Here is a 461,373-nt window from a genome sequence, read left to right as displayed (position 1 = left end):
ACCCAATAAATGACTGGTGTTGGGCGATTCAAATAAATCAACTTTTTGATGGGCAAATAACTCTTTATGAGCGGCAGTTTCGTCAAACTGATCCAGCAAGCGAATATAATCCCGCCCCTGCTTGCCCCAGGCCGCCAGCAAAGGCTGCGCCTGGCCTGATAACTGCTCGGCACTGGCAAAAGGTAAAAAACCGGCCTTAGTCGGCTGGCGTCTCTGCGCTGCTTTGACTTTGTCTTTTTCGGCAATAATATCAGCCCAATACAACTGACAAGGGTTTAATACCGCTAATAAAATCTGACAATAAGGTGCAAGTGCCGACAACACTTCCAACATCTGTTGCGGTAAAGACGAGATACCAAAAATAATGACCCGGCGTGGTAAATTTTTTGGCGCTTTTTTCCAGCTTTTTACTTGTTGTAAAAAGGCCTGATGCAAGGAAAACCGGCTTTGTTGCTGCTGCTCTGCGGGAAGTTCTGCCAAAATTGCCTGCCAGAGTTTGGCCTGCCACAGTTGATCATCCGGCATGGTTTTAGCGTCACCATCCATTTGTGCCATCCGATACAGCCCCTTAGCCCAATCCGCCAGCCAGTCGGCACGATACACCTGATACTGGTCAAATAAATCCGCCAGTTTCAGCGCCAGCTGTGAGCGCTTTTGTTGGTCTTTATCGTCACTGATAAAACGGCGCAGCAGCTCAAATTCATCCTGCGCCACTAAAGCAGGCAATAACCTGAAAATACGCCAACGCAAACTGTCTTTACTAAAGACGGACAAATCAGGCAGTTGCTGCTCTGGCAGTGCCAACTGATACATACTCCAGATAAAACGGCCAGGCAACTGCACCTGCATAGCAGCGGCTATACCCAAACCACGAGCAAAAGGATCGGCTTCATCAGGCGACGCGGCAAAAGCCAGTTTCAGCCACTGCGCTATACCATTACTTTGCACCAGCACCTGTTCAAGCTCTAAGGGCGACAGTGGATAACGCTGACAAAACTGCACAAGAAGCGCACGCAGCTGCTCCAACTGATTGGAATGGATCACTAAAAAACCAGGCTCAAGTGCCAATGCGACAGTACTCCGTTATTGTTTATTAGTTTGCTGTTTAAGCTATAAAACTGATTTTGCCACAGTGAGTTGCATACGCCTATTGGGTTTTGTATGAAATGAGGGGGAATAGAACTCAATCCTGAATCAAATCCTGCTGACGTAATAAATGCTGTTCAGGAGCCATGCTATTGGACAGTATGCCGACAATAACCACGTCTGATTTTCGCTTCAGGTAATACACCACCTGATCTTTTAGCGGAAATCTATAGGCATGTTCAGCAACATCTTTTAGTTGAATTCCCATTTCAGGATGATTGGCAAGGCTTTGCAGCTTTTGCAGCAGGATCTTTTTATAGCTCAACCACTGGTCATTGCCCCAGGTTTCGACTGTGTATTTACGTATAGCCACCAAATCAGCTCTGGCATGGCCACGAAGAAAAAACGGCGTTTTTGCCATCAGTCATATTTTCCGGAATCCAATTCGTCAAAAAAGCTTTGACCGTCCTGCAGATCTTCTTCACTAATATTCTGAAAACGAGCTTTGACCAGTTCCATTTTCATCTCTTCCAGCTTTTTATATTCTTTGGCTGAAATTACAAATGCAACAGAAGTACCATTTTTCACTATCTCTACCGGCTCTGATTGGGCAGTAAGCAACATAGTGCCGAACTTAGTTTTTGCTTCGTTTGCAGTTAAAGAAATCACGACAGGCTCCAAAAACGGACAAGTTATCGTTCAAAATAGTCGAATCGTTCGATTTATGCAAATTCAGAGTGGTGGTCACTTCATAACGAGGTTGCTGAAGTTGCAATAACAGCTCATATGAACCACAATGAATAGGCCATTTGGTCCTGGCAAAATAAAACCAAGATAAACAAAACGAAGGTAACTGCTGATGTCTGCCATCGAACTTAAAAGCTTTAAGCCAACACAAAACCATAAAACAAACTTTTGGTTTAGCCTTGGTATTGAAGACTCCAAAACAGTTCGCACTGAAGCTGTGCATCAGGGCTTTAAGCCAGTGGTGTATCGTAACCTGGTCAACAGAGTCGGATTGTCACAACACGAGTTTCACCAGATCACCCTTATTCCTGTCAGTACCATCAAACGCAGACTAAAAAATAGCGAGCGTTTCAGCACTCAGGAAAGTGATGCCATGTACCGCCTCGCCATGCTGATGAAACTGGCCACCGAGCTATTTAATGATGAAGAGCGTGCGCTTGAGTGGATGAAAAGCAGTGTCTATGGTTTAGACGGCAAAAGACCTTTAGACATGGTATCCACCACAGTTGATTTCGAGATTGTAAAAGACCTGATTGGCCGACTGGAACATGGTGTATTTTCCTGATGAAGCTGTTCAGGCTGACGCAGAAAAAATTCGCTGAAGCCCCCTTTAGCCCGGCAGGTGCAAAACGTTATGGCGGCCGCTGGAACAGCAAAGGCACAGAAGCCTTGTACTTTGCAGGATCCGAATCGCTTTGTGCTTTGGAAGTATTTGTCCACTTAACCAAAGACCCGGCAGTAATCGAGCTATACAACCTATACGCTATTGATATGCCAGAGCATTTGATTGCGAAGTTAGATCAGGAAGATTTACCAGCCAGCTGGCGGACTATTCCTGCAAACGAAAGCACACAACTGATTGGCGATGAGTTTCTGAACAAACCAGAGCCAGAATACGCTGCGCTGCAAGTCCCCTCTTCCATATCACCCCGCGATCACAACTATATTGTCAATCCAAAGCACCCGGCATTAAACGAAATGCTGGCAAAAGCGGAGAAACTGGAGTTTGAATTTGATCCGCGAATATTTAAGTAGCAAGGTCAGGTTCAGCCATTTTGGCTTTCCCACGTCTTGATAACTGGCTTCATCTTTCACCGCACGTCTGGCATCACCGGCGGCTTGTTTGTTCCAAAATTTTTCTTTGTCAGTCATTTTCGCTTATTCCCTCAACCCCGATGTCTATACTCAGGTGCGGGGTGTATTCAGCTTCTTCAGATCATGCGCGCTAAACCTTAGCTTAGCCAAAATAAAAGCTCTGTTACGCGATGACCGGCTGATACTGGGTCATCGCGTAAACACTGTGTTTTAAAAATTACGCACTATGCCTATAAAAACACCCCACGCATTTTTTTCACCCATGATGGGGCTGTCGGTAATTTCCTCTGGTAAAACTTCTACTTCGCCGCCACCTATGAACGCCCATGATGGTGAAAGGGAGTAAATGGCCATGGCATTCACTTTAGGTATTAACGCTGCGTCTACCCGGTATTCTGTGCGGTTGAATAACTGGCCTTGCACCATAAAGTTTTGAGCCTCACTGTCATTCACACCAAAATAATACTGATTCAGCTTTTTGCTCTGCCAGGATAAGCCTGCGCCGGTCATCAGTTGTAATTTGCCGAAATCAAAGCCTTTGCTATAGAAAAGTGCCACTTCATCCCCCTGGTGTTTGGACAACAGATCATGTTTGTAAGACAGGCTGAAGCCATTCCAATCCACACTAATTCCGCCATCCACTGTGTCTGAACGCATTTTCATACCCTGCAGATAAGGGCTGTCTGCGGCTTCATAACCCTGAATGCGGCCCGATACCAGCGCACTAATTGCTACACCTTCAAATTCTGCCATCTTGTAGCTCAGTGTCGTCACCTGAAAGCTCAGACGTTCACCCTGATAAGAAACCAGCGGCATGGCAATTTGTTTGGCTTTGACTCCTTTTTGGGCAGTTTGAAAACTTGCCACACCAATACCCAGAGCGAATTCAGCCTGCTGAGTTTGGCCAGGAGTGGTTTGGGCAAAAATAGTGGGGGTAAAAAAACTGAGGCCCATAAGGCCTATAAAACAACAGGATTTTTTCATAAGGTAAGGCTTCCGGTGATTGGCGCTTTAGCGCGGGTTAGAGTGTAAAAAAGATAAATTTCAATGATGACCAGGTTGATGCTCCAGCAAAGCCATGCGACCAGGGCATAGCTGGTTTCAAAGCTAAAAACGAGCGAAAGCAGAGGCAACAGCACCCGCAAACTGATAGCAGCACAACTGAGTGCAAAGCTGCGTAAAATCCAGCGGCGGTGTGCATCAAACTGGCGGGCAAGTACAAAGCGCAAGGCTATAAAAGTGCTGCAAAACCATAAAACAGCGGCGATAAAAAAGCCTGAACCTGTAATGGCTCCCAGGTGCGAATAAAAAGAGAGGTAAACTCCGCCCATTGCACCTGCCACTACGCAGAGGCAATAAGCCCGCCCCAGCCAACGATGTAAACGCGACGGCCTTTTGGTCCAGAGCTGAATTGCCCCCAGGCTGAGAGCAAGGCCGCCACCGACAAAATGCGCGTAGAGCAAAAAGGGGTTAAGAATGCGGAATTCAGCGATAAAGCCTTCATCACTGTCGCTGTAAATCCAGTGATAGCCAAGGGAATAAGCAGTCACAGCGAAGGCGAACATCAGCAGTACAACTTTGAATCTGTAATGTCGGGCGCTGGGCAGCAAGCCGGGCATAAGCAAGTCCTTCATAGGTAAACACTGAGCGCGGGGGGCGCTAATTTGTGCTTATCTTGCTGATGTGGCCTTGCTTAAGCGTCCTGAATTCTAAGATTGGACGTACAAACTCTTAGTCTTGCACTTTTTTTCGGTATTCCGAAGGGGTTTGGTTGGTGTGTTTCTTAAAAATGGCGTTGAAACTGGATTTAGAAGAGAAACCACAGTCGAGCGCGAGGTCGAGTAAATTTTGCGACTGAGGCTCACGCAAGCGTTGGCAAACGGCATTGATGCGAAATTGATTCAGGTATTCATGAAAGGATTGGCCAAGGTGATCGTTCAGCACCTGTGAAATATGGTGGCTGGCAATACCTGTATTCTCAGCTAATTGGACAAGGCTAAAATTGCTGGCGCGCCAGGGAGAATGGTCGCGCATATGTTGTTCAAGCACGGTCAGAATTTGTCCGCGCAAATCATCGGGTAAACGATTGTCACCGTATTTGATGCCATTCTCTTTTACCGCCGCAAAAATATCGGGCTGGTGCAGGCTGGTATAACCCATGATGTAAATAAGCAGGCTCACTAACAGATAAATCACCTGATTGTCGATTTTAATGTAGATGACGGGAGTCAGAGTGGAGATCCACACCACCAGCCAAATAATCATGTTAATAATCAACAACCTTTGAAGCCATCTCAGCCGCGGCAACACTGACATGCTGCTGTCGGCCGATTGTTGATAACGCCACAGCAGGATGCCGCTGAATATAGCGTAGGCAGTGGCGTACAAAGGCATAAACAGATCGACGATTTCAAAATGCCAGGGCACCCGACTGGCAATAATATGTTCAACTAATCGCAGTTTGCCCGCAGAGCTTTGCAGCAGCGCAGGCAGGTTGAGCAGTACGCCGATAAAAAAACCAGCAAAATGTATGCTGTCGTGCCACCGCAGCGGTTTCGCCAGGGTAAGACTACGAACATACAAAAATAAGAAGCCGCCGTAACAAAGCGGTAAGAAATTAGTCAGGCCTATGAATTCCGGGTATTGTTTGTAAATATTTTCCGCGTAATAAATTTGCCCTAACAAATCCACAGATAAAAGCGCCACCCATAGGGCTAAAATATGATTTGCCTGAACATTGCGCTTGTGCAGCCCCAGTACGCCTGCTAATAAAAAACCTTGCATAGCTGCGGCAAAAAATAAGAGTGATAGAAGGTTATCGAACACAAGTTTACTCGCCGATCAATGTTTATAGTCCTGAGTTGGGAGTTTACCGCAAATGGTTTTATCAGCACCGTTAAATTTATAAGACCGGGTATGGCTGATACTTTTCGCAAAAAAATCAAAATAAATCCAATCCTGGTATTGCAGCCGTTTCCGGGTACAAACAGTGATTTAAATAAATGGCCAGACCCGCATCACCTGTCCATAAGGTGTATCGCCCCTGACCATAGCTCAGGCGATCTTTCTGGCATTGTTCAATAGCATGCATTGCAAACTTTCTTGCCCGGTCAAGCCAAATCTTGTCACCCCACCTATGATACAGATACAAAAATGCATAGCCATTGCCGGCAGTTCCATGACAAATATTTGAGCCCTTTTTCAGTGGACCTGCCTGCCAAACTAATTCACCGGCCTTCGTTAATAGTTTATCAAGCTGGTGAGAATAGCCAGAATTGGTATCCGGTGTCCTTGCCATTGCTGTAATAATACCCGCCGCGCCATGACACCATTGAACAAGCATTTTCTTTACATTGGGTTTAGCGTAGTGAACCCAATTGGCGGTATCCAGGTTTTGTTCTACAGAAAGACTTAGTGTATCAACCGTCCTTGCTAAGATTAATTCGGAGCACTCACTTTCAAGCAAATCTATCCCCTGAAACAGTATATTAGCATTACCCACTACACCATGACATGCGCCATAATAGCAGCGCTTAACCCCAAAAACCTGGCTCTCCCATAGCCATTCTTTGGTTTTACTATCATATTTCCAGCTTTCTAATAAAGCTGTAGCGCCTCTGATATATAAGTCTTTCCAAATTGTTTTACCTGTTTGACGGTAAAGCGCAAGAGCAGCATGCATCATTCCACTTTGCCCAGATGTGATCTCGTATAAAGGCAGATTTATTGTTGCCTCCATCCGCCGTATCAGCTTCTCTTCCAATTCTTGATTTGCCGGTTGCGCCAATAGTGCTGGCAGCATAATGCCGAGTTCGCCCAATTGCAGGCCGGGTTCAACTGACACATCAGGCTGCCGCAAATAAGATTCGTGTATTCTCGTAAGCAAATAGGTTAAATCACGTATCTGATAGCCGTAACGCCTCAATATTTGCAAGGCATGCACGGTACCGGCAGCCCCGGCATAAGCAGACCATAAAGGCCCGGCTCTGGGGTAACTCTCTGCATCCAGTGGATGTGTCGGCCAGCAAGATCCCGGCAACAAAGATTTTTCAATGTCATGAACAATGAACATTATTGTGCTTTGAACAACATCTTTGTTCCATACGTTACCGCAAAGCGCTTCATGGCGGGCTTTATCAAATAACATCAATTAGGAAATTCCAGAAGAATAAATAAGTGTCGCCTGTACTGCCAACGCTTTGCTAATGGACTGCCGCAGCGCAGCCTAGGCCACGCTTTTTGTGGCCGGAACGAAACTAAGCAACTTGTTATACCTGACGTTCTGAACGAACACGCGAGAACAGATTAAGATCGACAAGTCGCCCTTTAAAATAACGCGCTTGTCGCATTGTTCCTTCGAATACAAATCCGGATTTCTTTAGCATATGCTCTGATACGTCGTTACCATGAACTGTAACTGCTTGAATTCGATTCATAGAAGATGATTCAAAGAAAAATCGGGCCAAAAGTGCTAAGGTCTCACTCGCGTATCCTTTGCCTCGATGACCACTGAAAATTCTGTAATATATTTCTCTGCCATCAATATAGTGTGCAGCTTTGAAGAAGCCAGCCTCTCCTACAATTTGACCGGAAGAATCCTCAACGAGCAACTTTCCACAATGATCTTTCCAGAAACCTGTATCCGCAAATTCTGTCTTAAAAGCAACCTCAGAGACAAAACTTAGCGGCATGAAATCACCAGGGTCTTCATAATTCGAGGACAAGCTGTAGAACTCATCTAAATCAGCCGCTTTTACATTTCGGATTCTTACTAACACACCTTTGATCAAAAGATGCTCCTAAAGGTATAACGCCCAAATTTAGCGCGGAAAGCCGCGCAGCGGGTTGACGTCGCAGCCAGCGCTTTTTGCTGGCGATAATATTTGTTTGTTATGCCCAAGTTACTACCGTCACAGACTGGTCAAAAGACTTAATTAATTTCTTAAGACAGCTTTGCTTGGGGTTGACTATAAAACGATGAGTACACAAGGCTAATATAGGTATGTCCACAGAACTGTCTGAATAACCAATTATTGATTGATACTTAACGAGGTTTAACCGCTGGTGGATACTTTTTACTTTATTTTTCGCATAGCAATGAAAGCTACTAACCATACCGCCAACCAAGCGAGCCTCTTGTGAACAAGCGAACTCAACTTTTGGAAGCGCCAATTGAGCAAATACCTTTTTAACCATCCACTCAGAAGCACCGCTTACTATCACTACTTTGTCCAATTTTTGAATGTGAGCGTTCAGGGTCTCCACTGCTTGTTGGTACACCACTGTCTTTTCACTTTCGAGATACTGCGTAATAAATTTATTGCGCAGTTTTATTACCTTTTTAATCGGCATTCCAATCGTAGCAAGCCATAGCCAAACGGAGTAACCGACAAACTTTGCCTTATCAAAAAGCAAGAAAGGCAGTACAAAAGGACATGCGAATAGACAAGCAGTAAGCCTTAATGGATTACGAGCCAACATAAATTTCATATATTCGGCTCCAGTATCTCTACTGATTATCGTTTTATCAAAATCGAATAAGACAAGGTTCACAATGATCGATTCTTCCTCGATAAGGCATAACGCTGCCATAATTTGCCGCCTGAAGCGCAGCGTAAGGCGGTCAAATTGATGGCTTTGTTAGCCATTTTTGCTCATTAATCTTGGAAACCTTCTCAAGAATAAACACCGGGGCAAATTGCGACGAAAATAGAACAACGGCTTGTTTAGAGTTTACGCACGAAACAGACCTCCATCCTAAATCTGAAAATTCTTCGCCTTTAATTTCATGCGATTGAATAAGTGATGCTCTAGTGCGCGTTGCATATATAAGCAGATCAAGCCCGCTCTTCGATGCTTTATATGTTTCGCTATTTGCCAATTCAGCGGCCTTTTCGAGAACGAGTTCATAGATGCTTGCGAGTGGCGGCACATCACGGGCATCCCCGACCAGCAACACATCTTGAAGGGATGTTGCTTCCTTTATGGATTTGTAAACATCCTTGTACATCTTTCCCCGCCGAAGGTTTGGATCTGGCAGTTCTTTAACCTGAAATAAGGCATTACGGAAGCGAACATCAGCTTTATTGTCCTGTTCAAGAGATTGAAGCTCTGCGTCATGATATTCCAAGCCGAGCACAGAAAGAAATTCTGAAACTACCCAACGTTCTCTTTCCTCCTTCTTCCTATTGGAGAAGTACTCAACATCCTCCCATGCAGACTTCTGGAGGTGCTTGAGAATCTCACGCTCATTCATTTATGCGCTCCTTTTCTGCAGAGGCTAACATTTGTATATTGTGCCGGCAGGTCTGGTCTGGTTCTACCAGATAATCGATCTGCATTAGTTTATTGATAAATAACATAAATTATAAATAACTACGGCTCAAACCTGTCAAAAGCGTGCTGGCACACTATTACTTCTTTCTTGCCTGTTATTTTTAGGCTGATTCACTCTAAGTTGCTAAATTAGAGTGTTTTCCCTTCTTCAGTAACAGATAAATGTACCTTTTTATTTGCCAAAAACCTGCTTGTTTTCTTATCAAAGCAAATAACACTGTGTATTCGTCCATATGTACAGTCAAAGCCTGCTGATAGCACAAAACCTAACTCCGCAAAAGCGAGAGTTATAGATCTCATCGGCCCCTGTTTAACAGGGATAGCGAAACGCGCGGTCCCAATCGATGGGTTTACGGCCTGCCTGCGTGGACTATGCCCTTACCGCTGCAGCATCCCCCTTTGTTGCACTGCCGCTTTGCGGCGAGTGCAACCTACATCATGTACAACCTACATAGAGCAGAACCTACAAGTCATCGAACCTATGTCACTCTGGCAATAACAGCCCCTACTCCTGCGGCTTTCTAAACTTCAGCACCATCTGGTTGACTTCGCCAATGGCCCGATGTTTGGCTTTTTCCTCGTCAGTTCCGGCTAACGTCGGTGGTAAAGACCAAATACCTGATGGGTGATCGGCGGTATCTTTTGGATTGAGCAGCATGTCGTCGCGATCTTCAAAGCTAAATCCGGCTTCTTTAGCCAGTGTTAACCATAACTGCTCTGGCACATAACCGGTTTTTTTCCACTCTGTATTTAGCAAATGCTCTGGTAAGCGTGGAGCTACTACCCCTAATACACCACCAGGTTTCAGTGCTTTGTAAAAGTTAGCTAAGGCGTGTTTTAACGAGGTTTCACCTTCGAACATATAAAGCTGATTGCGGAGAGACAACACCACATCAACGCTGGAGGCTGGCGCTATGGCAATATCGGCCAAAGGTGCGAAATCTGTCACTGTGACGTTTTTGTAAATAGGGTGCGATGCCAGCTTGTTATTGAATTCAGTGCGGCCTTTTTGCATATAGTCAGCAGGCAAAAGTGTGAACTTATCTGAATAATGCGCGGCGTAGAGTTTGCCTTTTTCGGCCAGCAAAGGAGCAAGAATTTCGGTATACCAGCCCGAGCCAGGCCATACTTCGACTACCGTTTTTTCTGGTGTCACTTCAAAAAACGCCAACGTTTGCTCTGGCTTTCGCGCAATATCACGTTTTTTGTTGGCGTCAGTGCGGGCTTCATGCTGCAAAGCCTGACTGATACTCGTGCTGGCATCGGTTGTGGCAGCGAAGCTGGTTTGGCTTGCCAGCAGAAATAAACTCAAACCCAGTATTTTAGTCAACATATCCAATTCCTTTTACTGTCTGTTTTTTGTCAAAAGCCTAAGCAAAACGTAGAGATAAAAGGTAAAGGTATTTATTTGTTTTTGAAAGTAATTTAATCAATAGAAATTAAGAAAGCTGCAATTGAATCATTATGCTGCTGCCGCGGCAGAGAAAACCATACAGCCCTCTCCTACCGCAGCTATTTTTTACAGCAAGCTGTTACATAAAGCGTTTCGTAAACTCAATGCCAAACAGCCTTGGTGCAGCCGGAACAAAGCTTGGGTAACCAAAAGCACCGCCCGTGTTGCCCGCATCCACCAGATATTTTTTATCAAATACGTTGCTGGAATACAGAGTCACAGACCAGTTTTGCTGAGTGTTTTCCAGGCCAAAACGCAGGCTGGTCAGCTGCACAGCACCCTGAGTAATATCAAAACCTGCGACAGGTGCATTGGCTTCTTCAAAGAAGATATCGCTGCGGAAACTGTACAACAAGGAGCTGTTTAACTGATATTCGCCGCCCAGTTCATACGAATGCAGCAAGCCAGTGCCCGCAGTGTATTCAGGTTGCAGGCGGAATCTGTTGCCCGCCAGATTACCGTTGCTGCTGTCGTCGTCAATTTTGGCGTCTATCCAGGCCAGATTAGTAAACCATTCCAAATCATCGCTTAAGCTTGCACTGAGTTCGGCTTCTATACCCATATTTTTGGCATTACCTGCGTTGTCGGTATAAAAATTACCGGCGTCGTCCTGCAAGGTGACCTGAAAGTTCTGGTAGTCCTGATAAAACATCGATACCGCATAACGCAGCTCGTTATTTGCAGTGCTGCCTTTGATACCCGCTTCGTAATTCCAGATAGTTTCTGCCGGCAGTTCGGTAATACGAGGTATTGCACCAGTCGGGCTGCGGGCTGAGTTAACATCCACCACTTCAGAACGACGCCCTTTGGAGATAGTGGCATAGAGATTCAGTTGATTGTTCACACGGTACAAAGCATTAAAACGCGGTAACCAGGCGTCAAAGCTGCCTTCGGCGCTAAAAATTTCACCATTGGTTGAGACTACAGGTAACAGCGGGGCTTTCGCCAATACCGAATTGGCAAAGTTTGAAGCGTAACCGCTGGTTTTATCTTCATCGACATAACGTAAACCTGCGGTCAGCTCCAGCGCCTCTGTGACGGCATAACTGAAATCAGCAAACACCGAAAAAGCTTTGTTTTCGCCAAAGTTCTGGTAGCTGCCCTGATAAGGTAATAGCTGAGCCTGTCCTTCAGTGAGCAGTGGCGTCAGAATATTCACTGTGCCGTCCGGGTTGATACAAGGCAGATTCAATGCTGCCAGTTGACCAACACAGTTCAAATAAATGGATTCTTCTGTACTGAAAGGCACTAACTGAGAGCCATCTTCGTCAAAGTAACTGATGCCAAAGAAGCTATTGAGCTTGTCGCCGCTGTAATTAAAGCGTAATTCCTGACTGAACTGATCGCCTGTCGCATCTTCAGCAAACTCTAAAAACCAGGCTTGAGTCCCGTCTGCATCAAACACTTCCAGCGAGTCGAAGCTGCGTTTAGCGCTGATGCTGGTTAACTGCCACTGCTCGTTTAAATCCCAGTTGACCGTCAGGTTTAAATCTTTCACTGTACGCTCAACACCCAGATCAGACTTACCAAATACCTGCTGAGCTAAAGGACTGCCACTGGCTTCCACAAAGCTGTAAGGGCTGGTATCGCCTCCAGTTGGCGCAAAACGACGGCTCTTAAAAGCTGTGCCTGTATCGTTGTTTTTCTCAAAGTTGTACACCAGATCCAGAGTTAAATCGTCATTGGGAGTGATACGCAGCGAAGGACGAATACCAGTACGTTCAATACCATGCAGATCCGGCTGATGTTGTGCGATATTTTCCACATAACCATCACGTTCTTTATAGGTAAAAGCCAGACGGCCTTGCACTTTCTGCTCGCCCCCTGTGATAAAACCATTCATATTTTTCGCGGCAAAATTACCCGCACCTAAAGTAACAGCTGCTTCAAACTCTTCCTGAGGTTTACGGGTGGTCACACTCAAAGCGCCGACGGAAGCCGCAGTACCAAATAAAGTCGCTTGTGGCCCTTTCACCACTTCAACCCGTTCGATATCAAAGAGTTCAAAGTAAGAGCCGCGTGAACGGGAAACATCGGCGCCGTTGTAATACACAGAAACCCGGGGAGAAGACTGAGCTGAACCACTGTCAGAGGTAATACCACGAATGACAAAACCCGGGTTGTTTGGGCTTTGCTCCTGGATCACTAAACCCGGAGTGATTTCAGACAACACATCCAGATCTGCAATGCCCAATTGTTCCAGCATTTCACCAGTAAAAGCCGTTACCGTCACTGGCACATCCTGAATAGCCTGCACCCGCTTTTGTGTGGTGACAGTGATACGTTCTATCGCCGCGTCATCGCCCTCTGCCGCCATGACTGCGAATGCACCACTGGCCAAACTGGCCAAAATGAGTGAGCTTAACATCTTCTTTTTAAATTGTTTTTGTGTGGAATACGTCATAACTAAAATCCATCTGAGTGAACTAAACAGCGGATTAAAGTAAAGACTCTAAATGACGTTACAACTACATTTGGCTTACAAGTTGATTACAGTGAACAACTCATTTTTGCACAGAAGAAAAACATCAGATACAGCTGAATAAAAACACATCAGCAAACCCTGCCACCTGAGCAGTAAAACCAACCTTATCATACCGATATCAGAAAAATATCAGGGTTTTGGGTACGCAGCCTTGTGCTTGTTCGCTATAGTTGAGTCGCGTTCAATAGTTGCCCGCATCACAACATTCAGTTGAGCCAGAGTATTCCAGCTGAATACAGCCATTTAAGCCAAACAAGGAACATATCTATGGCTCTTCGTATCCATCCTTCCGTTGGAGTTGCCCGCTTGGGTAACAGTCCGGAACAGTTTTATCTTGCGCCGGAAAAAACAGGCCAATTGCCTTTTGAAGCAGATCCATTCGGTAATAAGGGCGAACCCGTTCATCAATTTAAAGACTATGCAGGCCGGGTGCGCCGTCAGGGCCAAGCCTTCAAATTATTGTCAGAAGATGGCACAGAGCTGACTCTGGACAATCCGAATGTGCAGTCCATTCAATGGACAGTGCATTTAGCCAATAAAAAAGCCGCCTGGTATCAATACAGCGAGTTGCAGGGTAATTTATTGTATGGTCCACAGAACAGTTATCAGCAACAAAAAGTGCCCTTTCGTAATCCGGATCAGACAACAGAGCAGGACAGACAAAAGCTGATTATTGATCCGGGCCCTCGCAGTTTGGCTGGTCGTCGTCAGAGCATTGGTTTTGATCAAAACAATGCGCCACAGGGGTATCCGGTGTCTTATCCGCCAAGCACAGTCACCTACGGTACAGCCATTACCACCTTAGGGGATTTACTGACCGATGATCTTGGGCGCTTAATTGTATTAGGTGGCTATGGCAATGCAGGGGGTGATGAGCCTTTGACCAGTTATGGCGGTTCTAACACCTGGCACGATGATATTTCAGACGGCCCGGTGTACTGCACTGTCACCTATCAGGATGGCAGTTCTGAACAACTTTCAGCCTGGGTTGTGGTGGGTTCACCTGACTTTGCACCAGAGATTGTGAATATTTCAACTTTGTCCGACACCATGTTTGATGTGGGAGTACGCTTTTACAATCTTGTGCCTGAAATTTACAGCAACGGCCAGTTTAACCCGGATTTCAAAGCCAATTATCAGCGCGATATTGAGCCTTTGGTTGAAAGGCTCAGCCGTTATCAGTGGGTTGCCAATGTGCAGGCCATGAGCGCTTTTAACTCACGGCAGTTTGACTACGCCGATAACAGCGACGCCAACAAAGCCAACCGCCAGCAGTATTTTTCTTATTTTCGAGGCCTGAACAAAGAAGGAGATCCTTCGGCTGATCAGCCACAACAAGTGTTGTTTAAAGATAACTTCCCTATGTTGCCATTGAACTCTGGCAGTAATTCGGTCAGTAATGAGCTGATCATGAAGTTTCTGGCACTGAACGAAACCCAGCAGTTTTTGCTGAGTCAGTGGGCTGAAGGCCGGTTTGATTCGCACTGTGAGGCAGCCCCTTATCCGGTCAACCCTCTGGATCAAGGCAGTGTTGGTAACTGTGTTGGCTTGCCGATGTGCCCAGGTATTGAAGTTACCTGGAGTATGCAAAACCCTGCTGTTTATGCTGCACCTTACCGTATTGCCGATGAAAAAGGTCCGAACGGGTACAACAGCACAGGTTTAACTCCTTCCCGCGATGAATGTGAAGGCGGCGGTTGTCAGCCTGGTGATTTAACCAAACGTATGGCATGCCCATGGCAGGCTGATTTTTTCCAGTGCACAGTACAAACGGTCAACTTTACCGTGCCTGAAGTGAATAAAGCCAACGGCGCCCCTTTACCTCCAACTTATTATGCTTACTGGTGGCCGCCACAAAGTCCATGGGATGTACTGACGGGTGAAACCACAGTGGAAGGTCAGGCTACGTCTCACCTGCCTGCCGGACAACAGATGAATTATGCCCGGGGTATCAATTCTTTTGTACAGATGGTGGAACACTGGTCAGCGCTGGCCTTTATCCGGGATAACAACAGTCAGGCAGCGGGCTATCCGTACTTTACGGAAACTGAACGCAACAATGAAATTTTCTCTTATAAGGAAGTAGGAGTTGGCGCTATTACTGGTAATCCGGATGATAACGAAACCACCATACCTGTGTTTTATATTGAGGCGGATACTCAGCAGGTAAAAACCAAAAGTGCCAGAGCAGTGCAGATGGTCAAAGCGCTGGAACAACGGGCTTTTAAAGCTATTGAAGTGGCATCTGGTGGCCTTGGCACTCCACGTTCAGGCACCAGGATGAGGCGTTAACAAAAAATGAGCGACCTTAACATCAAAACTGATGTGGTCATCATAGGCGCAGGCCCTGCCGGGGTCTGCGCCGCACTCAGTTTATTAACTTACTCCTCACTGAATGTGGTGGTGCTGGAGCAATCCGATTTCAGTCAGGTGCGTGTCGGCGAGCATGTCTCAGACAGTTTGTTTGCCCTGCTGGATTACCTGAAATTACAAAAAAGTGATTTTCCGGCCCATTGTTTTTTACCTTGTTATGGCGACACTACCTATTGGGGCAGCGACTTACCCCGGGTACGGCATGCTATTTTCAGCAGTGAAAATGCCAGTGTGCAGCTGGACAGAGAAAGTTTTGATTTTACTCTGATTGAACAGTTAACAGCACGGGGTGGCACATTGATCCCCCGTACTCACTGCGCCGTCAGTCAACAAGACTCAGAATGGCTGCTGCAGTGCACTCACCCGGCGCAAGCCCCTTTTGAGATCCGCGCCCGTTATCTTATCGATGCGTCTGGCCGCAACAGTTCACTCTGCCGCCAATTGGGAGGCCAATCCCATAAACTGGATCAACTGATGGGTGCAGGCTGTTTTTTCAGTTGCAAGGACCATACAGAAGGCGCGCAGGAGCAACTGATTGAAAGCACTGAATATGGCTGGTGGTATGGTGCAAGGTTGCCTAATCAGCAGTATGTCGCCACGTTTTTTTCTGATAGCGACATTATCAGTAAATTACGGCTGAACCAGCGTCAGCACTGGCTGCAACTCTTGCAACAGAGTCAGCATCTGAAGCGCCTTGTCAAAGACTACACAGCTTTGTCTGTCCATCCCTGGTTGCGTAATGCAGGTAGCCAGTACAGTGATGCCAGCACACTTCGCAACTACCTGGCTATTGGTGATGCAGCCTGTGCTTTTGACCCTATTTCGTCGATGGGATTAGGTTTTGCCCTGACCTCCGCCTGTCATGCTGCACGACTGGTGATATCAGAGCTGGAGCAACAGCAAGATCTTATGCAGGCAACGGCGGTAACACAAGCCAGGCAGTTGTATCAGCAGGATCTGCACACTCATTTTGCCTCTTACCAACAACTAAGGCGGCATTTTTACCAGACAGAACAACGTTGGCTTCATGCGCCATTCTGGCAAAGACGTCAGGCGGGTTGATGGCTCTTTATCGAATAAACAGAACTGTGCAGAACTAAGTAGCAGACAGTGCCTGTGGCAGAAACTTTGACTGTCTGCAGCCTGCGTATATAGTTGAGCTATGAGTTGAGTTTTATTTAATTTGCTGTATCAAGGACACTATGAAGCTTTTACACGCTGCCCTGGTTTGTCTGCTGCTGAGTTTTCCGGGTTACAGCTGTACCTTACGTATGGGCATTGAAACCAGCTTTGCGCCTTATATTATTCAGCAAGGCGACAGCTGGCGTGGCCTGAACGTTGAGTTGCTGGCGCGCCTGGCGCAGGAAGTCGATTGCAAACTGGAGTTTATTCACAGCCCCTGGTTACGCTCTTTAAAGTTGATCGAACAAGGCGAGCTGGATGTGTTAAGCCACTTAAGTTACAACGCCGAGCGCAGTGAACACTTTGCTTTTATTGGCCCGCATCAGCAGGAAGTGATCTATCTGGTCGGAATAGCAAAGGCCTTTCCTGGCTTAACCGATCTGAAAAAACTAAAACGCAGCGGCACATCGGGCATTATTGCGTTACTGAATGGCGCTTATTATGGCGATGAGCTGGACAGCATTTTAAACGATGCAAAAAACCGCACCCGTTTTGTATTTATCCGTGGCAATGAAGACAAACAGGCTATGCTGCTCAATGGTCGGGTGCATGGCGTACTGGAAGATATTGCAGCCTACTATTACTGGAAAAAACAAACTGATTTATCTACGGTAGGCCTGGAGCCTTTATTTGAGGTGTACCAAAGCCCGGTGTATTTTGGTTTTAATCGCCGAACCTTGTCCCCACAGCAGTTAGAACAACTGGCCAAAGCCTGGCAGCTTTTATACAGCAATGGCGAATTAAGCCGCATAGTGCAGCCTTATCAGGTGGCAGAATATCAGTTTAGTTTGCCACAACCAGCATCACGTTTACCGTCACAAGAACCGCAGTTATAACCGCAAGATCAGTTGCAATGATCAAAAAAAATCCCCAAACATGGTCGGGGATCTTTGAAAACTATTTAACCAAGCGGCGAAAACTTAAGGCAGAACCTTTTTAAATGGCTTGACCACTGAATTGGCGTATACACCAGCAGCAATGTAAGGATCTGCTGCAGCCCAGGCTTTGGCCTGTTCTAAAGACTCAAACTGCGCTACCACTAAAGAACCGGTAAAACCTGCTTCGGCAGGGTCTTCCAGATCAACTGCAGGCAAGGGCCCTGCAATGAGCAAACGCTCTTGCGCTTTTAATTCCTGCAAACGGGCTAAATGCTGTTCACGCACTTGTTTGCGCAAAGCCAGGCTATTTGGCACATCTTCAGAACAAATCATGTAATACATCAATTAACTCCGCTCAATTCAATAAGGCACTTGGGGCGCAGCATTTGTGCCGCAGCACTTTAGCAAAAACACAGGTGCAAACCAAGCCAGCGAAAACTTTAGTTAAACGGCGTGCTGAAACTGAGTTTTACGTTCGTTGTAAAAATCGACCATTTGCTGCATCACTGTTTCTTCATAAGGCTGCAGGCTGCTTAAGATCATACGTTTTTCGCCACGGCCTATCACTTCGCCATTTTCTACGAACTCAAAACCTAAACGCGCTAAACCACGTTTGCCTTCGACTGTTAAATCATTATGGGCCAAACGTAACTCAGGTGATGCGGCGGAAAAGCGGTCAAACTCCAGTGTCATGCTTTCGTAAATCACCAGCGGGCGCTGAGCGTTAATCATCACCTGATGCTGCTTCATTAAAGGCTGCAGAATATGCGGGAAGTTTTGACCAGAAAAACGCACATAGTCTTTAACTAAAGATTCGATGTAGGCCAAATCATGATGAATTTCACCTTGCTGGCGCAAAATTAGATAATTTTTTTTCTGTTGATCACATAAACGCCATTCATCACCTTGTTGCTCTGAGTGCAACAGCACATCTGAGCTGACCATACCGGCGAAAGTGCAATGTAACTTCCGGGCTAAACCGTGTTTGCTGACCATATGGGCAAACAACAAATCACCAGGCACACAGAATCTTTTACTGTCGGCGTCGTGGATGGGGTTAAAATCTGTTGCCACTTCCTTGGCAAAACGGCAGGCCTGCTGACGGCTAAAACTGACTTCGTGGTTATGCTCACTAATAAACTGCTGTAAAAACATGGATCCCCGTCCTGACGACTATCGAAGTGGTGCAGTGTACCTCAGACAACGGTTCAAATTGGTCTAGCCAGTCATTAATTAACTAAGACATTCTGGCCAGGCCCACGTCGGCGTGAGATAAACAAAAAGTTGCCCTGTGGTTTTTTCGCCTGTGTTTTGGCATCACTGGCCAAAGCGGCCACATCATGATGACAAACACATAACCTTGGGTCGGGTGACACTACCCCAACAGCCAGGCTGAGTAAAGGATAAAACACCTGCTCGCCACTACGATTCTGACTGCGAATGCCTCCGGCCTGCACATGAGCACTTTCGTAATAAAACAGCACCCGCTCAGCAAATTCATTCAGCACCTGCTGACACAACAGCTGCCAGTTGTCGCTGGTGAAGATCACCACAAAATCATCGCCGCCTACATGACCAACAAAATGCCCATCGGCCCCGGCTATACTGGTCAGCAACTCAGCCACCAGTTGGATCACCAGGTCGCCTTTGCTGTAACCATAGGTATCGTTGTAAGGCTTAAAGTCGTTTAAATCAAAATAGGCGATATGAAAGCTTTTACGTCGCTGCAATAAACCATCAATTTCACGATAAATAGGCACATTACCAGGCAATAAGGTCAGAGGGTTAGCGTAACGCGCATTTTGTAATTTGCTTTCTGTAATACGTTTTAATAAAGCCCGCACTGAACCTAAGCCCAAATACTTTTGCTCGCGGGTGACAATAAAATACCAGCTGCCTTCGTCGTCCTGATCGGTCACCTGCTGACTCAATTGATCCAGGCTGCAATGCTCGTCTACGATCACAGCATCCTGATCCATCAGAGCTTTGACGGTTTTCTTTTCATACAAAGCCCGGCCATATGGGCTTGAGAACAGCTCAAATAACACAGACTTCTGAATAATACCGACAGGCTGTTCGTCTTCGACCACTGCCAGACTGGACCACTGCGGGTTTTTACTGAAAATATCAAAGAGTTGCGCTACAGTTATCATACTGGCCACGGCCGGCACAGTTAATAATAAAGCGCCAACTTGCTCCGTCGAGTTCGGAGGTGCACTGCCCTGATTAGGATTAAGCTGATAACTGCCTGTGACCACAGAACTCATCACCGCATTTGGGCGGCCTAATAAATAGCCCTGGCCATAATCGGCACCAAGTTCCTGACAAAGCAGCAACTCTTCGCGGGTTTCAATACCTTCGGCCACCACTGCAGAGCCTGTGCTTTTCGCTAAGGCAATAATACTGCGGACAAATTCTTTTTTGGTCGGGTCGGCATGCACCTGACTGATAAAGTAGCGGTCAATTTTAATCAGATCGGGTTTAAGTTCAGACCACAGCTTTAAACCGGAAAAACCGCTGCCTAAATCGTCAATGGCAATACGAAAACCCAGTTCGCGGTAATGATGCACTGCATTGATCAGCACAGAAGAGTCATCCACCTGATACTGCTCCGACAGCTCAATAACAACACGACTTGGGTCCAGTTGATACTTTTTCAGCAGGGCCAGAGTTAAACCAGAAGGATGATCGTTGGACAATAACAACAGCGGGTTGACGTTTAAATACAAATCGCCCTGCACAGCAGCAGCGGAAAAGGCAGCAATACTCAGCTCCCGGCAAAGCATTTCCAGTTCAGGCAATAACTGGCACTGATGCGCCACTTTAAATAACACTAAAGGAGAATGCAGCGGACTGTCGGACGGGCCACGGATCAGTGCTTCATAGCCCTGAATATGACCAGTATTAAAATCAAGTACAGGCTGAAACAGCGGCTGCAACTTACGCTGCTGTAAAATACTGACCAGTTCTTGCCTGTAACTTTCATCTGTCCACATCTGACTACACTCACCCAACTTCAATAGGCGAAGTGTAAGAAGGCTGTGTGACAACCATATGACTATGGCCTTCTTACTTGAAACCGCAGCTGCGTTGACTGTACTCACCAACCCCAATCACATAGGACTACTATGCTCATGGGGATTGATTCGCTTGTCGCCTTGCCGCAATTCCAATTAATTTGTCCATGGCCTTTTCCTGCGACAAGATACAAACCACAGATTTGGCGCGATTCTGGCAAGGGTAATGGCTTGCAGCTGGCTTTATCGTCAGAAATCTGACAGAAAACAGCATAAAGCAGACTCAATAACTTGACCCTGCCCTGTGCCTTGGGTCTAATAGCGCGCTTTTCAAAACCGGATTTTGTATTTATGACAACACCACAGCTTTTAAGCCCACAGTTTACGGGTATTGATGATTTAACTTTGGCTGAAGTGGACGCCAAACTAAAAGAACATCAGCAGCTACTGCAGGTTTTGTTGCAATCACCAGGCAGTATGCTGTCGTACTTACCGCAAAATGACCCGGCTTTAACCGTTCAGAACGACACTTTGCATACAGATCACCAAGAAGCAGAGCAGTTTTTTCAACAGGCCCTTGCCTTATCAGAACAACAGGCACATCAGGCGGCGACCTTCTATTGTCGTGCAGCATATACAGGTCATTTACAGGCCCAGGTTCAGTTAGGCCACTGTTACTTAAAGGGGGCTGGAGTACCTAAGTCTGCAGTTTTTGCCTACAGCTGGTTTATTCTGGCGGCTTTACAACAAGACAGTACAGCAGAACAAGCCTGTACAGTATTGTGTAAACACTTAACTGTGCTGGACCAGCAGCAGGCTCAGCAATTAGCTGCAGAACGCTTTGAAAAAATTACGTTACAAAACAATAAGTAACAATTCACCTTTTTAAAAAGAGTAAAAAACGGCCAAAAACTTTATAAAAAGAGCTTGCTTTTTAAACAACAGAAAACTACTGTATATCCATACACTGTAAATACGAACAGTACTGGAGCATCACTATGTTGAATTTAAATAAAGCCATTCAGAGCTACTCTTCACTGACCCCAAATCAGTCACAGCATAAAACCGGTCAAACGGCTTTTTATCAAAAGTTGCAGGTGACTGCGGGTCAACTGGCCTTGCCTGAATTGCTGTTTATTATTCAGCAGCATCAACAACACTCAGGCTGGGTGTTGTTACTGGCGCCAAATCAGTTACCGGATAAATCGACCTTCAGTGGTTTTGATCTAGATATGTCCAAAGTACTGGTGATCCAGCAAAAACAAATCAGTAATATTCATACAGTACTGAGTGACGCCTTAAGCAGCAGCACTTGTAGCTCAGTGGTGGTATGGCAGGATCAGTTCAGCGAAAGCTCTTTGCTACATTATCAGCAACTGGCAGAACAGCACCAGACCTGTTTTTACCAGTTGAGCAATGACACAACACACTCTCAGAACATAAATCAGCGCATTGCTGTCAGTCACTAATACAGATCTGAAGCCGGATATACCTAATAACCGGCTTGGCCCTGACAACCATTTTGCTTACACTAGACTCTGATAAAGGTGATTAATTGATGTATTTCATGGAAGCTGTATATTCAGGCTTTTAGTGAAGTATCTGAAGCAGAGTGAGTAAACAAAGTGGCGGATGTGTTGTCTTTTCCATGTTATTGCGGTTCAGGTAAAAAGTTTTCCGCCTGTTGTGAGCCCCTGATCTGTGGCCAGGCTGTAGCACAAAGCCCGGAACAACTGATGCGCTCACGTTACAGCGCCTATTGCCATCATGATAAAAATCCACAGTGCTACAGCTATATAGTGCAGACTTACCATTCCACAGCCCGGGTCTTGCACAGCGAAGCAGATATTGCAGACTTCGCCAAAGCCGTGCATTTTGTTGGGTTAAAGATCCTTTCTGACTCCTCAAGGCCCAATCACCCAGAGCCCAATCAAAAGTTAACAAGCAACCAGGTGCATTTTATTGCCTCTTATCTGGCAGGCGATAAATTAGAAATACTGGATGAAGTATCAGATTTTGAACTGGAACAAGGCCGCTGGGTGTATAGCAGTGGCGTATTAACAGAACATCCTGTAGTCCGGTTATCCCGTAACGATCCTTGCCCCTGTGGCAGTGGCCTTAAATTTAAGAAATGCCGGCACAGTGTTTAAATAAACATCAGCCATGCAGCTGATTTAAAATTTCATACAAAGCGGTAGGATCAGCCTGCATCATTTCTGGTTTTTGCTGCACTAAGTGGCGTCTTGCATGCAAACTTAGGCCTGATTTCACCTCATCCGGCAGCTTATGTTTATTGTCTTCCATCACCAAAGGTGCACCTTGTAACGAATGCATTAAACGCAGAGCAACAGCGCCCCCCTGCTGAAAGGCGGTGGCCTGTTGTTTTAAATGCTGCTCGTCTTGTGGTTGAAAACTAAAAGGCCTGGCCTGCTGTATACCCAGTTGCTGATACAGATCGGGTTGGAATCTGGCACATTCTGTATCCGGAGTATAAAACTGAGCAAACTCATCTACGGCAGGCGATAAAAAAGCCAGCCACAGCGAAAAATCACTGAACTGTTGTTGCTGTATTGCTTTATTTAACCGGACACCGGTTTGCCACTCATTTATCAGCATAAAATCTGCACAAAAACATCATATTGTTTGCTTTATCGGCAGTCAGACAAAAAAGTTGAGTAATTTCCTTTACATCAAAATGTTTTTTGATAAGATGCGCTCCACACTTGTGGAGGGGTTCCCGAGTGGCCAAAGGGATCAGACTGTAAATCTGCCGGCACTGCCTTCGAAGGTTCGAATCCTTCCCCCTCCACCATTTTCCTTCTGCATTACAGTTCAAAAATAAGTCTCTAAATTTTCCTTGCTAAAATCAAACATATTATCAACACTTGCGATAATTAAATCGATAGGTTTGCTGAATGTCGTACAAAACTCTCGAAAATCTTCGAGTCCTTATTGTTGATGACCAACGTCCCTTCCAGTTATTGCTCAAAGGCATACTGTATTCGATGGGCGCGACCAATATTGCCTTTGTTCTTACCGGTGAACAGGCATTATGGAAATGCATGCACGGCTCTTATGATGTGTTATTTGTTGATTACAACTTAGGTTCAGGCAAAAACGGCCGTCAGTTATTAGAAGATTTACGCGAGAAAAAACTGCTGCACCCTGCTGCTGTTTATATGCTGGTTACAGGCGAAAATCAGGTGCCTATGGTGGTGGGTGCTGTTGAAGCAGAACCTGACGACTACATTATCAAACCTTTTTCACAAAGTGTATTGCGCACCCGTCTGGTTAAAATTCAGAATAAGAAAAAGCAACTTGCGCCTATTTATCAGGCCATGTTTGATGAACAGCCTGAACTGGTGATCGAAGCCTGTAAACAGGAACGTGAACAAGCCAGTCGTTATCATTCTTTGTGCGGCCGTATTCAGGCTGAAACTCATTTAAAGCTAAAACAGTATCAGGAAGCTGAAACTCTGCTGTCAGAAACTCTGGCATTTAGCCGTACGAACTGGGCTTTGTTGCTGCAAGCCCGTTTGTGTTTTGAGCAGGAGCGTTATGAGGAAAGTCTGGAGCTTTGTAATGAAGCTATTGATACCAACAGGTATTTTGCCGAAGCTTATGATCTGAAAGCCCGCAATTTAATAGCTAAGGGATTGATGGAAGAGGCCATGGCGGTGATCACTCAAGCCATTGTGATTTCTCCTTTTTCTGTCAGCCGGCAAAATTTGCTGATGGACATCGCCAGAGAAATGGACGATTTGGCCAATCTGGTGCAAGCCAGCAAACAAATTTACGAAATTACCAGACGTTCTGCCCGTCAGGAAGTTGTGCATTTGCTGAACTATATCCGCACTGCAATAGACGCGGCTTCCCGCTCTGAAGAGTTGAATCAGCGCAATAAGTACCAGCAGGAAGCCCTGATGGCTATTCACAGAGCAAAACGTGAAGACACTGTGATTCGTGACTTTGACTTTGATTTGTTTGAAACCTTATGTCAGGCCCGTCTGGAGTCTTTAGGTGGCCAGCAGTATCTGGCGAAAAAAACCTTCGCCACAGTCTCTGACCGCGTCGCCGCACAAATGAACCCTGAGGTCGATCCGGAAAAACCAGACGAAATGCCACCTATACCGCACTGTGCAGCAGATGCGGTCTTGTTGCTGAACCAGATTGGTGAGTTTGAACAGGCATCAGCGCTGGCGCAAAAACTACAAAACTTATCCGGCGCCATTGACCCTATACTGGAAAAGTTATTCAGTGAACAACAAAGTCGTTCACTAAGCCGTCAGGCGAACTTTAATGAATTAAACAAACAAGGTATTCAGTTCTACAAAGAAAGCAATTACGAACAGGCGTTGATCCGTTTTGAACAAGCGCTGGAAGTTGCCCCAATGAACACAGGCAGTGCGCTGAACTATATTCAGACCTCCATACAGATGATGGCTGATCCAAAACGGAAAAAACCACTCGAGCTGGCGGAAAAGTGCCGTAAGACCTTCAGAATTGTCGACAATATGCCACTGCCGGAACACCACAGAGTGCGCCATCAGGAATTATTGCAGCAGTTCAATAAACTCAAAGAAGAAAAACGCTACAGCCGCTAAAAGCCTTTCAGCGGCTACAAACAAACAGGCTTTAATAATCCAGCTGTTGGCTTAAATCATTCAGCAACGCACTGGCGCCTAAACGCATAGACTCAGGGGTGGCCAGGTGACCTGTCAGCTCTTCGAACAACCCTACCAGCTTTAATGCAAACTCCACAGAACGCACACCACCAGAAGCTTTGAAGCCAACAGGACGGTCAGAGGCTGCAATCACAGCCAACATAATACGGGCCGCTTCTTCAGTGACGCCCACTTTGACTTTGCCAGTCGATGTTTTGACAAAATTGGCACCCGACTGCACCACCAGCTCTGTAGCCTTGCTGATTTGCTGGCAGGTTAATAACTCGCCAGATTCAATGATTATTTTTAAACACACACCAGCCGTGGCCTTTCGAACTTCAGCTAAAAACTGTCGAACCAGCTCTGTCTGACCAGACAATAGGGTTTGATAAGGCAAAACACAGTCAATTTCATCAGCACCAGCAGCTAAGGCCTGGCGAATTTGTTCCAGCACCTCTGTTAAAGGCAAAGCGCCGGACGGGAAATTCACTACAGTAGCCAGCTGTACTGCAAACTGGCGCTGTTGCAAAAAGTTTTTCACCTGCGTCAGATAAGCCGGATAGACACAGACAGCAGCAGGCAGAATTGCTGCATGGGCCAAATCCTGCTCCAGCCATTGCTGCATAGAGTCAGCGTTATCCTGATCCGTTAAACGGGTTAAATCGACCAGCTTCATCAGCTGTTGTATACGCAGAGGATTCGTCATGTTGTGGTCCTGAAAAGAAACTATCGGCTCTGACCGGCCAATTTGCTGTTGATGAGTTTCACTGTCAAAGTGAGGTTGCTGCGAATTAAAACAGAAAACACCGCCCGCTGGAAAGCGTCTGTTGCGTTTTAACCCCAACAAACTGCAAAGAAAAGCACAGAGATCAAAAAAACAAAAATAAAATGGAATCTTTTGCAACGACCAGAGTCTGACTTAGTGAATCATCCTTTCTATTCTCCCAAGATGTAAACTTTGCCGGCCTTATGGGTCGGCTTTCTTTTTTCTTCTGCTATATCACTTTGGTTAAAACTGCGGTGATTTGAAAACTACAACTGCATCCAGTGCTGATTTTGTTTTAACCAAAGCCGGGCTTTGGCAGCGTCCTGATTAAACTGGCTGACTAAAGCCCAAAAGCTTTTGCTGTGATTCATATGGACCAGATGTGCCAGTTCATGCACCACCACATACTGAGCCACCCAGGCAGGGGCCATCAGTAAGCGCCAGTTAAAACTCAGTGCACCAGATGAGTCACAACTGCCCCACTTGGCTTTGAAATTACAAACCCGCACTTCGCGGCTGGAAAGCGACATTTGTTGCTGCTGCAGTTGCACCTCTTGCTCAAACCAGAGCTTCGCCTGCTGCAGATAAAATTCGGTCACTAGCTTTTCTATCCATTTATCCTGGTTTTTGTTTCGGTTTGATAACTGCAGCCATAAACAGTCGCCATCCAGACTAAACTGGTTGACTGTATCCTGTACAATTTTGAGCTCTAGTTTATCGTCGAATAAAGGAATTTGCCGCTGCGCCAGCCAACCGGGTTCAGTAGTGTGTTGCTGCTGACTCAGGTGTTTATCAATCCAGTCCTTTTTTTGCTGTATAAGCTGCTGAATAAATTGCAGATCGCAGCCTGTTGGTGCAGACACCCATAGCTGCCCTGACTGAATTTTCAGTTGAACACTACGTCTTCTGGCGGAAAACTTTAACTGATAGGCAGGTAATTCAGAACTCACAACATCAGACTCATCAAAACAAAGGCATAGCTTAAAGTTTGTCGGCGGACTGAGCAAGCAGCGGTTCACGTCAGGGCAGACAAAATGCTAGTATAGAGCTCAAAGGCTATTACTCTTATGTGGACCAGAGCATTATCATGAAAATTATCTCTTTTAATATAAATGGCTTACGCGCCAGACCTCATCAAATCGAAGCCTTGCTGGCCAAACATTCCCCTGATTTTGTCGGCTTGCAGGAAATTAAAGTGCATGATGATGAATTTCCACTCGAAGATATGCAGAAGTTTGGCTACCACTTGTATTATTTTGGTCAAAAAGGCCATTACGGTGTGGCTATTCTGAGTAAAAAGCCAGCGCTGTCTATGTTGTATGGTTTCCCAACAGATGCGCCTGATGCTCAGCGTCGTATGCTGATTGGTACTTTTGCATTGGACAACGGCAAAACCCTGACCTTGTTAAACGGCTATTTCCCGCAAGGTGAAAATCGCAGTCATGAAACTAAATTCCCAGCCAAACAGAAGTTTTATGCTGACCTGCAGCAGTATTTAATCAGCCACCACAGCCCGGATGATTATGTCGCTGTTATTGGTGACATTAATATTTCCCCTGAAGATCTGGATATCGGCATAGGTGCAGCCAATGCCAAACGTTGGTTAAAAGAAGGGAAATGTTCCTTTTTACCGGAAGAACGTGAAATGCTGGCGACATTAAAAGGCTGGGGTTTAATAGATACCTTTCGTGCTTTGCATCCGGATGCAACTGAAAAATACAGCTGGTTTGATTACCGCTCTAAAGGTTTTGATGACAACAGAGGCCTGCGTATCGATGTGGTGATGGTGACCCCTCCTTTAGCCGCTTTGTGTACAGAAAGTGACGTAGATTATGAACTGCGAGCCTCAGAGCGTCCTTCTGATCATGCGCCTGTCTGGTCCACTTTTGATCTGAGCTAACTGATGCTGGCGGCATTTTGCCTGTTGTTGTTTGCGGGCTTGGTATTCAACCGCGACTTCTGGCGCGAATTGCCGCATAAAGCCGTGCCCTGGCCTGTGGCCGGGGCCAGTGTCTGTGTGCTTGCCTTGTTATGGCAAACCGACGCAGCTGTACTGGATGCCTTGTCCATTCATTTTCTGGCACTGACCACTTTGGTGTTGCTGTTTGGTTTGCGCTTAAGCTGCTTGCTGTTTGTGCTGGTGATGGCGCTGCAATGGCTGATGAACACCCAAAGCCTGGAACAATTGCTTTGGGCTTTAGCCTCTGGCTGGTTGGTACTGGCGCTGAATTATGCTGTTTACCTGCTCTGTTTTTATTATTTGCAGCGACACTTGTTTGTCTATTTATTTGTTGGAGCTTTTTTAAACAGCGCTTTGGGTTTAGTGGTCTTTATGCTGCTGCAGGCCTGGTATCAGGCTGATCAATACAGCGCACATCAGCTCTACGACAGTTACTTAATTTTTATTCCACTGGCGGCTTTGCCGGAAGCCTTACTCAATGGCATGGCCATGACCCTGCTGGTCATATACAAACCAGAGTGGGTCTATACTTATTCTCAGAGAATTTATTTGTCCGGAAAATAGAGAGGACGACTGGCTCAGAGCCAGTCGCGAAGAAAGGTCTTATCCAGTTGCCCAAAGGCCTGTTTGAGCAGTAACGCCAAATCTGCATAACGTAATTTGTGTTGTGGGTTTTGAGTTTGTAAGCCTTGCGCCTGCATCTTCTGTTTGATTTCACCATACCAGCTACTCAGGCCAGGCGGCAATTCGGTTTGCGCTCTTTTCCCCAGCCAATACCAGCCCTGAAACGGCATAGATAAAATAAACAGCATCATGGTCAGGATCAGCGGCAGTTGGCTTGAGCCAAGCTGATTAAACTGCACTACAGCACCCAACACAGCGATGACAGGCAGTGTTTTTTGTGCAAACACTGTCATGCGGATAATTTTGTTTTCCGGGAAAACTGCATTTAATTGAGGTACCACAGGCCAGTCACGGCTGTACTGCATCCCCGCTTTGAGTGTCGAAAACGTAGCTGACATCGCAGGTACTCCTCTTGATGATGGGTGTATTTACCACAAGGTCGTTCGTTCGGAGTCTACCCCCTGTACTTACTATCGTCCAGCTTTGGCTGAAACTAAAGGTAAAATCGGCCTGACCTTAAAATATTCTCTGATTACGTAATAAAGCGGCGTAACGATCAACATTTTTAAAACAAACAAAACTCAAAAGTTTTACGGCAAAAATTTCAGATTGATGATGAAAACTATCAGTTTCCTGCCTTTGCCCAACTATTTGCTAGAGGCCGAACTAAACAAATTTTGTGCCATTAGTATTTAACCATTAAATTCAAACAGTTAAAGCAGTTAAACATAACAACACACAAAGTTATCCACAGAATCTGTGGACAACAGTAACAAAGAATGCATAAGGCTTACATGGTTTTGTCATCAAATATGACTGTTGGTTATCAGCTTTTCATGACGTTTTTATGTTCAAGCCCCGGAAATACCTTATTTTGTTTGACAGCCCTGCTCTGCACAAGTTCTGCCGCCTGACTAAAAGCCGGAAAAATAATCCGGCTTACAGGAAGTCTTCGCCAAATTCCGTTTTTTTCGTTACTATCAAGCCATATTCCTTTAAATGTTTTTGCCCATGTTCAGCCCTTTTAGCCTGTTGCACTGGCATACCAGTCTGGATCCACAGTTAAAGTTACGGATCAGAAGTCCGGTTGATGCGTTCAGCCACAACCGTATGGACAGTACAGATCCCCTGATGGCATCAGGCTTACAGGGCGATGGACTTTGGCTTGAATTGCGTGGCACTACTTTATACAGCCCCTTTACGGCCTTGTTCAGCCGGAAAAATCAGACAGGCCAACATTTGCAGTTTATCCACTCCAGCGGACTGAAACTTGTGCTGGATTTTCCACTTTATTGTCAGGATAAACATGGCCTGGGGTTTCACTGGCTGGTCGGCGAGCAAACTAATGTTCAGGCAGGACAAGCCTTGCTGCATTACGATAAGGCGCTGCTCAGTCAGCCTGGTCAGAGCTTCGGATTGTTTTTACGTATTGCCCCCCATTCCAAAATTCATAGTATTCATTGCCGTGCAGGTTATCATCAGGCGCTACAGGATGACTTGTTGGCTATTCAATTGGTTAGCGCTTAGGACTTATGGCTTTATGACCCGCATTTATGGCATCAAAAATTGTGACACTATCAAAAAAGCCCGCAAATGGCTTGAGCAGCAACAACTGCCACACCAGTATATTGATTATCGTCAGGATGGGATCAGTGCTGCACTTTTAGCCGAATTTATGCAGCAGTTGCAGTGGCAACAACTGCTCAATACTAAAGGCACCACCTACAGGGCCTTGCCGGATCCAGACAAAGACAACATGACAGCTGAAAAAGCTGTGGCACTGATGCTGGCGCAACCAGCCTTGATAAAGCGACCAGTACTTGAACACAATGGCACTTTTCATCTTGGTTTTTCAGAACAAAATTATCAGACAATTTTTGGGATCTCCGCATGAGCACAGCAGTACTAGATCTGACCAAAGACTTAATCAGCCGCCAGTCGGTCACACCGGAGGATGCAGGTTGCCAGCAATTAATGGCGCAGCGCCTTGAAGCCTTAGGTTTTACTATTGAGTCAATGTTTTTTGAAGACACACTGAATTTATGGGCGCGCAGAGGTCAGGGTAAACCTTTATTTTGTTTTGCTGGTCATACCGATGTAGTTCCAACAGGACCACTTGATCAATGGACCAGCCCGCCATTTCAGCCTGCAATTCGTGATGGTATGTTATATGGCCGTGGCGCAGCAGATATGAAAGGCAGTTTAGCCGCTATGGTGGTGGCGACAGAGCGTTTTTTAGCGTCTAATCCGGAGCTTACAGGTGATATTGCCTTTTTAATTACCAGCGATGAAGAAGGCCCTTTTATCAATGGCACTAAACGAGTGATCGAAGTGCTGGAAAGCCGTCAGGAAAAAATAACATGGTGTTTAGTGGGCGAGCCATCCAGCAGCCAACAGTTGGGCGATGTGATTAAAAATGGCCGTCGGGGTTCTTTAACAGGTTATCTGACCGTTAAAGGTATTCAGGGCCATGTGGCTTATCCACACCTGGTGGACAACCCTATTCATAAAGCAGCTCCTGCTCTTGCGGAATTAGCGCAAACAGTCTGGGATCAAGGCAATGCTTATTTCCCAGCAACCAGTTTTCAGATCTCCAATATTCATGCCGGCACCGGGGCCACTAACGTAGTACCTGGCGATGTGCAACTGACCTTTAACTTCCGTTACAGCACTGAAGTGACAGCAGAGCAGTTGCAACAGCGGGTTCTGGCGATTCTGGATCAGCATGGCCTGAACTACAGTATCGACTGGGTATTTAATGGCCTGCCTTTCCTGACCGACAGTGGTGAGCTGGTGGCTGCTGCTGTGCATGCAGTGCAACAAGTAAAAGGCTTTGCCCCGTCACTCGAAACCTCGGGCGGTACTTCAGATGGTCGTTTTATTGCACCTACAGGCGCTCAGGTGCTGGAACTCGGGCCTTGTAATGGCACCATTCACAAAATAAACGAATGCGTGGCTGTGGACGATTTGGAGCCTTTAGCCGATATGTATCAGCATATATTGCAGCAACTGGTTGCCAAATGAATATAGCTAAGCTTCTGACAGGCTTTGACGAATCAGCTCTGGTCGAACTGGAGCTGAAGCATCGATTAATGCCGGACGTCAAAGCCGCTTATCTGAAGATGCAACAGGCAGCTGCTTTGGATGGCATCGAATTGGCCTTGGTTTCGTCGTACCGCTCTTTTGCCCAGCAGGCGAGAATTTGGACAGCTAAATATACAGGTCTGCGCCCTGTCTACAACAAGGCTCAGCAACAGGTTGATATCCATAGCTTAACTGGCTTTGCCAAAGTGGAAGCTATTTTGTTGTACTCTGCTTTGCCTGGCGCCAGCCGCCATCATTGGGGCACGGATCTGGACGTATTTGACAAGGCAGCAGTAGCAGCTGATTATCAGGTGCAATTACTGGATGCTGAGTATCAACAAGGTGGTCCTTTTTACGCTTTGGATCAGTGGCTGCAACAGCATGCAGCACCTTTTGGCTTTTTCCGTCCTTATTTATACGATCAGGGCGGCGTGGCAAAAGAAGCCTGGCATTTAAGCTACCGTCCTTTGGCCGAGGGGTATTTAAAGTCCTTTGAGCACAGCATGCTGTTTGACGCTATAGCCCAGAGTGAACTACCGGATAAAGCTTTGCTGCTTGACCATCTGCCGCTGATTTTTCAGCGTTATGTTTGCACCATTTGTAAGGAATAAAAAATGACAGTGACGCTGTGGTGGACCCTTCTGATCATTGCTGGCCTGGTAGTGGCTAACTTGTGGTTATTGCGTCGTAATAAAAAGCTGCGGCAGCAAAAACCACAACAAGAATTCAGACAGAAAAAAACCACTGAAGGTGGCGTCACCGGAGCTATAGTGGCGGGCAGCGGTACAGAAGTAAACAAGAGCAAACAGCTTGATACTGACCACCACAGCTCATCAGAGGGTGGCTCTGACGGCAGCAGTGGTGGTAGTGACTAGCGTTTTAGCCTTTGTTGTCAAAACTGGAAAAACCTTTTAAAAAGCGTTGCAGCTGATCTTTTAAATTCGGCGGAACGCCCTGAATAATCAGCAGATCTTTTTCCATATCGTAGCGGATACGTTCGCCTAAATGCTTTTGTTCAAAGCTGATACTGACGCCCCCACCAGCACCTGAAAACTTCACCAGGGTTTTTAACTCTTTTACATCCACCGGGAATTGGTCAGGTACTTCAATATTCTGCTCTGCACAATAATCAGTAAAAGCACGGGCATCACTGCTGTCGATCGTGGCCGACAGTTCCTGTAAATGCACATCCAAACCTTGTTTGGTTTGCTCTTCACAGTAATCATAGACTTGCTTACGCACAGCAGATTTTTCGCTGGCGTCGTAATCAGAAGCCGACAAATATTCTTCGACAGAAGCCAATACCACTTTGCTTTGCTCTTTGGCGACCATGCCTTCAGCACAACCTAAAAAGTCGAGGAAAAAGTCAGCGACTTTGCGCCCTGCTCTGCCACGAATAAAGGAAATGTATTTGTTTTGCTCTGGGCTGGTTTGGTATTCGGTTAAATCAATACGAGCGGCCAGCTGCATCCGGGCTATATCCAGATGCTGATCGGTGGAAAGTAATAACTCCGGTGTCACACTGAAGTGATCTTTGCTGCCTAATAAAGTCACCAGCACATATTCAGTTGCCAGATACCGATAATGACAGAGCATAAAATAGCCGGTTTCCTGAATTTGGTGCTGCACCAGTTGCACCACCAACTGACTGGTGGCTTGTTCTGCCAGCTGCAGAAAACTGCGTTCCTGAGCTTGCCACTGAGCTAAAGGCAGCGCCATTCTGTCCTGTAAGTCGTCAGCAAAAGTTGCATAACCTTTGGCTGGTTTGCCGTTATAGGCTAAATGCAGTTGCTCGATTAAATGCGCCACAGATTGCGATACCGGCACCAACTCCTGACGAAATTGCGCCTGCAACTGCTCACTTTCAGTACTTTCGATAAAATTTATTGCCAGATGCAACACATCGACGGACATATATTTTCCTGTTCTCAGCTAATTCTGCTAGTATTCCCCGCTGTTCCATTTTATTTCGAGCAGAGACCTTCATGCCTATTGTATCAAAGTATTCGACCGACCAAATTGAAAAGATCGTTAACACTCTGCTGGAGCAATTACGCTCAGAGGATGCGACAACGGAATTAAGCCTGATGTGTTTAGGCAATACCATCAGTCATATTATCAATACCAGTGTTCCTGCTGCTCAGCGTATGGATGTGGTGACTCATTTTGGTCAGGCGTTAAAAGACGCCGTCAACAGCAAGAAACTATAACTTTATGGTGCTGGAACAAAACCTGTCATTGGTCAATAAAGTAAACCGCCTGCTGAACTGGGGTCACTGGTTTACTTTTTTTAATATCCTGCTGGCGCTGCTGATCACATCAGCCTACTGGTGGGCAGAACCTTTGCCACAAAGTATCACCGGCTGGTTGTATCTTGTGACCAACTGGCTGGGCCACACTGCCTTTTTATGTTTTTTGTTTTTTATTCTGACGATATTCCCTGTCACCCTTATTTTTCCGTACCAGCGCCATGTTCGGGGTATAGCCGCCACTTTAGCCACCTTAGGCCTGGTCGCACTGATTTTTGACGCTTATGTCTATCAGGCCCTTGGTTACCATGTCGGCAGCACCTCCAGCGAACAAACCATAGATTTATTACGCCAGCAGGTGGTCACCAATCTGCGTAATTTTATTCTGATCACTTCAGTGGTCGCGGCTTTGTTATTAGCCATAGAGCTGGTGTTAAGTAATTTATGCTGGAAAAAAGTGCCACGACTGCAGGCCTCTGGTTTAGGTCAACCCGCGCTTTATCTGTTTTTGGGGTGTTTTGTGACCAGTCATAGCTTGCATATCTGGGCTGATGCTCAACTGGATCTGGATGTGCTGAAACAAGACAATGTGTTGCCTTTTACTTATCCGGCGACAGCCAATACATTTTTAGCCAAATACAATGTGCTGGATTTATCCCGTTTACAGGAAACCAAAGCAGAGCAGTTGCAACGCCCGACCAACTGGCGTGAACCCGAAACTCTGCAATGCGTCAATCAACAAACTGAAGCCGTCACAGTGCTGATTGTGCCCGCTTTATCAGCTCTTGATACAGCGTTTTTAGAACAACACAACTTCAAAGCACACCCGCTGCATTTTTCGCCTGTAGAAGCCCCCAGCGCCTTGCTGAATTTACTCTATGGCAGCATGCAGCTGAATAAAGACATGGATCTTACGTTACAGCAAGCTCCTGTCTGGATGGAGCAATTGCCAGCAGGACAACTGAGTATCAGCGCCAGTGACGCACAATTCCAACAACTACTGCCCTGGTTAGCTTTAAGCCCGGATACTACGGCGCCACTGCAGATTAAGTTCAGCAGCGATTTAGCCACAGACTTAACTCAGTCGGATCAAGGGCAACAGCTGCTGGTGCTGACTCTGCAGGCCAGGGATTCACAATTTGACCTGGCACCAGCTCAGCTTTACAGCCGTTGGCCGGCTTTACATAGGGCTATATCCAATACAGTGACCCAACATCTGGATCTGATCCCTACTCTGTTGGCTCAACTTGGCTGCCACAGCAACTGGCCTGGTGATAACTGGTTTACACCTTCTGCTTATCCAAAGCTGAATTTATTACCGCACCAGCTGGTCAGCTTTAAAAAAGACAAAATGATTCTAGTGCGTGAGGATGGCAGCTATGGAGTCTGGTCTGCAGGCACCCTGGTGCCACTGAATGAAAAGCTGGATATTCCGCAGTTGACCGACGCATTAAAGCGGGTACAGCAGTAGCTGCAGAGGAAGGCTTTAAAAAACCACCGCGCGGTGGTTTTTTTATTGATGGTCTGCCCTTACTGCAGTTTTTTAGGGGCTTTGATCAGCAGATCACGTTTGCCCTGCAGCTCAAGTTCAGCTAAATGAAATAAGTTGGTAAAAACCAAAGCCGGAGCCTGGCGATGAAAGGTTTCGACAAAGGCAATGGTCGCTTCGGCAATCAGTTGATTGACCTTTTGATCATATTCCGAAAAACCATCATAGCTGTAAGGCTCTTGCAGTTGAGCCAACTGATGCTGCTTTTGTTTACGCATAAACCAGTTGATTAGAAATTCATATTCTTTGACATCTAACAAGTCACGACAATCTAACCCCATCAGGGTTTCTCCTGTGTTTGTACCCAGCGCTGAAGGTGCGGTCTTAACTTCAAAAAAATGTGATAAAGCCAGTTAGCGCAGCAGGTGACGGGCGGAATTCTTAAAAACAGCCCCAGCATACGCCAATATGCAAATTGCGACCAGAGCATGGCAAAAGCTGCAGCTCCTCTGTAATAGCTCTGCCCGTCAACCCGTACATGCATACGCGCAAGCGCATTGCATCTGTCCAAATCATCAGGCAGCTCTGCATTTAAATCGGTTAAATCCAGCCAGATCACAGGTATCCGGCTTTTTAAAGCACGAAAATAAGCAATTTCCTTCCGGCACAAAGGGCAGCCGCCATCGTAAAAAACTTCAAGTGATTTCATTTTATGCTCCTGTTACCGCTTTAATACGCATACCTGTGGTTTTAAGATCGGCTGAACATAAAAAACGATAGCAGCGATTGGATTAATTCGTTTTTGATGAAAAGCACAGCAGGCTAAGCTCAAAACAAATTCCGACACCTGGAGCCCTACTATGTTAAAAACTATGACTTTTGCTGTACTGCATTTTACCGTCGCTTTTAGCGTTACCTATTTATTAACCGGAGATCTGCTGGTGGGTGGTTTAGTGGCGACCATAGAGCCTGCGATCAATACTGTAGCTTACTTTTTCCATGAAAAAATCTGGAACCGTATAACGCTTCGGCAAAAACTGCAGCATCAACTGCAGGTCTGAGTCGCTCAACTTCAGGTTGCTTAGGTTAGCTGCAATATTCCGACGAACAAGGTACACTAGCGCCCTTTTGATTTGTTCTGCGGAATTGTTATGGCCTTAAAGGCGACCATTTTTAAAGCAAGCCTTGCTGTGGCGGATATGTCACGCCATCATTATCAGGACTATAACCTGACGCTTGCCCAGCATCCTTCTGAAACCACAGAGCGTATGATGTTACGTCTGCTGGCTTTTGCTTTGTGTGCCCATGAAGATTTGAGCTTTGGTAAAGGTATTTCTGATGAGGATGAAGGGGCTTTGTATCGCCAAAACCTGACAGGTGATTATCAGCTTTGGGTTGAGCTGGGTTTGCCGGAAGAAAAACGCTTACGCCGCGCCAGTCATAAAACACAACAGCTGTTATTGGTTGCTTACGGTGGCACTGCGGTCGATAAATGGTACAGCTCTGAGCAAAAAGCTTTAAGTCAGTTAAAAAACCTGACCATAGTCGCGGTGTCTCCTGCGGATACAGCAGAACTGGCGAAATTATGCGACAGAAGCATGCAGCTACAATGCACTATTAATGAAGGCCAGATCTGGTTTGGCAATGCAGCCCAAAGCGTACAGGTCCAACTACAATTTATTCAACAGTCAACCCCAGCCTTGCTGGCATCGGAGTAATCACATGACCCAACTCGCTTTAGGTAAACTGAACAAACTGGCCGTCAAAAAGCAGGTCGAATTTGGCGTTTACTTAGATGGCTTAAGCTGGGGTGATATTTTATTACCTAAGCGTTATGTGCCTGCTGGTACTGAAATTGGCACTGAGCTGGACGTCTTGCTGTATCTGGACTCTGAAGATCAGCTGATCGCCACCACAGAAAAACCTTACATTATGGTGGGTCAGGTGGCACAGCTCAAAGCTGTGGCTATCACCAAAGTAGGTGCCTTTTTAAACTGGGGTCTGAAAAAAGACCTGCTGGTGCCCTTTAGCGAACAACAAATTCCGATGCAGCTGGATAAATATTATCTGGTGTATTGTTATGTCGATAAAAGTAACCGCATTGTCGCTTCAGCCAAGCTGGACAGATACATAGGCAAAGACACGCCGGATTATCAGAGCGGCGATGAAGTGCAGTTTTATGTCGCATCACAGACTGACCTCGGCTACAAAGTGGTAGTGGATCATAAACACTGGGGCTTGTTGTATAAAAATCAGGTATTTAAACCCCTGCGTATCGGCTACAAAGGCACAGCTTATGTACAAAAAATGCGTGACGACTTCCGTATAGACTTAATGTTGGATAAGCCGGGTTATGAAAAAGCTCAGGCCTTTACTGATGTGATTTTAGAGCGTTTAAAGCACAAAGGTGGCAGCTTGCCGCTATCAGATAAAAGCACGCCGGAGCAAATTTACGGTGAGTTTGGTGTCAGTAAAAAGATGTTTAAACAAGCCATAGGGGCTTTATATAAAGCTGGCCAAATCGTTATTGAAGCAGAGGCGATCCGCCTGGTTTAATGTGGCCCGCTTGAAATCGAATTTTAACCGGATACGGGCGGGGATAAACCCCGCCCCTACACATCCGCATTGTTTAACGTAGCCATTTGATTGCATCGGCTGCCGGAAGGGCCTTAGCAAACCAATAGCCCTGTCCGGCGTCACAACCCAGTTCTTTTAATAACTGCCGCTGCAAACTGGTTTCCACCCCTTCTGCCACTACTTTTAAGTTTAAAGTTTTAGCCAAAGCAATCACAGTATTCACCACTGGGTTATCCTGGATCCGGGGTTTCATATTGGCAATAAAAGAACGGTCAATTTTTAGCACGTCCAGCTTAAATTCGTTCAGATAACTTAAACTTGAGTAGCCAGTACCAAAATCATCGAGCAACACTTTGACGCCATGCTGGCGCAACTGTTTTAAACACAAACGCGCTTGTTCTATATTTTCAATCAGTGCCCGCTCTGTAATTTCTATCGCCAGATAACGGGCTGGAACATCAGCCTCGGCCAGTTTCTGGATCACAGCAGTGGCAAAATCAGGCTCTGAAAATGCCAGGCCAGACACATTAACGCTGACATAAAAAGGCATGGCGTAATTTTGTCGCCACAGACGGATTTGTTCGATACTTTGCGACAATACATAATGATCGATCAGCCCTATCAAGCCGTTTTTTTCGGCAAAAGGAATAAATTGATCTGGCGTGATCGCGCCCTGAGTCTGATGAGTCCAGCGAATTAACGCCTCAAAGCCCAGAGTGTCGTCAGTCTCCAGGCAGATAATAGGCTGATAATGCAGCTTAAAATGATGCTGCGCCAAAGCCGCTTTAATTTCCAGTCCTAATTTGAATTCCTGACTTTCCTGCGCCTGCATATCCGCAGAATAAATACGGTACACACCACGGCCATCCTGTTTAGCCTGATACATAGCGATATCAGCGCGGCGAATAAGCTCGTCCGCTGACTGCAGTTGATCCCCTGAATTAGCCAGCGCTATACCAATACTGCAGGAGGTCAGCAGCGTATGGTCCCCCACCAATAAAGGTTGCTGCAGCGCCTGAATAATACGTTGGGCTACATCTGTGACATCAGAGAGCCCTGCCACATCCTCCAGTACCACGGCAAATTCATCGCCGCCTAAACGTGCCAGTGTATCGGTCTGACGCATACATTGTTTCAGCACCCGTCCAACCTGAATCAGAAAATCATCGCCGACCTGATGACCTAAAGTGTCATTAACCGTCTTAAAACGATCTAAATCCAGATACATCACCGCCAGATGATTGGCTGGAAAACGTTGCATTCGTTTAAACGCCTGCCCAATTCTGTCCATCAACAGACTGCGGTTGGGTAAAGCCGTTAAAGCGTCATGCAGTGCCTGATGCTGCAAACGTTTTTCGGAAAATACCCGCTCCAGCGCGTTGGAGATATGCTGGGAGACAAAAATCATCAGCTCCAGATCACGTTCTGTGTATTGAATATTGGCGACATAACTTTGCACCACCACCACACCACGCACTGTTTCACTGGACTGAAAAGGCACACCTAACCAGGCTTCAGGCTCAGAACCGTATGAGTTAACATCATACTCTTGCTCAAAGGCCGCTATCTCTTCCCGTAGGATCAATAACGGCTTATTGGAGCGAAACACATGACCCGTCAGGCTATGCTCTAATACATCTTTGCCAAAGACCTGATCGGGATGCAAATCATCTTCGGTATCGGCGAAGTATGGAAATTGTAGTAACTCGGCTTCATCATCGTACAAAGCAATAAAAAAGTTTGGCGCATAAATCAGTGAATTTACGATTTGATGCATTCTTTTGTAGAAACCGGAAAAGTCGTTGGCAAAATAAGAGAAGGAGGCTATTTCGTATAAGGCTTTTTGCAAACGCTCTGCATATTCAAGTTTACTGACTGACGACTCGAGAGTGTCCAGCATCTGCGACTTTCGAAGTTTACTGGCTAGAATAGAGGCCACCACTTCAAGAATTTGCTGATGTTCAAGAGTAAAATAATTAATGTGAGAGTGTTCACAGTCAATCACCCCCAACACCTCATCACCGTCCAGAATAGGCACAACCAGCTCAGACAAGCTGGGCACTAAATCAGCCAGATAATGGGGATCAGTTCTGGTATCAGACACCAGCACAGAAGCTTTGGTGCTGGCGGCATAACCCACCAGTCCATGACCAACTTTTAATTCAGCTATGCCTAAATGGGAAGGTAAATCGCGGGTACCTGTACCTGCTTTACGCACTAGTGTGTGTCGATCCGGTGCCAGAATAAAAATGGCACAATCGACAAAACCTAAGCCTGCCACGACATGTTTTGCAGCATAATTAAGAATATCATCCGCGCCCGTCAACTCATGCAGATCAATGGCAAACTGATTAATTAAGCTAAGTCTGGCATTTTCTTGCTGTAACAGCTGGAGTTGAGCGTGAAGAACACTGATATCAGTTTGGGGCTGTGAAGTGGTCACGGTCGTCATACAGACTCTACTACATTAATACGTACAAAGTTATAGACGACCGCGCTTTAATAAGCAACGAAAAGTTAGATTTTGTTCCTATTCAAAGGTTTAGTGAAGACTAAATGCACAGCACTGGTGGCTCTCTCCAAAAAGCCGCCTTCGCAGTAACACAAGTAAAAATGCCAGAGACGGATAAACTGATCGTCATAGCCCAATTGATGCAATTTATCGCGTGACGCCATAAAATTATGACACCAGTCCTGCAAGGTTCGGGCATAGTCCAGGCCAATGTCCTGCACCTGACGCAGTGCTAAATCCGTGTAATTTGCCACCGCATTACTCATGCGCTGTATTGATGGTAAACAACCGCCAGGAAAAATGTAGCGTTTAATAAAATCAACTTCTTTGACATAGTGGTTGTAGCGCTGATCGGCTATGGTGATGGCCTGTAACACCATCAAACCATCGTCTTTGAGTAAACTTGAGCATTTGGCAAAGTACTGATCTAAAAACTCATCACCCACGGCTTCAATCATTTCAATAGATACCAGCTTGTCATATGTACCAGTTAAATCCCGGTAGTCTTCCATTAACAAAGTGATTTGTGATTCCAGCCCTGCTTCGCGGATTCTTTCTGCGGCATAATCATGTTGTTCGCGGGAAATAGTAGTAGTGGTCACTTTGCAGCCATAATTTCGGGCGGCAAAAATAGCCATACTGCCCCAACCAGTGCCAATTTCTATCAGATGATCACTGGGCTTTAGCTGTAGCTTGTCACAAATAGATTTCAGCTTGTTCAGCTGTGCCTGCTCCAGTGTGCAGCTTTCAGTTTCATAAACAGCACTGGAGTACATCATGCTTGGGTCTAAAAACAACTGATACATGGCATTACCTAAATCGTAATGCGCTGAAATATTTTTGCGTGACTGCTCTTTGGTATTGCGATTACGCCAGTCCAGTAACTTTAAGGCTGGTTTACTTAAACGCGCCCATGCCGACTCGAGTTTATCCAGCAAGGAGGCATTTCGGGCCAGCAATTGCACCAGCACTGTTAAATGATCACAGCGCCACTGACCCAGAATATAGGACTCGCCAGCCCCTACAGAACCTGCAAAGGCAAGTTTCTGATAAAAATCCGGATCCAATACAGTAAGTGTGGCTTGCAATTCGCCTCTTCCATCGCCCAACAAGGTTTCTTCCTGGCCTTCGACCAGTAAAATAGCACCGTATTGCAGCTGGTTGAGCTGTTTCAGTACCAGAGTACGACAGGTTTTATCAAACCAACTTAAATTTTGAAAAGGGCATTGTCCGGTAATAGAAACCGTCATCTTGGTGTTTCCTTTGACTTAGGGTGGCCATACACAGGTACTGCTTTGAACAGCAGTTTTATCGCATGCCAATAAATTCGGGTCATCACTTGTACGTTTTGCCATGGACGGCGGATCAGTAAGCTTTTAAGCAAAGGCAGATTAAAAGGCTGCACACCCAGATGGAACCAGGCGCTGAACACTTTTTGTTCAGCTTTAAAATTAGTGATACTCAATTCCAGTTGCTCTGCATCAGCCCGCACTGCCCAGTGGTATTGCATATCCATAGGATTAAAAGGCGACACATGAAAGGCTTTATCATGCTGATAATGAGAGCGTTCAGCGTCAGCAACAGGCACCAGATAATAATGTCGTTCATTCCAGGGGGTGTTACTCACCTCAGCCAACAAAGCCACCAGCTGTTTTGTAGCATTAAAGCAGTAATACAAAGTCAAAGGGCTAAAGTAATAACCCCAATTCGCCAGCGGGCTCATCATGCAGACTTTAGCTACAGCGCCTGTAAAACCTAAATCCCGCACTTTTTGCCGTACAGCTTCAGTTAAATCTGCTGCTCCGGGCAAATAGTCAGTACGACGATAACTACAGGCCGCAAATCGTGCTTGTGACCATAACCAGCCTTTAGCCGGAATACGGTCCAGTTCGTCCAGATCCAGCCAGAAGTAGTGCACCTGGTAGTCAAAACCATGTACTTTGGGCAGATAGCGCTTATGCCCTACTTCACCTGTTAATACCGCGTGACCTGATGGGATCAAAACTCCACTCCCATGGCATGGGCTATATCCACTGCACTTCGCACCCCATCTTCATGGAAACCATTGTACCAATAAGCACCACAAAACCAGCTATTATTCACACCATTAATTTCAGCACGGCGTTGCTGTGCTGCAATAGTGCAGTGGTTAAAGATCGGATGATCGTACTGAAAACGTTTCAAAATTTTGCTCTGATCAATGGCCTGACTATGGTTCAGCGTCACAACAAAAGTCACCGGAGCCTCAATGCCCTGCAGAATATTCATGTTGTAACTTAAAGTTGCATGACTGGAAGCGTCATCGGTCAGATGGTAATTCCAGGCAGCCCAGGCCGCTTTGCGTTTGGGTAAAATGCGCTGGTCTGTATGTAAAATGACTTCATTTTGCTGATAAGCAATACCACCCAACACCTGGCGCTCTGCCTCTGTCGGGTCTTTTAGCAGCGCCAAAGCTTGATCACTATGGCAAGCAAAGACCACCTGGTCAAAAGACTCTGTGCGACCATCAGTAAACTCCAGCGTGACGCCATCTGCATGTCGCGTGACTGCTTTTACCGGACTATTGAGCTGTACCTGCTCAGGATTAAGGGTAGTAAGCAAAGCACGAACATATTGCCGCGACCCGCCTTTAATCACCGACCACTGCGGCCTGTCAGCCACATTCAGCAAGCCATGGTTTTTGAAGAAGTTCAGGAAAAACCGCAGTGGAAATGACGGCATATCTGCAAGGCCTGACGACCATATGGCGGCCCCCATAGGCAATAAATAGTCATTACGAAGTTCTTTGCCTAAGTTATGTTTGGCCAGAAACTCGTCAATCAGTAAGTCCAGATCCGGATGATTTTGTTCCAGCAGTGTTTTACCTAATTTATTAAACCGGACAATATCAAGCAGCATACGCCAAAATGAAGGGCGAAACAGATTGCGGCGCTGGGCAAATAAAGTCGACAGCGTATGGCCGTTGTATTCCAGGCCCGTATCGGCTTTTTTCACCGAAAAACTCATTTGGGTGGGCTGTGATTCCACCTCCAGTTCGGCTAAAAATTTATTAAACAGCGGATAAGTCCAGTTGTTAAACACAATAAAACCCGTGTCTATGGCGTAGTCTTTTCCCTCAAACTGTACATCCACTGTGGCTGTATGCCCCCCCAGATAAGAGCCGGCTTCAAATAAGGTCACATCATGCTGGCGCTGCAACAAATACCAGCTGATCATGCCAGAGATACCACCGCCTATTACTGCTATCTTCATCTACACTTCCTTCGCCATTTTTTGTTTAATTTTTTTTGTGACCCAACCCAGCAGCGGAATATGTTCCAGTACCATTTCATTTAAGTCGTAATAATCTCTGTGGTACGCAATTTTGCCTTCGCTGTTCCAGTGCACTATTGAGCAACCATGCACAGAAATCGCTTTACCATTGCCAATCGCATCATGGGTAAAGGTCATGATCCAGCTCAGGCATCCCTGACTTTCATTCGCTATTTTTGAGGTTGCGACAAAATGACAGCTGCTTAATCTGGCATAAGCGTGAGAGAAATACTGCTGTAACTGCTCCAGCCCCAGCATATGATGAACGGGGTCGATAAACTCAACGTTAGCAGCATACAGCTGCTGCAGTGAATTTAAGTTGTGCTGGCTCAGGTTATTGTAAAAGCTCAAAAATTCATCCAGCCGTTTTGTCGCTTGGTGTTCATTCATGATCAGACTTATCCTGCGGTTTTTTAACAGTATGAAATAACTCTAAGGTGCGAAGCCTTGCTTTGCTGTGGTCCACTATGGGTTTGACATAGTCACTCCACAGAGGCAAAGGATGTGGCCAGTGAATTTGCTTTTTTGGCACATCAGCAAGCTCCGGCAGCATGCGTTTTATAAATACGCCGTCCGGGTCAAAACGTTCACTTTGAGTCACAGGATTAAAAATGCGGAAATAAGGTGCAGCGTCTGTGCCTGTGGAAGCGGCCCATTGCCAACCACCATTATTGGCAGCAAAATCACCATCAATCAGCTTCGACATAAAATACTGCTCGCCCCAGCGCCAGTCGATATGCAAATCCTTCACCAGAAAACTGGCCACTATCATGCGTAACCTGTTGTGCATCCAGCCGGTTCGATTCAGCTGACGCATAGCAGCATCCACTATCGGATAACCGGTTTTGCCCTCACACCAGGTCTGAAACAGCTGTGCATTATTAGGCCAGACAATGCCATCTGTATCTTTTTGGAAAGCTTTGTGTTTAATCAAATCCGGAAAAGCCATCAGAATATGATGATAAAAATCCCGCCATACCAGCTCAGACAGCCAGACTGCAGCACCAGATTTTTCTCTGTCCCAGTCGCTCGCCGCTTCCAGTTGCAAACGACTGATGCACTGCTGGGCTGAAACAACCCCTATCGCCAGATACGCAGATAAAGACGAAGTACCATCTAAAGCCGGAAAATCCCGCTCTGTTTGATAAAAAGCCGCTTTGTCACGACAAAACTGCCGCATCTGATCCAGAACCTGCAGCTCATCCACCGCATAAGCTGCTGAACTGCCATCCCCTTGTTGCATTGCTGGCAACGCAGGCAATTGCAGCGTTACGTCACCTAAAGCTTTGGGCTTAGGGAAACAGCGCACACCGGTTTCACGCAAACGCGCCAGCCAGGTTTTCTTAAAGGGTGTAAAAATTTGATAAATACCCCCGGTTTTACTCAAGATTGAACCTGGTGGCATAACAGCTTTGCGATCAAACCAAAAGCTGGTTTTGCCGGCATCAGCAAAAGTGGCACTGACCTTGTTGTCACGAAGCCGTTCACGTAGTTCGTATTCGTTATGGCCATATAAAGCTTCAGCCCCAGCGTCAATAAATTGTTGCATCAGCGCAGGCAAAGCGTCGTAATGGCTGCCTTCAACCGCCACTAAAGGAATATTCAGCAACGCCAGTTCAGTTTGTAACTGCAAAACGCGGCGACGAATAAAATCTTGTTTAATCGGCGCCATAAAATGCTGCTGCCAACTATCCGGAGTTGCAACAAAAAGTGCCACGACAGGCAAACCCGCCTGACAGGCTTCAAACAGGGCCTGATTGTCATAAACACGCAAATCATTACGCAACCAGACCAATGAAAATGCGGTATTTATCAAGCAATTCTCCTTCTTTCATCAGGACAAAGGCGTAAACAATTACGACGCAAAACCAAAGAAAATGCTGTATTTTTCATCAGGCGCGTAACCCCAATTCATCGGGGAAAGGCTGTAGATACTGCTGCGCCGCCACATACTGATGTGGATGTTGCGACAAATGGTGGCGCAATAGTGTCAAAGGTGCCAGTAAGGGCAAATGACCCTGCCGGTATTTATGGATCAGCTTCAGCAATTCCTGCTTGGCTTCGCTACTGAGCATTTTCTTAAAAAAGCCCTGCAAATGCATCAGCACATTGGCCTGTTGCTTCCGGGTTGCTTGTTGCTTTAGGGCCTGCATTAAATGCAGTAAATAACGCTGCGCCAATTCATCTGGCTCAAACAATTTCGCCTGAGCGACTAAGCGACCTAATTCACGATAAGCCGTTGGGCTATGTGCCATCACCAGAAATTTGTAACGACTGTGAAAAGCCACTAACTTACCGACAGTAAAACCCGATTGCAGCATTTGCTGGTAGTCGTGGCAGGCAAAAATGCGGGTGACAAAGTTTTCCTTTAAATTGCTGTCAAGTAAACGGCCATCCTCTTCTACAGGTAACCAGGGATAGCGATGCATCAGCTTCTGAGTGAAAACACCGACTCCAACTTTGCCTAATTGATTGCCATGTTGATCATTTAAACGCACCCGCTCCATACCGCAGCTGGGTGATTTGGCACAAACAATATAACCAGACAACTGCTTTAATTCCGGCAGCAATTTGTCGGTAAATTGCTCCATGGTATCGGTGTGATCGATGCTGCTGTCTTTACTGTTTACTAATCTAACCTGCTGATCCGCATTGAGCTGAAGCCGAATAGCAGCACGAGGCACACCTAAGCCTATGGCCTGTTCAGGACAGACCGGCACATAAGACACAAAAGGAGCAAGAGTGCGGTTGCAGAAGTCTGACGCTTTGTGGCCGGCATCAAAACGTACTTTTTGCCCAAGCACACAAGCGCTGACACCAATTTGGATACTCATAATACTGACTCACAGAGAAGATCACGGAGATGAATACATTTGTTTACAGATCAGCAGGTTCATTGGATCACTGCAAGTTAAAATATTTGGCAGTAACACACTAGTCATGAGCATTTGTTCAGATCGGAACAGAGTGACTATGGCCTGCACAGCGAAGTCGGTTAAAACATTACCAACACTTTGCAAATGCCCGGATGAGCGCCAGTGGCTTTTCCCACTGACCGGAATATTTTTCTGGACGGCAAAAAGCTGCGCCTTATGGCACAGCTTTTATCAGTACGAAAAGAGCTTTGTATTAGTAAGAATAACTGAAAGTTACACCACTAAAAGTCGTGTAAGCTCTGATGCCAATATGCCAGGTACCTGCCTGCGGATTAGTGATAGTACACTGCTCAGCATTGCCATTTAAATAAGGACGGCAGTTGTATTGGCTGGTTGTAGGCTGGCTGTTATAGCGAACATACAAGTCTGCATCACCTGAACCACCTGATATGGTGAAGGTTAAGGTGCTGACACCAGATGGAATAACGTAAGAACCCCGTAACCAGTTGCCAGTAGTAGCTGAAAGGTTAGGGAAAGTTTCGCCACCTGTAGGAGGAGGATTACCGCCACCACCACCGCTACAACCATTGGCTGTCAGATAATCTACAGCTGCTTTGGCCTGAACTATACCAAAACCAAAAGAGGTATCCCGACCGACAGTCCCCCTGTCCTGCGCTGTGACTTGCAAAGCACTACGGATTTGTGGTGCTGTACATTGTGGATGATTACTCCAGACTAAAGCAGCCACACCGGCAACATGCGGAGATGCCATAGAGGTACCGCTGATGCTGTTATAGCCACCATTGTTCCAGGTTGAATTCACAGCCACACCAGGGCCTGCCAATTCCACCTGAGCGTTACGCTGGGAGAAACTGGCCAGATTACGGTTTGAATCCACAGCCGCCACTGAAACTACCGCATTGTATGACGCAGGATAAGACAAGCTGGTATTACCGGCATTGCCTGCGGCAGCAATCAATAACATCCCGCTATTGTAGAAATTAGTCATGGCGGTTTGTTCAGTCTGACTGGAACTGCTGCCCCCTAAACTCATATTCACCACTTTAGCGCCAGCATCTTTACAGGACTGGATCCCTGCAATCAGATCAGAAGCAAAGGTCCAGTTGCCTGAGTCGTTAAATATTTTAACAATGTGGACGCCAGCCTGACCTGAAGGTAATACCCCCACCACGCCATCGTTGTTATTCAGCGCCACCATAGTACCGGCAACATGAGTGCCATGACCGTTGCCATCTGTCGACCAGGCGCCATGACCAGAGAAAGAAAAGCCTGTCACACCTGAGCTCGGTAAATCGACATGATTTAGACGATAGCCAGTGTCAATAACACAAACCGGGGTGTTAGCGGCATTGTTGTCGCTGACCAGATTGGCCTGAACCATTGGAATACCATAAGGCGTGCTTTGTGCCATAGGCGTGATCACGTCAAACAGATAACGCTTTTGATCTACTTCGATGTACTGCACTTCCGGATCAGACACCATGGCTTGTAACTGGCGTGGATTTAATTCCAGCACACTGGATTTGACTGAACTTAAGTGTCTGATGACTTTACCTTTGTATTTCCGCGCAAAGGTTTCGGCTCTTTGCACTGAAAATGCCGGAGCGGACTGAACGCCGTTTTGCAAAGAGCCTGTAGTGCCATCTTTATATTTAACGATGTAACGCGTGGTACTGTCATCACTTGGATCAATTGCAGCAACACTGGCAGCAGTGACAAACTCTGGTCCATCCACTGCAGCAGCGACAGCCACTGAAGTTAAGGATAAAGCAAAACAACCAGCAGTTCCCAGTAACAGTACTTTGTTTCTATTTTTCATATGTGTACCTTGTAAGAATTTTGAAGTCCGTGATGTGAAGTTGCATCCTGCGGCTCAAAACTTAGCAAGGCATAAAGATTAGTCTTTATATTAATGTTATATATTTATTATATATTCTTTACAATTGATTGAATTTATTAAAACTTGTGACTTTTTGTACAAAAAAGTGGTAGTCGCAACACAAGGACCAGATCAGAACCGTCTTAGACGGGGGTTACAATAAAAAAGGAGTGTACCTTCAGGACACTCCTTTTTTAACTACAAGATAAGGCATTACTTCTTGGCGGTGCCTACTTCGACTCTGCTTTTCAACTTCTGGCCTGGCCTGAAGGTCACCACACAACGGGCAGAGATAGGAATATCTTCACCTGTTTTTGGGTTACGGCCTGGCCTTTGGTTTTTTACCCGCAGGTCAAAATTACCAAAACCTGACAGTTTTACCTGGTCGCCTGCTTCCAAAGCAATGCGGATCTCTTCAAAAAAAGATTCGACTATTAATTTTGCATCGCGCTTGCTGATGCCAAACTTGGTAAATAAACGTTCTGCTAAATCGGCTTTGGTAAGCGCCATTCTTAATCCCTCAACGTTGCGTTGAACTCTTTGCTCAGCACCTCGACCACGGAAGAGATAACCTGTTGGATATCTTTATCTTCTAGCGTTCGCGCCTTGTCCTGCAAGGTTAAAGCTATTGCCAATGACTTGTGGCCTTGTGCAACACCCTGCCCTGTGTAGACGTCAAACAATTTTAGGTCAACTAATTGATTTCCGCCAACTTTTCTAATAGTAGCAAGGATATCTGAAAAACGCACATCAGATTTCACAACAATAGCTAAATCGCGACGGTTTGCAGGATATTTTGAAGTTTCCTGAGCTAAAACAATGTGTTTATCACCAAATGCTTCCAGCTCTACTTCAAATAAAAAGGCTTTGCCTTTAATACCCAATTTGCGTTCCGCTTCCGGATGCAAGGCGCCAAGTATACCTACAGCTTTGCCATCCCGGTTTAACTGAGCCGTTTGCCCCGGATGTAAGGCGCTGTGTTGACCTGTAGCAAAAGTAAAACACTCTGTAGCTGAAGTGCAGCTTAACAGCGCTTCCACATCACCTTTAACATCATAAAAATCAACGGCCCGCTCAGCAATAGTCCAGTGCTCGTTCGCATAACTGCCAACAATAACACCACCTAACACCGGCACCTGACGCACACCACCTTCAGCATTTGCATCCGGGATAAACTTCAGGCCATATTCGAACAAACGAATGCGGTTTTGCTGACGGTTCTGATTGTATTGCACAGCCTGCAATAAACCTGGCCACAGGTTTAATCGCATCGCCGACATATCCACTGAAATTGGATTCGGTAGCACCAAAGCAGCCTGACCTGGGAATAATGCGTCCTGCACCTTAGGGTCAACAAAACTATAAGTAATAGCTTCCTGATAACCACGGGCGACTAACAAGTCACGTAAGCTGTGCACAGAGATACGGCTTTCCTGATGTTTACTCATCGCAAGCGCGGCTTGTGGCGCTACATTAGGAATATTGTTGTAGCCGTATACACGGGCTACTTCTTCGATTAAATCTTCAGGGATTGAAATATCAAAACGGTAGCTCGGTACTGTGACCTGCCACTGGTCAGTTGACACGTCCACCTGCATACCTAAACGCTGGAAAATTTCAGTCACTGTCTCTGTCGCAATAGAAATACCTAAAATACGGTCCAACTTAGTGCGGCTTAACGAAATTTGTGCAGCTTTTGGCAGGTGCTGCTCTGATACAGCTTCAACCACAGGGCCTGCTTCACCACCAACAATAGCTAACAACAAAGCTGTTGCTCTTTCCATTGCTGTGCGTTGCAGCTCTGGATCTACACCACGCTCGTAACGGTGTGATGCATCTGTATGCAAACCGTATTGACGGGCCATACCTGCCATTTCAACCGGAGAGAAAAATGCGCTCTCAAGGAAAATGTCTTTGCTGTCTTTGGTCACACCACTGTGCAAACCACCAAAAATACCGGCCATAGCCAGCGCTTTTTCGCTATCTGCAATTAGCAGCGTATTGGCTTTTAACGTCACTTCGTTGCTGTCTAAAAGCACCAGCTTTTCGCCGTCTTTGGCCATACGCACATCAATATCACCTTCGATTTTTGCTAAATCAAAAGCGTGCATCGGATGACCCAGCTCCAACAATACGAAGTTGGTGACATCCACCACAGCATCAATAGAACGAATACCAGAGCGACGTAATTTTTCCACCATCCACAGAGGCGTCACAGCCGCTGTGTTGATATTACGAATCACACGACCTAAATAACGTGGACAAGCTTGAGGCGCTGACAACTGAATGCCTTTGATATCGCTGATAGTAGCGGCAACAGCAGCAATTTCCGGCTGTTTTACATCTAAGTTATTCAGCACACCTACTTCGCGGGCTAAGCCTTTTAAGCCTAAACAATCAGCACGGTTTGGTGTTAAATCCACTTCAATAGCATTGTCATCTAATGTCAGGTACTGACGAATATTCTGCCCCAGCGGCGCATCAGCAGGCAGTTCAATAATGCCTTCTGAACTTTCCGCCATGCCAAGCTCAGATAAAGAACACAACATACCGTTCGATGGCTGACCACGCAATTTAGCGGCTTTAATTTTAAAATCGCCCGGCAATACAGCGCCTACCGTCGCAACCACAACCTTTAAGCCCTGACGGCAGTTGGCTGCACCACAAACGATATCTAATAATTCACCAGTGCCAATATCCACTTTGGTGACTTGTAATTTATCGGCTTCCGGATGACGACCACATTCAACCACATGGCCTACCACTACACCGCTAAATTCACCGGCAACAGGCTCAATGCCGTCTACTTCCAGACCAGCCATCGAAATTTGTTCTGCTAACTCATTGGTCGATAACTGCGGGTTGACCCACTCACGTAACCAGGATTCACTGAATTTCATTATCTGCTCCCGCTTATCTGAATTGCTTTAGAAAACGCAGATCGTTTTCGAAGAATGAACGAAGGTCTGTTACGCCATAACGCAACATGGTCAGACGCTCAACGCCCATACCAAAAGCAAAACCGCTGTAGATTTCAGGGTCGATGCCAACAGAACGTAATACATTGGGATGCACCATACCGCAGCCTAATACTTCCAGCCATTTGCCGTTTTTGCCCATCACGTCTACTTCAGCTGAAGGTTCAGTAAAAGGGAAAAAAGACGGACGGAAACGGATTTGCAAGTCTTCTTCAAAATAGTTATTCAGGAAGTCGTGCAAAATACCTTTGAGTTCAGTAAAGCTGACGTTCTTGTCGACCATCAAACCTTCCACCTGGTGGAACATTGGCGTGTGGGTTTGATCGTAGTCATTACGATACACACGGCCAGGGGAAATGATACGCAGCGGTGGCTGTTCTGTTTCCATAGTACGAATTTGCACACCAGAGGTTTGGGTACGCAGCATCTGCTTTGGATTAAAATAGAAAGTGTCGTGATCAGCACGGGCCGGGTGATGCGCCGGAATATTCAGCGCGTCAAAGTTATGGAAATCATCTTCGATTTCCGGGCCATGTTTGACTTCAAAACCCAGCTCACCAAAAAAGCTTTCAATACGGCGAATAGTGCGGGTGACAGGGTGCAAGCCACCGGCTTCTAACACACGGCCTGGTAAAGTGACATCAATTTGCTCTTTTGACAGCTTTTCTGCCAACTCAGCCTGTTGCATCAGATCACGTTTATTGTTTAACGCATCCTGCACTTGCTGTTTTAAGTCATTGATCTGTTGACCTGCAGTTTTGCGGGTTTCCGGATCCATAGCACCTAAAGATTTCAGCAACTCAGTGATGCTGCCTTTTTTGCCCATAAAGGCAACACGCACCTCGTCCAGTGCGTTGATATCATTCGCGACTGCGACTGCCTGTAAGGCTTCTTCTAAAATGGCGGTTAAGTTCATCGCTATCCTCAGACCAGCGTTAATTCCCTCAGTAGCTGCAGCCGCAGCTTTGTGGGCTGCGGCGTGACTAACTTTGGGTAAAGATGTCGTATAAAAAGGTGGCAATAATACACCAGATTTTCGCTCAGGGCTTGCGTAAAATAAGGCTTTTTTTAGTTCAAAGGGCTAATAATCAGTGAGATAAGCTCAGCATATCTTTGACAAAAGGAATGGTCAGCTTACGCTGATGCACTATGGATGCTTTATCCAGTAAATCGAGAATTTGCACCAGTTCTCTAATATCACGTTGCTGACGGTTGAGTAAAAAGCGAGCCACTTCGTCCGGCAGCTCCATGCCACGTAAACGGGCCTTTTGTTGCAGCAGTTTTTGTTTATCTTCATCGCCTAATAAACGCAACTGAAAACTGGTGCAGGCCTGCAGGCGTGAGACTAAATCCGGCAAGGTAATACCCAGTTCAGTCGGTGCCTGATCGGCCACAATAATCAAAGCTTTACCCTGCTCTGTCATGCGGTTGTACAAATCAAATACCGCCACCTGCCAGCTGATATCCCCTGCTATCGCCTGGATATTATCCAGACAGACAAGATCCAGCTCTTCCAGTTGATCCAGGATACGGGGACTCCAGGCTTTAAAATCTTCCAGACTCAACAGCTGGCTGGTTAAACCCAGCTCCTGCGCCTGCACGCAAGCTGCGTATAACAAATGTGATTTGCCACTGCCACTGGCACCAAATAAATACAAAGGCAGTCGATGTTCAAAGGGAGTGGTTAAAAAATGTTTGATATAACCCACCACAGGGCTGGTTTCAGCCCCATAGAAGGTATCAAGAGTTTCATCTTCCGGCAGCGTCACTGCCAGAGTGTATTGCACCGGAGTCATTAGTTCGGAATATACCTGTAACGTAATACGGCAGGCAAAGCTTCTGGAACTGGCTCCGCTGCCTCTATTGCCATTTCTGCCGCCATTTCAGAAAACAGCTCGTCCGCTGCATCTGTTCTCTCTACTGGAGTGATTTGTTCAGTCTGGGTTTGCAACGATTGAAAACGGCGTTCCAGCGATAAAGAATTGATAAAGGCATTGCGGTCTGCCGCCAGTTGCACTTTAAACTTCAATAAATCGGCTTTACGCTCCTGCACTGTTACTTGTTTTACCGACAACATAGCTCCCAGTAGCTGCTGGACCTTGACCTGATCAACAAAATTAGTGAGACCTTCGATATCCAGCTCAAGCTCAGTATCTCCCTGCTGACTGCCTAACTGAACCGCAAATTTACCGGCAAGTCGGGCCGTTAAATCGGTTAAAAACTGACTGGCTAGTTCTTGCTGTGAGCTGGCCAGCAGTTCATTGCTGACCAACTGACCTGCCTCATAACCTTGCCAGGTTAATCTGTATTGAACGGCAGAAGGCTGATCGAACAACAAAATCAGCGTTTGATCCGCGTTAAAAGGCAAACTGGCCTGCTCAATCAGCAACCAGTTACCAGCCCATACGTCGTCCTGGGTCAAGGATGGCACGTAGGCATCGTTGGCTGTAGGTAAATCCAACGGCAAACCAATAGCTAAAGCCTGTTGTTTTAAATGATCCAACACAGGATGAGCAGCACCTTGCATAAATACCCGGCTTTCAGAGGTTTGTTCCACAGCCCAGAGTACTATGGCAGGCCGTCTGCTGCCCCAAATCGCTATCTGGTGCTGGCTTAACAACTGCTGCACTTTTTGCTCGTCCAGCCCTACTTTTAATGCAGGCCCCTGCTCTGAACTGACAGCGGCAAAGGTTTTAATATAGTTACCGGCATTTTTCAGCTCGGCTTTGATAGCGGCTTGTTCAATCACTTGAGGATTGACTGTCACTTTCACCAAGACCTGCGCCAGAGCCTGTTGTTGCCAGACACTTTGGCTTTGACCTGCAGGCACAACGGCCTGATACAAATCAGTCAATTGTTTTGCGTGCGCGACATTCAGGCACGCTATCAAACATAATACAGCACTAAGTAATCTCATCTTTTACCCTTAACCTGCTAATACTCTTAACCAGCTAAAACAGGGAAAATACCCTTTAAGCCAAGACTGATAAACTCAATGGAGATAGCCGCCATAATAAGCCGAATCACCAGGTTTGCCCTCATCGGCGCGCTATTTTACCTGATAAGCGCATCAGGATCGCCAACAGAATAGCAACAACACCTATTTCTGCTGAAATTATCAGGTCATGAAGCCAGCCGTCCGCTCTGTTGGCATACAAAATAACAGAGCTTGATGCCGATAAAAATGTTCAGCTCATACTGCAGACTCAGCATCTGCGGTCCTTTATTTACTTTTAAAGGCAATTAAGTTGAGCCTAATCATAGCGTTATTTTATTGATCCTGCACCGCTTGGTGCAGATCCAACTGCTTTTGTTGTTTGCCGTCAGACTCTGTTCAAAGAAGGCTGCTCATAGTCGCAACAAGCTTCCGGCCTTCGCCAGAGGCGAAGGCGTTACGACATACCGTCCTTCCATGGACATCGTCGTAACAAGCTTCCGGCCTGCGCCAGAGGCGAAGGCGTGATAACGGCGAAATGCCAAACTGTTGGCATTTCGAAAGACCGTTATCACCCCGACAGTTACGACATACCGTCCTTCCATGGACATCGTCGTAACACTGTTCCCGACAGTTACGACATACCGTCCTTCCATGGACATAAAAAAACCACCCGCAGGTGGTTTTTTTAAATCTGGCTCCGGTGTTATCCGGCTTTGACTTTACACACTACTGTCACTTATTCAACTCCAACAGTGAGCTTTGAAAACAGGCGTAAATGCGTTCAGCTTTCACCTGTTTGCAAGCAAGTTGTTACAGCTCTATGTTGTCTTTTCTGATTATTTGCACCAGTGTCTGATGCAAAGCCGTGATTTGATCGGCAGACAATACTTTGCCTGCACTGTTACGCCAGCTCAGGCTGGTGCCAACCTCTGCTTTTGTCAGCACTAACTGATAGTCGCCTGGAGTCAAAGGCACAGCAATAGTCTCTTTACTGCCCCACAAAGAATCCCAGAAGCCAGTTTCAGGTTGCTGATAAGTCAGGAAAAAAGTGTATTTGGTTCTGTCCAGATCGTTCACCAAAAAGCCATTTTGTTCAAACATCAGTTCTAACTGTGACCAGGCGAGATCAATAGACTGCCCTGTCAGCATGGCCGCATTACCTTCAGCATCAAATCCTGTGGTCAGAGTGATCTGACGGGACTGAGCTTTTTTCTGTCTAATCTGCGCCAGTTCTACCGTAGCCACTTTATCTACAAAACGATTGAGGAAGTACACTTCTTCACGTTTTTGCGCTATCGCAGACAACTTAGCATCCTTGTCAATAAAGCGATGCTGAAGCAACTGGACCCGCACACCTACAGAGCGCCCATGACTTTTAGGTTCAAATACCACCAGGAAACGACTTTGCTCTTTTTCGACCATGTTCTTCCATAACCAGAAACCTTCTTCTTCAAAACGGCTGACCCAACCTGTTTCAAAGACCAAAGCGTCCTGATCTTTTTGCGTAATTTCGATTTGTTTTTCCTGACCAAAATCCTGCAGGCTCTTTTTCAGGTAAGGTAATAACTCACCGCTAAACTCTGAGCGTTCAAACCAAATCCGTGCTTCTTTTTCTTCTTCTTCCACTCTGCTATTGGTTGCAAGAGCCAGCACCTGCATAGGTGACTTCAGTTCCGCTTCCGTCACAGGGGCGTTTGGCGTTGGAGGAATATCAAATTGTGCCGGTCTTTTCGCAGCAGCTAAACCCGCCGGAACTTGTAACTCAGCCACTGGTTTTGCCTCTGGAGCCGCTTGATCAGCAGCATATTCAGGGAATAGAGAGCAACCAGAAATTAATAAAGAGGCAGCTAAGCTTGCCGGGATCCAATACTGCACTATAAAACTCCTACACATTAATCTGGGCTTGTTTCAGCGCTTGTTCGATTACGCTTTGATGAATTGGTTCCAATCGGGTTAAAGGTAATCTTGCCATATCATCAGCAATTAACCCCATTTTTAACAGTGCCCACTTACTCGGAATAGGATTGGCTTCGATAAACAGCTGATGATGCAAGCCTTGAAGCTTGTGATCGAGCTGCGTTGCCAATTCTGTATTTTTTTCTATCGCTGCTTTTGACATCTGGGCCATCAAAGCAGGCGCTATATTGGTGGTCACCGAAATGACACCATGGCCACCTTTTAACATAAATTCGCAGCAACTGGCATCGTCACCACTGAATAATAAAAAATCTGCCGGACACAAAGCCTGCAGTTGGGCCAGACGTTGCATAGAACCTGTAGCTTCTTTAATACCCACAATGTTCGGGGTTTTCGCCAGTTCAGCCACAGTTTCCGGCAACAGATCCACGCCGGTACGACCTGGCACGTTATATAAAATAACGGGTTTGTCAGTGGCCGCAGCAACGGCCTGATAATGCGCCAGCATACCTTTTTGCATAGGTTTGTTGTAATAAGGGGTGACGGTTAAAAAACCTGCTATGGGTAATGCCGATAAGGTTTTGGTCTTCTCCACCGCATCAGCAGTTGAGTTTGAGCCATTGCCTGCGATTACGGGAATACGACCATCCACCTGTTCAAGAACAGCCTTGAGCACTGCTAATTGTTCGGCAAAACTTAAAGTAACGGACTCGCCAGTGGTGCCCATAATCACCAATGCGTCAGTCTGATTGCTTAGATGGAAGTCCACCAGCCGCTTCAGGCTGCCATAATCCACAGCACCATCAGGATCCATAGGGGTGATCAAAGCAACAATACTTCCGCTAAACATGCTAAAGGCTCCATAATTTTCAGGCTGCCTATGGTAATGACGCACGACAACAAACACAAGCAAGGGACTGTCACACAGGTGAAATTTACGCTAAATATGCTAAACTTCGCAGCCGTTTTTCATTCAGAGACATCAACTTAGCATGCCACAACAATTGGTCGTCACTGCAATAGGTGCAGACAGAACAGGGTTGGTCAGCCGTCTGGCGCGTCTGGTTACAGACTGCAACTGCAATATAGTCGATAGCCGCATGGCTATTTTTGGCAACGAATTCACTTTTATTATGCTGTTATCCGGTGATGCCGTGGCCATCAGCCGCATAGAACACTTATTGCCCGGATTAGGTTTTGAACTTGATCTGCTTACCATGACCAAACGTACATCTGCTCAGCCCACCGCAGCGGTAAGCGCACATTATGTGCTGGAATACACAGGTAAAGATAAAGTGGGCACTTTGGGGGCTATTGCCACTTTGCTCGCTAATCATCAAATCCATATAGGTGCGCTACGCACTGAAACGCTGACAGACGCTGAAACTCAGCAGTTGTTAAACCATTGCACTATGACGGTACAGCTGCCGCAAGGTGCACAGGTTGAGCTGATAAAGCAGGACCTGTTTGTGCTACTTGAACAGCTTCAGCTGACAGGGCGTTTTGAAGCTCAGCTATAAATAGAAAAGTGAATAGGAAAAACCATGAACAGATTAACCGCAGGACAACAGGCACCGGATTTTAGTTTGCCAGACCAGACAGGTCAGATGGTACAACTCAGCACTTTATTAAAACAAAGCCGTGTATTGGTGTATTTTTACCCTAAAGCTATGACACCTGGCTGCACAGTTCAGGCGTGTGGTTTACGTGACAGCAAAACACAGCTTGCGCAATACAAGGTTCAGGCTGTTGGCATCAGTATCGACGCCCCTGCCCGCCTGGCGAAGTTCGAACAAAAAGAGCAGTTAAATTTTACCTTGTTGGGTGATGAAGATCACAAAGCAGCCGAAGCTTTTGGGGTTTGGGGTGAAAAGAAATTTATGGGTAAAATTTATGATGGCATTCACCGCATCAGCTTTTTAATAGAGCAGGATGGCAAAGTCAGTCAGGTATTTGATAACTTTAAAACCAGCAATCACCATGATGTGGTGTTGGCTTACCTGAATAGTCAGGCTTAACCCCGTTAGTCCTATCCATCTGGATACCAGCCGCATTTTCGGTACTTTTTTACGGTATCCTTTATGCTCAATTTTTTAATCTGTTTAAAAAAGGATCTGTGGTATGCATAAACTATCCCTGTTCAGCCTGATTGTCGGACTTAGTCTGACCACTCACTCCCTGCTGGCTGAATCCTTAAAAACTGAAAAAGTAACATTGGACATGCAAACGCTGTCTTCCGGACTGAGTCACCCATGGGCCATGCAGTTTTTGCCAGATGGCTCTTTCCTGGTCACAGAACGCACTGGAACTTTACGTTACATCAGCAAAACCGGCGAAAAAAGTGAAGCTATTCAGGGCGTGCCAGCTGTACATGCCAAAGGCCAGGGTGGTTTATTAGGCCTGGTGCTGGATCCGGATTTTGCCAAAAACAAAACTATTTATATCAGTTACAGTGAACCTCTCGATGGGGATGTCAATGCGACAGCTGTGGCAAGTGCCGTACTGGATGGCCAGAGCTTAAAACAGCTGAAGGTGATTTTCCGTCAGGCTGAAGCCATTAACAGCAACCACCATTACGGTGGCCGTCTGGTCTTTACCCCTGCCGATGAATTGTTTATCACTTTGGGTGATAGAGGTTCACGGCGTGATGACGCTCAAAAATTATCAGGTCACTTTGGTAAAGTAGTGAAAATAAATAAAGATGGTTCAGCTGCTGCCGGTAATCCTTTTGCAGCCCAGGCTGATGCCAAAGCTGATGTCTGGTCTTATGGACACCGCAATATACAAGGTGCAGCCATTCACCCGCAAACCGGCTTGTTATGGACTCACGAGCATGGCCCTCAGGGTGGCGATGAAATTAATATAGCTGCAGCTGGTAAAAATTACGGCTGGCCTGTGATCACTTATGGTGAAGAATACGGTGGTGGTGTAATAGGCCAAAAAACCAAAGAAGGCTTAGAACAACCATTGCATTACTGGGTACCATCTATAGCACCCAGTGGTATGAGTTTTTATACCGGCAGTCAAATCAATGGCTGGCAAAACAATTTGTTAGTAGGCTCGCTTAAATTTGGTCAACTGGTACGTTTAGAACTGACGGGCGATAAAGTCAGCCATGAAGAACGTATTCGTATCGGTTCCCGCATTCGTGACGTGCAGGCAGGACCAGATGGCGCAGTCTATCTGCTGACAGACGAAAACGACGGTAAGTTATTACGTTTATCACCACAGTGATGAGAACCTCCTCTACATGAATTATTTACCTTTTAAACTGAGCGCTCTGGCGCTCAGTTTTTTTTCTGTCGCCCTAAGCGCAGAAGAAAATCAGCTTCCCGATGAAATCATAGTGATCACAGCCCAGGGTCAACAATCCCCTTGGTTGGGTAGTGCTGCCAGCAGCTTTCGCAAAAGTTTTGATCAGCAGCCATTACAGATAGATGCTGCAAGTTTATTACAACATATTCCCGGCATTCAGGCCGACAGCAGAGCCAACTATGCGCAGGACAGCCGTTTAAGTGCCAGAGGTTTTGGTAGCCGTAGTAGTTTTGGCATTCGGGGCATTCGCCTGTTGCAGGACGGTATTCCGCTGTCCAGTCCGGATGGTCAGGGTCAATTGAGTTCAGTGTTGTTGGATCAGCTCTCATCCGTTGAAGTGCTGACAGGCCCTCTTGCGGTTTTGTATGGCAATGCAGCCGGTGGTGTAGTGGCGTTACAAAGCCGCTGGCCGACAGAAAACTCTGCATCAGTGCAACTAAGCCATAGTCAGTTTGCCCGCCAACAGCTGCTCTCCGGCGCTTTGGTGAAAGGCAATCATGCGACGTCATTCAGCCTGAAGAATGCAGAACTACAAAGCCCACGCCCACACAGCAATGCAAAAAAGCAACAAGCTCAGTGGTTATGGCAAAGTGCTTTTGATAACGAGCTAAAACTGCAACTGCGCTACGATTGGTCTTACGATCCTGTATTGCAGGATCCTTTGGGGTTAACTGCACAAGAATGGCAGGATAATCCTCGCCAGACAGCCACTAATGCGCTGACCTTTGATACCCGCAAATTTAGCAAACAACAGCAATGGAGCCTGAACCTGTCGCAGCAACTGGATCAGCAAAGCTGGCGTCTGGCCGCCTGGTCTGGTCAACGTGATGTAGATCAGTATTTAGCTTTTGATGGTATGGCCCCCACTTCGGCTGGTGGTGTGGTTGATTTAAGCCGGCCTTATCAGGGATTGGATGCGTCGTACAGTTGGCAGTTTAATCAGCTTCGTTTAAGTATTGGCGGCGCCTTGGAACAAAGCACGGATGAACGCCGGGGTTATGTCAACAATCAGGGCATACAAGGTGATTTACGCCGCGATGAAGAAGGCGAAGTACAATCAGCTGATCTGTACAGCCGTTTTGTCTGGGATTTAAACCCAAACTGGCAGCTCAGCGGTGGTGTGCGCCGCTCTGAACTGGATTTTGATGTGACAGATTTTTATATCACGGCACAAAATCCGGACGACAGCGGTTCCACTTCGTTTGGCAAAACCTCTGCCGCTTTAGCCCTTAATTTTGCCCAGTCTGAGCATTTATCCTGGTATATCAGCACAGGACAAGGCTTTGAAACCCCAACTTTTACTGAAATGGCTTACCAAAGTCATGGCGATGGCCTGAATTTGGGATTAAAAGAGAGCACCAATCAGCAATGGGAACTGGGGAATAAGTGGCAGCAGAATAACTGGCGCTCCAGTGTGGCCGTGTTTTTGGTTGAAAGTGAAAACGAGCTAGTGGTCGACAGGTCCTTCGGCGGTCGCACCAGTTACCGTAATGCCAGCGAAACAAAGCGCACCGGGGTCGAACTGTCCGCATTATGGTTTGCTTCTGCTTCATGGCAACATCAATGGACTTTGACTCAACTCAATGCCAGCTTTGTGCAGGGCGATCTGGACGGTAAATTTCTGCCTGGTGTCGCCAAACAACAGGCTCAGTGGCAAATCAGCTGGATGCCGTTCCAAAGCTCAGAATGGATGCTGCAACTGGACACTTTGTATCGCAGCAAAGTAGCAACCAGCGATCAAAACCTGTTGTTTGCACCTTCCTCTACTGTGTATCACCTGAAACTGATGGGGGAATCCACCTTGTCCGCTCTGCAACTGCGCTACTGGCTGGGTCTGGACAATCTGACCGATAAAAACTATGTCGGAGCTGTTGTCGTTAATCAGGCCAATGGGCGAGCTTTTGAACCCGCTTTGCCCCGCTCAGTTTCTTTGGGGCTTAGCCTGAGTTTTTAATAGTATCGCAGAGCTTATTCGTCGCTGGATAAGCTCTGTCTTCTGTTAAAACACAGATTGTGTTGAACTTCGTCGGTTTTTTTCTGCCAAAGACAGTGAAATTAATCAGTGGCTTAACAACATTTAACTGAACCACTGTAGACTCCGTTTTACCCTGGCTTTGATAAATACCCTGGTGCAACCTCAAGATCATCTGTCTCTGTGTTGCGGTTACATATTTATCAAAAAAAGCTGGGGTAAGCAGACCAAGTGAATTAAAATTGCCAGTGTTTAAAGCCGGTATGACTGAGTTCAAAAATAAATGAAGCAATTTGCAGTAAAAATACAACTCGTGAAGCTGAGCCTGTTCAGTTTATGTTTGGCTTTGACCTCTGTCACTTCAGTTCAGGCAAATAATGCGTTACCTGACATTGGTGGCAATGCCTTTTCAACCTTAACTCCGGATAAAGAGAAACAGTTAGGCGATGTGATGATGCGCCAGACCAAAGGCCAGTTGCCTATGGTGTATGACCCTTTACTGGATGAATACCTGAATGCGATGGGCAACCAAATGGTCGCTAAAGCCCAGGACGTTAAATTTCCGTTCCGGTTTTATTGGGTGAATGATAAAAACATCAACGCTTTTGCCACACTCGGCGGCAATATAGTATCCCATACCGGCACTTTGGCTGTTTCAGACAGCGAAAGTGAATTTGCCTCTGTGATAGCACATGAAATTTCTCACGTCACACAACGCCATATAGCCCGCTCTGTCGAAGCCCGTTCGCAAAATGGCCCATTAACACTCGCAGGTATTTTAGGCTCCATCTTGCTGGCAACAGTGAACCCTGAAGCTGGTATGGCCGGTATTATGGCCGCTCAGGGACTGGCGCAACAAAGTGCAATCAATTTTACCCGCAGTAACGAGCAGGAAGCCGATCGTATAGGTATTCAACTGCTGGCCGAAGCAGGCTATAACCCTTATGCTGTGCCTGAGTTTTTTAATAAACTGGCGGAAAAAAGCCGTTTTGCCAATACCCAGCTGGCTTTTTTGTACACTCACCCTTTGTCACAATCCCGTGTTGCCGATTCACGTTTAAGGGCCGAACAATACCCTAAACGTTTTGTTGCAGACAGTCAGGATTATGCACTGGCCAAAGCCCGGGTAATGGCGCGCTATCACTACAAAAGCAAAGACGCTCAGAGCTATTTTTTACGTAAACTGGCTGAACCTGGCGGCAATACCAAAGCCAATCAGTATGGCCTGGCTTTAGCTTACTTTGATGACAAGCAAGTGGAAAAAGCAGATCAAATTATCACTAAGCTGCGTCAGCAAGAACCAGATAATTTGTATTACATAGACGCCTATACGGATATTTTGCTGGCACAAGGTAAGGCTGAACAAGCCATGACCATGCTGGAGCAGCAGTATCTGCTCAAACCCAATAATCAGGTGGTGACTCTGAATTATGCCAATGCCGCCATTCAGGGCAAAGCTTACAGACTGGCTGTTCACTTGTTACGTAACTTACTTTATTACAAAAATGATATTTTCCCTGCTTATGAAATGCTGGCAGATACCTACAAAGCGATGGAAGATTTTGCACGTTATTACGAAGCCAGAGCTGAGTTATATTACCAAATGGCAATCTACCCTAAAGCCATAGATGACTTAAACGAGGCGTTAAATCATCTGGGGCCAAATAACAGCTTAGAAAACCGACGGATTGAAGCCAAGAAAAAACAATGGCAAACCGAATTAAACCGTCTGAAACGTTTATAAACTCAAGGCACTATTTATGATTACGCTGTATCACAACAATCGCTGTTCAAAAAGTCGTGAAGCATTAGCGCTGCTGGAACAAAGCGGTAAAGAGTTTTCCATCCGTTATTATCTGGACCAGCCTTTATCTGCTGATGAACTGAGCGTTTTACTTCAAGCGCTGCAGGTACCTGTCCGTGATTTATTACGCAGCAAAGAAGATGAATACAAAGCGCTGGATCTGGCCAATCCTGTATTGTCCGAACAGCAATTGATTGAAGCTATAGTGCTTCATCCAAAACTGATGGAAAGACCAGTGTTACAAGTAGGCAGCAACGCTGTGATAGCTCGTCCTGCCGATAAAATGCTGGCACTGCTGGCACTGCTGGCATGAAAGCTGTGTTACTGATTTTGTATTACTCCCGTCATGGTTCTGTCGCCGCTCTAGCGGAAAAAATTGCTATTGGTGCCCAGCAAGCCGGCGCTGAAGTGATGCTGCGGACTGTGCCGGCTTTAGACGGTTCAGTGCCTGGCCTTCATCCTGTTGTGACAGAGCAGGACTTGCTGGATGCTGACGGCTTTGCTTTTGGCAGTCCGGTGCGTTTTGGCAATATGGCTGCTCCACTGAAAGCCTTTTGGGATAACACCAGTAGTCTGTGGCTCAAAGGTGCATTAACGGACAAAGTCGCAGGTGTGTTTACTTCCTCTGGCAGCATGCATGGCGGTAATGAAGCCAACTTGCTTAGCATGATGTTGCCTTTATTGCATCACGGTATGCTGATTGTTGGCCTGCCTTACCTTGAACCAGAGCTGCATCATACCCAAACAGGTGGCACTCCTTATGGTCCAAGTCATGTCAGTGGTTTATCTGCTTCAGACAGCTTAAGTAAAGATGAGCATCAACTGGCCCTTCAATTTGGCAAACGTCTGGCATTAGCCGCTATCGCATTAAAAACTTCCGGATTCAGTACTTTATGACACACTCTTCTGTAGCTATGGCCTCCTCCACCCGTCTTTATCTTTGGCTTGGCCGTCTTGGTTTTAGCGGGCTTTTTCTGCTGATCCCGCTCTGGGTTTTATGGTTAGCGCCACCAGAACTGGGCAATGCCAAGGTTCTGCTTGCTCTGTTGTGGACCCCTTTGTGGTTCCCGCTTTGGGGCATGATCACTGGCAAAGCTTATACCTTTGCCTGGGCGAATTTTATTGTGATGTTGTATATGATCCACAGCCTGACCCATTTGTGGATAAGTTCCGGCACAGAGTTTTTGCTGGCACTGGTAGAGTTAGTGTTTTCTTGCCTGATGTTTGTTGGCTGCACTTATTATGCCCGCAACAGAGGCAGAGAGCTGGGTTTAAAAATCCCTAAATTAAAAGATGATCCAATAAGAAGCATCAAAGACTAATCTAAAGCAACAACGCCAGCGTACATAACCGCAGAGTAGTTAACGACATGCGGTTATGAACCCAACAATAGCTTTATTTCCATTGAACACCTTGCTGCTGCCTGAAGGCAGAATGCGTCTGCGTTTATTCGAACCCCGTTATTTACGCCTGATGAAAGATGCGAGCAGCGGCATCCGGCCCTTTGCCATCGCCAGTATTAATTCTTTAGTGAGCCAGCATCATCAGGACAGAATTTGTCCTGAAGTCACACTGGTGTCTATTGTTGATTTTGAGCAATTGCCTGATGGTTTGCTTGGCATTACTGTCGAGGGGACAGGCCGTTATCACATCAGCAAAAGGTGGCAGGAATACGACCAGTTGCATGTGGCAGAACTGACTCCGGTGCCGTTTTGGATTGCACAGAACACCAGCGCGGAGCAGCAGCTGTTGTGGCATAAATTACAGCTGGTGTTTAAACAATACCCTGAACTGGCCACTTTGTACCCACAGCCAGAACCTGACAATTTATGCTGGCTGGTGTCACGCTGGATGGAGCTGTTACCGCTGACACCTCATTTAAAACGTCAGTGGCTGCAGCAGGAGCTGGCTGACACAGCCAAAGATCTGGAACTCTGGCTGGAAGACAGTCTGGAAGAACTAAGTTAATTTTTGCTGCATCAATGCGAGATTTAATTAATCCCCAGATATTTATGCACCTGCACACTTAAACGCCAGTTGTGCTGCTTACAGAATTCAATAGCAAGCTGAGTGGCTTTGGCTTTTTGGCTGATGGGTTGCAGGTACACCAGTGTATTGGTTAAATCCAGCCCTTGTAGCAGCTCCAACAGCTCCTCTATATGCTTTTCCATAGCGACAGGGTGCTTAATTTCATTAGCGCGTTCCAGCGCTGTACGCAGCACTTCGTAGCCCCCTTTCATATTCACTTTTGGCGAAACTGTGACAAAGGTGGCTTCAGGCGCGAGAATTTCAAAGGTACCGCTGGTTTCTATCTGAGTGGAGTATCCGACAGAATGCAACAGGTCACACAAAGGCCGTAAATCATACATACAAGGCTCGCCACCTGTAATCACCACATGTTTAGCGCGGTAGCCTTTGTCGGCAAACAACTGCAGCACTTGGGTTGAAGATAAACTGCACCAGTGATCCGAGTCGGCTTTTTTCTCTAAAATAGCTGCAGGGCTCAGTTGCAGTTCCGGATCGATTTCCCAGGTCTGTTTGGTGTCACACCAGGAGCAGCCTACAGGACAACCTTGTAAACGCAGAAAAATAGCAGGAGTGCCGGTGTAACTGCCTTCACCCTGAATGGTCTCGAAAATCTCGTTTACTTTATACACTTTATGGGGTTTTCCTTTAGCTACAGGCTCAGATACAGTACAATGCGCGCCCGAAATTTTGCCTATTATAGCGAGAGAGCCTGACAGATGCCGCAAAAAGTTGTTGTGATCTATTCCGGCGGTATGGATTCATTTACCGTGTTGCACAAAGCCATAGCTGATGGTCATGAAGTTTATGCCCTGTCTTTTAACTATGGTCAGCGCCATGTCAAAGAACTGGTCTGTGCCCGCAGTGTTTGTGAGGAGTTAGGTGTTCCGCATAAAGTGGTGGATATTTCTGCGATTAATCAGTTGCTGGCCGGTTCCAGCCTGATGGCGCCAGACAGCACTCATGAAGATATTCAAATTCCTGAAGGCCACTACGCTGCCGACACCATGAAATCCACTGTGGTGCCAAACCGCAATATGATTTTATTGTCCTTAGCCGTCGGTTATGCGGTGTCACTGAATGCCCGTGCTGTGTATTACGGTGCTCATTCTGGTGATCATTTTATCTATCCGGATTGCCGTCCTGATTTTGTGCATAAAATGAATGAAGTTTGCCAGGTGGCTAACTACGAGCCGGTAGACATTGTCAGCCCTTATTTAAGCCAGACCAAAATCGAAATTTTACGCGATGGTTTAGCCATGGGGCTGGATTACAGCAAAACCTGGACCTGCTACAACGGTCGTGAAAAAGCCTGCGGTAAATGTGGTTCCTGTCAGGAACGCCTCGAAGCTTTTGAACTGAATAACGCAACAGATCCTTTAGCCTACGAAGGTTGATGCAGACTAATTTGCTCTAACAACTGTCGCAGCGGGTTAGCGTCGTGCTGCCCCTGCCGACAGGCTGCATACATAGTTCTGAATAAAGCTTGTTCTCCTATCGGCACAACAGCCAACAGCCCCTGAGCACGATAAGGTTCCATCAGCCAGCGGGGTAATAACGCAACGCCCTGCCCTGCTGCAATCAGCTGCAAAATTTGGCTGCTTTGCGTCACAGTTCTGAACTTTGCCTCCAAACCAGCCGGAGCCAGTACATAACGGTATAAATCCTGCCGATCCAAAGGCAATGGATAACCTAATAAAGTGTTCTGTTTTAGCTGCTGCGCTGTGATAAAAGGCTGCGATGCCAGTGGATGATCAGCACTGACGCCAAGGCATAATTCCATCTCAAACAAAGCTTCAAAATAACAACCGGCAAGCTCACGTTTGTCTGTGGTCAGCACTAAATCCAGTTCATCACTTAACAAAGCATCCAAAGCGTTGTGTTCAATCTCGGCAGAAAACTCGACCGGGCATTCTGGTTGCAACAGCCCAAAAGCTTTCACAGCTGGCATTAACCAGTGAAAACAGGCATGGCATTCCACTGCCAATCGAATACGGTGTAAGCTTTTTCCTTTGAGCTGAGTTTCAGCCTGCGCCACTAAGGGCAAGACTTGGGCGGCTAAATCCAACAACAGCTGACCTTGGGGGCTAAATGATACAGGCTGGCTTTTACGCAGATAAAGTGCAGCGCCAAGATAAGACTCGGCCTCTTTGAGCTGATGCGATAAGGCCGACTGGGTCAGACACAGCTGATCGGCAGCAGCCACTAATGTGCCGCTCTGCTGCAACGCTTGTAAGGTACGCAGCAGTTTTAAATCAATCATCTGCCAATTCCTTTACAACAAAAGTTTTCTTCATACTGAGCATACAATTCATTTGTTTGTCTCTGTTTAGCATAACCCCCAATTTTAGACATGTAAACATCCAGACACCCAAATGGAGAAATAACATGCTTTAGTACATAACCTCAGCTTCCCTCATATTGGTAAAATATACGTGAATTAAAAAGACAGCAGCGCTGTTTACAGGCTAAGCATTTGTTGGTCAATCCGGACTGTGGCAAGAATTTGCCTATTCACATTAAGTATTAAAAAAAGGGCCATCAAGGCCCTTTTTTCTATTAAACCAACCTACTTAATAGGTAGCTCAAACTTCGCAAACATCCGATCTATATCGTCCTGATTGCGTAACATATTGGCTTTTTCTACCACTTCACGGGTTAAGTGCGGTGCAAAACGTTCAATAAAATCATACATATAAGTACGTAAAAAAGTGCCTTTTCTGAAACCAATTTTAGTGGTGGAGGCTGCAAATAAATGACTGGCATCTATAGAAACTAAATCTTTGTCCAAATCTTTATCCATGGCCATGGAGGCGATCACCCCTACACCTAAACCTAAACGTACATAAGTTTTAATGACGTCAGCATCTGTGGCGGTAAAGACAATTTTGGGTTCTAAACCCTTTTCACCAAAAGCACGGTCCAGTTCTGAGCGGCCGGTAAAACCAAACACATAAGTGACAATAGGATGCTCTGCCACATCTTCCACTGCAATTTTACGGCTTAAGCTTGCCAGCGGGTGATCATGGCGAACTATCACGCTGCGGTTCCAGTGGTAACAAGGCAGCATCACTAAATCATTAAATAAATGCATAGCTTCTGTGGCTATCGCAAAATCTGCATCACCGCGGGACGCCGCTTCCGCAATTTGTGACGGTGTGCCCTGATGCATATGCAAAGAGACTTTAGGGAATTTCTTCATAAAACCACTGATCACTGGCGGTAAAGCATAACGTGCCTGAGTGTGGGTCGTGGCAATATTCAGCTTGCCTTGATCTGGCAAGGTATGTTCTTTGGCAACAGCTTTGATGCTCTCAACTTTTGCTAGTATTTGTTGAGCTATTTCAATAACATCTCTGCCAGCTGGTGTAACATGAGTTAAATGTTTGCCGGAACGGCCAAAGACCTGGATGCCCAGTTCGTCCTCCAGCATCCGCACCTGTTTACTGATGCCGGGTTGTGAGGTATATAAACTCTCTGCTGTCGCAGAGACATTCAGGTTGTGATTGAGAACTTCAACAATATAACGTAGCTGTTGTAATTTCATGTGTCAGTGATCCGTTCTTGGCATATGATATAAACACTATACATATTCATCTGGATATTCCAACTTATTTTGATTTACTTGGAATATATAACCAATAGTAACTAAAAAACTGCTGTTTGCTTCTCAATGGCGGTACAACGGGATCATCGGGGACTGTATGTCAACTTCAGACTCATCCATCGACTTTGCAACAGTGCTGGCATCAGCGGCACATGATATGAAAAACTCCTTGTGCTTACTGATCCAGTCTATTGATAACCTGCAACAAGAGCAGCAACAACTGGACAGCAACGGCCGGGAAGAATTGTCCCGTATTCATTACGAAGCCAACAGACTCAATATCAATCTGTTGCAACTGTTGTCCTTATACCGTATCGAAAAGAACCAGTTACCTTTGCAAATTGACCAGTATTATATCTCTGATTTATTTGAAGAAATTCTTCTGAAAAATGAAATGTACATCAGTCAGAAAGATATTCAGGTCGAAGTGCAGGATGGCAGCGATTTACTCTGGTATTTTGACAGCGATCTGATCAGCAACCTGCTTAACGATATGTTTGTGAATGCGTTACGCTACACCAAAAGCAAATTATTATTAAGGGCAGAGCTGACAGACCATGGGTTAGCGATAGAATTGCATGATGATGGCCCGGGTTATCCTGAATTTATGCTGGAAAATGCCGATACGCTGATGAAAGATTTAAATTTAGCGGCTGGCCGCACAGGCTTAGGCCTGTTTTTTGCAGGGTTAATCGCCAAAGCGCATAAAAATCATGGTAAAACTGGTTTTATTCGTTTAAATAATGGGGGCTTGTATGGCGGAGCTATGTTCAGCCTGTATTTGCCCTGATTTGAGCGTTACACAGAAATTCAGTAAGGTCAGGTTTAACACCCAGCCTTAAAACAAAAAGCCGGGCCAAGGCCCGGGCAACGGAGTTTGGATGCTTTTTACTATTATCATTGTGCTGGTTGTTGCACTGGTGATTATCGCCGTGATTGTCAACGCAGTGCAGCAGCATAAAGAGCGACTGGCCGCGCTGAAAAGAGCAGAGTTTTCTAAACTCCGCACTTTGCTGGAAGAAACAGAAGACATTCTGCTGAATGCTGCCAACGTGCCTATCACCAAAGGCATTATACAAATGTTGCTCAAACGTATAGCGGTTACGCTCAAAGCCATGCTGGAGCTGGAACCCAATTCGAAGGATTTGAAAAAACGTATTGGAGAGACAGAAGCCCGTTTAAATGATACAGCGGCCGGGGATATGGTGGTCGAAGGCTTAACCATGCCAGATAATGACAAACAAATTATCGGCATGATCCAGGGCATTAAAAAGCTCCGCACTATTTTGCGCAGCGAACATGCCCGCGGCAATATAGACACCCAAACCGTAGTGCAGGAAGACAGACGACTGGAAATGCTGCAATTACGTATTAATGTGGAAAGCCAGATTAAAAGAGGTAATCAGGCTCGCGCAGGCAACATGCTGGGTTCAGCCCGTCAGTGTTATGAAAAAGCACTCACCACTATGTCAAACTGTGCTCACTCGGACGATTACATTACCACTCGTAAAAGTGAAGTGATGACCATACTGGAAGACATTGCCACCGAGTTGAAAGAAGGCAACCTGCGCGACAGACAGAAAAAAGCCGAACAGGAAAACAACGATCTGGATGTGCTATTTGCCCCTAAACGTAAGTGGTAATAAAAAAGGCGCCTGAGGCGCCTTTTTTATTACTCTGAAATTACTTCTCTTTTTCTTTAGTCACAACCCAGCGGCCATTTTCGTACCAGGCCGACCAGCCAGTGGCTTTGCCGTCTTTTTCCGTCATCACATACTGCTGCTTGGTCTTACGACTCCAGCGGATGATGCTCGGATTGCCTGAAGCATCAGCCGCAGGAGCCTCTGCCAGGTAATGGAACTTCGGCACAAGACGATCTTTAAAACGAGCTAATTCAGACACCAGTGGTGCTCGTGTTTCCCTGGATTTAGGGAAAGTAGCGGCAGCGAGGAACAAACCTGCAGCACCATCACGCAACACAAAATAGGTCTCTGATTTTTCACATTTGAGTTCAGGCAAATGCACCGGATCTTCTTTTGGTGGTGCAGCTTCACCATTTTTCAAAAGTTTACGGGTATTTTTACAACTGTCGTTGGTGCAGCCAAAGTATTTACCAAAACGACCTGATTTCAGCTGCATATCCGAACCACACTTCTCACATTCGATCAGTGGGCCGTCATAACCTTTAAGCTTAAATACACCAGCTTCAACCAGATAACCGTCACAGCCCGGGTTGTTACCGCAGACATAGAGCTTGCGCTGCTCGTCAATCAGGTAATGATCCATGGCGGTGCCACATTTAACACAACGTTTTTTATGACGCAGTATTTCGGTTTCCAGTTCGTCTTCATCCGCCACTTCTACCGCATCATCACCAGGCGTTAAATTCATAGTGGTAGTGCAACGTTCTTTTGGCGGCAGGTTGTACCCTGAGCAGCCTAAAAACACACCTGTAGATGCGGTGCGAATACCCATCTGGCGACCACAGGTAGGACAGGCAATATCCGTCAGTACGAACTGATTCGTACGCATGCCGCCCTGCTCCGGGTCCGATTCTGCGGTTTTTAACTGCTGCGAGAAATCGCCATAAAACTGATCCAATACTTTACGCCATTGCAGTTCACCATGAGCTATGTCATCAAGGCGCACTTCCATATTGGCGGTAAAATCGTAACTCATTAAATCGCCGAAGTTTTCGACTAAACGATCGGTGACTATTTCACCCATTTTTTCAGCGTAGAAACGACGGTTGTCTACTTTGACATAACCACGTTCCTGAATAGTCGAAATAATGGCGGCGTAAGTGGAAGGACGACCTATTCCACGCTTTTCCAGCTCTTTAACTAAACTGGCTTCGCTAAAACGGGCCGGAGGTTTAGTAAAATGCTGAGCCGGAGCTAACTGTTCTAACTTCAATACTTCACCCGGTTTTACATCCGGTAATTCCAGCTCTTCTTCGTCTTTGCGTTTTTGAGCTGGCTGCACCTTAGTCCAACCGTCAAAACGTAATACCCGGCCTTTGGCTTTTAATTCAAAGTCAGCAGCAGCCACAGTGATCACTGTGACATCGTATTGTGCAGAAGGCATCTGACAAGCCACAAACTGGCGCCAAATCAGCTCGTAAAGTTTACGGGCGTCGGCTTCCATATCCTGCAGACTACTGGCCAAAACAAACACATCAGACGGACGGATAGCTTCATGCGCTTCCTGAGCATTCGCTTTGCTGCCATAACTCAATGGCTGCTCTGGCAAATACCTGGTACCAAAATTTTGTTCAATATAGTCGCGGCAGGCAGTCAGCGCATCCACACTTAAGTTGGTCGAGTCGGTACGCATATAGGTAATATGACCAGCTTCGTATAAACGCTGCGCCAGCATCATGGTTTTCTTCACACCATACCCTAAACGGGTACTGGCGGCTTGCTGTAAAGTCGAGGTGATAAAAGGCGCCTGAGCTTTACTGCTCGACGGTTTGTCTTCACGTTCAATGACTTCGTAGCTGGCTTTTTGCAGCACAGCCACAGCAGCATCAGTCTGGGCTTTATTTTCAGGTCTGAAGGCTTTCCCGGCCTGTTTAGCTACGTCCAGCTGCAGCGCTACGCCTGCATTGGTTTGCGTATCCGCAGCGACAGTCCAGTATTCTTCCGGTACAAAGGCTTTAATTTCGCGCTCACGTTCGACCACCAAACGCACAGCCACAGACTGCACACGACCAGCGGATAAACCACGAGCTACTTTTTTCCACAACAATGGGGAGACCATAAAACCTACAACACGGTCTAAAAAGCGGCGGGCTTGCTGAGCATTGACGCGGTGCTGGTTGACTTCACCTGGTTCAACAAAAGCATTTTTTATAGCGTTTTGAGTGATTTCGTTAAACACCACCCGCTTAAACTTCTGATGCTCGCCACCAATAATTTCCTGAAGGTGCCAGGCTATCGCCTCCCCCTCGCGGTCTAAGTCTGTTGCCAGATAAACAATGTCAGCTTTTTCAGCAAGAGCTTTCAGCTCTTTGACGACTTTCTCTTTGCCGGGCAAAATTTCGTAACGGGCTTGCCAGTCGTTGTTTGGATCTATCCCCATACGTTCAACCAGAGCCTGATACTCTTTTTGCTCTTTGCTGAGCTTAGTTTTGTCTTCTTTGACCTTATCTTTGTTACTGCTGGTGGGCAGATCGCGGATATGACCTACGCTGGATTTAACGATAAAATCGTTTCCCAGGTATTTATTGATGGTTTTAGCTTTCGCCGGTGATTCGACTATGACTAGTGATTTCGCCATTTTGTGATTGAGATCCCTGACCTTTTCGCGTGCCGGTGGGCACTTCTTTTTTAACGTATATCCGCAAACTCAAGTTGTGACAAGAGAATAAGTTCATTATTATGCCAGAAGGTCACAATTTAGTGACTTTTCGCTGAATAAATCAGCGGGACCTGCATAAAGTCGCCAAAGCTGCAGCAAAACGGCTCGCCGTAAGGCGGTCAACAAAGTTGTGGCTTTGAGTACGCAGGGTTGTTACCCAGAGTAATTGAAGCGAAAGCTTTAGTACGCAGGGAAAAATGAAGCAAACTAAAAACGGCCGCAATAATAATAAAAGCAGAGCCCCTTCCCAAAAAATGAAGGAATAAAGCAAAAATGAAGTTCTTTGAAGCAAATTTTGACGGCCTGGTCGGGCCGACGCACAACTATGCCGGATTATCCATCGGCAACGTTGCCTCGCTAAATAACGCCAAAAATACCTCAAGTCCAAAACAAGCCGCTAAGCAGGGTTTGCAGAAGATGAAATCCTTGTCCGAACTGGGTTTAGTCCAGGGCGTTTTGGCTCCACAAGAGCGCCCTGACGTCTACACCTTAAGACGTTTGGGTTTCACCGGCACTGACAGTGAAGTGATTAGCAAAGCGGCAAAACAAGCGCCAGCTGTGCTCAAAGCCGTCTGTTCAGCCTCCAGTATGTGGACAGCCAACGCTGCTACTATTTCGCCAAGTGCAGACACAGCGGACGGTAAGATTCATTTTACCCCGGCGAACTTAACCAATAAGTTTCACCGCTCACTGGAACCACTGACCACAGGTCGGATCCTCAAGGCCATGTTCAGCGATGACAAACATTTTGCGCATCATCTGCATTTGCCGGATAACGATCACTTTGGTGACGAAGGCGCAGCGAACCATACCCGCTTATGCAGCGCCTATGGTGATGCTGGTGTTGAATTGTTTGTTTATGGTCGTTATGCCTTTGATTCATCAAAACCAGCGCCTAAACGCTTTCCAGCCCGTCACACACTGGAAGCCTGTGAAGCTGTCGCCCGTCTGCATGGTTTGTCTGAAAACGGCGCTGTGATGATGCAGCAAAACCCGGATGTGATTGATCAGGGTGTGTTTCACAATGATGTGATTGCGGTTGGTAACCAAAACGTGTTGTTTTTCCATGAGCAGGCTTTTGTTGATACCCAAAGCAAGCTGGATGAAATTCGCCGTAAGTTTGGCACAGCTGCAGATTTGCACTTTATTGAAGTAAAAACTTCTGAAGTTTCAGTGTCTGAAGCAGTAAAAACCTATCTGTTTAACACCCAGTTAGTCACCTTACCAAACGGCGATATGGCCATTATTGCGCCGACTGAATGCCGTGACAGCGACACTGTATCTGCCTATCTGGAACAACTGACAGGCCGTGGCACACCAGTACGTCAGGTGCATTATTTTGATGTGAAGCAAAGTATGCAAAATGGCGGTGGCCCAGCCTGTTTACGCCTGCGCGTAGCAATGAGTGCCGCTGAGCATCAGGCGGTGAACCCTGCCGTACTGATGAACGACAGTTTGTTTATCCGGTTAAATCAGTGGGTGGATACACACTATCGTGACCAGATCAGCGAAGCAGATTTAGCCGATCCACAACTGCTGATTGAAAGCCGTCAGGCCCTGGATGAGCTGACACAAATCTTAAAACTAGGTTCTGTGTATCAGTTCCAGCGGAATTAGGTGGTAACAATAAATTGTCGCAACACTGCTTATAGACGTTGCGACATAGCTGTCATTCATGGGCATAAAAAAGGCGGAACTGATTTCCGCCTTTTTTACACCAAAATACCCTTTAATCTATATCGGTACAGAACCGCCCCTCACCAAATGGATTTTTTGCTGGTGTGGCAGTTTCATCAGAAATATATTCACCAGAAACGCGAGTTTTAAACTGTCGGCTTGATATATTTTCGGTGCCATCAGCAAAACCTGACACAGTAATTAGAACTTCAGTCCATGGAGCAATATCCCGTGGATAAGTCATATCAAAAGTTGCAATACCATTGCTATCAGCTCTTACAGTCCTTGGCACGGATGCAACGTTACCGGGGGTTAGCTGCCCATCACCATTAGTATCCTCCGTAATATCTATCACTCCATCGCCATCGGTATCTTCTTCATCCAAAATTCCGTTGTTATTCACATCTTCACTGGCGCAATCAGTTGCAGCATCAGAACTATCTGCAAGCCAATATTCAAAGTCAATCAAATCAGGAATTGGAACCCACTCCCCTTTGTCATAACTCAAAGGTAATACTGAAACATTGAGATCTTGTCCTGCAACTGGATTACCGGACGAATCAGTCACCAGAATAGAGAACTCTTGTGCAAACAAAGTGTTGCTTGGAGCTTTAATTGTATTTCCTGTACCAAAACGAAAAAACAATGTTCTGGCACCTACAGAGACGGGTACCTGTTTACTGATAGCGGAGTTATCAAGAACCGTTGCCTGTATACTCAGGTTGGCACCAGTGCCAGCGCCTGTTGAGCTATCAGAGGTAAACACTGTTGTTGCCAGACCTTGTGAATCGGAGATCGCTGTAGCCGGATTGATTTGCCCTCCAGGCGCACCAACTAAAGTAAATGCGACAGTTGTATTTTTCACAGGATTTTTATTTTGGTCGCGAACTATTGCGCGCACAATACTCTGTTCTCCGGGGCCAAGTTGAGCAGGAAAAGCCTGGAGTTCAATGTTATCGGGAATAGTTGCGATAAATTCAACACGAGTCTGAGTTGTTAACAAATTAACAGACCCCTCCAAAACTTCAGTTGCTACTATATTTGCAAAACCAGCAAAGTCCGAATGAACAAACACATCCGCCCTCCCCAAAACAGTTTGTGCAGCTATGGAAATAGATGTCCCCGCCACATTTTCACTGTCGCTGAGAGTGCCTCGGGTGGTTGTAAAAGTCAGTTCACCTCCTTCTTTTGCATTACCATTGACCAACCACTCCAGACTTAGCATACGGTCAACATCCGCTACGGTCCCTAAATCGACCTCTATCGCTTCTGTTCTCAAAAACCTGAACTGGTCGGATTGAATGGCAATAGTTGCCACTGCAGTAGCCCCCAAACCAGTCACCCGAAGCTCATCCGTGCCCCCCGCACTAGCTCTGTAGGTAAACGTCACTCGGCCACTGTTGCCAGCAGTCACCAGTGAAGTACTGGTGATAGGGTTATTCAATGAAGAAGTCACAGCTAAGGTCCTCCCCTGAATACCTCTACCGTCAAAATCGGTTAAATCCGCAGTAATAGTTACTTCGTCAGACAACACCATAGAACGTGGTGCGCTGATAAGAATGGTCGTGCCCACCACATTGACATCCACAGTGGCTACCTTACCCCCCACTGCTGCTGTCACTGTAATAGTACGTAAGGATGGATCCACACTGCTGGATAAAATGGCTTTGGCTACACCATCAGTTTCAGTGATCCCACTTACCACTTGCAGTTCACCTGAAGATGAACTGAACTGCACTGTGACGCCGGGTTGCAATACGTTGCTGGTATCCAGAACCACAGCAGACAAAGCCACTTGTGCTGTATTGCCTGAGCCTAACTGCAAGGTATCGGCAATTAAGCGCAACGAACCGACCGGCTTTTCAGGTTCCACCTTATCTGCATCTCCGGCCGAAGCAAAACTGATGGTATTGGATTGTCCACCGGTCAAAGTGGCCGCTATGGTGCCAGCACCACTTTTGGTTCCCACCCGCACACCTATTACAGCAACACCATTGCTGTTGGTTTGAGCTGTTCCTGCTTCATTATTAAAGTTGGCTAAAAGCGCATCGTTAAAACTAAAAGTCACCAGTTGACCCGCCATAGAGCGGCCTGTTGACGAAGTGAGAGTCGCAGTTAATGTCAGGGGTTGGGCTTTACTTACCTCTGAAGACACTACAGTGGATGCATTAGTCAACACCAGACTGATGCTGATCACTTCGGTGGTACCGCCACCGTCGCCATCACTACTAATAGTGCCCCCCCCACCACACCCAGCTAACAAGAACAACAAAACGACGACAAAGTAGCACCTGACTCTCAGCATCTGGACTCTCCATTGGATGCGCTAACTTATTGTAATTATTCTAGCTTAGTCGAAACTTATGCAGGGGGCTAAGCCCAGATGCAAAATAATTCCGTCAGTTGCGGTTTTTCTTTTGACGCACAAACTGTTAGGCTAAGCGGCATTTTCCGGGCTGATAATAAAATAAAAATGACTGCAAAAAAGAAACTAGGTCTAACCCCACGTATTTTGATTGGTATGGCGCTGGGCATACTGGTCGGTGCTTTTTTTAAATTCCTGCTAGCAGGTGAAGCAGAACGAACTTTAAGTTTGTTTGGTGCAGAGCTTGGCTTGCGGGCCTTTTTTGTCGACGGCATTTTTCACGCTGGTGGACAAATTTTTGTCGCCAGCCTGAAAATGTTGGTTGTGCCGCTGGTTTTTGTCTCCCTGGTCTGCGGTACCAGCTCATTAAGTGATGGCAGCACCTTAGGTCGCCTTGGTGGTAAATCTGTTGGCTTGTATATTCTGACCACAGCTGTTGCTATAGCTTTAGCTATCTTTTTTGCACTTCTGGTTTCCCCTGGAACAGGAGTACAAATGACTGCAGATGCACAGTTTAGTGTGCAACAAGCCCCCTCTATTACTCAGGTTTTTATCAATATGTTCCCAAGTAACCCGGTGGAAGCCATGGCGAAAGGAGAAATGCTGCAGATTATTGTGTTTTCAGTTCTTTTTGGTTTAGCCGTTGCTTTAACGGGAGAAGCAGGTTCAAGAGTGCGCGCTTTGTTTAACGACTTAAACGAAGTGGTGATGAAACTGGTTGGTTTTATGATGGCTCTGGCACCTTATGGCGTATTTTTCCTGATGGCCAAACTTTTTACTACTTTAGATTTGAAAAACCTGGAAAGCCTGGGCTGGTATTTTAGTACTGTACTTTTTGTGCTGTTTTTCCATGGTTTTATTGTTTATGGCTTATTTATCTCTGTTTTAGGTCGTTTAAACCCTCTGATGTTTTTCCGCAAAATGAAAGATGCCGCTTTGTTTGGCTTTAGCATGTCCAGCAGTAATGCCACCATTCCTGTCAATATGGACACCACCACCAAAAAACTGGGTGTCAGCAACAGTATTGCCTCATTCACTATCCCCTTAGGTGCAACCATCAATATGGATGGCACTGCCATCATGCAAGGGGTTGCCACTGTATTTATAGCTCAGGTGTTTCAGGTTGATTTAACCACTATGGACTACCTGATGGTGATCCTGACCGCCACTTTAGCCTCTGTCGGCACAGCAGGTGTGCCTGGTGTAGGTTTAATTATGCTGGCCATGGTATTGCAACAAGTGGGCTTACCAGTGGAAGGTATTGCCTTGATTATTGGCGTGGACCGTTTACTGGATATGACACGCACAGCAGTGAATGTGACAGGGGATGCCATGGTGTCCTGTCTTATCGCCAAAAGCGAAAATCAGTTTGATCAAGAATGTTTTAACAACCCGGATGCAGGCAGAAACGTTTAAGTTTTCCTGATAAAAAGACGCCGCTTAATGCGGCGTTTTTTTATGTCTTTTGTGATGTTACCACTGGATCCAGAACGCTTTTTCAAGCAGTTGACTGACGTTAAACTGGCGCTGCGCAAAAGGTCGTCCTGTCAGATTACGTACCGCCAGCAGTTGAATTGATTCGGCAAAATCAAACAAGCTTCTGACTTCCTGCTCTGTCACCGAAAACGGCGGGCCGGACATTTCTGCTTGCGGGTATTCCAGGCTCAGCAGTAACAAAGAAACAGGTGCTGTACACAAGCGTTTGATCTGCTGCACATAGTCAATTCGCATCTGAGCAGGCAAAGCGATTAGTGCCGCTCTGTCATAAATCAGCCCGATATGGCCTAATTGTTGTGGTTCTAAAGCGAAAAAGTCACCTTGCCATATATCAACAGCCGGATGACTAAAGTGCTGAAATTCGTTTTGTAGAGAAATGGAAAACTCTTGCTGCTGCTCATGAAAAAACTGCTGACAAGCCAGTTCGGATAATTCAGCTCCAATCACTTTTCCATACCGAGCCAACCACCACAGGTCCAAACTTTTACCGCACAAAGGTGCAAAAACAGCTTTAGACTGATGCCAGTTCAGTTGAGACAATACCACAGGCAGCAGCGGGTGAATTTCATGTTGATGAAAGCCTATTCTTTGTTGCTGCCAGCAATTGTGCCAAAACTCAGACTGCATAACTTAACGCCAGAAACTAAGTTGCGACAATTTGTTCAGGCTGGCAGTCAGCGCAGAGCTTGCAGCTAAACCAACTTTTTCCGCCAGTTTGCGTTTGAGCTGGTATTTCACCTGCACAACCTTTTTGGTTTTAAATTGCTGAACCAAATAGTCATCACTGGTTTGTAACTGATCGATTAAGTTTAAATTCAGGGCCTGATAACCAAACCAGTGCTCCCCTGTCGCCACCTGATCCATCACCAGCACAGGCCTGTGTTTAAACACAAAATCTTTAAACAAAATATGGGTTTGTTCCAGCTCTTGCTGAAACTTCTCACGGCCTTTGTCTGTATTTTCAGCAAACACTGTGACTGTGCGTTTAAATTCACCCGCAGTAAACTGTTCCACGTCTATGTGATTTTTTTTCAGCAGCTTATGGAAATTAGGCAATTGAGCCACCACCCCAATAGAACCCACAATGGCAAAAGGGGCAGCTAAAATACGATCGGCAATACAAGCCATCATGTAACCACCACTGGCTGCTACTTTGTCGACCGCCACCGTCAGGCGGATATTTTGCTGCTTAATTCTGTCCAGCTGTGAAGCCGCCAAACCATAACCATGTACTACCCCACCCGGACTTTCCAGCCGGATCAGCACTTCATCTGTTTCTGTTGCAACGGCAAGCACAGCTGTGACTTCTTCACGTAGTGCTTCTACTTCATGTGCATCCATACTGCCATTAAAATCCAGTACAAAAAGCCGCTCTTTTGGCTCGTCCTTTTGTTTCTGGTTTTTAGTCCAGGCTTTAAATGCCTTTTTATCCAGCAACTGTTGCTGCAAATCAGCGGTTAAATCAGCGTAATCTTCAGATAAATCGTTAAACTCCAGTTCACCCTTTTTAGCTTTTTGTTTAGCTGACAGCACCACAGCAACAATAACTGCGACAGCAATCACCACTGTGGCTGTTTTCGCTAAAAATAAACCATATTGATATAAAAATTCCACTTCCATTCCTTTTAAAGAAAAACTAACGGCATTGTAGCCTGATGTAGTATTAAAAAAAATCGCTATGGTTATAACACAGTCGACACAAGTTCCAACCTGAGGCGCATCGACACTTTATTTTTTGCTATAAAAAAAGCCCGGCATCAGAGCCGGGCTTTTACAGACGTAAAAGTATTAGTTAGCAGGAGCCATTACAGCACCGTTGGTGACCACAACACCTGCACCACGGCCCATAAAGAAGCTTACGCTTTGGCCTTGCATTTCAGCTGTTGCTGCGGCACTGCCCGCAGGGCTCAGGATAGAGCTGTGGTTACCCGCAATAAAGCGGCTTAATGCTGTGCCCGTCACCGGATAAGTACCAGCCACGTTACTTAAAGCTGAAGCACCTAATAAAGCAGCCAGAGGCTCAGTGCCTGCCAGAGGCATAGCAGCAGAGCGATTTGGGATCACCTGGTCGGGTAATTGATCCGAACCGTTGCCTACCACTTCAATGATATAAGTTGGGGTTTCAGAAGCCACCAGCATAGAAGCATAGTTATTTGGATCACCAGCATCTGTTACTGTTTGAGCTGCAAAAGCAAAAGACGAGAACGAAGCGTTTAATGTCGCCAGTGCCGCTGGATTAGATACGGCAAGCGCCTGAACAAAGTCATTAAAACAAGCCGCATAAGGAGCACTCTGACCTGCACCACAGGCATTGTTGGTGGCAAAGTCTATGTACCCCTGAGCAGTTGCACCACCAGCACCTAACAATACGCTGGCTTTAATGGTAGGACCAAAAGAAGCTGACTCCAACAGGAAGTTAGCTACAGCACCACCAGGCATAGCTAAGGTAGCTGAGCGAATTCTATACGCGGCATCCAGTTGTGCATTGCCTGTTGTGCTGTTGGCCAGGGCCACCATAGCAGTACCTGAGATTGCACCTAAAGAATGGCCTAAGAACTGCACGTCCTGAGTGTTTAACAAGCCAGGTTGGTTGTTAAAGTTCATACCTAAACGTAAGCCCAGCATATCAGCGATACTCTGACGTAAATTGTCACGGGTCACCAACAGATTCGACAGGTTCATATAGACAGTTGCATTGCCATTGCTGGCGTTTAATGGACCAAAACCACGGCTGCCATGTAACGGATGGTCAATCGCAATAGTGGCAAAACCACGGGCAGATAAAGCACCAGTGATGGCTAACATATCTTCTTTTTTCGAAGTAATACCATGTTGTAACATCACCACAGGCCAGCCTGCAGCAGGTTTAACCAAACCTAAAGCCGCACCACGAACTTCGTCAGGTACTGTTACTTGCACAGCCAACGTCTGAGTGCTGTTTACCTTAGGAACCACGTTAAATTTGGTCAGATGGCGTTGTTTATCCAGACCAAAGTCACGTAAAGCGCCACCTGAAACAGCTTTACAGAAAGCATCATTTCCAGCCTGAGCCGGATCAGTGATGCTGTTTTCTAACGCTGTGATTTGCGCCTGGCTCAGAGAGGCAATAATAGCGCCTGAGTCACAACGGGCCATCCAACGGGTGCTTAAAGGAGCCATTGGATTTTCAGCAGTTGCTGCACCCAGATAATACGGCAGGTTAATAGTACCGCTGTATAACTTAGCCAGTTTAAAAATAAAACGAGGATCAGCCAGGCTATCCGCTACTGTTTGTCCCGGAAACAACAGATCAGAGACCACAACACCAGTATCAGCAAGAGCCACTGAAGGAGGCGTATTATTATTTAACGGACTTGGTGCCATCAACTGTTTAATAGTGGCAAATACCGGAGCTGTGGATTGGGTAGTGATAGCCGCAGTGTAAATAATGCCATCTTTATTGATAGATTGTGCAGAAACCGCATTTTCAAAACTGTTAATGACGCCTTGTAAAGCCAGCTGAGCAGCTGTGCCTAAAGGCTTAGTGTTGATGTCCTGCTTGACTAACTCATAAGTGGTAGAAGGTGCGACAGAACGGCCTTCACTGTCTTTTAAATTATTGGTGAACACCAGAATATAAGTAGTGGCTGGTTTTAATGGCTTCAACGGGATCACAGCGATACTGCTGCCACTGGCACGAGTCACATAATCCACACCAAAGGTCAGACTGCCAACAGCCTTACAAGCAACGCCCCGAGGCACAGCACGACAATCTGCATCTGGTGATGCAGGGTCGCCCATCAGGGTTTCCACTAAATAAACTGAACCAGGTTGCTGCACACTGGCTGCATCTAAGCTGACACCAGAGGTAAAGCTCAGTGCAATGGTAAATGGGTTTTGTGTTGACCAGCCATCCAATGCGCCTAAAGCCGTTGAAGGGTCGGCATAGTTAGGAGCAGCAAGATGGGCACCGGCTGCATCTTTTTCGCCAGGCATAAACAAAGTACCATCAGTGGTGCCTTGTAATAATAAATCGTTAGGTGGCGATAACACACCGTTGGCTGGGTCATAGACTACACGTGATAAAGGGATCTGAACCTCTCCACCTGTTTGAGTATCTTCTTTAATTTCGTCCAGTGATTCGCCACCACAACCGGCTAAACCTAACGCACTGGCAATAGCAAAGCTAAGCAAAAGCTTGTTCATATCTTCTCCCCGTGTCCTGTATTTTTCTTATTCTGCCCCTGTAGTTACCTAAAGGAGTCATTCGTTTTGTGATGTTAGCCTTTAACAGCTACGACCAGTTAAACTTAACCCAATCAGAAAAAATTCGCTAGCTCAAATTCAAGCTTGTTGAAGAAAGGTGCAAAATTAGTACAGAGCAGGTATGCTGCCGCCGTTTTTCAACGTCTGGGACCCCTTTTTATGTTTAATTATCAAGCTAAGCCTCAAGCACTGGCAGACAAAGTTATTCTGGTAACAGGCGCTGGCGACGGCATAGGCAAAGCCGCAGCGCTTTGTTACGCCAAATACGGCGCTACTGTTATCCTGCTGGGCAAAACAACGTCCAAACTTACAGCGGTGTACGATGAAATAGTTGCAGCTGGCTGGCCAGAACCAGCTATTGTTCCGCTGGATTTAAAAGGTGCAACAGCCAAACACTACCAGGACATGGCGAGCACTATTAAAGCAGAATTTGGTAAATTGGACGGAGTACTGCACAACGCCGGAATGTTAGGGGTATTGAGCCCTTTTGAACATCTTGATTTACCCACCTGGCAGGATATTTTACAGGTCAATGTCACAGCCGCCATGTTGATGAGTCAGGCTCTGATCCCAGTGTTAAAATTAGCGCCACAGAGTTCAGTTGTTTTTACCTCTTCAGGTGTAGGCCGTCAGGCCAGAGCCTACTGGGGTGGTTATGCCGTATCAAAGTTTGCCACTGAAGGTTTAATGCAACTGATGGCTGCAGAGTATGAAGGCACAACACTGAGGGTCAATGCGATTAATCCTGGCGCTACCCGCACCAAAATGCGTAGCAAAGCTTATCCGGGTGAAGATCAGTTGAGTTTGCCTGCAGCGGAGCAAATTATGCCGTTGTATTTGTATTTAATGAGTGACGACAGCAAAGCCGTGAATGGCCAGTCAATGGATGCACAGCAGAAATAATCCCTGAAAAAAAACCGGCTCAAGCCGGTTTTTTTTACTAAAAAAGTAATTTTAAGAAAATTACTTCTTCGACAGAATTTCTTCGCCATTGGCCTGAGCCCATGCGTTCCACACGTCCACTTTACTATTGAAGTTCTCAACAGCCTGGGTACCTGCTTCCGCTAATAAAGCTTCGATATCTTTACCGTATTTGCTTTCTACTTTATGGAATGGCACTACGTTGATACCGCGGTCTACTAAGGCCTTTTTCATCGTATGAGTTTTCAGTAAATTTAATTTACCTGCGTCCACATAGAAAAACTGACTTTCTTTATTAATGGTTTTGAATTTTGGCTTAACCGGACGTTTGCCTTTAGCTTCAGAGTCATCGTCATGGCTGACAACTACATCAGCATTCAGCTGATAACCCAGTTGTTCCAGCGTAAAACCCTGAGCTTTAGCCAAAGCACGGATCTGAGACAATACTTCTGTTTCTTTCTGGCGTTCAACCAATACTGAATTTAACGTTTCAATTACTTCATGTAATTTAACCGTCGTGATTTCTTTGGCGGCTTTTTTCAGTTCTTTTTTATCGAGTAACAATGACATGAAAATCTCCCATGGATAAATACTATTAAAGATAGTACAGAATCATTCTGCTAAATTAAAGCTTAAATACAATCTTATTCACTAAATAAGATTGAAAGCTACTGAGCTGAGACAAAAGCCAACTGTGCGCTACCACTCATACTAAGGTTAATGAAAAAAACGATACACAAAAGAAAGACTGGTTGCATATTTTTTCAATTCAGTCTTTTAACAGATACAGATCTTTCAAATAGTTACGGAATTCAGCTGACAGTTTTTTGTCCTGCAGCGCGTATTCAACCACAGCTTTGAGATAACCTATTTTACTTCCACAGTCATGTGATTTGCCTTGTAAATGATAGGCTTCAATTTTTTCAATTAATAATAAATGATGTAAAGCATCTGTCAGCTGAATTTCACCGCCTGCACCAGGGGCTGTGCGACGTAACAAATCCCAGACTTTGGCTGATAAAACATAACGTCCTGTAATAGCCAAATTGGAAGGGGCATCTTCAATATCAGGCTTTTCCACCATAGTCCGGATTAAAGCAGATTGCCCTTGCAGCAGCTCTTCGCCGGCAATATCGACTATGCCATACTTATTGACGTCCAGCGCAGGCACAGGCTCGACCATAATCTGACTGGCGCCTGTAGTTTCAAAACGTTCAATCATGGCTTTTAAATTGTGAATACGGGCATCGGCATGATATTTGTCAATTAATACATCGGGTAAAATAACTGCAAATGGCTCATTCCCCACCACAGGCGCAGCACATAATACGGCATGGCCCAAACCTAAAGCCACAGGCTGTCGTACCGAGATCACAGTGACATTTTTTGGGTTAATAGACCGCACATCGTCCAGTAAAGAACGTTTAACCCTTTTTTCAAGCTGAGTTTCCAGTTCAAAACTGGTATCAAAATGGTTTTCAATCGAATTTTTACTGGAATGAGTCACCAGCACTATTTCAGTGATCCCTGCAGCTGCGGCTTCCTCTACTACATACTGGATCAAAGGTTTGTCCACCACAGGAAGCATTTCTTTTGGAATAGCTTTGGTCGCAGGCAACATTCGGGTGCCTAAACCTGCCACTGGGATCACTGCTTTTTTTAGCTTTACCATGCTGTATAGTCCTTGCAATAAGCATTAAGTTATTGATAGGGATATCATACCCTGAGCGCCATTAAGCAGCCAGACAGATTTATAGCCGCTGAATTTGTTTCCTTGACGGGTCGGTTTATTGATGGCTGGTCGGTGTTCTCCAACAGGTAAGATCTGTTATGGTAGCGCCAGTTCTCTATAGGGTGATTCCATGCGTTCGTTAAAACACTTATTTGCCAATAACAGATCATGGGCTGAGCGGGTTGAGCAGGAAGCTCCGGGCTTTTTTAAGCAACTTTCAGAGCAGCAAGCGCCTGAATATTTATGGATAGGCTGCTCAGACAGCAGGGTTCCGGCCAATGAAATAGTTGGCTTGTTACCGGGTGAACTTTTCGTCCACCGCAATGTAGCCAACCTGGTGCTGCATTCCGACATCAATTGTTTATCTGTACTGCAGTACGCTATCGATATTTTAAAAATAAAACATATTATTGTCTGTGGGCATTATGGCTGTGGCGGCGTTGCTGCAGCGATGAACAAGCAGCGTATTGGTTTTGTCGACAACTGGTTACGCAATATCAAAGATGTGTACGCACTGCACAGAGAAGAGCTGGACGCTTTTGCCGATGATGGCGAAAGAGTCAACCGTTTGTGCGAGCTGAACGTGATGGAGCAAGTGCGTAATGTATGCCACACCAGTTTTGTACAGGATGCATGGGAAAGGGGACAACCGCTGACCGTGCATGGTTGGGTCTACAGCCTGCGTAACGGCCACATCAAAGATTTACGCGTCAGTCACTCCAGCGCCACACAAATAGATAATATCTATGCATTGCAACCGACTGAAGAATTTGTGAGTGAAAAATAACAGCTAACGAAACGTCACCTGGGTTTGGGGCACGCGTTTATAAGTAGCACTGTGCCCTTTTACCCATTGGCCATTTTGTAAATAATCTGAGCTAACCTCAAGTGTGCCACTTTCATTCAGCACTGAATGTGAACGTACTTGCGTGATACCCTGAGCATTATTTTGTACTTGTTCTACAGCCTCAATACTTTTAGTGGTCGCGTTGTAACTCATAGTTCCATGGGTATAAAAACCAGCGGTAGTGAAATAATAATAGGCAATTTTTTGTTGTTTTTGATCCCAGAAGATCATCGTCTCACCGCCATATTCCCCATTATTCACCGAATGCACCGTTTTAATGGCTTGACCGTTTAGTACCCTGCTCCAGATGGAGCGGTCTACCATCTTTTTCTCTTTACCGGGCTCGGTCAGGTCGCCTTCCCAATGACTGTCAATATAAGGCCGGAAAATTTCCAGTTCAGGATGTAACACCGGCTCTGCAGCGGTTAATGAAACACTAAAAAGCGCAACTATCAAACACAGGGCTTTCATTGGTGGGTCTCCTGATAAAAATCCAGCATGTTTTGCTCTACTTCTTGCGAAAAGGCTTTGGTTTTCACGGCGTAAGCCTGCAAAAATTTGTCTTCGTCTGTCTGCGGAACCCAGGCTGGTACTGCCGCTGTATGGCCTTCAGCGTCTAAAGCAACAAAGCTGATAATACAATGGTTAGTTTCCAGCATGTCACCGCCTTTGGTATCTCCTGAGCGCACCTGCACCAGCACATGCATACTGGTAGTGCCGGTATAAACAATACGGGCAATCAGCTCCACCTGATGCCCTACCAGAATAGGTCGTCTGAAACGAATAGTCCCCACAGAGATGGTGACACAATACAAACCGCTCCAGCCGGCTGCGCAGGCATAAGCCACCTGATCGATCCATTTCATCACCATACCGCCATGCACTTTGCCACCAAAGTTGACATGGGTAGGTTCTGCTAAAAATCTGAATTCAACTTCTCTTTTACCTGACATCGGAAAACTGCCTTATTTTTGTTTTTTTGAGCATAGTCGTTTTAGCAGAAAAATCGAGACAAGCCGCTGATCTGCGGCCCGTTTTTAAATAATCACTGTTACAGAATAACTGCTATAAAATCACTGTTTTATTGCCATGCACAAAAACTCTGTCTTCCAGCACCAGTTGCAAGGCTTTACTCAACACATTTTTTTCCACATCACGACCTGCTTTCACCATATCCATAGCACTGTAGGTATGATCCACTGGCGTCACCAGCTGTTTAATAATAGGGCCTTCGTCCAGATCATCAGTGACAAAATGCGCTGTGGCGCCAATAATTTTGACGCCTCTTTTATGCGCCTGATGATAAGGATTAGCACCAATAAAGGCAGGCAAAAAGCTATGGTGAATATTGATAATACGTTCTTTGTAGTGCGCGACAAAAGCCGGGCTTAATACCCGCATAAACTTAGCCAGCACCAGATAATCAGCCTGATAAGGGTCTATTACCTGCTGCAATGCGGCTTCATGTTGCTCACGACTCTTGTCAATATGACTGACAAAGTGATAGGGAATATCAAACTTCTCTGCCAGGCTTTGCAAATCCGGATGATTACCCACTACAGCAGCTATATCCAGTTTCAGCGAGCCGTCATACACCTTCATTAAAATATCACCCAGACAATGCGCTTCTTTGGTCACAAGAATCACTACTTTTTTTCGCCCGGCTGCCACTAACTGACGGCTGCTGCCTTGTGGCAAAGCTCTGTCTAGATCCAGCATCAGGGTTTTGTCATTAAAAATGCCTTCAAGCTGAGTACGCATAAAAAACTGCCCCGAATCCGGGTCTACATATTCGGTATTACGGATAATGTTCAACTGGTGTTTGTAGCAAATATTGGTAATTTGTGCGATCAAACCTTTTGAATCCGGGCATTCAATTAATAAAACTTTCTTTTCCATTATCAACTCTCGTCAAGCCATAGCAAAAACGCAGCAAAGCGCTGCATACATAAAGTGGATTCAGGTGGTTTTGGTTGTTCTCACTTGGGTATAATCCGGCGGCTTTAACCGCTCTTTGCTGTGGGCTACACATAATGTGCAGCACCTGCCTGCTATTAATCCCAAGTTTTAACACTATTGTAAAGTTATTTTCAATCAGAGCTTTGCTTGTCCTTTAACTCTTGCAACGCCATAATAGACTTCGTTTTTTGCCTTTTGCTGGCTTTTTATCTACTGAGGAACTGATGCCCTCTTATCAAATGCAGGTGCTGGGCACCATCCGCTCTCCCTACAAACAAAAGTTCGCCATACCCCGCCAGCCTGGTCTGATAGCCGAAGCTAAAGCTGAACTGGTGTTGGAAACTGGCTATGACGATGATGCTATAGTGCGGGGCATTGAAGCCTTCAGTCATTTATGGCTTGTGTTTGTATTTCATGAAACCGCAGACAAAGGCTGGTCACCGCTGGTGAGGCCGCCACGTTTGGGTGGCAATGGAAAAAAAGGCGTTTTTGCCACCCGCGCCACATTCAGACCAAACCCAATTGGCCTTTCTGTCGTAAAATTTGAAGGCGTAGTGCGCAAACAAGGCCGGCTGATCATTCAGCTGTCTGGCGTTGACCTGCTCGATGGCACACCAATACTGGATATTAAGCCTTACCTGCCCTACGCAGATGCCTTGCCGGATGCCGCAGGCGGTTTTGCCGATGCGGCACCAGAAACCGACATGACGGTCAGTTTTGAACCTGCAGTGCTGGAATTTTGTCAGCGGCAAAAAGATCAGCCGGAATTAGCAGTATTGATAGAAAAAGTGTTAAAACAAGACCCGCGCCCTCCTTACAAAAAACAAAAAGCGGAACAACAAAGCTACGGCATGACGCTGTATCACTTTAATATCAAATGGACAGTGAACGGAGTACATAACCATGTTACAGAAATCAGGCAAGTTTCATAAATCAGCCGGGTTAACCAGCAACAGGCTCATGCAGTTCAGTCTTTGTCTGAGTCTTAGCGCGCCTTTGTTGCTGAGCGCGGCACAACTGCCCGCATTGCCCGAAGCCGTCAGTAACAATCTGGTGATGAGCACCAGCGTAGCGGGCCGCACTTATGTCAGCAGTTTTATGGGCCTCTCATCAGGTAAAACCCATGCTGATGTGCATAACAGAGTATGGCAATGGACTGTAGGCGACCCGACCTGGCTGAAAGCACCGGTAGTTCCGAGCCGCCAACGTTTAAGTGGCCGGCTGGCCAGTTCAGGCGTTACCTTACAAAATCACTTCTTTATATTTGGTGGCTACACAGTAGCAGCCAATGGCACTGAAGTGTCCAGCAGCGAAAGCTATCGTTACAGCCCTGTCACCAAGGCCTATAACAAGCTGCCTGATATGCCGGTTGCTGTGGACGATAGTGTGGCTCTGGCTTACATGAACAGATATATCTATCTGGCCAGCGGCTGGTCTCAGGATGGCAATGTTAACTTAATACAGCTGTTTGATAACTTCACTCAGAAGTGGAGTCAGGCCACACCTTTTCCGGGTACCCCCACTTTTGGTCTGGCAGGCGCTTTATCAGGCCAGCATATGCTGTTGTGTGATGGAGTCAAAGTCAATTATCAGACCTTACCACGCCAGTATGAAACCGAAGCTCAGTGCTGGTTAGGTGAAATCAATACATCCAATCCCAACAGGATCAGTTGGCAGCAAATTCAGCATCCGACAGGCAAAGCCCGTTACCGCATGGCCGCTGCTGCTGTAAAACAGGATGGCAAAGAGTTGATTGTATTTATTGGCGGCAGCGAAACCGCTTATAACTACAATGGCATAGGCTACAACGGCACGCCGGCTGAGCCTTCAGCCCAGGTCTGGGCTTATTCAATTGCAGACAAAAGCTGGCTGAAGGCTGAAAATACCACCGCTGTGATGGATTTACGCACTTTAGTGACGATGAACAATGAGCTCTACAGTCTGGGTGGCATGGTGGCGGGGCAAAATCTGACCGCAGAGTGGATAAAACATCAGATTAAACTACTGCCGCAGTGACAGGCTTGGTAGAATACGGTCGATTTCCAAAGCAATTAAACTTAAAAAACACGGAACTATTTATTTATGCGGACAAGTCAGTATTTACTCTCCACTATGAAAGAAACCCCGGCCGATGCCGAAATTATCAGCCATCAGTTGATGTTACGTGCCGGTATGGTGCGTCGTCTGGCATCAGGTTTATACACCTGGTTGCCCAGTGGCTTGCGGGTTTTACGCAAGGTTGAGAACATTGTCCGCGAAGAAATGAACAAAGCCGGAGCTATCGAAGTACTGATGCCGGTAGTGCAGCATGCTGAGTTGTGGCAGGAATCTGGCCGCTGGGAGAAAATGGACGCTGAACTGCTGCGTTTTAAAGACCGTCACCAGCGTGATTTTGTTTTAGGCCCAACTCACGAAGAAGTGATCACCGATTTAGTCCGCAAAGAAATCAGCAGCTACAAACAGCTGCCTATAAATTTGTATCAGATTCAAACCAAGTTCCGTGACGAACGCCGTCCTCGTTTTGGTGTCATGCGTGCCCGCGAATTTTTAATGAAAGACGCCTACTCTTTTCACTTAAGTCAGGAAAGTCTGCAGCAAACCTATGATGCTATGTATCAGGCTTACTGCAATATCTTCACACGCTTAGGTTTGGATTTCCGCCCTGTGTTGGCTGATACTGGCGCCATTGGTGGCAGTATGTCACACGAATTCCATGTACTGGCCGCATCTGGTGAAGACGCTATTGTATTTTCTGATGGCAGCGATTACGCCGCCAATATCGAAAAAGCTGAAGCTTTGCCTCCTCAAGGCCAGCGCCCTGCAGCGTCACAAAACAAAACCGAAGTGGCAACCCCAAATGCCAAAACTATTGAAGAGGTCTCTGCCTTTTTAACAGTGGATGCTTCTGCAATCGCCAAAACTTTGTTGGTTCAACTGAACCCAGAACTTAGCTTTGATGAATTAAAAGTTCTACTGGCCGATGCAGATGCTGAAACACTGGAAAATACCTGGCGCTCTAAAGTCGTGGCTTTGGTGCTGCGTGGCGATCACGATTTAAACGAAATCAAAGCTGAAAAACACCCACTGGTGGCCTCCCCGCTGCAGTTTGCTTCTGAAGAAGATGTGATTGCTGTCACTGGTGCTAAACCGGGTTCTGTTGGCCCTGTTGGCTTAGCTATTCCTGTTATTGTGGATCATGCAGCCGCTCATTTGGCCGATTTTGTCACTGGCGCTAACAAAGAAGGTTTCCACTTCACCGGGGTAAACTTCGACCGTGACATCACGGCTTATCAGGTCGCTGACCTACGCAACGTGGTAGAAGGCGATCCAAGTCCATGCGGTCAAGGCAATTTAGTTATTCGCCGTGGTATTGAAGTAGGTCATATTTTCCAGTTAGGCGACCGTTATTCATCAGCCATGAAAGCCGGCGTATTAAACGAAGAAGGCAAACACCAGATCATGACTATGGGCTGTTATGGTGTGGGTGTATCCCGTATTGTTGCGGCTGCTATTGAGCAAAATCATGATGAATACGGCATTAAATGGCCTGTGGCTATAGCGCCATTTCAGGTGGCCATAGTGCCGATGAATATGCACAAGTCGGTGCGTATTCAGGAAGCAGCAGAGCAGTTGTACAAAGAACTGACAGCAGCAGGCTTCGAAGTACTGTTTGACGATCGCAAAGAGCGCCCTGGTGTAATGTTTGCCGATATGGAGCTGTTAGGTGTGCCTTACCAAATCATAGTAGGCGAACGTAATCTGGATGAGCAGAAAGTTGAGCTGAAAAACCGTCTGACGGGTGACAAATTAATGCTGCCACTGACCGATGTAGTGACTCAGTTAAAATCACTCTGATTGCTCTTGTCTGTGTAAAAGGCCCTGTGTGCACGGGGCCTGTTTTCTGGAGTCTGCCCCATGTATTTTAGTAGCCAAACTATTCCTGAACTCAAAGACCTTAAATTTGCACAGCGGATGCAGGTGATCCGAAGTGCAACAGAACAAGTGCCCATACCACAAAAACTACTGCTGAACCTGTTGAAACTGGCTATTTTAATTCCGCTGTTTTTAGTGATAGCTCAATGGGATTCATGGCAAAGCACCCTCACTATACTGGTGTTGCTGGCCGCTTATCCGCTGCTGACCCGACCTCTGACTTTTGCTTTATGCCGCCCTCACTTACAACAAGCCCGTACTAAGCTGAAGTTGTAGTACTCCGGCTATATCCTGACTAAACGCAGGGTTTTGTTGTTCCAACAGATAACAAAACCCTGATGAACGCAGTTTGGGGTATGCTAAATCAGAGAGTTCTGATGGAAGTGAACAGGAAAAATCATCTTTTATGCTGAAGTTTTTGTGTGACATTACCACTGCAGCTAAGGAAAGCCGCAGCTGCCCTTTACAGCAAAGGTTTAGCAAAAAGCAGCAGGCTATTGCCGACCGTGAACAGGAATTGCTGCACATAGCGCAACAACTGGTCGAAGCTGAAGGTTATGCCAATCTGACAATGGATAAACTGACGGCAGCCAGCCCCTATTCCAAAGGCACTATCTACAATCACTTTTCCAGTAAAGAAGATGTGATCACAGCCTTGTGTAATGCTTCCTTACGCCATGAAATCAGTTTGTTTAAAAAAGCCCTGCGGTTTGAGGGGAATACCAGAGAAATAGCACTGGCATTGCATCAGGCCTATTTATTGTCGGCAAAACTGCAACCTGTTCTGTTCAGCTGTGTGCTGACGGCAAAATCACCCTGGGTCCAGGAAAAAAGCTCACCTGCTCGTTTGACTATGCAGCAGGAGCTGGAAAAAGAAGTCACACAGATGATCGATGTATTACTGCAACAAGCCATAGATGCCAATGAGCTGCAAGCTAAAGCCGGAGCTACAATCGATCTGATGGCCTTTGCGAATTGGGCTATCTCTTTTGGCAGCATAGCTTTGCTCAGCAGTGCCAGTGAAACCTACAGCATCGAACGGCTGCAGGGAACCCATCCTTTTTTGTTTAACTTAAACTGCGTATTGGATGGTATGAACTGGTTGCCATTAAGCTCTGACTGGGACTACAGCCAAAGCTGGCTGAGAGTTGAAAAAGAGATCTTTAGCCTCGAACAGCAACAGCTCTCTGCCGCTGTACCAGAGGTATTAAAATAAGGTATTGTGTTGGTTCAGCTGTATTTTTCAGGCTGTTACAAATTTTTTTACCAATGAGTACAAATCAATGCAGTAAAGCTGATGATCCAAATCCTGCTTTACCAGTATAATCATCAACCTGTTATTTCCCCTCCCAAAAAAACGGATGCAAATTTATGGTCTTACGCATGAAGCCTGTTTTAGTGTCGTGCCTGGTACTGCTGATGGCAACGGGTTGCGCCAGCAAAAAAGCAGTGGACGAACAACAAGCACAAACCAATTATCAGGATCCCCGGGACCCTTTAGAATCCGTCAACCGTGATATCTGGGATTTTAACTACGATGTGCTGGATGCTTATGTACTGCGCCCTGTCACTGTAGGTTATATGACGGTGGTACCAAAACCAGCCCGTACCGGTGTGGCCAATATGGTCAACAATCTGAGCGAACCTGCCAGTTTTGTCAATGGATTGCTGCAAGCTAAACCTAAAAGTGCAGCCATCAGCCTGGGCCGTTTTGTCTTAAACAGTTCCTTAGGTTTATTTGGTTTATTTGATGTCGCAAGCCGTATTGATTTAAACGCACAAGATGAAGACTTTAATCAGACACTGGCGGTTTGGGGTGTCGGCGATGGCCTTTATCTGATGATCCCGGCCATGGGGCCAACCACAACACGAGGTCTGGTGGCTGGTGTGGTCGACGGTCTGTATTTTCCGTTAGGCATGTTAAATTCAAATCTGACCATTACACGTTTTACTCTGTCTGCTTTGGATGGACGTGAACAAATGATGTCGATGGAACAGATGCTGAACGATTCAGTGGATCCATACGCCTTTATTAAAGAAGCTTATTTCCAGCGGGTTGAATTTAAAGTCTACGACGGCAATCCACCGAAAAAAGCCGAAGAAGATGAAAGTTATCTGGACGAATATTTGCCGTAGCAGGCAAAACATAACCAAGGCCAGCCACTGCTGGCCTTTTATTTAAGCCTTACCCACTCTTATTGAACCATCAACTGTTCCACCACAGCACTGGTCTGTTTTAACCCAACCGCTGTAGCACCACCTATCAGATATATGCTGTTATCCAACACCACAGCGCCTAAGCCATGACGTGGTGTAGGCATATCCCCCTGCTGCTGCCAGCGCTGCCCGGTAAAAGAATAAGCCCATACTTTATGAAAGACACCGCCACCCTGCTGAAAAAACTCACCGCCCAGTGCCCATAGTTTGCCATTGAGCACTGCTGCAGCTAAGCCGGCCTGAGCTTCAGGCATTGAGGCTAAGGCCTGCCATTGCTGATTTTTTGCATCAAAACTATGCACATCAGCCTTGTTGCCAGCCTGAACTTGCCGTCCGCCCAGCAGATAACCTTTTCCTTCATAGACTACTGCTGCGGCACTATTTTTGGCTTGTGGTACTGCCGGCGCTGTTGTGATTATTAAGCTGTCCGGATCAAAAACCCAATGTATAGCTACATCGGCCTGATCCTGCCACTGGGCATTTGCTTCAGATACAGGCGATCGACCAGAAAGCAAATGAACCCGGCCTTCAAGCACCCAACTGACTGTTTCACTTAACGGCTGTGGCAGGCTTGCGACTTTTAACCAGCGCTGCTGTTGCAGATCCAGCTTCAGTACATCAGCGCTGGCACTCCAGTTGCCGCCATTGGCCTGAATAAAACCACCAAATAAAAACAACTGCTCTTTGACAGCCACCAGCTGGCCATGGTGACGCCCTTCAGGCAAAGCAGGGCCATAACGCCATGTATTGGTTTTTGCATTGTAGATTTGCACTGCATCTGTCATCTGGCCCTGTTGTTTTGGCAGTTCAGAGCTCAGGCCACCTGCTACATAAATTTCGCCCTGAAATACGGCCGGATAAATTTCCTGAACCGGTACTAACAGATCCGCTTTTTTCTGCCAGCTCAGGCTACCCGCCATGAGCTGAAAGCTCAATAAAGCACAGAACAGATAAACTAATCTCATCTTTCACTCCAAAAAATAAGGCCAGAGGATTGCTCCGTCTGGCCTTTATGTATAGCTCTATAGCTTTAGCTTTGCATACGCTCAGCACCATGCATCCAGCGCACTAAAGTACCGGATAACATCCACAACAGCGCAGCGAAAAATACCAGTGCTACAGCTATACCACCAAAGACCACCAGTAAACCAGCGTGAGCGGCCTGTACGCCAAAGGAAGCTGCAAATTCAACCACAGCGTTGTTATCACCGGCAGTATCTGAATAAGCGCCAACATAACCTGCCAGATAATGAGCCACTGCAGGCATCAGGAACCAGACTCCCATGATAAGCGAAGCTAATTTCACCGGAGCCAGCTTAGTCATTAAAGACAAGCCGACAGGAGAAATACAAAGCTCACCTAAGGTATGGAATAAAAAGGCTAAAGTTAACCACATCATGCTGGATTTAGCAGAAGGATTCACCTGCATCTCAAATACACCAACGATCAGGAAAATAAAGCCGATAGAGGTCAGCAACATACCAAACAAAATTTTAATAGGGGCGTCAGGCTGTTTGTTCATCGCATTCAGCTTGACCCATAGCCAGGCAAACAAAGGTGCAAACATCAGAATAAATAACGGGTTTAAAGACTGGAACCAGCCTGCCGGAACTTCAAAAGTACCGACCATACGATCAGTATGTTCAGCAGCAAATAAACTCATTAAACCACCGGCTTGCTCAAAAGCCAGCCAGAACATAGTGACAAACACAAACAGGAATAACACCACTCGCAGGCGGTCAAATTCAACTTTGGTTAAAGGAGTTGGCGTACCTGAAGCGCTGCGGGATGAAATACGACCCGGCACTTTACCCAAATCACCCAGGTATTTTTGAGCAAACACTAACTGAATTAATACAGACAAGGTCATACCAATACCGGCAGCTAAGTAACCATAACGCCAGCCGAATGCATCACTTTCACCTAAAGAAGAGGTCACTAAAGGCGCAATAAAAGCACCTAAGTTAATACCCATATAAAAAATAGTAAAACCACCGTCACGACGGGCATCGCCCTGAGGGTACAGATCGCCGACTATGGCAGAGATATTGGGTTTAAATAAACCGTTACCGGCAATAATAAAACCTAAACCTACATAAAATAACGACATGCTGTGTGGTGTGGCAGCAAACAAAGTGTACTGGCCAATGGCCATTAAAGCGCCACCTAAAATAATAGACTTACGCTGGCCTAACAGGTTGTCTGCAATCAAACCACCAAACAAAGTAGCGGCATAGACCAAACCTGTGTAGTAACCATAAAGTAATAAGGCATCACCATTACTCAGGCCAAAACCCGGGTTAGTGGATTCAGTAGCAGCAACTAAAGTCAGAATAAGTAAAGCGCGCATCCCGTAGTAGGAAAAACGCTCCCACATTTCTGTGGAAAAAAGCAGGAAGAGTCCTTTCGGATGACCGAATAAAGTCCCCGAAGCTGGCGGTTGATTCATAACGTGATCCTAGATTGTGGGTTTATTTTAATTATGGTGTTGACTACATATATCCTTCGCAAGCCTCTATTACAGTGGCCAAAACAGCAGGACATAGTTTTTTAGCTGCCGTGTTATAGCCTATTGCAGATCAAATGAAAAGAGGCAAAAAGACAGAAGGGGGAAGCAAAAGGCCAGAGTCTGACCTTTTGCTTATTTAACCACCAATTGAAAGCGGTTTTTTTAGTGAGCTTCAGCCTGAGTTAAGGCTGCAGGCTAAGGCTCAGACGAAGTGCTGCTTCATCAAAACTAAGGATGTCCGACTGCACTTGTGGACCATTTTCATCATCCAGCACCTGGCCTGATAACGACAAAAGCGCACTGATTTGAATACGATCAGCATTGGCTAAAGTCCAGCCTTGTTGCATCGCCTGAGCTTCACTCAGAGTGATAGTTTGAGTGCCACTAAATACCGCCAGCTTTTGCACAGCCAATGGCAAAGGAGGCCCGTCCACAGCTTTGGCAAATACAAACAAAGTCCCGGCTTTGTATTGTTGTGCCAGTTCAGGGCTAATACTTAATTCAACACTCACCTGACGACCTGACACTTGCGCCGTAGTGTTTTGCTCCGCTGCAGGCATCAGCCCCAGCTTTTGTTGCACCAGTGCATAACGCGGGTCATTAGTCTCCAGCTTAGGCAATAACAAGTGCCATGCTTGCTGCGCCTGCTCTTTATCGCCCCGCTCTTCTGCCACCATCGCCAGCATAGATAGCGCATCTGTGTTGTCCGGGTCCTGTTGTAAGACTTTAGACAAACTGCGCGCTGCTTTCGCCAGATGTTCATCACCAGCCGCCACTAACAAGGCCTGGCTGTAGCTGATCAGCACATTAATGCGGTTGGGTGTTAAAGCCAGCGCCTTTTCAAAAGCTTCAATGGCGTCGTCCAGCATACCTTTGGACAACCAGATACGGCCAATCACAAACCAGGCGACGGCGTCATCGCCTTCTTTACTGATTTTAGTGCGTAGCGCCAACGCAAAAAGGTTAATTTCTTCTTCAGTTAAGGGCTCGCCTTTATTCAGGAGTGCACGTTCACCGTACTCTGGCAATAGCTGCTGCGCAGTTTGCCAGTTTTGCAGCGCTGTAAAATGGCCGGTCAGACTGTAAAGCCATACGGTTCCTAATAACACCAAAACACTGGTGCCCAGCACCCATGTAGTTGGCGAACCAGAAACCCGCTGCTGGTTTTGTTGCTGCTGCAGGTATTGAGTTTTTAATTCAGTGGCCGCCAGCGTAAAGTCCTGTTCTGCTAATTCACCATTGTCCCTGGCCTGGGATAACAGCTGCAGTTTTTCTTCAAACTGCACCACAGGGCTTAATTGCACTCCAGCACCTTTGCGGCGGAAAAACAGCAGCAACAGCACAATAAGTACCAGCATTAAGGCGCCAGCAAAACTTAACGACATTAGCATCAGCTTTTTCTCCTGTACTGCTCAATCAACTGATCCAGTTGTTGTTCCAGTTGTGGCTGCACCGTGGCCTGCTCCGCTGACTCAGTCACAACACCACTGCGCTCAGCTCTGCGTCGCAGCAGCAATACCAGCACCAGACCAAAGGCCATTAACGCAGGCAACAACCATAAAATCAGCGTAAATTTATTCAGTGGTGGCTGGTAATGCACAAAGTCGCCGTAACGGCTTTTCATATAGTCCAGCACCTGATCTTTGTCTTGCCCTTGCTGCACCAGCTCCCGCGTTTTATTACGCATATCCACAGCCACTACGGCGTTCGAATCAGCAATATTCTGGTTTTGGCACTTAGGGCAACGTAATTCCTGAGTCAACTCTTTAAACAAGGCTTGCTGCTGTGGGTTTTGAAACTCGATCAAAGCTTGTGAGGCATGGGCTGTTGCAGTGAACAACAGCAGGCTTAGAAAAAATGCTTTCATGCCCTACTCCTCCAAACTTTGATAAGCAGCGGCCAGCTTCTGTTGCCAGACTTGCGGATTAATATCACCTATATGGTGGTAACGAATCATGCCTTTAGCATCGATCAAAAAGGTTTCCGGCGCGCCTGTGACCCCTAAATCAAAAATCAGGCTGCGGTCTTTATCCAGAATATTCCACTGATAAGGATCGCCTTGTTGTTCGAGCTTCAATGCAACTTCCTGCTGCAGTGCAGCCAGGTTAAATACTTCGCCAAAAGCCGCATCGCTGGGTTGCTGATAATACAAACCGATGATCATCACGCCCTGCTCACGCAGTTCGGTCAGATAAGCCAGCTCTGCGTTACAGGTTACACACCAGGTGCCCCAGACATTCAGCAAATAAGGCTTACCTTTAAGCTTCTCTGCAGTCCAGAGGTTATCCGGCTGCTGCAGATCAGGTAAGGTAAATGCCGGAAGTGGTTTATTTAATACCGAGGACTCACGCTCCATAGGATCAGAAAACAAACCACTGAATAAAAATACCGACAAGCCAATAAAGAGCACAAATGGGATAAAAAAAGCCAGTTTACGCATCAGCTTTGTCCTTCTGTTCGGTGGCATCTTTTCGCTCAACAGGTCGACGACGATAGCGCTTATCACAAAGTGCTATCAAAGCACCCAGCGACATCAGTAAACCGCCTAACCAAATCCAGCGCACAAAAGGCTTCACATACAAACTCAAAGCCCAGCTGTCTTCTGAAAGCGACTCCCCCAAAGCCACATACAAGTCACGGCTTAAACGGGCATGTACAGCAGCTTCGGTCATTACGCTGCGCTGCACTGTATAAAAGCGTTTTTCTGCATGTAGATGTGTGACATAGTCGCCCTGGTAACTGACATCTAATTCAGCTGCTTCACCGCTGTAGTTAGGGCCTTTTAAGTCATAGACTTCCACCAGTTTAAACTGATAACCGGCCAGTTCGACCTGATCACCGGCCTTCATCCGGACCTGAGTTTCCACACTGTAGGTTTTGGTCATAGCAACCCCAACCACCAGCACAGCAAAACCAATATGCGCCAGCGTCATGCCAAAATGACTGGCATTGAGTTTAGTCAGGCCTTGTGTGATGGAACCAAACTGCTGCAAACGCTGCAGCAACTCAAAAATAGCGGACGACCCCACCCAGGCTCCTAACAACAAACCTAACAAGGCTAAATTGGCCTGAATACTTTGGGTTGCAGCCATAGTTCCTAAAGCCAGAATTAAAGTGGCGATAGCAATTAAACTCATCGGCTTTAACAAAGGTTGTACTTGTTGCTGTTTCCAGCGCACCCAAGGGCCTAAACCCAATAACAATGAAAATGGGATCACCAGGTAATAAAACAGTTGGTTAAAAAACGGCTCGCCAATAGAGATGGAACCTAAACCTAATTCTTTATGCACCAACGGAAATAAAGTGCCCAGCATGACCACCAAAGTGGCGGTTAACAGGAAAATATTATTGCCCCACAGCAATACTTCACGGGAAAATAATTCGTAACGGGCCTGGCTGCGTACTGAGTTCATCCGAATGGCATACAACAGTAAAGAGCCACCCACTACCACCAGTAAAAATGCCAGTAAATACAAACCACGATCCGGATCGGCAGCAAAAGAATGCACAGACACCAGGACGCCTGAACGCACTAAAAAGGCACCTAATAAACTGAGCGAAAATGCGCCTATGGCCAACAACACAGTCCAGGATTTAAAAGTTCCGCGTTTTTCTGTCACAGCTAAAGAGTGGATAAGCGCAGTACCGACCAGCCACGGCATAAAAGAAGCGTTTTCAACCGGATCCCAGAACCACCAGCCGCCCCAGCCTAATTCAGCATAAGCCCACCAGCTGCCGAGCATGATACCCATGGTCAGGAACATCCAGGCCGCTAAAGTCCAGGGTCTGGCCCAACGTGCCCAGGTACTGTCAAACTTCCCCCCCATCAGCGCTGCTATGGCAAAAGCAAAAGACACCGCAAAACCTACATATCCCATATACAGCATAGGAGGGTGAATGATCATGCCAAAATCCTGCAATAGTGGATTTAAGTCACGGCCATCCACAGGGTAATACGGCAGACTGAGCATAAAGGGGTTGGACATAAAAAGCACAAAGGCATAAAAACCCACTGCTATTAAGCCCATCACACCTAAAATACGGCCCTGAAACTGCAAAGGTAAACTGCGGGAAAACAAGGCAACTGCGGCAGTCCAGCCAGCTAAAACCAGCAACCACAGCAGCATGGAACCTTCATGTCCGCCCCAGACCGCCGTTAAACGGTAGTACCATGGCAATAAAGAATTCGAGTTGCTGGCGACATAAAGGACCGTAAAATCATTGGCCCAAAAGGCGTAAGACAAAGCCCAGAATGAAAAGGCGGTCAGAAAAAACAGTGCATAGGCCAGCGGATTACCCAGCTCTAATGCAGTTTGATTGCCTTTAAAGCTGCCATACAATGGCACTGCAGCTAAGGCCAGAGAAACACAAAACGCAAACGTCAGCGCAAGTTGACCATATTCCGCAATCATGGCTGCTGACCTTTATCAGACTCTTTATACAGCTGTGAAGGTGGCACATGCTTAATACCTTTCAACGCTTCGGCTACTTCAGGCGGCATATATTCTTCATCATGTTTTGCCAGCACTTCTGAGGCCAGTATGGTGGTTTTATCCACCAGCACACCTTGAGCTACTATGCCCTGCCCTTCACGGAATAAATCCGGCAGTATGCCTTCGTATTCCACTGTGACTATTGGACCAGTGTCGACTAAATCGAAGCTGACTTTCAGTGAATCAGGAGCCCGGCGCACCGATCCTTTAACCACCATGCCACCTATACGCAGGCGTTGGCCCACTTCAGGTTTTACCTTGTCTTTACCTATGCCTTCTATCAACTGGCTGGGCGTATAAAACAAATCAATATTTTGTTGCAATGCATACAACATGGCGCCTATAGCACCACCTAACAACAACACAAAGGCCGTTACAGCCACTAAGCGTTTCTGACGTCTCGGATTCATCTACTTCTCTCTCTCCTGATGTTGCCGCACCCGTTGTTCCCGCGCTGCTTTGGCGCGGATTTGTTGTTGTATGTTTTTATGTTGCTGCTTGCTGTACCACCATAAGCCAAGCAGCAATCCATAAGTGGTACCAAAAGATAACCAGACAAAAAGCGCGTAACCGCCCATGGCCCAAAAGTCTGCCCAGGATGTAAAAGCCATTAGTTCTGCTCCTTCTGACGTGAAGCAGCCATTGAATCAACCAGCTGTCGAACCCAGGGTCTGTGCTGTTCAAACATCAAAATTTGACTGCGTAATCGTAAACAGGTTAACGCTGCCAATAACAGTGCAAAACCTAAAAGGCTGATGAGTAACGGCCATAACATCGAAGGGTCAATCGAAGGTTTGGCAAACTTCGTAATAGTGGCGCCCTGATGCAGCGTATTCCACCACTCCACCGAGAAGTGAATAATGGGCAGGTTCACCACACCCACTATGGCCAGCAAAGATGCCACCTTAATACCTCGTGCCGCTTCTGAAAAAGCGCCAGCTAACGCAATGACACCTAAATACAAAAACAGCAACACCAGTTCAGAGGTTAAACGTGCATCCCATACCCACCAGGTGCCCCACATAGGTTTGCCCCAGGCCGCTCCGGTAATTAACGCAATAGCGGTATAGATAGCACCTATAGGCGCTATGGCCAATACGGCCCATTGCGCTACCCGGATTTGCCAGACTAAGCCAATAAAAGCAGCAATAGCCATACTGCTATAAGCGCCCATGGACCAGATAGCAGAAGGAACATGAATATAAATAATGCGGTAACTGTCGCCTTGCTGATAATCGGCCGGGCTAAAAGCCAGGCCCCAGATATTGCCCAGCAACAAGGTAAATACCGCCAGTGCCATCAGATAAGGCAACAAGCGGCCACACAGATGGTACAAGGTTTCAGGTTTGGCGTAAGGATCTAACCAACGGAACATACTACCCCACATTCATTCGAAGTGCCTGACGCACGGCCAGAGGCACCAGCGCTAAGGCAAATAATAAAAAGGCCAGCAGTACAGCAAGCTGTCCTGTATAAGGCAAAGCTGTGGCTGCGGCTTCCATAGCACCACTGGCAAAAATCAGCAGTGGAATATACAAAGGTAAAATAATCAGCGCCTGCAATATACCGCCTTTGTCTGCGGCCATGGTTAATGCAGCACCCAATACACTCAATAAACTTAATACGGGCGTACCCAGCATCAGGGTCACTACTAAAACCTGCCAACTTTGCCAGTCCAGCCCAAGCAACACCGCAATTAAGGGCGACACCAGAATTAAGGGCACACCGGTTGATAACCAGTGGCAACAAATTTTCGCCGTGACATAACTGAATAACCCCTGTCGTCCTGCCACTAATTGCTCTATCACCCCATAACGGTAATCATCTTTAAATAAGCGTTCAGCTGACAACAACACACTTAAAAGCGCCGCTATCCAGACTAAACCAGGCGCTATTTGTTTCAGCATACCCGGCTCCGGGCCAATCCCCAGTGGAAACAAGCTCAGCACCAGCAAAAAGAACACCAGCGGATTTAACCAGTCGGCTTTTTGCCGACCCAGCAATTGTAATTCGCGTTTGATTAAAGAGCGCCACATCACCATCTGTACTCCAGTTCTATCGCCTGAAGCTCTGGGTAAGCAGCGGACAACGTCTGATGACTGGTCAAAACAATGACCCCGCCTGAGGACAGATGCTGTAAAAAATGCTGTTCCAGTCTGGCAATCAACTGCTGATCCAGGGAGGTAAAAGGTTCGTCCAGTATCCACAGTGGTTTAGTTGTGAACCACAATCGAGCCAAAGAGACACGGCGCTGCTGACCGGCAGAGAGCATAAAACAAGGAATATCTTCAAGACCAGCCAGACCTAAGGAGCCCAATAACTGATAAGGATAGGCCACCTGTTGTTCGGTCAAAGCCGACCAGAAAGCTAAATTTTGTAAGGCCGTCAGTTGAGGATGAATGCCACTCTGATGACCAATAAACAGCAATTGTTCAGAAAACAACTCAGCCACAGAGGGTAAAGGTTTACCATGGAATAAAATCTGACCGTCTTCAGGCAAGGTCAAACCGGCCAGCAGTCGCAACAGCGAACTTTTACCGGCTCCGTTTTTTCCTTGAATATAAAGCACTTGCCCTGCACTTAACTGAAAATTTAAGTTTTCAAATAACACTCTGTCCTGGCGGACACAGCTTAGTGCTTCTGCGGCCAAAATTATCGACAAAGGGTAAACTCCCAAAAAAAGTCGCGGCATCTTAGCATATTGGCAATAGAATACGAATGCGCTATAACCTTGAAACAGTGGGCTTTCTAGAAATTAATGTTTCAGATCAAAGCCACAACTGCCGATATAACTGTGCAACTATGCCTGATAGCTAACAATGGACCTGAATCGAAGTGAACCAGATAACGATAGATAGCGCGTTAAGTGCCCTGACCAAAGGGTCTGTACCCGCTGCTGTGCTGGTGGAAGAGCAGAATTATCAGGCCTTGCTGAATATTGGCAAAGACGGTATAGGTCAGTTAAAACTGCATACAGCCTCTGGTATGGTGCTTATTCAGGACGCAAAACTGAATTTACCTGCCTTGCAAGGCCAGCTCATGGTGCAATTGACTCAGGCATTATCGGGGCAGCTGCAGTTAAAGCTCAATCAAAATGGCCCTCAGCCTATGCCAGTGCAGTTAACTCAGCCACAGTTGCAGCAATTAGTGACCCAGCTCAGTAGTCAGCTCAGCTCCCCACAGGCCACACAAAGCTCAACTCAGGTTGCAGCTCAACTTACAGCCCAGTTAGCGGGCCAATTAACCAGCCAACTGCAACCGCAGCAAAACGGCGGCAGCGCAAAAGTAGTACAAGTGCCTGTGCAAATACAGCGTCTGGAGCAGCAACTGATTTTACAACTGGGGCAAAATAAAGTTCAGTTGCCCTTACCTCCAGTTCTGCAAAGCTTGCCGGCCACCCAATGGCTGAATGCAAAACTACAACTCAAAGCCGGCCAACTCAGCCTGGTATTAGCAAAAGCGGCTTTGCAACCAGAGACTGCCGGCAGTAAAGCAGCAGACATAGCACAAAGCAAAACGGCTCCTGCTGTGGTTCAGGCAAAAAATAAAGAGCTGCTGACTGTGCCGCTTAAACACGAAACCACATCAGGCCCTGTAAAAAATCAGCCACAGCCCACAGTGGCGCAGACCCAGACTCAACTTCAGCCCCAAACTCAGGCCCAAAGCCAGAGCAAAACTCAAATCAATACCCAAGCCCCTGCGGCTTTACAAGCTCAGACTATTATTCTGTTACCTGCCGCTGTACAGCAGCGTATTTTGCCTTTGGTATTACCAGCCCTGACCACAGCTGTCTCTGGTGTGGTGCTGAGTTTAAACGAATTAAAACAGCTGCCTTTGCCTGCTGCGATGAAACAACAACTGGCAGACCCTGCGTATCAATTACAACTCAACCCTCAGGGCCAGTTACAACTCAAAGCTATACCAGAACAAAAAACCATACAGATAGAGCCTCAGCCCAAAGTACTGCAATTGCAAAGCTCTAAAACAGCACAACCCCAGACTGTATCAGGCACAGTGGAAGCAACTAAATTTGTGAAACCACAGATAGAACCTGCTGTGCTTAATCAGGCCTGGCGACAGTTATTGCCAATGCTCAATCCACAATGGGAAAATCTGGCCGAAGTGCCGGAGTTACCGGAAGCAGTCAAAGCTATTTTACAGTTAGTGCGGCAAAGCCAGCCCGACGCCAGTAAGATGACCAATCTGGCCCAACTACCGGCTCAGCTACAGGCCTTATTGCAATTTAACCCGCTGCAAAATGTCACTATGCCGCAAACCGCAGCTGGCACCTTAGCTGTGGCTATTCAGTTATTATTAGGCCGTTTGGGGCAAAGCCTGCCACAAAATGACAAAGGCCCGAATAGAGATCATAAGCTAAAAGAATTTGTCGCTCAGTTGGATCAAAACCAAAGCAGTCAGTTGTTAAAACAGCTGTCCAGCCAAAGCTCTTCGCTGCAACATGCCCAGTTGTCTACGCTGGAACAACAAAGTAAAGATCCGCTACAACAGTTGTTTTTAACTCTGCCGATCCAAAATCAGCAGGTATCAGATTTTTGCCAGATCGCCATCACCCAACAGGAAGAGGATCAGGACAAAGGCAAAGGTAAATCAACCCAATGGCAGTTATCGATGAAGTTTGATTTAAAACAGCTGGGGCAGTTGCTGGCGATCAGCAAGTTATCAGGAAACGCTTTAGCCTTGCAGCTCTATACCGACACCACAGTACTCAAACTATTAGCCGAAAAGTATCTGCCGCTGTTAAAAGACAGATGCAAAGCTCAGGGTATAGAGGTGACGGAAGCCCATTGTCAGCTTGGGAAAATTCCGGATAGTTTAATGCCCAAAACCACCAGCTTGCTGGCCATTAGAGTGTAGAGCATGAAAGAAGTGACTAAAAACCCAGATAGCATAGACATAGACGCCAGTGCAGTAGCTTTGGCTTATGACGGTAAAAATGCACCGCAGATTGTTGCCAAAGGGCATGGCGAATTGGCGCAGGATATTATTGCCACAGCCAAAGAACATGGTGTACTGGTGCATGAAGATGAAGAGCTGGTGAAAGTACTGCAACGTATTGAGCTTGGCACTGATATTCCAAAAGAGCTGTATATCATTATCGCCGAATTAATAGCTTTTTCTTATGTGCTGCAGGGCAAGTTCCCGGACGAGTGGCACAATATTCACCAACGTATTGATTTAAAAAGTTAAGTTTCTTGTTTATCACTAACCAGCATAGTGCGGCTGGCCGACACAGCAGGGTGTGAGATCTGCACTTTGATATCACTGATAAGCCTATGCAATTCTGTTTGCACTATGGGCTCTTTCATCTCCAGCTGAAATTCCAGACAAGCATGCCCATGCCAGTGGGTCACGCCTGACAAATGCCAGTCAGCAAGCTTCGGATGTTCAAGGCTATGACCACAATCCCGTGCCACTTCATCTAAATCGGCATCATCGTCCGACAAATCCACTTCGAGGTATAAATACAACATTATCAATTCCTTATTCTACCAACCGCTCCGTCCCATCCCCTAAGTAATTGGAGTTGCAGCGCGGCGACCTGTAGGGGCGTGGTTTATCCGCGCCCGTCTCATCAAATCAAAAAAGTCAACAAAGCTGCGGCTTCAAGAACGACAGGGATAATGCCCAGTCTGCAGACTTTTGCGCATGTATAGCTGTGGTATCAAATAAAGGCACGACGCAATCTTCGCTATTGACCAATAAACCTATTTCAGTACAGCCTAAAATAATAGCTTCTGCGCCTTGAGTCACTAAATCGGCCATGATCTGTTGATACTGCAGGCGTGACTCCTGCTTTACTATCCCGAGGCATAACTCCTGATATATCACCTGATGCACTATGGTTCTACCCGCTTCATCCGGCACCAGCACCTCCAAACCATAGAGTTCTGTCAGCCGTTTTTTATAAAAATCCTGCTCCATGGTAAAACGGGTGCCCAATAAGGCGACTTTTTTCATACCAGCTTGCTGTATAGCTTCGGCCGTCGCATCCGCTATATGCAACAGTGGAATAGTCACAGCTGCTTCAATGCTGGTTGCTACTTTATGCATGGTGTTAGTACAAAGCACAATACAATCAGCACCAGCGGCCTTTAGCTTGAATGCAGCATCAGCTAACACCTCACCGGCTTTATGCCAATCGCCACTGCGCTGCAACTGTTCTATTTCAGCAAAATCCACACTGTATAAAATGATTTTAGCGCTGTGCAGGCCACCCAACTGCTGTTTGATGCGCTGGTTGATCTGGCGGTAATAAGGAATAGTCGACTCCCAGCTCATGCCGCCTATTAAGCCTATGGTTTTCATTGATATTTCTCTATGGGGATGATGGAGTTACAGTAACAAGGTACGCAGATACAAGTAAATAACAAAACCCGTTGATGGGTTCAACGGGTTTTTAGCAATGACGGACAGCTATAACAGATCAGTAATAAATATCAGCTTTTTGATGCAACTGAGGTTCGTCCTGTAGATCGTCAAAAGATACAGCTATATGCTGATCTTTATTATCCAGATCAGATAAATACACAGCTCTGTCCTGTGCATCAATCCAGCTGACTATACCTATACCTTTTTTGGTCTGGCATACCATGCCTAATTTAAGCTCTAATACATTCATCGCACATCTCCTCAGGCTTAATAACTTAACTTCAGTATTAAGTTAGACGCGCAAAGATGTCATTTTGATGTCCGACCAGATAAATTAATGCTAACTGAATGAAATAAAGCGGAATTTAGTTTGGGTCAGAGTGTTTGCTCTGACCCGAAAGTTACAAAAGTTAGGACTGGATCAGATGCGGGTACGTTTTTTCTGAGTTTGTTTTGGCTTTTTCGCTTTGGCTTTTTCAGCCGCCGCTGCTTTTTCTGCTCTCACTACTTCTGGCTTAACGCCAGACTGCACCATGATCTGATGCTTACGCACTGCACGCTTAATACCAGCCATACGACGACGACGTTCATCGCGATCTTCCGGTTTCATTAAGCTTTCAGTTTCAGCCGACAGATGCACCAGCTTACGTAAGTAGTTCACATCTTCCAGCGGATATTCGGCATAACCACCAGCTGGTAAATGTTTAGGCAATAACAAATCACCGTAACGAATACGAATTAAGCGGCTGACGACAGCGCCCTGAGATTCCCACATACGGCGAACTTCGCGGTTACGGCCTTCAGTCAACACCACATGGAACCAGCGGTTAATACCTTCGCCGCCCATAGCTTTTACTTTTTTGAAGTTAGCTTTACCATCTTCCAGCTCCACGCCTAAACGCAGTTTCTGGATCATCGCATCGTTGACATCACCAAATACACGCACTGCGTATTCACGTTCTACTTCAAACTTCGGATGCATTAAACGGTTGGCCATTTCACCATCTGTGGTGAACAGCAATAAACCGCTGGTATTGATATCTAAACGGCCAATGGCAATCCAGCGGGAGTCTTTAATTTTTGGCAGGCGGTCAAATACTGTTGGACGACCTTCAGGGTCGATACGCGAACAAATTTCGCCTTCAGGTTTATGGTAGGCGATAACACGGCATACCTGTTCAGCTTCTGCAGCAATTTTGACCGGATGGCCGTCGACCCGCACTTGTTGATTTGCATTGATGCGGTCGCCTAATGACGCCACTTTGCCATCCACAGTCACACGTCCAGCACTGATGTATTCTTCCATCTCGCGGCGGGATCCAACACCGGATCGCGCCAGCACTTTCTGTAGTTTTTCACTCATGATTTAATGTATCTCTTCAGTCATCACGACTGGGTTAAAAAAATCCGGCGTTGCTTGAAACTCGGCCAGAGCAGGTAAATCGCTTAAATCCTTTAAGCCAAAATAATCTAAAAATGTAGCTGTCGTGGCATACAAACCAGGCCGACCTGGTACTTCTTTATGCCCTACTACTTTGACCCAACCCCGGTCGAGCAAAGTTCGCATAATTTGACTGCTAACAGTCACGCCCCGCACTTCTTCAATTTCGCCGCGGGTAATAGGCTGACGATAAGCAATCAAGGCCAAAGTTTCCAACACAGCTCGAGAATAACGCGGTGAGCGTTCTGGCCAGAGTAAGGCCAGATATTCACTTAAATCAGCGCGGGTTTGAAACCGAAAACCAGAGGCGGTTTCAATTAACTGAATGCCCCGGCCTAAATAATCCTGCTGCAACTGACTTAAGGCTTGCTGCAAACGTTTTCGGGTTAACTCAAAACTTTCCAGCACTGTGCTTTGCAAGTCATTGACAGACAAAGGTTTGTCAGAGGCAAAAATAGCGGCTTCGACTAACTGCAGCAGTTGTTGCTCGTTAATTTTTTTCGCCATGCCCTCTCCTTAGTCTGTAGCTTCAAATACGCCGGTCATTATGCCAACTTGACGTGGATCTGACCATAAGCTTCTATCTGGATCACTTGTATCAGCTTTTCTTTCACCAACTCCAAAATAGCTAAAAAGCTGACGACTACACCCTGACGCCCTTCGGCTAACTCAAAACATTCAGCAAATTCAAGGTAGTCAGAGCGGCCTTTTAGCAACTCAAGAATTTTGCTCATGCGCTCGCGGGTGGATAAATGCTCTTTTTTAATTTGGTGATGCTGAAAATCTTTGGCGCGTTTGGCAATGTCTTTCAGTGCCAGCAAAATTTCCTGCAAGGACACTTCAGGTAAAATCACATAAGGCTCAAAGTTATCATCTAACCCCGCTTTCGCCTGGAAATAATCCCGCTCCTGACGTGGCAATAAATCCATGTCAGTGGCGGCTTTACGGATAATTTCGTATTCCTGCAAACGCCGGACTAAATCAGCTCTGGGGTCGGTTTCATCATCAGCTTTATGCACATGTTGTGGCAGCAATAAACGTGATTTAATTTCCGCCAGCATAGCCGCCATTAATAAGTATTCTGCCGCCAATTCAAAGTTCATATCCTGCATTAAATCAATGTATTCCATATACTGCAGGGTGATTTCGTTGATCGGTAAATCGACAATATCAAAACGGTGACGACGAATTAAATACAGCAAAAAATCCAGCGGACCTTCAAAACTTTCCAGCAATACCGACAGCGCTTCAGGCGGAATATACAAGTCTTCCGGCTTATCCAGCACAGCCTCACCGCGAACAAAAGCCAGCGGCAACGGCTGTTGTATCGTCAGGCTGGCAAAGCTGTCGGCTATAGACTCAGACATTATCTAAGGATCCAAAGTCTAACCCAAAGTCATAGGAAGGCACTGCTATCGCCTGCACCTTGCCGGATAACTACAGGGTTGTCTTCGGATAAATCAATCACTGTGGTGTGGTTTTCTGCAATAACGCCACCGTGAATGATTAAATCGACCTGACGCTCTAATTGATCGCGCATTTCTTCCGGATCCGCTTCAGCAAAGTCATTGCCTGGCAACACTAAAGAGCTCGACATCATAGGTTCACCCAGCTCTTCAAGTAGCGCCAGTGCAATTTTGTTTTGCGGAATACGTAAACCTACGGTCTTTTTCTTTTCATTTAACAAACGCTTAGGCACTTCTTTGGTGCCACGCAAAATAAAAGTATAAGCACCAGGCGTATGGTTTTTGATTAAACGAAAGGCGCTGTTTTCGACCTTGGCATAGACAGATAACTCAGAAAAGTCGCGGCACATCAAGGTAAAGTGATGTTCTGTGCTCATCTGACGGATTTGCAAAATACGCTCCAGCGCTGCTTTATCGCCTATATGGCAACCCAGCGCATAGCCTGAATCTGTGGGGTAAATCACCACCCCACCTTGCTTGATAATATGCACAGCTTGTTTAATTAAACGTTGCTGTGGATTCTCAGGATGAACATAAAAAAACTGGCTCATAAATTCTTCTTATTCTCTGCGCTTGTCACTAAAGTATGTTTAAGCAATAGCAATAAATTTGTTAAAAATCAAGATGAAAGCTGTGTCGTTTCAGGTTCTGGCAACAACCAGTCGTGCCATACCGGAGTGACATCATCGGTAAAATACAGTTGGCGGCCCAGTTCATTCCAGGGGGTTTCCTGATGAAAATCAGAACCAGCTGAAGCCGTTAAACCAAACTTTTGGCACAACATCCAGACCTGACGTTTTTGCACTGGCGTCATCTGGGCTGAAGCCACTTCCATGGCTTTGCCACCAGCGGCAGAAAACTCTTCAGCTAAACGGGTCAACCAACGGCCATTTAGCTTGTATTTCAACGGATGGGCTAAAACCGGAGTACCGCCTGCGGCTAAAATCCACTGCACAGCCTCCTGCAACGGCACCCAGTTATTCGGTACATAACCCGTGTTGCCGCGGCTTAAATACTTTTTAAACACTGAATTCATTGAGCTCGCTTTGCCAATCTGCACCAGGTAACGGGCAAAGTGAGTGCGGGTTAAGGCTGCGCCATTGGCAATTTTTAATACATTTTCCAGCACGTCCGGTATTTTGTTTTTCTCTAATCGACGTGCCATCTCTTCAGCCCGTTCGACACGGCGTTGCTGCTGGGCAGCTAAATGCTGTAAAAACACCGGACAGTCGGTATTGATATTTAAACCAACTATATGAATTTCAAACTCGTACCAGCTGGTGGATATTTCCACACCTGGGATCAAAGTCAAAGGCAGCTGTTTTTCGGCAATAGCGGCGCGGGCTTCGGCGAGTCCTGCAATAGTGTCGTGGTCGGTAATGGCAAGCACATCCACGCCTTTACTGACAGCACGCTCAACCAGTTCGGTTGGGCTTAATACGCCATCTGAGCAATAAGTGTGGCTGTGTAAATCAATTTTCATGAGAAGTACCTGAATAAACGGCCGTCATTGTGCCACAAAAGCACATTGGAGGCTCGATTTTCTGAAGCCAGAACTGGCCACAGCTTTTAGCCTTCTATCCGCTTATACGTTTTTATTTACTGTTATAACCAAACAGGGCTTGACGGCCATTTGAATTCAGGGTTTTATAGAGGCGTTTTCAAGATGAAGTACAACAATGGATTTATAGCCAATGCAATTTCAGACAACAACTCAAACTCACATTTGGTGGTGGCATACTCCTTAACGGGCGTGTGGAGGCGTTGTATTCGCTATAAAACCAGGCCCGTTTCGAAAGATGCGGGCCTTTTTGTTTTTATGTGCATGGATGGACGGTACACCGAAAATGCAGGAGCAATTTTCGGTGGGCTTTGTAGAAATTTAAATACAGGAAAAATCATAATGAATTCTCAAGTAACACGTTGGCACTGGTGGCGATTTCCTGTTTAGCGGGCCGGACAACTATTGTCCGAATACAGCCAAAAAGCCCGCTTAACGCGGGCTTTTTTTAACACTTTTTAGGGAAAACCATGAACTTACAGCAAATCACCAGTACCACAGGGCAAGTCGCCAGCTTTAGTCAGACGCTGAGTATTCAGCCTGATCCGCTGCAAAGCTTCAGAGCCTTAACCAGCCAGGGCCAAATGGCGCTGTTACTGGAATCGGCAGAAATTGACAGCAAAAACAGCTTAAAAAGCCTGATGCTGATTGATGCGGCTTTACGTATTGAATGCAACGGCTTACAGGTTCAGGTTGAAGCTTTAACCGATAATGGCAAAACCTTATTGCCTTATCTGGCGTCTTTGCTGCAAGGCAAAGCAGAACTTGATTTGTCATCCAACCAACTCAGAGTGCAGTTTACCAAAGCTGACCCACTGCTGGATGAAGAAAGCCGTTTATTGCTGCCCAATTCACTGACTGTATTGCGTTTACTGCAACAACAACTACAGAACAACAGCGACGAGCCACTGGCAGTTTTTTTAGGTGGTGTCATAGGCTACGATTTAGTGGCTATGGTAGAAGACTTGCCCCAAGTGCCGACTGCTGAAAACCAATGCCCTGATTATCTGTTTTATCTGGCTGAAACTTTGTTGGTGGTGGATCATCAGGCAGGCAATAGCCGCTTGATTGGAAATGTGTTTTGTGGCGCGGCAGCCCAGCAACAGTATTTTGTGATAGGTCAGCGTTTATCAGAGCTGCAGCAGCTATTGCAGCAATCAACTAATACAACAACTGCAACAGAGCCAGCCGCCAAAGTGGAAGTCAAAGTAGATATCAACGACGCCGACTTTGTCGCTCAAGTCGAAATGCTAAAACAAAACATAGTGGCAGGTGATGTATTTCAGGTGGTGCCATCACGCTGTTTCAGTTTGCCCTGCCCTGATCCACAAGCGGCCTACGCCAAACTGAAACAACAAAATCCCAGCCCTTATATGTTTTACCTGCAGGACAGAAACTTCAGCTTATTTGGTGCCTCTCCTGAGTCGGCTTTGAAGTATGAAGCGGCCACAGCACAAGTAGAAATTTACCCTATAGCAGGCACTCGCCGCCGTGGTTTTGCCGAGAATGGCAGCATAGACCGCGATTTAGACAGCCGTATTGAGCTGGAGCTGCGTCAGGACGAAAAAGAGAAAGCCGAACACTTAATGCTGGTCGATTTAGCCCGTAACGACGTAGCCCGCATCAGTGTGCCGGGCAGTCGTTATGTTAAAGAGCTGCTAAAAGTAGACCGTTATTCTTACGTGATGCATTTAGTCTCCCGTGTGGTCGGTACTTTAAAACCTGAACTGGATGCACTTCATGCCTATCAGGCCTGTATGAATATGGGCACTTTAGTGGGCGCACCTAAAGTACGGGCAGCAGAGCTTATTCGTGGTGTCGAGAAAAAACGCCGTGGCAGTTATGGTGGCGCTGTAGGTTATTTAGCAGGCAATGGCGATTTTGACAGCTGTATTGTCATTCGCTCGGCTTATGTGCAAAACGGCATGGCTTATATTCAGGCTGGCGCAGGTGTGGTGTACGACAGTGTGGCACAAGCCGAAGCGGATGAAACCCGCAGCAAAGCTCAGGCCGTGATTAACGCTATTCAGTCTGCAGGAGCGGCGCAATGAGTGTTGTGTATCTTTTAGATAATTTAGATTCGTTCAGCTACAACCTGGTCGATGAAGTAGCCCAGTTAGGTTTTAGCTTAAAGCTGTACCGTAATACGGTGCCTGCTGCTTATATCTTTGAAAAAATGCAGCAGGAACAACAGCCTGTGGTGTTGCTGTTATCCCCAGGCCCTGGCGCACCAGCACAAGCCGGTTCAATGCCTGAATTGATAGCGCTTTGTGCAGGCAGATTCCCGATGCTCGGTATTTGTTTAGGCCATCAGGCACTAGTGGAGCATTATGGCGGTGTAGTCGGTCGGGCTGGCGAGACCGTACATGGTAAAACCTCTATTATTGAACTGAGTGATCACCCGGTGTTCGGCGTTTTACCTAAACAATTTCCTGTGGCGCGTTATCATTCGTTAATGGCGACAGAAGTCCCCAATTCGCTGCAGGTGATAGCAGCCTACCAGCATATTCCTATGGCGATAGTGCATGAAAAACATAAGGCTTTGGGTTACCAGTTTCACCCTGAGTCTATTCTGACTACTTTAGGTAAGCCTTTGCTAAAGCAAAGTCTGGACTACTTAATGAAAAACGCAGGAGCGAAAATATGAGCCAGCCAATTTTAGCTTTGGTGCAGCAAAGCCTGAAAGCTGAAGCTTTATCTTTTGAACAAAGCCACGCTTTTTTTAGTGCTGTGGTTCAAGGCGAAGTGGAACCTGTATTGTTAACAGCACTTTTGGTTGCGCTGAAAATGCGTGGCGAAACAGCGGATGAAATAGCAGGTGCTGCCGCCGCTATGCGCGCTGCCGCCACCGAATTTCCGGCTAGTGTTGCTGGCGCTATAGATTGTTGTGGTACAGGCGGCGATGGCTCTAATACCATTAATATTTCCAGCACCGCAGCACTAGTGGCGGCCAGTATGGGATTGCCTGTGGCCAAACATGGCAACAGAAGCGTATCCTCCCAGTCAGGCTCTGCCGACTTGCTGGAGCAATTGGGCATTAACATTCAGATGAGCCCGGCAACAGCAGCCAAAGCCCTTAGTCAATGCAACAGCAGCTTCTTATTTGCACCTTTGTATCATGCTGGTATTAAGCATGCGATGCCGGTGCGTACAGCACTGAAAAGCCGCACCATTTTTAATTTATTAGGGCCGCTGATTAACCCGGCTAAACCTGATTATCAGTTGTTGGGGGTGTACGATCCGACTTTAACGCCTGTGATGGCAAAGGCGCTGCAGCAACTGGGTGTAAAAGCAGCCTGGGTGGTGCATGGCAGTGGTTGTGATGAAATTGCTTTGCATGGTGTGACTAACGTCAGCGCTGTGACCACAGCAGGTGCTGTTGAGCACTTTGAACTGACAGCCGCAGATTTTGGTTTACCTTCAGTCAGCTTAGCCGAGCTTGAAGGGGGCAATCCGGCAGACAATGCCAGGGCAACGCTGGCTATTTTACAAGGCACTGGCAAAACAGCACACAACCAGGCAGTGGCGGCTAATGTAGCTGCCATGCTGCATATCAGTGGTGCATATAAAGAGCAAAAAAATTTAAAACAGCTGACCCAATCTGTGCTTGAACATTTGGCTTCAGGACAGGCTTTTTCGACATTGACGCAGTTAAGGGAACTTAGTCATGGCTAATGTGTTAACCACTATTATCGATCATAAAAAACTGGAAGTGGCTGAACGTAAGCAAAAGCTGCCGCTGCAACAGTTTCAGGAGCTGGTGCAACCCAGCCAGCGTAATTTTTTAAAAGCGCTGCAACAAAAAGGCCCGCGTTTTATTCTGGAATGCAAAAAGGCGTCGCCTTCCAAAGGTTTAATTCGCAGCCCTTTTGATTTAGACGAAATTTGTGCCGCTTATGGCAAATATGCTGACTGTATTTCTGTGCTGACCGACGAGAAATTTTTTCAGGGCAGTTACGATTATCTGGCGAAAGTCAGAGCTAAAGTAAATCAGCCTCTGCTGCATAAAGATTTTATTATCGACGCCTATCAAATTTACCTTGGCCGTTTGCAGGGCTCTGATGCTGTGCTTTTGATGTTATCAGTGCTAAACGATCTGGAGTATCTGGAACTGGCTAAAGTCGCCAAAAGCTTAAATCTGACGATACTGACCGAAGTCAGCAATGAAGCCGAAACCCTGCGTGCTGTGGCTTTAGGTGCAGAACTGATTGGCATTAATAACCGTGATTTGCGTACTTTAGATACCCACTTAGACACCAGTTTCCGGCTGGCGCGTCTGATCCCGGAGGGGATCACTATCGTATCCGAATCAGGCATTTACAGCTCACAGCAAGTAAGGCAACTGGCTAAAGTAGCCGATGCTTATCTGGTAGGCAGCTCCTTGATGGCGCAGCCTGATTTAACCAATGCCTGTCGCGCTTTAATTCGTGGTGAACATAAGGTTTGTGGTTTAACCCGCCCTGAAGACAGTGCAGCAGCTTATGGCGCTGGTGCTTATTTTGGCGGCCTGATTTTTTATCCAAAATCACCACGCTTTGTCAGCATCGAACAAGCTAAAGCTGTGCAACAAGGCGCACCACAACTGCATTATGTCGGGGTTTTTGTCGATGAAGCAGCAGACACTGTGGCTGCAACAGCACGGGATTTAACACTGGCTGCAGTGCAGCTGCATGGTGATGAGTCCGACTTGTATTTACAAAAACTGCGGCCTTTATTACCAAAAAATACGGAGATCTGGAAAGCCTACCGCGTGCAACACAAGCTGCCAGAGCTGACACGCTACGCCGACCGTTATGTATTGGATGCTTATCATCCAGAGCAACCAGGTGGTACAGGAGAGCAATTTAACTGGCAGTTACTGGACGAACAATTATTGGATAAAAAGGTGATGCTGGCGGGTGGTTTAAATCCGGACAATGTGATTGCAGCACTGAAACATCAGGTACTGGCCGTGGATCTTAATTCAGGCCTCGAATCCGCTCCCGGCATCAAAGATGCGGGCAAAATTCAACAGGCTTTTGTGAACATCAGAGAATTCAGTCATGACTAAATTAAATTTAAACCCTTATTTTGGCGATTTTGGTGGCATGTTTGTGCCTGAGTTACTGGTGCCCGCTTTAGTGCAACTGGAACAGGCTTTTGTTGACGCGCAGCAAGACCCGGCTTTTATTGCCGAATTTCAGGCGCTGCTCAAAGACTATGCCGGACGCCCTACGCCTTTAACTTTATGCCGTAATGTGTCCCCTAACCCGCTGGCAAAAATTTACTTAAAACGTGAAGACTTATTGCACGGTGGCGCCCATAAAACCAATCAGGTATTAGGTCAGGCCTTGCTGGCTAAACGTATGGGCAAAAAAGACATTATTGCCGAAACCGGTGCTGGTCAGCATGGTGTGGCTACAGCTCTGGCCTGCGCTTTATTAGGCCTGAACTGCAAAATTTATATGGGTGCCAAAGATATTGACCGTCAGCAACCCAACGTATTTCGCATGAAACTGATGGGCGCTACTGTTATTCCTGTGACCGCAGGCTCTGGCACCTTAAAAGATGCAGTCAATGAAGCCATGCGTGACTGGTCAGGCAGTTATGCCACCAGCCATTATTTATTAGGTACTGCGGCAGGCCCTCACCCATTCCCGACTATAGTGCGCGAATTCCAGAAAATGATTGGTGAAGAAGCCAAACAACAAATTCTTGAAGCTGAAGGTAAATTACCGGACGCTGTGCTGGCTTGTGTCGGCGGTGGCTCCAACGCCATTGGTATGTTCGCTGATTTTATTAAAGAAGAAGGCGTGCGCTTAATTGGCATTGAACCAGGTGGTATGGGCATTGAAACCCATCAACATGGCGCAGCCTTAAGTACAGGCAGCTTTGGTATTTTGCATGGCGCTTACACCGCTATTATGCAAACCAAAGATGGTCAGATTGAAGAATCCTATTCTGTCTCCGCAGGTTTAGACTATCCGGCTGTAGGGCCACAACACACTTATTTGCAAAGCATAGGCCGCGCCGAATATGTGGCTATTAACGACGATGAAGCCTTAGCGGCTTTCCAGCATCTGGCAAAATCCGAAGGCATAATTCCAGCGCTTGAAAGCTCACATGCTTTAGCTCATGCGCTAAAAATGGCAGCTGCCGCCACAGAACCTTTGGTGCTTTTAGTCAACTTATCCGGTCGTGGTGACAAAGATTTAAACCACGTCTATTCAATTATTGGCGAAGCCCATATCAAACCTAACAACATGGCAGAGCGCAGCTAAGGAGATTTTTATGCAACGTTATCAGCAGTTATTCAGCCGCCTTAGCGATACCAAACAAGGTGCTTTTGTGCCATTCGTCACTATGGGCGATCCTGGTCTTGAGCTGTCTTTTGACATTATCAAAACCTTAATAGATGCAGGCGCCGACGCTTTAGAGCTGGGCATTCCTTTCTCCGACCCTATAGCTGATGGCCCGGTGATCCAAAACGCCAATATTCGTGCTTTGGCTGCAGGCGTCACTCCTGCTCAGTGTTTTGAGCTGATTGGCCGTATTCGTCAGTACCATAAAGACATTCCTATTGGCTTGTTGCTGTACAGCAATCTGGTGATGGCTAAAGGCATAGATAACTTCTATCTGCAAGCACAGCAAGCTGGTGTCGATTCTATTCTGATCGCCGATGTGCCACTTCATGAAAGCAAGTTATTCAGAAATGCAGCAATGAAACATGACATAGCGCCTATTTTTATTGCGCCGCCGAATATCACAGACGAGAGCTTACGTGAACTGGCCTCTTATGGCCGTGGTTACACCTATTTACTAAGCAGAGCCGGTGTTACAGGCACTGAAACTCAGGCCACTATGCCTGCCAGCACACTGATTAATCAGCTGAAAGAATACAATGCAGCCCCTACGCTTTTGGGTTTTGGTATCTCCAAACCAGAGCATGTTAAAGCGGCTATCGAAAGTGGTGCAGCAGGTGCGATTTCAGGTTCGGCTATAGTGCAAATTATTGAAAAATATCAACATCAGCCCGCAACTTTACTCAGTGAACTGTCGACTTTTGTGCGTGAGATGAAAGCAGCCACCTGATCCCCCCAACCTCAGTCAAAAGCAGATCAAAAGCAAAAACAAAGCCCGGCCATAGCTGGGCTTTGTGCTTTCTGCACATACTTTTTGCGTCTTAAATAATTTCAGTTACACCCTGCCCAAAAAAACTCTCCTGAATCAACAGTCTTAGCTTCAACACCCCAGTTCCACGATCGGGATCCACAGGGGAAAGGCTCAGTTGTGTGCGGCTGCGCACACAGTTGTCAGATTTGGCTGTGTATGGTGGCGGTGAAGACTTGTGATCACAGTCATTGGAATGGCAAAAAATGAAGCCAATAACTTCTTGCTTTATTTTTTTGCTACAGCAACTTCACCCTAAGACAGTCAGCCTCTAAGGGTGGTTAACAGGATGTAGCTATGAACACGCCCACAAGTTTCAAAAAGGAAGACAGCGGTTTTGGCTTCCTGAACAGGTTTTTAGACGTCATCGCTATAGGCGCAGCCTTATACCTGAGCCTGAAGTTATATGGCGAGGTCGTGACGACCAGTTACATTATGTTGTATTTCTCTGTCATGGCCGTTTATCTCTATACGGCAGAGTCGGTTCAGTTGTATCGCTCCTGGCGGATCAGCAGCGTGACCAGCAATATAGCTGTCGTCATGCTGTGTTTATTCGTCGCTTTTAGTTTGATGCAACTGGTTACCTTTGGCTTAAAAAGTACCGCAGACTATTCAAGAGTGGTGATAGTCGGCTGGTTTGCTTTGTCTTTTTGTTACACCTCAGTCTGGCGTATCGCTGCCAGGCTCCTGAAAAATACCCTGCATAAAAATGGCTACAATCTGCGCCGTGTGGCAGTGATTGGTTGCACCGTCAATGCAAAACGCCTGATTGATGAAATGACCAACAGACCGCAACTTGGACTGCAATTCTGTAATGTGTACGACGACAGAGAAGTGGATCGTCTACCTGAATGCGGTAAAACCATCACTGGGAAAATTGACGAATGCGTCGAGTCCGCCCGCGAGGGTTCCTTCGACAAACTCTACATTACCTTACCTTTATCCGCAGATAAGCGTATTGCAGACATTATTCAGCGCCTGGGCGATACCACAGTCGATGTGCACATAGTGCCTGATTTCCTGCTGTACAACCTGATGCATGCACGACTTGGCACTATAGGTGATGTCGAAACCTTAAGTGTATTTGAGTCGCCCTACTATGGTGCCCATGACTGGTTAAAGCGCTCCTTTGACGTCACAGTCAGCTCTATCGCCTTGTTATTATTGGCCATTCCTATGCTGGCTATAGCAGCAGCCATCAAAATCACCAGCCGTGGTCCTGTGTTGTTTAAACAGGATCGTTACGGTTTGGATGGCAAAGCTATCCGGGTGTTCAAGTTTCGCAGCATGACAGTGCAGGACAATGGCGCCCATGTGGTGCAGGCAAAAAAAGGCGATACCAGAATAACGCCCTTAGGCGCCATGCTGCGCCGCACCTCACTGGACGAGTTACCGCAGTTTATCAATGTACTCAGAGGTGAAATGTCTGTTGTGGGACCTCGCCCACATGCTGTTGCCCACAATGAACAGTATCGAAAGCTGGTCGCCTTTTACATGCTCAGACACAAAGTGAAACCAGGCATTACCGGCTGGGCGCAAATCAATGGCTGGCGCGGTGAAACAGATTCATTAGAGAAGATGGAAAAGCGTGTCGAATTTGACCTGACGTATATCAAAAACTGGTCATTGTGGTGGGATACAAAAATTGTATTTTTAACCTTTTTCCGCGGTTTTACAGGAAAGAACGTTTATTAAAGGACGCATTATGAAATCAAGGTTAACTATGATGACAGTACTGGCATGTGCCAGTATTGACGCATTTGCAGTCGATCCACAGTCTATTCAGACCGAGTCGGGCTTCGATATTACACCGCTTCTGAGCAGTGGCTTAAAATACGATAACAATATCGCCAGCAGCAGTAGTAACGAAACAGAGAGCTGGATTTTTACCCTGACCCCTTCAGTCAGGGCTGTACTGGACGATGGCGTCAGCAAAACAGAACTCAGCGCTGCGGCCTTTAACGGCACTTATTTTGACAGCAGTGGCGATAATTTCACCGATGTCTTGCTGGGCGGCCTGTTTGACACCAGTTTGTCGGAACACAGCAAAATAAACCTTAAAGCCGACTTAGTCTGGGGCCATGAAGACAGAGGTACAGGTATTACCGAAGGCCTGAATACAGATCAGGACCAGCCGACCCGTTTTAACACCCAAACTGCCTCTGGTTATTATGAATACGGCAGCACAATGGCTCCGGCCCGGCTACGTTTCGGCACCAAATACTACAACAAAGAGTATATGAACCAACACGAAGTGACGCAGTACCGTGACTACGACTCGCTGCTTGGCGGTGTTCACTTTTATTACGACACCCAATCTGGCACCACTGCTGTTTTCCAAAGCAGTGTTGAGGATATCAGCTACGACTTAGTTGACCCACAAGCGACACGCGACAGCAAAGATAGCCATGTCAAAGTGGGTGCTGAATGGCAAATCACCTCCATCACCTCGGGTGACATCAAAATTGGTTATCAGAATAAGAAATTTGATGACAGCAGCCGTGAAGACTTCAGTGGTTTAGCCTGGGCAATGAATGCGAACTGGTCGCCCTTTAGCTACAGCCATTTTAACCTTGGTACGGGTCGCAGGGCCAAAGATCCGTTGCAAGACGGAGATTACGTCAAGGAAACCACCTTCCAACTGGGGTGGACCCATAACTGGACAGAGTCCGTTCAAACCCAGCTGAACTACAACAGAATGGAAGAAAACTATGTCGGCGTCAGCCGCGAAGATGAAGGCGATGCTTATACAGCCAGCGTAAAATATGCGTTTCGCCGCTTTATTGATGTCACTTTTTTTACCACTATGACAGACAAAACCTCCTCTGTTCCGGGTATAGAATTTGATCGCAACATCACAGGCATCAGCTTCAACTTTTCGCTTTAACTTAATCTATTAACTGAATCTATTAACTCAATAGCAGGCTAAATTCATGCAACAACTCGCATTACTGCTGGTTACTTTGTGTCTGAGCTTCTCGTCCTGGGTGAATGCCCAGGATGATGTGGCGTATCTGTTAGGTCCTGGCGACAAAATTATTATCCAGGTCTACGGTGAAGAAGAACTCAAAATAGAAACACAGCTGACCGACAGCGGTAAAATCAACTACCCCTTTCTTGGTGAAATAGCCGCTAAAGGCCTGACCATCAAACAGCTGGAAAACCGTATTTACACCGGCTTAAAAGGCGATTTTTTTATTGAACCTAATGTCTTTGTTGGCATGGTGGAATACCGGCCATTTTTTATTCATGGCGAAGTCAAAATACCGGGAGGATTCCCTTACAAACCCGGCATGACAGTCAATCAGGCTGTGGCTTTGGCTGGAGGCCTGACGGAGAGGGCCTCAAAGGAGAAAATATTTATTACCCGTGAAGCCAGTAAAAACCAGCAAAAAAACGCAACCCTGAACACTAAAGTGAATGCAGGCGATACCATTACCATTGATCAGAGATTCTTTTAATGACAGCCTTAACGGATTTAACGGGCTCCCCCCAGCAGACTGTGCTTGATCTGCGAAAATACATTTCGATCATCAATATTAATAAATGGCGCATTCTGAGCATGGCCGTGCTTGTCAGTATTCTGGCTGTGCTGGTGGTGCTGAATATCCAGTCCAGATATGCCTCCACAGCCACTTTACTGATAGAAAGCCAGCAGGCAAAAGCTGTGTCTATTGAAGAAATTTATGGCATGAACTCCAGCCAGCAAGAGTATTACCTGACTCAGTTTGCCATACTAAAATCTCGGTCCATAGCTGAAGCAGTGGTGGATACACTGAATTTAAAAGACCACCCTGATTTTGTTGTAGAGCCAGGTTTAGTCAGTACGCTGCAAGAGTTATTGCCTTTTATCCCGGTAAAAAACACTGAATTCAGCGCAGAACAAATGGAGTTTCGAGCCAGAGAAAAGCTGATCACCGAATTTCAACAGCGTTTACACATTAACCCTATTGCAAAAACCCAGCTGGTACAAATCAGCTTTACCACCTTTTCAGCAGAGCTGGCCTCGCAAGTCGCCAACGCAGTCGGTGAAGCCTATATCCATAGCCAGCTCGAAGCTAAACTCGGCATTACTCAAAGAGCATCCAGCTGGCTTGGAAGTCGTTTAGCTGAATTACGTATCCAGTTGGACGAGTCGGAAGCACAACTGCAAGCCTATCGCGAAAAAGAAGGCCTGATTGATGTTGAAGGTGTGCGCGGTTTAGGCGCAAAAGAGCTGGCGAGGTTATCGGATGAATTAACCGAAGCCCGCTCACGCAAAGCTCAGATTGACGGCTTTATCCGGGTGATACGCCAGTATGGCATCAACAATATGGAACAACTGGAAAGTCTGCCGGAAATTACCGCACATAAAGGCGTACAGGATGTAAAAACCCAACTGGTGCTGACAGAACGCAGGGTATCAGAGCTGTCAAAAATTTATGGCCCCAGGCACCCTAAACTGATGGCAGCCCAAAGTGAACTGACAGCTGTGCAGGACAATCTGCATGGCCAGATCAGAAAGTTGATTGCCGGTATTGAAAATGAAGCCCGCTCTGTTGAGGAGAATGTCAGTTCGCTGGAAGCAGAACTTTCAAAAGCCAAAACTCAGTATCAGGATGTCAGCTTAAAAGAAACCAGCTATCAGAGGCTGGAACGTGAAGTCTTCACCAACCGCCAGCTGTATGAAACATTTTTAGCCCGGCAAAAAGAAACCCAGGTGACCAGTGATTTTAATTCAGCTATAGCCCGTTTTACCGATCTGGCGGTGACAGCAACAGAACCGGTCGCGCCCAAACGCAAGCTGATCCTTATGCTGGTTTTTATCGCCACTTTAGGCTTTGGCATACTGGTGGCTTTTGCTCTGGATGCGCTAAATGACACCATTAAATCGCCTTATGATGTAGAAAACCATTTAGGCCAGCGCGCTCTGGGTTTTATGCCTGAACTTTCACATAAAAAACACCAGGATTTGCCGTTATACAGTTTTTTTTCTGAGCAGCAAAAACAATATGCCGAAGCAGTTCGCAGTATCAGAACCAGTCTGACGTTGTTGTCTTTGGACAAGCCCATGAAGTTCATTGAGCTAACCTCTTCAGTGCCATCCGAAGGCAAGTCTACGGCTGCTGTTAATTTAGCTTTTGCTTTTGGCCAGATGGAAAAAGTACTGCTGATTGATGCCGATATGCGTCGGCCCTCGCTGGCCAAACGATTTGGTTTACCAGCCTATCAGCCAGGTCTGGCCAATTTAATTGCCGGTCGTGAACAACTTGAGGATTGTATTGTACTGGACGAAAAATCAGGGATCAGTGTATTACCAGCTGGTAACGTGCCACCCAATCCACTGGAGCTGCTGTCCTCTCCCCGCTTTGCTGAACTGTTAAAACAGCTGGCACAAGGCTACGACAGAATTATTATTGATACCCCACCGGTGCAGGCGGTTAGTGACGCTTTATTGATTGCCAAGCAGGTGGATGCAGTGGTTTATGTAGTAGCGGCCGATCAAACCCGCGGCACTGCAGTACAAAGCGGCATAGCCAAGTTGCTGCAAACCGAAAATAACCTTTGTGGTGTGATACTGAACAAAGTCAATATGAAAAAAATGACGCAAAGTTATGGCGATTACAGTCATTACGGCTACGAGCATTACCATAGCAATGAGACAAACTAATGTATGACCTGCATTGTCATTTAATACCAGGTCTGGATGACGGTGCCCAAACCGCAGCAGAGGCACTTTGCCTGCTGCGGCTGGCTCAACACAATGGCATCAGCCATATAGTGATGACACCCCATATCAACCCTGGCCATTTTGACAACACCAAAGCCACGATCCATCAGGGTCTGGTTGAGTTACAACAACTGGCCAGGGATCATCAGTTGACAGTACAACTGGCCGCAGCTGCAGAAGTGCGTTTATGTACAGAACTGCCGGCCTGGGTGGAAGCCGCGGCCTTACCTTATCTGGGCGAATATCAGGGCTATCAGGTGCTACTTCTGGAGTTCCCGCACAGCCATATACCCACAGGCACAGATCGCTTAGTGAAATGGTTAGTGGCTAAAAATGTACTGCCGATGATCGCTCATCCGGAGCGGAACAGGGAAATACAAGCGGATCTGAGAAAATTGCTGCCCTTCAGGCGTTTGGGCTGTTTACTACAGTTAACCGCCAGCTCAGTGCTGGGTGATATGGGAGAGCGCAGTCAGCAGACTGCGCTTGAGCTGCTGCGTCAAAAGGCATTTCATATAGTGGCTACCGATAGTCACAATCTGCACCGCCGTCCCCCTAAGCTGGCCGAAGCCCGGCACCTTATCACCTCACTTTTTGGTGATGACTACGCCCGGCAATTGGTTATTGAAAACCCTAAAGCGATCAGCCAGATCCATTTTAGTGAAGATACTTATGCCTGAAGCTGACCTCTTGCCAGACGACAGGCTAAAAGTTCCAGGTTTTGGCAGCACGATAAGCCGGGCTTTGGCTCTCCCTGCCCTGCTGCTGTTGGCAGCTTGCGTCTGGCATATAGCGCCGACCGGACTTGCCAGTGTCTGGTATTTTAAAGCCAATCACACTATAGAGCTTTGGTCAGAGCAGCCTGATTTATTAACTCAGGACAGCTGGCAGCACGCAAGCAGTGCTATCGATCAGGCCATCCGGTTGCACCCAAAACATCCGCATTATTTGTTAACCAAAGCAAAAATCAATGAATGGGGCTGGTACTCAGGTTTTATGACAGGCAAAGAACTGGAAGAAACTGAGCAGTATTATCTGGCAGCCATTAAAATCAGACCCAACTGGCCCAATGCCTACGCAGACTATGCTTATTATCTGGCGGTAACTCAGTTTCGGCTCACTGAAGCTTTTGAGCAATTACAACTGGCGAAACGTTACGGCCCTTATATGCCGGAAACCTTGTTACGTCAGTTAGCCGTCGGATTTTTGCGTTGGGATGCCCTGAACCCAACGCAAAAAACAGAAACTCTGCTGGCCTTACAAGCCGTAGTGCTGACAGGCTACCCTTTGCATAGCAAAGCCCGGATCATGGTCAAAGAGGCAAAACAACAGCAGGCGGCTTGCACTTATCTGACCGCCCATAAAAACAACTTTCCAGCAGATATTCAACAACGCATCCAAAAAGATTTTTGTCTTAAAGTTACAGAATCAACGCAAGCACTTTAGCCAGAACTTTCCCGACCAACGCTTTGGCTTTTTGTTCAGATACAGACTCCGCATAACATCTAAGCTCAGGCGCATTGCCTGAAGGGCGCAGGTGTACTATATCGCCATTAGTCAGAGTTACACGCAGCCCATCTGTTGTATCAACAGACAGCACTTTTGTATCCAGCCCTAACGCAGAGACAAAATGCTCTGCGTTCATCGCTGCCTTGCTCAGCAGTTGCTGACTCAGCTCTGTGGCAAAGTTGCTGATGCGCTGACTGGCAGTAAAACGTGCAGGTAATTGTGATAACAGCTCTGACACAGCTCTGCCTCTGGCAAGCTCAATACAGGCCAGCAAAGGTAAAATCGCATCTCGTGTCGGTAAAGCAGTCAGACGTCTTTCCTGCTTTTGTAAATCACAGGCCAGTAAAAAACCACCATTGGCTTCAAAACCTGCCACAGCCGGATACTGCTCTAACTGACCGAATGCTTCAATCACATAAGGCGAGCCAATACGGGTTCGCAGTACCTGCAAAAACCAACCAGACTGTTCAATGGCGGTATTACAACTGACGGGTACAGCCAAAGCCTGAATCTTTAACGCTTTGGCAGCCAGCAAACCCAGTATATCACCGCGCAGCCAACGGCCTTTTTCGTCCGCAACCATAGGCCTGTCGCCATCGCCATCGGTAGAAAACAGCAAATCCAGTTGATGTTCCAAAGTCCACAACACAGCTTTTTGTTCATCTTCTTCAGACACAGCTTCGGTATCTATAGGCACAAAGTGATCTGAACGCCCCAGTCTGATCACACAAGCCCCTAACTGCTGCAGCAACTCAGCGTAAATATCACGTCCAGCGCTGGAATGCTCATAAATGCCTATGGTCATGCCTTTAGCCAGATCCGGTGGAAACCAATCCAGATAACGTTGTTTATAGTCTTGGGCAGCAGCAGGGTTCAGCGTCAATTCTGCCGCACAAACAGGCAGGCTGAATGGCACCTCAACAGCAAGCATCTGCAGTTCGTCCTGCTTGGTAATTTCACCCTGAGGGCGATAAAATTTCAGACCATTACGGTCAAAAGGAATATGGCTGCCTGTCACCATAATGGCCGCTATGCTCTGCTTCATAGCGGCGTAAGCCAAAGCAGGCGTAGGAATAACCCCATAATAATCCAGCTCAAGCCCCAACTTCTGCACAGCGGCGGCACACCAGGAGGCTATCAGAGGGCTGCTGGGTCTGTTGTCTATGGCCAGAGCTATACGCTGCACATCATGGTTTTGCTGCAGTAATTTGATAAAAGCCAGCGTAAAGGCACAACATAACTCTGGCGTAAAATCGACCACCAGGCCACGGGCGCCACTGGTACCAAACTGTACTGAGCTTTGCCGGATCAGTGTGCTGCTGATGAAGTGAGCCATCTTGCCTCCTTAAGTTCTGCCATATCTGTCCTCAAAACGCACTATATCGTCTTCACCTAAATAACTGCCCGATTGCACTTCAATCAGTTCCAGCAGCACTTTTCCAGGATTCTCCAGCGCATGCACAGCGGTGACAGGAATATACACCGACTGGTTTTCAGTAATAAATTGTTCAGTCCCATTAATAGTCACTTTGGCGGTACCAGACACCACTATCCAGTGCTCAGCCCTGTGATGGTGCATTTGCACAGACAGTTTGGCACCAGGTTTAACGCTAATACGTTTGACCTGAAAACGCGGTCCTGTATCCACAGAGTCATACTTGCCCCAGGGGCGGTAGACTTCACGGTGAACATTCACTTCAGGACGGCTGGCCACTTTTAACTGGCTGACAATATGTTTAATGTCCTGGGTATGATCTTTATGAGCCACCAGCACCGCATCTTTGGTATTGACGATCACCAGATCCTGCACCCCAACCACAGCAATCAGTTTGTCGTCAGAATGCACATACAGATCATGCGAATTGTGCAGGAATACTTCGCCACGCAGTACGTTATTTTGCTCATTTTTGCTGGCAATTTGCCATAAGGCGGCAAAGCCCCCTACATCGTTCCAGCCAGCGTCCAAAGGCACAACCACTGCATCTGTGGTTTTTTCCATCACCGCATAGTCGATGGACTCTGCAGCGCAACGGCTAAAGGCTTCGGTATCAATGCGGATAAAATCCAGATCTTGTGTCAGTTGTGCCACAGCCTCGCTGCAGCACTGATAAATATCAGGCCTGTGCAGCTTCAGTTCAGCTAAATAACAGGATGCTTTAAACATAAAGATGCCGCTGTTCCAATAGTAGTCACCACTGGCCAGATAAGCTTCAGCTGTGGCCAGGTCCGGCTTTTCAACAAAAGCTGCCACCTGATAAGCAGACTCACCCAACAGATCAGCAGCCACTTCCCCCCGCCTTATATAGCCATAGCCTGTTTCAGCATGAGCAGGCACAACACCAAAAGTAACCAGCTTGCCCTGTTCTGCCAGCGCAGTGGCCTGAGTCACTGCAGTGTGAAAAGCAGCAACATTCTGGATCAGGTGATCCGCAGCCAGTACCAGTAGCAAGGGATCCTCGCCCTGTTGCCGGGCTATAAAAGCGGCCAGCGCTATAGCAGGCGCTGTATTGCGCCCTGCAGGTTCAAGCAAAATAGCGGTATTCAGCAGTTTTAACTGTTTCACCTGCTCCGCCGTAATAAAGCGGTTTTCTTCATTGCAGATAATCATAGGGGGCTGGTGAGGTAAGCCATTTAACCGCAACAAGGTTTCCTGCAACAGGCTGTATTCACCACAAAGCGGGATAAATTGTTTTGGATAATTGCTGCGGGATAAAGGCCACAAACGGCTGCCGGTTCCGCCGGCAACAATAACAGGATAAATCACAGAACCTCCTTGTCAGACTTACTGTACAAAACATCCAATGCGTATTGACCAACAAATACTGCTACGCACAGGACCAACGATAACAATGCTGACTGCAACAGCAGCAGTATGGAGGTCAGATAATCCGCCTTTGACAAGGGAAACATCGGCTCAACACTGTACAGAGCAAAAGGCAGCATGATTAAAAAACATACCTTGTAGAAGGCATAAGCAGGCCTGGTCTGAAATACAAAACGGTACATCACAAAAAAACAAAATAAGTAGTTGATCACAAAAGAGCAGACAATTAACAGGCACAGCAGCAGGATATCTTCATAAAAAGCCCCCACTGCTATCGCCATGAAGGTGGTGACAACAGAAAAAAGCCCACAATAAAACTGTAATCTGGACTGACCAAAGGATTGATAAATAGCCCCTGTTGAACTCAACACCATCTGAAGCGGAATAGAAACCGAAAACACAGTCAGAATGGGTTCCACCGCCTCCCAGCCCGGGCCAAACAAAAGATAGACCAGAGCGCCAGAGCCATTATAAAAAACGATGGAGACAAAGAGGCCTAAATAAGCCAGTGGCCTTAGTACCCGCAAAAATTCTGAGGCTACAAAACTCACATTGGCTTTGTGTTTAGTCAGGGTGGGCTGCAAAGCTGGCGTAATGGCAAAGGTAAAGAGTTGCAACGGATAACGCATCACCTGATAAGACTTGTCATAAAAGGCCGTCACACTCAGGCCAAAAAATTTCGCCACTATGATGGTATCGAGATTTCTGGAGAAAAAATTGACCAGATTAAACAAAAACTGAAATTTGACAAAACTCACTATGGTTTTAAACACCACAAGGTCGCGGCCTAAGGCCGGACGGCCCACTTCGGTCAACGCAGACATCTGATAATAAAACATAAATCTGAACACAAAAGGCGAGCAGACTTTGAATAACAGCGCATAAAAGCCATAGGAAAAGTAGAACAGCACCAGACACATCAGTAAAGACACTGTTTCTGCATAGATCTCCGCCCGTGCAATCAGGATAAATTTGGAACCACGTTGCAATGAGGCCAATGGCGACGTCGTCAGGCAGACAAAAAATACCGTGACAGCAATAAAAAGCGCTGCATAAGGCATGTCTTTCATACCAATCCAAAAGCAAACCAATGGAAAAGCAAAAAGACTTAAGGTTGCCAGCAACAACCCCATCAGCAGGCTTAATGACATCAGGCCATTGCGCTGACTGACCGAAACATCATCCAAATACACCACAGCAGGAACAATGGAGGTGGAGCTGATCAGTACCATCAGGGTGATAAATACCTGAACAATAGCGACATAGCCAAAATCGCCGGGAGCAAACAACCTGGCCAGTAACACCATAGAAATAATCTGAAATGCATAAAGGCTGTATTTGCCCAACAAGCTGCGTTTTATCGCCTGGTTTAATTCCAGACCAGATTGGCTGCTCACAGACTGCCAGCCAGCTTTCGGATTTCTTCTGCAAACTTGTAATTGACTATATCTACCGGTGTTTTAATGATTTTAGTAGCGGCCAACTGCTCATAGCTGATATCAGGCATGTCCCTTTGATTGCTGACAATGTAAAACTTGTCATTCACCAGCTCTTCAGCAATTTGCAGCTGGTGATCATCAGAAAACTCGTTCTGAGCATGCAGTCGGGGTATAAAAATCACAGTTTTGCGGTAGGACAGCATTAAATTGATACTGCCTATGCCGCAATGACTGATCACCAGCGCTGCCTTTTGTACATAATCTTCGACATCAGGCCGGCTCAGATTACTGACCACCCTATGAGTGGCTGCTGTGGCATGGATCAGATTAGGACCTGACTGGATCACCCAGTCGACCCGAGGGTCTTTATATAGCGGCATGGCGGCTATGTACTCAAACAGCCGGGCAAACATGTAGACATTGGTGCCGACAGTCACAAAGATTAAAGGCCGTTCCACATTAATTTCTTCATCTTTGGGGTACGCATTTTCCGATAAGATATCGAAACATTTCCCCAAATAAATACAATCAAACTTTTCTGCCATGGCTTTCCACTGGCAAATAAAATAATGGGCCAGTTTTAGTTTTTTAATCATTTTCCCGGTATTTGATAATTCCTTTACCCGGGATAAGGTGTCGATAAAAATAACCTTGCAGCCAAACAAACGGGCCACTACAGCAAAAGGTAAAAAGATGGGGCCTCCGGTACTGATCACTACTTTGGGCATTAAACGGGCAAACAAATAAAAGCCAACAAAGAAGTTCAGCAGATGAACAAAGAAATTAAATTGAGTGGATCTGACCACTATCACTTTGTTTGGAATACCCACCAGATTATTTAAGTTGGTGATGATGGTAAAATCATCCAGTTTTGAACATGCACACAAGGCCTGGGTCAAATGACCACCGGCTGATGCAATCACCACTATTTTATTCGACATAAGTTGCTCCTGCAGGGTCTCTGAATCTAATAATTTTTGCCGGCACACCGGCCACAATGGCAAAATCAGGCACTGAACGTGTGACTACAGCGCCAGCCCCAACAATAGCGCCTCTGCCAATGGTCACTCCAGGCAGCACTACCGCATTTCGGCCAATCCAGACATCATCAGAAATGATGACCTCCAGCTCCTCGCTGTACCCTTGTTGGCTGATCGGAACATCAGTCCGGTCAAAAGCATGCATCCTGCTTAAAATGGACACATGAGGTGCAATCAATACATCATTGCCCAAGGTTACTTTTTCTAAGTACACATTTTCATTGATCCGGCAGCCGGAACCCATTTTTATATTTTTTCCATTGCCTATATATAAGTCAGGTCCAATCATAGAATGATGACCACCGGGTTGAATTATTTTTATAATTTTTGTCAGATACCAGACTCTGAAATCACAAAAAAATGAAACAAACCTGGCCGAAGGCAACTTTGATATCAGCATGTAATATAAAATTAGTTTAAACATAACTCACCCATGAAGAGCATTTGTGTAACTATTAACAATATGCTCAGATTTAAAGATATTAAAAAAACCTGACCGGATCAGCTCTGCAATATGAAAGCGGAATTCATCCCTCTTTTCGATCAATACTAAAATTGCTCTGGCAATTTCCTCCGGGTCTTGCGTTTTTACTGACACCCCTATTAAGTTCTCTCTGAAAAAACCATCAATACCGGTTTCTTTCATATACAAAATTGGCGTCTGAGTGGCGATGGACTCCAGATAAGCCATACCAAAGGTCTCATCCAAAGCAGGAAGTAACATGGCATCCGATGCGGCAATAGTACGCAGTACAGCGTCATGATTCAGGGAGCCACTGAATACAATCTGGTCGGACAAACCCAGGGAGGCGCTATGAGACTGGATGAGGTTCAGCACCGAATCATCCCCGGTCCCTATGATAGTCAGCCGGATCTGCAGTGCAGGAAATTTGTCTCTCAACAGCCCTATGGCACTGATAAGAGGTAATACGCCTTTTCTTTTGTACTGATGGAAGCTCAGCACAGTGGTGTATTCGATACTGCTGTTTTGCTTTTTGGCAGACCCTGAACTGTCAGATGCCATACTGAATCGGCACAAGTTAGGGATGACGGTTGAATTAGCTAAAGGAAAACCAGTTAGTTTCTCCATATTTTTTTGAGCAGCCGGAGTTAAAAATATGACTTTTTGTGCCCCTTTCAGGATCTGATCAAATAGCTTTTTACAGTCATGTATTCTGCTGTAAAACCTGAAATCCGTTCCACCCCGCACGCTGATCAAATACTTCAGTCCCCATGCAGCAGCTAAGTGCTTCGCAAACAGGCCTTCAGAGGTTAATTTATGCGCATGAATAAGACCGAACTTCATGCTGTTCAGGTAAAAAATGCGGATCAAACTGGCCCAAAAATACAGCATAAACCGATGGATATAAGGCAAAGGCAAGGAGAAATACACCAGACTAAGGCCACGTTCAAAAGGCTTCACAGAGACCCGGAACGGATTACTGGTTCTGTGCAGCGACAGCACATAACTGCTCAGATTGGTATTTGCTTCGACCGCTTCAATCAAATTCAGCACAGCTTTGGTATGTGGATAAGCACTGCCGTCCGGAAAGTCCTGATGAATATGCAAAATCTTCATCGTGCCTCCTTCAGGAATAATTCAATGCGGTATTTCAACTTCTCTCTGAAGGTGACATTAGAAAAGGTTTCACTATGGGCGCGGATCGCCGCTGCATCAAAAGAGGCTGGCATTTGCTCAAATCTGTGGATGCAATCGATGATGCTCGCTGTCGACTGTTCGCTGAAAAATAGCCCTGTTACGCCATCCACCACAGTTTCCAGACTGCCTCCTTTGCCATAAGCCAGCACCGGAGTGCCGGTGGCCTGAGCTTCGACGGGCATAATGCCAAAATCTTCTTCAGCGGCAAAAATAAAGGCTTTAGCCTTGGATATATAAGACAAAAGACTTTTATCGTCCTGGTAGCCCAGTATTGAAATGTTTGGATAACCACTGGCCAAAGCCGCAATTTTTTTCATCTCAGGGCCATCCCCTACAACTATTAATTTTTTGTCTTTAAGCTGTTGAAAACTTGACACAATCAAATCAATTCTTTTGTAGGGAACCAGTCTGGAGGCCGCCAGATAATAGTCTTCTTTGTGCTCGTTTAATCCAAAGCGGCTGGTATCCACAGGCGGATACAAAGTCTCGGATAATCGGCCATAGCATTTTTTTATTCTGGCTCTTATAAAGTTTGAGTTGCTGATAAAGAGGTCGACACCGTTTGAAGTTCGGGTATCCCAAATTCTGAATTTGTGCAAAAAGTAGCGTGCCAAAACAGATTTCAGGCCAGAGTCCAGCTTAGCTTCCCGTAAATACTCGTGCTGCAGATCCCAGGCATAACGGGCTGGCGAATGGCAATAACAAATATGAGTTTGCTTTGGCCCTGTGATCACCCCTTTAGCCACAGCATGACTGGAGGAGATCACCAGGTCATAGCCGGACAGATCAAATTGCTCTATCGCTATGGGGAAGAGCGGAAAATACAGCCGGTACTGTTTTTTGGCAAAGGGTAAAGCTTGTATAAAAGACGTATGGATAGTGCAGCCATTTAACCATTGAGCATCTTTTTCAGGCAGAAAATTAACCAATGTATAGAGGTCTGCTCCAGGGTATAAAGTGATCATTTCCTGGAGAACCTTCTCTGCCCCGCCATTGACCACAAGCCAATCGTGAATGATTGCAACTTTCATGTTATTTATTCCTTGAGCTTGGGCGCTCTGCAAATACGAGAAGCAAATAGAGACACAGCATCATGATAATAAATGCTGTTATTTCCAGGGTTTTATTGGTATGCCCAAAGGCAAACTGCATAATAAATGATGAAAGAAACAGGGTATAGTGCAGCGTGTAAGCAAGCAGACTATTCCTGCCAATTGTATTTAATACATTTTCAATCCAAAGCGGAACATAATTTCGTTTAGTCACATAAGCATTGATTAAAACAATAATGATGACAAGCCCCACATACAACAACATGTAGGACGCAGTAGGAGGTGACTTTAATTCCGCATTCGCCAGCTCTCTTAATACATTATCGGACGTCTGCATCAAAATTAAGAATGCACAGAGTATAGAAAATACACTGACACTTAAAAAGAATAAAACCCGCTGTCGGTCAACAGACCAAAACGAATACATTCTGGAGAAAAAGAAGCCTAATAACACCAGACCGTAAAACGGGAAAAAGGGATAGACATCATAAAAAAACAATCTGAAAAACGTGGCCTCGCGCAAGTGCTCAAAATGACTGCCAATGCCATATCCAAAGCTGTACACAGCTATTGCTAAGCACAACAACCATAGCGGATGGATGGATTTCACCAGATAAAGCACCAGCGGAGACACCATAAGGGCAAACATATAAAACGTCAGAATTTCACCGGATCCTGACGTCTCTCTGTACAGCAAAATATCGATCAGATGCTCAGATGCCCGTTCATATCTGAAGGAGCTGATCAATACAATAAACTCCCTGGCCAGAAATATATAAAGTATCTTTATTGCTAACTTTTTGTATAAGGAAACCACAGCCGTTATATGTTCAACTTTTCTGGAGAAGAAGGTAAAAAATGTAAAGCCAAATATCAGTATAAAAAATGGCGTTGCCACTCTTAAAACAGACTTAATGCCGAGCATCATGGCTTCAGAGATAAAATCGCGGGTTTCAAGCGCACCAACATAATGGATCAGAATAATCATTAATATTGCCAGGCCCCGACTGCTATCCAGCCAACCGATTCTTTGCATTACAATCTCCCTTTATGCAGCTGTACGATATGATAAAAATCATAAAAAACCATACCATTGAGTCATCTTTGACGACTGAGCTTTCAGTAAAGTTATGAACAACAGGCAGAATTAACGCAGCAAAGAAATATTTGTCTTTTATATAATTCGCTAATTTAAAAAATACACACATCACACACAGAGCAAGCAATGTACCCACATGAAGCAACATATCTAAGTATCCGTTGTGCGTGCTACTGATGAATCTGAGAAAACTAAAGCGGTTATCAAAAAAATAAGGCAACTCAGGCAGACCGAAGTAAGAGCCGTAGCCATAACCCAAACCAAATTTATCGAAGTAATGCAGGTCGTAATACAATGTATTCCAGATAAAGCCCCGCCCTGTTAAGGTCTCATCGTCGACTATGCCAAGCAACGTATCCATGGAGCCAAAGTAATGCATATAACTTGGGAAAATGATAAAGAGCGTTACAAATGAAACAAACAAAGACGCCATCACCAGTCGTAGAGCGAAGGAAGGCAGCAGGGTTAACAGAGCAAACAATAACAAGATAAACATGGATGTTTTGCTTTGCGACAGCAGCAAGACCACCAAAGCTATAGCAATCAGATAACTTGTATTTCTTAGCTTTTCATTCACGCTTTTATAGAACAAAGTCAGCATTAACACCAGGCATAACATGTTCATACCCAAGGCATTTTTACCTTTTGCGTATCCAACCATGTCGCCACTTGGATGAAAGGCCGTACCTAAAACAACAGTCACTGCCAGCATAAAAAATGCACTATAGGCTGCATACTTAATGTTTTTACCGATCAAACCATGCTGGTAGCAATACAGGGTGGCTGACATCACAGTAAAAACGAATATCAGCTGAAAGATGGTTCGCTTTATCGACAGAGCCGGATAGCTGGACCATAAAGCGCTGATGAAAAAGACTAAACAAACAAGCAGAAGCAGCAACAGGGCCAGCTGGAATCCTGGCCCTTGCAAAATCAACCTGGTATTCAGGCAATGTTTAGCCAAAAAGAATAAGAACAATCCGCCCCACAACACTTGCTTTAACATGCTGCCGCTTGATATATCAGCTATTTGCACGTCTAAATCAGTGTCGACCAGGCTAATTTTTGCCGCCAGTTGCGGTTCCATTAAACCCATACAAAAAAGCAGAATAAGCAACAAAGAGTATCGTTCTAAAAAGACACTCATTTATAGAGTTCCACTTTTTTCCCATTTAATACAGAGGCTACTTTTCCATATTTATCCAGGGCTTTCAGATAACACTTCAGAAACAGCTGTTTATTCAAAGGGTAGGAAAACAAGCTGACGATGGATATGCAGCACAGCAGTATCAGATTTTTAACAGCGAACAGAAACTTTTGCTGCACCGTGGCTTGCTCTAAGCGGTAGCGCGCATAGGTCTGGCCTATTCTGACCGCACGTTTTTTCAGATAACTTAACGTCAGCCTGTTCCTTTCCACAGACTCATGCACTATGGCTTCTTTGCAAAACACCAGTTTGGCGCCTAAGCGAAACATTCGGTAAAACAACTGCACATCTTCACCGCCTGTTGTACCGTAAGAGAGATCAAATTTCAGCTGATGTTTTTCTAAAAATAATCTGTTGATCAGGGTACAGCCGCTGCCGCCACTGCTTACTTCAGTGCCGGTTTTATGGGTTTTTCTTGAAAAATAATTGCCTTCTTTAATCCAGGCTGGCGTATTGTCCGGGAAATCAGCAATGACATGGCCAAAGACAACATCTGCACTGTAGTGGTCAGCTGTCGCTGTCAAAGCAGCCAGCCATAAGGGATCAGCCACTTCATCATCATCAATAGAAGCTATCCAGTCTCCATTGGCTGCTTCAAGCAGCTTATTTCTGGCGGCTGCAATATTTTTTACCGGCTCTGAGTAATAGTTCAGTGGATACGGGAAATCCCGCCGAACTGCATCAATGATGGCTTTAGCACTCTGCAGTTCATCGTTATCCACCACCAGAACTTCGATACTCACCCCCTGAGGGATCACCAAAAGAGCAATGCTGTCTAAGGTTTGTCGCAAATGCTGCCGTTTGTACGTGCACATAGATACCGAGATCAGCATAAAGCGGGTCTGCCAATGGAGTAGTACTTCACGCCCTGGTCGCGCATTCTTGCAACGTCAAACAGGTTACGCCCATCAAACACCAGCATCTCTTTCATATTGCCGGCTAAGATGTCTGCATTCAGTGTTTTAAACGACTTCCATTCGGTGCAGATCACCAGCGCATCCGCTCCTTTTAACGCAGACTCTTTGGTGCCTGTTAACGCCAGTTTGTCGGTACTGCCGTAAATACGCTGAGTTTCTTCCATAGCTTCAGGATCATAAGCCTGAACTGTGGCACCTGCTGCCCACAGCTGTTCTATTAGCACCCGGCTCGGCGCTTCGCGCATGTCATCTGTATTGGGTTTAAAGGCCAGGCCCCATACAGCAAAAACTTTTCCTTTCAGACAGTCTTTTACCCCAGCTTTCGCTGTGTCCACGCCGTAGTGCGTGCAGATCAGTTCAAACAGCTTTTGTTTTTGTCTATGATTCACAGCTTCAACCGCATCCAGAATGCCCGGCTCGTAGCCATATTGCTTCGCGGTTTGCGCCAGCGCCTGCACGTCTTTTGGGAAACAACTGCCACCGTAGCCACAACCTGCGTAAATAAAGTGGTAACCAATACGGGGGTCTGAGCCTATGCCTTTACGCACGTTTTCAATATCAGCCCCTACCCGCTCTGCAATATTCGCCATTTCATTCATAAAACTGATTTTGGTGGCCAGCATGCAGTTCGCCGCATATTTGCTTAATTCACTGCTGCGTACATCCATCACTATTATTTTTTCGTGATTGCGGTTAAAAGGCGCATAAACCTCACGCATGATGCCTTCCGCAAAGTCGGAACTGGTGCCTATCACAATGCGGTCTGGCCGCATAAAGTCGGCAACAGCTGCACCTTCTTTTAAAAACTCAGGGTTGGATACAACATCAAACTCAGCGGCGCAATTCCTTTCCAGCAGCGCCTGCTGGATCACAGCTGTTACTTTGTCCGCTGTCCCTACAGGCACGGTGCTTTTATTGACCACCACTTTATAGTTGGTCATCAACTGCCCTATGGTTTTGCCAACGGCCATCACATATTGCAGATCAGCCGAGCCGTCTTCGTCTGGTGGTGTTCCTACGGCAATAAAAATAACTTCTGCGTGCTGTACCGCTTCTTCCGCACTGGTGGTAAATCTTAAATTGCCTTGCGCGACGTTCGTTTTCACTACGTTTTCCAGGCCTGGCTCATAAATAGGAATGCCGCCCTGTTTCAGGCTGTCAATTTTGCTCTGATTGATGTCGACACAAATCACATCGTGCCCTACGTCAGCCAGGCAAGCGCCCGTCACTAACCCTACATAACCTGTACCAAAAATACTTAACTTCATTTGTAGATCCTTTGACTTTGACCGAATGCAAAAAACTGGTCGTTAAACACAATGAAGCACAGTGCCCGCCCTGCTACATGACAGACAGCACATACTTTTCAGGCAATCAGACTCAATTTATTTGTGCTTAATAACTTTTGCAGGTAGGCACCAAAGTCTGCTCCTAAAGCAGGATCTTTCAGTGCGTAAGTGATGATGGCTTCGAGGTAACCCAATTTGCTGCCGCAGTCATGACTGCGGCCAACAATTCGATAAGCTTCCATGCTTTGATCTTTCAGCAACAAAGCCAGCGCATCCGTCAGCTGAATTTCGCCGCCAGCGCCTGGCTGGGTAAACTTCAGAATATCCATAACCGCAGGAGACAACACATAACGTCCGGTGATCGCCATAGTAGATGGCGCTTCATCTATAGCTGGTTTCTCTACCATGGCGTGCAGCCGCACAGATTGTCCTGCTGCTATAGATTCACCATTTAAGTCAACCACACCATAAGAGCTGACAGCTAAAGCCGGAACTTCTTCAACCATCACCTGGCTGGTGCCGGTCAGCTGATAACGGTCAAGCATGGTTTTGAGATTTTCTTGTTTTAAATTACTTTCATACTTGCTGATCAACACATCAGGCAGCAATACCGCAAAAGGTTCGTTACCAATGACTGGTGCGGCACACAAAATGGCATGGCCAAGACCCAAAGCCATAGGCTGACGCACGGAAATCACTGTGACATGTTTAGGATTAATAGAACGCACTTCGTCCAGCAAGGAGCGTTTTACTCTTTTCTCTAACTGAGTTTCTAATTCAAAGCTGGTATCAAAATGGTTTTCGATCGAGTTCTTACTGCTATGAGTCACCAGTATTATCTCAGTAATACCTGCAGCAGCGGCTTCCTCTATCACATGCTGGATCAGTGGCTTATCAACAACGGGCAGCATTTCTTTCGGAATGGCTTTGGTGGCTGGCAACATACGGGTGCCTAAACCTGCAACAGGGATCACAGCTCTGGTTACTTTACGAAATTCAGGTGATTGCATAACAAGTTCCCTCTCTGATGTGCTGATTAATGTTGAAATAAAAAGCCAGGCTTTCGCTCAACCGATCCGCAAAAGGCAGCTCCTGGCCTCAAGGTACTCCGACAGTCGGAGACTGGTGTTTATCTGCGCGCTTTGTGCTCTGTCACTACAGAGACACAAGCTGTTCTGAATAAACAACAGCACGCAGCGGCTTATACTCCCTGTTCAATCAGAGAACATAAGACACCCCATAAGTTTTATTTGATAAAAATGATAAAAAACTTTGGCTTGCCTTTAGCTTAACTCAGATCACTCTGCTCCTTTGGTGCGGTAGCGCTCTAAACTATTGCTGCAGATCCTGTACCTTATCCTTCATCAGTCAGCCCCCGGCTTATCCGCGCAGAAGAGGAGCTTTATGCTACTGAAGTATGTTGTGGTAGCACTGCTGTCTTTTTCCGTCTCTTTATCCGGCAAAACCAGTTATGCGCTGCAGCTGTTTGAGCCACAGATACTGGACACTATTCGCAGCACCTATGGTGAGGCGGCGCTGACCAGAGTAGAAAGATGGCGTGATTTGCTTGAGCAAGGCCAATCGGAATCCGACTGGATCCGGCTTAATAAGGTCAACAGCTTTTTTAATAACCAGATCCGTTTTAAATCTGATCCGGAGCATTGGGGTCAGGCCGATTATTGGGCAACACCATTGGAAACTTTGGCTACTGCAGCTGGAGATTGTGAGGATTTTGCCATAGCTAAATATGTATCCCTGCGGGCCATGGGTGTACCTGATGCAAAACTGCGCATCATGTACGTCAGGGCTTTGTCAGTCAATGAGCCTCATATGGTGCTGATTTACATGGAGACTGACCAGTCAGTGCCACTGGTTCTGGACAATATTGTAAAAAAAGTCCTGCCGGCAACCCGAAGACCTGATCTTAAACCTGTTTACGGTTTTAACGCCGAAGGCTTGTGGCTGGCAAAAGCGCATGGCTTGGGACGTAAAGTGGAAGGAAAAACAGGTGGCTCGAACTGGCAGGAATTGCTGAACCGGATAGAAAAGGGAATGTAACTGTAATGGCTCATAAGTTGAGGGGGAAACTCCCCGGTATCTCGCTAAAAGCGCAACTGCACTTGTTGATTGTGTTGGTGGCGGTATTTAGCTTTTTAGTCAGTTTGTATATCTCAGTACAAAGCACTCAACAGTACCTGAATACCCAGATGAAATCTCATGCCCAGGATGCGGCTACCAGTCTGGGTTTGTCGATGTCGGCTTATATGGACGACCCGGATTTGGTGATAGCCCAAACCATGGTGAATGCAATTTTTGATTCAGGTTATTATGCAGATATCGAGTTTAGAACCAGCCAGAACCAGATCAAAATTAAACGACAGAATCCCATTGAGTATGACGAAGTCCCTCAATGGTTTGTCGCGTTATTTCCACTGCAGCCACCACTGCAAAGCTCTGAAGTAAATAATGGCTGGCTGCCAGCAGGCCTCTTGTCGATACAATCCAACCCTGGTATTGCCTACAAAACTTTGTGGCATCAAGCCAGGCAAAGTTTTTACAGTATCGCCCTTATTGCATTTTTCAGTGTACTGGTGATCCAGTGGATCGTTTTTCTGGTGCTCGCCCCTTTACGGCAAATAGAACGCCAGGCTCGCGAAGTCAGTAAAAAGAACTTTTTACAACAGGATAAGCTGCCTTTTACCACTGATCTGCGCTCTGTGGTTGTGGCAATGAACGCCATGGTGGCTAATATTCAGCGGGTTTTTCTGTCTCTTAGCCAGCAGGCAGACGATTTGAAGGTCAAAGTATTTACCGATCTGCTGACAGGCCTTGGCAACAGAAGACTGCTGGAGCAACGTTTTGTAGCAGAGCAAAACGAGCAAAAAACCCATGATCTGCATCTGCATATGGCCATGATGAGCCTGCATTCGCTCACAGAGGTGCATCAGAGTCAGAGTTTTCAAGCTGCGGATCAGTATATTTTATTGGCGGTAAAAGAGTTTAAACAGGCACTGGAGCATTCGGCCAGCAGCCAATTGTTCCGGCTGGGTGGCAGTGATTTTATCCTGTTAAGTCAAAGCAGTGCCGAGTCGCTGGAACAACAGCTGCAGCAGCTCAGCTCTGCACTCAAATCCATGGACAGTGTGTTTTTTCCACAAGGCTTTGCCTCAGTAGCGCTGATGACAGTTGAACCAGACAATACGCTGCATCACTGCCTGTCGACGCTGGACAGCGCCATTATTCAACGTATTCAACAACCCGATCTGCCCTTATGGGTGACAGACAACAAGATGCAACTGAAACCTGAAGGCAGAATGGCCTGGCATTCAGTGATCACCGCTCTGATCCAAAACCAGAATTTTGAGTTATGGGCACAACCTGTGGTGAAGGCCGATCAATCGGTTGAATATATTGAAACCTTTGTCCGGTTTTATTTTCAGCATTCGCAGCTGTCGACCACAGAAACCTACGCCATGGCTGAACAACAGGGATTGTCAGTACAACTGGATCAGCAGGTGATCAGCTATATCCTGAACCAAGTACAGCATAAACCCGGCAGAACTTATGCTATCAACCTGTCACAAGGTGCGGTCGCTTCAGCATTATTCTCACTCTGGCTGGAAAAACAGCTTAAACAGCTCAATGGCAAAGTCAGCCTGGTATTCGAAGTATCTGAGTACTCTGTTTTAAAAGCACCTGACGAAACTAAAGCCTTGATGAACATCATTAAAAGTAACCAATGCAAAGTGTGTATAGAGGGTTTTGGCGCCGGCATGACCAGCTTCAAATACCTGCAGGGCCTGGATCTGGACTATGTAAAGATTGACGCAGCGTATGCCAGCGCACTGAAAGATCCGGAAAATAAGTTCTTTATACAGACCTTGTGCCAGATCTGTCACGGCATAGGCATTCAGGTGCTGGCTCCGCATATTGAATCTGAGCAGATGATGGATATTTGTTTTACTGCGGGAATCAATGCGGTTCAGGGCAGTTGGTTGCTTGCACCACAGAAGGTCACTATACAACAGGGAAAATCTGGCCTGGCAACAGAACTCATTAGCTTGAGTTCGCTGCGCTTGTCTGAATAGCCATTAACAAGGATACAAAAAATGAAAAAAGTCATAACTTTCGCTGCAATTTGGTTTGCAGCCGCAGTGTTCAGTTCAGTTCCGGCCATGGCACAGGATGCTGCCTCTGTTGAAGCCCTTGTTACTCTGAATCAGGCAAAGATTGCTCAGTATCAAAGCCAAAATATGACCTCGGTGCAAGCGGAAACCCAGACTTTAGCTGATATCAAAGCTGAAACTCAGGCCTTGATCGAAGCAGCGCCGGATCAGGTAAGTAAAGAAGCTATTTTGCAAACAGCGCTGGAAGCAGCAGCACTATTATGTGTGGTGCGGCCTGGCGATCCGGATCTGAACCTAAGCCTGAGTTTGTGTAACGACGCTGTCAGTGCTGTGCTGGCTGCAGCATTGGCCGCTGGTATGTCTGCAGATAGCATAGCCGCAGTTGCGGCAGCATCAGCTAGTGTGGACCAGAGCCTGATAGCTCAGGCTACAGCTTCAGGTGGCGGCACTGGCACTGTTGCAGGTCCGGCAGCACCAGCTCCTGGTGGCACTGGTTTTGGTGGTGGTTCCGGCGGCGGCGGTGGCACAGCCTCAGGCAACTGATCCGGGCTCAGTGAGTTCTCTCTGAACTCAGCCACTCTGTCGATGAGGGCCTTTGGGCCCTTTGTATTTTTGGCGTTGCGTCAGGCTATTTCGGATCTTTCCGGGCAGGCAAGGCCGCTTTGCAAAGGGAAAACGATCGCTGATGACTACCACTGTACTACCTGAAACTACAGCTTTGTTCACTGAGCGCTATGTACGCGAAGCACATCAGCCCAGCCTCTCCAGACTAACACCAGAGCGAATGGCCACAAGCATCCGTTTATTGTGTTGTTTTACCTTAGTCTGGTCGCCCATCCCTTTAGCCAGCAACAGGCCATGGGCCTGGACCCTGCTTGAACTTTTGATCGCACTTATTTTCAGCCTGCACCTGGTTTCAGTCTGCACAGGCCGCAGCCCCTGGTTTACCGGGCGCTGGCAACAGCTGAGTCTGCTGCCTTTTGTGCTTGTATCTGGGGTATTAGCGGCTCAACTTTGGTCTCCATCCGCATGGCTAACTACAGTGGATCCAAATCAAACTGAAATTCTCTGGTTTAAAACCTTGTTTTATGGGCTCTTTGCCTGGCTTATTACCAGTTATTTTCGTAGCGACAGCGCACTCAAACTGCTGTGTTATACCGTCATTGCCAGTGGTGTATTTCAGGCCTCTTATGGTGCCATGCTGAATTTACAGGGAATTGAACTCTCGCCCATTTTTGCAGTGGCGGAGGGCAACAGAGCCAGAGGCTCTTTTGTGTACCAGAATCATTTTGCCAACTATCTGGCCATGACACTGGCATTAGGTGTGGGCTTGCTGATGGCCGAATTATCCAGTCGTGCTATGAAGTGGAACTGGCGGAAAGTAAGCCGTACTGTGCTGGGGTCTTTACTCAGCAGCAAAATTTTACTGCGTCTGGCACTGATCATTATGATGATTGGGCTGGTGCTAAGCCGCTCCCGTATGGGCAATGCGGCTTTTTTTACCGCATTAATGCTGGTTTCTTTATACGCCATCTGGTTTTACAAACATAAACCTGCGCTGCTTAAACCTCTGGTGATCAGTATTTTTGTAGTGGACTTGATAGTCATCGGCTCTTTGTTTGGCCTTGAAAAGCTGCAGCAGCGTTACGAAGAAACCTCCTTTGCTGCAGAAACCCGTGATGACGTAGTGAAGGATAGTCTGCCTATCATTGCCGACGCGCCCTGGCTTGGGCATGGCGGCGGCAGCTTTTACACTGTATTCCCCGCCTATCAGCCGAACCACTACCATTGGTTTTATGACCATGCCCACAACGAATACCTGCAGTTTGCCATTGAATTAGGTGTGCCAGTCACCCTGTTACTTGGGGTATGGCTGCTCTGGCTGCTGTGGCTAAACCTTCAAACCATGAGAACCAAACACAACAAACTCAGCAGAGGCATAGCCTTCGGTTGTGCTGTTGCCATAGTCCATATGCTGATCCATAACCTGGTGGATTTTAATTTACAGGCCCCAGCCAATGCCCTGCTCTTTATCACCCTATTGTGTTTAAGTGGCATCGTATTTAGCAGGCAGGATAAGCAAGTGACGAGGTCTGCATCAGCTGAGGTTTGAGGGGGTAGCGCACAGAGCTTCGATTTTTTCCATGCACGTTAAGAGTGATTAACGTGCGCCATTAAATTCACTAAGAGCGAATAGAGGACGGTCAGGTTGATTTTGATCTGCCCAACAATTCTGACACTCTGCAATTCACGGTTTGGCGAAACTCATTGGGGGTGTAACCCACTATCGTTTTAAAAGATCGAGTGAAAGGACCAACCGAAGCAAAACCACTTTCCAGGCCAATTACTACTACCGGCCAATGTCCTTTATCGGGATCTGATAGTAATGTTTTTGCGTACTCAATGCGTAAAGTATTAATAAACTGATTAAAATTGCTGGCGTGAAACTGTGACCTGAGCAATTTACTGACACGATATTCCGGTACATCCAACAATTTCGCCAGATCGGTTAGCCGCAGATTAGCCTGTAAAAACACCTGTTGCTGAAATAGCAGCTGCCGGATGTTGTCACAAAGTTCCATATCACCGTCGGTTAGAACTGTCGTCAATGGCTCTGTTTTTGCCGGTTCAACCTCGAGCAGTTTTTTTGTTGTCGTATCTGCAGCAACGTGCAACGGAGAGATAAGCGGGTTATGAGAGCGGCTATAAATAAGCCATTGCGTCACTACCATTATGGTCAAAGCCGCTACGGCGCTAAGTAAATCATGCTGTAACGCGGCCCCGTCGGCTGGCAGCCATATTTTTGCGATTACCCCACAAATTGCTATGGCGCCTCCATAGGTCGCCAAAAACAGCTGTCGATGCCTGCGCTCAGCACCGCATGCCTGACTATAGCCCCGGCATCCTTCCCACAGCGTAAGCATTAAAATGGCGGAAGACAGCAAGATGAGCAGCTCTTTACAAACAACCCGGGCCGATGCCAGCAGTGTTTGGCTTTCCGGCCAGAATTGTTGCAGCAACTGCATGGCCTGTAAGCTCACCATTAATAAGGCTATCGCAGCAGCCACCAGAATATGCTGTAGTAAAATAGCCCGGCCTTGCCTAAATAACGCCCGGGCTAGCAGCCAACCACCGTTGCATGTCATGCATGCGCCCATCGCCAAAAAATACTGGTAAAAGCCAAAGCCGTCGCCACCCAGGCGTTTAATCGCCGTAATCGCCATAGAGCCACAGAATGCAGCAAACAGCAGATGCACCACCTTTTTTTGCCGCACGAACAGTTGGCTGCACAACAAGCCAAAGCTGACAATCAGCAACACAATATGAATAGTCTGGTACACCCTGCCTCTCCCACAAGCCCCAACGCTTCATGCTAACAGTTGGCTTAAGTTAACGTCAAAGTGCAATTTTTCTTTATTGCCAATGGCTGTGTTACAAAAAGTAACCGCCGATAAAAACCTGATTTTGAGCATAAAACCATGCGCCGAATTCGAAATTTGGCGCGATAAAGGCCGTATTGGCTGGCAGGATAACAGCGTTTCAAAGCAACAAGCAGCCAGCACATGTTAAACGAAAATAAAGCGGCTGTTCCGACGATATATAGCAAGCAGTGCCGGATATATGCCAAAAAAACAAGGAAACACAATGACCGATATTACAATTGACGCCAACACGTTGATGCAGCAGAAACGTAAACCGGACTGGCTTGCCCGCTCTGCAAAAACCTGGTTTATCGTCACAGCTATAGGCCAGTGGCTGTTCGTGGCTTATATCCTGGGCTATTACGGCCTTCGGTTTGCCGGGGATGGCATCGGTGGCTTTGCAGGAACCCATCTGGCAAATGGCTTTATCACCGGAGACAGCATTGGCAATATCGCATTGGCAATTCATATTTTGGTGGCGGGCCTGATTATTGCTGCCGGCCAAATCCAGCTGGTACCGGCCATCCGTAATAAATTGCCCCTACTGCACCGTAGCAGCGGCTGGTTCTTTATGGTGGCATCGGTGATTGTCAGTATCGCTGGATTTTACCTCACCTGGTCACGGGAGCGGGTCATCGGTTCACTCATTCAGGATATTGGTGTCACCGGCAGCGGCGTGCTGGTCATGCTTTTTGTGCCTATAGCACTTTACTATGCAATCAAACGCAACTTTGCCGCACACCGTCGCTGGGCACTGCGGCTGTTTATGGTGGTCAGCGCTGTGTGGTTTCTTCGGCTGATGATATTTGGTTGGTTTATGGCTACAGGCGGCATCGGCATCGACGGCAAAACCTTCACCGGCCCTTTCCTCGAAGTGGTGTCCTTTGCCCAGTATTTGCTGCCGCTAGCGGTGCTGGAACTGTATTTCTGGGCTGGTAAGCCTAAAAACAAACACTACCAGACTGCCGTCGCCAGTCTCATCTTTGTGATTTGTGCCGCGATGGCATTAGGTATATTTGCGATCAGCAGTGTTTCATGGCTCCCCAAAATCGGCGCATAACACAACTACAGCTTAAACAAATAGAGGAGGTTCTTTGTGCTTATTTACTTGCATATTTTGACAGGTACGGTCGCACTAATTAGTGGTGCATTAAGTTTTGCGGTAAAAAAAGGTAGCAATTCACATAAGAAATTCGGGCTGACTTTTGTTCTTTCAATGATAGTAATGGCCATGTCAGGTGCATTTCTGGCGTTTCTCGCTACGGAAAAGCTTAATATGGTCGCTGGTCTTGTAACCTTTTATCTTGTGGTTACGGCTTATCTAACCGTTCACCCTCCTAAAAATAAGGCGATGATAGTCCATTCCATTTTTATGGCTTTAGGTTTTACCACCGGAGTTTATGCAATTTATACCGGTTTAACTGCGTTAAATAACGGTTTGTCTTCAATAGATGGTAATCCTGTACAAGCTATTATTGTTTTTGGTTCAATATCACTTTTAGCTGCGACTTTAGATATCCGCGTGATAGCGAAAGGAAGGCTTAAGCATAAATGGCAACTCGTTCGCCATGTTTGGCGCATAGGTTTTGCAATGCTTATTGCCACAGCCTCTTTTTTTCTTGGCCAGTCTCAGTTTATTCCCGAAGCAATGAGAAATATCTATACCCTTGCAGGGCCAGTGGTACTGGTTTTATGTTTAACAGCGTATTGGGTTATTCGCGTTAGTATTTGGGGTTTAAAGACGCGAATGTCAGCGCAGACACAAACTGCCGTTGCACAGTCGTCGCGCTAAATTTTGGTGTTAACAGGTTTTTTTGGTCTTAACGGTTTCAGTCAGTAGATTTGTTCCGGCATTGCTCTGGTTTAGCTTTCTTAGCAGCAGCGCCAAATAGTCAGAGCTCGCCCGTTTGTCGGTTTGCTGCAAACGGTTGCTAAATTGGCGTTGCTCTTGTTGGCTTCGCTTAACTGTTTTACAGGTGCGGGTTGGCTCGCTGTGTCGCAGTTGGCCGGTTAGTTTTTAATTAATAGCCCATCAGGGTCAGCTCTTTGCAGGCACCAGCCAATGCCCTGCTCTTTATTACCCTATTGTGTTTAAGTGGCATCGTATTTAGCAGGCAGGATCATAGAATAACCAGTGCGGCGGTAGTCTGAGAAACAAGGATCGAGAGATCTGCAGTCACGGCACCTTATGGCTGTATAAACTCAATAAAACTAAACATTAAATTGTCTTTTTATTAACCTGCATGACCAGTTGCACGAGCTGACGTTAACCATAAGTCATAAAGATGATTTTCAAAGGTCGACTCTTCGTTAGCTTTATAAACTACACTATCCCGTATTAAATCTAGGTATTTTTGTATCTTCGCCAAAGGAACAGGATTTTCCTGATCGTGATGTTTACTTCCTGTACCGCTTGTTGGATATCTCGACCATGTAGGATCCTGCTTTTCAAAAACAGCTATTAATTCAACAACATCACTTATCACTTGAGGAACCGCAATCGTATTGAAAAGCGCCACGGCACTATTAAGTACCTTGCTTATGGATTTAAGATCATGCTGTCCTTTGAAAGTTGAAGTTTCTTTACCGTTTTTATTAACGCTTAAAAATATTGACCTTCCCAAACTAGCATTTTCTTCAAATTCATTTGTTTCATAAAGCCAACAAATCAATCTTTTTAGCAGCAACTCGACGGCATGCCTTTGTAGATAAAAAACGGGGAGAGCGACATCATCCAATGAATTGGTTTCAATGCCATGATTAATCAAAACTTCAGCAGATTTCATATAGGAAAGAAAAAAATCAGGTTGACGCTGTCCCCCTAAACGAGCGAGTCCCGCAACAACGTCCTCCCTCTCAAACTGAGAGGCTTTGGCAAAAACAAAGACATCTGTTTCTGAAAACTCTGGCTTTACAAATATAGGGAATTTTAACTTTTTCATCGTCACTTACTCCTTAAACCTGCATTGTTAACCGAAGGCGAAAGCGTTTAATAAAAATAGAATGGCACTCCAAACATAAATTATGGACACAAAACCCGAAGTCAGAATCAAGATTCTGACCTCGCTCAACTGGCAACTCATTCAATCAATATTGGGTATTTCAGGTAGTTCTGATCGTAGTATGGCAGGCGCTGATACAGCCATTGCAGCTTGGCTTTGGAGTCTGCTGCCAGCTTTTTATCCTGCTTTAGCGCCTCTTCAAATTCAGCTTTAAGTTTTTTATCCTGCTTCAGTGCAGTTTCAATCAAAGGCACTATAGCGTAGGTTTCAAAGTATTCTGTTCGCTCAAACATGCCAGGCATATAACCCCAGCTGAATAACGAATCCGGTGCTGTGGGTTCCAGTAAAGCCACAGCCAAAGCACCTAAAGGCTGATCGGTGCTGACGCGGACTGAACCTGCCGGTAAACGGATTTTTTGCCAGTTGCGGCTAAATTCAGCGGTAACACCAAAACGGCCCTCAAAAGGTTTATCGGCGAATTGATGCGACACAGCGGTTAACTGCTGCAACTGCACAGTTTTTGGCGATTTTAAGCTGGTAAACTGCACGCCATGCAAGGCCAGTTTGGCGATCACTTCTTGCTGCTCTGGCGGGATCCAGTAGGCTTTTGGTACTTCAATTTCTGCCGCTACTTCTTTTTCCCAGTACACAGGCAACTGGTCAAACAGCACCGGCTTGCCTGTCCAGGTTTGATAAGTCACGCCTGTAACTGCATCTTTTTTCTGCACAGCTTCCACGCCCCTGAAACTGATAAAGTCTGGTGTTTCACTGGCTTTCCACGCCAATACCTGACGCTGAGGGCGGGCATTTTCATCGGCTTTTTTCGCCAGTTTCAGCACAGCACCTTGTTGCTGCAACAGTTTCAAACTCTGTTCCAGCAGCACATAAGTGCCTAACACCCGTTGTTTATAAGGCTTTAAGCTGTGGTTCTCCACCAGTACTGTCGGAATATGCCGCACATCACCATAGCCATTGGAAAAGCGTGGGCTGGAGGTTGCGCCAGTTAAACCTTTGCTGAAGTCTGTACTGTCGTAGGCAAACACCAGAGGGCCGGGAATATGACCGGCTTCGCTCAAAGCCTGATCCATCGCAGGACGGAAACTGCTGGCCAGCCAGCTGGCTGCATTCGAACTGGTGGCGGCAAAAGGTTCGTTAAAACCATAAGTAATGTCGTACTGATAGTCTTCACCGTCTGTGACATGCAAGTCCAGGTATAAATCTGGCTGATAACGATTGAGTAACTTCAGCAGTGCCTGCATCTCAGGGGCTTCTGCTTTCGTATAATCACGGTTTAAATTTAAGTTTTGGGCTGTGCTCCGCCAGCCTTGGGTTTCTGGCCCACGTTGATTCATGCGGTTGTATTTACCGCTACGCTCATGTCCGTCCACAGAAAAGATCGGAATAAACAGCAGGTTTACTTCTTTTAATAAATCGGCTTTGTCGCCATGCACTATGTCACGCAGCAACATTAAACCTGCGTCTTTGCCGTCAATTTCTCCGCTGTGAATACCGGATTGCGCCAATAACAGCGGTTTATCGTCCCGGCCTATCATATCCGGATCTGTGCCTGCTTTAACCAGATAAATAGCCCGGCCCTGTGGGCTTTGGCCTATCACTTCCAGTTTCACTAATGAGGTGCTGGCTGCCAGACGTTCCAGATATTTGATGGTGCTTTGGTAGTCGGGAGTTTCAGACAGATCAGAAACTTCAGCCGGAGTCACCCAGGGATGCTGGCTGGGTTTAATCAAACTTAAACTGGCACCTTGCCAATCGGGCAAAGGCGGTAAATGGTCGGCAGCAGTAACAGAGAAGACAAAGCTGCACGCCAGACTAAGGGCGAGTTTTTTCATGAGCAGGAGATCCATATCGGGGCTTTACATTATATGGACCCAGTTTTTACCATTAACAGCCAACACATGCCAGACCTGCGCCCAGATAAAGTGGCCTGGGCGATAAAATCAGGCTCAACTGGCATTGTTCAGTATTCACAATGCCAGTTGAGCTGATGTTCAGGGCTGAATTTTGGAAGGGATCCGATAAATAGAACAATACATCAAAGGTAAAAACAGCAAGGTCAGGATGGTACCAAAACCTAAGCCAAACATAACAACCACGGCCATGCTGGCGAAGAAGTCATCCGTGACCAGAGGTACCATGCCTAAAATGGTGGTAATAGCGCCCATAGACACAGGACGAACCCGACTGACTGCACTGTCGTACACCGCCTGATAAGGTGCTAACCCCTGACTGAGTTCCAGCTTGATTTGATCCACCAGCACTATGCCGTTTTTCACCAGCATGCCAGACAAACTTAAAAAACCCAGCAAGGCTAAAAAGCCAAAAGGTACATTCACCACCAGCAAGCCCAGCGTGACGCCAATCAGTGCCATAGGCACGCAAGCCCAAATCACCAGCGAATCCCGCATCGAACCGAACAGCAAAACGGTAATGACAAACATCACCAGGTAGCCCAATGGCAAAGAACTGAACAGAGCCTTTTGCGCTTTGGTTTGGGCTTCCAGCTCTCCGCCCCACTCCAGACTATAACCAGGTGGCAACACAATGGCTTCGATTTCTGGTCGTACTCTGTTGAGCAAAGCTGCGGCTGTGTCGTCACTGAGAATATTATGATCGGCCATCACAGTCAGGGTCCGTTTACGGTCCCGGCGTTTAATTTGTGGATCTTCCCATTCCAGATCAAAGCTGCTGACCACCTGGCTGATCGGGATATAGCGGTTCAGTTTAGGGCTATACACCTGCAAGTCCGCCAGCGCATCGACACTTTGTCGCTCTGAGTCCGGCGCTCTGGTGATAATAGGCAATAAGTGAGTGCCGTCACGGTAAATGCCCACTGTGCGGCCATTGACATGAGTCAGCAGCACATCGTCAATATCCTGCTTGCTGATGCCCACTCTGCGCGCTACCGCTTCGTTAAACTGTGGCCGGATCACTTTGACTCTGTTGCTCCAGTCATCCCGTAAATTCCGGGTGCCTGCATCTGCTGCCAGTACAGCTTTGGCTTGCTCCGCCAATTGCCGTAATACATCAGGATCAGCGCCACTAAAACGGGCTTCCAGCTTAGCTGGTGTTGCAGGCCCCACATCCAGCCGTTTTAGTTTGAATTGCAAACCCGGATGCTGTTCTGTGATAAAACCTTCTACATCCTTCATCCGCTCAACAAAAAACGCTTTGTCTTCAACCCGTACTATCAGTTGGCTAAAAGCTGCATAAAAACGTTCAGGCTGATAAGTCAGCATAAAACGATCAGCACCACGACCTGCGGTTGAAGTAACAGCTTCCACTCCGTCCAGCGTTTTCAGATACTTGACTATATCTAAAGCTTCCGCATCGGATTGCCGTACATCAGTCCCTGCAGGTTGCCATAAATCCACCAAAAAAATAGGAGTGTTAGACGCAGGAAAAAACACTTGCTTCACTTGGCTAAAACCAAGCACAGACAAAATTAACAGCAGAATCATCAGGGCAGAACTTAACAGTCTGTACTTCAGCACTGCAGTTAAAACCGCTCTGTAGCCGTCAAAAATAGCACCACGATACAGTTCAGCTTCGCCCTGCTGCTCATTTGCATCAGCTTTGAGTTCTTCTTTAAAAAACAGGCTGGCAAAAAAGGGCGTCAACGTAATAGCGGTCAGCCAACTTAACAACAAACTCACCAGCAAAACCCAAAATAAACTGCCGGCAAACTCCCCCGTCGCATCACTGGATAAACCAATAGGGGCAAAAGCGGTAATGGCAATGATGGTGGCGCCTAATAAAGGCCATTTGGTTTGTTTCACAATAGCCGAAGCCGACTGGCTGATGCTTAAGCGTCGTTGCATCCCGATTAAAATACCTTCGGTAATGACAATGGCGTTGTCCACCAGCATGCCTAAAGCAATAATTAAGGCGCCAAGCGATACCCGCTGTAGCTCAATTTGCATCTGCTGCATAAAAATAAAGGTGCCAAGTACGGTCAGCAGCAAAATAAGCCCGATCAGCAAACCACTACGCAGCCCCATAAAAATCAGCAGCACGACAATCACAATCACCACTGCTTCCAGCAGATTTAACACAAAACCACCAACAGAGGTTTCTACTTCAGCGGGTTGGTTGTAAATGCTGTTAATTTCCATGCCCACAGGACGGGCATATTCCAGTTCAGTCAGACGCTGAGTAACTAAAGCGCCTATATCAACCACGTTCACGCCTTTGCTGAAAGAAACCCCCAGCGTCAGGGTATTTTTACCGTCAAACTTGATGATCTGGCTCGGTACTTCCTGTACATCTTTGTACACTTTGGCCACATCACCTAAGTAAATCAGCTCTTTAGCTGCTGGGTTACTGATGATCAGCTGTTCCAGCTCCTGCACCGATTGAAACTCACCGGTCGGATGAATGCGGATCCGATCTGGCCCCACCCGCAAAGCACCGGCATTGGACACCACGTTTTGAGTTTGCAATAAACTGGCAATTTGTGTCGGCGGAATACCTAAAGCTGTCAGACGTGAACGGGAGATCTCGACCACCACCTGCTCTTGCTGACGACCACTGACAGAGACTTTGCCAACGCCCTCCACCAGCACCAGCTCACGACGTAAAAAATCAACATAGTCGCGAATTTCTTCGTCTGAATAGCCATCCCCTGTAATGGCATACAACATGCCGTACACATCACCAAAGTCATCATTGACCACAGGGCTTTGCACTCCAGGCGGCAACTGGGGCCTTAAATCATTCACCTTACGGCGTAACTCGTCCCAGATTTGTTTGAGCTCAGTCGCCCGGTAAATGCCTTTCATCTCCACCATAATTTGCGATGTGCCATTGGTAGAAATAGAAGTGACATGGTCCACATAAGGCAGCTGCTGAATGGCATTTTCAATCGGATAACTGACTTCTTCTTCCACCTGCAAAGGTGAAGCGCCAGGGTAAGAGGTAATGATCAGTGCCTGTTTCAGCGTAAACTGTGGGTCTTCCAACCGGCCCAGGCCGAAATAGGCCATAATGCCGCCTATCAGTAAAATAGCGGTGACCAGCCATGACGAGGTTTTGTTTTTAATAAAATACTGAGCAACATCCATGATTTACAGCCCCCGCTCACGTTGCCATGGACGCACCTGCAGGTTTTCAGTCAGTTGCTGTACACCAGCTGTCACCACCTGATCTCCTGCGGCTAAACCTGATAAGACTTCTATGCCCTGCTCTGTTAAACGCCCCACAGTAACAGCACGACGATTCACTTTGCCTTCACTGAATACCCAGACAAAACGCTCTGCAGCGTCCACAGGCTGATCATTGGCGGCAAATACTGCTGTGGCAGGCACCACAACTACAGAAGCCTGAGCTCGCATTAACTTGCTCATATCAGCCACTACATTGGCTGTCATGCCAGAGAGCACATTAAATTCCTCAGGCGCAGCCATACTGAACACCACTTTAAAACTGTTGGTCGCGCTGTCTGCTCTGGTGTCCCACTCTTTAATGTTGGCTTTGTAACTTAAGCTTGGGTAGGAATCAAAAATCACTTGCGGTTGATAATCGACATCTTTTTTCACCAGGGCTATCACATCCTCTGGCACCTGGATCACCACATCCACCATGCCTTTGAGTTGCAGTTCCAGAATAGCTTGCTGAGCAGCCACATTTTCATGATTGTCCACTAAAGAACGCGACACTATGCCGCTAAAAGGCGCCACTAATTCGGTGTAACTTAAATTGGCCTGGGCAGTTTTTAAATCGGCGTCAGCCACCTGCAACTGAGCTTTGGTTTCATCGTACATGGCTTGCGACACCAGATTCTGACCAATCAGGCTGGCGGCTCTGTCAAACTGGGCCTTGGATAATTGGTATTTTGCCTGGGCCTGTTCCACCCTGAGCTTAAAATCAGTTGGATCTAAACGCGCCAGCACGTCGCCTTTTTGAACTTCCTGACCTGGGCGAATAGAAAATTGAGTCAGTTTACCGCTGACACGAAAGGTTAAACGGGCGTTTTCAGTAGGTTCAACTATAGCCGGAAACTGCCGGATCACTTTTTGCTGGCCATCCTGCACCAGATGCAACTTTACAGGCCTGCTCAGGCTTTGCTCTGTGGTTACCACAGGCTCGGAACAACCCACAAGCCACAGCATAGTTAAGACTGCATAGATCATATTTTGTCTGGACATTTTGAACCTCTCCCTTTTTTGTTCTGGCTACAGCACTTAATTTGCGCTGGCACTATACAAAAGCCACGATAAGATTAAAATTTATATTTATTTCAGTTCTATATAAGAAAAATTGATGAACTTAACTCAGCTGTATATTCTCGATGCTGTGGCTGGCAGTGAAAGCCTGCTACAAGCCGCGATTAAATTGCATAAAACTCAACCTGCTTTGAGTATGGCGCTGAAGAAACTCGAACAGGAATGCGGTTTTACTATAGTGGACCGCAGTCACTATCGCCTGCAATTTACCGAAGCTGGTCGACGTTTTTATCAACAAGCTCAACAACTTCTGCATCAAAGTGCCCAACTGAAATCTTTAGCGCAGCATTTAAGCCGTGGTGCTGAAGCCAGTTTAGCTTTAGCTTTTGACGAAGCTGTGGATCTGGCACCTTTTTTACCAGCCATTCGGCAGGCTCAACACCAGTTTCCACATACCGAATTATTATTAAGCTGCGACTATCGGCTGCAGGCACTGGAAAAGCTTAAAAATCAGCAGGTTGATTTAGCCATCAGCCCCTGGTATCCGGTCTTTATCAGTCTCGGCGATTTTGAATCAGTGGCTATTGGAAGTTTTGATGTTTTATGTGTTGCCAGTCCGGAGTTTTTACAGCAGCTGACTGAACCTTTAACTCACCAGACCCAGTTAGCCGAATTGCCCCAATTAGTCGCGAATTCAGAAGCACTGGATTTTGACAGCGGAAAATTACTCCCCCTGCAATCGGCACGCCGCGTGAAAGTGAACAACAGTTTATGCATGAAACAAGCGCTGTTAGCCCATTTAGGCTGGGGCATGGTGGCACGGCATCAGGTCGCAACCGAACTTGCAACTGGTGCTTTAGTGCAACTAAAACCTAAAGAGTTTCCAAAGTTTATTCAGGGCGAAGTGCATTTAGTGCGGCATAAAGATCAATTATTAGGCCCTGTAGCAAAAGCCATCTGGCAGCAACTGACCGCAAGTTAATACCCTAAAAAATCATCGCCCTGAACAGTTGAAATAATCCGTTTGCCAGCTTCTTGGATTAGTTTGAATGTAGTTGGCTATATGTTGATACGCTTCTTCATTCCGGATCACATGATCGTAATAGCCCCGCTGCCAAAGTTGCGGTGTATTCTGACCAAACGTTCCACGAAGCGCTTTTTGTGATAGAGATTTAAAAGCGCCAACCACAGCGCCTAACTTTGTGCCTTGTGTTTTTGGCTCATGGGAAAGCGCAAGAATAGCGTGAAAATGATTCGGCATCAGAACCCATGGATGCAGCTCTACAGCAGGAAAACGCTCTGGTACTTTTTGCCATTGCAAAGCAACAAGTGAGCCTATAGCATTGGTTTGCATCTGGTGGTCGACAATCTCACCAAAGAGTAAAAAACGTTTATAACAACATAGAGTGATGAAGTAGAAACCATTGCTACTGTAATCAAAGTCTTTTAAACGCCCTGAGCGCCTTTGAGGTAATACAGAGTTCAGCATCCCAGCCCCCTATGAAAATATTCCGTCTGTCTATCTGATAAGCCGCCTTCTTTTACTCACTAAGTTTAGTCGGCGCTGGGCATTGTGGACACCAGTGTGAATTGATTAAAAACTGCGGGCGACCATAAAGGTCGCCCCTACACTAATTCTGATTAAAATCAATAAATTGTAGGGGCGGGGTTTACCCCCGCCCGAATACTGCGGCGCCAAATACCACGACAGGCAATAAAATTGATTAAAACTGCGGTCGACCATAAAGGTCACCCCTACACTAATTCTAATTAAAATCGATAAATTGTAGGGGTGTGATTTACCCCCGCCCAAATACTGCGGCGCCAAATACCACGACGGGCAATAAAATTGATCAAAAACTGCGGCGCCAAATACCACGACGGACAATAAAATTGATCAAAAACTGCGGGCGACCATAAAGGTCGCCCCTACAATAATTCTGATTAAAATCAATAAATTGTAGGGGCGGGGTTTATCCCCGCCCGGATACTGCGCCGCCAAATACGACGGGCAATAGATTAGAAGCGGTAGCTTGCGCCCAACTGATACAGATCGTCACCCGTTTCCAGCGCATCAAAGGCTACGCTTGCTGATAACGACAGGTTAGGCAAGGCAAACCATTTCGCGCGCAGGCTCAGGCTGTCATCACTTTCGCTCAGGAAACCGTCAGATAACCACTCATAACCCACACCGGCAGAGAAGTTTTTACCGAAGTAATAATCTGCAGCTACACCATAACGGGTGGTTGAAGCCTGGCGGTAATCCAGAATTTCTGCTTCCAGATTGATCATATCACCCGTGCCTAAATCCCATAACTTTTTGGTCATCACACCATAGTTAGTGCTGCTACCACCTTGATCCGGTCTGTCATGCTCAAAAATTGCACCTACTAACCAGTCATTGCTGATGAAGTAACCTAGCGTACCTTCTACATTCTGTTGCTTAGTACCGCTGAAATGCATCCATTCCAACTGACCATAGAAGTTATGGCTTTTATCCATATATTCACCACCCACGGACCAGCCATTCAGCTCAGTATCACCAAGCTGATGATCAATATAGATACGGGATAAAGTACCAAACACGCTGGCATTTTTGTTGATAAATGCAGCTTCAGCACGTGGTGTTTTGCCTGAAGTATCTACTGCATTAAAAAAATATTGATGCTTCAGTTGCCATCTATCCACATCAACATTGATGATGTTATTACTGACATCAGCACTGGTATAACCAACTGACGATTCATTTTGATAGCTGTCCGCTGCTGCACCGGTTGAGACTACAGCGATAAGTAAAGCGAGCATAGAACGTTTCATAATTACTACCTTTTGGTTGAGAAAACGCAGGTAGTGTAAACTTCTGAAAGTTAATGCTCTCTGAATGGCTTTGTAAAGAAGTGCATAAATATCAAACAGATAACTAACCAAAATGGGAAAAGTCTGATGAATTTCAAAACAATTGGGGTCAGAGTAAAGTTAAAATGTTAATTTTACTCTGACCCCCGTTATTTAAATCTCCAGCAAAGCTTCACGCAGATGATGAATTTGATCCCGCACTTGCGCAGCCAATTCAAACTCCAGATCTTTGGCATGCTGCAGCATTTTTTGCTCCAGTTGCTTAATTTCTGCCTGTAGCTGATAAGGCGTTTTGCCTTTGGCCAGTTTGATTTTTTCCGCCACTTTAGGCAGATCGGCATCCTGTCCCAAGTCCATCACATCCGACACTTTCTTCTTAATAGCAGTAGGTGTGATGCCATGCAGCTCGTTGTAGGCAATCTGTTTATTACGACGACGCTCGGTTTCATTAATAGCGCGCTGCATAGAGCCAGTAATACGGTCGGCATAGAGCACAGCTTTACCATAAAGATTACGGGCGGCACGGCCCATGGTTTGGATTAGCGAACGCTCTGAACGTAAAAAGCCTTCTTTATCCGCATCCAGAATAGCCACTAACGACACTTCCGGAATATCCAGACCTTCCCGCAGCAGGTTAATACCGACCAGCACATCAAAGACACCTAAACGTAAATCGCGGATAATTTCCATCCGCTCGACTGTGTCGATGTCTGAGTGCAAATAACGTACCTTAACGCCATGGCCTGCTAAATAGTCTGTTAAGTCTTCAGCCATTTTTTTGGTCAGTACTGTCACCAGTACCCGCTCTCCCAATTTGGCACAGCGGAAAGCTTCCGACATTAAATCGTCCACTTGTGTGGCTACAGGGCGAATTTCGATGACAGGGTCTAATAAACCTGTTGGTCGCACCACCTGCTCTATCACTTCGCCAGCCGATTGTTTTAACTCGTAATCTGCTGGTGTGGCCGACACATAAATGCGCTGTGGAGCTATAGATTCAAATTCATCAAACTTCAGTGGCCTGTTATCCAAAGCCGAAGGCAGGCGAAAGCCATAGTTCACCAGATTTTCTTTACGGGAACGGTCACCTTTATACATAGCGCCAATTTGTGAAATGGTGACATGAGATTCATCAATAAACATCAAACCATCAGCCGGGAAATAATCCAGCAAGGTTGGAGGTGGCTCGCCTTCTGCCCTGCCCGATAAATAGCGCGAGTAGTTTTCGATACCGGAGCAATAGCCCAACTCCACCATCATTTCTAAATCAAATAAAGTGCGCTGACCAATACGTTGCTCTTCTATCAAACGGTTTTCAGCGAGCAACTGAGCGCGACGCTCTTTCAGCTCCACTTTAATACGTTCAGTGGCCGCCAGAATTTTTTCCCGAGGCGTAACATAGTGAGTTTTTGGATAAATTGTGTAACGGCTGACCACTTTTTCCACTGAACCTGTCAGAGGGTCAAATAAACTGATGCGCTCAATTTCTTCATCAAACAGCTCGATCCGAACTGCAATTTCATCCGACTCGGCCGGAAACACATCAATCACATCACCCCGTACACGATAAGTTGCACGTTCAAAGGCCGTATCATTACGTTTGTATTGCAGCTCGGCCAGACGGCGTAAGATAAAACGCTGATCGACTATATCGCCCACTTTCAGATGCAACAGCATCTTCATATAGGATTCCGGATCGCCCAAACCATAGATGGCCGACACAGAAGCGATAATTACCACGTCCCGTCTTTCCATCAATGCTTTGGTGGCCGACAAACGCATTTGCTCTATATGTTCATTAATAGAGGCGTCTTTTTCGATAAAAGTATCGCTGGAGGGCACATAAGCTTCAGGTTGGTAGTAGTCGTAATAAGACACAAAGTATTCCACCGAGTTATTCGGGAAAAATTCCTTCATCTCGCCATAAAGCTGAGCCGCCAGGGTTTTGTTATGCGCCATAATCAGCGTAGGCCGGTTCACTTGCGCTATCACATTGGCCATAGTGAAGGTTTTACCAGAGCCTGTGACACCCAATAAAGTTTGATGGGCCAAGCCTGCTTCTAAGCCTTCCACCAGCTTTGCTATCGCGTTAGGTTGATCACCTGCGGGCTGATAATGGGAGACCAGCTCAAAATCACGACTCATAAAGGCTCTCCAATTGAAGCGACAGAATGCTTTGAGCGACATGCCTGTTCAACACAAGGATCCATCAGGACTCTCCACTTAATCTTAGCGCCATCAGCTTACGCTTAAACCAGCTGTAAGCCAGACCTGAAGTAAATACATTCGCAATAAGCCCGCCAACAAAGACCCCCATCACTCCCCCCAACAAACCTCCCAGGTAAGCAAAAGGCACATAAAATACAAATAAGCGGATCACACTGAGTTGCAGCGCACTCATCGGCAGATGCAAAGCGTTAAACGAGGAATTGGTCAGGATAATAATGCCCTGCAAGCCGTAACCTAAAGGTAAAATCCAGATAAAGTAGCGAATATACTGCGCCACTAACGGATCTTCAGTAAACAGATCCGCCACCACCCAGGCACCGGCAGCTAACACTATATAAACCACTAACTGCCAGCCCAGAATAAATTTAATGCAACTGCGATAGGCATCATCAATACGTTGATAGGTACTGGCGCCATAGTTCTGACTGACAAAAGGCGGTAAGGTCATCGAAAGTGCCAATACGACTAAGGAAGCAAGGCTTTCGATACGGGCGCCAACACCAAAAGCAGCCACTGCTTCTGCACCATAACTTGCCATCAGGGCAGTTAAAATAGCCATAGCCAAAGGGGTCAGCATATTGGCACCAGCAGCGGGTAAGCCAATATGTAAAATTTTACGGCTGATTTTGATGAATTCTTTCAAAGGTTGATGCCCTACATCCACCAGTTTACGGCGCACCATCAGCAAATACAGGATCAGACCAAAACCTAATAACCAGGAGATCAGACTGGCTAAAGAGGCTCCGGCTACGCCCATAGCAGGCACTGGCCCCCAGCCAAAAATAAAAATCGGATCCAGAACGGCATTTAATAAACCGGCACAGGCCATCAGAATGCTGGGGGTTTTGGTATCTCCGGCAGCGCGCAACACCGCATTGCCAATCATAGGGGTAATTAAAAATACAGCACCAAAAAACCAGATTTCCATATAGGCATGAATAAAAGGCAAGGTATCGTCTTTGGCGCCTAATAAACGGAATAAAGGGTCAATCGTCAGATAACCCACCACAGACAAGGCCATGACCAGATAAGCGGACAACCATAAAGCCGCTAAACCATCACTGCGGGCACTTTGTTCATCACCACTGCCCAAAGCACGAGCTATCACGGCTGATGTACCAATGCTTAAGCCTATGGCTAAGCTAATGACGGTAAAGGTCACAGGAAAGGTAAAACTGACAGCAGCCAGTTCAGCCGTGCCCAACATACTGATAAAGAAGGTATCCACCAGGTTAAATGACATTAAGGTGATCATGCCGAATAGCACTGGCACCGTCATTTGTTTGATAGTGGCCTGAATATCACCTTTGAGCAGATCAGGACGTTTCGAAGTAGATTGAGTCATAACAGTCAGCTTAAGCGCAAGTGGCCGCTATTGTAGAGAAAAGTCAGACTTCGCACTACCCGCGATGCGACAAATATAAAACCAATTTGGTGCAAAGTTGCACAGGAATAATAAAAAATGTTCACAATCTGCTTTTGCATAGAAATTTTGTTTGTTCAGTGCTGTCATGCATAAAGTTTCAGTTCTTTCAGATTTGTAAGCCATTGTTTTATATGAGATAAAAAATTAGTCTCAAACCTATTGATCTGGCGCCAAGCCTTATCTGCTAAGGCTTAGCCTACCCTTCAGGCGAACAATTCACAGACTTATCCACAGATTCTGTGGGTAACTTACGCCAGCCCTTGAGTGGCCTGACTTTGACAAAACTCATTCATACAACTAAAGCACGAATAGCTTTTGCATAGTGATAATTTGTGATTGCACAGCTTTTCTACTGGCTTTGGCTAAACAAACAGCAAGTGAACTTCTTTTATGAAAAAGCACCAGTCTAAGTGTTGACAGTGTTTAAGACGAGCATTAGTATTGCGCCCCGTTGCAGAACACAGTTCCTCAGTAGCTCAGCTGGTTAGAGCGGCGGACTGTTAATCCGTAGGTCGTTGGTTCGAGCCCAACTTGGGGAGCCACTGTAGTCTCAACATATTATTTCAGTTCCTCAGTAGCTCAGCCGGTTAGAGCGGCGGACTGTTAATCCGTAGGTCGTTGGTTCGAGTCCAACCTGGGGAGCCAACTGAAATAATGACAATTTGATAACCGTATACAATTCCTCAGTAGCTCAGCCGGTTAGAGCGGCGGACTGTTAATCCGTAGGTCGTTGGTTCGAGTCCAACCTGGGGAGCCACCTAAAATACTTTTTTTCCTCCCACTTAATTCTTTCTTTTTCTTAGTGTTTCTCTCTGAAATACCTTAAGCTTATTTTCTGATGTTCAAGCTCGGACAAAAATTCAGTATGGGTTGCCTGCTATGAAGTCTCCATCCTTTATTGCGTTAAGTCATTGGACTGCCGCTTTTGTATCGGCTTTGCTGGCGCTGTGGTTGTTCTGGTTTGCTGCTGCTCAACAAATTCAAAGCTTGTATCAGCTGCATTACAGCGCTATTCAGCAAATGTTAGCCAGTGATTTAACCGGCGATACAAAAATTCTGACCCGCCAGTTGAGCAGCAGTTTCGATTTACCTTATCTAAAAGTCAGCCAACTGGATGGTGTGGTACTGCATGAACAAAGCAATACTATGCCGGCTCATACGCTAGGGTCCTGGATTTTGTTGCAGTTTAACAGACCTCTTACTGCGGCTTCGATCAAAGATCAGCCGCATAATTTACAGGTTGAGTTTTTACCGGCGTTATCTGAACAATTAAGCACCCTGGAACTTTTTAGTGTGTTTTTGTTTTTTGGCATACTGCTGCTGGGTGTGTTGCCTTATTACCTGCAGCCAGGCCGCCCCAAAAAACTCAAAGCTCTGCCGCCTCATCCTATAGAGGCAGCGGTGCAACAAGCCCCCTCCGTAGTGCAACAATTTCAACCTCAGGCAAATAATTCAGGCACCGACTACTTATTAGAACTGGCACTTTATGATCAACTGACCTCGTTACCAAACCGTCAGCAATTTGTGCGTTATTACGAACAGCAACTCAAAGCCGCCAATGCGGTGTATCAGTCGGTGTTTTTACTGGTACGTTGTCAAAGCCTGGCGCAGATCAACCACAAACAGGGTTATCTGGCTGGTGATTTGTATATTAAAGAAATGGCAGACTTGTTAAAGCAACTGCCTCAACTGTCGGATGAAAGCCCATTATTCCGCTTAAACAACACTGATTTTTGTGTGTTGTTCCCACAGATGAGCACAGAGCAAACCGAAGAGCTGGTTATACTGTTGCAGCAAAACTTCGACGCTTATCAGCAGCAAAAGCAACTGGATTCGGTGGCATTAACAGGCTTAGTGCAGGTGGCTCAGGGCAAACCTTTGGGTGAATTGCTGGCGATGGCGGATACAGCCTTAGGTCTGGCAAAAACCAAACAAAGTAAAGTCACTAAACAAAGTAACTTATGGTACTTGTTTACCGATACTCAGGATCAAACGGCAGATTCGTCCTTTAGCACCAAAAACTGGCGCACCCTGATTGACGATGTATTACAAGGTCAGCGTTTAACCTTGTTGGCGCAACCTATCCAGGGGCTGAATAAAACCAGTAAAACCTATTCCGAATTATTAGTGCGTTTTCGCAGTAGTGAAGATCAGTTATTGCCCACTGCATTATTTTTAGACATGGCCCAAAAACTCGACAAGCTGATCGAGATTGAACAGATGATCGTAGAACAGGCATTGAGTCTGGTGGCTAAACATCCGGGCCAGAGTTTTGGTTTGAATCTGTCGGCCCATGCAGTGCAGGACGAAGGCTTTATCAGTTATCTGGAACGGCGTTTGTTAAAAGAAACCGAACTGACTCCACGATTGGTGTTTGAAATCAGTGAATGGGGTTTGCAGCAAAACCTGAAGTTAAGCAAAAGGTTGATTGATATGCTGCATCAGTGCGGCTCCAGAGTGACAGTGGAAAAATTTGGTGCTGGTATTACTTCCTTTAAATTTTTCCGCGACTTAAAACCTGATTTTGTCAAAATGGATGGCAGCTACACCCGGCAAATTGAAGAAGACAAAAACAACCAGTACTTCGTCCGGCTGATGGTGGATTTAGCGCACCGTATTGGCGTGGTGGTATTCGCCGAAAATGTAGAAACTGCTGCAGAAAAACAAATGCTGGAGTCTTTATTGATTGACGGTATTCAAGGTTATTTCTTAGGTAAACCAGCGCCGCTGGAATAATAAGGGCGGGTACAACACCCGCCCCAACAATTGATTGATTTTAATTAGAATTATTGTAGGGGCGACCTTTATGGTCGCCCGCAGTTTTTAATCAGTTTTATTGCCCGTCGAGGTATTTGGCGGCGCAGTATCCAGGCGGGCACAAGACCCGCCCTAAGGTTTATCCGGCGTCATAGGCTCAGATATGGGCCAATAGCGCCGGGCGCTGTTGTTTCAACTTCAACAAAGCCGCATAATAGCGCGACTTTTTTCTGGGGTTCTTTTATGTCGGAATTTTTGCTGTTGCTGGTCAGCACAGTGCTGGTGAATAACTTCGTTCTGGTGAAGTTTCTCGGCTTATGCCCTGTGATGGGCGTATCAAAAAAACTCGAAACAGCTATTGGCATGTCGATGGCGACTACTTTTGTGCTGACCTTAGCCTCGCTTTGCAGTTATCTGGTCGATTTTTATTTGTTACAGCCGCTGGATTTAATGTATCTGCGTACCTTAAGTTTTATTCTGGTGATTGCTGTGGTGGTGCAATTTACTGAAATGGTGGTGCATAAAACCAGCCCTACTTTGTATCGTTTGTTAGGTATCTTTTTACCTTTGATCACCACCAACTGCGCTGTATTGGGTGTGGCTATTCTGAACGTCAATGCCCGGCATGATTTTTTCTCTTCTGTGGTCTATGGCTTTGGTGCTGCTGCTGGCTTTTCTTTAGTGTTGATTTTATTTGCCGCTATGCGTGAGCGTCTGGCTGCCGCCGATGTACCAGTGTCTTTTAAAGGTGCAGCTATAGGTATGATTACCGCGGGTTTAATGTCTTTAGCCTTTATGGGCTTTACTGGTTTGGTGAAAGCGTAAATGTCTATTATCACAGCCCTCTGGGCTTTGGGTATTCTGGCGCTGGTCTTTGGTGCCGCTCTGGGATACGCCGCCATACGTTTTAAAGTGGAAGCCGATCCACTGGTTGAACAAATTGACGAAATTTTACCGCAAACCCAATGTGGTCAATGTGGCTATCCGGGTTGCAGGCCTTATGCCGAAGCCATAGCCAATGGCGATGACATCAATAAATGCCCGCCCGGTGGCGATACCACCATCAAAAAACTGGCCGATTTAATGGGTGTAGATGTCAAACCTTTGGACGCGGCCCAAACTCCGGCTATAAAACGTGTGGCCTATATCCGTGAAGATGAATGTATAGGCTGCACTAAATGTATTCAGGCCTGCCCTGTGGATGCCATAGTTGGTGCCTCTAAACAGATGCATACCGTCATTGTCGACGAATGCACGGGTTGTGATTTATGTGTTGAACCTTGTCCTGTGGATTGCATTGATATGGTGCCATTGGCCAGCAGTATTGAACGCTGGAAATGGGACCTCAAAGCCATTCCGGTAAAAGTGCTGGAGTCGTAACTTGCCTACTTTATTTCAACAAATTCAGGCAGGAAAAGTCTGGGACTTCCATGGCGGTATTCACCCGCCGGGTCGTAAAGAGCGCACCAATCAAAGACCTGTGGCACTTTTAGATATTCCTGACCGTTTATATATACCGCTGCGCCAGCATATTGGGGTGGCGGGCAAAGTACGGGTCAAAGTGGGTGATCGTGTACTCAAAGGCCAGGCTTTAACTCAGGCCGATAATGCGATGGCTGTGCCTGTGCATGCGCCCACCTCAGGCACTGTGCTGGCGATTGAACTCCATACCAGCACTCACCCTTCTAGCTTAGCTGAACCTACTTTAGTGCTGGCGCCGGATGGCATGGACGAATGGCGGCCTCGTAAGCCATTGGATCCAGAGCAGGCCGATAGTTACACCTTACTGGAGCGTATTCAGGAGTCTGGCATTTCCGGTATGGGCGGCGCAGGTTTCCCTACTCATATTAAAGTGAATGTAAAACAACCCGTTGATTATCTGATTATCAATGCAGTGGAGTGCGAGCCCTATATCACAGCAGACGACATGCTGATGCAGGAGCGTGCCAGCGACATTATTGCCGGTATCGAAATACTGGTAAAACTGCTGAGCCCTAAAGCGGTGTTAATTGGCATTGAAGACGACAAACCTATAGCTGTTGCGTCACTCAAAGCCGCTATTGGTCAAAAAGACAACTACTTTGTACGGGAAGTCCCGACCAAATACCCTTCAGGTGGCGAAAAGCAATTAATTCAGTTGCTGACCAATAAAGAAGTACCGGCCGGTCGCAGACCTCTGGATATTGGCATAGTAATGCAAAACGTCGGTACTGCTTTTGCGATAGCTCAGGCGGTGCTGGATGACATCCCGCTGATCCATAGAGTAGTAACAGTCGCAGGTGAAACTTTAGCTCAGCAGCAAAACGTGCTGGCTTTGATAGGCACGCCCATCTCAGATTTGCTGAATGCTTGTGGTTTTCAGGCTGAACCTCAGCAACGTATTATTGTTGGTGGCCCTATGATGGGCTTTGCCATAGCCGACTGGTCTGTGCCTGTGGTGAAAACCACCAACTGCGTGTTAGCCCCTACTGAAAACGAGTTGGGTGCCGCCAGCGACGAAATGGACTGTATCCGTTGTGGCGCTTGTGCCGATGCCTGCCCTGCCAGCTTATTGCCACAGCAATTGTTGTGGTACAGCAAAGCCAAAGATCAGGACAAACTGGCCGAATACAATTTATCCGACTGCATTGAATGTGGCGCCTGCGCTTATGTTTGCCCAAGCGAAATTCCACTGGTGCATTACTACCGTGTAGCTAAAGCCGAAATTCGTGAAACCCAACACGAAGCCTTAAAAGCCGAACAAGCCAAAGCCCGTTTTGATGCCCGTACTGAACGTTTAGAGCGGGAAAAACAAGAGCGTCTGGAACGCAACCAGCAACTGGCGGCTCAGCGGGTAGCACAGCAACAAGCCAGCGGTCAGGCCAGTCAAAACGCAGTAGCAGTACAACAGGCGCTTGAGCGCACTCAGCAGCAAAGCGACCAGCCGCTGGATAAAGCACAAATTATTGCAGAGCGTGAACGTAAAAAAGCCGAAGCTTTAGCCTATCAACAGCAAAAACAACAGGCTCAAACTGTAACGCCGGTTGAAGACACAGCACCAACTACTGCCGAAGATCCACGCAAAGCGGCTATAGCTGCAGCTTTAGCCCGTGCTAAAGCGAAAAAGCAAGCTGAAGCACAACCAGAAGCTATTGAACAACCAGCTCCGGCTGAAACTGCTGCTTCTGATACTCCTGATATGGATGCGAAAAAAGCCGCAGTGGCCGCTGCTATAGCTCGTGCCAAAGCGAAAAAACAAGCTGAAGCACAACCAGAAGCTATTGAACAACCAGCTCCGGCTGAAACTGCTGCTGATACTCCTGATATGGATGCTAAAAAAGCTGCAGTGGCCGCTGCTATAGCCCGTGCCAAAGCGAAAAAACAAGCTGAAGCACAGCCAGAAGCTATTCAGCAACCAGCGCCAGCTGAAACTGCAGCTTCTGATGCTCCTGATATGGATGCGAAAAAAGCTGCAGTGGCCGCTGCTATAGCCCGTGCCAAAGCGAAAAAACAAGCTGAAGCACAGCCAGAAGCTATTGAACAACCAGCGCCAGCTGAAACTGCAGCTTCTGATGCTCCTGATATGGATGCGAAAAAAGCTGCAGTGGCTGCCGCTATAGCCCGTGCTAAAGCGAAAAAGCAGGCTGAATTGGCTGAGAAAGCCCCTGAAGCTTCGCAGCAAACAGCAGCAGAGGCTACAACACCACATGCTCCATCAGCAGAACCTCAAGAGCATGCAGCAACACCAGAACAAGATGCAAAAAAAGCCGCCATAGCAGCAGCTATAGCCCGGGCCAAAGCTAAAAAACAACAAAACAGTGAGCCGTTATGAGTTTTAAGATCGCCAGCTCCCCGCACCAGCACATCCAAAAAACGACTGCCCAATTGATGAAACTGGTGGCTTTGGCTACGGTGCCTGGTATTGCAGTGCAGGCTTACTTTTTTGGGTACGGTGTACTGATCCAACTGCTGCTGGCCATTGTTACAGCACTATGCTGCGAAGCTGCAGTACTAGCCCTTCGTGGTAAAAAAGTCAAAGCTAAATTACTGGACCACAGCGCTCTGGTCACAGCCTTGTTGCTTGCTGTTGCTATCCCCTCTTATGCCCCCTGGTGGCTGGTGGTGATAGGCACAGCTTTTGCCATTATTGTGGTGAAACAACTGTACGGTGGTTTAGGTAATAACTTATTTAACCCGGCCATGGCCGCTTATGTGTTGCTGTTGGTGTCATTTCCGCTGCCTATGACCAGTTGGTTACCTGCAGCACCTTTGCAGCAGCAAAGCCTGGGTCCTGCCGATGCAGTCTGCACTATTTTTACCAACTTTAGCTGCAGTGGCTATAGTATCAGCCAGCTTCGTCAGGATGCAGATGGCATCAGTATGGCCACGCCGCTGGATACGTTAAAAACCGATCTGTCTCAAGGCTACACCACAGAAGAAAGTATGAAAAAGCCAGTATTTGGCTGGTTATCCGGTGAAGGCTGGTTTTGGGTCAATTTAGCTTATTTACTCGGTGGTTTGTTTTTACTGCAGCAAAAAGTGATTCAATGGCGTATTCCGGTGGCTGTTTTAGGCTCCTTGTTTGGTTTTAGTTTACTCGCCTGGCTGATATCACCAGACACCAATGCCAGCCCGCTATTTCAACTATTTTCCGGCGCTACTATGCTGGCTGCTTTTTTTATTGCGACCGATCCGGTGTCCGCTTCAACCACAGAAAAAGGCCGGCTGGTTTTTGGTGCTTTAATAGGTGGATTGGCCTTTGTGATCCGCAGCTACGGTGGTTATCCGGACGCTTTTGCCTTCGCCGTGATGCTGGCCAATATGACAGTGCCTTTAATTGACTACTACACCCAGCCACGCACTTATGGCCATAAAAGCAAAGGAGCACGCTGATGCTAAGTTCTGTAGGTAAAAATGCGCTGTTGCTCGGCACTGCAGCTGTGCTTTGCGTCTTTGCAGTGGCTGCAGTCAATGAAATAACAAAAAGTGAAATTGCTCAGCAGCAGCTTGATGGCAAACTTCGTACCTTAGTGGAAGTGATGCCAGAACTGGCGGGTAATACTGCTATTTTGAACGACTGTGTAGCCGCGCTGGATACTGAGTTATTAGGCAAAGAAGCCAAACAGAATATCTACCGCTATCGGGTGGACGGCGCAGTTAAAGCCTATTTAGTTGAAACCACAGCGCCAGATGGCTACAGCGGTGCCATTGAAGTGCTGGCCGCTATCAGTCCCGACAGTGAGATTATTGGTGTGCGGGTACTAAACCATAAAGAAACTCCGGGCCTTGGCGATAAAATTGAACTGCGAAAAAGCCCATGGGTGCTGAGCTTTCATGGTCAGACTCTGGGTTCAAAAGATGATCGTAGTTTTGCCGTAAAAAAAGACGGTGGTCAGTTTGATCAGTTTGCCGGTGCTACTATTACGCCACGGGCTGTAGTGAAAGCCGTTAAAAACGCTGCGATTTATATTCAGCAACATCCGGAACTGGCCAGCCTGCCCTCAGATTGTGCAGCCCTATTGTGATGGAAGCCTCTGTAGTGGAAAGCAAAATGAATCAATATCAGGAGTTAGTCCGTCAGGGCTTGTGGAAAAACAACCCTGGCCTGGTGCAGTTATTAGGCCTTTGTCCTTTACTGGCCGTCACCAACAGCCTGGCCAGCGCTTTGGGTTTAGGTTTGGCCACTATGCTGGTGTTATTAAGCACCAACACTGTGGTGTCGTTAATCCGCAATTATGTACCTAATGAAATCCGTATCCCGGTCTTTGTGATGGTGATTGCTTCTGTGGTCACTGTGATTGAGCTGTTGATGCATGCCTTTATGTATAACCTGTATCAGGCTTTGGGCATTTTTATTCCACTGATCGTCACCAACTGCATAGTGATTGGCCGGGCTGAAGCTTTTGCCTCGAAAAATGCGGTAGCACCAGCGGCTTTTGATGGCCTGATGATGGGCACCGGTTTTGCATTGGTGCTTTGTACTTTAGGTGCAGTGCGTGAAGTCATAGGTTCTGGTACTTTATTTGCCGGAGCGGATTTACTGCTGGGTGATTGGGCCAAAATGCTGACCATTCATCTGTATCAGGCCGATAACCAGTTTTTATTAGCCATATTGCCACCAGGCGCTTTTTTAGTGATGGGCTTTCTGATCGCAGGTAAAAACGCTGTGGATGCCAGAATTGCGGCCAAAGCTAAACCTGTGGAACAAAAAATCAGCAGGGCTCGGGTCACTCACGTATCCACCTAGCAGCAAGGGATTTGAATAAAGTCGAATGAACAAAGAAAAACGTATTCAGATATTACAGCGTCTGCGGGAAAACAACCCTAACCCCACCACTGAGCTGGAGTTTAACTCGCCTTTTGAATTGCTGGTGGCTGTGCTGTTATCGGCCCAGGCGACTGACGTCAGCGTCAATAAAGCCACCCGTCTGCTCTACCCTGTCGCCAATACGCCGCAGGCTATTTTTGATTTAGGTGTGGATGGCGTAAAGCAGTACATCAAGACCATTGGGCTTTTTAACTCAAAAGCCGAGAACCTGATCAAAACCTGCCGTATTCTGATCGACCAGCACAACAGCATAGTGCCGGAAAACCGTGACGCTTTAGAAGCCTTGCCAGGTGTAGGTCGTAAAACGGCCAACGTGGTACTGAATACGGCTTTTGGATGGCTAAAAGATAACGAAGGTAAATACTTTATCGCCGTCGATACCCATATCCAGCGCGTCGCTAACCGTACAGGCTATGCCAAAGGCAAGACGGTTGAAGAAACCGAACAAAGCATCATTAAAAACACCCCGAATAAATCTGAGTTTATGTTCGACCTGCACCACTGGTTGATCCTGCATGGCCGCTATACCTGCGTGGCCCGTAAACCTAAATGTGGCTCTTGTATCATTGAGGACCTCTGCGAGTTTAAAGAGAAAACTGAATAGCCAAATGACGGGTTAGAGTGAATAGCTATTATCCAGACATAAGTTCCAGCTGAATGACAGACGCACCGGATTGAATAAGTGCATGTTTGATTTTACCAATGCAGACCCAAAATTGGTGTCCCATCTCAGAGACACCAACCTTAGTATTATTTATAGACTACGTACTATAGCTTGCCATTTTTTAGAGTGGTTATGGCTTGTTGGTGTTCGGCAAATGCTTCAGCAGAAGGCTCTGGCTCTGTTGCCCACTTCACTTTATTTTCCTTAGATTTATCCCAGCGAAATAGCCAATGAATACCGAATTTAAATGCTTGAGTGGGCTGAGAATATACCGGGTGCTGTAAAGTTTTCTCCAGGCTTTGAAAGTGATAACCACGTGATTGCAAGGACATCAGAATGCTGTCTAAACTATCGGCGTTTAATTGATTAACATGCAGCATTAAGATGTGTGGTACTGGCTTGTCAAACATTTTTGCGCTGGCACTTTCGTAAAAATCTAATCTCTGCTCTGTAAACGTAAGATACTGCTGTTTATAAGTATTTGCCGCTGCCATCTGTTTATTTTGCAGCTTGGCTGTATAGGGCGCATCAAACACGTAATCTGCATTTTCCATCGTCACCGGAACTAATCTGAGACCTAACTTTTCCAGGCCCTTATCGAGCATCTGTTGCGACGCATTGGTGTCGCCCGCATGCAAATAAGGCGGACGAAAGAACTTTTGCTTTTGTTTGCCGAGCACCGTTTGTGTTGTTGTGGCGCCCTTTTGAATGTCCGCCAGGTAAGTGTCTAATTCAGTCTTATGGTAGGAAATATGTGAAAATGTGTGGTTGCCAAGCTCGTGCCCATGCTTGTGCCAGTCTGATAACAGAGACTGCAATAATTTGGGGTCGTTTTTAAGGTGGCCTTCATTCACAAATCCAGTTGCTTGTATCTTATATTTTTTCAGGGTATCAAGGAGTTGTTGGTTGATGTCTTTAAGTGATTGCGCCGGTAGAGTAAATTCACCGTGGATGGGGACATCATCAAAGGTGATTGAGATACTCTTAGGATGGTGCTCCCTTGCGTCCACACAGAGACTGGCAAGGCACGCATAAGCAACGATTGACACATGAATCAACTTAATAATAAACATGACTATTTTCCACTTCCCTTTGGTTCTTAAACATAGTCTTTGGGTCCATTTGGCATAAAATTAAAGTGTACCAGGTCTTCTGCTTTTGATTCACTTCGAATAATGTTTTCCTACTTCTACACTCCGCCTAAAGAGCCGTCAAGCCAATGGGTTATATCACTAAAGTGGGTGACAAAAACGATAAGTGCAGCCAAGCCCCGCAAGCTATTGAGTTTTCTAATTTCCAAACATAACTCCTTTGTCTGGTTTTAGCGGGATCTAAAATCTTTCTCTGCCGCGCGGGTGCGCTTTAGGCCAGGATTAACACAGCTTTTGAAACATCATTGCCGTTTTATACCATACACCCAGTCTAAACCCTGAATGGCAGTAGTGGGGAATGCGGTGAAATGACTCGCACCTGAAATAGTTGAAAATTTCAGTTCGATATCTGCACCACCGAGGCCAGCAATTTTTTCCTTCAGCTGAACTGCTCCCTTGACCATGTCTTGCCCTTCGCCATAAGCAGGCGTTTCATACTCACCAACGGATAAGTACACTTTTGTTTTTAGCTTTGGTTTCACCGCTTGCAACGCCAGAATCACATTATGATCAAACCAGACGGACGGACTACCCAGTATGTAGTTTGAAAACAGATCTGGCTCGCTAAACAAAATATAAGCGCCAAACAAAGCGCCGAGCGAATTGCCAACAAAAGTTCTATCTTTTTTGCTTGCCCGATAATGATGTTCAATAAACGGAATAACTGTGTCACGAAGAAACTGCTTATGCCCTATCGCGTTGCCGGTCTGTTGCGTCCAGGCTTTTGTGACTGTGGGCGTGTAGTCTCTGGTTCTGCTGTTGGTGCCCACTGAACCCTTTTCATAAGATACAGCCACAATAATGGCATGCTGCATAACACCCGTGTTCATTGGAAAACGCGTCGCACCTGCGACTATAGGAAAAGTGTAATGGGCATCGGTCAGGTAAATCACTGGATAAAGGTTGTCCGTTTGACTGGCGTAGGATACAGGCAACTGAATAAACAACGGATAGACACGACCAGTGGATTTTTCCTCCAGCTCAATCACTGAACTCCGTGGCAATTCATAGCGGGTTTCAGCACTTAACTTAAAACAGAGCAGCAGTAATGCCGATAACACAACCCATTTCATTTGATTCACCCTATTGTATACCACTCAAATTCAGAGCGACCCCGTACCTATTCAGCGTCGTAACCTGCACTTTTTGCTGACGATAACATGTATTGCTTAAACGCCAGTTCTGCTGGCCGCTGTTGCTTTTCTCAACGTCATTTCGACATTTCCAACTCAGGCTTAGTAGGTTGTTGCATCCTGGAGGCTGGTCAATGATTTAGCATACCAAGAGTGCGACACCTGTCGCTACCCGTCAAGAAAAATCTGCGACAACTGTCGCGCAACTTATTCAAGCATGACAGCGAGTCTCTTGAGGCTTTGAATTCTGAACCTTTAATTGTGTCGTTCTGGCGCTGAGGCGCCCTGCCAGGGCAGCAGAATATGTTACCCTCCATTACCGCACTACGAATTTAGGGCTGTCCTACTATTGCGGTCGCCCCATATCTTCCGGGTTAGCAACAAAACCAATGAAGATCTGTGCAAGTTTGCTGAAAAAATCGATTAAGGAATTTTTATGCGTATTTTACATACCATGCTTCGTGTAACTAATTTAGAACGCTCTTTGGCCTTTTACACTGAAGTACTCGGCATGAAGTTATTACGTACCTCAGAAAACGCTGAATACAAATACACATTGGCTTTTGTGGGTTTTAGCGATGAAAGCGAAGGCGCGGTATTGGAACTCACCTACAACTGGGGTGTTGACAGCTACGAACCGGGTACAGCTTATGGTCACATTGCTTTAGAAGTAGAAGATATTTACGCTGCTTGTGAATTGATCCGCACTAAAGGTGGTGTGATTAGCCGCGAGCCAGGCCCGGTCAAAGGCGGCAGCACAGAAATCGCTTTTGTACGCGACCCGGACAACTACGCCATCGAACTTATCCAGAAAAAAGCCAGCTACGTTCAGCTTTAATCAGCTGATAGCAAAAAGGAGCCGATTGGCTCCTTTTTTAATTGCACAGCGCTTTAAACTTGGCTACTCCAGTTCAATCCAGATTTTGTCGTTTAGTGACATCGCCAGATTGTTATCGTAATAAGCCGCTTCGTTGATAAAGGTTGGATACACCACTGTATCGCCGTCGTAAGGCACTTCAGTACCATCAAATAAAGTGAAAATCGGGTCGCCAGGGTGGATAGGCTGATAATCCTTGTCCTGCACATTTTTGTGCACCATGCCCAAACGTTCACCTTTTTCATTCACCGGTAATTTAATACTGTGCAAATACAGATAAGCTTCAGTGCGTTTTGGCAGCTCTGGCAGGCTCTGGGTGTTGTATAGCTCCACAAAGTCCAGAATATGGGCCGTCATCTCATGCATTTGTTCCAGCACATCCTGACGCAGCACAGACTGAGATTGCGGCCCTACTTCTACTATCACGCCATAACGGCCCAGCGTACACATCAGCGCGTGATCTTCGGCGGCCAAATGGTCTTCATCGCGGGAGATAATAGCCTCCGGCATTTTCATCTTTACATAAGCTGCCATCAGATTATAAAAAGCACCGGCTTGCGTCATGATCAAACAGGCGCCCATATTGCTGGTGGTGTTGTGTAAATCAATCACCAGATCGGTTTTAGCCTGGCCTTTTGGCCCCAAAATTTCATTGATCACTTTGGCGCGGCTTTGTTCGTAATTAGTCAGATGTGGATTGGCCAAATCAACAGTTTTAAACTGACGGTTTAAGTCGCTGTGGATATAACGCTTATTGGCTTTATGCGCTTCAGGGTTAGCAAACAAGGTGCTGGTTTCAAAACTGGCACGCTGAATCAAAGCCGGGTTGGCCTGGTACTGACGAATAGCATAAATACCGGAGAATTCGTTGCCGTGGGTGCCGCCCACTATCGCAACCTTAGCAATTTTAGTCATAAGGCTCACCTCAGAAAAAGATGTCGATATTATGCCTAGCCAAAGCAATAAATGCAGCCCATTTAACTTTAAATGCTGATTTTATGAATAAAAATGAAAAATAGTGCTTAGGCTACATTGAAATTCAAGAATGAATTAAGCGGCCGGACGAGAGTTATTGATCATCAACACCGGAATACGTTGTTGTGAGGAGTGTTTCGATAATGCAGAGTCAAGAATATCGCTGGCCTGACACACACATTTGCCACATTGAGTACCTACACCCAAAGTTTGCTTCAGCTCGCGCATAGAACAAGCACCTGCTTCGACCTGTTGGCGAATGGCTTTATCTGTAACTGCTTTACAAAGACAAACGTACATAAATGCACCTGCGTAATGAACTGCAGGCATAGTAATCTAATCAAGAATGGTTATCAATAGCTTCGCGGAGAAAAAAATAGGGGCCAGAATTTCTGACCCCTATCTGTTTTTAAAACTCTATTCGTTGTCTTGTGTAGCTTCAATCAGAGTTTCAGAGAACTCTTCAGGGCCAATCACCACACCAGGTTCAGCAGCGTGTGGGAATACAGCTATAGCTAATTCGTCACCGTCTAAACCAGCAGTCCACTTGTCTAACCAGGTGGCTATGTCTACGGCCTGAGCCTGACATTCAGCCCAGTCACCGTTGATCCACAGTTGTGCTAATTCAGCATGTGGCCATACCGGGATGCAACGCTCTTCATCGGCATCAACCAATACAAAACCTTCTTCATCCACCAGGATCCAGATCTTTTCCAGATCGGCCACAGCCTGAATGAAGTAGTCGTAACGCTGTTCAGCGTCCAATAAACTGAGTTTGTTTAAATCGTCAGCCGTTAATTCGTAGTTCATTGCTATCCCCTCGGAGCGCCACAGAAAAGGCGCACATAATGACTGAAAATGCAGTCATCGACCAGTTAATTTTGTGTTTTACAGGCTTTATACAGCTTTTCTCAAACGCACAGACACCTGCGGATAACAAACATCCATATTGCCGTTGCCTTTGTGCTGATAGAACACATGAGTACGGGAACGGCGTTCGGCCAGAGACTGCGAAAACTCAGAACTGTTGGTACTGAGCATCTCCAGTGGCAACTGTTGGTCCGCCGCCAGCTCCGATCCTAAACGTGCTTGTTTAATCACAGTACGCGCAGCAGCCGAGCCTATAACACCACCATCTGTGGCTTCACCACGACGCACACGATTCACCGCATAATGGCCCCAGATCACTTTGCCAAAAGCCGACATATTTTTATCCAGATGGCGCGGAGCTTGCCCCATCATAATAGCAATGTCTGCCACAGCAGTATCGGGTTCATTGGCGCGCGCCATATTCACCACACCAGGGCAATGCACCAGCCACTCCTGATTTTGTTCACGAGCAACAGCAAAGCCCTGATTAAAACCAGTTTCTTCAGCTAATAAATCAGGACGTTGCACCAAAAGATAGGGATCAGCACCGCGCACAGGCCAGCTGAATTCAGCTTTCATCGGTGTTAATTTCGCTCTGCTGCCCCATTCATGCTCAGGCACACCAAACTGAGCGACAAAACCTTCAATCACCCGATAAAAAGTGACACCATCATAAAAGCGGTTTTTCACTAATTCTTTGACTCGTTTCACATGGTCTGGCGCAAACTGAGGCGCCAATAAAATAACAATACGGCCCTGATCTGTGTCCAGATACAGCAAATTATCCTGAGGTAAAGCTTGCCATCCGATTTTAGTTTCAGCTGCAGTTGCGGTTTTTTGTTGTGCCTCAGCACTGGCAAAACTTAAGGCCAGAGCCAAAGCCAGACCAGAGATCAATAACGCTTTCATTCACTCTCCTCTCATTCGGTTTATATCCCAGGCATCAGGCCTATCACCACACCATAACGCAAACCTTTGCCTAAGCCCACCAACAGCACAAACCATAGCAAACGAACCTTAAGCACTCCGGCGACCAGAGTCAGTGGGTCTCCAATAACAGGCAGCCAGGCAAACAATAATGAAGGTAAACCCCAGCGCTGAAATCTGTTGCTGGCTTGTTCTATTTGGGCTGGCTTAAACATAAACCAGCTTTTGTGCTGAAAGTTCAGTAATTGTTTGCCCAGATACCAGTTCAGCACAGAGCCCAGCGTATTAAATACAGTAGCCACCAGCCATAGCATGAGCAGCGAATAGCCTTGATGCACCAACCCCATTAACACCAACTCTGAACCAAAAGGTAACAAAGTGGCAGACACAAAAGCGCTGAGCGCCAGGCTCAGATAAGGCCAAAACAAATCCATCGTTAAGAAAACTGAGTTAAGTAAGCAAATAGGCAAAACTTAACTTCAGCCAGAACAGCAATAACATCAAGGCACCAAAAACATAAACCGCAAAACGCAGACGTACATGGTTAGCGCCCACATGCACATAGGCATGCACCAAACGGCTGATGGCAAACAGCCAGCCCAAAACAACCAGGCTAAGGTCAACCGCACCAAACTGCAGCGCAAAAACGACAGCAAACAGATACAACACCGGCAGCTGGAACTGATTATCAAAGTTACGGCTGGCCGTAATCACTTTTTCATTGGCACCGGTTAAATCCATCACCCTGAATGCTTTGTAGGGCAGTTCCCGGTTTTTCGCCGCTTTAAAACGACGTTTGCCCATCAATACCATCATGAGCAGTGTTAACACCACCTGCACCAGCACAGAGCCAAATAACCACTTGTCCATTGTTTCCCCTAAAGTTTTAGCACCATATTGGCCCAATTTGCGTCAAGTGGCAGTGTACGTCAATTGTCTTCTTACTGTCATCTTCCGACGTTAGGCTACGACAGAGTAAGGCTTTTGGTTATACTGCGGCGGACTTTTAAAAAACCGAGACCACGCAGATGGCGCAATTGTATTTTTATTATTCGGCAATGAACGCAGGCAAATCGACCTCTTTACTGCAAAGTGCATACAACTATCAGGAAAGAGGCATGACAGTGGCGTTATTTACCGCCGCTATTGATGACAGATTTGGTATAGGCAAAATCAGCTCACGTATTGGCTTGTCGATGGACGCGCAGATTTTTGATGCAGATTTTGATTTTGTTGCCGCCTGCCAGACACTGAAACAACAAGGTGCTTTGGATTGTGTGCTGATTGATGAAGCACAGTTTTTATCCAAAGCTCAGGTTAAGCAGCTGACTTATGTGGTTGATGATCTGAACGTGCCAGTACTGGCTTTTGGTCTTAGAACCGACTTTTTAGGCGAAACCTTTGCCGGCAGCCAGGCCTTGCTGGCGTGGGCAGATAAATTAGTGGAATTAAAAACTGTCTGTCACTGTGGCCGAAAAGCCAATTTTGTGGTGCGACTGGACGAGCATGGCCACGCCGCGACTACAGGCAGTCAGGTGCAGATAGGCGGAAATAATCAATACATCTCTATGTGCCGCGTCCACTTTAAAGCGCTGGTCTGGAGGGACTGACAGGAGTAAGGCTATGCGGGTTTTGTATGGTGTGCAGGCAACAGGCAATGGACATATCAGCAGAGCCCGCGCTATGGGCAAGTACCTCAAAGCAGAAGGCATAGCAGTCGACTTTCTGTTTTCAGGCCGCCCTGCTGACCAGTTTTTTGATATGCAGCAGTTTGGTGACTTTCAGGTCAAAACCGGTTTGACCTTTGTTACAGAACAAGGCCATATCAACTATCTGAAAACTGCAATTGAAGCTAAACCTCTTGAGCTGTGGCGTGATATTCACGAACTCGACTGCTCTGCATATGATTTAGTACTGACCGACTTTGAACCCATCACAGCCTGGGCGGCGCGACGACAAAAAAAACGCTCTGTCGCTTTTGGTCACCAATATGCTTTTTTACATCAGATCCCACAAATTCATGACAACCCACTCAGCCGCAGTATTTTTAAATTCTTTGCCCCGGCCCAGCAACAAATAGGCCTGCACTGGCATCATTTTAATCAGCCCATATTGCCGCCTATTGTCGATTTAGAGCCTGCGCTAAACACAGCCGATCCACATAAAGTACTGGTTTATCTGCCTTTTGAAGATCAGCAACAGGTGATCCAGTGGTTACAACCTCTGAGCCAGTACCAGTTTTATCTGTACGGCCCTGGCCTGAGCAAAAACCAGCTTGGCCATATTCAATGTTCAGGCCCTTGTGTTGATGATTTTAAGCGCGATTTGCATCAATCCAGTGCTGTGCTGAGTAATTCAGGTTTTGAGCTGGTCAGCGAAGCGCTGCAACTGCAAAAACGTATTCTGGTGAAAGCCCTGCAAGGCCAGATGGAACAGGAGTCGAATGCGTTGGCGCTGGCTCAGTTGCAACTGGGGCAAAGCACCAGCACACTCAATACAGCAGTGATTGCTGACTGGCTGTCTTCCCCCACACAAGGCAACACAGTGCAGTACGCCAATGTGGCTCTGGCTCTGGCCAAATGGATCCGCGCTGGCGCCTGCCCTACTGAATTGGAACAACTTAATTTATGGTCGGATCATCGCACCTAAGCTCCTTAGGCTATCACTTCTACCCAAAGCAGCTTTATGTTGTGTTAGGCTAGCGGCTGTTGGCGAGAGAGTTGAGTGAAGTGGTATCCAGGCGAGCATTTTACCGGTCTAAAAAAGTACTGGTCATTGAAGATTACGAACAAGTTATAGCGTACATGAAAAGCATGTTGGCACTGATTGGTTTCGACCAGGTCGTGGTCGCCCGTAATGCCGAAAGCGCCATGGCCGCCTGCCGCAAAACCGATTTTGACTTTATCTTATGTGACTACAACTTAGGTGTGGGCCGCGACGGTTATCAGTTATTTGAAGCTTTAAAAGCCGAACACAGCCTCAAACACAGTTGCTGCTTTATTGTGGTTAGTGGTGAACGTCACCGCCAGGCCGTGTATGGTATGATCGAGTTCCTGCCCGATGACTATCTGTTAAAACCTTTCAGCTATGCCGAACTTGAACGCCGCATTGGCCGCGCTTTTCAGGTAAAAAGGGCGCTGAAGTATGCGTACCAGATGATCGCTGAAGAAAACTACCCTGATGCGATTCAGGCCTGCGACGTTTCCCTCGAACAATACCCCGTGCATCATGCCTACATTCAGCGATTAAAAGGTGAACTCTTAGTTAAAGTTGGCCGCTATAAAGAAGCTGAAACTTTATATAGCGAGGTATTGGCCTTTCGTGATTTACCCTGGGCCAAACTTGGTCTGGCTGTGGCTAAAGGCTATCAGGAGCAGGACAGCGAAGCCGAAGGCATGCTGATAGAACTCACAGAGCAGCCTGAAACCAAAATTGAAGCACTGGACTGGCTCACCCGCTTGTATTTAAGCCAAAACAAAACCGAAGAAGCTTTTAATACAGTGCGTGTTGTGGCTGACGCCTCCCCCAAAAACTATTTGCGCCAGCATGTATTGGCTAACTTAGCTGTGATCAACAATCAGCCCGATCTGGCAGTTAGGGTGCACTCTAAATTACTGGAAGCCGCCAAGTATTCCATCTACGACACAGCAGATAATATGCTGAACTACGCTCGGGCTATGATCCAAAATGCTCAGCTTTTATCTGTGCGTGACAAGCGCACCATTTTAGGCAAAGTAGACTATTTTCTGAAAGATGTAAAAAAGCGTTTTAACCCTACGACTTACGAGCATGACAAGCTGGTGATAGAAGCCAGGGTTGCAGTGCTTGAAGGCAAAACAGACAAAGCAAAAAACTTACTGCAACAAAGTGAAGAACAAAGCTTAGGTCGCACTTTATCACCCTCAGCTTTACTGGACAGAGCCAGGGCTTATTTTGAAACCGGCAATCTGGCGATGAGTGACCACTACATGGGCTCACTCAACACCTTATCGCAAAGTGCAGATTTGTATAACAAAGCGCTGAATATGATGTTTTTATCCGAACAGGATAAATACAGCCACAAAAGAGCCACCATGATGGCCAGCCACAATGCAGGAATGGAAGCCTACAGTCTGGGCCAGTATTCAGAGGCCATCACCTACTTTATCGAAGCACAAAAAACCATGCCAGCCAACGCCAGCATAGCGCTGAATTTGCTGCAGGCCATCAGCCAGCGTGGCCGCTTAAACGAAGATTTAATTTATCTGGCACACAAATGCATGAACGTGATAGACGACTCTGAGTTACCCAAAGATCAACGCAAGCGATACCAGTTCATCAAAGAGCAAATTCAGCAGATGTTGTGACCTGCATTAGTTATACCCATTCGGGTTATTTTTTTGCCAATTCCAGCTGTCACGCACTATATCGTCCAGTGTCTTTTCTGTTTGCCAGTTCAACACTGCTTTGGCTTTAGATGGATCGGCAAAATAACGAGCCACGTCACCAGGTCGTCTGGGTGCGAATTTATACGGCACTTCTATATGATTCACTGCCGCAAAACGAGTCACTATATCCAGTACAGATAAACCTTCTCCACTACCTAAATTAAAGGCATCAAAACCCTGGCCTTTAAACAGATGCTGTAAGGCCGCCACATGGCCCAAAGCTAAGTCTGTCACATGGATATAATCCCGCACACCTGTACCATCCGCAGTTAGGTAGTCATTACCAAAAATCTGCAACTCTGCTCTTTTCCCCACAGCAACCTGGGTAATAAAAGGCATCAGGTTATTAGGAATACCGTTTGGGTCTTCACCAATACGGCCACTCTCATCTGCGCCCACAGGGTTAAAATAACGCAATACAGCGATGTTCCAGCTGTTATCTGAGTGATGTAAATCCTGCAGCACCCACTCTGTCATCAGTTTAGACTGTCCATAAGGGTTCATCGCCACAGTGGGCGTAGTTTCAGGCAATGGGCTATTTTGCGCATCGCCATAGACTGTAGCGGAAGAACTGAATACCAGATTTTTCACGCCAAACTTTGCCATCACCTGACAAAGTTTGATTGTGCCACCTACGTTAGTTTCGTAATACCACAAAGGCTTTTGGGTAGATTCCCCAACAGCTTTTAAACCGGCAAAATGCACTACGGCTTTGACAGGGTATTGTGCAAATACTGCTGCCAACGCTTCGGCGTCCAGCACATCCCCTTCAATCTGAATGATGGATTTGCCCGTTAACTGCTCTACCCGCTTTAACGATTCAGGGCTGGAGTTGCTGTAGTTATCAAAACTAATCACCTGCTCGCCGGCCCGAAGCAAAGCTAAGGCCGTATGGCTGCCAATATAACCAGCACCACCTGTTAGTAATACATAACTCATCGCTAATCCTTTTTATCCATCGGTGCAGACGCAAATAAACTTAAAGCCCGCGATAGATTATCTTGCCCTTAGCATATGCTGATAAGCACCTGATTCCGGCTCCTGCCCAAACTCTATCTCAATACTTTGTTCACAAAGTGATAAAGCCACTCAAAAGAGTGGCTTTATTTTACTACAACAGACTAACGCATAAAAGGTGAACGGGCTTCAGTTACACCATTTAAGTTGACAGGTCGGTTCAACATCTGACCACCATCTCTTGATATAGGGATCCATGGAATACGTCCTCTGCCTGTAGCTGATTTAAGCGAAAACACATCAAAGGGAATAGACACGTAAAAGCCTTTACTAAAGCTACCTTCACCATATTCTTCTGACGACATATCTGTAATAGCGGCATAGGCCCCTACCACAATTCCGCTATCAAAACGTTTAGCGAAATCTATAGTCACGCCTTTATCTTTTGCCAAATATTGACCAAAACTGGCGGTAATCATGGTTTCATCTAAAAACTGAGGCTGCCAGTAAAAGCTCAAATGGCCTGTAAAGGTTTTGTAGTCAAAAAAGTCCACATCATTCTCATAAGAACGCTGCCGTACATAATTAAAATCTAAACCTACGGCCAGGTTGGAGTCTATTGGCTTATACATCAGCTCGCCTCCTAGCCCTCCATACATGGTTTCAAGATAACCTGCATAAACCTGACCATACCAATCATCAGCAAGTTTGTCTTTCCAGTGAGCAAACAAGTTTTCCATGGTTACATCACTACGGGTCACATATTCACGAACATAAGTACGCACTCTCGGCACCCCGGTTTCCTGACTATCAACTTTGTAGTTAAACTTATCAAAGTTGGTTAACAAATTCACCTTGGCTGTCGTTTGCAAACTAAAGTTCGTATTAAACTGATAGGCACCGCTTAAAAACAAACCTGTCTGATACATATAAAAACTTTCAGCGCTTCCAAAAGTCTGTATCCAGAATAATTCAGCGGCGTAACCAAAACCACTGTCGTTAGGCTCAACAGCCCATGGTTCATTATCAATTTGGGGGGTAGTTCTGATGTAACTATCTTTTACATCAGCACCAGGAGTTTCATAACGGGCTGCACTAACAAAGCGCTCAGCATCAATCTTCGTTTCGACCATAGGCATATTGCTGGCCATATCAACAACACGGTAAGTTTTAATGCTATCAGGCAAATGATAAGCCAATACTCTGCCTAATCGGTTGATGCCTTCCTCATTATCACGGTAAGCAATCTGCCTGCCCTGCAGAATCATTTCGTCATCTTTGATGGCATAATTGCTCACAACAAAACCGGCATTCAGATATAAATCTTGTCTGAGCAGCGCTTTATCTAACATATCTATTGACTCAGCACGCTTAGCCGGAATTTCTTTAGCTGCAGGCTCTAATTTAATTTGCTTCAGCGAGTTAAAATCAAGCTTATAATTCACACCAAAGCCAAAGGTATTACCACGCATATAATTTACATTCAGGTCAAATGAATCATTCAGCGAATAAACTGCAGCAACATTATAATCAGAATCCTGTAGCAAAACACCTGCTCTGTCTTTTTTGTAATTATTGCCGTCGTATTCGAGTTTTAAGCGTAAAGGATCCCAAGGAGTCTGATATTCAATACCGCCATATAAAGACGCAGAGCCTTTGAAAAAGCGCTGATAATCAATTTTCCCGCCCAACCCACTGAAACCTCCAGGTCTGGTACAAAAGCTGTCGCTGATGTCACAAAAAGGGTTTGTGATGTTTCCTTTACTCCCCAGATAACCCCACCCTATCCCTAAATGAAAGTCAAAAGGCCCAACTCTTTTACTGGCAGCAATAAACTCGCTTTCAAAAAAACCAGTACCACCAAAATCACGAAAACCAGCGGTGATATCAGGTAAAAACTCACTCTCTTTCCATAATTTAAATTTTACATCTATACCTTTATCTTTTAATGTTTGATTACCGCTAAAGCTTGGATCATCACTGAACAGTTTGGTCCGGACATCTGTATAACGAACAGTAGTTTCCATCCAGGGAAACAATTGTAAAGACGCAGCCCAAAAACGATACTCCTGACTGTCCTGATAATTCAGACTAAAGCTACCGGCATCGTTCATACGAGCAGTTGGCATTTGGATTAAGCCCACGCCACCATGGTTCATTTGCGAATAAGTACTGATGGACGGCTGATTGGTTTCAGCAACAGCTGCGGAATTAAAAAGTGTTGCAATCACGGTACTTAAATACAATTTCTTCATTATAAAACAACCCTGTGCTGCAATAATTCAACTACTTGCTGATTCAGTTCATCAAACTCTGCTGGCAATAACCGCTGTTCAAAAGGCACAAATAATACTGCACCTGCAGGAACGTCCTGCCGCTTCTGGTTCCACAATCCTGTTTGAGCTAAAATTGGTGAGCTGGTTGCAGGCAAAATATAAAGAAAAGAAGTACTGGCTCCAACCATAGGTATCATAAGCTTTATGTAGTCAGATGCATCAGTTGCATTCATCAGCTCAAGCTGTGTTGTCTCAGTAAAACCAACTACTGACAGAGAGCCTGGACGGCTATCTACTTGAAGTAAGTACTGACCAGCGAGTAATCTTGGATTAAGTGCTTGTTTAGCTCTGACTCTATCCGGATCCAGAGGTAACATTTGTTGCTGTGCCAGTATCCAAGTCTTAATTTGATTTTTTACATGTTCAACACTGTTAGCTAGTTCCAGTTGCTGATCCTGAAGGTAATACTGCTGTAAATTATTCAAACTCTGTAATAAATCTTGTCTTTGTGACTCAAGATATGCCACTACATCTGGGTTAGTTTTGTATAAACGTCCTGCAGGCCAATACAAAGCGGGAACCTTGTTCACAGTCACCACCACTTCGCTTAATCTTGGCAACGTCATGTAACCATAAAACTGTTCATTGTGTTGAACCAGGACAACAGGAGTAGCAGTATTGCCTGTAACAGGGATTAAAGCCGCAATAAACCAGGTGGCCATGGCGATCAAAGTTTTCAATCTCATTTACTGCTCCCTTTCGGCACGATCCCCAACATGCGCCCAGCGCTACTAATATGGATAAGTTCAATCTGGGGCCAAAATGGAGAAATCTGCTGTTGGCTTTTTAACAAAACATTAGTTCTATCATCGAACCAAAATAAATTAACGGCGGTTTTTCCATTTGAAAAGGTAACTTGTTCTGTAATTAACCTTGTATCAAACACTTGCCCTAAGAGCTCAACTTTATCTGATGTAATACTGATAATTTTGTAGCTCGCACTATAACCAGTTTCTTCTCTGGCAGACCAATCAGCGTAACTTTGCCACTGCTGCCCTATCTTAATTACTGTGATTTCTTGTTTTAAAGGATCGTTTTCGGTATTTGAGGTAAACAACAAATTATTGTCAAAACCTGTAGTTTTCACCAAACGGCCATTGTCCAGAACCAGCATGGCGTCATCTGCTGAAATCCACTTCTGCTGACCATGCTCAAGAAAGGCCAAAACTAACAATGCTCTGGGTAAATTTCCCACCCTGGCATACAATACATCACTGCCGCGGTGAGCCAACTGCTCTTTTGATAACGCTACATCATCCCCAGGATTAAAGGCTAACTTTAAAGTTTCAATATAAGTGTTGGTTGTACTAGAACAGCCTGAAAGGCCCAGCAATGCAATACACAAACAACCACAAGCTAACTTATGCATAGGATCCCATTCAAACTAATAAAGCAGATAATAAAAAGCCGCCAACAGGCGGCTTTATTAACAAGTTTAAACTTAACGCAATGTAGGAGCGTAAGTGAAAGTAACAGGAACAGTGATTGTAGACGTTCCTGATACGGTCACAGTAGTGGTAGTACCAGTACAAACACCACCCACTAATGGGTCACTACCTTCACATTGTAAAGTTTTGTTTGGTTGACAAGTGCCATTGACCAAAGTTTGACCAGTAGGGCAGTTAACTGGAGAATCACTACGGTTGTTAGAAACAACAGCAGCTAATACACCAGCAGCAATAGCACCAGCAACGATAGTACCAGTGGCGATACCACCGATAGCACCTAAACCAGAACCTGCAGCAGAAGCACCTGAACCTGCACCAGCAGAACCAGTTTCTTCACCCTGAGCCATAGCAGCCCCTGAAACCACTAACATAGCGGCCATGAATACACTTAATTTTTTCATCACATCATCCCTTTTAAAAAAGTACCTATAGAATAGAGGTTTTTCGAGCAACCGACAAGCACTTTTTGCTTCTGGTTTACAAATCCCCAGCCTTTAAAAATGCTGGGAAATCTTGTTGTTATTGGCATTTTGTTAGTGAACCAGTTCTTTTTTAACTGCCTCACCCACGCTGCCACTAACAAATAATAAATCACAAATTTCATTGCTCGGAGCAAAACCTGTAGGCGCATCAAGTAAAATTTGCCTGAGCATTTGTTGATCAAAACACTGACAAGCTACATCCAGACTATTTAACAGTAGCGTAGTGGCAGACCATGACAGATAGTGTTCTTTTGCAGCTCTTATTCTGGCATGTTCAGTCCTGCGTTCATTGTTACCAATCAATAACTCTTCATAGAGTTTTTCACCTGGCCTAAGCCCGGTAATCTGAATTTCAATGTCGCCATTGGGGTTGGCTTTATCTTTTAACTTTAAGCCTGCCAGATGAATCATACGTTTCGCCAGGTCATAAATACGCACAGGCTCGCCCATATCCAATACAAATACTTCCCCACCTTTGGCCATAGCGCCAGCCTGGATAACTAGCTGTGACGCTTCTGGGATAGTCATAAAAAACCGGGTTATCTCGTTATGAGTTAAAGTAACAGGACCACCAGCTTTAATTTGTTGAGCAAACAAAGGTACAACAGATCCAGACGAGCCCAAAACATTGCCAAAGCGTACCATGCACATACGGGTGGTAGTCTGTCTGCTGGCCAAGCCTTGCAGCACAAGTTCAGCCATACGCTTGCTTGCTCCCATCACGTTAGTGGGACGAACAGCTTTATCGGTAGATATCAACACAAAACTCTCAACTTTTGCTGCTATAGCAGCTTCAGCGCAAGCCCAGGTACCAAAGACATTATTTCGTACGCCTTCTACCATATTGTATTCAACCAAAGGCACATGTTTGTATGCAGCGGCATGATAGACAGTTTGAACCTGAAAACCGGTCATTATCTGCTCCAACAACTTCTGTTGCTGCGTTGAGCCTAAAACAGGCTTAATAACACAATCGAAACCAAAGCGGCGCTTTACCGCATTCAACTCACGCTCAATGGAATACAACGCAAACTCTGATACATCAAACAACACCAGCACATCAGGTTTACAACGGATGATTTGTCGGCATAACTCGGAACCTATAGAACCGCCAGCTCCTGTTACCATCACAACTTTGTGTCTTATATTGGCTTGCAACAGCTGTTGGTCCGGCTCAATTACTTCACGACCTAACAAATCTTCAATAAGGATATCTTGCAATTCGTCAATTTTCATGTTCCCAGCCACTAAATCAGCCATACCAGGAATACTCTGAACAGGCACAGGAAGTCTGGCTAACAACTCCAACAACTCACGTTTACGATTACGTCCAGCAGATGGCATAGCCAAAAGCACTCGATCAATACGGTAACGCGAAATGGCTTTTCCTAGCAATTCAGAAGGAAGTACAGTTAAACCACACACAGTTGTTTTTTGCAGTTCGGTATTGTCATCTACAAAAACCACAGGTTTATATTCATCTCCACTTTGCAGCGCATACAACAATTGTCGACCGGAACAGCCAGCACCATAAATCAGTACCCTGCTTTTTGTTTTATGTCGTTGCATTTGTAAGGCGCTACGAAACCCCCAGCGACTGCCGCCAATCAGCAATACAGCAATCACAGCAAAACACAACATCAACCGGGTGATCTCAGCCATGGGCAAAAACCAACATAAAACAATAAGACCAGAGACACTGGCAAAAACACCATTGATCACAGTAGCAACTGCCTGAGGTGCCATAAAACGTAAAATGGCACGATAGAGCCCAAGAGAAGAAAAAATAGTAATACTAAAAGCCAGCCAAACAAAAAGACCTAAAGTGTGGGACTTTATAAATTCAGAAGGTTGCGAAATGCCACAGAGCCAACAGGCCAAGAAAAGAGCACTTAGCAAAAAAAATGAATCTGATATTACAGAGATCCCCCGTTTCACAGTGCGGGGTAGCGACATCATCCAAGTCAAGCTTCCACTCCCTCTCTATCCATCGAGTTATCTATTTTGTCAGACATACAACTGATTTTAAGAACATCAGCTTAGGACAGCCCCTGACTATCTACCAGTTGTACTCTGCTAAAAATGAACTTTCTATGAATAAAAATGTCCTTTGAGTTGCACATTTACAGCGAGATTACATTTTTCTCCATTTTCATACAACAGTAAATTAGTAACTAAGCGTTACCATTGTTGCCCATTCGATTAAATTGTTTGATGAGCTCGCCACCACAAATCACAAATACCATCGGTAGGATTAAAACCTGTTGGAGCACTCAACATTAAAGCTCTTATTTTTTCTAAATCATAACTAATGGACGCTTCACTTAACTCACTTAAAAGAGCCTGCATCTCTGGCCAATTTAAATACACTTCGTTAGCAGCTTTAATACGTGGATGCCGGGTTGGCTTTTCATCTTCACCTATCAATAACTCTTCATATAATTTTTCGCCCGGCCTCAAACCAGTCACTTTGATCTCAATATCCCCCTGAGGATTATTTTTATTTTTAATTTCCAAGCCGGTTAAATGCACCATTTTTCTGGCGAGGTCGTAAATTTTCACTGGCGCTCCCATATCCAGCACAAACACATCACCACCTTCCCCCATAGCCCCTGCCTGGATCACCAATTGGGCTGCCTCGGGAATAGTCATAAAATAACGAGTGATATCTTCATGAGTCAGAGTAATAGGGCCACCTTTTTTAATTTGTTTACGAAACAGAGGAACAACAGAACCAGAAGAACCAAGCACGTTACCAAAGCGCACCATACAGAATCTTGTTTTCTTTTGCCGTTGCGCCAGCGCCTGCAAAGCTAATTCAGCCAAACGTTTTGTTGTGCCCATCACATTAGTTGGCCTTACGGCTTTGTCGGTTGAAATCAGAACAAAAGTGTCTACTCCAGCAGCAATTGCGGCTTCAGCTGTGTGCCAAGTGCCAAACAGATTATTCCGCAAGCCCTCAATGACATTAAACTCAACCAAAGGCACATGTTTATAAGCTGCAGCATGATAAACCGTCTGCACCTGATAACTTTCCATAAGTTGCTGCACACGCTGCTGATCTACAACACTGCCCATACAAGGCAACAGTTGCACATCAAGGCGCCGATTTGCTATCTCAATACTCAACTCTTTATCTATTTCATATAAAGCAAATTCTGAAGTTTCAAATAACACCAACTTTAAAGGAGATTGCAGAATAATTTGCCGGCACAGCTCTGAGCCTATAGAGCCACCGGCCCCCGTTACCATCACCACTTTGCCAGTAATATTGGCGGTCATTAACGAAGGAACAGGTGTGACGGCGTCCCTGCCTAGCAAGTCTTCAACTTTTACATCCTGCAATTCGTCAATTTTCATCTTGCCGTCAACTAAATCTGTCATTCCAGGAATAGTTAAAACAGGTAAACCCAATGGCTCCAGACGTTCTATCAACTGTGATCTGATACCACGACTAGCTGAAGGTACTGCAAGTAGGATCCTGCTAATTCCATAAGTTTTGATCACGTGTTCAATACACTCTGGGGAATGAACTTTTGTATCTCTAATAATCACACCTTGTAGCGAAGGATCGTCGTCGACAAAAGCAACAGCTCTGAATTCAATACTGTTTGCCAAAGCAAGTAATAATTGGCGTCCACTGGCTCCTGCGCCATAAATTAATACTCTATGCTGAGCACTACGGCTTGTTGCAGTCACCAATTCTCTTAATAGCACTCTTGAGCCAGCAATACCTGCAAAAGCAAAAAAAATGTAATTTACAATAACAGACACACTATACAAAACAGCATTTGAATCACTGACAAACTTCAGTAAAAAGCCTGAGATAACAGCGCCCCCGCCCATTGCCAGCATAGCTCGCAGCCCTATATAACGAACAACAGCTCTGTATAAACCTAATAAGCTAAACACGAGCAAGGTCACTAGCACTACGGCCAGAAAACTCAACACCATAGGCTCATCATTCAGCACGTCAAAACTGTCATAGCGTAAGTAATAAGCCAGAACCCATGAGGTAAAAAGAATACAAGCATCCACCCATAAAGATACAAAACGTTTCACAAACCGTGGCAAATCCATCAACGGCTGTAAACAGCGGAATAATACTCTGTAAGAAAGTCTACCCAACGGGTACTCCAAATTTATCAGGTCGAAATTTATCAGATCAAGGCCAGGTCAGATGACTAAGGTTATTTAACTTGCTACTAAAACAATAACACCCGACCAGCTAACCAAACGAATCAAAGCAGCTCTTTAAATCTTTTCTTCACATCAGCAGCTAAACTAGCGTCACGTAATGCGTACTCCAGAAAAGCAGTTACGTACCCCAGCTTATTTCCACAATCATGGCTGCGGCCCATAATATGATAAGCATTCACCTGCTGCTGCTGCATCAACATTGCAATAGCATCCGTCAACTGAATCTCATCTCCAGCTCCAACAGGTGTTCTTTTCAGCAACGCCCAGATATCAGTTGAAAATACATAACGCCCTACCACAGCCAAATTAGAAGGAGCTTCCTCAACAGAAGGTTTCTCCACAATAGCAGTCATTTGAACAGACTGACCAGCACCTAACTGATGGCCGGAAACATCAACAACACCATAAGAGCTTACTGTGCTCAGTTGAACTGGTTCCACCATCACCTGGCTTTGGCCTGTCTCCGAAAAAAGACAGATCATCTGTGCCAGATTATCCTTCTTCAGATTACTGTCATATTCGTCAATCAGCACATCAGGTAACACCACCGCAAAAGGCTCATTCCCGACTACAGGTAAAGCACAAAGCACGGCATGACCAAGGCCTTTGGCCTCCCCTTGCCGCACGTGCATAATAGTCACATCTTTTGGACAAATGGTCTGTACATCCTCAAGCAACTGACGTTTAACCCTTCGTTCAAGAATAGACTCCAGCTCAAAACTCTTGTCGAAATGATTTTCTATCGAATTTTTTGATGAGTGAGTTACAAGCACAATCTGCTTAATGCCGGCAGCAATACATTCATTTACTACATACTGAATAAGTGGCTTATCCACTAATGGCAACATTTCTTTTGGTATTGCTTTAGTTGCAGGCAACATACGGGTGCCGAGACCAGCTACTGGGATGACTGCTTTTTTAACTTTCACTGCTATATCCTTATTACTTAACACTTTCACCACGTCCAATGGCGTAGTAATGAAATCCACGTTGTTTTAAACGTTCAGGATCAAACAAATTCCGACCATCAAAAATCACGGCTTGTTTTAGTTGTTGCTTCACCAGATCAAAATCAGGTGCTTTAAATTGCTGCCATTCAGTACAAATAATCAGACCATCCGCACCTTGCAAAGCAGCTTCTTTGGTTCCTGACAAAATAAAATCAGAACGCACGCCATAAATACGCTGCGTTTCTTCCATTGCCTGCGGATCAAAAGCCTGCACTGAAGCTCCTGCAGCCCACAGCTCTTCCAGCAAAACCCGGCTTGACGCTTCACGCATATCATCTGTATTTGGCTTAAAGCTTAATCCCCATACAGCGAAGGTTTTACCTGTTAAATCGTCACCAAAGTGGCTTTTTACCAGAGTCGGCAGCTTATACTTTTGTTTATTGTTAACAGCTTCAACGGCTTGCAGAATTTTTGGTGTATAACCGTTTTGCTCTGATGTACGAATAAGTGCCTGTACATCTTTTGGAAAACAGGAGCCGCCGTAACCACAGCCAGGATAAATAAAGTGATAGCCAATACGAGAATCGGAACCAATACCTTTGCGTACCGCTTCAATATCAGCACCCAGTAGTTCAGCCAAATTCGCCATTTCATTCATAAAAGAAATTTTGGTCGCCAGCATGCAATTGGCTGCATACTTGGTCAGTTCAGCACTGCGTACATCCATAAAAATCATTTTGTCGTGGTTGCGGTTAAAAGGCTCGTAAAGCTCTCGCATCAAAGGCTCTGGAGCATCATTGTAGGTACCGACAATAATTCGCTCTGGCCTCATACAATCAGCAACAGCGGCACCTTCTTTTAAAAACTCCGGATTGGAGACCACATCAAAACTCAACGACACGCCACGTTCAGCCAGTACTTGTTCTATGTGTTTTTTCACTTTGTCTGCTGTCCCAACCGGAACAGTTGACTTATCAATCACTACTTTATGGCTTTTCATATGCGAGGCAATAGTATTCGCGACAGCAAGCACATATTTCAAATCGGCCGAACCGTCTTCATCCGGAGGTGTACCTACAGCTATAAACTGTATGACACCATGCTCTACACCAAAAGCTGCGTCTGTTGTAAAACGTAAGCGCCCGGCCTGAAAATTGCTGGTGACTATAGGAGTAAGGCCTGGTTCGTATATAGGTATGATGCCCTGATTCAGTTTCTCGACACGTTCGGCATTCACGTCAATACACACTACATCATGGCCTACTTCAGCTAAAACAGCCGCCTGAACCAAACCGACATAACCAATGCCAAATACTGTAACTTTCATATGTTTAGTCTAATCCTTAGTGAGCAATGCGGTGAAGCTAACTGCAAAAGGCTTAACCTTAAGTGAACTTAATCACAACTTAAGGTTTAACTCTGTCACCAGAGCCTTTACCCGCCACTGTCATGATAATAAATTTGAAGTAATCGGCAACGGTGAGGTGGTGCAGCATACGTTGGTCTGTTTCTGCTAACAGTACAGGGGTCGACATATCAATGTCATTAACCTGCGCCAGACCGGTAACACCTGGGCGGGAATTAAATACACCACGTTGATCACGTTCTGCAATTAACTCGTCCTGATTAAACAGACAAGGCCGGGGGCCCACCAGACTCATTTCACCTTTGAGTACATTCCACAGTTGTGGCAACTCATCAAGCTTAGTTCTGCGCAGGAAACCACCAAAAGGAGTAATAGCAGAGGCATTGGCTAAATGACTGGCAACTGAGGCTGTATCAGGTTTCATGGTACGAAATTTTACCAGCGTAAAAGGTTTTTTATAACGCCCCACCCGCTCCTGACGAAAAATAGGCGAGCCAGTGTCAAATAAACCTATGATCGTAAGTATCACAAGAAGCGGAAAACCAAGCACTAAACCTGTTAGCGAAAATACGATATCCAATAGTCGGATCACCATCACATCCCTCTGAGCCTGCACAATACAACAAGCCATTCACTAATAATGCGCGCGAGTTTGCCAGAGCTGTCATCAGAACTCAACACAACGACCACTGTTTAGGGTCTGATTGATTGCCTGAGCAACAATTTGATGGCCTGCATCGTTTAAATGAACGCCATCTCCGGAATCGAACTGAGTGGCCAAACCACCAGTATCAGCAACCAATAAACTATGTAGTTCAACAAAACAGGCGCCCACTAAAGGCTTTAATAGCTTGTCGAGTTCCAGTAAAGCAGCTTGTGCTGCTGTATTGGTGTTGCGGGGTTGAGACGACAACACAACCACTGCTGTACCTTGTTGCATTAATTGCCAGCGCAGCAAAAGCAAATTGCTGGCAGATTCAGTAGCAGTATACTTACTGACAGCGTCATTCGAAGGGTAAGATAAAAAAACCAGATCCGGTTTAAACTCATGCGCCTTATCTATATTGTGCTGCATATCTGCCACAGGACGGCTGGCAGATACGACACATTGCTTACTCAAAGCATGGTAAGTTGAGTAGCCGCCCTTCGCTATATTGTGAATCGTTACCCCCAGTGCAGAATGGTAATCTCGAATTAAACCAACCCAACTTTTCTCCGGAGCAGAGGCTCCGGCACCAAAAGCAGAAGACGAGCCCATCACCACCCAGTCTGAAGGGCGGGTCAGTTTCCAGGGTAATACAGTAGGTGGTTCAATGCGATATTCACCACAATCAACCAAAGGGTTTTTAATAACAGGTGTTGGCTGAGGTTCTGGCTTAACTCCTGTGTCAGTTGCTGAATCCCCACCCGAGCAAGAGGATAAGACTATAACTACTGCAGCCAGCAAAGGAATAGCGATAACCGACCTGATGTTCTTTTTCACTCCAACACTCCATGCTAATTTAACTACAAGCACTTTACAGTGAAAACAACGCACACTCTACTGCAGAAAAGCACTTAGACACTAAGGTTTTGCACTCTGCACATCTTTTGATTTTTCAGCAATAATAGCCGCAAGCGAATAGTTTGCATCCGGAGCTCTGACTACATAACGGGCATTGGTTTGGCACACCAGATAATCAGGTGTTAACTCTGCCACCACACCAGGGTCTATATTACCGGCTGTATGCATTAAGGTAATACGGCCAAAAATGCGGCATAAATAATCCAGCATAGAATAACTGGACGAAGCACCGAAAATAACCAGGTGCCGCGGTACTAAAGCCAGCTCATTGGCCAGACATAAAGTACGGCCAAAATTAGCCAAGCCATTATCTGACACTACAGATTTACGATAACTAAAGCTTTTCAACAACCACTCATCAGCACTTCGGGGCGGAAACATTTTATTGCCCAGATCACCAATCAATGGGACTCTTCGATATTCATCATTCGCAAACAAAGCTTCTATATTTTCCCGCACTAACCCAAGACTGACCGCTAATTCCACAGCTGCGACCATGGCACCAAAAGGAGACCAGTGTGTATCCGTTACTCTGAAACTACGTTTGGCTGATTGTTGTAAGGCCTCTACCGGATAACATAAATTCAAACCAACAGGCACGAGTCGCAACACCTGCTCAACCGGAGTAAGTGCACCTTTTGCATAAGGGTAAAACTCCGTGTACACAGCTTCTTTAGCCGGAGCCATCAGCAACGCATGCTTGCATTGAAATTGCGCAGCATAGGCCTGTAGTTTCGCCATATACAATTGCCAGCTTTGCTTAGCTTCAGCTTCCAATAGTTGCTTACCAGTAAACTGCTCTACACTTTTATTGGTATCGTTATCTAAAAACAACCAGTTACCTTTGCCCTCTAATACCTTAAAAGGACCAGAGATATGCCCCTGGCACAAAGGGAAATATTGATCGTCCTGTATAACACCTAACTCAAAATCGGCCGAGGTGAGAGGTAATGGAAAACGAAAACCACAACTCAACTGAGGATGCTTTTCAGGCTTTTGTTTTAAAATAATTTCAATCACGTCAGGTCGGGCGCAATCAGGCTCAAATACAGCCAGCTCGTCACCATGTCGAACATAGACTTGAAAATCCGCAGGTTTAGCTTGTAATACCCAGCCCTGAAAAACGAGCCCGTTACCTGTCAAAGTATCGAGACTAGCAGTAGCATCTGAAATTGGGCTATCCAGCCACCAACGGATTATTGGACCTTGTTTTTGGTCATGTTTAACTAACTCAATTCGATAAGAACTCAAAATACTTCCTGATTATTTGTTTTCAATTACTAAGGCATAGACACTTTAAGTGTTTGATCTAAAAGAATTTCCAGTGAATTCTGAAGTGTTTCAGCCGAAAAGCGATCACGTGCGTAACACGCAGCTTTCTCAGCGGTTTTCTGCATAAGCTCAGGGTCACTAAGCAATATATTAAGTACATCTTTAACTGCTTCCCAATCTTTAAAAGGAACCAAAAAACCAGTTCCGTCCTGCACTAGTTCAGGTAACGCCCCCCAACTATAGGCAATAACAACTCTGCCTGAATACATTGCTTCCAATACAGTTCGGCCAAATGACTCCTGAAAATGTGACAAATTCAGTACAACATCCAATTTAACCAATGCATCTTCGGCTTTGGCAACATAACCACACAGACGCACATTAGCAGGCACTGCACCTCTGGTTATATAAGCAGATAAATCGTCGCTGTCGGGGCCATACAAAAAAAAGTGCACTGGCAAGTGTTGCTGATTGCAGAGATTGGCCAATGCCATAAAGTCTGAAAGTCCCTTTTTGGCAAGGTTACTACTCAGCATGCCTACTCTTAGCTTGGGGCAAGGGCTTAATGCCGGAACACTATCCATAGAAACTGTATTAGAAATAATGGTCGTGCGCTCAGGCACAGCAAGCCAATCAGCAACGATACGCGAATTAGCTATCAGGTAATCAGTTTGAGCCAACAGATGCTGCCGGATTTGCACAGCGTCAGAGCCCAATACGTTACACAGCGCTTCATCATGATCTGGTAGTTCACGCACATGAACCACAGTACGAATATCAGCAGCCCGGGCTGCAAGTAAAGGCTCAAACAAAACAAGAGTGTTGACATAAACCAGCTCAACCTTCTGCTCTAGCATAAAATCTTTCAGGTATTCAGTTTGTCGCTGGTTAGCATCTCGTTTTGCATACCACCATTGATAAGGCAATATCAGCAGGCGACTGCAGTACTGCAATACAATGCTGACATAATCACTATTCTTCGCTTCTGGTAAAGCAACAATTAAACGATAACCTAAGCGGTTAAACGCTTGAAGAACGTCAATAAAACTGCGTTCTGCACCAAATTGTCCGCCAGACGCCGCATGAGCAAACAACATTAGCACTGGTTTATCCGCTAACTGTTGCAAACCAACATATTGGATCGGAGCAGAAAAGTTGTAGCCAGCCGTAATAGCTTCCACCAGCGGAGATTGTTTTGTTGTCAAATTCAAGGCATACGCATAGCCGGAACAGCTAAATAATGATGACGGATCACGCCGTTCAGTTTCACCATGTAAAAGATAATGCTCAAGAGCCGACATTTTCGCGGCAGCAACATCCGGATAGCGACTCAGGTACCAGTTTTCATCTACTCCTGAACATTGTTGTACAAACAACTTTCTGTTCTGATTCTGAATACTGGTGGAGCCACGACAAATCTGTGGAGGTACAACAAAAGGGCGAACCTCGGGTTCTGGCGGCAAATAAAGATGTGGCGAGTTTTGATTGTGCCAACGAGTTGCAGCATCATGGTATAACTTGCGAACGCCACGGAACTGAGTTCGTAAGTGAGTAGCACTGGTCTGACTCAGAGAGTTTTCATCTGCCCTGCCAAATGCAAGCGGAACACCAGAAAGTACCTCCACTATGCTTTGTTCACCAAATACCTTTTTTACTCGGTAATAGTATTCGGTGTCGGCGTTCACGCTGACAAGATCCCAAAAGCCCAAAACCTTAATAACATTACGTCTAAAAAGTAACGATGAGACGTTTCTATATATCCAACCGTCTTCCATGCGCCATCGCTGAAACATAAGAGCTGAACTACTTCGAACCCAATATGATATTGAGGCAACAGCTGTCCTGTTTTTTAGCAACGCTTTCACCTGACGTTCTATTTTTTCTGGGTGAGACCAGTCATCGGCATCATGGACTGTTATAAATTCACCTTTTGCAACCTGCAAAGCCCTGTTTCTGGCTGCGTAAGCACCTCTATTGGTGTCCTGCTGGATAAGCTTAACTCTCTTATCCAATGACTGCCATTGCCGTATTATATCGACACTATGATCAGTTGAAGCATCGTCTACAACTATGACTTCGAGGCGGCGCCAGCTTTGCTGCAAGATTGATTTTAAAGCGACATCCAGAGTGTGAGCCGAGTTATAACAAGGAATAATGATGGTCACTAAAGGCTGAAACAAAGACTGAAAAAAAAACTGCTGCTTTTCAGATTGCAAGGTATCTAAAGTGAGTTGAGTAGCATTTGAAGCACAAAAAACAGAACTCAGCCCTTGCTTGTTAAAAAGGAGGGAAAGGCAGGCAGCTTTGTCGTGCGCCTCCAGTAACATGCTACGAGCCAACAACTTATCATTTGTCTCAGCCCAGCCAGAATGGGCTAGTAATACTTCCGCTTTTTTTACATCAAAACATTCCAGACAGGCTGAAAAACAGAGTAAAAATGGCCCTTGGTGGCCAATAACACTCATAGCCAGCTCATCCTGAACTACTGGTTCTATCAAAGCGTACACATCATGCCAACGGCCATGACTGGCATGCCAGCGTGCAAGTACCCAGGCCGCAAGATGCGCATTGATATCATCAGCCCGCACAAGCACTTCAAGGGCTGTCAAATACTCAAAATAATCAAACTTCCCCCAGAGCAAGGGCTCCAGTTCCAATGCTTTAAAGCAGCAAGGCTGACGCCCTTCTGTCCAGCCAAACTGCATATAATGAGTGACAGCATCAATACCTGCTGCCGCAACATCAGGGTAGGTGTTTAAATACCATGACGCATCAACTAACCGCGCTAACTTGCTCACGTCAGGCATAGGGACATTCTGCAAATAACCTCGCCTGCGTATCTTTGGCAGATAAAACAGGTAATGAGCCTGCCAACGGCCAGTCGACATTCACAACAGGATCATTCCATAGTAATGAATATTCATCGTCGGGCGCATAATAGTCAGTGCATTTGTACTGGAACTCAGCCATATCACTGGTGACATAAAAACCATGCGCAAAACCGGGAGGGACCCACATCATTTGTTTGTTATGTTCGCTCAGGTACTCTCCCACCCATTGCCCAAAAGTTGGAGAGTTTGCACGCATATCCACGGCCACATCAAACACCTCACCTTTAGTTACCCGCACCAGCTTACCTTGTGGTTGTTTATGCTGATAATGCAAGCCACGTAAAATACCTTTGCCTGAACTTGAATGATTATCTTGTACAAACTGATAGTTTCCGCAGTGTTTAACAAAGTCGTCATGGCGAAAAGTTTCCATAAAAAAACCCCGCTCATCACCAAATACTTTAGGCTTTAGCAATACCACATCAGGTATTGCCAATTTTATATACATCATTTCACTTACCCTGCTTTAAAATAGTCAGCAGATACTGCCCATACTGGGTTTTGCTAAATGTTTTGCCTTGCTTTTTCAGCATTTCATCACTGATCCAGCCATTACGCCAGGCAATCTCTTCCAAACAAGCAACCTTTAACCCTTGTCTGCGTTCAATAGTTTGTACGTAGCTGCTGGCCTCAAGTAAAGAATCATGAGTACCGGTGTCTAACCATGCAAAGCCGCGCCCTAGCCGTTGAACTGTTAAATGATCACGTTGAAGATAAGCATTATTAACACAGGTAATTTCCAGTTCACCGCGAGCAGAGGGCTTCACCGCTTTGGCTATTTGCACCACGTTATTGTCGTAAAAATACAAACCTGTTACCGCGTAGTTTGATTTAGGCTGCTTTGGCTTCTCTTCGATAGAAACAGCTTTACCATTGCCGTCAAACTCCACCACACCAAAGCTTTCAGGGTCGTTTACCAGATAGCCAAATATTGTTGCCCCCTTCTCCTGCTGTGCCGCTTTTTTTAATTGCTCTGAAAAGCCTTGCCCATGAAAAATATTGTCCCCAAGTACCATACACACCGCGTCTTGACCAATAAAGTCTTCAGCAATAATAAAGGCCTGAGCCAAGCCGTCCGGTGACGGCTGCTCTGCATACTCAAAGGTCACACCAAATTGATGGCCTGTACCTAGCAGTTTCTTAAAGCCAGGCAAGTCTTCAGGTGTGGAAATAATTAGAATGTCTTTGATACCCGCCAGCATTAACACTGAAATTGGATAATAAATCATGGGTTTATCGTAAATAGGTAATTGCTGTTTCGACACACCTAAGGTGATTGGATGCAAACGGGTACCAGAACCACCAGCCAAAACTATACCTTTACGCATTTTCTATCCTTAATCTGTCAACAGCGTTTGGCTGCTTAATAATTCTTCTAACGTTAATTCCAACTGGCCATGCCAGTCTGGCATCTGCATGCCAAATGTGTGTTCGATTTTTGTCAGGTTAAGCCGTGAATTGGCGGGTCGTTTTGCCAGCATTGGGTATTGGTCTGTATTAATTGCCTCAAACTTTGCGGGCTGCAATTGCAAAGCAATACCTTTTTTCCTGACGAATGCAAAAATAGCTTCAGCAAAACCATACCAACTGGTTTCTCCTTTGGGTGCTAAATGATAAATACCACTCACTTGCGCTCCTTTAATAAGAGCTTGTTGCAACGCCAGGCAACTCACCTGCGCTATTAAACGTGCAGGAGTAGGAGCACCAACCTGATCCGCGACCACTTTTAATGCCTCCCGGCTTAACGCCAGCTTAAGCATGGTGCGCATAAAGTTATTACCACGGGCAGCGTATACCCAGCTGGTCCGAAAAATCAGGTGCTTTGCACAAGCATTTTGTATTGCTATATCACCTGCTAGTTTACTGGCACCGTATACAGACAAAGGAGCAGTTTGGTCGCATTCCTGCCATGCAGCAGTGCCATTCCCCGGATAAACATAATCGCTGGAATAATGCACCAGCCAGGCATTTTGCTGTTGGGCAACTTGCGCCAGAGCCTGAGGTAAAGCTGCATTTAACAAATATGCGCCTTCAGCTTCAGTTTCAGCTTTATCCACTGCAGTCCAGGCTGCTGCATTTACAATCACGTCAGGTTGTAACGCTGCTACTTTTTGTTGTACTGCTGCGGTATCAGAAAAATCAACATCAGCACGGCTAATATAATGTAATTGCCCTAAAGGTGCCAAAGAGCGGGCTAATTCAAAACCTACCTGCCCTGTAGGGGCCAACAATACAATCACAGCCATAAATTAACCCTTCGCGTTTTGATAACTACCATCTAGGATAGCTTGCCACCAATTCTGGTTAGTGAGATACCACTGCACTGTTTTTCTAAGACCACTTTCAAAGCTTTCTTGTGGCAGCCAGCCCAGTTCACGTTCAACTTTCCCTGAATCTATGGCGTAACGCACATCATGACCGGGTCTGTCTGTTACATAGGTGATTAAATCTGTATACTTTTGAAGGCCTGCTGGCTTGTTCGGCGCCAGCTCTTCCAATAAGGCACACAAGGTGTGTACTACTTCAATATTTTGCTTTTCGTTATGGCCACCTATGTTATAGGTTTCCCCCACTACACCTTCAGTGGCTACTTTAACCAAAGCACGGGCGTGGTCTTCCACATAAAGCCAATCGCGAATTTGCTTGCCGTCGCCATACACCGGCAAAGGTTTACCCGAAAGCGCATTTAAAATCATCAACGGAATAAGCTTTTCCGGAAAATGATAAGGGCCGTAATTATTTGAACAATTGGTGACCACTGTGGGTAAACCAAAAGTACGTAACCAGGCCCGCACTAAATGGTCTGAACCAGCCTTGCTGGCAGAATAAGGGCTGCTTGGCGCATAAGGCGTTGTTTCGGTGAATAAGTCGTCAGTACCATGCAAGTCACCATAGACTTCGTCGGTAGAAACATGGTGAAACCGAAACTCGGCTTTTTTATCAGAAGGAAGTGCAGACCAATAAGCCCGTGCAGCTTCCAGCAATGTATAAGTACCCACTATATTGGTTTGAATAAAATTGCCGGGACCATTGATAGAACGGTCAACATGACTTTCTGCTGCCAGATGCATCACTACATCGGGCTGGTATTTGTTAAACAGTGCAGCCATAACACCAGCATCACAAATATCAGCCTGCTCAAAATGATAGCGAGATGAAGCTGCAACTGAGCTCAGAGAATCTAAATTACCTGCATATGTCAGCTTATCAATGTTAACGACACTGCATGAAGTTGCATTAATTAAGTGTCGCACCACAGCCGAACCGATAAAACCCGCACCGCCAGTAACAAAAATCAACATCGCTATAACACCAGTTAAATTAAAAAATCAGATTGCGAAAAATGTAAGCTCTTTGACTAGAGTCGCCAAACCATTATGATGGCATGAGTTTTCGGAAAAATACCAAGCTTAATATCTATCCCTTTAACAGGGCCAACCGAACATCTGGGACCAATCATCTTCGCCAGAATAAAGCAAAGCTCACATGCACGCCACAACGGCATAATTTATTGAAATAAATCACATTATTCCATTTAAAGAAAAATCTGTTAAATGAGAGTTCGGCGTCAAATTAGCTGCTTATGTATGACAAACGTCACGAGCCGCAAGCTCTAGAATCGTCCCGGTTAAAAATAATCATTTAAAATCAAAACTTACTCAAGAGCACAACGATAAGCTACTCCTAAGCTGAAATTACAACGCTCGCTAACTAAAGCGTTTGCATTAATGATAATACGTATACATCCATAAGAAAAAACAGAGTTTCTAACTATCTAAGCTGTATAAGGAACTTGAGAGTTGTGTAAAAAATAATTTATAGCATCTCAACAAATCAAAAACACTTGAAATTTCGATATCTAAAAATTCCTGTATATTATTAAGCCGCGTCTCAAACATACTCAGCCCTTAAAAACACACGCGTACTTAATACAATGCTTAATCAAGATAACGTACACTAATCAAGGTTGATATGTTTGCACTCATTGATGAACCAATTGCAACTAAGACTTTACACTTATCCACCATCTGATATTTTTTCGAAAAATAACCATCTTCAATAACTAGCTTGTATTTTTCCGTGGTATTAAATGAAACAAGAAGTGCAACATTACCTCGATTCAATATTGCCTTATCATTCTCTACAATCAAGTTGACATCAGGGTGCAATAAAAACTGGATCCTCCAACCTTTTTCTACTGTAGAATCAAAGCTATCATCAATAAGTAATGCAGTATATTTCGCATTTTCATTTTTAAGGGCAGTAATTTTTCTATTTATTAGGGCTTGCTTATCAATTTGACTCTCACCTTCTAACTGCAGAAAAGGAGAAAAAATTTTAACATCAAGCATCCTAGCCATTTCTTTTGCTGATGAATAGTTTGAAAACAGAGTAGCTGAATTTTGTTCAGTAAAAAACCCACTGTGCCCACGCGACGACATCAAAAACTTCCGTATTGGATCATTATAGTCATAGCTATACATTCCTCCATCACAAATGAAATCGAGCCCATCAATTCTTAAAGTAATACTCGTATCATCAATGTGACGATGAGAAAATGAGGTTCCTCCACATTTAAACGTTAAGTAAAAACCAGGTTCTTTAACAAAACAAAAACCTGCATCTGGGAAAAAACCGAAACCAAATTTGTCTTTGTAAAAACCATCCGGCACGAAAACAGAAGGTCTTTCCTCAGAATCACCAACAAGAGGCAAAGTACCGTCTTCGTGAAACATGTACGAACTTGCTTCAATAACCTGCTTCAAAACCACATTAATTTCGTTTTTTTCAATAGATAGATTATTATTTCTGATAAATGAATCTATAGCTCCAAACAATGACATATTAAGCATATGATAAGATGGACTATTCTCCGTACAACACCCATCCTTATCAAACACTCGATGCAGCATCATATTCAACCGCTCTAAAGATTTATTTAGCCACAAATCGTTTTTCTCTGAAAACCGTTCAGAATTATAAGAGCGAAACTGGACCACCAAATTCAATAAAGCCCTATCCATCATGATCCCATGATTGTTAAAAACGTAATGCTCATCTAACGCCAACCAATCACCATGCTCTATCAATTCATCGACAATATCTTGAACAAGTAGAATTAGGTCCTCATTATCAGTCGCTCGATTAAGTACACAATGTAGCAACTGAGAAAACACACACGCTCGATTAGTAACTGCGTGCTCATCACGAAAAAGTAGACTTTTGGAGTTCTTGTCTTGCTCTCGCCATTTTTTGTATGATCGATATAATTCTATTGCCTTTTCCCAATAGATATCATCCGCTTCAAGAACAGCAGCTTTAACCAAATAATCGATAAATACCAACGAATAAAACCATAAATTCTTGCTTGCAGCATTATTTTCAAACTGCACCGTCCATTGAATGCCCCCATTTGTCCATATGGGTAATTCCCCCACATACGGGAAAACGTAGCTATTTACCAGTATTTGTCTCGCAGCCTGGACAGGCTCGACGTTTGAGTATGATGTAACACCATCACGTAGCAGACCTTTTTTAATCGCGTCCTGCAATGCACTACTCATAAAGCCTAAATCTCCCTGAATAAGTTACTAACAGCGGCCAGATAGTTTAAAACTCTGAACTTTTCAGCAATAAACTTATGACTTGAATTTTGGATATCAGCATACAGTTTTTCGTCATTACTGAGCTGCCAAATTTTTTCAACTAATTCATTTGCGTCTGATAGAATCATAGATTCAGGATACACATATTCGCAGCCTGTCCAGTTTTTGATTAAACCTACCGCACCTGCAGCATACGCATCGACCACCGCTAAATGAAAGCTTTCAAATCCAGGTAAATCTCGCACAGCCTCACTTAACGATAATACAAAGCCGACCTGATGAGCAGCTAAAGCCTGCTTAATATCTACAAAACCGACATATTCAATAGCATCAGTCAAACTATGTTGCGTGATGAACATCTCACAGTTCTTAAAATAGTCAAGTTCATCGGGATGATTTATAAGCCACGGAATGTCTGCTGGTGTTTTTCCAAAAACTTTCAAACAGTAGCGGGAGTCTCGCAACTTTAACGCTGCAAGAACTTTTAATGCCTCTAAATATCCTTTTTTAGAGGGCACAAAACCTATCATCGCAATATTAAAGCGACTGGCCGTGTAATCACTACGATGATAACCTTCTATATCAACAAAGTTAGGCAACAGCTTCACTTTCGCTCTGGGAATATGAGGAAAACGCTCAATCAATCTCTCAAAAAACAGCACAGAAACAGCAGTAACTGCATCAACATTCTGCAGCACTAATCGCTCTCCAAAGTCTCGCCCGAGTTCAAACCTATGCATCCTTATGATCAATTTCTGATGTTTAAGTTTATTCTTTGAATACCACACTGCATTACCTAGCAACCACTCGCACCATATATAATCAGCCCACTCTAACTTAATTTTACTGTCAGCCTCATTATGACTATCATGGCCAACCCATTCATCAGTCTGAATGTCGTAATATTCAAATAATAATGGAATGGCTGGCGCTATAAACTTTAAATCATAGCCAGCGATCAACAATCTGGGTTTAGTTAATTGAGTAAACACTAAGAAATTTTTATCCATCAAGCTTTTTATTATATTTTTGAATCTTACACCATAAGTAAATTGCTCAATTATTTGGTAATTATCAAAAATAAACTCTGAAAATCGTATAAACAATTGCTCATCGATATCTCGTTTATTTCTAAAGATAAGACTGTGCAACACAGCCTGCAAACCTTTTTGCAAGCGCAGTTTAAAGTAATTTATATCACTCTCAGCTAAAATTTTCTGGACTAGCGGCCAAACCTGAAGATGATTACTAAGTTCACGAGCACCATAAGCCTGGGTACTTGATAAGGAAAACGAGCTTCGTTGGTTATATACATAAGTAGGATGATTGATATACTCCACATTCTGAGCAACAGCAAGCACTGAGCAAAGGAACACACTATCCTCCCCCATGCGGATATCCTCCGGCCACTGTATATCATTTACATCCAGCAGGCTCTTCTTAATTAAACTGCATGGAATAGTACTTTGCCGACAAACAATATATTCGATTCTCTCTTTTCGGCTTAATTCAGGTAGCCATTCAGGGATAACGTTCATGGGCTGTTGAACGTTGCCCGTATCAGCAATTAAATATCCCCTGACAATGCACGCATCAGTTGATTTAGCATGCAGATAATGGACAGTTAGGGTGTCAGGAAGAATTTCATCGTCACAATCTAAGTAAAAAATGTACTCTCCTCGAGCTTCACTCTTACCAACATTACGAGGCCGAGAAGGAGAACCACTATTGTTCTGTAATTGAAGCACGCGCCAATTAGGTTCAGAAATGGCCTGCTTTTGCAAATAAGCAAAGGTACCATCCGTAGAACAATCGTCAACAAAGAGCACTTCATAATGCGCGGAGTCATAGGTTTGCGAACGTAAAGATGCTAAACAACGTTCAAGCTTTCCTAACGCATTAAAACTTGGGACAATAACTGAAATATCCATTTAAACCATCCAGAGTACAAAACATTTAAACTTAACATAAATTAGAATTTAGCTCTGACACTCAATAGAAAATCAGTTCATAGCGACATTAATTTTCTGAGCGTTTCTTTATACAAATCGGTCACGTAGTGAAATGGTGCTAAACCCCATTTATGCTGCAAATCAGCAACAAAATAACGTTCCGGATACTCAAGACAAATTACATCGTTGAAGTTAGCGCTTATATACTCATACATTTTTAACAAGTAAGTGTTATTTCTGGCAATTTCTGTATCCATAAACGCAGTACATTTAGTCGAGTTATCTAAATCAGTCCCAGCGTTAACCGCAAAAAGAACCTTATTTAATATTATTTTCGGAGGATTTTTTTTACATCTGATCAACTCTATCAGTTCAGCAAAACCACGTTGCCATGCGGTGAACTTTATTTCGCTGAATCTATTCCATTCAGGGTAACGAATCATTCCTGCATTAGCATCAATAAACTCCTTGCTCAAGGTTAGTCGGGCGCCATTGAAAAGCCCGATACTGAACCGCTCATCAATTAAATCCAGTAACAACACATCAAAGTCATGCAGTTGGATAAGCTTCAAAAGCGTTTTTTGCATATCAATCAACATCATTTCTTTTTGAAACTTAGACGAAAGCTTTTCAATAACCTCAGGGAGCAGTAAAGGCGGTGATAACTGGGCAGACAGACTTGTACGAGCGACATACTTTACGAGCGTAAACTGATCTTGCTGATATTCCAAAGCATCCCTGCTAACGCAACTTCCATAAATAAATAACCGCATTTAATTCTCACCGTTTCATTAAAAACTGGGGATGCTGTCGGAATTATCTAGACAGCATATGCCAATTGAGACCGCCCGTTCAGCAAGCCGTGATAGATACTTAAAAAGACGGCTGAGTGTCCGAACAAAGTAGCATCTTTAGTTACAGCCTCAAGCTGATAGCGTTCGATACTATGAGGTGTAAGCGGGTATTCATTCATATAACTCAAGTGTAAACGCGCCTTTTTCAACCAAGCGGCAGCAGGCGCAGTCGCTAATTCGAACAACAAAAAATACGGCGTTTCTATCGGTAGATAGCGTTCTTGCAGCGCATGCTTTTGCATAAAACTTTCTGATGTGACTGTAATGCCGAAACGATTAAACTTTTGGTAGAAGCCAGCAACGTCTAAATCCATAACCTGCAGGCTTACAATCAAAAGTAAACGGCACTCTGTATCGCGGCCGAAGTGTTCCTCAAAATAACTGATAACAGCCATCGCCTCCTGCTCACTGTTAATGCGGCTCACTAAGGTTACATCCATAACATCAGGTTTTACCTCAAAACCAATACAATTGAGCATGTAGCGCCAACGATGGGAGTATGTATGCTCAGACAAAACCAGGTTTAATGCCTCTTCACGTAAAAAATCAACTTCCGTTTCCGTCAAATTGCTTAATCGTTTTGGATCTGTATCTGCAAATACAACTAAATCACCAAATAATTCAGCCACCCCTTTTGAATAGTTAGAAATAACCAAGGTATTAGAAGACATCAACTCGAATACACGACGAGCAAACATGGTAGATGATTCTGTGACCGTATTAAAATTGAGACCATAAACAGATGAGCTGTAAACTGCCGGCATTTGCTCATGTGGTTTACCAGGGTGAATATAAGATTGATATTTGCTCGGCCACATATGTAACGGGTCGGTATCACCATGGTATCTGTCGTAAATTTCCGGCGTAAACCCTTTATCGATCAAAGAGTCTAACACTTGCTCCATGACCATTGAGCGATCAACATGATTCGCGTACCAACTACCAGCGAACACAACATTGCTATTACGCGCCCCTTTATGCAATGGGTTAAACAAGCGCGGATTTGTGGCAAAAGGTAAAGCAAATACGTGCTGTAATTTGTAGTCTTTTTTGTACTGCTCCACACATTCGACGGCAGAGGTAAATACATAGTCAAACAGCGCAGCTGTTTTAACAAAATCGTGCTTGCGATCAGTATAGTGAGTAGGGTCCTCTTTATTCCAGAACACTGTAGGAATGCCGTTTTTGCGGCAATAATTCAGAATATCTAATAAAACACTCCGGTTTTCCTTCTCAAAATTTATACTGGCATAAATTTTACCTCTCCATGGCCTACGTTTTGAATCAGGCCCTGACCAAGCCGATTCACAGAAAAAAATATCCGGCTTTTCAACTTCAAACTGGGAGCGCCAATGCTCGGGTTCAAGCACTACAGCCTTAAACTCATCCTTAAAACTATTATAAGTAAATTCATCAGCAATTAAGGCAACTTTTAGGCTAGCTGCAGTTAAAGGTCGCTCTTTTTTAGGAATATGTACTTTCTTCGCGGGCAGTACCAGCTCATCAGCGACCTGCATTGTAAAACGGTTACGCACTTCAAAAGCTCTAGCATCCCATGGTTTTATGGTAACAAGACAACGTATCGCCTGTTCAGGAAAAGCCATTTGGAATTTGTCTACGTCCAAGTGCTCGGTATCATTCTGAACCAAGTATCGGTACCAACATTTAAAGTGAGCTGACCAGGATAGGCCTTTAACACCGCTAGTGATTAACTGTTCACCCGCATCAAAACACTCCACCAAAACGATGCCACAAGGCTTACCTAGTTGAGGCTTTTCATACTGCTGAAACAAAAAAGCAGTATTAAAGACTCGAGCCCTGTTCATTAGCGGAATAACAAAACTAGTACCACTACTCGATAAACGGATAAATTGGTTTTCAGGTAACTGAGGATTAAGTAATAATTGATCTGCACGTCTGCGACCTTCAGCCAAACCATGCTGCAAATAATGTAACAAAGGATTTATACCAGCCTGCTTAACATCCTTGTTTTGCTCGAGATACCATGAGCTGTCGAACCAAGAAGCAGGGCTATATCCCTGTCTAGCTCCTTTATCTAAAAAATGCAGCACAGGAGCTGCTTGATACATCTTTTCCTCGCTCACATCTGGGTACGCAACTAAATACCAACTGCTATCAAACAGCTTTTGCTCAAGCAATTTAACTGCAACAGCCGGTAAAACTAATGATTGTTTAGTCGATTTTTTTTGGAGAAACCCTGTAAAGCGTTTTAAGTGCCGATGCAAAGATCTACCCTTCCCTGTTATATAATTTACTGGCCACAGCCCATTACTGCCATGGCACCAACAACATTAACCAATAAACTGAAGGCAATGATAACATCATAGGTTACTGGTTAAAACGCAGATCCGGCTTCACTGCTTACAAAATAATCAGCGCGGCTAAGATTTAATGCTTTCACGACAGCTCTCCCCGACCCGACCCATCGCAATGCTAACTGCACAGTATGAGAGCCAGCAGGTAAAGTGACTGTGCGGTAATGATTAGCGCCATGCATGCTAAAACCAAGATCTTTACCCTCACTATCTTTAAACAGAAAAACACCCCAAAGATCCAGTGCACCTTCAGCAACAAGCCGTATTAAAAAACTATTTTTGTGATCCAGATTTAACTCCGACAACTCCAGATTGCGAACGCTAAACCAGTAATCATGTTTCCCAGAACCAAGGCTTGATGAAATCACTAATCCTTCGGCTATAAGATCTAGTTCGCAATCTTTCTTTATATTATTCAGGCTAAATAACGACGCTAGCCCTTCAGAAGTGATAGTGTACTCACCAGTACCACTCTTCTTAATTGCTGCAGCTTGCATGTTGGCTTGCTCAAGCACCTCTGTAATAGAGAGCCCTGCGTCAACTTCTGTATTACTCAAACATACTTTTTCCGACCATTGATCTATGGAAAGTTCAGATAATCTTGCATTTTTACAGTACTCATACTCTGTAACTCCGAGTACTGACTCTGGCTCAATCCGAACAGTTTCAGCGGTAAGCTCAAGCAAACTTATCCCTGGAGGTATAAGTTGGCTCTGTATCAAAGAACTGTGGGGATTGAAAACGTCGGTTATTGAGTAAGGTGCATTATCATCTGAAAGCCGTAATTCAGAGTCGTAGTAATAATGCCGACTATGTGTAATAACACCTGAAGGCACAAAAGGTATACACATCTGCAAATCAAACAAATAATTTGCACCGTAATAATCAGCGGGGTGCCAGTGTGCCAACCAGACATTTGTAGAAAAATAATTAGCCAACTTCAGGCTTTGAGCCACAGCAACAGAAAATGAAGCTATACGAGGCTGTTTACATCTTGTACCTTCGGTTTGAGTGCTATCTACGATAAGGAAAAATGCATTCGAACAACTCTGACGTAAAAAGCATTCTTCCAGCCACATTCTCTCGTGAGCAGTATCAACCTTTGCAACAACCAGTAAAACAGCTTGATCGTTAAAAGAGAGGTTTAGCGTTTTTTTTATAACGTATGCAATCCTTTGCTGCCAATGATGCTGTGAAAGAACTTTACGAAGTGATAGCTGAATCAAACGCTGGTGCTCTGCACTAGTTTTTTGAACAAAGGCGCCATGCGCTTCTGGAGAGTCCGATGCAAGTATTAAATTTCCAAATAATCGCTTCAACGCGATTGAATCGTTACTTAATACTAAGGTACCACTGGCCAACAACTCGACAACACGACGAGCAAACATGGTGGGAGAATTTTTAACTGTGTTTAAATTTAACCCGAACTTGTAACCTTTATAAGCTTTGTCAATTTCAGAATATTTTAAACTTCCAACAACTGAAGTTTTAAATCGTTCAGGAAAAACAAAATCGCTGCTTGTAGTGTCATAATTTCGATCATAAATATACCAAGGTATTATTTTTATTAACGTATCGTACAAAGTTTCAAAGTTTTCGCATCTCTCAGGATACTGTGGGTAATAGGAACCTGCAAAGCTAACTGCTTCCATTCGCTCCTCAGACAATATCGGATTATGCAGCATTGGCTGGCATGCAAATGGCAACAAATGAACCTGGTCGTGCCCTAATTCCGCTTTATAAAAAGGAATTTTTTCACTATCAGTAGTAAAAACCACATCAAATAAAGCGGCTGACGCTAAAAATGTATCGTAGTGAGCAGGATCTTCCTTATTCCAAAAAGCGGTTTTAATTCCTTGAGCCTTGCAATAAAGACTAAGCTCAACTAAATCAGGAGCACAACCATTAATCTTCTTATGCCAGCTTTTGCCTGCTCCATACCAGGCTGACTCAACCAATACCAGTTGCGGAGAGAAATCTTCTATTTGTTCTTTCCAACGCTTTGACGACAAGGATAAAACACTACATTCGTGCGATAAAGCGTCAGCCGTAAAATCATCAGCTACAAGCGCCAGTCGAAAAGACGGGAGATAAGATTCTGTTTTCCATCCTTGCATACCGAATGCTTGCAATAGCTCCTTTAAAGCAGCAATTTGAAAAGAACTAAAATCGTCATGTAGCTGAAGCAAACTTTCTTGTAAACGAAAATATTCGCTATCAAACTGTAGCAAGCATTTCTCTAAAGTATCTCTTTGCCTAATCAAGTCAGCTAACTGGCGTTCTGGCGTATCTTCAATGTTTTTTGTCATTGTCTGTCGGTACGTTACTAAAAGTCCTAGACAGCTTAAAGTCTTGCAACTGACAATTCAATTGCCACTTCTGTTAATTCAAATTTTATTATTACAATATTAAGTCAAATATCCCTTATAAATAGGCATATCACCTATTGTTCAACCCTGCGTATTTTCCTGAGGTAAAGAAAAGTCCAACTTTAAAGAGCTAAAATCATCAGCTTCACTTTGTTGTTGTGTCTGTTCAATGCTTAATGGTATACGTTGTTCTAACTCACGAATGAGCTGCTTTAAGTTAGCATTATCTTCCTGAAGCTGACTTACGAGTTCAGCGAGTTTAGCACGTTCTACTGCATGTTGAGCAACAGAGGCTTCTAAGCGCTGCGCCAACTCGTCTTCTATAGAAACACTATTATCTAAATATGCCGGAGCTTCGTCAGCCAGTAAATCGTTGTCATCACTCATCTGAAGTCTCCGTTGTTTGCTCTAGGTCACTAATAAAGCTCAATGGCAGTCCATACTTACCGCACCAGATTTCACATAGCACTTTCAGTCGCTCTGGTAAGCTGTCGCAGATCCAAACTTCCCCAGACTTGGTCATTCGCTTAAACAGTACAGGTAACATGGTCAACAATATCGTTGTTAAACGTATCTCTGAAAACCCAGCTCCGGTAATTACTAACAAATCCAAGCCCTCCAGCCCATGCAAGACATCCATGTCAGCGACAATCGGTGGTATGCTTGAAATGTTCAAAGTTCGGCAATTTAACCAAGTGGTCAGGTAGTTTTCACTCAGTTTTGCCTTGAGTTGGCAGCCCCCAGATGATAGCTCAGCTAACACGCTGACATGACCAATCCCTGAGGCTCGGTGGGCTTTAGCAAGCTCAATGCAACCCAGATCGTTGCCCAGCATGGCCGTATTCAGACATTGATTACTTTTGTAGTGACTCGTTATCAAGGAGGAAAAAGGTTGCACAACTCTTTTAACAGACGCAGGAACGGGGGCTAATTTAGTTTCAACTATATCGAAACTAAATCTTGTACTCACTTCCAATTCAGCACGCTCTTTGAATAGTACCCTAACCAGATGGCTCGGCTCTACCTTGTTAGCTTTGTAGGAGATACAACTGAATACCTTATCGTCCTTGCTACCCGTCATCATAGAGATCTGGTCTGGTACTTCCCCAACAAAACTAATCCTCAAACGGCTACCTGAGCTGCTGCTCACCAATATACCGTTTTCCTCTATGACAATGGTTTTATCCTTCGGAAAGTGCCACTGCAAGGTAATATTTCTGAGTTGCTGGTCCTCGGCAGTCACTTTATCTTTTACTTCGATTACTTTAGTTACAGCGTCAAAATCTACTCGACGATGATAAATCAAGGGAACTAACACGTTTAGTTGCATATTGAGGAAAGGCTTACACACATGTTCCGAGAAATCCGTGACCTGCCATACAGTCATTCGGTGTTCAAAATCCTTACTGTAATTGGCATGAGAAATGATAGGAACATTATGACCGACGCGTCCTCGCATATATTTTCGCACGGGGTCATTACTGATATAGTTGTAAAGGCCGGAGTCTATAAGCCAATCTTCTCCACCAGCATAAAGGCTAACGTGCCCTTCGTCCTGCTGATGATGATAGCGACTAGAGCAACCGACTTTAGCAATAAGATGAAAAGCTTTGTCATAGTGCTCACTAGCGGGCCATTGATCGCGAAACACCGCATACCCTGACTTTGCAAATACATGGTTTAACGCCGGCGGGGGCACTCCGTGCTTGCCTTGGGTTAAGGCATAAAGGAAATATTGATATTCCAGTGTATGACCGAACATATCTCGATAAGCGTCAGAAGTAGGTAGCTGCTCCGTATCACCAATAGGTGGCAACTTACCGTCGGGTCGCAGGATATACGTAATAAAGTTTAACGCCTTTGCTGAAAAGAAGCTGAATTTTTGATCCAAATCTCCCAGTATATCTGCTGAGTAATCCTTAATGATGCCGAGAAATACTTTGAATACAAAAATGTGATACGCCGGACTATTTTCAACGTGAACGCCCTCATCAGTGAATGAGTATTCCAGTTCACTGATGATACGTGTAATTGCAATGTTCTGCCATTCGTTGGCTAGTTCACCGTCAAAAACCACTCCGAGTAGTAGCAGCACCCGTGCTTGCTCCAGACCATGGTTAGTGTGTTGGGAGTAAAAGCTGTCCTTCGCCAACCACAGGCCATGCACGACTATCGCTTGTTCCAGAGCACAAAAAAACTCCATGTGATGCTCAGCCCATACGGGAGCATGTTCACGGCAATAATAGCTAAATAGAACAAACTGTTCTGCTCGCAACGCAGTGGCATGATCGTGCCAAATAAACTCAAAGGGGTAGCTAGTATCTGTTTTTAGATAAGCATTCAGCCATGACTGGATGGCCTCTCGGGCAAAATGAAGCACTTCATCGTTGCCAGAGGCCCGATGATAGGCCATTAAATAAGGCAAAAAAGATAGCCAATTTAACCGCCATTGCCAACTACGATTATTAAGGGGATCTTGCTCCCAACAATCCCAGCCCGTGAAGTCCACTGCAGCAAAAGGAGCAAGCTTCAGCTTCTTCGAGACAAAAAGCGCTTGGCCAAGGTTTTGGTTAGCAGCGTCAGAGAAAGCCTGTTTCAGCTTTTTTTGAACACAACGTATAAGTTCAGGGGCTGAGCCCGGTTTAACTTTCATGTCTATCATGCACGCCCTAATTATCAATAATCTACATCATAAACCAGACAACATTTCCCCTCTGTTGTCAAGTAAGGTTGAATAGACAAAACTGTCTCAAAATCACCTTTAAATTTCTCCAACACGTTGCAAGTGCCAGTACCACTATTTCGACCTGAGCTATACTTTTTTCCCGGCAACCGACAACATCAAAACGCTATTTCTCTTTTCCAATTAAATTTATATTACCACTTATAACTTCTTTCTTGTAAGCAATCAATGTAACCCTACATATAGTCATATCAACAATAAGTCCTCGACAACGGTAACAGGTGTATGTGGTGTATTTTAGTGCGATCGCTTTGCTCAACGCCGGGCCAAACAGAGCACTTTTTGTGCTTGCATAGTTTCATCAACTACTGAAAACCGAGCTCTATACATATCTTTGGAGCTAATAAATGAGAATAGATCGGCGAACATTATTTTCATATTCATGGCTGCTAGTAACATGCTTTATTTTGGTCGAACAATAAGACCGGGAATGTTCATCACTACCCACTAAACGTTTAACCGTTTGTTTACCCTCCAAATACTCATGGATTTGTCACATTTTTTGCAGTTGTATTATTTGCAAACGAATAGAAGTTATCAATCGACTTAACTCGCTAGGATCGAACATGAAACCACTATTTTGAACGACATTTATCATGTTCAATTTATTTGGATTCAACTTCATTACATCTTCAATTTTTGCTTTCTCTGCAATCCTAACGGCAGTAGTACTGGTCAATGAAGAACATTTGTTTAAAATATAAAACCAAGCATTCCTTTCTAGAATGTTTTCACAAATACCATTTAACTGACGAATTAATTCAACTTGTTCATTTGTCAGGCTTAAATTTGAACTGTTCAACCTTTTACTTTCAGTATAATCAAAACCAAGCCAATTGATTATCTCCTGAACCACATCAGATGAATAATTAAACTCCCTTACACATGAATCTGAAGCGTTGGCAAGGTCTTTTGATAACTGCCTAACATTCATAATTTTTTGTATATCTGGAAGTATAATAAACTCACTAAAAAACAAAGAGGTTGAGTAGAATGCCATAATCGAAGGTTGGCTATTAACCACTGCTTGCTTATAATATGATAAAGAAAAGCTATCATAATCCCGACACACTAAAACCAGCTCTAACATTCCATATATTTTAAATTCATTAAAAAAATCAGCCCAACTATCTTCAGCATATTGATAAAAAAAATTAGCAATAGATTCTGTAGAAAGTACTACTGTATGGCAGTTTTTAGCTTCAGAGAAAATTTTTGCAAGTGTTTTTCGAAGTAAAGGTAACCTTTTCAAGCGATACATTTGAAACAACTCTTCATGTTTAGTCGAGCCATTTGGGATCAAATCCATTGGATAATAAATACCCACATCTTTAAGTTGTTCATGATATTGATACATCGTATCCTGGAAAGCCGTAGATGCAGCTTTAGGATACCCCACATGAAAGCAAATCTTCATTGATTAACCCGATTTGTACGTTTCGTCTGGCGTAACATTTTTACAAGCTATAACCAAAACTATTGATTTCAAAGCTGCTTTTAGCAGCTATTATGTCCCGAAGTTCTGGATGTTCAACAAAAACTTTATGTAAAAGTCTGCTGTTATCGCTTCGAAGTCCAGCTTTAGCATGAATACGTGAGAATGTGTCATGTAGTCCTTTAAACTGGCTATAATCATTCTCTATCTGAAGTATATCGGATTCAAAGTGTTCAAACCGAATAAAACGATCAATAACCATTTGCTTGTCGATAAAATAATGTTCTCGATTTCGGCATAGGTGATGTTGTCCCTCACCTTGCAAATACCAAGCTGAAAGCTGGCTCAAATCTGCTTCTTTGCCATGAACAAAATAGTACAAGGAAACTGCAACATCCCAAGGGTTCCGAACAATGCTTACCTTGGTACAACCTTCCCAGTACGATTTTCCTAACCTTGCCCGACAAAGGGAGGCTGGTAAATGGTTGTAAAAACGCTTTATTTTCTTATCGTTTTTCGATTGGTCCAGATAATTTATTGCACCTTGAAATCCTAGATCTGTCCGTAAGGCTTCGTCATCTGCGGATATAGGTGTAATAATTGCCGACTCATCCATAAACTTTGATAACGCAATCTCAAACGATGTACCTGCCACTTTTCGCGGTTTCAAGAAAATGATTTTTTGTTTTTCTGAAGCAATCACAGCTATTATTCCTCAAAGTCAAAGGTATTTTTTCTTTTTGAGCGCTGCAATGGTTGTTTTTTCCGTCTGAAGCTCAAGATGAAGTCGTAACGTTTTTATTAAAAGATAGCCCCTCGTTCCAGTAAGCTGGTGATGTAGAAGCTATCTAAAATATTACCGGAGCGCAAAAAGAAACGCTACAAAGTAGTTCACTCCGTCGTCAATAACTATACTCAAGCTGAATTAAAGTCGATTTTTGTTTCTGATATTACTGCTCAGGATCAGTCCTCACAATTGGACGTATCGTCTAATCTGTATTCTTTCGACTCTAGCTAGGTTTTGAGTATCGTCAGCAAGGGCAATTTCATTTTCTGAGAGCGTAGCTTACGCAGTTCATCCAGCAGAACAATCTGGGTGACTGTTAAACTAAAAAAACTCTATCGGCAGCGCCCTTGAAACGTTAACAGACATCTTTTCAACGATCCATTCTACCCACAGAATAATATGTTATTCTTGCTCCAACGGTGCAATAACTTGTCTATTCTCCAAATAATTAACAACTTGTTGCGCTGCGCTTGAGATGCTGAGTAACGCTGTCTTAATATGGATTTCAGGCATCATTGGCGCTTCATAGGGAGAACTAATACCGGTAAAATGTGGGATATCTCCAGCCCGAGCTTTTTTATACAAGCCTTTGGGATCGCGTTTTTCGCATTCGCTCAAAGGGGTATCTACAAAAACTTCGATAAAACCATTACCTATTAGCTTACGGGCTTGAACACGATCTGAAATAAATGGCGATATAAAGGCGGTACCTACAATTAAACCAGCTTTCATCATCAGCTTGCTGACTTCACTTATACGACGGATATTTTCTACCCTAGAGACATCATCAAACCCGAGATCTTGATTTAAACCATGCCTAACATTGTCACCGTCAAGAACAAACGTATGACAGCCACGCTCAAATAAAAGCCGATCTACAGCATTAGCAATAGTCGACTTTCCTGAGCCACTCAGTCCGGTATACCATAATACACAGGGATGATGCCCATGCTGTGCTCTACGCTCGGCGATATTCACAGCCTCTTTGTGCCACACAATATTGTTATTCATTTATCGTACAACCTGTCAAAACGGATACACTCGTGGAATTAAAAACAAGCTTACTACAATATAGGTTACTGCCACCGGAGTCCCCACCAACAGAAAGTGTTTTAAGCGGTAATTGCTGGCGTTAAACACCATTAAATTAGTTTGATACCCATAAGGAGTAATAAAACTAGCAGAGGCCGCAAAAGCAACCCCCATTACCATCGGCATGACATCCACCTCCATACCCAAGGCTAAACTATAGGCAATCGGGAACATCAGAGCGGCAGCAGCATTATTAGTGATAATTTCAGTAAGTAAGTACGTCAGCAAGAAGACACCAATTAAGGTTAACAGCGGAGGCTGACCATTTAAGGCTTCGCCTGCAAAACCACTAATAATCATTGATAAGCCTGTGTTATTCATAGCTGCAGCTATACAAAGTGCACTGGTCACCACCAACCAGATTTCAACCGGAAAGCGGCGTTTTATTTCGTTCACTGTTAAACAACCACTAAATAATAACAACGCCAATAGAAACAAGGCCGCCTCTAATAACTCTACCGGAGTGATAACGCTCAGCGCAATCATCATGGCAAAACCCCACCAAGTGATTTTCTCGCGATAACCACTCAGCATGTTTTCTGGTCTAATTCCCGACAACAGATAAAAGTTCTTACTTAAATTATGCCTACTGGCAAAATCAGGCCCTGTGGCCAACAGCAAAAAATCACCTGCTTTAAGCTCAATATCCCCCAGTTTTCCACTAACCCGCTCTCCTTCACGGCGAACTGCAACCACCGCAGCATCAAAACGAGCCCTGAAACCACTATTTTTTAATGTCTTGCCCTTTAGAACCGATTCTTCTTTAATGATCACTTCGGTTAGGGTTTGTGTTGCCAGTCCATTATCATCTGCAAACAAACTAACACCTTCAAACTGTTTCAATACATTTACTTTATGAACATTACCCGTAAAAATTAGTTTATCGCCAGCTTCCAGTACATCATAGCGAGCGACAGGCCGGACCAACTGCTTGCCTCGCACAATTTCGGCTAAAAATAACGCATCCAAATGCCTCAGACCAGCATCCTCTACAGTTTTACCTACCAAGGGCGAGCTGGCAAGTAGTTCAGCCTCCACCAGATATTCAGTCACTTTCTCATACTCTGCCGCCTCTTCAGGTAAAAAACGGCTCATGAAAAATAATACCGCTCCACAGGACAGCGTCACTCCCAAACCTATAAACGTAAAGTCAAAAAAACCAAAACCAGGCTTTCCCTGCTCCGTCAGCATGGAATGTACAACAAGGTTGGTAGAGGTACCGATGAGTGTCAGAGTGCCCCCAAAAATAGCGGCATAGGACAGCGGAATAAGTAATTTAGACGGAGCGACTTTCTTATTAGCTCGCACGGCGTTAAGCATGGCCGCAACTACTGCCGTATTATTTAATACCGAAGAAGCCAGCGCTGAAAAGCTGATAGTTCTGAGCACAGAGCCATTTACCGACGCCGTAAATAGAAAGCGTGACAAACGTCGCAGCAAGCTGGTTTTCTCAAGCGCATAAGAGATCAGCACTAACATTACCAGAGTTGCCAACCCCTGATTAGCCGCATTCCTCAACACATCGGCAGAATCGATAAACCCAGCCGAAAGCATGATTAACAAAGCCGATCCAAACACCGATGTAGCGTGCTGCTGAAAGCGCACCAGCATAATCAGTAACAGTATGAGCAGACCAATTAGGCCTGCCGCTTCTTGGTTCATCTGTTAACCTTTTTTGATAGATCAGGGAAATGCTTACGAACAAGCATGATCAGGTCACGCTCAAAATCAGAAAGCTCACTCACCGCTTCCTTGTCAATTGGTGGATCAGTAAAAAGAGCACTGTCAATCATACCCGCACCAACAGTCAGGTTACTTAGTCGGTCAATGATAATAAAAGCTCCAGTCTGCTTGTTTTTTAGATAGGCATCAAAAGCAACATGTTCAATCAAGCCAATATCCACCAAGCCAATTTCATTTAGAGCAAGCATCTCCGCGTCTTTTTCCATCAGAGTATTGACATCAATCCTGTGGTGCAGTTTCTCAATTTCACCAGTAGTTGTTTTACACGAAAACTTGATGTAGTACTGTCGAGCAGGCTTCATTGGGCTTTCATGCATCCATATAACTTTTGCACGTAAACGTGCAGATACATGAGGCAAAGCCTCTTTATTAACCAGCATATTACCGCGACTAATATCCACTTCATCGTTAAGTGTTAATGTAACAGCCTGCCCACAATGAGCACTGGTTAACTCACCATCAAAACTGATAATCTGTTTTACTGTACTCACCACACCTGATGGTAAAACCCGTATAGTATCACCGACAGCCACATTTCCCGCAGCTACAGTCCCCTGAAACCCTCTGAAATCAGAATTGGGGCGGCTCACTAATTGGACTGGGAAACGAAAATCTTCCTGTGTCACTGCTGTAGATATATCAATGCTTTCCAGATATTGCATTAGGGTAGAACCACGGAACCAACTCAGTTTCTCACTAGGATTCACTACGTTGTCCCCCTCCAAGGCCGAAATCGGCACAAAGCGAATATCCGGAATATCAAGAGCGCCAGCCAGTTTCAGATAGTCATCCTGGATCTCTTTGTATCGAGTTTGAGAGTACTCGACTAAATCCATTTTATTGATGGCAACAATCACATGCTTAATACCCAACAACGAGCATATAAAACTATGGCGTCGGGTTTGAGTTTGCACACCTTTACGGGCATCAACCAAGATAATGGCTAAATCACAGGTAGAAGCACCAGTGGCCATATTACGGGTGTATTGTTCATGGCCCGGGGTATCAGCAATAATAAACTTACGCTTATCTGTTGAAAAATAGCGGTATGCCACATCAATAGTAATGCCTTGCTCACGCTCAGATTGTAGGCCATCAACCAGCAATGCCAAATCGACCCGGTTTCCCTGAGTACCTGACTTTTTACTGTCTTCAGTAATCGCAGCCAGTTGATCTTCAAAAATCATTTTGCTGTCGTGCAACAAACGTCCTATTAAGGTACTTTTACCATCATCTACACTACCGCAGGTAATAAAGCGCAGCAGCTGTTTGTTTTCGTGTTGTTTTAAATAAGCTAATATATCTTGTTCAATCAATGCTGATGCGTGACTCATTAAAAATACCCTTCCATTTTTTTCTTTTCCATCGAACCGGCGCCGTCATGGTCTATTACCCGACCTTGCCGCTCAGAGGTTTTGGTCAGCAACATTTCTTGGATAATTTCTGGTAAGGTTGCTGCAGTTGACTCTACCGCCCCAGTCAACGGATAACAGCCCAGAGTTCTGAACCGCACTTGTTTAAGTTCAGGTTGCTCACCTGCCTGTAATGGCAGACGATCATCGTCAACCATAATTAAAGCACCATCTCGCTTAACAACAGGGCGAGTCTTGGCAAAATACAAATCGGGAATATCTATATTTTCCAGATAAATGTATTGCCAAATATCAAGCTCTGTCCAGTTAGATAGAGGAAACACCCTGATACTTTCGCCTTTATCTACCCTGCCGTTATAGATATTCCAAAGCTCAGGGCGTTGGTTTTTTGGATCCCAGCGATGATGTTTATCGCGAAATGAATATACCCGTTCTTTGGCCCGCGATTTTTCTTCATCACGTCGCGCTCCGCCAAAAGCCGCATCAAATTTATATTTATCCAGCGCTTGCTTTAAACCCTGAGTTTTCATAATGTCGGTATGCTTTTTGCTGCCGTGGGTAAAGGGGCTTATATTCATCGCCAAGCCATCGGGGTTCTTGTGTATCAAGAGTTCAAAGCCTAGCTCTTTAGCAACCTTGTCTCGAAAAGAAATCATTTCTTTAAACTTCCAAGTGGTATCCACATGCAGCAAAGGAAATGGGATTTTACCAGGGAAAAATGCCTTAAGAGCCAGATGCAACAATACAGATGAATCTTTCCCAACCGAATAAAGCATGACCGGGTTTTCAAACTCGGCTACCACTTCCCGGAAAATTTGGATAGACTCGCTTTCAAGCTCACGTAAGTGGGTTTTTCTTGATGTCATATAGTTAACCTGCCTAATAATAGATAAATGATTCACTTCATTAAGTACATATAAAAAATCATCTACCAATTAACCATTATTTTTGGTGTGCTTGCAGTAGACGTATTCATTACTTAGTAAAAATCTGAATCACGTTTGCACATGCTAAAAAAAATCTTCGAATAATTATACAACTCAATATCATTCTTATTCATCTCCAGAATCAGATTGATGAAAGTGTCATCAAGATAATAATCACTATAAAAAACTCGAGGTTTTTGATCGATTTCCTTACTTTTAGAAAAGCCAATGGTAGAAGATAGATAACTTACAATTTCTGGCAATCGTTCGAATGGGGCTACCAAGTAAAAATTTTTGTCTAAAATCGATTTAGCATATAAAAAAGATTTTTGACCAGACACTCTTAGTGTCTGGGTATCGGATACATAATCAGGAGAAATCTCATAAGCTTGCTGATAAAATCTTACAATATCCAGATTTTTTGATAACTCATGCAATTTATGACCTGGATTTTTCTGCAAATAGTGGTACAGGGAAATAGCACGCTCTACTGGGTGACGGATAATCGACATAAACAGCAGTTGATTTTGATTCAACATGCTATTTTCATAGTAGTTCTCATGCCCAGCATAGACTTTATATTTATTGAGGACTTCATCATTCAACTTACTCCAACTGCAATAGTCTTTCGTAGTTTGATGGAACAGACATTTATCCTTGCCATATTCGTTGATAAATAGAGATTTCAGGAAGGATCCTGCTGTTCGCTGCGCATGAAAAAACACCACTTTTGATTGCTTCGTTACTTGCAACTGACGGCTAGACAAATCAGGCATAAGAGAGTGATCGGAAAATGGGTGCAACTTAAACTCAACAAGTGAAGGCTGTCCCTGGTTAAGAAAGTGTATATCGGTCAGAGCATAAGCTACATTTCCTTCAAAGACCTTGCTCGACTTTGAAATAGTAAAGCCTGAAGGTTCTTTTGATAGATTTTCAATACTTGGAAAGCGAATTAAGTTTGTGGCTGTTCTTAAAAATAAGTCTGCGGCAGATGGGTTGTTTTTTGCTTCAGTAGTAACAAGAAAACCTTCACTATGTTTAATAATATTTCTAGCAAGATTATTGCTCAATACGCCGTCAATTTTTATAGTAATTTTTCTATCTGTAAGTTCATTTTTATTTACGCGACATAAAACAGCTCGGTCTCCACCAACATTATCATCGGTCGCCCAATATAATTCTTGCTCAGTGATTGACAAAGTAGTAAAGCGCAGCAGATCGTTCCAATGCAACTTCTCAGTATATCCTAAGGGTTGAACGGAAATGATGCTAATGTTTTGCCAAGTTTGACCATCATCATCAGAAATATATAATTTATTATCCGTAAGCTTGTCTCCGCTCGACACATACCAGCGGCCTGAAATATATGGATCAGCCTGACATGTATGAAAGTGGCGAATATCACCTTTCCCGAAAATAGGTGAGGAAGAAACTTCCAATGCTGACTGCCAGTTAATTCCTCCGTCTGTCGATCGATATACATGCAAAGGACTAACAGCTACCTCTTTCGTCGTTGAATACTCTGCATACATGATGGTCCCGGAACGACTTTGGTCAATACTCCATGTACCATGCCATTGTTTATCTCCTATCCCGCGACACGAACTCACCTTAAGAGGATTAGCTAAAGTAGTATGATAAAGTTTTGCACGGCCTGAACTTTGAAGCAATAAGTCCCCTGAACTCGTTAGAAATCCTCCCCTAATTTTTCCCGCGATAGATGCCGACAAATCAAAAACTGACAAGCTGTTTTCGGAAACCTTTATAACAACTATTTTTGGCTCCTCTATAAAAGAACAGATGACTAAATTCCGCTCTTGGCAATGCAGCAAAAAATAGAGATTTTTATCTTCAAACAACGTCTGACTAATTTGTAACTTATAAGTCGGCTTTCCACCTTGAAAGCCGTAATCGTCATAAAACGTAAGATTCTTAAGCATTATTACTCCAAGTTATCTGATAATCAGTTTGGCTCGATTCAAAGAACTCTGTCTGAAAGGTAACTCCATGTGTGTCTTTGACTAGTTTTCTATTAGCCATAACATAAGGCACTCTATTGTGCTCAATTTTCATCTGACTTTTTGTTCTAACATGAAACTGAGCAAACGCCCTACCCCTTACCGACAACGATAGGACCTTATTATTCATTGAAAAATCACTTTCACTGACTTCTATAGAAGGGCCCAAAACAAAGTTTGCATTTAGTTTCTTGCAAGTAGAGGATACAATATCACTATGAGTTGTAATACTATCTTTAACTGATAAAGTACAGCCTTCAAGCTCAATGGTCCGCTCTATCAATAAGCCATCTATTCGGCTCATCTGCATCTTCACAATAAAGCCATTCGTTGTGACCTCACCAGCTAGCTTACTTGCCTGGTTAGTGTCTTTTTTTGGGCACCAGCTATGACCTGTAACAGTGATTGTACTATGCACATATTCTGACTTTAAGAGTTCTAACTGATCCCATTGCATAAATTCTGTATAGCCCGGGTCATCAAACAAGCTAACGCCATCAATTTCAAAGCAAAAAGAGAGCTCATCATTTTGCTTGTGATTATGTGAATCCCAACAGCAGGTTGCGGCCAAATGAATTAGCCTTCCATTGATAGTTTTTCTATAAATAAAAAAATGAGAATTGGAATAGACACCCTCTTCACATGAATAAGGATAAAGTAGTTCACTTATGTTCTCTGTGGATTCATTAGAAGGGTTATAGACCCTATTTAATATATCTTTGTTGGGTAATCGAAAGGAGTTACCAAGAGGAAAATACTCCCCATCCTTTTTAAATGAATATCCTAAAAACCTCTTTGACTCTTCAATAATTCTTTCCAAGCTTATCATTGACAAAGGTTTAACGCCTAAATCCGCAAGAAAATGAAAATAATCCATTGCTAGTGGGATATTATATTCTTGGTAAGATACCGAGTGTTCTTTTGTTAAACCTGAAGAGTGCCACATAGCATCTATCGTTTCTCCACTTCTGTGCAAAACAAAATTCAAATCAATATTTTTCCCATAATTCTTAAATTCTTTCAACACTTTAAGAAGGGATAGATCTACCATTAACCCATGATTATGCCCAGAACGGTACATACTATTGTTTTGAAGGTTTTTGATCTCCTCTAGTATCAACCTATTAGTTACATTAATAACATCTTTGACATCATGATTTATATGTTTCTTCATAATCTCGCAGAAGACACCTAATCTGATAGAAGCTGTATGATCACCTTGCATTGAATTGTAGTATGGGTTTTTTGCCTTTTTTACACAATGAAATCTATAAAAGCTAAGAAGGACGTTAGCGATAAATAGAGGAGACTCATTCACATTCAACCATCTCAAGCTCATGAAGTGATGCAGCCACGGCCGGCTATTGAAAGGATTGATTGTCCACATTATAGGAAATGAAAGTTCAGCATTACCTAAACCGTGTCTAATAGTGAATTTTATGTTTTGTAGTGACAAAGCATAAATAGAAGAAAGCTGCCTAACAAAAGTACGAGTTGTGTAATGAAAAGGCTCGATACCCCACTTATGATTCTCATCAATTTCTAGCTCATCATCGCGATAATTAATAAATCTTGCCTTAGGGAGAAGTTGAATTAACTCATCATACATCCAATTAAGTTGATCGTTCGCTTGCTTAACGGACTCCACTGAATATCTATCTAAAAGATTATTAGTGTTATCACATTTCAAAGACCAATACACACGATTAATTATTACTTTATTATCTAATCCATTTGAAATAAGATAATGACTTAGCTTTATTGCCCCTTCCTTCCACAACCTTAACTTTTCTTCTGTTCCTGCCTTTACAAAGTTATAGCGATTTGGTCTATATAGAGCTTTTTTATATTCTGTTGAAATGGTGTGAATTGAGTTCTCGAAAACTGAAAGGCTAAATCTTTCATCAATCAGATCAATAAGTAGCACATCGAAGTTTAAAGTTATCAGTTGAGAAAAAACACGCTTTTCCATGTCGGCGCGTACCATTTTCCTCTGCCAATCCGATTTAATTCCTGATAGAAGCTTTTCGTCTACAAAGGGTTCTGCCCCCAAGGATGCGAAACTTGACCTTGCATAATATGCAACTATATCAAAATCTCTTTTGTGAGCGATTTCAAATGGGTCTCGTGATACACAACTACCCATAATAAAAACTTTTATTGGAGAATCCATAACATACCTAAATTCATTTTTACTTTAAAAAATTTCCAACATATTTTTAGCAACCGTCTGTATATCAAAATTCGTTTCGGCAAATTGAGATAACGCGACCTGATCGCCCTTCCCCGTTTTAATACGCTTAGCTGCAGCCTCCACACTTAGATACACCCACTCTTTAGGATAAAGCTCATCGGCTCCCTCCCACGGCAGAACCACGGGCGTGCAACCAGCAGCAGCGCCATCAGCGATGGTGAAGTGAAAGCTTTCAAAGTCACTGGTTGACAGCACAAAGTCAATACCAGCATACCAATAGGGCATATCGTTGCCATGTGAGTCGAAAATAACAGCGCCTTTCAACAGAGGGTCATCATTTAAACGGCAATATTGCTGTTTATACCACTCTATTTCTTCAGGGCGATTCTTCATCCAGGCGAAGTCCTCAGGACGTTTACCCTTGATCCGCAAAATGTAGCTTTTATCTTCTTCACGTAGCTTTTGTAATATATCTAAAGCCAGATCTATACGTTTGCTTTGCGGAACCATTCCCACAAACCCCAATACTTTGCCATTAGTTGCTTGCCGCGCCACCTTCCGCATGGCATTTACATCGACACCGTTGTATATCACTATGCTATTTTTTTGTAATGCTGCATTACGTTTTTGTGCATTACGCAGCATATGTGGGCCAACGAAGATCACTGTTTCAAACTGTTCGAAAGGTACTTTGTCGAACAACGGACTACGTAGTTCCTGCGCATGCAACCGCCCTATTAGTTTCTGGCCGTGTTTTTTATGCTTGCCATACCAGATGGCATTGCCCAGCATCCACTCGCAAAATACGGTGTCGGCTTGTTGTAATAAGCGTTTGCTTGCCACTTCGTTATGTTGGTTATGGCTGGTCCAGAAATCCAGCAAAATGCGCAGCCTGGCTTTGGCAAAGTATGGGTAAAAGGGTTTAATAAACTTAAGATCATGCCCTGCTATAACTACTGTTTTTTCAGGTGTTACGTTAGGTGCTTGTGCGTGCGCCTGTGCAGGTTTTCGTAGCGCCAGCGTGGGTTGCTGCTGTGCCCAATATTGCAGGTTACTGAGCACTTGTGCTGCAGGTACACGCAACAACTGTAAACCAGCATCAATAGTTTGACTTTCCAGCGCTACGCCCGGCCACTGCCCTTCACTTAGCATGGAGTCACGAATGTAACCGATGCGATCTTGTGGGGCATATACAGTTGTCCAGGCCAGATCTTCTAAATCTTCCGGCTCCAGATCTTCCAAAGCACGGGGGGTCGCCAGTAACCACAGGCTGTTCGCCTTCACTTCTTGCCCTACATCAGTAGTACAACTTATACCGGCCGCTGCCAGTATATTCTGCGTATCATTATGCCAATGGTTAGCAACAATGTGAGCAGGGCGATGGGTTTGCGCCAATATACGCTGTGTAGCTGCCACAGTAACTTCTTCAGTTAGCAATTGCAGCTGCGGCGGCTGCGGCGCACTGATGACCATGCCAGCAGTGCGTAGCATTTGCGTCAGACGAAGCTCTGTAGTATGAGCTCGCATAATGGCACGAGCCCCTTTTAATGCGGTGCGCCAGCGGTAAGCCGGATGGTGCAGCAAATTCTCCAGCGCTAAAGCGGCGTCGCTTTCTGTCTGGACAATATGCCCTGCTCCTTCAAGATAGCGATTCATACCCAACGCCGGACCAGAAAGTAGTGGAGAGCCGCAAGCTGCTGTTTCCACCACCCGTCGTGAGAACATAGTTGGTGAATCTAATACTGAATTCACGTTAATTTGCAGCGGATGAGCCTTATATGCCTGGATCATCTCTTCATAGCTCAGACTACCGGCCACATATCCGCCAAGACCATCAGGATACTTATAAGGAGAATCAGGATCGCTGTGCTGGCGATCGTAAATGGTCAAACCCAGAGGAGCTGCAGCGCTCATGATCTTGTCCATATACTCTGTTCGCTCAGGGTAGCGGTTGCCATAATAGGTGCCACCATAAGCCGCAGTATGTTGCCACTTCCGGGTGGAAGGCAGCAGGTTATGGATCTTCGGTGAAGCGTAGAAAGGACAACTGCTTGCAGTTTGAGTATGTGCCTCAGGAGTTGCAAGATAAGGAATTATGCGCCTGCTATCGGTAGTAAACACATGATCACATAAACTGGCCGTCTTGCGAAAGCGCTCGAAGTGCACCGGATCTTCCTTGTTCCAGAACAAACTAGGTATGCCAGTATGCCGACAGTGTTTAAGTAACGCCTGGAGTGCTGCAAATTCTTCGTCTGAATAGTAACCAACCTTGCGATGCCACTGGCCATTATTACCCTTCCATGCTGATTCTACAAAGATTGCGTCGATGTTATGTTGTTGCAGCTCGCGTTGCCAGTTATCCGGTGACAGCTGTACTACGTTAACTGCGCTAGCTAAGGTGTCGGTGGTGAATTGGTCAGCAATTAATCCCAGGGTGAGCTGTGATAAACTTTTGCCGTCGCTACTGGGTTTACGCTGTGCCAGTAATTGGTCAATATACTGCCCGTACTGATTGGTAACATGATTCCAGGTACGTTGTTGTTCAATCCAGGCACGAGCAACTTTCCCAAGCCTGATACGCTCTTCAGGGTGGTCAATGAGCTCTTTAAGGGTCTGGGTGAGTGACGCCAAATTATTTTTAACAAAGAGTCGTGCGCGTTCGTTGTTTCCTGCAAACACTTTGTGTGGTGATACGTCAGACAATACCACAGCTTTCCCCATTGCCATCGCTTCTAACGGTTTGAGTGGCGACACCATCTCAGTGACATCTGAAGACAAACGCGGGATAGGCATAATATCCATACAAGCAAGATATTGCGGTACTTGATCAAAAGGAACACGGCCGGGAAAGCGGCAGACATCTTCAATTTTCAGCTGTGCCGCCTTTGCTTTTACCGTGTCAATCACTTTGCCATCCCCGACCAGAACAAAGTAAAAGTCTACTGCTGCTTTTTTCAGCTCAGCTAAAGCCTCAAGCAACAGCTCCAGACCTTCGTAAGCCACCGCGCTACCAGCATACCCAATTACCGGTATGCCTGCTTTGAGATCCAGCTGCTTTATAATATCCGGATTGGCGGTACAAGGCGTAAAACGTTCTGCATCCACTGCATTTGGCACAACCTGAATACGTTCACGTTGTGCACCACGACGCACCAACTCGTCGGCAAGCTCTTCAGTCAGGGTAACAACAAGGTCAGCTTCGCTGGCAACATCAGACTCAAGCTTTTTCATCAGATGATAGCGGTCTGAATCCATCCACTCGGGTTGAGTCGAAGCCTGCGTAACTTCCCACAGCCCACGTACTTCGTAAATAAAAGGCAAGCCTAAACGTCTGGCAGCTAACAGTGCAGGTAAAGCAGTAATATGATTTGAAGCTGCTACTATTACCTCTGCACCGCTAGTTTGCGCCTCCCGCAAGAAATGATCAGCTGTTTCAGCCAGATACCGGTCCAACGGAGTTTTATTCAGGCTCCAGCCAGCACAAGCTGTGTAGGAGACACCATCTACCTTCTCAATATGATATCCCTTACCTGAAACACTAATGTTGGCATCCCAGGGAAAACCACAACGGGTCGTGGCATTAACCTTCCAGCCTGCTTGCTGTAGGCCGGTAGCTATACCATGAGATCGGGTGGCATACCCGTTTGTAATATGCGGTACCGACTGATGCAAACAATAAAGCAAGTGCTTACGGCGTGTCATCAAGCCTGGATTTGGTTGACGAGATGGCAATTTGCAGCCATTTTGCAGGCGTGCTAAACCTTTGACAAACTCGTAAAAGCCACGCTGCTCTTTATCAAATACAACTTTGTTCTGCAGCAGATACTCGAGGATCTGTAAAGTTTCATGCAGATTACCGTGTTTATAGAACAACTGACTGGCCGTTTGATAATTCGCGCTCTCAAGATTGATATCAGCACACTTCCCTGGCCGTAAAGCAATATCACTGATACCTGCTTTTTGCCCCGCTAATAGTTTGCTCAGTAAGCTGGTATGCTGCTGCATTGGTAACAGGTGCAAATCTTGCGGTGCAGGCGTTGATAATGATTGCTGAATAGTTTTTGCCAGGCTATCTGCGTTACCGGCTTCAAACATTAACACTGAGGCATATTTGGCAGCATATTCGGCTAAAGGGGCAACGTCTGATACAACCACTCGTTTACCGTATGCCAGTGCTTCAACAATCTTCATTGGTGGCACGAGTTCACACACAGGTAACTTTTTGCGCGGAATGACAACCGTGTCCAGTACGCCGTAATAATCTGCTATCTGCTGATGCGCAACTCTGCCAATTTGTATCAGCCAGGGTTTCTGAGCTAAAACTACCGCATTTACGCCCATACTTGTCACCAGCTGGTCGTCGCCAATTAGCAGCAATTTTATCGGTTGCCCTTGCACAACCAATTGCTCGCATGCTTCAATCAGTGTTTCAAGCCCCTCATAGCTATTAAAACTACCAATATATCCAACTATTTTTTCGCCGCATGCAATACTCAGCTTTTGCTTTAGTGCCAAATTCTCAGGCTTGATTTGCGGCAAATCACTTATGCCATTGGGCAACAGATCAATTTTATTAGCAACCACGCCACGTTTCGTGAGTTCCGCTTTCATTGTCTGGCTAAGGGTAAACACTTTTAACGCTTGTTTGGCAACAAAAGTATCGCGATCAGCTTCCTGTTTAAACATTGATGTTTGCGCATAGCCGGGCTCTCTCGCATCGCGAGATAACTCCCCAAAACCCCGAACCTCAACATAAAACGGCAAACCTAACTTCTTGGCGGCAACAAATGCCGGCAAACCTATAACATAGTTGCTGGCTGCTAGCACCGCACTAGGCCTATATACCTTAAATAATTCAGTAAACAGCGTTACACTTTGCTCAAGGTGTGAAATCTCATCTGTAGGGGCACCATTTAACCAAGGGCTGTGAATATAGCGAACGCCATTTATCCTAACCTCCGGTGCGACATCGGCCTGAAGATCCCAAGGCCTACCTGGTCGTACGAAGCACAACGTATCCAAACCATGTTCATTCAGGGCTGCAGCAATACCTTGGGTGCGAATAGCATAGCAATTATCAGCATAACTCTGGCTATAGCTTATTATATAAGCTACCCGGTTTTCGATGGGCAGATAGGGTTCCTCGGCCAAAGATGTCAGCTGCTGCGTTTTTTGTAACAATACGTCCATAAATTTCCCTAATACAGAAAAACAGAAGCCCAGCATCTTGCCAGCCTTGCAATGACATTACCGATATCAGGACAACAGGCCCACAGCATCAACCACTTTTCCACTATTCGCTAACTTAGCTTTTTGATCAACAAAAGGTTTGTGCTTCACCAGTACAGCTAATACATCACAGTTAATAGCTTGCTCATAAGTAACTAATTTCACATTATTCAAGTATAAAGCAACAGGTAGCTCAGTGATATTCGGCTCTACTACCTGAACCTGACAACCTAAGTCTGCAATTTGTTTGGCAATATCCAAGGCCGGGCTTTCACGCAAATCATCAATATCAGGTTTAAAAGCAATACCGAATACAGCTACAGTTGCCTCGCTGCGCGTCCTACCGGGGTTTGCACTGTGCCAAGCCTCCAGTTTGGCTTTAACTTTATCAAGTACCCATCCTGGTTTTGAATCATTGACTTCACGCGCCATACGGATAATACGGGCCTGCTCTGGAGCACTGGCTACAATAAACCAGGGGTCTACTGCAATGCAGTGTCCGCCTACACCTGCGCCAGGTTGCAAAATATTTACCCTTGGGTGACGGTTTGCGAGCGCTATCAGCTCCCACACATTAATGGCGAGCTTGTCACAAATCATTGATAATTCGTTGGCAAAAGCAATGTTCACATCACGAAAACTATTTTCAGTTAGTTTCGCCATTTCAGCAGTACGAGCGTTGGTTACGACACACTCCCCCTGAACAAAGGTTTTATACAGCGCCACTGCTGCGGCTGAACATTTCTGCGTCATGCCACCAATAACACGATCATTTTCGATCAGTTCGCGCATCACATGACCAGGCAAAACACGCTCAGGGCAATGAGCAATACGGATATCTGAAGCTTCACCATGGGTTTGTGGAAAAGTTAAGTCAGGCCGAGCTGCAGCAAGCCAAGCAGCCATTTGCTCAGTGGCACCAACTGGCGAAGTTGACTCCAGAATCACTAAGTTGCCTTTTTGCAACACGGGGGCTATAGCTTCACTGGCCGCTTTTATATAACTCAAATCTGCGCTGTAATCATCGTTAAATGGCGTTGGCACAGCCATAATGAAGGCGTCAGCTGGTTCAGGAGTTCGGGTAGCATGTAAGTATCCCTCAGCAACTGCAGCGTGCACTACAGTATCTAAATCTGGTTCTACGATATGAATTTCACCGCGGTTAATCGTATTAACGGCCTTTTCGCTAACATCAACACCAATCACCTTGATTTTACGAGAGGCAAAGACAGCTGCAGTAGGTAAACCTATATAACCTAAACCAATAACTGATAAAGAAGAAAACATCATTTTGAAATCCTTTTACTGAATGTTGAAATTTTTAAGGGAAGTAATAATACGGCTACAAGCTTTGCCATCACCGTAAGGATTGTGTGCAAAGCTCATCGCTTCATAAGCTTCTGAAGAAGTTAAAAGTTCTGTAAGTGCAGACTTAATTATTAAAGGATCAGTCCCTACCAATTTTACCGTGCCCGCAGTTATAGCTTCTGGCCGTTCAGTAGTATCACGCATAACTAACACAGGTTTCCCCAGAGATGGCGCTTCTTCTTGTATTCCGCCAGAATCAGTCAGTATCAGATAGCTACGATTCATTAGATAAACAAAAGGTAAATAATCTAAAGGAGAGATCAGATAAATATTATCTATGCCAGCCAAAAGCCTGTTGACAGGCTCCTGTACATTCGGGTTCAAGTGAACGGGATACACAATCTGGCAGTCCGGAAATGCTATAGCCGTGTCAGCCAAAGCCTGACATATACGTTCAAAGCCTCCGCCGAAACTTTCGCGACGATGGCCTGTAACTAAAACTAATTTTTTATTTTGATCAATAAAATTAAAGTTCTCTGCAAACTCTGTCGCTAGATTGTCAGTAGAGAGTTTTTCAACAACATTAAGCAAAGCATCAATGACAGTATTGCCAGTTACACAGATACGACTAGATAATACAGATTCAGCCAACAGATTTTTTGCCGACTGCTCAGTCGGAGCAAAATGTAGCTGTGCCAAGGCCCCAGTCAATTTGCGGTTTGCTTCTTCAGGCCAAGGAGAGTATAAGTCTCCTGTTCGCAAACCTGCTTCAACATGCCCCACAGGTATCTGGTGGTAGTATGCAGCTAAACTGGTGGCAAAAGTTGTTGCAGTGTCGCCGTGAACTAATACTATGTCTGGCTGATATGTCTGCAATATGGGCTTTAATCCGAGTAAGATTGCAGTGGTTACGTCCGTCAGATCCTGACCTGGTTTCATTATTGCCAAATCATAATCTGGAGTTATATCAAACAACTGTAAAACCTGATCAAGCATTTGGCGATGCTGACCTGTCACACATACTTTTGATTCAAAATAACTGTCTTCAGACAAAGATTTTACTAGCGGTGCCATTTTAATAGCTTCCGGGCGAGTACCAAATACGGTCAATACTTTCATGTTGAAACGTCCAGTAAACGCAGTGCTAGCTCCTGACTGCGTTGGTAGTAATATTCAAGCTGTTGCTGGGTAACCGCAAGTTGCTGTTCCAGTTGCATAACCTTACTATTCTGCTCGTTCTTCTCCAATTCAATACAAGAACCTTCGGATATCTGTTGCGACAATGACATTCTATCGTCGCAAAGCCTCATGTTGATATCAAACAAACCTCTTCCCAACGAATCAGACAACTGCTGGTATACGGATTTAGCCTGTTTGAACTCTCCTGCGTGGTACAAATCGTACGCCTTTTTTACTAAGCCAGCTTCTATATGCATAAACAATCCTTACGGAGTTACCTCGATTAACGCTGCCCCTTTAACTGTCGGCCAATGATTCACGGTGTAAAACAAACCTCTTTGCTCAAGTAAATCAAGCCATTTAGTAATAACTTGCTGCTCGCCATCCCTTTTACTATCATCGAGCACTATATGTAGTTTATGTGCAGAAAATACATTTATTATCGAAGGCAGTGCTGCATATCTTACAAATGCATCTTGTTCTGGACTCTGAGGTCCATCCACTATCACCAAAATATTCGATTGCCGTTCAGACAAAATATCAGCCAACTTTTTTAGTTTTGTAATGCAATCATAAAAAAGGTGTGTTTGCCCACTATCATAATTACAACTCGGCTCGACAGGTACTAAAGGCGCCAATATCAACTCAACAAAACCTGCAACACCATGTTCATTCAACGCTTGTTTTGTTTTGTTTAAGTACTCTTTGCTTTGCTCAAAACTTATTACCCTTGCAGGTAAGTCATGCGCATAATGCACCGGCTGAGTTTGCTCAAGGTTACTTATCTTGGCTAACTCCAAACGACCATTTTCTGCAATGTCATGCAAGCTGCTACTTTGATTCATAAGTGTTTTTGCGATGACCAAGGTTGAATCACCACTACCAAATTCAATAACAAGATCGTAACTATTTCGTTCAAGCAGCTTTATTAAACAATTCAGTGTGTCAGCCTGTATAGACCATTCGCCGATATCTAGTTGACGCTCACCATGTTGCAAAAACTGTTGTAATCCCAGAAAACTCCTTAAGCTATTTTGCTGTTCAACTTGCGTCTTAGTTACATGCTGACCGAGAGCATTTGCCACGTGTTGCACTTGTAACATTTGTTGGGCAAACAGCTCTTTGATACTTCTTTCTAATTCGAAAAGAGAGCTATTGGCTAGCTGCTGAGATCTGAACAAGCTATTATCTTCGTTGGCACGTTCCAACTGCTTCTCAAGTAGCTCCGCCCTTTTTTGAAGTAAAATAAAATCGTTTTCTTGCCTTTTTGCATTTTCGCTCAACGAAACCAGTTTTTTATTTGCCGTATCTAACTGTTCGAGGCAATCTTTTAATTCAGCCTGTTTTTTTTCGCCGACGACTGTAGCAGTTGACATTTGCTCATACAAGTTTTTGTTACTTTCTGTAACTAAAGAGAGTTCTTTCTTCAGCTGCTCTGCTTGCTGGTGTTGCTCGACCAATTTCTTGTGCTGTATGTCTAGTTGTTTATTCAGTTCAGTTTCTTGTTGCTGGGCTTGCTTTAACTTTTGCCATAATGGGTTAGATACAAAAGTAAGCCAAGGTAAATCGGGGTCAGTTTTATCCTCAGCAGCCAAATAAAATCCATGATTTAGCATAAAGTTGATTAGTTCAGCGCTGTTAGACGCGCCTAGAAAAAGAGCTTCTGAACTGCCGACAAGCAAGATCTGGCAGAAACGATTCAAAAACTGATGCTCGTCCAGCTGTTGCAGCAAGCTCAAACTTATATCAGGAATGTCGATTACGAACAGATTATCTTTGCCAGTCACTTTCGCTTCAGTTAGAAGGTCAACAATACCTTCACTAACTACTGTATCAAGATTTGCTAGTCTTAAACCTGGAAATAACCGAATTAAACCTGTAGCCTTGCATAAAGCCGAGAACTCTGGCAAGTTGTATTGATGAAAACTCACCTCACCACCGTGAGTACTAATCACACTTTGTTTCAGCGAAACCGTTTTCGAGTTTAAAAAAGTATTAACTAAGTTTTTAAAGGCGTCCTCTCGCGCTTCGACCAGCAGGCTTGTTTCAGCCAGTTCAATTAGACCTTTTGGCTCTGTTCCGTTACCAGCGCCCAGCCATATCAACTGATTAAACTTTTTGGTCATGGCTTATTCCTCCTTTTCCTGGCTATTATCGGTTAACAATTTTGGCGAAGCACTACGCCCTTCTTGTTGGCCAAATTTAACGAAGTGCAACAGAGGATTAATGTTCACGCTGGCTACGTCAGAATAACGTTGCAAATACCAGTTACCGTCGAACAATGGACCAGGCATTCGGCCTTCTGCGGCTCCAAACTTAAGGTAGTGCTCAGCTGGGTTTATATTACTTTGGGCTACGTCTGGATAAGTCTCCAGATACCATTCCAAATCAAAATATTCAGAAGTCAGAATAAGTGCGGTTTCCTGCTGTAACTTTTGTTTTTCCTTATCTGTTTTAGTCACCATACGGCGCAAAACGCGCACAGGAGTTCCGCTTTTCCATAACACAGAGCCTTTTACTGCGTTTAATTCTTGTTGCAGTAAATACACATTGTGTTCAGCTGAGGATGCTCTTGCCTTGGTTCTTCGTAACTGGCTTTCAAGTTTGCTTAGTTCACGTTGCTGCTGCTTGTCTCTTGCTGTCGTTGCACGGTTATTTTTTTGTTGTTCAATCTGCAGTTTTAAGCGATAACTTTCTAGCTCTTGCTGTTGTTGCAGCATGAGCCGATGGTTTTTCTCTTCTACCTGCTTTAATCGAAGTTTTGTCTCATCGATCGTCTTAATTAACTGCGGTACTTCATGCTGTACTGTCTCTGTGTAATCATTTTGCAACGTTTGATGCATTTGATATAAATCAGCATAACTACGATTTTTATTTTCTAACTCTTCCTGCACTTGCTGCAGTTGCAGCAATAGCTGGTGGCTTTCTTCTTCAGCTTGCTTTAACCGATCTTTTACTTGCCCTATCGTTTTATTCAACTGCGGTATTTCTTGCTGAATTTTGCTTGTGTAGTCATTTTGCAACTTTTGATGTTTGTCTTGTAATTCAGCAGAACTTCTATCTTGTTTTTTTAACGCTTCCACACCTTTTTGAACCTGAAGAAAGAGTGAGTCACGCTCAACCCTAACTTTTTCCAGTTCATCATGATTACTATGCTGAGCAGCAGTAATTCGATCAAACTCTTCCTGAAATAATCCCAATTGTTTAGTTGCTGAATTTATTTTATTCTCACCATCCTTTAATTTACCTTGCAGTAATTGGACATCACGCTGGTAGTCTTCCTTCAAGCTGTTATACAGCTGCTTTACTTCAACGTTTTGTGCAAGTTCTTCCTGAGCATCCTTCAATCGCATTAAAGCCAGATCACGCTCTGAGCATGCGTTTTCAAGCTCGTCGTTTTGACACAGTTGTTGCTTTATATGTTCAAGATCAAACTGAGGTTCCATCTGTTCAGTCAGCGGCAAGCTACTGGCAAATAACCGTTGCTGCAAAGCCTTCAAATGCTTGTTTTGTCGCATAGCCTGAGCGGCAATAACAGTAAAGATGGTATGCGAAACGGTTTCGTTCCCCTTTTTAAAACTAACCGACAGCCATTCTGGGAAAACAGTTGTGTCATCACTCAGCGCACTGATATTAAAGAGCTTTAAACTCCTTCTATGCTGTTGCTGTAATAGCAAAAGTGTTTCAGTATTTTTTTGCCAATAATTGACGGCTTGATCCACAGACATTCCTTCATTCTGCAGACGAGTGAGCATTATTTCAGCACTTTCATAAGCTGCAACCAATTCGATCTTTGGCTCTAGTTGCAACACCGAAGCGATATCATCCATAGTCGCAGGATTGCTTACCAACACCGGTGTTGAATTGGCAACAGACAATGAAGCGCAATCTTCGACCACAGTCAGCGAAAACTGCGCAGCTGCACTTTGCCATAATGTGACGGGAGCCACACCTACCAATACTTTCATCTTCACTCCCACAAGTTTAATTCTAATTCTTAGCTATGACGTTTAACCGATGTGCGCCGGACTTTCAATAACAAGTCCTTTGTTACTTGCGGCCTAATTGACTAATAACTTCATGTAAGTTAAGGGCCAGCATAATTTTTTGATTAATTTTTACTGCATCAAACTTATCTTGTGCAATTAAGTAACTTTGCTCCCCCATTATGGGAATCAAGTCAGGGTGACTGATAAATTTTAACATCGTCTGCTGCAGTGCCTCCACATCATGAGCAGGTACCAGAAAACCATTCATACCATTTCGCACTGTTTCCCGGCAACCCGGCATATCTGTGGTGATCACGGCTCTGCCAACAGCCATAGCCTCTTGCGTGCTACGCGGCACTCCCTCACGGTAATAAGAGGGCAAAACAAATACACTGCTTTGTTGTAGATAAGGCAAAACATTTTTAACTTTACCAGGGTAAATAACTATTCCTGATAAGACATAACGCAACAATTCGCTGCGGGATACTCCATGACGGCCATCAGGTTCACCTAATACAACAAACTCAGCATCTTTATGTATTGCTTTAATATATTCTGCTGCCTTGAGGAAATAGCGAATCCCTTTTTCAGATAGTAAACGCCCAACAAAAATAAAACGTACAGGTTGTTCAGGCACTTTAGTACGTGGGTACAAAGCCAGATTAACCCCTATACCACCCAACTGGGTAATAGTGCCGCAGCGCAGTTTGTAATGATCGATCAGATCGGTTTTATCATCCGGATTTAACAAAAACACATGCTGGGTTTTTGATAAACTCAGGCGGTAAAGAAACACCTGAACAGAACGAATCAACTTGCTCTTCAGGCTATCCCCTTCAGGGTGTAGCGTAAAAGTGCGCCCTAAGCCTTCAATTTTTGCAACTCGCACCGGGACCTTAGCAAACCAGGCAGCTAAAGTGCCATAAATAACGGGTTTAGCAAAATAACAAAAGCTAAGGTCTATGTTCAGCTTGCAAAACAGTCTGTACAACTGCCAGCAACTGTAAAGGTCAGCAAAAGGATTTAGTGAGAATCGCCCTAAAGAATAACTAACAGGCTCAGCACCAAGGGAACGCACTTCGTTTCTGGTTTCCTCTGTGTAATCGCTGGCGAAAGCGTACACCTTGTGACCAGCAGCAACCATGGTTTTAATTAGCTCACCACGAAACCCAAGTATGACAGCAGCCATGGTTCCTACCACGGCAATACGTTGAGCTTTAACCATTTACTTAGCCCCAACAATACGATTGATCATAGCTCTTAAAAGAACCCCTGTTTTTTGCCGCCAGCTTACTCCCTCGGCACGCCATTCAGCTAATTGAGCCAGAGTTTGCTCTGCTGTGCAGTAATAGCCACTGTAACGGCTGATATAAAGTGGGTAGAGCAATAAGGTTGCAGCGACCAGTTGTGACAATAGCAACTTGCGAGTTCTTCGAATACATACACAATGATCTGTAGTTAACCCCCAGCCAGCATAAAAAGGTAACCCATAACAGTGCACTGTTTTACCACGCATTAAGGCTTCAAAACCACTTAAAGAGGTTAGTACATGTACCTCATCTACATTAGCTATAACGGAAGTAATATTTACATCAGTTAACACTAAATCACAATACCTGACAGAAAGTTGCTCGTTGGCGCCTGATGCTCTGGCCCCGGCAACGACGTCTGGGTGCGGTTTATAAATCAGGTAAGCATCTGGGTTTGTCTCACGAACAGCCTGAAGTAATCCAAGGTTAGTTTTTACAGCCGGCGCACCATAAGCAATTGAAGCATCAGACTCTACTTGCCCGGCCACCAATATAATTTTTTTTGCTGTAGCAGGCTTTTGCCACTGCCGCTTACCTGTATTGTATTTACTAATGCCTTGGTTCACTAACTGCTGTATCAATAGTTCAGCGCGCTGCTGCAGTTCTATACCCAGCGGGTGTTCGTTGAGCAGCGTTTCCAAATCTGAAGGCCCAGTTGAGTCAAAATACAGACCTTGCGTATCTGCTACCCATGACAAAGGTTGACTAAACTGAATACCTAAGCCTACGGAACGTAAAAAGCCATCTTCAAGACGCAATAAATTGACTGTAGGATCGAGCGTTTTATTAATATCGCGCCTGCCCCAAATAACCGCCTGGCTGTAAGGCGGAACTTGCTGCGGTGCTTTCACAAACTGCAATTTACTTCCTTGTAAAAAATTTTTGAGAATATGTCGCCAATGATGGTTAAAACCAATAGCGTAAATAGTCTCAGTAAAACGTTGTCTGGTGTGGCGTTGTAACTGCAACCAGATTAATGCTGAATGAATATTCTGATCAGCTTGCGGCAGCTTAACCTCGAAATTTATTCGCTCTGCCGACTGAAAAAACAGTTGCCATACCCACTGCTCCAATTGCGGCAAACGATCAGGCGACGAGACAGATGTGTTTTGCTGCAAATAACATCTCTGCGTAAGAGCACTGAAAAATGAGGGTAAAAAACTATACACCTGCTTGTGCCATAACAGCGCTTCAAACCCAAGCCAACTATCGGCACAAACTACTGCTTTTGCTTTTGCTAATAATGCAGCATGGTGCCAGTTCTCTGAGCAAAGGCTAAGCTGAATAGTGTCAGAACCAGCAATAAGTTGCTGGGCCGAAGAAGGGAGAACTAGCGTCTGATGTTGCTCGTGACAAAGTAAAACTTTGGAAACAGAGAGTTGAGCGGCTTGTTGTAATGCGTGTTGCAGCATAGCGTGTTGCACAGATTCAGCCAGTGCATTCTGCAACACCACTAAAATATAAGCGTCAGGCAGCTCGGGCATTTGATGCCAGCGGTTATAGCGAGACACCAGCGTTTGCTGCCACAGCGAAACAAACTCCAGTGCCTTATCGTATTGTTGCTCTGTCAATTGCACAAAAGAGCAATCCTTTAACTCCTGAGAGCTATGAATTAATACAGGCTCTTTTCCACCCTTGGGTGGTGCGTAAACCAAAGCTGTTTTCACAGACATGGATTAATCTCGGTGATCACGAATAATAGCTCTGGTCAAATGGGCTATGGCAGCAATAAAAATGGCCAGCAATATAAAAACAACAATATTGTAGCTACGATTTGGTTCTGTTGAATACTCTGGTTTGGTTGGGTATTGCAAAACTGACACTTGTTTTAACTTACGTGCCGCTTCAACCCTGGTAGATTCAAGAGTTAACAACGCATTTGAGTATAAATCCAGTGCAAAGCGGGCTTTTAATTCTAAAGTTTGAAACACAGATGAAACCTGATTTAATGCAGTACCGCCTTCGGTGGCCATTTTTTTCTTTTCTTGCGAAATTTGCTGCTGCAACGCTAGGATCTCACTATTAATTCGTACAATTTCAGGTGAGCTTGCACTTTGGTAACTGCTGGCTGATTTTTTACGAGCTTGCAGTAATGCCAGTTGCCCTTCCAGCTGAGACACTATGGCAAAAATTGCTTCGACAGTACCGGTAGGCGAGACTAAACCTTCTCTGTTTTGAAAGCTCAGTAACTCGTCACGTGCCGCAAAAAGACGTTTTTCCAGCGTGCTAACCTGATTTTCAATAAAAGCAACCTGCTCTTCAGCAAGCCGTTGCCCCATAAAATTCATGTGTTTTTCGCCTTCATCCAGCAAAGTTTGAGCTATTTGCTGGGCCATATCCGGACTATAGGCCTGCACTCTGACACGTAATACAGCTGCATAATCGTCAAAGACTATATCAACACGGTTTTTCATATAATGGTGCAGATTTTCCAGCTCAGTGTTTTCGTGACTTAATCGCGAGAACCAATCGATATCCGTATTGGCATAATGAGCGCGAATATTTAGTTTGTCCTGCAGCTTTTTCAGCATATCTACAGATTCAAGGTGGTCTTTTAACAGCAACAGATCGCCAGAGCCTTGAGTACCCGACAACAAGGAGGACAAATTCATACCTGCCGGACTAATTTCCGGGCTTTGTAATACAATATGTGCGCTGGACACATACCTGTCGGTGGCCAGCAAAGTCCAGTACACCAAGGTAAAAACAATAGCAATAAAACATAAAACCCAATGCGGCTGCGATTTAAACCTGTTCATTCTTTACCTATGCTTTTGTGATAGTCGTTAATAGCATCATCTAAATTATCGTACCAGATGGCTTTCCCCTCATGCAGCCAGATCCCCGACTGACACAAGTCCTTTAAAATACCAGTACTGTGCGACACCATAATTAAGCTGGCGCTGCCAATACGATCGCGAAAAGCCTGAGTTGCTTTAGCCTTAAAACTGGCGTCCCCAACAGAGGTGGCTTCGTCGGATAGGTAGACGTCAAAGTCAAACGCCAAAGATAAACCAAAGGCCAATCTGCTGCGCATACCGCTGGAGTATGTTTTTACTGGCTGGTCAAAAGCTCTGCCTATTTCGGCAAAGTCCTGCACAAAATTGATGATTTGTTCAATACGTTGTTCTCCGCCATGAATACGGGCCACAAATTTTACATTTTGTCGGCCTGTCATAGAGCCCTGAAACCCTCCACCTAAACCTATAGGCCAGGACACTTTACAGTCTTGCAGGATCTGACCTTTGTCCGGTGTATCCATGCCTCCGAGCAAACGTAACAAGGTTGATTTACCAGCTCCATTACGACCAACCAAGCCAACACTGATACCACGTGGAATACTGAAATTAACATCTTTGAGTACCCAGTCACCACCAAATGGGCCGTGATACCTTTTATACAGGTTTTTGACTTCGATCATTGCGCCATCAACCTTGCTTTAAAACGCAGCTGTAGCATTAATCCAAGCAACACCAGAGACAATGTCCAGAACACCAAATACTGCAGGCTAATCCCCTGCATCAACTGGTAACCAGGGAAAAAAGCCGAGCGCATTAATTCAACTGCATGAAGCACTGGATTATACATAAGAAACTCACGCACAGCTCTTGGCATAAATTGAATAGGAAACATAACGCCGGATAACATGTACAGGGGTAACGTCAGCATAGACACAAACTTACCGAATTCCTGAATAGATGTCACAGGAACAGCTAACACCAGCCCCATGCCAAAACCGAAACACCACATAATAAACCAGATAAACACCGCAAAAATGGCGTCTGCAGGCACTATGGATATATCAAACAGCATAGCCCCGAGTATTACCAAGCCAAATACTAATGTTTTTAATAACCCTTCCAACACAGCACGAATTAATATGGTATCTACCGGGTGCACCTGACGATAGGCGAACAAGGCCCGGTTGGACGTTATCGCGTTGATACTGCGGTTCATCACAACGCTAAACAATAAAAACGTCAGCATGCCCACAATAAACCAAGGAATAAACTCAGCTCCGCTGATATGCCGTATCCGCCCCATTAATTGACGTATTCCAACAAAAATCAGCAAATGGGCAATAGGCTCTATAAACACCCATGCCCAGCCAAGCCTGTCACCTGTGATACGAGCCATGGCTTCACGCATAAAAAGTGCATGCCACACATGCAGAGTAACCTGCAACGGACTACGTTTTTGGAACATTACAGATCCAGCGCCACTTTAGTTGCTACCGCAATCTGATATAAAATTTGGGTAATAGAAGTGGCCAATTGAACGTTTTTGCTGCTGACAGCTGGCAGGATCAGGATTTCGTCTCCAGGTTGCAAAGACACGTCACTCGCACTGCGAACTTCGCCATTTTGCCGCACGACTAAAATCCTACTTTTGTCTGCGTGCTGGCTAAATCCGCCTGCGCCAGTAATGTAGTCACTCACTGATTTACCTTTCACATAAACAACAGATTGCGGAACATAAACTTCACCAGAGATTAAAATTGAATCACTGCGTGGTGGTAAGGTAATAATATCTCCGTCTTGCAGACGTAGATCCATAATTTTATCCTGATGAGTTACCACTAATCTGCCATTTGGTTTTACCTGCCTGGCTTTTTCAACAAAAGTAGTAATGAGCTCAGCTTCCCGCACCCGGATGGCCGACTCCTCCACTGTTGCAGATGGCGCACCTAAATATGTAGTTTCCAATCGACGTAAACTTTCCATCAATGACTGACGCTGGCGCTCTGCCACACTTAACCGCCTGACTGAAACACTCTGATAGGATGTCTCTTGTGGATCTATTGCAACACTGTTTAATAATTCATGCAGACTGGCATCTTTTGGTAACACAAAATGTGATTGCCCCAAATAATTACCTTCCAATTGCACCACGATGTGATTGTCGCGCTGGTCAACAAAAAACATGACTTCGTCACCATCAGCAACTTCGACGGAAGCAAACTCGCCTAAAGGTTTGTAGCTGCTATATGGACCTTCGCTACGGTTGCCACGTAACAACACATGAGACACTCCGGGATTTAACTTCGCAAGTTCTGTCAGAGTCTGACCAAACAATTTTTGCTGGTTTAGCTCATAGTGATAGGCTCGGCCAACATCACCATGAACTGTGACCACAGGCCCACGGGCTTCAACAAAAATGGTGTCGCCATCCTGTAACTGACCATGCGGCATTTGCCCGGTAAGTAAAAAGTTATATAAATCGAGTCTGGCCAGAACATTGCCTGCTCTGATGATACTGATGTGACGGTAGCTGCCTAATCGTTCATCTATACCTGAAGCCTGGTCCAGGAAATAAAGAATAGAATCACTTGGCACACCGGCATAACGTCCAGGCTTAGTAACATACCCTGTCACAAATACAGCGACAGGCTGAACACCTTGTAAATTGGTATACACACTAACCTTGTCTGAATAAACCTGACGTACGGCCGAGCGCACAATACTGTCAAGCTGACCGTGACTCACCCCCATTACCTGTACAGGACCTATGGTTGGAATGAATACATTACCCTGAGCATCGACGGGCAGAATACGATCAACTTCAACAGCTCCCCACAAACGTAATGTGACTTGATCACCGGGCAATATTTTATAAGAAGAGTTTAAACCATCAGCCCGCACGCCACGAAAGCCACCAGTGAATAAATCCGCACCAAATGGCTTTATTTCCGCCATTTTATCTTCGGTTAATTCAGGCACCGGACCATAAGTGCCCGACTGCCAACTGGTTCTGCTGATGGGTTCCTGGACCTGTGGCGTTTGCTGCACTTGGGCTATATCTTGCGATCTCAGTGCTTGAGCTTGCTGAGCCTGAGGCAAATCACCAAAACTTTGAGCTTCAACCTTCAAACAACAACTTAACAAAGCCACTGCCAATAAAGACGAGATAGAAAACTGTTTCATACACATTGTCCGCTATTTAAATATGGATGCAAAAACCAGGACATTCAGCTGGTAATATTATTGACCCGGGGCCTTAACCAAAGCTCTGGTCGCTCCCCAACGCTGCGGTTCGTACTGACAAAATATCATGGGTTGTGTTACCAGATCCGCTTCGACCAAAACAGAAAGACAAGGGCGGCCAGCTGCAGAAAAATAGCTATCCAATACTTGCACATTGGCATTGTAGCCCAGTGAGCCCTGCTCTAAAAAAAAAGACTGCCCAGCAGTAGCTTTTTGCAAAAAGTTTGAGATATTGGCAGGCAAGTAGCTGACTTTATGTTGATAGCTATCGTTTGAAGGTACGGAAGAAAAAGGAGTTGTCGCGCAAGAAGCAACTAACATGCTGCTTAATAGTCCCGTCAGAACTTTGGCTCTTGCGATCTTAATACTAGTCATTGAATCTTCATCCCCTTTGAAAAAGCGCGCTAATCTAACACAGCTTAGTTGGACTACACCAGATAAACACTTGGCTCCGAAAATAATATACCGACTTACACTTTACAACACACTTTTACATTGACATGACAAAAACAAACATAATCAAAAACTTAAAATTCAAACTAAAAGCGTTTCAGTGCGAGTATTTTGCGGAAAAACTTTTGCCAGAGTGATACGCCAGTATATTTCGCTTTCAAATATTCCAGCTCAGTTACCGCATTCTCAGCGCTGGTATAACAGCCTGTACGCCAATTAATGTAGGTTGGGTAGAGTAACAAAGTAGCAGCCACTAACTGGTTGACAGTTAAATGCCTAATTCGCCTGGCCACAGGATAAATATCTTTAGTTAAACCCCAGCCCGAATAAAATGGCTGGCCGTAGCAAACCACAGGTATACCGCGTATCAAGGCTTCAAATCCTGTTAACGAAGTAAGAGTATGTACCTCGTCAACCTTGGTAAGCAGATGCGCCATGTCTTCATTACCCAGAGTTTCATTACAGTAAGCTGATGCATCATGATCAGCTTGCCCCGCAACACGAAGGCCAGCTTGTACATCCGGGTGCGGTTTATACAAAATATATGCATCTGGGTTGGATATACGCACAGCCTGCAATAACTCAAGATTGGTTTTTAATACTGGGGAACCAAGCCGGATAGATGCGTCAGACTCTACCTGCCCAGGTACTAAAATGATTTGTTGCGCTGGCGGCCTTTGCCAATTAGATTGTCCAACGTTGTACTTAGTTAATTTAAGCGCAATCAATCGAAATATCAGCTGTTCGGCTCGATCACATTCCTCTTTAGTAAAATCGTGGGCTTGCAACAATTGCTCTAACCTGGATGGTCTGCTGGCATCGTAATAGATACCTACAGGATCAAATACCCAGGACAAAGGGCGGGTCAGATCGGCCCCCAGGCCAACGGAACGAATGAATCCATCTTCAACCCGGATAAGGTTTTCGTCGTTATGCGCTCCCCAAACTATTTTGCGGGCACCTTCAGGTAACAACTGTGTGTTCTCGATTGTTGTTACCCTCGCGCCCTGCAAAAAATGTTGAAAAATGCTTTTTTTCCAATGTGGGGGTTTATCCAGATAGAGAGGCATAGTAAAACGGTTTCGTTGTTGCCTTTGCAAACCTATCCAGGCCATTAGCTGCTCAACGTCACAGAGTTCACACGTTTCAGGATCGATGTAACGTGGATAGCTAACAAGGGCTGCATAAACTAATTGTTCAATACTAACCTGACATCTTCGTTCTGGTGCGGTCAGACTATCTGTCGTTAGTCCCCAGCCCGCATAAAATGGCATGCCAAAACAATGGACAGGCTTTTGCCAGAGGAGTGCTTCAAATCCCATTTGTGATGTGACACAAAAAACAGCGTCGGCCTTCTGCAGCAAATTAACCGGATGCACATCGTCGGCCAGGATCAGAATATTCCGTCGCTCTTGCTGGGTTAACTGGTCAAAGTGGCCTTTTTTCTTGCCAGCGAATACGTCAGGATGAATTTTCAATACTATTTTATGCTGAGGATAACACTCGCGGGCTTGGCTGAACATTGTATGAAAAGATATTTCATTTGCTAACCCATGGCGAATGGATGCATCGCCAAAGGTCTGATCAACGACTAATACGTAAGGTTCGTCTGTCGGAACAACAGCTTCAGGGCTGTGATTGTATTTAGACAGTTTTAGTTTCTGCCAATACTGGATTAACTGCTTTGCTCTTTGTTGCTGTTGCTGAGTCAGAGGTTGCTTGATCAGGTTTTCAAGACGTGATGCGGCTGACGCATCATAATAAATTCCAACGTCGTCAAGTACAACGGAATAAGGTGGTGACTCGCTACCCAGTAATACTGAACGTAAAAAACCATCTTCCAAACGTAACAAGGGCAAGCTTAGTTTTTGCGCCAAATGTTCTGCTTTAATAGCTGAAGGTTTACGCCCCCATGCCAGCACAGCAGATACATCTGCTGTGGATTTATAAAAGCGGTGACGCTGAATTTGTGCACCTAAAAATACAGAAAGAGAAGGAATATTTGCTAATGCCGCCGAATCGCACAACAGAACACTCTCTGCGTTGTAATTTAGTTTTACACCTTGAAATGCCATAATCTCTCTCTGGTTTCAATAAATATTGCTGACAACCCCAACAGCTGATTGTTATAGTGCGGCCGAGCAGCATTTTAAGTATTTCAATAAAAGCGGACCAGTTTTGAATCTATTACGTTTTGCATTTGTCGCCTGTAATAAAAACCCTCAGCGTTTTATGTCCGATCCATCGTTTATTTACCGATGTGAAAATCTGGCATTAGCACTACAAGCTTTAGGCCATAACGTTGAGCTGATGCACTATACACAATTACGAGACTACGGACAGTACGACGTGGTAATTTTCCACAGACCATCCGACAGACTTTTTTTCCGTTGGTTTATCAATAAACTACGCCGTAAAAGCTGTTTGTTAATCGCAGATGTTGATGATCTGATCTTTGATCCACAGTATGCAAATGTAAGTCCAGGAGTAGTGAATCAGCTGGTTACGTTACAGCAAACAGTAACAAATTTCCGTGCAAATGCAAAAGCTCTGGCCTGTTTTGATAGATTGACAACCTCAACTTTGCCTTTAATGCAGCAGTTACAAAGGATACAGCCCGAGAGCCAGATTCTGTTGCTGCCAAATACTGCGCATTTAAGCTGGCACAAGCTGGATAGCCCCCCCTCGGTCACAGAAAAAGAAAAGATCCTGACCTATTTCCCAGGTACCCGCAGCCACGATAAAGACTTCGCCAGTATCAGCGCTGTATTAGCTGAGTTTTTACATCAGCATCCTGACATTAAACTTCATATTACCGGAGTACTGAATTGTCAGTTGAGTTGCAGACCCGAGCAGTTCACTCAGTTGGAAAAAGTGCCTTTTGCTGAATATGCCAGGCATGTTGCTAAAAGTTGGGTAAATCTGGCGCCATTGGAGCTTAATGAATTTAATCAGCACAAGTCAGGAATTAAAGCGATTGAAGCGGCCTTTTTTAATGCCCCAACTCTCGCAACTCCTATACCTGATATGCAACGTTTAGCCGATTCTGGAGCTTTACTTGCGTATACAGCTGATGATTGGTTTACACAGCTATGCCAACTCTGTGAACCTGACTACTATCATCAACAAAGCTGGCAGTTGAAAGAAAAGTCCCAACAAAAAGCTAATATCATGCAACAGGCCCAACGTTTTCTAGAGTTTACTGATTTACTATGACGCCAGTTACAGATGTTTTTTTACAGCGCCCGAATTACAGCTTATGCCAAACTATTGATATTAGAACTTTGCGAACTCAGGCTATACAACTTAGCCAGCGAGGCAGTTATTGTATTGCGTCACTTTGGCTATTCAGAAAGGTTTGGCTACGCAGCAAAAAACCAACTGACTATATTGCTTATCTGGTGTTCAGAAGAGCTCTTGGCTATTTATTAACACCAACGAAAGTGCAAATTCTGCAAACTTTATCAGCGATACCAAAACGCTGGTTGTACGGAGTTTACGGTCACCGCTGGCGTCAGGTACAAATGCTGAAGGCTGAATATGACTTTTATAGGCTGCAAAAACTGAGTACAGCAGGGATCCAGAATGCAGACCTGTATATGATAAACCATTGGCGAAACAGTCAAGACTTATGGCAACAGCAATTGGTGCAGTATTTAGAAGCAGCCTTCAGAGTACAATTGGTAGGAAATAGCCCTAAATTGCGTAACAGTAACTTGGGAAACTATATAGATACAGCAGACTGGGTGATACGTTTTAACCACTACTTCGGTGAACACTGCAGTACTGAAGACACCGGACGCAAATGTGATCTCTGGGTGATAGCACCGGGTTTTCGAAGTACTTTTGTTCCGGATTGTGATTGGGTGTTGCTCAGTGGCCCGAATATGTTGTGGTGGCAACAGCTGTGGGGTCATTTAAAACCACTATCAAAGAAAAAACTGCTCAGTGTTCCTCTGGAACAATGGCGACACCTGGTTCGTCAGCTTGCTGCACCGCCCAGTGCCGGTCTGTTAACTCTGGAGTATATCTCGGCATTGCCTGTTGAAATAAGCCGCATCAAATTGGCTGGTTTTGGGTATAATCCGGACGTGACTCAAGACTATCATCTGGCATTACCAGAGCACAAAGCTACATCACGTCATAACTGGCAAGCTGAATATCAGTATTTACAACGCTGGTTAGACAACGAAGGATCGCAATAAAATAATGATTACCCCCTCACACGACCACCTTCAGCTAAAACTTAATGCGCCAGGCTGGAGCTTAAATCAAAAGCAGAATCAAAGCATACATCTGCAGGCTTTGAAACCTGCCCCATCAGGCTGGTATAAGCTGATCATTACAGCGAAAAACGCTGCAGCTAAAGAGTGGATAGCTGAAAACCCTTGTGTAATTGTTTACCAGAACGAAAATCCTCATGGGGTGCCTTTGTTAGCAGAAAGCTTCAAGGAAAAATCGCTGGTATTTTACCGCCACAATGAACTTAACCACCTTAGATTAAGCTACCAGTTTGAAATGACTGACTCTGCGGCCTTATTTCATATTGAAATAAAACGAATACTTTCATTAAAAGCATGGGGAGACATGCTGAAATCTGTCTCAAACAGACAAAAAAATGAAGGAAAAAGAGCCAGTCACATTTACCGGATCACACGCGCAAGACAAAAAAAAGCGGGTTGGTCACAGGCGTTGTCTAAGTTAGTGAGGGATTACCAGCCATTGTTAAGCCATCAACTGATTAGCTGTGAACCTTATCAATACTGGCTAAATGTAAAAGAACCAGACCTTAAACTGCCTTCTCTTGCTGATCAGCAAGCAAATCTGTTGTGCTTTAGCCTGGTATTAAAGAGCTCAACGAATAAGAAACAGCTGATAAAGTCGATTGAAAGCGTTCTGTCACAAAGTTTTAGTCATTGGAAACTGTATGTATGTGTTTCTGAAGATTTAGCAGCAGAACTGCAACGATTGGTTAAATCTGACGAAAGGCTGATTTATCACGCCCAGAACAGGATAGAACCAGATTTAAAGTCTTATGTCATGATACTGCAAGCAGGTGATTTGTTGGCCTCTGAAGCGCTGACGATGTTTGCTGTAGGTATTGATGCTAATGGGACAGATTGCATGTTGTACTCAGACCATGACCTGCTTGATAGCAAAGGTAAAAGAGGCAGACCGCAGTTTAAACCAGACTGGAACCCGGATTTTTTGTTAAGCAGCAATTACATAGGATCAGCTTATGTTATACCTGCCAACTTTTGGCTGCGCCATTATTCAAAAACGAACTGGTGGCAGCAATCGAGTTATGTGTTGTTACTGGAGGCACTGCTTGAACAGAAAAAACCATTATCCCGCTTAGCTGTAGTCCACTTGCCATATGTGTTGCTCCATCAATCTGCGTTAAACAACAGCGATTATGAAAAAGGGACAAAAAAGATAATCAAAGATTTACTGAAACAACTGGCAACCACGGAAAAAGTCAGAGTACTTAATGTCAGTTCAGACACCGATAGCGGGATATTTAAGTTGCAATACGCACTACCAGATCCCTGCCCTCTTGTCAGCCTGCTAGTACCAACAAGAGACGCATTACAGATCACCCGCAATTGCATAGAAAGCATTCTGGAAAAAACTGATTACCCAAACTACGAGATTATCATTTTAGATAACCAAAGCTGTGAACCTGAAACTCTGGAATGGTTTGAACAGATAGCTCTCCATAAAAGAGTAAGGGTACTGCGTTACGACTACCCTTTTAATTACTCAGCCATTAATAATTTTGGTGTCAGAGAAGCTCAAGGTGAGATGATTGGCTTGGTAAATAACGATACCGAGGTGATTAACGGTAGTTGGTTAACTGAAATGGTTCAACACGCTGCCCGTCCAGAAATTGGTTGTGTTGGCGCCAAACTCTATTACTTTGATAATACGATACAGCATGCTGGCGTGATCATGGGCTTATGGGGGCTGGCGGGTCATTCTCATAAGAATTACATGAAAGATGCAAAAGGCTACATGAATCGCCTTATCGCTGTTCAGAATCTGTCCGCAGTAACAGCTGCATGCTTAGTCATTAAAAAAGAACTGTTTTTGCAGGTACAAGGCCTCGACGAACAAAATTTGGTTGTTGCATTTAATGATGTCGATTTATGCCTGAAAGTACAACAAGCTGGCTACAGAAACCTGTGGACCCCCTATGCAGAGCTGTATCACTACGAGTCTAAAACTCGTGGTAAAGAGGATACTCCAGAGAAGCAGTTACGGGAAAAATATGAAATAGATTTTATGCGACAAAAATGGCCAATGCAGACCAAGCTCGACCCCAACTACAGCCCTCATTTGACTCACGTCAGAGAGGACTTTGGTATAGGGATTGAGTAGTAAACGCTACTCAATTTATTACACTAGCTGAATAGATCATTAGGCGGTCAGACAATTATTGGCTGACCGGAATACACTTGCATATTGCATCGTTTACAGAAACAACGGGCATCCAGTCCAGTTGAGTCTTTGTATAATTAATATCAAGCTGTAAAGACGAGCAGAGTCTGTCAGCTACCGCTTTTTTCCCGCACAAAGATGCACAAAACTGAATTAAACGCGCAGGAATAGCGATTAACCGTGGTTTTTTACCATAAGCTAAAGTCATCATTTGTATCAATTCCGTGATAGAAACATCCTGATCGTCACTGACTAAAAAAGTTTGGTTCGCCGCTTTAGGATGATGAATACAAGTCACTATTAAACTCAGCAGATTATCAAGCGCCACCAAACTACGTTTGTTATGAATAGCTCCTAAAGGAAGAGGCAGATTTTTTTTCGCAAGCGCCATCATTGCCGCAAAATTAGCTTTCACTCCAGGTCCGTAAACCAAAGGGGGCCGAATAATTACAACTTCCATTCCGGTTTTTAAAGCGATCTCTCGAAGTCCTGCTTCTGCTTCTGCTTTAGATATACCGTAGGCATCTTCAGGCATTGGGGTATCGTCAAACTTGAATGCTGTACCCGAGTCTGTTTTTTCACCATTCACTTTAATAGAGCTGATGAAAATGAAACGTCTTACACCTGCATCCGCAGCTTGTTGTGCCAGGTTCAGCGTTCCAGCTGTATTGACTTCACGAAATGCGGCCAGAGGATCAGCGCTTTTTTCGTCCATAACGTGAACTCGCGCCGCACTATGAATAACGACATCAATACCTTTTAAGGCAGAGCTATAATCTGTAGTTGCTGTTATATCAAGATGAAAAAAAGCTTTGAATTCACCTTTTATTTCCCGTCTGCCAAGAATACTTAACTGTGACGCTGACAACATCTCAACAAGAGCACTACCGACGAAACCGCTGGCTCCTGTCAACAATATTTCAGGGGAGCTGTTCATACCGAAGGCCTTCTGAATAATTCAAACAGCTTAAAAGGAATTTTAAACATCAAAAACAGCATATTGGTATATACGTTATTCGCTCTGCAAGCCCTGATAATCTCGTGGTTTAAAGTCATTGAACTCTGAATACCAGAAGTACTTGCACCGCCAGATCGCATACGAATCAATACTTTATCAACATGCTGAAAGGCTATTTTTTTAACCATCAGCAGCCTGACAAAAAGCTCATAATCCGCTGCAATCTTAAAATTAGTTTTGTATAAACCAAAACGCTCGTAGACGTCTTTTTTAATAAATGTTGCAGGGTGCGGAGGCATCCAGCCAAAGCGTAGTTTCCAGGCTGAATAATTAGGTAAAGAATAAAACCGGGTCACTTTTTTCAGATCTGTAGGTTTAACAAAAACTAAGTCACCAAATATCAGTTCTGCCTTTTCGTTCGTACTGAAAGCCTCTACTACAGCAGACAAAGCATCTGTAGACTCGTAAAAATCATCAGAGTTTAGAATGCCAATAACATCACCAATAGCTGCTTTAATACCTTTATTCATGGCATCATAGATACCTTTATCCGGTTCGCTGATCACAGTTGCAATGCGATCGCGGTACTCATTTACGATGCTTAAGGTATTATCTTTTGATGCTCCATCAACGATGATGTATTCAATATCAACATAATCCTGAGCGAGCACTGACTCAATAGTATCGCGGATAGTTGCAGCGCTGTTATAGCAAACGGTAATAATGGAAACTTTCATCTCAGTTCAGTAGTCCTTTAACAGCATTAAGAATAACCTGCACTAAAACCTGAGCTCCCACTTGTTCAGCAGATTCGGCATAGCAACGAAGCTCAGGGGCATTACCTGATGGGCGTAAATGCACAATATCGCCATCCACAAACTGCATTCTTAAGCCGTCAGTTTGGTCCAGACTTTGTATTTGTCGTGCACTCTGGCCTAACTGAGTCAGTAATTCTTCGGGAGATAATGCCGCTTTGGCTAAAAAGTCTTTGCTCCATTGAGTTGGAACCTGTTGTAAACGGTCGCTGGCGGTATAACGTTGTGGCAAAGTTTGAGTAAGTTTTGATAACGGCTGCTCACCAGCTAAAGCAAGTAATGCCAAGCCTGGTAATAAAGCATCGCGGGTTGGTAAGGCTTTAAGCAACTGGCCAGAGACTGTTACGTCAGAGCCAAGTAAAAATCCGCCATTGGCTTCAAAGCCAGCCACCGAACCAGTCAGGTTAGCAAAAGCCGCAATCACGTATGGAGAACCAATTTTTGTCCTCACTACAGTAGTAAATACTCCGGCTTGTTCTATGGCGGTATTACAGCTAACTGGTACAGCCAAAGACTGAATACCTAAAGCTTTAGCACAAAGCAGTCCAACTATATCGCCCCGCAACCATTGACCTTTTTCATCTGCAATTAGTGGGCGATCGCCATCACCATCGGTAGAAAAAATTGCATCAAAACCATGCTGCCTCGACCAATCCAGTCCTTTTTGCTGATCTGCCTCTGTAACAGCTTCGGTATCAATAGGAACAAAAGTGTTGGTACGCTCTAAGGAAGTAACTTCAGCGCCCAGTTTCGTGAAGATTGTATGGTACAGGTCACGCCCTGCGCTGGAGTGTTCATAGATACCGATACGTTTACCCGCCAACATCTGCTGAGGATAAATATCTAAATAGCGCTGAATATAGTTATCAGATGCCACAGAACTGGTGGCAGGTAAGGCTGATACAAAGCTAACGAGCGCGTCTGAAACGGAAAGAATTGCTTGCTCGTCTTCTTTACTGATTTCACCATCGGGGCGATAAAACTTTAAGCCATTACGGTCGAACGGTATATGGCTACCCGTCACCATTATTGCCGGCACTTTGTCCTGCATAGCCTGAAAGGCCAATGCAGGAGTTGGTAAAACACCATAGTAGTCAACCGAATAGCCGATCGACTCTAAGGCACCAGCACAAGCAGCTGCCATCTGTGGGCTGCTCGGTCTGTTATCAATACCTATAGCAACGCGGGTAAAGCTAAAAGAACCTAGCATGACTTTGATAAAACTTTGTGCAAAGGCAGCACAAACTTCATCAGTAAAGTCTGTAACCAGGCCTCTGGCACCACTGGTGCCAAAAGCAATGTTACTTTGTGCAATGACTTGTTGTAACTCGGATGACATGACTTATGCCCTGCCGTATCTGTCAGAAAAACGTACTATGTCATCTTCACCCAGGTACGAACCTGATTGCACTTCGATTAATTCCAATGGGATTTTTCCCGGGTTTTCCAGTGCATGTATTGCGCCCAGTGGGATATAAATAGATTGGTTTTCTGACATCAGAGTATCTTTACCATCTACAGTTACATTAGCTGTACCGGATACAACAATCCAGTGTTCAGCTCTATGATGGTGCATCTGAATAGATAATTTCTCGCCTGGTTTTACCGTAATACGCTTTACCTGATAACGGGCACCATTGTCGATAGAGTCGTATTTACCCCAAGGACGATACACTTCACGATGAATTCTATGCTCGGTGCGGCCTGCGTCTTTTAATTGTTGAACAATAGACTTCACATCCTGCACCTTGTCTTTAGCTGCAACCAAAACCGCATCTTTGGTTTGAACCACAATAATGTTTTCAAGACCTACGGTAGCAACAAGCCCAGTCTCAGCGAATACGTAGTTGTGTTTACTAGAAACGCTTAACACATCACCTTTATGCACATTGTTGTTTTCATCTTTTGCTGAAACATCCCACAACGATGACCACGAGCCTACATCGCTCCAGCCAGCATTTAACGGCACTACAACAGCCTTGGTAGTTTTTTCCATCACTGCATAATCGACGGAGTCGTCCGGGCAAGTTAAAAACGCTTCTTTATTTACACGGATAAAGTCTAAGTCAGGATCGACTTCAGCCATAGACTGTTCGCAAGCCGCATAGATGTCAGGCCGATGCTGTTTCAGTTCTGCAAGATAAACACTTGCCTTGAAAATAAACATGCCACTGTTCCAGTAGTATTCACCAGAAGAAACATAGCTTTTGGCTGTCTCTAAATCAGGTTTTTCAACAAATTGCTGAACACTGTAAGCGCCTGATTTCTCAACGCCTCTTTTTATATAACCGTAGCCAGTCTCAGGACCAGTTGCCACGATACCAAAGGTAACCAGATTATCTGCTGCTGCAAATTCTGAAGCTTGAGCTACAACCTGACGGAATTCCTGACTATCGGAAATAATATGATCGGCAGCCAAAACTAATAAAAGAGGATCTTGTCCTTTTTTAACAGCTGTCATTGCAGCAAGGGCAATGGCTGGCGCTGTGTTGCGGCCAACAGGCTCCAGAATGATGTTGTGATCAAGCTGGTTGATTTGACGCATTTGCTCAGCAGCAATAAAACGATGTTCTTCGTTACAAATAACTAAAGGCGGTAAAGCATCTAACCCTTGCAAACGCTGAACTGTGGCTTGAAGCATAGTAGTGTCGCCATCCAGTTTTAAGAACTGTTTTGGCATTAAATCACGTGACAAAGGCCACAAACGACTACCAGTACCGCCGCACAAAATAATTGGAATAATCATAAGACCCCTAACATATCAAATCAAATCAAATCAAATCAAAAAGTGGATATACTTTATCAATTTCGCGCACAGAATACACTTACACTAAAATCATTAACAACAACAACCGGCGAACTTTCAATTCAAAAAGCGACCAATATTCAAAAACCCAAACAAAAGCAACTGCGAAGACATCACCCACAGATAATAACCTAATTCAAAAACAAAGCGCCACAGTGTTTCAACCATCACAAAAACAACATCATAAAGCACTAAAACATTCAGTTTCGGTAAGTAATGTAAGTGATACTGTAGAGCTTTCGCTATCATAAACATCGCCACAAGTCATGATGAAGTAAATTTAAAAACTACAATTACAGAAAACACTTTGTTGCTGCATCAAATTATAAGAGACGTACATGTCCATAGTGTTTAAAAAATAAAAGACAGCAAAAGAATCATTTTTTCATCCACTGATGCTTAGCATGGTCGAACCTCCAATTAGTGGATACAAGTTTCTCTCTCACTCTAACATCAAGAAGCCAATATAATCCCTCCAAAAGAACCTCAAACTTATTAAATAAATTCGAAGGTTCAGTGAATTCTCCAACTTCTTTCCAATAGCGATGCAGATCTTCCGACAGCTGCCCTTCGTGTTTTTTGAATGCACCTAACGGGGTTTTCAGTATTTCAAGTTTACTTTCTTTAGAAAAACAGTACCACAAGTAATAATCGCCAGCCAATCGAAGACTTCTCAGCTTATCAAAATCTATCGTGTCGATTAGCTTTTTACTCCAAAACGTAGACTCCTGCTGGATATATGGTAGATACTTACCATACATGCCTCTCTGAATTAAATGCGTCTTGTACCTAAAAGGCAAGTCGATCTTCGTTATCTCGTTACTCTCATTACATTCACTAATATAACCAGTTACCCAATCTAATTTGTTTTCAGATAAAAATTTGACTACTTTACTAGCAGCATCAGGATATAAAATATCACCAGCGTTTAAATAGCAAATAAAGTCACCTTTGGCGACTTTCAACCCTTTTGACAACGCATCATACATCCCAGAATCTTTCTCTGAAATTAACACGCTTACCATTTGAGAGTTATCATTTATTATGTCAAGAGTTCCATCAGTTGAACCACCATCAACAATGATATATTCAACATTTTTATAAGTTTGATTCTTAATCGAATCTATAGTACTTTGCAGCAACTTGGCAGAATTAAACACTGGGGTGATTATTGTCAACAATGGGTTCATTAGCACACCTTAACTTAATAACATTAAAATATTTAAGCAGAAAAACTCATATACATCTACTAATTAAAGCAACTTTAATATTAGGATATATATTTCTTGATTCCACTGAAAGGTACATCAGGCATCTCATTAAAATTTACAAGTTTATATTGATACAATATTAATAGAATTGGAAATATAAACTCAGGCAGAAATATGCCGCCTGAAAATTGTAAACTCGCAAAAATAAACCACCAAAAAATTACCCCTTTATAATTCCGAAAATATATAGAAACAAGCAATTTATAAACAATAGCCGCCAAAAATATAAATGCAAAAAGCCCAAAGTAAAAAAACAATATTGCGAAACCATTGTCTAATGAAGTGCCCTTCTCTCCGCCATGATCTATACCTAAGTTATAAACAAAATCATTTACTTGACCGAAAGGAATTCCTAAAGGCAACACTAACATTGCCTCATAAATAATTTTTATCGGAGCAACCAACCTCCAATAACCTGAGGTTCCCTCTAAATTCACTTCATTTAACCTAACCATAAGTTCCTCTGGAATCATCGAAACTAAAGCTATCGGCACCAAAAATAGTAAAACCAGCCTAAGTATGTTATTTTTAATTGCAGTCAACCAAAAAATTAAAAATAACAAAATGAATGTTAATAGGATCCCTGACGCAGACGCGGTGAAAACAATCCCCAAGGCTCCGATGACATAAACGAATATTCTGAAATTTGATCTATCATCCATCAAAATGATCGACATCAAAAAAAACATTATAAAAGAATTGTAAGATGGCTCTAAGAATAATCCATAAGCTCTAGGGCCTGTCAACGAATAAACTCTGTCCAAACTATATTGACTTAAATAAGTGAACTCTCCGAATGGATTGTACAAAGCTTCGATATCAAAAACCCTCAAAGCTAACACTTGAAAAATAGAAAAAGAAACAACTAAAAACAGTGCTACTATATAAACACTACTATATCTCTCAAACTTCTTAATGTGACTTATAGATCCTAGCACAACAGCTACCGAACCAAATAACCAAAGGAGATAAGTAGTTGCAAATTCAGTTATTTCAATTGTTTTAATAAATAGCGAATATATCAAAAAAATAAATATCGGCCAGAAAATCACAAAGAATAATAATAAACTTTTTGTGTTGTTAAAGGTAATACGGTAGTGCCTAGTTAAAAATATACAAATAGCCAACGGAGCAATGGTTAAAGGAAATTTACTTATGGATAAAAACATGAAATGAATGAATATTATCGATAAAAGTAAAAAAAAACGGTATCTAATTATCATGATAATTTGTTGGCCGAAATTAAACGCTTGTAAATTTTCACATAATTCTCTGTCGCAGCACTATGGCCAAACCTCTCGAAGATCGAGACTTGTAAAGATTCTCTTGTCTTATTAATATATTCTGTTGGTAACGTTCTTGACCTGATTAACTCTATAATGTCCGCGTAAGAATCTACAGGTTTGATGTTGAGACCTAATAGTACTTCCTCAGCTGCTTTACTTTTTACAGCTAATACTGGTACGCCACATGCCAAAGATTCAATCATTACTAATCCGAAAGTGTCTATTTTAGATGTAAATAAGGAAACGTCACATGACGATATCACTTTTACCATCTCAATACGGTCTGTAATTTCGCCATGGTTAAATACATTCTTTCCAGAAAAAGGCGAGTTTTTACCAATTGTGTGTAAAAACACTCCCTTGAGATCTAACAGGCTAATAATTAATTCCTTATTAACCTTGGATGTGTCGTCCAAATTATTAGACACAACAAGAACATTTACCGAACCAAAGGGCAGTTTAATTAACTCATTCGCTAAGATATTATTACGACAAGCGTCTTCAAAGTTCTTGTCTAACCAATTTGGAATATGGCAAACGTCTACGTTAGGTAATTCTTTTTTAAGCTCATTAGCTAGAAAACTGGAAGGAGAAACTAAAACCAAATTTGAGCTAATTTTACTTAAGTACATTCGTTTTCTTTTGAATTCTGTTGCAGAAAAATCCAAAAAGGTAGCTGGATAGCTTGATAAATTGGGACAATTACCACAACCACTTTGCCACTTATTACAATCCCCTACGGAAGAACACCTACCTGTAAGAATCCAGTAATCATGCGAAGTCCAAACTACAGGTTTATTAGCACTCGCTATTGCGTCAAGAATCCATGAAAATTTAATGAAATAACTATGAATCACATGCAAATGAACGACATCAGCCATTTTTATCGCTTCAAGTAGTTTGCTACGCCGAACACCAAAAGGGCTGAACAAATCAAACCCGAAAAAATTATGGAATACAAAATTAGTTATTACTTGAAGTTTTGAACCTATCCGAAAACAATTCTTAACATTTGATTCAGAATCACTCTTGCCTCCCTTAACACCCCAGCCATATGCAAATTGACTATTTACACCAATTTTTTGTAAATTATTGTGCAAATCAAGAGCAACTTTTGCTGCACCGCCTTTATCAAGGCATACATTAATTTGTAGTATATTCATTTTAATCTTAGCAACGTTCTTTTGATAAAATCTATAACAGCAGTCTTTTTGTTGATTGTAAAAGATCAACCAATTTATTTTTGACCCTGTTTGCTATATACCAATAATAAATTAACACCTTGTAGTCAGTCTTATTTTTTAACTGCGCTCGTCTAAACTCTTTAAAAGTCTCTTTGATCAAACGAGAGCTAACTCCCTCACATCCCATCAAAGCTATTGGCATATTATAGAATGAAAAAGTTAGATCTTTTTTTCTTAAAACCAGCTCATAATCAATCGCAATTTTAAACGATTCATCAAAGTCACCCAATTCTTGCAAAAATTCAACTCTATTAAAAGTAGCAGTATGAGGAAACGTCATCTTTCTTTTTAATTCGGCTAAAGTGGTTTCCTTACCTAATCGAATACCTTCATATTCCCCTCCATCAAACACAATTTGACCAAACACGAAATCAGCGACACTCTCTTTCAACACTGTCGCCATTCGCTCTAACACATCAACGCTATAAAACTGATCATCCGCACCTAAAAATATTACCCACTCTCCAGTAACGTGTTTTAATGCTTTATTCCAAGCATCAGCAATTCCTGAATCCTTTTCTGATTTCCAATAACTTATCTCTTTATCATACTGCTGCAAAATACTTTTAGTGCTATCTGTGGAATTTCCGTCGAAAACTATTAGTTCTTTTTCTGTGTATGTTTGTTTTAAGAAACTATCAATGCAAGATTGAATAGTCTTCTCACCATTAAATACAGCTACCACTACAGAAATTTTCATACTTTAAACTCATATTAAATACTAAAACCTGCAACTGGTTTATTTGAGAATCAAACTCAATAAAGTAAAACTAGAGTGCTAATGAAATAAACGTCAGTAATACTTGCTCAATAACTACTAAATAGCTCATTCTCTTACTACATTAATCAGAACTTCAATTGAAAAATTTATTAAAATAATTTATTGGCAATCGTAGTATCTTTTTTAGTATACGTATGAAAATTTTTATTTTACTCACCGAAACATTAGTGCTAAAAAAATCGCTAACCGAATGCATGTTATATACAGTAGAATCTTTATACTTCCAAAGCATAACTTGAATTCTAGCGGCTAAATTATTCTTCTCAGCTGGCAAAAAATTTTCAACAAAATGAGCCTTCGCTAAAGCGTAGTGTAATAATAGTTTACCATTTGTTGAAGAGGTACTTATCGAACCTCCATGAGCTCGAAAAAATGCAAGAGGTTCTGTAACATGACCAAAAAATTTATAGTTTGAAGCGGTCAAGAGAAACAACATTAAATCATTACCTATCGCATGCATTGAAAAATCACTTTTTATTTTATTAGGTATGTCAAGCCACAAATTTTTTCTTATATCATTCATCCTGAAAATTGCACAACCTGGGGAAAATGGGGCATCCAAATCTGAAAGTATTTTGTTTATATAATCTACAGAATCGTATATTCCAGTATCCTGCATTTGATAGTGCGTTGTGCCACAATCTGGTTTATCGTCAGTAAATATTTTAACCCCAGTATATACAAAACCAACATCACTTCTCAGCAACGGCAACGTTTTTTCAAGAAAATCTTTCGCTATTAAGTCATCAGACCACAAGATCTTGCCTATTTCTCCTCTGGCCCGCTCAACACAAAGCAACCAATTACGAACAGGCCCAAGATTAACCTCATTTCGAAAAGCCAGAACACGATCATCTTTTTCTGCAAATGCTTGTATTACCCGCCAGGTATCATCTGTACTGGCATTATCAACAACTATAACTTCAATATTATCATGGGTCTGAGCCAATGCAGACTCTAAGGTTTCAGCAATAATATTCTCTCGATTGTATACTGGGATCAGTATAGATACTAAAGGTGTCATTATCTTTTCCTTGCAAGAATTCTATAAACTTGGATTGGGCCTAGAAAGCTGAAAAACGATAAACTAATTATCGTTGCTAAGAGAATACCTTCTAATCCCATATCCAAAACACGCACAAAATAAACTGATATAGGAACATTAACAATTGCGGCAATAACTGCGGTGAATAACTGCAAATTTAATTTATTAACCGCATTTACAAAATACGCAAATACGTTACTCCAAATGGTAAAGGCAATGAAAAGAGCAAATAAATAGTATAAACGTGGAGACACACTGACGAGATCATCAGTCCAAATACTAACGATTATTGGGCCCAATGCAGCCATTAAAAATGTGCAAATAAAAAGAAAAAATGCGATCTTCAACTGTTGTTTAATATTTCGACGGATCCAATCAAATTCACCACGATTATAAGCATCAGAGTAGGCCGGCCAAAGTGGGACAAGTATCATACCGTGTAAAATTGTAATGATACTGAACAGTTTAAATAAAACCTCGTAAGGGGTTACATGTTCAGGACCCAGTAACTGGGTAATTAAAATTTTATCAGTCATAAAAATGACTAACACCGCTAACTGTATAATAAAAAATTTAATACCCAATGATAGCAATGGTTTTATTTTATTGCGGTCAAACTTTCGGCCAGTTGGGATTAGTTGAGGATATCTTTTAAAGAGAAATAAGCTAAGGACGACGTTAGTCAAAACCAACGCAAAACCATAACCGTACACAATTAATAAAATCGAGGGGTCAGTAAAATTATACAGAATAAATATAACTACAAGTGCGAAGCTATTAGACATGCACTGACCTACAACAACTACAGAAGATTTTTGTAGGCCATGATAAATTTGGTTTATCAGACTAATCCAAAAATTAAAAAAAATGAAGAAACTGAGAGTAATTACAGAACTTTTCAAATCTGCTTCGGAAACAAATTGAGTATTAAATATACTCTGCCACGGCAACCATATAGCTGCTATTAGAAAACTCGCAAATAGTATAAAAGAAATTACGCCTATTAGTATATACGCCGTTGAGATGTATTCAGCGGCGTAATTTGAATTATCTTTCGCTATACTTTCAGATACTTTATTTTTTAAGCCATTTCCTATACCTAAATCAAATAACATGACCCACGTTAGTAGTGTGAGCATCGTCGTCCAAATACCAAAACGCTCTGGCCCCAAATATTTAAGCATTATTGGTAAAGCGATGAAAGAAGCAGCTATCGCGACAACTTTATACAAAGCAGATACTTTTAGTTGGGTAAAATAATTGTTGCTTCTAACATTAGATAAACTCACTTGGTCGATACCCATTCAATCATCTTACGGATACCTTCGATCTTGCTAACCTTAGGATGCCAGCCTAAACAATTTTTAGCTTGCGTAATATCGGAAACAAATACCCGCTGATCACTTTCTCTAACCGGCAATTGTTTATAGGTCATTTCAATATCAAGCTCTAGCTCTAAAAAGCTAAATAGCTCTAACAAAGATGACGAGTTATCGATACCACCACCAATGTTAAAAGCTTTTCCTTTTATCTCACTAATTTTTTTAGCCGCTTCCAAGTAGAGAGCAACACAATCAGTTGCATAAAGTAAATCACGTACTTGTTTTCCATTTCCTGAAATTGTGAAAGGCTCCGCCAAATTACCTGTTTTAGTTTCAATAGCCTTTTGTGTAAACCAACCGACCCACCCCTGATCGAATGTTGCGAACTGACGACCACCAAACATAGATGAATGACGAAAAACTGCTGTCTTTAATCCGTAAATTCTTGCAAAATCGAGCATATACTGATCGGCACTCCCTTTGGATGTGCCATAAGGAGAATGAAAGTCTAAGTTAACAGCTTCATCAAAACCATTTGGCTTATCAACACATTCATAGCGGGTTGCGGTCTCTTTATATAGAAATTGCTCAAGATCGCCGTATACCTTATTAGTAGAAGAATAAATAATCGCGCTTTCTGGTGAATATAGGCGTACCGCATTCAGTAGATTAAAACTGCCGCCAACATTTACTTCAAAATCCATTCGAGGATCAGCAATAGATGTTGTCATAGCTACCTGCCCCGCCAAATGGTAAATCACATCAGGTTTATGCTGCTTAATCGTTCTCTCAACATCATTGGTATTTCGTATATCACCGTGGATAAACTCAAATTGACCTTGAGTTCTCAACCATTCTAAGTTTTGATTACTACCAAACCGATAAAGGCTATCGAATATGATTACCTCTTGGCATTGCTTCAATAGCTCACTGGCAATATTTGAGCCTAAAAAACCACAACCACCCGTTATTAAGTACTTCATATACTTTCCTTTAAACTATTTTCGATGCCTTGCTTTAGGCATATTTTTGGTGACCACCCCAAGCTGATTAAGGCCTGATTGTTAACTTCAACCGTCATCATTTCGCCATCACGATAAGGCAATAAACCAAAAGCTAGTGTGGTAGGCGATGCACCAAAATTATCCTCGTAAGCTTGCTTAAGTTGCAATAAAAATGATTTAACCGAAATTAACTTACCAGTCCCGACATCAAACTCACTGAACTGACCCAAACTACGAATGTTATCGAAAACAATTAAGAAAGCAGAAACAACATCGTCGATATAAATAAAATCACGCTGCTGTTCGCCTTTGGTAAGTTTAATTTCTATTTTATTTTGCCTAAGTTGCGATACGACCCAAGGAACAAACTTAGTCGTATCGTCTTTAGGACCGTACATATGTTCAAGCTTCAGATTGATCACCTGAATTTTTTCGGATTGCTGTTTTAACCAATCTACCAACTGTTTTTTTGATAAGCTGTATGCGTTTAACTCTCTTGGCAACATAGAATCCGTGTTTATAAAGGTATTCACATTATGAGCTATTGCAGCATTCAACACCTTTAAACCAAACATAAGGTTACTCTCTACAATAAGATGTAAAGAATCCCCGTTACGTCCATAGTGACAGGCAGTATGAATGACGCAGTCAATCCGTTGCTGTTCAAAAGCAAGTGATATAGGCTCAATGTCAATGTTGTAGCTTACAACACGATCCATGTACTGTTTGATACGCCAAATATCTGAGGTTGAACGTTTTAGAATAACAACTTTATATTCCTGATCTAACAGCGCTTTGAGTAGGTTACTACCCAAAAATCCAGTCGCACCAGTTAATAAAACAGTGGCTTTGGTCATTAGAAATTTACACCAAAGAATTCTTCTAATTTTTCAGCTATGAAATTCAAATGTTCTTCACCTAAACCAGGATAGATACCAACCCAAATAGTGTTGTTCATTGTATTGTCGGTGTTTGTCAGTTCACCTACAACCTTGTAGTCAAGATTATGGAAATATGGTTGTCTGATCAAATTGCCCGCAAACAATAAACGAGTACCAATTTTGTGCTGATCCAGGTATTTAGTCAGGTCAGTGCGATTTACACCAGCTGAGTTTTTCACTGTAATAGGAAAACCAAACCAGGAAGGCTCTGAGTTTTCAGTTGGTTTAGCAACGTCGATATATTCGGATAAAGATTCCAAACGATTCTTTAAATACTCAAAGTTGGAATTACGCTTGGCAATAAACTCAGGAAGGCGCTTCAACTGAGCCAAACCACAGGCAGCTTGCATATCGGTGATTTTGAGGTTGTATCCCAAGTGTGAGTAAGTATATTTGTGATCATAACCAGCTGGTAGACTACCTAATTTCATACTAAATCTGGTACCACAAGTATTGTCACAACCAGGCTTACAGTAGCAGTCACGGCCCCAGTCTCTAAAAGACTCAGCAATACTAATCAACTCTGAGTTGTTGGTGAATACAGCGCCGCCTTCTCCCATAGTCATATGGTGAGCCGGATAAAAGCTCAGCGTTGCGATATCACCCCAGGTTCCAACCATCTTACCATCAAATTTAGCACCCAATGCATCGCAACAATCTTCTACCAACCAAAGACCATATTTTTCACAAAGGGCTTTTACTTTAATCAGGTTAAATGGGTTACCTAAAGTGTGAGCAAGCATAATAGCTTTTGTTTTAGGTGTGATTGCTGCCTCGATCAAATCGGCGTCGATATTATGAGTTGCCATATCCACATCTACAAACACCGGAATAGCACCAAATTGCACAATAGGGTTAACAGTGGTTGGGAAGCCTGCAGCTACACCAATAACTTCATCACCTTTTTTAATTGCTCTTTCGCCTAGTTTTGGCGAAGTCAAAGTGCTGAATGCAACAAGATTTGCTGAAGATCCAGAGTTAACAGTGATCAGATGTTTAATACCGATAAAGGCTGCCAGTTCCTTTTCAAACTGCTCGTTAAAACGACCAGTGGTTAACCAGCCGTCTAAAGAAGCGTCAACCATATACTGTAACTCGGTAGCCCCGATCACTTTACCTGATGGCGGAATTGGAGTCTGACCAGCGATAAATAGCTTCTCCGCATATTGCACTTTGGCATATTGCTCTACTAAATCTGCTATTTGTTTTCTTAACGAATCAGTTGTCTGCATTATTCATATCTCTCATGTAGTCGTTTATTTCTTCTGCACAGGCTTTTTGCATATCATGATTACTCAACCATGCCTGTTGCCACAATATTATTCGCGTTAATGTCTGTTCCAAGCGCCAGGTAGGGCCCCATCCCAAATGCTTTTTGGCTTTTGATACATCTAACTTTAAATAGCCAGCTTCGTGTGGATGAGCGTCGTTATCAAGCTTCCATGAGGAGTTTGGCCACAGCGCTGTCATTTTACTTAAAATCCAATCTACTGGTTTAGCATCGCCTTCAAAAGGACCAAAGTTCCAGCCTTCTGCATACTTAGTTGGCTCTTCATAGAGTTTCTGGGCTAAAACCAAATAGCCTGACAATGGTTCTAAAACGTGTTGCCAAGGCCTGGTCGATTTAGGGTTGCGAATCACTACAGGCTCGTTGCGTTCAAATGCACGCAAAATGTCAGGGATCAGGCGATCATCAGCCCAATCGCCTCCACCAATCACATTACCAGCCCGAGCAGAGGCTAAGCCAATGCCTTTATCTTGCATAAAAGAACGTCGGTAAGCGGATGTGACCAATTCAGCACAGCCTTTAGAACTGCTGTATGGGTCAAACCCCCCCATAGCTTCATCTTCCCTATAGCCCCACTCCCACTCTTTGTTCTCATAACATTTATCTGTGGTTACACTAACTATCGATTTAAGATGCTTACAACCTTTCGCAGCTTCTAACACTTTAGCTGTACCCATAACATTAATATCATAGGTCTCCAAAGGCTCTCTGTAAGACAAACGAACTAATGGCTGAGCAGCCATATGGATTAATATCTCTGGCTCAAATGCCAACATGCTGGATTTTAATTGCTCAAAATCACGTATATCGCCAATCTCAGATTCAACCAAGGTTTCAACATGAGCTTCATTATACAAGCTTGGTGTTGTCGGGGGCTTCAGCGCATATCCTTTGACTTTTGCCCCCATCAGATGCAGCCAAATAGACAACCAACTGCCCTTGAAGCCTGTGTGGCCAGTGACGAATACGCGCTTGTTACACCAAAAGTCTGGATTAACCATAATATTCTCTTTTATTCCCACACTTTCCATGGAGCTTTGCCTGACTGCCACAACGTTTCCAAATGGACTTTATCACGCAATGTATCCATAGGTTGCCAGAAACCATGATGCTCATAAGCCATCAGTTGTTTGTCTTCAGCAAGACCTATCAAGGGCTCTTGTTCCCATATAGTTGAGTCTGCAGCAATACGATTAAGCACTTTAGGAGACAAGACAAAGAAACCACCGTTAATCATGGCCCCATCGCCTTTAGGTTTCTCTTTAAAGCTCAGAACCTGGCCTTTATTTATATCGAGCGCGCCAAATCGACCTGGCGGATAGGTCGCAGTTAAAGTTGCTTCCTGTCCGTGTGCTTTATGGAAAGCTATAGTTTCAGCAATATTAATGTCACCAACACCATCACCATATGTAAAGCAAAATGCTTCTTCGTCTTTAACGTAATCTGCAACACGTCTTAAACGACCACCAGTCATAGATTCATCGCCCGTATCCACTAAGGTTACAATCCAAGGCTCAGCTCGTTTCTGATGAACTTTCATTTGATTATCATGCATAGTGAAGGTAACATCTGATTGGTGCAAAAAGTAATTAGCAAAATACTCTTTGATTACATAACCTTTGTAACCACAGCAAATGACGAACTCATTTACACCATGAGCTGAATACATTTTCATGATATGCCAGAGTATTGGTTTACCACCTATTTCGATCATAGGTTTAGGTCTTGTGCTCGTCTCTTCACTGAGTCTGGTACCAAGGCCACCGGCAAGGATCACTGCTTTCATCTGTTCATTTCCTATTTAAGTAATCTAATAACTTTGCACAAAAGCGTCTGAGTAGAATTTATTTTCGGCTAATCCGGCAGCTAAAAAGCTCTCCTGTGCCGACTTAATCATCATATTAGAACCACAAGCGTATACAGCTGATCGAGCCATATCATGGCCCGATTCTAATGCGACATTCTGAACATAACCTGTCTGATGAGGCCAGCTATCTTCCTTTCGTGATAAAACATAATTCACAGCTACTTGTAACTTTTTAAACGAATGTGTCCAGAAAAAATCTTCAGGAAAACGATTACCCCAATACAAGCTGATTGTGCCGCTTTGTACAAAATCCGGGTCATTGTCTAAACCAGACAGAATTGAAATAATTGGCGCTATGCCAGTTCCTGTCGCCAAAAATATTAGGTCCTGTTTGCTGTCACGCAAAAAGAATGTCCCCTTAGGGCCTTCTATTCTTAACAGGTCATTGTCTTTCGCCTGATTAAACCAGTAGTCACTCATTTGACCGTTTTCGAAACGTTTAATGTAGAGAACTAATTCGCTATGTTCAGCAGTGCTTGCTATCGAATAACTTCTGCGAATGCTTTTAGGGCCAATGATATCTATATATTGGCCTTCAAGAAACTTAAAATGAGCTGTTGGAGGAAGTCTGAGCGTGACACTGATAAGTTCATCAGAAAAACGAGTTAACTGCTTAATACGACATGGTAAAGTTTTAATATCTATGCCATGTAATGCAGCAAGATCTTCAGCATCAATCAACAGGTCTGAGGTTGGAGCACAACAACAGGTAAGAACTTTATTCTCCATCCTATCATGCTCTGTTAGTGCGAGTTGCTCTTGCAGTTCAGTTACCCTGCCGGAAATCACCTTTGTTTTACACACACCACACTGACCCGTCTTACAGCTATACTCAAAAACTAAACCAGACTTGAGCGCCGAATTCAAAATAGTTTCAGTAGTATTCCCGACGAACTGTTTTGCTTCACGCGTCTGTATTTTTAAATCATTCATATTTAATGCTCTGAACTCTCAGCTATTCTGCATCTAAATCTAATTTTAAATAAGTTGCCATCTAATTCAGATAACTTAATAAGTCTGAAAGAAATACCTTGCTAAAACAATGTATTGTCTCATCAACGGCAACATCTTTAATAGCCACCCAACGATAATCATGATGTTGTATCAGAGGAAGCTGTAGTTCTGCGCTATTTACCAACATGAAATGTGGAGCATTAATATAATGAGTTGACACTGACTCATCAAAACAACTATTTTCGTAGAAATGGTCATAGATACCAAGCATTATAAAACGTTCGCGTTCAAATGATTTTCCAAGCTCTGCCTCAGTTATACGTCTAAAAGCATCAACTATAGTTTCGCCTTTATACATACGCCCACCTGGTACAAACCAAAACCCGCTTGCCGGCTCGTTCTTACGTAAACCAACCAACATTTCATGCTTTTCATTCAGCACAACCAAATCAATAGAAAACAGTGGAGCATTTTTTACCACCTGTCTGAAATCGTCTACGCTGAGCATTATTTTCTAAATACGTCCAGGTTGTCTAAAAACCACTCATAAGTGCTTTTTAAGCCTGACTCCAAGCCTACAGAATATTGCCAGCCAAGCCCTTTAAGACGGTCAACATTCATCAGTTTGCGTGGAGCGCCATCAGGTTTAGTGCTATCCCATACAATATCACCGGAGTAACCAACAACCTTAGCTACAGTTTCTGTCAGTTCTTTTATCGTACAATCTACGCCTGTCCCTACGTTGATATGGCTTAACATAGGACTTGTGTGCTTCTCATAAGTTGTTTTATCGAGTTCCATCACAAAAATACTGGCCGCTGCCATATCATCAACATGCAAAAACTCGCGCATTGGCGAGCCTGAGCCCCAAGCGATAACTTGTGGTGCTTTAGCTAATTTTGCTTCATGAAAACGTCTTAACAAGGCCGGTATAACATGGCTGTTATCCGGGTGAAAATTATCATTAGGACCGTACAAATTTGTTGGCATTACACTACGATAATCACGGCCATATTGCCGATGATAACTTTCACATAACTTTATACCTGCAATTTTCGCTAAGGCATAAGGCTCATTGGTTGGCTCCAGAGTGCCGGTCAATAACGCGTCTTCAGCCATAGGCTGAGCAGCAAGTTTCGGGTAAATACAGCTGGACCCAAGAAACAGTAACTGTTGTACATTGTTAACATGAGCAGCATGAATAATGTTGGCTTGTATCATTAAGTTTTCATAAATAAAGTCGGCAGGGTACGTATTATTGGCGATAATGCCCCCGACCTTGGCTGCAGCTAGGTAGATCTGATCTATCTGCTGTTCAGCAAAAAACTGCTGAACAGCAGCCTGATTAGTCAGATCTAACTCTTTGCGAGTTTTGGTAATAACCTCTGCAGTACCACTTTTTTCAAGCTGCCGCACTATAGCTGAACCAACCATACCGTTATGACCGGCAACAAATACTTTTTTCATGAAAACCTCAAATATGAAAACCACAATACACAAAATGTATTGTGGTTTCAGAATACTGATACTTACTCAACAGATACTGGCAACTCATAGCCATGCGCTTTTAATAAAGCATGGCGTTTTGCTGATTTTAGATCGGCTGCAACCATTTCAGCACACATTTCCTGTGTAGTTATTTCGGGCACCCAACCCAATATCTGCTTAGCTTTCGTTGGGTCACCCAACAAAGTTTCTACTTCAGCAGGACGGAAATAGCGAGGGTCGACTTTTACAATAATATCCCCCACTTTCAGTGCAGGAGCGTTGTCGCCGTCAATTTTTTCAACAATGGCAACCTCGTCAACACCAAGGCCTTCGAAACGCAAAGTTATGCCTAATTCCTTTGCCGACCAGCTGATAAACTCCCGAACCGAATACTGGACGCCAGTGGCAATTACAAAATCATCTGGCTGTTCTTGCTGCAACATCATCCACTGCATGCGTACATAGTCTTTGGCATGACCCCAGTCACGTAAAGCATCCATGTTGCCCATATAAAGGCAAGACTCTAAACCTTGAGCAATATTAGATAAACCACGGGTAATTTTACGGGTCACAAAAGTTTCGCCACGGCGCGGAGATTCGTGATTGAATAAAATACCGTTGCAAGCATACATGCCATAGGATTCACGGTAGTTCACTGTAATCCAGTAGGCATACATCTTAGCAACCGCATAAGGAGAACGAGGGTAAAAAGGTGTAGTCTCTTTCTGCGGTATTTCTTGCACTAACCCATAAAGCTCAGACGTTGACGCCTGATAAAAACGGGTTTTCTTTTCTAAACCCAATAAACGAATTGCTTCCAAAAGACGTAGAGTGCCCATAGCATCTACGTCTGCAGTGTATTCAGGTGATTCAAAACTCACGGCTACGTGACTTTGCGCTCCTAAGTTATATACTTCATCTGGCTGAACTTCCTGCAGAATACGAGTCAGATTTGAAGAATCGGTAAGATCACCATAATGAAGGATAAAGTTTTTATTATCGATATGTGGGTCCTGATAAATATGATCCACACGTTGTGTGTTAAAAGATGAAGCTCGGCGTTTAATACCATGAACTTCATAACCTTTTTCCAATAAAAACTCGGCCAAATAAGAGCCATCTTGACCTGTTACACCAGTGATTAACGCTTTTTTCTTCATTATAAATGCCTATATCAATTAAAAATTTTATCTACTATTCACTTTCTTAGTCTTGGAAAGAGCAGGACAACAAAAACTCCGAAAATGCAACCAAAAAAGCTGGTAACAATGACAATAATCGAACGTCTCGGCTCATATTTCATTTCAGGAACAAACGCCGAATCAATCATTTTGAACATATATTCGTCACGAGAATTTGCAAGCATCAAAGTTTTAGTCTGTTCTTCAATTAATGAAAATAAAGTTGCTTTAACCTCAGATATATTAGTTTTTAAAATTTGTTGCTCTAAATACACAATACTTTTTTCAGCCTCTTGAATATCTTTTGACTTCATATCCTGATTTATGTCAGCAACTAGCCAGTCAAGTATCTGCTTTGCGAAAAACGGAGAATAATGTTTAAATTCCAAAGTAATCAATCCTGATTTTATGTCTTTTGATAATTTAAAAAGATCACTAAAAACAGCATAAGCCTCTTGCATCGATGGCTCAGGTTTTCTTGGTGCTTTAACATCTCTTATCCAAGACATATCCTTAACACTATATAAACTCTGGTCGATAGCTAACGTATTACTTTGCCGATCCCAGCCTTTAGCTGCCATAAGTTCCACTAGTATATTGTGTTTCCTAATAAATTTTGAAATGAAATCTCTGGATTGTAGAGTCTGTAAAGCTATTGTTGTCTTGTCTATTCCACCAGAACCTAAATTTACTCCTGCCATTGCAGCTAAACCACCTAACTGCCCGGGTAATACACTGGAATTTTTTTGTTCAGCAGGAACCATTAACAATTCACTTCTGTATATATCACTCAAACTTAACGAGTAATAAATCGAAAAAGCACCAAATAAAAAGGTAACTAAAATTACGGTAAGTTTTCCCTTCCATATCAGTGACAGCAGGCCAATTAAATCTATCTCATCATTCTCAGACTTATTCGAATAGCTAACATTAACTTTATCTTTACTATCAACCATTTAGAAATACCAATATTAAAACAAATGGGGAACACTCGCATAAATTCATCAGCATCGTGATACATAATGATTTACTATTTAACTATCTTCGCAAAGTATCAGACAGAGAAACGAGAGACATTACTATGAAACTACTTTGCTGTGGAAACGCTCACTATTATCAAAATGAATTCAAAGCAGCTAAAGCCACAGCTGACTGATAGAAAATCTGGGTTACGGAGGTCCACAATGACAAGCTGTCTTTATATTCGGTATCTACCGGCACTACGATAGTGTCACCAGGCTCTAAGCCCGTTTTAACTACAGCAAACCAACCTTTACTTTCAGGCAGAGTGACAGAACCATCAGCTTTAATTACATAAATACGATCTACATCCGCTCGCTTACGTGTGCCACCGGCCAGTTTCAAATAATCTTCGAAAGATAAGTCCTTCTGATATCTGTGGCTACTGGCATGCTGCACTTCGCCTACGATCGAAATGGTGTTGTCATTACGTGGTACATAAAACAAGTCGCCATCCTGTACCTGTACGTCATAGTCAAATGTGCCAGTAAGAAGAGACGGTAAATCCAAAACTAAACGACCTACGGGCTGTTGTTTTTCAAGCTGCTGAATCATCAGCAAAGCATCTTCAGCTGACACAGTACTATCAGCTTGCGAAAGGCTTTTAGTTGCTATATCTGCTCTTAACTGGTCAGCTAATTTCTTGATTTGAATACGTTCCCGCTCTTTAATATCTTCACGAGTGTAGATTGCACCTTGCACAAAAGCATTATCGTTTAAACCGCCAGCACGCTGAATAACACTGGATAACATTTCTCCACGCTGAATGGTGTAACGGCCTGGAAAACGGACTTCACCACGCAGCTCAATAGCACGTTCAATATTCCAATCAGGTACAGAGAATACGTTCAAGCGATCCCTGTCTTGCAGTAAAACTGATATTTCACCAGCAAAAACTCTGGACAGATCAACGGCAATATTTTGTGCTTCAATACCATTTTTGTCAGAAGCTAACACAGCGCGAGTCAGTTCGGCACGGTTTAAGTAAGCTGACTGTTTTAAACCACCAGCAGCATCTATTAAAGAAGCAACGTCAGAGTTTTCAGCTCGAGGATACTCGCCAGGAACCTTAACTTCACCTGAGACAGAAGCAATCATAGGATCAGCACCGCGGCGAACCTGAGCCTTTAACTTTTGTAGCAATGGATGCAATAATTCTGTTCGGCTAAAACTCGCAGACAGTGTTAATACTTCTTTGTCGCGGAAAATTCGTGACATGACGTCTTTCATAACAGCAGGAAGCGCGTCTATGCCCATATCTACAGCGTCAATAGTATTCTTGTTTGCTCCGGATGTATCTCTGGCACTAAGTGTAGTACTTGAGAGTTCTTTGGCAGGCTGGATTAATTGCTGATCACCTATCCGCGTTGTCTGCCCTTGCAGAAGCATATTGGTTTGTCGTCTTTTATCTACGTCCAACATTTCGCTGAATGCTCTGGACGTCAGATCTTCTGACGCAGTCCAACGCATATCTGGCATCAGCTTGTAACGGTCGGTAATTTGTTTACGCAGGTAATCGTTGAGTTTATTGCGTTGAATATATTGATCTGCATGGTGGAACACCAACACTAAATCGCGTGGTTTTAAACTTAAGTTTGCAGGACCCGAAGGCTGATTGATTGCTTCAGCAAGGCTGAATTGCATCACTTTAACATCGCCGGCATTGTTAACCTCACGCACAACCAAGGCATAGTCCAAATCTGCCGTCATATGTAAATCAGACCAAAACGACTTAATTAAATCACTGATGCGAATACCTTGTTGCCAGGCATAAAAACCTGGACGAACCACAGCACCTGCTACTGTGACGACATTCTCAATACGTGGAGATGTTTCTGCTATACGCAATAAATCACCGTCACGTAAAGCCATTTGACGGTTTACCGCATTGGTTAAATCTAAGTTCAGTAAATCGCGCAGGTTGTTGCTATTGTAGCGCTCAAGCACCACTGACTGAGGATAAGCTCCAGCTTTGGTGCCACCCGCCATATTTAACAAGGTATCAATGGTTTCGCCAGATTTTACTTCGTATATTGCTGCGCGTTTAATTTCACCAGTGATCTGCACTGTAGCTTTCATCGGCGCTACAAAGACCACATCGCCATGTTGCAGTTGAATATCGCCGGAGCTATCGCCACGCAACAATAATTCATATAAGTCAAAACGCCCCACTGTAGCACCAGCTCGTTTAACCTGAATATCGCGTAAACTGCCTATGTCTGAAACACCACCAGCCAAATACAAAGACTGAGTCACAGTGGTTAAAGCCGACACAGCAAACATCCCTGGAGTCTTGGCTTCACCTGCAACAAAAATATTGATAGTACGCAACTTGCCCATAGTAATAGCAGCATCGACACCAATCATGGCTTCTCGTACTTTGTTCGCAATTACATCAGATGCTTGAACCACTGATAAACCACTAACATTGATTGGACCAATCTCCGGCAGATTCACTGAACCATCGCGGCCAACAATCAATTCTTCGCTACTATTTTGCTTACCAAATAACTGTAACAATAAAATATCGTCAGGACCTAACCTGTAGTTTTCTGGCACCGGCGCGTTGTCTACCGGAGCAAAAGTACTAATTTGCGAATTAAACATGTTCATACCGAAGCGCTGATTCGCTTTTTCTCCTTCGGTCAATTGTTCAGGATACTGAGCAAACTGCGAGTCTATGTTTTCAATGATAGCGCCTTGTTGTTGCGGCACTAAAACCTGGGGTTGAGCCTGTTGATTTAGCGAACTCGCAGAATTTACAGGTACATCTATACCGTACTGTTTAGCTAAACGTTGCTGCTCGGCCGGAGATAATTTTTTAAACTGAGCCATCATTGCAGGCGAAGGTGTCACAGCAGACACAGGCAATGCAGCAAACAAGGCTGCCAGCACACAAGTTTTCAACAGTTTTAGCACGCTACAACTCCAGTTAGTGTATTTGTTGGATCCAGTATAAGGCCCATTTAGTTTACCTGTTTCGCTTGCTTTTCCAAACTGAAACTGCGAGTAAATACAGACTTACTGCTCGGCCAAGCTGGCCATGCTAAGGTAGTTTTTTACCTATTTTCGTCAGCAAACAAAAACCGAACAGAATACTGATCTTTTTAAATGATTTTGTATCAAACTAGCTGTATGCCAGAAGTAACTCAGCGAGGATTATTCTGCACATCCTTATGCCAAAGGTCCTTTACAATTTTAACTCAACGAAACTGGGCGCGACTTTAACGAATTACGCTATTTTTGTCCATTGGAAATTTGTTTCTTAAAAACAACAACGGCGAAACACTTAATTACATTTCACCGCTGTTGTCCATTCAACACAGGTCTATCAAAAGCTGGTTTTAATTGCCTCAATAATACGTTCACAAGCTTTGCCGTCGCCATAAGGGTTATGGGCAAAACTCATTTGCTCATAATAGGCTTTGTCTGTAAGTAAACGACTGACTTCGCGCACTATAACATCAGCATCTGTTCCCACTAGTTTTACAGTGCCCGCAGCTACAGCTTCTGGCCGTTCAGTCGTATCACGCATCACCAGTACAGGTTTGCCCAAAGAAGGCGCTTCTTCCTGAATACCACCTGAGTCGGTCAGCACCACTGTGCTGCGGCTCATCAGGTACACAAAAGGCAGATAGTCCTGAGGTTCTATTAAGTGTACGTTGGAGGTGTCGCTTAATAAACGAAATACAGGTTCACGCACATTGGGGTTTAAGTGCACAGGGTAAACAACGTCTGTGTCGGGGAATTGCTGAGCTATTTGTTTTAAGCCAGCACAAATTTGTTCAAAACCATCCCCAAAGCTTTCACGTCTGTGCCCTGTGACGAGCACTAAACGACGACCGTTTAGGCCATAAGGAAATTGTTGTTCAAAGTTTTTGGTTAAGTTGGCATCGCCATCAATTTTTGCAACCACCTGATGCAAAGCATCAATCACCGTATTTCCTGTCACTACTATGCCAGCAGGATCGATATTTTCATTCAACAGGTTTTGTTTTGAGGTGTCCGTTGGCGCGAAATGTAGCTTAGTTAAAGCACCTGTTAACTTTCGGTTCGCTTCTTCAGGCCAGGGGCTGTAAATATTGCCGGTACGAAGCCCAGCTTCAACATGCCCTACCGCAGTTTTTTCATAATAACAAGCCAAAGCCGCCGCAAAAGTGGTGCTGGTATCGCCATGCACCAACACTATGTCAGGTTGGAAATCTCGCAGAACAGGTTTGATATTTAACAGAATGCTGGTGGTGACATCATATAAGTCCTGACCAGCTTTCATAATAGCCAGATCGTAATCCGGCACTATATTAAACAGTTTTAATACCTGATCCAGCATTTCTCTGTGTTGGCCTGTCACACAAACTTTGCTCTCAATACCTGGGGTTTCTTTTAACAGATTCACTAAAGGCGCCATTTTGATGGCTTCGGGTCTGGTACCAAACACACTCAATACTTTGATCATCACTACATCCATTGAATTCAAACTGAAACTGCTGAAATGGTATCAGAATTTATGCTGTGGCGGCAGAGTAAAACAGCTTGCCTGAACACTAACTTAAGTAACTCCAATAACGACCTTGTGGCCTCTGGCTTCCAGCTGCTTTTTCAGCTCAAGTTTGGCTTCTGTGTCGCCATGTACCAAACGGATTTGTTCAGGCACCTGGTGCATACCACTGACAAAATGCAATAAATCCTGTTGATCGGCGTGGGCAGAGTAACCACTAAGTTGGATCACTTCAGCATGTATAGGGTAGTCCTCGCCATCAAGCTGAAGGTAGCCCCCTGTTTTTGCATACTTAATTAATGCGGCGCCCGGAGTGCCACGGGCCTGATAACCCATAAACAGAATTTGATGACGCGCAGAAGCTAATAAAGCTTTCAGATAATTCACTACACGGCCACCTGCACACATGCCGCTCGCTGCAATCACTACAGCAGGTCGGCCTGTATCTGCCAGATGCCTGACAACTTTTTGATGATCCTCATGAGTGTTGACGGTAAGCAACTGCTCAAACTGCAATGGATGCCGGCCCTGTTGCAGCCTCTGTTTTGCTTCGTCATCCCAGAACTGTTTTAATTCTTTATATACAGAGGTGAAGTCAGCAGCTAAGGGCGAGTCGACAATAATGTCCAGTTGCTCCCAGTTCAGCTCTTGATGAATAGCCTGGCCCTGCATACGATGAATAATATCTTCAAGCTCGTACAACAATTCCTGAGTACGACCTATGCTGAATGCAGGAATAAGCACAGTGCCATTATCACTCAGTGCTTTTTCCAATATCTGCTGTAAACGCTGCTGACGATTTTTCCGATTCTGGTGATTCTTATCACCATAAGTGCTTTCAAGCACCAGTAAATCGGCACTATCAAGCGGGGTAGGATCAGGTAACAAAGGGGTATCACGGGCGCCTAAGTCTCCTGAAAACACAGCTTTATACCAGCCTTGTTCTGTATTTGGGTTATTCGACGGGATCTGATGGCGAATTTCGATATAGGCAGAGCCCAGAATATGGCCGGCGTTTTGAAAACGCAACTGAACAGCTTCTGCGCTGCTTTCCAGTTCATACCAAGAGTTGTAGTCACAAGGACGTAGCTGGCGTGATACTGCTTTGATAAAAGCATTGATCAGCTTTTCATCTCTGGTGATGCCCATTTTTAATGCATCTTCTAATACCAGCGGCAGCAGTAAAGCCGATGCTTTGCTGCAATAGATGGGCCCTTTAAAACCTGCTGCTATTAAATAGGGAATACGACCTGCATGGTCAATATGCACATGAGTCAGCAAAAGCGCCTGAATACCCTCAAGCGGAAAATCGATCTGCGCTGAATCTGCACCTGCTTTGCCCCTTCCCTGCTCTACGCCTTGAAATAAGCCGCAATCGATCAGAACGCTTTGTTGCTCATTGAAAAAATACTGATGGCAGGAGCCTGTTACGCCGTCGACAGCTCCGTGATGGATAAGAGTTGGATTGTGCATAGCAGTGCCCTGTGAGCTTCATCCTTGTACGAAAAACTATAGTCATTTAATAAAAAAAAGACCAAGCCCGTATAGAATTCAGCCAGACAAAAGGAGTGGTTATTTAGTTTGCTTATGCAGGTTAAACAGCAGTTCGGCTTCCGCCTGTGGCAGTTCACATTCGAGCATAATTTCATCCAGGCTAGCACCCAAATGGACCATTTTCATCGCTCTGCTGTAAATTTTTGACTCCGGATCAAACAAATGCAGCGATTTTTGTTGTTCGGCCAGCTCAGCAACCTGCAACATACCCTGCCCTAAGTGACTTTCCAAAGTGAGCACACGTTGCCCGACTCCAATTACGGTAGAACGTAACTCTTCTACATCCTGGTGGGCACGTTTAAGCTGTTGTGATTGCTGTTCCAGTTGCTGGCTCAATTGCTCCAGGTGTTGTTGTTGTTGCCAGCTGGCTGCTGCGTTTTCATTAATGATATCCAGCAGCTTTTTACTTTGACGCGAAGCCAGCGCTGCCATACCTACAGACAGCAACAAAATGGCCACTATTCCCAGTAGCCATATCCATGAAAATTCAGTCAGAAAATTAGCCATTAAATGCTACGGATCTCTTCCCATTCGTCATCAGACAGCAGTTTATTCAGATCCACCAGGATCAGTAATTCACCTTCGCGGTTAGACACACCCTGGATAAACTTGGCGCTTTCGTCTGTGCCTACGTTGGGTGCTGTGTCAATTTCAGACTGTTTCAGATACACCACTTCAGCCACGCTGTCGACCATAATGCCAATCACCTGGCGCTCTGATTCGATGATCACAATGCGGCTGTTGTCAGTGACTTCTGAAGGCGGCAAACCAAAACGGGCGCGGGTATCAATAACAGTGACTACGTTGCCACGCAAATTGATAATACCCATAACATAATCAGGCGCACCAGGCACCGGGGCTATGTCTGTATATCGCAGAACTTCCTGCACCTGCATGACATTAATACCGTAGGTTTCTTCCTGCAGTTTAAAAGTCACCCATTGCAGCACTAAGTCTGTGACTTCTTTAGTTTTGCCAGATTGTGCTGTTAAATTACTCATGCATAGCTCCTACCCAGAAGTTAAATTCTTTTACACTTAATCAGTGCTGACTATTCATACCCTTTGCCAATAAAGCAATCAGAGCGTCTACGTCCAGCAAAGCACACATATGTTGTTTTATTAAACCAGCGAGCCAAGGCCTTTTGCCTTCGGTTTCCCGCCACTTTACTTCGTCTTGCTCTAAGGCAATGGTGTTGACCAAAGTATCACAAGCCAGGCCCCAATGGCTATTGCCCAGCATAATAACATATTGATAGTTTAGCTTTTCTGCCAGCTCCTGGTCATATTTTTCTGGCATGACCCAAAGCGCAGTATCGACCACATTAATTTTTTGCTCGCGGTACAACATCACACCTTTTAGCCATTCAGGCTGACCTGGTAATGAGCTAATCGGCATCATCTTATGAATACCGCCCAGCGCTTTCAGAGGTAATGCGACTTTTAAACCCGCCACTGTAAAAAACAACGCCTGAAAACGGCCTTTTCTGTAATCTTTTACTACAGGTGCCGTAGCTTTTACTGCAGGAACAACAGGCGCCACCTTCACCTGTTCAACCACAGGGGCAAGCGGAGCCACCACAGGCGCTTTTACAACAGGAGCTGTCACTGGTGCCACAACGGCTGGTTTTGCGATCACCGGGGCTTTAACAGGAGCCACAACAGGGGCCGATACCGGAGCCAGCAGTTCATTCAGTTGCTGCTTTTTCGCTTGCTGAATAGGCGTTTCGACCACGTCATCGGTCAATAAAGCATTTAAATAATGCTTCATGACTTTTTGGCTGGCTTGTAAATCGCTCATCTTAGTTCTCCGGCGCTAACTGCAATAAATAGGTTAGCAACGTATTGTAAGCAAAGACCCCACGGGATTTTGGCGCGAATACAGGGGGTGGAGTCTGGGCCAGACTGGCATCACGGAATTTAGTGTCAATAGGAATAACAGCTGACCACACCCTTTCCTGATACTGAGCTTTTAAGGCTTTATAAGCATCCAGTGAGGCTTTGGTTCTTTTGTCGTACATAGTCGGCACTATGGTAAAAGCGTAATCCTGCGGCGCTGAACTGTGCATCAGTTGCATAGTGGCAATCATTCGATCCAGGCCTTTTAATGCCAGAAACTCAGTCTGCACCGGTATTAAAATACGGTCACAGGCGGCCATGGCGTTCACCATCAGCACCCCAATAACCGGAGGGCAATCAATCAGCACATAGTCATAGTCGTTTTCAATTTTTTGCAGAGCTTTTTTCAGAATAAGCCCCATACCACCTTGTTGACCATGAGAACGGTCAAGAGTGGCCAGCGCCATAGAAGTAGGCAATATATCCAGATTAGGCATACCGCTTGGGCAAAGTGACTGCAAAATTTCTTCGCCGGTAATGTCTTTACCACGCAGAAAAATATCATAAACGCTGACTTCCAGCTCTTCAGCATCAATGCCAAAATAGTAGGTAAGCGAGCCATGAGGGTCAGTATCGATCAGTAAAACACGATGGCCACGCTGTGCAAGCAAAGCGCCTAAGGTTACTGTAGTGGTAGTTTTTCCAACCCCACCCTTTTGATTTGCGATAGTCCAAACAACCAATTTACTGTTCCTGCTCAATAGGTGGCTCTTCTTCGCCTGGTTCAGGCGGTCTGGTTGTGATCCGTATGCCACCATGAGGTAAGCGGATCACCCGTATTTTTTGCTGTTCTTGCGCTGCAGCCGCTTCAGCTGCCTGTTCTGCTGCAGTTTCCGGTTCGGCTGCCTCTGGTGTTTCAACCACAACAGCTTCGTATGCGTACTTAGATAAAGCTATCACTACCTTTCGGTTTTGACTGCGTCCTTGTGCCGTAGCGTTATCTGCAAAAGGGGAATACTGCCCATAGCCTTCAATCGCCATACGCTGTGGTTCTATACCTAAGTCTTCCAATAGACGGACTATGGAAGCAGCACGCGCTACTGACAACTCCCAGTTCGATGGAAACTGCTCGGTGCGGATAGGTACTGAATCAGTATAACCCCGCACTCTTAAAAAATTATTCGTCTGCTTTAAAATAGCAGTTAATTCAGTGATGACGGCAGAAGCTGAACTGTTTGAACGGGCACTGCCACTGCCAAACAATAGGCCACTATTGAGTTCAACCGTTAACCAGTCTTCATCCAGCGTAACTTTGGCTAAGCCCGACTCGATCAAAGTGCGCAAAGCACGATTGATGTCTTTTTGCATCCCCACTAAAGGGCTGCCAAGTTTAGTACTGTCTATCTGTTCTAACTTCGAATTATCCGCCAGTAAAGTGGGTCCTGTAGCGTCTTCCAACCCTGAACCATACAATTCAAAATCACTTTGCGGGTGAATATCAGGTTGTACAGATTGCCCCTGGATACCGGTTCCTGTTTTGTCTGTTGCTACAAACACCTTAGAAATAGTGTCCTGTAAGGCTTTAAACTGCTCACGCTCCATATTGGCCATCGAGTACAGCACAACAAAAAGCGCAAACAACAAGGTCATGTAATCGGCATAAGACACCAGCCAACGTTCTGTATCTGACTTTTCCGCTTCACTGGCGGCAGAACGGCGAGGCCTGTACATTTAAGTGGCTCTGTATGCCATTAGTTTGGATTCCACACTGCGGGGGTTTTCCCCCAGCGCTATAGAACACAAACCTTCGATCACCATAGAATGAAATAAAGCCCGCTCTTCAACTAACACTTTGATTTTATTAAATATAGGTATAAAGACAAAGTTAGCTAAGCCCACGCCATAAATAGTAGCAACAAAAGCGGTAGCAATGCCCTGCCCTAATTCATCCGGGTTGGAAATATTAGATAAGGCCAGAATAAGCCCAAGTACAGCGCCAACTATACCTATAGTCGGACTATAGCCGCCCATAGCTTCAAATACTTTTGCTGCTCTTAATAAACGTTCTTTTTCCAGATGCAGTTCGGTGTCGAGGATATCCTGCAATATTTTGGCTTCAGTCCCATCTACCAGTAAGTTCAAACCACGTTTTAGCAAGGGTTGCTCTTCGTTCAGTGCATCCTGTTCTAAGGATAAAAAACCTTGCAGACGAGCCGAATGCCCCCATTGGGTAATACGTTCTATGGTCGAATCGAAGTCCAGTTTAGGCGGCGTAATGACCCAGGGCAGCAAGCTCATGCTCAAGCGAAACTGTGAAGCCGGACTCTGGATCAGTACAGCCCCCAAAGTACCACCAAACACAATTAAAAAAGCAGGCCCATGCAACAAGGTAAGAACATCTCCACCTTCCTGACTAAAACCGCCCACTATAGCCACTAACGCAATAATAATACCGGCAAGAGTAAGCTTATCCATTGCCTACTTCTGCAATAAGACGGTTTGCCACATCAGATAACGCCACTTCAAGATGAGTCAAACCTGCAGCAGTCACAGCCTGCGGCATGCCATAAACCACGCAACTGGCTTCATCCTGCGCCCAGATACGGGAACCGGATTGCTTCAGTAAACGGGCGCCTTCACGACCATCCGAGCCCATACCTGTCAGAACTATTGCGAGTACTTTGTCGTTAAAGACTTTAGCAGCAGTACCAAAAGTAATATCTACGCTGGGTTTAAAGGTAATACGAGGTGAGTCGTCTTCGCGTACCCTAAGCCTGGCCTGGTTTTCATTGCCATCAACCAGCATTTGTTTACCACCTGGCGCCAGATAAGCCACACCAGGTCGAAGAATATCGTTGTCTGCAGCTTCTTTGACTTCAATTTTTGCCAGACCATTTAAACGGGCGGCAAAAGCGCCGGTAAAGGCGGCAGGCATATGCTGAATAAGCACAATAGGCAAAGGAAAGTTGGCAGGTAAAGCGGTAATAATTTGTTGCAGCGCGACTGGTCCGCCTGTTGAAGTGCCAATAGCGACCAGTTTGTAGTTCTTGCCGCTGGATTCAAAATTAGCAGTACGTTGTGATTCAGCACGTTCTGCTGCTCTGCTTTGTAACTCTGCCCGTTCAGCCAATGCTCTGGCCGCCAGACTTTGAGCCAAAGGTGCTCTTGCTGTTGTAGCAGAAGCACCGGTCGCAGGAGCTGGTGCAGTGCGGGATGAAAAAGTGGAGCCTGTGTTTCCCGTTAAACTGGATGGCCTGCTGATCACCCGGCGTCTGGCAACTGTTTTCACCCTTTGACGTAACACATCAGCGGCTTCGGCTTTATCGCGGGCTATGTCTTCGAATTTTTTCGGCAGGAAATCTATAGCGCCGGCTTCCAGTGCATCTAAAGTGGCTTTTGCACCTTCGTGAGTTAAAGATGAAAACATCAGAATAGGTGTGCGCTGTACCTTTAAGATTTCGCGCACAGCCTGAATGCCATCCATCACCGGCATTTCGATGTCCATCGTTATCACGTCAGGCCGCAAGGCTAACGCTTTTTCCACCGCCTCTTTACCATTATTGGCGGTGGCAATGACCTCTAACTCGGCATCCTGACTCAGTATTTCCGTCAGACGGCGACGGAAAAAACTGGAGTCATCAACAACTAATACCCTGATGGTCATACTTCACTCTCTTAGGCTGAGAATTTATCAAAGCGATCAAATTTTATTTTGGAACGTTTGGCATAATGCTTCAGCAAGTTAGGCACATCCAGAATAAGCGCTATACCGCCGTCTGATGTGATAGTAGCGCCAGCCATACCCGGAGTACCTTGCAATAAGGCATCCAGAGGTTTGATCACTACTTCTTCCTGACCAATCAGAGAGTCCACTACAAAACCAATTTGTTGGGTACCAATTTGCACTATCACCACATGACCCTGTTCGCGACGGATCTTTTTGGTCGAACCTTTGACCAGCCAGTGCTCAAGATAAAACAATGGAATGGCTTTGTTCCGAACCACTATGGTCAACTGGCCATCCACGTTGTTGGTTTTGGCCAAATCCAGATGGAAAATTTCGTTGACTGTCGCTAATGGCAAGGCAAAAGTTTGTTCGCCCACTATCACCATCAGGGTTGGCAATATCGCCAAAGTCAGCGGCACTTTAATTTCTAAGATAGTACCCTGACCCAACTTGGAGTTGATATGTACTGTACCGTTCAGTTGGGTAATTTTGGTTTTCACCACATCCATACCCACACCACGACCAGAAATATCAGAGATTTGCTCTTTAGTTGAAAAACCAGGGGCAAAAATCAGATTAAAGGCTTCAGTGTCTGACATACGGGCCGCCGCATCAGGTTCAAGTACACCACGTTTAATGGCTATGCCTTTAAGTTTTTCCGGATCCATACCTGCACCATCATCAGTGATGGTTAACAGAATATGATCACCAGCCTGAGACGCCGCTAATCTGACTAAACCTGTGCGTGGCTTACCAGCTTTGACACGAACATCCGGCATTTCAATACCATGGTCAACCGAGTTACGCACTAAGTGGACCAATGGATCGGCCAAAGCTTCAACCAGGTTTTTATCTAAATCTGTTTCTTCCCCTTCCAGCACAAGGTTAATGTCCTTTTGCAGAGAACGGGCTAAGTCGCGTACAACCCTTGGGAAACGGCCAAATACTTTTTTGATGGGCTGCATCCGGGTTTTCATCACAGCACCTTGTAAATCGGCTGTGACTACGTCGAGGTTCGCTATGGCTTTGCTCATTTCTTCATTCTGAGCAGTACCGGATAAACTGACTAAACGGTTACGCACTAACACTAATTCACCAACCATGTTCATGATTTGATCCAAACGTTTGGTATCAACACGAACTGTCGTTTCTGGCTGGTTAGCGGCTGCTTTTGGATCGGCATCAGGATCTTTTGGTGCTGCGGCTACAGGAGCTGGTTTTGCTGCTGCAGGTGCTGGAGTTGGAGCCGGCGCTTTGGCAGGTGCTGCAGCTTTGGCTACAGGTGCTGCTTTTGCAGTTTCAGCCGGGCCAACAGGCGCCTTGCCTTTACCATGCAAATCGTCCAGTAAAGATTCAAACTCGTCGTCTGAAATGTCGTCACCAGCAGCAGCTTTGGCTTTTTCTGGTGCTTTGACCGGTGCTTTTTCTGCAGGCTTCGCAGCCACAGATGCAGCTGCTTCACCAGGGATAAAGGAACCCTGACCATGCAGCTGATCTAAAATAGCTTCAAATTCATCGTCTGTGATGTCTTCACTGGCTGTTTCTTTCACCGCAGGCGGTGGCAGATTGGCGGACGTATCACGGCCCGGAGCTCCGGCACCATGCAATTCATCCAACAGAGATTCAAATTCGTCGTCGCTGATTTCATCAATGGAAGATGAACTTTCAACAGCCGGAACTGTAGCAAACTCAACTACAGCATCAAACTCTTCCATGCTGATTTCAGCTTCTGGTTCAGGTTCAGCTGCAACAGCATGATGGGCATGCTCGTCTTCCGACTCAGGCATGCTCAGGCGATGCAAAGCTTCAATAATAGCAGGATCAGCCGGAGTCAGAGGTTCGCGGTTTTGCACATCGGCAAACATAGCGTTGACCGCATCCAGGGCCTGTAAAATAACATCCATCAATTCTGCAGTAACACGACGTTTGCCGGTCCGCAAAATATCAAACACGTTTTCGGCGCCATGGCAGGCGTCAACTAATTCAGTCAGCGATAAAAATCCAGCGCCACCTTTAACGGTGTGGAAACCACGGAAAATGGCATTTAATAAATTTGCGTCATCCGGATTATTTTCCAGCTCAACCAACTGCTCTTGCAGTAGTTCAAGGATCTCGCCGGCTTCGACTAGGAAATCCTGTAAAATATCCTCATCTAAATCAAAGCCCATGCTACAGCTCCCCTTTTAGAAACCTAAACTTGATAATAAATCGTCCACATCATCCTGACCGGACACCACGTCATCACGCTCTGCTGCGTCAATAATAGGGCCTTCAGCTTCGTGACCTGCTTTTGGTTTTTTCACTACGGCTGGTCGTTCTTCCATACTTAAGTTGGTTTGACCAAAGGCCGTTAATAAACCAATTAAGCTGTCTTCCACTTCCCGGACCAATTCAATGACCCGCCGTAAAATCTGACCTGTTAAATCCTGATAATCCTGTGCCATCAATACTTCGGTCAGCCGTGCATGTAAGGTAGCAGAGTTTCCGGTGGCCTGATGCAAAAAGCCATCAAGATTATGACATAAGGCTTTGAACTCCCCGACTTTTAAGTCGCGACTCATCAGTTTTTGCCAGTCTGGCAAAATTGATTGTAGATGGGAGTTCAGCTCATCGGCGATAGGAAGACAGTTTTCGACCGCATCCATGGTTTTATTCGCGGCCTGTTCTGTCATATCAATAACATGATTCAAGCGCTTTTTGGCGTCCGGAATATCGTCGGCCAGCAACGAACTTAAGGATGGATCAATTTGGAAACTTTTTAGCGAGTCATGTAATTGCCGGGTTAGTTTTCCAACCTCGGCAAATAACTCAGAAGAACCCGGGACAGCCAGCTGTTGCACCAGTTCGTTCGCAGCGTCGGTTTCACCAAACTCAAGCAACTGAACCAGTTCACGGGCCTGTTCTAAAGAAATCAAGGGTGCCGTAGCTACAGACATGGTGTACTCCTTTGTCAGTTACGGTTTAACCCAGGCGTTCGAATACTTTAGCCAGTTTTTCCTGTAAGGTTGCAGCAGTAAAAGGTTTAACGATGTAACCGTTCACTCCAGCTTGTGCCGCTGCAATGATCTGTTCCTTTTTCGCTTCAGCAGTCACCATCAGCACAGGAATATGTTTCAGCTTTGCATCGGCACGAATTGCACGTAACAAATCGATACCCTGCATACCTGGCATATTCCAGTCTGTGACTACAAAATCAAAATCACCATTTTGCAACATAGGCAAAGCGGTACTGCCATCATCAGCTTCTGACACGTTGGTGAAGCCAAGATCTCTTAGCAGGTTTTTAATTATGCGTCTCATGGTTGAGAAATCATCAACCACAAGAATTTTCATATTCTTATCCAAAATCCCCTCCGGTGAGAGCCCAAGCTGGACTAACTCAAACTATTACAACCAATCCTGCATTCTGGAGCGTAAGCGCACCAGCGCCTGACTATGAATTTGACTGACCCTGGACTCACTGACATCCAGCACAGCACCAATCTCTTTCAAATTTAGTTCGTCATTATAATACAGCGACAACACTATAGCTTCTCGCTCCGGTAAGCTACTGATATTTTTTATCAACGCCTGTTGAAATGCATCAGTTGCCTGTTGTTCGTACAAATGATCTTCATCTTTATCATTTGCCGTCACTAACACATCTTCCGAGATGCCCAGATCTTCAATGCCAATAATGCGACCACTGCTGGCGTCACTGAGCATATGATGATACTCATCTAAAGATATATCAAGTTTTTCAGCAACTTCACTATCTTTTACATCACGGCCCAGTTCAGATTCAAGCTCAGAAATGGCTTCAGCTATCATGCGGGAATTACGATGCACTGAGCGCGGAGTCCAGTCACCACGGCGAATCTCATCCAGCATAGAGCCGCGGATACGAATGCCAGCAAAGGTTTCAAAGCTTGCACCTTTGCTGCCATCAAAATTCTTTGCAGCTTCAATCAGGCCTATCATACCGGATTGAATTAAATCATCGACTAAGACACTGGCGGGTAAACGGGCTAACAAGTGGTAGGCAATACGTTTTACCAGAGGCGCATGCCGCTCGATCATTTGAGTCAGTTGATCCGCGGCACCGTAGGCCGCAAGTTTGCTATTCAAACCAGACCTCTCGCTTCAGGTTGTTGCACCAATTGTTCCAAAAAGAATTCCAGATGCCCGGAAGCAACAGGAGGCACAGGCCATTGTACTGCGCGGGTGGCTAAGGTGCGGATAGCCAGAGACGCCGGAGTTCTTGGAAAAGCATCGACAAAAGCTTTTTGCTTACGCGCCGCTTTTCTGACGTTTTCATCAAAAGGTATAGTGGCGACTAATTCCAGGCTGACATCTAAAAAACGGTCTGTCACCCTGCTCAGTTTAGCAAACAATTCCTGACCTTCTTTTAAACTGCGCACCATATTGGCGACAATTTTAAAACGTTGCACACCGTGTTCACGGCTTAAGATTTTCATCAATGCGTAAGCGTCAGTGATGGAAGAGGGTTCATCACAGACCACCACTAACACATCCTGAGAGGCTCGGGAGAAACTTAATACCATATCGGAAATGCCTGCGGCAGTATCGACCAGCAACACGTCAAAACGGGTGCGCATTTCGCTAAAAGCACGAATAAGACCCGCGTGTTCTACCGGCTTTAATTCGGTCATGGACTGAGTGCCTGAAGTCGCTGGTACAATTTTAATACCAAAAGGACCTTCAATCAGAATGTCATCCAGCTCAGCTTCGCCGGATAACACATGAAATAAATTTTGCTGAACCCGAAGTCCAAGCATCACGTCACAGTTCGCCAATCCAAGGTCGGCGTCCAGTACTAATACTTTTTTGCCCAGCTGTGCCATAGCCATGGCGAGGTTCAAGGTGACGTTGGTTTTACCGACGCCGCCTTTACCACCTGTCACTGCTATCACTTTTACCATCTGTTGCTGTTGGTTCATTCTTCTCAGGCCACTGGCTTGATCATCATTCATCGGAAGATTATGCATAGGTTCCTTCCACCCGGGTCACTGAATCTGAATACCACTGATAACCCGTACTACTGTTAGAGGTCCGTAACTGCTCTGCCTTGGCAACCATTGTTTTGGCGTCTGCCATTTCGATGTCCTCAGGGACTCGTTGGCCATGGGTCAAATAACTGACCGGTAACGCATTTTGTATTGCCACGTTAATGATTTCTCCCAAACTTAAGCATTCATCAAGTTTGGTGAAAATACAACCCGCTAATGGAATACGTTTGAAATGTTCAACGGTTTCCTGCATCACGCGAGCTTGAGATGTTGCAGACAATACCAGATAACTTTTTATTTTGACACGCGAATTATGCACTAAGGACGCAAGTTTTTCCGCAAGACGAACGTCACGCTGGCTCATACCTGCAGTATCAATCAGTATTAATTTACGTGTTTGTAACTGATTTAACAGCATGGCCAACTCTTCGCTGTCTTTCACCTGTTTGACCGGACAACCTATAATACGGCCAAAAGTCGCGAGCTGCTCATAAGCACCGATACGAAATGAATCAGTGGTGATTAAAGCCACCTGATCGGCACCATGACGCTTGGCAAACTGAGCCGCCAGCTTAGCCACAGTCGTGGTTTTTCCTACGCCTGTAGGGCCAACCAGCGCTACTACACCGCCACGACGCATAATATCGTCATTGGTGGTGATCAACTGGCCTGTCAGCAGCTCTAATGCACTGTCCCAGGCTTCAGCATCGCTGATATCTTCAGGCATAAAGCAGGCGATTTGATCAGCCACTGGTTCAGATAAACCCAAAGCCAGCAGTTTTTCAATCACCATGGCACGGACAGGTTCACGACGCGCCAGATCCTGCCACATCAAACCAGAGACCTGGTGTTGCAACAATTGTTTCATAGACGACATTTCGCTTCGCATGGCGTCAAACTGTTTTTGCATCAGTTTGGCTTGTTGCTCCTGATAACGGGTCAGTTCGTTCAGATTTACGCCAGCTGCGCCGGAAGATTGACGTTCAGGATCCGGAGATGCTGAATTAGCGACCGAAAATAATGCGTTGGTCGCTGCAGCCGTTTTTGCAGCCGCCATTTTATTGGCAGAGATAGCCTGAGCAGCTGCAGGTTGTTTGCTGATTTGACGGGCGAGCAAAGCTTGCAAAGAATCTGCAGGTACCTGCTCTGGCTCATCGTCGACTTTGATATTCAAACGCGCGCCGACTGCAGGCTGAGCTACAGTTTTAGCTTCAGGCGCAGCCTTGGCTGGCGCGGCTTCCGGGTCTATTGCCGCCACAATTTCAACACCACCTGCGACCTTTTTATTCGACAGAATAATGGCATCAGGGCCTAAAAACTCTTTGACTTCCGTCAGAGCGGTGCGCATATCTTTGGCAACAAAGCGTTTGATTTTCATAGCTTAACTCCTAATTCGACTGGCCTACCACACTGACAATACGGATTTGTTTGTTGTCAGGGATCTCTTGGTAGGACAAAACCCGTAATCCTGGAATACTGTATTTCACGAATCGTGCCATAACTGATCGCAGAATACCGGAAGTCAATAAAACTGCTGGTTCACCGGCCAATTCCTGATTCTGGCAGGCAGTAGCCAGGGATTGCTGAATACGTTCAGCCAGGCCTGGTTCTATGCCTGCACCATCATTTCCGGCCGATTGCATCGACTGATGTAACATCTGCTCCAAATCAGGTGCAAAGGTGATCACAGGCACTTCAGGCGCACTGCCAACCACTTCCTGCACAATCAATCGTTTAAGCGCCACACGGCAAGACGCAGTTAAGACGTCAACATCCTGACTCTTCGATCCATAGTCCACCAGCGTTTGCACTATGGTGCGCATATCACGGATAGGCACACCTTCATGTAGCAGGTTCTGCAGCACTTTGACCACCACAGTCAGCGGCAATGTATCAGGTACTAACGCATCCACCAGTTTAGGCGAAGACTTCGCCAGCATATCCAGCAGATTCTGTACTTCTTCATGGCCCAGCAGCTGCGCCGCATTATTGGTTAAAATCTGGCTTAAATGGGTAGCTACTACTGTTGCAGCGTCCACTACTGTGTAGCCCAGGGTCTGCGCATGTTCACGCTGATTTTTTGCTATCCAGACCGCTTCTAAACCAAATGCAGGGTCTTTGGTGGCTATGCCTTTGACAGTACCAAACACCTGACCCGGGTTAATGGCCAGCTCATTGTCGTGTCTAAGCTCTGACTCCCCTGTCGTCACTCCCATCATGGTCACTCTGTAGGTATTAGGTTCCAAATCCAGATTGTCACGGATATGCACTGCAGGAATAAGGAATCCCAGCTCCTGAGATAATTTCTTGCGCACGCCTTTAATACGGGTCAGGAGTTCGCCGCCCTGGGCTTTATCTACCAGCGGGATTAAGCGGTAGCCGACTTCCAGACCTATAGTGTCAACAGGTTGCACATCGTCCCAGCCAATTTCTTTGACAGGAGCCACTTCAACAGGAGTGGTCATTTCGGCTTTTTTAATAGCTGCAGCTTTTTCTGCAGTTGGATGTTCGACCCTGTATAGGTAAAAAGCAGCACTTCCAACAATAAGAGCCAGGCTTAAAAAAGCGACATGAGGCATACCAGGCACTATGCCCATTATCACCAGGATAGCTGTGGCAAGCACCAGAACTTTAAAGTTACTGAACTGCCCTGCCATTTGAGTGCCAAAATCACCATCTTTGTTTTGACGGGTGACGATAATGGCGGTACCAACAGACAACAACAAACCCGGAATTTGTGCGACCAGGCCATCCCCTATGGTTAATAAAGTATAAATTTGCACAGCTTCCATAAAGGCCAAATCATGCTGCACTACGCCAATCACCAGACCACCGATAATATTGATCACCATAATAACGATACCCGCCATCGCATCGCCTTTAACGAACTTATTGGCACCGTCCATTGAGCCGTAAAAATCGGCCTCTTCGCCTATTTCTTCCCTGCGTTTACGGGCCTGATCGGCATCAATAAAACCGGCGTTTAAGTCAGCATCTATCGCCATCTGTTTACCTGGCATAGCATCTAAGGTAAATCGGGCTGTCACTTCAGAAATACGGGCAGCACCAGAAGTGACTACCATCATATTGATGATAACGAGGATGATAAAGACCACCAGACCCACAGCGTAGTTACCACCAATCACCACTTCACCAAAGGCCTCAACCACTTTACCCGCCGCATCAGGACCAGTATGGCCCTCAAGTAAAATCACCCGCGTACTGGCGATATTCAGGGTTAAACGCATAATAGTAGCCACCAGAATGACGCTGGGGAAAATGGCAAAATCTAAAGGTTTTCTGGTGTAAATAGTGATTAAAAGCACTACTAAGCCAAGGGTGATATTAAAAGTAAATAAGATATCCAGCATCAAAGGTGGCAGAGGCAACACCACCATAGCCAGAGCGGCCAGGATCATTAAAGGCGTGCCAATTCCTTTGATATAGGACAAAACTTCGGGATTTACACGGGAAAATACTTGGGTCATCGACATAAAAGGCCTGACAAATTACTGACGCTACAGGCTGTTATACAAAAACCGTTCCACAATTTTAATGTCTGTACCCTTCAGGAATAGGCAACTCTTTTTCCAGTGTCTTCGGTCGTTTTCCTTTGCCTTTTTTATACATATTTAATTGATAAACATAAGCAAGAACCTGAGCCACTGCAGCAAATAACTGCTCCGGAATAGGATGATCCAGCTCTGTGGTATAAAAAATTGAACGGGCTAAAGCAGGTGATTCGAGCACAGGCACTTTGTTTTCTTCGGCTAAACGCCGGATATAAAGCGCCATTTCATCTGCACCTTTGGCGACAACCACAGGGGCTCTGAACTTCGTCTGATCGTATTTAAGCGCGACGGCAAAGTGCGTCGGGTTGGTCACCACCACATCAGCAGTCGGCACTTCCGCTATCATACGACGCCGGGCAGCCTGATACTGCAAGCTACGGATACGACCTTTGACTCTGGGATCGCCTTCGGAGTTTTTATATTCGTCTTTGACCTCCTGTAAGGTCATTTTTAGTTCTTTATGGTGTTTCCACAACTGATAAGGCGTATCAATAGCGGCGATCACAATGACACTAAAACAAATGCCAAAAAACACCCAGGCCAGAATTTCTACCGATGCAAAAATATCTTGCGGATTGGTCATAAGCGACAAAGCCATAATATCATCAAAGAAGGTGGTCAGCAGCGCGAAAGTTAAGCCCCCTATGACCAATACCTTGGCGACACTTTTAAGCAGCTCCACCATAGCCTGCAAACCAAACATACGCTTAAAACCCGCCGCCGGATTCAGTTTGCTCCATTTGAAACCAACGGCCTGCCAGGTAAAGTTATAGCCACCCACCAGCACACTGCCCACATAAGCCGCCAGCATAATTAACAGAAAAAACTTCAGCAGCCCGGGGAAAAGTTCGAATAAGGCATCCCCCCAGACCGAAACCATGGAATAGGGATTAAAAATATCTTTTTCATCCAGCGACAACAAACGCCGACAGACATCCAGTACTGAGCCTGCTATCTCTTTGCCAAACAGCAACAGACCTGCACTACTGGCAACTAATACAGTGAAAGTGGCAAGATCCTTAGAACGAGCCACCTGACCTTTCTTTCGGGTGTCATCTAATTTTTTACTGGTGGGGTCTTCGGTTTTTTCCTGACCTGTTTCTGCCATGACAGCCTCCTAACAGCCAATCAACTTGCAGGTGTATTCAATACTATGCTGCCAGTTCAGATTAAAATGAAACAAGAAGGTGTCCATCGTCAGCCACATGATCAATAAACCAGCTATCATGCTGATGGGCATACCAATAGAGAAAATATTCAACTGAGGTGCGGTACGGGTTAATACACCAAAAGCAATGTTCACCACCAGCATAGCCGTAACAGGTGCCAGCGTGATGGTAAGAGCTGTCACTATAATCCAGCCACCAAATTCAGCCACCTGCCAGTATTTATTGACATCCAGCCACTGCCCGTTAATAGGCAAAGTTTCAAAACTGAACACCACCATCTGAAACATAATCAGATGACCGTCATACACCAAAAATAACAAGGTCGCTAAAATCAGATAAAACTGGCCTATGGCGGGCACAGAGACACCGTTAACCGGATCAGCCATAGCAGCAAAACCTAAACCAGTTTGGGTCGCGAGAATTTGGCCTGCGGTAACAAAAGCCTGCACAAAAATTTGTGAGATCAGCCCTATAGCCAAACCTAAGACAATTTGTTGGATCATTTGCACCACTAGATTCAGCGACATCAGATTGACGTCTTTGACCGGCGGCACTACAGGCATAATCATCACAATAAAAGCTGCGCAAAACGCAGCTTTGACCCGGGTAGGAATATTCTTCGCACCAAAAGCCACCATAATAAACATCATGGCCGAGACTCGGGCAAAAGGCAGCATAAAGTCAGCAATAACCTGAAGCAATTGCTGCAGTGGGTAATTCATTAGCTAATAACCGTTGGAATGCTCAGATAGAGCCTCTCGGTGTAATCCATAATGGTTTGGGTTAACCAATGGCCACCAAACATCAACGCCAGCAAAGTGACAATTAAACGTGGTAAAAAACTTAAGGTTTGTTCGTTGATGGATGTCGCGGCCTGAAAGATAGACACAATCAAGCCGACGATAAGAGACGGAATAATAGCCATACAGACAATTAATATCACCAACCAAAGTGCATCTCTTAATATATCAACAAAAACCTCTGGACTCATGTACCCACTCCGTAGCTGGTGGCTAAAGTCCCCATCACCAGTAACCAGCCATCCACCAATACAAACATCATCAGCTTAAAGGGCAAGGCAATAATCATAGGCGATAACATCATCATCCCCATGGCCATAAGAATACTGGCAACCACTAAGTCGATGATCAAAAACGGAATAAAAATCATAAAACCAATCTGGAAGGCTGTTTTTAACTCACTGGTGACAAAAGCCGGGATCACCACAGTAATAGGTAAATCAGCCACATTGTCGACTTTGGCTGTGCCTGCAATTTCTGCAAAAGTTTCTAAATCTTTCATTCGGGTCTGATGCAGCATAAAAGCTTTCATCGGCTTTATGGCTTCATCAAAGGCCTGAATGGAGGTCATTTCTTCAGCCAAATAAGGTTGCAGCGCTTTTTGATTCACCTCATCAAAGACTGGCGCCATAATAAAAAAGGTCATAAAAAGCGTAATACCGATCAGAACCTGATTCGATGGGGAAGAATGCAAACCTATGGCCTGACGCAAAATAGCCAGCACCACGATAATACGGGTAAAGCTGGTCATCATGATCACCATAGCAGGCAGAAAACTCAGCGCTGTCATAACCGCCAGAACTTGCAGCGTTACACTGTAGTCCTGAGAACCATCCGGGTTGGTGGTGACAGATAAAGCGGACAAAGAGCCGCCCTGCTGTGCCAGCAAATCAGGGGATAAAAGTAAAAGTACTACCGCAAGTAATGGCCACATTTAAGAGTTCGACTTCTGTTTTTGTAGTAATGTCTGAAATTGAGTGCGCCAGTCTGGCGCAGCCGGATCGTCCACCAGTGGTTGTTCTAGTTCAAACAGCATATTAATCTGGTTCGCTGTCACACCTAACACCCTTTGTTTGCCCTGCACTTCAATCACCAGCAAACGTTCACGCGGACCCAGCATAACTGAACTGATAATTTTTACATGGCTGGAGCCAGGTAACTTTATAGCCAGCTTTTTATACAACCAGGCCAAACCAAACAACAACCCCAGCACAATAATTAAAGAGCCAAACACATTCATAATGGTCATGGCATTCATGCCATTGCCCCGGGCTGAAGGCGCCGCAGTGGCCGTCACTTCAGCCACTGTTTCAGCAGCAAGTGCCAGAAAAGAGCTCAAGCTGATCAGACTGAATGCCATAAGACGAAAAGCGAACCGCATCAGCGCAACTTCTTAATACGTTCAATCTGACTGATCACATCGGTCAGACGAATACCAAATTTATCGTTCACCACAACCACTTCACCGTGAGCAATCAAAGTGCCGTTTACCAGCACGTCTAATGGCTCACCAGCCAGACGTTCCAGTTCCACTACTGAGCCCTGGTTCAGTTGCAGTAAGTTACGAATACTGATTTTGGCACGACCTACTTCCATTGAAATGGTGACAGGTATATCTAAGATAGTATCAAGTTTACGTTTTTCATCTACAGTAAGCTGTGCAGGTTCTTCTTTGAGTTCATCCAGCTCTACTGCCGACACTCCGGTATCCACTTCAGCTTCAGCAAGAGCTGCGGCCCATTCGTCCATGGTATCTTGTTCATTCGCCATGATTATCTCTCCCCACGTTCAGATAAGTTTAAGTCCGCTTCCAGTTCAGTGATATCCGCATCGCTGTCCAGACGGCGGCCGCCTTTAGTGAACACATGCATTTCTGATTTCACGGACTCAGGTCGTTTAATTTTTTCAATAATTTTTAAGGCAATATTGTCGCGGGAACGTCCCATTTTTGCTCTGTAAGTCGGTAAATCTTCAATCAACACCGTAATATGATCAGGCATTTCTACCGGAATAATATCGCCAGCCTGCAGATTCATCAGTTGTTCCAGTGTCAGTTCCACATCCAGCATTTTGGTGGTCAGATCCACTTTCACATCCATAATTTCGTCACGCAACGCCTTACTCCAGCGTAAGTCGGTATCTTCTTTATCACTTTGTACACCGGCATCCAGTAATTCGCGGATGGGTTCCAGCATTGAATAAGGTAAAGCCACGTGGAAATCACCACCACCACCATCCAGTTCAATATGGAAAGAGCTGATGACCACCACTTCGGTTGGGCTGACGATGTTAGCCATGGCCGGGTTGACTTCAGAATCCAGATATTCAAAGGAAACGTCCATCACTGGCGCCCAGGCTTCTTTATAATCTTCGAAGATAAGTTTCAGCAACATCTGGATAATACGGCGTTCTGTCGGTGTAAATTCACGACCTTCTATTTTGGCGTGGTAACGACCATCGCCACCAAAGAAGTTATCCACCAGAATAAAGACCAGACGCGCTTCCATCGTAATAAGGCCAGTGCCTTTTAACGGACGGAACCGCACCATGTTTAAACTGGTCGGAACAAAGAGGGTGTGTACGTATTCACCAAATTTAATCATTTGCACGCCGTTAATCGAAACCTCGGCAGTGCGGCGCATCATATTAAATAAGCTGATACGCATATGACGGGCAAAACGTTCGTTGACCATTTCGAGCGTGGGCATACGACCACGCACGATACGATCCTGTGAGGAAAAGTCATATTCAGTCGCAGAGCGCCCGCGACCGTCGCCACTTTCCTCGACCTCTTCTTCTTCAACGTCATCGACACCATGGAGTAGCGCGTCAATTTCGTCCTGGGACAATAAATCAGTCAAGCTATTGCTCTCTTATTGCATCACAAAACCAGTGAAAAGCACTTCTTCCACTACTTCACTGCCAGCCACGCCGGTTAAGGCTTCCTGCACATCTTTCAGTGCCTTTTTCTTTAAGCTTTCTTTACCTTCCACAGTGATCAGTTCTTCGGCATTACTGGTGCTGAAGTTACGTAACAAGGTACTTTCAATCAAAGGAATATGCACTTTGGCTGTTTCTTCATTGTTACTGCCACGCACCAGGAGTTGCACTTTAATTTGCACCAGACGATCTTTGGATGCGCCAGGCACATTAAAAATAAAAGGCCTTGGCATACTGACATACAAAGCTGTGCCTTTGGCTGCCAATGCATTTGGGTCTGTTGCCACTGTGCTTTGAGCACCAACTGCGGCCGGTGCTGGTTCAGACGAACCACCTGACATCATCAGCACGGCAACGACGGCACCAACGGCGAGCACTACAGCTGCAACTATGATGATAAGCAGCTTTTTCTTTTTCGCCTTACCGTCACCAATTTCTAAGTCTTTACCCGCTGCCATTTTTATTCCTTATTCACTGTGATGAGGCCGTATTATTGACCTCGCCATTCATCAAAGGCAATCTCTAACTGTGCAACTGTTGTTTTTACGCGTAATAATCCACCACGCGGTCCGAATGTCTTGTTGGCACCAGTGCAGGATCAACCATCTCGTCAGCAGTATCCGCAGCTGTACCATTGCCACCTGCTGTGCGACGACCGCCTTCCTGACCTGAAGAAGATTGGTTTTGCTGCTGTACAGAACCTTGACTCAACTCAATACCTTGCTGTTGCAATAATTCTCTGAGTTTTGGCATTTGTTGCTCCATCAACTCTTTGGCATTGCCCTGCTGTACCATAAACTGCACTGACATCTGATCCTGCTGCAGGCTTATTTTGATTTGCATCGAACCTAATTCGGACGGATCCAGACGAATTTCAGCTGTATGTACTTTGTCTTTGACCATCATCAGCATTTTTTCTTTTAACTGATTCGAGGCTTCGGGTTGGATCAAATTCAGTTTTTGCCCAAGCGGGTCGACTTGCTTTTGGCTTTGCTCAGCGACAGCTTCACGACCCGTCATCGTAATAGCTGCGTTGGTTTTTTCCAGACTGGATTTCAGTTGACTGCTAAATGAGTTGGTTTCTGTCACCAGAGGGTTAATGACTTTTTGTTGTTCAATCACGCTTAGCAAAGTTTCAGCTTTGTTCTGCTGCTCAGATCCACCGGATGAGGAGGACGCTCCCTGTTCGCCCTGAGCTGAGACAGTTGCGGCCTGAAGTTGCTTTAAGGCCTCTTCGGTGGTGACTTTCACTTCTGCAGTCGCGGCTTTAGTTTGCTGAGCAACAGGAGCCACTATAGCCGCAGCGCTCTGAGCCTGCACTGAAACTTTAACATCAGAGGCAGGTGCTGGTGCAATCAGGCTGTCAGCATCACTCTCCTGCTCTACAGCAGTTTGGCTGCTGGTCACTGCAACGCCTTTAGGCAAAGTTACTTGCTCTGTCTGAATCAATGCTTTATTCACTACAACTGGAGAAACAGGTTCAGTCACCGTGACCACTGCAGGCTCATGTTCAGCTTTTACGGCAGGTGCAGGGCCTTTTAGTGGTTTTTCAAGAGGAGCAAAAGTTTTGCTTTGATCAGGACCAGTATCTTTATTGGTTTTTGCCAGAGGTTTATCTGTAACTTCTGTGGCTTCTGTCGAGGTTTCTGCCAGGCTTTCTGACAACACCACAACGGCCTCCTGCTGCGCTTTAGGCGCTGATTTTTCAATAGGAGCAACTATTTTGCTCTGATCCGGGCCCGTATCTTTATTGATTGGGGTCAGGGTTTTGTCTGTCACTGCTGCAGCTTGCTTTAAGGCGGTGTCAGTTGGCTTTGCTGTTGTATCAGCAGCGTCATTTTTTGCCGTTGTTTTTTGCTCTGTCTGACCGACAAGTTTTAAGGCTTTTAACTCTTCTGCATTGTGTTGCTGTTCAGCATTTTGTCCTGTGCTTTGTCCTGTGCTTTGTTCAGTGAGCGGCTTTTCACCGAGCGCTATAGCTCCACCACTTTGAGCTGCCACTGTTGTTTTTGCTGATGCAGTTGTAGCTAAAACTCCGGCCTCTGTTATGTTGTCAGACTTGCCCTTTACAACGTCAGTTTGGAGCTCTGCTGGCTCTTCTATCATTCCTGGGCCAGGTTTATCGACACGAGCTTGCGGGGTTAGCTTAGTATCAGCCTCTGCTTTTGCTGCTTTGGTTAAACGCTCATGCAAACTTTTTGCTTTTTCCAGCAAGTTTAACCAATGGGATTGTCCGGCCTCGCCTTTTTCAGCGATCACCGGCTCAGCTTCAATGTCAGCTGCAGTCAGTGTTTTATCATCTTTAGTGTCTGAAGGGCTGTTCGTCACCGCAGATCCGACGGTCTCACTTTTAGTGTCGGCTGTGCCAGCACTCTGGTTTTCAGAGGATTTGTTCTGTTCCGGCACTTGTGAGGCAGTATTCTGCCGCGTTTTAGCAGAAGCTTTTGCTGATTTTTCCGGCGCTTTACCATTGACTTCTGCAGCCAAAGTGGCGGCGAAACTTTGATCTGGCTCTGCAGAACCGTCGTTTGACAAAGCAGCTTGTGGCTTTGCAGAACCGTCGTTTGACAAAGCAGCTTGTGGCTTTGCAGAACCGTCGTTTGACAAAGCAGCTTGTGGCTTTGCAGCTGAGACGGGCTCAGAGCTAAGCAGTGTCATTGATAATAATTCAGCCATCGATTACTCCGGTCCGGGTCCTTGCAGCTTAGAGGCTGCTGTTGCTTGTTTGTGCCTGCACCTGGCAAGCGACATCATTTATTACAAACGAAATAATTGAAAATACATACAAAATACGCGCCAAACTTAACTGACTCTGCGGAAAAATTGCTGAGTGGCGATTTCGTCCAGCATTTTTTGTTCTTGTTTGTCCGCTTTGCGTTGTACTTCTGCCAAATCACGCTCAATCAGTATTTCCAGCGCCTTGCGTTTTTTCTGCATCGCCAGTAGCTGCACTAAACGCTGATCGGCATTCGCCTTCGCTTGCTGCACATACTGCTGCTGCGCTGTTAATGCGGCGTCCAGCTTGCCAATAAAATTTAAGTACTGGTTAAAATGACGACTGGCCATACCTTCCTGGCCACGACTTTGGGTTTGTTGCACATACTCAATACGGTAATCTGCCAGGCCCTGATACTTTTGCTGCATCGACTGATAATTCTGCAATGCAGCTCTGTACTGCGCCTGTAATTTGTCTTCTTTTTCCTGCTGGACTTTCACCAACAGCTGAAGTTGTGCCAATGCCATAACTTAACGCCCCATAGTGCCTGGTAAGAGTTTATCCAGCTGCGTCAGACTTTCGTCATAAGGCACAACCTCTTTCATTTCCTGTTGTAAAAAACCACGGATTTTTGGCATCAACTGCACTGCGGCATCCAGCTGTGGATCGGCGCCTTTGACATAAGCACCAATAGAAATTAAATCTTTGCTTTGCTGGTAAGCGGCATACAACTGTTTCACAGCCCGCGCCAGTTTTTGATGTTCCATACTGGTCACTGCCGGCATAACCCGGCTAATCGACTTTTCAATATCAATGGCCGGAAAATGACCACTGTCGGCCAACTGACGTGACAGCACTATGTGACCATCTAAAATTGCGCGCGACGCATCAGCAATGGGATCCTGCAAATCATCACCTTCGGACAATACAGTATAAAAAGCCGTGATAGAGCCCTGACCTACGGCACCATTACCGGCTCTTTCTACTAAGGCCGGTAACTTAGCGAACACAGAAGGCGGATAACCTTTAGTTGCGGGTGGTTCGCCGACCGCCAGAGCTATTTCCCGCTGCGCCTGAGCGTAACGGGTGATGGAGTCAAGCAACAGCAGCACATCCAGCCCCTGCTCACGAAAATACTCAGCCACCTGCACTGCGGTTTCGCAGCCTTTTAAGCGCATTAAAGGCGAGACGTCAGCAGGCGCAGCAACCACCACAGAACGCTTACGGCCTTCTTCACCTAAAATTTCATCAATAAATTCTTTGACCTCACGGCCCCGCTCACCAACCAGACCTACCACTATCACATCGGCTGCAGTACCCCGGGTCATCATGCCCAACAACACAGATTTACCTACACCTGAGCCAGCAAACAAGCCCATACGCTGGCCTTTGCCTACGGTAATAATACTGTTGATAGCGCGCACACCGACATCCAAAGGGGCATGAATAGGCTGACGTTGTAATGGATTAATAGGAGGTTTTTTCGCACCGCCAAATTCCTGACTCACAATAGGGCCTTTGCCATCCAGTGGTTTGCCTGCGCCGTCAATCACCCGCCCCAGCAACGCCATAGTCAAAGGCACCCCTTTAAAATCATTCAGAGGTGTCACTTTGGCGCCAGGCACTACACCTGACACATCATCTTTGGGCATTAAAAAAATACGATCGTTGGCGAACCCCACGACTTCAGCAAATAACTGGCCTGATGCGGTTTCCACGTGACAGGTCTGGCCTATAGCCGCAGTGCAGCCTGTTGCTTCGAGCGTCAAGCCAACCACCCGAACCAAACGTCCGGCCAGGTTGGGTCTGCTTTTCTGAATATGCTGCAGCTGTTGTTTTAAATTGGCGGCTAACTGTGAAGACGACATAAAGATAAAACTCCGAAAACAAAGCCTGCGACAAGGCAGGACTTCTTATTAATCAGGAGAATGCAAGAAATGCTCCAGACTGCTTTGCAATCTGTGTTTAATAGTTCTGTCCATAGAAGATAACGTGGTTTCCAGCAAACAACCACCACGTTCAATGGCAGGGTCTGAGCGCAACTGCCAATGCCGTTCTGCTAACTGTTCAACACTGAAATGTTGCTCAACCAAAGCCAGATCGTCAGGATGAAGTTTGATCAGAATATGTTCAGTTTGCATAGGCAATACAGAGGTAGCGTCAGAAAGCGTTTTTAAAATCACCTGTGGATTAGTTTTTACTTCCACCGCTATCACAGCTTCAGCCATCGCCAGACAAAGCTGCACCAGTTGCTGCTCTACCTGTTGATCAATTTGCAGCAGAGGTTGCTGCAACTGATCCAGCAAGGCAGCCAGTTCCTGCTTTTTCTGCTCTATTTCTTCAGAGGCTTGTTCTAAGCCAAGTTTTTTCCCTTCAGCCTGGCCCTGAGTCAAACCATCAGCGCTGCCCTGTTCGCGGCCTTCTTCATAGCCTTTAGAAAAACCTTCTTCTTTGCCCTGAGCAAAACCTTCATCAAAAGCCGCCTGACGTATTTGTTCAATATCGTCAGCCGTCAGAGGTTTGATCTCCAGTTCTGCTTCTTCTTCCACCGCTGCTGATGCCACCTTATGCGTGGGCAGCGTTTTGTTCAGCGCATTGGTTTTACCCGCTGGCACTTTTCTGTCTGAACTCAGTTCCGGGCTGGGCCAACGTTTGAGTAACTCAAGTAACTCATCCGTTGGCGCAAAAGGTTGTTTGGTTCGAAAAGGATCCATGGTCATACAGCTTTACTCCAGAACCCTGTTACAGGAAGTCTTCACCACCACCACCACCCAGCATAATTTCACCGGCATCCGCCAGACGCCGTGCAACTGACAGTATATCTTTTTGTGCAGCTTCCACTTCGCTGACACGAACTGGTCCCATGGCTTCCAAATCGTCGTTCAGCAATTCTGCTGCACGTTTGGACATGTTTCTCAGGATTTTCTCTTTTAAGTCGGCATCGGCACCTTTTAGTGCTTTCATCAATGCATCCTGCTGCACTTCACGCAGAATGGTTTGAATGGCCCTGTCGTCAACGTCGATCAGGTTTTCAAATACAAACATCAGATCCTGAATTTGTTGCGCCATTTCTTCGTCATGTTCGCGAATGGAGTCCATCAACTGGCCTTCAACATTAGTATCAAGGTAGTTCATGATATCGGCCGCAGCTTTTAACCCCCCCATTTTCGCGGCCTGAGCACCAGCCTGACCAGCAAACTGTTTCTCCATAATTTCGTTTAACTCCTGCAATGCCGCCGGTTGTACTTCTTCCAGGTTGGCAATACGCATGGTTAAATCCAGGCGCACTTTTTCCGGGAACTGCGACAAAATCTCAGCGGACTGCTCAGGCTCCAGGTAAGACAAGACAATAGTCTGGATCTGCGGGTGTTCGTTGCGAATAATATTCGCCACCTGTTTTGAGTCCATCCATTTCAGCGAATCCAGACCTTTGGCACCACCACCCAAAATAATCTGATCAATCAGGTTCGAGGCTTTCTCTTCACCCAAAGCGGCGGTTAAAGCACGGCGGATGAATTCTTCGCTCTGGAAGCCTATGGTACTGAAATTCTGAATTTGTTCGATAAAAAGCCGGTGCACAGCAGAAATTTTAGCCTGATTCAGATCATCGATCTGCGCCATCGCCATACCGACCTTTTGCACTTGTTTTGGCTCAAGGTGCTTTAAAATCTGTGCAGCGTCCTCTTCTGACAAACTCAGCAACAGGATGGCGGCTTTTTCAACGCCATCTAATTTGCCTACGTCAAAGGCTGGCTTGGTGGTTTCAACATTACTCATCTTCGGCTAACCAATTTTTAACGACCAGTGAGGACAATTCAGGTTCGTTCGCCACCAGGGCACGAACCGCTTTTAACAGGTCTTCGTCACCATGCAAGTCTGGCAGCATCAAGGTGCCATCGGCTGCAAAACCGACTGATTTTGAATCAAACTCGCGGGTTAACATATCCAGAGTATCATCTCCCAGATCCAGACCACTGCTTAATGAAGATTCATCATAAGTGTCCTGTGTATCTTCAGGGTAAATCAGTTTCTTCAGCATCGGACGAACTACGGCAAGGATCAGCACTATGATGATCAGCGTACCCATCACCAGCTTCAGCATACGGGCGAACCATTCCTGCTCGTAAATAGGTGGTTCCACTGCTTCAGCCATTATGCTGCGTGCAAAAGGCACTGAGACCACTTCTATAGTATCGCCCCGTTGCACATCAAAACCAATGCCACCTTGCAATAAACGGCGGATATTTGCAATTTCGGCCTGTGAACGGATTTGAGGCTCAGTCACAGTGCCATCAGCAGCAGTAGAACCAGGTAAATAATCCACAGCCACAGACACACTGATCCGGCGAATCACACCAGACTGCTGAGTTGAATGACTGATAGTGGTATCCAGCTCATAGTTACGGGTCATTTCTTTGGTATTACGACCCGGTATTACAGCTTTGCTGGCATCAGCTCCAACAGCTTGTTCAGGAATGGCACTGTTCAGTGGCGGCTGATTGGTTAAAGCGCCAGGAATGCCGCCTAAACCACCGCCTACACTGTTTTCTTCAATGCTCATTTCGCTGCGCACCGCTGGTAAATCAGGATTAAAGCGTTTTTGCGTTTGTTCAACAGCAGTAAAGTCCATTAATAAATCAACCTGAGCTGTGTAGTTATCTACCCCCAGCACCGGGATTAAAATGGAGTCAATTTTCTGACGATACGCCTCTTCACGGGCGCGTTCCATCTCGTATTCTTTACGACTGCGGGCAGATGAAGCATCTTGCGAGCCACTGTTCAGCAGGCGACCGTTTTGATCCGTTACTGTGACACGACTGGGTTCAAGGCCTTGTACTGCAGAGGCCACTAAATCGACTATGGAATCCACTTCGCCGTCTTTTAAACTTTTACCGCCCCGGACTGTCACCATCACAGTAGCTGAAGGTTGTTTTTCACGGCGGGCAAAAATATTTTCTTTTGGAATGGCCAGCAGTACACGTGCTGAGGCGATGCTCTGAAATTGTTCTATAGTGCGGGCAAGCTGTTGTTCACGACTGTGTTTTAAGCGTTCCATCTCTAAACGCTGACTGACGCCAAAACCACTGTCCTGCATCAGAATTTCATCGCCGGTAGTTTGCAGCTGTTGCAAACCGGCACGAGTCAGTTTGAGTTTAATGTCCTGGTATTCTTTACCAGACACCATCACCACCTGACCTTCCAGCTTGTAATCTACTTTTTGGCTGTCCAGATAATCCAGAGTTTCAATCAGCTCTTTGGTTTCAAAAGTGCCTAAAGGACGCATATCAGGCTCACGAGCCCATAAAATAATCAGTACAGCTAAAGCGATACAAATAGTTAATGCGACAATCAGACTGATTTGACGCACCATGTCCATGCCACCCCCCATAGAGCCAAGGAAGCCGGATTTTTGTTCTTGTTGCACCGGAGTGCTACTGCCAAAATCATCTGACGATATTGCCAGTTCAGTTGAGGTACTTTCTGCCACGTTTTAATCCCCCGCCTTAGACCGGCATCGACATAATTTCTTTGTAGGCTTCAACCAGCTTGGTTCGCACCTGTACTGTGGCTTCAAAAGCTAATGACGCTTTTTGCCCTGCAATCATGGCCTGAGCCAAAGACACTTTAGGGTCCCCCATTTCAACGGCACCGCTAAGTTCACGGCTTTGTGTTTGCAAGCCGTTTACTTTATCAAGCGCACCTTTGAGCATGGCGGAAAAATCGGATTGGCTGTTATTTTGCTCAGGAATAGCCGGGATCGCCATCTCAGAAGATACACTTCGGGCTTGTGAAGCGAGGGATTGAAGTTCCTGATAAAGACTGTGACCTTGACCTTGAATGTTCATCTGCTGGCACCTGTCAAAATATTGCTATTACTACGATTAACAGAGATAAAGCAGGGATCGTGCCAGAATTAAGGGTCAGAGCCTTGCCTCTGACCCTACGTAGTGTTCCTAGTAGGTCAATAAGGCAAAGTTTCACTATAAAACATACACTTAAGCACATAGAGCAAGAGAAGAACTGGGTCTGAATTTCAGACTTGAAGAGGGTAAACAAAAGGTCAGAGCCTAAGCCCTGACCCTGAGGTTCAAGCGGGTAGCTGTATACCAGACTCACGCATCCGGGCCAGTTTGTATCTTAAAGTACGGGCGCTGATCCCCAGCCGTTCAGCCACTTCTTTGCGGCTGTTGGCGCAGGCGCGCATGGTTTCCAGAATAATACGGTGTTCCTGCTCGTAGATCTCAGACTTAAAAACGCTGACATCTTGCTCAGCGCTTTGAGCAAAAGCTGCATCAGGCATGCTGTCCATCATATTGGGTGCTGATTCCAGCAAAATATCAGCAGCATTGATCTGATCGCCATCACAAATAATCAAAGCGCGCTGCACTATGTTGTCCAGCTCACGCACATTACCTGGCCAGTAGTGCTGCATCAGCTTGTGCTGAGCGGCATAACTTAAAGTGGGTTGTGGCATTCCTGTGCTGCGACAATGGCGCTCCAGCAAATGCATCGCCAGTGGCACTATATCTGCCGGGCGTTCAGCCAGAGCTGTCCAGGTCAGTGGAAACACATTCAGCCGGTAGTACAAATCTTCACGGAATTTACCTTCAGCCACAGCTTGTTTTAAATCTCTGTTACTGGTGGCAATGACCCGCACATCCAGTTTAATAGTTTTGCGTGCACCTAAACGTTCGACTTCTCTTTCCTGCAATACCCGCAGTAATTTCGCCTGCAGGTTTAAGTCCATTTCACTGATTTCATCCAGTAAAATAGTGCCTTGCTGGGCTTGCTCAAACTTGCCGGGGCAAGCCTGTATAGCGCCGGTAAACGCGCCTTTTTCGTAACCAAATAAGGTGGCTTCGAGCATATTTTCCGGAATGGCTGCACAGTTAATAGCAACAAAAGGACCATCGGGACGGCCACTTTGCTGGTGAATATAACGCGCCAGCACTTCTTTACCAGAACCACTTGGCCCCAGCACCAGCACGTTGGCATCAGAACGTGCGACTTTCGCCGCCAGTTTTACCAATTGTTTGCCCTGCTCGGAATGCACTACAGGTTCAATAGTCGCAACTTCTGCCCCCAAAGCATAACGACTGACCATATTGATCAGCACTTCGGGTGAAAATGGTTTCGCCAGATAATCCACAGCACCATGACGAATAGCAACCACTGCATCATTGACGTTAGCGTAGGCCGTCATCATCAGCACAGGTAAAGAGGGGTAATTCAGCTTCACAGTTTTGAGTAAATCTAAACCTGACATAGTGCCCATTTGCACGTCACTGATAAGCAAAGAGATTTTATGCTCTTTTAACAGCTGCAACCCCTGCTCAGCACTTTGGGCTGGCACCACCTGATAATTCGCCAGACTCAGCGTGTCACACAATGCTTCGCGTAAGCCGGCATCATCCTCTACGACCAAAATACTAGTTGTTTGCATAACTTAACTCCTGACCTGCAGTGACAGGCCGATAGACCGGAAACAATAATTCAAAACGGGCACCACCCATTGCTGAAGTGCAATAGCGGATAGAGCCATTGTGGGAATGAGCAACAGCCTGCACTACAGCCAGTCCAAGGCCAGTGCCCTGACTACGGGTAGTAAAAAAGGGTTCAAAAATTTGTTGTTGTAAATGCTCTGGTACACCAGGGCCATTGTCTTCAACCGCGATGATCACCTGCTGAGAATTGGCAGGATCTAACCTGGCTTCCAGTTTTAGCACCGCGCCCTGACCTATGATCTGCATGCTGTTTTGGATTAAATTCTGAATAGCACCGGCTAAGCTGCGGGGATTGCCAAGAATTTGCACATCGGGTTCAGGTAACTGGACGCTGATTTGACTTTGTTGTTGTTCTACCAAAGCTTCAACGCCAGCAAAAACTTCTGTCAGCAGTTGCTGTAAAGATAAGGCTTCTACTTGTTGCTCGCGTCCTGCGCGCGCAAATAACAACATGTCATTGACCTGTTGCTCTAAATCCACCAGACGGGCCACCAGCTTGTGCTGAAATTGCTCACGCGACTGTGGATTCAGTTTAGGGCTGGTTAAATTCTGGGCGTATAACAAAGCTGAGGATAACGGCGTGCGGATTTGATGCGCCAGCGACGCCATCATTTTTCCAAGGGTAGATAAACGTTGCAGATGAGCCAGACGGCTTTGCAGTTGACGGGTTTCCGTCAGATCAGTTAATACAATCAACTGCCCTGCTTCTGGTTCCAGTGAACTGATCGCCAGCTTGACTCTGCGACCATCCAACAAAGACACTTCCATGCCATCATCACTGCGTGGCCGGAACGAGCGCGCTATTACATCCAGCCAGCGCTGCCCCACTAAGGGTTCGCCCAGCATAGAAATAGCAACAGGATTGGCTTCAGCCACATAACCCCGTTCGTCCAGTACTATGACGGCTGTCGGCAGGTTATTGACTAAATGTTGCAGACGACGGGCCTGACGGGCCGTAGAAATGGCAGTTGCTGAGGCTGTCGCTATTTCTGGCTGCGCTTGTGGCTGCATTTCTGCTGCAACATAAGCATAAGCTTTGGCTGTACTCATAACGTCTCTGCAAATGAATTGACACTAGCCATTCAAATGCACAAGACATGCCACAATTAAAAACTGATTTAAGATATGTAAAATCAATAACTTAACAGGCCATTTTTTTGACAGTTTGGCTTTCAGGCCTGGCTTTCATCCCGCATTAAATTGTATTTACGCATTTTTTCTACCAGGGTAGTACGGCGCAAACAAAGAATATCCGCTGCTCTTGCAACTACATAGTCGTGCCGCTCTAATGCCTGAGTGATCAGAGAAATTTCCAGTTCAGCCAAAAACTCTTTTAGATCCATGCCCTGCTCTGGCAAAACTTCAATACTCTCTATTGCAGAAAACAGCGGCTCCTCTGTGCTTTCGTCTTCGTCGTCACTGCTTTGGAACAATTCATTAATGGCGTCCCGCTCCAACAAGGCATCCGGATAAACAGGCACATAAGTTTCGACTTCCAGATGGCGGTATTTTTGCGGTAATTCAGCCACATCCACCACCTGATTCGGAAACATAATAGCCATACGTTCCACCAGGTTGGCCAGCTCACGCACATTACCAGGCCATGGGTGCAGTTTTAAACTCTCCAAAGCCCGCTCGGTAAACTTCACTTTGGCATGGCCTTGTTGCTCAGTGCGGATAATCAGTTCCTGCACCAACAGGGGCAAGTCATCGCTTCTGTCGCGTAAAGCCGGAGTTTCAATAGGAAATACATTCAGGCGATAAAATAAGTCTTCACGAAAACGCCCTTCTTCAATCATGTTTTCCAGCGCTCTGTGGGTCGCGGCAATAATACGTACATCAGCCCGGATTGGCTGACTGCCGCCCACCCGTTCATAGATCCGCTCCTGCAGTACTCTTAATAACTTCACCTGCATAGGCAAAGGCATATCACCAATTTCATCCAGGAACAGAGTGCCACCCTGTGCCAGTTCAAAACGGCCTTTGCGGGTAGAGATAGCACCGGTAAAAGCGCCTTTTTCATGACCAAACAATTCGCTTTCCAATAGCTCGGCCGGAATAGCACCACAGTTCAGCGGCACAAAAGGCCCCTGACTGCGATTCGACAACACATGGATATTACGGGCTACTACTTCTTTGCCTGTGCCAGAATCCCCAAGAATTAATACATTGGCGTCTGTTTTAGCCACTTGTTGGATCAGGAAACGGACCTGCTGCATGGCCTGAGTTTGTCCGACCATACCAATAAAACGTGATTGCTCACATTGGCCTTTTTGGCCTGGCAATAACCGTTGGTACTCCTGACAATCCCGCAGCAACTGGGTAAAAGAAGCGTAAGAGAAAGGTTCGGTCAGTAAGCCAACCACATTGGCCAAGCCCAAATGGTGCTTCAGAGTCTCGCCCAGCAGCAAAAAAGCACAAGCCGGATAACGACGGATCAGTTGTTCATGATCCTGACTGGATAAAGCCCCTAATAAAATCACAGCCTGCGAGCCTGCATGTAAATGCTGGTCCAGCTCGTGGTAGTTCAGCAACTGGTGAGTTTCAGAAATAAAACTCAGCACTGCACCTAAACGAGAGGTTCGTTGTTCCTGCTGATCAAGAATATAGAGCTTGGTGGTCATAAGACTCAGACTTTTATTGCTTTTTAGTCATTCTACAAAGCTTGTCTGAGGTTGCAAGGTAAAACGCTATTTTTTTGACACTGGTGTCAAAAAAATAGCGTTTTAGAGACGGGAAAGAGAGTAAAAAATTAAGCTAACAGCTTTAAGGCTTGTTGTTCAGAAATACGGCCCTGGCTTATTACAGAAACAGAAGCCTGTTCACGAACACCAGCTGCAACTTGCTCTGTTACCGCTTTGGCATAATCCAGGTCCTGAATACGGCTGATGGCTTCCTGCTCGTTTACATTCTGCGTTTGCAGATTACGGGCCGTAGACTGCAAAGCGTTAATAGTAGCGCCTAAATCAGTTCTGTTGTTGTCCACCAGTTGTGAAGAAGTCCGGATAGACTTCAGCGAAGCTTGCGCACTTTCGGCAGAAGATAAATCAATACTGAAAGCACCTGAGTCAGTTAACTTAGTGGATAAATCCTGAGTTTTGATAGCAATGCTGCCGTTGCCTGTACCGACAGGAATAGAGCCATCCTGATCAAATAATTTGATGCCGGCAAATTCAGTGTTTTTAATTTGATCCTGAATACTGGCAGCGTAGGCGTCAGCTTGTTTTTGCAATGCCTGACGGTCAGAAGCCGACAATATGCCATTACCAGCCTGTACGGCTAAACGACCCATTTCATTCAGGTTGTCTGTCACGCCCTGCAGACCTTGATCGGCCACAGTAGCTAAAGAAATACCATCGTACACATTCTGTGTGCCCTGAGCTGAAGCATTGGCACTTTGAGTTAAGCGGTTGGCAATTTGCAGTCCGGCAGCATCGTCAGCAGCGCTGTTGATACGACGGGCAGTGGCTAATTTTTTCAGCAGATTTTCAGATTCATTCGAATTGAATTTCAACTGGTTTTCATTGGCGAAGGAGCTACCGATTTTCATACTACTACCTCAGGCTATTCCAGAATGGACAGGCTATGCTTGGAGTTTACCCCAAAATGATCAGCTTCCCCAAGCTTTAGGCTGTACTTTTTTTATGCAACAGCATCACTTCAAGCCTCTGTGGAGCTAAGCACCTATTTAAAAAGGATTTTTTAATAGTGGAATAAATTATGCTAAGGTTTGTTACAGTGGGTACAGATCCAATATGACTGTCAGTTTTATGACACATCAGGGGCGCTTATGTTTGACGGCAAAAATATCTTTATTACAGGTGGCACTGGCTCTTTTGGCCATAAATACACCCAAACTCTGCTTGAGCGGTACAAACCCAATAAAATTATCATCTATTCCAGAGATGAATTAAAACAATACGAAATGCAGCAGAAGTTTAATGCGCCCTGCATGCGTTATTTTATTGGTGACGTGCGGGATCAGGAACGTTTAATCCGGGCCATGCGTGGTGTGGATTATGTGATTCATGCAGCAGCTTTGAAGCAAGTACCTGCAGCCGAATACAACCCTATGGAATGTATCAAAACCAATATCAATGGTGCCGAGCATGTGATCAACGCGGCCATTGAAAATAATGTCCATAAGGTAATTGCGCTGTCGACCGACAAAGCCGCCAACCCTATTAACTTATACGGGGCCACTAAGCTGGCTTCTGACAAACTCTTTGTCGCCGCCAATAACATATCAGGGGGCAGCAAACCCCGTTTCTCCGTGGTGCGTTATGGCAATGTGGTGGGTTCACGGGGTTCAGTAGTACCCTTTTTTGAGCAGCTGAAACAAAAAGGCACTGACCATATGCCTGTGACTCACCTGGAGATGACCCGCTTTTGGATCAGCCTGCAGCAAGGTGTCGATTTTGTATTAAAGAACTTCGAACGTATGTTGGGCGGTGAAATCTTCGTACCCAAAATTCCTTCTATTCGTATAGTTGATTTAGCCAAATCTATAGCGCCGGATTTGCCTATTAAAGAAGTAGGTATACGCCCTGGTGAAAAATTACACGAAATGATGTGCCCTGGTGATATGTCCTATAACACCTACGAATACGATGATCACTATGTGATTGCACCCTCTATCCAGTTTTATAACAGAGGTAATAACTTCACAGTTAATGCTTTGAAAGAAAATGGCAAGTTGGTAGCACCAGGTTTTGAATATGTGTCGGATAAAAACCCGCACTTTTTAACACTGGAAGAGCTGGAGAGTTTTAATAGAGACGCGATGTTATGATCCCTTATGGCAGACAGTCGATAAGCGAAGAGGATATTCAGGCTGTTATAGATACGCTGAAATCTGACTTTCTGACTCAGGGACCTGCAGTGCCAGCTTTTGAACAGGCGTTGGCTAGTTATTGCAATGTGCCTTATGCAGTGGCAGTAAATAGTGCGACTTCAGCCTTGCATATCGCTTGTCTGGCATTAGATGTTAAAGCGGGCGACAGAGTCTGGACCAGCTCCATCAGTTTTGTCGCCTCAGCTAACTGCGCTTTGTATTGTGGGGCTGCAGTAGATTTTGTCGATGTGGAACCTGATACAGGCTTGATGTCTGTCAAAGCTTTGGCTGCAAAATTGCAGCAAGCCGCCGCAGACAATAGCTTACCCAAAGTGCTTATACCAGTGCATCTGGCTGGTCACAGCTGTGCTATGCAGCAGATTTACACCTTATGCCAGCCTTATGGCATACGCATTATTGAAGACGCGTCTCATGCCATTGGCGGCAGTTATTTACAGCACAAAATCGGCAGCTGTCAGTTCAGCGACATCACAGTCTTTAGCTTTCACCCGGTAAAAATTATTACTACTGCTGAAGGTGGTATGGCGCTGACCAAAGATTTAACCCTGGCCGCTCGCATGCAACTGCTACGAAGCCATGGTATTACCCGTAATCCCGAAGACATGACCGAAGTCAGTCATGGCCCCTGGTATTATCAACAAGTTGAACTGGGTCTGAATTACCGAATGACAGACTTGCAGGCTGCTTTAGGTTTAAGCCAGTTAAAAAGGCTGGACACTTTTGTAATGAAACGTCTGGCAGCCGTTGCCCACTACCGCAGCTTGTTGCAAAACCTACCGCTGGATTTACCAGAAGAATGCCCTGCCGGTCAGTCAGCCTGGCATTTGTATATTATTAAATTGCATGACGAAAATCGCCGTTTAGCTGTATTTGAAGCACTACGCAGTGCTGGTATTGGAGTCAATGTGCATTACATTCCTATCCATACCCAACCTTATTATCAACAGCTTGGTTTTCAATGGGGTGATTTACCGCAAGCAGAGGATTTTTACAGTAGAATCATTAGTTTACCTTTGTACGCCGATTTAACAGCAGAGCAGCAGCAAATCGTGGCGTCGGCGCTGCAGGACGCCTGTAAGGAGTAACGGATGCGACTGGCCATTATTCCGGCACGCGGCGGCAGTAAACGTGTTCCGCGTAAAAATATTAAAGATTTTAATGGCAAGCCGATGATTGGCTGGTCTATCGAAGCTGCATTATTATCGGCGGCTTTTGATGAAGTCTGGGTATCAACAGACGATGCTGAAATTGCCGCTGTGGCACAAAAATTTGGCGCCAAAGTACCTTTTATCCGCCCTGCCGAATTATCAGATGATCACACAGGTACCTCAGCCGTAGTGCGTCATGCCATCAATTGGGCCCTGCAACACCAGTTAAAACCCGAATTCGTTGCCTGTATTTATGCCACTGCACCTTTGCTTCAAGCTGAGATGCTAAAAGAGGCCATGCTGCAATTGCAACAGGATGCAGCTTTAGATTATGTCTTCTCCGGCTGTCGTTTTAGTTTTCCGATTCAGCGGGCTTTATATCGCTCTGAGTCAGGCAAAGTAAGCGCAGTAGACCCAGCCTCTATTCCTAAACGTTCACAGGATTTGGCTGAAACTTATCATGATGCGGGTCAGTTTTATTGTGGCCGCGCTCAAAGCTGGCTGGATGCCAAACCAGTGTTTTCGTCAGGTTCTTATTTGTATGAGCTGCCACAGCATCTGGTGCAGGATATAGACACCGAAGAGGATTGGCTGCGGGCTGAACTTTTACATCAATTGCTGTTAAAACGCCTATGACAGTTGCAAAAAAAGCTTTGTTTCGGGTAGATGCATCTTCAGTGATAGGGTCAGGCCATCTGATGCGTTGCCTGACCTTAGCCAAAGCTTTGCAGCGATCCGATTGGTCTGTTGCTTTTGCCTGTCGCGCTCATCCGGGCAACTTAATTCAGTGGTTGCGCGATCAGGGTTTTGACGTCCTTGAATTAACAGCTCCAGCACAAGCTTCAACAAAAAAAACTGCCACAGGTTATGCCGCCTGGCTTGGCGTAACAGAACAGCAGGATGCAGCAGAGCTTAAGCAGTTGCTGCAAGCGCCAGTCGATTTATTAGTGATTGATCACTATGCTTTATCCTCAGTGTTTGAGCAGGCAATGACAGGTTTCTATCGCAAAGTGCTGGTGATCGATGATTTAGCCAACAGGCCTCATCACTGTGATTATTTGCTGGATCAAAACCTCTATCCGCAGCTGCATAGCCGGTATGACTCACTGGTGAATAAAGAAGCCACACTGCTGTTAGGCCCTTCTTATGTGCTGCTGCGTCCGGAATTTGCAACTGTTCAACGAACAGCAAAAACCGATCAGCTGCGCTTTTTAGTTTTTTACGGTGGTACAGACGAGCTGAATTTAACCAGCTTAACCATTCTGGCTTTACAACAACTTCAGAAAACTGACTTTCATGCCGATATAGTGATAGGCCTTGCCAATCCACACAGGATTGAGCTTGAAAAACGTTGTGCTAAAGACTGTCGTTTTAGGTTACATATGAATACGCCACAGATGGCTGAATTGATGAGTCAAGCCACTTTAATGATAGGTGCTGGTGGTTCCACGCATTGGGAACGCTGTGCTTTGGCATTGCCAGCTTTGGTGATGACTTTGGCAGAAAATCAGCTCGCCAGCACTTTATGTTTAGCCGACGCCGGTGCTTGTATTTATCTCGGGCATGGCCAGGACTTAACAGCAGTGCAGTTAACACAAGCTGTGCAACAGCTGTTGGACAATCCAGAGCAGTTGCAACTGATGTCAAAACAAGCCAAACAACTGGTGCCACAAGGCGGCGGTTGTGCTGCTATTGTAGATTTACTCAACACAGAATTTCAGGGTCGGCATTAAAGGCCAACAGCAGTACAGGAAAATACAGATGAGCAAAGCATTTTTGGATATTCAATTAGGCCAGCATTGGGTTGGACCTTCTCATCCGCCTTTAATTATTGCTGAGCTGTCGGGTAATCACGATCAGTCTTTGGATAAAGCGCTGGCGATGATAGATGCAGCAGCTGCTGCCGGTGCTCAGGCTGTTAAATTACAAACCTACACCGCCGACACCATGACGCTGGATATAGACACAGGCGAGTTTTATATCGAAGATAAAAACAGCCTCTGGCATGGCACCACCTTGTATAAGTTATACCAGATTGCCTACACGCCTTGGGACTGGCATAAAGCCATTTTTGAACGGGCGAAAAGCCACGGTATGCTGGCGTTCAGCACCCCTTTTGATCTAACAGCTGTGGATTTTTTAGAATCGCTGGATGTGCCTTGTTATAAAATCGCCTCCTTTGAAAATATCGATCATCCGCTGCTGGCCGCTGTGGCAAAAACCGGCAAGCCTGTAATTATGTCAACCGGCATGGCCAGTCAGTCAGAGCTCGCTGAATCTGTAGAGGTTTTAAGAGCAAACGGCTGCAAAGAGCTGATTTTACTCAAATGCACCAGCAACTACCCTGCCCGTCCTGTCGATGCCAATTTACTGACCATTCCGCATTTAGCTCAGCTGTTTCAATGCCAGGCCGGTTTATCTGATCACACCACAGGCATTGGCGTCTCTGTGGCTGCAGTGGCTTTGGGTGCCACTGTGATTGAAAAACACTTTGTACTCGACAGAAGCGAAGGGGGTGTAGATGCTGAGTTTTCGTTAGAGCCAAACGAGCTGAAACAACTGGTGGAAGAAACCGCCAGAGCCAAAGTAGCCTTAGGTCAGGTTAATTATGGCTGCACTGAAAAAGAAATAGCTTCACGTAAACACCGTCGCTCTTTGTATATAGCAGCTGATTTAAAAGCAGGTGATGTACTTACCACTGAAAACTTGCGCGCTATCCGGCCTGGTTTAGGTTTAGCGCCTAAATATTTGTCGATGCTGCTGGGCAAAACTGTGACCAAAGATGTGGCCCGTGGCACCGCCATGAGCTGGGATTTGGTGTAATGCTGCAAACGGCTTTGCAGATGTGGCATAAAGACGAAATGGCAGCCTTTAATGTGCTGCTAAAACCTCTACAGCCGGATGATTTGGAACAACTGAGGTTGTGGCGCAATAGCCCTGAAATAAGCAATCAAATGCTGGATCAAGCTGAAATAAGCGCAGAACAACAACAGAGCTGGTTTGAACGTATATGCTCAGACCAACGCCAGATGCAGTTTGTGATTTATTATAAAAACCAAAAGGTTGGCGCCTGTAATTTAAAAAGCCCAACGGCTTTGACTGTGACAGAATGTGAGGCTGTGGAAACAGGTTTTTATTTAGGTGAAGCCAAATACCGCGGCACTATACTGGCTTTTTTTGCCGCTTTAGCGCTGAACCAGTATGCTTTTGAACAGCTTGGAAAAAAAACACTGCTCGCGCAGGTAAAAAATACCAATAGCGCCGCCTTAAGGTTTAATGAACAATTAGGTTATCAACCTGATGCACTGCAGCCTTCAGGCGAGATGGTAGCCATGACTCTGGTGCCACAAGCACACCGGGACGCCGCCGCTAAATTTGCAACTTTTATCCGGAATTAATATGAGCAACGAACTAATCCAAACCAACACAGCAAAACTCACTGCCGCTTTTGCCACAGCTTTAGTGGTTGCTGACACACAAATTCATGATGATTTAGCCTACAACAGCATTAAAGAGTGGGATTCAACAGCCCATATGCTGCTGATTGCCGAACTGGAAAACGTATTTAATGTGATGCTCGATACCGACGATATTATTGATATGAGTTCGGTCGCCAAGGCCAAAGAAATACTGAGTAAATACGGAGTCTCGTTCTGATGGCTGCTTGTCAATGATCAGCAAAACGCCTGTTAGCCTTATTACAGGTGCCAGCCGTGGCATAGGCCGCGCAGTAGCCCTGCATCTTGCCAAAGCGGGCCATGAGCTGATGTTGGTGGCGCGTGATCCAACAGCTTTAGAACAAGTGCAGGCCGACTGCCAGGCTTTAGGAGCTTTGGTCTCCATTCATGTTGTAGATTTAACAGACCGTGACGCTGTAACTGCTTTATTTCGTCGGGTTCACACCGAATTGCAAGACAAAGCGTTAAGTCATCTGGTGCACTGTGCAGGCCAGATGCAGGACGCTTTACTGGCTATGACCCGTTTAGCGGATATGGATAAACTGCTGGCGCTGAATGTCGGCGCTACAGTGCAGTTGTGTCAGCTTGCCAGCAAACTAATGCTACGCCATAAAAGCGGTCACTTGTTATTGTTATCGTCCAAAGTGGCCGAATCAGGTTCGGCCGGTCAGGCTGTCTATGCAGCCAGCAAAGGCGCGGTGTCTGCTTTAGTCAAATCGCTGGCAAAAGAATTAGGCCCAAACGGTATTCGCGTTAATGCGGTAGCGCCTGGTTTTATCGAAACTGATTTAACAGCCCATTACAGCGAAGATAAAAAACAACAACTGATTGCACAGATCAGCTTGCGCCGTTTAGGCCAGGCCGATGAAGTGGCCGCTGCGATCCAATTTTTATGCTCAAACGACGCTCGTTATATCACTGGCCATATTCTGGCGGTCGATGGTGGTTTTAGTTTATGAAGGGCCTGAGTTTTGCTCACAGACTAGAGCTGTTTGGTGACGCCATTGCGCTTCGTTTACCTGATAACAGCACCATCAGCTACCTGCAGCTGGCAAAACTAGCTGATCAGTACAGCTGCACTTTAAACAAAGTGGTGCCAGCACACTCTTTGCTGGCCTTGCACTTTAGCTCCACTTTATCTGCTGTAGTGGCTTATCTGGCCGCACTTCGAAGCGGCAAAGCGCTGTTATTACTGGCGCCGGATTTGGCAGACAGCCAAACTTTAGCTTTAGTCGAGCGTTTACATATTGCTGCGCTGATCCAAAGTTCTGGTGAAATTCAGTTGACCGCTTGTCAACAAAAAGTGCGGCCCGATTGTGCTTTGTTACTCAGCACCTCAGGTAGTTCCGGCTCGCCTAAATCAGTGATGTTGTCCTTACAGAATATCGAAGCCAATGCCCGCGCTATTTGTGACTATTTACCGATAGAGAGCACAGATACGGCCATTACGGCCTTACCGCTGCACTATTCCTATGGCTTGTCGGTGCTGAATAGTCATTTATACCAAGGCGCATCCATCTTGCTGACAGAAGCGCCTTTAATGAGCAAAGAATTCTGGCAACAAACCCGGGATTTTCAGATCAGCAGCTTACATGGTGTGCCTTTTAGTTATCAGTTGTATCGCCAGCTGCGGCTGGAGCGTATGCCGCGCCCTGCTTTGCGTTATTTGACACAAGCCGGTGGTAAACTCAATAGCAGCCTGACTGATTATGTGCAACAACTATCAAGTACGCTGCAAAAGCCGGTTTATCTGATGTATGGCCAAACTGAAGCCACAGCCCGTATCGCTTATTTGCCGCCGAAACTCATTCAGCAGTATGCCGATTGTATTGGTAAACCTATTCCCGGAGGCGAATTGCTGCTGCGGGATCCTGGTACGAAAAACCTGATCACCGCAGACTTCACTGAAGGCGAGCTCTGTTACCGTGGTCCTAATGTGATGTTAGGCTATGCCAGCTGTGCTGATGACTTAACCAGTACCGGCGTTTTAACTGAATTAAGCACAGGCGATTTAGCAGAGCGTCTGCCCAATGGCTTGTACCGTATTGTCGGGCGCTTAAGCCGTTTTCTGAAAATTCAGGGCAAGCGACTGCAACTGGACCATTTGGAACAACAACTTTCTGCTTTGGTTGACCCTGTCTGCTGCACTGGTACGGACGACTTGTTAGTAGTCGCTTACACAGAGCAAAAGCCCCATCTGGCAGAGCAACTACAACTGTATTTACGCGAACAGCTACAACTGCATCCGGCTTTATACAAAGTAATGCAACTGCCCACTTTACCAACGCTTTCCAATGGCAAAGCCGATTACCAGGCCTTGTTACAGCTTGCGAAGGAGGGTCGTGATGCTGGTTGAGCGCGAGCCTTATTGCCTGGAAGCCGCAGAAAAACAGCCCTTATTGCTGGCTGAATTAAACGGGCTGACAAAACATCATCAGCAGCATTGCCAACCTTATCAGCAATTGCTTGCAGCGCAGTGGCCCGCTTTTGTGGCGGCAAAGCAAACAGAACAACTGCCTTATCTGGCTGTGCGACTATTTAAGCAGTTAAAACTGCAGTCGGTGCCAGACGCTGACGTCTTTAAAGTGCTGTATTCCAGCGGTACTACAGGCACACAGTCCCGTATTGTGCTCGACAGTGCAACTGCCGCTATGCAATCAAAAATTCTGGTGAAAATCATGCAGCATTGGCTGGGCAAAGCCCGTTTGCCGATGCTGATTATTGACCATCCAGGTGTGATTAAAGACCGCAGCAACTTTTCTGCCCGTGGTGCCGGTATTCAGGGCTTGTCCTTTATGGGCCGCAATCATTGTTATGCACTGAATGACGATATGAGCATTAATTTTGAAGCTGTCGAGCAGTTTTGCCAGCAGTTTGGCGATGGCCCGGTCTTTGTGTTTGGTTTTACCTTTATGGTCTGGCAATTTTTTATTCAAGAGCTTCAAAGGCAGAACAAAACTATTTTGTTGCCACAGGCTTTGTTACTGCATAGTGGCGGCTGGAAAAAACTGCAGGACCAAGCCGTCGACAATACCACCTTTAAACAACAGGTTCTGGCTCAAACAGGTATTAGCAAAGTGCATAACTTTTATGGCATGGTAGAGCAAGTGGGCGCTATTTTTGTCGAGTGTGAACAAGGCCATTTACATTGCCCCAGTTACGCTGATGTATTGGTACGCAAGCCGGGCAACTGGCAAACAGCAGCAGTGGGAGAGGAAGGTGTATTGCAGCTGTTATCCACTTTGCCACGCAGTTATCCGGGCCATAGTTTATTGTCAGAAGACCGCGCCGTGCTGTTAGGCGAAGACAACTGCCCTTGTGGCCGTATGGGTAAATACTTCCATATCTTAGGCCGCTTACCTCAGGCCGAAGCAAGGGGCTGTAGCGACACATTCTCGTCAGGAGCAGCAGTATGAGCTGGACCATTTTAAACCCAGCCACCACCAAAGCTGAGCTGCAGCAACCTTTTGCAGAACAGGATTTTGCCTATTGTCAGGCCTTATCAGAAGCTTTATTAAAAGCACCACAAAGCCGGGATTTCCCGGATTTAATAGCCCTGGGGTTCTGGTTACGTCAGGCCAATTTAAAACCTTTGCTTGCGCCCTATCAGCAGGGCCAGTTTATCCGTCAGCCACTGGGTTTGGTGTTTCATAGTGCGCCTGCCAATGTTGACAGTTTATTTGTTTACTCAGGTATTTTAAGCCTGCTTTGTGGCAATAAAAACGTCATTCGCTTATCCAGCCGAAGTGGTGGCAGCACAACTGTATTAATAGAGAAAATTCGTGGTCTGGCCGATGTTTTCCCGCAGCAAAATGCCCGTTTCCAACTGATGCAGTGTGACTACAACAGCGCTGAATTAAAAGCACTGATCAGCACAGTGGATGGCCGGGTCTTATGGGGATCCGATCAGGCAATACAGGCGCAGCGCCAATTGCTGATGCCAGCTCATGCCCGCGAACTGAGTTTTGGCCATAAGTTTTCCTTGTGTTTGTTAGGTGCAGAGCAAGTGCTTGCTGCGGATGACACAGAGTTTCAGCAGCTGGTGCAGCTGTTTTACCGCGACCAGCTGACTTTTGCCCAACAAGGCTGCTCTTCGGCCAAAGCCGTTATCTGGGTGGGTGACGCAAAACAAGTACAACAAGCGCAGCAGAAGTTTTGGCCGGCCTTAACAGAGCTTATTCAGCAAAAGCAACCTCTGAATAGTAGCGAGCAGTATCAGGCCTTAGCGACGGCGCAGCAGCTGATTATGAGCAGTGAACAACAGCTGATGCTGACCCAACAGCAAAGTATTTCCCGTCTGGCTGTCAGCAGCCTGGAACCCGGATTTATCCAGCAGCATCAGGGTTGTGGTTTATTTATCGAATTACAGCTTGAAGATCTTCAACAGTTAAACTCTATGCTGACACAGGCCCACCAAACCTTAACAGTCTGGGGTGTGGATCCAAGCTTGCTGAAAAGCTGGCTGTCGACTGTATATACAGGTCTTGACCGGGTGATGCCTGTTGGACAAGCACTCAGCTTTAGTCCGGACTGGGATGGCGTAAATTTAATAGAGCAGTTTAGTCGTAAGGTAGTGTTTAGCCTGTAAAACGATATCTACGACAACATGAAAGGCAGGTGTTCAAATGCATCAACCCACAAATAACACACAGACCGCCTATATTTATGGCGCTGGTGCAGGTGGACAAAAAGCCCTGCCTTATTATGCAGAACGTTACCATATTCTGGGTTTTATTGACTCAAATGAGTCCAGACAAGGTGACGAACTTTGTGGCCTCACCATCTTCGCCCCTGCTGTTTTATTGCGTGATCAAAGCCTGGTGCTGATAGCGAGCGAATATGCCGAACAGATTGAAGACTACCTGCTGAACCAGCTAAAGCTTTCAAAAAACAGAGTGATACGGGTGCCAGTGGTGTATATGAAAGGCACCTTGTTATCCGATCCGCACTACCTGCAACTGGCGCAACTGAGTTTAACTGTGTTGCACCAACATCTGAGTGCTGCAGCTATCCGCTACCATCTGGAAGCAGGTACTTTGTTAGGTTTGTACCGTGACGGTCAATTGATCCCATGGGACACAGATTTAGATCTGGCCTTTGATGCACAGCAACTACCAGAGATGGAAGCCGTATTACCGCAGGTGATCCACGAGTTGAATCAACGCACCTCGTTGAACTATCAGCTGTTCGCTCTTGAAACCCACTACGAATTTGGACCAGTCAAACCCGGTATGTTACGCAGTTATCAAATTGCGGCAGACAACGGCAAGGCTCCAGCCATCGACTTATTCGCCAAATATCAGGTCGGCGACAAGCTGTACTGGAGTCTGGCGTCCCGCGGCATGACAGCCTCAGCCAGTTCTTTGAGCAGGCTGAGCACACTGAGTTACCTGCAAACTGATTTTTTGGTACCTGCAGACACCGCAGCTTATCTGACAAATATGTACGGCGACTGGCAAAAACCGGCAAAGGACTGGAGCATAGCGGATTGTAAAAACACTCAAGTGTACTAAAAGTCAGAGAACTAAAAACTGACTTTTAGTACATCGCTCAGGTTTTCAACAGCGAAACACCCTGTGTCAGCGCTGCCCAAAGCACAGCTGGGCTGGTCAATAAAACAACGTTCTTTTCTAGTCTGGCTTCCAGTAATTTAACACACTAAGTCTTGACCCCGATTCACGGCTTAGCCATTCAGTATTTTACTTTGAAGGCTGGAACTGCTAATTCAAGCACAAGTTGCTGGTATATGGCCCTGTAATACTGGCTCGCAATGTAAATGACGTCATACGACATAGCGCCAATATCTGCCGGGGACAGCACAGGTAAGTTATTCAGTGTAGTCCCTTGTTTATTTTGATCATTATCAATAAAAGCCAATACCTGATAGTGCTGATGAAACATCTGATAGAAACGTTTTCCAGCTTCACCTGTGCCAAATATGAGTATTCGTTGATTAGCATAGTCAGCAGATAGGGCCCCTTTAGCTAATGATTGTGCATCTTTGCCCTGACGAATTTGTGCCAGGGCATTTAATAATTTGCTCAGCTGTGGGCAAGCAGCAAACAAGCCCATATCAGGTTCCACTGCCACTATACTGTACTCCTGCTCGTCTGTTGCTGAAGCCTGTTCACTAAATACTGCACTATCCGTTCACCGCTATGACCATCAAAATGGCTGAAGAAGTCTGGAATAGCGTCCAGCCGCGCGCTACGACCAGGATCGGTTGCAGCCAGCAGGTTGTCGATAAAAGTAGCAATATCAGCAGCTGTATTGGCGGTACAGTAGTAATTCACAACAGCCTGCCCCTGCTCATTTAATTCCATGCCTTTAGGATTACATAAATAAAGTACTGGCTTTTCAGTCACCAAATATTCCAGTAAGAAAGAGCCGGCATCTGTCATTAACGCGCAGCTTGCGGCAAATGCATGCCGATGATCTGGCCGTTCATCTACAATAATACCCAAGCTACGCAGCTCATGTTTTAATTCGTCAACTTCAAGACTATTAAAAATGCCTAAATCTATCAGCCTTTTCCACAATAAGGGGTGTGGACGGAAAATTAATACCAGATCGGGTCGCTGCAGCAGCATAATCAGTATATCTGCAGCAAATAGATCAAAAGTAGACCACAGATCTTCATCAAAACTAAAATGTGCATTCCATAATACTGCTGTACGGCCAGCAATATCAGCGACAAGTTGCGGATCAACATCAAATTCAGACAAGTGGATCAGTCCATCCATTCGGGGATGACCAGTGACAACCACCTGCTGATCAGCTGTTGGACTATAGGTGTTGAAGATTTTTTTTACACCGGAGGAACGCACAAAAACAGCATCTGCACCAGCAACAACGGGCTGACGATACAGAACCTCCAAATTTTGGGCACCGCCGCCAACCTCCAGTCCATAAGGAATATAAGCAGTGACTTTCACCTGCGATTTTAACCCGGGAAACTGAAAAGGTACTGGCCGCGAACTATCTTCGGGGGTGGTATAAAGTACGATGTCAAAAGCAGCATCAGCAACATCAAATTCATCCCAACTGATATATTCAATACCTTCCTTCTGCAATTGCTGCTCCACAGCACTGCGACGCCACTCCTTTTGCTGATGAAAAAAAGGTAAGAGTACAACAACAACTTCAACATCAACTCTCGCCTTCGCGGCCAACCAAACTGAACGCACATTGCTCCAGGATTCCGGCAATTGATATAAAATCGCCATTCTGCTAACAGTTGCCTTTTTGGGTAGAAAAAGATAAGGCTGAATGACTGGACGATGCAATAAATACAGCACGCTCACTTTACCAGTTGGCCCACCTCTGTGCAGCGGATGACGTTGTACTACTTGCAGTCCAAATTGAGTAAAGGCTTGAAGATAATCAGCTTCTGACCGATAAATAGCTTCGTAGCTATTATCATGAACATAGGTTTCGTCTTTCCCATCTAACATGAGCGAGTCTTTCAATACCAGATAACCACCGGGCTGAAGTATTGCCATGATATGGCTGATAGTTCGCTCAAAATCTGCACGGCGAGTCAGGCAGGTAAAAAGTCCCATACAAGCAACGATATCAAACTCACCTGCAAGTTCAGACTGCACAATGTCAGCAACGTCAAAATGCAGTACATTTGACTTCGAGTACAACTTTTTTGCCTGTTCAATCAGCGCCTCAGACAAATCAATACCCAAGGCGTAGCTACTATCCCGTGCTAATAATTCAGTAAACTCACCGTCTGAACAGCCTATATCAAGTAATCGGTTACCGACTTTAAAATAAGGCAACATAAAGGTAAATAATACTTGCCGTTGGTGTTTATAAAGCTCCACGGGCGCCAGTCTGGAATTATCTGCTTTTTGCCAGAACTGATGCGAAAGCTCACCTATATCATTTACCATGCCATTACCCTTTTTATCTGTTTAGTGCCGAATGGATGATGTCAGCCTGTTTATAGCCAAGTGACCTCAGATGCAATTTTCAGAGCCGCTGAGCGAGCTTAAATTCAGTCTCTTAAGTTACCTGGGTATATTGTAATAATTGGTCTAAATGTCTATTTCATCGAATGACTATGCCGTCAAAAATACCACATGTTCTGCTCCCGGAACATAAAATGCCAAATATTTTCTATAGTAAAAGTAAGAGCAGTTGATAGATAAATTTTATAACAACGAATGATGTAACTCTGTCACGCTATGCGGCTTTTGAAAAATTCAACCATAAAAAAGAAACAAAATTAAAAAACAGGCCTGGCTAAAGCACAATATTCAGCGCTTTAGAGGTACTGAAGTTGAATAACGGCCTTATCCGTCAACAAGTCGGATAGCCTAAACAGATCCTACAGCCTGAAGCCGATACGAAGCTTTAGCAACTCACAGATGAATATCGCTGAAAAATTATATTTTCCCAAATCAAAGCTGGCTGCAATAAGAGAGCATTTTTTCAGGTGTCAGTGCTCAATTTAATTCCATGACACAATTTGTTTAAGACGATGCCGCGCCTGTAGCCTAAAAAATGGTAACGTATCCCTGCTCCATGCGGTTGCTTTCTGTGGTTTTGTGAAGCAACCGCTCAGATCAGCCCAATTGCATTGAGTTCTCTCCTGCTGCAGGCCTGTAAAATGGAACAACAATTGAGATCTATGCGAATTAAAGCACTATCACTACAACCAAAAGTACAGAACAGAATTGGCATTTTTCTAAACTATTTCCTTTATTGGACGATAACTTAGGTATTAACATATACCCCACTTTGAGTCAGCGCAAAAAGGCAGCAGGAAGTACTATGACAAAATCCGTTTATGTAGGTATGAGTGCCGATCTGGTTCATCCGGGTCATCTGAATATTTTGAAAAAAGCTGCTGAATTGGGTGACGTCACGGTAGGTTTATTAACAGACCAAGCTATTGCCAGTTATAAAAGAGTACCTTTTATGACCTTCGAGCAACGCAAAATTGTCATCGAAAATATTAAAGGTGTAAGCCGGGTGATCCCACAAACAACCCTGGATTACGTGCCCAATCTGGAACAGTTAAAACCTGATTTTGTGGTGCATGGTGACGACTGGCAAGATGGCGTACAAGCCAAAACCAGACAACGAGTGATTGATGCCTTAGCTCAGTGGGGCGGCAAACTGGTCGAAGTACCTTACACTCAGGGCATTTCCTCTACCCGCTTACATGCAGCCATGAAAGAAATTGGCACTACGCCTGATATTCGTCTGCGTTCGTTGCGCCGTATGCTGGCCGCTAAACCTCTGGTGCGGTTTTTAGATATTCATAACGCACTGTCCGGTTTAATTATTGAAAACACCAAAGTAAATACCCCTGATGGTCCGCAGGAATTTGACGGCATGTGGGGCAGCAGCCTGACGGATTCTACAGCCAAAGGTAAACCAGATATTGAAGCTGTTGACGTGTCTTCACGTATGGTGACCTTAAACGAAGTGCTGGAAGTGACTACCAAACCTATTATTTATGATGGTGATACAGGCGGAAAAACCGAACACTTTGTCTTTACCGTTAAAACATTAGAACGCCTTGGCGTCTCGGCCGTGATTATTGAAGACAAAACAGGCCTGAAGAAAAACTCCTTGTTTGGCACTGATGTAGAGCAGACCCAGGACAGTATTGAAAACTTCTGCGCCAAAATTCGTGCCGGTAAAAATGCACAGGCTACCCGTGAATTTATGATTATCGCCCGTATTGAAAGCCTGATTTTAGGCATGGGTGTTGATCATGCGATGCAAAGAGCTGAAGCTTTTCTGGATGCAGGTGCCGACGGTATTATGATCCACAGCAGAGAAAAAACGCCGGATGAGGTCTTTGAGTTCTGCAACAGATACAACAAGTTAGAGAATCGTAAAACGCTGGTGGCCGTACCTTCCAGTTACAACAAAGTGACTGAAAAAGAGCTGAAAGACCATGGTGTCAATGTAGTGATTTATGCCAATCAGTTATTGCGTAGCGCTTACCCTGCTATGGTCAAAACTGCGGAGTCGATCCTGATCCATAGCCGTTCAGCTGAAGCTGACGCCGATATGATGCCTATCAAACAAATTCTTGAGCTGATCCCGGGAGGGAAGTAGTGATCCAGCCAAATGCTTTTTTCCAGACGTTAAAGCAGCACCAAATCGAGATGTTTTTTGGTGTACCTGATTCCTTATTGGCGAATCTTTGCGCTTATGTAGATGATCAGTTGCCCGCCAGTCAGCATCGTATTACCGCCAACGAGGGTAATGCGCTGGCGATGGCCGCAGGTTATCACCTTGCATCAGGTAAAGTTGCCGCTGTTTATCTGCAAAACTCTGGTTTGGGCAATCTGGTGAATCCACTGACCTCATTGACCGATGCTGAAGTCTATAAAATTCCAGCCTTGCTGATTATCGGCTGGAGAGGCGAACCCGGTGTTAAAGATGAACCTCAGCATATCAAACAAGGCCGCATCACCCCTGCTCTGCTGGATTTATTAAGTATTCCTTATTTTGTGCTGGATGCTGATTCAGACTATCAACAGCAAGTACAACAGGCCGTCGAATACACACAACAACATCAGTCCCCTGTTGCCTTACTGGTTCGTAAAGGCGCCTTCGCCGATCACCATTCAGGCAGAGCTGTGATTGCAGCTTCATCAATGAAACGTGAAGAAGCTTTGGCTATTGTGCTGGACAACCTGTCCGGCGATGAAGCAGTGATTAGTACTACGGGCAAAACCTCCAGAGAAGTCTTTGAGCTGCGTAAACAACGTGGTGAAACTCAACGCGATTTTTTAACAGTAGGGGCTATGGGTCATACTTCATCCATAGCTTTAGGTGTGGCTATGGCGCAACCAGAGCGAGCTGTGGTCTGTATTGATGGTGATGGCTCTATGCTGATGCATCTGGGTGCTATGGCGATTATAGGCTCAGTCGCGCCTGCTAACTTATTGCATCTGATATTAAACAATCAGTCGCATGAGTCTGTCGGTGGGCAACCCACAGTGGCTGGTGAAATTAATATAGGTGCTTTGGCGGCCTCGCTGAATTACAAAAGTTATTTAACAGCCAGCACGGCTGCAGAAGTTGCTGCGGCTATGCAACAAGCAAAACAACTGACAGGCCCTGTATTGCTGGAGGTGTTGATCGCTCAGGGTTCACGGGATGATTTGGGTCGGCCGGACAGTACAGCAGAACAAAACAAAACTGCATTTATGAGGCATATAGATGCCAGTCAATGAGTCAGACTGGCCAGTGCACCTTCAGACCCGGCTGGTCAGTGGCCCTGATGCATTTTCTGCATTAAAAAGCGAATGCAGCGGTTTAACAGTACTGATTATCACCAGCGCTGGTTTTACTAAAAGGGGTGTAGTTGCAGAACTAAAACAGTATTTAGCAGCAGCCACTGAAGTGCTGCTGTTTGATGGTATCACTCCAAATCCTGAACTGGATCTGCTGGATAAGCTCACAACACAATTTCGCCCGTTAAAACCACAGCTGCTGATTGCTTTGGGTGGTGGCAGCGCTTTGGATGCAGCAAAAGTACTGGCTCAGACGCTGGTGCAACCGGACCAGCCTGATGGGTTGCTGAACCTGCATTTCAGGCAAAAACAACCACTGAACTGGTTGCCTTCATTGCCTTTGATCACTATTCCGACTACAGCGGGCACAGGCGCCGAAGTCACCCCTTTTGCCACAGTCTGGGATGGTATCTTTCATAAAAAGTATTCGTTGGCTCATCAGGGCATGTATCCGGTTTTAACCATACTGCAGCCGCAGTTGACTCTAAGCCTGCCGTGGCAAGAAACCTTGTATACAGCTTTGGATACGGTATCGCATAGCCTGGAAACCTTGTGGAATAAACACAACACCCCTGTCAGCCGCAACTATGCAGTGCAGGCTTTAGAGCTGGTAATGCAGCATCTGGAATCGGTTTTAACACAACCGGATCAGTTGAAAGGCAGAGAGCAGCTACAAAAGGCCAGCTTTCTGGCTGGTCTTGCCATTAGTATCAACAGAACAGCCATAGCCCATTCCATCTCTTATCCTCTGACCAGCCATTACGCTGTGCCTCATGGTCTGGCCTGCAGTTTTAGTCTGCCCGCTATTATTGAACTGGTGATGTCGAAACAGGCGGTGTCAAAGGATATACAGCCTTTATTGGCTCGATTGTCTGATTGGTTACTGCAATTACCTCTTTACTCAGAACTGGTGCAGTATCTGTCCTGGCAAAAACTGTATGAGCTGGTGCCGGAGATGGTGAATCCTGGCCGGGCCGATAATTTTGTTCTGCCCGTTCATGAACAGCGTATCACACAAGTATTACAACGTTCGGAACAAATGGCTAAGGAACAAAAAACAACTGGTACTATTTGAAGCAAGTCAAAGTGCTAAAGCTTAGTTCAAACAGCTTCAAACTTATGAACATAAATTGCTACTTGTAACCATGATTCAAAGAAATAAGGTTACAAAGCTTTTCTTAGCACTGAAGCAAGACAACAGCAAACTCCGGTTTTCATGCAAAACATAAGTTAACTGCTGTTACAACTCGAAACTCTTGCTTTGTTTTGTGGCCAACTCGAGATCTGCTGGAGTATCAATTTCACAACATGTGATCAAACAACTATCCAAAGGCAAGTAGTCTTCGATAAACTGATAGATATACCGCTCCGAATAAGGAGTAAATGCAATATCAACGAAACAAGCGATACCACACCACTCTATCCCACTGGCAGGAGCCCGGAAGAAACTTGTTACTTGTTGCTGCTGATCAAGTTCAACGAACACAGCTTCTTCAGTCTTTGCTACTGCAACACCGATGATATTTTTTTTACCATCACATTGGCTCAAAAAAGTTTTAAAACTTTTAGGTTCAATGATCATATCTCCGTCAATAGCGAGAAAAGCTTCATTAATATCCTTTGAAGCAAGCCAGAGGCTATGTGAATTTGATGTGGTTTTGTACTCCGGATTACGTACAAAAACAACGTCTTTTCTAATTCTTTTTACGTGATCAATAAGTTCAGTTTCCATAAAACCGACCACAATCCGGACTTGTTCAATCTCTTTCAGCAGGTCCAGCAGATGGTCAATGATTGGTTTGCCATTGATTTCGACCAGACACTTAGGTTTATTCAACCCTAGCCTGGTTCCCATACCAGCTGCACTGATCACAGCGTATTTAATAGTTTGCATAGTGCGGTTTCACTAAAAGTTATATAATTTGAATGTTCAATCAAAGATTGAATGGGTTCGTGAGTTGCACCAAAAGCAATACCCACATCAGCCTTCTCAAACATGGATACATCCCCCATGCCATCTCCAATTGCAATGATCTGTTCAAAACCTAAACGACGAATTTCATCTATCGCATCTGACTTCTCAAGTACTGTATCAATAGATTTTATGAAATTGTCTTTCACTGAAGCTTTTGAACAATAGAATCTGGCTTTTATTTTTTTCTGAAGACATAAAACCCACACATCTAAGTTACCCGTCACGACAAAGCAATTTTGACTATTGGCATTAATGAAATTAACTATTGCTTCATACAAAGGTATTTCTTGCACAATCTCATTTACTCTGGAGACACTAATTTCGTTTAACAAACGACATCTAAGCAAAAAGGACTTACGAAAAGGAATAACACCTTTTATCGTTGCCTCTGTTAAAGCACTGATCTCTTCATGCAAGCCTATTTCATTGGCTATCATGGGCAACAGTTCCAACCGGGTCAGCGTACCATCTAAATCGAAGCAATAAGCTTTCATCTAACTACTCTCTCGCCAGAATCATAAAATGTTGCTCTGTTTCTTTTCGGTTAGACAAAGCAGTAGAAAACAATTTACCCCTATGTTGCACCTTAAAACCGCTATTAAACAACGCTGGCGCAAGCAGAGCCTGAACCTCATCAAAGGTTCTGTACACCGCACTGTATTCAGCACTCAACTCCTCTGAAAATATCTTATTCAGCGTTAAGCGACTTTCAATAGCCACAGGTTCTCTGATATAGATTTGACATTCTTTTGTCACACAATTAGCTATATTTTCAAATAATGTCAAACAATCAAGATCATTTAAGTAGATTAACAGGCCAGATATGATAACGAGATTAAAGTCAGTTTCCCCTTCCAGATTTTCTTTTTTTGTATCCTGTGCTGCTAAATTAATAAACTTTATATTTTCATGCTCTGAGAATCTGTCTTTAGCAATTTGGATCAATCCGGCAGAAAAATCTGTTCCAGTATAAGAGCCAATCAGACTATGCAGAGAATCGGCCCAACGGCCTATACCGCATCCTATATCCAATACTGAACTGTATTGAGACAGAGTCAAAAGTGGCAAAATCCGCTGTTTTTCTTCCTGGTCTCTGGCAACAGTAAGGGAAGGATTAGAATCCTGATAATTCACAGCAACATAGGGATAGTCTTTATTAAACTTTTTCGCCCTATTTTCAAAGAATATCGACACAGACTGTGTATCAAGATCGACTTTACTTCCATATATTCTTTTAGTCATCTTTGCCTCCTTTGTAGAAGTCGGTATTTTTGTAATCTGTGTAATGCCAGTCCCTGACTTCTGTTCGCCAATCACCGTAGGTAGCATCTAAAAAGGACTGATAATGACAAGGAACAGCGGCTTTAACGCCATAGAAATCTAACCAGTCGTTTTGGGAAAAATGACGTTCATGATCTGAAAATATGCAAGATACAGCGCTATAACAATAGAACGGGGCATTATAATATCGAACAATCAAGGCCACACTAAAGTTGAAATCTTCATTTGTCAGAACAATCTTTCTCAGTTGTCCTTTTTGCCATACAAGGCCAGAGTGCTCATAAAGCAAATATGAAATAGTCCAACGGCAGCTTGTGTACTGTTCCAGATCGGGTAGCGATGTTTCCAAAAATTCAGAATAAAAATCTGCGTCTTGCTGCAATATCGACAAGTCTACATCATTGTCCCAGGGAATTAGGTCTCCAGAACGGGCTAAACCAAGCAAAGTGCCTCCATCAAGGTAATAGGGCCGAGCTGAATGATTAAACATGTTTAACATCCACCGCAGTGCTAATCTGGCCTGAGCCATCACTTCAGGAGCTTCAAAAGTGGTTGCTTTAAGTTCAGAAGAATTTGCTACAATGACTTTGTCTTTACTTACGTTTAATTCACCTGTTAGCTGTTGATAAATTTCCGACCAGTATTGACTGCATATCACTATCTGATCAAATTTAATCCTGGAGAGCTCGTCAGGAGGTAAGATAGGAATACCTTCTTTTTTTGTGTAATGAAGTGCCTTGTTATTGTCAGAAAAAGCTAAAATGTCATAACCTTTTGCTAAATATGCACGAAGCGTATAATCACCGGCCTTTGATGCACCAAACAAAACTATTTTAGTCCTTCCGTCAACAGCCTGATGGGTGAAGTTGGTATCAAACGCGCTGGATGCTAAGTTGTCTTTCACCAGACCTCACTCCTCTTATTTGTGCTATCAAGCTTATTATCGACAGCTACTGATTTTACTTAATATAAAATTAAATCTTTCGATGAGATTTACTACTTCAACACTTCCCGGCACTAAATACGATTGCGTTCATGATCAGATTTTATTAAATAAGTAACTGACACTAACCTGATCCAACTCAAAAGGCTCTTGTGTATACAAACGTTCACCTTCCTTCAAATAATCCCGCCATATCTGCAACACCTGATTAAAGGTATTTAAAAACTCAGGCGTATCTTCACTGATATTGGCCGCCAGCTTGGTCATAATACCGGCCATGTAGTTGGAACTGCCATGAAACAAACAAAAGGTAATATCTTTGTCTTTGACTGCTCTTTTACGCAGCAGTAGCCACTGTGCAGCGATAAGCGCTTTGGCATCGGCTTGATCTTTTGCATCTTGCGCTAAAATTTCCTGCCATTCCAGCATGGTTTTTTCAAAAGCTGTGGCAGAGAACTTCTGACGAATTTTATCAGCGCATTCTGGCAATTCCGGATAAAAGGCTTGTTCAATCAACTGTTCAAGCAACCCATCTTTATCTTGTGGTACATCCACCAGCAAAATATTTTCCGGCATTAAAGCTATGGTGCCTTTGATTTTGACGCCGTCACTGCAGTTATACACCTCTACTTTCCGGCCAGCTTTGGCTATCGCCTGCTCCAGTAACTTACGCGATACATCAAATTCAGCTTTGGTGTACACCATGGGTCTGAAGTTGCCTGTAGAGGGTACACCACCACCATGTCGTGCCTGATAGTTATACACCTGAGAGCCATCAGCTTTGTAATAAGAGGAATGCTGTGAGTGATGCTGGTTAATATCTATAAAACCTAAATCGACACCAAATAAGTAAAACTGCTTAAAGCCAAGCTTAATAGCATAGTTCATCACCATATTCGTCACTGTCGGGTAAGCATAAGCCAGAGAAGCTACGTTATAACCCAGTTTTTTCAGGCCATTATGAAATACATAAGTCGAGGCTTCGCCGTCTTTAAAGCAAAGCAAGGTTTGTTTAAATAAAGCCGCAGTATCCGGATGCATACCGTTCACGCTGATTAAACGGATTTGTTTTAAATACTCCGGATCTTTAATTTGAGTGATCCAGTCATAGGTTGAGCGGTTTTGCTCTATCTCGGCATGAAAATCAGGCCGTATGCCTTTTTTATACAAAGACCCCAGGGCAGTACCACAACTGATCAACACTACTTTATCGCGGTATTCCTGCAGATAATCAAAACAATGGTCCAGACTTGGGCCATTACCCACAATGTACACTGGCAAATCCAAAGCTGTGTTCTGACGATAGTCTGTGTTTACATGTTGTAAAAAACGGTGCCCGTCGACCAGACTACGATGTGTATGTGCCAGACCAAAACGGGCATGATCATAGTATTCACCAAGGGCCAGTACTACTTTGAGTTCTGCACGTAAATCGCTAATGGCCTTTTGCATACCAATATTAAAGTAGGTACTGAGCATATAGGTATCAGCAATAGAATAGGCACCAACCTGATAAAACTGAGCCATCAAATCGTAGAAATAATGGCTGCCATCACCGCCAAGGTTCAGGTAAATACGACCTTCTTCTGCTTCTGCTCTGGCAAAAATACCAGCCCAGTCAGTGACCCATAAGCTGGCAGCAAAAAAGTCCAGATTAGGTTCACAAATAAACAGGTTTTTAATCTGATGCTGTTGCGCAAGTAATTCGATATGTTTACCTAAAGCCACACCAAAAATAATCAGTGAGTCCACTGCAGCTGGCAATTTACTTTGTTGGTTCAGCGTATTTTCGATCAGTGGCTGTAGTTTATTGACCGCAGAAAAATGCAGGTACCCCATGAACTTCTTACTGACCCGTTGATTTAGCACCACATCATCTTTAAATGGATGATTGACGAAATAGTCGACCAGTGTTGTAGATTCAGTTTCGAGATCCGCATGAAACAAAGCATGACGTTTCTGGTGATATAAATTGGGTTGGCCTTGAGCATCACACACCAACTGCCATGCCCGGGTTTTATGTTCCAGTATGGCCTTGTGCACTTTAGGATAAAATTTCTGCAAAGCCTCCATATTGGTGTCGTACAAAGCCTGAGCCTGTGCAGTTTTATAATCTTGCGGCTTGTAGTGGCCTAATAAGTTACCTGAGCGTTCCGACACATAGTCTGCGTACTCTTTATATTCAGTAAACTGGTGGGAAACCTGAGTTAACGCGTCTTTATTACCTGAATGTTGCAGTAAATAATGCAGCACATCGTCCATCACAGGGTGAAACTGATGACGGTAAACAAAAATTTGGTTGAGTGTTTGATCGAAGTCTAACAACTCTGTTAACTCAGCAGGCACAGCTGTCGCATCAGAACCCATCTGCAAAAATATGTGAGTGCCCATGCTGGTGGCTGTATCAAGCAACTGTTGCCAGTTATTCGCCTGCGCTGAACAAAGTAAAATATCCACATTAGGTTCATACACCACCAGATAGCGGATATTGCTGTTCATCACCAGTTCGTTGAGGTGATAACCTAAGCCCATACCAAACACCATCAGCACATCAACTTTTTGTGGTAAAGGCTGATGACGCCAGGTTAAATCATCTTTTTTACTTTGCAGGTTAAAATAAGCAGCATGAGAATAGAACTCCTGCACTTCCGCCAGCACTTCTTGTTTGGCTGAACTTTGGTAAAACACCCGCCCTGTGGCGAAGTCTACAATATTCAGTTCGGCATCTTTAGTACAAAATAAGGAATATTGCTGAACCTGATGATCGTTGATCAGGCTGACCATGCTGGGAATATGTTGCCGAAACGCGTCAATATTCTGGCGTATGTTACGCCCTATAGTGACTGAGACTTGTTTTTCCAGAGCTTCTTGCTGGTCGGAATTATCGAGGATTTGGTAATTGATATATTTCAGCATAAAGGCCTGGCACCTGCTTAATTATTGTCTCCGTAGCTTTGATGCGCCTTTTTACCTTTGCGTAATTGCAACATCCTGGCAGCTACAGTGCTTCTCTCAGAAGTGACTTGTTCAGTGATAAGACTAACCCACTGCAAGTTATCTGCCAATATACTTTGTAAATCAGGTGTTTGTTGTGGGTTTTCGCAGAGTTGTCGCAACAGCTGATCAAACTCCTGCCAATACAATGCGAATTCTTCAGTGGGGTAGTCTTCCTGCGCCAGCAGTTCTATTATTTGCTGGCGCTTGGCTTGTAAATTAACAATGAGATCTGTCATTAAGCGGATGCCAAAGCCGCCTGGCCCTGACGCTCGGCAAGCAACTGGAAGCCTTTTTGTCTGTCTTCTACCGGAATAGCATCCCAGCCAGATTTAATTTTGATCATGATATCAATCACATCGTCCACTTTTGCCGGATTGCTTTCGCGGCTGGCCTGCATCAGGTGATTCACCATAAAGTCATACAATGACCATAAGTTCTGTGACACTTCACCACCTACATCCATATCAAGCGAATGTTGCAAGGCAGAAATAATACTCATGGCTTTGGACACAGTACGGGATTTCTCGGCGAAATCTTTACGCTCCATAGCGCCTTTCGCTTTGGCCATATTTTCCAGCGAACCCTGCATTAACAATTGAATAATGCGGTGCGGATCGGCAACTGCTAAATCATCTTTGATGCCTACAGATTTATAGGCCTTAATACCGTAACTCATGGCAAGCTCCTGTTAACGACGACTATAGTTTGGCAAGTTTGCCAGCTGTTGCACCAGGTAACTGGACGTACTTTGTAATTGACCCAAAGTGGAATCCAAAGCTCCGTAACGCTGACGCAAGGTTTCTTCGTAGCTCACTATATATCGTTCAAAGGCCTCACGATCTTTAGAATTTTTTTTCAGTTGGTCTTTGAGTGAGTTTTCTTTGTTTACTAATAAACCATCGCGGTCAGTAAACTGAGAAATCACTTTATCCAGAGATTTGGTAATACCCCCTGAAGCGCCAAACAAATCAGCAATTTTATCGTAATTATTTTCCAGTGCGTTATCAAAGCGTTGACGACCAGAATCAGCACCATAGAGCCGTGCACTGGAAATTTCCATTTTGCCCTGATCGTTAAAAGTAATACCCAAAGCATATAAGTTATTTAAGCTGTTGCCTCCTGATGAAAAGGCGCTGCCTAAGGTTTTAGTCACCTGACTCATAATGCTGCGAACCATAGGATCGCTGGTTAAAGCCCCGCCCTCAGAGACTACGGTTTTACCATCATCCCCTATGGTACGGTTTTTAGTTAAGCTGTTTACTTCAGTCAATAAACCGTTGTACGCATCCATAAAAGCTTTGATTTTATCTTCAGCCGCTTTTTTATCTGTCGCAATAGTTAAGGTTGCATTGTTATCATCGGGCGTCACTGCAAGCACTGTCAGCTCAGTATCCTGAATCGCATTAGTAAAAGTGTTGTTTTTACTGAATACACTGATGCCGTCTATCACCACTTCGGCATTACCCGCTGCGATAGCTTCACCTAATCCACCCGAACCGTCAGTATCGTTACCAAAAGCTCTGGTCGAAAGGCTGTCAAGGTCGGCGTTATCGTTAGTAATCTTTAAACCATTTCCCAAACCAGTAACTGATGATGTCAGCACTAATTTAGTACCTACGTTTTCACCAGCATTAATAATATTGGCACTGACACCAAAATTACCACTGGCATTGTTCACTGCTTTGCGAAACTGATCCAGTGTCATACCCGCAGTGACATTTACATCAAAATTTTTACCATCAGCGCTAAAAGTTAATTTACCAGCTGTGGTACTCACCACTGCAGATGCACTGGTATAAGCTTCGTCCGCACTTTCAATCCGGCTGCCTGTGGCCAGCGACTTGACTTTAATGTCAAAGTTCCCCGCCGCAGCTGTACTGCTTGATTTTGCTTCCAGGTAAGTTTTAGTTTCTGTCGGTTGTTTGATCACAGTGGTACGGGCTTTGAGTTTATCATCACCCATTGCTGTCACTGCATCTTTAAACTTGGTTAACGCAGATTTTAATTTTCCGAAAGCAGAAAGAGATGAATCCAAGCCCTTTTTCGTCGTGTCCAGACGACTGACTTTACTGTTCCGTTCCACTGTAACTAACTGCGAAACCAGACTTTCAAGATCAAGTCCTGATGCGGCACCTAACGACCGGATAGCCATGATTCATCCTCTCTTTATATCGTTTTATCAATCATCAAACCTGTCGAAGCCCCCAGATCTTCCTGTAATCTTTTGATTGCTTTGGCCATGGTCAGTACTTCTTCAGACGGGATCTGACGAATCACTTCTTTGGTTTCAAAATCAACCACTTTCACTACTGGTTTTCCGGACTCTTCATCAACAGAAAAATTTAAAGTGCGTCCCTGAGAATTAACAAACTGGTTGATATTCTCAACAGCTTCACCTAATTCATCCTCTGTAATGGCTTGCTCTGCTTGCACAGGCTCAGCCTTTACCCTGGACTCTGGCGCGGCAGTCTCCGGAGCACTTTTCATTTTGTTCAGCTCAACTGCAACATTAGCAGCAGCTTTGGGGGCTGTTGGCTGATAACCAAAATTACCCGTAATTACTGAACTCATTTGCATCTACCTCTGTATCGGCAAGCAAGGCGAAAACTTTAATAAGTAGTCGCCCCCTTACGCTTTACCTAAAAGGCCACTATTAACCTAATAAAGATAGTGCAGTTTGAGGCCTGGTGTTAGCCTGCGACAGGATAGTTGTACTGGCCTGTTGCAAAATCTGTGCCCGGGTCAATTCAGCAGTTTCTTTGGCAAAATCTGTGTCGCGGATCTGGCTGCGGGCAGCTGATACGTTTTCAACGATGTTGCTTAAGTTACGGATAGTAGACTGGAAGCGGTTTTGCAGCGCACCCAAATCTGCCCGTGCTGAGTCAATAGTTTTGATCGCGCTGTCAATACTGGCTAATGCAGCTGATGCACCACCAACACTTGATACTGACAGTGAAGCCAAACCTAAACCAGAAGTACCATAACCACCACCTGTGCGTGACAGGTTGATGCTGATAGTCTGGCCAGCGTTAGCACCCACCAGGAATTTGGCAGAAAAATCGCCTTTCAACAGGTCGATATTACCAAACTGGGTATTCTGGGCGATACGACTGATTTCAGTTTTTAAGGCTGAAACTTCTTTTTGCAGTGCAATGCGGTCGGCAGAACCGTTGATACCGTTTTGTGATTGTACCGCTAAAACACGGATACGTTGTAATGAAGTTGTAATTTCATCCATCGCACCTTCAGCCACCTGAGCAACTGAAATACCGTCGTTTGCGTTACTGATAGCCTGGTTTAAACCATTGATTTGGCTGGTTAAACGGTTACTGATTTGTAAACCGGCTGAGTCATCAGCAGCGCTGTTGATCCGAAAACCAGAAGACAAACGTTTGAATGATGTATCCAGTGAATTGCCAGAATTTAACAACTGACGTTGTGCGTTTAACGCGGATACGTTGGTGTTTACTGCTAAAGCCATAAGTCACTCCTTAAAGTTGCTGCGGGTCTGCAAACCCTGGCACAACCTTTTGTGTTAAGCGGAACCCCGCAATTCTCGCCAAACTGCAATTTGGCTTAACTAGCTATCGGCAACTGACTTCAGGACTTTAATAAAAAAAGGCAATTTTTTTCCACCCAGCGGCAATTAAATTCACTTTTCTTTATTTTTCATAAAGTTATAAGTGAAATTATTTTCAAAAAAAATAGAAAATCCGTGCATTTTTCATGTTTTTAGTGAAGCAAAAAAAACGGACCCCGCTGGGGTCCGTTTTTTATTACCATGTCATTTCGGTTACTTTTTAAAAGATTAACCTAACAGTGACAAGGCCGCCTGTGGACGCTGATTTGCCTGAGACAGGATAGTAGTACTGGCCTGTTGCAGGATCTGCGAACGAGTCAACTCTGCGGTTTCTTTAGCAAAATCAGTATCTCTGATCCGGCTACGCGCTGCTGATACGTTCTCCACAATGTTACTCAGGTTACGAATGGTCGATTGGAACCGGTTTTGTAAAGCACCCAGATCCGCTCTTGTGCTGTCGATAGTTTTGATTGCACTATCGATGCTGGCTAATGCCGCTGAAGCACCACCCACACTGGATATCGATAAGTTATTGATACCCAAACCTGATGCACCGTAACCCCCACCAGTGCGTGATAAGTTCACGCTGATATTTTGTCCGGCATTGGCTCCGACCAGAAACTTGGCGGAGAACTTACCATCCAGCAGCTTAATGCCACCGAACTGAGTTGTTGTTGCAATACGGCTGATTTCCGTTTTCAGCGCTGATACTTCTTTTTGTAATGCAACCCGGTCTGCCGAACTATTGATACCATTTTGCGATTGTACCGCCAGTACCCGGATACGCTGCAGAGAGTTGGTGATCTCATCCATCGCGCCTTCGGCCGTTTGTGCCAGAGAAATGCCGTCGTTCGCATTGCTGATGGCCTGGTTCAAGCCGTTGATTTGGCTTGATAAACGGTTACTGATCTGTAAACCCGCCGCATCGTCAGCTGCGCTGTTGATACGGAAACCTGATGATAAACGTTTAAACGCCGTATCCAATGAATTGCCAGAAGTAATTAACTGACGTTGTGCATTGATCGCTGATACGTTGGTATTGACATATAATGACATGGTGTCATCCTCCGGTTAGTAAATAAGTAGCCATAAAGCCTTTCCTTTTTTCCTTTGGCAGGAGCTCCTCGCTATAGGTGCGTCAGAGCAGTGCCATAAAGTTTGTCGTACGGATCCGGCGCCCAATGCCTTCCAGATCCAGTGCTGTTCGTTTTGTACCCTGCCTTCAGAAGCTGCAGCTTCATTGGTCAGGCGTATTCTCAATCTGTGGACCGGAGTCCTTGTTGTCCTGTTAGCCTCCTAACAAGGACAACGCAGCCTGAGGTCTTTGGTTCGCCTGCGATAAGATGGTGGTGCTGGCCTGCTGCAATATTTGCGAGCGTGTCAGTTCAGCCGTTTCTTTCGCGAAATCTGTATCTTTAATCCGGCTGCGTGCAGCCGAAATATTCTCCACAATGTTCGACAAGTTGCGGATCGTGGACTGGAAGCGGTTTTGAATCGCACCCAGGTCGGCTCGTTTAGAGTCGATCACGTTAATTGCACTGTCGATTTGTGAAAGAGCTCTGGAGGCGCCAGCTAAACTGCTGATACTTAAGCCCGCTATTCCTAGCCCAGAAGCCCCGAAACCACCACCGGCCCTTGAGATATTCACGCTGATGGTCTGGCCCGCATTGGCCCCCACCAGGAAAGTCGATGAATACATGCCGTCTAACAATTTCACACCACCAAACTGGGTGGTTGTGGCGATACGACTGATTTCAGTCTTTAACGCCGATACTTCTTTTTGCAGCGCTACGCGATCAGCCGAACTGTTAATGCCGTTCTGCGATTGCACAGCCAAGACCCTGATGCGCTGCAACGCATTGGTAATCTCATCCATGGCCCCTTCTGCCACCTGGGATAATGAAATGCCGTCATTGGCGTTTCGTATCGCCTGATCCAGGCCCTGTATCTGGGCGGTCAGGCGATTGCTGATCTGCAAACCAGCTGCGTCGTCTGCTGCGCTATTGATGCGAAAACCAGACGAAAGTCGTTGAAAAGAGGTATCCAGGGTTTTCCCCGAATTTATTAGTTGCCTCTGCGCATTCAGCGCCGAGACATTGGTATTTACAAATAACGCCATATCATTTCTCCTGAGCGTTTATTGAATAAAAAGTGGATACGTCATTTTATATTTAATCTAATCCACTCAAATACTGTATCGGCAAACAATATTGTTTCTTTAGCTTTTTTATTGATTATTTAAAATAAACATTCCACTATTAGATACAAATAAAAAAGGCCATACGGTAAAGCCGCATGGCCAAAGAGCATAAAGCTCAGGAGTCGTACTAAAGATGATTCAATATTTAATAGTTATTGTTGAATAATTAACCTTGTAACAAAGACAGTGCTGCCTGCGGTCTTTGATTTGCCTGGGACAGAATGGTAGTACTGGCCTGCTGCAGAATCTGCGCACGAGTTAAATCAGCTGTCTCTTTTGCGAAATCGGTATCTTTGATCCGGCTTCGTGCTGCCGAAATATTTTCGACAATGTTCGATAAGTTACGGATCGTTGACTGGAAGCGGTTTTGAATCGCACCTAAGTCTGCCCGCTTGGAGTCAATCACGTTAATTGCACTGTCAATACTTGCCAGAGCTCTGGATGCACCAGCTAAGCTACTGATACTTAAGCCCGCTATCCCTAAACCTGATGAACCAAAACCACCACCGGCTCTGGATATATTCACACTAATGGTCTGGCCCGCGTTAGCACCTACCAGGAAAGTGGAAGAGTACATACCATCCAGTAACTTCACACCACCGAACTGTGTTGTTGCTGCAATCCGGCTGATTTCTGCTTTTAATGCTGATACTTCTTTTTGTAGTGCAATACGGTCACTGGAACTGTTAATACCATTTTGTGACTGTACTGCCAGTACACGAATTCGTTGTAAGGCGTTGGTTATTTCATCCATCGCGCCTTCTGCGACCTGAGATAATGAAATACCATCGTTTGCATTTCTTATCGCCTGGTCCAAACCATTCACCTGACTGGTTAAACGGTTACTGATTTGTAAGCCTGCAGCATCATCTGCAGCACTATTGATACGGAAACCTGAAGATAAACGTTGAAACGCTGTATCTAATGATTTGCCTGAATTGATTAGTTGCCTTTGGGCATTTAACGCCGAAACGTTAGTATTAACAAATAAAGCCATGATATATCTCCTGAGTTTTTTTATGTTTTGCAGAGTAATTATTTTGTTGTTCCCTGCTTAATTACTGTATCGACGTCAGGAGGTTTTTCTTGAGGATTTTCTTTAATTTTATTGAATAAATTTAATGACTTAAGGTGTTTTGTTGCGGGTATTTTTGCAGCTAACTATAGTATCGGCACACAACTTCAGAACTTTAATTCAAATGCTGGTTTTATGGCCTGATAGGTGAAAAAGTTGAGGAAATGGACGTCTGAGCGCTTATGGAATAGAACAATGAGGCAGAGCTACACCTGGCGGCTTGCTCTGCGCTCCCTTAATGTTGAAGCTGGTAGATGTAACTGTCGTAATCAAGCAGAAGTGACTGCACTATAGAGAAGCTGTCTGTTGCTTTGGCTGCTGCCTCCAGACAAGTCTGGACATAATCGGCTTCAAACTCTGCATCTGTCAGATAACGCTGAATGAAATCCAGTCGTTCCTGATCTGATGAAAATACAAAGTCATCCCCAATGTACTGGTAGACATCACCATAAGCTTCAGTCAATACCGGAATGCCAAGACTTAAAGCTTCAATAGCAGAAGTACCACCGCCCTGCCGTTTTGGATTGAGCATAAAGTGGCAACTGGCGATCAGGTCTATCGCATTGCTGACTCTGCCGCTGAAATAGCTACAGGCTTCTAACTCAGGTGGAAACCCTTCAATCGCATCAGGCCCTATAATGACAAAAGCCGACTGAGGCAGCTGCTTTTTAATCATCAACAAGGTGTTAATGAAATCGGAGCGCATTTCGTGTTCGAGCCTATAACCTACGATGACAAACTTCAGTACTTTGTCTGTCACTTTACTGCTTTTGACACAGTCAAACTTACGTAGTCTGAACGGCAAACGACTGGTAAGCACAGGGTGAGACAAAGACAAAGCCTCGACACGCAACTGATCTTTTTCTGTCAATTCACGATGCAATACAGGCACTGCATACAAAGGTGTCACTAAAGATGTGACACAAGGCACGTTCAGCACAGGCCGGCTTTGGGCTATAAATTCCAGCACCGGGTTTAAACCACCCACGCCAATAATAAAACGTGGGTTGATTTGATTAATCACATTAACTAAATCAACCAGATGTTCTGCATCGTCCATAGGGGTAATTTGCATAAAATCAAAGTATTGATCCCAGCATTTCACCACAGAGCCCCCTGCATTGGCCTGCTGCTTACCCGTGTCCAAATCAAACAAAGTGTCGCCTTTGAAGTATTCGTTACGCACTGTGCCAAAAAAAACCGGTGCCGGCATCGGATACACATAGTGAGACGACTTGGCCACACTGGTACAGCAAATCACCACCGGATGTTTTCCCATAGCTTTTAAAGCACTGGCGTAATTTAAAATAGTCAGAGTGGGCCCGTGCTGAGCAGTAACAAATTGATTGGTCAGCAATAACACAATTTCTTCATTGCCATTGCCAATCAGCGGGCTGACCTGGCAAAACTCTGCACTTTGCTGGCAAAAGTTTTTCATCATCAGCTGGTACAAAGGCGCGTAATCAAAAGCTCCGGACTGGCCAACAAAATTGGCCCGCATCAATTGGCTGTACAGCATATTCTGCTGCAAAAAAGGCAAGCTACTGAAATGGTCCAGTAGTTTTTTCTCATCTACACTTTGCTCACCCAGCAGCAATAATCGCAATTTTCGCCATATAGATACAGCCACAGAATTGGGGCTAAAGTTCTTTAGAAGGCTGAGTTGAGTTTGTGGATCCAGAACAGAAAAGTTGACTGTGTCCCAGTGATGAAATTCATTCACTGGCCAGTCATTAGCTTGTAAATACAATTGATCAAAACGGGATAGTTCGGTGTTAAACATAGGGCTTCCTGCCTTATAAAATCAGAACAATAGAAGGGAAATAAAGGTTCTCTTACCTGATGTAATCAAATAAACTCAGGCCTGTCACTTTGGAAAAGGTAGCCTGCACCGCTTGCAATGCAGTTTCCTGCTTCACCAGTTCAGTAATACCTGTGCTGTAATCCAGTTCCACCACATCTGCTTTGTGGGATTTAGTAGCAATGAGTACATCTTCATTACTGCCAAAAATGCTTTCAATTACATTTAAGCGACCACCAATAGAAGACACTGCAGAATCGACTTTTGCAGAGGCGTTGTCAATTTCAACTGTGGCGTCCAGAATACGTTCGTTCAGTGCATCCCCACTATCGCCCGCTTCAATACCGTTAATTAAATCGGTTAAAGAATTGAGGATATTGGTTTTTTCCGGTGGCTGCAGACTAAAATCCACAGTACCGCCAGGTGCAGCACCTGTGGCGTCAATAGACAAACCTTTATAGTTTATCGGTTCGCCAGCAGTGTAAGTACCAGTCACAGCTGGTACCTGAGACGCACCATTACGCTGAATTTCATAATTAGATGGTGCGGAAAACACCACTGAGTAATCATTGTTAGCTGGTGTTAAACCGTCATAGTTTTGCTTGTAGAAATTATCAAATACACTTTGATTGGCTACTGTGACTTTCGCCGCTGTCACAGGAGCACCTACAGTTGCATTGCTGGTCTGAAAACGTTTATCTACAGTGTCAAAAATACTGCGACCACTGTCATTAGCGGCAATAGTAATAGATAAAGACAGTTGAATAGATTTTTGCCCGCTATCACCATTAAATTCATAAAGTCCGGTAGCGCTGTTCAGGCTATAGGGCTGGGTTTGATCCTGAAAGCCGGAAAATAAATACCCCCCCAACTCGTCCCGGCGATTCATTAAATCGAACAGCTCATCACGGATATTACCCAACTGATCGCCAATAGCTTTACGGTCATTTTGATCATAAGTGCCGTTGCCCAAAGACAAAGTCAAAACTCTTGCCCTGTCCATAGCGCCACGCATGCTGCTAAGCACAGTTTCCTGCAACTCAAGACTATTACGAGCAGCAGTATTGTTGTTCTGATACTGGCTGGTTTGCTGAATAGTAGCTTCCAGACCCACTGCACGCGCAGCACCAGACGGGTCATCAGCCGCAGTTAAAATTTTGGTTTGCTTGTTCAGCATTAAACTGGCGGTTTGTAACTTGTCCTGAGTACTTAAGATGGAATCCAGGCTTTGGCTATACTTCATATTAAAAGTGGTACGCATTATTACCTCGCCGCCTGCAACAGGGTGTCAAAAATTGTTTGTGACGTCGACAGAATTTTAGCCGCTGCAGCATAAGTTTGCTGAAACCTGACTAAGTCAGCTGCTTCTTCATCCAGACTGACACCTGATAAAGATTCATGCCAGGCCGTCGTTTGCTCCAATAAAGACTTAGAGGATGCGGCAGTCACCCGAGCCTGACTGGTTTGAGTGCCGACAAACCCTACTAATTCTGAATAGGCCTGATTAAAGGTCTGGTATTTGTCTGCATTGACAGTACTTGCAGCATTAATCCGCACCATATCCGCATTTTGTAAATTACCTAACAACAAGCCGTTTCTGTTGTCCTCGAAACCACCAGTGTTGTAAGAGATACTAAAGGTATCGCCCACTTGCGGCACACCTTTAACAGAAAAATCAAAACCAGCGTTCGCAAAGCTGGTGGAGGCACCTAATAAATTCTGATAATCAGTGCCCGCATAGGTCACTGTTTCACTGACAACGGGGGTACCAGAGTCTTCAATCCGGAACTGATTGTTGCCCAGATAAGTGACAGAAATAGGTCCGTCAGTAAAGTTAGCTGGCGACGATAGTCTGTTGCCCGCCTGCCCTACACTGCTCACAGTAAGCTTATCTATTTCAGCATTGCCCAGATTCTCCAGTGTTTTTTCGCCTTTGAGTGGTGATGCAAAAGCCAAAGCTTCAGGGCGGTTAGTCGCCAGACTGATATTTTGTGCTGCATTAGTTAAAGGTCTTAAATCAAATCTGTCGCCTGCAGCAAAAGCCGGTGCGCCATTGGCTAAAGTAATGTTTAAGCCAAAAAAATCATCCGTATCATCTGAAGTGACAGTCACAGGGAAAACCACACCAGTGCGACTGATGGCTGTTCCTGGTATCACATTGCCTGAAGCGTCAACAGCTTCTACCGTAAAAGCATCTGCAGCCGTAAAAGTAATACGCACATCATTGGCAGGAATATTTTTGCCTTGCCCAGGGGCCACTGAGGCAGTAATTGTCCCTGCCCCTGTGTTGCCGCTAAAAGGCCAGGCGGTAAAAGTGGGTAAGGTAAATAAATCGCCGCCTAAGTTACCATCGGCATTCATTCCAAGCCTGTTTTGCGTGTTAAAGGCGTCGGTAAAGGCTAAAGCCAACTGACCTAATTCTTTCTGTGCCGGGTCCAATACAGCGGAACGAAATTGCAAGGAGCCGCCAATTTTGCCACCTAACTGAGTTTCAGAGACATTGATCAACACATTTGGATTACTGGCGGCTCTGAGCTGCAACGTTTTGCGATTCGGATCAGGATTACCAGCCACACTAAACAAGCTGAATTTACCGTTTTCAATCACCAAAGACTGGCCGCTGCTGAGAAATACTTGTTTGTCACCATTGGCCGCATCCAGCACATTGATATCCACCAAACCAGACAACTCCTTAATCGCCTGATCTCTTTTATCCAGTAAATCTAATGGCGGTGGTTTTCCAGGGCTTTTACCGTAAGCCAGTATTTCCTGATTCAGCTGCGCTATCACAGTAATTTTTTCATTAGCAGATTGGGCATCGGTTTCCAGTTGCTGGCTGATGTATTTATTCTGCTCTGTCATCTGATTTGACAAGGTATTGAATCTGTTTAATAAAGTCTGGGCACTGCCCATCACCAACTGCCGTGATGCCGCATTGGTTGGATCATTGATGGCAGTTTGTAACTGACTAAAAAATGAAGACATGCCAGTAGAAATGCTGTTGGACTGATCAGACAACAAAGCATCCACACGACTGGCTTCGGACAAATACTGCCTGGCATAACTGAAAGAAGAGGTATCACGCCACATTTGTTTTTGTGCAAAGTCATTCACCAGACGTTCGGTGGTACCCCGGCCAACCCCCAGCCCCAGCATATTTGATTCAAACTCGGTGCGTTGTCTGCTGTAACCCGGAGTATTCAGATTGGCGATGTTATTACTTGTGGTAGAAAGCAAAGCCGTACTGGCCAGTATGGCTGAGGTTCCAATCCGAAGTAAGTTATCCGACATCTAAATCTCCATTGATGCTAAGCATCTTCACTCTGTTAATCGGCTATACCGGTCAGTTCTTTAATCTCTGTGCTTTATTCTTTATTTGTAAGCAGGTTTCGTGCCTGTTTGAAGGTCTCACTGTTAAATACCGATAAAATTTTCTGAGCGTAGTTTGGATCTGTAGCGTAACCTGCGGCCTGCAACTGCTGAAAATAGGCTTTAGGGTTGTCCACTACACTAAGAGCTTGCTGGTAACGGGGGTTGGACTTAATAAAGTCGACATAATCTCCCAACCCTTGCTCAGGGGACTCATAAGCACGGAATTTGGCTTTTTCTTTTTGTGCTACACCTTGACGGTACTCCAGGGTGTCCACCACAGCCACCTCACCTTGCCAGCTGTTATGTGCTTTGATGCCAAAGAAATTAAAGCTTTGATGACCTTCAGCTGTTTTAAAAGTGCGTTGCCCCCAGCCTGTTTCTAAAGCGGCCTGGGCTAACAAAGCCAGTGGTTCTAACCCCAGCTTCTGCGCAGCCTGTCTGGCAGCAGGCATCAGTTTTTGGATAAATTCACCTGGTGTTTTAAAATTCCAGTCATCCGGTTGCTGTTCTGGCTGTTCGGGTCCTGCAACAACCAGAGTGGATGGAGGTTGGGGAAGAACCGGCATTTGATACTCTGGCTGTTTCTTTAACAGGACGCCAACTAATTTATGCTTATCTTCCCCTCTTGAGGCTGCGTCACGCACAGGAGCAGATTCAGTGGGCACTTTCAGCATAGAAGCAGGAGTGGTTTTACCTTTGGTCGGCCGTAACTGCTGGACCAGCAAATCAGCTAAACCTAAACTGCCTTTTTCTGACAGATCCGTTGCCAACTGTTTGTCATACATGTCTTTATAAAACTTAGTTGCATTAGAGTTGAGCGCACCGTCATCTTCGAATACTTCATTGGCTTTGCGCATACTGCTCAGCAGCATGCCCATAAAAATAGATTCAAACTGTTTAGCCGCCTGTTTCAGCGCTTTATCATCATCTCCACCGGAGCTGTGTTTCAGCTGCTGCAAGCTGGTTAAATCATGATAGTTAACTTTCTGCTCAACGTTACTCATTTAGATCACCACAAGCTCACCATGAATGGCGCCCGCTTCTTTTAAGGCTTCTAAAATGGCCATCAAATCACCAGGCGCTGCGCCAACGGCATTGATGGTGCTGACTAAGTCATCCAGTGTAGTACCGGGATCGAACTTAAACATGCGTGAACGGTCCGGCCTTACGTCGATGATGGTATTTTGTTCCACTGCTGTATCGCCCCCAGCCAGCGGATTGGGCTGCACCACAACAGGGTTCTCAGCAATAGTTACAGTTAAACCACCATGGGTAACAGCGGCAGGAAAAAGCCGGACATCTTTACCTATCACTATGGTGCCGGTTCTGGAGTTGATAATAATTTTTGCCGACTGACTGGCAGGCTCCAGCGTTAAGTTTTCCAGCGTTGATAAATAGGACACCCGCTGATCCATATCCCGTGGCGCCCTGACCTGCACTGAAGACGCATCAAGCGACAAGGCAGTGCCGGGACCAATAAAATTGTTAATGGTTTCCGCCAGTGTTTTGGCAGTAGTAAAATCTGAACGGTTTAAATTAAAAGTAATAAAATCACCATCGGCAAAAGGAGAAGGAACTTCACGTTCGACCGTAGCGCCATTTGGAATACGGCCTACAGTGGGAGTATTGACCATCACTCGTGAGCCATCCGCACCTTCAGCACCTAAACCACTGACGATCAATGAGCCTTGAGCTACCGCATACACATTGCCGTCCAGACCTTTGAGGAAGGTTTGCAACAAAGTTCCGCCCCGTAAACCTTTGGCACTGCCCATAGAGGATACTGTGATATCAATGGTTTGACCCGGTTTACTGAATGCGGGCAGTTCAGCATGCACAGCCACAGCTGCCACGTTTTTGATCTGAGATTTCATCCCGGCTGGCATATTGATGCCAAAGTTACTTAGCATGGTTCTGAAACTTTGCTCAGTAAAAGGACTTTGCTCGCCAGTGCCAGGTAAACCTACCACCAGACCATAACCCACCAATTGGTTACTGCGCACCCCTTGAACACTGGTTAAATCTTTAATTCGGGCGGCTGAAGCCGGGAAAGATAAAGCTCCGGACAGCACGACCACCAAAAGGCTTTGGATTAGTTTCATCATTTCACCTGTATTAAAACGGCGATAACACGCCAGTAAAGAACCGGGTTAACCAACCTGGCCCCTGACCGTTATGAGTAGCCCCTGTGCCACTGTATTCAATCCGGGCATTGGCAATTTTGGTCGACTGCACAGTGTTTTTCGAATCAATATCTTCGGCACGGATCACGCCGGTTAAGCGGATAAATTCTCTGCCGGTATTGAGTGTCAGCCACTTTTCACCACGGATCACCAGATTGCCGTTTGCCATCACTCGCAATACGTTCACCGAAATATCACCGACCAGGCTATTGCTTTGGTCAGCTTTGGAATCGCCTTTAAAGTCGGAGGCGGAATTAGCACCAAACTGCAGCGTGTTGCCAAGAACACTGACATCACGGCCGCCCAAACCAATCATGGGATCAAAACTGGCTGAACTGTCTTTACCAAATTCAGTTTTCGCTTTTTTGGTTGCCTGAGTATTCTCCCTCAGCACCACAGTAATAATGTCCCCAGGGCGGCGGGCTTTATTATCTGAATACAAGCCATTGGACAAGCCCTGAGCAAACAAGGAGCCATTGTTCGACAGCGGAACCGCTTCCGGCTCTGGTGGCAGAGGCGCAAAATTAGGGTCATCCGGCATAGGCTCATTGAAGCTGCCTGCGCAGCCAACACAAAGCTGCAGTGTAAGTACCACTAAAATTAACTTGTTCATCTACTCACTCCTACAGCTGCTGGATCATGGTGCCCAGCATCTGATCAACAGTTGAAATTACTTTGGAATTCATTTCATAAACACGCTGACTTTCAATCAGGCTGACCAGCTCTTCGGTCACATTGACGTTTGAAGTTTCCAAAGCGCCCTGGACTAAAATACCCCGACCTTCCAGGCCCGGAATACCTTGCACCGGATCACCACTGGCTGCTGTTGCAGTAAATAAGTTTTGTCCAACAGGCTCTAAACCAGCCGGATTGACAAAGTTGGTCACTGTCAACTGGCCTAACACGGCCTGATCAACCTGCCCTGGTAAACGCACTGAGACTTCGCCGTCCTGAGAAATAGTGATGCTTTGTGCATCTTCAGGAATAACTATATTCGGCTGAATTTGGTAACCCGCACCTGAAGTGACTAAGTTGCCTTCACTGTCTGTGGTGAACTGACCATTGCGGCTGTAAGAAATAGTGCCATCCGGCATCAGAACTTCAAAAAAACCATGGCCCTGGATCATCACATCCAGACTGCCTTCAGTGGTAATCATATTGCCTTGGGTAAAGCTTTTCTGAGTTGCCACTACTTTAGTACCTGCACCTAACATCAGGCCGTTGGGCAACTCTGAGTTTTGTGAGGAGCGCCCGCCAGGCTGATTAATGTTCTGATACAACAAGTCTTCAAATACAGCACGGCTCTTTTTAAAACCTATAGTGCTGGCGTTAGCCAGGTTGTTTGAAATCACCGAAATATCACGCTGCTTCGCGTCCAAACCGGTTTTACTGATCCATAAAGCTGGATGCATGCTAACCCCCCAGGCTTAAGCCTTAGATTATTCTCATCATTTGGTTATGTTGCCGATCAATATCTTCGGCCGTTTTCATCATTTTGATCTGAACTTCAAACTGACGCTGTAAACTGATCATCTGGGTCATTTCGCCCACAGCATTGACGTTACTGCCTTCCACTGCACCGCTCATAACTCTGACCGTTTCATCTAATTGTGCAACTTCACCATCTTTACGCCGGAACAAACCGTCTGTGCCTTTTTCAATGTCCTGAAATTCAGGCTTGACCAGCTTCAGTCGTGCCACTTCCTGCATTGCATTAGCAGGTGCGCCTTCTGGCCTGATGCTAATGGTGCCATCTTCATTAATTTCCATTTTGCTAACAGGCAGAGGGATCTGAACCGGACCGCCCTCTCCTATCACGCTTAAGCCTGAAGCGGTTTGCAGCATACCTGTAGGGCTAAGCTGCAAATTGCCCGCTCTGGTATAAGCTTCATTGCCTTCAGCATCCTGTACTGACAACCAGCCTTTGCCCTGCACTGCGACATCCAGTTCACGCTCCGTGATAATAAAAGCGCCATCGTCAAAATTTTGACCTGGTCGTTCAGTCAGTGAAAACACCCGGGTCGGTAAACCTTCACCAAATGCCTGCATAGCCCTGGCCTGCTCTAAATCAGCTTTAAAGCCTGTTGTAGTGCTGTTTGCAAGGTTGTTCGCTTTAATGCTGATGCCATTCATATTCTCTTTGGCACCGCTCATTGCGATATAAAGTAAATGGTCCATAGTCAGGCCTCCACTTGAGATAAGATAAGTAAAGCAAGACTAATGCCAAGAAGGGGGATGCAAAGCAGAACACAAAGAAGATGCGCTTTAAGTCTATGTATTTAAATAAATTTAAAAGAAAAAGAGTAGAACCGGCTTAGACTAAGGAGCTGAGGCAATAAATTTGAATCTGTTGATCACTGAAAATGCAGTTTGTGCCGTCGTAAAATTTGAGTTCGTGACTTCAATCTGCGCTTTGTACTTAGCGGATGCAGCTAAAGGGGCTTTAAAATAATACACCTGAGACTCAGCGCAGTTATAGCGTCCCAGCAGTACATTGGATGGACCATACAAATGCAAAGTACAACTGACGGATAAAGCCTTAACCGGATTAAATCCAAGCATCACAAAGTGCCCGGCATACTCAGGCTTCTGAATATTAATGATGCGGCTTTGAGACTCGCCAGCGTTAAGCACAAAATCAGTGGTTACCAGCAGATCCCGCTCTCTGGCAGCGTCTTCCGTCGCCCCGGACGAAAATGCCATCAGCATGCTAAAAGCAAAGGTATTCAAGAACTTCATAACCACCCCGTACCATGATATGGATTCTGCTGACGGAGTTCTGTCTGAACCCGCTTTGGCCACAAGACTAAATTCAAGGTAATAAAAAACCCAAAGCAAAAGACTTTGGGTTTTTCTGATCAAGCTATTAACGGATCTGCAGTACGGTATTTTGTAATGTACTGTTCACTTCAAGTGCTCTGGAGTTTGCCTGGAAGTTACGCTGAGCTGCAATTAAATCAACCAGCTCATTGGTCAGGTTGACGTTGGAGGCTTCAAGAGCTGACGCATTAATAGCGCCAAAAGTCCCTGAGTTTGCTTCACCAGCCAAAGCCTCGCCTGACAATAAACTTTGACGCCATGAGGTATTGCCAGCCTGAGTTAAGCCCTGAGGATTGGCGAATTTCACCATAGCCACCTGAGCTAAATAGGTTTGATCGCCATTAGAGTATGACGCCATAACTTTACCTGCAGCATCAATGTCCACACTGGTTAAACGACCTACTGTAGTACCATCCTGACTCAAAGCACCTACTTCAAATTTAGAAGCATACTGAGTAGGTAACTTTGTACCACTTTGATCGCGGAACTGCACTGTGATGTTACTACTGAACTGAGCACCATTGGTTAAATAACCGTTCAGAGGGTCATTTAATCCTGTACCTACACCAGCTGGCAGGATCAGGTTAGGTAAAGACGCTGTAGTTGGCAAAGACGGAATACCTGTGGCGTCAAAATCCATAACAATTGGACCAATAGCAGAATTTGGAGTTAAAGGCCCACCTGCAGGAGATGCAGGCACTGAATTGTTATTATCCAGCACCGCATACACTTGCCAGTCATTATCCGTGGTTGGTGCCTGACGGCGGAAATACATGGTCAGAATATGAGGCTCGCCTAAACTATCATAAATAGTGGTAGAAGTGGTGGCATTGTAGCTGGCCTGATCTGTTGGGTTAAAAGCAACTGTAGGTGGCGTATTGCGGGAGTCCACGTTCATGGTTACAAAAACGTTGGACGTTGCTCTTGGTGCACCCGCCGTATTTGGAATTTGAATAGGCTGAGTGGTACTTAAGCTGACCGAGGTTGTGCTGCCATTGGCCGGATTCACAGGAAAGCCCTGCAGGAAACCACCGTTGTTGTCTGAGATAAAATTGTTTTTATCCAGTTTAAAAGCACCGGCTCTGGTGTAAGAGTAATCACGGGCACCAATTTCAGGGGAGATGGCAAAAAAACCGTCACCTGTAATTGCCATATCCAGTGAGTTGTTAGTAAATCTTAACGAGCCCTGGGAAAACTGCTGCGCAATTTTGGAGGTAGTGACACCATCGCCCACTTTCGTTTTATTGGAGCTAAATACTGAAGCTGCATACACATCTGCAAACTCAGCACGGGATTCTTTAAAACCTGTGGTATTGACGTTTGCGATGTTATTCGCTGTAGTATCAATATCCTTCTGAGCCGCAGCCAGACCGCTTAACGCTATATTAAAACTCATAGATCACCTCAATTCATTCATTGACTAGGTTGCAATTTCTTCAATATCAGATAATTTTTTCTGGCCTTGGCCATAGACATTCAATAACAGGCCCTGGGTAGTGCCATTGCCTAAAGTAATACTGGTGACAGGGGCGTAAACTGAGGTCACTATGGCCTCATTTTTACCTGCAATAGAGCCTTCAACTGAAATGGTATAAACGCCTGCTTTGGCAAGTTCCATCACAGGATTACCTTTGTCATCGACCTTAGGAGTACCATCCTCGTTCACAGCCTGAGTATCAGTAGTGCCATCCCATGGAAGTTGTAAGCGTCCTGCGTCCGCTTTATCTATAGTGACGGAACGAACTACAACCCCACTTTCATTTTTTATACTAACTTTGACGTTAGTGGCGTTTTCCGGGAAATTAGCACTGGCCACTACATCATTTTTACCGTCAAACACCAAATCGTCGGACTTCACCAACACATACTGCCCAACCAAAGATGACGCCTGCAAAGCCTGACTGGAGTTCATCGTAGTGGCAAAATCTTTAAAGTTGGTATTGAGCTGGGAAATACCATCGGCCATAGTAAAGTTAGTCATCTGCGCTATCATCTGATCATTTTCAACCGGTTTGGTTGGATCCTGATAAGCCAGCTGTTGTGTCAAAAGTGCAAAGAAATCGGATTGAGTTAAGGCACCATTGTTGTTTTCTGATGTTTTGGGTTTTTCGCCCCAATACATCCCATCCAAAGCACCTTTATCATTGGTTACATTACTCATGCCCTACCCCTTAGCGTTGGCCCATCATCAGCGTCCGACTAACCAATTGCTTGGCAGCATCCGCCACCTGCACATTGGTTTCATAAGAGCGTGAGGCTGAAATCATGTTGGCCATTTCTTCCATAATGTTCACATTTGGCTTGTAGATGTAGCCTTTTTCGTCAGACAAAGGATGATGAGGCGCATATTCCACATTCAGTGGTGCATCAGACTCAACAATACCTAACACCTGTACCTTGGCACCTGCCTGACCTTGCTGAGCATGGTCAAGTGCTGTAGCAAAAACCGGATGGCGGGCTCTGTAGGTTTGATCAATGCTGCTGCTGACGCTGTTGGCATTGGCCATATTACTGGCGGTGGTATTCAGCCGCACTTGTTGCGCAGACATCCCGCTCCCGGCTATATCAAAAATGTTATATAGGCTCATGAATGACATACTCCTATACTGGCTATGTCAAAAAGGTTAAAAAGGTTCATTAGTGAGTTGCTCCGGTAATGGCTTTTTTCAGGCTGCTGATCCGGCTATTCAGGAAATTCAGCGTCGTCTGATATTCCATGCTGTTGCGGGTAAAGGCATTTCGCTCTTCGTGGATGTCAACAGTATTGCCATCCCCTGTATCAGGCTGATTGGGAATGCGGTACTGAGCTTCAGCATGGCGGGCTGTGGAAATTTCAAAGTGCTTAGGATCAGTTCGGCCAAGCGAACCCGACTGGCGCGACTGAGCACCTGCCAAAGCGGTTTGAAAATCCATGTCTTTGGCCTTGTAACCCGGAGTATCGGCATTTGCGATATTTTCGGCCAGGACCTGAGAACGTTTGTCGCGGATCAGTAGTGCTTCAGGGTGAATCCCAAATGCGTTTTCAAAGCTGATTGCCATAATTGCCATCCTGTTGTTCAGAGATGGCAAATACTAAGCAAAACTCAGGCCAGATTTTTTGTCAGACTTTTTTGCGGTACACAATACCCGGATTACAACGCACCATATCAAAGTCGTTGTTCAGGCTGGAAAGGGATTCTGAAGCACCAAGAAACAAGTAGCCACGCGGGTTTAAAGCCTGTGAGAACTGTTTGATGATTTTCATTTTTACTTCGGGGGAAAAGTAGATCAGTACATTACGGCAGAAAATAATATCAAACTTGCCCAGCAGCGTGTAGCTGTCTAACAGGTTTAAATGGCGGAACGAAACGTTTTTTCGAACGGCATCTTTTAGCCGCATCATGCCGTTGCCGGAATCGTCAAAAAATTTACTCCGACGCTCTGGTGACAAGCCTCGGGATAAAGCCAAACCGTCATATTCAGCGCGCTGGCAATGCTCCAGCATGGCGTTGGAAATATCAGTGCCTAAAATATGCAGGCCCATTGGAAAGGCCGAAGGCCTGCCTTGCTGGTATTCCAGACCCGTCATGGCAATTGAATAGGGTTCCTGACCAGAGGAACTGGCAGCCGACCAAATTTTGACGGTTTTTTGAGTTTTCTCAAATTCAGGCAGAATTTGTTTTTTCAGCAGCTCATAAGGGTAACTGTCACGAAACCACAAGGTTTCGTTTGTGGTCATAGCGTCTATTACAGCGGAACGCAATTGCCGCTCAAAAGGGCTTAAGGTTTTGTTCAGCAACTCTGACAAAGACGACAAGCCAAAGCGCTGCATCAAAGGCGCAAGACGACTTTTGACCAGGTACTGTTTGTTATCGCCCAACACAATACCGCACTGCTGCTCGAGAAAATCCCGAAACAGACGATACTCACTTTCCTGCAGTTCTTTGTTTGCCACTAACATAAAACCTCTAATCAGTATGCAACCATTTCCGCACGGATTCGGCTAATTCATCGGGATTAAATTTCGCAATAAAATCATCTGCGCCCACTTTTTGTACCATCTGCTGGTTAAAAACACCACTCAGAGAGGTATGTAAAATCACATGCAGTGGTTTCAGCCTTGGATCGAGCCGAATTTCCGCTGTCAGGGTGTAGCCGTCCATTTCCGGCATTTCTATATCAGAAATCAACAGCCCTACTTTATCAGTGACCGAATTTTGACAAGCCGCTGCCGTTTCCTGTAAATAAGTTAAAGCTTCACGGCCATTATTAACCAGATGCATCTGCACCCCTAAACCTTCCAGCGCTCGTTTGACCTGATTCCTGGCGACAGCAGAGTCATCGGCAATCAGGATCAGCCTGTCGCCCAAATCTTCGCTGATGGTCGAAGTTGCCACATGACTGCTGATGCTGGTTGGCGAAGGTGAAATTTCTTCCAGAATTTTTTCAACATCGATAATTTCAACCAGTTCTTTATCTATTTCAGTAATAGCAGTCAGATAACTCTGTTTACCCCCAGTACCTTTTGGCGGTGGCATAATAGCAGCCCAGTTGATATTGATAATCCGTTCAACAGACTGGACCAAAAAACCCTGCACAGAGCGGTTATATTCAGCAATGATAATAAAACAGTCTTTGGTGTTTTCGATAGCACGGCCGCCTGTTGCCAGACTTAAATCGATCACAGAAATTGTCTGACCACGGATATGGGCTATGCCTCTGACGTACTTATTGCGTTTAGGGATGGCGGTCAAAGGCGGACACTGCAGTACTTCACGTACTTTAAATACGTTAATACCAAAACGCTGACGACCATTTAAGCGGAATAATAAAAGCTCCAGTCTGTTCTGCCCTACCAATTGAGTGCGCTGATTGACTGAATCAAGAATACCCGCCATAGAAGACTCCCCTGCCTGAAGAAATTAGTGGTCCTAGAAAATCGGGAACGATTCTTGCTTAGGTCACTCTAGAATGAAAAATGACTGAAAATTGACATACTTAAGTATGTTATAACCCTTTGCCGTTAAAGCATAGCTGAAACCATATGAAAATGTACGATAAATTTTTGAGATCCACCCTGTACACTGCTGTGTTAGCGGCGGTTTTTTCTGCCGCGTTTTCAGTACAGGCGGCAAGTTTCAGCCCGCAGCAATTGACTGCTGCAGCAAAAGAGTGGCTGGAGCTGCAAAAGGAAGTACCACAAGGTGCTCAGAGTCAGATTTCAACTCTGGACTCACGTCTGGGGCATAAAGAATGTAATCAGCCTCTGCAGTTTAGCTTTGCAGGTCCTGTCAGTAATCAGGCTACGGTGCAAATTCGCTGCCAAAGCCCACAAAACTGGCAGTTGTTTGTTGCAGTGCGTTTTACCCAACAAACAGAAGCTGTATTGAGTTTGCGAAATATTGCTTTAGGTTCTTTGATCACTGCCGATATGTTAACGCTTGGGCAAGCTGATGTGCGGCTGGCTCGAGGTTCTCTGATTAAAAACCCGGCTTCAGTGCTGGGTGCCAGAGTAAAAAGAAGCTTGTCTGCAGGACAAGTTGTGACATTGCAGGATCTTTGTCTTGTATGTAAAGGCGATATAGTTACAATTAGTGGTTTGAATAACGGTCTTGAAGTCAGAGCTGTGGGAATAGCTCAGGTGGATGGCATTCTTGGTGACCAAATTCAGGTAACCAACAGACAGTCCAACAGAACTATAGTTGCAGAAGTTGTTGCAGTGAAAAAAGTTGCAATAAAATTTTAAATACTGACTAAAGTTTTAGCGGGCGATGCCGTTATACAAAGTAAGGGATCCGAAACCGGATAGAGAGGGTAGAAAAATGGCGATCAATGTAAACACAGGCCTGCCAGTCACTCAACAAGTGAAAGCTGACAAAGCCGAACAACAAAATATTCAAAAACAGCAGGTTGTACAACAACAGGCCGTTCAGCAGCAAGCCACTACAGGCACAGCTGCACAAAAACAGGATTCAGTATCGCTGACATCTCAGGCGCAGCAATTCAGCAAAGCCCAGGACAAAGCGAAAGCCAGCTCAGGTGTTGATCAAGAGAAAATAGATAAGATCAAACAAGAGATCTCTGAAGGCAAATATAAAGTGAATGTAGAACAACTGGCACGTCGTATCGTCCAGTTTGAAGGCGAGCTTTTCGGTAAAAAATGAGTAACGCCTACTCTTCTATCCTCACCCTGTTAAATGAGCAAGAGCAGCACCTGGATGTGATGCTTTTGTTGCTTCATAAGGAGCTGGACGCCATCCGGAGCCGTGATGTTGAAGCACTTAAAAACAATACCGACGAAAAAATCCGTATTCTTGAATTGGTTCAAGCCGCCGATCAGCAATTAGCAGCCTTGCCAGAATTAGCTGAAGCCAAAGAGCAAAGCTGGTTTCAGGAGCATTTAAGTCGTCTTGAAGAAAAACTGGCGCAATGTAAATTCCAGAATCAGGTCAACAGCCAAAGTGTAGAGCAAAGCCAACTGGTCATTGAACGCTTTAAAACTGAGTTATTGCAAAGCCGTGGCCGTGCAGGTTTAACTTACACCAATAAAGGCAAAGCGGCTCAGGTAGATAAAGGGCCAGGCATTAAAGCCTAGACGCTCCGTTGTTCAACAAAAAACCGTCATCTGACGGTTTTTTTGATCTGCAAGCAATGCTGGCTATTAATAGTACTTCACATTTTTGATACGGCGGGTTGGCTGACTGTTTAAATACAAGTCATACACCTGTTTAAAATCAAGCTCCAGCTCTGTGGCATACACATCACCCACAGGATAAGTTTTTACTACCCTGGCGCCCCGAATAATGCCGCTGACTGATGAGTTCAGTTGATCATTGCCAACCATCATTTGCTGCATATTGGCTTTAGCGTCAATTCTTTGGCCATAAACCTGCTCTGCCAGCTCTCTGTAGGCTTCCAGCTTAGAGGCTTTCATTGCCATCAGCATACGTTCCTGCTCTGTGGCTCCGGGCTGCTGACTTAAGGGGGCATAACCCACAGCTTTGAGCACAGGAAAACGCTGCGGTTCCACGGTTTCCCATTCGACATGGCGGTCGGCAACCATGCTGCAGCCGGGTAATAACGTCAGCAACAACGCGCTGATGGTTAGTTTGTTCATAATAGCCTGCCTCTGCCTATCTATTGATCTCTTTCATACCAGCAAATAATGCACAATCCGTGCCTTTTCTATAATTTCTGACTATGTTTGATAAAAATTGAAATTCAGGCATAACTTTTGCTTCTGTCCTGTCAGATACTTTATAGAGGATTAGTCATGCGTCTATCTGCGCTAAGCTTGGTACTGATGGCTTTGTCACTGCTTTCTGGCAATGCCGTGGCCGATTGGTATGAAGCAACAGGTCAGGCTGTGCTTAGAGCCGGCGACAAAGTTGCAGCAAGAAAAGCTGCCACTGAAGATGCAGTGCGTAAAGCGCTGTTGTACTCAGGGGCTTCTATCCGCACTGTGCAACAGGTGACCGACGGATTATTGACTCAGGAATCGATGTTTTTACACAGTCAGGGCGAAGTACAAAATGTACAGATTGTCTCTGAGACAGAAGAAAATGGTTATATCAACGTCACGATCAGAGCTGACATTTACCCGGATCAAAACCAGTGCGCTAATTTGCAACTGAAAAAACAACTGCTGGTAAGCCCCTTTATTATAGAAAACCGGGAACAGGCCGTTGTAGGGCAGCTATACGAGCTGGATCAAGCCAGTACCAGTGTGTTTATGCAGAAACTGGAAGAATCTTCAGCTTCAAGCCTGATCAAGCTACTGCCCCAATCCATCCGGCAACAGGAATTAAGTTATGCCGATCGCAGTGCTTTACAGCGCAACTATGGCGGTCGTTATTTGCTGAAAGCCAGTTTGGCAGATGTCTCTTTAGGAGAACGGGTTGGCAACAACTGGACCTTTTGGTCCGATCCGGACCGTGAACGCTTTTATCAGTTGCAACTGGAGCTGTCTGACATTCAGGAGCAAAAAGTATTATTAAGTCAAAAATACCAAACCTCAGCCGTCTGGGGTTTTCGTGAAACCACAGTCATCAGCCCAAAAACTCAGCGCTTCTGGCAAACCGATTATGGTAAATCTATAGAACGGGTCTTAAATGCCGCGGCACAAGATGTGGAAGAAGCCTTACGCTGCGAAACTATACTGGCAGATATCACGCTGGTAAATCAGCACAAAGTGCTGCTTAACCTTGGCAGTAAACAAGGTTTAAAAACAGGTGACGAACTGACTATTTTGTTCCGCCGTCAGCACAAAGACAGGTTTGGCCAACTGCAAGACCAACTGACCGTCAGCGAACTCAAAGTGAAAGTGAAAGAGCTGACACACACTAGCGCCTGGGCAGAAAGCGTAAATATGGAGTTATTGGCGAATGTACAGGTCGGTGATGCTGCAACCCTGATTAGCGATAAAGAGTAAGAGTGACTTTAGGTAATAGTCGAAAAATGGCCGCCCCAACAGGAATCGAACCTGTAACTGCCCCTTAGGAGGGGGCCGTTATATCCATTTAACTATGGAGCGGCTGTAATGAGGATTGATAAGCTATCATAAATTTTAGAGTTATAACATGTTGTAAATGCTAGATTTTGTTTATTGCACATTTAGTAACCAAAGTTATCATAAAGTAGATCTGTAGTCTGGATCAAAAAGAATCAGGAGAAAAAAATGCTAACTCCGCAAGATGCAGGGTTTCTTGGCAGCACTACCGCTAAGTATATCAACGACATAGCACCACAGCTTGATGGCTGGTTTTATCCTTTAGACATGATGATGTTTGGCATGACCGAGGCATTTCATCGTAGTTTGTCACTCTCTGGTGATATCGCTGAAATTGGGGTCTGGAAAGGTAAATCGCTGGCCCTTTTAGCTATGATTGCACCAGTAAAAGATCAGCTTTATGCAATGGACTTGTTTGGCGACGATTTGCTGGAGCAAACTCAACACAATATCTCCAGATTTGTTGCACCTGAGCTTGCTTCACGCATCCGTTACTTCAAAGGTAATACAGCGGATTACAGTACAGACTACCTCAAAACTCTGTTTACAAATAAGCTGCGTGTTCTGCATATTGATGCAGGCCATGAATACCACGAAGTGCTTCATACTCTGACTCTCGCTGCGCCTTTTGTGCAGGATTACGGCATTATTATTATGGACGACTATCAGGACCGTGAATTTCCTGGTGTTCCGGCTGCCACATTAGATTATTGCTACGAAACTGCACAAGGCCGTTGGGTTCCATTTCTGGTGGGAGCCAACAAAATGTATTTAGCTAACCCTGTGTATGCCAAACTGTTTCAGCTATTCCTTTGTAATGAAGCTTACTTTAAAGACAGTTTCCGGCTGAGTCGTATTAAAGACTCATTAGTCCTGATCGCCCAAAGTAAGCTGCCAATGAAGTCAACTGTGATAGAACAGCTTGTCAAAAATCAGTTACATGCTGTAGCAACCCCAACTGAATTAGAGACCTTAACAGAAAAAGCCAGATCACAAAGTCAAACAGCGTTGGAAGCAGAACAGGCACAACAGGTGCCATAAAGGTGTTGTGGCTTAGCTTTTGCTGGCTGTAAAAGATGTTATGACGCCTGATTTTATGCAGGTCTATTAAGGCGGTAGAACCATGAATAATAAACCAATTTATGTAACACAACCGGCTCTGCCGCCGTTGGATGAATTTATCCCCTACCTGCAGCAGATTTGGGACAACAAAATACTGACCAACTGCGGTCCCTTTCATCAGCAATTTGAACAGGCTTTAGCTGACTATCTTGGCGTAAAATATGTTTGCCTCTTTGCCAATGCCACTCTGGCTTTGGTGACAGCCTTGCAGGCCCTTCGTATTTCAGGTGAAGTCATAACCACGCCCTACTCTTTTGTGGCGACAGCCCACTCGCTGAAATGGAATGGTATCAAACCTGTATTTGTGGATATTGATGCAAAAACCTGCAATCTGGATCCTGCTGCTATTGAAGCCGCTATCACACCACAAACCACAGCTATTATGCCTGTACATGTATATGGCACACCTTGTGATACTGAAGCTATCCGTAAAATAGCGGAAAACTACAACTTAAAAGTGATTTACGATGCAGCTCATGCTTTTGGCTGCAGATACAACAACCAGTCTCTTTGTGCTTTTGGTGATATCTCTGTGGTCAGTTTCCATGCAACTAAAGTGTTTAATACTTTCGAAGGGGGCGCCATTATTTGTCAGGACGCTAAAACCAAAGCTCATATTGACCATTTAAAAAACTTTGGTTTTGTCGACGAAACCACAGTAGTGGCGGCCGGCATTAACGGCAAAATGAGCGAAGTAAATGCCGCTTTTGGACTACTGCAATTAAAGTACATCGACTCTTGTATTGAAAAAAGAAAACAAATCAGCCAATACTACAGAGACAACATTAAGTTTATCCGCGGCATTTCATTGCCGGATCATCAACTGCCTTTTACCTCGAATTATTCCTATTTCCCTGTGTTTGTTGAAGCTGACTACGCTTTATCCCGTGACGAGTTGTATGAAAAATTCCGGGAACAAAACGTGATGGTACGACGTTATTTTTATCCTTTGATCACGGCATTTCCTATGTACAGAACCGCCCATACACATCGGGATGATGAGCTGCCAAACGCCAGATATATCTCGTCCAGAGTACTGTGTTTGCCTTTGCATCCTAATCTTGAACAAGAGGAGGTGGAGAAAGTGATGGCGATATTGTCGGGTTTTTCGAAAATACAACAGACTCAAAAAGCTCTATAGCGCATGAGTAGCACAGCAGCAAAAAATACCAGACCAAACCAGTTTAATCTGGTGGTCTGTGCCTCAGGCGGTGGGGGAAATTTTCAGGCCATCATTGATAAGCAAGACATGCTGGCAGTCACTATCACTAAGCTGATTGTTGACCGGCCCTGTGGTGCTGTTCAAAGAGCGCAGCAACAGGGTATTGCAGTGCATCAGTTGAACTATTCCGGTGATTTGGCGCAGCAGCTGTTAAGCGCTATTCCTGAAAACACAAATTTAATAGTGCTGGCTGGTTTTATGCCAATACTGCCAGCAGCGGTGTGTAAGCACTGGCATAAAAAAATAATTAACACTCACCCGTCCCTGTTGCCACGTTATGGTGGCAAAGGCATGTACGGAGTAAAAGTGCAGGAAGCTGTCATGCAAGCGAAAGAAAAATACGCTGGCTGTACTGTGCACTATGTCGACTCTGGCATAGATACTGGTGAAATTATTCTGCAAAAAGTCATTGAGGTCGATTACCGGTTAACACCATGGGAGTTAGGCGGACTGGTATTTAAAGAAGAAAACAAACTTCTGGTGGATGCTATCCAATTGTTAAAATTAAACGAAGCTGCGGAGATGCAATGCAATTAACATGGGAAAAACTGGGGTTAGTCTTTGATCCTGAGCTGATACCGGAGCGCCCGGACTGGATGGTTAATTTCGCTCAGGCACCCAATGTCGTTATTTTTGATAGCTTCATACGGGTGTTTTTTTGTTGCCGCCCCAAACCGGACGAAAATAAACAGTTTGTCAGTTATTGTGCTTTTGTTGATTTAGATAAAACAGATCTGTTTAAAGTGCTGAATATCAGCCAGAAGCCACTGTTAAGCCTCGGCGATCTGGGGACCTTTGATGAGTTTGGTACTTATCCTGTGTCCGTTACCGAAGATGGCGGGGAGCTGATTGCCATTTATGGTGGCTGGCAACGCTGTGAATCTGTACCTTTTAATATTTCATTGGGTTTGGCCCGAAGTCATGACAAGGGCGTTTCCTTTACCAAACATGGCCCTGGTCCTGTGCTATCACACTCACCCAATGAACCTTTTATTGTCACGTCGCCAAAACTTCGTAAATACAATGACACCTGGTATCTGGCTTACACAGCAGGACGAAAATGGATACTGGATGAAGAAGGTCGCCCGGAAATTATTTACAAAATGCGGATGGCCACCTCAAAAGATTTAGTGAACTGGACCAGACTGGACAGAGATATTATCGACAGTAAGCTGGGCGACGATGAAGCTCAGGCTTGTCCTGATATTTTTTACGCTGCAGGCAAATACCATATGTTTTTTTGCTACCGGCAAGGTCTGGATTTTCGCTCGAATAAAAATAATAGCTACCGTATTGGTTATGCCAGCTCTGTTGATCTTCAGCAGTGGCACAGAGATGATTCAAAAGTGGATCTGGATGTGTCTGAAACCGGCTGGGATGCAGAGATGGTGGCTTACCCGACAGTGTTCGAACTGGATGGCACTGTGTATATGCTGTATGCGGGGAATGGCAATGGTAAAACAGGCTTTGGCCTGGCGAAATTGCATGGAGCTTTGGGCTGATGAAATGGCAAAAGCTCGGGAAAATATTCGACCCAACCACAGTGGTTCTGGCCGATGGCTGCACTGAATTTGCGAAATCCCCTCAGGCTTTGGTATTTGAAGACTTTGTGCGGATTTACTTTTGTGCCCAGAAAAAAACGGCCAATGGCAAATACCTGAGTTGCCCTCAGTATGTCGACTTTGACAAAAGCCTGACCAAAATCCTCGCCTTGTCGGAACAGAGTATCATTCAGCCGGGAGAGCTTGGCCATTTTGATGAACATGGCATTTTCCCTTTTAGCGTAACACGGGATGACAACAGCATACTTGCTTATACTTCTGGCTGGAGCCGTCGCACTTCAGTCTCTGTTGATATGAACATAGGCCTTGCCCGCAGCACAGATCAGGGGGCCAACTTTGAGAAATACGGAGCTGGCGGGCCTGTTATGGCAGCCAGCCACAATGAGCCTATGATGGTCGCAGATGCGTTTGTGCTGAAAATCAATGGCAGCTACCACATGTGGTATATCTTCGGCAGTCATTGGCAGAAAAAGTCCGCTGACGGCGCAGCAGAGCGTTTTTATAAAATTGCCTATGCCCATTCCAGCGACGGTATAACATGGCAACGCACAGGCCAAACTATTATTGACGAAAAAATACCGGATGAATGCCAGGCACTGCCAACTGTGATTTACGCTGCAGGCAAATACCATATGTATTTCTGTTACCGCAGTGCCTATGACTTCAGGCAAAACAGCAAAAATGCCTACCGTCTGGGTTATGCCTGGTCTGAAGATTTAATCAGCTGGACCAGAGACGATACCCTCGCTGGTATTGATGTATCTGGTTCAGGTTGGGATTCGGACATGATGTGTTATCCAAATCTGTTTGAATCTGATGGCCAGATTTTTTTGTTGTATAACGGCAATGAATTTGGCCGTTATGGTTTTGGTCTGGCCCGTTTAACAGAGCTATAACCCGACTTGGGCTAAGATGCCGCTTCAAACTAACTAACAAGCAGGACAAGGTGTCCCTATGACAACAGCAAGAGACTTTAACAAAGAAATTATCGACAACTCAGGCCGCTCTTATTTCTATGGCTTTGACTATGACGTGATGCATCCTTATATGATCCAGTCGTTTGAGCCTTTCCTGAGAAACGGCAATCTGTTGGAATTAGGCAGTTTTAAAGGTGAACTGACCAAAAGACTGCTGCCCTACTCCGAAGACATTACCTGCGTCGAAGCCTCAGATGTGGCCATCAGCGAAGCAAGACAGAAACTGGGAGATAAAGTAACTTTTGTCAATGCGTTGTTTGAGCAGGCAAAGCTGCCCACCCGTTATGACAATATAGTGATGACCCATGTGCTGGAACATCTGGACGATCCGGTCCTGGTGCTCAAACGCATTAACGACGAATGGCTGTCAGACAAAGGCCGCTTCTTTTTAGTTTGCCCTAATGCCAACGCACCTTCCCGTCAGATTGCGGTAAAAATGGGCCTGATCAGCCACAATGCAGCAGTCACCCCGGCAGAAGCTGAACACGGTCATCGTTGCACTTACAGTCTGGATACACTGGAGAGGGATGCAGTAGCCGCAGGGTTAAAAGTGGTGCATCGTTCAGGTATCTTCTTTAAAGCGCTGGCGAACTTTCAGTGGGACAGATTGCTGCAAACCGATATTATTTCGCCGGCTTATCTGGATGGCTGCTATAAACTGGGCCAGCAGTATCCGGACTTATGTTCCAGCATCTTTTTAGTCTGTGAAAAAGGTTAAAGCAGCGGCACTGCCGGCTCTGTCAGTTACGAACCAAAGAATAGTCAGCAAGCATCTCTTTTAGCTGCTGCTGACTGGTAAACATGATCAGATCAATCACTGATAAATAAGGTACAAAATCAGCATCAAATTGCCGGTAGCCAGGCACATGGGATTGCAAAAAACACAGTTCCAGACCAGCGTGCTGAAAAGTGTTCTTGTTGTACAGCTCAAGCCCACCTATTGCATTGATATAACGTTTTGCCCCCAACGCCTGACACAAGGCGATGACTTTTGCTTCAGAACGCAGGCTGTGATCAATGGCAATGTCAGAGGAGCGGATGATAGTGCGCTCTATACCCAGGAACTGACACAGCAGCCGAATGGAGTGTTCGGTAAAATAAAACAGATTTGTCTGTGGGCAGAGAAAGCACTGCTCAATCACAGGATAGGCCGCGTCAAAATACGGCGCTTTACGGTAACTTTGTTTGATCTGAGCCAGTATTTTACTGATGGCCTGCCCTGCGTCATCCGCCAGATAACGTTCCACCACATTCAGATAATCAGAGCCTTGCTTTAACGGCAGAGTAAAGAGTTTTTTTTCGCCGTTCAGCAAGATGTTGTTGCGGTGAAACCAGCCTTTTTTTGTAAACTGAATATTGTCGTAAAGCACAAAAACGTCACTGGCAACAAGGAGTTGCCAGTAACCCAGATAGGGCAAAAAATAGGGCTGCATAATAGCTACATTCATTGTTTTGCCTTTTTAAAGACCCCACTCCACAAGGCTTATATAATCCGATCGTTATCCCAGGTAATGAGTTTATGTTTTGTGGATTTATACATATTCAGCTTCTGATACACAGCAGCTATAAACTCACCAAATTCAGAAGGCTGATCTTTTTCAATACTCAGCATGGCTTTGATGTCTGCAGATTTAATACATTGAATCTGAGCTGCATAATAGGCCTCATCATTCACCAGAGCTATAACCTTATTCAGGTAGCTTTCGACTGAGTCGCACATAAAATGCTGATCGAGTCCAAAGGACTGTAACACCAGATAGTCTGTATAGCTGCAGAACTCATGACCTTTCAGTGCCACCACGGGTAATCCAAGCAACATGGAATCGACAGTGCTGTTGGTATTACCAAATGGAAAAGGCGCCAGACTGATATGACATTGACCTAGTGTTTTGAGAAACTCAGGGTATGGCATCTGTGCATAGACTGTGGCATCAGGAAACTGTCTGAGCAGCATGCTTTTCAGGCCATCGTTAAAGAGTCCATCACCGGCAGGAAAAAAATGATAGTTAACCCTGGACCCTAGTGCTGTTTTCACATCCTTGAGCAACTGAACAAACACACTGCTTAATTTCATGGCTGCACAGTTAATAGCTATATGTTTACGGCCATCTGAAATTTTTTCTGAACTCAGACTATCAGATGCCAATTCACTGTGTTCAATCGCCGTATAACGATAGTTTTTATTTTGCAGTATGTTTTCCGAAGCCAAAGCGCTTGCACCAGGCAAATCCGGACCGTAGTAAATAAAATCCATGTTGTCAGAAAAACTACTTTCAGGATGACCGCAACTCATGACCTGCATAGCGGCTAAACGCAGGTTCGCCAAATAGATAGTCCAATGCGACATTCCGAGGCTGGGATAATAAATAATATCCGGATTAATACTGGTAATAGTTTGAATAATAGCTTTTAAATCAGTGACATCATCGACTATCAGATGGCGTGGAAACACAGTTTTGGATACGTCATCAAGCAATGTCTGCTCGGCAAGAGAATAGACTTCAAAATGCTGCTGCAACGAAAAATAAAGGGGCAAATAACAGCGGAACATAGCATGGTTGCGCCCTGCCCGTTCATGGATCACTAATAGTCTGGGTTTGTGGCGTATTTCCGACGCTTTCTTTTTCGGAACCACCAGGCCATTCGAATGCAGAAAGTTACCAATCATCTTATTGATATTCTTTTTAATCTCCCTTTTGTTCGTACTGGGAGAATAAGAACAATACATCCATGCATTCACAACACTATTCATAAAGCTTTGATTTGGATTGACTCTTGACAGCAGTTTGGATTTCTCAAACAGGGTCTCTCTGTTTTTTTCCCCCTGACTGGTTAACACCACACCAGTATTGAGCCACCCCATCATCAACACGGCAAAGTAGGCTTCGTGAAGTTGAGTCGCAAGATCCAGGTAGGCGGGATCCAGATCATCAATATGGACAAAAACAAAATATAACAACAACTTATGTTGAGGTATGACAAAAGAGCCTGCTTCAGTTCTTTCCGTCAGATAGGTTCTCAGGTGAGCATAACCTCTGTAACCACTGTTATAAAAAACACTGGCTATAACTTCTTTATAGCGCGCTAAATCAGAGAGGTCTTCAACGGACAAAGCCTGTTCTTCGCAAGAGGCCCACAACGACAACAAAGTTGCCATTCTGGTAAAAAGTTCATCAGCAAAGTAGTTTCGTACTGAGGTATCATTTGAATACAAGGTTCTGTTGTGAAAGCTGTCGAAAAATGCCTGCAACAAAGCAAGAACCTCCTTTAACGAAAGTTCTCCTCTGGAATGAATTTCCATTTCCAGTTTCGCCAGCATTTTATGAAACTCAATAATCTGGCTTTTACTTTGTTGCTCTGCTGCATCGTCTGTCATAGCCAGCTTATCCTTTATTCACTATGCAGCTGGCACCGCTGCTCATCAGCAGTTTACAGCTTTGTTTTGCCTCATTGTAACTCTCAAAGCGGCCAGCTTTTACTCTGTAGTAAGTACGGTTAGCAATCAAAACCTGCTCTGAATGCAGAGCTAACGACCCTAATACCTCTGGATGGCGTTTTTTCAGTTGCGTCCAGGTGGGGTCAACAGCTTCTTCTTTTGTTACAGATGCCAACTGTAAGCTAAAAGAAGTACTTTCGGCTTTGGGGCCGGCATCAGCCTGAGACAAAACGGACCTTTTTTGTTCGACAGAAGTGGATGCAGTAGTCTGACTCAGAGTTGCTGTCAGAATTTCGTCATTGATTTCTTTTGCTGCTGGCTGAACTGCCAGAGTTTGAACAGGCACTGGCGCTGCAAGTTTTTTCTCTTCGAAGTGAACCGGGGTCATCACCTGAGTCTGGACATTGTGCCCATTGTCAGCCGTTGCCAGCTGAGCCGTTGGTTCATTTTCTGTAATAGTTTCCAGAGTTGCCAGCAGGCCCTTTAACTCACCTTCAATAGCCACAAGCCGCTGAACACCGGGCTTTAGTTTTCTCCATTCAGCCAGTTCAGCTTCCATTTCTTTATTATTTGAGGTTGCAACTGGCTCTGGTTGGCTGGCACAACCAGCGACCAGAGAACTCAGTAATACAGCAATACTGCAAAGCAAAGACTTATTCATTGTAATCACCATAAAAACTTCTCCCTCTTGTTTGCGTGGTCTGCCGAAGTAAGCCCTGATGCTACAGCTTGGTTTCAAACTGATTTACAGCACATGCCAGCCTTCGGCCTTTAATACGGTTACATACTTCTTCTGCCAGATACTGTTCTTTGAAAAAGCCTGCACGAAGCACGTATTTGCCGGACTCTTCATCCTGCAGGTAGAATGGTCTTAACTTAGCAACATTCATACCACTTCGAACCAACAAGCCCCAGTAGGCTTTTAGTACAGTTAATGAGCCAAAGCTGCCCATATCAGCGGAATATCCACCCGCAGCTTCTTTTTGCTGCAACATGATGTCAGTACCGTTGATCACATCGCCTCCTCTTACGGCCAGGTAAACCGGATCGGACAAACGCAAATTACGACGTTTAGTAAAACTCTTGTCGATCATAACTTTGTATTGACCTGGCACTACATCAACAAACAAATAATAACCGTCATATTCTGATTGAGCTGTATCAACAACTTTGCCATTGCTATCAATCAGTTGAATAACCGCATAGGCAGCGGGTTCCATGTCCCCGTCCTCAGAGCCTGAATACAGGGTACCTTCTAACTCTCCTGTCGAGGTCACAGCAAAATCGATATGCTCGATATAGCCTTTACGTCCGGTCAGAGCCACACCTGGGATCAATGTTTTCATCGTTGGATCTTCAAAGCTGCCTCTGTCGACCACAATGTCTGTTTTTTGATTGGCAGCCAAACCTGTGAGCACCGCAATACCTTTTTCATTGGTGACCACATCTCTGCTCCCTCCCTGTAACGACATTATTTTTGCATTTTTAATAGGCGTTTCGCCTTCATCCATCACACCATTGAGGTTCTTATCCTCAAAAACCCGTGCACTGACAGCACCAGCCTGAGCGACGTTACTGCTGGAAGAAAAATATCCTGATTCATTACCATAACCAAAACCAAAACGAGCGTTCAGACCTCCAGACCAGCCATTTAAATTGTTGTAACTGGTGGTGGCAGATAAATAAACATTATCCAGACGCCAGTTCAATCCGAGGTTGGCGGAGGTTTGATCTGTCAGGGTGTAGCGGAAAATACTGAAGTTTGAGGTCAGATCCGGTGAAAATGGATAACTCAGACTGACACCATAAGACGTGAACTCCGAATCAGGTTTCAGGTTGTAGTTTGCAAAAAAACGGGTGAATACTGAGTTAAAATTCTTCCTGTATTGAAAACCGCCAGAAGTTACTTTGGGCAGATCAACTTCCCCTGTTAACTGTTGTTGCTGCTGTTGCTCTAAACGCTCCAGCAACTGTTGAGCGTAAGCCGCCTGATCAAAAAAGTCAGAGATAACAGGCGAAGGCTGCAGGCTCGTCAGTTCTGTTTGTTTCCTCCATTCCAGCGTATTACCAAAAGAACCTATTTTGGTATTAACGCCCAGAGAATTACGAAGAATCTCAGTAGTACCGGAAAAATCCTTATCACGCCGCCACTCATTCTGATAACTCAGCGGCATATCTGAACGACCAAATAAACGACCGGCCATACTGGCAAGCAGAGAATCAGAAGCCTGATTCTGGTTTTCTATTCTGTCCCCTATAGGGTCGTTGTTCTGATAACCCAAACTCACGGCATTGCCAAGGACCTGAGTCCGTAAGCTATGAGAGCTGGTTCGCAGAGAATCTTTTACTTCGCCCAAGCTGCTGCTTAACAAAGCATTACCAAAGATATTCAGATTTAAACCCAGGTCGTAACTCAACAGCTCCTCACCAACCTCTGGTTTGAATGAACCCACAGCAGTGCTTAAGCTTAACCAGTCAAACAAACCATAACCAGATACCACATTTGCCTGGATCCCTTGATCAGACTCATCAGCACCAAAATTATCTTCTTCCAGCGCAAACACCGATTTGTTTGCTTCCACTACTGAAAATTGATAGTTAAACTGCCCCTGCCCAACGCTGTTACTGTCAACATTAAAGACTTCTGTTTTAGTTTCCACCTGTCCCTGAGGTCCATAAAATACCAATTCGAAGTTGTTCTCACCAAAGTCCAGATTAATCTCATTAAATTCGTAGCGGCCATTATTGATGCCAAACTGTTGGCCAATTAAGATACCGTTCCGGTACACTTCTACATCCCAGCCATCTGGTACATCTCCAGTCAAATCAATCTGACGTCCGTCGACAGAACTGACCAGAGGTGTATTACTAAATCTCAGACCTCGCCCCAAATTCCGGCTGGCGCCTCTGATACTTCCGACAGGCAAGATATCTCCAAACTCGAATTCAGTGGCTTTAAGTGGTCCTAACAAGTTGTTTTTATCGGATTCACGAGAGAAGGTCAGGCGTGCACTGCTGAGCAGATCATCATTGTTACCTGATAAGTAGTATCGACTGGTTAAATAAGCTAAGTCATGTGACCCCAAAACAGAGTGAGTGCTGGTCGTTTTAGATCCCCTGTGACTGGCGGAGACTTGTGCGTCAAATAACGGCTGTGAAAAGACTTTATACCCTGTTTCACGATAGGGCATCACAGAGGTATTGTTATAGGAAGTATTTTTAACTTCCCGGCCACGTCTGGCTAATCTGAGTTCAACCGGAAGTTGTCTGCTGGTGGTTAACGTCAGTTTTAGTCTCGACTCGTCAATCACATACTTAAAACCCAACCATTCGGCAATAGCATTTAGATCAATGTAAATATCATCAGATTCAACAGAATAACTTTGCTCTGTTAAAATCCGCGTCTGCCCTCCCAGCGACACCTGCATTGTGCCATCTTCACTGACAGCCATACTGAATTTATTACTTTCGTTGTACAACCAGCCATTAGCACGTTTTAAATCAGAGGAAATTTCAATGGGCAACTCTAATAATTGAATAAGAGTAGCAAAACCAACTGTGGCTGAAGTTTTAGTTTTAAAGGCAAATACATCTGCCAGGGCTGCAACGTCATTTTTTGACGCGATTTCCAGACCCAGAATAAGTTCTTCGCCTTCAGCAAACCTGCTGCCCTCAACCAAAGCGCCAGAAAATTCGTTGTCTTGATAGAAATCAGCGCTGTCAGAATTTTGACTATTATCGAAATTATCAACTCCACCCACAGAACTGCTGGTACTAACCAGGCCTGGCTCTGTATTGACCTCAGAGTTACTGGGTTGACTTACCAATTTTGCAGAATTTAGTGTTTTGTCATCTTTTTGTGTAACTGCAGTGTTTTGTTCAGCTGTTTTATACTTTTTGATCAATCGTTGCAACGCCTGACGGAATTGCGGATCCTGTAAGGCCGCTTTCCCATCAGTAGTCTGAGCAACAGAAGCGGGATGAATAGAAAGACAGGCCACAGCAACAACCAAGGACGACTTCTGACAGAACGTATCTTTTGGCCTGAATTTCATAAATATCCTCGCTAGTTATTCATTTTTATAGCGCTCCTGTCTACCTGTACTGAAGTATCGAAAAAGGTCTGACCCTGAAAGTCTCTCATACCTTTGTACACGATCCGGAGCTTGCCATTGGTGGGTGCAAAATCTGCGCCAACCCATGCCAGTGTCGTAAAGGTTTTATTTAATTCAGGCCAAAAGGTAAAAGCTGAGGTTTTTGCTATCAAGCGTTCTTTTCCTCCGTTAGGGGTCCAATGGGCTTCTACATCACCAAAAACAGAATATTGTCCGGTACGACTGGCATGCACAACCACACTGCTTTTACCCGGAACAGCAGCGTCATAAATAATAGAAGCACTGTTAAAACTGATACTGGTATTATTTTTTCCATTTTGCACTACAACAGGTATCACAAAACTGGTAATCAAATTTAAGCTCATGGTCAAACCTGCAGTTTGCTCATCTGGTGCTTTAAGTGAAGCAGGTGGAGGCAGAGCCTTAAAAATCAGATGAGAACGGTATTCACCTTCAGCGAGACGGGCTGGTTTGCGTAAACTTAATTTGATGGTCTGACGCTCGCCAGGTCTTAACGTCACCTGACGGGGCGTAAAACGAACCATAGAGCTTGCCGTAGGGAAGTTTTTCAGAGCATCCCCTTTTAAATCTGTGTAACCTCCGCCTTGTTTAGCTTGCTTTTCACGCCACTCCAGACGATAGGTATTAGTGGTTTTAGAATCATTAAGTAACGTAACCTCTGTACTGCGCTCACCCGGATTAAACTGAATACGTATAGGGTGAATAACTAAATTTGCTTCAACCCAAAAACTCATTAGTGCAATAATAACAAGGACTATTTTGCCCATTTGTGTGCTCCACTTTTATTAGTATGAAAACTCGATTTCAAGGTAAATGTTATAAACCGCTTCATTGTAGTAAACACCACCCAAGCCGGAGGTTGCCAAAGTTCCTCCTATAATAAGAGTTGCCTGCCCCGTCAGATCAGTTTTCACTGACGCGGGCATATCCAAAGCTGTAATGGTGAACTGCTCTGTGCCGCCATACCCCATAGCAGAACTGACCGGAGTATTGGCGGATAAATTCATAGTGGTATAAATAGGAAAATTACTAAGCTGCAGTATGGCTGGCTCACCGGGCTGCACCACCAAAATTTTGTTAGTGCTTTGCTGTGATCCGTTACGCCGCACTGTTGTTGTGCTGACAGAAGCATTCGAGGTAATTGCTATTTTGCCAAAGCTAAGTTGTTGATTAACTGTTATATCGCCATATGCAGACAATGAATAAAAACTGAAAAAGACAACAAAAAACAATGTAGCTAAGTTGTAATTTGACATAAGGTCCACCAAAGAAAAAGGAGCCTAATCATAAGCTCCTTTTTATCTCAAACCAAAGCTTATTGGTAGGCCACTTCTACATCAATGTTACCAGTGTAAGCGATGTTATTTTCATAGTTTTGACCAGCAAAAGAGTCATCTGTATGCAAAGTCGCGCCTAACTGGAACACAGCACCACCGGTACCACCAACCTGGATAGTAGTAGTCACCGCGCCTGGAGTACCACTTGTTTTCCATGCAGTGAAATCACGCATAAAGAAAGAAGCTGCGCCAGGGGCTAAAGGAGCTGTTAATTCAACTGTAGTTGGTAAAGTGACGTCTAAAGTAGTGAAGGCAGCAACACCAGCAATAGTAAAAACTGGACGCTCTAAAGTGCCACCAATCGCCTGAACTGCTGAGTTACCAGCACCAGTACAAAAAGCTGTAGTAGCAGCGCCACCAGTTGCAGCAATAGCAGGAGCAGCAGGGCCAGCACTTAAAGTCACATAAGAGCAGTTGTTCGCAGAGTTATCCGCTACAGCGCGTAAAGTACCGAAGTTTAAAGTACCGGTCGAAGTGAAATCGATTGAGTTATCTACAGTAACAGAAGCTGTTACTGATGCTATCTCAGCCATTGCCCCAACTGAGGTCATGGTAGCAACGGCCAGTACAGCCGCTTGTGTAATTTGATTGCGTTTCTTCATAATCATCTTTCCTATATTGATCAAATAGTTACAATGAACCCGCTCAGATAACATTTGATGTTTGACACTAAGCGTATTCATGTATCGACTGAACCTACTAAAACTTTATACAATTTTTTGTTTTATTTGTAATTTTTTCATTATTTCAAATCTTGCACCAAATTAAATAAAAAAACGCTGCAAAATCACACCTAAACGACGTCAAATATGGCTTATAAAACATTAGAAAAACGTAAATTACCGAGCAAAAACCTCACTCCAAATTTGAACAAAATGCAAAAATCGGCACAAACTGAAGTAGATAATGGTAATGTAGCGGAAGCAAAGAGCTGCGGTTTTAGCACCAGAACTCTGCAATATCATTCAACAAAATATAGATCAATAAAAGATTGTAAATCTAGTATAGCCTTGTATTTATTTTTAGCCTCTTCCCGAGCCCCATCAAAGCTGTTGCAGTACTAAGGCCGGGATCAAAGTGCTGGCGGATGCAATCACCACATTATCTCTGGTGGAAACCACCCGGCTATGGATCTGTAAGCCGCGACGGGTTGGCACCATGGTGCCGGTCAGCACATAATCCATACCTTGTGAATCACGCAGTTTTCTGGTGTTACGTGACAAAGATAAATCTCCGGTCGGACCTACTGTGATTTCACGTGTCAGTTTGTATTCAATAACCCTGGCGCCATAGGCAGGTAATACAGTACTGAGTTCTTCCGCTAACTGATTACCTACCGCACTGGTTTTTTCTAACTGCTCGTCAAAAAAAACAAAACTGGCTACCCCTATTTTATTGCCTGCCAACTGCTGATTGCCTGCAAGTTTAAATGCCAGTTGAGACACATAATCACTTAAAGATTTGCGGCTCATATGAAATTGTGGCGCCATTGCATACTGCTGTAAATCTGCACCAGCTGCTGCCAGTTCAGAAGGTAAAGTACGGCGCTTAAAAGTTTTTACCTGCAAACCCGGAATAGGTTGGCCTGAAGCTGCACCACTATCCAGTTGCGATACTGGGCTGGTGCTTGTCGCTGGTGCGGCTTCGGCATAGGGTGTAGTCATTGCAAACCAGCTTGGGTCACGGGCTTTGGCCGGATCTGAATGCACTGACGATGAAGTTCCTGAGTCTGTGCAATTGCAATCTGCAGAAGTCTGGGTGTAAAAGCTATGTGTCTGAACGCCGGTAGAGCTACCACCATCCGGACTCTGAGCTGTCAGGCCAGCGCTCTGAGTTGAAGTCATCTCAGAGCCTGAGCTTGCACTATTTTGCACTACTGAAGGTTCAAATGACTGTTGTGCAGAACCAGGTTGAGTGAAGCTTTGTTGCCCGGTCAGCTCCTGTCGGTTTGCTGCAACCTCAGAGACTACAGTACTTAAATCAACCAGAAGCGTATTCAACTCTTCCTGCGTACTGACCAACGACTGCAATGCCTGTAAACTTTGTTCTCTTTTTTCAGCAGTAAGCTCGTCCTGACCTAAATACTGGCTACGTGATGGTTCATCCGCCAACTGGGACATGTCGGCCAGAGCCTGTACCAAAAACTCAAGATCAGCTTCATTACTGACAAGACGTTCCAATGCAGGTTTTTGCTGCTCCCATTCAATTTTCAAACTTTCCAGTTGCTGCTCTAATGCTCTGACCTGATTTTCAGCCTGAACCAGTTCAGGCGACCTGGCTTCATCAGCCCCTGTATTCGTATTGCTCACTTTCTCCGTCGAAGCGACCCGGTCAGGATCTGTTGATCCTGAATCCATTGAAGCACAGCCCTGAATTACGGAAATCAGCAATAGCGAAGCGAAAGCGCTACGGAAAATGCACCTGTTATTTACGGAGTTTTTAGTGATTGATTTCATATTCATAGGTTCCATTTAACACAGGTTAATTACCGGGAGCAGCTGTTAAAGTATTCAACTCTGACATCAAACGGGAAAGCTCTGATTTCAGTGTTTGCTGATTTGCGGCCATGACCTGTAAATAATCCACTGTGACTTCTTTAGTCTGGCCGGCTGCATCACCGCTCAATTGCGTTTGCTGTTGCTTGATATGCATTAAGCGGATCAATTGCTCTAAATCTGCGTCATTGTTAATCAATTTTTGCAACTGAGCCCTCTGCATATGTAGCTTATGGTGTGTTTCCAGTAAGCGTTTTTTCAACACTGCGACTTTTTCAACCTGAGTCAACTCAGCTTCAACCTTTTGAGGTTCCCTCGACAGCATCGAACAACCCGGCAACAAACTCAATACAACCAGAGCCGCTGCGCCATACAACACAGAAGAGCGCCAGAATGAATCGGTGTGCTGACGGATAGTCATGCTATTGCGCTCCAGCCGCTTTTAACTGCAACAAAGGCGCGCTATGACTGCCTTTCAGGCTCTGAACAACCTGTTGTGGAATAAAAGCCTGAGCCGATGCCAGTACTTTTTTGTCATTTACATTCACCATTCTGGCATTCACTATCACGCCGCCATGGTGACGCACTAAGGTACCGCCCAGCACCACACTGATAGGGTACTGTTGGGTCAATTCAAGGAAATCACGGCTAAAGGTAAAATCGCCTGTTGGCGTCACCCGGATATAATCCGTGGTTTTAAAATCTGTCACCGCCATACCAAACTGAGTGGCTTCGTGCATAAAAGCTTCAGAGAGCTGGTTGCCCAGCAAATCGCCTTGCTGGTAATCACCATCCAGATAAACAAAGCTGGTCACCCCGACACTGAAGGTCGTACTTAACACTTCCAGGTTAGCGGCTAAATCATGCATCAGGCTTTGCACATAGTGGTTCACTGTCACCGAAGTTTCTGCCTTATAACCAGGTATTGCCATGCCTGCCATACGGGCATTTTGCATCGCTGAACTGTCGTAACCACCCACATACAAATGTGCATAAGACTGATCTTTTTTGAGCCTCGGCGCATTGCCCTGATTTAACTCAACCTGATTAGCCGTTGAAGGCTTACCTTCTGAATCCAGCTGGATCAGAGGAGTACAACCAAAGTTCAGGCTCAAAGTGGCGAGACTGGCGAGTATCAAAAAATAACGATTTGGTGTATTCATCCGTTACGACTCCGAATTGCGATACAACTTATTATGACGCAACTGCAACTGTTCGTTTGGCCATAACACATCTACAGGAATAACACTGGAAGCCGCTGCTAACACTTGCTGGCTTTTCAGGTCGATTAATTTGGCATTGACGGTAATATACACCTCACCTTCAGTCAGGGTTCCGGTGATCAAATAGCGGGCCTGTTGGTTTTGTGCCAATTGGCTTAAATTCCGTCCTAATGAGTTTTCATAACCTGCATGCACTAAAACCGCATCATTGAGGCGTAATTCGCTCACCTGGTAGCCCAACTGAGTGGCCACAGTCTGCATACTTTCCTGCAACTGCAAAGCTGCGTTATAGCTGGAATTGCGGCTGGTATCAGGCGCCATCAATTGCACGTCAGCAAAAGTAGTCACAGCTATAGCACCGGATTCTAAAGGTTGTAATTGATGAAAAAGCTGATCAGCAAGACGTTCGGTATAAAACAATAAAGGAGGATGCTGTGCTGCTTTTGAACGCTGTGCAGGCTCGGCAATATCTTGCCCTTGTGGCAAAGAACTGCAGCTGCATAACAGCAGAACTGTGATGACTAACCCGAATATTCGCACTGTAGCCCCCGGCGTTGGTGTCGCTTGTTTATCTCTGTCTGATACACAGCAAAATTAATGCCAGAAAATTTTTGCGGTTTTCCCGATCCCGGCGATCACCGGACAGGATGGGCGGGCAAGCCGCGAAAGATAGGTTCGGAATTTGAGACGGCAGGGACAAGCCCGCGCCCCTTGTATGTTTATAAAAACTGAGCGCTGTAACTTTCCACTCTGCGAAGTTCGCCCAACAAATCAGCAGCCATTGCAAAACCTTTTACCAATAAAGCACATTGTATTTGCGGATCATCAGGGTAATCATGTGAAAACTGGTTACGCATCTCCCTGAATTTTAACCACTGAGTTGTTGAACTCAAGGCTCCTAATTTCTCTAACTTATTGAGTTTATCAATAAAAGCCGGACTACTGTCATCAAAACTTAATTCAAGAACCGCAGGAAGTAATTTCATACCCATTGCATCCTGCAATTTGGAAAACCGGATAATAAACTGGTCAAAGATAGCCAACTGAACAGGCTCCAATCCACTCAACAATTCAGGCGTAAAAGGTTGAAGCTGTTCCAACTGTTGCATAGCCCAGGATAAATGCCTGGCATGAGTATCACAAATAGCCTGAATACCTTCGAATACCTGGCGATTCAAAGCAAAACTCCTGTTTCTTTTGCAATAGTGTAAATAGGTAAGTCAAAGCCATTTTTGCGATTGATGACCAAATCAATTTTTTGCTCACCTAACACTTTGTGCAGCTCCACCAACGCGTCAATTTTTGCATCCACTACTACTGTCGCATCTGTAATTTCAGGCTCAATATAAAGATCAATATCTCCGCCGGATCCCAGATCATGTACTCGTGAACCAAATAATATTACAAGGGATTGAGCGCCAAAAAACCGTCTAATGACATCCCGAATGCTCTTTTGTTGTTCCGTGCTCAACCGCATAGTACCGTCTCCAACGCTTCGATCTTTGATCAGTATAGTCCTGATTTATCTGTCGGCTTATATAGCTATTGGCGCCTTAATAGCTGGGTGCGCCAAATAATTGACCAATTCAAAATCGTCGATATTAAAACCAAAAATATCTTTGATAGCCGGATTTAATTTCATTTGAGGTAAAGGATGAGGTGTGCGGCTTAGCTGCTCGTTCACCTGTTCCATGTGATTGCTGTACAAATGGGCGTCGCCAAAGGTATGCACAAAATCGCCCGGAGTTAAATCACAAACCTGAGCCACCATCATCGTCAGCAAGGCATAACTTGCAATATTAAAAGGCACCCCCAGGAATATGTCGGCACTGCGCTGGTATAACTGACAAGACAATTTGCCGTCATGCACATAAAACTGAAATAAAGTATGGCAAGGCGGTAAAGCCTGTTTACCCATAGCCGCATTGTCTTTTGGGCTGAATTTGGTATCAGGTAATACAGCAGGGTTCCAGCCACTGACGATTAAACGCCGTGAATCCGGATTAGTTTTGATGTCATGGATCAGTTGACTGATCTGGTCGATAGTACGGCCATCCGGCGTTTGCCAGCTGCGCCACTGGGCACCGTAGACCGGGCCTAGATCGCCTTGTTCTGTGGCCCACTCATCCCAAATCGACACTTTATTGTCTTTCAGATACTGAATGTTGGTGTCGCCTTTAAGAAACCACAACAGCTCATGAATAATGGAGCGCAAGTGGCATTTTTTGGTAGTCACCAGAGGAAAACCCTGACTTAAATCAAACCGCATCTGATAACCAAACACACTGATGGTACCTGTGCCTGTGCGGTCCGATTTTTTATGACCATGCTCCAGCACATGGCGCATTAAGTCTAAATACTGCTTCATGCATTGCTCTCTTTCTTCACTGCTTTTTTTGCACTGTTTTTACTTTCAGCTTCAGAACCGGTTTCACGAGAGTAGCCCCAGATAATCAGGCCAAGACCGGCAACTATCATCGGAATACAAAGCCACTGGCCCATCGACATGCCCATAGACAATAAACCTAAATGCGCGTCCGGCTCCCGGAAGAACTCAATAATAAAACGAGCCGTACCGTAGCCCAACAGAAATAAACCAGCGACATTACCTGCAGGCGGATTCTTGCGCTTGTACCATTGCAGCAAAATAAACAGGATGATGCCTTCAGCCACCATTTCATACAGCTGAGACGGATGACGTGGCAACATACCGGAGTTTGGAAATAACACAGCCCAGGGCACGTCTGTAGTACGGCCCCATAATTCACCGTTGATAAAATTACCTAAACGGCCAAAGGCCAAACCTAAAGGCAGCAGCGGCACGACAAAATCGCCAAGCTCAAGGTACTTTTTGTTGTTGCGCCAGGCGAACCAGGCCATAGCAGCCATCACACCTAACACACCACCATGGAAAGACATGCCGCCTTCCCAGGTGCGGAATAAATACAGCGGGTCGGCCATTAAATTGCTGAAGCCGTAAAACAGCACATAACCGAAGCGGCCACCGACTATCACACCTAAAAAGCCGAAAAACATTAAATCGCTGACCTGATCACGGGTCCAGCCAGAACCCGGTTTATCGGCCTGACGGTTGGCCAGCCAGTTTGCCAGTAAAAAAGCGATCACATACATCAGGCCATACCAACGCACAGCCACAGGCCCGATACTGAAGATCACCGGGTCAATTTGCGGGAATAAAAAATAAGAGTCCACTATAAAAAATCCTGTTCTAAGCAATAAAGCAGTAAGGCATCAGAGCTGATGCGCAGAGCCTGATAAGGTCAAACATTGTAGCAGCCCTTGGTGCTGTTAAGCACGTAATTGGTTCAATAGCTGTTTTTGATCGAGGAAACGCTGAACTTGCAGACGAACTTGTTTTGGCGACTGACAGGCCAGAATTTCCGGCAACAGCAATTGCAGCTCAGACATATTGACTCTGCGCAGCAACCATTTGATTTTTGCCAGATTACTGCTGTTCATACTGAATTTGTCATAACCCATGGCGGCTAAAATCAGCACTCCTGCAGGTTCACCTGCCAGCTCACCACAAATGCTCATCGGCAGCTGTAAACCCTGAGCCTGCAATGACATCTGGTGCAAAGCGCGTAATACCGCAGGATGCATCGCATCATACAAACCCGCTACTCTTGGGTTGTTGCGATCGACCGCCAATAAATACTGGGTTAAATCGTTGGTACCTACTGAGCAAAAATCAATTTTACGGGCCAGTTCAGGCAACTGATACATAATGGACGGCACTTCAATCATCACGCCCACTTTAGCTTTAGGCAATTGTATTTCAGTACCGGCTAATTCATCGGTCAGCTCGAAAGTTGCTTGTTTAATTAAACGCAGCGACTCGTCCACTTCGGCTAAATCAGAAATCATCGGCAGCAGAATATGCAAATTACCCTGTCCAATGTTGGCCTTCAGCATGGCGCGGATTTGCACCAGAAAAATTTCCGGATGGTCCAGGGTTAAACGAATACCACGCCAGCCTAAAAAGGGGTTTTCTTCGATAATGCTGAAATAAGGCAGCGCTTTATCACCGCCCACATCCAAAGTACGCATCACTACGGCTTTAGTGGGATGCGACGCTAATACTTTTTTATAGAGTTCTATCTGCTCCGCTTCGGTTGGGAAACGGTTGCGCATAATAAAAGGGAATTCAGTACGGTATAAACCTATACCGTCTGTATAAGAAGGCTGAGTACTTTCCAGTTCTATCGCAAGACCAGCATTGACCATTAAGCTAAAAGGCGCACCGCAGGCACTCTGGGCGTTTAAATGCATCTCGGATTGATAACGGGCACTCAACTGCGCATCTTCACTGATAAGTGCCTGATACTCGGCCACTATAGCTTCAGCAGGAGCTACTAAAATCTGCCCACGGTAGCCGTCAACAATCAGACGTTTACTTTGCCAGTGAAACAACGGCAGCTCGTCCAGGCCCATCACGGCCGGAATACCTAAAGCCCGTGCCATAATAGCGGCGTGTGAATTCACTGAGCCTTTCAGAGAAACAATAGCCACCAGTTGAGCGCGTGGAATTTCAGCCAACATAGTGGCCGTGACGTTATCAGCCACCAGCACTACTTTTTCCGGCAACTTATGATGGCGCTGCTCAGTGTCGAGCAAATGATTCAGTACCCTCTGGCCTAAATCACGGATATCTGTGCCCCTCTCTCTCAGATAAGGATCGTCCATATCGTCAAACTGGCGGGCGAACTTTTCAACCACACGTTTCAGCGCACTTTTGGCACACCAGCCTTCGTGGATTTGTTTTTCAATTTCATTACCAAGACTGGCCGCATCTAACAACTGATGGTACACATCAAAAATAGCCAATGCGTCCGGCGGCAAATGCCCGGCCATACGTTCAGCTAAGCGATTAAATTCGGCTTTGGTAATTTTGACCGCTTTGTAAAAACGAGACAGCTCTTTTTCCGGATCATCGACCTTTTTCAGCGATATAGCATCAAAGTCGCTGGAGGGTTCCAGTACAAAACCTTCACCTATGGCAATACCCGGCGCTCCGGGTAAACCCTGTAACTGGCCTGTACTTTTTTGCTGTTTTGAATTCTGGCTGGCGGCCTGACGCATTTCAGCATGCACCAGTACAGAAGCCAGCTGCACTCCTAAAGTTACTAAAAAGGATTCTTCGTCTTCACTGAATACCCGTGATTCGCCCTGCTGTATGGTCAATACACCCAGCACTTTACGATGATGAATAATAGGGCAGCCTAAAAAGGCCGAAAAACGGTCTTCACTGACTTCAGGGGTGACTTTAAAACGGGGGTGTAAATGAGCTTGTGCCAGGTTGATCGGCTCTTCACGCTGGCCCACCCAACCAATTAAGCCTTCGGAGAAACCAATAGATATTTGGCCTACCGCTTCAGGATTTAAGCCATCTGTGGCCATCAACATAAAATGCTGTTGTTCATAGTCGGCTAAATAAACGGAGCAACACTCTGTTTTCAGTGCGTTTTTTACATTCGAGACTAAGCCAGCCAGTGCGTTATTCAGTACCGGCTCTTGCGCCACATCCTGCACTATGCGCCTTAACTGGCTCAGCATTCTTAACCCCTTTTGATTAACTTGTCATTTTTTCCATCTCTACGAAGATACGGCAAAGCAATAGGGGCAAACTCTTTCATCACCTTACGGTACACTTCCCGTTTAAAGGCGACGACCTGACGCACCGGATACCAATAACTGACCCAACGCCAGTCATCAAATTCCGGATGTGTAGTTTTTAACAGATTTACGTCTTCATCCTTACAGGTCAGGCGCAACAAAAACCATTTTTGTTTTTGCCCTATACACACCGGATTACTGTCCCGTCGAATTAAACGCTTAGGTAGCTTGTACCTGAGCCAGTGTTTGGTTACAGCAATAATTTCCACATCTTCAGGCTGTAAACCAACTTCTTCGTTTAACTCCCGGTACATGGCTTGCTCCGGGGTTTCCCCTTCGTCAATGCCGCCCTGTGGGTACTGCCAGGAATGTTGACCGTATCTCCTTGCCCAAAACACCTGTCCCTGGTGGTTGTATATTACAATGCCGACGTTGGCTCTAAAGCCTTCAGCGTCGATCACAAAAACCTCTAGCTTGGTTCCAGCTGTTGTTTCATCGATTCTTTCATAAAGTCACGACTTCGGCAAATTGTATTTTCTACAGAGTTATCCACAATTTAACTGATTAATTAGCACGCACTGTGCACTTCTACACAGGCTCTGTACATAAAGCTGTGCATAAGGGTGTTTTTGTTCTTGGATAACTCTGAAACGCTGGAATAACACTCAAGTGAAATCAAAAAAATAACTATAAAAAACATTAAGTTAGATTGAAAAGAGTGCTATTTAACCAGTGTTGCAACTGTGCATAACTTGCTTTGCTTGCTTTTTGAGCAGCAAAATAAGTCAAAAAATGCTAATGTTTTGAAAGACCTGAATCACTGCCGCTTCAATGACGTTTTTATGAGCCAGCCGCCGAAAAATACAGCAGAATTACTCGAACGTTGTTATCTGATTGCAGGCCTGACCCTAGGCCAACTGGCAGAACAATGCCAGTTGCAGCTGCCCGCCAATCTGCAACGGGAAAAAGGCAGTGTGGGCCAATTGCTTGAACTGGTGCTTGGAGCCAGCAGTGGCAGTAAAGCTGAACCTGATTTTCCACATCTGGGTATAGAACTAAAAACCTTGCCTGTGGATCGTTTTGGTAAGCCGCTGGAAAGCACTTATGTCTGTGTTGCGCCTTTGACTGACGTGGCTGGTTTGCACTGGCAGGGATCCTGGGTCTGTCGCAAACTGAGCCAGGTGTTGTTTGTGCCCATATTGGCCGAACGTACTATTCCACTGGCAGAGCGGCAGATAGGTACAGCTTTTTTATGGAGCCCGGATGCAGAACAACAGGCTTTGTTGCGACAGGATTGGGAAGAGCTGATGGAGTTGATTGTTTTAGGTGGTATCGATCAGATCAAAGGCGCGCACGGCAAAGTGTTGCAATTGCGCCCTAAAGCGGCCAACAGCAAAGCCCTGACGTCAGCTATTGGCGCAGAGGGCCAACCTATTCAAACCCTGCCACGGGGTTTCTATTTAAAGGCCAGCTTTACTGCTTCTTTGCTGGCCCGCCAGTTTGGTGCTTAACTCTGGTATTTACTCAATAGTTGTTGATAATCCCCACTGTCTTTTAATTGTTGCAGCGCCTGATTAAAAGAGCTGACTTTCTCCTGCTGCACTGTGGCTTTGCTGAACATGACATAAATAGGGCTTTCTGGCAGTTTCACCGGGTGAGGCTGAATTTGTTGCTCTAATCCTTTACGCCGGATAATAGCAGCACCGACAAAACTGTCTTCCAGCACTGCATCCACCTGGTCGTCTAACAATACAGCTATATTCAGTTCACTCATCGAAGATTCTACAAACTGCGGCCGCATATGTTCATCGCTATACAAGGCACTGATTTGCTCACCGTAGTAATAGTCACTGATCAGCCCCACTTTATGTTTGGCAGCGACCATTTCAGCCACTGAAGTAAAGTTGTATTGGTCGGCTTCGTCTTTGCGTACAAACAACTGAAACTGTTCAGCTCTGTAGGGCTCAGAAAACAGCGCAAATTCTTCCCGTGCCGGTGTTTTAGAAGCACCCAACAACAAATCAACCTTACCTTGTTTCAACTGCCCCAACAGATCCTGCCAGGTGCCATGCTGCATCACTAAAGTACACTTCATCCGATCGGCAACGGCCTGCATAATTTCAATGTCCAGCCCGCTGGCTTGTTGTTCCAGTCCAATATATTGATAAGGTTCCCAGGATTCAAAACCCAGTTTTAACTCGCACGCAGCGGCTTTAGGTTCTGGTTGTGTTTGAGCCACTGTTGTGACGGCTTCAGGTTTTACATCAGGAGCAGGTTTAGTTTCAGCTGGTTTACAGCCAGATAACAGCAGACAAACTACAGCGCTGCACAGGAGGTGTTGAAGATTCATAAGCGGCCTCTTTATTTTTTAGTATCTATCCGCTTTGAGCTTAGTGCATCCGGGTAATTTTTCCTCTTACATCAGATACTTTTTGTGAGCATAAGTAAACTGAGACCACCCGCAGGTGGCTCAGATTTATTCATACAAATGGCCGGGCAGTGCTACACAAAACGACAGCGGAATTGGCGGCCTTTGATTTTGCCTTCGCTTAAACGCTTTAATGCGGCGCTGGCTACATCGTTACGTACAGCGACAAAACTCACCATAGCCAAAACGTTTATTTTGCCCAGTTGTTCAAAAGACAAACCCAGTTCACCTGTTAAAGCGCCTACTATATCGCCAGGTCGTACTTTGTCTTTTTTACCGCCATCGATCATCACAGTACGCATAGGTGCGCGAGCTGGTACAGCGTCTTTAGCCGGATAAGCAGTTAACTCGGCCCACTGTGCTGTTAAACTCAATTGATCTTCCAGTGCGGCCAAACGGCCCATTTGTGAAGGAGTCACCAGCGTTAAAGCCAGACCTTCGCTACCTGCCCTGCCTGTACGCCCTACCCTGTGCACATGCACTTCAGGGTCATTGGATAAATCGTAATTAATGACCAAAGGCAAAGCACTGATATCCAGGCCACGGGCTGCAACATCGGTCGCTACCATAATCAGGCAACTTTGGTTGGTGAACTGCATCAGCACACGTTCACGGTCACGTTGTTCTAAATCGCCGTGCAATGACATGACGCTGTAACCAGCATCGGATAGTTCATCACAAATATCCTGAGTATCTTTGCGCATATTGGAGAAAATCAGCGTTGGCTTAGCGCCATGCCAGGACAATATCTGCTTTAACGCAGCAATTTTATCCTGCGCTTCCATTTCAATAAATTTCTGTTCTATTTCAGTTTGTTCAGCGTCTTCAACAAACACCTGCACAGCATCGGCTTTTAAATGACGTTTTAAATCATTGACTTTTTCCGGGTAAGTGGCTGAAAACAACAAGGTTTGGCGATCTACAGGCAGGGCTTTCAGAATAACGCCAATGTCATCAGAGAAGCCCATATCCAGCATACGGTCGGCCTCATCCAGCACAAGCGTCTCTACATCAGACAGGTTCAGCAGATTGCGGTCGATCATCTCGAGGATACGGCCCGGTGTGCCAACAATAATATGAGCGCCGTGTTCTAAAGAACCAATTTGTGGACCTACAGAAACACCACCTACCAGCGTCAACACTTTAATATTGTGCTGACTGCGGGCTAAACGACGGATTTCCTGTGCAACCTGCTCAGCCAGTTCGCGGGTAGGACAAAGCACCAGAGATTGGATGCGAAAACGTTTGACTGCCAGTTTATGCAACAAGGTCAAGGCAAAAGCCACTGTCTTGCCGCTGCCGGTGCGGGCTTTGGCCAGAATATCTTTGCCTTCCAACAATGAAGGCAAAGCCTGTTGCTGGATAGGAGTCATCTGACTGTAGCCAAGACTCTCAAGGCTTTGTAATAAATGTTCTGCTAAAGGCAGACTGGTAAAAGTGGCGTTGCTCAAAAAATGGGTACTCTCTATTTATACAGAAATTGGCACAGGAAAAAGGGCGCGCACTATAACAGAAGCCCCCACGCCGAGCGAGTATAAATTTTAAGCAACCTCACATGGATAAGTATCAGGCAAAGACTGTCACTGTCTGGCGGCTGATGGCTGCCAGTTGGCCATCAGGTTGCCATAATTTGGCTTCAATATGGTGATAGCCATCAGCGCCATGTTCAATGCTGGCCAGATAAGACCACCAGTTCGTTGTTGTGGCTGTTGATTCGCTGGCCTGATGCGGCTGAATAAACTCGATAGTCCAGGTTAAAGAACTGGCAGGAGCAGGCTGGTTTAATAAAGTTAAACTGACCGGAGGCCAGGCATCCACTAAAGCCAATAACTCCAGTACGCCCACAGCAGTGTTGTGGCCTTCAGCAAAACGTATTAAACCGCCCAGCTCTGTGCTGCTACCACCAGAGAACGGCATAACACCCCGTTTGATTTGATAATCAAAATGCCGGGTAAATTCAGGCACAGGGCCTTGTTTGGGCATCACCAGCGCTTTTTCGGTAAAAACCGGAGAGGTTTCGCTTGCGATCTTATAAGCAGAGGGTCGTTCCACACCAAAGCTGGCGAGCAGCACTAAAGCCACCTGTCCCTGCTGCGTAATTTCCACCATAGCCTGAATGACCGACTTGCCCTGACGCAATATACGCCTGGATACTGTTGCAGGCCCTGCATTTAAAGGGGCAACAAAAGACACGGACACAGAGCGCAGCGGAATTTGTGCTGGCAGCTCTGTGACTAAATGCGCCAAAGCTAAAGCCGACGCCATACCACCAAACACAGCACGGCCCTGACCCCATTGCTCTGGCACTTCAATTTGCAGTTCATCTGGCTGTCCGGCTTTAAACTGCTGAATTACATCGGCAAATAACATAGTGTTGTCCTTTTTTTATGCTGTGCTGGCGCCGCCAGGGAAAGAATATCTGATAATTCGGGCCACTACTGTAGCGTACTGGCGTAAAAAACTGCCGCTGTTATAAGCAATGCCATATTTTTTCGCAATAGCCTGCACTTGCGGTGCCACGGTCAGATAATGCAAAGCGGGCATATCAGGATATAAATGATGTTCAATCTGGCAGCTTAAATGGCCGGTTAAAATATGAAACCAGCGCGGACCGGTAAAATTAGACGAGCCCAGAATTTGCCGATAGTACCAGTGGCCACGGCTTTCGCCTTCGCATTGCTGTTGGGTAAAGGTGTGAACATCAGCGGTAAAATGACCACAAAAAATCACGGTGGATGTCCATAAGTTACGGATAATATTCGCCACTAAATTGCCGCTTAACACCCATAACCACATAGGTCCGGCAATCAAAGGGAAAAATACATAATCTTTAAACAACTGCCGTGCACCTTTACCAAAAAAAGCTTTCTTCAAATCGCTGTGACTGACACTGTTGATGCGATCGGGCTTCTTTTTACCAAAAAACACCCTCTCACCCGCCAGCTCGTGGTAAGACACGCCCCATTGGAACAAGGTGCTTAACAGCAGATAAGTGACAAATTGCCATAAATTACGCAGCCGCCAGCGAAAATCATTACTCAGCCGCAATAAGCCATAACCAAAGTCGCGGTCTTTGCCGATAATATTGGTGTAAGTGTGATGCTCAAAGTTGTGAGTGCGTTTCCAGGACCCCGCGTCACAGGCGATATCCCATTCAAAACGCTGTGAATGCAGCACAGGGTCATTCATCCAGTCGTATTGGCCATGCAACACATTATGGCCAATTTCCATATTGTCGAGAATTTTTGCCAGCGCCAGAAGCGCAACACCTAAAACCCACAGCCAGGGTGTAAGAAACCCCAGCACCATCAGAATGCGGCCAGAAATGGCGCTTAAGCGCTGCGTCAGCAAGATACGGCGAATATAACAGGCTTCTTTATCACCCAACTGACTCATGACGCCTGCTTTTACCTCGTCCAGTTCAGAGGCCAGTTCTGCCAGTTGCAGTTCATTTAATCTCATCATGTCACCCTATAACTCTACCTGCAGATCGCTGTGTGCTGCGCTGATACACAACTGAATTTGTTCAGGGCTATCACCTGAGATTTGCCCGGTGCGTAAATTCAGCACCTGGCCTGTTTTTTTCTGACAGACACACTGATAACAAACCCCTATCCGGCAACCAAAACGAGGACTAAGTCCTTGTTGCTCCGCTGCCTGCAACAAAGGCATACCGGCTGTGGCTTCTACTGTTGTTACCTTACCCTGTTGTATGAACAAGGCTTGTTTTACTGGTCCTTCAGATACAAGCCGCGCTAAGCCAAACAGCTCGGTATGAATCGCCGCTGCAGACACTCCTAGTTGTATCAGGTCATCGCTGTACTGACGACTCATAGCCTCTGGACCACAAAAATAGTACAGGGCTTTGTGCAAAGAAAAATCGGTGTGAGCTTGTAACCGCTGCACTAAATTCAAACGGCCTGCGGTTGCTGTTTCAATCAGTTGCAGTTCAAATAAAGGTTGTTTTGCCGCCAACTGGTTCAGTTCAGTTAAAAACGCAGCCTGTGCCGCAGCTTTTACGCAATAAAACAAAACAATGGGCGAAGTCCAGCAGCGTAAACTGCTTAACATGGACCAGAGTGGTGTAATACCAGAGCCTGCAGCCACCATGACTATGGCACCTGTTTTCCCGGTATCAGCATTAGGTTTCATTACAAAATCACCCATAGCGTCACTGATACTCAAATGGCGTAATGCGGCAATGCCAGCCGCCAAAGCCTGAGTAAACTCACCTTGTGGCTGAATACGACAACTGATGCGGATTTGCTTTTGCTGTGCAAACAAAGCAGCAGAAGAGCTGATACTAAAACTGCGGCTGATATAGCGGCCCTGATGCATTAAGGTCACCAACAGATGTTGCCCGGCAGTAAAACCAATCCAGGACGATGCTGGCTCTAACCAGACACTCAGCATTTGATCCGTTTCCCAGCGAAAATCAACAATACGGGCACTGTGATAATCCGGATGCACCCCAGGCTTATTCCAGTTCAACAAAGGATGCAGGTAATAACTCAGCTTAGGCTGATTCGCCAGCATTAAACTAAATTGGCGATAGAGGTTCTGGCCCCATAAAGAGATCGTTTTGTTCACACTGGTCCTTCCACTTATTTTCAGCGCACAGTTGTACACTAAAAATAAATTAAACTCCACTTTTCAGATCTAAAAACAAGACAATTAAACATCATGCAATTGAATTAAAACAAGTTTATTAATTGAATAAATAAAGATCAAAAACAGGTTTGAGTGAACAACTGTTATTTTTAATTGTCTGTAAAGGCAAATGGCGGGATAGTTGAACACAAGCCGTCAGTCTTCAGACAAAACGGCTGTAACAGCAATACCAAAACGGAATGTTAAAACTCAGGCTTTTAGTGCGGCCAGTTGCTACCAGCATCACAGTTTTCAACCCAAAGCACATTGTTACGGGAGTCGTTATTGATATACACCTGATTCACTGCAGACTGAGGATAAACCAGCCCATCCCCACAATCTGCGCTTTGACCAGGCCCTACCACAATTTTACTGCCAACTTTTAAAGTACAACTGCTCATTTGGTTGAGTACACTCCAGCTGGGACAAATGGCATTGGCTTCTCTGTATTGATCCGTTGGGCCTTGTGGCAAACTAAAAGACCACCAGCGGCCATATAATGTATAACTTTTCGCCTGATCCCAAACCCGATACACAGTAACAGGAGCTGTAGCTACAAACACCTGGCCCATACAAAGCTGGCCTTTGTCCGGCTGCCCTAATGCGGATTGCAAAAGCTCCGGATCTGAGATGGCCTCTAAGCCAACAGCAGGTGCCTGAATGCTTCCCACACATTCTGTGATTTGATCAGTAGTGTGAACTGTTTGTGTTGGTTCTGGCGGCACAGAGGAAGGTAAAGTGCTGCAACCTGCCAGCAATGAGGCAGCCAGCAGTATCCATAACTGTGGTGAATAAAAATGCATAAAGCAAACTCCTTGTTTTTGTGAATTTTGAGTAGCACGCCTGAACAGCCGTACACCAATCAGGCACAAGGAGCTTAGCCCAAAAAATGCGATTATCACCAGAACTATTTTGGGGACAGGTAAATAATCTAAAAATTTACAGCGTTTTTTCCATAAAAACGCTCAGAGGATCCAACTGATAAGAGGCAAAAGGTGCTCTGTACTGATAGCCCAGCTTTTCATACAAGCCCAGAGCTTCAGGCTGAGAAATACCGGTTTCAAGCCGTGCCGACGGGATCTTTTGCTCAACAAGATAAGTTTCCAGCGCCTGCATCAGTAGTTTCGATACTCCACGGCCTCTGAAAGAGTCCAGTACGTAAACCCGCTTAATTTCGCCATAAAGGCCATCATCAGACATTATTTTAACAGCGCCACAGCCTGCTAATTCATCATCCAGATAAGCCCCTAAAAACAATACATTAGGCAAAGCCAGCGCATTTGGGCTTTCCATATGATTACTTTCAGCAGGGTATAAAGAGGCCATATAAGCGTCAGATAATGCTAATAGATGTGCAGCCGGGGCAGATAAGGGATCAAGAGGTTTAATAAGCATCATAAAATTCTATTGAAGGTACTTGGGTATAAACAAGGGGAGCAGAGTCAGAAACTCTGATCCCATCACTTTAACTTAATACAGCCAATGCGCCTTCATACGAAGGTTCATCTGCAGTTTCAGCCACTTGCTCTGTATATAACACAGTGCCATCAGTGCCAATCACTACAACAGCACGGGACAATAAACCGGTCAAAGGACCAGTAGAAAATTCCACGCCATAATCTTTGCCAAATGAACTGCGGAAACTTGAACCGTTTTTCACTTGCTCTAAACCTTCAGCACCACAAAAACGCGCCTGAGCAAAAGGTAAGTCGGCAGAAACACAGACGACTGCAGTGTTGCTTAAACCGGATAAAGCTTTGTTAAAAGTACGGACAGAGGTAGCACAAGTTGGCGTATCCACACTTGGGAAAATGTTCAGTACCACACGCTGACCAGCAAAATCTGCCAGTTTTAAATCAGCTAAACCTGCGCCAGTTAAAGTGAAATCAGGGGCTTTGCTGCCCACTGCCGGCAAATCGCCTATGGTCTGAATTGGATTACCTTTTAACGTTACTGTGGCCATAAATCGGCTCCTTGATGAATAATTTAAGGGGTATAGGAAGCACCAAAACCTTTTTTCGGTTTCTTTGGTTTCTCCTGAGCGGTAATAGCCAGTTGATAATTCATCACCTGACCATCTTGAATTTGTACCTGCTGAGTCACCCAATCGGCATTTTGCCATGGATGCCAGAGCTTTAACTGATAATTGCCATCTGGCACACCACTAAAGTTCGCCAGCCCTTTATCATCTGTTACCTGCAGAAACGGACTGTCACCAACATAAATATAAGCCTGCATATAGTCATGAATATTACAGCCCAACGCAATAATTCCAGCCTGATCGACTACCACTGGGGCTTCCGGTTTGTTGGCATAGAGTTTTAACTCAAACACCTTGGTTGGAGAAAACGAATAGACATGATGACGGGTTTTATCCAGATTAGGAAAATCAACGGAGGTGCCTGTCTGATAAGCCGAAACAAAAGGAATAAAAGTCAGGTCCTGTTGCTTCACTTCAGCTTTTTTTTGCGCAAACTGAAGATTAGCCGGGTCCAGCAGCTCAACGACCGCATCTTCAAGAGGTTGGCCCTGCTGGTCGGTCACAGTAATTTGAACTGCAGCCACAGCTCCAAGGCTATAACACAACAATAGACAAGCTGAAAAAAAACGGGCTAAAGTAGTCATTCACTGGTTCTCCGAGCCTGAGCAGACAAAAGTCTGGTTAAACTAAAGCAGTTTAATCCTCTTGTCATCATATGCCAGCTAAAGCGGCTGAAACTTTGTGGTGCTGGCTGTTTTTATCAGTAGCTGCAAACTGCTATTCTCAAGGCAGAATACTAAATAAGGAACACAGGATGTCCAGGGCCCGTTTTGCTCACTTTTATATCAAGCTGATCCCTGCGTTATTTTTGAGCGCTGCAGCAGTAGCTTCAGAACAGCTGAGCCTGCAAGGCCGCGGAGAATTTTACCTGAATAAACAAAATGATACAGCCCATTATTTAAAACCATGGTGGCAACAAGGCACAGGCCAGTTTGGCAGTCACACCGAAGCAGGTGTTGGTCCTCAGTACCTGGTCGCCCATCTTGAAACCAATTCCGACTTTTCAGCCACAGTGCATGCCCAGTGGCACAGAGCTCCCGAAGCAGGCTTTGGCGTTACCGAAGCCTGGATCAACTGGAATCCTTTACCTGTTTCCGGCTACAGAGTGCGTGGCAGAGCAGGTATTTTTTATCCGGCTATGTCGCTGGAAAATACCGACTTAGCCTGGACTTCACCTTATACAAATTCGTTTTCTGCCATTAACAGCTGGATAGCTGAAGAAATCAAAACCAGAGCTGTTGAATTATCCGTCAGCAGGCCTGGGCGTTTTTTTAAATCTGACCACAGTATGCAGTGGGTGGGCGCTTTGTTTCAGGGCAATGATCCGGCGGGTTCCATTTTAACCTGGCGTGGTTTTGCCTTGCATAACCTGCAAACCAGTATTGGTGAGAGGGTTCACTTTGCCAATTACCCCAGCATAGCTGTGGGTGGAGAAGTTGAACTGCAACCAGCATGGGTTGAACCTAACCGCGAACTGGATCATAAAACCGGCTATTACACAGGACTGCACTGGCTGCATAAAGATCAGACCGAAATGCGACTCTATTGGTACGATAACAGAGGCGAACCTACGACTTTTAAAGATGGGCAATATGCCTGGGATACCCGTTTCCTCAGCCTGGCTTTACAACATCAACTGACAGAAGAATGGCGATTGCTGGCGCAGGTTCTGAATGGCAACACAGCTATGGGTGAGCAGGCTGTCGTTGCAGACTATCAAAGCAGTTACCTGATGCTGAACTATCAGTTGGAACACCACAGCATCAGCGCACGCTACGATCATGTTGAAGTGACAGATAAAGATCTAAGCTTAACCGATGACAATAACGGCAAAGGCCATAGCTGGACTTTTAACTGGACTTATCAGTGGACTGAACATCTGGATCTGGCGCTGGAACACAGCAGTTTACAGAGTTTTCAACCAAACAGAACCCAGTGGGCTGGCTGGCAGGCGCATGCAAAACAGCGCTCCAGCAGCCTGATTTTGGGCTATCGCTGGTAAGCCGGGTCTTGAAATAAAACGGTGATCAACCCAACAGCATCCAAAGCGCTACAGCAAACATTAAACTGGCAGCAATACGGTTAAGCCACTGTACTTTATTTTGTTGCTGGAAAAATGCGCCTAACGCTTTGCCACCACTTGCGTACAGCAGCATAGACAGAAACTCCATTAAAATAATAAGAAAGACCAATACCAGCAACTGTGGCCAGAACGCCAGTTGGCTATCGATAAAAGGCGGCAACAAGGCCATATGAAAAGCCCAGCCTTTAGGGTTAGACACAGCGGTAACAAAACCCTGACTAAATAAAGTGCGTCGTGCCAGCAATTCCCGGCTAACACCAGCTTGTGGAATAGCTAATTTGCCTTTGGCCCACCACATTTGCCAGCCGATATAAGCCAAAAATAAAGCGCCAGCGATTTTAAACCATTGAAAAACGGCCGGAAATTGCAGCATCATAGCGGCAACGCCACAAACAGCCAAAATGGCAACCAAAGCCACACCTAACATTTCGCCCCACATCATCCATAAAGTGCGGCGCACGCCCTGCGTCATTCCAAGCGTCATCGCCAAAGTCATACACATACCTGGTGTGACTGAAACAAATAAAAAAGTCGGAATAAAAGCGCCCATCAAGGCCAGATTAACCATAGCTACCTCATCAGCTGAAGACGGCTATTCTGGCGCTGAACACTGATACCGGCAAGTAGCGCCGACTGGCTTTTTACTGCTCTGGTCGCTCGCGCACAAAAACGGCAAAACGGGGGGTGCCTTTATGCGTCAGACCATGGTACTGAAAAGTCACCAGACGCCCTATCTCTGGCGGATTTTTTCGCTCTTGCACACTAAAACCTGAACCTAACTTAAAACGCCGGCCATCCGGTAATTCCACCAATAACGCACCCAGCATGCCACTAAACTGACCTTTGCCCGGTAAATGCGCCACGACTCTGGCTTCTGCATCTTCCGCCAGTTTTAATTTCTGCAAATGACTGACCCGCCCGCTTTGATAAAGCGCGTCAGCACGATGCAACATCAATCCTTCGCCGCCTGCAGCTACCACCTGCTGCAACCACTCATTCAGTTCAGCCTTGGTTTGCAATTGCTTCTGTTCCAGCAACTGCACAAAAGCATTCTCTGGTAGTTGCTGCCGTAAAAACTGCAAACGCTCTGTAAAAGTGCCCTGCTGTGTTGGCGCATCAAATACCATCAGCCGGATGTTTTGCCAGTCTGCGTTATCAGAGCCCTGCTGCAACGCCTGCATCACTTGCTGGAACTTGCCCCTGCCTGCCCACAACTCAGCATCCAAAGCAAAATCAGGCAATTGTTTCGATAAATGATCCGGCAACTTTATCCATTGCCCGCTGCGACTACGCAGTTGTTTGCCGTCCCAAAAGGCTCTGACACCATCGAGTTTTTCGCTGATCCAAAAAGCAGATACGGCTTGGTGCTGCTGATAAGACTGAGCCAGTTGTAACTGGGGTAAGCTGCTCAAAGCAAAAGCCGGTGCTGATGAGAGCATGGCCGTACAACACAGCGATAAATACAAAATTCGCATTTGTCTATCCTCTTTGTTGTGTTCCTCTTTTAATTGTAGCCCTGCTTTATTTGAAAATAAAATGTTAACTAAAATGCACTTCTTTAGTGCCATCTTGTGCACTAAGGGAACATCAAGCTGTTGTTTTTTATGATAAACCTGGTCTGGAAATAATAAATTCACTAATAAAATCAAGTGATTGACATCTGGCTGTCATGCATAGGTATAGATACTGCTTCTGTTTTGTGGCGCGTTTATCTATTCCTTTTGGAGTCTGTTATGGTTCAGCTTTATTTACGCCAACACCCGCAACGCGATGTGTTGGAACAGGAATTACAGCAACGCTTTTTTCCGGCTCTGGACTCCCCCTGCCAGCTTTGTCAGTTTGTGCTGACGCTGTCGGGCACCTCACGCAGTGCTGAATATCAAGCCATGCAACAACTGGCGCAGCAACATGGCAAAGATCTCGAACCCCACGAACAGGACTGCAACCTGCAGCTTGGCAGCAGTTGGTTGCGTTGGGAGCGGCACAATGAATTTTCCACTTACACCTTTATCCGCCCAGGTGCTGCGTCCAGTCTGTTTTGTGATCCAGAGGATTTAGTGCCTGATCCACACTGGTTTGCCAGCTTACCCGGCCAGTTATTCCGGGTGGTGCAGCTGAGCATAGTGCAACCCTCTCAACTGGTAGCAAAGGACCCGGCAGAGCTTTTTGTCAGTGAACATCTGATCAGCAGTATGGTGTTTAACGGCAAAGCGCGGATCTGGACGGATTTTCGTAAACACAATGAAGGTGCTGGCCGTATGCTGCTGCTGGATAAAGGCTTAAGCCGCAGTGCTTTGGGAGCTTTGGTACAGCAGCTGTTTGATTTGGGCAACTACCGTAAACTGGCCCTGCTGGCCTGGCCTTATTGCAAACTGGCATTGCATCAGTTGCCGCAACAGGAGCAGCAACTGGCGGTGATCACTTCCCGTATAGAACAAAAACAAGGCAATGATGAACAACTGCTGGATGAACTGATCCAACTGGCGGCTCAGACTGAACATCAGATCTCGGAAAACAGCAGCAGATTACAGGCCAGTCATGCCTACTACCAACTGACGCTGGACAGATTAAAAAGTCTGGATGAAGAACCTGTTGAAGGACTAATGTCGTTGCAGCATTTTACCGAACGACGTTTAACTCCGGCCTGGCGTACTGCTCAATCTGTATTAAAACGCCAGCAACAACTGGCAGAACGTTTAGGCCGCTCCACTGAGTTACTGCGTACTCAAATTAATTTAAAACTGGCATGGCAAAATCAGACCTTGTTATCCTCTATGGACAACAGAGCCCACTTGCAGCTGAAATTACAAAGTGCAGTCGAACGTTTGTCTGTGGTGGCCATTAGCTACTATTCGCTGCAACTGCTAACCAAAGCTCAGCAAGCTATAGTGCATTGGATCCCACAGTGGCCTGCCAAAACTATTGAATCTATCAGTATTCCAGTGGTGGTCTCTATGGTGCTTTGGTATTTCTGGCATTTGCGAAAAAAACTGGCACAACATTAACGCGATAAAAAGACAAATCGCGACACTATGAAATCTTCTATAGTTTGAAGCGGGTATAACAGGAGGTTTCATGTCCAAAGCGTTTTTTCTGCTCAGCCTGGCGCTCTGTTCAGCACTTAGTAGCTCTTTGTCTGCAGAGCAAAACTGGTTTCCGGTTGAAGTAAAAGCCGACGGTCAGGCACTGGAGTACCAGCCACTGCAGAGCGTAAGTAAAGCATGGCGGCTTTGTGCTTTATTGCCCCATGGCAAAGATCACTACTGGTGGGGTGTGTCCTGGGGCTTAGCAGAAGAAGCTAAACGTCAGGGGGTACAACTCGGAATTTATGAAGCCGGAGGTTATGAAAACCTGCCACGCCAACGCCAGCAATTATTGGATTGTGTGAGCAACAAAGCCGACGCTCTGATTATTGGCGCTATTTCCAGCGAAGGTTTAAATGATTTAATTTTGCAGCTAAAAGATGCAGGTATTCCTGTTATTGATTTAATTAACGGCATCAATAGTGACGCTATTTCAGCCCGTTCTTCTGTGTCTTTTGCTGATATGGCGACCAAAAGCATGTTGTATTTACTGCAGCACAGCCAACAAAGTTCTATTGATTTGGCCTGGTTTCCCGGACCAGCCCAGGCAGCATGGGTACAGGACGCAGAGCGGGGGTTAAAGCACACATTGCAAGGCTCAGAGGTAAAACTTTTACATGGTGGTTATGGTGCTACGGACAATTTTTCGCAGGCCACTTTAGTCCGGCAACTATTTAGCCGTGAACAACCCCATTATGTGCTGGCAAATGCTGTCGCCGCAGCTGTTACTCAGAGTTTTATTTCGAGCGAACAGCAGACAAATGTTCAGATAATGGCCTATTACGCTAACCCTGACATAGTACGATTGATCCAGCAAGGAAAGTTGCTGGCAGCAGCGACAGATTCTCCGGTGATCCAGGCTCGTATCAGTATTGATTTGGCCTTACGTATTCTGGAAAAACAAGCTTATGCCAGACAAGTCAGCCCGCAAATACGAATTCTAGACCAGCACAGTATTCAGCAACTATCCTTGCAGCAGATCATAGCGCCAAAACAACAATGGATGATACGCCAGCCTTTAGCCGTCCAAAGTCCTTAGTTTTTCAGCATCAGAGTTTGGGGCCAAAACATAAATCTCCTGCATCACCCAAACCCGGCACTATATAGGCATGTTCGTTCAGTTGCTGATCCAAAGCACCTAGCCATAAATAACTGTTTTCAGGTAAATGCTGCTGCAAGGCTGCAACGCCTTCAGGTGCAGCGATGGCTGCTGCTACATGCACAGAACGGGGAGTCGCCTGACTGGCAATCAGCTGCCAGACTTTAAGTAAAGAACCACCAGTGGCCAGCATAGGGTCTATCAAAATTAAATCGCGGCCCGTTAAATCAGGCAAAGCGGCATAATTCATTCGGATTTCAAGCTGTTCAGCCGACTCACCTTCGACCCGATAAGCACCAATAAAGCCGCTGTCGGCGTCGTCAAAGGCATTGGCAAACCCCTGATAAAATGCCAGACCAGCTCTTAACACAGTCACTAACACAGGGGGTTGCTGTGGCACTGGGATCTCGGTTTTCCCCAGTACGGTGTGCACTTCAACCTTCTGTACCGGCAGAGTTTTTGCCAGTTCTGCTGCCAGTAAAAAACCTAAACGCTCTAAGTTAAACTTAAAGCGCAGCCGGTCTTTTTGAATACCAGGATCACGCAGTTGTAACAAGATAGGGTGCACTAAACCCGGAGATAAATTCAGCTGAAATAGGTTCATAAAAAAGCTCGGTCACTGAGTATGACTCAAAGGGTATAGTTTTTTTCCGTCAAGACGCAACCTGTTCTGAACAGATGACCTTGATTTTATCCACAGCGGCGCCATAACAGCATTATCAGGGTTTATTTGGAGCACTTATTGTGCCTTTGTTGCTGTTAACTTTGCTGACCTTAGTGGTGTTGGCTGCAGTGTTTTTACCTCCTGCCTGGCGGCGCCATCGCCGGGAAAAAATTCAGCAGCAGCCTTTTCCTGCAGCCTGGCGTCACATTCTTAAGCAGCGTATGCCCTACTTCCGTGCTTTGCCTGCCGATTTGCAGTTGCAACTGAAAAAGCTCATTCAGGTGTTTGTTGCCGAAAAACAATTTGTTGGTTGTGCAGGTTTAACTGTCACTGACGAAATGAAAGTCACTATAGCGGCTCAGGCCTGTTTGCTGCTGCTGAATAAACCTGCTCATTATTATCCAAAACTGCAGCAAATCCTGATTTACCCGGCGGCCTTCGTGGTGCCAGCTCAACAGTCTGATGCTGCAGGGGTAGTCAGTGAAAGTGCACAGCTACGTTTGGGGGAATCCTGGCAAACCGGCCAGATTGTGTTGTCATGGGTGGATACTTTGCACTCTGCCGCCATCTGCAACGATGGACATAATCTGGTGATCCATGAATTTGCTCATCAGCTCGATCAGCTGAAAGGTCAGGCCACAGGTGCGCCTTTGCTCAGAAGTACAGAAGCTTATCAAGAGTGGTCACAGGTATTATCCCGTGAGTTTGAGCAGCTGCAGCGCCAGTTGGCTCAGGGCTTACCTACCTTGTTTGACGCTTATGCTGCCACTAATCCAGCCGAATTTTTTGCGGTCATTTCTGAAGTTTTTTTTGAACAACCTGATTTATTTGCAGCTCAGCATCCGGCTTTGTATCAGCAATTAAGATCTTTTTATGCGCTGGATCCGCTGAGTTGGGTGCACACCCATCCGGCATCACATCACTAAGCATAGAAAAAAGTCGACCCGATAACGCCATTGCGTAATAATAACCGCCATTTTTTAGCTAGCAGCGGATACACAAACAATGCAAATCACCAAAGATACAGTGGTTCAGTTTCACTACACCTTATCAGACGACACTGGTGTATTAGAAAATTCCAGAAGTCAGGACCCGGTTTTATACCTGCAAGGTCATGGCAACCTGATTGAAGGTTTAGAAAAATCAATGGAAGGCCATCAGGCCGGTGATCAATTTAACGTCACTTTAGCCCCGGCCGACGCTTATGGCGAGATCGCTGCTGACTCCATTCAAAGCGTTCAGGTGAAACACCTGATGGGCGCAAAAAAATGGAAACCGGGCATGGTGGCAGTGGTAAATACCGAGCAGGGCCAGCGTCAGGTCACTGTGGTTAAAGTAGGTATGTTTAAAGCTGAAGTGGACACTAACCACCCATTAGCTGGCAAAACCTTAAGTTTTGATATTGATGTGATTGATGTTCGTGCGGCTTCCGCCGAAGAAATTGAACACGGTCATGCACATGGCGTAGGTGGTCACCACCACCACTAGGCCGCTATCAGCGGATTTATTTCAGGTTCGACAGCTCTGTTGCAGCTGCTGAACCTGAATTAAACCTTGTCCTTGAGCTGTGCATTGGTTAGATTAATAGAATGTTAAGAAAAATCCAGAGGCATTGTTCTGATGCGATATGTGTTAGCCCTTGTGGTACTGCTGTTTAGCGGTCACAGTCTGGGCAGTCCATCAAAACCACTGCTAAGCTGGGCGATTAACACTGGCCCTCCTTTTCATATAGTAGGCGGATCTTTTAACCAACAAGGCCTGTGCGACCAATTACTCAACAGTATCCAAACTCATCTGCCCAACATCAGCCATCAGAATGTACTGATGCCACAAACCCGTATTCACCAGGCACTGAATAACAGAGAAGCTTTGTGCTTTCCTTGTATGATCCACAGAGCCCAGCCGACTGAAACTGCAGTGTTCAGCAACCCCACTCATTGGTACAGACCTCAGGGAATCATTACCCGTCAGGCGCTGGCCGATCATTTAACGCAGCACTTTGGTTCCCCTCTGGTATTGACGAAACTTCTGGCAGCAAAAACCTTTAAACTTGGACTGGCCGCAGGTCGCAGGTATGGGGATATAGAACCCTTACTGGAACCTTATCGTAAAAATGAGTTAATACGCTCAGGCGACAATGGGCCCATTGCGTTACTGAACATGATCCAGAGCGGCCGTATTGATTTCACTCTGGACTACGACATTCTCCTGACCTACCTGAACAAAACAGCACCACAACAAGCCAAAGGTCTGGTTTATGTGCCCATTGCCGAGTTACCTGCGCCTATTGCCGGAGCTGTGGGTTGCAGCAATAGCGAATGGGGCAAACAACAAGTGGAGCTGATCAATACTGTGATACCCAAAGTTCAGACCGATCCAGCCTTCCGGCACAGTCTTCATTTATGGTTTGATGGCAAGGTTTTGACTGCGCCTTCAGAGCCCAAAATCAAGCCTGAGCGCTAAATGGAGATAAATCAGTATGTTTGATCGAAAAACTTCAACAAAATTCAGCTGCAAAGCCTGCTTATACCAGTTAAAATCGGACGAAATGGCAACTGCCTGAACTCATGGATAAGAACTTGTCATCCCCACCAGATTTTAATCAAATGCAATTTGATAACTACCGTGACGAAAGACCGTCAGAGCAAGCCGCCCCCGTCATTCAGCAGCGGCGGCGTCGTAGCCTGATCCCCTGGTTATTTATTTTGCTGCTGCTCTCTGGCGCAGCTCTGGTGACGTACGAGCTGCATACAGCCCATTACCAATCCACGGAAATCAGTGCTTATGCAAAAAAGCTGACTTATCAGCTGCAATCTGGTCCGACAGAACAGGTGTCCTACCCTATAGCCGGGCCTTTTGATCAACGTTTAGGCTATTCAAAGTTAGCCAAATTTATTCCGGCTTTAACACAGCGTAGTTTTGTGGTTGAGCAACAAGCCGCTTTTTCACCTGAACTGTTGTTTTACACTCAGTTAGGCTTTTTTCCGCCTTACCGCGAAAAAGCTCAGGGTGGATTATTAATTGGCGACTGCCGTAATGAAGAGCTGTTTTCTTTTTCTCATCCACAACGAGTGTATAAACACCCGGCTGATGTTCCTGCCGTAGTGCGTGACAGCCTGTTGTTTATCGAAAACCGAAAACTGTTAACCTCTCCTGCCCGCGCTAACCCTGCGGTCGACTGGCCCCGTTTTGTGATGGCCGCTGTGTCTCAGGTGACTAAAGTCTTAAATTTAGAAGGCCAATCTGCCGGTGGCAGTACGCTTGCGACCCAGATTGAAAAGTACCGCCATTCGCCACAAGGCTTAACCCAGGGCTTTACCGACAAGTTTTTGCAGATGGTGTCTGGTTCAGTGCGGGCTTATCGGTATGGCGCCGACACCTCGTTAACCCGGCATGAAGTGGTATTGGATTATTTAAACTCTGTACCTCTGTCCTCAGCACCGGGTTTTGGTGAAGTGCATGGTGTGGGTGATGCGTTATGGGCCTGGTTTGGCACCGACTTTAGCCGTTTTAATCAGGTATTAAATGCTGAACCTACAGAGCAAAACAAAAGCTTAAGAGGCCTGGCTTTGCGTCAGGTGATGGCACTGATGATAGCCCAGCGTCGCCCTTCGTATTATTTATTGCAAGGTCATGATGATTTAGAACAACTGACCAACAGCCATTTGCGGGTGCTGGCCAATGCAAAGGTGATAGATAAAGATCTGGCCGATTCAGCCATGTCGCAACGTTTATTGTTTAAAGGTGGTAAAGCACCGGGCATTAAACAGGATGCGCAAACTCTCAAAGGCATTAACGTCGCTCGTGGCCGTTTAGGTACCCTGCTGAATCAACAGTTATACGATTTAGACAGGCTGGATTTAACCGCCAAAGTGTCCTTGCATCATGAACTGCAACAAAAAGTCAGTCATTACCTCAATAGTCTGGCCTCCCCTGTGGTCGCGGAAAAAGTCGGCTTGTTAGGTGAAAAACTGTTAAGTGCCAGCAATACCGACAAAGTCACTTACAGTTTTACCTTGTTTGAAAAAACGCCGGGCGGTAACAGAGTAAGGGTGCAAACCGACAATACCGACCAGCCTTTTGACTTAAATGAAGGCAGCAAACTGGAACTGGGCTCCACGGCTAAACTGCGTGTGCTGACCACTTATCTGGAAATAGTGGCCGAGCTGCATGATGCTTTTATTGATGAGTTACCAGAAAATCTGTTGAACCTGGAGATAGCCCCCAACGATCATTTAACCCGCTGGGCTGCCACTTATATGGCGCATACGGCCGATCGTGATTTATCAAAAATGCTGGATGCCGCTTTACAGCGTACTTATTCGGCCTCTCCTGCCGAACGCTTTTTTACCGGCGGTGGTTTGCAGGTGTTTAACAACTTCCAGAAAAAAGAAGACAGCAGAGTTCCTACTGTACTGGAGTCGTTAAAAGAATCCATCAACCTGCCTTTTGTCCGAATTATGCGTGACATCGTCTCCTACAGCAGCAGCTACCAGACGGCTGGCAGTACCTCGTTACTGTTGAAAAACGACAAAGACCCACGTCGTGAAGAGTATTTACGCCGTTTTGCCGATAAAGAAGGTAGTTCGTTCCTGCAAAGGTTCTGGCGTAAGTACCAGAAAAAAACCGCAGAAGACCGTTTAAACACCTTTTTTGAAGGTTTAAAACAAACGCCGGATCGTTTAGCTGCAGTGCACCGTTATTTGTTGCCTGAGTCTGACTTTGCCAAATTCAGCGCCTTTTTGCAGCAACGTTTGCCTGAAGAAAACCTGACAGTCAAAGACATTGATGAGCTGTATAACAAATACGGTCCTGGTAAATTCAGTCTGATGGATCAGGGTTATATAGCCCGGGTTCACCCGCTGGAATTATGGCTGCTGAGTTTTATGCAACAAAACCCACAGGCAACCTTTAGCGAAGCCGTGAATGCTTCTGCAGAACAACGTCAACAGGTGTACCGCTGGTTATTCAGAACCTCGAACCGCAGTGCCAGGGATACGCGTATTCGCATTATGCTGGAGGTCGAAGCCTTTCTGGATATTCACCAGCGCTGGAAACGACTGGGTTATGCTTTTGATCACCTGGTGCCGTCACTGGGCACGGCCTTAGGCAGTTCAGGCGACAGACCCGCTTCTTTGGCTGAACTCATTGGTATTATTCAGAATGATGGGATGTTACTGCCGACTGTCAGAGTGGATCAGCTGCATTTTGCCGCCAATACACCTTATGAAGTGAAGCTCAAGTATCAGCCGAATGAAGCCCAACGCGTGATGAAACCTGAAGTTGCCAGAGCTCTGCGTTTTGCTTTGTCGCAAGTGGCAGACGGTGGTACAGCCCGTCGTTTACAGGGTTCCTTTACCAATACTGATGGTTCACCATTAGTCATAGGTGGTAAAACAGGCACAGGGGACAACAAAATGGCAACCCAGGTGATCCGTGGCCGCACTGTGCAGTCAACCACCATCAACCGCACTGCAACTTTTGTGTTTTATCTGGGAGAGAATCATTTCGGCACTCTGACTGCTTTTGTTCCGGGTAAGGGTGCTGAAGATTTTAGTTTCACTTCAGCCTTACCGCTGCAAGTACTCAAAGGCATGGCGCCTATACTGGGCCCTTATATCCAGCAAGGCCAGCTTTGCCGTTAAAGGCAGTGGTATAGGGGGCAGAGTCAAAGACTCTGACCCCGCCAAAATCCTTTCGGGAAATGCTCTTCTAAAAAACCTGCCAGTTCGGGTTGTGGTATGGGTCTGGCGATCAGATAGCCCTGTGCTATATCACAACCTTGCTGACGCAACAGCTCCAGTTGCTCACGCGTCTCCACCCCTTCGGCGACCACTTGAAGCTGCAGCTTTTGCACCATGGCAATGGTTGAAGCAATAATTTGAAAATCTGCGGCGTTTTCCAGCATTCCTGACAAAAAGCTTTTATCAATTTTGATGCAGTCCATCGGCATTTTTTTCAGATAACTCAAGGACGAATAGCCTGTACCAAAATCGTCGATGGCAAAATGAATGCCCATGGCTTTAATTTGCGACATGATGTTCAGCATAGTTTCTATGCTCTGTACCAAAGTACGCTCCGTCAGTTCCAGTTCAAAATAAGAGCCCTGCAACTCGTATTTATCCAGCAGCCGTTTTAGTGTTGGGATCAATTCAGGGTCAACAAACTGTTCAGCCGACAAGTTAATGGCAATACGGAAATGATGCCAGCCACTGTGCAATAAACTCAGACATTGCTGCATACATTGTTCGATAATCCAATAGCCCAATGGCACTATTTGTCTGGATTGCTCCAAAACGGGAATAAATTCATCAGGGGGTACCATACCCCTGATCGGATGACGCCAGCGGATCAGCGCTTCAAAACCATACAAAGCCCCGGTGGCTATGATCATTTGGGGTTGAAAACTAATGCTGAACTGGTTCAGTAACAAAGCTTCTTTTAAATCCTGCTCCAACAGCACGCGCTGCTGCACCCGCTGATACATATCCAGATTATAAGCCTGAGCCCCATTGCCACCATTGAGTTTCACTTCATGCATCGCTAAATCAGCCTGGCGTATCAAATCATCAGCATCTGTCGGCGTCGCCATGCTCATGGTTAAACCTATGCTGGCCGTCATGACAAAGTTTTGCTGATCAATGGTCAAAGGCTGCTGAATACGCTGCAAAATCTGACTGGCTAAACGAAAAGGCGTTTCCACATCTGTCAGTTGAGGCAGCACAAAAACAAATTCATCGCCACCAAAACGACAAAGCAAATCGTTGGTACCACAACAATCTTTGAACCGCAGCGCGACCAATTTGAGTAACTTATCGCCCTGTGCATGACCCAGACCGTCGTTAATGCGTTTAAAGTCATCCAGATCAACAAAAAGTACAGCCAGAAACTTTTTATCCGCAGCCTGACTGCTCAGCATACGGCCAAGTTGATACTGCAACATATTGCGGTTTGGCAAGGTGGTCAGTAAGTCGTACATCGCCACTTTTTCCAGCTCACTGGTATGCTGCTCTACTTTATGGTTCAGTTGCTCCAGTTCAACACTTAACTCATCGGCAGCCTGACGTAATAAATCCACTTCATCCGGCCAGGTGCTGGCATCAAACTGGCTTTGCTGGCGAAAACCTGCATATTGTTTTTGCGATAACAAAGGCAAAGCCTGACTGAGCTTTTTTAACCTCAGGCTGATGCGGCGCATGATCAGGTACACCAGCAGCACCATACCGCCAAATAAAAAGGCGGAAGTAATGAGTAACTGACGGCGATAGCCATTATTAGTGGCGACAAAATCACTGATATTGTCCACCACTGTCAGGTACACCCCTTTACTTTGCATTTCAAAAGCAGAGATCAGGTACTGTTGGCCATTGTAATGCAGCTCCAGTCCCTCACTTAAGGCCAAATCCGCTTCAAGATCAGAGACTTTCTGCAACAAGGCATTCACTAACTGCGGATTGGAACTGGATATCAGCTCACGGTTGATTTTCCCCGTTGCAGTTCTGCCGGCCCGGATCAAGGCCACATCAGAATTTAAGCTTTGGTGCAGTGCCGATAAAATGTCGACCAGCGTTGTGGTGACTGTCATTACAGCCACTTCACCAGAGCTGTTCAGCACAGGCAAACTAAGCTGTTTGACACAAAACTGTACACATAAATTGATAGTCGACGGGCTTTGTTTTTTCAGTACCTCTTGCACCAGAGTGGGAGAAAAATAAGGGGTCTGTTGACCACTGCTAAACAGCAGCTTCATCCCGCTATCATGCAACCAGATTTGCTCTATATTCAGATGCAACTGCATATTGGCACTTTGTTCGGCCAAACGCTGAATAAAAGCTGAAAAATCAGGTTGTTGGCTTAACTGCACCAGATCAGAAAAACTCTCCAGCCACACCCGCAGTTGCTGCTCTATCATGCTATTTTGTTGCAGATACTGCTGCCGTGCCGACTCACGTTTTACCTGCTGCTGCCGATCAAACTCCTCACTCATCCGCATCAGGCCCAGGCTGGTTTGCAGTACTGTCATACAAAGCAAAGCGCTGATGGTAGCCAGCAAAATTTTCCAGGGTAAACTGAACACAAAAGGCCGCATAAAGCTTAAAACCAATACATAAGTTGCATGGCCCACATTTGCCAGTATTCTGATTTGTTATGCTGCAGATCCGGCATTACAGGGTAAGCTAAACGTGCCGTACCCTTCACCCAATGGTGCTCCATAGTTAAACGCAGATTGTCTTTAAAATCATAAGTTAATCCGAAAGTTACATCATCCTGATAACCAAAATAAGCCGGTACCATACCGCCTGTGCTTTGCGAAAACTTAACCCCACTGCGATCATCTTTGTCCAAATCAAAGCTATCCAGACTCAACAAAGCCCAGGTACGGGGCATCAGATTGTAGCGGCCCTGAACATACCAGCCCTGACTAAAAGTGTTGCGTTTAAAACCAGGCACATAAAAATCACTGATATCGAGCCGCTCCTGCACCCATTCACCACTCAGCTCCCAGTATTCAGCAGCGTAACGGCCATTCAGCATCACTCGTTGTACTGTCATGGCGCCATCGCTGTATAAATCCAGTTCGGCTTTTTTGTAACTAAAATCTGAGTCGAGTAAAGAAAGGCCCAGCTGCCAGGCGGATTGATCAGGTCGCCAAAATACACTGGCCTGATGCACATAGTCCTGCTTAGCGTCGCCCTGGGCCAGGGTACTCAACAGGATCTGGCTTTGTTCTTTACTTAAGTTAGTGGCTCCCCAGCTCCAGTTCAGTTCAATTTCACCTATGGCTGTGTCGTGAGTGGTTTTTAACGCCAGGCCATCACTACCAACGGCAATATCGCGGAAGGAATCAAAATACACAGATTGAGGCAACACTATGGCATTGCGGGTAAAAGGCACATCACGGGTTGCAGAATACAGCCAATGCTGGTTCTTAAAGCGGCCGACAAACATATTCAGCCGCCAGTCAAAATCGCTGTACAGAGTCCAGTCTAAAAACAAATAATCCAGTCGGGTGCCTTTGGTATAACGGCGGCCGCCGTCCAGATACACCACCTGCCCTGCCAGTCGCAGTTTATCCGACAAAGCCCATGACATATTTACACCTATGTCCGTTAGCTCAGCCGAAATACTGTCATCCAGATTGACAAAATTAGTTTCTGGCGCCTGAATAAGGCCCTGTGAAATAAAACCATGCCATTGCAGTTCATCTGCCGGCAACTGCAATGAACAGCCCAGTAGCAGTAAAAGACACAGCTTACTGCGTAACATGAATGACTTTAAGCTTGGATAGTTCATCTGAATTCTCAATATAACCTATAGCCCCTTCGGTATTTGCGACCACTTCACGCATTTGTTGCTCTGAAGCCAGCACCACTGGGGCTGAACCTAAACCTGAATACGTAATTTTTTGCCAGATCCTGTCCAGCTGATAGGGAAACATTTGTAGTTTTTCTTTGGCAAAACTCTGGTGTATCGGATTTTTTGCAGACAATACAAAAACTCTGATGGTTGTACCATCAGGCCAGTTTTGTTGCCGCATAGAATAAATGGCGCGCAGCTGAGTGACTGTCAACTGGTCCATAGCTACGGCAGGATGAGTTACGACTTCGGTAGCAAAGGCAGAGCATGCCCAAAGCGCTAAGCCAGCAACGACAAACTTGATATTCACGTTTATGTGATTCCTCACTATATACCCTGGTCGTTGCACAACCTTTGGGTACAGGTAGTAAATGGCGGCAAGGGAGTTTGTGAAAAGTGCCGCCATGAAGTCTGGATTGTCCGCGCTCAGTATAGTAGCAGTGGTTGAAATTGTATTGTGGTGAAGAAAAAAAAGTAGTGTTTTCAGTGAAGTGAAGATGGTTCAGCTAACAAAACTCCAGCCTTTAAAACTATGCCTGAAGAGATGAGGTGTCAGAACAAAGGAGCCCAACCGGGCTCCTTCCACTTAGTAGGCCACGCAAAAACGTTGATTGCTGTGCAGGTTTTGTTCTGCTTCGTCCAGCATAGCAACTGCATAGTCCGCTACAGATATACGGCTTTTGCCTTCAGTGTCAGTGAGCAGTTGATCCTGGCCTAAGCGGAAACGACCTGTTTTGCCACCAGGAAAAATATCTGCTGCAGGTGATAAGTAACTCCAGTGTTGCTGATTTTGTGCTTTGAGTAATTGCAAAGCCTGATAGGCCCCCTGAGCTGTGCCCAGATAAGCAGCAGGGAAATCCGGACTATTGAGTAAAATTTGGCCCGGAGCATACTCCAGCGAAGCTGCCCCCCCTACCACCAGTAAACGTGGCACTTGTGCCTTGATACTGGCCGCTAAAATCGACTGAAAACCTTGCAGGTAATACGAGGCTACATCGGCTTCTTTATGGCCACTAAAAGCACTGATCACCAGTTCAGCCTCAGCAAGAGCCAAAGTTAAAGCCTGAGTATCCAGCACGTCCACTTTGTTTGTTGTTAACCCATCAGCAGCTTCTATGCGTTCAGGACGACTGACAAGGGCTGTCACCTGATGGCCCCTGCTCAAGGCTTCTGCTGTTAAAGCTGAACCAATAAAACCTGAAGCACCAATAATAGCTATGTTCATACCATCTTCTCCGTTTGAGTGAATGGCCGCTATTATCCCGGCTGGGATTGATTTGAAAAACATGTCAATACATAATTCACTGTTACTAATTGAATAACAATGAAACTTATGCAGCTGTCAGACATTGATTTAAACGCCGTGCCCGTTTTTCTGGTCTTGGCGCAGGAACGCAGTTTTACCGCTGCGGCTGAACGAATGGGCTGCACTAAAACCAAAGTCAGTCTGCAAATTAAAGCGCTGGAGTCCAGACTTGGTATCGCCTTATTTCGCCGCACTACCCGTCTGGTTAGCCTGACTCAGGCCGGAGAGCAGTTATACCAGCATGTTTTACCTTTAATGCAGCAATTAGCTCAGCAATTGACAGAGGTACAAAGCTCTGAACACAACCTGAGCGGCACTTTAGTGATCAGTGCTCCTGAGGATTACACTCAGCAAATACTGGTGCCCGCCATACAGGCATTCCGTCAGCAGCACCCGGCTTTGGCTTTTGAATTAAAAAGCAGTGATCAGATCAAAGACTTAGTCAAAGAAGGTATAGATTTATCCATCAGAGCTGGCTGGTTAAAAGACTCCAGCCAAAAAGCTATTTCATTGGGCCATTTTGAACAATGGTTAGTCGCCTCTCCTGCTTATCTGCAGCAACATGGCGTGCCACAGCATCCATCAGAATTACCACAGCATCACTTTATCTGTTTTACTTTATTGGCCTCTGCTTTGCACTGGAGTTTCAGTCAACAGCAAGAGCTGCTGCAGATACAAATGCGCAGCCAAATCAAAGCGGGTTCCACAGCATCCGTCACCGCTTTAATCAAAGCAGGTGCAGGATTGGGTGTGATCACTGGTTACAGCGCCAGGCATTTGATCCAACAAGGAGAATTAGTCAGGGTTTTACCTCAATGGCAACTGCCAAAAGGCGGCATCTACGCCGTCTATCCGCCAGGCCATTTCCGTCCGGCTAAAGTAAGAGTCTTTGTTGAGTTTCTGAAAGACTGGTTACTACAGATGACGTTTTAGCGAATAAAAAAGGGTCCGTGAAGGACCCTGAAATCACCAGGAACAGTGATGCATGCAACAAGTTTAAGCCCGTTCAGCATGCCGCTTAGGCTTTGCAAAAATGTGACAACAGGGCGAAGCTTTGATGAAATTGAATATAAATCAGGGTTTTACCATAGCGTGCTGAATTTGGTATTTGGCTAACAACAGTTGCCACTCCTGATCGGCAGGCATCTGCTGGATCACCTGCTGTAAAAACTGATGCAACTGTGGATCGGTTTTACTGACCATAAAGCCGCGTTGGATCAGATCATGAGGTGTGTTGGCGACATAAAAATGCCGGGCTTGTTCACCATGGCTAAATTTATAAGACAAAGTGGAAGAGCTGATTATAGTAAAATCACCACGCCCTAACCTGAGCATATCCAGCACATAATCTTCCTGTAAGGTATCTACCCGCTCCAGAATGCCGGACGCAACAATCTCATCTATACCTTTGTATTTATAACCTTGTGAACCAATAAAGATTTTACCTGTTAAATCAGCCAGGTCCTGATCCCGCACTGGTTTTCTGGCATCAGAGACAAACACATCCTTGTCATGCAGAAAAGGAGCAGTAAACAGCATTTTATCAGCCAGAGGCTTAAACCAGGCAGGCTGAACCCCAACCACTACATCGGCAAAAGGTTCTGCCAATAACACATCCAATCGTTTTCTTGGCATTAACTCAGTTTTAAACTGGTATTTGTCTGTCTTGTGGTTTAAATAAAAGGCCAAATCAAAATACAAACCCCGTTGCTCCCCCCAATCAATCACATAAGGGGCTTTCAGATGATAAGTCAGCAATAACACCTGCTGTTTTGGCGCTGCATGGCCATTCGTCAGACAGCTAAAACTCAATAAGAAAAGGCAAAATCGCAACCACATAATCACAAACTCAAAAACTCATTGGCTTGAGAGTAGATAATTTTTACATGCAGAGCCAGCTCCGACAACTGAGGGAGCTCAAATTTTTGATGACCCACTGTGATTCAGAACAAAAAACAGCATAGCCACAGTTGCGTGCCAAACTGTAGCTATGCTGGCAATACAGGATGCAGACTAGTTAGCCGTTAATAATTTGACTAAAGCCGCACCTACAGCAGTCGCTGATTGTGGATTCTGCCCTGTCACCACACGCTGATCCACCACCACTTTGCTTTGCCAGTTATCCGCAGCGTTATAGCTGGCCCCACGTTTTACCAGTTCATTCTGCAAAGAAAATGGCACCACCTGAGTCAGTTTGATTTGCTCTTCTTCACTATTGCTAAAACCTGTCACTTCTTTACCTGAAATCAGATAACTGCCATCAGTCAGTGTGATATTCAATAAAGCGGCAGGACCATGACAGACAGCCGCCACTATGCCATTGTTCTGATAGAGGGTTGCCGCAAATTGCTGCAACACCTGATCTTGCGGGAAGTCCCACATAGTGCCGTGACCACCGGCAAAGAGTACGGCCTGGTAATCCGCAGCTTTTAAATCCGCCAACTTCAATGTTTGCTGTAATTTATTGCTGTGTATGTTGTCGGCCATAAACCACTGATTAACTTGATCAGCCTCAGCCAGACTGCGTTCGTCTACTGGCGCCTTACCTCCGGCAATGCTGGCAATATCTACTTCGATACCAGCCTTGATCAGCTCGTGGTAAGGATGTGTTACTTCACCTAACCAATAGCCTGTTTTTTCGCCGATATTGCCCATTTGGCTGTGGCTGGTCACGACAATCAATACTTTGTCGGCTGCCATAGCTAAAGAACTGCTTAGCGTCAGGGCTACTGCCAGCCCCAGTTGTACAACGCGTTTTGAGAATTGCATCTGTCACCTCTGTGTTGTGGATTTGATGGTGCTTAGTGTGCAGCACGGCTAAACTACATAGAAGTGAATTGATTTAATAATAGCTATTCAAATTATGAATATAAAAAATAAAGATCTGAATTTATTACTGCTGTTTAAAGTCTTGTACGAAGAGCTGAATGTCAGCGCCGCAGCAACCCGGTTAAATCTGAGCCAGCCTGCACTCAGCCATAAACTGAATAAGCTGCGTCACGAATTTGCCGACCCCCTCTTTGTGCGCGCTGCACGGGGTTTAACTGCAACTCCTAAAGCCATCAGTTTGTCAGCAGAGATATTGCAGCTGGTGTCCTCACTGGAAGGTTTTTATCAGCATCAGAGTGGCGCAGATTTTTTAAATCAGCCCGACCGGCTGGTGATATACAGCACAGACTATATAGAAAGTGTATTAGTGCCTGATTTGCTGGCGCTGTTAGCTGAGCAGGCCCCCAGAGTTCAACTGGTGATGCGACACACGCAGGGAGTTTTACCTAAACAGCAGTTGGAACGCGGCGATTGTGATCTGGCCATTGCTGGCTTTTACCGCGATTTGCCAGAGAGTTTTTATCAGCAAAAACTGCAGACTGAAGACTTTGTCGTACTGATGCGTCGCCAACATCCATTGGCTGAACAGCAACTGGATCTGGAACAGTACTGCCAGGCCAGACATCTGGTTACTACATTGACAGGAGATTTGGATGGATTGGTGGATCAGGAATTAGCTAAATCAGCATTGCAGCGCCATGTCTGTGCCGGAGTTTCTGGCTTTTTATCACCTGCCCATATAGTTCACAGCAATGATGTACTGTTAACCTGCCTGAAATCATTGGCAGATAACGCAGTACAAGCGAACTCAAATTTAGTGATCAAAGCCTGTCCTGTTTCATTACCACAAGTACAAATCAGCCAGATCTGGCATTCCAGAACTCAGGATGATCCGCTGAGACGCTGGTTGCGCCAGCATATTCATCAGCTGTTACATAATCCAGCCTGATGCATCAAGCTAAATTGATTAAACAATAAGAATGATTCCGCATACAGAACACAATTGACAATAATTACCATTCATAGTTAAATTAGCGCCCACTGATACAGCCAGTCAGGTGAGTGGTGTTGAACTTGTTATCAACTCCGCCTGTATAAAACACCTCGATGGTTTGAACGCTGACTTTATATAAGGAACCCAGGATGTCTACGATGTTTTTCACGCTCAACTTTCGCCCGTCCCGCTTAGCTCTGGCTGTTGCTGTGGCTGCCACTGGTTATGCCGGCAGCAGCAGTGCAGAAGAAACTGCTGAGGCAAAAAAATCTGTGATGCCTGCTATGGAAGTGGTGAAAGTGGTAGGTCAAAAAGAAGACCATCGTTTTAACGCTACAGGTTCAGTCAATCTGGTGGAGCTGGAAGAAATTCAGCGGGTACAACCTCTGTCAACAGAAGATGTATTGCGCCGCATCCCTGGCATTAATATCAAAAGTGAAGAAGAAACTTCTGTCATAGCCAACTTTGGTATTCGTGGTTTATCTGCCAGCGAATCCAAATCTTTATTACTCGAAGATGGCGTACCAGTGGCTCCTGGTTTATTTATCGGTAACGACCGCTACTTTAACCCTCGTATTCAACGGGTAGAACGGGTTGAAGTACTCAAAGGTTCATCCTCATTGCGTTATGGCCCTTCCACTATAGGCGGTGTGGTCAATTATCAAACCAAAACGCCGGATGATGGCGTTGAGCTGTCGGCCCGCGCTGGTTCTTTTAATATGAAAGAGGTGGGCATTGAAGCAGGCAACAAAAATGCCGCTGGTGATGCCTTTGCCGGTATTGTCGCTACCCATGCAACCAGCGATGGCTTTATGGACAAAGGCTACACCATGAACGATGTGATGGCCAAAGCTGGTGTTGAGTTTGCCAATAACCAGAAATTAGGGGTCAAACTGTCCTGGTACGAAAATGATGTCAATATGTCGTACCGCGGTTTATTGCTAAATGACTACAAAGCTGGCGCTGACTACAACCCGGCTCCGGATGATGATTTTCTGGCTGACCGCGTGGCTTTTGATATCAACCACGAATGGCAACTGAGTGACACCGCTACTTTAAAAACATTGGTGTACTGGAGTGATGTCACCCGTGATTACTGGCGTTATGCGGTGGATACCAATGCGTCAGTTGCTGCAGGTCGTTGGGTCTATACGGATAACCTGACCGGCAATAACAGATCCTTTGAGCGCACAGGTGCAGAAAGCCGTTTAACGCTTGAGCAGCCGTTGTTTGGCCTTGAGGCCAGCACAGAGTTTGGTTTGCGTTTGATGCATGAAAAATCAAATGATTTACGTATCAACACCACACGTGCAGCTGACCGTACCGGCACTATTGCAGGTCACTTACAGGACAGTGCTGACAGCGTCGCTGGTTATGTGCAAAGCCGTATAGTGCTGAGCGAAAAGCTGGCGTTAACACCGGGTTTGCGTATTGAATCTTATCAGCAAGAACGCTTGAATCTGCAAAGCAACGCCCTTGCCAAAACCTCTAATACCGAATATTTACCTGGTGTTGGTTTAACTTATGAGTTAACTGATGCTGCACAGCTTTACGCTGGTGTATACCGGGCTTTCTCTCCAGCTTCTAACAGTTTGGCCCTGGATGGTCTGACCGATCAGCAATTGGATGGTGAACGTTCTGTCAATTATGAAGTGGGTGTACGTGGTGTCGCGGGCTCCACCAGTTACGAAGTGGCTGCTTTTATCATGGACTTCAGCAATCAGGTAGTGACTGGTAACAGTAATACAGGCACCCCCTCCTCTAATGCCGGTGAAACCAGCCACTACGGTATGGAATTTAGTGTAAGCCAGCCGCTGATGGCAGGTCTGAACCTGGATGCCAACGCCACCTGGGTACCTGAATCCGAGTTTGAAGCAGGCACAAATCAAGGCAATCGTATTCCTTATGCCCCAAAAATACTGGCTAATTTAGGCCTGAACTACCAGTTGGAACAATTAAACCTGTCTCTGAACCTGCATCACCGCGGTGAACAGTTTGGTAATGAAGCCAATACTATTGCTATTGAGCATCCGGCCGGCAAACCAAACGATATTTGGGGTGGTTTATTACCAGCTTATACAGTGGTTGATTTACTGAGTCAGTATCAAATCAGTGATAACCTGACAGTCTCAGGTTCGGTCAAAAACCTGACCGACAAACGCTATATCAGCGGCCTGCGTCAGGGTATTTATGTAGGACCGGAACGTTCTTTTGAAATTGGTGCCCGTTACCGTTTCTGATAGGCCCTTGCGATAAATGCAGCGACCCCGAGGCTACAGCATGATTCAACCTAACATGCTGTAGCCTCAACTCTTTCAGAAGTTTGGTTACTCTTATTAATCAATTGCCTCCCCTTCACCCGACACTTTAACTACTGTACAAACAGACATGGCGCAGGACTATAAAGAAATGAGTATCGCCAGTACCTGACGACATAAAAAACAAGGCATGGATATTATTTAATAAAATCCTGAGCTTAATTGATCTTCTGCAATTTGCTGCCAGTATTAAAACACCCTGCCCTGTTGTCATAAGTTCTTTATGAAAAAAACTCTGCTACTGGCTACACTATTTTGCTCCATCCAGGCTCATTCTGCTGTGCTTTGGCAAGACTTCAGAGTCAGCTACTTAACGGGGAACAATTACCGCTTAGGTGACAATAACCGCGATATCTATACCTTCGAACATGCAGCCGCCACCAGTTGGGGCGACAGCTTTTTTTTCCTCGATCATATCAGGCCTGATACCGGTGATTTAACCAACTATGCCGAATGGGCCCCTCGCTGGAGTTTCAGCAAACTGGGGCTGGCCGAAGTGAAATGGGGTTTGATCAGTGATATGACTTTTGCCACCACAGTCGAAATGTCCAGCCAGGCCACTCATCTGTTGTATGGTGTTGGCTTTAATCTGGATATCCCTAAGTTCCGCTATTTTCAGGTGAATTTGTACCGACGCAACAATGAAAAACGCAGCGACAACTGGCAAACCACCATCACCTGGGGTTTGCCTTTTGAACTGGCGAATCAGGAATTTCTCTACGACGGTTTTCTCGACTGGGCCAGCGCCACAGAGGATCACAATGCCAATCTGAATATGACCTCGCAATTGAAATGGCTGCTAAGTAAACCTTTGAATATCGAGGATAAAATCTATCTTGGTTTTGAATATGTGTTCTGGCTGAACAAATTTGGAGTCAAAGACCAGCCCAACTTACGCAGCAACGAATACAACCTGAACCTGCTGCTGAAGTGGCATTTTTAATAAGAGACCCCTATGAACTCTGTATCCTTAAGAACCAAACTAATTTTATTAGCTTTTTTCCCTGTGTTTATTCTGGCTTTGGTGCTAATCAGCAAAGCCTATTTTTCTGCTCAGCAGGAAGCAGAAAGCCGGGTGATGCACCTGCGCGACTCTTTATATGCCGAACGTAAACAACAGCTGGATACCTTGCTGGAAATGGCCAGCACAGCTATTAGTTCAGCAGCGGATGACAACAGCAAAAAAGCCATTTTGCGTAGCCTGCGTTATGAAAATGGCAAAAACTATTTTTTTGTCTATGACCTTCAGGGGGTTCAGGTGGTCAGTGCTGATCAACCGGAACGTGAAGGCAAAAACTTTCTCGACAGCAAATCACCTGAAGGCCGTTCTTTAGTGAAAGAATACATAGACGCAGCCAGAAAAGGCGGCGATTACATCAGCTACAACTGGCCTAAACCCGGCAGCACAGTAGCAGCGCCTAAACTGGCTAAAGCTATACTGCTGGGTGAGTGGGTGCTGGCGACCGGCTTTTATATTGACGATTTAGAGCAGATGATCCAAAAGCAACGTGAAGTAACAGAACAACAAATTTACGCCGATTTACTGTCGGACGCGCTGATCACCCTGGTGCTGGTGGCTTTGGTTATTTTTATTGGTACTTTATTTGCCAAAGCTATTTTAAAACCGCTGCTGAACGTCGTTCAGGCCATGCAGGATATAGGTTCAGGCGAAGCCGATTTAACCAAACGACTGGACGCCTCCATAGGCCATGAATTGGGCGCTTTAGCTCAGGCTTTTAACCAGTTCTCCGGCAAAGTAGCCACTTTAGTCGGGCAAGTGCAAAGCTCGATGCGAAGCCTGGGCCAATCGGCAGAGCACTTAGCTGCCTTAATGCAAAAAACAGAAGCTGGTGTCGCACAGCAGCATAGTGAAAGTGATCAGGTGGCCACTGCTATTAATGAAATGTCAGCCACAGCAGAAGATGTGGCAAAAAGCGCCAGTCAGGCTGCACAAGCCGCCAATCACGCCGAAACTCAGGTGCATGAAGCTAACGCCAAGTTACACAGGGCCATAGCTGTGATCGGTGGTCTGGAGCAACAAGTGCAAGTGGGTGTTTCTGTAATAGATAAAGTCGGGGACGATTCCAGAAACATTGGCGCTGTATTGGATGTGATCCGATCTATTGCCGATCAAACCAACTTATTGGCCTTAAATGCAGCTATTGAAGCAGCTCGGGCTGGTGAACATGGCCGGGGCTTTGCGGTGGTTGCTGATGAAGTACGCACCCTGGCAGCCAGAACCTCCAAAAGCACAGATGAAATTAATCAAATGATAGTGTCCTTACAGCAAGGTGCAGAGCAGGCGGTTCAGGCCATCAATGAAATCAAACACCATAGCCAGAATACAGTGCAGCAGGCACAGCAAGTTGATGCCGCGTTGCAGGAAATCCAGCATTCGGTATCCACGATCAATGATATGAATAATCAGATTGCCAGCGCTGCAGAAGAACAAACCACAGTATCAGAAATGATTAACCGAAATGTGCATCAAATTGTGGTGATAGCACAGGAAACCTCAAGTGATACCACCCAGTCTGCCGCTATCAGTAAAGAATTGATGCATTTATCCGATCAGCTGAATGCAGAAGTGTGCCGCTATAAAATCTGAACCTGATCCAGTGCCTGTAGCACTACAGGCACTGCTTTCACAGTTCACCATGACTTGCATTTAAACCTGCTCTTTGGCAGCATAATGAACCACTTAGCATACGGCCTCAGGTCAAAGAGTTTTTGGGTATGGAACCCACCACAGTTTTTATTCTTGGAAGTCTGATGATGTTAGCCAATGGCGGTGTGCTGGGCCTGATGCATCAGGATTTGCCCGAGTCATTGCGACCCGCAGCCGTCAGTTGGCGTATAGCCACCTTGTTGCATGCTTGTGGTTGTTTGCTTTTTGCTGCTCAACAATTTATTCCTATCGCTTTGGTGTTACCTCTGGCCAATGGTCTGGTGATGTTTGGTTTTACCGGATATTGGTATAGTTTACGTCAATTTTATGCTCAGCCTTCCTCCTTATGGTTGATGCTTCCCGCTTGTATCGGCACGGCCGGAGTACTTTGGTTTGCCACTGTGATGCCGGATACAGGTATCCGGATTATGATAGTGTCAGCTGTGTGGTTGCTTATTTTGCCCGGCACAGTAAAAGTCTTGCTGTCAGAACAACGCCATGATCAGGCCATCAGCCGAAAAGTGATGGCGGCCATATTCAGTTTTGTCTGCGCTTTTGTGCTGTTCCGTGCTGGCTATTTTGTCTGGACAGAGGTGCATGCAGATTTTCGGGTGATTGATCAACAGCATTGGCTTAACCTGGTCTCTCCTATGGTGATCGCTATTTTGCCGGTCATAGGCACCACCACTTTCCTGCTGATGTGCTCTGAACGTATTCGTCGGCAATGGGAAAAAGCAGCAGCGACGGATTATTTAACAGGTTTGGCAAACCGCAGAACACTGACAGAACAAGGTTTGTTGTGGTTCGAACAGGCAAAAAAAACACAAAGGCCATTAGCTGTTGCTGTGATTGATATTGATCATTTCAAAACTGTAAATGACCGTTATGGTCATGACACAGGCGATCTTGCTCTGCAGTATGTGGCTGCACAGTTAGTAGCCCATTGCCGCAGTACAGAACTGCCAGCTCGTCAGGGCGGAGAAGAATTTGTGGTCTTATTGCAGAATGTTTCTGCTGAAGAAATGCGGGCCGCAGCCGAGCGTTTACGTCAGGGAATAGCAGAAAAAGCTTTTATAGCAGCTGATCTGGTATTGCCATTAACGGTTTCTATAGGGGTTGCGTTACAAGACCCTGCAGACAGCTGTTTCAGTCATTTGATGCAAAGAGCAGATAAGGCCTTGTATCAGGCCAAGGCGGCAGGAAGAAATCAGGTCATTGCTGGCTGACAGATCACAGGATTTAAGCAGTATTGGTAAAAAGCAGCCGTTTAAGGCTGCTTTTACTTTAGTTACTCAACAATAATTTCGAACAAACCACGCATATTGGCTTTTGCTGCATCAGAGCGTAAAACTGACGGGTTCGCTTCATATTCCGCAGGATTTCTTTGACCAAAACCTATGGTTTTAAAGCGATTGGCATCCACACCTTCAGCTATCAAAAAAGCTTTGATGGACTGGGCACGACGTTCACTTAATGCCTGATTGTATTCAGCTGTGCCGCTGGCTGAGGTATAACCTGCAATACGTACACGCGCCTGAGGATTGGCTTTTAACGTCTGAACATGCCGACGTAAAATGACTTTGGTTTCGTCATTTAACTCAGCAGTGTCAAAATTAAAATGCACATCTTCCAGCACCAGCACTTCAGGCTCTTTCACCACAGTTTGTGCCACTACAGCAGCTTGTGCTTTTTGCACAGGAGCCGGTGCTGCTTGTGGTTCTGATTGGGTGGTTGAGCCAAAACGGTAAACTAAACCCAGCGAGTACAAATCCAGATCCCCTTTATTACCCACTAAATCATCCATGCGGTAACGTTCGGCTTCCAGTCGCACTGTAAAAGCCGGAGATATGTCATATTGAACACCCACACCTAACTTATGTTTGGTGTAGCTGTCATCATGGTTATAAGCTGCAGTGTTAATTAAACCATTGCTGCTGTAACGGGTTTTTGAATCGTTTTGAGTCAGGCCAATACGGGCTATGGCCGAAAAACGTTCTGTCAAAGGCAGGGTACCGACCAGATCCAGATTCCAGCCCTTCAGGCCTGTTTCACCTCTGAAATCAGTCACTGGCAAAGTATTCGCCAGAAAACTAAAATCGTTCAAATCAAAATAACCGCCTTCCACTGCCAGATAAGTACCAAACTGGTAACCCAGATAAACTTTGTAGCCCTGGTTACCATTGTCTTCATCCATTGAACTGACGTCGAAGCCATTATTTTCCAGACTGGTCTGAAGCCTTTCTGTATCAATACTGGCCTTAGACTTCCCTATATTGGCCCCGACATACCAGCCATTTCGGTCATAGCTGGAGTGATCCTGAGCCTGAACATTGGCCGACATCAGCATGGGCAAGCTGCTGGCGAGAACCAACATCACTTTTGTGCCCTTTAACTCTGTTAAATTTTTCATTTATTAATCCTTATCTCCGACTGACAAGCCTCTATTGAGGCTTGGTCACTGCATTGGCATCTAAAGTGACTTGCTCAGTCACGGAGAACAAACGACCTGTGATAGCAGTGCCTGTACCCAGATTGATTTGTGGCCAGGCAAATACATTGCCGGCAAAGCTGGTATTGCTACCAAATACAGTGGCACCACCAGTCCGCCAAAATACATTACGGGCCTGAGCACCACCGGTCAGAACAAGGTTCCCACCCGGAGCGCCTGTGGTAAAAGTACCTGCAATCACAAAGATAAAGACCGAATCCGGATCACCCTGTGCGTCCAGCGTCAGGTTGCCCTGCTGGATAATGACATTACCTGCATTGCGATAAACACCCCGGGTCATGACCCGACCACCCAATTCCGCAGGCAAGGCCTGAGTTGCAGCGGCAGGATTAGGATCTGCAGCTAAAAATGTTGCAGCTACACCTAAATCAGTACGAACCTGGTTAATAAAGGCCACCATAGATGCATAAGGCACAGGCACTACATAAGGTGGGGTGACATCATCAGGCGCATAAGACACACCATTGGTCAGTTGAGTAAACTGCCCTGCGACCGGGCCCGGAGTAAAACCAGCGTACGCTGTACGGGCTAAATCAAGAATGGCCATATCACCATCAGCAATAGCAGAACCCGCTGTAGTGGTAATAGCCTGGCTGGCTATCATAACAAAACGTTGCAGTTCACCCATAGCCGGAGCCTGAGGATTATTTGCTAAAGCCGCTGTGACTGTCAGCACTGCACTGTCTTGCGCTGCACCTAAAGTAGCGGTAATAGTACTGCTGCCTGCTGCCATAGCTGTTGCCAGACCACTGTTCAGCTGACCACTGGCATTCATTACTGCAACGCCAGTATTGCTGGACGTCCATACCACAGTGCTGCTGATATTAACTCTGCTACCGTCTGTGTAAACGCCTGTGGCAATGAACTGCTCAGTTTCATTTACTACAGCTGATGCATTCTCTGGCGTCACTTCAATAGCCGTCAGAGTTGCCACTGTGACTGTCAGAGTGGTGCTGCCGTCTACCCCGGCAAAACTGGCACGGATTAACGAGGTACCAGCCGACAAACCGGTAGCAAGGCCACTGTTTGCAGCCAGACTGGCATTCATGCTGGCCACAGCAATAGTGCCTGACGTCCAGTTCGCAACAGCAGTCAGATCCGCAGTACTGCCGTCACTGTAAGTTCCGGTTGCATTAAACTGACGGGTTAAACCATCCACCACACTTGGGTTTACCGGTGTAACACTGATACTGCTCAGGCTTGCATTGGTCACTGTCAGAGTTGCTGTACCAGAGATACTGCCCAGCGTCGCTCTGATTTGCACCACACCTGCTGCCTGCCCTGTTGCTAAACCACTGGCTGAGTTGCCATTGGCATTCATAGTAGCAGTTTGCGTATTGGCCGAAGCCCAAACCACAGAATGGCTGATGTTCAGTGTTGAACCATCAGAATAAATACCTGTGGCCACAAACTGACGATTCAACCCAACTGCAACAGATGAGATCACAGGAGTCACACTAATAGAACTTAAAGTCGCAGCAGTCACAGTCAGAGTCGCTTCTGCCGATACAGCCGCCAGAGTGGCGCGAATTTGCACTGTGCCTGAACTTAGTCCAGCCACTAAACCGCTGCTGCTCTGCATATTGGCATTAGGTAAAGCCACAGCGTTGTCGGATGAAGTCCAGGTGACCAAAGATGTCAGATTGTCTGAGGAACCGTCTGAGTAAATACCAGTTGCGGTAAATTGTCTGTTTTGGCCTGTAACCACACTACTCAGCGCAGGGGTAACCACCAGACTAGTTAATGTTGCATTATTCACAGTTAAACTGGCACTACCAGATATGGAGCCTAAAGTCGCAGTGATTTGCACTGCGCCAGCAGCCTGACCTGTAGCCAAACCACTATTCACAGCACCATTGGCGTTCATAGTCGCAATCTGCGTATTGGCGGATGCCCAGACCACAGATCGGCTGACATCAAAAGAGCTGCCATCTGAATAGTTAGCTGTAGCAACAAACTGACGCGATAAACCCGCTGTCACAGTGGAAACAAGGGGAGTCACTACAATACTGCTTAACGTTGCAGCATTTACCGTCAACGTAGTTGACGCAGAGACTGCGCCTAAGGTTGCGCTGATTTGGGTTGCTCCCGCACTTTGACCTGTTGCCAGACCATGTTGTGCACCAGAGCTGCTGTTAATCACGGCTATAGCTGTAGCGCTGGAAGCCCAGCTCACTAAAGCACTGATATCCTGTGAAGTACCATCTGAATAAATACCTGTTGCATTGAACTGCCGACTGACGCCAACAAACAAATTAGCGTTTACCGGAGTCAGCTGTATCGTCATCAGTATCGCATCAGTCACCGTCAGGCTGGTCGTTGCAGATAAAGCACCTATAGTGGCGCTGATTTGTGTAATACCCGGAGAGGCAGCCGTAGCTAAACCACTTGAAGCCGTTTGATTCGGGTTCATCGTAGCTATAGATGTATCACTGGATAACCAGTTCACAACACTGCTGATGTTTTCCGTAGTGTTGTCGGAATAGACACCTGTCGCAATAAATTGCGCGGTTAAACCATCGGCCACACTGGCATCAAGCGGGCTGATACTAATACTGGTTAACACTGCGCTGGTGACAGTTAAGTCAGTATTGGCTGATTTACCGGCAAAAGAAGCTGTAACAACAGAGGTGCCAGCTTGTAATGCAGTCGCCAGTCCCTGACTATTAATAGTGGAGACAGCAGCAGTAGCTGAGCTCCAGGTCACTTTGTCACTGATATCCAGTGAGGTGCCATTTGCATAGACGCCAAGGGCGGTAAACTGCTGAGTTAAGCCCGCTGGTACAGTGGGATTTTCCGGGGATATTAAAATTGACTGGAGCCCGTCTACAGGCTCAAGTCCAAGAATGGGGTCTTTATCGCTATTACAACCAGCAATAAATAACAGCACAAGCAAGCTTAGTAGCCACCTGTAGCAGATGTTAAGCTGCATTTTTTGATTTCCAACCATGATGTCTATCCTTACTTTTAGTTAACGCTGATGCGTAAAACACTTTTCAGCTGGATAGCTTTTCTCATAACAAACCAAGCCCGTCTGTGTGCCATCGCACAGATAGATTTTTATATCTGCAGTATCCGGAACAACCTGCTAAACCTTCCTGCTGTCAGAACTAAAAAGTCATTTAAAAACAGAAGTTTTTAGAGTAAATACTACTTAAAATAAAAGTGTTTCCCCCTTTATCGAACTGCCGGTTAAGCACTTTTGGCAGGGCCATAAAATGAAAAAAGCAGCCGATTGAAGGCTGCTTTTTATTAGAATGAATTCACTTTACTCAACAATAATTTCAAACAAACCACGCATATTGGCTTTGGCTGCATCAGAGCGTAAAACTTCAGGATTTGCTTCATATTCCGCTGGATTTCTTTGACCAAAACCTATGGTTTTAAATCTGTTGGCATCCACACCCTCCAGGATCAGAAAAGCTTTAATGGACTGAGCCCGACGCTCACTTAATGCCTGATTGTATTCAGCTGTGCCACTGGCAGAGGTGTAACCCGCAATACGCACTCTGGCTTGCGGATTAGCTTTTAATGTCTGAACATGCTCGCGCAAAATCGTTTTCGTTTCGTTATTTAACTCTGAAGTATCAAAATTAAAATGCACATCTTCCAGTTCCAGTACTCTGGGTTCAGATGCCACTACAGTTTGTGCTACAGCAACAGCTTCAGTACGTCGCACAGGTTCTGGAGCAGGAGTAGCCGCATAGGTTGGTTCAGTTTCGCCAAAACGAAGCATCAAACCTAAAGAATACATATCAATATTACCGCTATGAGCAATTAAATCGTCTAAACGATAACGCTCGGCTTCTAACCTTACACTCAAAATAGGTGAAATGTTGTATTGCAAACCCAGACCATATTTGTTTTTTGTATAGCTGCCATCTTCATTATAACCAGTGACATCAACCAAACCATTACTGCTGTAACTATTTGACGTGTCATTTTGTGTGACACCAATACGGGCAAAACCAGAAAAATCTTCTGTGAATGGCATAATACCTACCAAATCCAGATTCCAGCCTAACAGCTTGGTTTTGCCACGAAAATCTGTCACTGGTGTTGTGTTTGCCAGGGCATGAAAACCACCAATATTAAAATACCCGCCTTCTACAGCCAGATAAGGGTTAAACTTGTAGCCGACAAAAATTTTGTAACCTTCACTGCGACTGTCTTCCAACACAGAATCCACATTAAAGCCCAGGTTTTCTAAGTCAGTGTGTATAGTGTCCTGCTCTATTCTGGCAACAGATTTACCTAGGTTCATACCCACAGACCAGCCATTCTCTTTGAAATTGCTGTAATCCATTGCATGAGCGGCAGGGAGCATAAGTACAGTGAAAACGCTCAAAACCAAAGGCTTAAAACGAAAAAATGGGGTATGTGTTTGTGTCGTAGATGACAAATTCAGAGCAGTACTTTGCTGTCCTATAACTTGCTCATTCCTTGTAGCCTGATAGCTGTTCATAGTTTTTATTTTCCTGTAGTTAAAGCTGAGGTGTTCATTACATTCAGCTATACAGGTTTTCTCATAACGACGAACAGCCGTCTGTGTGCCAGCGTACCGATAGATTAATACAGAATAAAAAGCTATTTATTCGGCTATCCATTAGGCTGTTTAGTGTGCAAACAACAAGGTTACTTATAACTGCAGACGCATAAAAACGGAGTTAGGATCCTTCTTATACTGTGCAAAAGGACCACAAGCTTCAAAACCAAAACTGCTATATAAAAAACGGGCTGGGGCGAAATAATCCATAGCACCTGTCTCCAGATATAACTGCTGATAACCACGGTTTTTCGCTTCGTTGATCACATGCTGCAGCAACAACTTCCCTATGCCCTGGCCACGAAAAACAGTGGCACTTCGCATCGACTTAATTTCGCCCTGCCCTGAGTCCAGTTGTTTTAGCGCCACACAACCCGCCAGTTGCTGCTGTTGCCATAAAGTCCAGAAACTGATGTCTCTGGCTTTTAAACCCGCCAAATCCAGCGCATGTTTACTTTCTGGCGGTGATACTGCATTCATGTCTGTTAAATGCTCTTGCAGCAAAGCTGCGATTTCAGAGCCCGTCAGGTCATCAAGTTGGATATGCATAAGAAACCAAAGGTAAGGAGTTGTATTTGTTTAAAAATATATCGAATTTAATGCAGAAGAACCAGAGGAAAACCGGGGGTAAAAAGAAACAACGAGCCTCAGGCTCGTCGGACAAGGCTCGCAATAAAAAGCAACACCACAGCACCGGCTGTCGCTGTCACTATAGAACCCAATAAACCGCTGGTGCTGATCCCCAGGGCTGCAAATAAGAAGCCACCTAATACAGCCCCTACTATGCCTACTATGATATTGCCCAGCAGACCAAAGCCACTGCCTTTCATAATAAGGCCCCCAAGCCAGCCAGCTGTGGCACCAATGGCAAGAAATACTAATAATCCGGTTAAACTCATGGTTAGTCCTTTAAATTGCTTAGCGTTTCAGAGTTAAAAAAAGACCGGCCACAATACTGATGGCTCCACCTATGTAAAACTGCATCACTTTGTCTGTCTCAGCTCCAGTGATCACTTCTGTCAGCTGCGACTGCACCGAGTCTGACAATTGAAAGCCCCAGTACAACAAGCCTACGCCCAGTACCAACAAAACTAAACCAACCAGTTTTGATAACGAATTTGTTCCATTAGCCATAGGTAATCCCTCTGTATTTGATGAAAAAACAACGGGCTAACCGCTAAACATATGCTGCGGCAAAGCCCCGCCTGATCACAGTATTAGCTGTGCCAGCCTGAACCTCACCTGAAGTTGTTGTTTTATTTGATAAAATCAGAACTTCACCAAAGGGTGAAAAATAACTGAAGCAGTGAACCCGGTGCCCGGGTTCACCTGAGCCTGACTAACTATTTGATGTGATCAGTCTGCGTTTATTATGCGCCGTCACCAGTCCAATCAAACCTATGACCGCCACTATCACCCCTATAGGTTTGCTGTATTCGACCGGTAAGTTCAGACCAATACCAGCTGTAGCTATATAAGCCACAGTCATGCTGGTACCAATCACGGCCGGAATACTGGCAATCCAATGTAAAGTACCACGGTCGAACAAGTATTTAGTCGCCAGCCATAACACGCTGGTCGATAACAACATATTGGAGAAGGCGAAATAGCGCCAAATCAAGGAGAAATCCAACAGCGTCATAAAATAAGCTATGGTCAGAATTGGCACAGACAACAGCATTCTGTTACGCAGACTTTGCGGAATACTAAAGGCATCCACTATGGTCAGACGTAAAGAGCGGAAGGCGGTATCCCCTGAGGTAATTGGGAATACTGCAACAGCCAGAATCGCCATCACACCACCAAAAACACCAAGGTAACCTGTGGCAATATGGTTCACCACTAAGCCTGGCCCCCCCTGAGCCAGCATAGCTTTTAATTCAACATAACCCCCCGGGAAAGCAGCAATGCCCGCCAAAGCCCAGACACAAGCCACTATGCCTTCACACATCATGGCACCGTAATATACAGGGCGAACATATTTTTCATTGGTTAAACAGCGGGCAATAATAGGGGCCTGAGTGGAATGAAAACCACTGATAGCGCCACAGGTAATAGTTAAAAACAGTAAAGGCCAGATTGGCGCGCCATCAGGATTAGGAGTTAAAAAATCATGTTCATGATGACCATCAAAATAAGCAAAAATATCAGCGACCTGCGGTAAGTTAGGCGCATCCAGCAATATAGCCCCCGCTATTAAGGTGGTCATGACGATCATCAGCACACCAAAAGCCGGGTAAAGTTTGGTGATGATTTTGTCGATGGGCAGCAAGGTAGCCAATAAGTAGTAAGCTAAAATCACCAGCACCCAAAAGGTATTGCCAGCTAAAAAAGTGCCTTCAAAGTAGGATAAATTACTTAAAAGCCCGGCCGGACTCATAATAAAAACCACGCCAACAAAAAACAGCAGCATGGCGGTAAAGACCAGCATCACCCCTTTAAACACCACGTTGTAATAATGGCCCGCTATTTCAGGTAAACTTTTACCGTCTTCTTTGATACTCATCACGCCGGAAAAGTAGTCGTGCACTGCACCACCGATAATATTGCCTATGACAATCCACACCAAAGCCACAGGACCATAGACGGCGCCAAGGATAGGTCCAAAAATAGGCCCTACCCCGGCCACATTTAAAAACTGAATTAAAAAGGCTTTTACCGGACTGATAGCAACATAATCCACGCCCTCGCTAAAACGTTCCTGTGGCGTAACAGCTTTAGGATCTATACCCGCCTGCTTTTCAACAAAGGGACTATAAAATTTGTAGCCAAGAATAAGTATGGCAATACTGACAAAAAAGATAAGCATAGGGACTGGTTCCTTTTAATCTTACAGGCGTATTGGCAGCCGTCAGCGCGGCGCTCTGATATGGGCAGTTTTTACCATACCATGAGTACTTTAGGTTGGACATTAGCCCTTAGTCGAAAGTCTATAACGCACCAGGTGCCATTTGGTTTGGTGACCACCGTTTGCAGCAGGCCCCTGATTGTCCCACATGCCAGTAGCTGGCCCGGGAGCATGGCCGACAAAACCTAAAGGGTCACCAGCGCTTTGAAAAGATCTGCGGGTGCATCCTGTTCATTGGCTTTGAGGACATAAGCCATTTCCTGGGTGTCGGTGCAGAGTTTCAGGTAACAAATACCCACATCTGTGTGCAGCACATCTCCTCTGTGGATCACCCTGCTTTTACCACAAAAAGGGTGAATCCGCTTTACAGTCATCCCCCGGACGCTGGCTATTCACATCAGGCATAAACCAGATGGGCAAACCTAAAGTTCAAAACGCTGGCGAATAGACCAGACCACATCGTCTGTGGTAGTCACACCCGGAGTAATGACTTTGGTGCTGAATGCTTCGGCAATAAAGGCGCGGGCCAGACTGACAATAGGAGGATAAAGCTCCAGCTCAGAAGCAGTACGTTGCTCCATCCAGCGCACCACTAAAGGCTCTGCGCTGACTAAGCGGCTTGTGTAGTCTTTTGGTAGTGTATCCAGCTACACATGCAGTGGATCACGCAGGTCTTCAGACAAAACGCAGCATTTTTTGCTCACAAACCACCAGCGTGATCAGGCCGTTGTATTGGGTCGGGTCAGTACCGACCACAGATAACAAAGCAAAGGCCTTAAGGTTTTATGCAACACAAAAGACATCAAGACCACCAAAGTACCTATTATTGTTGGCAGTACGGCGCCAAAGCAGTAACTCATCACCAGCACAAAACCCAACAAATATTCGGCGCGATACAGCGGAAACAGCAAGGCAAGTAAAGGCAAACTCAGCATCATATAAGGTAGCATTTGATGCTGCCCTTGCTGAAACAACACTGAAAGTACCGCACCAAACAGCAAAGCAGCGCTAAATCCGGCAATGATGCTGGCAGGATATGACTCATCCACTCTTTTGTAGATAAAACCGGTCAGGAACCAGCTTAGCACTGGTAGCAATAAAGCTCCCCACCAGTTTGAAATAGCAGGCAAATCGCCCCGTTGTAACAGATGATGGCTGACCACACCGCCGTTCAAATGCTCAAACACCAATAAAGCCCAGATATACAAACTGGCAACAGCAACCAGTACCAAGCGGTGAAATTTAAATCGTTGATCGTTCATCTTTTTTATAATCTTTAGCCAAAAAAATACAGTATTCAGTCTGACTCATCTGAAGCCGGCAAAGCGTAAGAAACTGTAAGGAAGCATATATGACAGTTATAGCTGCGCTGACTGACAAAAACGCAGCGCAGCTCAAGCTCCAGCAATATAAGTTAAGCTGCATTGCAATCCCTCAACCCAGCAGTTACTTTCAATTGACTATAATTACAACAATCCGGCGGCTCTATGAAAAAAACTGTTACTTCACTGTTAGTTAGCGTCATTTTATCTGGCGTATGCCTGAGTGCTTCTGCCGAAAAAATTGCTCTGGTTGGCGGCCGTTTAATAGATGGCACAGCGGAAAATCTAATCCACAACAGCGTGATCCTGGTAGACAAAGGCATTATTCAACAGGTGGGCTCAGTTGATACACTCCAGGTGCCGCCAGACTACAAGATCGTATCTACCGAAGGTCAGGATGTGCTGCCTGGCTTGTGGGAAAATCATGCACATATCCAACTGACAGGGCATGCCAATTATGTGCATTGGCAAGCGAACTATAAACACCGTTTTGCCGACGAAATTATGCCGGCAAGCCTAGTGCAGTTGCTGCTGGCGGGAATTACCAGCGTGCGTGATCTGGGTGCTCCGCTGGAAGACACTCAAATTATTAAAGCTAAACTGGCGGCCAATCAAATTCCCGGACCTACTCTTTATGCCTCAGGCCCCTTTTTACAGTGGCAAGTCAGGGATTGGGAAAAAAGTTACCGCTGGGCCGTCAAAGACAAAGCTGATGCGATGAAAAAGGTCAATCAACTGGCCGACGCCGGTATGGACATAGTCAAACTCATTGATCAGGACGATATGCCACGTGAAGTGGCACAAACCATAGTGCAGCAGGCTCACAAACGGGGTTTAAAAGTGGTTGCGCATTCGCATAAACCCAACGAAATTCGTCGGGGCATAGAAATTGGCGTTGATAACTTTGAACACACAGGCCTGACCACTGCACCTGGTTATCCCGAGGATGTGCTGACGGCTATTAAAGAGCGCACAGGCACTGGTATGTTTAAAGGCTTGTTATTCTGGACTCCGACCGTCGAAGGTTTATGGAGTTATCAGGACACGGTAAAAAATCCTGAGCATCTGGACAACAACTGCTGGCACAGAGGCTTAAAACCAGACACCATTGCCGATATTCAGCAATCTATTAAAAAACCAGGCCATTTAGGCTACACCCAATTGGTACCTCTGCGTAAACCCACTTTAAAACGTAAAATTGAGCAGTTAAAAGAAACTGGTGTAGTGATGCTGATAGGCACAGACGTTGGCATTCCGATGAAATTTCATTGCCAGACCACCTGGCACGAAATGGCAGTATGGGTGGATGATTTTGGTTTTGATCCCATAGAAACCATCAGGGCTGCCACCTACTGGCCTGCTGTCATGATGGGTGTAGAAGACAAATATGGTTCAGTCACACCGGGCAAAGTGGCCGACATTATTACAGTACGGGGTGATGTACTGAAATACATGAACCTGCTGCGCCATGTCGACTTAGTGATGAAAGATGGCGTGATTTATAAACAAAATGGTCAGGTGATAGAACAAGCTTTAAAGCGTTAGCTTTCAATACTGCAAAAGTTCAGTCAGAAATGGATTGCGCTGAATCAAAGCGCAACCACTGCTATCCCTCTATTGGCAAATAGATGTCGGTCACTGCCAGATGATGTGGCACATCAGGGAAAAAACTGATCCGTTCAAAAAAAAGCGGGAAATCCCTCAGTTCATAACCCGACTCATCCAGCCAGACCGAATACAGATAGCGAACAGCTGCTGCCAGTTGCTCATCTGAACCAGTGTGACGCAGCATAGCACAAGGACCGGCCGGGATTGATTTCAACACTATGCCAAACTCATTTTCTTCCAAAACGCCACTGTATTCACAGCACAGATCAAAGCGGTACTCTTCTCCAGTTACTGTTGCAGGATCTTCGTACAACAGATTAAAAGTACGGCTTTTTGACGGCGGCAATTTCTGACTTTTCCGCCAGTCGATAAAATGTCTGATGCTCTGCATCAGTTGACTGGGTGGGCCTTTATGTTCAAGTGCAGCAACATATATAGATTTAAAATCAACTAGTTGAACTTGATATGCGGTTTTATCTGGCATGGCCGCCTCCCTCGCTTTACTGAAAACTTCATCATGTTGTTGTATAGACTGCCAATCCGGATCTTTTCGAAAACCACTCGGGCTCTGCCCGCTCACTTGCCTGAATGCCCGTGAGAACGACTCAGCATTTTCAAAACCAGCCTGAAATGCGATTTCAGTCACCTGCAACCGGGTTCTGAACGCCAACTGGTACGCTGCTTTTTTAAGTTTTAAACCGCGGATAAGTGCAAAAGGACTGATGCCAAAATGCAAACAGAATTGGCGGTGAAAATGATATTTAGACAGGTGAGCGACAGCCGCCAAGGTAGCTATATCGATACTGTCTTGCAGATGAGATTCAATATAATCCCATGCTTTTTGTAACTTTTCCTTCCGGGTCACTGTGCTGGTCGCTTCTGTGCAGTTTACAAGCTTGTCAGTGTAAAGAGTCAAAGCACCTTGTACATGACTAAAGTTGCTGAAGTTTAAACAACTCTGTCCAGGTTCAACAAGGTTCATTTCAAGCACTGGAGATCAGTTGAAACTTAGCCCTTCGTCACTGGAATGGCCTAAACCCATACATCATTCTGGGCTGTCAGTGCACTTTGGGTATCCCCTGTATTCACCACGCCTTCAGGTTCTACCAACAGGATCTGACACTCTTCTTTCGCCACTGGTTTATGTGTGACGCCTTTGGGCACCACATACATCTCTCCGGGGTGCAATGTCACTGTGCCATCCTCAAACTCAATATCCAGCACACCGCTTATCACAATAAAAACTTCATCTGTATCCGGATGATGGTGCCAGACAAACTCCCCCAGCACCTTCACCAGCTTAAACTGGTAGTCATTCATTTGAGCAATCACCCGCGGCGACCAGTGGTTGTCAAACTTCGCAAACTTGTCTTTAAAATTTATCGCCTGGTAATTCATGGAATGAAGCTCTCCGGTAAAGTAAAAAAACGTAGCAGGTGCTTTGAACAGAACGTTCTGTTTTGTGGTCTGTTTATATACTGCACCTGACAGCGCTACAGGCACAACTTTTAATTTGTTCACATGAACAGCCGAAACAGAAACAAGACAGCACAAATAAAGTTGCCTGCTTAATCGCAAAAAAACGCTGCTTTATCGCCTTTTCAAAAAACCATAAAAGCCTTTATTGACGCTTTTTGGTCTCCGAAAACCACAAAGCAGTTCCTGGTCACAGACTTATGAAAAAACACAAAAAACCACATAAAGCATTGATTTATAAAATATTTCATTGAAAAACCAAGAAGAAACAAAATGAAATCGGTTACATCCCAGAATTTCTATCCATCAGGCTCCGCCACCTTTTTCTCTCCTTTTATTCACAATGCCCGCTTAGCGCCTGATTAAAACTGAAATAAAAACATCATAGTCCCTCTGTAACCTCGCCCGTCGTTGCACACCGCAGCTGTCCATCCGAAAAACACTGTGGTGACGAAAATACAAAAACATCAGCTAAAGGCTTGGGAATGAAACATCAGAATCAATACCGTCATCATCTTGTATCAAAACGCACAGCCTTAAGTCTGGCTGTCGGTCAGTTGCTGTTGGGTTCAGCCATCAGCTTACCTGCCTACGCTCAAATGACAGAAAGCGAGCAGAAAGTAGAAGTCATAGCAGTTAAAGGCACCTACAGCAAAAGTCTGGAACAAGCTGTTGATATGAAAAAAGAGAACATTGGTTTCTCTGATTCTATCGTAGCCACCGACATAGCCGATTTCCCTGAGCAAAACCTGGCAGAAGCTCTGCAACGTATGCCTGGTGTAACTATTGAACGGAACAAAGGCTTGGGCAGCAAAGTGAACGTGCGAAGCCTCCCTTCTGAATTTACTCATGTCTCGATCAATAACCTGGCTACAGCCTCAGGCAGCGGTGGTCGTGATGTTGAGTTTGATATTTTTGCCTCTGAAATTATTCAAAGTGTGACTGTGCAAAAATCTCCTACTGCTGCCGATGAAGAAGGTGGTATTGCAGGTTCAGTACAAATTGGTACAGCCAAACCTTTTGATTACAGCTCAGCACAATTTGTTGTCTCTGCAGAAGGCGCTCATAACTCGATTTCAGAAAAAACCGATCCTAAATTCTCCTTTCTCGCCAGCGACACCTTTGGGGATTGGGGCGCTTTAGTGTCGTTTTCTAAAGCAGAGCGCAGTAACAGAACAGATTCCAACTCGGGGATCAATTTCCGTCCTATGGGCCGTTTCCTTGAGGCTTCAGCACCACGCTCAACTCAGGCTGCTGCAGTACTGGAACGTGATGCAGGCGTGATTGTCAGCGATTTCAAAGATAAAGACCAAACCAGCCGTATTATTTTTCAGGACAAAGTGGGTGACCGCGTTTTCCAGAGCGAGCAGGATAAATGGGGCAGCACAGCCTCAGTGCAATACAAACCAAGTTCAAGCTTCAGCCTGACTTTTGACGCCATGTTAGGTGGTTATGACAACACTGAAGATGAATACGATGCCGCAGCTTACACAGCATCAAGCCGCAGTACGCTGGAAACTATTCATGCTTATGATGACAGCACTTTGGCTGACTACAACATGGTGGTGCTGACGGACGTCTCTTACACCGCCACTCAGCATGAATTTTTAAGCAAAGAACGTATCAACGAAACTGATTTCACTCAGTACAGCGCCACTATGGACTGGCTGGTCAATGGCTGGGATATCAATGCCTTAGTGGGTTACTCAGGCGCAGAAAAAACAGCTGACTACGCCAACCTGAAACATGTGGCTTATGCTCCATCCCGCAGCCGCTGGACAGCCAACGGCGGTGAAACCGTCAAAAGCGCCAACCCAAACAGCATAGATATGTACAACGCAGCCGACAAATACCTGTTTGAAGCTTATGAAACCCAACTGGAAGCAGTGCAGGACGACAAATATGCCGCTCAGCTCGACTTCAAAAAAGAGCTGGAATTGTCCATGCTGCCAGCGCTGAGCAGTGTGCAGTTTGGTGTGCGTTACACCGATAAATCCAAAGAACGTCACTATGGCGAGACCAAAATTCAGGGCCCGTCTGCAGGCAACAGTTCTTGGGTAAATAGCCGTACATTGCAGGACAGTGAACTGGGTTATGTGACAGATATCGCCTCAGGCGGTGGTTACAAGGCCAAAGATCTGAACTGGATGCAGGTGTCCAATGATTACGCCCGCAGCACTTTCCGTTATGCAGGTTTCTTCACTCCGTTCCAGGATAATCAGTACTACCGTGTTGATGAAGAAGTGACAGCTTTGTATGCCATGACGAACTTTGATTTTGAGTTAGGTCACTTGCCAGCCAGGTTAAATGCTGGTGTCCGGGCAGTAGACACAGAAGTAACCTCTTTTGGTTACCACCCGGTTCAAAACGCAGACGGCACTACAGGTTATACTAAAGATCCAGTGTCTGCAGACGGCAGCTACAACGACCTGTTACCCAGCTTCAACCTGACAGTTGAAGTGGCTGAAGATGTGATTTGGCGTACAGCAGCATCAGAAACTTTAATGCGCCCTGCCCTGGGTGATATTGCCTACAAACGTACTGTCAGTTGGAACCAATTCCGCTTTAAAGACGGCAACCCTGGCCTGAAACCAACCAGAGCTAAACAATGGGAAACCGGTGTTGAATGGTATATGGAAAATGGCGGTATTCTGGCTGCCTCTTACTTCTGGAAAGATATCGAAGGTGTAGTACGTGAAGAGCTGACCGGCGTAGTGGCAGACGTAGAAAAACGTAACGCCGACGGCTCATTAGACGGTTATTACGATTTTGAAGTGTTCCAGCCAGTCAATGCCGAAGGCTCTTACAAAGTAACAGGCCTGGAATTGATAGCCCAGTTGCCTTTAACTATGCTCAGCGACTCACTGGAAGGTTTTGGTATCAACGCCAACTACACTATGCTGGATAACAGCTTAACCGGTGCGTCTGATTTAGATATACCAACGCCTCCAGAAGGTTTAGCAGATACAACCTACAACTTTACCTTGTATTACGAAAACGATACTTTTGATGCCCGCCTGTCTTACAACTACAAAGACAAGTACGTGGAGTACATTCACCTGAATATGTACCCTGTGTACCGTGACGCTTATGGCCAAACCGACATAGCTTTAGGTTACCGGCTGACGGACAACGTCAAACTGAGCTTAAAAGGCATCAATATCACAGACGAAGAAACCAGCGGTTACACCATGAACCCGGCTTTCCCTGTGATGAATGAGTTTTCAGGCAGAAGAGTAAGCTTAGGTCTGCGCGCTGACTTTTAATGAACAGGCAATAAAAAACCAGGCCACAGCTTCTTTGTGGCCTTTTTTATAGGGATAACAAGAACAAGGCTAAGTATGAAAACCCTGTTTTTTCGCATTTTTTTGCCACTATTTTGTTTGCCGGCACTGGCAACTCCGACAAGCGCACCGGTACAAATCGCCTTTTTACCTGATGTGCATTTTCATGATGTTTACGCCCAATTTCCTGACAACAGCTTCAAAGGCCTGCACAGCCAAGTCACAGGCAAAGCAGCCACTATCCGTACTATGGCCTCTCAGTTGCAATCCACCCGGTTATTTAACGAAAACTATTTTGCGTTAAAAGCGGCCCTAGATGATTTGGTGCGTCGTCATGTCAATCTGGTGGTACTGCCGGGAGATTTTAGTGACGACGGCCAGACTGCCCATATCCGGGGTTTAAAACAGATCCTGCAGCATTACAGTAGCACTCATGGCCTGAAATTTTTACTGACCCTGGGCAATCACGACCCGGTACGACCTTATGCCCAAAGCGCTGGCAAACCAGATTACTTAGGTGCTGATGGCAGGCCTTTAGCCATTTATAGCCCAGGCTCTGAACCTTGTGCAGGCAAAGATAAAAACGTTATTTGCACTGAAGAAGTAAAAGAGTTGGGGTACCTTGAGCTCATGACAGAGCTCAAGGATTTTGGCTTTTACCCCAAAGCAGATGACCTGTATTGGGAAACACCTTTTAGCCGCTACTCAAACACGAATTACAGTTACAGCCAGGCTTTGGCCCACTCAGATTTAACTAAACGTCAGTTTGAAATTTGTTTGCAAGGTGCTGGTGGTGCTTATAAAAAACCAGAGTACAGCCACTGCCACTTTATTCCTGACGCCAGTTATCTGGTGGAGCCTGTTCAGGGTTTGTGGTTGCTGGCCATAGATGCCAATGTGTACAAACCTAAAGCCAATGATCAGGGCAAAGGCCATCTGGCTGCAGCTTTTGAAGGCTCAGGCAATGCAGGTTACAACGCTATGTTTGACTACAAACCTGCTGTGATGCAATGGGTGAAGCACGTAGCTGAAAGAGCCAAAGCTCAGGGCAAAACCCTGATCACTTTTAGCCATTATCCGATGATTGAGTTTTATCAGGGCCAGACAACGCAGATAGCTACTTTATTAGGTGAAAACCGTGGTCAGCTATCACGTAGCCCACAGCAGCAAATCAGCCATCAATTAGCTGATTCAGGCGTACAGCTGCATGTAGGGGGTCATATGCATTTAAACAATACGGCAGTGATGAAATCAGACAGCGGCAATAGCTTAGTCAATATACAGGCCCCTTCTTTAGCCGCTTATGTGCCCGCCTATAAATTGCTGACACTGACCAGCAAAGAGCACATCAAGGTGCAAACCATAGTACTGGAGCAGGTACCGGGTTTTGATCAACTGTTTGAGCATTACCAAAAAGAGTGGCAGCAGTTAAAGCAGGACAATCAGCCATTATGGGATCTCAGCATTTTGCAGTCGAAAAGCTATCGTGATTTTGCCAACGGCCATTTGCGTGAACTGACCCGCTTACGCTTTTTGCCCAACGACTGGCCGGACGAACTGAAGCAGTTACTGCTGGCTTTAAATGGCGAACAAATGTTAGTGCTCTCACAGCTCAACAGCAGTGTCACTTTGAAGGAGTTTTCACCAGCTATGTTAGAGCAATTGAGTCAAAGCCCAACATGGCAACAGGCCAGACAAAAGGCGACAACTAAGGCTGCCACAGCGGGTTTAAAGCTGGAAGACTTCACACACTGGACAGGCTTTGATTTGGTGCTGGATTTTTACCGCTTACAAAATGCCGGTGAACTGGCGTTACCCGATATTCCGGCTGAACGACTAAAACACTATGGCTTTTTTACCGCACTGTTGCAGCAACCAGCTCAAACACCACAAGTTCAGAACTGGGCAAACTGGACCCTGCCCCAGTATTGCCACAACAAATTTGCCGGCTTATTTCAGATCATCCATGGGTTTTTACAAGGCCCACCCAATGGTGATTTTATACTGAATATGCAAACAGGCGAATTAACCTCTCAGAACAAGAGTCAGGCGCCTTAGCGCCTGAAATCATCGCGGTAATTGTTCCAAATGACTTAACTGGTCTTTTAATCTTTTGATCTCACTGCTGGTTTCTTCCAGCTTTTTACGGTATTTCACTACTTTATCTTTTTTGCCATCCTGCTCTGCTTGCTGCAGATCGGCCTGATACTTCACCAAATCTTTATTCGCTTCAGCAAGCTGCTTTGTTAAATCATCTTTTAATTTATTATCACTGCAATGGGTTCTGGCGTTATCCAAAGCCATTTGCAAACCAGTCATCTGACTGTTATCGCCTGTTTGTTTTGCCAGATTAAGCTGGGTTTCTATCTGACAAATTTTTTGTTCACAGCCTCTTAAAGCGCTGCAACTGGCCTGTGTCTGAGCAACAACAGGGGTGACTGTGATTAAAAGTGCCAAAGTCAGAGGTGTAAACAACTGAGTTGGAAAAATAATTGATGTAAGCGTCATTTCAGTTTCCTTCTTCAAGACGGTTGAGTGCAACAGAATGTCACAGTACCTTTTAAAGGTAGCAGTCCATGCTGAACTGAAACTTAAGCTTTGCGATAGCGGAAATAAGCCGCGACGGCAGCAATGACCGGCAAGACGGAAACAGCCAACAGGCAAATAACCAACTGGTTTTCTGTCAGTAGTTGCAAGGCCAGGCCAGCAGCAATCAACATAATGGCCACACCCAATAGCAGTACACTAAAACCAACTAACCTTGCATAAGCTACCGGATTGCTTATTTTACTCTCGTTCCAGCCTGCGATCAGATGGCGCTGTTGTTTCACTGCAATCAGATAACCAGAAATAATACAGGGCAAAGCACCTGCCACTATCAAGATTGCCACTCCCGCCCACATGTTATCCATATCCGCCTCCTGAATGCTTTATTACAAAGCCTGAGTTGAACGCTCAATAGCAGCTTCAATAGCAGCCAAAGCCTGTGGACTGTTTTTCCAGCAACTGGTTCTGAGCATAGAGGCCACCCGTTCAGCAATTTCGGCAGCGCTGTGGCTGGCCAGTTTTTCAAAAGAATCCAGACCAATTTGCTCAAAGCGCTGGATCACAGTAGGGCCTACGCCTTTTAGCTGCAGTAAAGCGGTTTTTTCCTGCTCAGTAAAAGCCACGTCAGTCTCCTTGCTGATGTTTGATGTTAACTGCGTTATAACATACCAGTACCACGGCTGTGAATTACAGCGGAGCTAAAATAAAGGAATAAAAACAAGGTGCTGCAGTCAGACTGCAACACCCGGAAGAGAACGGATTATCAGTAGCTGTCTTTAATATCCTGATAAATACCAGGGTAGTTTGCCTGTAACTCTTTGGCTTTGGTGGCGGCAATATCATCCCAGTTAAACCAGATGTTGGCCCACAAAGCGTCAGAACGAGGCACATTGTTATTCGCCTGATCCATGATCAGCGCATCATTCCGGGTTTTAAAGCTGGCTGAACCAAAGTTCGATTGCTCCAGCGCGATGCGGTATTGCGTATTGCGATCATGGCGGCTGCGCTCATTCGAATCCCACACAGCTACAGCGCGGTAGTGACTGATAATATTAGGTGCATAAAACTCGCCCCAATTGCCCAGAAACTCCACATTGGCTTTATCAGTGGCATTGGCAAACCGAAAGGCATGGGTGCGGATGCCGTGTTTGTGATACACCACCAGCGGATGACCATTGTGTTGCTGTAAGGTGTTCATAGCTCGGGTATCAAAGTTGCCATGAGCGCTGGTGGATACATGGCTGACAAATTCCTGATTGTGACCTTTCAGAGTCCAGACAATCACAGTTTCCACATCATGACGATGGCCACCTAAAAAGGTGAAATGCACCGCCTGATCTTTCTCAAAATACAGCTCATAAAAATGTGCACAACGCTCCCAGCCATCCGTACCTTGCTGGCATAACTGTCTGTGAATGGTATTGGCGGTATTGCCCCAGCCCGCATCACGACAGCCACCATAATAACTGGACGTTGCTGCTAAACCCGGGTTCTGACGTAAGGATTCATAGCGGTGAAATGGCGTGCCCGGATAACAACCATCTGAGTCAAAATCAAAAGTGGGGTGAAATTTTCTGACCTGGCCTTCGTTATAGGCGGTAATGGCCGTATCCCAGCTTGGGAATTCATCCGCATTCGCTGCATTGAGGTTAAAAAAGGTAAAAAAAACTAAACAGCTTTTTACTGTCGTTAAGGTAATTAATTTGAATCTACTGAACACGGGTTGGACCTCCGGTTGATCATTGTTGTTGTGTGAACTCAACTTCGCTTTTCAGATAAAAATCGAAATCAGAAACAACAGCCTAAGGTCCGGTACATGACAACATGAGGTCATCATAAAAGTTTAATGGGATTTTCAGTCGCCGTAACAAGCATCCGGCCTGGCAGCCGGATCATGATAGTTAAGCTCAGATCAAGTTTATCTGTTAAAAACTAACACCATAGTTAGCATCCACTAACTCGCTGACCTTTAATTGGTCAACAGAAGGCAGAGCTTTAAACCATGCTGTGATCACAGCGATATCTTCCTGAGTGGCAGAACCATAACGGTGTGCAGACCAGATAAAGGCTTCAAACTGAGTTTTATCGCCACCACCGGCCATCACTAAATCACGGCTTTCGATCAGAGTGATAAATTGGTCCAGCAGTTTGCTGAAATCCTGATCAGACTCCAGGCCTAACGAACAGGACAACATAAAACCGTATTCAGTAAATTCTCCCAAATAGAGCTTTTTCTGTAAACGACGGCTTTTAGGTTTAGACATGGGATCTCCTTGGTGCAATGGCCGGACATTCAGCCAACAGCAGAATAAAAGTGCTATAGGGTCTCGTTATTCCCCCCTGCTTGGCAAGTGTTTTTTAGGATCCAGCCTATTTTTGCACAAAACCCACACTCTGATTCCTCTGAACCATTCAGACCCGCTTCGCAAAATTACCGAACTGATATATGATGCGCGGCCGAAAATTTGAGCAAAATATACAGCACCATGCATTCATCCAACGCGCTTTACACTGATCTTTCTGGTTATTACGACCTGATGTGTGCTGATATCGACTATCAGGCGCAAAGCCAAAGTGCGCGCAGGTTGCATCAGTTTTTTGGTGGTGAAGGCAGAACACATCTGGATTTAGCTTGTGGTACAGGGCCACATATCCGCCATTTTCTGGACGCTGGTTATCAAAGCAGCGGTCTGGATTTAAATAAGCCTATGCTGGATAAAGCTCAGCAACGTTGTCCTGAAGCCCGCTTTATGCAACAGAATATGTGTGATTTTCAGTTAGAAGATCCTGTGGATCTGATCACCTGTTTTTTATACTCCATTCATTACAGCGCCAGTATAAAAAACCTTAAAGCTTGTATCGCCAGCGTGTTTAACGCCTTAAAACCAGGTGGGGTGTTTTGTTTTAATGCGGTAGATAAAGACAAAATCGACAACAGCTCTTATGTACGGCATAACGCTGTGTTTGATGATAGCCATTTTGTGTTTGAATCCGGCTGGAATTACAGCGGTACGGGCGAGCAGCAGTCGTTGAACCTGAGCATAGAAAAAACCACGGCCGATCGGAAACAACTCTGGCAAGACCAGCACCCTATGGTTGCCATCAGTTTTGCCGAACTGGAACAACTGCTTTGCCCTTATTTTGAAGTGCATGTGCTTGAGCATAACTACGAAAAAATCGCAGCATGGGATAATGGTTCTGGCAACGCGTTGTTCATTTGTGTGAAACGCTAGCCCTTCAAATTCGCCTGCAGTTTTTCCCTTAGTGATCGACACCACAGTCGCATTAGTTGAGAAAGCTTTCCAGCCAGCTGTGATGCAGCTGGCCCTGGATAAGGTGTATAGATAAGGTGTATAGATAAGGTGATGTTTATTCTATAAATTCAACCACAAAAGTAACACCTGATGGCACCAACTCAAATTCCTCAGAAAGGATCTTGTAGGATTTGTATCTGGGATTGTTTGTCATAAATTTTTTAGCTTCAACATCCAAATCTTTCTTCGCGAATTCCGGCCCTGCAAAACCACCGGTATACACCTTTAATTTATAGTGATTTTTTGTAGCAGACTGATTAGTCTCAAGTGCCTCAAATGTTTTGCCGTAGGTAGAAGAAGTACAACCAGTTAACACCAGAGCAGCCGTTAATAAAGCTGCGATCAGAAAATTCATCTTTATAGTCCTTTGAATTAAAGTTAGATCCGGTTTTTAAAAATTAAATGATTCAAACAAAGTTGAGTCGAAAACCAGTGCCCCCATTTTGCCTCACCCCAAAACGAACAACAACACTAAGGCTAATACTGCAGGCATAGCCTGAATAATTAAGATTTTCTTACTGACCGTTAGAGCGCCATACACACCAGCCACAACCACACACAGCAGAAAAAACACTTTAAAATCAAGGCCTGCAGCGCCCTGATGCACTACGCCCTGAAACAAGCCCCATAATAAACCTGCCGCCAGAAAGCCATTGTATAAGCCCTGATTGGCGGCAAGAACTTTGGTATCAGCTGCCTTTTGTGGCGTCAGACCAAAGGCTTTCATGCCCTTGGGTTTGTCCCATAAAAACATTTCCAGCACCAGAAAATACAAGTGCAGTACAGCCACCAGAAGTATCACCAGGTTTGTTATCAAAGCCATATGTTTTCCTTAGCAGCAACATGCTGCTTTATCCTGTTTCAGCAGCTTAGTTGTAAACTGCAGATTTTTCTGCCGCTGGCAGTTAAAAACGAAACGAAAGGTCAGTTTTGTTCAATACCTAAGTGACATGAAAGTTCATAGTCAGCAGCTTGTTGAGTTATTACAGGAGCATCACTATGACTTTATCCCTTGTTACTTCCATGGCTTTATTTGCCTTTGCCGCTTCATTTTCACCTGGCCCTGTTAATCTGGTATCGGTCAGCAATGGTGCCCGTTATGGCGTAGTTAAAGGCCTGAGTTTTATTACAGGAGCCACGCTTGGTTTTATCCTGTTGTTTTTAATCATTGGTTTTGGTTTGCATCATGTGCTGGCTACGTTGCCCTTGCTTACTGTGATTCTGCAATGGCTGGGGATCGCTTTTTTGTTGTATCTGAGTTACCAGTTGTTCAGTGACAGCGGAGAACTGAATAATAACTCAGAAGCTAAAGCGCCGGATTTTATTACCGGTGCCTTAATGCAATGGCTGAATCCCAAAGCCTGGCTGGCATCTTTGTCCGGTATTGCGGCTTATATTCCAGAGGCCAGCACCGAACAACTACTGCTGTTTGCCGGTCTTTATTTGCCTATTTGCTGGCTATCGCTGGCGGCATGGCTTTGGGCAGGTATTATGCTGCGTCAGTATGTACAGAGCCCGAGAAGCATGCGACTCCTGAATAAAACGTTAGCGCTGTTACTTGCAGCTAGCTGCATCCTGATCCTGCTCTGATACGGAACGGCGATACTGATCCGGTGTCGCTGCTACTCTTTGTTTAAACGCACGTTGAAAGTGGGATTGATCACTAAAGCCTGTACTCTGAGCCACTGCAGAGATAGCTTCCCCTTGTTTTAATGCCTGCTGAGCCAGCTGCACCCGTCGGTTTAAGCGGTAAGCGTGAGGCGTCATATTAAAAAGACGTTTAAAGGAGCGAACCAGATAACCGGCACTGTAACCAAACTCTGCACTGATACTGTCGATAGCCCTGTCTTCATCGCAGTGTTTATTCAGATAAGCGGCCACCTGATACAAAGGATTAGCTGGCAACAGATCAACAGCCGTCTGGCTGTGCTTATCCAACTGTAAAAACAACTCAACCAGACAGGTCTTTAACTTCTGTTCTTTTTCATCAACCTTGTGCCGGGCTGACATCAAATACCCGGCCATAGCAACAAAACGCTCAAACAACGAGGTTTCGCGGAGCGTATCGCTTTGAGTATCACACCACGCAGTAAGGGTTCTGACACCTGCTTGCTTTAAAAAGTCAGCTAACCAGTTTTTATCCAGATGCATCATATAATAAGCCCAGGGCGAGCCTTGGCGAGGGTTGCAGGCATGCACCTGATCCGGGTTCATTACCACCAAAGCCCCCTGCTCCACATAATGCAGCCTGTCGGCACAAAGAAACTCACTTTGTCCAGCCAGAATAGCGCCCACAGACCACTGCTGATGTGAGTGCGGTGCATAAGTGACTTTGCGTCCATCCAGAACCAGGCGTAACTCCACATAAGGCAAACGCCTGTGACGCCAGAATAATGGGTGCGTAGAAGGAGTCATCACATGTCCTTTGAAACAAAATCTAAACAGAAGCCCATATCAGCTCCTACTTAAACATGGCTGACATCCCAAACTCTTTTAGCATAAGATTTTGATTGGCAACAGCAGCACAATGATAAACCAGTACCGGAGGGCATCATTCAGAACCGTTCAGGCTGTTTCAGATCCAACACTCAGAAAAAACTCTTTTTAAACTCAACACCTATAACACGGGGTTCATTAACAAAACCAGCCAGATTATTAAAGTCGATCGCACCTTTGAGGTTATGTTCATCGGTGATATTACGACCAAACAAAGCCGCTTCATAATGACTGGCAAAATTCAGATAGCCTATTCGCAAACCCGCTTCGTAGTTACCGCTGGAATTAAACTCTTCCGATTGGTACAAAAACAGCTTGGTTTTGCCTTGCAGTGCTATATCTCCATAAAAAAATAACTCGCCACTTCTAAGCGGAATACCATAGCGGGCATTAAGCGTCAGAATGGTTTCAGGGGCCTGAGGAAACGAATGGCCATTGACATAAGCAAACCTCTGACTGCCAGCTCCTGGCAAATTGATAGAAGGGCTGGTCAGAGTGCAGGCAGCACAGGTTCCGACCAATAAATCGTCATCTTTGAGCTTTGTATGGTTGTAACTAAAACCACCTGCTATCACTAAACTTTTTGTTGCATGCCAGGTCAAGTCCACTTCAAAACCATGGCCAGTGCCTTTGTCAGCATTTAACAAGGTATTGCTGTTGCTTGCGCCACCTATGGCCGACAGCTGCATATCGTCAATGAGGTAATAAAACAGCGCCGTATTCAGTCGCAGAGAATCATCCAGCAGATCCGATTTTATCCCCACTTCAGCAGAATGAATAGTTTCAGACTCTGCAGTGGTTGGGTCCCGCTCAAAGGCCACATTACGGCCCTGAATGGACGGAGCGCGAAAGCCTTTGGCAAGGCGTGCAAAGCCGCTGACTTTGTTTGTGAACTGGTAGTTCGAACTAAAATCCCAGCTCCATTGTCCGTCATCCTGAAAGAGAGGGTCGTATTGCTGAATACGGGCAGCCCCCACAGCTAAAGCTGCACCTCCGACATTTTGCTCACCGACCCGGAAAGATTTTTCATCGAAGGTATAACGAATACCAACACTCAGAGTCCATGCCTCAGTCAGCTCATAACTTGTTTGTCCAAATAAAGCCCAACTCTGGTTGCTGTGGTATACAGAAGTAGCACCAAAAAAACCATCGATACTGGTAACCCCAAAAGAAGAGTCAAAATAAAATGCGCCCATTTGCCACTGCACTGCCTTATCAGTGTCACTGGCTAAACGAATTTCCTGTGTGATTTGCTGCAGGTTATTTAACTGATCTTCTGTCACTGCACTAAAAGGAATAAAACCAGGCCCCATTTGCTCTGGTACACCGTCAAAATCAGCGTCAATACGGTAGCCACCATCCACATCACTTTTACCCCGGCCATCGGCTTTTTCCAACGCCGAAATCATGGTAAGACTCATCTCTGGCACTATAAATTCAAAAGCCAACGATGCGCCAAAACCCTTATAAAGCCTGAAGTTACCATCACCACTGTCATGCCAAACCCGGTCGCGCTGGTAATTTTCGTTCAGTTGGTTGCTGCCTGTAGTTAATACATTGGCGCGGAAAACCGAGGAAGAACCATCCAAATCCCGGCTGTGAATATTCAATAAGGTCTGAAAGTCTGCGCTTTCATAGAGCAATTGCAAACGTCCGGCTTTTTCTTTATGACCCCCGGTAAAATTGCGCTCTTCGGTAAATCCATTGTCTATATAATCTGAGCGCTGTTGCGACAATAAGGAAATACGTCCGGACAAGCTTTCAGTCAAACCTCCTCCCGCAGCAGCTTCCAGATTCAGAGTTCCTAAACTACCTGCGGCCATTTTGCTGTAAGCAGAAAAGTCCTGCTCTGGTTTTACTGAGGTGATTTTTACTATGCCAGCTGTGGTGTTACGGCCAAATAACGAACCTTGTGGCCCCCGCAGCACTTCAATTTGTTCTGTATCAAATAGCGGAAAACTTTTCAGCACCACATTTTCCATCACCACTTCATCCATGATCACAGAAACAGGCTGAGACGCCGCTAAATCGAAATCTGTATTGCCTAAACCTCTGATGTAAAAACGTGGCGCTATCCGGCCATTCGATGATTCGATATATAAACCGGGGATCTTGCTGGTTAATGCCTGAATATCATCACCTGAGGAAAACAAAGCATCCAGTTTTTCACCACTTAAGGTGGCAATAGAAACTGGCACTTCCTGAGCATTCTGAACACGCCGTTGCGCTGTCACCAGAATATGCTCAAGCTGGGTTTCATGATCGGCGCTGGCATCATGTTCTGTGGCAACAGCCACAGCACTCAGGCCTGCCACAGCAATAAAAACTCCAATACGGAAACACACAACCACCACAAATACTATGTAGTTTGTCATCAACATGACGCCTTATCAGCTGAATTGTTATGAGGACTTGCAGTGTTCTGCCCCGACCACCCATTGCATTGAGTATGGTATTAACAACAGACTTTATCTCAATACTTTTTGCAGGATTACCCAGGCATTTGATTTTGAAGTGTTTTATATGTTTAGCGGCCCATTTCTTTTGCACTTTTAGGGATTTTCGTAAATGAAGGCCTGATGCGGTTTAACAGTCGCTGATACTCTCCGGATTTTTTAAGCTGATCTATACCTGCATCCAAAGCTTCTGCCCTTCTGATGCTGTGAGGATTATCTTTGGTAAAAGCCAGATAAATTTCGCTGGTATAGTTCAACTGACCACGCTGAACATTCTGCGCCTTAATGCCTTCGTGCTGCAGGTAATAATGCAACACATCATCAAAAAATATCGCCAAATCCAGCTTGTTGGTATTTAACAAACCAATAAGTTGAGCATGAGTCGATACTTCAATACGTTTAAACCTGTGTTTATGTTGCTCAGACAAACCTTTACCCTGATGGTCTGAAAATGGCGGCCAATTGTCTTCAGCCGCGATGCGGATCAGCATGGCAGAGTCTGTTGGGGCAACATCATCCTGACTTACCGCTGATACAGGCCACATCAGTAGCCAGAGGCACAGATAGAATCGCAAATGACAAACTCAGCTAAAGCAGAATGCTTTAAAGATAAACCAGATCAAAACAAGGCCCCAGTTTCAGACTTGCTCTAAAACAAAACGACCTCTGTCAGTTACTGGTTCTGCTGTTTTTTTAAACAAAACACCCCCTCAGGTCCCTGTGTTACACTGAATCGCGAGCAGGGTATTGCATCGCAAATCACGGTATACAAGCTGTTGAATACTAAACTCTAAACTCTAAACTCTAAACTCTAAACTCTTATCAAGGATAGTTATGCAATTGATCAAACGTGTCTTCATCAACTATAAAACCCTGATCCTGTTTATTGTCGCCGCTGGCATTCTGGCCGGATGTGCCACTCAACCTGTAGCTGGCCAAAGCGAAACTGAAGCTATGAGTTTTGTGATGGGGCTTATTCACGGCTTTTGTATCCTGTTCAGCTTAATTGGCAGCTATTTTACCGACGTGCGCATCTACGCATTTCCAAACTCAGGGGGCTGGTACGATATTGGTTTTGTGCTGGGTGCAGCCATGTTTTTGGGTGGCGGTGGTGCCAGCGCCAGATAATACAAATTCAGATAAAAAAAGCCCATGACGGCAGCGTCATGGGCTTTATTCAGAACAGAAAGTGACTATCAGAACTGCGCTGTATAACGCACACCAAATTCACTGGCATCGTTGCTCAGAATTCTGAGTATATAATCGCCAGTGTTTAAGCGGGCATTGTCATAACGTTCATCAAAGATATTGTGGCCATACAGAGCCACTGTCCAGTCACCGCTGGCAGGGCTGTAAGCTATATCCATATTCACCAGCTCACGGCTATCGATTTGAGTCAGGCGACCCGGGTCTGAACTGGGCTCACCATACATCTCATCACGGAATGAATAGTCGATACGGGCGGTAACAGAGGCGCCGCTTGCTAATGCAAACTCGTAAGAAGGCCCAATAGCAGCGGTTAACTCCGGAGTCAGAGGAGCAACAGGTTTGACCCCGTCTTTTTCATCCACATCCACATCAATCCAGCCCAAAGCACTATGCAGCTTAAAGGCGTTCGAAAAATACACTGTACTCTCCCACTCAATACCACGGGAGGTTTGGCTGACGACCAGATTTGTGGTGCTGAACCCACCTTCAGCTGTAGTGCTGACCTGATAAGGCAAGTCGTCAAATACGGTGTTAAACACTGCGACGCTCATACTGAAGGTATCAGTCACCTGACCTTTGATACCCATTTCGTAGTTCACAGCAGTGATGTTATCCGTCGCCACTAAACATTGTGGGTTACCAAATAAGCAGTAAGGACGAGCCGGGAATTGGCCTGACTGATAACCGCTCTGAATGGTGCCGTACAGGTTCATACCATTTTCCATACGGTAGCTGGCTGACAAGTCGTAACTCATCTGGCTCCATTCATCGCTGGCGGCAAAAGGACCAATACCCACGTTTGCCACTACGTCTTTTTTGTCTTTGTTAAAACGTAAACCACCGGCCAGGCGCAAATCGTCGGTCAACTGATAACCCACATTGGCAAACACAGCGCGACTGGTTGAAGTTTGATCCAGTTCCAGCGTATTAGCGCCGCCATTAAAACGTGAGTCTTCGCCCTGACGATTGCTGCCCTTTTCTTCAAACCAGTACAGGCCTGACACAAAGTCCATCTCGCCATAAAAGCCAGATAACTGCCATTCTGCTGATGTTTGATCCGCATCACCCCGTTCAGGGTAATGATCCAGCGTATAAACTGTACCGTCATCATCTAAACCCGCTTTGTATTCGGAGCTTCTGTTGCTCAGCACAGCCTTGGTCGACAACTCGTCGTTCAGACTCCAGTCGGCCGTTAAAGACAGACCACTGGCTTCATTGCTGACTGTTGTGACTTCACGAGTGCCTGTCGCATTGTCATAAATATTGGGCGCCAGATCAGAATTACGCAGCGGGCCAGTGGGTGTTGGCGCACCAAATCTCATACCAGTGTAATAAGCGCCATTTGGCACTTCGTCAATCAGCACAGTATAAGGACGTAAGCCGCCTTCACCGTCATTGCCATCTGCAGTCAACACTAGACTGAAATCGTCATTGGGCGTGAACTTGACCGAAAAACGGCCATAAGCTTCCTGAGTTTCACCCACATCGTATTCAGCGTCAGGCACATTAATAAATGTGCCCAGACCGTTGCGCTGGTTGTAACCGGCATTAAAGTTAAAGGCCAGCGTATCGGTCAGCTCACGATTAACAAACAGATCCCCTTTTGCACGGCCACGGCTACCTGCTTCTAATGCAACTTTAGTGACAGCCACTTCGTTTGGTTGTTTGGTGATGATATTAATAGCACCACCAATAGAGTTACGACCATATAAAGTGCCCTGAGGGCCACGTAATACCTCTATCCGTTCAATATTGCTCAAATTCCAGTTCTGGCCAACCTGGCGGCCCAGATACACACCATCCACATAGACACTGACACCTGGATCTGTGGTGATCAGGTGATCCTGCAAACCAATACCCCGAATAAATGGGTTGGCTGACGAGGTATGTCCTGCAGAAAAACCAGTCACATTCAGGTTAGGCACAAACTTGCCTACATCTGTCAGGTCGCTGATGCCCTGTTCTGCCAGTGCATCACCGCTAAAAGCACTGATAGCAAGTGGTACTTCATAAATCACCTGAGTACGTTTGGTGGCTGTCACCTGAATGATTTCAATGCTGTCGTCTTTTGTTGCTTGTGATTTCTCTTCCGCCCATGCCACTGAAGATAAGGCTGCGGTAACGGCTGCACCTAATAAGCTGACTCTGGTTGCAAAAATGCGGATTGGTTGTTTGGATTTGTTCAAGAAGGCTCTCCATTATTTTATTTTGAAGTATGAAGGTCGGCCACGAAGGCGCATAAGTATATGCGAAAGCACTTATATTGACTATCAACAACATAAAGAAAATCAGTAGCTAAGCTGTTCTCCAACACCAAAGCACAGACTGGTTATCGCTGCAATTCCCCTGTTAAACGTATTAAGTTGCGGCCTCAGCAAGCCCTTGCCATAGTAAAACCATGCATACATGACAAGATAATAATGAAGGAAAATCTATGCGTATTCGCCTGTTGCTCAGTACAGCTCTTGTGCTGACCTTGATGCCTGTGTTTGCCGAAGCTGCAGCCACACCTGAACGAACCCCGTCAGCACCGGAACGGGACAGAGGCGAAGGTCCTTATAAACGGCTGATTTTACGGGGTGGCACTTACATCAGTGGCGAAGGGGCGCCACCTGTTGGGCCTGTGGATATTGTGATTGAAAACGACCGCATCACTGAAATCAAAGCTGTAGGAAATCCGGGTGTGCCTGTAGTGCCGCAAGGACGGCCAAAAGCTCAGCCTGGGGATCAGGAAATGGATCTCAGCGGCATGTATATCCTGCCGGGTTTTGTCGATATGCATGGTCATATTGGTGGCTCTGCCAACGGCACGCCCGCTGAATATGTGTTTAAACTCTGGCTGGCACACGGCATTACCACAGTGCGTGAACCTGGCAGTTTTAACGGCGTCGACTGGACTATGCGCCATGTCAAAGCCGCAGAAAAAAACACTATAGTGGCTCCGCGTATTGTGCCTTATGTCGGCTTTGGTCAAGGCCTGAGCAAACCCGTGTTCAGCCCGGAACAGGCAAGGGATTGGGTGCGGAATATTAAAAAATCCGGAGCCTCGGGCATCAAGTTTTTTGGTTCAACGCCCGCTATTATCTCGGCCGCTTTGGATGAAGCAAAAAAACAAAAACTTGGCACTATGATGCACCACGCTCAACTCAACGTGATGGGCACCAATGTACTGGACAGTGCCCGCATGGGCTTAACTTCTATGGAGCATTGGTATGGTTTGCCTGAAGCTTTGTTTACAGGACAGGTGATCCAAAATTACCCGGCCAGCTACAACTATCAGAATGAGCAGGACAGATTCGCCAGCGCAGGCCAGTTGTGGAAACAAGCTGCAGCACCGGGTTCAGAAAAATGGAATGCAGTGCGGGATGAATTGATTAAACTGGACTTTACCATCAACCCTACCCTGACCATTTACGAGGCCACCCGGGATGCCAGCGCCCAGCGCAACGCCGAATGGCATCAGGACTATACCCTGCCCACTTTAACTGACTTTTTTAAACCAAACCGTTACGCCCATGGTTCATTTTGGTTTGACTGGACTACAGATCAGGAAATTGCCTGGCGTGAAAATTATCGCATCTGGTTTCAGTTCTTAAACGACTACAAAAACCACGGCGGTCGTGTAACTGCCGGATCAGACGCTGGTTATATCTATAAAATTTATGGTTTTGCTTATATTCAGGAACTGGAACTGCTGCGTGAAGCAGGTTTTAACCCGCTGGAAGTCATACAGGTCGCTACCTTAAACGGTGCTACAGCTTTGGGTATGGAGAAAGACATCGGCAGCTTAGTACCTGGTAAAAAGGCCGATATGCTGATAGTGGCCGAAAACCCGCTGGCGAATTTTAAAGTGCTGTATGGCACAGGCCATTACCGTTTAAACGACAACAATGAGCCAGAGCGTAGCAAAGGTGTGCGTTACACCATCAAAGACGGCGTAGTGTACGACGCTCAGCAGTTACTGAAGGATGTGCGTGATATGGTTCAAAAGGCAAAAAATTGATGCTATTGGGCTGGGGTTTATCCATGCCCTGTCATCATGCTGTTGCATTAATCAGTGCATCAGATTAACAAATAGGTCTATACTCCTCTGGCTATTTAGTTTTAGGGAAGCCAGACGCAGATGGCCCTCTGTCCGCCGTCCACTTGTGACAGCAAGCGCGGTACATCATCGTCACTCAAAACGGAGATTTGTATGTCTGACTTCAACCATCCCCATGAAGACTTTACTTCTTTACGCCAGCAAGCAAACGAAAGAATTAAAAATGGCACAGCCAAATGCAGTGACACAGTGGCCGCCAGTGCTGAAGCGCTTGCTGTGCTGTACCAGCTAAGCAATGAACCTGACACTGCAGTGGATGGCTTGAAGCTGCTACACGAGCTGCAAACCTATCAGGTTGAGCTGGATATGCAGCTTGAACAACTGCAGGCCAATGAACTGGAATCCAGTCATGAACTGAACTGCTACCGGATGTTTTTCGAGATGGCCCCTACAGGCTGTATGCTGCTCAGAACGGATGGCGTCATTATGGATTGCAACCTGGCCGCCGCCCGCTTGTTTGGCACAGTCACAGCGCAGCTGCTTGGCCAGCCGGTAGATTCGTTGTTAAACAATGAAAGTAAAGCTCAATTGCGGGCGGCTTTGGCCAGACTGCAAAGTGGTGATACCAGCCTGAACAAAATCCTGACGACAAGTCCGGCTCAGCAAGGCCAGCAAAGCCTGGAACTGAACATCAGCTTATCGCCGGACCGTCGCGCCATAATGATGATGGTCAACGATGACGAACCAAAATTACCCAGCTAAAGCATTGCTGTGTCTGAATGAATTTTAATGCCCGCGGGCAGCAGCGGGCCATCTTCTTCTCTGTAATGAGCACTATCTGATTGAGTTCACACACTATTTCCCAGACCTCAGAAACCAAAGCAATACGTATCGTTGGCATAGGCGCATCGGCCGGAGGTCTGGAAGCATTGAATCAATTTCTGGCACAAACGCCAGCCGACACGGGTTTGGCCTGGATTGTGGTTCAGCATCTGGATCCGACAAAAAAAGCGCTGTTGCCTGAGTTATTGCAGCGGGTCACCACTATGCCAGTGCAGCCAGCCAGTCAGGGCATGCTGGTAAAAGCTAATCACCTGTATGTGATCCCACCAGACACTGAACTGTCAGTCGTCAATGGCGCCTTGCACTTAGCTAAACCCGAAGAAGCCCGGGGTTTACGTTTACCTGTTGATGTTTTATTTTCCTCTCTGGCGAGCGCCCTTGGCGACAAAGCTATAGCAGTGGTGCTGTCCGGTATGGGTTCAGATGGCACAACAGGCGCTCAGGCAATTAAAGCTGTGGGGGGGTTATCTGCAGTACAAAAGCCGGATTCAGCCCAATTTGATTCCATGCCCAACAGTGTTATCAGTGCGGGCTTTGCCGACATCATTGATACCCCAGCCGAACTGCCAGGTCGTATTCTGGCAGTATTAGCTCACAAGCCAGAAGTTCATCCACAGCAGGAAAACTCCTTAGACAATGCGGATATGCCCTCAGATTTTTTACAAAAAATAGTGGTGCAGCTGCAGCGTCACAGCCGCCATGATTTCTCATCCTATAAAACCAGCACTTTATTGCGCCGTATTGAACGTCGTATGGCGATCCACTCTGTGGCGTCTTTGTCAGACTACTCAACTTTTTTGCACAACAATTCGCAGGAACTGGATTTACTGTTTAAAGAACTGCTGATTGGTGTCACTCACTTTTTTCGCGAGCCAGCCGTCTGGCAGCATTTATCGGATCTGGTCTTGCCTGAATTACTGCAACACCGCATGGAAACCAAAGCGATACGGGCCTGGTGTATTGGCTGCTCTACCGGGGAAGAAGCCTGCTCGCTTGCAATTACCTTTTGCGAACTATTAGAAAAACACAGCGAGTTTAAAGGCTACAGCCTGCAAATTTTCGCTTCCGATCTCAGTCCTGACGCCATTGCCAGTGCACGCCGTGGTCAATACCCTTTGGCCATAGCTGAACAGGTATCGGCCGAACGGCTGGAACGTTTTTTTGTTCGCCATGACAACTGCTATCAAATCAAACAAGCAGTTCGCGATTTAATTTTATATGCGCAACATGATGTTATTCTTGACGCGCCTTTTACCAGGTTGGATTTAATTGTTTGTCGCAACCTGTTGATTTATTTTGATACAGTACTGCAACGCCGCTTGTTGCCCCTGTTTCACTACAGCCTGCGTGATCAAGGTATTTTGCTGCTCGGCAGTTCAGAAACCACAGGCCGTTTTCATGATTTATTTACCCCAGTGCAGGCCAAGTTAAGACTGTACCAGCGCCAGCCGCGCCAAACTCAGGCCGGATCTAAGCTGCCAGTCCAATCTTTCCCTCCGCTGTCGACCCTTGCTAAGGAGCATCCAGTGCCCACTGATAAACCTGCTGTGCCAAAAACCAATAACCTGCAAAACGCAGCCGATCAGCTGTTGCTTCAGGTCTATTCACCAGCTGCAGTAGTACTGAATAATGGCGGCGATATTGTTTATATCAGTGGCAGAACAGGCAAATACCTCGAACCTGCTGCTGGCAAAGCCAACTGGAATTTCCATGCCATGGCACGGGAAGGATTAAGGGCTCCGCTTGCCACCGCATTAAAACAAGCATCTCAACATAGTGCGCCCTTGCAGCTACGTGGCTTGACGGTATCAGTGCACGACACAACACAAAGAGTGGATGTGACTGTACAAGCATTGCGTGAACCAGCAGCCTTACAGGGCATGACCATGATCGTATTCCGTGATGTGGCAGGTGAAGTAACAGACCCGCAAGACCCGGTCTCAAGCGTCGATTTTTCGTTAGCTGCAGTACAGCAACAATACCTGGATGAAATTCAGCTGTTGCGTGAAGAAACTCAGGCCTCCAAAGAAGAGCTTCAATCCAGTAATGAAGAATTGCAGTCCACCAATGAAGAGCTGCAATCCACCAACGAGGAATTAACCACCTCGAAAGAAGAAATGCAGTCGATGAATGAAGAGCTGCAAACCATTAACACCGAACTGCAAACCAAACTGGATGATTTAGCTCTGGCACAAAGTGATTTGCAAAACACCCTGAACAGTATTGAAATAGCGGTATTGTTTTTAGATCAGCAGCTTAATGTCAGACGTTACACCGACAGAGCCGCCAAAATTATTAACCTGCGTGAAAGTGATTTGGGCAGGCCTCTGACCGACCTGACCAGCAGCTTGATTTACCCTAGCCTGCATCAGGACGCCCAGGACACCTTACGTACCTTAGTGTTTTCAGAAAAACAAATTCCGACCAGTGACGAGCGCTGGTTTACCGTACGCATTATGCCGTATCGCCGCTTGGATAACGTGATAGACGGCGTCGTTATTACCCTGGTGGATATCAGCACCACGAAAAAACTCGAAGCAGCTTTGCGGGAGCAATCGACTCCGACTGTAATTGGCGCCTGACAGGGCCTTTTTAGTGCAGCTTATTTATGGCTGATTATTTAAAGCCGACACCCGGAACTTCAGTCACTGTTTTGGCACCAGAGCGTTCAATAATTTTAACCAGTACAGACTGAATAGTCTCATCCTGCCGCACATCTTCTGTACCTGAGAATTTTTGCTGCTGCGCTGCAGCCCCTTCTTCCAGTACAAAGGTCACCACCACTTCGGTGGCTTTATCCGCTGTTTCACCAAAGTAGGCCAGCGACACGCTTGGATAACCTTCAAAGCCTTTGGTCAGTTGTTTTGACAGGCGTTTTTTCGCTTTATCTAAATTCATACGATTTTTCATCTGTGGGATAGTCAGCAAGACTATACAGCGCCAAAGCCTGCGCCGCAGTTATTTCTGTTTGCTCAGCCCTGATCAGTGCCACAGTTCCAGCACAACTCAAAGGAAGCGGCATTTTCTTCAGCGCACTGACTACAGACCCAGTCTTCGGCCTCACTATCCAGTTTCAGGCTCTGTACTATCCGGCTGGCTAAGGCAAAATCGTTTTCATCCACCAGCCATAACTGCAACCAGCTATCAAAAGCAGATACTTCACCTATGATGCTCACTGCATGTTCGTTTTTGACAAAAACTTCAAAACCACGGCGCTGCAGAATATTTTTGATATTACTGACAATCAACCGGTTTTCATGGGTGTAGATCATTTTCAAGACAATTCCCTCTACTTTCAGCGAACTGTTATAGGCTTCGTTGCTTGCTGAAACAGTGCTATCAATGGGTTTAAATCGCCTAAATAACCTGCAACATTCGCAGCTAACCACGCTTCCTGAGTAATGGATTTCCAACTCAGTTCATAACCGGCCTGCAAAGCAAGCACTTCGCAAAACAGTCGCAAAGCTCTGCCATTGCCTTCTCTAAACGGATGTACAACATTCATCTCACAGAAAAAATCCGCAAGATGTTGCACAAACTCATCCATGCTCAAATCCAACAGATTTTTATGTTTGACCAGAAAATTAAAGCATTTTTCAGCTTCAGGAAGAATAAACCTCAGATTACAAAAATGCGTTTGATCCTTTGATATGTCGACAGTCCTGATTTCCCCTGCCCAGGCATACAAATCCTGAAATAAATACCGATGGATATGGCATAGATAACCAAAAGTCAGATTGTCAAAATCAGGTTCAAAGTTTTTTAATCTGAAAGAAGTAAGCTCAACCTCGGCTTCTTCAAGTTCTGCTTCAGAGTGGATATCAAGTAAATTAATAAGTATGGAAGTGCCTGGGTAACAATAAGGATCATTCCCGACCCCGTACTTGTCAGTCATCAGAGCTTTGCAATTCTTTAAGTTTGGCGGCCAGCTTAGGGTGTAGCTGTTGTCTGGTTTTGTCTGTCGGCTTCAATCCTTCCAACCTCAGGCTTTCGTTGTAATTGGCAACCTTGGTTGCGTCGAAGCGCTTACGCAATTGTGGTTTATTCATCAGAACCGCACCTCTTTATTGATAGCCTGAGTTTAGCTGGTTTTGATCTGCTCAACAACATCAGGCTCTCATCAGCGCTGAAACACAAATCCGCCACAAAACCACTGCTTTAACAACAAAACAGCAGCTTTGTGGAGGAGTAAAGATTCAATAGCAAAAACGGAACTAGTGCTCTTTCCACTTAATTCTGACTGATTAAATTGCCATACGCCCGGTTCAATTTTCGCCGGGCTCCATCCACATCAAACATCCAGTTGAT

Annotated in this window: 420 protein-coding genes and 5 tRNA genes (1 of these 425 only partly in view); 131 read left to right on the top strand and 294 right to left on the bottom strand. The window is 45.3% G+C overall.

Annotation, left to right across the window (positions count from 1 at the left end):
- From recC to J2W69_RS02115, 3 genes are all read right to left on the bottom strand, one after another.
- Positions 1–1,068: the 5' portion of an exodeoxyribonuclease V subunit gamma gene (gene recC / locus J2W69_RS02125; protein ID WP_310274091.1), read on the bottom strand. It extends 2,385 nt beyond the left edge of the window; 1,068 of the gene's 3,453 nt are visible here — the first part of the coding sequence; its start codon is at positions 1,066–1,068; its stop codon lies beyond the left edge, outside the window.
- A 115-nt stretch (positions 1,069–1,183) separates the two neighbouring features.
- Positions 1,184–1,507 (bottom strand): type II toxin-antitoxin system RelE/ParE family toxin, encoded by a 324-nt coding sequence (locus tag J2W69_RS02120; protein ID WP_310274089.1) that lies wholly within the window; start codon positions 1,505–1,507, stop codon positions 1,184–1,186.
- On the bottom strand, positions 1,507–1,755 hold the full coding sequence (locus tag J2W69_RS02115) for a type II toxin-antitoxin system prevent-host-death family antitoxin (protein ID WP_310274087.1): 249 nt from the start codon (positions 1,753–1,755) through the stop codon (positions 1,507–1,509). Before J2W69_RS02115 ends, J2W69_RS02120 begins: the two co-directional genes overlap by 1 nt.
- 190 nt (positions 1,756–1,945) lie before the next feature.
- On the opposite strand from J2W69_RS02115, the gene parS reads away from it, so the two are divergent.
- Positions 1,946–2,398 carry a type II RES/Xre toxin-antitoxin system antitoxin gene (gene parS / locus J2W69_RS02110; RefSeq protein ID WP_310274085.1) on the top strand — a complete coding sequence of 151 codons (453 nt, stop codon included), beginning with the start codon at positions 1,946–1,948 and terminating at the stop codon, positions 2,396–2,398.
- Positions 2,398–2,868, top strand: a complete 471-nt coding sequence (locus J2W69_RS02105) for an RES family NAD+ phosphorylase (protein ID WP_310274082.1) — start codon at positions 2,398–2,400, stop codon at positions 2,866–2,868. The genes parS and J2W69_RS02105 overlap by 1 nt, the downstream gene beginning before the upstream one ends.
- Before the next feature lie 270 nt (positions 2,869–3,138).
- Here the strand turns inward: J2W69_RS02105 and J2W69_RS02100 are convergent, their stop codons facing one another.
- From J2W69_RS02100 to J2W69_RS02060, 9 genes are all read right to left on the bottom strand, one after another.
- Positions 3,139–3,912: a MipA/OmpV family protein gene (locus J2W69_RS02100; protein WP_310274080.1), complete on the bottom strand. Its 774-nt coding sequence runs from the start codon at positions 3,910–3,912 to the stop codon at positions 3,139–3,141.
- Positions 3,909–4,547, bottom strand: a complete 639-nt coding sequence (locus tag J2W69_RS02095) for a DUF2306 domain-containing protein (protein ID WP_310274078.1) — start codon at positions 4,545–4,547, stop codon at positions 3,909–3,911. Before J2W69_RS02095 ends, J2W69_RS02100 begins: the two co-directional genes overlap by 4 nt.
- A gap of 112 nt (positions 4,548–4,659) precedes the next feature.
- On the bottom strand, positions 4,660–5,712 hold the full coding sequence (locus J2W69_RS02090; protein ID WP_310274076.1) for an AraC family transcriptional regulator: 1,053 nt from the start codon (positions 5,710–5,712) through the stop codon (positions 4,660–4,662).
- A 157-nt stretch (positions 5,713–5,869) separates the two neighbouring features.
- Positions 5,870–7,075 (bottom strand): lanthionine synthetase C family protein, encoded by a 1,206-nt coding sequence (locus J2W69_RS02085; RefSeq protein ID WP_310275069.1) that lies wholly within the window; start codon positions 7,073–7,075, stop codon positions 5,870–5,872.
- Positions 7,076–7,196: 121 nt separating this feature from the next.
- Positions 7,197–7,718 carry a GNAT family N-acetyltransferase gene (locus J2W69_RS02080; protein ID WP_310274074.1) on the bottom strand — a complete coding sequence of 174 codons (522 nt, stop codon included), beginning with the start codon at positions 7,716–7,718 and terminating at the stop codon, positions 7,197–7,199.
- 100 nt (positions 7,719–7,818) lie between these two features.
- Positions 7,819–8,520, bottom strand: coding sequence for an HAD-IB family phosphatase (locus J2W69_RS02075; RefSeq protein ID WP_310274072.1), 702 nt, complete (start codon positions 8,518–8,520; stop codon positions 7,819–7,821).
- A gap of 31 nt (positions 8,521–8,551) precedes the next feature.
- The gene (locus tag J2W69_RS02070) at positions 8,552–9,184 is read right to left on the bottom strand and encodes a DUF1780 domain-containing protein (protein WP_310274070.1); all 633 of its coding nucleotides are present in this window, start codon (positions 9,182–9,184) and stop codon (positions 8,552–8,554) included.
- A 585-nt stretch (positions 9,185–9,769) separates the two neighbouring features.
- Positions 9,770–10,597 carry a class I SAM-dependent methyltransferase gene (locus J2W69_RS02065; protein ID WP_310274068.1) on the bottom strand — a complete coding sequence of 276 codons (828 nt, stop codon included), beginning with the start codon at positions 10,595–10,597 and terminating at the stop codon, positions 9,770–9,772.
- Between the two features lie 199 nt (positions 10,598–10,796).
- Complete coding sequence (locus J2W69_RS02060) at positions 10,797–13,121, bottom strand: TonB-dependent receptor (protein ID WP_310274067.1); 2,325 nt, start codon at positions 13,119–13,121, stop codon at positions 10,797–10,799.
- A gap of 348 nt (positions 13,122–13,469) precedes the next feature.
- On the opposite strand from J2W69_RS02060, the gene lodA reads away from it, so the two are divergent.
- The 3 genes from lodA to J2W69_RS02045 all read left to right on the top strand — a co-directional run bounded on the left by lodA (position 13,470) and on the right by J2W69_RS02045 (position 17,593).
- A complete protein-coding gene (lodA, locus tag J2W69_RS02055) occupies positions 13,470–15,494 on the top strand; it encodes a CTQ-dependent lysine 6-oxidase LodA (RefSeq protein ID WP_310274066.1) in 2,025 nt (674 codons plus the stop codon).
- Between the two features lie 6 nt (positions 15,495–15,500).
- Entirely contained in the window at positions 15,501–16,637 is a 1,137-nt protein-coding gene (gene lodB, locus J2W69_RS02050) for a lysine-epsilon-oxidase maturase LodB (protein ID WP_310274065.1), read from the top strand.
- A gap of 140 nt (positions 16,638–16,777) precedes the next feature.
- The gene (locus tag J2W69_RS02045; RefSeq protein WP_310274063.1) at positions 16,778–17,593 is read left to right on the top strand and encodes a substrate-binding periplasmic protein; all 816 of its coding nucleotides are present in this window, start codon (positions 16,778–16,780) and stop codon (positions 17,591–17,593) included.
- A gap of 84 nt (positions 17,594–17,677) precedes the next feature.
- On the opposite strand, the gene J2W69_RS02040 is transcribed toward J2W69_RS02045, so the two are convergent.
- The 3 genes from J2W69_RS02040 to J2W69_RS02030 all read right to left on the bottom strand — a co-directional run bounded on the left by J2W69_RS02040 (position 17,678) and on the right by J2W69_RS02030 (position 20,631).
- A complete protein-coding gene (locus J2W69_RS02040; RefSeq protein WP_310274061.1) occupies positions 17,678–17,977 on the bottom strand; it encodes a YciI family protein in 300 nt (99 codons plus the stop codon).
- 102 nt (positions 17,978–18,079) lie between these two features.
- Entirely contained in the window at positions 18,080–18,790 is a 711-nt protein-coding gene (locus J2W69_RS02035; RefSeq protein WP_310274059.1) for a DUF3581 family protein, read from the bottom strand.
- 74 nt (positions 18,791–18,864) lie between these two features.
- Positions 18,865–20,631 carry a GGDEF domain-containing protein gene (locus J2W69_RS02030; protein ID WP_310274058.1) on the bottom strand — a complete coding sequence of 589 codons (1,767 nt, stop codon included), beginning with the start codon at positions 20,629–20,631 and terminating at the stop codon, positions 18,865–18,867.
- Positions 20,632–21,003: 372 nt separating this feature from the next.
- On the opposite strand from J2W69_RS02030, the gene J2W69_RS02025 reads away from it, so the two are divergent.
- The 3 genes from J2W69_RS02025 (at position 21,004) to J2W69_RS02015 (ending at position 22,802) form a co-directional block, all read left to right on the top strand.
- Positions 21,004–21,525 carry an SEL1-like repeat protein gene (locus J2W69_RS02025; RefSeq protein WP_310274056.1) on the top strand — a complete coding sequence of 174 codons (522 nt, stop codon included), beginning with the start codon at positions 21,004–21,006 and terminating at the stop codon, positions 21,523–21,525.
- 125 nt (positions 21,526–21,650) lie between these two features.
- Positions 21,651–22,121 carry a SulA-like leucine-rich domain-containing protein gene (locus J2W69_RS02020; protein ID WP_310274054.1) on the top strand — a complete coding sequence of 157 codons (471 nt, stop codon included), beginning with the start codon at positions 21,651–21,653 and terminating at the stop codon, positions 22,119–22,121.
- A gap of 165 nt (positions 22,122–22,286) precedes the next feature.
- Entirely contained in the window at positions 22,287–22,802 is a 516-nt protein-coding gene (locus tag J2W69_RS02015) for a YchJ family protein (RefSeq protein ID WP_310274052.1), read from the top strand.
- Positions 22,803–22,809: 7 nt separating this feature from the next.
- On the opposite strand, the gene J2W69_RS02010 is transcribed toward J2W69_RS02015, so the two are convergent.
- A complete protein-coding gene (locus J2W69_RS02010; RefSeq protein WP_310274050.1) occupies positions 22,810–23,268 on the bottom strand; it encodes a VC2046/SO_2500 family protein in 459 nt (152 codons plus the stop codon).
- A gap of 111 nt (positions 23,269–23,379) precedes the next feature.
- On the opposite strand from J2W69_RS02010, the gene J2W69_RS02005 reads away from it, so the two are divergent.
- Positions 23,380–23,464: transfer RNA gene (locus J2W69_RS02005), tRNA-Tyr, on the top strand.
- A gap of 103 nt (positions 23,465–23,567) precedes the next feature.
- On the top strand, positions 23,568–25,256 hold the full coding sequence (locus tag J2W69_RS02000) for a response regulator (protein ID WP_310274048.1): 1,689 nt from the start codon (positions 23,568–23,570) through the stop codon (positions 25,254–25,256).
- Between the two features lie 31 nt (positions 25,257–25,287).
- Here J2W69_RS02000 and deoC read toward each other — a convergent pair whose 3' ends face one another.
- Together deoC and J2W69_RS01990 are read right to left on the bottom strand one after the other, a co-directional pair.
- Entirely contained in the window at positions 25,288–26,022 is a 735-nt protein-coding gene (gene deoC, locus J2W69_RS01995; RefSeq protein ID WP_310274046.1) for a deoxyribose-phosphate aldolase, read from the bottom strand.
- A gap of 326 nt (positions 26,023–26,348) precedes the next feature.
- Positions 26,349–27,032 (bottom strand): M48 family metallopeptidase, encoded by a 684-nt coding sequence (locus J2W69_RS01990; RefSeq protein WP_310274044.1) that lies wholly within the window; start codon positions 27,030–27,032, stop codon positions 26,349–26,351.
- A gap of 137 nt (positions 27,033–27,169) precedes the next feature.
- On the opposite strand from J2W69_RS01990, the gene xthA reads away from it, so the two are divergent.
- Both xthA and J2W69_RS01980 read left to right on the top strand, forming a co-directional pair.
- The gene (xthA, locus tag J2W69_RS01985; protein WP_310274042.1) at positions 27,170–27,982 is read left to right on the top strand and encodes an exodeoxyribonuclease III; all 813 of its coding nucleotides are present in this window, start codon (positions 27,170–27,172) and stop codon (positions 27,980–27,982) included.
- A gap of 3 nt (positions 27,983–27,985) precedes the next feature.
- Positions 27,986–28,606 (top strand): energy-coupling factor ABC transporter permease, encoded by a 621-nt coding sequence (locus tag J2W69_RS01980; protein ID WP_310274041.1) that lies wholly within the window; start codon positions 27,986–27,988, stop codon positions 28,604–28,606.
- A gap of 14 nt (positions 28,607–28,620) precedes the next feature.
- On the opposite strand, the gene yfbV is transcribed toward J2W69_RS01980, so the two are convergent.
- The gene (gene yfbV / locus J2W69_RS01975) at positions 28,621–29,064 is read right to left on the bottom strand and encodes a terminus macrodomain insulation protein YfbV (protein ID WP_008898203.1); all 444 of its coding nucleotides are present in this window, start codon (positions 29,062–29,064) and stop codon (positions 28,621–28,623) included.
- Between the two features lie 613 nt (positions 29,065–29,677).
- Between yfbV and J2W69_RS01970 the strand changes: the two genes are divergently transcribed.
- From J2W69_RS01970 to J2W69_RS01950, 5 genes are read left to right on the top strand one after another with little or no spacing between them, the layout of a single operon-like run.
- On the top strand, positions 29,678–30,193 hold the full coding sequence (locus tag J2W69_RS01970; protein ID WP_310274039.1) for a PTS glucose transporter subunit IIA: 516 nt from the start codon (positions 29,678–29,680) through the stop codon (positions 30,191–30,193).
- Positions 30,194–30,206: 13 nt separating this feature from the next.
- The gene (locus tag J2W69_RS01965; protein WP_310274037.1) at positions 30,207–30,560 is read left to right on the top strand and encodes an ArsC family reductase; all 354 of its coding nucleotides are present in this window, start codon (positions 30,207–30,209) and stop codon (positions 30,558–30,560) included.
- Positions 30,557–31,690, top strand: a complete 1,134-nt coding sequence (gene dapE / locus J2W69_RS01960; RefSeq protein WP_310274035.1) for a succinyl-diaminopimelate desuccinylase — start codon at positions 30,557–30,559, stop codon at positions 31,688–31,690. The genes J2W69_RS01965 and dapE overlap by 4 nt, the downstream gene beginning before the upstream one ends.
- Complete coding sequence (locus tag J2W69_RS01955; protein WP_310274033.1) at positions 31,687–32,361, top strand: M15 family metallopeptidase; 675 nt, start codon at positions 31,687–31,689, stop codon at positions 32,359–32,361. Before dapE ends, J2W69_RS01955 begins: the two co-directional genes overlap by 4 nt.
- Positions 32,362–32,364: 3 nt before the next feature.
- Entirely contained in the window at positions 32,365–32,625 is a 261-nt protein-coding gene (locus tag J2W69_RS01950) for a hypothetical protein (RefSeq protein ID WP_310274031.1), read from the top strand.
- Between the two features lie 4 nt (positions 32,626–32,629).
- Here J2W69_RS01950 and yejK read toward each other — a convergent pair whose 3' ends face one another.
- Complete coding sequence (yejK, locus tag J2W69_RS01945) at positions 32,630–33,664, bottom strand: nucleoid-associated protein YejK (protein WP_310274029.1); 1,035 nt, start codon at positions 33,662–33,664, stop codon at positions 32,630–32,632.
- 71 nt (positions 33,665–33,735) lie between these two features.
- Here yejK and J2W69_RS01940 point away from each other — a divergent pair, with 71 nt between their 5' ends.
- Together J2W69_RS01940 and J2W69_RS01935 are read left to right on the top strand one after the other, a co-directional pair.
- Positions 33,736–33,960 carry a YejL family protein gene (locus J2W69_RS01940; protein WP_310274027.1) on the top strand — a complete coding sequence of 75 codons (225 nt, stop codon included), beginning with the start codon at positions 33,736–33,738 and terminating at the stop codon, positions 33,958–33,960.
- Positions 33,961–33,964: 4 nt separating this feature from the next.
- Entirely contained in the window at positions 33,965–35,470 is a 1,506-nt protein-coding gene (locus J2W69_RS01935; protein ID WP_310274025.1) for a DUF3413 domain-containing protein, read from the top strand.
- A gap of 59 nt (positions 35,471–35,529) precedes the next feature.
- Here the strand turns inward: J2W69_RS01935 and J2W69_RS01930 are convergent, their stop codons facing one another.
- Positions 35,530–35,829: a hypothetical protein gene (locus tag J2W69_RS01930; RefSeq protein ID WP_310274024.1), complete on the bottom strand. Its 300-nt coding sequence runs from the start codon at positions 35,827–35,829 to the stop codon at positions 35,530–35,532.
- The gene (locus J2W69_RS01925; RefSeq protein WP_310274023.1) at positions 35,829–36,197 is read right to left on the bottom strand and encodes a thiol-disulfide oxidoreductase DCC family protein; all 369 of its coding nucleotides are present in this window, start codon (positions 36,195–36,197) and stop codon (positions 35,829–35,831) included. Before J2W69_RS01925 ends, J2W69_RS01930 begins: the two co-directional genes overlap by 1 nt.
- Before the next feature lie 151 nt (positions 36,198–36,348).
- On the opposite strand from J2W69_RS01925, the gene J2W69_RS01920 reads away from it, so the two are divergent.
- From J2W69_RS01920 to J2W69_RS01910, 3 genes are all read left to right on the top strand, one after another.
- Entirely contained in the window at positions 36,349–36,549 is a 201-nt protein-coding gene (locus J2W69_RS01920; RefSeq protein WP_310274022.1) for a DUF2061 domain-containing protein, read from the top strand.
- A 90-nt stretch (positions 36,550–36,639) separates the two neighbouring features.
- Positions 36,640–37,206 (top strand): YaeQ family protein, encoded by a 567-nt coding sequence (locus tag J2W69_RS01915; RefSeq protein ID WP_310274021.1) that lies wholly within the window; start codon positions 36,640–36,642, stop codon positions 37,204–37,206.
- A gap of 4 nt (positions 37,207–37,210) precedes the next feature.
- Positions 37,211–38,044 carry a CvfB family protein gene (locus tag J2W69_RS01910; RefSeq protein WP_310274020.1) on the top strand — a complete coding sequence of 278 codons (834 nt, stop codon included), beginning with the start codon at positions 37,211–37,213 and terminating at the stop codon, positions 38,042–38,044.
- 73 nt (positions 38,045–38,117) lie between these two features.
- On the opposite strand, the gene J2W69_RS01905 is transcribed toward J2W69_RS01910, so the two are convergent.
- The 15 genes from J2W69_RS01905 to dapA all read right to left on the bottom strand — a co-directional run bounded on the left by J2W69_RS01905 (position 38,118) and on the right by dapA (position 57,348).
- On the bottom strand, positions 38,118–40,517 hold the full coding sequence (locus J2W69_RS01905; protein ID WP_310274019.1) for an EAL domain-containing protein: 2,400 nt from the start codon (positions 40,515–40,517) through the stop codon (positions 38,118–38,120).
- 65 nt (positions 40,518–40,582) lie between these two features.
- The gene (locus J2W69_RS01900) at positions 40,583–41,827 is read right to left on the bottom strand and encodes a class I SAM-dependent methyltransferase (RefSeq protein WP_310274018.1); all 1,245 of its coding nucleotides are present in this window, start codon (positions 41,825–41,827) and stop codon (positions 40,583–40,585) included.
- Complete coding sequence (locus J2W69_RS01895; protein ID WP_310274016.1) at positions 41,824–42,579, bottom strand: DUF1365 domain-containing protein; 756 nt, start codon at positions 42,577–42,579, stop codon at positions 41,824–41,826. Before J2W69_RS01895 ends, J2W69_RS01900 begins: the two co-directional genes overlap by 4 nt.
- Positions 42,576–43,829: an NAD(P)/FAD-dependent oxidoreductase gene (locus tag J2W69_RS01890; protein ID WP_310274014.1), complete on the bottom strand. Its 1,254-nt coding sequence runs from the start codon at positions 43,827–43,829 to the stop codon at positions 42,576–42,578. Before J2W69_RS01890 ends, J2W69_RS01895 begins: the two co-directional genes overlap by 4 nt.
- Positions 43,830–44,279, bottom strand: a complete 450-nt coding sequence (locus J2W69_RS01885; RefSeq protein ID WP_310274013.1) for a nuclear transport factor 2 family protein — start codon at positions 44,277–44,279, stop codon at positions 43,830–43,832.
- Positions 44,272–45,705, bottom strand: a complete 1,434-nt coding sequence (gene phrB / locus J2W69_RS01880) for a deoxyribodipyrimidine photo-lyase (protein WP_310274011.1) — start codon at positions 45,703–45,705, stop codon at positions 44,272–44,274. Before phrB ends, J2W69_RS01885 begins: the two co-directional genes overlap by 8 nt.
- A 76-nt stretch (positions 45,706–45,781) precedes the next feature.
- Complete coding sequence (locus tag J2W69_RS01875; RefSeq protein WP_310274008.1) at positions 45,782–46,723, bottom strand: YbgA family protein; 942 nt, start codon at positions 46,721–46,723, stop codon at positions 45,782–45,784.
- Between the two features lie 295 nt (positions 46,724–47,018).
- Positions 47,019–48,605 (bottom strand): S8 family serine peptidase, encoded by a 1,587-nt coding sequence (locus tag J2W69_RS01870; RefSeq protein ID WP_310274005.1) that lies wholly within the window; start codon positions 48,603–48,605, stop codon positions 47,019–47,021.
- A gap of 273 nt (positions 48,606–48,878) precedes the next feature.
- Entirely contained in the window at positions 48,879–49,175 is a 297-nt protein-coding gene (gene ihfA / locus J2W69_RS01865) for an integration host factor subunit alpha (RefSeq protein ID WP_008898181.1), read from the bottom strand.
- Between the two features lie 2 nt (positions 49,176–49,177).
- Positions 49,178–51,565, bottom strand: coding sequence for a phenylalanine--tRNA ligase subunit beta (gene pheT, locus J2W69_RS01860; protein WP_310273996.1), 2,388 nt, complete (start codon positions 51,563–51,565; stop codon positions 49,178–49,180).
- A gap of 13 nt (positions 51,566–51,578) precedes the next feature.
- On the bottom strand, positions 51,579–52,559 hold the full coding sequence (gene pheS / locus J2W69_RS01855) for a phenylalanine--tRNA ligase subunit alpha (RefSeq protein ID WP_008898179.1): 981 nt from the start codon (positions 52,557–52,559) through the stop codon (positions 51,579–51,581).
- Between the two features lie 172 nt (positions 52,560–52,731).
- On the bottom strand, positions 52,732–53,439 hold the full coding sequence (gene hda, locus J2W69_RS01850) for a DnaA regulatory inactivator Hda (protein WP_310273993.1): 708 nt from the start codon (positions 53,437–53,439) through the stop codon (positions 52,732–52,734).
- Entirely contained in the window at positions 53,439–54,560 is a 1,122-nt protein-coding gene (locus J2W69_RS01845; protein WP_310273991.1) for a DUF2066 domain-containing protein, read from the bottom strand. Before J2W69_RS01845 ends, hda begins: the two co-directional genes overlap by 1 nt.
- A gap of 831 nt (positions 54,561–55,391) precedes the next feature.
- Positions 55,392–56,456 (bottom strand): outer membrane protein assembly factor BamC, encoded by a 1,065-nt coding sequence (gene bamC, locus J2W69_RS01840; protein ID WP_310273989.1) that lies wholly within the window; start codon positions 56,454–56,456, stop codon positions 55,392–55,394.
- 10 nt (positions 56,457–56,466) lie between these two features.
- Positions 56,467–57,348, bottom strand: a complete 882-nt coding sequence (dapA, locus tag J2W69_RS01835) for a 4-hydroxy-tetrahydrodipicolinate synthase (RefSeq protein WP_310273987.1) — start codon at positions 57,346–57,348, stop codon at positions 56,467–56,469.
- Positions 57,349–57,490: 142 nt separating this feature from the next.
- Between dapA and J2W69_RS01830 the strand changes: the two genes are divergently transcribed.
- From J2W69_RS01830 to J2W69_RS01790, 9 genes are all read left to right on the top strand, one after another.
- Complete coding sequence (locus J2W69_RS01830) at positions 57,491–58,018, top strand: glycine cleavage system transcriptional repressor (RefSeq protein WP_310273985.1); 528 nt, start codon at positions 57,491–57,493, stop codon at positions 58,016–58,018.
- Between the two features lie 24 nt (positions 58,019–58,042).
- Entirely contained in the window at positions 58,043–58,516 is a 474-nt protein-coding gene (bcp, locus tag J2W69_RS01825) for a thioredoxin-dependent thiol peroxidase (RefSeq protein WP_310273983.1), read from the top strand.
- A 103-nt stretch (positions 58,517–58,619) separates the two neighbouring features.
- Positions 58,620–59,732, top strand: coding sequence for a PQQ-dependent sugar dehydrogenase (locus J2W69_RS01820; protein ID WP_310273981.1), 1,113 nt, complete (start codon positions 58,620–58,622; stop codon positions 59,730–59,732).
- 16 nt (positions 59,733–59,748) lie between these two features.
- Positions 59,749–61,767, top strand: coding sequence for a TonB-dependent receptor family protein (locus J2W69_RS01815; protein ID WP_310273980.1), 2,019 nt, complete (start codon positions 59,749–59,751; stop codon positions 61,765–61,767).
- A gap of 301 nt (positions 61,768–62,068) precedes the next feature.
- Positions 62,069–63,529: a beta-barrel assembly-enhancing protease gene (gene bepA / locus J2W69_RS01810; RefSeq protein WP_310273978.1), complete on the top strand. Its 1,461-nt coding sequence runs from the start codon at positions 62,069–62,071 to the stop codon at positions 63,527–63,529.
- A 16-nt stretch (positions 63,530–63,545) separates the two neighbouring features.
- Positions 63,546–63,902, top strand: a complete 357-nt coding sequence (gene arsC / locus J2W69_RS01805; protein WP_310273976.1) for an arsenate reductase (glutaredoxin) — start codon at positions 63,546–63,548, stop codon at positions 63,900–63,902.
- The gene (gene wrbA / locus J2W69_RS01800; RefSeq protein WP_310273974.1) at positions 63,899–64,486 is read left to right on the top strand and encodes an NAD(P)H:quinone oxidoreductase; all 588 of its coding nucleotides are present in this window, start codon (positions 63,899–63,901) and stop codon (positions 64,484–64,486) included. The genes arsC and wrbA overlap by 4 nt, the downstream gene beginning before the upstream one ends.
- Positions 64,483–64,911, top strand: a complete 429-nt coding sequence (locus tag J2W69_RS01795; RefSeq protein ID WP_405047863.1) for a DUF2069 domain-containing protein — start codon at positions 64,483–64,485, stop codon at positions 64,909–64,911. Before wrbA ends, J2W69_RS01795 begins: the two co-directional genes overlap by 4 nt.
- Before the next feature lie 55 nt (positions 64,912–64,966).
- On the top strand, positions 64,967–65,557 hold the full coding sequence (locus tag J2W69_RS01790) for an LON peptidase substrate-binding domain-containing protein (RefSeq protein WP_310273972.1): 591 nt from the start codon (positions 64,967–64,969) through the stop codon (positions 65,555–65,557).
- A 23-nt stretch (positions 65,558–65,580) separates the two neighbouring features.
- Here J2W69_RS01790 and queE read toward each other — a convergent pair whose 3' ends face one another.
- Positions 65,581–66,246, bottom strand: coding sequence for a 7-carboxy-7-deazaguanine synthase QueE (gene queE / locus J2W69_RS01785; protein WP_310273971.1), 666 nt, complete (start codon positions 66,244–66,246; stop codon positions 65,581–65,583).
- 87 nt (positions 66,247–66,333) lie between these two features.
- Between queE and queC the strand changes: the two genes are divergently transcribed.
- Entirely contained in the window at positions 66,334–67,011 is a 678-nt protein-coding gene (gene queC / locus J2W69_RS01780) for a 7-cyano-7-deazaguanine synthase QueC (RefSeq protein ID WP_008898164.1), read from the top strand.
- On the opposite strand, the gene J2W69_RS01775 is transcribed toward queC, so the two are convergent.
- Positions 66,999–67,877 (bottom strand): LysR substrate-binding domain-containing protein, encoded by an 879-nt coding sequence (locus J2W69_RS01775; protein ID WP_310273965.1) that lies wholly within the window; start codon positions 67,875–67,877, stop codon positions 66,999–67,001. The two genes, queC and J2W69_RS01775, sit on opposite strands and share 13 nt — an antisense overlap.
- A 306-nt stretch (positions 67,878–68,183) precedes the next feature.
- The gene (cysB, locus tag J2W69_RS01770; RefSeq protein ID WP_310273963.1) at positions 68,184–69,161 is read right to left on the bottom strand and encodes an HTH-type transcriptional regulator CysB; all 978 of its coding nucleotides are present in this window, start codon (positions 69,159–69,161) and stop codon (positions 68,184–68,186) included.
- Positions 69,162–69,318: 157 nt separating this feature from the next.
- Here cysB and J2W69_RS01765 point away from each other — a divergent pair, with 157 nt between their 5' ends.
- Both J2W69_RS01765 and J2W69_RS01760 read left to right on the top strand, forming a co-directional pair.
- The gene (locus J2W69_RS01765; protein ID WP_310273961.1) at positions 69,319–70,011 is read left to right on the top strand and encodes a sensor histidine kinase; all 693 of its coding nucleotides are present in this window, start codon (positions 69,319–69,321) and stop codon (positions 70,009–70,011) included.
- Between the two features lie 91 nt (positions 70,012–70,102).
- Positions 70,103–70,864, top strand: a complete 762-nt coding sequence (locus J2W69_RS01760; protein WP_310273959.1) for a hypothetical protein — start codon at positions 70,103–70,105, stop codon at positions 70,862–70,864.
- 40 nt (positions 70,865–70,904) lie between these two features.
- Here the strand turns inward: J2W69_RS01760 and topA are convergent, their stop codons facing one another.
- Positions 70,905–73,502, bottom strand: a complete 2,598-nt coding sequence (topA, locus tag J2W69_RS01755) for a type I DNA topoisomerase (protein WP_310273957.1) — start codon at positions 73,500–73,502, stop codon at positions 70,905–70,907.
- A 354-nt stretch (positions 73,503–73,856) separates the two neighbouring features.
- Between topA and astB the strand changes: the two genes are divergently transcribed.
- Positions 73,857–75,200 (top strand): N-succinylarginine dihydrolase, encoded by a 1,344-nt coding sequence (gene astB / locus J2W69_RS01750; protein ID WP_310273956.1) that lies wholly within the window; start codon positions 73,857–73,859, stop codon positions 75,198–75,200.
- A 112-nt stretch (positions 75,201–75,312) separates the two neighbouring features.
- On the opposite strand, the gene J2W69_RS01745 is transcribed toward astB, so the two are convergent.
- A complete protein-coding gene (locus J2W69_RS01745; RefSeq protein ID WP_310273955.1) occupies positions 75,313–77,565 on the bottom strand; it encodes an Ig-like domain-containing protein in 2,253 nt (750 codons plus the stop codon).
- Positions 77,566–77,733: 168 nt separating this feature from the next.
- Between J2W69_RS01745 and J2W69_RS01740 the strand changes: the two genes are divergently transcribed.
- Positions 77,734–79,041 carry a dicarboxylate/amino acid:cation symporter gene (locus J2W69_RS01740; protein WP_310273953.1) on the top strand — a complete coding sequence of 436 codons (1,308 nt, stop codon included), beginning with the start codon at positions 77,734–77,736 and terminating at the stop codon, positions 79,039–79,041.
- A 57-nt stretch (positions 79,042–79,098) separates the two neighbouring features.
- Here the strand turns inward: J2W69_RS01740 and J2W69_RS01735 are convergent, their stop codons facing one another.
- From J2W69_RS01735 to J2W69_RS01725, 3 genes are all read right to left on the bottom strand, one after another.
- The gene (locus J2W69_RS01735) at positions 79,099–79,749 is read right to left on the bottom strand and encodes a thiopurine S-methyltransferase (protein ID WP_300929519.1); all 651 of its coding nucleotides are present in this window, start codon (positions 79,747–79,749) and stop codon (positions 79,099–79,101) included.
- Between the two features lie 3 nt (positions 79,750–79,752).
- Positions 79,753–80,742, bottom strand: coding sequence for a protease SohB (gene sohB / locus J2W69_RS01730; protein ID WP_310273949.1), 990 nt, complete (start codon positions 80,740–80,742; stop codon positions 79,753–79,755).
- 168 nt (positions 80,743–80,910) lie between these two features.
- Positions 80,911–83,307, bottom strand: a complete 2,397-nt coding sequence (locus J2W69_RS01725; protein ID WP_310273947.1) for a VolA/Pla-1 family phospholipase — start codon at positions 83,305–83,307, stop codon at positions 80,911–80,913.
- Between the two features lie 219 nt (positions 83,308–83,526).
- Here J2W69_RS01725 and J2W69_RS01720 point away from each other — a divergent pair, with 219 nt between their 5' ends.
- The gene (locus J2W69_RS01720; RefSeq protein WP_310273945.1) at positions 83,527–84,270 is read left to right on the top strand and encodes a YciK family oxidoreductase; all 744 of its coding nucleotides are present in this window, start codon (positions 83,527–83,529) and stop codon (positions 84,268–84,270) included.
- 60 nt (positions 84,271–84,330) lie between these two features.
- On the opposite strand, the gene J2W69_RS01715 is transcribed toward J2W69_RS01720, so the two are convergent.
- Entirely contained in the window at positions 84,331–84,858 is a 528-nt protein-coding gene (locus tag J2W69_RS01715; RefSeq protein ID WP_310273943.1) for an H-NS family histone-like protein, read from the bottom strand.
- A gap of 199 nt (positions 84,859–85,057) precedes the next feature.
- The gene (gene galU / locus J2W69_RS01710; protein WP_310273941.1) at positions 85,058–85,960 is read right to left on the bottom strand and encodes a UTP--glucose-1-phosphate uridylyltransferase GalU; all 903 of its coding nucleotides are present in this window, start codon (positions 85,958–85,960) and stop codon (positions 85,058–85,060) included.
- Between the two features lie 190 nt (positions 85,961–86,150).
- Between galU (J2W69_RS01710) and can the strand changes: the two genes are divergently transcribed.
- On the top strand, positions 86,151–86,807 hold the full coding sequence (gene can / locus J2W69_RS01705) for a carbonate dehydratase (protein WP_310273939.1): 657 nt from the start codon (positions 86,151–86,153) through the stop codon (positions 86,805–86,807).
- A gap of 3 nt (positions 86,808–86,810) precedes the next feature.
- Here can and J2W69_RS01700 read toward each other — a convergent pair whose 3' ends face one another.
- From J2W69_RS01700 to purU, 3 genes are all read right to left on the bottom strand, one after another.
- Positions 86,811–87,338, bottom strand: a complete 528-nt coding sequence (locus J2W69_RS01700; RefSeq protein WP_310273937.1) for a hypothetical protein — start codon at positions 87,336–87,338, stop codon at positions 86,811–86,813.
- On the bottom strand, positions 87,335–87,820 hold the full coding sequence (locus J2W69_RS01695; RefSeq protein ID WP_310273935.1) for an acyl-CoA thioesterase: 486 nt from the start codon (positions 87,818–87,820) through the stop codon (positions 87,335–87,337). Before J2W69_RS01695 ends, J2W69_RS01700 begins: the two co-directional genes overlap by 4 nt.
- Before the next feature lie 112 nt (positions 87,821–87,932).
- Positions 87,933–88,766 (bottom strand): formyltetrahydrofolate deformylase, encoded by an 834-nt coding sequence (purU, locus tag J2W69_RS01690; RefSeq protein ID WP_310273934.1) that lies wholly within the window; start codon positions 88,764–88,766, stop codon positions 87,933–87,935.
- 284 nt (positions 88,767–89,050) lie between these two features.
- On the opposite strand from purU, the gene tsaA reads away from it, so the two are divergent.
- The 6 genes from tsaA (at position 89,051) to J2W69_RS01660 (ending at position 94,895) form a co-directional block, all read left to right on the top strand.
- Positions 89,051–89,758 (top strand): tRNA (N6-threonylcarbamoyladenosine(37)-N6)-methyltransferase TrmO, encoded by a 708-nt coding sequence (tsaA, locus tag J2W69_RS01685; RefSeq protein WP_310273932.1) that lies wholly within the window; start codon positions 89,051–89,053, stop codon positions 89,756–89,758.
- The gene (locus J2W69_RS01680) at positions 89,730–90,842 is read left to right on the top strand and encodes a Kelch repeat-containing protein (protein WP_310273930.1); all 1,113 of its coding nucleotides are present in this window, start codon (positions 89,730–89,732) and stop codon (positions 90,840–90,842) included. Before tsaA ends, J2W69_RS01680 begins: the two co-directional genes overlap by 29 nt.
- Positions 90,843–90,908: 66 nt before the next feature.
- Complete coding sequence (locus J2W69_RS01675) at positions 90,909–92,681, top strand: proline--tRNA ligase (RefSeq protein ID WP_310273928.1); 1,773 nt, start codon at positions 90,909–90,911, stop codon at positions 92,679–92,681.
- Between the two features lie 60 nt (positions 92,682–92,741).
- Positions 92,742–93,035, top strand: coding sequence for a DUF6170 family protein (locus tag J2W69_RS01670; RefSeq protein WP_008898370.1), 294 nt, complete (start codon positions 92,742–92,744; stop codon positions 93,033–93,035).
- A 130-nt stretch (positions 93,036–93,165) separates the two neighbouring features.
- Positions 93,166–93,975, top strand: a complete 810-nt coding sequence (locus tag J2W69_RS01665; RefSeq protein ID WP_310273925.1) for a TetR/AcrR family transcriptional regulator — start codon at positions 93,166–93,168, stop codon at positions 93,973–93,975.
- Positions 93,976–94,142: 167 nt separating this feature from the next.
- Entirely contained in the window at positions 94,143–94,895 is a 753-nt protein-coding gene (locus J2W69_RS01660) for an MlaA family lipoprotein (RefSeq protein WP_310273923.1), read from the top strand.
- A gap of 59 nt (positions 94,896–94,954) precedes the next feature.
- On the opposite strand, the gene J2W69_RS01655 is transcribed toward J2W69_RS01660, so the two are convergent.
- The 11 genes from J2W69_RS01655 to ccmA all read right to left on the bottom strand — a co-directional run bounded on the left by J2W69_RS01655 (position 94,955) and on the right by ccmA (position 104,640).
- On the bottom strand, positions 94,955–95,941 hold the full coding sequence (locus J2W69_RS01655) for a Kelch repeat-containing protein (protein ID WP_310273920.1): 987 nt from the start codon (positions 95,939–95,941) through the stop codon (positions 94,955–94,957).
- A gap of 65 nt (positions 95,942–96,006) precedes the next feature.
- A complete protein-coding gene (locus J2W69_RS01650) occupies positions 96,007–97,425 on the bottom strand; it encodes a peptide MFS transporter (protein ID WP_310273918.1) in 1,419 nt (472 codons plus the stop codon).
- A 242-nt stretch (positions 97,426–97,667) separates the two neighbouring features.
- Positions 97,668–98,876 carry a tetratricopeptide repeat protein gene (locus J2W69_RS01645; RefSeq protein WP_310273916.1) on the bottom strand — a complete coding sequence of 403 codons (1,209 nt, stop codon included), beginning with the start codon at positions 98,874–98,876 and terminating at the stop codon, positions 97,668–97,670.
- Positions 98,876–99,352: a cytochrome c-type biogenesis protein gene (locus J2W69_RS01640; RefSeq protein ID WP_310273914.1), complete on the bottom strand. Its 477-nt coding sequence runs from the start codon at positions 99,350–99,352 to the stop codon at positions 98,876–98,878. Before J2W69_RS01640 ends, J2W69_RS01645 begins: the two co-directional genes overlap by 1 nt.
- Positions 99,353–99,355: 3 nt before the next feature.
- Positions 99,356–99,925 (bottom strand): DsbE family thiol:disulfide interchange protein, encoded by a 570-nt coding sequence (locus tag J2W69_RS01635; protein WP_310273912.1) that lies wholly within the window; start codon positions 99,923–99,925, stop codon positions 99,356–99,358.
- On the bottom strand, positions 99,918–101,897 hold the full coding sequence (locus J2W69_RS01630; protein ID WP_310273910.1) for a heme lyase CcmF/NrfE family subunit: 1,980 nt from the start codon (positions 101,895–101,897) through the stop codon (positions 99,918–99,920). Before J2W69_RS01630 ends, J2W69_RS01635 begins: the two co-directional genes overlap by 8 nt.
- Positions 101,894–102,388: a cytochrome c maturation protein CcmE gene (gene ccmE, locus J2W69_RS01625; protein WP_310273908.1), complete on the bottom strand. Its 495-nt coding sequence runs from the start codon at positions 102,386–102,388 to the stop codon at positions 101,894–101,896. Before ccmE ends, J2W69_RS01630 begins: the two co-directional genes overlap by 4 nt.
- Positions 102,389–102,589, bottom strand: coding sequence for a heme exporter protein CcmD (gene ccmD, locus J2W69_RS01620; protein ID WP_310273906.1), 201 nt, complete (start codon positions 102,587–102,589; stop codon positions 102,389–102,391). It lies immediately after the preceding gene.
- Entirely contained in the window at positions 102,589–103,353 is a 765-nt protein-coding gene (locus J2W69_RS01615) for a heme ABC transporter permease (RefSeq protein WP_310273903.1), read from the bottom strand. Before J2W69_RS01615 ends, ccmD begins: the two co-directional genes overlap by 1 nt.
- A 1-nt stretch (position 103,354) precedes the next feature.
- Entirely contained in the window at positions 103,355–104,020 is a 666-nt protein-coding gene (gene ccmB / locus J2W69_RS01610; protein WP_008898383.1) for a heme exporter protein CcmB, read from the bottom strand.
- Positions 104,014–104,640, bottom strand: a complete 627-nt coding sequence (ccmA, locus tag J2W69_RS01605) for a cytochrome c biogenesis heme-transporting ATPase CcmA (RefSeq protein WP_310273900.1) — start codon at positions 104,638–104,640, stop codon at positions 104,014–104,016. The genes ccmB and ccmA overlap by 7 nt, the downstream gene beginning before the upstream one ends.
- A gap of 173 nt (positions 104,641–104,813) precedes the next feature.
- Between ccmA and J2W69_RS01600 the strand changes: the two genes are divergently transcribed.
- Both J2W69_RS01600 and J2W69_RS01595 read left to right on the top strand, forming a co-directional pair.
- Complete coding sequence (locus tag J2W69_RS01600; RefSeq protein ID WP_310273898.1) at positions 104,814–106,853, top strand: hypothetical protein; 2,040 nt, start codon at positions 104,814–104,816, stop codon at positions 106,851–106,853.
- 3 nt (positions 106,854–106,856) lie between these two features.
- Positions 106,857–107,186 (top strand): EscU/YscU/HrcU family type III secretion system export apparatus switch protein, encoded by a 330-nt coding sequence (locus tag J2W69_RS01595; RefSeq protein ID WP_310273897.1) that lies wholly within the window; start codon positions 106,857–106,859, stop codon positions 107,184–107,186.
- Here J2W69_RS01595 and J2W69_RS01590 read toward each other — a convergent pair.
- The 8 genes from J2W69_RS01590 to rnm all read right to left on the bottom strand — a co-directional run bounded on the left by J2W69_RS01590 (position 107,183) and on the right by rnm (position 112,758).
- On the bottom strand, positions 107,183–107,470 hold the full coding sequence (locus J2W69_RS01590) for a hypothetical protein (RefSeq protein ID WP_310273895.1): 288 nt from the start codon (positions 107,468–107,470) through the stop codon (positions 107,183–107,185). The genes J2W69_RS01595 and J2W69_RS01590 overlap by 4 nt on opposite strands.
- 115 nt (positions 107,471–107,585) lie before the next feature.
- Complete coding sequence (locus J2W69_RS01585) at positions 107,586–108,305, bottom strand: aspartate/glutamate racemase family protein (RefSeq protein WP_310273893.1); 720 nt, start codon at positions 108,303–108,305, stop codon at positions 107,586–107,588.
- Between the two features lie 118 nt (positions 108,306–108,423).
- The gene (locus J2W69_RS01580; RefSeq protein WP_008898389.1) at positions 108,424–108,618 is read right to left on the bottom strand and encodes a hypothetical protein; all 195 of its coding nucleotides are present in this window, start codon (positions 108,616–108,618) and stop codon (positions 108,424–108,426) included.
- Positions 108,619–108,789: 171 nt separating this feature from the next.
- Complete coding sequence (rluB, locus tag J2W69_RS01575; RefSeq protein ID WP_008898390.1) at positions 108,790–109,731, bottom strand: 23S rRNA pseudouridine(2605) synthase RluB; 942 nt, start codon at positions 109,729–109,731, stop codon at positions 108,790–108,792.
- Positions 109,732–109,734: 3 nt separating this feature from the next.
- A complete protein-coding gene (gene scpB, locus J2W69_RS01570) occupies positions 109,735–110,316 on the bottom strand; it encodes an SMC-Scp complex subunit ScpB (protein WP_310273889.1) in 582 nt (193 codons plus the stop codon).
- 38 nt (positions 110,317–110,354) lie between these two features.
- Positions 110,355–111,176 (bottom strand): segregation and condensation protein A, encoded by an 822-nt coding sequence (locus J2W69_RS01565; RefSeq protein WP_310273887.1) that lies wholly within the window; start codon positions 111,174–111,176, stop codon positions 110,355–110,357.
- A 29-nt stretch (positions 111,177–111,205) separates the two neighbouring features.
- Positions 111,206–111,826 carry an L-threonylcarbamoyladenylate synthase gene (locus J2W69_RS01560; protein ID WP_310273885.1) on the bottom strand — a complete coding sequence of 207 codons (621 nt, stop codon included), beginning with the start codon at positions 111,824–111,826 and terminating at the stop codon, positions 111,206–111,208.
- Positions 111,827–111,894: 68 nt separating this feature from the next.
- Positions 111,895–112,758, bottom strand: coding sequence for an RNase RNM (rnm, locus tag J2W69_RS01555; RefSeq protein WP_310273884.1), 864 nt, complete (start codon positions 112,756–112,758; stop codon positions 111,895–111,897).
- 548 nt (positions 112,759–113,306) lie between these two features.
- Between rnm and J2W69_RS01550 the strand changes: the two genes are divergently transcribed.
- The 12 genes from J2W69_RS01550 to J2W69_RS01495 all read left to right on the top strand — a co-directional run bounded on the left by J2W69_RS01550 (position 113,307) and on the right by J2W69_RS01495 (position 127,141).
- Positions 113,307–114,887, top strand: coding sequence for an anthranilate synthase component 1 (locus tag J2W69_RS01550; RefSeq protein WP_310273882.1), 1,581 nt, complete (start codon positions 113,307–113,309; stop codon positions 114,885–114,887).
- Positions 114,884–115,483, top strand: coding sequence for an aminodeoxychorismate/anthranilate synthase component II (locus J2W69_RS01545; RefSeq protein ID WP_310273880.1), 600 nt, complete (start codon positions 114,884–114,886; stop codon positions 115,481–115,483). Before J2W69_RS01550 ends, J2W69_RS01545 begins: the two co-directional genes overlap by 4 nt.
- Positions 115,480–116,511, top strand: coding sequence for an anthranilate phosphoribosyltransferase (trpD, locus tag J2W69_RS01540; RefSeq protein ID WP_310273878.1), 1,032 nt, complete (start codon positions 115,480–115,482; stop codon positions 116,509–116,511). The genes J2W69_RS01545 and trpD overlap by 4 nt, the downstream gene beginning before the upstream one ends.
- Positions 116,504–117,886: a bifunctional indole-3-glycerol-phosphate synthase TrpC/phosphoribosylanthranilate isomerase TrpF gene (gene trpCF, locus J2W69_RS01535; protein WP_310273876.1), complete on the top strand. Its 1,383-nt coding sequence runs from the start codon at positions 116,504–116,506 to the stop codon at positions 117,884–117,886. The genes trpD and trpCF overlap by 8 nt, the downstream gene beginning before the upstream one ends.
- On the top strand, positions 117,879–119,096 hold the full coding sequence (gene trpB, locus J2W69_RS01530; protein WP_233008954.1) for a tryptophan synthase subunit beta: 1,218 nt from the start codon (positions 117,879–117,881) through the stop codon (positions 119,094–119,096). The genes trpCF and trpB overlap by 8 nt, the downstream gene beginning before the upstream one ends.
- A 10-nt stretch (positions 119,097–119,106) precedes the next feature.
- Positions 119,107–119,907, top strand: coding sequence for a tryptophan synthase subunit alpha (trpA, locus tag J2W69_RS01525; RefSeq protein ID WP_310273874.1), 801 nt, complete (start codon positions 119,107–119,109; stop codon positions 119,905–119,907).
- 375 nt (positions 119,908–120,282) lie between these two features.
- A complete protein-coding gene (locus J2W69_RS01520) occupies positions 120,283–121,680 on the top strand; it encodes an undecaprenyl-phosphate glucose phosphotransferase (RefSeq protein ID WP_310273872.1) in 1,398 nt (465 codons plus the stop codon).
- Between the two features lie 10 nt (positions 121,681–121,690).
- Complete coding sequence (locus J2W69_RS01515; protein ID WP_310273870.1) at positions 121,691–122,872, top strand: outer membrane beta-barrel protein; 1,182 nt, start codon at positions 121,691–121,693, stop codon at positions 122,870–122,872.
- 46 nt (positions 122,873–122,918) lie between these two features.
- Positions 122,919–123,446, top strand: a complete 528-nt coding sequence (locus tag J2W69_RS01510) for a polysaccharide biosynthesis/export family protein (RefSeq protein ID WP_310273868.1) — start codon at positions 122,919–122,921, stop codon at positions 123,444–123,446.
- Positions 123,446–125,635, top strand: coding sequence for a GumC family protein (locus J2W69_RS01505; protein WP_310273866.1), 2,190 nt, complete (start codon positions 123,446–123,448; stop codon positions 125,633–125,635). Before J2W69_RS01510 ends, J2W69_RS01505 begins: the two co-directional genes overlap by 1 nt.
- Entirely contained in the window at positions 125,635–126,375 is a 741-nt protein-coding gene (locus J2W69_RS01500; RefSeq protein WP_310273864.1) for a tyrosine-protein phosphatase, read from the top strand. The genes J2W69_RS01505 and J2W69_RS01500 overlap by 1 nt, the downstream gene beginning before the upstream one ends.
- A complete protein-coding gene (locus tag J2W69_RS01495) occupies positions 126,368–127,141 on the top strand; it encodes a hypothetical protein (protein WP_310273862.1) in 774 nt (257 codons plus the stop codon). Before J2W69_RS01500 ends, J2W69_RS01495 begins: the two co-directional genes overlap by 8 nt.
- On the opposite strand, the gene J2W69_RS01490 is transcribed toward J2W69_RS01495, so the two are convergent.
- The 12 genes from J2W69_RS01490 to galU (J2W69_RS01435) form a co-directional block, all read right to left on the bottom strand.
- Positions 127,116–128,540, bottom strand: a complete 1,425-nt coding sequence (locus tag J2W69_RS01490) for a phosphomannomutase (protein WP_310273860.1) — start codon at positions 128,538–128,540, stop codon at positions 127,116–127,118. The genes J2W69_RS01495 and J2W69_RS01490 overlap by 26 nt on opposite strands.
- Positions 128,541–128,549: 9 nt before the next feature.
- On the bottom strand, positions 128,550–129,968 hold the full coding sequence (locus J2W69_RS01485; RefSeq protein ID WP_310273858.1) for a mannose-1-phosphate guanylyltransferase/mannose-6-phosphate isomerase: 1,419 nt from the start codon (positions 129,966–129,968) through the stop codon (positions 128,550–128,552).
- Positions 129,965–131,425 carry an oligosaccharide flippase family protein gene (locus J2W69_RS01480; protein WP_310273855.1) on the bottom strand — a complete coding sequence of 487 codons (1,461 nt, stop codon included), beginning with the start codon at positions 131,423–131,425 and terminating at the stop codon, positions 129,965–129,967. The genes J2W69_RS01485 and J2W69_RS01480 overlap by 4 nt, the downstream gene beginning before the upstream one ends.
- Positions 131,422–132,408, bottom strand: coding sequence for a glycosyltransferase (locus tag J2W69_RS01475; protein ID WP_310273852.1), 987 nt, complete (start codon positions 132,406–132,408; stop codon positions 131,422–131,424). Before J2W69_RS01475 ends, J2W69_RS01480 begins: the two co-directional genes overlap by 4 nt.
- On the bottom strand, positions 132,398–132,796 hold the full coding sequence (locus J2W69_RS01470) for an acyltransferase (RefSeq protein WP_310273850.1): 399 nt from the start codon (positions 132,794–132,796) through the stop codon (positions 132,398–132,400). Before J2W69_RS01470 ends, J2W69_RS01475 begins: the two co-directional genes overlap by 11 nt.
- 138 nt (positions 132,797–132,934) lie before the next feature.
- Positions 132,935–134,086, bottom strand: a complete 1,152-nt coding sequence (locus J2W69_RS01465) for a glycosyltransferase (protein ID WP_310273848.1) — start codon at positions 134,084–134,086, stop codon at positions 132,935–132,937.
- Positions 134,083–135,198, bottom strand: a complete 1,116-nt coding sequence (locus tag J2W69_RS01460) for a glycosyltransferase family 4 protein (protein WP_310273846.1) — start codon at positions 135,196–135,198, stop codon at positions 134,083–134,085. The genes J2W69_RS01465 and J2W69_RS01460 overlap by 4 nt, the downstream gene beginning before the upstream one ends.
- Before the next feature lies 1 nt (position 135,199).
- Positions 135,200–136,255: an acyltransferase family protein gene (locus tag J2W69_RS01455; protein ID WP_310273844.1), complete on the bottom strand. Its 1,056-nt coding sequence runs from the start codon at positions 136,253–136,255 to the stop codon at positions 135,200–135,202.
- The gene (locus J2W69_RS01450; protein WP_310273842.1) at positions 136,230–137,465 is read right to left on the bottom strand and encodes an O-antigen ligase family protein; all 1,236 of its coding nucleotides are present in this window, start codon (positions 137,463–137,465) and stop codon (positions 136,230–136,232) included. Before J2W69_RS01450 ends, J2W69_RS01455 begins: the two co-directional genes overlap by 26 nt.
- Positions 137,462–138,340, bottom strand: coding sequence for a glycosyltransferase family 2 protein (locus J2W69_RS01445; RefSeq protein ID WP_310275065.1), 879 nt, complete (start codon positions 138,338–138,340; stop codon positions 137,462–137,464). Before J2W69_RS01445 ends, J2W69_RS01450 begins: the two co-directional genes overlap by 4 nt.
- 11 nt (positions 138,341–138,351) lie before the next feature.
- Positions 138,352–139,710: a UDP-glucose dehydrogenase family protein gene (locus J2W69_RS01440; RefSeq protein WP_310273840.1), complete on the bottom strand. Its 1,359-nt coding sequence runs from the start codon at positions 139,708–139,710 to the stop codon at positions 138,352–138,354.
- Positions 139,711–139,808: 98 nt separating this feature from the next.
- Positions 139,809–140,741 (bottom strand): UTP--glucose-1-phosphate uridylyltransferase GalU, encoded by a 933-nt coding sequence (gene galU / locus J2W69_RS01435; RefSeq protein ID WP_310273838.1) that lies wholly within the window; start codon positions 140,739–140,741, stop codon positions 139,809–139,811.
- Positions 140,742–141,135: 394 nt separating this feature from the next.
- Here galU (J2W69_RS01435) and J2W69_RS01430 point away from each other — a divergent pair, with 394 nt between their 5' ends.
- The 4 genes from J2W69_RS01430 to J2W69_RS01415 all read left to right on the top strand — a co-directional run bounded on the left by J2W69_RS01430 (position 141,136) and on the right by J2W69_RS01415 (position 145,971).
- Positions 141,136–141,789, top strand: coding sequence for a transglutaminase-like cysteine peptidase (locus tag J2W69_RS01430; RefSeq protein ID WP_310273836.1), 654 nt, complete (start codon positions 141,136–141,138; stop codon positions 141,787–141,789).
- A 5-nt stretch (positions 141,790–141,794) separates the two neighbouring features.
- The gene (locus J2W69_RS01425) at positions 141,795–143,819 is read left to right on the top strand and encodes a bifunctional diguanylate cyclase/phosphodiesterase (RefSeq protein WP_310273834.1); all 2,025 of its coding nucleotides are present in this window, start codon (positions 141,795–141,797) and stop codon (positions 143,817–143,819) included.
- Between the two features lie 21 nt (positions 143,820–143,840).
- Positions 143,841–144,401 carry a hypothetical protein gene (locus J2W69_RS01420; protein WP_310273832.1) on the top strand — a complete coding sequence of 187 codons (561 nt, stop codon included), beginning with the start codon at positions 143,841–143,843 and terminating at the stop codon, positions 144,399–144,401.
- A gap of 142 nt (positions 144,402–144,543) precedes the next feature.
- On the top strand, positions 144,544–145,971 hold the full coding sequence (locus J2W69_RS01415; RefSeq protein WP_310273830.1) for an O-antigen ligase family protein: 1,428 nt from the start codon (positions 144,544–144,546) through the stop codon (positions 145,969–145,971).
- Positions 145,972–146,062: 91 nt separating this feature from the next.
- Here the strand turns inward: J2W69_RS01415 and J2W69_RS01410 are convergent, their stop codons facing one another.
- Positions 146,063–147,199: a helix-turn-helix transcriptional regulator gene (locus tag J2W69_RS01410; protein ID WP_310273828.1), complete on the bottom strand. Its 1,137-nt coding sequence runs from the start codon at positions 147,197–147,199 to the stop codon at positions 146,063–146,065.
- A 304-nt stretch (positions 147,200–147,503) separates the two neighbouring features.
- On the opposite strand from J2W69_RS01410, the gene J2W69_RS01405 reads away from it, so the two are divergent.
- Together J2W69_RS01405 and J2W69_RS01400 are read left to right on the top strand one after the other, a co-directional pair.
- Positions 147,504–148,340 carry a DUF2306 domain-containing protein gene (locus J2W69_RS01405; RefSeq protein WP_310273826.1) on the top strand — a complete coding sequence of 279 codons (837 nt, stop codon included), beginning with the start codon at positions 147,504–147,506 and terminating at the stop codon, positions 148,338–148,340.
- A gap of 36 nt (positions 148,341–148,376) precedes the next feature.
- Positions 148,377–149,072: a DUF2306 domain-containing protein gene (locus tag J2W69_RS01400; protein ID WP_310273824.1), complete on the top strand. Its 696-nt coding sequence runs from the start codon at positions 148,377–148,379 to the stop codon at positions 149,070–149,072.
- Between the two features lie 442 nt (positions 149,073–149,514).
- Here J2W69_RS01400 and J2W69_RS01395 read toward each other — a convergent pair whose 3' ends face one another.
- From J2W69_RS01395 to J2W69_RS01380, 4 genes are all read right to left on the bottom strand, one after another.
- On the bottom strand, positions 149,515–150,222 hold the full coding sequence (locus J2W69_RS01395; protein WP_310273822.1) for a hypothetical protein: 708 nt from the start codon (positions 150,220–150,222) through the stop codon (positions 149,515–149,517).
- Between the two features lie 137 nt (positions 150,223–150,359).
- A complete protein-coding gene (locus J2W69_RS01390) occupies positions 150,360–152,132 on the bottom strand; it encodes a M14 family metallopeptidase (RefSeq protein ID WP_310273820.1) in 1,773 nt (590 codons plus the stop codon).
- Between the two features lie 159 nt (positions 152,133–152,291).
- On the bottom strand, positions 152,292–155,363 hold the full coding sequence (locus J2W69_RS01385; protein WP_310273818.1) for an efflux RND transporter permease subunit: 3,072 nt from the start codon (positions 155,361–155,363) through the stop codon (positions 152,292–152,294).
- A 3-nt stretch (positions 155,364–155,366) separates the two neighbouring features.
- Complete coding sequence (locus tag J2W69_RS01380) at positions 155,367–156,446, bottom strand: efflux RND transporter periplasmic adaptor subunit (protein WP_310273816.1); 1,080 nt, start codon at positions 156,444–156,446, stop codon at positions 155,367–155,369.
- Between the two features lie 115 nt (positions 156,447–156,561).
- Between J2W69_RS01380 and J2W69_RS01375 the strand changes: the two genes are divergently transcribed.
- Positions 156,562–157,446, top strand: coding sequence for a LysR family transcriptional regulator (locus J2W69_RS01375; protein WP_310273814.1), 885 nt, complete (start codon positions 156,562–156,564; stop codon positions 157,444–157,446).
- Positions 157,447–157,458: 12 nt separating this feature from the next.
- On the opposite strand, the gene J2W69_RS01370 is transcribed toward J2W69_RS01375, so the two are convergent.
- The 4 genes from J2W69_RS01370 to J2W69_RS01355 form a co-directional block, all read right to left on the bottom strand.
- Positions 157,459–157,953, bottom strand: a complete 495-nt coding sequence (locus J2W69_RS01370) for a transposase (protein ID WP_310273812.1) — start codon at positions 157,951–157,953, stop codon at positions 157,459–157,461.
- 530 nt (positions 157,954–158,483) lie between these two features.
- Positions 158,484–159,281, bottom strand: coding sequence for a putative porin (locus tag J2W69_RS01365; protein WP_310273810.1), 798 nt, complete (start codon positions 159,279–159,281; stop codon positions 158,484–158,486).
- Between the two features lie 192 nt (positions 159,282–159,473).
- Positions 159,474–161,465 (bottom strand): excinuclease ABC subunit UvrB, encoded by a 1,992-nt coding sequence (gene uvrB, locus J2W69_RS01360; protein ID WP_310273808.1) that lies wholly within the window; start codon positions 161,463–161,465, stop codon positions 159,474–159,476.
- Between the two features lie 64 nt (positions 161,466–161,529).
- Positions 161,530–162,894 carry an MATE family efflux transporter gene (locus J2W69_RS01355; RefSeq protein WP_310273806.1) on the bottom strand — a complete coding sequence of 455 codons (1,365 nt, stop codon included), beginning with the start codon at positions 162,892–162,894 and terminating at the stop codon, positions 161,530–161,532.
- A 546-nt stretch (positions 162,895–163,440) separates the two neighbouring features.
- Here J2W69_RS01355 and J2W69_RS01350 point away from each other — a divergent pair.
- From J2W69_RS01350 to nth, 11 genes are all read left to right on the top strand, one after another.
- Positions 163,441–163,517, top strand: a tRNA-Asn gene (locus tag J2W69_RS01350).
- Positions 163,518–163,543: 26 nt separating this feature from the next.
- Positions 163,544–163,620, top strand: a tRNA-Asn gene (locus J2W69_RS01345).
- A gap of 35 nt (positions 163,621–163,655) precedes the next feature.
- Positions 163,656–163,732: transfer RNA gene (locus tag J2W69_RS01340), tRNA-Asn, on the top strand.
- 122 nt (positions 163,733–163,854) lie between these two features.
- Entirely contained in the window at positions 163,855–165,711 is a 1,857-nt protein-coding gene (locus J2W69_RS01335) for an EAL domain-containing protein (protein ID WP_310273804.1), read from the top strand.
- A 264-nt stretch (positions 165,712–165,975) separates the two neighbouring features.
- Positions 165,976–166,557 (top strand): electron transport complex subunit RsxA, encoded by a 582-nt coding sequence (gene rsxA, locus J2W69_RS01330; protein ID WP_008898435.1) that lies wholly within the window; start codon positions 165,976–165,978, stop codon positions 166,555–166,557.
- Positions 166,558–167,112, top strand: coding sequence for an electron transport complex subunit RsxB (rsxB, locus tag J2W69_RS01325; RefSeq protein ID WP_310273801.1), 555 nt, complete (start codon positions 166,558–166,560; stop codon positions 167,110–167,112).
- 1 nt (position 167,113) lies between these two features.
- Entirely contained in the window at positions 167,114–169,543 is a 2,430-nt protein-coding gene (gene rsxC, locus J2W69_RS01320; protein ID WP_310273799.1) for an electron transport complex subunit RsxC, read from the top strand.
- Positions 169,540–170,604: an electron transport complex subunit RsxD gene (gene rsxD, locus J2W69_RS01315; protein WP_310273797.1), complete on the top strand. Its 1,065-nt coding sequence runs from the start codon at positions 169,540–169,542 to the stop codon at positions 170,602–170,604. The genes rsxC and rsxD overlap by 4 nt, the downstream gene beginning before the upstream one ends.
- Positions 170,604–171,236 carry an electron transport complex subunit RsxG gene (rsxG, locus tag J2W69_RS01310; protein ID WP_310273795.1) on the top strand — a complete coding sequence of 211 codons (633 nt, stop codon included), beginning with the start codon at positions 170,604–170,606 and terminating at the stop codon, positions 171,234–171,236. Before rsxD ends, rsxG begins: the two co-directional genes overlap by 1 nt.
- 26 nt (positions 171,237–171,262) lie before the next feature.
- Positions 171,263–171,958: an electron transport complex subunit E gene (locus J2W69_RS01305; protein ID WP_310273793.1), complete on the top strand. Its 696-nt coding sequence runs from the start codon at positions 171,263–171,265 to the stop codon at positions 171,956–171,958.
- 25 nt (positions 171,959–171,983) lie between these two features.
- A complete protein-coding gene (gene nth, locus J2W69_RS01300; RefSeq protein ID WP_310273791.1) occupies positions 171,984–172,643 on the top strand; it encodes an endonuclease III in 660 nt (219 codons plus the stop codon).
- A gap of 164 nt (positions 172,644–172,807) precedes the next feature.
- Here nth and J2W69_RS01295 read toward each other — a convergent pair whose 3' ends face one another.
- Complete coding sequence (locus J2W69_RS01295) at positions 172,808–173,776, bottom strand: polysaccharide deacetylase family protein (protein WP_310273789.1); 969 nt, start codon at positions 173,774–173,776, stop codon at positions 172,808–172,810.
- Between the two features lie 320 nt (positions 173,777–174,096).
- Positions 174,097–174,927, bottom strand: coding sequence for an alpha/beta hydrolase (locus J2W69_RS01290; RefSeq protein WP_310273787.1), 831 nt, complete (start codon positions 174,925–174,927; stop codon positions 174,097–174,099).
- Positions 174,928–175,423: 496 nt separating this feature from the next.
- Between J2W69_RS01290 and gloA the strand changes: the two genes are divergently transcribed.
- Complete coding sequence (gene gloA / locus J2W69_RS01285; protein WP_008898445.1) at positions 175,424–175,825, top strand: lactoylglutathione lyase; 402 nt, start codon at positions 175,424–175,426, stop codon at positions 175,823–175,825.
- A gap of 63 nt (positions 175,826–175,888) precedes the next feature.
- Here gloA and J2W69_RS01280 read toward each other — a convergent pair whose 3' ends face one another.
- The 6 genes from J2W69_RS01280 to J2W69_RS01255 form a co-directional block, all read right to left on the bottom strand.
- Positions 175,889–176,779 carry an aspartoacylase gene (locus J2W69_RS01280; RefSeq protein ID WP_310273784.1) on the bottom strand — a complete coding sequence of 297 codons (891 nt, stop codon included), beginning with the start codon at positions 176,777–176,779 and terminating at the stop codon, positions 175,889–175,891.
- 135 nt (positions 176,780–176,914) lie between these two features.
- A complete protein-coding gene (locus tag J2W69_RS01275; RefSeq protein ID WP_310273782.1) occupies positions 176,915–177,139 on the bottom strand; it encodes a bacterioferritin-associated ferredoxin in 225 nt (74 codons plus the stop codon).
- Positions 177,140–177,256: 117 nt separating this feature from the next.
- On the bottom strand, positions 177,257–177,649 hold the full coding sequence (locus tag J2W69_RS01270; protein WP_008898448.1) for a DUF2750 domain-containing protein: 393 nt from the start codon (positions 177,647–177,649) through the stop codon (positions 177,257–177,259).
- Positions 177,650–177,736: 87 nt separating this feature from the next.
- Positions 177,737–178,618, bottom strand: a complete 882-nt coding sequence (locus J2W69_RS01265; RefSeq protein ID WP_310273779.1) for a peptidylprolyl isomerase — start codon at positions 178,616–178,618, stop codon at positions 177,737–177,739.
- 20 nt (positions 178,619–178,638) lie between these two features.
- Positions 178,639–179,070 (bottom strand): YqaA family protein, encoded by a 432-nt coding sequence (locus J2W69_RS01260; protein WP_310273778.1) that lies wholly within the window; start codon positions 179,068–179,070, stop codon positions 178,639–178,641.
- A 16-nt stretch (positions 179,071–179,086) separates the two neighbouring features.
- Positions 179,087–179,506, bottom strand: a complete 420-nt coding sequence (locus tag J2W69_RS01255) for an MAPEG family protein (RefSeq protein WP_310273776.1) — start codon at positions 179,504–179,506, stop codon at positions 179,087–179,089.
- Between the two features lie 158 nt (positions 179,507–179,664).
- Here J2W69_RS01255 and J2W69_RS01250 point away from each other — a divergent pair, with 158 nt between their 5' ends.
- The 3 genes from J2W69_RS01250 to J2W69_RS01240 all read left to right on the top strand — a co-directional run bounded on the left by J2W69_RS01250 (position 179,665) and on the right by J2W69_RS01240 (position 182,982).
- The gene (locus J2W69_RS01250; protein ID WP_310273774.1) at positions 179,665–180,246 is read left to right on the top strand and encodes a thymidine kinase; all 582 of its coding nucleotides are present in this window, start codon (positions 179,665–179,667) and stop codon (positions 180,244–180,246) included.
- A 13-nt stretch (positions 180,247–180,259) separates the two neighbouring features.
- Positions 180,260–181,285, top strand: a complete 1,026-nt coding sequence (locus tag J2W69_RS01245; protein ID WP_310273772.1) for an MJ1255/VC2487 family glycosyltransferase — start codon at positions 180,260–180,262, stop codon at positions 181,283–181,285.
- Between the two features lie 80 nt (positions 181,286–181,365).
- Complete coding sequence (locus J2W69_RS01240; protein ID WP_310275064.1) at positions 181,366–182,982, top strand: response regulator; 1,617 nt, start codon at positions 181,366–181,368, stop codon at positions 182,980–182,982.
- A 6-nt stretch (positions 182,983–182,988) separates the two neighbouring features.
- Here the strand turns inward: J2W69_RS01240 and galE are convergent, their stop codons facing one another.
- The 46 genes from galE to J2W69_RS01010 form a co-directional block, all read right to left on the bottom strand.
- Entirely contained in the window at positions 182,989–184,002 is a 1,014-nt protein-coding gene (gene galE / locus J2W69_RS01235; protein ID WP_310273770.1) for a UDP-glucose 4-epimerase GalE, read from the bottom strand.
- Positions 184,003–184,184: 182 nt separating this feature from the next.
- Positions 184,185–186,275, bottom strand: coding sequence for a YjbH domain-containing protein (locus J2W69_RS01230; RefSeq protein WP_310273768.1), 2,091 nt, complete (start codon positions 186,273–186,275; stop codon positions 184,185–184,187).
- Positions 186,275–187,042, bottom strand: a complete 768-nt coding sequence (locus tag J2W69_RS01225; RefSeq protein ID WP_310273766.1) for a capsule biosynthesis GfcC D2 domain-containing protein — start codon at positions 187,040–187,042, stop codon at positions 186,275–186,277. Before J2W69_RS01225 ends, J2W69_RS01230 begins: the two co-directional genes overlap by 1 nt.
- The gene (locus tag J2W69_RS01220) at positions 187,039–187,725 is read right to left on the bottom strand and encodes a YjbF family lipoprotein (RefSeq protein WP_310273764.1); all 687 of its coding nucleotides are present in this window, start codon (positions 187,723–187,725) and stop codon (positions 187,039–187,041) included. The genes J2W69_RS01225 and J2W69_RS01220 overlap by 4 nt, the downstream gene beginning before the upstream one ends.
- Before the next feature lie 72 nt (positions 187,726–187,797).
- A complete protein-coding gene (locus J2W69_RS01215; protein ID WP_310273762.1) occupies positions 187,798–188,205 on the bottom strand; it encodes a hypothetical protein in 408 nt (135 codons plus the stop codon).
- Between the two features lie 132 nt (positions 188,206–188,337).
- Positions 188,338–190,242 carry a polysaccharide biosynthesis protein gene (locus J2W69_RS01210; RefSeq protein WP_310275062.1) on the bottom strand — a complete coding sequence of 635 codons (1,905 nt, stop codon included), beginning with the start codon at positions 190,240–190,242 and terminating at the stop codon, positions 188,338–188,340.
- A gap of 246 nt (positions 190,243–190,488) precedes the next feature.
- A complete protein-coding gene (locus J2W69_RS01205) occupies positions 190,489–192,414 on the bottom strand; it encodes a polysaccharide biosynthesis protein (protein WP_310273760.1) in 1,926 nt (641 codons plus the stop codon).
- 113 nt (positions 192,415–192,527) lie between these two features.
- Positions 192,528–193,415, bottom strand: coding sequence for a UTP--glucose-1-phosphate uridylyltransferase GalU (gene galU, locus J2W69_RS01200; protein WP_310273759.1), 888 nt, complete (start codon positions 193,413–193,415; stop codon positions 192,528–192,530).
- A gap of 13 nt (positions 193,416–193,428) precedes the next feature.
- On the bottom strand, positions 193,429–194,763 hold the full coding sequence (locus J2W69_RS01195) for a UDP-glucose dehydrogenase family protein (RefSeq protein ID WP_310273757.1): 1,335 nt from the start codon (positions 194,761–194,763) through the stop codon (positions 193,429–193,431).
- 79 nt (positions 194,764–194,842) lie between these two features.
- Positions 194,843–195,397 (bottom strand): sugar transferase, encoded by a 555-nt coding sequence (locus J2W69_RS01190; protein WP_310275060.1) that lies wholly within the window; start codon positions 195,395–195,397, stop codon positions 194,843–194,845.
- A gap of 72 nt (positions 195,398–195,469) precedes the next feature.
- Positions 195,470–196,285, bottom strand: a complete 816-nt coding sequence (locus J2W69_RS01185; RefSeq protein ID WP_310273755.1) for an SGNH/GDSL hydrolase family protein — start codon at positions 196,283–196,285, stop codon at positions 195,470–195,472.
- 81 nt (positions 196,286–196,366) lie between these two features.
- A complete protein-coding gene (locus J2W69_RS01180; protein WP_310273753.1) occupies positions 196,367–197,617 on the bottom strand; it encodes an alginate O-acetyltransferase AlgX-related protein in 1,251 nt (416 codons plus the stop codon).
- 29 nt (positions 197,618–197,646) lie between these two features.
- Complete coding sequence (locus J2W69_RS01175) at positions 197,647–200,280, bottom strand: glycosyltransferase (protein WP_310273751.1); 2,634 nt, start codon at positions 200,278–200,280, stop codon at positions 197,647–197,649.
- Between the two features lie 157 nt (positions 200,281–200,437).
- Positions 200,438–200,980, bottom strand: coding sequence for a dTDP-4-dehydrorhamnose 3,5-epimerase (rfbC, locus tag J2W69_RS01170; RefSeq protein WP_310273749.1), 543 nt, complete (start codon positions 200,978–200,980; stop codon positions 200,438–200,440).
- 1 nt (position 200,981) lies between these two features.
- The gene (rfbA, locus tag J2W69_RS01165; protein ID WP_310273747.1) at positions 200,982–201,857 is read right to left on the bottom strand and encodes a glucose-1-phosphate thymidylyltransferase RfbA; all 876 of its coding nucleotides are present in this window, start codon (positions 201,855–201,857) and stop codon (positions 200,982–200,984) included.
- 9 nt (positions 201,858–201,866) lie between these two features.
- Positions 201,867–202,775 carry a dTDP-4-dehydrorhamnose reductase gene (rfbD, locus tag J2W69_RS01160; RefSeq protein WP_310273745.1) on the bottom strand — a complete coding sequence of 303 codons (909 nt, stop codon included), beginning with the start codon at positions 202,773–202,775 and terminating at the stop codon, positions 201,867–201,869.
- A gap of 3 nt (positions 202,776–202,778) precedes the next feature.
- Positions 202,779–203,831, bottom strand: coding sequence for a dTDP-glucose 4,6-dehydratase (gene rfbB, locus J2W69_RS01155; protein ID WP_310273743.1), 1,053 nt, complete (start codon positions 203,829–203,831; stop codon positions 202,779–202,781).
- A 636-nt stretch (positions 203,832–204,467) separates the two neighbouring features.
- A complete protein-coding gene (locus tag J2W69_RS01150) occupies positions 204,468–206,093 on the bottom strand; it encodes a heparinase II/III domain-containing protein (protein WP_310273741.1) in 1,626 nt (541 codons plus the stop codon).
- Positions 206,094–206,098: 5 nt separating this feature from the next.
- Positions 206,099–208,066 carry a glycosyltransferase gene (locus J2W69_RS01145; RefSeq protein WP_310273740.1) on the bottom strand — a complete coding sequence of 656 codons (1,968 nt, stop codon included), beginning with the start codon at positions 208,064–208,066 and terminating at the stop codon, positions 206,099–206,101.
- A gap of 77 nt (positions 208,067–208,143) precedes the next feature.
- Positions 208,144–208,860, bottom strand: a complete 717-nt coding sequence (locus J2W69_RS01140; RefSeq protein ID WP_310273738.1) for a DUF6270 domain-containing protein — start codon at positions 208,858–208,860, stop codon at positions 208,144–208,146.
- Positions 208,861–208,907: 47 nt separating this feature from the next.
- The gene (locus J2W69_RS01135; RefSeq protein WP_310273737.1) at positions 208,908–211,187 is read right to left on the bottom strand and encodes a CgeB family protein; all 2,280 of its coding nucleotides are present in this window, start codon (positions 211,185–211,187) and stop codon (positions 208,908–208,910) included.
- 110 nt (positions 211,188–211,297) lie between these two features.
- A complete protein-coding gene (locus J2W69_RS01130) occupies positions 211,298–213,586 on the bottom strand; it encodes a CgeB family protein (RefSeq protein WP_310273735.1) in 2,289 nt (762 codons plus the stop codon).
- 141 nt (positions 213,587–213,727) lie between these two features.
- Positions 213,728–214,033 carry a hypothetical protein gene (locus J2W69_RS01125; RefSeq protein ID WP_310273733.1) on the bottom strand — a complete coding sequence of 102 codons (306 nt, stop codon included), beginning with the start codon at positions 214,031–214,033 and terminating at the stop codon, positions 213,728–213,730.
- On the bottom strand, positions 214,026–216,299 hold the full coding sequence (locus J2W69_RS01120; protein ID WP_310273731.1) for a heparinase II/III family protein: 2,274 nt from the start codon (positions 216,297–216,299) through the stop codon (positions 214,026–214,028). Before J2W69_RS01120 ends, J2W69_RS01125 begins: the two co-directional genes overlap by 8 nt.
- Before the next feature lie 583 nt (positions 216,300–216,882).
- Positions 216,883–217,788, bottom strand: a complete 906-nt coding sequence (locus tag J2W69_RS01115) for a hypothetical protein (RefSeq protein ID WP_310273729.1) — start codon at positions 217,786–217,788, stop codon at positions 216,883–216,885.
- Positions 217,789–217,846: 58 nt separating this feature from the next.
- Positions 217,847–218,527, bottom strand: a complete 681-nt coding sequence (locus J2W69_RS01110) for a hypothetical protein (protein WP_310273727.1) — start codon at positions 218,525–218,527, stop codon at positions 217,847–217,849.
- A 486-nt stretch (positions 218,528–219,013) separates the two neighbouring features.
- Entirely contained in the window at positions 219,014–219,622 is a 609-nt protein-coding gene (gene cysC, locus J2W69_RS01105) for an adenylyl-sulfate kinase (protein WP_310273725.1), read from the bottom strand.
- Between the two features lie 15 nt (positions 219,623–219,637).
- Positions 219,638–221,365 (bottom strand): SLC13 family permease, encoded by a 1,728-nt coding sequence (locus J2W69_RS01100; RefSeq protein WP_310273723.1) that lies wholly within the window; start codon positions 221,363–221,365, stop codon positions 219,638–219,640.
- Positions 221,362–222,780: a sulfate adenylyltransferase subunit CysN gene (gene cysN / locus J2W69_RS01095; RefSeq protein ID WP_310273721.1), complete on the bottom strand. Its 1,419-nt coding sequence runs from the start codon at positions 222,778–222,780 to the stop codon at positions 221,362–221,364. Before cysN ends, J2W69_RS01100 begins: the two co-directional genes overlap by 4 nt.
- On the bottom strand, positions 222,780–223,685 hold the full coding sequence (gene cysD, locus J2W69_RS01090) for a sulfate adenylyltransferase subunit CysD (RefSeq protein WP_473091915.1): 906 nt from the start codon (positions 223,683–223,685) through the stop codon (positions 222,780–222,782). The genes cysN and cysD overlap by 1 nt, the downstream gene beginning before the upstream one ends.
- 113 nt (positions 223,686–223,798) lie before the next feature.
- Positions 223,799–225,685: a WD40/YVTN/BNR-like repeat-containing protein gene (locus J2W69_RS01085; RefSeq protein ID WP_310273719.1), complete on the bottom strand. Its 1,887-nt coding sequence runs from the start codon at positions 225,683–225,685 to the stop codon at positions 223,799–223,801.
- Positions 225,678–227,936, bottom strand: coding sequence for a DUF6270 domain-containing protein (locus tag J2W69_RS01080; RefSeq protein ID WP_310273717.1), 2,259 nt, complete (start codon positions 227,934–227,936; stop codon positions 225,678–225,680). Before J2W69_RS01080 ends, J2W69_RS01085 begins: the two co-directional genes overlap by 8 nt.
- A 24-nt stretch (positions 227,937–227,960) precedes the next feature.
- Positions 227,961–233,183 (bottom strand): glycosyltransferase, encoded by a 5,223-nt coding sequence (locus J2W69_RS01075; RefSeq protein ID WP_310273715.1) that lies wholly within the window; start codon positions 233,181–233,183, stop codon positions 227,961–227,963.
- A gap of 30 nt (positions 233,184–233,213) precedes the next feature.
- Positions 233,214–234,476 carry a UDP-N-acetyl-D-mannosamine dehydrogenase gene (gene wecC, locus J2W69_RS01070; RefSeq protein WP_310273713.1) on the bottom strand — a complete coding sequence of 421 codons (1,263 nt, stop codon included), beginning with the start codon at positions 234,474–234,476 and terminating at the stop codon, positions 233,214–233,216.
- Positions 234,477–234,488: 12 nt separating this feature from the next.
- The gene (gene wecB, locus J2W69_RS01065) at positions 234,489–235,613 is read right to left on the bottom strand and encodes a non-hydrolyzing UDP-N-acetylglucosamine 2-epimerase (RefSeq protein WP_310273711.1); all 1,125 of its coding nucleotides are present in this window, start codon (positions 235,611–235,613) and stop codon (positions 234,489–234,491) included.
- Entirely contained in the window at positions 235,610–235,930 is a 321-nt protein-coding gene (locus tag J2W69_RS01060) for a hypothetical protein (RefSeq protein WP_310273709.1), read from the bottom strand. Before J2W69_RS01060 ends, wecB (J2W69_RS01065) begins: the two co-directional genes overlap by 4 nt.
- A gap of 9 nt (positions 235,931–235,939) precedes the next feature.
- Positions 235,940–237,799, bottom strand: a complete 1,860-nt coding sequence (locus tag J2W69_RS01055; protein ID WP_310273707.1) for a hypothetical protein — start codon at positions 237,797–237,799, stop codon at positions 235,940–235,942.
- A gap of 3 nt (positions 237,800–237,802) precedes the next feature.
- Entirely contained in the window at positions 237,803–239,503 is a 1,701-nt protein-coding gene (locus J2W69_RS01050; protein ID WP_310273706.1) for a coiled-coil domain-containing protein, read from the bottom strand.
- Positions 239,504–239,723: 220 nt separating this feature from the next.
- Complete coding sequence (locus J2W69_RS01045; protein ID WP_310273704.1) at positions 239,724–240,887, bottom strand: glycosyltransferase family 4 protein; 1,164 nt, start codon at positions 240,885–240,887, stop codon at positions 239,724–239,726.
- Positions 240,888–242,645 carry a capsular polysaccharide export protein, LipB/KpsS family gene (locus tag J2W69_RS01040; protein WP_310273703.1) on the bottom strand — a complete coding sequence of 586 codons (1,758 nt, stop codon included), beginning with the start codon at positions 242,643–242,645 and terminating at the stop codon, positions 240,888–240,890.
- A gap of 3 nt (positions 242,646–242,648) precedes the next feature.
- Entirely contained in the window at positions 242,649–243,731 is a 1,083-nt protein-coding gene (locus tag J2W69_RS01035; protein WP_310273701.1) for a KpsE/RkpR family capsule polysaccharide export protein, read from the bottom strand.
- On the bottom strand, positions 243,728–244,393 hold the full coding sequence (locus J2W69_RS01030; RefSeq protein WP_310273700.1) for an ABC transporter ATP-binding protein: 666 nt from the start codon (positions 244,391–244,393) through the stop codon (positions 243,728–243,730). Before J2W69_RS01030 ends, J2W69_RS01035 begins: the two co-directional genes overlap by 4 nt.
- On the bottom strand, positions 244,390–245,178 hold the full coding sequence (locus J2W69_RS01025) for an ABC transporter permease (RefSeq protein WP_310273698.1): 789 nt from the start codon (positions 245,176–245,178) through the stop codon (positions 244,390–244,392). Before J2W69_RS01025 ends, J2W69_RS01030 begins: the two co-directional genes overlap by 4 nt.
- Entirely contained in the window at positions 245,178–246,896 is a 1,719-nt protein-coding gene (locus tag J2W69_RS01020; protein ID WP_310273696.1) for a polysaccharide biosynthesis/export family protein, read from the bottom strand. The genes J2W69_RS01025 and J2W69_RS01020 overlap by 1 nt, the downstream gene beginning before the upstream one ends.
- Positions 246,897–246,953: 57 nt before the next feature.
- Positions 246,954–247,277 (bottom strand): DVU3141 family protein, encoded by a 324-nt coding sequence (locus tag J2W69_RS01015; protein ID WP_310273694.1) that lies wholly within the window; start codon positions 247,275–247,277, stop codon positions 246,954–246,956.
- Between the two features lie 218 nt (positions 247,278–247,495).
- Entirely contained in the window at positions 247,496–249,484 is a 1,989-nt protein-coding gene (locus tag J2W69_RS01010; protein ID WP_310273692.1) for a capsular polysaccharide biosynthesis protein, read from the bottom strand.
- 103 nt (positions 249,485–249,587) lie between these two features.
- Between J2W69_RS01010 and J2W69_RS01005 the strand changes: the two genes are divergently transcribed.
- The 3 genes from J2W69_RS01005 to J2W69_RS00995 all read left to right on the top strand — a co-directional run bounded on the left by J2W69_RS01005 (position 249,588) and on the right by J2W69_RS00995 (position 253,790).
- On the top strand, positions 249,588–250,625 hold the full coding sequence (locus tag J2W69_RS01005; protein ID WP_310273689.1) for a glycosyltransferase: 1,038 nt from the start codon (positions 249,588–249,590) through the stop codon (positions 250,623–250,625).
- Positions 250,622–251,614, top strand: a complete 993-nt coding sequence (locus J2W69_RS01000; RefSeq protein WP_310273687.1) for a glycosyltransferase family 29 protein — start codon at positions 250,622–250,624, stop codon at positions 251,612–251,614. The genes J2W69_RS01005 and J2W69_RS01000 overlap by 4 nt, the downstream gene beginning before the upstream one ends.
- Before the next feature lie 226 nt (positions 251,615–251,840).
- The gene (locus J2W69_RS00995; RefSeq protein WP_310273685.1) at positions 251,841–253,790 is read left to right on the top strand and encodes a glycosyltransferase family 2 protein; all 1,950 of its coding nucleotides are present in this window, start codon (positions 251,841–251,843) and stop codon (positions 253,788–253,790) included.
- 55 nt (positions 253,791–253,845) lie between these two features.
- Here J2W69_RS00995 and J2W69_RS00990 read toward each other — a convergent pair whose 3' ends face one another.
- From J2W69_RS00990 to J2W69_RS00715, 56 genes are all read right to left on the bottom strand, one after another.
- On the bottom strand, positions 253,846–254,787 hold the full coding sequence (locus J2W69_RS00990; RefSeq protein ID WP_310273683.1) for a UDP-glucose 4-epimerase family protein: 942 nt from the start codon (positions 254,785–254,787) through the stop codon (positions 253,846–253,848).
- Positions 254,784–255,545, bottom strand: a complete 762-nt coding sequence (locus J2W69_RS00985; RefSeq protein WP_310273681.1) for a glycosyltransferase family 2 protein — start codon at positions 255,543–255,545, stop codon at positions 254,784–254,786. Before J2W69_RS00985 ends, J2W69_RS00990 begins: the two co-directional genes overlap by 4 nt.
- Before the next feature lies 1 nt (position 255,546).
- Positions 255,547–256,962 carry a phosphomannomutase gene (locus tag J2W69_RS00980; protein WP_310273679.1) on the bottom strand — a complete coding sequence of 472 codons (1,416 nt, stop codon included), beginning with the start codon at positions 256,960–256,962 and terminating at the stop codon, positions 255,547–255,549.
- 3 nt (positions 256,963–256,965) lie between these two features.
- Complete coding sequence (locus J2W69_RS00975) at positions 256,966–258,369, bottom strand: mannose-1-phosphate guanylyltransferase/mannose-6-phosphate isomerase (RefSeq protein WP_310273677.1); 1,404 nt, start codon at positions 258,367–258,369, stop codon at positions 256,966–256,968.
- A 437-nt stretch (positions 258,370–258,806) separates the two neighbouring features.
- Positions 258,807–259,619 (bottom strand): glycosyltransferase family 2 protein, encoded by an 813-nt coding sequence (locus J2W69_RS00970; protein WP_310273675.1) that lies wholly within the window; start codon positions 259,617–259,619, stop codon positions 258,807–258,809.
- Between the two features lie 80 nt (positions 259,620–259,699).
- A complete protein-coding gene (locus tag J2W69_RS00965) occupies positions 259,700–260,869 on the bottom strand; it encodes a hypothetical protein (RefSeq protein ID WP_310273673.1) in 1,170 nt (389 codons plus the stop codon).
- A gap of 50 nt (positions 260,870–260,919) precedes the next feature.
- Positions 260,920–262,149, bottom strand: coding sequence for a glycosyltransferase (locus J2W69_RS00960; protein ID WP_310273671.1), 1,230 nt, complete (start codon positions 262,147–262,149; stop codon positions 260,920–260,922).
- A 31-nt stretch (positions 262,150–262,180) separates the two neighbouring features.
- Complete coding sequence (locus tag J2W69_RS00955; RefSeq protein WP_310273669.1) at positions 262,181–262,930, bottom strand: glycosyltransferase family 2 protein; 750 nt, start codon at positions 262,928–262,930, stop codon at positions 262,181–262,183.
- 154 nt (positions 262,931–263,084) lie between these two features.
- The gene (locus J2W69_RS00950) at positions 263,085–264,035 is read right to left on the bottom strand and encodes a glycosyltransferase family 2 protein (protein ID WP_310273667.1); all 951 of its coding nucleotides are present in this window, start codon (positions 264,033–264,035) and stop codon (positions 263,085–263,087) included.
- Positions 264,035–265,360 (bottom strand): oligosaccharide flippase family protein, encoded by a 1,326-nt coding sequence (locus J2W69_RS00945; RefSeq protein ID WP_310273665.1) that lies wholly within the window; start codon positions 265,358–265,360, stop codon positions 264,035–264,037. The genes J2W69_RS00950 and J2W69_RS00945 overlap by 1 nt, the downstream gene beginning before the upstream one ends.
- Positions 265,342–266,361 (bottom strand): GDP-mannose 4,6-dehydratase, encoded by a 1,020-nt coding sequence (locus tag J2W69_RS00940; RefSeq protein WP_310273663.1) that lies wholly within the window; start codon positions 266,359–266,361, stop codon positions 265,342–265,344. Before J2W69_RS00940 ends, J2W69_RS00945 begins: the two co-directional genes overlap by 19 nt.
- On the bottom strand, positions 266,358–267,239 hold the full coding sequence (locus J2W69_RS00935) for an NAD-dependent epimerase/dehydratase family protein (protein WP_310273661.1): 882 nt from the start codon (positions 267,237–267,239) through the stop codon (positions 266,358–266,360). Before J2W69_RS00935 ends, J2W69_RS00940 begins: the two co-directional genes overlap by 4 nt.
- Positions 267,239–268,555 (bottom strand): lipopolysaccharide biosynthesis protein RfbH, encoded by a 1,317-nt coding sequence (rfbH, locus tag J2W69_RS00930; protein WP_310273659.1) that lies wholly within the window; start codon positions 268,553–268,555, stop codon positions 267,239–267,241. Before rfbH ends, J2W69_RS00935 begins: the two co-directional genes overlap by 1 nt.
- On the bottom strand, positions 268,542–269,642 hold the full coding sequence (rfbG, locus tag J2W69_RS00925) for a CDP-glucose 4,6-dehydratase (RefSeq protein ID WP_310273657.1): 1,101 nt from the start codon (positions 269,640–269,642) through the stop codon (positions 268,542–268,544). Before rfbG ends, rfbH begins: the two co-directional genes overlap by 14 nt.
- Positions 269,624–270,397 carry a glucose-1-phosphate cytidylyltransferase gene (rfbF, locus tag J2W69_RS00920; protein WP_310273655.1) on the bottom strand — a complete coding sequence of 258 codons (774 nt, stop codon included), beginning with the start codon at positions 270,395–270,397 and terminating at the stop codon, positions 269,624–269,626. The genes rfbG and rfbF overlap by 19 nt, the downstream gene beginning before the upstream one ends.
- Before the next feature lie 24 nt (positions 270,398–270,421).
- Positions 270,422–271,411, bottom strand: a complete 990-nt coding sequence (locus tag J2W69_RS00915; RefSeq protein ID WP_310273653.1) for a 2Fe-2S iron-sulfur cluster-binding protein — start codon at positions 271,409–271,411, stop codon at positions 270,422–270,424.
- 61 nt (positions 271,412–271,472) lie between these two features.
- Complete coding sequence (locus J2W69_RS00910; protein ID WP_310273651.1) at positions 271,473–271,940, bottom strand: GDP-mannose mannosyl hydrolase; 468 nt, start codon at positions 271,938–271,940, stop codon at positions 271,473–271,475.
- The gene (fcl, locus tag J2W69_RS00905) at positions 271,940–272,899 is read right to left on the bottom strand and encodes a GDP-L-fucose synthase (RefSeq protein WP_310273649.1); all 960 of its coding nucleotides are present in this window, start codon (positions 272,897–272,899) and stop codon (positions 271,940–271,942) included. Before fcl ends, J2W69_RS00910 begins: the two co-directional genes overlap by 1 nt.
- Before the next feature lie 62 nt (positions 272,900–272,961).
- Positions 272,962–274,080 carry a GDP-mannose 4,6-dehydratase gene (gene gmd / locus J2W69_RS00900; protein ID WP_310273647.1) on the bottom strand — a complete coding sequence of 373 codons (1,119 nt, stop codon included), beginning with the start codon at positions 274,078–274,080 and terminating at the stop codon, positions 272,962–272,964.
- Positions 274,081–274,118: 38 nt separating this feature from the next.
- On the bottom strand, positions 274,119–275,057 hold the full coding sequence (locus J2W69_RS00895; protein ID WP_310273645.1) for a Wzz/FepE/Etk N-terminal domain-containing protein: 939 nt from the start codon (positions 275,055–275,057) through the stop codon (positions 274,119–274,121).
- Between the two features lie 160 nt (positions 275,058–275,217).
- The gene (locus tag J2W69_RS00890) at positions 275,218–278,040 is read right to left on the bottom strand and encodes an SLBB domain-containing protein (protein ID WP_310273643.1); all 2,823 of its coding nucleotides are present in this window, start codon (positions 278,038–278,040) and stop codon (positions 275,218–275,220) included.
- A gap of 412 nt (positions 278,041–278,452) precedes the next feature.
- Positions 278,453–279,577 (bottom strand): non-hydrolyzing UDP-N-acetylglucosamine 2-epimerase, encoded by a 1,125-nt coding sequence (wecB, locus tag J2W69_RS00885; RefSeq protein ID WP_310273641.1) that lies wholly within the window; start codon positions 279,575–279,577, stop codon positions 278,453–278,455.
- 93 nt (positions 279,578–279,670) lie between these two features.
- Entirely contained in the window at positions 279,671–281,092 is a 1,422-nt protein-coding gene (locus J2W69_RS00880; RefSeq protein WP_310273639.1) for an MBL fold metallo-hydrolase RNA specificity domain-containing protein, read from the bottom strand.
- Positions 281,093–281,191: 99 nt separating this feature from the next.
- The gene (locus J2W69_RS00875; protein ID WP_310273637.1) at positions 281,192–281,680 is read right to left on the bottom strand and encodes a DUF2802 domain-containing protein; all 489 of its coding nucleotides are present in this window, start codon (positions 281,678–281,680) and stop codon (positions 281,192–281,194) included.
- Entirely contained in the window at positions 281,680–282,174 is a 495-nt protein-coding gene (locus J2W69_RS00870; protein WP_008898482.1) for a chemotaxis protein CheW, read from the bottom strand. The genes J2W69_RS00875 and J2W69_RS00870 overlap by 1 nt, the downstream gene beginning before the upstream one ends.
- Before the next feature lie 40 nt (positions 282,175–282,214).
- Positions 282,215–282,973, bottom strand: a complete 759-nt coding sequence (locus tag J2W69_RS00865; protein ID WP_310273634.1) for a chemotaxis protein CheW — start codon at positions 282,971–282,973, stop codon at positions 282,215–282,217.
- Position 282,974: 1 nt separating this feature from the next.
- Complete coding sequence (locus J2W69_RS00860; RefSeq protein WP_008898484.1) at positions 282,975–283,754, bottom strand: ParA family protein; 780 nt, start codon at positions 283,752–283,754, stop codon at positions 282,975–282,977.
- A 1-nt stretch (position 283,755) separates the two neighbouring features.
- Positions 283,756–284,742, bottom strand: a complete 987-nt coding sequence (locus J2W69_RS00855) for a flagellar motor protein MotB (protein WP_310273631.1) — start codon at positions 284,740–284,742, stop codon at positions 283,756–283,758.
- A complete protein-coding gene (locus tag J2W69_RS00850; protein ID WP_008898486.1) occupies positions 284,743–285,486 on the bottom strand; it encodes a flagellar motor protein in 744 nt (247 codons plus the stop codon).
- Positions 285,479–286,675, bottom strand: a complete 1,197-nt coding sequence (locus J2W69_RS00845) for a protein-glutamate methylesterase/protein-glutamine glutaminase (RefSeq protein WP_310273629.1) — start codon at positions 286,673–286,675, stop codon at positions 285,479–285,481. Before J2W69_RS00845 ends, J2W69_RS00850 begins: the two co-directional genes overlap by 8 nt.
- Before the next feature lie 11 nt (positions 286,676–286,686).
- Positions 286,687–288,906 (bottom strand): chemotaxis protein CheA, encoded by a 2,220-nt coding sequence (locus J2W69_RS00840; RefSeq protein WP_310273627.1) that lies wholly within the window; start codon positions 288,904–288,906, stop codon positions 286,687–286,689.
- A 15-nt stretch (positions 288,907–288,921) separates the two neighbouring features.
- Positions 288,922–289,674, bottom strand: coding sequence for a protein phosphatase CheZ (locus J2W69_RS00835; RefSeq protein ID WP_008898489.1), 753 nt, complete (start codon positions 289,672–289,674; stop codon positions 288,922–288,924).
- Between the two features lie 25 nt (positions 289,675–289,699).
- Positions 289,700–290,071: a chemotaxis response regulator CheY gene (gene cheY / locus J2W69_RS00830; protein ID WP_008898490.1), complete on the bottom strand. Its 372-nt coding sequence runs from the start codon at positions 290,069–290,071 to the stop codon at positions 289,700–289,702.
- 54 nt (positions 290,072–290,125) lie between these two features.
- Positions 290,126–290,845 carry an RNA polymerase sigma factor FliA gene (locus J2W69_RS00825; protein WP_310273616.1) on the bottom strand — a complete coding sequence of 240 codons (720 nt, stop codon included), beginning with the start codon at positions 290,843–290,845 and terminating at the stop codon, positions 290,126–290,128.
- Entirely contained in the window at positions 290,842–291,726 is an 885-nt protein-coding gene (locus J2W69_RS00820) for a MinD/ParA family protein (RefSeq protein WP_473091914.1), read from the bottom strand. Before J2W69_RS00820 ends, J2W69_RS00825 begins: the two co-directional genes overlap by 4 nt.
- Positions 291,719–293,125, bottom strand: coding sequence for a flagellar biosynthesis GTPase FlhF (flhF, locus tag J2W69_RS00815; RefSeq protein ID WP_310273613.1), 1,407 nt, complete (start codon positions 293,123–293,125; stop codon positions 291,719–291,721). Before flhF ends, J2W69_RS00820 begins: the two co-directional genes overlap by 8 nt.
- Before the next feature lie 10 nt (positions 293,126–293,135).
- The gene (gene flhA, locus J2W69_RS00810) at positions 293,136–295,241 is read right to left on the bottom strand and encodes a flagellar biosynthesis protein FlhA (RefSeq protein WP_310273611.1); all 2,106 of its coding nucleotides are present in this window, start codon (positions 295,239–295,241) and stop codon (positions 293,136–293,138) included.
- A gap of 58 nt (positions 295,242–295,299) precedes the next feature.
- The gene (flhB, locus tag J2W69_RS00805; protein WP_310273609.1) at positions 295,300–296,427 is read right to left on the bottom strand and encodes a flagellar biosynthesis protein FlhB; all 1,128 of its coding nucleotides are present in this window, start codon (positions 296,425–296,427) and stop codon (positions 295,300–295,302) included.
- 9 nt (positions 296,428–296,436) lie between these two features.
- On the bottom strand, positions 296,437–297,210 hold the full coding sequence (gene fliR, locus J2W69_RS00800) for a flagellar biosynthetic protein FliR (RefSeq protein WP_310273607.1): 774 nt from the start codon (positions 297,208–297,210) through the stop codon (positions 296,437–296,439).
- Positions 297,210–297,479: a flagellar biosynthesis protein FliQ gene (gene fliQ, locus J2W69_RS00795; protein ID WP_310273605.1), complete on the bottom strand. Its 270-nt coding sequence runs from the start codon at positions 297,477–297,479 to the stop codon at positions 297,210–297,212. The genes fliR and fliQ overlap by 1 nt, the downstream gene beginning before the upstream one ends.
- Entirely contained in the window at positions 297,476–298,222 is a 747-nt protein-coding gene (fliP, locus tag J2W69_RS00790) for a flagellar type III secretion system pore protein FliP (RefSeq protein ID WP_310273603.1), read from the bottom strand. Before fliP ends, fliQ begins: the two co-directional genes overlap by 4 nt.
- On the bottom strand, positions 298,223–298,669 hold the full coding sequence (fliO, locus tag J2W69_RS00785) for a flagellar biosynthetic protein FliO (protein WP_310273601.1): 447 nt from the start codon (positions 298,667–298,669) through the stop codon (positions 298,223–298,225).
- The gene (gene fliN / locus J2W69_RS00780) at positions 298,669–299,058 is read right to left on the bottom strand and encodes a flagellar motor switch protein FliN (protein WP_008898500.1); all 390 of its coding nucleotides are present in this window, start codon (positions 299,056–299,058) and stop codon (positions 298,669–298,671) included. The genes fliO and fliN overlap by 1 nt, the downstream gene beginning before the upstream one ends.
- A gap of 2 nt (positions 299,059–299,060) precedes the next feature.
- The gene (fliM, locus tag J2W69_RS00775) at positions 299,061–300,149 is read right to left on the bottom strand and encodes a flagellar motor switch protein FliM (RefSeq protein WP_310273599.1); all 1,089 of its coding nucleotides are present in this window, start codon (positions 300,147–300,149) and stop codon (positions 299,061–299,063) included.
- Between the two features lie 12 nt (positions 300,150–300,161).
- Positions 300,162–300,686, bottom strand: coding sequence for a flagellar basal body-associated protein FliL (fliL, locus tag J2W69_RS00770; protein WP_310273597.1), 525 nt, complete (start codon positions 300,684–300,686; stop codon positions 300,162–300,164).
- Between the two features lie 85 nt (positions 300,687–300,771).
- On the bottom strand, positions 300,772–302,904 hold the full coding sequence (locus J2W69_RS00765; RefSeq protein WP_310273595.1) for a flagellar hook-length control protein FliK: 2,133 nt from the start codon (positions 302,902–302,904) through the stop codon (positions 300,772–300,774).
- A 126-nt stretch (positions 302,905–303,030) separates the two neighbouring features.
- Positions 303,031–303,471 carry a flagellar export protein FliJ gene (gene fliJ / locus J2W69_RS00760; protein ID WP_310273594.1) on the bottom strand — a complete coding sequence of 147 codons (441 nt, stop codon included), beginning with the start codon at positions 303,469–303,471 and terminating at the stop codon, positions 303,031–303,033.
- A 3-nt stretch (positions 303,472–303,474) separates the two neighbouring features.
- Positions 303,475–304,812 (bottom strand): flagellar protein export ATPase FliI, encoded by a 1,338-nt coding sequence (fliI, locus tag J2W69_RS00755; protein WP_310273592.1) that lies wholly within the window; start codon positions 304,810–304,812, stop codon positions 303,475–303,477.
- A gap of 48 nt (positions 304,813–304,860) precedes the next feature.
- Positions 304,861–305,664, bottom strand: a complete 804-nt coding sequence (fliH, locus tag J2W69_RS00750; RefSeq protein ID WP_310273591.1) for a flagellar assembly protein FliH — start codon at positions 305,662–305,664, stop codon at positions 304,861–304,863.
- A 22-nt stretch (positions 305,665–305,686) separates the two neighbouring features.
- Complete coding sequence (fliG, locus tag J2W69_RS00745) at positions 305,687–306,721, bottom strand: flagellar motor switch protein FliG (protein WP_008898507.1); 1,035 nt, start codon at positions 306,719–306,721, stop codon at positions 305,687–305,689.
- Positions 306,714–308,432 (bottom strand): flagellar basal-body MS-ring/collar protein FliF, encoded by a 1,719-nt coding sequence (gene fliF / locus J2W69_RS00740; RefSeq protein ID WP_310273589.1) that lies wholly within the window; start codon positions 308,430–308,432, stop codon positions 306,714–306,716. Before fliF ends, fliG begins: the two co-directional genes overlap by 8 nt.
- Before the next feature lie 16 nt (positions 308,433–308,448).
- Entirely contained in the window at positions 308,449–308,790 is a 342-nt protein-coding gene (fliE, locus tag J2W69_RS00735; protein ID WP_310273587.1) for a flagellar hook-basal body complex protein FliE, read from the bottom strand.
- 242 nt (positions 308,791–309,032) lie between these two features.
- Complete coding sequence (locus J2W69_RS00730; RefSeq protein WP_310273585.1) at positions 309,033–310,388, bottom strand: sigma-54-dependent transcriptional regulator; 1,356 nt, start codon at positions 310,386–310,388, stop codon at positions 309,033–309,035.
- On the bottom strand, positions 310,375–311,499 hold the full coding sequence (locus tag J2W69_RS00725) for a sensor histidine kinase (protein WP_310273584.1): 1,125 nt from the start codon (positions 311,497–311,499) through the stop codon (positions 310,375–310,377). The genes J2W69_RS00730 and J2W69_RS00725 overlap by 14 nt, the downstream gene beginning before the upstream one ends.
- A gap of 122 nt (positions 311,500–311,621) precedes the next feature.
- Positions 311,622–313,073 (bottom strand): sigma-54 dependent transcriptional regulator, encoded by a 1,452-nt coding sequence (locus J2W69_RS00720; RefSeq protein ID WP_310273582.1) that lies wholly within the window; start codon positions 313,071–313,073, stop codon positions 311,622–311,624.
- A 128-nt stretch (positions 313,074–313,201) separates the two neighbouring features.
- The gene (locus J2W69_RS00715) at positions 313,202–313,999 is read right to left on the bottom strand and encodes a flagellin (RefSeq protein WP_310273580.1); all 798 of its coding nucleotides are present in this window, start codon (positions 313,997–313,999) and stop codon (positions 313,202–313,204) included.
- Between the two features lie 240 nt (positions 314,000–314,239).
- On the opposite strand from J2W69_RS00715, the gene pseB reads away from it, so the two are divergent.
- The 12 genes from pseB to J2W69_RS00655 are packed head-to-tail and all read left to right on the top strand — an operon-like array spanning position 314,240 to position 325,423.
- Positions 314,240–315,241 (top strand): UDP-N-acetylglucosamine 4,6-dehydratase (inverting), encoded by a 1,002-nt coding sequence (pseB, locus tag J2W69_RS00710; protein ID WP_310273578.1) that lies wholly within the window; start codon positions 314,240–314,242, stop codon positions 315,239–315,241.
- Positions 315,238–316,389: a UDP-4-amino-4,6-dideoxy-N-acetyl-beta-L-altrosamine transaminase gene (gene pseC, locus J2W69_RS00705; RefSeq protein ID WP_310273576.1), complete on the top strand. Its 1,152-nt coding sequence runs from the start codon at positions 315,238–315,240 to the stop codon at positions 316,387–316,389. Before pseB ends, pseC begins: the two co-directional genes overlap by 4 nt.
- Positions 316,390–316,392: 3 nt before the next feature.
- On the top strand, positions 316,393–317,088 hold the full coding sequence (gene pseF / locus J2W69_RS00700; RefSeq protein WP_310273575.1) for a pseudaminic acid cytidylyltransferase: 696 nt from the start codon (positions 316,393–316,395) through the stop codon (positions 317,086–317,088).
- Positions 317,085–318,185: a UDP-2,4-diacetamido-2,4,6-trideoxy-beta-L-altropyranose hydrolase gene (gene pseG / locus J2W69_RS00695; protein ID WP_310273573.1), complete on the top strand. Its 1,101-nt coding sequence runs from the start codon at positions 317,085–317,087 to the stop codon at positions 318,183–318,185. The genes pseF and pseG overlap by 4 nt, the downstream gene beginning before the upstream one ends.
- A gap of 28 nt (positions 318,186–318,213) precedes the next feature.
- On the top strand, positions 318,214–319,275 hold the full coding sequence (gene pseI, locus J2W69_RS00690) for a pseudaminic acid synthase (RefSeq protein WP_310273571.1): 1,062 nt from the start codon (positions 318,214–318,216) through the stop codon (positions 319,273–319,275).
- A complete protein-coding gene (locus J2W69_RS00685; protein ID WP_310273569.1) occupies positions 319,275–319,850 on the top strand; it encodes a GNAT family N-acetyltransferase in 576 nt (191 codons plus the stop codon). Before pseI ends, J2W69_RS00685 begins: the two co-directional genes overlap by 1 nt.
- Before the next feature lies 1 nt (position 319,851).
- Positions 319,852–320,109: a hypothetical protein gene (locus J2W69_RS00680; RefSeq protein WP_008898520.1), complete on the top strand. Its 258-nt coding sequence runs from the start codon at positions 319,852–319,854 to the stop codon at positions 320,107–320,109.
- 13 nt (positions 320,110–320,122) lie between these two features.
- Positions 320,123–320,869 (top strand): SDR family NAD(P)-dependent oxidoreductase, encoded by a 747-nt coding sequence (locus J2W69_RS00675; RefSeq protein ID WP_310273567.1) that lies wholly within the window; start codon positions 320,123–320,125, stop codon positions 320,867–320,869.
- Complete coding sequence (locus tag J2W69_RS00670; RefSeq protein WP_310273565.1) at positions 320,866–322,266, top strand: AMP-binding protein; 1,401 nt, start codon at positions 320,866–320,868, stop codon at positions 322,264–322,266. Before J2W69_RS00675 ends, J2W69_RS00670 begins: the two co-directional genes overlap by 4 nt.
- Complete coding sequence (locus J2W69_RS00665; protein WP_310273564.1) at positions 322,256–323,326, top strand: LuxE/PaaK family acyltransferase; 1,071 nt, start codon at positions 322,256–322,258, stop codon at positions 323,324–323,326. Before J2W69_RS00670 ends, J2W69_RS00665 begins: the two co-directional genes overlap by 11 nt.
- On the top strand, positions 323,323–324,498 hold the full coding sequence (locus J2W69_RS00660; RefSeq protein WP_310273562.1) for an acyl-CoA reductase: 1,176 nt from the start codon (positions 323,323–323,325) through the stop codon (positions 324,496–324,498). The genes J2W69_RS00665 and J2W69_RS00660 overlap by 4 nt, the downstream gene beginning before the upstream one ends.
- Before the next feature lie 37 nt (positions 324,499–324,535).
- Positions 324,536–325,423, top strand: coding sequence for a nucleoside-diphosphate sugar epimerase/dehydratase (locus J2W69_RS00655; RefSeq protein ID WP_310273560.1), 888 nt, complete (start codon positions 324,536–324,538; stop codon positions 325,421–325,423).
- Between the two features lie 178 nt (positions 325,424–325,601).
- Here J2W69_RS00655 and J2W69_RS00650 read toward each other — a convergent pair whose 3' ends face one another.
- Positions 325,602–326,000, bottom strand: a complete 399-nt coding sequence (locus tag J2W69_RS00650; protein ID WP_310273558.1) for a nucleoside-diphosphate sugar epimerase/dehydratase — start codon at positions 325,998–326,000, stop codon at positions 325,602–325,604.
- A complete protein-coding gene (locus tag J2W69_RS00645; protein WP_310275053.1) occupies positions 326,000–327,700 on the bottom strand; it encodes a methyltransferase domain-containing protein in 1,701 nt (566 codons plus the stop codon). The genes J2W69_RS00650 and J2W69_RS00645 overlap by 1 nt, the downstream gene beginning before the upstream one ends.
- 994 nt (positions 327,701–328,694) lie before the next feature.
- On the opposite strand from J2W69_RS00645, the gene aepX reads away from it, so the two are divergent.
- From aepX to J2W69_RS00630, 3 genes are read left to right on the top strand one after another with little or no spacing between them, the layout of a single operon-like run.
- Positions 328,695–329,996 carry a phosphoenolpyruvate mutase gene (aepX, locus tag J2W69_RS00640; RefSeq protein ID WP_310273556.1) on the top strand — a complete coding sequence of 434 codons (1,302 nt, stop codon included), beginning with the start codon at positions 328,695–328,697 and terminating at the stop codon, positions 329,994–329,996.
- Entirely contained in the window at positions 329,996–331,123 is a 1,128-nt protein-coding gene (gene aepY / locus J2W69_RS00635; RefSeq protein ID WP_310273554.1) for a phosphonopyruvate decarboxylase, read from the top strand. Before aepX ends, aepY begins: the two co-directional genes overlap by 1 nt.
- Positions 331,110–332,258: a phosphonoacetaldehyde reductase gene (locus J2W69_RS00630; protein ID WP_310273552.1), complete on the top strand. Its 1,149-nt coding sequence runs from the start codon at positions 331,110–331,112 to the stop codon at positions 332,256–332,258. The genes aepY and J2W69_RS00630 overlap by 14 nt, the downstream gene beginning before the upstream one ends.
- 165 nt (positions 332,259–332,423) lie before the next feature.
- On the opposite strand, the gene J2W69_RS00625 is transcribed toward J2W69_RS00630, so the two are convergent.
- From J2W69_RS00625 to J2W69_RS00490, 28 genes are all read right to left on the bottom strand, one after another.
- Positions 332,424–333,077 (bottom strand): phosphocholine cytidylyltransferase family protein, encoded by a 654-nt coding sequence (locus J2W69_RS00625; protein ID WP_310273550.1) that lies wholly within the window; start codon positions 333,075–333,077, stop codon positions 332,424–332,426.
- Complete coding sequence (locus J2W69_RS00620; protein WP_310273548.1) at positions 333,053–333,652, bottom strand: HAD-IB family phosphatase; 600 nt, start codon at positions 333,650–333,652, stop codon at positions 333,053–333,055. The genes J2W69_RS00625 and J2W69_RS00620 overlap by 25 nt, the downstream gene beginning before the upstream one ends.
- A 4-nt stretch (positions 333,653–333,656) precedes the next feature.
- The gene (locus tag J2W69_RS00615; RefSeq protein ID WP_310273546.1) at positions 333,657–334,400 is read right to left on the bottom strand and encodes a class I SAM-dependent methyltransferase; all 744 of its coding nucleotides are present in this window, start codon (positions 334,398–334,400) and stop codon (positions 333,657–333,659) included.
- The gene (locus tag J2W69_RS00610; protein ID WP_310273544.1) at positions 334,393–335,343 is read right to left on the bottom strand and encodes a LicD family protein; all 951 of its coding nucleotides are present in this window, start codon (positions 335,341–335,343) and stop codon (positions 334,393–334,395) included. The genes J2W69_RS00615 and J2W69_RS00610 overlap by 8 nt, the downstream gene beginning before the upstream one ends.
- Before the next feature lie 135 nt (positions 335,344–335,478).
- Positions 335,479–338,298 (bottom strand): motility associated factor glycosyltransferase family protein, encoded by a 2,820-nt coding sequence (locus tag J2W69_RS00605; protein ID WP_310273542.1) that lies wholly within the window; start codon positions 338,296–338,298, stop codon positions 335,479–335,481.
- A gap of 17 nt (positions 338,299–338,315) precedes the next feature.
- Positions 338,316–338,615 carry a hypothetical protein gene (locus J2W69_RS00600; RefSeq protein WP_310273540.1) on the bottom strand — a complete coding sequence of 100 codons (300 nt, stop codon included), beginning with the start codon at positions 338,613–338,615 and terminating at the stop codon, positions 338,316–338,318.
- The gene (gene fliS / locus J2W69_RS00595) at positions 338,615–339,055 is read right to left on the bottom strand and encodes a flagellar export chaperone FliS (protein WP_310273538.1); all 441 of its coding nucleotides are present in this window, start codon (positions 339,053–339,055) and stop codon (positions 338,615–338,617) included. The genes J2W69_RS00600 and fliS overlap by 1 nt, the downstream gene beginning before the upstream one ends.
- 12 nt (positions 339,056–339,067) lie before the next feature.
- Positions 339,068–340,531: a flagellar filament capping protein FliD gene (gene fliD, locus J2W69_RS00590; RefSeq protein ID WP_310273536.1), complete on the bottom strand. Its 1,464-nt coding sequence runs from the start codon at positions 340,529–340,531 to the stop codon at positions 339,068–339,070.
- A 14-nt stretch (positions 340,532–340,545) separates the two neighbouring features.
- Positions 340,546–340,950, bottom strand: coding sequence for a flagellar protein FlaG (locus tag J2W69_RS00585; RefSeq protein WP_310273533.1), 405 nt, complete (start codon positions 340,948–340,950; stop codon positions 340,546–340,548).
- A gap of 82 nt (positions 340,951–341,032) precedes the next feature.
- Positions 341,033–341,860, bottom strand: a complete 828-nt coding sequence (locus tag J2W69_RS00580; protein ID WP_310273531.1) for a flagellin N-terminal helical domain-containing protein — start codon at positions 341,858–341,860, stop codon at positions 341,033–341,035.
- Positions 341,861–342,187: 327 nt separating this feature from the next.
- Complete coding sequence (locus J2W69_RS00575; RefSeq protein WP_310273529.1) at positions 342,188–343,015, bottom strand: flagellin N-terminal helical domain-containing protein; 828 nt, start codon at positions 343,013–343,015, stop codon at positions 342,188–342,190.
- Between the two features lie 232 nt (positions 343,016–343,247).
- Complete coding sequence (locus tag J2W69_RS00570; RefSeq protein ID WP_310273527.1) at positions 343,248–344,078, bottom strand: flagellin N-terminal helical domain-containing protein; 831 nt, start codon at positions 344,076–344,078, stop codon at positions 343,248–343,250.
- 247 nt (positions 344,079–344,325) lie between these two features.
- The gene (locus J2W69_RS00565; RefSeq protein ID WP_310273525.1) at positions 344,326–345,156 is read right to left on the bottom strand and encodes a flagellin N-terminal helical domain-containing protein; all 831 of its coding nucleotides are present in this window, start codon (positions 345,154–345,156) and stop codon (positions 344,326–344,328) included.
- Positions 345,157–345,469: 313 nt separating this feature from the next.
- A complete protein-coding gene (locus tag J2W69_RS00560) occupies positions 345,470–347,017 on the bottom strand; it encodes a glycosyltransferase family protein (protein WP_310273523.1) in 1,548 nt (515 codons plus the stop codon).
- Between the two features lie 52 nt (positions 347,018–347,069).
- On the bottom strand, positions 347,070–348,296 hold the full coding sequence (gene flgL / locus J2W69_RS00555) for a flagellar hook-associated protein FlgL (RefSeq protein ID WP_310273520.1): 1,227 nt from the start codon (positions 348,294–348,296) through the stop codon (positions 347,070–347,072).
- A 2-nt stretch (positions 348,297–348,298) separates the two neighbouring features.
- On the bottom strand, positions 348,299–350,326 hold the full coding sequence (gene flgK, locus J2W69_RS00550; RefSeq protein WP_310273518.1) for a flagellar hook-associated protein FlgK: 2,028 nt from the start codon (positions 350,324–350,326) through the stop codon (positions 348,299–348,301).
- A 74-nt stretch (positions 350,327–350,400) separates the two neighbouring features.
- The gene (gene flgJ / locus J2W69_RS00545; protein WP_310273516.1) at positions 350,401–351,411 is read right to left on the bottom strand and encodes a flagellar assembly peptidoglycan hydrolase FlgJ; all 1,011 of its coding nucleotides are present in this window, start codon (positions 351,409–351,411) and stop codon (positions 350,401–350,403) included.
- Positions 351,412–352,509, bottom strand: a complete 1,098-nt coding sequence (locus J2W69_RS00540) for a flagellar basal body P-ring protein FlgI (RefSeq protein ID WP_310273514.1) — start codon at positions 352,507–352,509, stop codon at positions 351,412–351,414.
- 13 nt (positions 352,510–352,522) lie between these two features.
- The gene (locus J2W69_RS00535; RefSeq protein ID WP_310273512.1) at positions 352,523–353,203 is read right to left on the bottom strand and encodes a flagellar basal body L-ring protein FlgH; all 681 of its coding nucleotides are present in this window, start codon (positions 353,201–353,203) and stop codon (positions 352,523–352,525) included.
- Between the two features lie 10 nt (positions 353,204–353,213).
- Positions 353,214–354,002 (bottom strand): flagellar basal-body rod protein FlgG, encoded by a 789-nt coding sequence (flgG, locus tag J2W69_RS00530; RefSeq protein ID WP_008898555.1) that lies wholly within the window; start codon positions 354,000–354,002, stop codon positions 353,214–353,216.
- 22 nt (positions 354,003–354,024) lie between these two features.
- A complete protein-coding gene (gene flgF / locus J2W69_RS00525; RefSeq protein ID WP_310273510.1) occupies positions 354,025–354,768 on the bottom strand; it encodes a flagellar basal-body rod protein FlgF in 744 nt (247 codons plus the stop codon).
- A gap of 141 nt (positions 354,769–354,909) precedes the next feature.
- The gene (locus tag J2W69_RS00520) at positions 354,910–355,329 is read right to left on the bottom strand and encodes a hypothetical protein (protein WP_310273508.1); all 420 of its coding nucleotides are present in this window, start codon (positions 355,327–355,329) and stop codon (positions 354,910–354,912) included.
- A gap of 127 nt (positions 355,330–355,456) precedes the next feature.
- On the bottom strand, positions 355,457–356,806 hold the full coding sequence (flgE, locus tag J2W69_RS00515) for a flagellar hook protein FlgE (RefSeq protein ID WP_310273506.1): 1,350 nt from the start codon (positions 356,804–356,806) through the stop codon (positions 355,457–355,459).
- Between the two features lie 24 nt (positions 356,807–356,830).
- The gene (locus J2W69_RS00510) at positions 356,831–357,571 is read right to left on the bottom strand and encodes a flagellar hook assembly protein FlgD (protein WP_310273504.1); all 741 of its coding nucleotides are present in this window, start codon (positions 357,569–357,571) and stop codon (positions 356,831–356,833) included.
- A gap of 10 nt (positions 357,572–357,581) precedes the next feature.
- Positions 357,582–357,998, bottom strand: coding sequence for a flagellar basal body rod protein FlgC (flgC, locus tag J2W69_RS00505; protein ID WP_310273502.1), 417 nt, complete (start codon positions 357,996–357,998; stop codon positions 357,582–357,584).
- 49 nt (positions 357,999–358,047) lie between these two features.
- Positions 358,048–358,449 carry a flagellar basal body rod protein FlgB gene (flgB, locus tag J2W69_RS00500; protein ID WP_310273500.1) on the bottom strand — a complete coding sequence of 134 codons (402 nt, stop codon included), beginning with the start codon at positions 358,447–358,449 and terminating at the stop codon, positions 358,048–358,050.
- 61 nt (positions 358,450–358,510) lie between these two features.
- Entirely contained in the window at positions 358,511–359,350 is an 840-nt protein-coding gene (locus J2W69_RS00495) for a CheR family methyltransferase (RefSeq protein ID WP_008898562.1), read from the bottom strand.
- Positions 359,351–359,357: 7 nt separating this feature from the next.
- Complete coding sequence (locus tag J2W69_RS00490; RefSeq protein ID WP_310273497.1) at positions 359,358–360,287, bottom strand: chemotaxis protein CheV; 930 nt, start codon at positions 360,285–360,287, stop codon at positions 359,358–359,360.
- A 152-nt stretch (positions 360,288–360,439) separates the two neighbouring features.
- Here J2W69_RS00490 and flgA point away from each other — a divergent pair, with 152 nt between their 5' ends.
- From flgA to flgN, 3 genes are all read left to right on the top strand, one after another.
- Entirely contained in the window at positions 360,440–361,135 is a 696-nt protein-coding gene (gene flgA, locus J2W69_RS00485; RefSeq protein WP_310273495.1) for a flagellar basal body P-ring formation chaperone FlgA, read from the top strand.
- A 76-nt stretch (positions 361,136–361,211) separates the two neighbouring features.
- The gene (gene flgM, locus J2W69_RS00480) at positions 361,212–361,553 is read left to right on the top strand and encodes a flagellar biosynthesis anti-sigma factor FlgM (RefSeq protein WP_310273492.1); all 342 of its coding nucleotides are present in this window, start codon (positions 361,212–361,214) and stop codon (positions 361,551–361,553) included.
- Positions 361,550–361,984, top strand: a complete 435-nt coding sequence (gene flgN, locus J2W69_RS00475) for a flagellar export chaperone FlgN (RefSeq protein ID WP_310273490.1) — start codon at positions 361,550–361,552, stop codon at positions 361,982–361,984. The genes flgM and flgN overlap by 4 nt, the downstream gene beginning before the upstream one ends.
- 66 nt (positions 361,985–362,050) lie before the next feature.
- On the opposite strand, the gene J2W69_RS00470 is transcribed toward flgN, so the two are convergent.
- Positions 362,051–362,506 (bottom strand): LPP20 family lipoprotein, encoded by a 456-nt coding sequence (locus J2W69_RS00470; protein ID WP_008898567.1) that lies wholly within the window; start codon positions 362,504–362,506, stop codon positions 362,051–362,053.
- A 156-nt stretch (positions 362,507–362,662) separates the two neighbouring features.
- Here J2W69_RS00470 and J2W69_RS00465 point away from each other — a divergent pair, with 156 nt between their 5' ends.
- Positions 362,663–363,820, top strand: a complete 1,158-nt coding sequence (locus J2W69_RS00465; protein WP_310273485.1) for a flagellar assembly protein T N-terminal domain-containing protein — start codon at positions 362,663–362,665, stop codon at positions 363,818–363,820.
- Positions 363,821–363,847: 27 nt separating this feature from the next.
- Here the strand turns inward: J2W69_RS00465 and J2W69_RS00460 are convergent.
- Positions 363,848–363,922 (bottom strand) — tRNA-Arg (locus tag J2W69_RS00460).
- A 144-nt stretch (positions 363,923–364,066) separates the two neighbouring features.
- Between J2W69_RS00460 and J2W69_RS00455 the strand changes: the two genes are divergently transcribed.
- From J2W69_RS00455 to J2W69_RS00430, 6 genes are all read left to right on the top strand, one after another.
- Complete coding sequence (locus tag J2W69_RS00455; protein ID WP_310273483.1) at positions 364,067–364,939, top strand: class I SAM-dependent methyltransferase; 873 nt, start codon at positions 364,067–364,069, stop codon at positions 364,937–364,939.
- An 82-nt stretch (positions 364,940–365,021) separates the two neighbouring features.
- On the top strand, positions 365,022–366,161 hold the full coding sequence (locus J2W69_RS00450; protein ID WP_310273481.1) for a DegT/DnrJ/EryC1/StrS family aminotransferase: 1,140 nt from the start codon (positions 365,022–365,024) through the stop codon (positions 366,159–366,161).
- Between the two features lie 3 nt (positions 366,162–366,164).
- Positions 366,165–366,779, top strand: a complete 615-nt coding sequence (locus tag J2W69_RS00445; protein WP_310273479.1) for a formyltransferase family protein — start codon at positions 366,165–366,167, stop codon at positions 366,777–366,779.
- Positions 366,770–367,744 (top strand): glycosylase, encoded by a 975-nt coding sequence (locus tag J2W69_RS00440; protein WP_310273477.1) that lies wholly within the window; start codon positions 366,770–366,772, stop codon positions 367,742–367,744. Before J2W69_RS00445 ends, J2W69_RS00440 begins: the two co-directional genes overlap by 10 nt.
- On the top strand, positions 367,744–368,700 hold the full coding sequence (locus J2W69_RS00435; protein WP_310273475.1) for a glycoside hydrolase family protein: 957 nt from the start codon (positions 367,744–367,746) through the stop codon (positions 368,698–368,700). Before J2W69_RS00440 ends, J2W69_RS00435 begins: the two co-directional genes overlap by 1 nt.
- A 58-nt stretch (positions 368,701–368,758) precedes the next feature.
- Complete coding sequence (locus J2W69_RS00430) at positions 368,759–369,499, top strand: class I SAM-dependent methyltransferase (protein ID WP_310273473.1); 741 nt, start codon at positions 368,759–368,761, stop codon at positions 369,497–369,499.
- A 22-nt stretch (positions 369,500–369,521) separates the two neighbouring features.
- Here the strand turns inward: J2W69_RS00430 and J2W69_RS00425 are convergent, their stop codons facing one another.
- From J2W69_RS00425 to rppH, 17 genes are all read right to left on the bottom strand, one after another.
- Positions 369,522–370,229, bottom strand: a complete 708-nt coding sequence (locus tag J2W69_RS00425) for a WbqC family protein (RefSeq protein ID WP_310273471.1) — start codon at positions 370,227–370,229, stop codon at positions 369,522–369,524.
- Positions 370,230–370,264: 35 nt separating this feature from the next.
- Positions 370,265–372,157, bottom strand: a complete 1,893-nt coding sequence (locus J2W69_RS00420) for a tetratricopeptide repeat protein (RefSeq protein WP_310273468.1) — start codon at positions 372,155–372,157, stop codon at positions 370,265–370,267.
- Between the two features lie 7 nt (positions 372,158–372,164).
- A complete protein-coding gene (locus tag J2W69_RS00415) occupies positions 372,165–372,878 on the bottom strand; it encodes an SPOR domain-containing protein (protein WP_310273466.1) in 714 nt (237 codons plus the stop codon).
- A 61-nt stretch (positions 372,879–372,939) separates the two neighbouring features.
- Entirely contained in the window at positions 372,940–376,272 is a 3,333-nt protein-coding gene (locus J2W69_RS00410) for a hypothetical protein (protein WP_310273464.1), read from the bottom strand.
- Between the two features lie 11 nt (positions 376,273–376,283).
- A complete protein-coding gene (locus tag J2W69_RS00405; protein ID WP_310273462.1) occupies positions 376,284–377,120 on the bottom strand; it encodes a fimbrial biogenesis chaperone in 837 nt (278 codons plus the stop codon).
- Between the two features lie 18 nt (positions 377,121–377,138).
- On the bottom strand, positions 377,139–377,609 hold the full coding sequence (locus tag J2W69_RS00400) for a DUF4402 domain-containing protein (RefSeq protein ID WP_310273460.1): 471 nt from the start codon (positions 377,607–377,609) through the stop codon (positions 377,139–377,141).
- 59 nt (positions 377,610–377,668) lie between these two features.
- On the bottom strand, positions 377,669–378,292 hold the full coding sequence (locus tag J2W69_RS00395; protein WP_310273458.1) for a hypothetical protein: 624 nt from the start codon (positions 378,290–378,292) through the stop codon (positions 377,669–377,671).
- A gap of 441 nt (positions 378,293–378,733) precedes the next feature.
- Positions 378,734–380,047: a FlgO family outer membrane protein gene (locus J2W69_RS00390; RefSeq protein ID WP_310273456.1), complete on the bottom strand. Its 1,314-nt coding sequence runs from the start codon at positions 380,045–380,047 to the stop codon at positions 378,734–378,736.
- Positions 380,048–380,171: 124 nt separating this feature from the next.
- Positions 380,172–380,606 carry a hypothetical protein gene (locus J2W69_RS00385; protein WP_310273454.1) on the bottom strand — a complete coding sequence of 145 codons (435 nt, stop codon included), beginning with the start codon at positions 380,604–380,606 and terminating at the stop codon, positions 380,172–380,174.
- 1 nt (position 380,607) lies between these two features.
- Positions 380,608–381,348: a FlgO family outer membrane protein gene (locus J2W69_RS00380; RefSeq protein WP_310273452.1), complete on the bottom strand. Its 741-nt coding sequence runs from the start codon at positions 381,346–381,348 to the stop codon at positions 380,608–380,610.
- Between the two features lie 3 nt (positions 381,349–381,351).
- Entirely contained in the window at positions 381,352–381,948 is a 597-nt protein-coding gene (locus J2W69_RS00375) for a FlgO family outer membrane protein (protein ID WP_310273449.1), read from the bottom strand.
- A gap of 179 nt (positions 381,949–382,127) precedes the next feature.
- Positions 382,128–382,586, bottom strand: coding sequence for a hypothetical protein (locus J2W69_RS00370; protein WP_310273447.1), 459 nt, complete (start codon positions 382,584–382,586; stop codon positions 382,128–382,130).
- Positions 382,583–382,885, bottom strand: a complete 303-nt coding sequence (locus tag J2W69_RS00365; protein ID WP_310273445.1) for a nucleotidyltransferase domain-containing protein — start codon at positions 382,883–382,885, stop codon at positions 382,583–382,585. Before J2W69_RS00365 ends, J2W69_RS00370 begins: the two co-directional genes overlap by 4 nt.
- A 57-nt stretch (positions 382,886–382,942) precedes the next feature.
- The gene (locus tag J2W69_RS00360; RefSeq protein ID WP_310273444.1) at positions 382,943–383,776 is read right to left on the bottom strand and encodes a thymidylate synthase; all 834 of its coding nucleotides are present in this window, start codon (positions 383,774–383,776) and stop codon (positions 382,943–382,945) included.
- On the bottom strand, positions 383,773–384,621 hold the full coding sequence (gene lgt / locus J2W69_RS00355; protein WP_310273442.1) for a prolipoprotein diacylglyceryl transferase: 849 nt from the start codon (positions 384,619–384,621) through the stop codon (positions 383,773–383,775). Before lgt ends, J2W69_RS00360 begins: the two co-directional genes overlap by 4 nt.
- Before the next feature lie 96 nt (positions 384,622–384,717).
- On the bottom strand, positions 384,718–386,985 hold the full coding sequence (gene ptsP / locus J2W69_RS00350; RefSeq protein WP_310273440.1) for a phosphoenolpyruvate--protein phosphotransferase: 2,268 nt from the start codon (positions 386,983–386,985) through the stop codon (positions 384,718–384,720).
- A gap of 2 nt (positions 386,986–386,987) precedes the next feature.
- A complete protein-coding gene (gene rppH, locus J2W69_RS00345) occupies positions 386,988–387,506 on the bottom strand; it encodes an RNA pyrophosphohydrolase (RefSeq protein ID WP_310273438.1) in 519 nt (172 codons plus the stop codon).
- A 381-nt stretch (positions 387,507–387,887) separates the two neighbouring features.
- Between rppH and mutH the strand changes: the two genes are divergently transcribed.
- Entirely contained in the window at positions 387,888–388,556 is a 669-nt protein-coding gene (mutH, locus tag J2W69_RS00340) for a DNA mismatch repair endonuclease MutH (protein ID WP_310273436.1), read from the top strand.
- Here mutH and J2W69_RS00335 read toward each other — a convergent pair.
- The 9 genes from J2W69_RS00335 to J2W69_RS00295 form a co-directional block, all read right to left on the bottom strand.
- Positions 388,553–389,395, bottom strand: coding sequence for a substrate-binding periplasmic protein (locus J2W69_RS00335; RefSeq protein ID WP_310273434.1), 843 nt, complete (start codon positions 389,393–389,395; stop codon positions 388,553–388,555). The two genes, mutH and J2W69_RS00335, sit on opposite strands and share 4 nt — an antisense overlap.
- A 152-nt stretch (positions 389,396–389,547) precedes the next feature.
- Positions 389,548–390,924 (bottom strand): ATP-dependent RNA helicase DbpA, encoded by a 1,377-nt coding sequence (gene dbpA / locus J2W69_RS00330; RefSeq protein WP_310273432.1) that lies wholly within the window; start codon positions 390,922–390,924, stop codon positions 389,548–389,550.
- Between the two features lie 115 nt (positions 390,925–391,039).
- Positions 391,040–391,843, bottom strand: a complete 804-nt coding sequence (locus J2W69_RS00325; protein WP_310273430.1) for an acyl-CoA thioesterase — start codon at positions 391,841–391,843, stop codon at positions 391,040–391,042.
- Positions 391,844–391,858: 15 nt separating this feature from the next.
- Positions 391,859–392,938 carry a fatty acid desaturase family protein gene (locus J2W69_RS00320; RefSeq protein ID WP_310273428.1) on the bottom strand — a complete coding sequence of 360 codons (1,080 nt, stop codon included), beginning with the start codon at positions 392,936–392,938 and terminating at the stop codon, positions 391,859–391,861.
- Positions 392,939–392,944: 6 nt separating this feature from the next.
- A complete protein-coding gene (locus J2W69_RS00315; RefSeq protein WP_310273426.1) occupies positions 392,945–394,063 on the bottom strand; it encodes a flavin reductase family protein in 1,119 nt (372 codons plus the stop codon).
- A 278-nt stretch (positions 394,064–394,341) separates the two neighbouring features.
- Positions 394,342–394,926 carry a hypothetical protein gene (locus J2W69_RS00310; protein WP_310273424.1) on the bottom strand — a complete coding sequence of 195 codons (585 nt, stop codon included), beginning with the start codon at positions 394,924–394,926 and terminating at the stop codon, positions 394,342–394,344.
- 136 nt (positions 394,927–395,062) lie between these two features.
- Positions 395,063–395,521 (bottom strand): GNAT family N-acetyltransferase, encoded by a 459-nt coding sequence (locus J2W69_RS00305; protein WP_310273422.1) that lies wholly within the window; start codon positions 395,519–395,521, stop codon positions 395,063–395,065.
- A 67-nt stretch (positions 395,522–395,588) separates the two neighbouring features.
- Complete coding sequence (tpx, locus tag J2W69_RS00300; RefSeq protein ID WP_310273420.1) at positions 395,589–396,086, bottom strand: thiol peroxidase; 498 nt, start codon at positions 396,084–396,086, stop codon at positions 395,589–395,591.
- A 23-nt stretch (positions 396,087–396,109) separates the two neighbouring features.
- Positions 396,110–396,748 carry a methylamine utilization protein gene (locus J2W69_RS00295; RefSeq protein ID WP_310273418.1) on the bottom strand — a complete coding sequence of 213 codons (639 nt, stop codon included), beginning with the start codon at positions 396,746–396,748 and terminating at the stop codon, positions 396,110–396,112.
- Between the two features lie 170 nt (positions 396,749–396,918).
- Here J2W69_RS00295 and J2W69_RS00290 point away from each other — a divergent pair, with 170 nt between their 5' ends.
- Positions 396,919–398,166: a hypothetical protein gene (locus tag J2W69_RS00290; protein ID WP_310273417.1), complete on the top strand. Its 1,248-nt coding sequence runs from the start codon at positions 396,919–396,921 to the stop codon at positions 398,164–398,166.
- A gap of 25 nt (positions 398,167–398,191) precedes the next feature.
- Here the strand turns inward: J2W69_RS00290 and J2W69_RS00285 are convergent, their stop codons facing one another.
- Positions 398,192–398,815, bottom strand: a complete 624-nt coding sequence (locus J2W69_RS00285) for a LysE family translocator (RefSeq protein WP_310273415.1) — start codon at positions 398,813–398,815, stop codon at positions 398,192–398,194.
- A 73-nt stretch (positions 398,816–398,888) separates the two neighbouring features.
- Positions 398,889–399,722, bottom strand: coding sequence for a DNA ligase (locus J2W69_RS00280; protein WP_310273413.1), 834 nt, complete (start codon positions 399,720–399,722; stop codon positions 398,889–398,891).
- Between the two features lie 258 nt (positions 399,723–399,980).
- Here J2W69_RS00280 and J2W69_RS00275 point away from each other — a divergent pair, with 258 nt between their 5' ends.
- On the top strand, positions 399,981–401,252 hold the full coding sequence (locus J2W69_RS00275; protein WP_310273411.1) for a DUF3422 family protein: 1,272 nt from the start codon (positions 399,981–399,983) through the stop codon (positions 401,250–401,252).
- A 70-nt stretch (positions 401,253–401,322) separates the two neighbouring features.
- Positions 401,323–402,369, top strand: coding sequence for a TMAO reductase system periplasmic protein TorT (torT, locus tag J2W69_RS00270; protein WP_310273410.1), 1,047 nt, complete (start codon positions 401,323–401,325; stop codon positions 402,367–402,369).
- 10 nt (positions 402,370–402,379) lie between these two features.
- On the opposite strand, the gene upp is transcribed toward torT, so the two are convergent.
- A complete protein-coding gene (upp, locus tag J2W69_RS00265) occupies positions 402,380–403,033 on the bottom strand; it encodes a uracil phosphoribosyltransferase (RefSeq protein WP_310273408.1) in 654 nt (217 codons plus the stop codon).
- 140 nt (positions 403,034–403,173) lie between these two features.
- Here upp and J2W69_RS00260 point away from each other — a divergent pair, with 140 nt between their 5' ends.
- The 4 genes from J2W69_RS00260 to J2W69_RS00245 all read left to right on the top strand — a co-directional run bounded on the left by J2W69_RS00260 (position 403,174) and on the right by J2W69_RS00245 (position 408,738).
- Complete coding sequence (locus J2W69_RS00260) at positions 403,174–404,019, top strand: M90 family metallopeptidase (protein WP_310273406.1); 846 nt, start codon at positions 403,174–403,176, stop codon at positions 404,017–404,019.
- A gap of 79 nt (positions 404,020–404,098) precedes the next feature.
- A complete protein-coding gene (locus J2W69_RS00255) occupies positions 404,099–404,581 on the top strand; it encodes an FKBP-type peptidyl-prolyl cis-trans isomerase (protein WP_310273403.1) in 483 nt (160 codons plus the stop codon).
- A gap of 132 nt (positions 404,582–404,713) precedes the next feature.
- Entirely contained in the window at positions 404,714–405,556 is an 843-nt protein-coding gene (locus J2W69_RS00250; RefSeq protein ID WP_310273401.1) for a hypothetical protein, read from the top strand.
- Between the two features lie 116 nt (positions 405,557–405,672).
- Positions 405,673–408,738, top strand: coding sequence for a transglycosylase domain-containing protein (locus tag J2W69_RS00245; protein ID WP_310273399.1), 3,066 nt, complete (start codon positions 405,673–405,675; stop codon positions 408,736–408,738).
- A 23-nt stretch (positions 408,739–408,761) separates the two neighbouring features.
- On the opposite strand, the gene J2W69_RS00240 is transcribed toward J2W69_RS00245, so the two are convergent.
- From J2W69_RS00240 to J2W69_RS00225, 4 genes are all read right to left on the bottom strand, one after another.
- Positions 408,762–411,182: a putative bifunctional diguanylate cyclase/phosphodiesterase gene (locus J2W69_RS00240; RefSeq protein WP_310273397.1), complete on the bottom strand. Its 2,421-nt coding sequence runs from the start codon at positions 411,180–411,182 to the stop codon at positions 408,762–408,764.
- Between the two features lie 5 nt (positions 411,183–411,187).
- On the bottom strand, positions 411,188–412,387 hold the full coding sequence (locus J2W69_RS00235; protein ID WP_310273395.1) for a hypothetical protein: 1,200 nt from the start codon (positions 412,385–412,387) through the stop codon (positions 411,188–411,190).
- A complete protein-coding gene (locus tag J2W69_RS00230) occupies positions 412,347–412,760 on the bottom strand; it encodes a substrate-binding domain-containing protein (RefSeq protein ID WP_310273393.1) in 414 nt (137 codons plus the stop codon). The genes J2W69_RS00235 and J2W69_RS00230 overlap by 41 nt, the downstream gene beginning before the upstream one ends.
- 276 nt (positions 412,761–413,036) lie before the next feature.
- Complete coding sequence (locus J2W69_RS00225) at positions 413,037–413,675, bottom strand: NAD(P)-dependent oxidoreductase (RefSeq protein ID WP_310273391.1); 639 nt, start codon at positions 413,673–413,675, stop codon at positions 413,037–413,039.
- 99 nt (positions 413,676–413,774) lie between these two features.
- On the opposite strand from J2W69_RS00225, the gene J2W69_RS00220 reads away from it, so the two are divergent.
- Positions 413,775–414,689, top strand: a complete 915-nt coding sequence (locus J2W69_RS00220; protein WP_310273389.1) for a LysR family transcriptional regulator — start codon at positions 413,775–413,777, stop codon at positions 414,687–414,689.
- 141 nt (positions 414,690–414,830) lie between these two features.
- On the opposite strand, the gene J2W69_RS00215 is transcribed toward J2W69_RS00220, so the two are convergent.
- Both J2W69_RS00215 and J2W69_RS00210 read right to left on the bottom strand, forming a co-directional pair.
- Positions 414,831–415,601 (bottom strand): substrate-binding periplasmic protein, encoded by a 771-nt coding sequence (locus tag J2W69_RS00215; RefSeq protein WP_405047862.1) that lies wholly within the window; start codon positions 415,599–415,601, stop codon positions 414,831–414,833.
- Between the two features lie 168 nt (positions 415,602–415,769).
- Positions 415,770–416,525 (bottom strand): type 1 glutamine amidotransferase domain-containing protein, encoded by a 756-nt coding sequence (locus tag J2W69_RS00210; protein ID WP_310273386.1) that lies wholly within the window; start codon positions 416,523–416,525, stop codon positions 415,770–415,772.
- Between the two features lie 94 nt (positions 416,526–416,619).
- Here J2W69_RS00210 and J2W69_RS00205 point away from each other — a divergent pair, with 94 nt between their 5' ends.
- The 5 genes from J2W69_RS00205 to J2W69_RS00185 all read left to right on the top strand — a co-directional run bounded on the left by J2W69_RS00205 (position 416,620) and on the right by J2W69_RS00185 (position 423,791).
- On the top strand, positions 416,620–417,534 hold the full coding sequence (locus tag J2W69_RS00205; RefSeq protein WP_310273384.1) for a LysR family transcriptional regulator: 915 nt from the start codon (positions 416,620–416,622) through the stop codon (positions 417,532–417,534).
- A gap of 194 nt (positions 417,535–417,728) precedes the next feature.
- Positions 417,729–419,819, top strand: coding sequence for a TonB-dependent receptor family protein (locus tag J2W69_RS00200; RefSeq protein WP_310273383.1), 2,091 nt, complete (start codon positions 417,729–417,731; stop codon positions 419,817–419,819).
- Between the two features lie 301 nt (positions 419,820–420,120).
- Positions 420,121–420,840, top strand: coding sequence for an outer membrane protein OmpK (locus tag J2W69_RS00195; RefSeq protein WP_310273381.1), 720 nt, complete (start codon positions 420,121–420,123; stop codon positions 420,838–420,840).
- A gap of 12 nt (positions 420,841–420,852) precedes the next feature.
- Positions 420,853–422,505 carry a methyl-accepting chemotaxis protein gene (locus tag J2W69_RS00190; protein ID WP_310273379.1) on the top strand — a complete coding sequence of 551 codons (1,653 nt, stop codon included), beginning with the start codon at positions 420,853–420,855 and terminating at the stop codon, positions 422,503–422,505.
- A gap of 128 nt (positions 422,506–422,633) precedes the next feature.
- A complete protein-coding gene (locus J2W69_RS00185) occupies positions 422,634–423,791 on the top strand; it encodes a GGDEF domain-containing protein (RefSeq protein WP_310273377.1) in 1,158 nt (385 codons plus the stop codon).
- Positions 423,792–423,853: 62 nt separating this feature from the next.
- Here the strand turns inward: J2W69_RS00185 and J2W69_RS00180 are convergent, their stop codons facing one another.
- The 10 genes from J2W69_RS00180 to J2W69_RS00135 form a co-directional block, all read right to left on the bottom strand.
- Positions 423,854–424,975 carry an OmpA family protein gene (locus tag J2W69_RS00180; protein WP_310273375.1) on the bottom strand — a complete coding sequence of 374 codons (1,122 nt, stop codon included), beginning with the start codon at positions 424,973–424,975 and terminating at the stop codon, positions 423,854–423,856.
- 31 nt (positions 424,976–425,006) lie between these two features.
- Entirely contained in the window at positions 425,007–427,964 is a 2,958-nt protein-coding gene (locus tag J2W69_RS00175; protein WP_310275049.1) for an Ig-like domain-containing protein, read from the bottom strand.
- A 378-nt stretch (positions 427,965–428,342) separates the two neighbouring features.
- Positions 428,343–429,539, bottom strand: a complete 1,197-nt coding sequence (locus J2W69_RS00170; protein WP_310273373.1) for an OmpA family protein — start codon at positions 429,537–429,539, stop codon at positions 428,343–428,345.
- Between the two features lie 174 nt (positions 429,540–429,713).
- The gene (locus J2W69_RS00165; RefSeq protein ID WP_310273370.1) at positions 429,714–430,169 is read right to left on the bottom strand and encodes a GNAT family N-acetyltransferase; all 456 of its coding nucleotides are present in this window, start codon (positions 430,167–430,169) and stop codon (positions 429,714–429,716) included.
- A gap of 98 nt (positions 430,170–430,267) precedes the next feature.
- Positions 430,268–430,519, bottom strand: a complete 252-nt coding sequence (locus J2W69_RS00160) for a GlsB/YeaQ/YmgE family stress response membrane protein (RefSeq protein WP_310273367.1) — start codon at positions 430,517–430,519, stop codon at positions 430,268–430,270.
- Positions 430,520–430,538: 19 nt separating this feature from the next.
- Positions 430,539–430,754, bottom strand: a complete 216-nt coding sequence (locus J2W69_RS00155) for a DUF3185 family protein (RefSeq protein ID WP_310273363.1) — start codon at positions 430,752–430,754, stop codon at positions 430,539–430,541.
- A 205-nt stretch (positions 430,755–430,959) separates the two neighbouring features.
- The gene (locus tag J2W69_RS00150; RefSeq protein WP_310273358.1) at positions 430,960–432,429 is read right to left on the bottom strand and encodes a carbon starvation CstA family protein; all 1,470 of its coding nucleotides are present in this window, start codon (positions 432,427–432,429) and stop codon (positions 430,960–430,962) included.
- A 224-nt stretch (positions 432,430–432,653) separates the two neighbouring features.
- A complete protein-coding gene (locus J2W69_RS00145) occupies positions 432,654–432,842 on the bottom strand; it encodes a hypothetical protein (RefSeq protein WP_310273355.1) in 189 nt (62 codons plus the stop codon).
- 48 nt (positions 432,843–432,890) lie between these two features.
- The gene (locus J2W69_RS00140) at positions 432,891–433,049 is read right to left on the bottom strand and encodes a hypothetical protein (protein WP_310273352.1); all 159 of its coding nucleotides are present in this window, start codon (positions 433,047–433,049) and stop codon (positions 432,891–432,893) included.
- Between the two features lie 138 nt (positions 433,050–433,187).
- A complete protein-coding gene (locus J2W69_RS00135; RefSeq protein WP_310273348.1) occupies positions 433,188–433,730 on the bottom strand; it encodes a hypothetical protein in 543 nt (180 codons plus the stop codon).
- A 225-nt stretch (positions 433,731–433,955) separates the two neighbouring features.
- On the opposite strand from J2W69_RS00135, the gene J2W69_RS00130 reads away from it, so the two are divergent.
- The gene (locus J2W69_RS00130; RefSeq protein ID WP_310273345.1) at positions 433,956–435,335 is read left to right on the top strand and encodes an amidohydrolase family protein; all 1,380 of its coding nucleotides are present in this window, start codon (positions 433,956–433,958) and stop codon (positions 435,333–435,335) included.
- A gap of 61 nt (positions 435,336–435,396) precedes the next feature.
- Here J2W69_RS00130 and J2W69_RS00125 read toward each other — a convergent pair whose 3' ends face one another.
- Together J2W69_RS00125 and J2W69_RS00120 are read right to left on the bottom strand one after the other, a co-directional pair.
- A complete protein-coding gene (locus J2W69_RS00125) occupies positions 435,397–436,263 on the bottom strand; it encodes an AraC family transcriptional regulator (protein ID WP_310273342.1) in 867 nt (288 codons plus the stop codon).
- Positions 436,264–436,430: 167 nt separating this feature from the next.
- Positions 436,431–436,796, bottom strand: coding sequence for a cupin domain-containing protein (locus J2W69_RS00120; RefSeq protein WP_310273339.1), 366 nt, complete (start codon positions 436,794–436,796; stop codon positions 436,431–436,433).
- Positions 436,797–437,359: 563 nt separating this feature from the next.
- On the opposite strand from J2W69_RS00120, the gene J2W69_RS00115 reads away from it, so the two are divergent.
- Together J2W69_RS00115 and J2W69_RS00110 are read left to right on the top strand one after the other, a co-directional pair.
- Positions 437,360–440,140 carry a TonB-dependent receptor gene (locus tag J2W69_RS00115; RefSeq protein WP_310273336.1) on the top strand — a complete coding sequence of 927 codons (2,781 nt, stop codon included), beginning with the start codon at positions 437,360–437,362 and terminating at the stop codon, positions 440,138–440,140.
- 75 nt (positions 440,141–440,215) lie between these two features.
- Positions 440,216–442,216: a metallophosphoesterase gene (locus J2W69_RS00110; protein ID WP_310273333.1), complete on the top strand. Its 2,001-nt coding sequence runs from the start codon at positions 440,216–440,218 to the stop codon at positions 442,214–442,216.
- A 9-nt stretch (positions 442,217–442,225) separates the two neighbouring features.
- On the opposite strand, the gene J2W69_RS00105 is transcribed toward J2W69_RS00110, so the two are convergent.
- The 5 genes from J2W69_RS00105 to J2W69_RS00085 all read right to left on the bottom strand — a co-directional run bounded on the left by J2W69_RS00105 (position 442,226) and on the right by J2W69_RS00085 (position 444,969).
- The gene (locus J2W69_RS00105; RefSeq protein WP_310273329.1) at positions 442,226–442,666 is read right to left on the bottom strand and encodes a DUF1090 domain-containing protein; all 441 of its coding nucleotides are present in this window, start codon (positions 442,664–442,666) and stop codon (positions 442,226–442,228) included.
- 83 nt (positions 442,667–442,749) lie between these two features.
- The gene (locus J2W69_RS00100; RefSeq protein ID WP_310273325.1) at positions 442,750–443,070 is read right to left on the bottom strand and encodes a DUF3784 domain-containing protein; all 321 of its coding nucleotides are present in this window, start codon (positions 443,068–443,070) and stop codon (positions 442,750–442,752) included.
- A gap of 21 nt (positions 443,071–443,091) precedes the next feature.
- On the bottom strand, positions 443,092–443,328 hold the full coding sequence (locus tag J2W69_RS00095; RefSeq protein ID WP_310273322.1) for a helix-hairpin-helix domain-containing protein: 237 nt from the start codon (positions 443,326–443,328) through the stop codon (positions 443,092–443,094).
- A gap of 140 nt (positions 443,329–443,468) precedes the next feature.
- A complete protein-coding gene (locus J2W69_RS00090) occupies positions 443,469–444,425 on the bottom strand; it encodes an NPP1 family protein (RefSeq protein ID WP_310273320.1) in 957 nt (318 codons plus the stop codon).
- 205 nt (positions 444,426–444,630) lie between these two features.
- On the bottom strand, positions 444,631–444,969 hold the full coding sequence (locus J2W69_RS00085; RefSeq protein ID WP_310273317.1) for a YggL 50S ribosome-binding family protein: 339 nt from the start codon (positions 444,967–444,969) through the stop codon (positions 444,631–444,633).
- A 222-nt stretch (positions 444,970–445,191) separates the two neighbouring features.
- Here J2W69_RS00085 and J2W69_RS00080 point away from each other — a divergent pair, with 222 nt between their 5' ends.
- A complete protein-coding gene (locus J2W69_RS00080; protein ID WP_310273314.1) occupies positions 445,192–445,938 on the top strand; it encodes a class I SAM-dependent DNA methyltransferase in 747 nt (248 codons plus the stop codon).
- Positions 445,939–446,074: 136 nt separating this feature from the next.
- Here J2W69_RS00080 and J2W69_RS00075 read toward each other — a convergent pair whose 3' ends face one another.
- The gene (locus tag J2W69_RS00075; RefSeq protein ID WP_310273311.1) at positions 446,075–446,374 is read right to left on the bottom strand and encodes a hypothetical protein; all 300 of its coding nucleotides are present in this window, start codon (positions 446,372–446,374) and stop codon (positions 446,075–446,077) included.
- 93 nt (positions 446,375–446,467) lie between these two features.
- Positions 446,468–446,842, bottom strand: a complete 375-nt coding sequence (locus J2W69_RS00070) for a DUF1304 domain-containing protein (protein ID WP_310273309.1) — start codon at positions 446,840–446,842, stop codon at positions 446,468–446,470.
- Positions 446,843–447,018: 176 nt separating this feature from the next.
- Here J2W69_RS00070 and J2W69_RS00065 point away from each other — a divergent pair, with 176 nt between their 5' ends.
- Positions 447,019–447,609 (top strand): LysE family translocator, encoded by a 591-nt coding sequence (locus J2W69_RS00065; RefSeq protein WP_310273306.1) that lies wholly within the window; start codon positions 447,019–447,021, stop codon positions 447,607–447,609.
- On the opposite strand, the gene J2W69_RS00060 is transcribed toward J2W69_RS00065, so the two are convergent.
- The 3 genes from J2W69_RS00060 to J2W69_RS00050 all read right to left on the bottom strand — a co-directional run bounded on the left by J2W69_RS00060 (position 447,574) and on the right by J2W69_RS00050 (position 451,516).
- Entirely contained in the window at positions 447,574–448,434 is an 861-nt protein-coding gene (locus J2W69_RS00060; RefSeq protein ID WP_310273304.1) for an AraC family transcriptional regulator, read from the bottom strand. The genes J2W69_RS00065 and J2W69_RS00060 overlap by 36 nt on opposite strands.
- Before the next feature lie 173 nt (positions 448,435–448,607).
- On the bottom strand, positions 448,608–450,890 hold the full coding sequence (locus J2W69_RS00055; RefSeq protein WP_310273301.1) for a TonB-dependent receptor: 2,283 nt from the start codon (positions 450,888–450,890) through the stop codon (positions 448,608–448,610).
- Between the two features lie 152 nt (positions 450,891–451,042).
- On the bottom strand, positions 451,043–451,516 hold the full coding sequence (locus tag J2W69_RS00050; RefSeq protein ID WP_310273298.1) for a type 2 periplasmic-binding domain-containing protein: 474 nt from the start codon (positions 451,514–451,516) through the stop codon (positions 451,043–451,045).
- A 289-nt stretch (positions 451,517–451,805) separates the two neighbouring features.
- On the opposite strand from J2W69_RS00050, the gene J2W69_RS00045 reads away from it, so the two are divergent.
- Positions 451,806–452,099: a hypothetical protein gene (locus tag J2W69_RS00045; RefSeq protein ID WP_310273295.1), complete on the top strand. Its 294-nt coding sequence runs from the start codon at positions 451,806–451,808 to the stop codon at positions 452,097–452,099.
- A 68-nt stretch (positions 452,100–452,167) separates the two neighbouring features.
- Here the strand turns inward: J2W69_RS00045 and J2W69_RS00040 are convergent, their stop codons facing one another.
- Positions 452,168–454,366, bottom strand: coding sequence for a TonB-dependent receptor (locus J2W69_RS00040; RefSeq protein ID WP_310273292.1), 2,199 nt, complete (start codon positions 454,364–454,366; stop codon positions 452,168–452,170).
- Positions 454,367–454,614: 248 nt separating this feature from the next.
- Here J2W69_RS00040 and J2W69_RS00035 point away from each other — a divergent pair, with 248 nt between their 5' ends.
- The 3 genes from J2W69_RS00035 to J2W69_RS00025 all read left to right on the top strand — a co-directional run bounded on the left by J2W69_RS00035 (position 454,615) and on the right by J2W69_RS00025 (position 459,647).
- Positions 454,615–456,183 carry an amidohydrolase family protein gene (locus J2W69_RS00035; protein ID WP_310273288.1) on the top strand — a complete coding sequence of 523 codons (1,569 nt, stop codon included), beginning with the start codon at positions 454,615–454,617 and terminating at the stop codon, positions 456,181–456,183.
- A 192-nt stretch (positions 456,184–456,375) separates the two neighbouring features.
- Positions 456,376–456,984 carry a PAS domain-containing protein gene (locus J2W69_RS00030; RefSeq protein ID WP_310273284.1) on the top strand — a complete coding sequence of 203 codons (609 nt, stop codon included), beginning with the start codon at positions 456,376–456,378 and terminating at the stop codon, positions 456,982–456,984.
- Between the two features lie 80 nt (positions 456,985–457,064).
- A complete protein-coding gene (locus tag J2W69_RS00025; protein ID WP_310273279.1) occupies positions 457,065–459,647 on the top strand; it encodes a chemotaxis protein CheB in 2,583 nt (860 codons plus the stop codon).
- A gap of 34 nt (positions 459,648–459,681) precedes the next feature.
- On the opposite strand, the gene J2W69_RS00020 is transcribed toward J2W69_RS00025, so the two are convergent.
- The 4 genes from J2W69_RS00020 to J2W69_RS00005 form a co-directional block, all read right to left on the bottom strand.
- Positions 459,682–459,963 carry a hypothetical protein gene (locus J2W69_RS00020; protein WP_310273276.1) on the bottom strand — a complete coding sequence of 94 codons (282 nt, stop codon included), beginning with the start codon at positions 459,961–459,963 and terminating at the stop codon, positions 459,682–459,684.
- A gap of 74 nt (positions 459,964–460,037) precedes the next feature.
- Positions 460,038–460,337, bottom strand: coding sequence for a putative signal transducing protein (locus tag J2W69_RS00015; RefSeq protein ID WP_310275047.1), 300 nt, complete (start codon positions 460,335–460,337; stop codon positions 460,038–460,040).
- Between the two features lie 23 nt (positions 460,338–460,360).
- The gene (locus J2W69_RS00010; protein ID WP_310273273.1) at positions 460,361–460,960 is read right to left on the bottom strand and encodes a putative adenosine monophosphate-protein transferase Fic; all 600 of its coding nucleotides are present in this window, start codon (positions 460,958–460,960) and stop codon (positions 460,361–460,363) included.
- On the bottom strand, positions 460,953–461,114 hold the full coding sequence (locus J2W69_RS00005; RefSeq protein WP_310273270.1) for a YhfG family protein: 162 nt from the start codon (positions 461,112–461,114) through the stop codon (positions 460,953–460,955). Before J2W69_RS00005 ends, J2W69_RS00010 begins: the two co-directional genes overlap by 8 nt.
- Positions 461,115–461,373 lie beyond the last annotated feature (259 nt).

This window comes from Rheinheimera soli (assembly GCF_031457405.1).
GTDB lineage: Bacteria > Pseudomonadota > Gammaproteobacteria > Enterobacterales > Alteromonadaceae > Pararheinheimera > Pararheinheimera soli_A.
This window is presented reverse-complemented; position numbering and strand designations above follow the sequence as displayed.

Excerpts from the sequence above, each read along its gene's own strand:
- flgC (WP_310273502.1), bottom strand. The coding sequence starts at position 357,998 with ATGAGCCTATATAACATTTTTGATATAGCCGGGAGCGGGATGTCTGCG.
- J2W69_RS01010 (WP_310273692.1), bottom strand. The coding sequence starts at position 249,484 with ATGGCATTTCAAGGTGTAAAACTAAATTACAACGCAGAGAGTGTTCTG.
- J2W69_RS00450 (WP_310273481.1), top strand. The coding sequence starts at position 365,022 with ATGAATAATAAACCAATTTATGTAACACAACCGGCTCTGCCGCCGTTG.
- J2W69_RS02095 (WP_310274078.1), bottom strand. The coding sequence starts at position 4,547 with ATGCCCGGCTTGCTGCCCAGCGCCCGACATTACAGATTCAAAGTTGTA.
- pseF (WP_310273575.1), top strand. The coding sequence starts at position 316,393 with ATGCGACTGGCCATTATTCCGGCACGCGGCGGCAGTAAACGTGTTCCG.
- J2W69_RS00380 (WP_310273452.1), bottom strand. The coding sequence starts at position 381,348 with ATGAATACACCAAATCGTTATTTTTTGATACTCGCCAGTCTCGCCACT.
- J2W69_RS00170 (WP_310273373.1), bottom strand. The coding sequence starts at position 429,539 with ATGAACAGCTATCAGGCTACAAGGAATGAGCAAGTTATAGGACAGCAA.
- fliS (WP_310273538.1), bottom strand. The coding sequence starts at position 339,055 with ATGAGTTACGGTATTAAGGCCTATAAATCTGTAGGCATCAAAGATGAT.
- J2W69_RS00935 (WP_310273661.1), bottom strand. The coding sequence starts at position 267,239 with ATGACCAAAGCCACTGTTTTATTAACTGGTGCGACTGGATTTTTGGGT.
- J2W69_RS00880 (WP_310273639.1), bottom strand. The coding sequence starts at position 281,092 with ATGCACAATCCAACTCTTATCCATCACGGAGCTGTCGACGGCGTAACA.
- J2W69_RS00060 (WP_310273304.1), bottom strand. The coding sequence starts at position 448,434 with ATGACTCCTTCTACGCACCCATTATTCTGGCGTCACAGGCGTTTGCCT.
- flhA (WP_310273611.1), bottom strand. The coding sequence starts at position 295,241 with ATGTCGATGACCCAAGTATTTTCCCGTGTAAATCCCGAAGTTTTGTCC.
- J2W69_RS01100 (WP_310273723.1), bottom strand. The coding sequence starts at position 221,365 with ATGAACCAAGAAGCGGCAGGCCTAATTGGTCTGCTCATACTGTTACTG.
- J2W69_RS00415 (WP_310273466.1), bottom strand. The coding sequence starts at position 372,878 with ATGAATAAGTCTTTGCTTTGCAGTATTGCTGTATTACTGAGTTCTCTG.
- wecC (WP_310273713.1), bottom strand. The coding sequence starts at position 234,476 with ATGATGTTTTCTTCTTTATCAGTTATTGGTTTAGGTTATATAGGTTTA.
- J2W69_RS00715 (WP_310273580.1), bottom strand. The coding sequence starts at position 313,999 with ATGAAAATCGGTAGCTCCTTCGCCAATGAAAACCAGTTGAAATTCAAT.
- J2W69_RS01775 (WP_310273965.1), bottom strand. The coding sequence starts at position 67,877 with ATGATTGATTTAAAACTGCTGCGTACCTTACAAGCGTTGCAGCAGAGC.
- J2W69_RS01210 (WP_310275062.1), bottom strand. The coding sequence starts at position 190,242 with ATGTCGCTACCCCGCACTGTGAAACGGGGGATCTCTGTAATATCAGAT.
- J2W69_RS01060 (WP_310273709.1), bottom strand. The coding sequence starts at position 235,930 with ATGCATATAGAAGCTGGCTTAGTAAAAAAGGCGTACGATTTGTACCAC.
- pheS (WP_008898179.1), bottom strand. The coding sequence starts at position 52,559 with ATGAACTTAACCGCCATTTTAGAAGAAGCCTTACAGGCAGTCGCAGTC.
- J2W69_RS00820 (WP_473091914.1), bottom strand. The coding sequence starts at position 291,726 with ATGCATAATCTTCCGATGAATGATGATCAAGCCAGTGGCCTGAGAAGA.
- J2W69_RS01565 (WP_310273887.1), bottom strand. The coding sequence starts at position 111,176 with ATGTCTGAGTCTATAGCCGACAGCTTTGCCAGCCTGACGATACAACAG.
- J2W69_RS01735 (WP_300929519.1), bottom strand. The coding sequence starts at position 79,749 with ATGCAGTCTGAGTTTTGGCACAATTGCTGGCAGCAACAAAGAATAGGC.
- J2W69_RS00425 (WP_310273471.1), bottom strand. The coding sequence starts at position 370,229 with ATGAATGTAGCTATTATGCAGCCCTATTTTTTGCCCTATCTGGGTTAC.
- trpA (WP_310273874.1), top strand. The coding sequence starts at position 119,107 with ATGCAACGTTATCAGCAGTTATTCAGCCGCCTTAGCGATACCAAACAA.
- J2W69_RS01870 (WP_310274005.1), bottom strand. The coding sequence starts at position 48,605 with ATGAAAAATAGAAACAAAGTACTGTTACTGGGAACTGCTGGTTGTTTT.
- J2W69_RS00570 (WP_310273527.1), bottom strand. The coding sequence starts at position 344,078 with ATGGCGTTATTTGTAAATACCAATGTCTCGGCGCTGAATGCGCAGAGG.
- J2W69_RS00440 (WP_310273477.1), top strand. The coding sequence starts at position 366,770 with ATGCAATTAACATGGGAAAAACTGGGGTTAGTCTTTGATCCTGAGCTG.
- J2W69_RS01275 (WP_310273782.1), bottom strand. The coding sequence starts at position 177,139 with ATGTACGTTTGTCTTTGTAAAGCAGTTACAGATAAAGCCATTCGCCAA.
- fliN (WP_008898500.1), bottom strand. The coding sequence starts at position 299,058 with ATGGCGAATGAACAAGATACCATGGACGAATGGGCCGCAGCTCTTGCT.
- J2W69_RS01970 (WP_310274039.1), top strand. The coding sequence starts at position 29,678 with ATGTTCAGCCCTTTTAGCCTGTTGCACTGGCATACCAGTCTGGATCCA.
- J2W69_RS01355 (WP_310273806.1), bottom strand. The coding sequence starts at position 162,894 with ATGACTCAATCTACTTCGAAACGTCCTGATCTGCTCAAAGGTGATATT.
- J2W69_RS00005 (WP_310273270.1), bottom strand. The coding sequence starts at position 461,114 with ATGAATAAACCACAATTGCGTAAGCGCTTCGACGCAACCAAGGTTGCC.
- J2W69_RS01700 (WP_310273937.1), bottom strand. The coding sequence starts at position 87,338 with ATGAAAGCCCTGTGTTTGATAGTTGCGCTTTTTAGTGTTTCATTAACC.
- J2W69_RS00030 (WP_310273284.1), top strand. The coding sequence starts at position 456,376 with ATGTCTGACTTCAACCATCCCCATGAAGACTTTACTTCTTTACGCCAG.
- J2W69_RS01460 (WP_310273846.1), bottom strand. The coding sequence starts at position 135,198 with ATGAAAGTTGCAATCATTCACGATTGGCTTGTGGTCAATGGCGGGGCA.
- uvrB (WP_310273808.1), bottom strand. The coding sequence starts at position 161,465 with ATGAGTCGTGATTTTGAGCTGGTCTCCCATTATCAGCCCGCAGGTGAT.
- upp (WP_310273408.1), bottom strand. The coding sequence starts at position 403,033 with ATGAACCTATTTCAGCTGAATTTATCTCCGGGTTTAGTGCACCCTATC.
- J2W69_RS01520 (WP_310273872.1), top strand. The coding sequence starts at position 120,283 with ATGAACACGCCCACAAGTTTCAAAAAGGAAGACAGCGGTTTTGGCTTC.
- aepX (WP_310273556.1), top strand. The coding sequence starts at position 328,695 with ATGACAAAATCCGTTTATGTAGGTATGAGTGCCGATCTGGTTCATCCG.
- J2W69_RS01280 (WP_310273784.1), bottom strand. The coding sequence starts at position 176,779 with ATGACTAAAATTGCTAAGGTTGCGATAGTGGGCGGCACCCACGGCAAC.
- xthA (WP_310274042.1), top strand. The coding sequence starts at position 27,170 with ATGAAAATTATCTCTTTTAATATAAATGGCTTACGCGCCAGACCTCAT.
- J2W69_RS00465 (WP_310273485.1), top strand. The coding sequence starts at position 362,663 with ATGCGTCTATCTGCGCTAAGCTTGGTACTGATGGCTTTGTCACTGCTT.
- J2W69_RS00365 (WP_310273445.1), bottom strand. The coding sequence starts at position 382,885 with ATGCGGTTGAGCACGGAACAACAAAAGAGCATTCGGGATGTCATTAGA.
- J2W69_RS01455 (WP_310273844.1), bottom strand. The coding sequence starts at position 136,255 with ATGCAAAGAATCGGTTGGCTGGATAGCAGTCGGGGCCTGGCAATATTA.
- J2W69_RS00220 (WP_310273389.1), top strand. The coding sequence starts at position 413,775 with ATGAAACTTATGCAGCTGTCAGACATTGATTTAAACGCCGTGCCCGTT.
- J2W69_RS02020 (WP_310274054.1), top strand. The coding sequence starts at position 21,651 with ATGTTGAATTTAAATAAAGCCATTCAGAGCTACTCTTCACTGACCCCA.
- J2W69_RS01875 (WP_310274008.1), bottom strand. The coding sequence starts at position 46,723 with ATGAGTATCCAAATTGGTGTCAGCGCTTGTGTGCTTGGGCAAAAAGTA.
- J2W69_RS01230 (WP_310273768.1), bottom strand. The coding sequence starts at position 186,275 with ATGAAGAAATTGTATTTAAGTACCGTGATTGCAACACTTTTTAATTCC.
- J2W69_RS01720 (WP_310273945.1), top strand. The coding sequence starts at position 83,527 with ATGTTTAATTATCAAGCTAAGCCTCAAGCACTGGCAGACAAAGTTATT.
- J2W69_RS01365 (WP_310273810.1), bottom strand. The coding sequence starts at position 159,281 with ATGAAACGTTCTATGCTCGCTTTACTTATCGCTGTAGTCTCAACCGGT.
- J2W69_RS00680 (WP_008898520.1), top strand. The coding sequence starts at position 319,852 with ATGAGCAACGAACTAATCCAAACCAACACAGCAAAACTCACTGCCGCT.
- sohB (WP_310273949.1), bottom strand. The coding sequence starts at position 80,742 with ATGGAAGTGGAATTTTTATATCAATATGGTTTATTTTTAGCGAAAACA.
- J2W69_RS01675 (WP_310273928.1), top strand. The coding sequence starts at position 90,909 with ATGCGGACAAGTCAGTATTTACTCTCCACTATGAAAGAAACCCCGGCC.
- J2W69_RS00250 (WP_310273401.1), top strand. The coding sequence starts at position 404,714 with ATGCGATATGTGTTAGCCCTTGTGGTACTGCTGTTTAGCGGTCACAGT.
- J2W69_RS01745 (WP_310273955.1), bottom strand. The coding sequence starts at position 77,565 with ATGCTGAGAGTCAGGTGCTACTTTGTCGTCGTTTTGTTGTTCTTGTTA.
- parS (WP_310274085.1), top strand. The coding sequence starts at position 1,946 with ATGTCTGCCATCGAACTTAAAAGCTTTAAGCCAACACAAAACCATAAA.
- rfbH (WP_310273659.1), bottom strand. The coding sequence starts at position 268,555 with ATGCAGACAACTGATTCGTTAAGAAAACAAATAGCAGATTTAGTAGAG.
- J2W69_RS01545 (WP_310273880.1), top strand. The coding sequence starts at position 114,884 with ATGAGTGTTGTGTATCTTTTAGATAATTTAGATTCGTTCAGCTACAAC.
- fliO (WP_310273601.1), bottom strand. The coding sequence starts at position 298,669 with ATGCGGTTCGCTTTTCGTCTTATGGCATTCAGTCTGATCAGCTTGAGC.
- J2W69_RS01295 (WP_310273789.1), bottom strand. The coding sequence starts at position 173,776 with ATGTTTATTATTAAGTTGATTCATGTGTCAATCGTTGCTTATGCGTGC.
- J2W69_RS00120 (WP_310273339.1), bottom strand. The coding sequence starts at position 436,796 with ATGAATTACCAGGCGATAAATTTTAAAGACAAGTTTGCGAAGTTTGAC.
- J2W69_RS00210 (WP_310273386.1), bottom strand. The coding sequence starts at position 416,525 with ATGCAATTCTCAAAACGCGTTGTACAACTGGGGCTGGCAGTAGCCCTG.
- J2W69_RS01740 (WP_310273953.1), top strand. The coding sequence starts at position 77,734 with ATGACTGCAAAAAAGAAACTAGGTCTAACCCCACGTATTTTGATTGGT.
- J2W69_RS00130 (WP_310273345.1), top strand. The coding sequence starts at position 433,956 with ATGAAAAAAACTGTTACTTCACTGTTAGTTAGCGTCATTTTATCTGGC.
- J2W69_RS01425 (WP_310273834.1), top strand. The coding sequence starts at position 141,795 with ATGGCTCATAAGTTGAGGGGGAAACTCCCCGGTATCTCGCTAAAAGCG.
- J2W69_RS00305 (WP_310273422.1), bottom strand. The coding sequence starts at position 395,521 with ATGATGCTTATTAAACCTCTTGATCCCTTATCTGCCCCGGCTGCACAT.
- J2W69_RS00225 (WP_310273391.1), bottom strand. The coding sequence starts at position 413,675 with ATGAACATAGCTATTATTGGTGCTTCAGGTTTTATTGGTTCAGCTTTA.
- J2W69_RS00145 (WP_310273355.1), bottom strand. The coding sequence starts at position 432,842 with ATGACTGTAAAGCGGATTCACCCTTTTTGTGGTAAAAGCAGGGTGATC.
- J2W69_RS01830 (WP_310273985.1), top strand. The coding sequence starts at position 57,491 with ATGCCACAACAATTGGTCGTCACTGCAATAGGTGCAGACAGAACAGGG.
- J2W69_RS00670 (WP_310273565.1), top strand. The coding sequence starts at position 320,866 with ATGAAGGGCCTGAGTTTTGCTCACAGACTAGAGCTGTTTGGTGACGCC.
- J2W69_RS01550 (WP_310273882.1), top strand. The coding sequence starts at position 113,307 with ATGAACTTACAGCAAATCACCAGTACCACAGGGCAAGTCGCCAGCTTT.
- J2W69_RS00520 (WP_310273508.1), bottom strand. The coding sequence starts at position 355,329 with ATGAAGTTCTTGAATACCTTTGCTTTTAGCATGCTGATGGCATTTTCG.
- J2W69_RS01215 (WP_310273762.1), bottom strand. The coding sequence starts at position 188,205 with ATGAAAAAATTAAGTGTATTCATGGCCGCTATGTTAGTGGTTTCAGGG.
- J2W69_RS00335 (WP_310273434.1), bottom strand. The coding sequence starts at position 389,395 with ATGAATCTTCAACACCTCCTGTGCAGCGCTGTAGTTTGTCTGCTGTTA.
- J2W69_RS00100 (WP_310273325.1), bottom strand. The coding sequence starts at position 443,070 with ATGGATAACATGTGGGCGGGAGTGGCAATCTTGATAGTGGCAGGTGCT.
- cheY (WP_008898490.1), bottom strand. The coding sequence starts at position 290,071 with ATGAAAATTCTTGTGGTTGATGATTTCTCAACCATGAGACGCATAATT.
- J2W69_RS00955 (WP_310273669.1), bottom strand. The coding sequence starts at position 262,930 with ATGAAAATTTCTGTAGTGGTAGCTGTATTTAATGGTGAGAAGACTATT.
- J2W69_RS00155 (WP_310273363.1), bottom strand. The coding sequence starts at position 430,754 with ATGGCTAATGGAACAAATTCGTTATCAAAACTGGTTGGTTTAGTTTTG.
- torT (WP_310273410.1), top strand. The coding sequence starts at position 401,323 with ATGTCCAAAGCGTTTTTTCTGCTCAGCCTGGCGCTCTGTTCAGCACTT.
- fliL (WP_310273597.1), bottom strand. The coding sequence starts at position 300,686 with ATGGCAGCGGGTAAAGACTTAGAAATTGGTGACGGTAAGGCGAAAAAG.
- nth (WP_310273791.1), top strand. The coding sequence starts at position 171,984 with ATGAACAAAGAAAAACGTATTCAGATATTACAGCGTCTGCGGGAAAAC.
- rfbD (WP_310273745.1), bottom strand. The coding sequence starts at position 202,775 with ATGGCTGTGATTGTATTGTTGGCCCCTACAGGGCAGGTAGGTTTTGAA.
- J2W69_RS00080 (WP_310273314.1), top strand. The coding sequence starts at position 445,192 with ATGCATTCATCCAACGCGCTTTACACTGATCTTTCTGGTTATTACGAC.
- J2W69_RS01390 (WP_310273820.1), bottom strand. The coding sequence starts at position 152,132 with ATGAAAAAACTCGCCCTTAGTCTGGCGTGCAGCTTTGTCTTCTCTGTT.
- J2W69_RS01395 (WP_310273822.1), bottom strand. The coding sequence starts at position 150,222 with ATGAAAAAGTTAAAATTCCCTATATTTGTAAAGCCAGAGTTTTCAGAA.
- J2W69_RS01265 (WP_310273779.1), bottom strand. The coding sequence starts at position 178,618 with ATGAAAGCGTTATTGATCTCTGGTCTGGCTTTGGCTCTGGCCTTAAGT.
- galU (WP_310273838.1), bottom strand. The coding sequence starts at position 140,741 with ATGCAATCACCTGAATTTCGTAAAGTAACCAGAGCTGTGATCCCTGTT.
- J2W69_RS01015 (WP_310273694.1), bottom strand. The coding sequence starts at position 247,277 with ATGTTAGTTGCTTCTTGCGCGACAACTCCTTTTTCTTCCGTACCTTCA.
- J2W69_RS01025 (WP_310273698.1), bottom strand. The coding sequence starts at position 245,178 with ATGTTCCAAAAACGTAGTCCGTTGCAGGTTACTCTGCATGTGTGGCAT.
- J2W69_RS00910 (WP_310273651.1), bottom strand. The coding sequence starts at position 271,940 with ATGCTCAGCGTAGACGATTTCAGACAGGTGGTAAAAAATGCTCCACTG.
- J2W69_RS01560 (WP_310273885.1), bottom strand. The coding sequence starts at position 111,826 with ATGAGCCAGTTTTTTTATGTTCATCCTGAGAATCCACAGCAACGTTTA.
- can (WP_310273939.1), top strand. The coding sequence starts at position 86,151 with ATGCGTTCGTTAAAACACTTATTTGCCAATAACAGATCATGGGCTGAG.
- J2W69_RS01760 (WP_310273959.1), top strand. The coding sequence starts at position 70,103 with ATGCTTTTTACTATTATCATTGTGCTGGTTGTTGCACTGGTGATTATC.
- J2W69_RS00645 (WP_310275053.1), bottom strand. The coding sequence starts at position 327,700 with ATGTTGCCTTATTTTAAAGTCGGTAACCGATTACTTGATATAGGCTGT.
- J2W69_RS00400 (WP_310273460.1), bottom strand. The coding sequence starts at position 377,609 with ATGTCAAATTACAACTTAGCTACATTGTTTTTTGTTGTCTTTTTCAGT.
- wrbA (WP_310273974.1), top strand. The coding sequence starts at position 63,899 with ATGAAAGCTGTGTTACTGATTTTGTATTACTCCCGTCATGGTTCTGTC.
- J2W69_RS00850 (WP_008898486.1), bottom strand. The coding sequence starts at position 285,486 with ATGGATAAGCTTACTCTTGCCGGTATTATTATTGCGTTAGTGGCTATA.
- J2W69_RS00180 (WP_310273375.1), bottom strand. The coding sequence starts at position 424,975 with ATGAAAAATTTAACAGAGTTAAAGGGCACAAAAGTGATGTTGGTTCTC.
- J2W69_RS00075 (WP_310273311.1), bottom strand. The coding sequence starts at position 446,374 with ATGAATTTTCTGATCGCAGCTTTATTAACGGCTGCTCTGGTGTTAACT.
- ihfA (WP_008898181.1), bottom strand. The coding sequence starts at position 49,175 with ATGGCGCTTACCAAAGCCGATTTAGCAGAACGTTTATTTACCAAGTTT.
- dapE (WP_310274035.1), top strand. The coding sequence starts at position 30,557 with ATGAGCACAGCAGTACTAGATCTGACCAAAGACTTAATCAGCCGCCAG.
- pseC (WP_310273576.1), top strand. The coding sequence starts at position 315,238 with ATGATCCCTTATGGCAGACAGTCGATAAGCGAAGAGGATATTCAGGCT.
- J2W69_RS00070 (WP_310273309.1), bottom strand. The coding sequence starts at position 446,842 with ATGGCTTTGATAACAAACCTGGTGATACTTCTGGTGGCTGTACTGCAC.
- yejK (WP_310274029.1), bottom strand. The coding sequence starts at position 33,664 with ATGTCCGTCGATGTGTTGCATCTGGCAATAAATTTTATCGAAAGTACT.
- J2W69_RS01290 (WP_310273787.1), bottom strand. The coding sequence starts at position 174,927 with ATGAAATGGGTTGTGTTATCGGCATTACTGCTGCTCTGTTTTAAGTTA.
- J2W69_RS00960 (WP_310273671.1), bottom strand. The coding sequence starts at position 262,149 with ATGAATATACTACAAATTAATGTATGCCTTGATAAAGGCGGTGCAGCA.
- J2W69_RS00585 (WP_310273533.1), bottom strand. The coding sequence starts at position 340,950 with ATGAGTTCAGTAATTACGGGTAATTTTGGTTATCAGCCAACAGCCCCC.
- J2W69_RS00410 (WP_310273464.1), bottom strand. The coding sequence starts at position 376,272 with ATGAAATTCAGGCCAAAAGATACGTTCTGTCAGAAGTCGTCCTTGGTT.
- J2W69_RS01820 (WP_310273981.1), top strand. The coding sequence starts at position 58,620 with ATGCATAAACTATCCCTGTTCAGCCTGATTGTCGGACTTAGTCTGACC.
- J2W69_RS01935 (WP_310274025.1), top strand. The coding sequence starts at position 33,965 with ATGGTGCTGGAACAAAACCTGTCATTGGTCAATAAAGTAAACCGCCTG.
- J2W69_RS01080 (WP_310273717.1), bottom strand. The coding sequence starts at position 227,936 with ATGGATTCTCCAATAAAAGTTTTTATTATGGGTAGTTGTGTATCACGA.
- J2W69_RS01515 (WP_310273870.1), top strand. The coding sequence starts at position 121,691 with ATGAAATCAAGGTTAACTATGATGACAGTACTGGCATGTGCCAGTATT.
- rsxB (WP_310273801.1), top strand. The coding sequence starts at position 166,558 with ATGTCTATTATCACAGCCCTCTGGGCTTTGGGTATTCTGGCGCTGGTC.
- J2W69_RS00195 (WP_310273381.1), top strand. The coding sequence starts at position 420,121 with ATGAAAAAAACTCTGCTACTGGCTACACTATTTTGCTCCATCCAGGCT.
- J2W69_RS00560 (WP_310273523.1), bottom strand. The coding sequence starts at position 347,017 with ATGTTTAACACCGAACTATCCCGTTTTGATCAATTGTATTTACAAGCT.
- J2W69_RS01590 (WP_310273895.1), bottom strand. The coding sequence starts at position 107,470 with ATGTTGTATTTATACCTCGAAGTGGATTTGTCGGACGATGATGCCGAT.
- J2W69_RS01150 (WP_310273741.1), bottom strand. The coding sequence starts at position 206,093 with ATGAGTAGTGCATTGCAGGACGCGATTAAAAAAGGTCTGCTACGTGAT.
- fliD (WP_310273536.1), bottom strand. The coding sequence starts at position 340,531 with ATGGCTATCCGGTCGTTAGGTGCCGCATCAGGACTTGATCTTGAAAGT.
- fliG (WP_008898507.1), bottom strand. The coding sequence starts at position 306,721 with ATGAGTAATGTTGAAACCACCAAGCCAGCCTTTGACGTAGGCAAATTA.
- J2W69_RS00685 (WP_310273569.1), top strand. The coding sequence starts at position 319,275 with ATGCTGCAAACGGCTTTGCAGATGTGGCATAAAGACGAAATGGCAGCC.
- bepA (WP_310273978.1), top strand. The coding sequence starts at position 62,069 with ATGAAGCAATTTGCAGTAAAAATACAACTCGTGAAGCTGAGCCTGTTC.
- J2W69_RS01130 (WP_310273735.1), bottom strand. The coding sequence starts at position 213,586 with ATGACAAAAAACATTGAAGATACGCCAGAACGCCAGTTAGCTGACTTG.
- J2W69_RS01370 (WP_310273812.1), bottom strand. The coding sequence starts at position 157,953 with ATGCTGAACTCTGTATTACCTCAAAGGCGCTCAGGGCGTTTAAAAGAC.
- J2W69_RS01380 (WP_310273816.1), bottom strand. The coding sequence starts at position 156,446 with ATGTCCAGACAAAATATGATCTATGCAGTCTTAACTATGCTGTGGCTT.
- J2W69_RS01635 (WP_310273912.1), bottom strand. The coding sequence starts at position 99,925 with ATGCGTAAACTGGCTTTTTTTATCCCATTTGTGCTCTTTATTGGCTTG.
- J2W69_RS01655 (WP_310273920.1), bottom strand. The coding sequence starts at position 95,941 with ATGAGATTAGTTTATCTGTTCTGTGCTTTATTGAGCTTTCAGCTCATG.
- J2W69_RS00135 (WP_310273348.1), bottom strand. The coding sequence starts at position 433,730 with ATGAACGATCAACGATTTAAATTTCACCGCTTGGTACTGGTTGCTGTT.
- J2W69_RS00725 (WP_310273584.1), bottom strand. The coding sequence starts at position 311,499 with ATGAGTACAGCCAAAGCTTATGCTTATGTTGCAGCAGAAATGCAGCCA.
- J2W69_RS01815 (WP_310273980.1), top strand. The coding sequence starts at position 59,749 with ATGAATTATTTACCTTTTAAACTGAGCGCTCTGGCGCTCAGTTTTTTT.
- flhF (WP_310273613.1), bottom strand. The coding sequence starts at position 293,125 with ATGAAAATCAAACGCTTTGTTGCCAAAGATATGCGCACCGCTCTGACG.
- J2W69_RS00385 (WP_310273454.1), bottom strand. The coding sequence starts at position 380,606 with ATGACTATCCGTCAGCACACCGATTCATTCTGGCGCTCTTCTGTGTTG.
- J2W69_RS02035 (WP_310274059.1), bottom strand. The coding sequence starts at position 18,790 with ATGTTTTTACAGCAGTTTATTAGTGAGCATAACCACGAAGTCAGTTTT.
- queC (WP_008898164.1), top strand. The coding sequence starts at position 66,334 with ATGCCGCAAAAAGTTGTTGTGATCTATTCCGGCGGTATGGATTCATTT.
- J2W69_RS01795 (WP_405047863.1), top strand. The coding sequence starts at position 64,483 with ATGACACACTCTTCTGTAGCTATGGCCTCCTCCACCCGTCTTTATCTT.
- J2W69_RS00405 (WP_310273462.1), bottom strand. The coding sequence starts at position 377,120 with ATGGGCAAAATAGTCCTTGTTATTATTGCACTAATGAGTTTTTGGGTT.
- J2W69_RS02030 (WP_310274058.1), bottom strand. The coding sequence starts at position 20,631 with ATGTGGACAGATGAAAGTTACAGGCAAGAACTGGTCAGTATTTTACAG.
- J2W69_RS01045 (WP_310273704.1), bottom strand. The coding sequence starts at position 240,887 with ATGGTTAAAGCTCAACGTATTGCCGTGGTAGGAACCATGGCTGCTGTC.
- J2W69_RS01225 (WP_310273766.1), bottom strand. The coding sequence starts at position 187,042 with ATGAGATTGAAAACTTTGATCGCCATGGCCACCTGGTTTATTGCGGCT.
- cysD (WP_473091915.1), bottom strand. The coding sequence starts at position 223,685 with ATGACATCAAGAAAAACCCACTTACGTGAGCTTGAAAGCGAGTCTATC.
- J2W69_RS01195 (WP_310273757.1), bottom strand. The coding sequence starts at position 194,763 with ATGAAAGTTACAGTATTTGGCATTGGTTATGTCGGTTTGGTTCAGGCG.
- flhB (WP_310273609.1), bottom strand. The coding sequence starts at position 296,427 with ATGGCAGAAACAGGTCAGGAAAAAACCGAAGACCCCACCAGTAAAAAA.
- J2W69_RS01465 (WP_310273848.1), bottom strand. The coding sequence starts at position 134,086 with ATGAAGATTTTGCATATTCATCAGGACTTTCCGGACGGCAGTGCTTAT.
- J2W69_RS00975 (WP_310273677.1), bottom strand. The coding sequence starts at position 258,369 with ATGATTATTCCAATTATTTTGTGCGGCGGTACTGGTAGTCGTTTGTGG.
- J2W69_RS00160 (WP_310273367.1), bottom strand. The coding sequence starts at position 430,519 with ATGAGTTTAACCGGATTATTAGTATTTCTTGCCATTGGTGCCACAGCT.
- J2W69_RS01075 (WP_310273715.1), bottom strand. The coding sequence starts at position 233,183 with ATGCTGGGCTTCTGTTTTTCTGTATTAGGGAAATTTATGGACGTATTG.
- J2W69_RS01445 (WP_310275065.1), bottom strand. The coding sequence starts at position 138,340 with ATGTGCACGTACAAACGGCAGCATTTGCGACAAACCTTAGACAGCATT.
- J2W69_RS00950 (WP_310273667.1), bottom strand. The coding sequence starts at position 264,035 with ATGACACCTTTAGTATCTATACTGATCCCAGTATACAATCGAGAGAAT.
- pseG (WP_310273573.1), top strand. The coding sequence starts at position 317,085 with ATGACAGTTGCAAAAAAAGCTTTGTTTCGGGTAGATGCATCTTCAGTG.
- J2W69_RS01385 (WP_310273818.1), bottom strand. The coding sequence starts at position 155,363 with ATGGATGTTGCTCAGTATTTTATTAAAAACAAAACCTCGTCATGGCTG.
- J2W69_RS00945 (WP_310273665.1), bottom strand. The coding sequence starts at position 265,360 with ATGGGTATCGACCAAGTGAGTTTATCTAATGTTAGAAGCAACAATTAT.
- J2W69_RS00105 (WP_310273329.1), bottom strand. The coding sequence starts at position 442,666 with ATGACGCTTACATCAATTATTTTTCCAACTCAGTTGTTTACACCTCTG.
- J2W69_RS01645 (WP_310273916.1), bottom strand. The coding sequence starts at position 98,876 with ATGCTAATGTCGTTAAGTTTTGCTGGCGCCTTAATGCTGGTACTTATT.
- J2W69_RS00010 (WP_310273273.1), bottom strand. The coding sequence starts at position 460,960 with ATGACTGACAAGTACGGGGTCGGGAATGATCCTTATTGTTACCCAGGC.
- J2W69_RS01260 (WP_310273778.1), bottom strand. The coding sequence starts at position 179,070 with ATGGATTTGTTTTGGCCTTATCTGAGCCTGGCGCTCAGCGCTTTTGTG.
- J2W69_RS00045 (WP_310273295.1), top strand. The coding sequence starts at position 451,806 with ATGCAATTGATCAAACGTGTCTTCATCAACTATAAAACCCTGATCCTG.
- flgL (WP_310273520.1), bottom strand. The coding sequence starts at position 348,296 with ATGCGTACCACTTTTAATATGAAGTATAGCCAAAGCCTGGATTCCATC.
- J2W69_RS01585 (WP_310273893.1), bottom strand. The coding sequence starts at position 108,305 with ATGAAAACCATAGGCTTAATAGGCGGCATGAGCTGGGAGTCGACTATT.
- flgA (WP_310273495.1), top strand. The coding sequence starts at position 360,440 with ATGTACGATAAATTTTTGAGATCCACCCTGTACACTGCTGTGTTAGCG.
- J2W69_RS00165 (WP_310273370.1), bottom strand. The coding sequence starts at position 430,169 with ATGCATATCCAACTTGATGACCTGACGGGCTCTGAAATCGCAGCTTTG.
- J2W69_RS00065 (WP_310273306.1), top strand. The coding sequence starts at position 447,019 with ATGACTTTATCCCTTGTTACTTCCATGGCTTTATTTGCCTTTGCCGCT.
- J2W69_RS02085 (WP_310275069.1), bottom strand. The coding sequence starts at position 7,075 with ATGTTATTTGATAAAGCCCGCCATGAAGCGCTTTGCGGTAACGTATGG.
- fliI (WP_310273592.1), bottom strand. The coding sequence starts at position 304,812 with ATGTCGTCTTCACAGTTAGCCGCCAATTTAAAACAACAGCTGCAGCAT.
- J2W69_RS00495 (WP_008898562.1), bottom strand. The coding sequence starts at position 359,350 with ATGTTAGTGGCAAACAAAGAACTGCAGGAAAGTGAGTATCGTCTGTTT.
- J2W69_RS02090 (WP_310274076.1), bottom strand. The coding sequence starts at position 5,712 with ATGCAAGGTTTTTTATTAGCAGGCGTACTGGGGCTGCACAAGCGCAAT.
- lodB (WP_310274065.1), top strand. The coding sequence starts at position 15,501 with ATGAGCGACCTTAACATCAAAACTGATGTGGTCATCATAGGCGCAGGC.
- J2W69_RS01790 (WP_310273972.1), top strand. The coding sequence starts at position 64,967 with ATGAACCCAACAATAGCTTTATTTCCATTGAACACCTTGCTGCTGCCT.
- flgJ (WP_310273516.1), bottom strand. The coding sequence starts at position 351,411 with ATGAGTAACGTTGAGCAGAAAGTTAACTATCATGATTTAACCAGCTTG.
- J2W69_RS01030 (WP_310273700.1), bottom strand. The coding sequence starts at position 244,393 with ATGATCGAAGTCAAAAACCTGTATAAAAGGTATCACGGCCCATTTGGT.
- J2W69_RS01885 (WP_310274013.1), bottom strand. The coding sequence starts at position 44,279 with ATGAATGAACACCAAGCGACAAAACGGCTGGATGAATTTTTGAGCTTT.
- lodA (WP_310274066.1), top strand. The coding sequence starts at position 13,470 with ATGGCTCTTCGTATCCATCCTTCCGTTGGAGTTGCCCGCTTGGGTAAC.
- trpB (WP_233008954.1), top strand. The coding sequence starts at position 117,879 with ATGACTAAATTAAATTTAAACCCTTATTTTGGCGATTTTGGTGGCATG.
- J2W69_RS00895 (WP_310273645.1), bottom strand. The coding sequence starts at position 275,057 with ATGGTTGATAGTAAAGATAAAGTTAATGTTAGCTATTCGAATAAGTCT.
- J2W69_RS01665 (WP_310273925.1), top strand. The coding sequence starts at position 93,166 with ATGCTGAAGTTTTTGTGTGACATTACCACTGCAGCTAAGGAAAGCCGC.
- fliJ (WP_310273594.1), bottom strand. The coding sequence starts at position 303,471 with ATGGCATTGGCACAACTTCAGCTGTTGGTGAAAGTCCAGCAGGAAAAA.
- ccmD (WP_310273906.1), bottom strand. The coding sequence starts at position 102,589 with ATGGCTTTTACATCCTGGGCAGACTTTTGGGCCATGGGCGGTTACGCG.
- J2W69_RS00235 (WP_310273395.1), bottom strand. The coding sequence starts at position 412,387 with ATGAACTATCCAAGCTTAAAGTCATTCATGTTACGCAGTAAGCTGTGT.
- J2W69_RS00870 (WP_008898482.1), bottom strand. The coding sequence starts at position 282,174 with ATGAGTAATTTAACAGCACAATCTGGCAAAACTAAAGAAGTCACAGAC.
- rsxG (WP_310273795.1), top strand. The coding sequence starts at position 170,604 with ATGCTAAGTTCTGTAGGTAAAAATGCGCTGTTGCTCGGCACTGCAGCT.
- J2W69_RS01910 (WP_310274020.1), top strand. The coding sequence starts at position 37,211 with ATGACCCAACTCGCTTTAGGTAAACTGAACAAACTGGCCGTCAAAAAG.
- hda (WP_310273993.1), bottom strand. The coding sequence starts at position 53,439 with ATGACTCCGGTGCAATACACTCTGGCAGTGACGCTGCCGGAAGATGAA.
- J2W69_RS00660 (WP_310273562.1), top strand. The coding sequence starts at position 323,323 with ATGAGCTGGACCATTTTAAACCCAGCCACCACCAAAGCTGAGCTGCAG.
- J2W69_RS00390 (WP_310273456.1), bottom strand. The coding sequence starts at position 380,047 with ATGGATTCAGGATCAACAGATCCTGACCGGGTCGCTTCGACGGAGAAA.
- J2W69_RS00110 (WP_310273333.1), top strand. The coding sequence starts at position 440,216 with ATGAAAACCCTGTTTTTTCGCATTTTTTTGCCACTATTTTGTTTGCCG.
- J2W69_RS00540 (WP_310273514.1), bottom strand. The coding sequence starts at position 352,509 with ATGAAACTAATCCAAAGCCTTTTGGTGGTCGTGCTGTCCGGAGCTTTA.
- J2W69_RS01250 (WP_310273774.1), top strand. The coding sequence starts at position 179,665 with ATGGCGCAATTGTATTTTTATTATTCGGCAATGAACGCAGGCAAATCG.
- J2W69_RS00325 (WP_310273430.1), bottom strand. The coding sequence starts at position 391,843 with ATGTTATTTGCCGATGTAATTCAGCAGTTTAAAGCCGGACAGCCAGAT.
- J2W69_RS01980 (WP_310274041.1), top strand. The coding sequence starts at position 27,986 with ATGCTGGCGGCATTTTGCCTGTTGTTGTTTGCGGGCTTGGTATTCAAC.
- J2W69_RS02075 (WP_310274072.1), bottom strand. The coding sequence starts at position 8,520 with ATGGCAGCGTTATGCCTTATCGAGGAAGAATCGATCATTGTGAACCTT.
- rfbA (WP_310273747.1), bottom strand. The coding sequence starts at position 201,857 with ATGCGTAAAGGTATAGTTTTGGCTGGTGGTTCTGGTACCCGTTTGCAT.
- J2W69_RS01680 (WP_310273930.1), top strand. The coding sequence starts at position 89,730 with ATGTTACAGAAATCAGGCAAGTTTCATAAATCAGCCGGGTTAACCAGC.
- J2W69_RS00675 (WP_310273567.1), top strand. The coding sequence starts at position 320,123 with ATGATCAGCAAAACGCCTGTTAGCCTTATTACAGGTGCCAGCCGTGGC.
- J2W69_RS01490 (WP_310273860.1), bottom strand. The coding sequence starts at position 128,540 with ATGGCTCACTTCATCAGCAGCACACTGATCCGGCAAAGCTCAGTACAG.
- J2W69_RS00875 (WP_310273637.1), bottom strand. The coding sequence starts at position 281,680 with ATGGCTAATTTTCTGACTGAATTTTCATGGATATGGCTACTGGGAATA.
- J2W69_RS01270 (WP_008898448.1), bottom strand. The coding sequence starts at position 177,649 with ATGAACTACGAATTAACGGCTGACGATTTAAACAAACTCAGTTTATTG.
- J2W69_RS01440 (WP_310273840.1), bottom strand. The coding sequence starts at position 139,710 with ATGAAGTTAAGTATTTTTGGTACAGGTTATGTAGGGTTAGTGACGGGC.
- flgG (WP_008898555.1), bottom strand. The coding sequence starts at position 354,002 with ATGCATCCAGCTTTATGGATCAGTAAAACCGGTTTGGACGCGAAGCAG.
- rluB (WP_008898390.1), bottom strand. The coding sequence starts at position 109,731 with ATGAGTGAAAAACTACAGAAAGTGCTGGCGCGATCCGGTGTTGGATCC.
- rfbF (WP_310273655.1), bottom strand. The coding sequence starts at position 270,397 with ATGAAAGCAGTGATCCTTGCCGGTGGCCTTGGTACCAGACTCAGTGAA.
- gloA (WP_008898445.1), top strand. The coding sequence starts at position 175,424 with ATGCGTATTTTACATACCATGCTTCGTGTAACTAATTTAGAACGCTCT.
- J2W69_RS01500 (WP_310273864.1), top strand. The coding sequence starts at position 125,635 with ATGTATGACCTGCATTGTCATTTAATACCAGGTCTGGATGACGGTGCC.
- J2W69_RS00290 (WP_310273417.1), top strand. The coding sequence starts at position 396,919 with ATGTCCAGGGCCCGTTTTGCTCACTTTTATATCAAGCTGATCCCTGCG.
- J2W69_RS01420 (WP_310273832.1), top strand. The coding sequence starts at position 143,841 with ATGAAAAAAGTCATAACTTTCGCTGCAATTTGGTTTGCAGCCGCAGTG.
- J2W69_RS00980 (WP_310273679.1), bottom strand. The coding sequence starts at position 256,962 with ATGTCATCCGAGTTACAACAAGTCATTGCACAAAGTAACATTGCTTTT.
- ptsP (WP_310273440.1), bottom strand. The coding sequence starts at position 386,985 with ATGCTGAGCCAGTTAAGGCGCATAGTGCAGGATGTGGCGCAAGAGCCG.
- cysB (WP_310273963.1), bottom strand. The coding sequence starts at position 69,161 with ATGAAATTACAACAGCTACGTTATATTGTTGAAGTTCTCAATCACAAC.
- J2W69_RS01245 (WP_310273772.1), top strand. The coding sequence starts at position 180,260 with ATGCGGGTTTTGTATGGTGTGCAGGCAACAGGCAATGGACATATCAGC.
- J2W69_RS01430 (WP_310273836.1), top strand. The coding sequence starts at position 141,136 with ATGCTACTGAAGTATGTTGTGGTAGCACTGCTGTCTTTTTCCGTCTCT.
- pseI (WP_310273571.1), top strand. The coding sequence starts at position 318,214 with ATGAGCAAAGCATTTTTGGATATTCAATTAGGCCAGCATTGGGTTGGA.
- bcp (WP_310273983.1), top strand. The coding sequence starts at position 58,043 with ATGAACAGATTAACCGCAGGACAACAGGCACCGGATTTTAGTTTGCCA.
- J2W69_RS01305 (WP_310273793.1), top strand. The coding sequence starts at position 171,263 with ATGAATCAATATCAGGAGTTAGTCCGTCAGGGCTTGTGGAAAAACAAC.
- J2W69_RS00615 (WP_310273546.1), bottom strand. The coding sequence starts at position 334,400 with ATGACTAAAAGAATATATGGAAGTAAAGTCGATCTTGATACACAGTCT.
- galU (WP_310273941.1), bottom strand. The coding sequence starts at position 85,960 with ATGGTAAAGCTAAAAAAAGCAGTGATCCCAGTGGCAGGTTTAGGCACC.
- deoC (WP_310274046.1), bottom strand. The coding sequence starts at position 26,022 with ATGACGAATCCTCTGCGTATACAACAGCTGATGAAGCTGGTCGATTTA.
- fliQ (WP_310273605.1), bottom strand. The coding sequence starts at position 297,479 with ATGAGTCCAGAGGTTTTTGTTGATATATTAAGAGATGCACTTTGGTTG.
- gmd (WP_310273647.1), bottom strand. The coding sequence starts at position 274,080 with ATGAAGAAAAAAGCGTTAATCACTGGTGTAACAGGTCAAGATGGCTCT.
- J2W69_RS01505 (WP_310273866.1), top strand. The coding sequence starts at position 123,446 with ATGACAGCCTTAACGGATTTAACGGGCTCCCCCCAGCAGACTGTGCTT.
- flgF (WP_310273510.1), bottom strand. The coding sequence starts at position 354,768 with ATGGACCATTTACTTTATATCGCAATGAGCGGTGCCAAAGAGAATATG.
- galE (WP_310273770.1), bottom strand. The coding sequence starts at position 184,002 with ATGAGTTATGTATTACTAACAGGTGGTGCTGGTTATATTGGCAGCCAT.
- J2W69_RS00655 (WP_310273560.1), top strand. The coding sequence starts at position 324,536 with ATGCATCAACCCACAAATAACACACAGACCGCCTATATTTATGGCGCT.
- J2W69_RS01940 (WP_310274027.1), top strand. The coding sequence starts at position 33,736 with ATGCCTATTGTATCAAAGTATTCGACCGACCAAATTGAAAAGATCGTT.
- J2W69_RS00190 (WP_310273379.1), top strand. The coding sequence starts at position 420,853 with ATGAACTCTGTATCCTTAAGAACCAAACTAATTTTATTAGCTTTTTTC.
- rfbC (WP_310273749.1), bottom strand. The coding sequence starts at position 200,980 with ATGATGTATATAAAATTGGCAATACCTGATGTGGTATTGCTAAAGCCT.
- J2W69_RS01640 (WP_310273914.1), bottom strand. The coding sequence starts at position 99,352 with ATGAAAGCATTTTTTCTAAGCCTGCTGTTGTTCACTGCAACAGCCCAT.
- J2W69_RS01845 (WP_310273991.1), bottom strand. The coding sequence starts at position 54,560 with ATGAGATTACTTAGTGCTGTATTATGTTTGATAGCGTGCCTGAATGTC.
- J2W69_RS01470 (WP_310273850.1), bottom strand. The coding sequence starts at position 132,796 with ATGATTGGACCTGACTTATATATAGGCAATGGAAAAAATATAAAAATG.
- J2W69_RS01000 (WP_310273687.1), top strand. The coding sequence starts at position 250,622 with ATGACGCCAGTTACAGATGTTTTTTTACAGCGCCCGAATTACAGCTTA.
- flgM (WP_310273492.1), top strand. The coding sequence starts at position 361,212 with ATGGCGATCAATGTAAACACAGGCCTGCCAGTCACTCAACAAGTGAAA.
- J2W69_RS02120 (WP_310274089.1), bottom strand. The coding sequence starts at position 1,507 with ATGGCAAAAACGCCGTTTTTTCTTCGTGGCCATGCCAGAGCTGATTTG.
- J2W69_RS00575 (WP_310273529.1), bottom strand. The coding sequence starts at position 343,015 with ATGTCATTATATGTCAATACCAACGTATCAGCGATCAATGCACAACGT.
- J2W69_RS01920 (WP_310274022.1), top strand. The coding sequence starts at position 36,349 with ATGTTAAAAACTATGACTTTTGCTGTACTGCATTTTACCGTCGCTTTT.
- J2W69_RS00605 (WP_310273542.1), bottom strand. The coding sequence starts at position 338,298 with ATGCTGAAATATATCAATTACCAAATCCTCGATAATTCCGACCAGCAA.
- J2W69_RS01220 (WP_310273764.1), bottom strand. The coding sequence starts at position 187,725 with ATGCATAAGTTAGCTTGTGGTTGTTTGTGTATTGCATTGCTGGGCCTT.
- J2W69_RS01955 (WP_310274033.1), top strand. The coding sequence starts at position 31,687 with ATGAATATAGCTAAGCTTCTGACAGGCTTTGACGAATCAGCTCTGGTC.
- wecB (WP_310273711.1), bottom strand. The coding sequence starts at position 235,613 with ATGAAAGTATTGACCGTATTTGGTACTCGCCCGGAAGCTATTAAAATG.
- dapA (WP_310273987.1), bottom strand. The coding sequence starts at position 57,348 with ATGTTTAGCGGAAGTATTGTTGCTTTGATCACCCCTATGGATCCTGAT.
- J2W69_RS01145 (WP_310273740.1), bottom strand. The coding sequence starts at position 208,066 with ATGGATATTTCAGTTATTGTCCCAAGTTTTAATGCGTTAGGAAAGCTT.
- J2W69_RS00205 (WP_310273384.1), top strand. The coding sequence starts at position 416,620 with ATGAATATAAAAAATAAAGATCTGAATTTATTACTGCTGTTTAAAGTC.
- J2W69_RS01020 (WP_310273696.1), bottom strand. The coding sequence starts at position 246,896 with ATGAAACAGTTTTCTATCTCGTCTTTATTGGCAGTGGCTTTGTTAAGT.
- J2W69_RS00015 (WP_310275047.1), bottom strand. The coding sequence starts at position 460,337 with ATGATCTACACCCATGAAAACCGGTTGATTGTCAGTAATATCAAAAAT.
- J2W69_RS00600 (WP_310273540.1), bottom strand. The coding sequence starts at position 338,615 with ATGACAGATCTCATTGTTAATTTACAAGCCAAGCGCCAGCAAATAATA.
- J2W69_RS00845 (WP_310273629.1), bottom strand. The coding sequence starts at position 286,675 with ATGACCATCAGGGTATTAGTTGTTGATGACTCCAGTTTTTTCCGTCGC.
- J2W69_RS02040 (WP_310274061.1), bottom strand. The coding sequence starts at position 17,977 with ATGTATTACATGATTTGTTCTGAAGATGTGCCAAATAGCCTGGCTTTG.
- J2W69_RS01050 (WP_310273706.1), bottom strand. The coding sequence starts at position 239,503 with ATGGATGATATCGCTTCGGTGTTGCAACTAGAGCCAAAGATCGAATTG.
- wecB (WP_310273641.1), bottom strand. The coding sequence starts at position 279,577 with ATGATCAAAGTATTGAGTGTGTTTGGTACCAGACCCGAAGCCATCAAA.
- scpB (WP_310273889.1), bottom strand. The coding sequence starts at position 110,316 with ATGGCGAAAAAAATTAACGAGCAACAACTGCTGCAGTTAGTCGAAGCC.
- pseB (WP_310273578.1), top strand. The coding sequence starts at position 314,240 with ATGTTTGACGGCAAAAATATCTTTATTACAGGTGGCACTGGCTCTTTT.
- flgN (WP_310273490.1), top strand. The coding sequence starts at position 361,550 with ATGAGTAACGCCTACTCTTCTATCCTCACCCTGTTAAATGAGCAAGAG.
- J2W69_RS01405 (WP_310273826.1), top strand. The coding sequence starts at position 147,504 with ATGACCGATATTACAATTGACGCCAACACGTTGATGCAGCAGAAACGT.
- J2W69_RS01035 (WP_310273701.1), bottom strand. The coding sequence starts at position 243,731 with ATGAACAGGTTTAAATCGCAGCCGCATTGGGTTTTATGTTTTATTGCT.
- cysC (WP_310273725.1), bottom strand. The coding sequence starts at position 219,622 with ATGAATAACAATATTGTGTGGCACAAAGAGGCTGTGAATATCGCCGAG.
- J2W69_RS00765 (WP_310273595.1), bottom strand. The coding sequence starts at position 302,904 with ATGGCTGAATTATTATCAATGACACTGCTTAGCTCTGAGCCCGTCTCA.
- pheT (WP_310273996.1), bottom strand. The coding sequence starts at position 51,565 with ATGAAATTCAGTGAATCCTGGTTACGTGAGTGGGTCAACCCGCAGTTA.
- J2W69_RS01415 (WP_310273830.1), top strand. The coding sequence starts at position 144,544 with ATGACTACCACTGTACTACCTGAAACTACAGCTTTGTTCACTGAGCGC.
- J2W69_RS01190 (WP_310275060.1), bottom strand. The coding sequence starts at position 195,397 with ATGGTGATCCGACTATTGGATATCGTATTTTCGCTAACAGGTTTAGTG.
- J2W69_RS01475 (WP_310273852.1), bottom strand. The coding sequence starts at position 132,408 with ATGTCGAATAAAATAGTGGTGATTGCATCAGCCGGTGGTCATTTGACC.
- J2W69_RS01580 (WP_008898389.1), bottom strand. The coding sequence starts at position 108,618 with ATGAATGTATTAGAGCTTAAATTAGGCATGGTATGCCAGACCAAAAAA.
- J2W69_RS00580 (WP_310273531.1), bottom strand. The coding sequence starts at position 341,860 with ATGGCTTTAGCAGTAAACACCAACGTATCCGCGTTAAACGCACAACGT.
- J2W69_RS00295 (WP_310273418.1), bottom strand. The coding sequence starts at position 396,748 with ATGACTACTTTAGCCCGTTTTTTTTCAGCTTGTCTATTGTTGTGTTAT.
- J2W69_RS00565 (WP_310273525.1), bottom strand. The coding sequence starts at position 345,156 with ATGGCTTTATTTGTTAATACTAACGTTTCGGCGTTAAATGCCCAAAGG.
- mutH (WP_310273436.1), top strand. The coding sequence starts at position 387,888 with ATGAGCCAGCCGCCGAAAAATACAGCAGAATTACTCGAACGTTGTTAT.
- J2W69_RS01915 (WP_310274021.1), top strand. The coding sequence starts at position 36,640 with ATGGCCTTAAAGGCGACCATTTTTAAAGCAAGCCTTGCTGTGGCGGAT.
- J2W69_RS00395 (WP_310273458.1), bottom strand. The coding sequence starts at position 378,292 with ATGAAGAAACGCAATCAAATTACACAAGCGGCTGTACTGGCCGTTGCT.
- rnm (WP_310273884.1), bottom strand. The coding sequence starts at position 112,758 with ATGAAAATTGATTTACACAGCCACACTTATTGCTCAGATGGCGTATTA.
- J2W69_RS01120 (WP_310273731.1), bottom strand. The coding sequence starts at position 216,299 with ATGAAAGTTAAACCGGGCTCAGCCCCTGAACTTATACGTTGTGTTCAA.
- cysN (WP_310273721.1), bottom strand. The coding sequence starts at position 222,780 with ATGAGTCACGCATCAGCATTGATTGAACAAGATATATTAGCTTATTTA.
- flgE (WP_310273506.1), bottom strand. The coding sequence starts at position 356,806 with ATGAGTTTTAATATAGCGTTAAGCGGTCTGGCTGCGGCTCAGAAGGAT.
- J2W69_RS00035 (WP_310273288.1), top strand. The coding sequence starts at position 454,615 with ATGCGTATTCGCCTGTTGCTCAGTACAGCTCTTGTGCTGACCTTGATG.
- J2W69_RS01055 (WP_310273707.1), bottom strand. The coding sequence starts at position 237,799 with ATGACCAAAAAGTTTAATCAGTTGATATGGCTGGGCGCTGGTAACGGA.
- J2W69_RS01930 (WP_310274024.1), bottom strand. The coding sequence starts at position 35,829 with ATGGGGTTAGATTGTCGTGACTTGTTAGATGTCAAAGAATATGAATTT.
- rfbG (WP_310273657.1), bottom strand. The coding sequence starts at position 269,642 with ATGGAAAGTGTGGGAATAAAAGAGAATATTATGGTTAATCCAGACTTT.
- J2W69_RS00630 (WP_310273552.1), top strand. The coding sequence starts at position 331,110 with ATGCCAGTCAATGAGTCAGACTGGCCAGTGCACCTTCAGACCCGGCTG.
- arsC (WP_310273976.1), top strand. The coding sequence starts at position 63,546 with ATGATTACGCTGTATCACAACAATCGCTGTTCAAAAAGTCGTGAAGCA.
- topA (WP_310273957.1), bottom strand. The coding sequence starts at position 73,502 with ATGGCGAAATCACTAGTCATAGTCGAATCACCGGCGAAAGCTAAAACC.
- J2W69_RS01765 (WP_310273961.1), top strand. The coding sequence starts at position 69,319 with ATGTCAACTTCAGACTCATCCATCGACTTTGCAACAGTGCTGGCATCA.
- trpCF (WP_310273876.1), top strand. The coding sequence starts at position 116,504 with ATGGCTAATGTGTTAACCACTATTATCGATCATAAAAAACTGGAAGTG.
- J2W69_RS00665 (WP_310273564.1), top strand. The coding sequence starts at position 322,256 with ATGCTGGTTGAGCGCGAGCCTTATTGCCTGGAAGCCGCAGAAAAACAG.
- J2W69_RS01950 (WP_310274031.1), top strand. The coding sequence starts at position 32,365 with ATGACAGTGACGCTGTGGTGGACCCTTCTGATCATTGCTGGCCTGGTA.
- J2W69_RS00445 (WP_310273479.1), top strand. The coding sequence starts at position 366,165 with ATGAGTAGCACAGCAGCAAAAAATACCAGACCAAACCAGTTTAATCTG.
- J2W69_RS00430 (WP_310273473.1), top strand. The coding sequence starts at position 368,759 with ATGACAACAGCAAGAGACTTTAACAAAGAAATTATCGACAACTCAGGC.
- rsxA (WP_008898435.1), top strand. The coding sequence starts at position 165,976 with ATGTCGGAATTTTTGCTGTTGCTGGTCAGCACAGTGCTGGTGAATAAC.
- J2W69_RS01650 (WP_310273918.1), bottom strand. The coding sequence starts at position 97,425 with ATGAATCAACCGCCAGCTTCGGGGACTTTATTCGGTCATCCGAAAGGA.
- J2W69_RS00140 (WP_310273352.1), bottom strand. The coding sequence starts at position 433,049 with ATGGAGCAACGTACTGCTTCTGAGCTGGAGCTTTATCCTCCTATTGTC.
- tsaA (WP_310273932.1), top strand. The coding sequence starts at position 89,051 with ATGCCCTCTTATCAAATGCAGGTGCTGGGCACCATCCGCTCTCCCTAC.
- J2W69_RS00240 (WP_310273397.1), bottom strand. The coding sequence starts at position 411,182 with ATGCGGCCTTTTGTGTTCAGTTTACCCTGGAAAATTTTGCTGGCTACC.
- J2W69_RS01085 (WP_310273719.1), bottom strand. The coding sequence starts at position 225,685 with ATGCTTAAGAATCTTACGTTTTATGACGATTACGGCTTTCAAGGTGGA.
- J2W69_RS00940 (WP_310273663.1), bottom strand. The coding sequence starts at position 266,361 with ATGAAGTACTTAATAACGGGTGGTTGTGGTTTTTTAGGCTCAAATATT.
- J2W69_RS01375 (WP_310273814.1), top strand. The coding sequence starts at position 156,562 with ATGAACTTAACTCAGCTGTATATTCTCGATGCTGTGGCTGGCAGTGAA.
- ccmB (WP_008898383.1), bottom strand. The coding sequence starts at position 104,020 with ATGGTGATGTGGCGCTCTTTAATCAAACGCGAATTACAATTGCTGGGT.
- J2W69_RS01510 (WP_310273868.1), top strand. The coding sequence starts at position 122,919 with ATGCAACAACTCGCATTACTGCTGGTTACTTTGTGTCTGAGCTTCTCG.
- J2W69_RS00020 (WP_310273276.1), bottom strand. The coding sequence starts at position 459,963 with ATGAATTTAGATAAAGCGAAAAAACGCCTGTCAAAACAACTGACCAAA.
- J2W69_RS02000 (WP_310274048.1), top strand. The coding sequence starts at position 23,568 with ATGTCGTACAAAACTCTCGAAAATCTTCGAGTCCTTATTGTTGATGAC.
- purU (WP_310273934.1), bottom strand. The coding sequence starts at position 88,766 with ATGGAAAAGAAAGTTTTATTAATTGAATGCCCGGATTCAAAAGGTTTG.
- J2W69_RS01965 (WP_310274037.1), top strand. The coding sequence starts at position 30,207 with ATGACCCGCATTTATGGCATCAAAAATTGTGACACTATCAAAAAAGCC.
- J2W69_RS00470 (WP_008898567.1), bottom strand. The coding sequence starts at position 362,506 with ATGAACAAACTAACCATCAGCGCGTTGTTGCTGACGTTATTACCCGGC.
- J2W69_RS02045 (WP_310274063.1), top strand. The coding sequence starts at position 16,778 with ATGAAGCTTTTACACGCTGCCCTGGTTTGTCTGCTGCTGAGTTTTCCG.
- astB (WP_310273956.1), top strand. The coding sequence starts at position 73,857 with ATGAAGTTCTTTGAAGCAAATTTTGACGGCCTGGTCGGGCCGACGCAC.
- J2W69_RS01125 (WP_310273733.1), bottom strand. The coding sequence starts at position 214,033 with ATGAGTGATGACAACGATTTACTGGCTGACGAAGCTCCGGCATATTTA.
- J2W69_RS01140 (WP_310273738.1), bottom strand. The coding sequence starts at position 208,860 with ATGCGGTTATTTATTTATGGAAGTTGCGTTAGCAGGGATGCTTTGGAA.
- J2W69_RS01495 (WP_310273862.1), top strand. The coding sequence starts at position 126,368 with ATGCCTGAAGCTGACCTCTTGCCAGACGACAGGCTAAAAGTTCCAGGT.
- J2W69_RS00625 (WP_310273550.1), bottom strand. The coding sequence starts at position 333,077 with ATGCAAACTATTAAATACGCTGTGATCAGTGCAGCTGGTATGGGAACC.
- J2W69_RS00285 (WP_310273415.1), bottom strand. The coding sequence starts at position 398,815 with ATGGTTAATCTGGCCTTGATGGGCGCTTTTATTCCGACTTTTTTATTT.
- ccmE (WP_310273908.1), bottom strand. The coding sequence starts at position 102,388 with ATGAATCCGAGACGTCAGAAACGCTTAGTGGCTGTAACGGCCTTTGTG.
- J2W69_RS02060 (WP_310274067.1), bottom strand. The coding sequence starts at position 13,121 with ATGACGTATTCCACACAAAAACAATTTAAAAAGAAGATGTTAAGCTCA.
- J2W69_RS00990 (WP_310273683.1), bottom strand. The coding sequence starts at position 254,787 with ATGAACAGCTCCCCTGAAATATTGTTGACAGGAGCCAGCGGTTTCGTC.
- J2W69_RS02025 (WP_310274056.1), top strand. The coding sequence starts at position 21,004 with ATGACAACACCACAGCTTTTAAGCCCACAGTTTACGGGTATTGATGAT.
- J2W69_RS02100 (WP_310274080.1), bottom strand. The coding sequence starts at position 3,912 with ATGAAAAAATCCTGTTGTTTTATAGGCCTTATGGGCCTCAGTTTTTTT.
- fliE (WP_310273587.1), bottom strand. The coding sequence starts at position 308,790 with ATGAACATTCAAGGTCAAGGTCACAGTCTTTATCAGGAACTTCAATCC.
- J2W69_RS00510 (WP_310273504.1), bottom strand. The coding sequence starts at position 357,571 with ATGAGTAATGTAACCAATGATAAAGGTGCTTTGGATGGGATGTATTGG.
- J2W69_RS01715 (WP_310273943.1), bottom strand. The coding sequence starts at position 84,858 with ATGTCATTGTTACTCGATAAAAAAGAACTGAAAAAAGCCGCCAAAGAA.
- J2W69_RS00280 (WP_310273413.1), bottom strand. The coding sequence starts at position 399,722 with ATGCGAATTTTGTATTTATCGCTGTGTTGTACGGCCATGCTCTCATCA.
- J2W69_RS01335 (WP_310273804.1), top strand. The coding sequence starts at position 163,855 with ATGAAGTCTCCATCCTTTATTGCGTTAAGTCATTGGACTGCCGCTTTT.
- J2W69_RS00360 (WP_310273444.1), bottom strand. The coding sequence starts at position 383,776 with ATGAAGCAGTATTTAGACTTAATGCGCCATGTGCTGGAGCATGGTCAT.
- J2W69_RS00435 (WP_310273475.1), top strand. The coding sequence starts at position 367,744 with ATGAAATGGCAAAAGCTCGGGAAAATATTCGACCCAACCACAGTGGTT.
- J2W69_RS00150 (WP_310273358.1), bottom strand. The coding sequence starts at position 432,429 with ATGCTTATCTTTTTTGTCAGTATTGCCATACTTATTCTTGGCTACAAA.
- J2W69_RS00185 (WP_310273377.1), top strand. The coding sequence starts at position 422,634 with ATGGAACCCACCACAGTTTTTATTCTTGGAAGTCTGATGATGTTAGCC.
- J2W69_RS01615 (WP_310273903.1), bottom strand. The coding sequence starts at position 103,353 with ATGTTCCGTTGGTTAGATCCTTACGCCAAACCTGAAACCTTGTACCAT.
- J2W69_RS01670 (WP_008898370.1), top strand. The coding sequence starts at position 92,742 with ATGTATTTTAGTAGCCAAACTATTCCTGAACTCAAAGACCTTAAATTT.
- J2W69_RS02065 (WP_310274068.1), bottom strand. The coding sequence starts at position 10,597 with ATGTTGACTAAAATACTGGGTTTGAGTTTATTTCTGCTGGCAAGCCAA.
- J2W69_RS01660 (WP_310273923.1), top strand. The coding sequence starts at position 94,143 with ATGAAGCCTGTTTTAGTGTCGTGCCTGGTACTGCTGATGGCAACGGGT.
- J2W69_RS00200 (WP_310273383.1), top strand. The coding sequence starts at position 417,729 with ATGTCTACGATGTTTTTCACGCTCAACTTTCGCCCGTCCCGCTTAGCT.
- rsxD (WP_310273797.1), top strand. The coding sequence starts at position 169,540 with ATGAGTTTTAAGATCGCCAGCTCCCCGCACCAGCACATCCAAAAAACG.
- fliP (WP_310273603.1), bottom strand. The coding sequence starts at position 298,222 with ATGTGGCCATTACTTGCGGTAGTACTTTTACTTTTATCCCCTGATTTG.
- flgB (WP_310273500.1), bottom strand. The coding sequence starts at position 358,449 with ATGGCAATCAGCTTTGAAAACGCATTTGGGATTCACCCTGAAGCACTA.
- J2W69_RS01890 (WP_310274014.1), bottom strand. The coding sequence starts at position 43,829 with ATGAAGATAGCAGTAATAGGCGGTGGTATCTCTGGCATGATCAGCTGG.
- J2W69_RS01630 (WP_310273910.1), bottom strand. The coding sequence starts at position 101,897 with ATGATTGCGGAATATGGTCAACTTGCGCTGACGTTTGCGTTTTGTGTT.
- J2W69_RS00720 (WP_310273582.1), bottom strand. The coding sequence starts at position 313,073 with ATGACCACCAAGCTCTATATTCTTGATCAGCAGGAACAACGAACCTCT.
- J2W69_RS01450 (WP_310273842.1), bottom strand. The coding sequence starts at position 137,465 with ATGAGTGTCTTTTTAGAACGATACTCTTTGTTGCTTATTCTGCTTTTT.
- trpD (WP_310273878.1), top strand. The coding sequence starts at position 115,480 with ATGAGCCAGCCAATTTTAGCTTTGGTGCAGCAAAGCCTGAAAGCTGAA.
- J2W69_RS00835 (WP_008898489.1), bottom strand. The coding sequence starts at position 289,674 with ATGTCTGTAGCTACGGCACCCTTGATTTCTTTAGAACAGGCCCGTGAA.
- J2W69_RS02105 (WP_310274082.1), top strand. The coding sequence starts at position 2,398 with ATGAAGCTGTTCAGGCTGACGCAGAAAAAATTCGCTGAAGCCCCCTTT.
- J2W69_RS00320 (WP_310273428.1), bottom strand. The coding sequence starts at position 392,938 with ATGATGAGATTAAATGAACTGCAACTGGCAGAACTGGCCTCTGAACTG.
- J2W69_RS00840 (WP_310273627.1), bottom strand. The coding sequence starts at position 288,906 with ATGGGCTTTGATTTAGATGAGGATATTTTACAGGATTTCCTAGTCGAA.
- J2W69_RS02010 (WP_310274050.1), bottom strand. The coding sequence starts at position 23,268 with ATGCTGATAAATGAGTGGCAAACCGGTGTCCGGTTAAATAAAGCAATA.
- J2W69_RS00085 (WP_310273317.1), bottom strand. The coding sequence starts at position 444,969 with ATGTCTAAACCTAAAAGCCGTCGTTTACAGAAAAAGCTCTATTTGGGA.
- J2W69_RS00915 (WP_310273653.1), bottom strand. The coding sequence starts at position 271,411 with ATGAATGATTTAAAAATACAGACGCGTGAAGCAAAACAGTTCGTCGGG.
- J2W69_RS00275 (WP_310273411.1), top strand. The coding sequence starts at position 399,981 with ATGGTTCAGCTTTATTTACGCCAACACCCGCAACGCGATGTGTTGGAA.
- J2W69_RS00985 (WP_310273681.1), bottom strand. The coding sequence starts at position 255,545 with ATGAAAGTTTCCATTATTACCGTTTGCTATAACAGCGCTGCAACTATC.
- fcl (WP_310273649.1), bottom strand. The coding sequence starts at position 272,899 with ATGAAAAAAGTATTTGTTGCCGGTCATAACGGTATGGTTGGTTCAGCT.
- J2W69_RS01925 (WP_310274023.1), bottom strand. The coding sequence starts at position 36,197 with ATGAAATCACTTGAAGTTTTTTACGATGGCGGCTGCCCTTTGTGCCGG.
- fliR (WP_310273607.1), bottom strand. The coding sequence starts at position 297,210 with ATGAATTACCCACTGCAGCAATTGCTTCAGGTTATTGCTGACTTTATG.
- J2W69_RS00855 (WP_310273631.1), bottom strand. The coding sequence starts at position 284,742 with ATGTACAGGCCTCGCCGTTCTGCCGCCAGTGAAGCGGAAAAGTCAGAT.
- J2W69_RS00255 (WP_310273403.1), top strand. The coding sequence starts at position 404,099 with ATGCAAATCACCAAAGATACAGTGGTTCAGTTTCACTACACCTTATCA.
- J2W69_RS00455 (WP_310273483.1), top strand. The coding sequence starts at position 364,067 with ATGCTAACTCCGCAAGATGCAGGGTTTCTTGGCAGCACTACCGCTAAG.
- J2W69_RS00310 (WP_310273424.1), bottom strand. The coding sequence starts at position 394,926 with ATGCATTTTTATTCACCACAGTTATGGATACTGCTGGCTGCCTCATTG.
- J2W69_RS01725 (WP_310273947.1), bottom strand. The coding sequence starts at position 83,307 with ATGAACAAGCTTTTGCTTAGCTTTGCTATTGCCAGTGCGTTAGGTTTA.
- J2W69_RS00420 (WP_310273468.1), bottom strand. The coding sequence starts at position 372,157 with ATGACAGACGATGCAGCAGAGCAACAAAGTAAAAGCCAGATTATTGAG.
- J2W69_RS00620 (WP_310273548.1), bottom strand. The coding sequence starts at position 333,652 with ATGAAAGCTTATTGCTTCGATTTAGATGGTACGCTGACCCGGTTGGAA.
- J2W69_RS00055 (WP_310273301.1), bottom strand. The coding sequence starts at position 450,890 with ATGACAAACTACATAGTATTTGTGGTGGTTGTGTGTTTCCGTATTGGA.
- fliH (WP_310273591.1), bottom strand. The coding sequence starts at position 305,664 with ATGACCATGGATCCTTTTCGAACCAAACAACCTTTTGCGCCAACGGAT.
- J2W69_RS00115 (WP_310273336.1), top strand. The coding sequence starts at position 437,360 with ATGAAACATCAGAATCAATACCGTCATCATCTTGTATCAAAACGCACA.
- J2W69_RS00865 (WP_310273634.1), bottom strand. The coding sequence starts at position 282,973 with ATGAGCGATTTACAAGCCAGCCAAAAAGTCATGAAGCATTATTTAAAT.
- J2W69_RS01255 (WP_310273776.1), bottom strand. The coding sequence starts at position 179,506 with ATGGACAAGTGGTTATTTGGCTCTGTGCTGGTGCAGGTGGTGTTAACA.
- J2W69_RS00970 (WP_310273675.1), bottom strand. The coding sequence starts at position 259,619 with ATGAACCCATTGTTGACAATAATCACCCCAGTGTTTAATTCTGCCAAG.
- J2W69_RS00730 (WP_310273585.1), bottom strand. The coding sequence starts at position 310,388 with ATGCAAACAACTAGTATTTTGGTCGTAGAGGATGATGCCGGCTTACGC.
- J2W69_RS00490 (WP_310273497.1), bottom strand. The coding sequence starts at position 360,287 with ATGGCGGGTATTCTTGATTCAGTCAATCAGCGCACTCAATTGGTAGGG.
- yfbV (WP_008898203.1), bottom strand. The coding sequence starts at position 29,064 with ATGTCAGCTACGTTTTCGACACTCAAAGCGGGGATGCAGTACAGCCGT.
- rfbB (WP_310273743.1), bottom strand. The coding sequence starts at position 203,831 with ATGTTGATTTTTGTTACTGGCGGTGCGGGTTTTATCGGTTCGGCTGTG.
- J2W69_RS01595 (WP_310273897.1), top strand. The coding sequence starts at position 106,857 with ATGAAAGAAGTGACTAAAAACCCAGATAGCATAGACATAGACGCCAGT.
- J2W69_RS00535 (WP_310273512.1), bottom strand. The coding sequence starts at position 353,203 with ATGAACAAGTTAATTTTAGTGGTACTTACACTGCAGCTTTGTGTTGGC.
- tpx (WP_310273420.1), bottom strand. The coding sequence starts at position 396,086 with ATGGCCACAGTAACGTTAAAAGGTAATCCAATTCAGACCATAGGCGAT.
- J2W69_RS00050 (WP_310273298.1), bottom strand. The coding sequence starts at position 451,516 with ATGTGGCCTGTATCAGCGGTAAGTCAGGATGATGTTGCCCCAACAGAC.
- J2W69_RS01695 (WP_310273935.1), bottom strand. The coding sequence starts at position 87,820 with ATGTCAGGTAAAAGAGAAGTTGAATTCAGATTTTTAGCAGAACCTACC.
- J2W69_RS01900 (WP_310274018.1), bottom strand. The coding sequence starts at position 41,827 with ATGACGGTTTCTATTACCGGACAATGCCCTTTTCAAAATTTAAGTTGG.
- flgK (WP_310273518.1), bottom strand. The coding sequence starts at position 350,326 with ATGTCGGATAACTTACTTCGGATTGGAACCTCAGCCATACTGGCCAGT.
- J2W69_RS02070 (WP_310274070.1), bottom strand. The coding sequence starts at position 9,184 with ATGAATGAGCGTGAGATTCTCAAGCACCTCCAGAAGTCTGCATGGGAG.
- J2W69_RS01905 (WP_310274019.1), bottom strand. The coding sequence starts at position 40,517 with ATGACGACCGTGACCACTTCACAGCCCCAAACTGATATCAGTGTTCTT.
- J2W69_RS00965 (WP_310273673.1), bottom strand. The coding sequence starts at position 260,869 with ATGTTTTTATCCATAAGTAAATTTCCTTTAACCATTGCTCCGTTGGCT.
- J2W69_RS01040 (WP_310273703.1), bottom strand. The coding sequence starts at position 242,645 with ATGTCTGTGAAAACAGCTTTGGTTTACGCACCACCCAAGGGTGGAAAA.